Raw genomic sequence first — 461,373 nt, 5'->3', positions numbered from 1 at the left:
CGGGTCCAGCCCGGGGTGTCGCGCCAGCGTGCCTTCACGGAGTTGTCCCACGTCACCAGCGTCTCGCAGTAGCACTCGACGTCGGTGTCCACCCGCCAGCCGTTGGAGGTCTTCTTCCAGTCGTCGGCGTAGCCGATGTCCAGCGACCAGGAGATCTCCAGGTGGACGGAGCGGCCCGTCCGCTTGATCGCCCGGTTCCAGGCGGCGACGTCGGCCCGGTTGTCGTAGTTGTCCCCGCTCTTGAAGGAGCCGGGACCCACCCCGTCGAGCTTCAGGAAGTCGTAGCCCCAGTCCGCGATCAGCTGCGCCTGGGAGTCGACGTACTTCTGGGCGCAGGGCCGGGAGAAGTCGATCTTGTACGAGCTGTCCCAGCCGTTCGTCGTGCGCAGATCGGGATAGACGATGTCACCGGTCGTGCAGCCGGGCGCGTGCCAGATGGGCAGCGTGCCGCCGCCGTACCCTTCCTTCTCCAGGCCGACCGGGAGATAGATGCCCGCCTTGAGGCCCTTGGCGTGCAGGTCGTCGGCGACCGGCTTCATCCCGCGCGGGAAGCGCTCCGGGTCGGCCTGCTGCCGTCCGTACCCGTCGAACTCGGGCGTCCAGTCCTGGCCGCGCCACCAGCCCGCGTCGATGTTGATGTACTCGTAGCCGAAGCGCTTGAGCTTGGCGGCCATGGCGTCCGCCTGCTTGAGCACGTTGGCCTCGGTCAGATAGCTGTACTGGCCCGTGGGGTTGAGGCCGGGGTACGAGCTGGTCTGCATGGACCAGCTGCTCCACCCCATGAACGGCTTCTCGGCCGGCCGCTGCGCGGGGGCGGCCTTCGCCGGGGCGGCCGCGACGGTGCCGGGTGCGGCCTGCGCCGCGGGCAGCGCGGTGGCCAGGGCGGCCGTGACGGCGAGGACCGTCACGGCCCGCACCGCTCGTCTCGTGGATCGGGCGGGGGAGTGCATGCGGGTGGTCTCCTGCTCTGTGTGCGGGTGGACAGGACGGTTCGGTACGGCCCGGCTACTTGCCCGCGCCGATGGTGAGGCCGCTGATGAACTGGCGCTGCAGCGCGAAGTACACGAGGAGCGTCGGCACGGCCGTCATCAGCGCCCCCGCCGCGATCAGGTTCGGGTTGGTGAAGTACTGCCCCTGGAGGCTGGCGAGTGCCGAGGTCACCGGCCGTTTGTCGCCGGTCTCGATCAGCACGAGCGGCCAGAAGAAGTCGTTGTAGATCCAGATCGACTCCAGCGTGGCCAGCGCGGCGAACGCCGGACGGCACAGCGGCAGCACGATCTGCAGGAACTGGCGCCACACCTGCGCGCCGTCGACCAGCGCCGCCTCGGTGATCTCCTTGGGGATCGTCTTCATGTAGTTGCTGAGGACGAAGGTGCAGAAGCCGCACTGGTACGCGATGTGGATGGCGATGATGCCCCAGTACGAGTTGTACAGAAGCAGCGAATCGCTCATCCAGGCGGGCAGCGGCACCTGGAGGTACAGCCGGTAGAGCGGGGTGATCAGGACCTGCGCGGGCAGCAGATTGCCCGCGGTGAACAGCATCAGCAGCGCGATGTTCCACCGGAAGTCGAACCGCGACACGAAGAACGCCACGGCGGCCGAGAAGAACAGCGTGCCGAGCACCGCGGGAACGGTGACCAGGACCGAGTTCCAGAAGTAGTGCGGCATGCCCGACTGGCCCCAGGCGGCGGTGAAGTTGTCCAGTCCGATGCTGCGCGGCCAGGACAGGTAGCCGTGCGCCGCGGTGTCCTCGTACGGCCGCAGCGAGGTGAAGACGGCCCACAGCAGCGGGACCAGCCACAGCAGGGAGATGCCGGCCAGCATCACATGGCGTCCGGTCTGACGCCGGGGCCGGGCCGCTGCGGGCGCGGACGGCGGGCGGCGGGCCGATGAGCCGCGGACGCGCGGCGGCGATGCGGTGACCGTCACTGGTCCTCCTTGCGGAAGTTCTGTACGAGGAAGGTGCCGATGGCCGCCAGCGAGATCACCAGCATGATCATCGCGAGCGCCGATCCGTAACCGATGTGGCTGGACTCGCCGATGATGTTGTCGGTGATCAGCAGGGACAGCAGCTCCATCCCGGGCTTGCTGCCGACGCCGCCGCCGAGCACGTACACGATGTCGAAGGCGCGCAGCGACTCCATGGCCGTCACGACCAGGATGATCACGTTGACGGGCTTCAGGGCGGGGAAGACCACGCGCAGGAACGTCTGCCGGCCGTTGGCCCCGTCGAGGGCGGCCGCCTCCTTGAGGGCCGGGTCGAAGCCCTTCAGACCGGCCAGGTAGAGGATCATGATGTAGCCGGTGTGCCGCCACGCCGAGGCGATGAGCACCATCCACAGATTGAGGTCCGGGTCGCCCAGCCAGTCGATGTGGTGGCCCGGGGCGGCTGTGGCGAGGATGCCGTTCAGCAGACCGTTGTCGGGGTTGTAGATGATCTCCCAGATGAGACCCACCACGGCCAGGGACAGCACCATGGGCAGGAAGATCGCGGTCTGGTAGATCCGGGTGAAACGGATCTTCCGGTCGAGCTGGTAGGCCAGGAAGATGCCGAACGGGGTGGGCAGCAGGGCGGTGAAGAGCAGCCAGATGACGTTGTGCTGGACGGCCGGCCAGAACGGCGGGTAATTCGTGAGAATTTCCCGGTAGTTGTCCAGGCCGGTCCACTGGATGCCGGACAGTTCGAGCCCGTCCCACTGGGTGAAGGACAGGGCGAGCGACGCGAGCGCCGGCAGCCAGACGAAGAGCAGCAGGGCGAGCAGCGGGATGCCGACGATCACGGTGAGGAAGAGCCGGTCGGAGAGGCCGAGCCGTCGTGGCCGTCGCGTCCGCCGGGTGCCGGGCGGCGCGGAAGGTACGGAGGACATGGGTGGGGCTTCCCTGGGTCGGTCAGGCGGCGAAGAATCGCGAACGCTGCGACTCGATCTTCTTGAGCGCGGCCGCGCCGTCGTCGGGGCTGCTCAGCCACTGCGACAGTCCGGGCAGCACGACGGTGGAGATGAAGCCCGGGTCACTGTCCCGGTCACCGAACTGGGTGATGTGGCGGGCCTTGGAGATGAGTTCGGCGGACTTCTTCTGGAGGGCGTTGTAGCCGCTGGTGTCGGCGTCGCCGTGCACGGCGACATTGCTCGGGTCGACCCCCATGTACAGGCCCTCCGCCCGGGCTCCGCCGAGGAATTCGAGGAACTGCTTCGCCTTCTTCTCGTTCCGGGGCCGGCGGCTGAGCATGAATCCGTCGGTCGGCGCCTCGACGGTGTCCTGGCCGTGCGACGGGGCGATCTCCGGGAAGGCGAAGAAGTCGATGTCGTCCCGCAGCTTCGGGTCGCTGATCTGCTGTCCGAGGAACAGGCCGATCACGGCCATGCCCGACTTCTTGTCCAGCAGCGACTGGGCGGCGTCCTGCCAGGAGCGGCCGCCGGCCCGCTCCTGGTAGTACGGGCTCAGCTCCCGCCAGTGGTCCAGCACGGCCCGCACCCGGGGGTCGGTCCAGCTGACGTCGCCGCCCAGCAGCGACATGTGGAACTCGTAGCCGTTGACCCGCAGGTTGAGGTAGTCGAACGCGCCGAGGATGCTCCAGGTGTCCCCGCCGCCGTAGCCGGCGGCGATGGGCGACAGCCCGTCCTTCTTCATCTGCTTGGCCAGCGCGACGAACTGGTCCCAGGTGGCGGGTGCCCGGTAACCGCGTTCCCTGAACAGGCTCTTGCGGTAGAAGACGGCCCAGGGGTAGTTGTACAGCGGAACGAAGTAGTACTTTCCGTCCTCGCCGCGGGAGAGCTGCTTGGCCGCCTCGCTGAAGCCGCCGCCGATCTTCTCCCACACGTCGTCCAGCGGTGCGCAGAGCTTCTTCTTGGCGAAGTACTGCATGCGGTAGCCCGCGAACCAGGTGAAGACGTCGTCCGGAGTGCCCTGCAGATAGCTGGAGATGCTCTTCTGGAACGTGTCGTGGTCGACGGTGTTGGTCTTGACGTCGAGTCCGCTGTCCTTCTTGAATGCCGTGGTCAGCGCCTCGTACGCCTTCTTGGGGGTGGCGTCGGCACCGTTCGACCCGAAGGTCACCGTCTTCGGGTCGGCGGCGGCCCCGCCCCCGCAGGCCGTCAGCGCGGGGGCGGCCAGTGCCGCGGCGCCCACGCCCATCAGCCCGCCCATGACACGCCGGCGGCCCGGACCGCCCTGCCCCGGTATGCGGCTCTGCTCAGACATCGCTACTCCTAGAAGGTGTCGGACCCGATGAAGGTCTGGATGGCAGTGGCCGCGGCCCCGCGCGCCCACTGCTCGAACGGCAGCGGGCGTGTGATCACGTCGCACTGCGCGGCTGTGCTGAATACGGTGGTGGCGAACGCGTCACGGATCTGCGCGGCGAACAGGTCGTACGCCGCGAGGCCTTCGCCGGAGATGATCACGCACTCGGGACCGAGCAGGTTGGCGACCGCTCCGATGCCCCGGCCGATGGCGGCACCGGCACGGGCGAACGCCGCACAGGCCACCGGGTTCCCGGACCGTGCCAGCTCCAGGGCGTGCGCGGGCCCGCCGACCGGCCGTCCCGTCTCCTCCTCGATGCGCCGGACGATGGCCGAGTCCGAGGCGATGGCCTCGACGCACCCCCGGTTGCCGCAGTGGCACAGCGGTCCCAGCGGATCGATGGACAGATGACCGATCTCGCCGGCCACCCCGTGCGCCCCGGCCACCACCCGGCCGTGCACGACCAGTCCGCAGCCGATCCCGGCTCCGACCGTGACCAGGGCGAAGTCGGAGCGCCCGACCCCTGAGCCGAACCACTGCTCGGCCACGGTCAGCGCCCGCACGTCGTTGTCCACTGTGACGGGCAGCCCGGTCGCCGTTTCCATGAGCGCGGCGAGGTCGACGTCGCGCCAGTCGAGGAACGGCGAGTACCGGACCACACCGGCGGCCCGGTCCACATCGCCGGAGACCGCGACGGCCAGGCCGCGCACCCCGACGCCGTACGCCTGCGCCTCGGTGAGGAGTCCGGCGGTGAGCGCGGCGACCGTGGAGATCACCTCGGCCGGAGCCCTTCCGGGCAGCGGTGCGTGACGGGCCGTCCGGACCCGGCAGCAGAGGTCGGCGAGCACCGCGATGACCTCGTCCGCGGTCACCTTGACCCCGATGAAGAGAGCCCGACCGCCGTTGACGCGTACCGGGTTGGCCGGCCGGCCCACCGCGGGCGGCGTGCTGCCGTCCAGGTCCTCGACGACGTATCCGGTGTCCATCAGCGGACGCACGGCCCTGGTGACGGCGGCCGAGGAGAGCCCGGTCCGGCGGGCGATCTCCACACGGGAGAGCGGCCCTTGGGACAGAGCCGTGGTGAACACCAGCGAGCCGGCCGGCGTTGCCGCCGGGAACGTCTCGACGAGGTTGGTCGGTGACATGGCCGGAAACGTAGGGGAGTTAATTTCCTCTGTCAATAAAAAAACTCAAACGAACGGGTTGGGTTCCCTGTCGTTCGACATGGGCATGCCATCGCGTGGCGAGTCCGGCAGGCGGACGTCAACCAGGAGGCAGCAGTGAAGAACTCAGGACGGCTCCGCAGGGCGTCGCTCACCCTGGCCGCGGCCGCGGTGCTCGTCGTCGCCTCGTCCGGCAGCGCGTTCGCGGCCGTGCCGGGCGCCCTGCCCGCGAACGCGGACGGGCTGGAACAGACCTTCCAGCCCGCCTTCGACTACGACGGGGACGGCTGCTACCCGACCCCCGCCATCGGCGCGGACGGCACGGTGGCACCCGGGCTGAACACCACGGGTGCGGTCAACGGCAGTTGCCACGACGCCTCCGACCTGGACAACACCAACGGCTACGCCCGCTCGCTGTGCAACAACGGCTGGTGCGCGATCATGTACGGCCTCTACTTCGAGAAGGACCAGGCGGTGGCCGGCAGCGGACTCGGCGGGCACCGCCACGACTGGGAGCACGTCGTGGTCTGGGTGCAGGACAACGAGGCCAAGTACGTCTCCACCTCCGCCCACGGCAACTTCGACGTGTATGCCCGGGACGCGATGAAGTGGGACGGTACGCACCCCAAGGTCGTCTACCACAAGGACGGGATCGGCACGCACTGCTTCCGCCCCGCGACCACCGGCGACGAGCCGCCCGAGAACCACTACCACCAGTGGCAGTTCCCCGACCTCGTGGGCTGGAACGGCTACCCCGCGGGCGTCCGGGACGCGCTGGTGCAGGCCGACTTCGGCAGCGCCGTCTTCGGCCTCAAGGACGGCAACTTCGCCGCTCACCTGGCCAGGGCGAAGCCTGCGGGAATCCCCTTCGACCCCTACGCGTGACCGGCCGCGAACGGCCCGCCGGGCACGGCCCGGAGCCCGGCGGTCGCCTCGTTCCTGCCGGGGAGCGGGGCGAACAGGCGGTGCGCCGCGACGGCGGCGCCGCCGCGCGCCCAGGTCTCGAACGGCAGCGGCCGCACCAGGATTTCGCACCGGGCGGCCGCGCCGAACGCCTGGTCGGCGAAGGACCGGCGGATCTCCTCGGCGAACAGGTCGTACGCGGCAACGCCCTCGCCGGAGATGATGATCCGCTCCGGCCCGATGAGGTTGGCCACCGACGCGATGGCCAGGCCGAGGGCCCGCCCCGCCCGGGTGAACACCCCGCGTGCGGCCGCGTCCCCCGCGCGCGCCAGGCGGACGGCGCCCGCCAGCGACAGATCCGTGTCCCCCGTCCGCTCCTGCACCTGTTCGACGATGGCCTGCGTCGAGGCGACGGCCTCCACGCAGCCGGTGTTGCCGCAGGTGCAGACCCGGTCGGTACCGCCGACGGGCAGATGCCCCAGCTCGCCCGACACCCCGTACGCCCCCGCGATCACGCGCCCGTCGACCGACATCCCGCAGCCCACCCCCGCGCCCACCGTGACCAGGGCGAAGGAGGAGAGCCCGACCCCCGCGCCGAACCACTGCTCGGCGACGGTGAGGGCCCGGACGTCGTTCTCGACGGCCGTCGCGATGCCGGTCGCCTCCTCGACCAGTGCGGCGAGCCGCACCCCGTGCCAGTCGAGGAAGGGGGAGTAGCGCACGATGCCGGCCGGTCCGTCCACGTCGCCCGAGACCGTCACGCCGATACTGTGCACCGCCGGACCGGCCTCACCCCTCTCGCCCTCCGCGGCACCGGAGAGCGTGCCGGCCAGGCGGGCGACCGCCTTCACCACCGTGCCGACGTCCCGGGAGCGCAGCGGGACCCGCCGGGTGGTCAGCGGGGTGGCGGTGAGGTCGACGAGCATGCCGATCAGTTCGTCCGCCGTCACCTTGATCCCGATGAACCGGGCACGTCCGGGCCGGACCGCCACCAGCGTGGCGGGCCGTCCGGGCTGCCGTTCCCCGGACGGGCCGAGCTCGGTGATCCAGCCGTCGTCGAGCAGGGGGGCCGAGACCTTGGTGACCGCCCCCGAGGACAGCCCGGTACGGCGTCCGAGCTCCGCCCGGGTCAACGGTCCCTGGGTCAGCAGGGTCTGGAGCACGAGGGCTGCGGACGGCGGCCGGTGGGAGAGGTTCACCCCGTCGAGATTACCTTCTGCCCGAAAGCAAGGGGATGGATCGGTTACGGCGCAGGTGGCGCGAGTGGTCGATCCCCGCTCGGGATGGCACGGAATATATTGACGATGGAAGGAAATTATCGTTAGCTTCGTCGCGGCGAAGAGTGCGCCGTGGAGCAGTTCGTGAAGAGCAGTTCGTGAACCGTCCATCGGGGTAGGGCCGTTGCGCCGGGTTCCGGCAGGAGGCCGTCTCCGCCGGGCGGTGGAGCCACGACCCCGCCCCACTGGTTTCGAGAGGACAAGGCATGACCCGCATCACCGACCGGACCGCACACCTGCGCGCAGCCGGGGTGAGTTTCGTCGTCGAGCTCCGTGCTCCGCTGCCCCGCATCCTGCACTGGGGCGAGGACCTCGGCGAGCTGACCGACGAGGGCCTCGCCGCCCTGGGGCTGACGGCGGACGGCGTCGCCCTCAACAACTCCCTTGACGAGGCGCGGCAGTTCACCGTCTGGCCCACCGAGGCCGACGGCTGGTCGGGCACCCCGGCCCACCAGGGCCACCGGGCCGGCACCGCCACCACGCCCCGGGTCACGATGACCGGCGCCGAACAGAGCCAGGACGCCTTGGTCATCGGCCTCCACGACGCCGACGCCGGCCTCGATCTCACCCTCACCTACCGGCTCGACCCGTCCGGCGTGCTGGGTGTGCACACCCGGGTGGCCTGCCCGCCCGACGCGTCCGGCACCGCCGCCCCGTACGACCTCTCCGCCACCACCGCACTCCTCCCGCTGCCGAACCGGGCCCAGGAGATCCTGGACTTCACCGGCAAGTGGTGCCGCGAACGCTCCCCGCAGCGCGGCCCGCTCGCTTTCGGCGGGCACGTCCGCGAGATCCGCCGGGGAAAGCCGGGCCTCGACGCGCCCCATCTGCTGACGGTCGGGGTGCCCGGATTCGGCTTCCGCAGCGGCGAGGTGTGGGCCCTGCACGTCGGCTGGAGCGGCAACCAGCGCTGGCTGGCCGAGCGGCTGCCCGAGGGCGCGGGGGTCCACGGCGGCGTCCTCGGCGGGGGTGAGCTCCTCGCACCCGGCGAGATCCGGCTCGGCCCGGGGGACAGCTACACCTCGCCCGAGTGCTTCTTCGCCTGGTCCGACGAGGGCCTGGACGGACTGGCCGGCCGCTTCCACACGATGCTCCGTGCCCGGCCCGGGCATCCTTCGTCACCGCGTCCGCTGACCCTGAACACCTGGGAGGCGGTCTACTTCGACCACCGCCCCGAAAGGCTCCTCGCACTGGCCGACACCGCGGCGTCGGTGGGGGTGGAGCGACTCGTCCTGGACGACGGCTGGTTCCTCGGCCGCCGGGACGACACGGCCGGGCTCGGCGACTGGGCCGTGGACCCGCAGGTGTGGCCCGAGGGGCTGAGCCCGCTCGCGGACCGGGTGCACGCCCACGGCATGCAGTTCGGGCTCTGGGTGGAGCCGGAGATGGTGAGCCTCGCGTCGCGGCTGGCCCGGGAGCACCCCGAGTGGCTGCTCGGCCCGTCCGTTGGCCTGGGGCCGAGCGCCCGCCACCAGTACGTGCTGAACGTGGCGCACGAGGACGCGTTCGCGTATCTCCTGGAGGCGCTGGACGCCCTCGTCGCCGAGTACCGCATCGACTACCTGAAGTGGGACCACAACCGGGAGCTGCACGAGGCGGTCCACCGGGGTGCGCACGGTGGTGACCGGCCGGGGGTGCACGCCCAGACCCGGGCCCTGTACCGGCTGATGGACGCACTCAGGGCCCGCAGGCCCGGCCTGGAGATCGAGTCGTGCTCCAGCGGGGGCGGGCGCGTCGACCTCGGGGTGCTCGCCCGCACGGACCGGGTGTGGGCCTCGGACTGCAACGACCCGCTGGAACGCCAGACCATCCAGCGGTGGACCGGCCAGCTGCTCCCGCCCGAGCTCGTCGGCGCCCACGTCGGGGGCCCGCGGAGCCATACGACGGGCCGGGTCGCCGACGACTCGTTCCGGCTGATCACCGCGCTGTTCGGGCACGCGGGCATCGAGGACGACCTGACCGCGCGGACACCGGAGCAACTGGAGACGCTGACGCGCTGGGCCGCGCTCTACAAGGAGGTGCGCGGGCTGCTGCACGGCGGCCGGGTGGTGCGGGCGGACCTCGATGACGACGCGACACAGCTGCACGGGGTCGTCGCCCCCGACGCCGGGGCCGCGCTGTTCTGCTGGGTGCGGACCCGGACGTCCGTGCCGGCTCAGTCGGGCCGCGTCCGCCTCCCTGGCCTCGCCCCGGGACGCGGCTACCGGGTCCGGATCCGTACGGAGGCCGGGCTGCCCTCCGTGCACCAGATCACCGGACCCGCCTGGTACCGGGCGGCGGTCGAGGACTGGGTGGCACTGCCCGGCACCGTACTGACGGGTGCGGGACTGCCCCTGCCGACGCTCAACCCGGGGCAGGCCCTGCTGGTCGAGGTCGCCCCGCAGACCACGGCGCACTGACCGGTCGTCACCGGCCCGCCCCGTCCAGAACGCCTGGACGGGGCACCGGGGGAGCTGATGGCATGACCGCCCCGGAGTTCGCCGCACTGCGGCCCTTGCGGTGAACTCTGAGGCGGGTGCGTGAGGAGCGGCACGGGGCGTCCTGCGTGATCACATCGCGGGGACCCGGACGTACCGCTCGGTGATGTGCAGGTCGGCCTCGATGCGCCCGGCCGCCTCGCGCAGCCGGGGCAGTACGTCCGTGACGCACTCCTCCAGAGTGCGGCTGCTGCTGTGCATGGCGACGTTGACCGCCGCCACGACCGTGCCCCGGCGGTCGTGCAGGGGGACGGCCACCGAACGCAGCCCCACCTCCAGCTCCTCGTCGACCAGCGCGTAGCCGTCGGCCCGGGCACGGTCGAGGGCGGCGCCCAGTTCGTCGGGGCGGGTGACGGTGTAGGGGGTCAGGGCGTGCGGCTCCGCCGCGGCGAGGCGGGCCGCGCGTTCCGTGGCGGGCAGCGCGGCGAGCAGGACGCGGCCCATGGAGGTCGCGTGCGCCGGAAAGCGCGTCCCGACGGTGATGTTGACGTTCATGATGCGCCGGGTCGCGACGCGGCCGGTGTACTGGACGTCGTCGCCCGCGAGCACCGCGAGCGAGGCCGAGTCCCGGACCTGTCCGGTCAGCGCGGCGAGGTGGGGCTGGGCGATCTGCGGCAGCGTCGCGCGCGACAACGGCGGGTAGCCGAGGGCCAGTACGAGCGGGGTGAGGCGGTGCTCCCGGCCCCGCGCGGTGACGTACCCGAGGTGCTCCAGGGTGATCAGGGCCCGCCGGGCGGTCGCCCTGGCCAGCCCGGTCGCCCGGGCGACGTCGGACAGGGTCAGGGCGTCCCGGCCCTCGCCGAACGTGGCGAGCACGGTCAGACCGCGCGCGAGCGACTCGATGAACTCGCGGCCCAGCTCCTGCTTCGACGCCCCGGTCCAGGAGGCGAGCGCGGTGGGCGACTGCGGGGTGAGGGTGGGCGCGGCCTGCCGCAGGTCCTCCTCCATGGCCGCGGCGGCCGCCCGCACCCGGGGCAGCAGGGTGTCGCGCAGCGAGGCCGCGGTGTGCCGGCTGGTGTGGCTCACGACGCTGACGAGACAGGCCACTTCGCCCGCGGGGGAGCGGACCGGCACGGCGAGCGCGACCAGACCGGGCTCGATCAGCTGGTCGTCCAGCGCCCAGCCGTCGCGCCGAGCCTGTTCGGCCCGTGCGGCGAACTCCTTCTCGGGCACGGGCGGCCGCGGGGGAACGGCGGGGAAGGCCAGGCCCTCCGGGTCCGCGGCCCGGTGCTCCCGCCACTCCCGCCACTCCCGCGCATCCCAGTCCGCGGCCAGCAGCGGTCCCGGCGCGGTGCGTTCGGCGGGCAGCAGGTCACCGATGCGGAAGCTCAGCGACATCGCGCGACGCCGGGTGGCCTGATGGATGAAGCGGATCCCGTCGCCGTCACCGACCGCCAGGGAGACCGACTCGTCGAGCGTGTCGGCCAGGGCGTCGGCCCGCTCCCCGAGCAGGGACGGCAGCCGCAGCGCGGACAGAAACGCGTTTCCCAGCTCCATGAGACGGGGGGCGAGCGTGACATCCCGCCCGTCCACGCGGACGTACTCCATCCGGGCCAGGGTCGCGGTGATCCGGTCGACCGTGGACCGGGCCAGGCCGGTGGCGCGTTCGATGGCGCTCGGGCTCAGCGTGCCGCCCGCGTCGGTGAGCCGGCGCAGGACCGTGATGCCGCGCATGAGCGGGGCGACCGCCTCGGCCGGTGCCGGCGTCTCGGTCTGCTGGGGCGGGTGGGTCGGTGGCATCGGGCTCTCCGTCGTGCGTCGTGGGGACACAGTAGTGAACACCGGCAGGTGAGGAGCGGTCCGCCCGGCGCCGGTGAGGTGCCGACCGTTGACAGGGGTGCGGGCGGGCGGCAGACTCCGGGTCAAGAATAGTGAAAGAAACTTCACTGTGCGAACAAGCGAAGATGTGAGGGACGGTCCATGGACAAGGTGGTCGCCTCCGCCGCGCAGGCCGTGGCCGATCTGCCGGACGGCGCCTCGATCGCCGTCGGCGGCTTCGGACTCAGCGGCGTCCCCGACGCCCTGATCGCGGCCCTGCACGCACGCGGGACCAGGGGCCTGCGCGTCGTCTCGAACAACTGCGGCGCGCAGGACTCGGGGCTCGCGGTCCTGCTCGCCGACGGCCGGATCAGCCGGGTCACCGGCTCGTACATCGGCGGCAACAAGGAGTTCGGCCGCCAGTACCTGGCGGGCGAGCTTGAGCTCGAACTCATCCCCCAGGGCACCCTCGCCGAACGCCTGCGCGCCGGCGGGGCGGGCATCCCCGCGTTCTACACCCCGGCCGGCGTCGGCACCCTGGTCGCCGACGGCGGAATGCCCTGGCGCTACGACGGCAACGGCGGTGTCGCCCTCGCCTCCCCGGCCAAGGAGGTACGCGACTTCGACGGCACGCCCTACGTCATGGAGCGCGGGATCCGCACCGACTTCGCCCTCGTCAGGGCGGCCAGGGGCGACCGGCACGGGAACCTCGTCTTCAACAAGGCGGCCCGCAACTTCAACCCGCTCGCCGCCATGGCCGGCCGCATCACGATCGCCGAGGTCGAGGAACTGGTGGAACCCGGCGAGATCGACCCCGACCACGTACACCTGCCCGGCGTCTTCGTCCGGCGCGTGGTCGCGCTGACCCCGGAGCGGGCCGCGGACAAGAGGATCGAGCAGCGCACCGTGACACCACGGACCGGCGCGGACCAGGACGGTGGCCGATGAGCTGGAACCGGCAGGAGATGGCCGCCCGCGCGGCCGCCGAACTCCGCGACGGCGAGTACGTCAACCTGGGCATCGGGCTGCCGACCCTGATCCCCAACCACCTCCCCGAAGGCGTGCACGTCGTCCTCGAATCCGAGAACGGCATCCTGGGCACCGGCCCCTTCCCCTACGACGAGGACGTCGATCCCGACCTGATCAACGCCGGCAAGGAGACGGTCACCGTCCTGCCGGGGGCCTCGTTCTTCGATTCGGCACTCTCCTTCGGCATGATCCGCGGCGGCCACATCGACACGGCCGTGCTCGGCGCCATGCAGGTCTCCGCCCGCGGCGACCTCGCCAACTGGGCCGTCCCGGGCAAGCTCGTGACCGGCATCGGCGGCGCTATGGACCTCGTCCACGGCGCCCGCCGCGTCATCGTGACGATGACGCACACCGCCAAGGACGGCAGTCCGAAGATCGTCGAGGAGTGCACCCTCCCGCTCACCGGCCGCTCCTGCGTCCACCGGATCATCACGGACCTGGCCGTCCTCGACGTGACCGCCACCGGCCTGGTGCTGACCGAGACCGCACCGGGCGTCGGCGTCGCCGACGTGCTCGCCCGGACCGCCGCCCCGGTCCGTGTCGCAGAAGGAGCCGGAGGAATCAGGCCGTGACGCCCCGACCCCGTACAGGCAAGGAAGGACCGCCACCCATGACCAGCCCGTCCGCCCCGGCCGTGCCCCGCGCACTCACCCAGGCCGACATCAGCGCCGAGATCACCGCGGCGCGCGAGGACTACGCCGCGTCCCTCGCCGCGGGCGCACCCGTCCGCCCGCACCCCGCCCGGGACTACGCCCCCTACCGCAGCAGCACCCTGCGCCACCCGCGGCGGCCGCTGATCCCCGTCGGCGCGGACCCCGAGGCCGTCGAGCTCTCCGGCCCGGTCTTCGGCGCCACCGACATCACGGAGCTGGACCACGACCTCACCCGGCAGCACCAGGGCGAACCGCTGGGGGAGCGGATCACCGTGACCGGCCGCGTCCTCGACCGGTCCGGCCGCCCCGTGCGCGGCCAGCTCGTCGAGATCTGGCAGGCCAACGCCTCGGGCCGCTACGCCCATCTCCGCGATCAGCACCCCGCCCCCCTCGACCCCAACTTCACCGGCGTGGGACGCTGCCTGACGGATGATCAGGGCGCGTACTCGTTCGTCACCGTCAAGCCGGGCGCCTACCCCTGGCGCAACCACGCCAACGCCTGGCGCCCCGCGCACATCCACTTCTCGCTGTTCGGAGCCGCGTTCACCCAGCGGCTGATCACCCAGATGTACTTCCCGGGCGATCCGCTCTTCGCCTACGACCCGATCCTCCAGTCCGTCACGGACGACGACGCGCGCGGCCGGCTCGTCGCGGCGTACGACCACGACCTGTCCACCCCCGAACGGTCGCTCGGCTACCGCTGGGACATCGTCCTCGACGGCCCGTCCGCGACCTGGACCGAGGAGGGCCGCTGATGTCCGCCACACCGCCCGCCGCCGCGCCGGGGAAGCTCCTGCCCACCCCGTCCCAGACCGTCGGCCCCTTCTACGGGTACGCCCTGCCGTTCGCGGGCGGCGGCGACCTCGCCCCCGCCGGTCATCCGGGCACCGTGATCCTGCACGGCCACGTCCACGACGGCGCCGGTGCGCCGGTGCCCGACGCCCTCATCGAGGTGTGGCAGCCCGCGCCCGACGGCTCCCGGCACGGCGCACCCGGCTCCCTGCGGCGCGACCCCGTCACCGGAGCGGTCATCGGCCGCCACGGCCTCGCGTTCACAGGCTTCGGCCGGGTACCGACGGACGCCGACGGGCACTACACCGTCACGACGCTGCCGCCGGGCGGATCCCCGTACCTCGCGCTCGTCGTCTTCGCCCGCGGGCTGACCCACCACCTGCACACCCGCGCCTATCTGCACGACGCCCCCGGCCTCGACGGGGACCCGCTGCTCGCCCGACTCCCCGAGGAGCGGCGGGCCACGCTCCTCACCACGCCCGAGGAGACCGGCATCCACCGATTCGACATCCGTCTGCAGTACGACGGCGCACATGAGGAGACGGTCTTCCTTGACTTCGCCTGATGCGGACACGTCGGACCGGGCAGCGGCGGACGTCGGCCTGCTCGCACCCGTCCGCGCCGGAACGGCCGTGGAGGCGGCGACGGGTGACGCGGCGTACGTACGGGCCCTGCTCGACGCCGAGACGGCGCTCGTCCGCGCCCAGGAATCGCTGGGCCACGCCCCGCCCGGCACGGCGGACGCCGTCGCGTCGGCCGCGGCGGACCCGGACCGGTTCGACGCGCGCGCCCTGGCGCTGCGGGCCCGGTCGGGCGGCAACCCCGTCATCCCCCTGGCCGCCGACCTGACGGCCGCCGTCGCGGAACGGTCCCCGGCCACCGCCGCCCATGTCCACCGGGGCGCGACCAGCCAGGACATCCTCGACACCGCCGCCATGCTGGTGGCCTCCCGGACCCTGCGGCTGATCCTTGCCGACCTGGACCGGACGGCCGGTGCCCTGGCCCGCACCGCCGCCGAACACCGCGACACACCGATGGCGGGACGCACCCTCACCCAGCACGCCGTGCCGACCACCTTCGGCCTCAAGGCGGCGGGCTGGCGCAGTCTGGTCCTCGACGCCCGCGAGCGGCTCGCCGCGGTCCGGGGCGCGCTGCCGGTCCAACTGGGCGGCGCGGCGGGGACGCTGGCCGCCTTCGCCGCCTTCGCCGGGCCCGGGAGTCCGGACACGGGAGGGGCGGGCGCGGCGGGTGACGACGCTGCGGCGGACGCCGGGGCGATGCTCGTCGGGGCGTACGCCACCGCGACCGGACTGGCCGCGCCCGCGCTGCCCTGGCACACCCTGCGCACGCCGGTCGCCGACCTCGGCGGAGCACTGGCCTTCACCGCCGGAGCCCTCGGCAAACTCGCCGCGGACGTTCTCGTCCTCTCCCGGACCGAGATCGGCGAGGTCTCCGAGAGCACGGGCGGGACATCGTCCGCGATGCCGCACAAGGCCAACCCGGCCCGCGCCGTCCTCATCGCCGCGGCCGCCCGCCAGGTCCCCGCACTCGCCGGGATCCTGTACGGCGCCCTCGTCGCCGAGGACGAGCGCCCGCCCGGCGCCTGGCACGCCGAATGGCAGCCGCTGCGCGAGGCGTTGCGCACGGTCGGTGGAGCCGCCGACGCGGCGGCCGCACTGGCCGAGGGGCTGCGCGTCCACCCCGGGCGCATGCGCGAGAACCTCGGCATCACGGGCGGACTGATCGTCAGTGAACGGCTCGGTGCCGTCCTCTCGGCCAGGATCGGACGAGCCGCGGCACGGGCGGCGGTCACCGGGGCGGCCGCCCGCGCGGCCCGCGAAGGACTCCGCCTCCACGACGCCCTGGCCCAGGACCCGGCACTGGCGGGCGCGGTGACACGGGACGAACTGAAGACCCTCACCGATCCGTCGAGCTACCCGGGCTCGGCCGGCCCGCTCGTCGACCGCGCGCTGCGCCGCCGCACCGACGGGACGGGGGCGGACTGACGGAGCATCCCGCACGGAACGAGGTGACGCGTGCCTGTTGCCGGGCGCGCCTCGGGCAGTGGCGCGAGCGGTCGGCACGGAACCCGACCTGACCCGCACCCGCTGCCGGACGCCTTCGACAGCGGTCGGAACCGAACCGATCCGTACCCGTCGCAGGGCGCGCCTTCGACAGCGGTGGGGACCGAACTGAACCGACCTGACCCGCACCTCTTGTCGGGCGTGCCTCCGGCAGCCGCCTCGTACGCCCGGCACGGACGACCCGTCCCGATACCCCTGCAATCCCCCAGGCACCCCTCACCACCGGCACCCGCCGGCCCAGGAGCCCCATGAGCACCCCGAACGCACCCACCACCCCGGCCCCGCGCCTTCTCCACCACCAGGTCGACGGCCCCATCACCGGACCGCCCCTCCTCCTCGGGCCGTCCCTCGGCACCGCACTCTCCGTCTGGGACGCGCAGACCGCCGGCCTGGCCCGCGACCACCGCGTCGTCCGCTGGGATCTGCCCGGACACGGAGGCAGCCCGGCCGGACTGTTCCCCGAGAGCGGCGGCGTCGCCGACCTCGGCCGGCAGGTGCTGCGCCTCGCCGACGCCCTCGGCATCGACCGGTTCGCGTACGCGGGCATCTCCCTCGGTGGCGCGGTCGGGACCTGGCTCGCCGTGCACCACCCCGACCGGATCACCTCGCTCGCGCTGGTGTGCTCCTCGGCCCGTTTCGGTGATCCGCAGGCCTGGCACGCGCGGGCCGCGCTGGTACGGGCCGAGGGCATCGGACCGGTCGCCGACACGGCTGCGGGCCGCTGGTTCACCGCGGACTTCGCCGACAGCCCCGCGGCCCGTGCCGTCGCAGCGGGCCTGCGGGACGTCGACCCGCACGCCTACGCCTCGTTGTGCGAGGCCCTCGCCGCGTACGACCTGCGCGGCGACCTGCACGCCGTCACCGCCGCCACGCTCGTCGTGGCGGGCCGCGACGACCCCGCGACCCCGGTCGCGCACGCCCGCGAACTCGCCGACGCCATCCCCGGCTCGACCCTGCTCGAACTCCCGGGCGCCTCGCACCTCGCCAACGTCGAACGTCCCCTCCCCGTACAGGCGGCGCTGCTGAGCCACTTCACGGCCGGGGGCGCGGCCGGCACCGACGACGCGTCCCGGCACACCGCGGGCGATGCCGTACGCCGCACCGTCCTCGGCGACGCACACGTCGACCGGGCCATCGCCCGGACCACGCCGTTCAGCGCCGTCTTCCAGGACTTCATCACCCGCTACGCCTGGGGCGAGGTGTGGACGCGGCCCGGCCTCGACCACCGGACCCGGCGGTGTCTCACCCTCACCGCCCTGGTGGCACGCGGCCACCACGAGGAACTGGCCATGCATCTGCGCGCCGCGCTCGTCAGCGGCGACCTCACCCCCGAGGACGTCCAGGAAGTCCTGCTCCAGGCGGCCGTCTACTGCGGAGTCCCGGCGGCCAACGCCGCGTTCGCCGCAGCGGACCGGATCCTCGCCGACATCGGCAACACCCCAGAGGAGACGAGGTAGCCCATGCCCATGCACACGACCGTGGGAATCATCGGCGGCGGACCGGCAGGGCTCCTGCTCGCCCGGCTGCTCCACCGCGCCGGTGTCGACTGCGTGGTCCTGGAGAGCCGCGACCGCGCGTACGTCGAACAGCGCCAGCGCGCCGGCATCCTCGAACAGCCCACCGTGGACGCCCTCCGCGAGGCCGGGGCCGCCCGGCGGCTCGACGCCGTGGGCCTGGTGCACGACGGCATCGAGCTGCGCTGGAACGGCCGGTCGCACCGCATCGACTTCCCCTCCCTCACCGAGGGGCGCCGGGTGTGGGTCTACGCCCAGACCGAGGTCGTCAAGGACCTCATAGCGCTCCAACTGGCCGACGGCGCACCGCTGTTCTTCGGGGCCACGGTCACATCGGTCGAGGGGGCCGACACCGGACGGCCGACCGTCCGCTACACGCACGAGGGCCGCGACGAGGTCCTGACCTGCGACTACGTGGTGGGCTGCGACGGATTCCACGGTGTCACCCGCGCCGCGATCCCCGCCGGGGCGCAACGCACCCACGAGCGCGTGTACCCGTACTCCTGGCTGGGCATCCTGGCCGACGTACCGCCGTCCTGCGATGAACTGATCTACGCCCACTCGCCGCGCGGTTTCGCCCTGCACAGCATGCGGTCGCCGGAGGTCAGCCGCCTGTACCTCCAGGTGCCCAACGGGACCGACCCCGCCGACTGGCCGGACGCGCGGATCTGGGACGAGCTCGACGCCCGCTTCGCCGTCGACGGGGACTGGACGCTGCGGCGCGGTCCGATCACGGCGAAGTCCGTTCTGCCGATGCGCAGTTCCGTCACCGAGCCCATGCGCCACGGCCGCGTCCTGCTGGCCGGCGACGCAGCCCACATCGTGCCGCCCACCGGGGCGAAGGGGCTCAACCTCGCGGCAGCCGACGTCGTCGTCCTCGCCCGCGCGCTGACGCGGCTGCACGCGACCGGCTCGTCCGATCTGCTGGACGCCTACTCGGACACCTGTCTGAGCAGGGTGTGGCGGGCCGAGCACTTCTCGTACTTCATGACCACCACACTCCACACCGACCCGGAGCAGAGCGGATTCGACACCCGGCTGCAGATCTCGCAGCTGGACAGGATCGCGGACTCGGCCCACGCCGCCGCAGAACTCGCGCAGAACTACGCCGGTCTGCCGCTCCCGTAGGGCCGACGCCGGCGGAGCTGCGGTGAGGCACGCAGCGATCGAATAGCAGCGCAACTGATCGCATTTCGGTACGAAACGACACGGCTCCGCCTCCGTCCGGTCGGGTGCGGCGGCGGCCGTGCACCACCCGGGCCGCGGTGTTCTACTGGCCCGCGCGGACAGGAAATCCGCCGCCACCGGTACGGGCGCCGGCGGAGCGCGGTCCGTGCGCGGCCGGGCGGTGGGAGCAGCCGACAGGACGGTGGGGTGACGGGGCCGTGAGGCTGGCCGGGAGAGACGTCGGCGGTCGGTACCGGAAGGAGACACGCCTCGCACGCGGTCGCGACGAGGTGTGGGTCGCGCACGACACGGTCCTCGACCGGAAGGTGACCCTGGCGCGGATACGGTTCCGTGACGGCGGTCTCCGGGAGGCCGGCGCCGTCCGTTCCCTGGCCCGGATCCGGCATCCGCACCTGGCCGCGCTGTACGACACCGCGGCCGTGCACCGGGACGAGGCCTGGGTGGCGATGGAGTACGTGCCGGGTGTCAGCCTCGCCGACCGGCCGCGGATGTCCCTGGGGGAGGCGGCCAGGATCGGTGCGGAGGTCGCCGGGGCACTGGCGGCCCTGCACCGCGAGGGCTGGGTCCACACCGGTGTCCGGCCGGGCAACATCGTGATCACGGCGGACGGTACCGCCCGGCTCACCGGACTCCACGCGGCGCACCGGGTCCGCGATCCCCTGGACGACTCGACCCTCACCGGCGACGTCCACCTGTCCAACCCGGGCTTCGGCGCCCCCGAGTCGCTCAGCGGCTACTGGCCCGAGGCCGCGTCCGATGTGTTCTCCGTCGGCGCGACGGTGTACACGCTGGTCACCGGGGTGCCGCTCTACCGCGACGAGGACGTCGAGGAGTTCCGCAGCGGCTGGATGGCGGAGCCGGGGGCCGTGTCGCTGCCGGAGGACGTCGGGCCCCTGCGACAGGTGCTGTCGGCCCTGCTCCAGCGCCACCCGGGACGCCGGCTGAGCGCGCTCGGGGCGCAGCGTCAACTCGCCGCCGCCGCCGAGCAGATCTGCGCGGACCCGACGGCGGACGCCGCGTCGCCCCCGGTCGTGCTGTACGACCCCCCGCCGCCTTCGCCGCCGAAGGAGTTGCACGAGGCAGCCCCCGCACCGCTGCCCGCGGCACCGCCGGCCGTTTCGTCCCCGCAGCCCCCGGGACCGCTCCCGCCACCCCGCCGGCCCCACCGGCTCGGCGCGGCACTCCTGACCCCGGCGGTGGCAGCCGCCGCCTTCGTGACCCTCGCGGTCACGCCGTGGACCCCGCTGAGCCACGGGTGGTGGCTCGTCCTGTGGGCTGTGCTCTGCGTCATCCTCACCCGGCCTCGTAACACGTCGCCGGCGCACGCGCAGTCCGTAACTCCGCGCCGCCGGCCGCGCGTTCCGGACGGCGCGCCGTCACGGCGGCGGGCGGTCCTGCTGGGGCTCCTGGATCTCTCGCCCGCTGACGTCACTCACCGGGCGGCCGGGCAGGCCGGCCCCTCGGTGGAGGAACTGCTCCGTCGCGCCTACGACGAACTCGGCCCGCCCCCGGGCTTCGCACACCCCGAGCCCGACCACACCGACGCGGGGTCCGACGGCCCGACACCTCTGGGAGACGTCTCGTGACCGCCCCCGCACCGGCCTCCGCCCCCGATCCGGGAGAGGTGAACGAGGCCGGCCACGGCTGGCAGGACCTGCCGCTGGCCGAACAGATCGCCCAGTGGGAACGCGTCGTGCCCGGCAGCGCCGAACGCATGCTCCGTCAGGTCGAGGCCGACTACGAACACCGCCGGTGGAGGGAGCGGACGGAACTGCGCTGCCGGGTGGCCGGCATGGTCCTCGGCGCCGGGGCCGTCACCGGAGTGCTGTGGGTCGCCAAGCACCTGATCGACGCGGGCGCGGCCACCGCGGGCGCCGGACTCCTCGGCAGCTCGGTCGCCGCGCTCGTCGGCCTGGTCCTGACACGACAGCGCCAAGCGGGCTGACGGGCTGGGAAGAGGGGCCAAGTGGCCCACCCGCACAGCCTCGAAGTGCCCCACGCAATGGAGCCGATTCCTGCGTAACGTCAGGGCCATGCCGAACCTACTGCCCCCGCCCGGACCTCAACGCACACTCTCACTGGCCCAGTTGAGCAACTCCGTCGGCGACGGCGCGTACTACGTCACCTCGGCCCTGTACTTCACCCATGTCGTCGGCCTCGCACCCGCCAGGATCGGTCTCGGACTCACGGTGGCCTGGGCCGTGGGCTCGGTCGTCGGGGTACCGCTCGGCCGCATCGCCGACCGCCGTGGCCCGCGGGGGACGGCGGTGCTGCTCGCCCTCACGACCGCTGTCGCCGTCGCCTCCTTCCTCGTCGTACGGGACTTCGCCCTGTTCCTCGCCGCCGCCTGCCTCTACGCCACCGCGCAGTCCGGCCTGGCCGCCGCCCGGCAGGCGCTGCTCTCCGGCCTGGTCGCCCGGGAGGAGCGCACCGGAGCCCTCGCCCATCTCCAGTCGACGCTCAACGCGGGCCTCGCGGTGGGCGCCGCGCTCGGCGGCCTCGCCCTGTCCGCCGGGACCACGGCGGCGTACCTCGCGGTGTTCGCCGTCGACGCCGTGAGCTTCCTGCTCTGCGCACTCGTCCTGCTGCGGCTGCCGGCCGTCGCCGCGGTGCCCGGGGAGCCGGGCGCGAAACTCGAAGTGCTGCGCGACCGGCCGTACGCCGTCGTCACGCTCCTCAACACGGTCCTGCTGCTGCGGATGCCGCTGCTCAGTCTCGGTCTGCCGCTGTGGATCACCGAACGGACCCAGGCTCCCGAGTGGCTGGTCTCCGCGCTCTTCGTGCTCAACACCGGGGCAGTGATGCTCTTCCAGGTCCGCACCGCCCGCTCCGTGACCGGCATCCCCACGGCCGCCCGCGCCCTGCGCCGCTCCGGCGCACTCATGCTCCTCACCTGTGCCGTCTTCGCCCTCTCGGCCGTCGACTCCCCCTGGGGCGCGGTCACCGCCCTGGCCGGCGGTTCCGTGCTCCTCGTCGCGGCGGAGATGCTCCACTCGGCGGGCTCCTGGCAGCTCGCCTTCGATCTGGCACCGGCGGGACGCATCGGCGAGTACCAGGGCTTCTTCGGTACGGGTGTCACCGTCGCGCGCACGCTGGGGCCCCTGCTGCTCACCGCGCTGCTGGTCGGGTGGGGCCCGGCGGGCTGGCTGCTGCTCGGCGGCGCGGTCCTCGCCGCTTCGTACGCGCTGGGTCCGGTGGCCCGGTGGGCGGCCGGAACACGCCGGGAGCCCGCGCCCGCGGCGGTTCCCGCTCAGGGCGTCTGAGCGGGAACCGCCGGGGTGCGACGCCGTCAGGGACGCGGCCGGTGCCCGAACCGCACCCCCTCCCACGGCGTCCCGGCCGGAAACGACTCCACGCGGCGCTGGCCGGCCGGACGGGCCGCCGCCCGCTCGATCTCCGGTTTGGTCCCCTCGACCCGCACCAGCCACTCCAGCAGTTCGGCGCGCAGGGTGTCGGCGACCTCCCGGTGCGAGTCCAGGCCGACGAGGTTGTCCAGCTCGTACGGGTCCGCCGCCAGGTCGTACAGCTCCGTCTCCGCGTAGCGGTCCGCGCCCCGGTCGTTCCAGGCATCCGCACCTGGCGCGTCCACCGCGTACTTCCAGCGGGAGGTACGGACCGCCCGCCCCACCCGGTCCTCGCTGATCTGGACGAATACGGAGCCGGGCCGGCCGGGATCGCGGCCCCCGCCGGTCAACGGCAGCAGGGAACGCCCCTGGACACCGTCCGGCACCGGGAGGCCGGCGGCGGCCAGCAGGGTGGGCATCAGGTCCACCGTGCCGACGGGCTGCCGGACGAGCCCGCCGCCGGTGAAGCCCGGCCCGGTGAGCGCGAGCGGCACCCGGACGGACGCCTCGTGGGCCGAGCGCTTGTACTCGCTGTTGCGGGTACGGAAGTGGGAGCCGTGATCCGCCGTCCAGGCCAGCACCGTGTTGTCCTCGGTCCCGATGCTCCGCAGGGCGTCGCGCAGCCGGCCCACCCCCTCGTCGACCCGCTTCAGCTGACCGAGGTAGCCGGCCAGGTGACGGTGCGCACCGCCCTGCGGGGCGCCGGGAGAGAGCGCGGCCAGGTCCGGCGGCAGCCAGGCTCCCTCGTAGCGCTCGCGGTAGCCCGCCGGGGCCGGGTAGTCGTCGGTCGGGTTCTGGTGGTGCGGCTCCAGCAGCGAGAGGAACAGCAGGTACGGGCGGTCGTGGTGGTCGGCCACGAACCGGATCGCCGCGTCGATCAGCGCGTCCGAACGGTATCCGGGCAGCCGGACGGCGGCCCCGTCCTCGTCGTACACCACCGTGCGGTAGGCGTCCGAGGTGAACTCGAGCCGGTCCGAGGCGAGCCACCGGTCGTAGCCGCCCCGGCGGCCGTGCTCCACCGGGCCGTCCGGCTGGTCCTCGCCCGCCAGGTGCCACTTGCCGATGTACCCGGTCGCATACCCGGCCGCCGCGAACTGCCCGGCCAGCGTGGGAATGTCGCGGGGGAGCGGCAGACCGTTGCGGAAGACGCCCGCAGCGGTCGGGTAGCGGCCGGTCTGCAGCGCCGAACGAGCCGGTGCGCAGACCGGGTTGGGAGTGATCGCCTGTTCGAACAGGGTGCCCTCGCGGGCGATCCGGTCGAACTCGGGAGTCACCCCCGCCGGATTCCCGTGCACACCGGCCGTGTCCCAGCGCTGCTGGTCGGTGAGGACCACGATCACCTGCGGGGGCGCCCCGGCGGGGGGCGCCACTGCGCCACCCGCCGGGAGCGGTGCCTCACCGTGCGGAACGGACTTCGTCATGCGCCGGCCGTCGCCGCTGCCTCGGCCGTCGAGGCGCCGGACGCGATCCCGAAGGACGGGTCGGGCACGGCCTCGGGGCTGATGAGCGTGGAGGTGCGGCCGTCCGTGCCGACGGGGACGTCGCCGTCGATGGTGACGCGCCGCAGCTTGCGCTCGTGGGTGTCGGAGTCGTCCACGCCGTAGTGCTGGGTGGCGCGGTTGTCCCAGATGGCGACGTCGCCCACCTGCCAGTCCCAGCGCACCGTGTTCTCCGGGCGCTCGATGTGGGACTGGAACAGATCGACGAGGGCGCGCGAGTCGCTCCCGGTCAGCCCGGCGATCCGCTGGACGAAGTTGCCGAGGAGCAGCACGCGTTCGCCGGTCTCGGGGTGGACGCGGACCACCGGGTGCTCGGTGAGGAACTTCGTCGACGTGAACACCTCGCGGTACTTCGCGAGCGCCTCCGGCAGGGCGTTGGGACGCAGGGCGACGTAGTCGTAGTCGTTGGAGTGGACGGCCCGCAGACTGTCGGCCAGGGTGCGCAGCTGCTCCGGCAGTTCGGCGTACGCGGCCGCGGTGTTGGACCACAGGGTGTTGCCGCCGTACGGCGGGATGACGACGGCGCGCAGGATGGAGAAGGCCGGGTAGGCGGGCACGAACGTGACATCGGTGTGCCACTGGTTGGCCCGGCCGCCGTGGTCCGAGTCGATGCCGAGCGAGTAGCGGCCGTCCGCGGACGGAACGGTGGGGTGCGCGACCGGGGTGCCGAGCAGCCGGCCGAACGCCTCGTGGCTGTCCTCGTCCAGGTGGTCCTGGCCGCGGAAGAAGACGACCTTGTTGGCCAGCAGCGCGGACCGGACGGCCGCGACGGTCTCGGGGGCGAGATCCGCGCCGAGGCGCACCCCGGAGATGACGGCGCCGATCCGGCCGCCGAGCTTCTGGACGGTCACGGTGGGAGCGGGGGCGGTGGTGGTGGAGGTCATGACGGGTTCCCTTCGAAGGACACGCTCCTCCGCCGGCCGTTCATGGCGTCCGGCCGACGGCGGAGTTGATTAATTCGGGAGCGGAAGTAATGAAGGCGTCGGACCGCCCACCACCGGACCTGGGCGGTCCGGGAGAGCGGTGGGGCGGCCGGAGCCGGATCAAGTGCGGCGCAGCCCGGGTGAGTCGGTGCGAGGAGCAGCCCGGTGCGTGCGGTGCGGGGGCCGCCGGGTCAGGCGGCGGTACAGGAGCCCGGACACGCGGGCTGCGGTGCGGTGCGGCCGGCGCGGGCGGGCCGCGCATCGGTAACGGCCGTCGCGAACATGTTCCGGAGACTTCCAGCGCCCCACGGTCGGCGTCAAGCGCCCCGGCCCGCCCCGCGGCGGGCCGGGCAGTGGTTCAATCGGCCCTTGCGCCGGGCCCGCACCCCCACCGGACAGGCGTCGCGAAACAGCTTCTGACCTGCGGGTTCACCTGCCGTGCCGGAGAGCCCGTATCCCCCGCCCCGCCACCGGGTCCCAGCCCGGAGGCGAATTCATGCCGCCGTAACGTTGCGACCGCGCCCGTGTCGCAGGACCGAAGGACGACCTCATGACAGCTGCCTCCCACGTCTTCCGGGCGACCGGTGACGGCCGGCGCGAGGCCAACGCCGCCACGGTGCTGCGCACCGTGCTCGACCACGGGCCCGTCGCCCGCCGTACGATCGCCGACCTCTCAGGGCTCAGCCCGGCCGCCGTCTCCCGCCAGTGCACGGACCTCGTCGGCCTCGGCCTGGTGCGCGAACTGCCCGATCCGGTGGCGGGCGGCGGAGTCGGCCGGCCGCAGATCCCCGTCGACCTGCACACCGGGGAGAGCGGCGGACCGGTGGCGGCCGGGGTCCACATCGGGGTGCCCGGATCGACGTTCGGTCTGCTGGACCTGCGCGGCCGGCTGCTCGCCCGGCGCTCGCTTCCGCACGAGGGCATCGCGCCGGGGGAACTGTCGCTCCGGATCGTCCAGGGGCTGCGCGCCTTCCTCGCCGACACGGGCCGGGGGCGGCGCCTGCTCGGAGTGGGCGCCGCCCTCGGAGGCTGGGTGGACCCGGGCACGGGGACGGCGGTGCGGCATGACGCGCTCGACTGGCAGCAGCGGCCGATCGCCGCCGAACTCGCCCGTGGCCTGGGCGGACTCGACGTACGGATCGACAACCACGCCCGGGCGGTGGCCCAGTCGGAGATCCTCTTCGGCCGCCCCGCCGCGCGCCGCAGCCTGGTCCACCTCTTCGTCGGCAACGTCGTCGACGCGGCCCTCGGCATCGCCGGAGTGGTCCACCAGGGGCCGGGGTCCGGAGCCGGTGACGTGGCCCATCTGCCGGTCCCGGACTCCACGGTCATCTGCCCGTGCGGACGGTCCGGCTGCCTGGAGGCGACCGCGTCCAACACCGCCGTCGCGCGGACCGCGGTGCGCCGCGGCATCGTGCCCGAGCCCGACGCGTTCCTCGTGGTGGACGCCGCGGCGGCCGGCGACCGGCGGGCCGACCGGCTGCTGCGCGAGCGCGCCCGCGCGGTCGGCCGGGCGATCGCCCTGCTCCTCGATGTCCTGAACCCGGACCTGGTCGTCGTCACCGAGCACTCCAGTCTGCTCAATCCCGACTACCTGGAGGAGATCCGGGGCGCGGCGGTGGACCTGTCCCACGTCTGCCACGACCCTGAACGCATCGTCAGTCCGCATGCCGGGACGGCCGTCCTCCCCGTCGCCGCGGGCACCATTCTGCTGAACCCGCTGTTCAGGAGCCCGCTCGCGGCATCCAGGAGCTGAGCATGCGACCCGGGCGGAAACGGGACACGTACCAGGATCCGGACAGACCGGGTTGACCGTCCGGCGAAGCCACTGTCATATTGCTCCCGTGAACCCGGACATGCGCCTCGTCTCCCGCAGGCACGTCGACCTCTGTCGGCAGGCCAGCGCGGTCTGTGCTGTCCGCGTCTGACCCGGACCGCCCCTTTCACCGGCCCGTCCCGGGTGTGCGCGGCACCTCACTGACACCGCACCGGCACCGCGGCGTTCCCGCCCGGAGCCGGTTCCCCGAGGTCCCGCACCGCGTCACGGCCTGAGCGCCGTCGCACTCCGCACACCGCCTCCGCCCGCACCGAACGGCCCACGCTCCCGCCGTCGGCGCTGATTCCGTACGTCCGCCAAGTGCCCCCGCGCGGTGCGTCCTTGATGCTGTGCGGCCCCTCGCCTCAATTTCTCCCGCTGCGGAACGAATCACGCGGCGGAACGCATGCACCGGCGCGTCCACTCCCTTCACCGTCCTCCACCGTCACAGGCAGGCTTCGATGACCGAGCTGTACCCCCTCACGCCCCCCGGGCCCTCCCGGCGCTCGACGCTGCGCGCCGCAGGAGGCGGCACCCTGCTTCTCGGACTGGGTCTGGCGGGCTGCCGCTCGGCGGTGTCGGACTCCTCGTCCGCACCGCAGGGCGCGAGCGCCGTACCCAGGCGGGGCGGTGTCCTCAACGTCGCCGTCAACAGCGACTTCACGCCCGCCCTGCTCTTCTCGCAGAGCGGGCAGTCCCTCCAGCACCGGCTGATCTACAACACCCTGACCCGTTACGACGACCGGCTCAGCCCGCAGCCCGAGCTGGCCCGCTCCTGGACGTACGCCAAGGACGGGCGAAGCATCACGCTCCGGCTGCGCGACGACGTGACCTTCCACAACGGCCGCGCGTTCACCGCCGACGACGTGATCTTCGCGGTGAAGAACCTTCAGAACCCGGTACGCGCAGCCCAGTTGCGCAGCACGGCCGCCACGGTCAGCGGATTCGAGAAGCGCGGCGACCACGAGCTGGTGCTGAAGCTGGCGCATCCGGTGAACAACCTCTTCGACCTCTTCGAGTTCATGATCATCGCGGACTCGGAGTCCGTCGAGGACGCCGTCACCGGGAAGAAGCTCATCGGCACCGGGCCGTTCCGGCTGAAGAAGTGGAGCCCCGGCTCCGGTCTGAGCCTGACCAGGAACGACAGCTACTGGCAGGCGGGACGCCCGTACCTCGACGGAGTCGAACTGCGGGTGATACCGCAGGCCGACGCGCTGATCTCGTCACTGCGCTCCGGCCAGTCCCAGCTCTCCTTCAACGTGCCGGGCAAGAGCCTCGGCGTCGTGAAGAGCGATCCGCACCTCACCATCAGCGACTACGACACGGGCGCGGGCGCCGTCTACCTCGGCGTCAACACCGCCATCGCCCCGCTGGACGACCGGACCGTCCGCCAGGCCCTCGCCTGGGCCGTCGACCGCGACCGGCTGCTCGCCCAGACCCTCGGCGGCTACGGCCTCGCCTCGGCCGCCCCCTGGCCCAAGTCCTCGCCCGCCTTCACCGAGGCGCACCGCACCCACTACTCCCACGACCCCGGCAAGGCCCGTGAGCTCCTGAAGTCCGCCGGGCACAGCAAGCTCGAACTGCCGCTGCTGCACCTGGCGCTGCCCAGCGAGACGGCCATCGCCGAATCCATCCAGTACGACCTCAAGCAGGTAGGCGTCCACGTCACGCTCCAGCCCACCGACCCGGCCACCGGCCAGAAGAAGCTCATCTCGCAGGGCATGCCGGCCCTGTGGACGATGGGGCACGGCTTCGCCCAGGTGCAGCCCTCGACCCTCGCCGTGAGCGCCTATCCGTTCAACGAGGCGAAGAACACCTCCAAGTACCGCTCCGCCGAGTACACCAAGGTCGTGCGCGCGGCCTGGACCGAACCCGAGACGAACGCGGCCGCGGCCAACGCGCAGCACGAGAAGATCTCCGCCATCCTGCTCGACGAGGCGTTCCTCATCGACCTCGTCGTCCGCGGACAGGTCCAGGTCGCCACCGACGGGCTGCACGGCGTCACGCTCAACAAGTTCTCGTACCTCAACCTCGACAACGCCTACCTGGTGTGACATGCGCAGCTACGTGATCCGCCGGCTGCCGTCGGCCCTCCTCGTCCTGCTCGCCGCCTCCTTCCTGATCTTCACCATCCTGCGGCTCGTCCCGGGGGACCCGGCCACCACCCTCGCCGGTCCCGACGCGGACGCGGCGACCGTCGCCGCCATCCGCGACCGGCTCGGCCTCGACGCACCCCTGCTCTCCCAGTACGCCCACTGGATCGGCTCGCTGCTCACGGGCGACCTCGGACCCTCGTACGCGATCGGCGGCCAGACCGCCGACCTGATCGGGGACGGCCTCGGCGCCACCACCGAACTCACCCTGGCCGCCCTCCTGTTCGTGATCGTCCTCGGTACGGCCTTCGGCGTGCTCGGGGCCACCTCCCGCAGCCGCTGGATCCGGACCGCGGTCCGGGTGACCACGACCGCCGCACTCGCCGTGCCGCCCTTCGTCAGCGGGGTCCTGCTCGTGCTGCTGTTCGCGGTGATCCTCGGAGTGCTGCCGCCGGGCGGCCGGGTCGCCTTCCTGACCGCGCCCGACCTCGCCGCGCAGTACCTGGTGCTCCCCGCGCTCTGCCTGGCCCTGCCCAGCGCCGCCGTCCTCGGCCGCTACCTCAAGGACGGCATCGAACGGGGCCTGGCCGAGGACTACATCCGCACCGCGACCGCCGCCGGAGTCGCCCCTCGCCGGCTGCTGTGGCGCCACGCCCTGCCGAACGCCCTCCCGCCCGTCGTCACCCTGCTCGGCATGCAGGTGGGCCATCTGCTCGGCGGAGCCGTACTCGTCGAGGCCATCTTCGCCTGGCCGGGACTCGGCCAGCTCGCCGAACAGGGCCTCCAGCGCCGGGACTACCCGGTCGTCCAGGACCTGCTGCTGCTCCTGGTCGCCGTCTTCGTCCTCGTCCAGCTGCTCACCGACCTCGTGTACGCCTGGCTCGACCCCCGGATCAGGTGGGAGTAACCCATGACCTCGACGACCGACCTCCTCGCCGCCGGCCCGCCCCCGCCGGCCTCCGGGCCACGCGGCCGGACCCGCGGCCGCCACCCCTACCGCAGCGCCCTGTCCACCGCCCGCGCCCGCACCGGCCTCGTCCTCGTCGGCGCCGTGATCCTCGCCGGGCTGCTCGCACCGCTCATCGCCGGACACGGCCCCACCGACCAGAGCGGCCAGAGCCTCGCCGCCCTCGGCACCCCGGGCCATCCGCTGGGCACGGACGACCTCGGCCGGGACCTGCTCAGCCGCGTCCTCCACGGAATCCGAGCCGACCTCGGCATCATCGCGGTCGCCGTGCCCCTCGGCGCCGTACTGGGCTGCCTGTTCGCCCTCGTCGCCGCCGCCCACCCGGTGGCCGACACCGTCGTCCAGCGCGTCTTCGACCTCCTGCTCGCCTTCCCCGGCCTGATCCTGGCGCTCGCCGTCACCGCGATCCTCGGCCCCGGACGCCTCCCCGTCGTGCTCGTCATCGCCCTCGCCGAGATCCCCGCGTTCGGACGGCTGCTGCGCGGCGGAATCCTCGTCCAGCGGGAGCGGGAGTACGTCACCGCCGCCCGGGTCGGCGGCAGTTCGGGCCGCCGGGTGCTCGTCCGGCACATCCTGCCCAACGCGGCCGACCCGCTCATCGTGCAGATCGCCGTCTCCCTGACCGTGGCCGTCTTCATCGAGGGCGCGATGAGCTTCCTCGGCGTCGGCGTACGCCCGCCGGAACCCACCCTCGGGGCCGTGCTCAGCCAGTCCATGCCCTACCTCGCCCAGGCCCCCAACTTCGCCGCGGGCCCCCTGATCACCGTGACCGCGCTCGTCCTCGGACTCTGGCTCATCGCCGAGGCGCTCAACCGGGAGATACGCCGATGACCGCCCAGGAGCTGCTGCAGGTCCGTGACCTCGGCGTCGAGTTCACCGCACCCGACGGTTCGGCGCTGCGCGCCGTCCGCGGTGTGTCGTTCACCCTGAACCGGGGCGAGACCCTGGCCGTCGTCGGCGAGTCCGGCTCCGGCAAGTCCACCACCGCGCTCGCCCTGAACCGGATGCTGCCCGGCACCGGCCGCATCACCACCGGCACGGTCCACCTGGACGGCCGGGACCTGGCCGCCGCCACCGGACAGGAACTGCGCGCGGTGCGCGGCGCCCGCATCGGCATGATCTTCCAGGACCCGATGACGGCCCTGAACCCGGTCCTGACGGCCGGCCGCCACATCGAGGAGGTGCTCCGCGCACACGGCGACCGCGACAGGGCCGCCCGCAGGGCCCGCGCCGTCGAACTCCTGGCCCGCGTCGGCATCCCCGAGCCGCACCGGCGCGCCGACGACCACCCGCACCAGTTCTCCGGCGGCCAGCGCCAGCGCATCCTCATCGCCATGGCCCTGGCCGGCGAACCCGACATCCTGCTCGCCGACGAACCGACCACCGCGCTGGACGCCACCGTCCAGGACCAGATCCTCACCCTGCTCGCCGACCTCAACCGGGAGACCGGCACCGCCCTGGTCCTCATCACCCACAACATGGGTGTCGTCGCCCGCGCCTGCGAACGCGTCCTGGTCATGTACGGCGGCACGGTCGTCGAGGACGGGCCCACCGCCGAGGTGCTGAGCCGCCCCCGCCACCCCTACACCGCGGGGCTCCTCGCCGCAGTGCCCCGCCTCTCCACCCCGTCCGGCACCCGGCTCACCGGCATCCCCGGCAGCCCGCCCGACCTCACCCTGCTCGGGGACGGCTGCGCCTTCGCCGACCGCTGCACGCTGGTCGAGGACCGCTGCCGCACCGCCGCACCACCGCTCACCCGCACGGCGGACGGGGTGCACGTCGCCTGCCTGCCCGCCGCCGCGCGGACCGAACCGCTGCCCGCCCCGGCCCCGCCGGCCCGCATCGACCGCCCGGCCCCCGGGCCCGTCGTCCTGGAGGCGGAGGGGCTGCGCAAGACCTACCGGCGGCGCGGTGTCCGGCGGCACGCGGTCCCCGCGCTCGACGGGGTGTCGCTGAGCCTGTCGGCGGGGGAGACCCTCGGCATCGTCGGTGAGTCCGGCTCCGGGAAGTCGACCCTGGCCCGGGTGCTGGCGCACGCCCACACCGCGGACGAGGGCAGCATCCGGCTGAACGGCGAGGACGTCACCCGGCCCTCGCGGCGCGCCCTGCACGCGGTGCGCCGCCAGGTCCAGATGGTGTTCCAGGACCCGTACGCCTCGCTCAACCCCCGGATGACGGTCGGCGAGATCGTCGCCGAACCGCTGATCGCCTTCGGCCTGGGCGACCGGGACGAACGCGAGGCACGGGTGGCCGAACTGCTGCGCCGGGCCGGCCTCGACCCGGCGGTCGCCGACCGGCATCCGCGCTCCTTCTCCGGCGGCCAGCGCCAGCGCATCGGCATCGCACGGGCACTGGCCCCCGAACCCTCCGTCCTCATCTGCGACGAACCCGTCTCCGCGCTCGACGTGTCGGTCCAGGCACAGATCGTCGGCCTGCTCACCGACCTCCAGCGCGACCTCGGGCTCGCGCTGGTCTTCATCGCCCACGACCTCGCCGTCGTCCGGCAGGTGAGCCACCGCATCGCGGTCATGCACCGGGGCCGGATCGTGGAGACCGGCAGCGCCGACGAGGTCTGCGAGAACCCCCGCGACCCGTACACCCGAGCCCTGCTGGCGGCGGCCCCGGAACCCGTACCCCCGGCCGCCCGTGCCGCGGTGGCACAGAAGACGGAAGCGCTCGCGTGAGCGCGTGCCGCACCCGGCGGCCACGACACCGCGGGCAACGACCCGGAGCGGTGCACCGACCCGCGGCGGACGGGCGCACGCGTCATCCCCGGCCGTTCCCACCCGTGCCGCGCCCCGGACCGCGACCGCTGCCGGCCCGTCTCCTCCCGCTCGTCCCGACGCCTCACGCTCGTCCCGACGCCTCACGACGGAGCCCCCAGCCGATGACCACGAGCACCCGCCGCGACCCGTACGAAGGCTTCCCGGGCCGGATCGGCCGTACCTTCGCCGAGTCCGAACCGGCCTGGCCCGCATCCCGCACCCCGGGCGGCCGGGCCCCCAACATCGTCGTCGTCCTCGTCGACGACATGGGCTACAGCGACATCGCCCCGTTCGGCTCCGAGATCGCCACCCCCACGCTCACCGCCCTGGCCGAGGACGGCGTACTCCTCAGCAACTACCACACCATGCCGCTGTGTTCACCGGCCCGGGCCGCCCTCCTCACCGGCCTCAACCCGCACCGCGTCGGCTACGCCATGGTCGCCAACTCCGACCCCGGCTTCCCCGGCTACGGCATGGAGATCGCCGACGACATCCCCACCCTCGCCGAACTCCTCCACGACTCCGGCTACGCCACCTACGCCGTCGGCAAATGGCACCTGGTCCGCGACTCGGCGTCCAACGCGGCCGACGACCGGGAGAACTGGCCCCTGCGCAAGGGCTTCGACCAGTACTACGGCGTCCTGGAGGGCCTCACCAGCCTCTTCCACCCGCACCAGCTCGTCCGCGACAACAGCCCGCTGGACATCGACGAGTTCGCGGACGACTACTACTACACCGACGACATCACCGACCAGGCGATCTCCATGGTGAAGTCGCTGCGCGCCCACGACCCCGACAAGCCGTTCTTCCTCTACCTGGCGCACAACGCCGTCCACGGCCCCCTCCAGGCCAAGGCCGAGGACATCGACCGCCACCGGGGGCGCTACGACGAGGGCTGGGACGTACTGCGCGAACGCCGCTTCGCCGCCCAGCTCGCCACCGGTCTCCTCCCGCCGGGCACCGGACTGCCCGACCGCAACAGCGAGGCCGGACTCGACGTGCCCGCGTGGGCGAGCCTCACGAAGGAGCAGCAGAAGCTCTACGCCCGCTACATGGAGGTGTACGCGGCGCTCGTCGACAACATCGACCAGAACCTGGGCCGCCTCACGGAGACCCTCGACGCCCTCGGTGAACTCGACAACACCATCATCGTCTTCACCTCCGACAACGGCGGTACCGGGGAGGGCGGCGCGGAGGGCACCCGCTCCTACTTCAGCCGCTTCGTCCACCATCCCGCGCTCCCCGGCGACTGGACCCCGGACGTCGACCGCGACCCGGAACTGATCGGCGGCCCGCGCAGTCTGGTGCACTACCCGCGCGGCTGGGGCATGGCCTCCAACACGCCCTTCCGGCTGTACAAGGGACACACCTACGCCGGCGGCGTCCGCGTGCCCTTCGTGCTGTCGTGGCCGAAGGGAGCCCGCGAAGGACAGCTCGCCCCCGGCCTGCGCACCCAGTACCAGTACGTCACCGACATCGCCCCCACCCTGCTGCGGCTCGCCGGACTGGAGCGGCCGGCCGCCCGGCGGGGCGTCACGCTCCAGGAGCCGGACGGCGTCGGTTTCGCCCCCGTGCTCGCCGACGCGGATCACGCCTCCACCCACCCCGAGCAGTACTGCGAGATGACCGGCAATCGCAGCTACTACCGCGACGGCCACAAGCTCGTCACCCTCCACCGGCCCGGCACGCCCTACGACGACTCCGAGTGGGCGCTGTACGACATCAGGACCGATCCGACCGAGATCCACGACCTGGCCGCCGAGCGGCCCGCCCTCGTCAAGGAACTGGCGGCCGCCTGGGAGGACGCCGCCCTGCGCAACGGGGTCTTCCCGCTGCCCGACCTCAGCGGAGCGCTCGCGCGCCGCAACCCGGCCGAACAGCGGCTCGCCCGGCCGCTGACCCTGCTGCCCGGCACACCGGAACTGGAGCGCTACCGCTCCTCCCGGCTGGTCGCGCTGCGCTCCTTCGAGATCGCCGTCGCGATCGACGAGACGGGGGAGGGCGTGCTCGTCTCGCACGGCGACCAGGGCGGCGGCTACGTCCTCTACGTCGAGGAGGGCCGGCTGCGCCTCGCGTACAACGAGTACGGCGTGCTCCACGAGACCGACGCCGGCCCCCTGGCGCCAGGCGGGCACGCGGTCGTGCTCGCGGCCACGGCCGAGCAGGGGCTGCGCTGGAGCTTCACCCTGAGCGTCGACGACGAGGTACGGGCCACTCCCCGTAGCGTGCACCAGCTCATCGGCATGGCCCCGTTCCAGGGCATCAGCATCGGGATCGACCGCAAGTCTCCGGTCTCCTGGCCGCTGTTCGAGCGCCACCGCTCCTTCCGCTACGGGGGCCGACTGCGGTCGGTGACCTACCGCCCAGGTCCGCCGGGGCCCGATTCGCCGGAGGCGGTGGCGGCCGCCCTCCGGGAGGCGGCCGCGGCGTTCGAGTGAGCGTGCGCCCGATTGGCGGCGGCCGACGGGCGGAGCTAACGTCGGGGGAGTGAACGATCGCGTTCACTGACGGTTCGAGTGCGAACGACGAGTCGCGTGCGAACGACGGCTCGACCGACGAGCAAACCCATGACGGGCTCCCAGGCGACACCCCGGCAGGCTGCCGAATCCCCGAAGAAGGGACGCGGCAGCGGGATCGCGCTTCTCGTCATCTGCTCGTGCCAGCTGATGGTGGTCCTCGACATCACCATCGTGAACATCGCGCTCCCGCACATCCAGACCTCGCTGGGCTTCTCGACCGAGAACCTGTCCTGGGTGATCAACGCCTACACGCTGACGTTCGGCGGGCTGCTCCTGCTCGGCGGCCGGCTGGGGGACATCCTCGGCCGCCGCCGCGTCTTCATGTTCGGTGTCGCCCTCTTCGTGCTCGCCTCGTTGCTCGGCGGGCTCTCCCAGGAATCGTGGCAACTGCTCGCCGCGCGGTCCCTCCAGGGAGTCGGCGGCGCGATCGCCTCGCCCACCGCCCTGTCGCTCATCACCACGACCTTCCGTGAAGGCCCCGAACGCAACAGGGCGTTCGGGGTGTTCGCGGCCGTGTCGGCAGGCGGCAGCGCCATCGGTCTGCTGGCGGGCGGCGTGCTGGTGGAGTGGCTCGACTGGCGGTGGATCTTCTTCGTCAACGTGCCCATCGGCCTGCTGATCGTGCTCGCCACCCGGCGCTACATCCGGGAGTCGGAACGGCATCCCGGACACTTCGACGTCGTCGGTGCCCTGACGGCGACCCTGGGCATGGTGTCCCTCGTCTACGGCTTCATCCGGGCCTCCGAGGAGGGCTGGAGCGACTCGCTGACCCTCGTCGCCTTCGCCGCGGCCGTGGTGCTGCTCGGCTCGTTCATCATGATCGAGAGCCGGTCCCGGCAGCCCATCACACCCCTGTGGATGTTCCGCGACCGCAACCGCTCCGGCACGTACGCGATGATGCTCTGCCTCGCCGCCGCGATGTTCGGGATGTTCTTCTTCCTGACGCTGTTCGTGCAGAACATCCTCGGCTTCAGCCCGCTCAGGACGGGTCTCGCCTTCCTGCCGGTCAGCGTCATCATCGCGATCGGCGCCGGTATCACCTCACAGCTGCTGCCCAAGCTGGGACCCAAGCCCTTCATGGTGACGGGTTCGCTCCTGGCGGCCGCGGGTCTGGCGTGGCTGACGCAGACCGATGTGCACAGCTCGTACCTGGGCAGCATCCTGGGACCGGTGCTGGTCTTCGGCCTCGGCATGGGGCTGCAGTTCGTGTCGCTGACGCTGATGGCCGTCTCGGGCGTGCAGCCGAAGGAGGCCGGCGCGGCGTCCGGCATCCTCAACACGACGCAACAGGTGGGCGGCTCGCTCGGTCTGTCCATCCTGGTCACCGTCTTCGGCACGGCCAGCCGCAACGAGGCCACCAGCCAGGCGCCGAAGTTCCTCGCCGACGCGACCCCGGCCCAGCTGGCGGAGTTCCGCAGGACCGGACAGCTTCCCGGGCAGTGGGGCGATCAGGTCCTGACGTCCGGCGTCTCCAGTGCGTTCGTCGTCGCCGCGGCCTTCGCCGTCGTCGCCGCCCTGGTCGCCCTGATCGTCATCCAGGTGCGCCCCTCTGACCTGGAACGCCTGCGCGGGGGCGCTGCGATGCCCGGGGCGGGTGCGGCGGACACGCCGGCGGAAGGGGCGGCCGCCGCCGATGTGCCGGACCCGGCGCCGCGGCGGCCCGGTCCGGACGGGATGGACCGTCCCGGCCCCGACCGGTAGCGCGCCCGCTCCGCGTACTCCTACGCCTTCGTCGTCGGCCCCGGCGTCCCGTCCTCACGGGACAGCCGGTGCGGCCACCACACCCGCGCGCCGATGTCGAGGAAGAGCGATGTCACGAGCACCGAGCGGACGACGAAGGTGTCCAGCAGGACGCCCAGGGCCACCGCGAACCCGATCTCGGCGAACACCACGACCGGGAGCGTGCCGAGCGCCGCGAAGGTGCCGGCGAGGACCAGTCCCGCCGAGGTGATGACCGCGCCGGTGGCCGCCAGGCCGGCGACGACACCCGTCCGGGTGCCGTGGAGGACCGCCTCCTCGCGGATCCTCGTCGACAGGAAGATGTTGTAGTCGATGCCGAGAGCCACCAGGAACACGAAGACGAACAGCGGGAAGTCCGTGGACTCGCCCGCGTAGTCGAAGACGTAGCGGAAGGCCAGGGCGCTGATACCGAGGGCGGCGGCGAACGAGAGCACCACGGTCGCGACCAGCAGGACGGGCGCCACCACCGCGCGCAGCAGCAGCCCCAGGATGATCAGCACCACCAGGAGGACCAGGGGGATGATCAGCAGGTTGTCGTGCCTGGTCGCGGTGTCCATGTCCAGCAGCGCCGCGGTGCTGCCGCCGACCTGGGCATCGGCGTCCGGCACCGCGTGCACCGCGTCGCGGACCCGTTCCACCGTGTCCTTGGCCGCGTCGCTGTCCGCCGGATCCGTCATCGTCGCTTCGAGGATGACCTGACCGTCCGCCTCGGGGCGGGCACCGGGCGGGGTGCCGACCGAACCGCGCACCACCCCCGGGGTCGTCGCCACCGCCGCCCGCACCGCGGTGGCGCGGCCGGCGTCGGCGATGATCACCAGCGGGTCGCCGCTGCCGCCGGGGAAGTACCGGTCCTGGACCTCCTGGCCGGTGATCGAGTCCGGTTTCCCGGTGAACGAGTCCGCGTTGCTGAGGCCGGAGGCGCGCAGCTGCGTCAGCCCCAGCGACAGGGCGGCGAGCACCAGCGCGGTGACGATCCAGATCGTGCGGGGGCGGCGCGAGAGCCGCTCGCCCATCCGGGCCCAGACCCCGTGCTCGGTCGGCTCGGTGGAACCGAAGTGCGGGACGACCGGCCAGAACACCCACCGGCCGAAGATCACCAGCAGGGCGGGCAGCAGGGTGAGCATGGCGACCAGGGCGACCGCCACACCGATCGCGGCCACCGGCCCGAGCCCCCGGGTCGAGTTCATCTCCGCGACCAGCAGCACCAGCATGCCGAGCACCACCGTGCCACTGCTCGCCAGCACGGCGGGACCGGCCCGGTGCAGCGCCCGGGCCATCGCCTCGTGCCGGTCCTCGTGGCGGCGCAGTTCCTCCCGGTAGCGGGCCACGAGCAGCAGGGCGTAGTCCGTGCCGGCACCGAACACCAGCACCGTGAGGATGCCCGCGCTCTGCCCGTTCACGGTCAGGCCCGCGTGCGCCGCCAGCAGATAGATGACCGCCTGGGCGCTGAACAGCGCGGCCACGACCGCGATCACGGGCAGCAGGAGCAGGGTGGGGCTCCGGTAGGTGATCAGGAGCATGATGATCACCACGGCCAGGGCGGCGAACAGGAGCGTCGAGTCGATTCCGGAGAACGCCTCCGCGGAGTCCGCCGTGACCCCGCCCGGACCGGTCACGTGGACGGCGAGACCGTCGCCGCCCTTCCCCACGATCTCCCTGATGTCGTCGACCGCGGGGCCGATCTGTTCCCAGCCCTCCTCGCCCATCGTGATGGGTACGAAGACCTGCGCCGCCGAGGGCGCGACCTTCTTGTCGTAGACGGGGCCGCGGGTCTGCGCGCCCCGCACGCCGTGCCCGCCGAGGGCGCGCAACTGCCGGGTGTCCTCGACGATCTCGGCGCGGTCCGCCACGGTCAGCCCGTCCTCGCGGGCGTACACGACGATGGCGGTGATGACCTCGGGCCGGAAGTTCTTCGAACTCTCCAGGACCTGGGTGGACTCCGCGCTGCTCGGCAGCCAGGAGGTGGCGTCGTTGTCCTGGGCGTCGGTGAGTTTCTGGGCGAGCGGCGCCGCGACGACGAAGACGATCAGCCACAACGCCACGACCAGCCATTTGGTGCGCCGGCCGCAGACCAGGGCGGCCACCCCCGGCCGTCGTCGCTGCTGCTGTACGTGCGGCATGCCACTCCCCGTACTTCGTCGTGAGTGACGTCGTCATCGAGGGGGACGGCGGGCGCCGGAGCGGCCCGCACAGCGCCGATACCGCAACGTCACCCGCTCCCAGGTTCCGTGCGGGTGACAGTAGGCGGCATGCCGCGGGGCGCCCCCACGACATGCCGCCGGGCCGCCGCCGGGGCCCGGTTGGGCTATCCCGGCGGGTGACCGGCGCCCGGCACTCGCTGCCGGGCGCCGTCGGTGCTCAGCCCTTGACCGTGAAACCGGCGCGCAGCAGTGCCGCGTCGCGCGACGACGGGCCGACGAGCAGTTCGAACGCGCCCGGCTCGACGATGCGCCGGCCCTCGGCGTCCACCAGCGTGCAGTCGGCGACCGGCAGTTCGATGGCGACCTCACGGGTCTCACCGGGGGCGAGCGCCACCTGGCGGTAGGCCTTGAGCTCCTTCTCCGCCCAGGTCACCGAGGTGACCGTGTCGCTGATGTACGTCTGCACGGTCTCCAGGACCGGACGGTCACCCGTGTTGCTGACGGTGACGCGCGCCCGCAGGGTGTCGCCCGCGCCCAGGACGTCGGTGAGCACCTCCAGGTCCGTGTACGCGACGGTCGTGTAGCTGAGGCCCTCGCCGAAGACGAACGCCGGACTCTGCGTCAGATCCGCGTACCGGGAGCCGTGCTGGCCGCGTACCTGGTTGTAGTACGTGGGCTGCTGCCCCGAGTGGCGTGCGAAGGAGATGGGCAGCCGCCCGGACGGCTCGATGAGACCGAGGGCGAGTTCGGCGACGGCCCGGCCGCCGAGCATGCCGGGGTTGAAGGCGTGCACGATCGCCGCCGCGCCGTGCGCGGACGGCGGCAGGACGAGCGGCTTGGAGCTGATGACGACGACCACGAGCGGCTTGCCCGTCGCGGCCAGCGCGTCGAGCAGCGCGACCTGACCGCCGATCAGCTCCAGGGTCGCCGTCGAGCGGCCCTCACCGATCAGCTCGATCCGGTCACCGACGACCGCGACCACGTAGTCGGCGGCCTCCGCCGCGGCGACGGCCTCGGCGATCAGGGTCTCGGACGGCTCCGCCGGGACGACGATCTCCGGCCGCGGCTGTCCGTCCGGGAAGAACGCGCCCTCGGGGTCGGGGCCCACGGTGAGGATGTCGGCCCCGCGCGCGTGGGAGACGGTCCAGCCGGCGGGCACGTGCTCCCGGAAGCCGTCCAGCACCGTACGGATCATGGCGCGCGGCTGGCCGTCCGGCAGCCAGTCCGCCTGGCCGGACGAGCCCGCCCAGTCGCCGAGCTGGGTCTGCGGGTCGTCGGCGTTGGGGCCGATGACGGCGACCGTACGCGGAGCGGAGTCCGCACCCGCGACCGCGCGGCCCTGCGGACCGGTCTCGAAACCGCCGGCCAGCGGCAGCGTGCCGTCGTTGGTGAGCAGCACCAGCGAGCGGCGCGCCGCTTCCAGGTTCAGCCCGGCATGGTCCGCGCTGCCGATGACGGCGGCCTGGCGCTCGCGGTCGGGGTGGCGCGGGTTCTCGAACAGGCCCAGTTCGAACTTGAGGGTGAGGATGCGCCGGACCGCGGCGTCGACCTCCGCCTCGCTCAGCGTGCCCGCGGCGACGGCCTCCTGCGCGCCGCCGAAGAAGGCCGGCGTCGTCATGACCATGTCGTTTCCGGCGCGGACCGCGGCGGCGGCCGCCTGCGTGTGGTCGGCGTACACATGCTGCTCCCACACCATGCGGCCGACGTTGTCCCAGTCGGTCACCAGGGTCCCGGTGTAGCCCCACTCGCCGCGGAGCACCTCGTTCAGCAGCCAGTTGTTGACCGTGACCGGCACCCCGTCCATGGACTGGTAGCCGAGCATGAACGTCCGGCAGCCCTCGCGGGCGACCCGCTCGAACGGGGGCAGGAACCACGAACGCAGCTTGCGCCGCGAGATGTCGGCCTCGCTGGCGTCGCGGCCGCCCTGGGTCTCCGAGTAGCCCGCGAAGTGCTTGGCGCACGCGAGGATCGCCGTCGGGTCGTCGAGCCCGTCGCCCTGGTAGCCGCGCACCATGGCCGAGGCGAGCTCACCGATGAGGAAGGGGTCCTCGCCGAACGTCTCGCTCACCCGGCCCCAGCGCAGGTCGCGGGTGATGCACAGGACCGGCGAGAACGTCCAGTGGACGCCGGTCGCGGCCACCTCGACGGCCGTGGCCCGGGCGATGCGCCGCACGAGCTCGGGGTCCCAGGACGCCGCCATGCCGAGCTGGGTGGGGTAGATCGTGGCCCCCTCCCAGAAGGAGTGGCCGTGGATGCAGTCCTCGGCGACGAGCAGCGGGATCCGAAGCCGGGTCTGCTCGGTGAGGGCGGCGGCCTCCAGGACCCGCTCGGGGGAGGCGTGCAGGATCGAGCCCGCGTACATCTCCTCGATGTGGGAGCGCACCCCGTCCTTGGCGTTCAACTGGAGCATCTGGCCGACCTTCTCGGGCAGCGTCATCCGGCCGACCAGGTCGGCGACGCGCTCCGGGACGGACAGGGCGGGGTCGAGATAGGGCAGGGAGGAGCCCACAGGAGTTCCTTTCACAGCGTCGGCGGGACGGCACGGCGCAACACGGCCGCTGGGATCCACCGTACGCTGAATCCCGACCGGGTGGTAAGTATGTGAGTATGCGACTGTACGCAGAAGAGCCGTTCGAGACGACCGGGGAGAGTGACGAGTGACGGGTGAGGCGCGGCGGGGCTATGCGAAGGGCCGCGCCAAGCGGGTGGAGATCCTCGACCAGGCCATGGCCCTGTTCGGTGAGGTCGGCTACCGGGGTGCGTCGTTGCGCGTGATCGCGACGCGCTGCGGCATCTCGCACCCGGGGCTGCTGCACCACTTCCCCACGAAGGGGTCACTGCTGCTCGCGGTCCTGGAACGCCGCGACGACGTGGACGGCGAGCTGTTCGCCGTCGGCGAGCCCACGGGCGTGGACTGCCTGCGCCGGCTGGTCGACCTCGCCGTGCTGAACGCCGAACGGCGGGGCATCGTCGAGCTGTTCTCCGTGGTCGCCGCCGAGGCCACCTCTGCCGAGCACCCGGCTCACGCCTATTTCGTGGAGCGGTACCGCGACCTGGTGCTGACGACCGCGGTCTCGTACACGGAAGCCCGCGGCGCGGGTGCCCTGCGGGACGGGATCGACCCCGACGAGGCGGCTCAGCAGCTGATCGCGATGATGGACGGACTCCAGACGCAGTGGCTCCTCAGCGACTGCACGACGGACATGGCCGGTGTGCTCCGCGCCCACCTGCAGGCGCAGTTGACCGTGCCGCTCTGAGCGGTGGCGGTGCGGCGGGAGTCACGCCGGGAGCCGGAACTCTGACCTCCGCTTGAGGAGGGCCCGATGCGGGCCGTCAGACCTCTTTACGGCCTTGTCATGTGCCGGTAACTTCCGAGCTGCAAGAGATTGCAGCAACATTCCGGCTGGATTTTCAGTCGGAACGCACCCCCATCGCTCGGACCTTGAGGCGCGTCAGGGTTTCCGGCGGGACGGCGCAGGTCCCCGATTCCTGCGCCCTGGACGCCTCGGCTCGCCGTCGCCGTGGCCCTTCCCTGGAGACACCGATGAAACGCACCCCTCACAGGCTGCTCAGACGCCCCCTGGCGGCAGCCACGGCCGCGGCCGCAGTGCTCGGACTGTTCACCGCACTGCCCGCCACCCCCGGTCTGAACGCGAAGCCCGTCGCCGCATCCGAGACGTCCACCACCGTCTTCTACTACACGAAGACGAAGAACTGGGCGGCGTACAAACTCCATTACGCACCGGACGGCGGGTCCTGGACCACGGTGCCCGGCGTCGCGATGGAGGCCGCCTGCACCGACTGGGTCAAGAAGACCGTTCCGCTCGGCACCGCGCAGGGACTGAAGGCGACCTTCAACAACGGATCCGGTGTCTGGGACAACAACGCCGGCAAGAACTACGACCTGGGCAGCGGCGACATCACCGTCAAGGACGGGGTCGTGGCCCACAGCGACCCGTGCGCGGACGGCACCGGCCCGGACCCGAGCCCGAGTCCCACCGACAGCGCCGCGAACACCGCATCGGTGTACTACTCGACCGCCACCGTCGGCTGGACCACCACCAACCTGCACTACCAGCCCGTAGGCGGTTCCTGGACCGCGGTGCCCGGCGTCGGGATGGAGCCCGCCTGCACCGGCTGGGTGAAGAAGACGGTCGACCTCGGCACCGCCGCCTCGATGCAGGCCGCGTTCAACAACGGCAACGGCGTCTGGGACAACAACAACGGCGGCAACTACACCCTCTCCACCGGCGTCAGCACCGTGAAGGACCGGGCCGTCGTCAAGGACGCCAAGGACCCGTGCGTCGCCGAGACACCCGACACCGAGGCGCCGACCGTGCCCACGGGCGTCACGGCCAAGGCCGACGGCATCGGCGTGGTCCTGACCTGGGAACCCTCCACCGACAACAAGAAGGTGACCAAGTACCAGGTCACCCGGACCGGAGGCACCAAGGGCAGCGTCGTCACCGACGTGAGCTCGACCGTGCTCTCCGAGTCGAACCTGGAGGAGAACACCGCCTACACCTACACCGTCAAGGCGGCCGACGCGGCGGGCAACACCTCCGGGGCCTCCGCGGCCGCGAAGGCCACCACGGGCGACAGGCCGCCGGCCGCCGCCCAGGGCAAGCCGCTGGGCACCGACCCGCGCAAGGACCCCATCTACTTCGTCCTGACCGCCCGCTTCAACGACGGCGACGCGAGCAACAACCGCGGCGGCAACCAGGACGTGAAGTCCGGCAACGCCGCCAACAACGACCCCATGTTCCGCGGCGACTTCAAGGGCCTGGTCAAGAAGCTCGACTACATCAAGGGGCTCGGCTTCTCCGCCATCTGGATCACCCCGGTCGTCCTGAACCGGTCCGACTACGACTACCACGGCTACCACGGCTACGACTTCTACAAGGTGGACCCCCGACTGGAGTCCGCCGGAGCCTCGTACCAGGACCTCATCAACGCCGCCCACGCCAAGGGCATCAAGATCTACCAGGACGTCGTCTACAACCACTCCTCGCGCTGGGGCGCCAAGGGCCTCTACACCCCGACCGTCTACGGGGTCCGTGACAGCCAGTGGAGCTGGTACTACGACGAGAAGAACGAAGGCTTCGAGTACGACGGCCTGACCGTCGATCCCAAGACCGGCAAGTCGTATTACAACGGCGACCTGTGGTCCACGGCCGAGCCCGCGGGCAACACCTGCGTCGACTGGGGCAAACCAACCCAGTACACCTCCCCGGAGGGCTACCGGATCTACAACTGCCAGTGGCCGAACCCGACCTCGGGCATGTTCCCGAAGGAGTACTACCACAACTGCTGGCTGGGCAACTGGGAGGGCGAGGACTCCCGCTCCTGCTGGCTGCACGACGACCTGGCCGACTTCAACACCGAGTCCGCTCCCGTGCAGAACTACCTGATCGGCGCGTACAACAAGTACATCGACATGGGCGTCGACGGCTTCCGCATCGACACGGCCGTCCACATCCCGCGCACCACCTGGAACCGCCGCTTCCTGCCCGCCATCCAGGAGCGCGTCACCCGGCAGTTCGGCGCCGGGGCCGCGAAGAACTTCCTGGTCTTCGGCGAGGTCGGCGCGTTCGTCAACGACAAGTGGAACCGCGCCTCGGTCAACCACTCCGCGCAGTTCTTCACCTGGAAGGAGCGCAAGGAGTACGACGCCGACGACACCAAGGCCGCCCTGGAGATGTACACCTACGAGGAGCAGCTCGGCACCGGATCACAGCCCACGTCCACCAACGCGTTCCTGGACGGGAACAGCTACCACACTCCGGACCACAGCCAGTTCTCCGGCATGAACATCATCGACATGCGCATGCACATGAACTTCGGTGACGCCCCGAACGCGTACAACAACGGCAAGGACTCCGACGACTCGACCAACGACGCCACGTACAACGTCGTCTACGTCGACAGCCACGACTACGGCCCCAACAAGAGCAGCGAGCGCTACGCGGGCGGCACCGACGCCTGGGCCGAGAACATGGCCCTGATGTGGACCTTCCGCGGCATCCCGACGCTCTACTACGGATCGGAGATCGAGTTCCAGGCCGGCAAGAAGATCGACTGCGGGCCGACCTGCCCGCTGGCCACCACCGGACGCGCCTACTACGGCGACCACCTCGCCGGCGACGTCACGGCCTCGGAGTTCTCCAAGGTCGACTCCGCCACCGGCGAGGTCGCCAACACGCTGTCCAAGCCCCTGGTCAAGCACGTCCAGCGGCTCAACGAGATCCGCCGTGCCGTGCCCGCCCTGCAGATGGGCCAGTACTCCACCGAGGGCATCACCGGCCAGATGGCGTACAAGCGCCGCTACACCAGCGGCACGACGGACAGCTTCGCCCTCGTCACTGTCACCGGCGGCGCCTCGTACACCGGCATCCCCAACGGCACGTACAAGGACGCCGTCACCGGTGACACGCAGGTCGTCACCGACGGAAAGCTCACCGTCGCCGCACCCGGCAAGGGCAACATGCGCGTCTACGTGCTGAACGGCCCGGGGAAGATCGGCACGGCCGGTCCGTATCTGAAGTAGCCCGGAAACAGCGGCACTTCAGCCGTGCGGCGCGTGCCCCGGCGGACCGGTCACTCCGGCCCGCCGGGGCACGCGCACACTCGGGTGCGGCTACGAGCCGCCGCCGTCCGCCGCCAGCAGGGCCTCGCGGCCGATCATGGCGGTGGAGCCGGGAGCCGTGCACGCGAAGGCACCCGCCACCGCGCCCAGCCGGGCGGAGCCGAGGGCGTCCCGGCCGTCGAGCCGCCCGTACAGGAAGCCGGTGACGAACGCGTCACCAGCGCCGTTGCTGTCCACGACCGGCGCCGGCGGCACGGTCGCCGGGACGTGGTGCGGGTCCCCGCCGCCGTCCCGGGTGAGGACGTAGGAGCCCTCCGCGCCGGCCGTGGCGACCACCGTCGAGGCACGGCCCTCGCGCAGGATCTCCCGCATCAGGGCGGGGGCGCGGTCGCCGGTCGTCGCCGCGCTGAAGAAGACCAGATCGGACCGGAGCGCGAACTCCCGCTGGTGGTCGGCCAGTCCGTCCCAGTCGTGCAGATCCGTCGAGACGGGGAGGCCGAGGGCCTCGATGTCGTCGTAGAGGAAGCGCGTGAAGTTCGTAATGGACAGATGCACATGGCGGGCGCGCCGCAGCCGGGGGAGGTAGAAGTCCTGCGGCATCCGCAGATCCGCCGGATCGCGGGCGTCGTAGAAGGACATCCGCCGCCCCGTCGCGTCCACCAGGTTCACCGCACGGCGGGTGCCCGCAGCCGAGATCAGGGGGTGGAACTCCACATCGCCCTCGGCCAGCCGCTCGCGCACCCGCGTGCCGGTCCAGTCGTCGCCGATGCAGTCGAGCAGCGCGACGTCCAGCCCCAGCGCGCGGGCACCGAGCGCCACGTTGCCGCCGGTCTGACCGGGCCACTCCTCGATCGGACCGACCATGACGGCGTCGGCGAGCGGAACCGGGAGGGAGTCGACGCGGACGATCGTGTCCACCCCGCTGCCGCCGACCACCAGGACGTCGTATTCGGATTGTTGTCGGGCCACTGTGCCGCCTCTCTGTACCCGCCGTGATCAAGTATGGCCGAACGCCCGTACACCCGTCCGTCCCGGCCGAGGGTCCGCCATGTGAACAGTGCCGTGGAGTGCGCGGACGTCCTCTAGGGTGGGCGGTGCAGCTGGTTCGCCCTGTCCGCCAGGCAGGCGCGTCGCAAGAGGGAACCCGGTGGGAATCCGGGACTGCCCCGCAGCGGTGAGCGGGAACGACCGCCGTCATACGCACTGGATCCGAAGGGTCCGGGAAGCGACGGCCAATAGGTGTCTGCCTCGGCAGACGTGCCCGCGAGTCCGAAGACCTGCCCGCTGCCCGCGTCCGAACCCCCGGAAGCGGAGATCTCGGTGACCTCGTGGGCGGGTCGGCGGCAGACAGCGGGCGGACGGCACCGAAACGGTGCGGTGAACCGCCCGGTCCGTCACACCTTCGCGCCCTCGTCCCGGTCCGGGATCCGCAGGAGACACGCTCGCGAAGGAGAGCTACGTGACATCCGAACCCACCACGGCGACGGCAGCGGCCACCGTGTACGGCTACCCCCGCCAGGGCCCCGACCGTGAACTGAAGAAGGCGGTCGAGGGCTACTGGAAGGGCCGCGTCACCGCCGACGCCCTGCGGGAGCAGGCCGCCGCACTGCGCCGGGCGAACTGGCGGGAACTCGCGGCCGCCGGCCTCGGTGAACTCCCCACCGGCGACTTCTCGCTCTACGACCACGTCCTGGACACCAGCGTGATGGTCGGCGCCGTCCCGGAGCGCCACCGGGCCGCCGTCGCCGCCGATCCGCTGGACGGGTACTTCGCGATGGCCCGCGGCAGCCGGGACGCAGCCCCGCTGGAGATGACCAAGTGGTTCGACACCAACTACCACTACCTGGTGCCCGAACTGGGCCCCGACACCGTGTTCACCGCCGACTCCGCCCGGCAGGTCGCCGAGTTCCGTGAGGCCGCGGACCTCGGTCTGACGGCACGTCCGGTCCTCGTCGGCCCGGTCACCTACCTGCTGCTGGCCAAGGCGGCCCCCGGCACCCCCGCGGACTTCGACCCGCTGTCCCTGCTGGACCGGCTGCTGCCCGTGTACGCCGAGGTGCTCGCCGACCTCCGGGCGGCAGGCGCCGGCTGGGTGCAGCTCGACGAGCCCGCCCTCGTACAGGACCGCACCCCCGCGGAACTGGACGCCGTCGCCCGCGCCTACCGGCTGCTCGGCGGGGCGGACGACCGCCCGAAGCTCCTGGTCGCCTCCTACTTCGGGCGGCTCGGCGAGGCCCTGCCCGTCCTGGCCCGCACCCCGGTCGAGGGACTCGCCCTCGACTTCACCGAGTCCGGCGCCGCCAACCTGGCCGACCTCGCCGCCGCGGGCGGGCTGCCCGGCAAGCGGCTGGTCGCCGGCATCGTCAGCGGCCGCAACATCTGGATCAACGACCTGGAGAAGTCCCTCGCCACGCTGGGAACCCTGCTCGGCCTCGCCGGCCGGGTCGATGTCTCCGCCTCCTGCTCCCTGCTGCACGTCCCCCTGGACGCCGCCGCCGAGCGCGGCACCGACCCGCAGATCCTCCGATGGCTCGCCTTCGCCCGCCAGAAGACCACCGAACTCGTCGTCCTCGCCCGCGGCCTCACCCACGGCACCGGCGCCATCGCCGCCGAACTCGCCGCGAACCGGGCGGCCCTGGCATCCCGCGCAGGGTCCGCGCTGACCCGCGACCCGGCCGTGCGGGCCCGCGCCGCGGCCGTCACCGACGCGCACGGCCGCCGCTCCCACCCCTATGCCGAACGGAGCCCGCTGCAACGCGCGCACCTGGGACTGCCCCCGCTGCCCACCACCACGATCGGCTCCTTCCCGCAGACGGACGAACTGCGCACCGCCCGGGCCGATCTGCGGGCCGGACGGCTCGACGGCCCCGGCTACGACAAGCGCATCGAGGCCGAGATCCGCGAGGTGATCGCCTTCCAGGAGGAGACCGGACTCGACGTCCTGGTGCACGGCGAGCCCGAACGCAACGACATGGTCCAGTACTTCGCCGAACAGCTCACCGGCTACCTCGCCACCCGGCACGGCTGGGTCCAGTCCTACGGCACCCGCTACGTCCGGCCGCCGGTGCTGGCCGGTGACATCTCACGGCCGGATCCGATGACCGTGCGCTGGACCTCGTACGCGCAGTCCCTGACCGCACGCCCCGTCAAGGGCATGCTCACCGGGCCGGTCACCATGCTCGCCTGGTCGTTCGTGCGCGACGACCAGCCGCTCGCCGAGACCGCCCGCCAGGTCGCCCTGGCCCTGCGCGACGAGGTGGCCGACCTGGAGGCGGGCGGCACCTCGGTCATCCAGGTCGACGAACCCGCCCTGCGCGAGACCCTGCCGCTGCGGTCCGCCGAGCACGCCGCCTACCTGGCGTGGGCCACCGAGGCGTTCCGCCTGACCACGGGCGGCGTGCGGCCCGAGACCCAGATCCACACCCACATGTGCTACGCCGAGTTCGGCGACATCATCCGCGCCATCGACGAACTCGACGCCGACGTCATCAGCCTGGAAGCCGCCCGCTCCCACATGGAGGTGGCCAGGGAACTCGCCGACCACGGCTACCCGCGCGAGGCGGGGCCCGGGGTCTACGACATCCACTCGCCCCGGGTGCCGAGCGCCGAGGAGGCGGCCGCCCTGCTGCGGACCGGCCTCGACGCACTGGGCACCGAGCGGCTGTGGGCCAACCCCGACTGCGGCCTCAAGACCCGGGGCTGGCCGGAGACCCGCGCCTCCCTGGTCAACCTCGTCGCGGCGGCCCGCACGGTCCGGGCCGAGTCGGCAGGCGACACCGCCTGACCGGCGCCGGGGCCGGAGCCGCCGCCATCCGGCGGTCTCCGGCCCCGGCCGGCCTTCTCTGCGCGCGGCCCCGACTTCCGCTGGCTATCGTCGGTCGGGGGCCATCGACCCGAACCGTGGAGGAGCCTCATGCTGCCGTTGCCCGAACCGCGCGACCTTCCGCCGCGCATCGCCACCGGCGCGTTCATCCTCAATTCCGGCCTGGGCAAGCTCAAGGCCGACGAAGCGACCGCCCAGGGCCTGCACGGGATGGCCTGTACGGCCTACCCGTTCCTGAAGAAGCTCGAGCCCGACCGGTTCACCCGGCTGCTCGCCTGGTCGGAGATCGCGGTCGGCAGCAGCCTGCTGGTCCCGTTCGTGCCGACCAGGCTCGCCGGACTCGCCCTCACCGGGTTCTCCGGCGGCCTGCTCGGCCTGTACCTGCGGGTGCCCGGCATGCGGGAACCCGGCAGCCTGCGCCCGAGCCAGGACGGCGTCCCGCTGGCCAAGGACTCCTCGATGTTCGGCATCGGTCTGGGCTTCCTCGGCGCGGGAACCCGCCGGGCGGCCACGGCGTCCCGGCACTGCCGCCGGCACCGCCGCTGCGGGCGCTGAACCACCCGGCGCCGGGCGGTGCCACGGAGTCCGTGGCACCGCCCGGAGTCAGTCGCGCACCCGGGCCACCAGCAGCGCCACGTCGTCATGGCCCTGGGGGTGCCGGAGCTCGCGCAGCAGCCGGTCGCAGCACTCCTCCAGCGAGGGGTCGGGATCGCGCAGCAGCCCGAGCAGGGTGTCCAGCCGGGCGTCGATGTCCTGGTCCCTGGTCTCCACCAGCCCGTCCGTGTACAGCACCAGCCGGTCCCCGGGGCCGAGCGCGACCGTGACGTCGCTGAACGGGACACCGCCCACCCCGAGCGGCGCCCCCGGCGGCAGTTCGAGCAGCCTCGGCGTGCCGCCGCGCGGGATCAGCACCGGCGGGAGATGACCGGCGGTCCCCACCCGGCACCGGCCCGCGGCCGGGTCGTACACGGCGTACACGCAGGTGGCGAACCACGGGTCCAGATCGACGGTGATCTCGTCGAGGTGCCCCAGCACCTCGGCGGGCCGCAGGCCGAGCCGGGACAGCGTCTGGGTGGCGGTGCGCAGCCGCCCCATCGTGGTGGCCGCGTTGATCCCGCTGCCCATCACATCGCCCACCACCAGCGCGGTCCGCCCGTGCCGCAGCCCGATCACGTCGAACCAGTCGCCGCCGACCTCGTAGCGCGAAGCGGCCGGCTGGTAGCGGGACGCCACCTCGAGACCCACCGGATCGTGGTGGTTGTGCGGCAGCATGCTGCGCTGGAGGGTGAGCGCCGTCTCCCGCTGCTGCCGGTACAGGCGCGCGTTGTCGATACTGACCGCCGCACGGGCGGCCAGCTCGGACGCCAGCAGCTCGTCGTCCTCGGTGAACGGCAGCGGATTGTCCGTACGGATCAGGTCGATCGCGCCCAGGACCTCGCCCCGCGCGATCAGCGGCACCGCCAGGTAGGAGTGCGCGCCCGCCTCCGCGAGCAGCGCCGCCGAGCGGCTGTCACGGGCGATGCGCGACAGTATCTCCGCGTCGAGAACCGGCTCACGGACCGGCCGGGCCGTGCGCACACAGCGGGTGATCAGCCGGTCGGTGCCGTACTGGGCGGCGTGCCCCGGTGGGTCCGCTGCCTCCACGACGGGGTTCGGCCGCGCGGCCACGAGGGCCAGGGCCTGGATGAGGATCGGCCCCTCGGTCACACCGGGGCGCCCCTTCAGGACACTGTCCAGCACATCGACCGCGGCCACGTCGGCGAGCTCCGGCACCGTGACCTCGGCGAGCTCCCGGGCCGTGAGCTCCAGGTCCAGGGTGGTGCCGATGCGCACCGAGGCGTCCGCGACCAGCGCCAGGTGGTGCCGGGCCCGCTCCGCCTCGGCCGCCGCCCGGTAGCGGTCGGTCACATCGATCAGCGACACCGCGATCCCCAGCACCCGGCCGCCGGAGTCGTCCAGCCGGTACAGCGACACCGACCAGGCACGGTCGGTCCCCGGATCGGCCGCGGTACGGCCCGCCACGTCGTGGGACACGTACGGCACACCGCTCCTGAGGACTTCGCGCATGGCCGCCACGAGGGCGCCGGACTCCAGGAACGGCAGTGCCTCGCCCACCCGGCGGCCCAGATGATCGGCGGCACTCAGCCCGTCCATACGCTCCAGCGCGGGATTGGCCGCCAGGTACCGCAGATCGTGTCCCAGGACCGCCAGGCCGATCGGGGACTGGTCGACCAGGCGCACGGACAGCGCGAGGTCGCGCTCGACCTGGCTCAGGGTCGCCCCGTCCGCCGCCAGCCCCAGCGCGAAGAAGTCACCGCGGTCGTCCTGGAGCCGCATGTTGCGGAACTCCAGCAGCCGGGCCGTGCCGTCCTTGTGGCGTACGGGAAAGACCCCCGCCCACGCCTCGCCGCTGCTCATCACCTCGGTGAACAGCGTCAGCACCAGCTGGAGGTGGTCCTCGTCCACCAGCAGCCGGGCGGCGAACCGGCCCAGCGCCTCCTGCGGCGAGTAACCGAGCAGCTGCTCCGCCTGCGGGCTCCACAGCACGATGCGGCCCCCGGTGTCCAGCACCATCGCCGCCACCCCGAGGACATCCAGCAGGCCGCCTTCGGGCGAGCGGCGCACACCCTCCGGCTGCGCCTCTCTCCAGCCGGTCCGCATGTCATCAGTGCCGCCCACGGACATCCTTCCCATGCCGTCACCGCGCCCGGACGCAGGCCCGCTGTCTCCCATGGTCGCCCCGGAGCCGCCGCCCCCGCAGCTTCGACGGCCGCGACGCGTGTGCCGCGGGGGGTTTCGGAAACGTCAGGGCGGTCACCCGCAGCGTACTGAGCCGAATGGACGCACACGACCGTCAGGAGAGTGAGATGCCCGTCGAGAACTGGCGTATGCACGCGGCATGCCGCGAAGAGGACCCCGACCTGTTCTTCCCCATCGGGAGCACCGGCCCCGCACTCGTGCAGACCGAGGACGCCAAGGCGGTGTGCCGAGGCTGCCCCGTAAGGGAACAGTGCCTGCGGTGGGCCCTGGAGAACGGCCAGGACGCCGGGGTGTGGGGCGGCCTGGGCGAGGACGAGCGGCGCGCACTGAAGCGCCGCTCGCGCAGGCGGGCCAAGGAGCAGAGTTGAGGGCCAGGCCGCCGTCACAGGGGGCCGTCCGCGCACCCGCTCGGTGATTTCCCGTTCCGCGGGTACACGTGAGGCATGGACACCACGACATGGATCGTCATCGCCGCGGTTCTCGTGCTGCTCACCATGGGCGTCGCAGCCGTCCTCCTGGTGCGGGTCCTGCGCGCCAGGAAGCTGCTGACCGACGCCGGAATCCCGCTGCACAACAAGGCGCTGCTCTGGGCGGCGGTGCTCTACACCGTGTCGCCCGTCGACCTGCTGCCCGACCCGGTCTACCTCGACGACATCGGCTTCCTGCTGCTCGCCCTGCGTTCCCTGCACTCCGCCGCGCGGGCGGCCGGAGTGGGGACGGGCAAGCGCGGCGAGCTGCCGGTGGAGTCCCGCGGCCTCGCGCCGTAAGGCAGCCGCGCACCGCCGGCACGTACCGCAGGCGGGGGAGTGACGTCCGGATTCCGGGCGTCCGTACGACCCCGCGGAATCGACCTCGTCACGCTCGTTGACACCGGAACGGGTACACGTCACTCTCCTGGGAGAGCGCTCTCCCATTCGTTACGGGACACCTGTCCCGCACTCTTCTGCCAGGAGAGAACGTGCACAGAGCTTGCGCAGCCCTGCCCCGAAGACCGCGTTCGGGCACGCTGTTGATCACCCTTCTCGCCCTTCTCGCGTCGTCGCTCGTGATGCTGACGGCGGCGCCTCCCGCCCGGGCCGCCGAGTCCCTGCTGTCGCAGGGGAAGACCGCCACGGACTCCTCCCACGAGGGGGCCGGGCTCGCCGCGTCGGCGGCCGTGGACGGAAATCTGACCGGCACCCGCTGGGCCAGCGAATGGCGCGACCCGCAGTGGATCCAGGTGGACCTTGGCGCCACCGCCGACCTCAGCAGGGTCGTCCTGACCTGGGAATCCGCCTACGGCAAGGCGTACGAGATCCAGGCCTCGGACAACGGATCCGACTGGCGCACCCTCAAGGCCGTGACCAACGGCGACGGCGGCACGGACGAACTGGCCGTCTCCGGCTCCGGGCGCTACGTCCGGATGTACGGCACCGCCCGCGCCGGCGGATACGGCTACTCCCTCTGGGAGTTCCAGGTCTACGGCTCCACCACCGGCACCCCGCCCGACCCCGGCGGCGCCGTCCGGGTCACCGGCTCGCAGGGCAACTGGCAGCTGACCGTCGGCGGGAAGCCGTACCAGGTCAAGGGACTGACCTGGGGGCCGTCCGTCGCCGACGCGGGGCGCTACCTGCCCGACCTGAAGTCGATGGGCGTGAACACCATCCGCACCTGGGGGACCGACGGTTCCTCGAAGCCGCTGCTGGACGAGGCCGCGGCCAACGGGATCCGGGTCGTCAGCGGCTTCTGGCTCCAGCCGGGCGGCGGTCCGGGCAGCGGAGGGTGTGTCAACTACCTGACCGACGACGCCTACAAGTCGTCCTCGCTCACCGAGTTCGCCAAGTGGGTCGACACCTACAAGAACCACCCGGGCGTCCTCATGTGGAACGTCGGCAACGAGTCGGTCCTCGGCCTCCAGAACTGCTACAGCGGTGACGAACTGGAGAAGCAGCGCAACGCCTACACCACCTTCGTCAACGACGTCGCGAAGAAGATCCACACCATCGACCCGAACCACCCGGTGACCTCGACCGACGCCTGGACGGGCGCCTGGCCGTACTACAAGCGCAACGCCCCCGACCTCGACCTTTACTCGGTCAACTCCTACGGCGACATCTGCGGGGTCCGCGGCGCCTGGGAGTCCGGCGGCTACAACAAGCCCTACATCATCACCGAGGGCGGCCCGGCCGGTGAGTGGGAGGTCCCCGACGACGCCAACGGCGTCCCGGACGAGCCCACCGACGTCCAGAAGGCCGAGGGGTACACCAAGGCCTGGAACTGCATCACCGCCCACCAGGGCGTCGCCCTCGGGGCCACGCTCTTCCACTACGGGACGGAGCACGACTTCGGCGGCGTCTGGTTCAACGTGGTGCCGGACGGCAAGAAGCGGCTCTCCTACTACGCGCTGAAGAAGGCGTACAAGGGCTCGACCGCCGGCGACAACACCCCGCCGGTCATCAGCAACATGACCGTGCAGAACGCCAACGGCGCACCCGCCGGACAGGAGTTCACCGTCCGTGCCGACGTCCGCGACCCGGACAACGACCCGCTGACGTACAAGATCTACCTGAGCGGGAACTACGCCACCGGCGACAAGGCCCTGGTCGAGGCCGCCTGGCGGTCCACCGGCAACGGCACCTTCGCGGTGAAGGCGCCGGAGCGGCTCGGGGTGTGGAAGGTCTACATCCAGGCCGAGGACGGACACGGCAACGCGGGCATCGAGACCAAGTCCGTGAAGGTCGTGGTGCCCCCGGTCTCCGGCACCAACCTGGCCGCCGGACGGCCGGCCACCGCCAGCTCCGCCCAGGCCGGCAGCACCGGCTGCCCCTGCACGGCCGCGATGGCGTTCGACGGCCGGATGGACACCCGCTGGGCCAGCGACTGGAGCGACCCCCAGTCGATCCAGGTCGACCTCGGTGAGCGGAAGTCCTTCCGCCACCTCCAGCTGGTGTGGGACCCGGCGTACGCCAAGGCGTACGAGGTACTGGTCTCGGACGACGGCAGCAACTGGCGCTCCGCGTACTCCACCACGAGCGGGAACGGTGACGCCGACGACATCGACGTCGCGCAGACCGCCCGCTATGTGAAGCTCAACCTGACCCAGCGCGGCACGGGTTGGGGCTACTCGCTCTGGGAGTTCGGCATCTACTCCTGATCTCCCCGCGGCGCCGGTGAGGGACCTTCCCCTCACCGGCGCCGCCCGTCGTGGGGCGTGTCGGTGACGGGGGCGGAGCGGGGGAGCGGGGATGGTGAGGACATGAATGTCGCAGACCTTTTGGTGGACGGATTCACCCGCGTCCGGGAGACGGTGCACTCGGCCCTGGAGGGCCTGGACCCCGACGACCTCCATGCCCGCATCGACGACGGCGCCAACTCGATCGCCTGGCTGGTGTGGCATCTCACCCGTGTCCAGGACGACCACATCGCCGACGCGGCCGGGATCCAGCAGATCTGGTTCACCCAGGACTGGACGGCCCGCTTCGACCTGCCCTTCGCCAAGGAGGCCACCGGCTACGGGCAGAGCAGCGCCGACGTGGCGGCCGTGCGGGTGGGCTCGCCGGAGCTGCTGATCGGCTACTACGACGCCGTGCACCTGCAGACGATCGGCTTCGTGCAGGGCCTCGACGGAAGGGCGCTTGACCGGGTCGTGGACGAGGCCTGGTCGCCGCCCGTCACCCTGGGCGTACGGCTGGTCAGCGTGCTGTCGGACGATCTTCAGCACGCCGGACAGGCGGCCTTCGTCCGCGGCTCGCTGGAACGCCGGTAGCCGCCGTCAGGAGGCGGGCGCGGCGAGCGCGCCGCGGGTACGGGCGTAGTGCCCGGGACCGGTCCCCACGACGCGCTTGAAGTGGCGCGTCAGATGGGACTGGTCGTAGAAGCCGACCGCGCTCGCCACGTCCGACGCCGGCATCCCCTGGAGCAGCAGCCGGCGGGCCAGGTCGACGCGGCGTCCCGTCACGTACTGGTGCGGTGCCATCCCGAACTCCCGGCTGAAGGCCCGCACCAGATGGGTGTGGTGGGCCTGCAGACGCAGCCCCGCCTCCTGGAGGGTGATCCCCGCCACGAACCGTTCGTCGAGGAGATCGCGCAGCCGGTGCGCGACCCTGCGGTCGTGCACGTGGCGCACGGGTTCCGCCCGGTTGCGCAGATGCTGTTCGAGCCGGTCGGAGACCAGGGCGAGCCGGCTCGCCGCCTCCAGTTCGTCGCCCGGTCCGGCGAGCGCGGCGTGGAGACGGTGGATCCGGCGCCGCAGGGCCGGATCGTCGACGACGGGCCGGTCGACGGCGGTGCCGACGAGCCCCTCGTCGACCTGGCCGACATCGAGGTACAGGACGCGCTTGCGGAAGCCCTCGGGGGTGGCTGCGCCGCCGTTGTGCGGAACGTGCGGGGGCAGCAGGGTCACCACATGGGTGAGCACACCGTGCTCGTGGCGGTCCAGGTCGTAGCGGACCATCCCCTCGTCGACGATGAGCAGGGTCCACGCGTCATGCGTGTGCATGGGGTAGGTGTGGTCGGTGAAGTGGGCGTGGAAGACCTCTTCGATTCCCGCCACGGCAGGCCGCCACGCGGTGATGTCCGGACGAGCAGCAGCCATGCCCCGATCGTACGCCCGGCCCCTCCGCGCCCCCGATGCCGAGGCCGGACGTGCAAAGTTCGTACAAGACGGAGCGGCGGGCGGTCCGGCAGGCTCGGTCGCATGACAGACGAACCAGTCCCCGTCCGCTTCGACACCAAGATCGCCGTACTGCTCCGGGACGACCTGGAGACCTGGCAGCGGCTCAATGTCACGGCCTTCCTGGTCAGTGGCGTCGGTACGGCCGTGCCCGAGGTGATCGGCGAGCCGTACGCCGACGCGGACGACACCCCGTACCTCCCGATGTTCCGCCAGCCCGTTCTCGTCTTCGAGGGGTCGAAGGAGCTGCTGACGACCGCCCACACGCGGGCGGTCGGCCGGGGTGTGACCCTGTCGGTGTTCACCTCCGACCTCTTCGCGACGGGCAACGACCGGGACAACCGGGCCGCGGTCCGCGCCGTCCACCGTGACGCGCTGGACCTGGTCGGACTCGCCGTGCACGGGCCGCGCAACGCGGTGGACAAGATCCTCAAGGGCGCGTCGATGCATCCCTGACCACGCCCGCCGCGTGCGGGGGCGGGTGCGCGGCCGGCCGGGGCCGGCCGCGCGGGGCGTCACAGGGTGCGTGCGGTGAAGTACGGCAGCAGGGCGAGGAGGTCCGCCAGCGGGTCCGGGGCCAGCGTCACGCTCTCCAGACAGGCCCGGGCACGCTCCAGATTCCGGTCCGCCTCGGCCACGGCGGCCGCGCGTCCGCCGGCCTCCTCCGTCAGGCCGACCGCCTGCCGTGCGGCGCGGTCGTCCAGGGGTTCGCCGGACCGCAGCAGCGCACCGAGCCGCTGGGCGGCGGGACCGCCGGCGGTGAGGGCGGCGAGCACCGGATACGTCTTCTTGCCCCGCCGCAGATCGCTGTGGACCGGCTTGCCGGTGACCGCCGGATCGCCCCATATGCCGAGCACGTCGTCCACCGCCTGGAACGCCACCCCCAGATGGCGCCCGGCCGCGGTGAGGGCATCGGTCTCCGTGCGCCCGGCGCCGCCGAGCACGGCGCCCAGACCGGCGGCACAGCCCAGCAGCGCGCCCGTCTTGTGCTCGGCCATCAGCCGGTACTCCTGCGGCCGCACGGCGTCGGGCCCGGTCCACGGGCGCGACTCGAAGAGCAGGTCGTCGGCCTGGCCGCGGACCAGGTCGCCGAGGGCCCCCGACAGCAGCCGGACCGCAGGCGCGCAGCTGCCCCCGGGAGCCGCGGCCAGGGTCTGCACGGCCAGGGCGAAGAGCGCGTCACCCGCGAGGACCGCGGGCCCGGTCCCGTACGCCTTCCAGGCGGTGGCCCGCTGCCGGCGGGTCTCGTCGCCGTCCATGATGTCGTCGTGGAGGAGCGAGAACGTGTGGATCAGCTCGACGGCCACCGCGCCGGGGACCGCGCTTCCCGCCTGCGCGCCGACGGCCTCCGCCCCGAGCACCGCCAGTGCCTGCCGCACCCCCTTGCCCTGCGCACCGGGGACGGCACGGCCGTCGGGCCCGTCCCAGCCGAGGGAGTACGCGGTGATCTCCGCATGCCACGGATGCAGCGTCGCCACGGCCCGGCCGAGGGCCGGCCGGACCAGATCGCGGCAGCGGGCGAGGACGGCGGGCGCCTCGGTCCGCTCGGCCAGGGGAGGCGTCATCGGCTGCCGCCCGCCGTGGCTTCGGCGGTGGAAGCGGCCGGTGTGACGCCGAGCTCCGCGTACGCCTTGTCGACCATGTCGAGGGCGTTGAGCAGCCCGATCCGGTCCAGCGTGCCGCGCAGCACGTCCAGCTCCGCGGCGGTCTCCGCACGGTCGCGGCCGAGCCTGGCCAGGGACTTCACCAGCCCGAGCCGGGCCAGCGCCTCGCCCCGGGGCTCCGTCATCTCACGGAACTCCGCCAGCGCCTGCTCGTAGACCTCGCGGGCCTCCTCGTACCGCCCGGCGCGGTAGAACACGTTGGCGCGCATCTTGTGGTTGTAGGCGAGGGCGCTCGACAGCTTCATCGCCCGACAGGTGAGTTCGGCCTCGGACAGCAGGGCGAGCGCGCGCTCCGGGTCGTTGTCGCGTACGGAGATGATGTCGGCCATGCCGCGCAGCGCCCAGGCCCGTCCGCGCCGGTCGTCCGCGTCACCGGCGAGCTGAGCCGCCTCCTCGAACATCTCCAGGGCGGTGTCGAAGGAGCCGGTGTTGCGGTGGATCTGGGCGATGCCCTCCAGGGCCCAGACGGTGTGGCGGGCCTCGCCGCGGGCGCGCGCCTCGGCGAGCAGCTGCTCGTGGAGCGCGGCGACGGTCCGGTAGTCGCCCTGGATGCGGCCGGTCTCCGCGAGGCCGGCGAGGGAGTAGCCGCGCGCCACCACGTCGCCGCCCGCCTTCCCCAGGTCCGCCGCCAGCCGCAACAGGCGGAAGGCGAGCCGCAGTTCGCCCCGCTGCCGGGCGAGTGTCCCGCCGCTCCACAGTGCCCAGGCCCTGGCTCCCGTGTCGTCGGCGGACCGGGCCGCCCGGTAGCTGGCCTTCCACGCCCGGTCGGCGTCCTGGACGTTGCCCAGCCGGCGGTGCGCCTCGGCCACCGCGAGGCCGGTGCGGGCGACTTCCTGCGGGGAGCCGGAGAGCTCGGCTTCCCGCAGGTGGCGTTGTCCCTCGGCCAGTACGTCCGTGAGGGAGGCGTTCACGGACATCTTGGTGAGGGCGCCCTGGTACTCGGGCGCCAGTGCTTTGCTGTGCATGGGAGCCTTTCGCGCGCGAACAGGGCGTCCCGACTGCATCTATACGCTCCATGTATACATCTGGCGTATAGATGCACGGTAGTCGGACCCGTGCGCTCGTGGGGGGTCGGTCGAGGTCGGTCGTGTGCGGCGTGCCGCCTTGTTGTGGATCAAGACGACAGAAGCGTGCGCAGGGTTGCTTCGCGTGACGGGAAACCCCACGGGCATCCCTTCGGACCGCCGGGGCGCCGATGGCCGGCGGTCCGCCCGCGGGTCAGCCGGGCCGCTCCGTGAGATGGCCGGTGAACCACTCCAGGGCCAGGCCGGCGACCTGGTCGAGCGCGCCCGGCTCCTCGAAGAGGTGGGTCGCCCCGGCGACGACGTCGAGCCGGTTCTCGCAGCGCAGCCCGGCCTGGGCCTCCCGGTTCAGCTCCAGCACGCGGGTGTCGTGGCCGCCCACGATCAGCAGCGTCGGGGCCCGTACGTCGCCGAGACGGTCCCCGGCGAGGTCGGGGCGGCCGCCGCGTGAGACGACCGCGCCGATCCCCGTCCCTCGTTCCGTCCCGGTGGACGCCGCGGCCCGCAGCGCGGCGGCGGCTCCGGTGCTCGCCCCGAACACGCCGACGGCGACCGGTGCGCGGCGCTGCACCCACCCGGTGGCTCCGGCCAGCCGCCCGGCCAGGGTGGGGATGTCGAAGACGTTGGCGCGGTCGGCCTCCTCGGCGGGGGTGAGCAGGTCGAACAGCAGCGTGCCGAGGCCGGCCCGGTTCAGGGTGGCGGCCACCGCGCGGTTGCGCGGGCTGTGCCGGCTGCTCCCGGAGCCGTGGGCGAACACGACGAGCGCTCCGGTGTCCCCGCTCTCGGTGAGCTCGCCCGGCAGGACCACACCGCCCGCGTCCACCTCCACCTCGACGGTGGCAGAGGGGTGCACCGGCGGCGCGGCCCGGCCCAGCAGCGCGACGACCTCCTCGTCCGGTGTCTGGCCGAAGTCGCGGTACCACTCGCCCACCGCCGAGAAGCCGAACGGCGTCGACAGGCAGACCAGTTCGTCCACCGAGTCCCGCAGCCGTTCGGCGGCATCCGGCGGCGCCACCGGTACGGCCAGCACGACGCGCGCCGCGCCCTGCGCGCGAGCCACCTCGCACGCGGCCCGGGCGGTCGCACCGGTCGCGATCCCGTCGTCGACGACGATCACCGTGCGGCCCGTCAGGGGGATGCGGGGCCGGTCGCCGCGGAACGCCCTTGCCCGGCGCGTCAGTTCCGCCTCCTCCGCGCGCTCGACCGCTGCCGCTGCCGCCTCCGACACCCGGCCGCGGCGCATGATGTCCTCGCTGATGACCCGTACGCCGCCCTCGCCGATGGCGCCGAAGCCCAGCTCCGGGTGGTGCGGGACGCCGAGCTTGCGGACGACGATCACATCGAGCGCGGCGCCGAGTCCGCGGGCCACCCGGAAGGCCACCGGCACACCGCCGCGCGGCAGACCCAGTACGACGGGGTCGCTCGCGGCCAGCGGGCGAAGGGCCTCGGCAAGCCGTTCCCCCGCATCGGCGCGGTCGGCGAACAGCACAGGGATTCACCCCGGATCAGGCGAGCACGGGCGGCCGCCCGGCCGCCTACTCCGAATCAACACCGTGCCGGGGCGACCCGCAACCGGCGAGCACCCTCCGGCCGGAGCGAACCGAACCGGCCGCGGCGGGACGGGGGCGAATCCGCAGACCGGAGTCGCCTCGCGGCGCAGGCCGGCGCCCCGCATGCCGGGATGAATTCCGCACCGCTAGATGACAATGAAAACGATTGTCGATAACGTGTGCCGTGCCGGGTGGGCGGCCCCCGGGTGGGTGCCGCCGCCTGCCCGGGTCCTGAACTGCACAGCGAAGAGGGGTAGTCGTGGCACATCTGCTGATGGTCGAGAGCTGGGTCGGATCGATGAGCAGACTGCTGCCACGGGCGATCCGCGAAGGCGGACACACGTTCACCTTCCTCACCCGCGATCTGCACCACTACCTGCGCGCCGCCCCCGAGGGCGCCGCACACCCGCTGCTCTCGGCCCGGCACGTGCTGACGGCCGACACCAACGACTCCGGGACGCTGCTGCCGTTCGCCGAACGGGCCCACGCATCCCTGGAGTTCGACGGCGTCATCACGTCCTGCGACTACTACCTGCCGGCGGCCGCCGGGATCGCCGCCCGGCTGGGTCTTCCCGGCCCCGCCCCGGCCGCCGTGCGGAACGCCTGCCGGAAGGACGCCACCCGGCGGGTGCTCGCCGAAGCGGGGGTGCCGGGACCGCGGTTCGCGGTGTGCCGCGACCCGGCGGAGGCGCTGCGGGCCGCGCGGGACATCGGACTGCCGCTCGTCCTCAAACCCGTCGACCTGTGCGCCGGGATGTTCGTGCGGCGCATCGACGACGAGACCGGCCTCACCGAGGCGTACCGCGCACTCGCCGACTTCCCGGTCAACGCCCGCGGGCAGCGACGCGACCCCGCCGTACTCCTGGAGGAGTTCCTCCACGGCCCCGAAGTCAGCGTCGAGACCGTGACGTCCGGCGGACGCACCCAGGTGGTCGGGGTGACGGACAAGAGCATCGGCGGAGCACCCGCCTTCGTGGAGACCGGCCACATGTTCCCCGCCCCGCTCACCGGGCCGGACGACCGCGCGGCCCGGGAGACCGCCGTGGCTGCGGTCGAGGCGCTCGGCCTGGATGCCGTCGTGGCGCACACCGAGATCAAGCTGACCCCCGAGGGCCCGCGCGTGGTGGAGGTCAACCCCCGCCCGGCCGGCAACCGCATCACCGAACTGGTCCGCCATGTGACCGGCATCGACATCACCGCCGCCTGCGTGAACGTGGCGCTCGGCCGCGAACCGGACCTGCGCCCCCGCGCCACCGGACTGCACAGCGCGGCCATCGGCTTCCTGGTGCCGGGAACCGGGGGAGTGCTGGACCGGATCGAAGGCGACGACGAGGTGGGCGCGGCGCCCGGAGTGCTGGAGCTCAGCCTCGCGGCACCCGGCACCCGGGTCGGCGCCACGGGCAGCAACAACGACTACCTGGGCCATGTCATGGCCGGCGACGCCGACGGCCCGGGCGCCCGGGACCGCGTCGAGTCGCTCATCGCCCGGCTGCGCCCCAGGGTGGCGGCCCGATGACCGCGGCCGCCGCCACCGTGCCCGCCGCGGCCTCCTACGAGGACCTCGTCGCCGGAGTCCTGGCCGGCCGCTACGGGCCCGACCCGCGGAGCAGGCGCATCGCCATGGCCTTCACCACCCGCCAGTCCGTACGCCACGCCGGGCGTGGCAGCGGCTACCGCAACGAGGTGCTGAGCCTGCGCCTCGACGCGGCCGTCGGCTCCTGTGCCGTCGAGCCGGGCGAACTGCCCGCCGGCGTCGTCGACGACTGTGTCGGCGCCGATGTCGCCACGCTGCTCGGCCACGAGCTGGGCCCGGTGCGGGCCGCCGCCCTCGACACGTATCTCCTGCACACCCGGCCGCACGGCCCCGGGAGCGGTGCCCGGCCGTGGCCGCTGCCGGCCGGCAGCTCGCTGGAGAAGTCCCGGGCCCGGGCACGCGCCGTCGTCGGGCTGCTCGGCACCCCGCCGGGCGGCACCGTCCTCGTCGTCGGCGTCGTCAACTCCCTTCTGGAGGCGCTGCGTGAGCGCGGGCTCGGCTACGTGCCGTGCGATCTCAAGGGCGGCACGACCGAATGGGGCGAGCCGGTGCGGACCCGGGTGCCGGCCGGACCGGAGGACTGCGACGCGATCCTCGCCTCCGGAATGACCCTCGGCAACGGCACCTTCGAGCCGCTGCGGGAACACGCCCTGCGGCACGGCAAACCCCTGGTCGTCTTCGCCCAGACCGGCAGCGCGGTGCTGCCCCGGCTCATCGGCGCCGGAGTCACCGCGGTGTCCGCCGAGCCCTACCCGTTCTTCTGGCTCGACGGCGGCCCCGGAACCATCCACCTGTACGGAGGCACCCCGTGACCACCGCACTGCTGCGCCCCGCCGGCAACCGCGAGCTCCTCGGGCTCGTCGGCCGCACCCCGCTCGCCCGCATCACCGCCGACCTGCCCTGCCCGCACCCCGGCTTCTGGGCCAAGCTCGAAGGCTTCGCCGTGGGCGGCATGAAGGCGCGCGCCGCCGTGTCGATGCTGCAGGGAGCCGAGCGGCGCGGCGAACTGCGCCCCGGCGCACCGGTGGTGGAGTCCACCTCCGGCACCCTCGGCATCGGACTCGCCTTCGCGGGCCAGGCACTCGGCCACCCGGTCGTGCTGGTCGGCGACAGCGAACTCGAACCGTCGATGCGCCGGCTCCTGCACGCACACGGAGCCCGGCTGGAACTCGTCGACCGGCCCGCCCCCGAGGGCGGCTGGCAGGCGGCCCGGCTGGCCAGGCTCCGGGAACTGCTCGCCGGACTGCCCGGTGCCTACTGGCCCGACCAGTACAACAACCCCGACAACACCGCCGGTTACGCCTCGCTCGCCGCCGAGATCACCGGCCGCCTCGACCACGTGGACATCCTCGTGTGCAGCGTAGGAACGGGCGGGCACAGCGCCGGAGTCGCCGGTCCGCTCCGCGGGCGCTGGCCCGGACTGCGGCTGATCGGTGTCGACGCCACCGGCTCGACGATCTTCGGACAGCCCGCAAGGCCCCGCCTGATGCGCGGACTCGGCAGCAGCATCCGTCCGCGCAACGTGGCGCACGACCAGTTCGACGAGGTCCACTGGGTCGGGCCCGCCGAGGCCGCCGACAGCTGCCGGCGGCTGGCCAGGGACAACTTCGTCAGCGGCGGCTGGAGCACCGGAGCCGTCGCGCTCGTCGCGGCCTGGGCCGCCCGAGTCCACCCGGGTGCGGTCGTCGCGACGGTCTTCCCGGACGGACCGCACCGCTACCTCGGCAGCATCTTCAATGACGGGTTCAACGCCCGGCACGGACTGGTCCCGGAGACGGCGGCGGTCAGACCGGTGGAGATCCGCCATCCGCAGGCCGTGGAGGCGACCGGCTGGACCCGCTGTCGCACGGTCACCGGCCGGCGCGAGGACCTACGGCCGCCGCGACTGCCGGTCAGCCGTGCGCCCGCGGGCGCCGCGACGACCCGTGCGCCCGCGGGAAACACGCTGCCGCACACCCGCCCGTACACCGTCCGCCTGCCCTACGCACCGGAGGAGTCCCGATGAAGGCGACCCGGCGCACCGTCGGACTGCGGCTCGCCGAGCCGCTGCGGATCTCCCGGTCCACCACGACGGCCCGGGACGCCGTCCGCCTGTCCATCGAGCACGAGGGTGCGCACGGCCACGGCGAGACCGTCACCAGCGTGTACTACGGCCTCGACACCGCCACCGTGACCCACTGGCTGGACCGGTGCGCCCGCGCACTCACCAGGTTCCCCGACCCGGAGACGGCTCTGGCCGCCCTGTCCGCGCATGCGTCCGGCGACCCCGGCGGTGACGGCGGGCCGCTGGGATCCGGTACGCCGCCGGCCGTCACCGCCGCCGTGGAGTCGGCGCTGCTCGATCTCGTCGGCAAGCGTGCCGGACTGCCCGCGTACCGCCTCATCGGCACGGCCTCGGCACCCGCCGCCGCCACGGCCCGCACCATCGGGATCACTTCGCCCCGCCGCGCCGGCGCCCTCGCAGCCCGGCTGGCGGACGACGGGTTCACCGTCATCAAGCTCAAGGTCGGCTCGGCCGACCCGGAGGACGACGTCGCCCGCGTACGTGCCGTGCGCGCCGCCGCCCCGCACGCGCGGCTGCTCCTCGACCCCAACGGCGGCTGGAGCGCCGCGTCGGCGCCCGTCCTGCTGGGGCGCTTCGCCGAACTGGGCGTCGAGGCCGTCGAACAGCCCGTCGCCCCGGGCGACCCCGAGGCCTTGGCCCGGCTCGCCGCACGCTCACCGCTGCCCGTCATCGCAGACGAGGACGCCGTGGACATCGAGGACGCCCGGCGGCTCGCCGGCCGGGTGCAGGGCATCAACGTGAAACTCGCCAAGTGCGGAGGCGTGAGCGCCGCCCTGCGCATCGCGGGGCTGATCGCCGGCAGCGGCACCGGTCTCATGCTCGGCTGCCTCACCGCCAGTTCGCTCGGCATCGCCCCCGCGGTGCACCTCGCCGACCGCGCCCGGTGGACCGACCTCGACGGACACCTGCTGCTCGACCACGACCCGTGGACGGGGATCGGCGGCACCGACGGCAGCGTGCGGGCGAGCGGTCACCCCGGACTCGGCGTACGCCCGCGCACGCCCTTCGACGTGCGCCGCTCGCACCCCGTGGCGGACGGCCCCGCACGGGTGCGTATCCGGGCCGCCGAGGTGACCCCGTGAAGACCTGGCGCGAGATATGCGCCTTTCCCCCGGCCGTACGCCTTCTGCTGGTCAACCAGCTCGGCGTCAACACCGGCTTCTACCTGCTGATCCCCTATCTCGCCGTGCACCTGAGCGACGGCCTCGGGATGTCCGCCGCCGTCGTCGGCACCGTGCTCGGAGTGCGCAGCCTCAGCCAGCAGGGGCTGTTCGTCATCGGGGGCTCGGCCGCGGACCGGCTGGGCGCCCGCGGGGTGATCATCGCCGGATGCGGACTGCGGACGGCCGGCTTCGCTCTATTCGCGCTCGGTGACGGGATCGCGGTCCTGCTCGCCGCGTCCGTACTCAGCGGACTGGCCGGCGCGTTGTTCAACCCCGCCGTCCGCAGCTACCTCGCCCAGGAGGCGGGGGAGCGCAGGGCCGAGGCGTTCGCGCTGTTCAACGTCTTCGCGACGACGGGCGCGCTCATCGGCCCCCTTCTCGGCAGCGTCCTGCTCCTCGTCGACTTCCGGGCAGCCGCGCTCACCGCCGCCGGGATCTTCGCCGTGCTCACCGTCGCCCAGGCCCTGGTGCTGCCGCCCCGCCGGGCCGCACCGGCCACGAGCGGCGTACTCGCCGACTGGCGCGAAGTGGTCCGCAACCGCCCCTTCATGGCCTTCGCGTGCGCGCTGGCCGGCATGGTCGCTCTGGAGAGCCAGCTCTATCTGCTGTTCCCCGACGGCGCCCGCAGGGCCACCGGCTGGGACGGTGCGGCGGGCCTGGTGTTCCTCGTGGGGACGCTCGCCGGACTGGCGTTCCAGCTGCGCATCACCCGCGCCCTGAAACGGCGGGGCAGCCGGGCCACCTGGATCGCCACGGGTCTGCTGCTGACGGCCGCGGCCTTCGTGCCGCCCGTGCTGGTGACGTCCGGCGCCCCGCCGGACACGGACACGAGCCAGGCGGTGCTGCGCGCGATACCCGTCCTTGCGGGTTCCCTGCTGCTGCAGACCGGGCTCATGGTCGCCCAGCCGTTCGTGATGGAACTGATCCCCGCCTTCGGCAGGCCCGGCCTCACCGGCACCTACTTCGGTGTCTTCTACGTCGTGTCCGGCATCGCCGCCGCCCTGGGGAACGCCGCCGTCGGCTGGGCGATGGACACCGGTCAGCGCATCGGCGCCGGCTGGCTGCCCTGGGCCTGCTGTCTGGTGCTCGGTCTCGTGTCCGCCGCCGGGACCCTACGCCTCCACCGCCGCGGCACGCTGCCCGGCCGACCGGTTCCCGTACCCGTCCATGCCTGAGGAGAGCCCCGTGGACGACGCCAACCTGCTCACCGACAACCCGGCGCTGTACGAGGCCCGCTTCCCGGACCCCGAACGGCTCGCCGGACGCTGGACCGAGGAGACGCTCAGGAGGTACGGAGCCGGACCGCGCGTCCTGGACATAGGCTGCGGCACCGGCCGCGACGCCGCCCACCTCCATGCGGCGGGGCGCGCCGTTACCGGTGCCGACCTCTCCGGCGCGATGCTCCGGCATGCCTCCCGTGAGCACCCTGGGCCGGAGTATCTCCGGGCCGACCTGAGGGGGTTCGACCTGGGAGCACGGCGCTTCGACGCCGTCGTCTGTCTGGACAGTGCGCTGCTCTACTGCCGGACCGACGCCGAGACCGACAGCTTCCTCACCTCCTGCCGACGCAGTCTGACGCCCGGCGGTCTGCTCGTCGCGGAGATACGCAACGGCGCGTACTTCCTCCGCGGCGCCGCACTCCCCACGGCCCCGGCCGTCCACACCTTCACCCATCGGGGCGTCGTCCACCGCTCCGTCACCCGGCTGCGCGTGGACCCGGCCGCCCGCCTGCTGCACCGCAGCCGCACCTGGACCACGGACGACGGCTCATCCCCGGTCGAACAATGCTCCGCCTGGCGGCTGTTGCTCCCCGCCGAGCTCCGACAGGCCCTCACCGCCCACGGATTCGAGGTCCTCGACCTCCACGACGGCCCCGGCCCACGCACCGAACCCCCCTGGCGCGAGGGCCTCCTGCCCACCGGAACGGCCGACGCCGACCGCCTCCACGTCATCGCCCGGCTCACGGGCAGCTGACCGGGCCCCTCCTCCTTCCTCGTACGCTCCCACCGGATCAAGGACATCCCCATGCCCAGCGACGAACGCACCACGACAGCGACACCCTTCCCCGGCCTGCACCGCCGCGGCTTCCTCGCCGCCTCCGGCGCGGCCGGCCTCGGCACCCTCGGGCTGACCGGCTGCGCCGGCCCCTCGGACACCCGGGCCGACGTCGACGGCGAGGCCGGTCGGCCGAAGCGCGGCGGACGGCTCAGGGCCGCCTTCGCCGGGGGCGGTGCGAGCGAGACCCTCGACCCGCACCTGAGCAACCTGTTCGCCGACGCGGCCCGCGCCAAGGCCCTCTACGACAAGCTGGCCGACTACGGCGCCGACCTCTCCGCTCAGCCCCGCCTCGCCTCCTCCTGGGAGCCCAACAGGACCCTGGACCGGTGGAAGGTCTCCCTGCGGGCCGCCGTCTTCCACGACGGGCGGCCGGTCACCGCGAAGGACGTACTGCACAGCTACCGCCGCATCGCCGACCCCGCGCGCACCTTTCGCGCGAAGGCGTCACTCGAACCGGTCGACCTCGCGGCCAGCAGGGCCCTGGACGCGCGGACCGTCGAGTTCGTCCTCAAGCGTCCGACGGCCGAATTCCCCAACGTCATGGCCGCGTTCGGCGCGTACGTCGTCCCCGCGACCGCCCGGGACGGCGACTTCGACCACCGGCCCGTCGGCAGCGGACCGTTCCGGCTGGTGTCCTTCGCCCCCGGCCGGTCCACCGTCCTGCGGCGCAACGACGCCTACTGGGACGGCGCCCCGCACCTCGACGAGCTGGAGTTCGTCGTCGCCAACGAGGAGTCCGCACGCGTCAACGCCCTGCTCGGCGGCCAGGTCGAGTACGCCCACGAGCTGAACCCGGCGACCGCCCGCGCCCACGAGGACGGCGGGCGGATCCGGATCGTGCGCCTGCGCAACAGCGCGATGCAGTCCTTCGCCATGAAGACCGACCGGCCACCGTTCGACGACCGGCGCGTCCGGCAGGCCCTGCTGCTCGTCGCCGACCGCGCGGAACTCGTCAAGGGAGCCCTCTCCGGCGCCGGCGAGATCGGCAACGACCTCTTCGGCAAGGGGTACGAGTACTACGCCGACGCTCTGCCCCAGCGCGAACAGGACCTCGGCCGGGCCCGCAGCCTGCTGAGGCAGGCCGGCGCCGATGACCTGCGGATCACCCTCGACACTTCACCCGTCGCCGCCGGATTCACTGAGGCCGCGGCCGTCTTCCGCGACCAGGCGGCCCGGGCAGGCATCACCGTCGAGGTGAGGACCGGCAGCAAGGACACCTACTGGAAGGACATCCTCGACGCCGGCACCCTCTGCTGCTACCGCTCCGGCGCCATGCCCATCGAGTCACACCTCTCCCAGCGCCTGCTGACCGGTTCGACCACCAACGCGACCAAGTGGCGCCACCCCGACTTCGACACCCTCTACCAGCAGGCCCAGTCGACGAGGGACCCGCGGGAGCGCGCCGCCGTCTACTCCCGCATGCAGCGCCGCCTCCACACCGAAGGCCCCTTCCTGATCTGGGGCTTCGCCGACTGGATACTCGGCACCGCCCGCACGGTCCGGGGCGTCGAGCGGCAGGCGCCCGCCAACACCCTGGACTGGGCCCGCTTCGACAAGGTGTGGCTGGCGTGAGCGGACCCCTGCCCTGGGCGGCGCGGCGGCTGCTGCTCGGCGGGGTGCAGACCGCGGCCGTCGTGCTGCTCGTCCTCGCCCTCACCGAGGCGCTGCCCGGCGACGCCGCCGTGGCCCTCGCCGGTGACCAGCCGGACCCGGAACGGATCGAGACGGTCCGGGCCGCCCTGCACCTGGACCGGCCGCCGCACGAACGGCTGCTGGACTGGTCGGCCGGGCTGCTCCACGGCGACCTCGGAGTCTCGCTGACCTCGGGGCGGCCCGTAGCCTCCTACCTCGGCGACGGCTTCGGCCCGACCCTCCTGCTCGCCGTCCCGACGGTCGTGCTCCTCGTCCCGGCGGCAGTCGGCCTCGGCGTGCTGGCCGCCCGGCACCAGGGACGCGCCGTCGACCGGTTCGTCAGCGCGGTCCTGCTCGGCCTCTACGCCGTACCGGAGTTCGCACTCGGTGTCCTCCTGGTCACCGTCTTCGCGCTGCGGCTCGGCTGGCTGCCGCCGACCGCCGTCGGGTACGGCACCGACCTGCCCGCCCACCCGGCCGCCCTGGTGCTCCCCGTCCTGGTCCTGCTGGCGCGCCCGGTGTGCTCGCTCGCCCGGCTGATCCGCGCCGGGATGGCCGACGCGCTGGCCTCGCCGTACGTCGCACACGCCAGCCGCCACGGACTGTCAGGCGCCCGCGTCCGCTACGCCCACGCGCTACCGAACGCGCTCGCTCCGGCCGCTCAGCAACTGGCCCGCACGATCGACTGGCTGCTGTGCGGCGTGGTCGTGGTGGAGGCGCTGTTCGTCATTCCGGGACTCGGCACGGTCCTGATGAACGCCGTCGCGGAACGGGACGTCCCCGTGGTGCAGGGCCTCGCGGTCGTGTTCGGCGTCGCCACGGTCCTGCTTAACCTCGGAGCGGACCTGGTCACCCACCGCTTCGCCCCGCGAGCGGGGGTGGCGGCGTGATGGCCCTCGCGCTCGCCCGTTCCCGGCGCGGACTGAAGACGCTCGTCGTCGGGCGGCGAAGGAGCGACGACGGGCGTGCCCGGGCCCGCTTCGGCCGTCTCCTGCCCGGCCTGGCCGTCATCCTGGTGCCGCTCGTACTGGCACTGGCCGGACCGCTGTTCGCCGGGGAGGCCGGAGCGCGCGGAACCTCGTTCACCCCGGGAGGCGGACACTGGCTCGGGACCGACTTCGTCGGCCGCGACGTCGGCCGGCAGGTGCTGCTCGGCGGCCGGCCGGTGGTGCTGATCGCGCTCGCATCGACGGCCCTGGCCTACGCCGTGGCGCTGCCCGTCGGCTTCGTCTGCGCCCTCACCCGCCGGGCCTGGGCGGAGGAGCTGCTGATGCGTCCGCTGGACGTCCTGCTCTCCGTGCCGTCGCTGCTGCTGATTCTGCTGGTCGCCGCCGTCGTCGAACCGGGGCCTGCCGGTCTCGCGCTGCTGGTGGCCCTCGTCAACGTCCCGGACGCGGCCAGAATCGTCCGCGCCGCCGGGGCCGAGGCCGCCTCGCGCCCTGCGGTCGAGGCGCTGCGCATGCAGGGCGAGAGCTGGGCACGCATCGCCTTCGGCTACGTCGGAAGGTCGGCCGCCCGGCCGCTGGTCGCCGACGCGGGCGTACGCCTGACCGGGGCGCTGTACCTGGTGGCCACCGCGGCGTTCCTCGGTGTGGGCGTCGGGCCGGACGCCGCCGACTGGGCGGTGATGGTGGACCGCAACCGTACCGGCCTGTTCGTCCAGCCGTGGGCGGTCGTCGTCCCGGCCCTGCTGATCGTCGCGCTCACCATGGGCGGGAACCTGCTGGCCGACGCCGCACTCGTACGTTCCGACAGCAAGGAGAGGCGCCCGTGAACACGGCCGCGCAGAACCGTACGGCGGCTGAGGCAGAGCCCGTCGCCGTGGTCGAAGGGCTCCGGGTGGAGATCGGCGGGCGGGCGATCGTCGACGGTGTCGGCCTGCGGGTGCTGCCCGGGCGGATCCTCGCCCTGGTGGGCGCCTCGGGCAGCGGGAAGACGACCACCGGGCTCGCCCTGCTGGGCGAGTACCCGCCAGGGGCGCGTGTGACGGGCACCGTGCGGGTGGCGGGCGGTCTGATCGGCTACGTGCCGCAGCACCCGGCCACGGTGCTCAATCCCGCCCGCCGGATCGGCGCGCTGCTGAGGGACATCGCCCGGCGTCAGGTGCGGCACCTCCCGGGGCGCCGGCGCCGGGCAGCGGTTCGCGACCGGGTCCTGGATGCCCTCGCGCGCGTCCAACTACCCGACGCGGAAGCGATGCTGCGCCGTTTTCCGCATCAGCTGTCCGGCGGCCAGCAGCAGCGAGTGGTCCTCGCCCAGGCCCTCCTGCTGGGCGCCCGGGCGGTCGTCGCGGACGAACCCACCACCGGACAGGACCCCCTGACGAAACGTCGCATCGTCGAGCGCCTGGCCGCCGTCGCCGGCCAGGGCGTCGCCGTCGTCCTGCTCAGCCACGACCTGGACGTCGTCCGTGCGCTCGCCGACGACGTGGTCGTCCTCCGCGACGGAAAGGCCGTCGCTGCAGGCCCCGCGGCGCAGGTTCTGCACGATCCTGATGACACCTGGACCCGCCGGCTCCTGGCCGAACCACGGGACATGCGGCCCATCGCGGCGACAGCGGGCGGCACGGTGCTGGACGTACGCGCCCTCACCGCGCGCCACGGCCGGACCCCCGTGCTCCACGACGCGGAACTCACCGTGGGCGCCGGTGAATGCCTCGCCGTCGTCGGCCGGTCGGGCAGCGGCAAGACCACCCTGGCCCGCTGCATCGGCGGACTCCACCGCGACCACGACGGCGAGGTGCTGCTGAACGGCAGGCCGCTGCCGCGCAGCCTGCGCGACCGTCGCCGTGAGCAACTGGCCGCTGTCCAGTACGTCTTCCAGGACGCGGAGGCGGCCTTCGACGCCCACCGCCCCGTGCTCGGCCAGATCGCACGGACGGCCGTCCGGCTGCGCGGCCTGGACCCGGCCGAGGCCAGAGCCGAGGCGCTCACCGCGCTGAGCACCCTGGACCTCCCCGCACAGCGCTCCCTGCGCCTGCCGGGGCAGTTGTCCGGCGGCGAACTCCGCCGGGCCGCCCTCGCCCGCGCCCTGCTCGCCCGCCCCGAGGTCCTGGTCTGCGACGAGATCACCTCGGGCCTCGACACCTTCACCCGGACCTCCCTCCTCGGGCTCCTCACGGAGCTGCTCGGGTCGGGCGCGATCCCGGCGCTCGTCCTTATCACCCACGACCTGGACACGGCGGCCCGCGCCGGCCGGATCGCCGTGATGGAGCGCGGCCGCATCGTGGAGACCGGGGCGGCGCACGACGTACTGCACGCGCCGCGCCACCCCTTCACCGCCGAACTGGTCCACGCGGCCCGGCAGTTCCGGGGCGCGGCCGGCTGACGGAGGCTCTACCGTGTTCCGGAGCGGGCGACGCGGAACCCCGTGTCGTCGATCCGGAACGTGGGGTGGCTGCGCCGCCGCACCGAGGCCCGGCAGCTCCAGTGCTCGTCGAACCAGCCACCGCCCCGCAGCACCCGGTAGCTGCCGTACACCTCGGCGTCGTAGACGTCCCAGCACCACTCCCACACATTGCCCAACGTGTCGTACAGGCCCCAGTCGTTGGGCAGCCGGCCGCCCACCTCGTGCGGCCGCTCAAGGGAGTTGCCGCGATACCAGGCGATGTCGTCGAGGGGGCCGTACCGCGCCTGCGTCGTGCCCGCCCGGCACGCGTGCTCCCACTCGGCCTCGGCCGGCAGCCGGTAACCGTCGGCGGCCGCCTCCCACCGGATCTGCCCGGCCTCGGGGTGGAGGAGGTAGGCGGGCGTCAGCCCCTCGCGCAGGGACAGTGCGTTGCAGAAACCGACGGCGTCCAGCCAGGAGACGCCCTCGACCGGCAGTGGGTCGCCCTGCGCGGTACTCGGCCGCTCGCCCGTGACCTGCGCGTACTGGGCCTGGGTCACGGGGTGCGTACCGAGCCGGAACGGTGCGACATCGACCGTCCAGCTGCGCTGCGTACGACGGTCGGACAGGGTCACCCGCCCCGGCGGAACGTCGGTCATCGTGATCTCGGTGCTGGGGTCCATGGGGCGGTGATCCTATCAACGGCGCCTTCGGCAAGACCGTGCGCCCTGCGCGAGGTCCCCGGTCAACCCGGCTGTTCCGCCAGCGCCTTGATGAGGAGCAGCGCGATGTCGTCGCTGCCCGGTGTGGACCGTTCGGCATAGCGGACGAGCGTGTCGGCGAGGGCTTCCATGGGCCGGCCGGCGGCCCGGGTGAACTGCTCGGCCAGGGCCGCGGTCGCCTCGTCGAGATCGGTGCCGGGCGCCTCGACGAGTCCGTCGGTGTACAGGGCGAGCGCGGCGCCCGCCGGCAGCGGGATCTCGGTCGTCGGGTACGTGGCCTCCGGGTCGATGCCCAGCAGCAGACCAGGCGGCAGCCGCAGTACCTCGGTGTGCCCGCCGGGGTGGTGCAGGAGCGGCGGCGGGTGCCCGGCCGTGGCCAGCAGGGCGCGGTGCCCGGCCAGGTCGAGATGGACGTAGAGGCAGCTGGTGAACAGGCCGGGGTCGAGGTCGGTGAGCAGCCGGTTGGTGCGGGCCAGCACCTCGGCCGGCGGCGCCCCCGCCGAGGCGTGCACCGCGGTGCGGACCTGGCCCATCAGGGCGGCCGCCTTCACGTTGTGGCCCTGGACGTCGCCGATGGTGGCGGCCGCGGTGGTGGCGTCGAGGCGGATGACGTCGTAGAAGTCGCCGCCGATGCCCGTGCCGTGGGCCGCCGGCAGATAGCGGGCGGCGATGTCCAGACCGGGGATCCGCGGCAGGGTGTGGGGGAGCAGATGGGCCTGCAGGCTGTGGGCCAGCTGGTCCTTCGCGTCGTACAGGCGGGCCCGGTCCAGGGCCTGTGCGATCAGTCCGGCGATCGACGCGAGGAGCGCGCGTTCCTCCGGTTCGAACGGGCGGGTCATCTCGTAGGCGAGCACCAGTGAGCCGACCGGGCGGCCCGAGGCGATCAACGGCAGGAACGCCCACGCCGCCAGGCCCTCCTGGAGCACGGCGGGCGGGTAGGCACGCTTCAGCTCCGCGAACGAGCGGTAGAAGCTGGGCACCCCGGTGGTCAGGACGTGAGCGGCCGGGGTGCGTGAGGCCAGCGGGGCGCCGTCGAAGCGGTCCATGAGCTCGGGGGCGAAGCCGTGGTGGCCCTCGACCCGCAGCCGGCCCTCCGCCGCGGTCATCACGGCGAGCGCCTGGATCCGGAAGGCGGGGACGAGCTGGTCGGAGAGCAGCCCGACCACGTCCTGGATGCCGACGGCCTCGGTGAGCGTCGCGGCCAGATGCATCAGGTGGTAGAGCGCGACGGCACGGCTCGGGGCGCTCGACGGCGCGGGGGACTCCGCGGCGGGCCCCGCCGCGTGCGCGGCGGTGCCGGGCGTGATGTACACGCTGATGCCCGAGGCGTCCGGGTAGAGGCGGAACGAGAGCCACCGATCGGGCGGGCGCAGCGCGGTGAACGAGGTCGGCTGACGGCTGACCACGGCCCCGCGGTACTGGTCCTCGAAGAGCGGGTCGTCCAGCCAGGGCAGCGACTCCCAGGGCAGCGTCCCCATCAGGTCGGCCGCGCTCCCGCCGACCAGTTCGGCCCCGGTGTCGGTGAGGAACGTGATCCGGCCGTGCATGTCGAGGGCGCAGCAGCCGCCCGGCAGCCGCTGGAGGTACTCCGCCGCGCGGGACGCCGTGGCGGTGTCGGGCGGCGGTGCGCTGAGGGGCGGCAGGACCCGCAGGCCGAGGTCGGGCGGCACGGGACGGCCGTGTTCCTCGGCCTCGTGCAGCACCAGGGCGATCTCACCGCACCCGGCATGGACCGCGGCCCGCTCCTCGGGGCTGAGCTGCGGCGGGTGCGAGCCCGGCCACAGCAGCACCAGGCCACCCCACACGGCGGCGCCCGTGAGCACCGGCGCGGCGGCCAGTGCGAAGCGGTACGGCAGCACGAGCGCGGGCCGCGGATAGCGTCTGGCCAGCTCCTCCTGGCTGCCGAGCCAGACCAGATGCTGGTCCTTCAGGGCGTCGGCCACCGGCATCGGAGCGGAGAGCGGGACCCGGGTCCACGGGGCGGCGAACTCGGCCGGCACCCCGGCGAGAACGGTCAGCCGCAGCGTGGACTCGCCCGGCGCCAGGAGGTACAGCATGGCCACGGAGGCGCCGGTCCGCCGGACGGCCCGTGCCACGGCCCGGTCCAGGAGCTCCGCCCCGGACTCCGTGCGGGGCCGTACGTTGTCCATATTCGGACCATACGCCCACGTTCTGCGGTCGACCTGGTGGTACCGGCCGTGCGGCCGGGGGTCCCGGAGCCGTGCTCACCCCGCCGAGGCCTCGCGGGTGATCCGGTCGAACCGCGCACCCATGGCGGCGGCGAGCGCCTGCGCAGCGGAGAGGGGCCGGACCATGACCATCAGGTCGTCGATCTCGCCCGCCTCGTTCATGTGGAGGAAGTCGCAGCCGGTGATCTCCCGGTCGTCCACCTTCGCCTCGAACACCAGGGCGTGGTCGCGGCCGTCCTCGCTCGCCATCTCGCGGACGTAGCGGAAGTCCGTGAACACCTCGGAGACCGCGCGCAGGATCGCGGCGGTGACCGGCCGGCCGGGGTAGGGCTTGAACGCCACCGGGCTGGTGAACACGACGTCCTCGGCCAGCGTCGCCTCGATGGCGGCGTGGTCGTGCGCCTCGACAGCGGTGCGGAAGGGGTGCATCCGGGACTCCATAGTCAACTTGTTGAATAGGTGTGAAAGAGATTAATCACATGGCTGTTAGTCTGTCCAGATGTCTCTCAAGTACGCGGTCCTGGCGGCGCTGCTCGAAGGGGAGGCCTCGGGCTACGACCTGGCCAAGGTCTTCGACGTCTCGGTGGCGAACTTCTGGTCGGCCACCCCGCAGCAGCTCTACCGCGAGCTGGAGCGCCTGGCGGAGAGCGGCCTGATCGGGGCCCGGGTCGTCGAACAGCAGCGCAGGCCGAACAAGCGGCTGTTCACGCTCACGGACGAGGGCCGCGCCTCGCTCGCCTCGTTCACCGCACAGCAGCCCCGCCCCACGGCCATCCGGGACGAGCTCCTGGTCATGACCCAGGCCGTGGACGGCGGCGACGGCGACGCGGTGCGCGCCTCGGTCGAGGAACGCATGGAGTGGTCCCGCGCCCGGCTCGCCCGCTACGAACGGCTGCGGGACCGGATGCTCGACGGCCGCGACGAGGACACCTTCGTACGGGAGACCGAGCGCATCGGCCCGTACCTGACACTCATGCGGGGACGGTCCTTCGAGCAGGAGAACCTGCGCTGGGGGAAACGGGCGCTGGAGATCCTGGAGCGCCGCGCGGCGTCGGCCACCGGAGAACCGCGGGGCTGAACCGCCGTACCCCTCGAACAGTCGAACAGGACGCGCGCCCCCGCACCGTCCCGGGCTGCAATGGACAGGTGACCGCGCCCCCGGACGACTGCCTCGCGCGCAACGAATGGATCTGCGGCGCCTATCTGACCAGCCGTCGGCACATCCTCTGGGACGCCGTGCTGCAACACCTCCAGCTGACCGCCGTCTCCGTGCTCATCGGACTGGTCATCGCGCTGCCGCTCGCCCTCGCCGCCCGCCGGTGGCGCTGGGCCGCCGGACCGGTGCTCGGACTGACGACGATCCTCTACACCGTCCCCTCTCTCGCCATGTTCTCGCTGCTCCTGCCCGTGTACGGGCTCTCCGCCTCCCTCGTCGTCGCGGGCCTCGTCCTGTACTCGCTCACCCTGCTCGTACGGAACATCCTGGCCGGGCTGCGCGCGGTCCCCGAGGAGACCCGGCAGGCGGCGCGCGGCATGGGGTACGGGCCCGTCCGGCTGCTCGTGGCCGTGGAACTCCCGCTCGCCCTGCCGGCAGCCATGGCCGGCCTGCGCATCGCCACCGTCTCCGCCGTCTCCCTGGTCACCATCGGCGCGATCGTCGGATACGGCGGCCTCGGCAACCTCATCTACGCGGGAATGAACACCTACTTCAAGGCGCAGGTGCTCACCGCGTCCGTCCTGTGCGTCGTCATCGCCGTCGCCGCCGACCTGCTGCTCCTGCTCGCGCAGCGCCTGCTCACCCCCTGGACACGGAGGCAGTCGTGAACACCCTCTCCGACGCCTGGTCCTGGCTCACGACCTCCGCGCACTGGTACGGCGAGGACGGCATCTGGACCCGGCTCGCCCAGCACCTCGTCCTCACCGTCGTCTGCCTGCTGATCAGCTGCCTGATCGCCCTGCCCGTGGCCCTGGTCCTCGGCCATCTGGGCAAGGGCGGCGCGCTCGCCGTCAACATCTCCAACGTCGGCCGGGCCGTGCCCACCTTCGCCGTCCTCGTCCTCCTGCTGCTCACCCCGGTCGGGCGGTTCGGGGAAGGGCCGACCGTCGTCGCGCTCGTCCTGTTCGCCGTACCGCCCCTGCTCACCAACGCCTACGTCGGCATGCGCGAGGTCGACCAGGACGTCGTACGGGCGGCCCGGGGCATGGGGATGACCGGCCGCCAGATGCTGACCCAGGTCGAGGTCCCGCTCGCCCTGCCGCTCATCCTGACCGGCGTACGGATCGCCGCCGTCCAGCTCGTCGCCACCGCGACCATCGCCGCACTGGCCGGCGGCGGCGGCCTCGGCCGCATCATCACCGCCGGGTTCAACCTCGCCTCCACCGCCCAGGTGGTCGCCGGGGCCGTGCTGGTCGCCGTGTTCGCCCTGATCGTCGAAGGGCTCTTCGAGGTGGCCCAGCGGCTCGCGCCCGAATGGGTCCGCGACGGGAACGCCGGATGAGGGCCCGGCACGCCCTCCCGGTGCTCCTGCTGCTCCTGGCGCCCCTCACCGCGTGCACGACCGGACCCACGCTGGAGAACCAGGGCGAGGTCACCGCTCCGCCCGGAGACAGCAAGCACCTGACGATCGGATCGGCGGGATTCACCGAGAGCGATCTGCTCGCCCAGATGTACGCCCTGCTGCTCGACGACGCCGGATACTCCACGGAGATCATCTCCGTCACCAACCGGGAGATCTACGAACCGGCCCTGGAGAGCGGCCAGATCGACGTCGTCCCCGAATACGCCGCCACCTTCGCCGACTGGCTGAACGCCAAGAAGAACGGAGCCGACGCCACCCCCGTCGGCTCGCCCGACCTGGCCGAGACGATGAAAGCCCTGCGCGCGCTGGCCGCACCCCGCGGCCTCACCGTCCTCGACGCCGGCCGCGCCGTCGACCAGAACGCCTTCGCCGTCACCGCCGCCTACGCGAAGGAACACCATCTGAAGTCGCTCAGCGACCTCGGCAGATCGGGGCTCCCCGTCCGGCTGGCCGCCGGCGACGAATGCGTGCAGCGCCCCTACTGCGCGCCCGGGCTGAAGAAGACGTACGGCATCGACATCACCGCCGTCGACCCCAAGGGCGTCGGCACCACCCAGGCCAAACAGGCCGTCCAGAGCGGCCGCGACCAGATGGTCCTGACGACCACGACCGACGCCACCCTGGACGACTTCGGCCTCGTCCTGCTCGCCGACGACAAGCACCTGCAGAACGCCGACTACCTGGTCCCCGTCGTCAACCGGTCCCGCGCGGGCAGCGAAGGCGTCCGTACGGCGCTGGGCAAGCTGAACACCGTACTGACGACCAAGGACCTGGCCGAGCTGAACGAACAGGTCGACAGCTGGCGCCGGCTCCCCGAGGACGTCGCCCGCACCTACCTGCGGTCCCACGGCCTCATCCCCGGGGACTGACCCGCCGGGCGCGCGGCGCCGGGTACGGCCGGTCAGGCGGTCGCCTCCGCCGGTTCGGGCGCCCAGCCGGTGGCGTTGCCGTGCAGGGCGCTGTAGTACGGGTCGCCGGGGCCGATCTCGCCGGCCCGGACGGTGTTCCCGGTGAAGGCCGCCTTGTAGAGCGCGGCCACCAGCTCCAGGCTGGTGCGGCCGTCGGCGCCGCTGCTGCGCGGCCGGCGTCCCGCCCGCAGATCGGCGAGCAGACCACGCAGTTGCGCCTCGTGGGAGCTGGGCACATCGGCGCCGAAGTCCTGCCAGGCGGCGGCCAGTCCGGGCGCGACGCCGGGGGCGGGGGTGACGCGCCAGTCCGCGTTGCGATGGCCGTACAGATGGGTGAGCTCGACCGTGGCCCGCTCGCAGTCGATCCGGATCCGGCTCACCTCGTCCGGGCTGAGGACGCTGTTGACGACCGTGGCCATGGCGCCGCTCTCGAAGCGGACCAGTGCCGTGGAGACGTCCTCCGTCTCGACGTCGTGCACCAGCCGCCCCGCCATCGCGCGGATCTCCGACCACGGGCCGAGCAGATCGAGCAGCAGATCCATCTGGTGGATGCCGTGGCCCATCGCGGGGCCGCCGCCCTCCGTGCTCCAACGCCCGCGCCACGGCACGGAGTAGTAGGCCTCGTCCCGGTACCAGGTGGTCTGGCAGTGCGCGACCAGGGGCCGCCCCATCGCCCGCTCGGCCAGCAGCGCCCGGACATGGTCCGAACCGGACCCGAACCGGTGCTGGAACACGATCGCTGCATACGGGCCGCCGGCCGGCCCCTCCGCCGCCTCGATGGCGTCGAAGTCCTCCAGCGAGGGGCACGGGGGCTTCTCGCACCACACCCAGGCCCCGGCCCGCAGGGCGGCGATGGTCTGGTCGCGGTGGAAGCGGGGCGGAGTGCCGATCGTGACCAGGTCGGGGCGCTCCTCGGCGAGCATCCGGCCGAGATCCGAGTACGGCCGGCCGGCGCCGGCCTCGGCGCAGAACGACGCCGCGGAGGCGGCGTCCACATCCACCGCCGCGACGATCTCCAGGGGCTGTTCGGCGGCCAGCGCGCGCAGGGCGGGCAGATGGCTGCCGCGCGCGATCGCGCCGGTCCCGACGATCGCGACCCGGACCGGCCTGCTGGGGGAAGCCTGGCTGGACGTGACAAACACCTCCACGGTGAACGGGGCGCCCACCGCGTGGCAAGCGCTTTCTACCAGCGGAAACCTAGGCTTTGCGCGGGCTTGCGGTCAAGGGACCCGGAGCCTCGCCCACCCGCCCCGGGAGCCGCCGAAAACGAGTTGCCCGGCCGTCCGCCCCGGACGCAGTATCTGGCCATGACCACGGACATCGCCCTCGTGCCGCCGGCTCCCACCGACCGATCGGTGACGAGCGGCCGACAGCAGCCGGGGCGGCCGCGGAAGCCGGTGCGACACCGGCACGGATGACCGCCGTCCTGGTCGCGGGACTGCTCGCCGGATACGGCATCGCCATGCCCGTCGGAGCCGTCGCGACCTACCTCGCCGCCCTCACCACCCGCACCTCGCTCAGGACCGGTGCGTTCGCCGCGCTCGGAGTGGCGACCGCGGACGGGCTCTACGCGCTGATCGCCGTCGCGGGCGGAGCGACGCTCACCCCCGTCATCGCACCGGTGATGCGCCCCTTCCGCTGGGCCTCCGCCGCCGTCCTCGTCGCCCTCGCGGTCCGCGGCGCGCTCACCGCGTACCGCGCGCACCGGAGCGGCACCGCGGCATCGCGCGTCGACAGCGCGCAGCTCACCCCCGTGCGGGCCTACTTCACGCTGCTCGCGCTCACCCTGATGAACCCGATGACCGTCGTCTACTTCGCGGCCCTGGTCCTCGGCAGCGAGGCGGTCGCCGCCTCGGCCCCCGCGCACCGGGTGGTGTTCGTGCTCGCGGCCTTCGCCGCCTCGGCCAGTTGGCAGCTGCTCGTCGCGGGCGGCGGAGCGCTGCTGGGCCGCGCGCTGACCGGCAGCCGGGGGCGGCTCGTCACCGCGTTGGCCTCCAGCACCCTGATCACCGTGCTGGCCGTCCGCCTCCTGCTCCCGTCACCCTGACCCCCGTGCGTACGCAGCCCCCGAGGCCTCCCTCAGGCATCCGCCACCGAGTCGAACTGCACCTCGTCGCGTCCCACACCCTGCGCGTCCGCGTCCACCGAGCGCCGCAGCGCCTCATGGAGCTTCGCCGGGGTCAGCACTCCGAGGAAGCGCGCCCCGTCCAGCACCGCCACCCACCCGGCGTCGTGCTGGAGCATCTCGCTGAACGCCTGCTTGAGCGGGGCGCCCACCGGCACCCACGCGTCCATCCGGCGGGCCAGTTCAGCCACCGTCCCGTGCTCCCCGGCGATCCGCAGCGCGTCCGCCGACACCCAGCCGTGGAGCTCGCCGTCCCCGTTGAGCACCACCGCCCACCGCGAGCCGGCGGTGCCGAGCCGGGCGGCCGCCGCATCGGCCCGCTCGTCGAGCCGGGCCACCGGCGGCTCCTCCAGGTCGTGGGGTTCGATCGTCGTGACGGAGAGCCTCTTCAGCCCGCGGTCGGCGCCGACGAACTGGGCCACGTACGGGGTCGCGGGGGAGCCGAGCACCGTTCCCGGCCGGTCGAACTGCTCGATGCGCCCCTCCCCGTACACCGCGATCCGGTCGCCCATCCGCACCGCCTCCTCGATGTCGTGGGTGACCATCAGGACCGTTTTCCTGACCGTGGCCTGCAGGCTCAGGAACTCGTTCTGCAGCCGCTCCCGGACGACCGGGTCCACCGCGCCGAACGGTTCGTCCATCAGCAGCACCGGCGGGTCCGCGGCCAACGCGCGGGCCACCCCGACGCGCTGACGCTGGCCGCCGGAGAGCTGGGCGGGATAGCGGGAGCCGTACGTCCCGGGGTCCAGGCCCACCAGATCCAGCAGCTCGGCCGCGCGCGCCCGGGCCCGGGACCGCTTCCAGCCGACGAGGGCCGGGACCGTCGCGGTGTTGTCGAGGACCGTCCGGTGCGGGAAGAGACCCACCTGCTGGATGACGTAGCCGATGCGGCGCCGCAGCTTCACCGGGTCGGTCTTCGAGATGTCCTCGCCGTCCACCAGGATCCGGCCCGAGGTCGGCTCGATCAGCCGGTTCACCATCATCATCGTGGTGGTCTTGCCGCAGCCCGAAGGGCCGACCAGGGTGACCAGTTCCCCCTCGGCGACCTCGAAGGACAGCTCGTGGACCGCGGTCGTGCCGTCCGGATAGACCTTGCCGACCTGCTCGAACCGGATCATGACTGCACGGTAGGAGCCGGGCGGGTCCGCCGCACACGGGCCGGGACTGTCCGGGTCACGGCGGTGTGCTGAACTGTCCGGGAACCAGCGATCCAGGAGTCCCCTTGAACAGCTACCGCCAGCCCGGCCTCGTCCTCACCGACCGTCACTTCACCGTGCCGCTCGACCACACCGACCCCGGCGGTGAGCAGATCGAGGTCTTCGGCCGCGAGGTGGTGGCCGCCTCCCGGGCCGCCGAGCAGCTGCCGTGGCTGGTGTACCTGGAGGGCGGCCCCGGATTCGGCGCCCGGCGCTTCACCGGCGCGGAGGCGTGGCTGGGGCGGGCGGTGCGGGAGTTCCGGGTGCTGCTCCTGGACCAGCGCGGCACCGGACTGTCCACCCCGGCCAACCGGCAGACCCTGCCGCTGCGCGGCGGACCGCGCGAGCAGGCCGACTACCTCGCGCACTTCCGGTCCGACAGCATCGTGCGCGACTGCGAACTGATCCGTCCGCAGCTGACCGGCGGCGCGCCCTGGACCGTCCTCGGCCAGTCATTCGGCGGCTTCTGCGCGGTCCGCTATCTGTCGGCCGCGCCCGAAGGCCTCGACGCCGTGCTGATCACCGGTGGCCTGCCCTCCCTCGACGCCCACGCGGACGACGTCTACCGGGCCGCGTACCCGAGGATCGAGCGGAAGGTCGCCGCGCACTACGCCCGCTACCCGCAGGACGTCGGGCGCGCCCGGGAGATCACCGCTCACCTCACGGAGCACCGCCCCGAGAGCGGCGGCCACCGGCTGACGCCCGAGGGGTTCCAGTCCCTCGGCATCCTGCTCGGCGGGGGCAGCGGCAGCCACCAGCTGCACTACCTGCTGGAGAACGCCTTCGTCGCCACCCCGCACGGCACCGAGCTCTCCGACACCTTCCAGGAGGCCATGCGCTCGGCCGGCTCGTTCGCGGGTCACCCGCTGTACGCGCTCCTGCACGAGGCCATCTACGGCCAGGACGAGCGCCCCACCGGCTGGGCCGCCGAACGGGTCCGTGCCGAGTTCCCGCAGTTCGACGCGGCGGCCGCCCTGAAGGGCGACGGCCCGGTGCTGTTCACCGGCGAGAGCATCCACCCCTGGCACTTCGAGGTCGACCCGGCGCTGCGCCCGCTGCGCGAGACGGCCGAACTGCTCGCCACCCGCGGCGACTGGGAGCCGTTGTACGACACCGAGCGGCTGGCCGCCAACGAGGTTCCGGTGGCCGCCGCCGTCTACCACGACGACATGTACGTCGACACCGCGCACGCGCTGCGGACCGCCGGTGCGATCCGCGGGCTGCGCACCTGGGTGACCGACGAGTTCGAGCACGACGGACTGCGCGCGGGCGGGCCGCGCGTGCTGGACCGGCTGCTCGCGCTGGTCCGCGAGGAGGTCTGAGCCCGCCGGAGCGGGCGGGAGCCGGGCCGCACCCGGATCCCGCCCGTGCGGCTCAGCCCTGGAGGGCGTCGAGCGTCGCGTCGAGGTTCGACGCCGAGTGCGGCGCACGGTTGTGCGGGAGCTTCGACAGGACAGCCGCCATGCCGCAGGTGTTGGTCACCGCGGAGAAGACGAGACCGGAGCCGATGCCGGCGGACAGCCAGCGCGCGGCCGGGTAGCGCACACCCGCCAGCAGACCGGCCACCACGAGGGAGCCGGCCGCGAGCCGCACCTGGCGCTCCATCGGCCAGGTGCCCCGCGCACCGTCCGGGCGGTCGAGGCCATGGCCCTCGCCCTCCCACGCGGAGGTGCCGCCGGAGAGCGTGGCGGCGTCGATGTCCGCCGCGGACAGGATGTCGCAGGCCCGGGTGGAGCGGACGCCGGAGGCGCACACCACCAGCAGGGCGCCGCGGGCCGAGGCGGACTTGAGGGCGGGCACCGCCTCGGAGAGCCGGTCGAGCGGGATGTTCAGAGCGCCGGGGACGTGCCCGGCGGCGTACTCGCCGGGGGCGCGCACATCGATCACGGTGAACTCCGCGAGACGGGCGGCGGCCTGGGCGGGGGAGAGGGATACGGGGCTGGTCACTGGCAGTGATTCCTTTCGTTCACCGGGTGTGAGGCGGAGACTCGGTCTCTCCTGCCCCGGAGGGGATAGAATACCCCTTGGGGTATTAAAAGGAGGATGTGTGGAACTCGACATGGCCGCCGATGAGCTCAAATCGGTGCTCAATCGTCTGCGCCGCGCACAGGGTCAGCTGACCGGAATCATCAGGATGATCGAGGAGGGGCGGGACTGCGAGGACGTCATCACGCAGATGGCGGCCGTTTCGCGCGCCCTGGACCGGGCCGGCTTCGCGATCATCGCGACCGGACTGCAGCACTGCCTGGCCGACGGCGGCACCGATCCCGCGGACCGGGACCAGATGCGCGCCCGGCTGGAGAAACTCTTCCTCTCGCTCGCCTGAACGGGCGGCACCGGGCATCCGTCGTTGCGAGCGCCGCGCGGGGGCCGGCCGGTTAGCCTGCCGACATGACCGAGCAGCTGAAGCCCATGCCCGCCGACTGGCAGCGCGCCCTCGCCGTCGTCGCCCACCCCGACGACCTGGAGTACGGCTGCGCGGCGGCCGTCGCCGGCTGGACCGACGGCGGGCGTGACGTCACCTATCTCCTGGCCACCCGGGGCGAGGCCGGGATCGACACGCTCGAACCGGAGCGGTGCGCACCGCTGCGCGAACAGGAGCAGCGCGCGAGCGCGGCCGTCGTCGGGGTCCCGCGGGTGGAGTTCCTGGACCACCGGGACGGGGTGATCGAGTACGGCACCGGCCTGCGCCGCGACATCGCGGCGGCCATCCGCCGGCACCGGCCCGAGCTGGTGATCACACTCAACCACCGGGACACCTGGGGCGGCGTCGCCTGGAACACCCCCGACCACCGCGCGGTCGGCCGGGCCACCCTGGACGCCGCCGGTGACGCCGGGAACCGCTGGATCTTCCCGGAGCTGACCGGGCAGGGGCTCGAACCGTGGGACGGCGTGCGGTGGGTGGCCGTCGCCGGATCGTCCACGCCCACCCACGCGGTCGACGCGACCGAAGGCCTCGAACGCTCCGTGCAGTCGCTCCTGGCGCACCGCACGTACATCGAGGTCCTCACCGACGAGGATCCCGAGGCGTACTGCCGCACCTTCCTGACGGGCAACGCGCAGGCGTCCGCGGAGCGGTTCGGCGGCCGGCCGGCCGTCACCTTCGAGCTCTTCGCGCGCTGAGCCCGGACGGACCCTGGTCCGTTGCCGGGGTGCGGCCGTACGCTGTTCCGCACACCGGTATCTGACGAGTCGTCAGTCCATGGAAGGGGCGGCGGTGCTCGACACGCTCGACCACGACATCCCACCGGGCCAGGAGCGGATCACGCTCCGGACCGAGAACGGCGTCGGTGTGCTGACGCTCTGCCGGCCGGACCAGCTCAACGGCTGGAGCTGGGAGTCCAGCCGGCAGCTCGGCATCATGGCCGACCGGCTGCGGTTCGACGACTCGGTCCGGGCGGTCCTGCTGAGGGGCGAGGGCCGGGCCTTCTGCGCCGGGATCGATGTCACCGCGCCCGGGGGCGGCATCACGGGCCGTTCGCCCGCCGAGCGGACCCAGCGCTACTACGAGGGCATCCGCTGGGCGCACGAGCGCTTCGCCGCGTTCGCCGGGCTGCCGCAGCCGGTGATCGCCGCCGTACAGGGCTACTGCCTCGGCTTCGGCTTCGAACTCGCCCTCATGGCGGACATCCGGATCGCCGCGGACGACGCCGTGTTCGCGCTGCCGGAGGCCGGGATCGGGGTGGCGGTCGACGCGGGCGGTGACATGCGGATCGCCCGGGAGGCGGGCGCGGGCTGGGCGAAGTACCTGGCCCTGACCGGCCGCCGGATCGACGCGGCGACGGCCGAGCGGATCGGACTGCTCCAGGCCGTCACACCGCCCGGTGAGCTGGAGCGCACCGCACGGTCCGTGGCCGAGGCCGTGGCGGGCAACGCGCCGCTTGCCGTGCGCCACATCAAGCGTTCCGTCGACGCCTTCGCGGATGCGGGGCTCGGCGAGGCGCTCGACCGTACGGCCCTGGCCGCGGCGCTCACCCTCACCTCGCAGGACGCGGCCGAGGGCTATGCCGCCAAGGCGGCCCGCCGCCCGGCGCACTTCGAGGGAACCTGAACCGGTGCCGCGGTTCACGGACCCTCCGCGACGCCATCCCCTCGGCTGCCCGGCGGGGGCCCGTCACCGTCGGGCAGGGTGAACGGGCCGCGGCCCAGCTGCTCGCGCACCGGTACCACGGGCGGGGTCACCAGCGAGCGCCGCTGCCAGTTCGCCCCGTCGACCACCAGCGAATGACCGGAGACGAACGCGGCGTACGGCGAGGCCAGGAACGTCGCCGCCCAGCCCAGCTCGCGGGGCAGTCCCACCCGGAGCGCGGGCTGCCGCCCGTCCAGCTCCCGGGCCCCGCCGTCCTCCGCCCCGGCCCGGTCCAGGTTGGCGCGGATGTTCTCGTGCATGTCCTCGTGCGGCATCAGCCCGGGCACCAGCCCGTTGACGCGGATCCCGTACGGACCCCACTCCACGGCAAGGGTCTCGACCAGGTTCTTCACGCCGGCCTTCGCGGCCGCCGAGTGGGCGTACCCGGGACCGCCCGTCCACGCGTACGAGGCGCCGACGCAGATGATCGACCCCGCGGTCCCGGCCGCCAGATGGCGCCGCCCGAACTCCCGGGTCATGAACCAGGTGCCGGTCAGCGTGATGTCGAGCACCGCCCGCCAGGCGTTCGGTGACAGATCCTCCGCGGGTGAGGGGAAGTTGGCCGCCGCGTTGTTGACGAGCACGTCGGGCGGACCCGTCTCCGCCTCGGCGGCGTCGAAGATCTCCGTGATCCTCTCCGGGTCCCGGATGTCGCCCGGGACGGTCAGGACGCGACCGCCGGTCAGCGCTGCCAGCTCCTCCCGGGCGGCGGCCAGCCGTCCGGGGTTCCGGCCGACGATCACCAGGTCCGCCCCCAGCCGGGCGAACTCGGCCGCGATCGCCTTGCCGAGCCCCGAGCCGCCGCCGGTCACCAGGACGACGCTCCCGTCGTACGTGCCGGCCGGTAACGCGCTCGCGCCCAAGGGGGGCGGAGCGGGGAGTCCGCGGGTGTGCACGCTCTCCGTCATGGCTGCATGAATACAGTCTCCGACGACAAAAGACCAGGTCCACGCACTGATGTTGTCCAGACCATTGACATGCCAGCGCCAGACTGTTGAATTCAGTGTCGTTGTGTTGCGCGACTCTGGTGACTTGAGTGACCAATGGAGGATCTGTGACGCCTCGCCCACCCCGCCTCACCGCACTCGCCGCGGCGGCCGCTCTGCTCGCCGGCGGTCTGCTGACCACCGTGCCGTCCGCCCAGGCGGCCGGTGGCAGCCCGGCCGGCCCCTCGGCCAAGGCCCGGGAAACCCCGGCCATCACCCCGACCCCGCAGTCCGTGAAGAACCGGACGGACCGGATCGTGATCACTCCCACCGTCACCCTGGTCACCGGGGCGACGCCCGACGGGCCGACGCTCGACGTGGTGGAGACGGCCCTGCGCAAGGCCGGCGCACGGCACGTCGTCCGCGCCACACGGCCGGCCCGCAACGGCCTGAACGTCTACATCGGCGACCCCGGCGCCCTCGCCGCCCAGAAGCTCGAAGGGCCGTCGGAGCTGCCCGCCGACGGATACGTCCTCGGTATCGGGGCGGACCGCATCGTCCTCGCGGGCAAGGACGCCACCGGCACCTTCTACGCCGCCCAGACCCTGCGCCAGGTGCTGCCGCAGCGGAAGCAGCCGGGCGGCAAGGTCGCCGGACTCGCGGTGCGCGACTGGCCGGGAACCGCGCTGCGCGGTGTCATCGAGGGCTTCTACGGCACTCCGTGGTCCCACGAGGCCCGCCTCGACCAGCTGGACTACTACGGCGAGCACAAGATGAACATCTACGTGTACTCGCCCAAGGACGACGCCTACCTCCGCGAGAAGTGGCGTGATCCCTACCCCGCCGAGCAGCTGGCCCAGATCAAGGAGCTCGCGGACGAGTCGGTCGAGCAGCACGTCGACTTCACCTACGCGCTCTCGCCCGGTCTTTCGGTCTGCTACAGCTCCGACGAGGACGCCGAGGCGCTCGTGGCCAAGTTCCAGACGATCTGGGACATCGGCGTCCGCACCTTCGCCGTGCCGCTGGACGACATCAGCTACACCGACTGGAACTGCGACGCCGACAAGGCGAAGTGGGGGACCGGCGGCGGTGCGGCCGGCGCCGCGCAGGCGTACCTGCTGAACCGGGTCAACAAGGAGTTCATCGCCACCCATCCCGGTGCCGAACCGCTCCAGATGGTGCCCACCGAGTACTACGACGTGACCCCGTCCCCGTACAAGACGGCTCTCTCCCAGCAGCTGGACCCGGACGTGGTCGTCGAGTGGACCGGTGTCGGAGTGGTCGCCCCGACCATGACGGTCGCTCAGGCCGACGCCGCCCGCGAGGTGTTCGGGCACCCGATCCTGACCTGGGACAACTACCCGGTCAACGACTACGCGACCGACCGCCTGCTGCTCGGTCCGTTCAACGGCCGCGAGAAGGGGCTCCCCGGCCGGCTGGCCGGGATCACCGCCAACCCGATGATCCAGCCGTACGCCTCGAAGCTGTCGCTGTACACCGTCGCGGACTACGCCTGGAACGACGCGGCGTACGACCCGCGCACCTCGTGGGGGAGGGGGCTCAAGGAGTACGCGGGCGGCGACCCGCGTACGGAGCGGGCGCTGCGCGCCTTCGCCGACGCCAACTACAGCTCGGCGCTCAACAAGGAAAAGGCGCCGGAACTCGCCGCGGAGTTCGCCCGGTACTGGAAGTCCGGTGACGCCAGGCGCCTCACCTCGGTGCTCACCGACCTGGGCGCCGCCCCGGCCCGGCTGCGGTCCGGCCTTCCGGACCGGGGCTTCGCCGAGGACGCCGGCCCCTGGCTGGACGCCACCGAGGCCTGGGCCTCCGCGTCGGGCACCGCCCTGCGCATGGTCGAGGCGGCCAGGGCCGGGGACGGCGCCCGGGCCTGGGAGCTCCGTCAGCAACTGCCCGCACAGGTCGAGCACGCCACGTCGTTCACGTACACCGGTCTGGACGGCCGCAAGGTGCCGGTCCACGTCGGTGACGGGACGCTGGACGGGTTCGTCGACGCGGCCACCGCCGAGTACGACCGGATCCTCGGCGTGAGCGGCCGGCCCACCGCGTCGACGAACCTCGGCACCTACCAGAGCAACACCGTCGCCCGCGTCCTCGACGGCGACGACTCCACCTACTTCTGGAGCGACGGGGCACCCGCCGCGGGCGACCAGCTCACCGTCGACCTCGGCGAGGCCAGGGACATCGGCCAGGTCACCCTCGCCATGGCCAAGCCGGGCAGCACGGACGACTACCTCCACGCGGGGGTGCTGGAGTACTCGGCGGACGGGCAGAACTGGACCACGCTCACCGAGTTCTCCGAGAAGCCGGACGTCACCGCGACCGTGCCCGCCGGCACCGAGGCCCGCTATGTCCGGGCCCGCGCGACCGCCGGACAGGGCAGCTGGGTCGTCGTCCGCGAGTTCACCGTCGCGACCACGGACGGTGAGATCACGGGCAACCCGCCCGCCGCCGCCGGATCCGCGCTGCGCTCGGCCGCCGACGGCGACCCGGGCAGCGTGTACAGCGCCGCGCGGGCACCCGAGGCCGGCGAATCGCTCCAGGTGGATCTCGTCGCCGCGCGCCCGGTCGGCTCCGTCACGGTTCTCCGGCCGGACGGTCCCGGGGCGGCGGCCGACATCCAGCTGCGGGGCGCGGACGGGAGCTGGCAGACCGTCGGCGCGCTCGACGGCCCGTACACGCGGGTCGGCACGGCCGGCCGGACCGCCGACGCGGTGCGTCTCCTCTGGAGCACCGGCTCGGCGGCGCCCCGGATCGCGGAGGTCGTGATCGGGAAGTAGGAGCCTCGTTCCACCGTGCGCCCGGCGCCGCCGCACCTTCCGGGGCGGGGCCGGGCGCACAGCCGTGCCGGGTCCGGCCGAATCGGTGGGCACGGATTGTTCCCACAGCGGCAAGCGACCGCTTAGTATGCCCGGGAGCAGTGGTAATGCCGACAGTGTTGTGGAGGCCCCTCATGCAGGCATGGCGAGTGCACCGGAACGGCGAGCCGAGCGAGGTGATGCGGCTCGAAGAGACGGACCGGCCGACGCCCGGCGACGGGCAGGTGCTCATCGAGGTGCTCGCGGCGAACATAAACTTCCCCGACGCGCTGCTCTGCCGCGGCCAGTACCAGGTGCGGCCTCCGCTGCCCTTCACCCCGGGTGTGGAGATTTGCGGCCGGACCGAGGACGGGCGCCGGGTGCTCGCCACCCCCGCCCTGCCGCACGGGGGGTTCGCCCAGTACGTCGTCGCCGACGAGGCGGCGCTGCTGCCGGCACCCGAGGCCCTGGACGACGCCGAGGCGGCGGCCCTGCACATCGGCTACCAGACCGGCTGGTTCGGCCTGCACCGCAGGGCGCACCTCCAGGCCGGTGAGACGCTGCTCGTCCACGCGGCAGCCGGAGGCGTCGGAAGCGCGGCCGTCCAGCTGGGGAAGGCCGCGGGCGCCACCGTCATCGGTGTCGTCGGCGGAGCCGAGAAGGCCAAGACCGCCACCGAACTCGGCTGCGACCTGGTCATCGACCGGCGCACCGAGGACATCGTCGCCGCGGTCAAGGAGTTCACCGGCGGCCGCGGCGCCGACGTCGTGTACGACCCCGTCGGCGGCGACGCGTACGCCAAGTCGGTGAAGTGCATCGCCTTCGAGGGCCGGGTGATCGTCGTCGGCTTCGCCAGCGGTGTCATCCCCACCCCGGGGCTCAACCACGCCCTGGTGAAGAACTACTCGGTCCTCGGACTGCACTGGGGGCTGTACAACACCAAGGACCCGCAAGCGGTCCGGGACTGCCACGACGAGCTCACCCGGCTCGCCGCCGAGGGCGTCATCAAGCCGCTCGTCAGCGAGCGGGTCGCGATGGACGGGGCGGCGGCCGCCGTGCAGCGCGTCGCCGACGGCACCAGCACCGGCCGCATCGTCGTCCTCCCGTCAGGAGCCGCCCGATGACCGCCCCCGACGCGGCCGAACTGCGCCGCCTCACCCGCGAACTGCTGGCCGCGCACCCCCCGGCCAGCACGGACCGCACCGACTTCCTCAAGGCGCGCTTCGACGCCGGACTCGCCTGGGTGCACTACCCGGCCGGGCTGGGCGGGCTCGACGCGCCGCGCTCCCTGCAGCCCGTCGTCGACGCCGAACTCGCCGCGGCGGACGCGCCGGACAACGACCCGCGCCGCATCGGCATCGGCCTGGGCATGGCCGCCCCGACCGTCCTCGGCTTCGGCACCGACGAGCAGAAGCAGCGCTTCCTGCGCCCCCTGTGGGTCGGCGAGGAGGTGTGGTGCCAGCTCTTCAGCGAGCCGGGCGCCGGCTCCGACCTGGCCGCCCTCGGCACACGTGCCGTGCGCGACGGCGAGCACTGGGTGGTCGACGGCCAGAAGGTATGGACGTCCAGCGCCCATGTGGCGCGCTGGGCGATCCTCATCGCCCGCACCGACCCGGACGTGCCCAAGCACCGCGGCATCAGCTACTTCATCTGCGACATGACCGACCCCGGCGTCGAGGTGCGGCCGCTGCGCCAGATCACCGGCGAGGCGGAGTTCAACGAGGTCTTCCTCACCGGAGTACGCATCCCCGACAGCCGCAGGCTCGGCCCGGTCGGTGAGGGCTGGAAGGTCGCGCAGACGACGCTCATGAACGAGCGCGTCTCCATCGGCGGATCCCGCATCCCGCGCGAGGGCGGCATGATCGGCCCGGTCTCCCGGACCTGGCGCGAACGCCCCGAACTGCGCACCCACGACCTGCACCAGCGCCTGCTGACCCTCTGGGTCGAGGCCGAGGTCGCCCGGCTCGCGGGCGAACGGCTGCGCCAGCAGCTCGTCGCCGGACAGCCCGGCCCCGAGGGCTCCGGCATGAAACTGGCCTTCGCCCGCCTCAACCAGGAGATCAGCGGCCTCGAAGTCGAACTCCTCGGCGACGAGGGGCTGCTGTACAGCGACTGGACCATGCGCCGCCCCGACCTCGTCGACTTCACCGGCCGCGACGCCGGCTACCGCTACCTCCGCTCCAAGGGCAACTCCATCGAGGGCGGCACCAGCGAGGTACTGCTCAACATCGTCGCCGAACGGGTGCTCGGTCTGCCCTCCGAGCCGCGCAACGACAAGGACGTCGCCTGGAAGGACCTCTCCCGATGACCGCACAGCCCGCCACGAGCCGGACACCCGATCTGCTGTACTCGGAGGCCGAGGAGGATCTGCGGGCAGCGGTCCGCGCGCTGCTCGCCGACCGGGCCGACGCGCCGACGGTCATCGCCGGCACCGAGTCCGACACGCCGTACGACGCGCAGCTCTGGAAGGCCCTCGCCGCCGACATCGGCGCCGCAGGGCTGCTGGTGCCCGAGAAGTTCGGCGGACAGGGGGCCGGTCACCGCGAGGCCGCCGTCGTCATCGAGGAACTCGGCCGCAGCGTCGCCCCCGCGCCCTACCTGACCAGCTCCGTCGTCGCCACCGAGACGCTCCTGGCGCTCGGCGCCGAGGAAGGACCGGTGGCGGAACTCCTCGCCGGCCTCGCGGCGGGCCGCAAGGTCGCGGTGCTCGCCGTCCCCTTCTCCGCCTCGGCGTCCGGCACGCCGGTGGTGACCGCTGCCCTGGACGGAACACTCGGTCCGGTCGCCGACGCGGCCGCCGCCGACGTGTTCCTGGTGCCCACCACCGACGGCCTGTACGCGGTCGCCGCGGACGCGCCCGGTGTCGCCGTCCAGCCGCTCGTCCCGCTCGACCTCACCCGCCCGCTCGCCACGGTCACCCTGAGCGGGGCCACCGGAACGCTGCTCGCGGACGCCGGCGCGGCGCGGGCCGCGGTGGACCGGGGGCTGCTGGCCGGTGCCGGACTGCTCGCCTCCGAACAGCTCGGACTCGCCGAGTGGTGCCTGACCGAGACGGTCCGCCACACCCGGGAGCGGCACCAGTTCAACCGGCCGATCGGCTCCTTCCAGTCGCTCAAGCACCGGATGGCGCAGCTCTGGCTGGAGGTCGTATCGGCCCGGGCCGCGGCACGCAACGCCGCCGACGCGCTGGCGACGGGCAGCCCCGACACGCCGTTGGCCGTGGCCGTCGCGCAGGCGTACTGCTCCAGGGTCGCCGTCCACGCGGCGGAGGAGTGCGTCCAGTTGCACGGCGGCATCGGGATGACCTGGGAGCACCCCGCGCATCTGTACCTGAAGCGCGCCAAGGCCGACGCGACCGCCTTCGGTACGGCGGGCCGTCACCGCGAGACCGTCGCCGGCCTGATGGAGCTCCCGGCGCCGTAACACCCGCCAGGACCCGGAGCGGGGGTACGTGCGGCAGGCGCACGTACCCCCGCTCCGGCATGTCCGGGAACCGTGCGGACGTATCCCCGCTCCGGCACGTGCGGGACAGGTGCACATGCATCCCCGCTCCGTCGTGCCCGCGTCACGCGCGGGCGGCAGGACCGATCCCTGCGGATACGGCCAAGGCGGGTGGAACGCGGGCCGAAGAACGGGCGGCGAACGAGACAACTCTCCTCGTCCGCACACCCGTTGAGGCGTGAGGCTTCCATACTCGGTCGCGTCCGCCCGTCCGGCACGCCTCGCAACCGGGAGATTCCATGGCGTTCCCCACCCGCCGCCGCGTCGTCACCACCGCACTGGCCACCGCGGCCGCAGGCACCCTCCTGCCACTCCAGAGGGCCACCGCGAACGAAGCGCCCGCCACCGCCCCGCGTGCCCGGGGCCCGCGCCCCCTGCCCCGCGCGCACGCGCACAACGACTATCTGCACCCCCGCCCGCTCCACGACGCACTGGCCCGGGGATTCACCAGCGTCGAGGCGGACATCTTCCTCGTGGACGGCGAACTGCTGGTCGCCCACGAGGCCACCGGCCTCGACCCCGCCCGCACCCTCTCCGCGCTCTACCTCGACCCGCTCCTCGCCCGGGTCCGGGCCCACCACGGGACCGTGTTCCCCGGCGACCGCACACCGGTGCAGCTGCTGATCGACATCAAGACGGACGGCGCGGCCGCCTACGCGGAACTGGACCGCCAACTGCGCCGCCACCGGCAGATGCTGACCTCCTTCTCCGGCGACCGGGTACGGCCCGGAGCTGTGACCGCCGTCGTCTCCGGCGACCGGGCTGCCCGTCCCCCGATGGAGGCCCAGCGCACCCGGTACGCCTTCTACGACGGCCGCTTGGAGGACCTCGGCACGGCGGCCACCGCCTCGTTCGTCCCGCTCATCAGCAGCAGCTGGACCGGGACCTTCGGCTGGCTGGGCGCCGGGCCGATTCCGCCCGCCGAACGGGACGCGCTGCGCGCGATCACCGCCGCCGCGCACCGGGCGGGGCAGCGGGTGCGGTTCTGGGCCACGCCCGATGTCCCGGGACCCGAACGCGAGGCGCTCTGGGCCGAGCTCCTGGCGGCCGGGGTGGACCATCTCAACAGCGACGACCTCACAGGTCTCGCCCGCTTCCTGCGTACCCACGACCGGAACGCACGGTAGACGCAGGTCGTACCCGTTTGGCGTACACGCCAGTGCGCCGGATGGCTCCTCCACTACGCCAAACTGACGGCGAATGCCGCAATTCCGGCGCGGCGGAGGAGGTTGGCCATGGCCATTTCGATCTCACTGGTGCTGCTTCTGCTGATCCTGGCGGTGATCTTCCTCCGCAGCGGCGGACTGAAGGTCTCGCACGCGCTGGTGTGCGCCCTGCTCGGGTTCTTCCTGGCGGGCACGAGCATGGCCCCCACCATCCAGGAGGGCCTCACCGCCACGGCCGACGTCGTCAGCAGCATCAGGCCCTGACCGGACGCCGGGACCGAACCGGGTGCGCAAACGCGCAGGACCGGTCCCGGACCGCACCGAGACATGATCATTACGGTCGGCCCGGTGCACCATGCGGTCTCCCGGGGTCCGCGGGCCCGCCGGTGTGCGACGGTCGGGTGGGGCGCGGAGCCGGGCCGGACCGCTGCCCCGCCCGGCGCGGGAACCGCCACCGGGTGCCGCACCGAGCCGGGCCCGGAGAGCGCAGCCATGTCATTTCCTCCTCCGGGACGCGATCCGGGCGCCGTTCACCACGAGCACTGCCACAGCGGCCGCTGCTGCCGGTGCCAGCAACGGCCCTGGACGAAGGCCGTCGGCGGTGAACGCCTCTGCGGGCTGTGCGCGTCCTGCTGCCGGGAGTGCGGCCGGGCGCCCGCCCCGCATCTGGACGGACTCGATCACGGACTCTGCGGTGACTGCCGAGGACTGTGCGGGCGCTGCGGAACGCCGCTCCCGGCCGACGGCGACTGCCGGTGCAGACAGTGGCAGCGGCCAGGGGCCGACCCGGTCGGCTATCTCCTGCACGCGCTTCCGCCGCCGCTCGCGCGGGAGTTCACCGGCGGGTATCCGAACGAACTCGTCGCCCTGATCCGGCGGGAACTGGGCCGCCGCAGCCCCGACCAGCTCCTGGACCGGATGGAGCGCCGGTGGAACGCCCGCTGGTCCCACGCGCTCCACGAGAAGGACGAGGACGGGCGCAGGCGGCAGCCGATGGAGATCGCCGAGCGGCTGCTCCGGCCCGGGCGCTGCGACGGGCCGCAGTGCGAGGACGGCCGGCTGCTCGCGGCCGACACCCCGTGTCCGTACTGCGCCCGGCCGCTGCACCGCTTCGTACCCGCCCAGGCGGACCGCGGCACCGCGTCGGACCGGGCCAGGACCACGGCCGCCGCGATCCGGCGCGAGATGCTGGACCGCCGCACCGGCGGGCGGCGTTGAGACGCACCAGAGGCGCCGGGCGTCACGCGGGCAACATTGCACCACCGTGAAGCGTCCATGAAACGCCCTGCATTTCCATGGACACCTCAAGGACCTCGCCCTAGCGTCGGGCGGCGGCGCGACCCCCGCCCCCGACCGAGGAGTCCGATGTCCCCGCTGTCCCCGCTGTCCAGAAGTGGACCCCTGCGCGCACTGGTACTGGCGCTGGCCCTCTGCGCCACGACGCTCATGGTGTCCGGCACACCGGCCGCCGCGGCCGACATACCCCGGGCCCCCGGGCACCGGCTGGTCAGTGACTACGAGGGCGGCCCGGCCACGGCCGTGCCCGTCCCCGGACAGGCCCCGCCCCAGCATCCCTTCCTCGCGCCCAACGGCCGCAGCGGCATGCACGCCGACGCGGCCGGCAGCGGCACCCACCCGTACTCGGGGCCGCTCGGCCGCAGCCCCGAGGTCAGCAGCGAACAGATCGCGCCCCTGGGCGGCGAGTGCGCCACCGCCACCTTCGACGCGGCGGGCCGGCTGATCACGGTGTGCGGCACGTTCACCGGGTTCCTCCTCAAGCTCCTGGACCCGCGCACCCTCGACACCCTCGCCGAGTACGCACTGCCGCAGCGCTCCTCGACCGTCGAGGCCCTCACCCGGCTCGACTTCTCGAAGATCTTCAAGGACACCTCGGGCGGCGCCTACTTCTACCTCGACGACCAGGACCGCGTCGTCCTCGCCGACTCCCGCCAGCACATCCAGCGCATCGCCCACGGACAGGCCGCCGACGGCAGCTGGCACTTCACCGTCGTCGACGACTGGGACCTCACCGCGCAGGTGCCGCACGACTGCGTCAGCTGGACGAACCTCTACCCGAGCGGCACCTGCGACCCCGTCACCTCCGTCATGCCCGACTGGCAGGGCCGCATCTGGTGGGTGACCAGGCTGGGCCGGGTCGGCACGGTCGACCCGCGGACCTCCGCCGTGCGCTTCGTCCAGCTCACCGGCGAGGAGATCCAGAACTCCTTCTCCGTCGCCGAGGACGGCGTCTCCATCGTCACCGACCACGCCCTCTACAGCTTCGCGGCGACGGCCGACGGCACCCCGCACATCCAGTGGCGGCAGACGTACGACCGGGGGACCGGCACCAAACCCGGCTCGGTCAACCAGGGTTCGGGCACCACGCCCGACCTCTTCGGTGACGGGGACGACTACGTCGCCATCACCGACAACGCCGACGACCGGATGAACGTCCTCGTCTACCGCCGGGCCCCGGGCGTCCCCGACGACCAGCGGCTCGTCTGCAAGGTCCCGGTCTTCGGCTCCGGAGCCTCCACCACCGACAACTCCATGATCAGCTGGGGCAACAGCCTCGTCGTCGAGAACAACTACGGCTACGAGAACGTCACCACGCTGCTCCTCGGCCGCAGCGTCGTCGGCGGCGTCGCCCGCATCGACGTTCGGCCCGACGGCAGCGGCTGCGACACGGTCTGGAACAGCGCCGTCCGCTCACCCTCCACGGTGCCCAAGCTCTCCACCGCCAACGGCCTGCTCTACTTCTACGAGAAGCAGCCCAACATCCTCGGCATCGACGCCTGGTACCTCACCGCCGTCGACTACCGCACCGGGCAACGCCGCTGGACGAAACTCACCGGCACCGGACCCTCGTACGACAACAACTGGGCGCCGGTCACCATCGGCCCCGACGGGACGGCGTACGTGGGCGTCTTCAACGGCATCGTGGCGGTCCGCGACACCGGCTGACCCCGTGTCCCGAGCGCGGCCGTCTCCGGACCGACGAAGGGCCCGTACACACGCGTGTACGGGCCCTTCGTCGTCGCGCCGTTACTCCGTGGCCGCTTCGCCCGCCGCGACGTCGGGGCCGGAGTGACCGGTCGGGACCGTGGCCGCCGAGCCCTGCCTGACCGCTTCCACCGCGGCCTCGTGCAGCGTACGGCTGGCTTCCTCCGACGGGCACGGAACGGGGCTGCCCGCCATCGTGAACCAGTCGGCCGCGTCGGTGTACTGCACGGTGATCTGCGCCGTGCCCTCGGCCCATGTGGTGTGCACGGTCAGGTCGCCGGACAGCGGCCCGACCTCTTCGGTGAGCACGCCGCCGTGCCCCGAATATATTCCGCGAGTCGTCCAGGACGCCCAGGTCATGCATCCAGGCTCGCACCAAAGCCCGCGGATCGCGACCCGCGGGCGGCAATTCCCGCGGACGCGGCGCCCCCAGGCCGGGCGCACGCGGCGCGACAGGGAACGGGCGGTGGATTTGAACGAAACTTTTCGCGCGCCCACCCTGCGGTTCCCGCAGGGGCCGATCCCGTTGTCCTGATGCGATCTTGATGACAAATCGTTGATCCCTGGCGCCGTGGCAACGAATTCCGAAGGAAATCTGCTATTGACCTGCGGAACGCGTCGGTATTGCATGACGCGCTGGGAGCACCGGAACCATCCAGCACACCCCGTCCGGAGGCGATACCGCTCCCGCGCTCAGAGACCGCACCTGTTGATCGGAACCCGACTCGATGACCGACACGCTCAGCGCTCCACAGGCGCTCGCCCCCGCGACCGGCCCCACCCCGCAGAAGCTCAAGCGTTCCATCGGCGTCGTCGGAGGGACCCTGCTCACGCTCTCCTGCGTGACTCCCGCCTCCACCCTCTTCGTGGTGGTGCCCGACCTGTTCTCCAGCCTCGGCACCTACACCGCGCTCACCATCGGCATCGGCTCGCTCCTCTGTATCGCGGTGGCGTTCTGCTACTCGGAACTGGGCACCCTCATCCCCAGCGCCGGCGGCGAGTACGCCATGGTGTCGACGATGGCGGGCAGGCTTGCGGGCTGGCTCGTGTTCGTGCTCTCCCTGCTCGTCGTGATGATCGTGCCGCCGGTCATCGCCATGGGGACCGCCGACTACCTGGCGCCGCTCGTGCACATCCCGGCCTCCGTCGCCGGGGCGGGCGTCATGCTGCTCGCCACCCTCGCGGGCCTCCTCGACCTGCGCGCCAACGCGTGGATCACCGGCATCTTCCTCGTGCTGGAGGTGATCGCCGCCGGTGTGGTCGCCGTCCTCGGGTTCGCCCACTCCGAACGCGGCGCCTCCGCGCTGGTGCACGGCTCGGTCGCCGCCCCCGGCGGCACCAGCTCGACCGTCACCGCGATGATGGTCGTCTCCGGTCTCGCCATCGCCCTCTTCATCACGCAGGGCTTCTCCACGGCCGTCTACCTCTCGGAGGAGCTGGAGAACCCCCGGCGCAACGTCGCCCGCACCGTCCTCGCCACGCTCGCCATCTCGACGGCGGTCATCCTGGTCCCCGTCATCGCCATCACCGTCGGCGCCCCCGACCTCGCGGCCCTGACCTCCGGCGACCTCAGCGGCATGGTCGAGGCCTGGTCCAACTCGGCCGTGGGCACGTTCGTCAGCCTCTGCGTCGCCCTCGCCATCATCAACGCGGGCATCGTCATGGTCATCCAGAACTCCCGGGTGCTGTTCGCCTCCGCCCGCGACAAGGCCTGGCCGGCACCCGTCAACCAGGCACTGTCCCGGCTCGGCCGGTTCGGCTCGCCGTGGGTCGCGACGCTCCTCGTCGGCATTCCGGGCGCCGCCCTCTGCTTCGTCAACCTCGACACCCTGTACGGCGTCACCGGCGTCTCGGTCACCGCGATGTACCTGCTGGTGGCCGTCGCCGCGCTGCTCTGCCGGCGCGGCTCCCACCGCCACGCCCCCGCCTGGCGGATGCCGCTCTGGCCGGCGGTCCCGGTCCTGCTCATCGTCGTCCTCGCCTACATCCTGACCCAGCAGGAGACCGAGTACCTGCTCTGGACCGGCGGGATCACGGCGGTCGCCACGCTCTACTGGGCCCTCTACCTCAGGCCCCGGCGCGCGACCCGGTGGCTGGTCAGCATCCCCGAGGACGAGCAGTCCTGAAGCCGGTTCGTGGTTGATCGGGTGACTCCGGGCGGTGGGACGTCATGCCGGGACGGTGCGGCGGTTAGGCATGCCGGCATGACATGTGAACCCTCACCGAAGAACACCGGCTTCCTCCGTACCCACCGCCTCCGCGCGGCCGGCGCCGCCGGCGTGCTGCTGGCCGCGGCGCTGCTGACCGGCTGCGGCCAGGACAGCGGCGGCACGTCGACGGGCACGGCTACCTCGGAAGCGGCGCGCGCCGTCCCGGAGCGGACGACCACCCCGTCGTCCGGTGCGAGCAAGAGCGCGTCGCCGACTGCCACGCTGACCGAGGACCAGAAGGACCGCAAGACCCTGCTCGGCGCCGCGAAGATCACGTTCGACAAGGCCGTCACCACGGCCGAGGGCGCCGTCGCGGGCAGCAAGGTGATGGAACTCGACCTGCGCGGACCGGGGGAGTCGGACGACGACACCGACCGCGACGAGAGCGCCTCGCCCAGCGCGAGCGCCAGCACGAGCCCGTCCCCGAGCGGCACCAGCGCCTCGCCCAGCGCCTCGCCCAGTGCCTCGCCGGCCGCCACCGGCCCGGAGTGGGTCGCGGTCGTCGTCGCCAAGGACGGCACCGAGCACAACGTCCGCGTCGACGCCGTCTCCGGCAAGGTGATCCAGTCCACCGAGGACCCCGGTCAGGACGCCGAGGAGAAGAGCAAGCTGGCCGACCGGATGGCAGGGGCCAAGCAGACCGCGCAGCAGGCGGCGAAGGCCGCCACGGACAAGAAGAAGGGCACCGTCACCTCCCTCGACCTGGACGACAACGACAAGAACGTCCTGGTCTGGTCCGTGGATGTGGTCGACAAGGCGTGGAACGAGACCACGGTCGGCATCGACGCCGCCACCGGTGCCGTCACCGCCGAGGAGACCGACACCGACTGACCGTCCCCGCAGACCGCACGCACGAATGCCCCCGGTTCGCACGGACCGGGGGCATTCCTCTGCGTGCCGCACCACCCAGGACTCAGAGGGACTTCGCGTGTGCCCCGTCCTCTGCCCCGTCCGCCACCGCCGGCGCGTCGAACTGCGTCCGGTACAGCTCCTCGTACCGGCCGCCCGCAGCCAGCAGCTCCGTGTGGGTCCCGCGCTCGACCACCCGGCCCTCCTCGATGACGAGGATCAGATCGGCCGCCCGAACCGTCGACAGACGGTGGGCGATCACCACCGCGGTGCGTCCCTCCAGCGCCTCGGCCAGAGCCTCCTGCACCGCGGCCTCCGACGTGGAGTCGAGGTGCGCGGTCGCCTCGTCGAGGATCACCACACGCTGGCGGGCCAGCAGCAGCCGGGCGATCGTCAGCCGTTGCCGCTCACCGCCGGAGAGCCGGTAACCGCGCTCGCCCACGACCGTGTCGAGCCCGTCGGGCAGCGAGGCCACCAGACCGTCCAGCCGGGAGCGCCGCAGCGCGTCCCAGATCTCGTCCTCGCCGGCCCCGGGCCTGGCCAGGGTCAGATTGGCGCGCACCGACTCATGGAAGAGGTGCCCGTCCTGGGTGACCATGCCGAGCGTCTCGCGGATCGACTCGGCCGTCAGATCGCGTACGTCCACGCCGCCCAGCCGCACCGCACCCGCATCGGCGTCGTACAGCCGCGGCAGCAGCTGCGCGATCGTCGACTTCCCCGCGCCGGACGAGCCGACCAGCGCGATCATCCGGCCGGGTTCGGCGCGGAAGGAGACCTCGTGCAGGACCTCCGTCCCGCCACGCGAATCGAGCGTAGCGACCTCCTCCAGGGAGGCGAGCGAGACCTTGTCGGCGGAGGGGTAGCCGAACGAGACACCGTCGAACTCGACGGACACCGGACCCTCCGGGACCTTCCGGGCGTCCGGCTTCTCGGCGATCAGCGGCTTCAGGTCCAGGATCTCGAAGACCCGCTCGAAGCTCACCAGCGCGCTCATCACCTCCACCCGGGCACCGGCCAGCGCCGTCAGCGGCGCGTACAGCCGGGTCAGCAGCAGGGCGAGGGAGACGACCGCGCCCGGTTCCAGACTGCCGCGGAGGGCGTAGTAGCCGCCGAGTCCGTAGACCAGCGCCAGCGCCAGCGCGGACACCAGGGTGAGCGCCGTGATGAACGTGGACTGCGCCATGGCCGTACGGATACCGATGTCACGGACCCGGCTCGCTCGGGCGGCGAACTCCGCGGACTCGTCGGCGGGCCGGCCGAAGAGCTTGACGAGCGTGGCACCGGGGGCGGAGAAGCGCTCGGTCATCTGCGTGCCCATCGCGGCGTTGTGAGCGGCCGCCTCGCGCTGCATCCGCGCCATCCGGGAGCCCATCCGGCGGGCGGGTACCACGAAGACCGGCAGCAGGACCAGCGCGAGCAGGGTGATCTGCCACGAGATGGTCAGCATCACCGCCAGGGTCAGCAGCAGCGTCACCAGATTGGAGACCACCCCGGACAGGGTGTTGCTGAACGCCCGCTGCGCCCCGATCACGTCGTTGTTGAGCCGGCTCACCAGGGCGCCGGTCCGGGTCCGGGTGAAGAACGCGACCGGCATCCGCTGGACATGGTCGAAGACCGCGGTCCGCAGGTCCAGGATCAGACCCTCACCGAGCGTCGCCGACAGCAGCCGGGTCAGCAGGCCGAGACCCGCCTCCGCCACCGCGATCACGGCGATCAGCAGCGCGAGCCGGGTCACGGTGCCGCTGTCCTTGCCCTGCACGATCGCGTCGACGACATGGCCGGCCAGCACCGGCGTGGCCACCGCCAGCAGAGCCATCACGATGCTCAGCAGCAGGAAGCGCAGGAGCTGGCGGCGGCGGGGCCGGGCGAAGTCGGCGATCCGGCGCAGGGTGGCCCGGGAGAAGGGTCTGCGGTCCTGTTGGGCGTTCATCGCGCTGTGCAGCGATGACCAAGCGGTGACTTCCATACTCATGCGGTGCCTCCGGGGTGCGAAAAAGCCGACGCGGCTCCCGGTGGCCGGACGCGGACCGGGGGCGCAGACAGAACGCTAGGAGCTCAAGCGGACTTGAGGTCAACTGCTTTCCGGCCGCACCATGCCCGGCGCAGGATCTCACGCCTCCTCGGGCGGCCCGATCGGCAGGCAGACCGTGAAACGCGTGTCTCCCGGCTCGGAGGTGACCCGGATGTCCCCGCGGTGCTTGTTGACGACGATGCGGTACGAGATGTCCAGGCCGAGACCCGTGCCCTCACCGACCGGCTTCGTGGTGAAGAACGGCTCGAAGATCCGGGGCCTGATCGCGTCCGGAATACCCGTGCCGGTGTCCGCGACCTCGACGAACAGCCGGTCCTCGGCCCGCCAGGTCCGCAGGGTCAGCGTGCCCCCGTCGGGCATCGCGTCGAACGCGTTGACGATCAGGTTCGTCCACACCTGGTTGAGTTCGGCCCCGTACGCGGACACGGGCGGCAGCTCGCGGTCGTACTCCCTGACCACCCGCACCCCGGCCGGGATCTTCGCCTGGAGCATCGTCAGGGTCGCGTCCAGCAGGGTGTGCACGTCGACGGTCTGCTGGGGTGCCCGGTCCAGCTGGGCGTACTGCTGGGCGGCGCCCACCAGGCCGGAGATACGCGTCACCGCGTCGTCGATCTCGCCCATCAGCAGCTCCGTGTCCACGGTGTACGCCAGCCAGCGCACCGTAGGGACGAGATTGTCCGCGCCGACGGTGGTGGCGGCCGCGTCCAGCCACGGGACGCCGATGCCGGCGGAGACCAGGGTGGGGGCCAGCTCCCAGCCGCCCGCCACCCCGTGCTCCTGCAGCCAGTCGCCGACCGCGTCCTCGGCGTCGGCGGCGGCGAGAGCGGGCAGCGCGTCGGCCTCGCCCGCGCGTCGCACCGCGTCGTCCTGCAGCTCGACGAGACGGTGCAGTTCGGAACCGTCCAGCCGGCCGTCGGCGATCATGGCGAGCTTGTGCCGCATCCCGGTCACCCGCTCCCGCAGCGCGGCGGTGGCCCGCACCGCGGCCGCCGCCGGGTTGTTCAGCTCATGCGTGAGCCCCGCCGACAGCGAGGCCAGCGCCAGCAGGCGTTCCCGCTCGTTGACGATCGCGTTGGCGGCCCGCGAACCGAAGAACAGCCCCTCCAGCAGATGCAGCGCCATCGGGAACCAGGTCCGCACCGCGTACGCGAACTCCTCGGCCGGCAGCACGAAGAACTCGGCGTCCGTGACCGCCCGCAGCGTGTGCGCGTACCGCTGCTCGACCCGGTCGCCCAGATAGGACCGGGTCGCACCGGCGTACACCCCGCGCTGATCCGTCCGGCTGACCTCCACGTCGTCGCCGTGCAGCACCCGGCTCAGCGCGATCGCCCCGCCGAGCAGTACGAAGAAGCACGTGGCGGCCTCGCCCTCCTCGTACACAGCCTCACCCGCCGGACGCTGTTCGGTGCGGCCGCGCTCCGCCAGCCAGCCCAGCTGCTCCTCACTGAGCTCCTCGAACAGGAACAGGGTCCGCAACCGCTCCGGCGACAGCCGGTCCGACTCGCTCACTGCGCCTCCAGATAGCGGTGCACCAGGGAGACCGCCATGGCTCCCTCGCCGACGGCCGACGCCACGCGCTTCACCGACGAGGAACGCACGTCCCCCGCCGCGAAGACACCCGGCACGCTCGACTCCAGGTGGTACGGATCGCGCGGCAGCCGCCAGCCGGCCGGACGCCCGCCCCCGGCCACCAGATCGGGACCGGTCACGACGAACCCCCGTGCGTCGCGCGTGACGACGCCCTCCAGCCACTGCGTACGCGGTTCGGCCCCGATGAAGACGAACAGCCACGAGGCCGGTACGGCGCGCTCCGTGCCCGACCGGCTGTCGCGCAAGGTGAGCTCCTGCAGATGCCCGTCGCCCGCACCGGCGCTCACCTCCGTCCACGGATGGACCTCGATGGTGTCGATGCCGTTGATCTGGTCGATCAGGTAGCTGGACATGGAGCGGGCCAGATCGCCCTGGCGGATCAGGATGTGGACCCGCCGCGCGTAGCGCGAGAAGTGCACCGCCGCCTGGCCCGCGGAGTTGGCCCCGCCGACGATGTACACGTCCTCGCCCGAACAGCTCGGCGCCTCCGTGACGGCGGAGCCGTAGAACACCCCCGCACCGGCGAACTCCGCCAGCCCGGGCGCGGTCAGCAGCCGGTAGGAGACCCCGGTCGCCAGCACCACCGTGTGCGCGGCGATCGAGCTCTCGGGGCCGAGCCGCAGGACCCGGCCCGCCCCGGCCGCCTCCAGGGCGACCGCCCGCTGCGCGCTCAGGATCTCCGCCCCGAACTTCAGCGCCTGCCGGCGGGCCCGGTCGGTGAGCTGGGAGCCGGAGACACCGTCCGGGAAGCCGAGGTAGTTCTCGATCCGGCTGCTCTGCCCGGCCTGACCGCCGGTCGCCCGCTCCTCCACCAGGACCGTCCGCAGCCCCTCCGACGCGCCGTACACGGCCGCCCCCAGGCCCGCGGGCCCGCCGCCGACCACCACCAGGTCGTAGAAGTCCGAGGACGGCACCGTGCTGAGGCCGACCTGCGCGGCCAGCTCCTGCTCGGTGGGGGAGACCAGCGGCTTCCCGTCCGGGGTGACGACCACCGGGACGTCCGCCGCAGAGAGCCCGGCCGCGGCGAGCAGCCCCTGCCCCTCCGGCTCGTCGGACAGCAGCCAGCGGTAGGGGACCAGATTGCGGGTCAGGAAGTCACGGACCGCGAACGACGGCGCCGACCAGCGGTGCCCCACCACCCGGGTCTGCGTCTCGCCCGGATCGGGAATGGCGTGCCAGGTCTCCAGCAGGCCGTCGATCACCGGGTACAGATGCTCCTCCGGCGGGCTCCACGGCTTGAGGAGGTAGTGGTCCAGGTCCACCACGTTGATCGCGTCGATCGCCGCCTCGGTGTCCGAGTACGCGGTCAGCAGCACCCGGCGGGCGAGCGGGAACAGATCCATCGCCGCTTCCAGGAACTCGATGCCGTTCATGTGCGGCATGCGGTAGTCGGCGAGCAGGACGGCCAGCCGGTCGCCGCGCAGTTTGATCTCGCGCAACGCGTCGAGGGCGTCACTGCCGGAGAGCGACCGCACGATGCGGTAGCGCTCGCCGTACTGGCGCCGCAGGTCGCGGGCGACGGCGCGGGAGACCGCCGGGTCGTCGTCGACGGTCAGGATGGTCGGATTCGCCATGGTGCCCATCATTCCCGCAAGGACGGCGAAACGTCGGCCGAAGATCGGAGTCCGGACAGAACCGCAGGCCGGCCGGGGTGCGTGCCCACTACCCGGTGCCCTCCGCGGCGGAGATCGCGGACCACGTAGAATCGGCCCCTGTTTCCGGCCGAACCATGGCATACACAATCGATTGAGGCAGTGCGACGTGAGTTTCACCGACAGTACCGAGGCACCGATCTACGCCGGACTCGTGGAAGAACACGGGGATGTGCCGGCGGAGGTGCGCCGGGTGGCTGAGGAGACGCTGCGCGAGGCCGACCGGGCCATCGACTTCAGCGATGTGCGCAGGTCGGCGGCGTACCGGTAGCCCGGACCGCTCGCGCGGGGGAACCCCCGTCCCCGGCCTGACAGCGCCCCCGCACCGCGTCGGCGGCACCCTTCCCCGACGCCCGCCGGGCCTGTCGGCACCCGCCGGCGCACCCCCGCCGGCCCCCTGACCTCCCGTGCGGCGGCGGGGCACACGACCCCGTGCCCCGCCGCCGTCACGACGTCTCGTACTGCGGTCCCGGCTCTCCCGTCGGAGCATGGAACGAACAGTCGGCGACGACATCGGGACGAAGGGATGCCGGATGGGTGGTGAACGGGACGATCCGCCGCCGGACGCACTCGATGCCGAGCTGGGCCAGATCGACGCCCTGAACCGGATGGAGACACCCCGCCCCGGCTCCCCGGACGGGCAGGAACCATCGGGTCCTGGCCGGTCCGGACCCACGGGTGAGGACGGCAGGCGCCGCGACTCCCTGCTGCTCTCCGCCGGACACGCCGTCGCCGCGGCCGACTCGCTCGACGAGGCACTGAAGCTGGTGGCAGCGCTGTACGCCCCCGACTTCCCGCTGGACGGCCAGTGCGTGTTCGGCATCGGCGAGGGAAACCTGAACGTGCTGGGGCAGTACGGCTTCCGCCCCGGCGGCGCCGACCGCGGCTTCCGGATGACGCTGACGGCCGGCTACCCGGCCGCCGAGGTGGCCAGAACCGGACGCGCCGTCTATCTGTCCTCCACGGACGAGTACCGCCGCCGCTTCCCGGCCACCTGGCACCTCTCCGCCCGCAAGAAACGCGAGGCATGGGCCTTCCTGCCGCTGGTGACCGCCGGGCGGGTGACCGGCGTCTGGCTGACCGCCTTCCGTTCCCCCGTCGCCTTCACCGCCGCCGAACGCGCCCTGCTGACCATGACCGGACGGATGCTCGCCCAGGTACTCGAACGCGCCCGCGCCAGCAGGGCGGAGCTGGAACTCTCCCGCGGACTGCGCCGCAGCATGCGCACCGCGGGCCCCGCCCTGACCGGACTGAGCGTGGCGACGCGCTATGTGCCGACCGGGGGAGGGCTCATGGTCGGCGGGGACTGGTACGACAGCATCGACCTGCCCAACGGACGCCTCGCCCTGGTCATCGGCGACGTGCAGGGACACGACGTGCACGCCGCGGGGCTGATGGCCCAGCTGCGTACCGCCGTGCACGCCTACGCCGCCGAGGGACACGGCCCGGACGCCGTCCTCGCCAGGGCCTCGCGCTTCCTCACCACCCTCGACGAGGACCGGTTCGCCACCTGCCTCTACATCGAGGCCGACCCGTCCACCGGCGACCTGCACATCGCCCGGGCCGGACACCCGCACCCCGTCCTGCGCACCCCGGACGGCACCTGCCTGATCAAACACATCAGCGGCGGCCTGCCGCTCGGCCTGATGCCCGGCGAGGAGGACTACCCCGTCGACATCGTGCGGCTGCACGACGACGAGATCCTGATGCTGTGCACGGACGGGCTGATCGAGAACGGCGGCCACGACATGTACACCGGCTGGGTGCGGGTACGCGACGCGTTCTCGCCCGGCCCCGTCGACGACCTCGAGGGCATGGCCGACCGGCTGATGTCCGCCGTGCTCAGCCCCGGACCGGGGGCCGAGGGCGGCGCCACCACACGCGACGGCGACGACATCGCCCTGTTGCTCCTGCGCCGTGACTCCGGACAGCCGCGGGCAGAGGTCAGCCCCCGCAGGCTGATGCTGACCGTGGGCCAGCACCAGGCCGAGGGACTGGCCGAGGCCCGGGCCGAGCTGAAGGCCCTGCTGCACGACTGGGCACGGCCGGACCAGGTGGACACCGCGGTGCTCCTGGCGACCGAGCTCCTCGGCAACGTCCTCGTCCACACCGACCAGGACGGCGCCCTCAACGCGTACGTCACCGGCGAGGCCGGCCGGCGCCGGCTCCTCGTCGAGGTGATGGACCGCGGCGACGAACTGCCCCACCAGCGCGCCCCCGGTGAACTCGCCTCGTCCGGGCGGGGGCTGATGCTGCTCGACATCCTGGCCGACCAGTGGGGCGTGCGCCCCGAACCCGAAGGCAAGACGGCCTGGTTCGCGCTCGCCGAAGTGCCCCCGGCGGACGCCGGCGACACCGCGGCGGCGGACTGACTCCGTACGGCCGGGCCGGTCAGCCGGCCCGGCCGGGCCGCTGGGCCGCCACCGCACCCACCAGGAGCCCCGCGGCGATCGCCGTCACGAGGGTCACGAGTTCGGTGAGATCGCGGAACCCCTCGACGGTGTCGCCGCCCGCCAGTGCCGTCAGACCGCGCATCCCCAGCGAACCGACCGTCAGCGTGAAGAAGCCCGGGAGCACGAGAATGATGCGCGGTGGCTGGTCCGGGCGGCGCGCGAGCCAGGTGGTGGCCGCGCCCAGCACGACAGCTGCGGCGAACGTGCCGCCCAGGTTCCCGAGCAGCACGGTGAAGCCCGACTGGACCCCCACCGTCACGTACACCAGGACCAGCAGCCTGCCGAACATCCCCGCCGGCACGGCGAAGGCCAGCAGCGTGCCGACCGTGAAGACGATCCAGCCCAGGAACAGCGCCCAGCGCGGCAGATCACCCTGCGCGGCGACGTCGAACAGAGCCTCCCGGGGACGTCCCGTGATCACCAGACCCAGCACCACCCCCACGAACAGCTGGACGAGCAGGGCCACGGCGTAGACGAGGCGGATGGCACCCGTGGTGAGGTATCCGGCCGCGAGTTCGGCCGCCGCCGCGCTCAGGTAGTCACCGGGCACGAAGAAGAACAGCGCCGGCAGCATGAGCAGGACCGGACCGCCGTGCGCGCCGGTCCGCGCGAACACCTCCAGCGTGAGCACGGAGACGGTCACCGCGACGACCAGCGGCAGCACCTTGGCCAGCCGCGGCAGCCGGTCCGCCGCGACGACCAGGCACGCGGCGACCGTCGCCAGGACCGCGGTGCTGCCCACCTCGTACCAGGTCGGCTGCATCAACGGCGCGAAGCCGACCGAGAACAGGACGATGCCGATCAGCTTCGCCCACCAGGGATACGGGAGAGGGGACGAGGTGATGGCGGTGAGGCGGCGGTCGGCCTGCGCCACGTCCAGCCGGCCGGCCGCCACCTCGTGCAGGAACGGTTTGAGCGCTGCCATCCGGTCCATCCGGAAGACCTCGGGAAAGGCCCGCACCACCACCGTGGAGCTCCGGCCGTGCGAGGTCACGGCGACGGTGGCGGCATCCGGGAGCACGGCCAGGGTCGCCGTGCCGCCGAGTCCCCGGGCCACCGCGGTGACGGCCCCCTCGATCTGCTCGGCCCCCTCGCCGCTGGAGCCGAGCATCAGCCGGGTGAGCCGGCCGAGGAAGCCGGCCAGGTCGTCGTGCCCGGTCTCCCGCACGACGTCCGGCGGCCCCTCGGTCATCCCTCTCGCCCCGCCACCGGACTCAGCGGTGGGCCCGGGCGTACGCGTGGAGGAACAGGGCCTCCACATGCGCCATGTGCTCGATCTCGGTGGGGTCCACGCTCTCGTTCGGGGCGTGGATGAGGCACTGCGGTTCCTCGACGCCCATCAGGATGATCTCGGCCGACGGATAGGCGTCCGCGAGGACATTGCAGAGGGGGATGGACCCGCCCTGGCCCAGGAACGTCATCGGCTTGCCGTACACCGTGCGCATCGCATCGCCGAGCGCCCCGTACGCGGCACCGTCCGTGGCCGCGCGGAACGGCGAGCCGGTGGACTCCGGCTCCACCTTCACCCGCACCCCCCACGGCGCCCGTTCCGTGAGGTGGCCGGTGAGCGCGGTCCGGGCGGCGTCCGCGTCGGTGCCGGGCGGGATGCGCAGACTGACCCGGGCCGCGGCCTTCGGTGGCACCGCGGCAGCCGAACCCACCACGGGCGGGCAGTCGATGCCGAGGACGGTGACGGCCGGCCGGGCCCACAGCCGGTCGGCGACGCTGCCGGTTCCGGTGAGGGGCACACCGTCCAGTACACCGGCGTCGGCACGGAACTGCTGCTCGTCGTAGCCGGCGCCCTCCCAGCTCCCCGAGGCGTCCAGGCCGTCGATCCGCGTCGCGCCCGACTCCGGGTCGCGCAGCGTGGACAACAGCTGGACGAGAGCGGCGAGCGCGTCGGGGGCGGGACCGCCGAACATGCCGGAGTGGATCTCACCGGCCAGGGTGTCGACCGTCACCACGACATTCACCAGCCCGCGAAGGGAGGTGGTGGCGGTCCCGACACCCACCGCCGCGTTCCCGGTGTCGCACACCAGCAGGGCGTCGGCCGTGAACAGGTCGCGGTGGGCGTCGACGTACTGCTCCAGGCCGCCGGTGCCCTGTTCCTCCGAACCCTCCGCCACGAACTTCAGCCCCACCGGAATGTCGTCGCCCAGCGCCCGCAGGGCGGTGAGGTGCATGACGATGTTGCCCTTGCAGTCGGCCGTGCCGCGCCCGTACCAGCGGCCGTCCCGTTCGGTCAGGGCGAAGGGCGGTGTGGTCCACGCGTCGTCGTCCAGCGGCGGCTGTACGTCGTAATGGCAGTACAGGAGCACGGTCGGGGCGCCCGGCGGGGGCGGGCGGTGACCGATCACCGCGTTGCTGCCGTCCGGTGTCTCGACGAGGTGTACGTCCTGCAGCCCGGCCTCGGTGAAGGCGTCGGCCACCCACTGGGCGGCCCGGCGGCACTCCTCGGGCGGGTACTGGCGGGCGTCGGCGACCGACGGGATGGACACCAGCTCGGTCAGATCGGCCTGGGCACGGGGCATCAGCGCGGCGATGCGGCCCGCGAGTCCGTCGGTGCTCATCAGCGCCTCACAGTGTCGTCGGTCTTGAGGTCGTCGATCTTGTCCTGGATCTTGTGCAGCTTGTCCGGGCAGTAGATCTCCAGGATTTTGGCCTCCGCCCGGACCGCCTCGGTGTCCGCGATCACGGGGCGCATGCCGGGGCCGGTCGCCCCGTTGCCCAGGTTGATCTTCCACAGCGCGGTGTTGAGCGCGGAGCCGGGCTTGTCGCAGACCTGGCCGCCGTCGTTGCCCAGGGCCTGCTTGAGGTTGTTCACGTCAGGGCGGGGGAGCCCGGCGTCCTCGGCCGCGTCCGCGAGCTGTTCGGCCTTCTTCGTCGCCTGGTTGTCGGTCTCGACGTTCTCGTACCGGATGACGCCGACGACGGCGAGAGCCACCAGCAGCACGATCGCGCCGATGTACAGCCAGCGGTGCTCCGAGGCGAATCGGGTGGGGCTCATGACGTGGCCTCCTCACCGGCCGGGTCGGCCGCCGTGGTGCGCCAGCTGGGCTTGCGCAGCCGCAGGAACAGATACGGGACCAACAGACCGAGGATGACCAGACCGCCGCCGATGATCGCGACGTACACGCCGACGCTTCCGCCGCCGAACTGCGAGGGCGGCACGAAGCCGATCGCCAGGGCCGCGACCGAGGCCAGCAGACCGACGACGCACAGTACGTTGAGCGCCGGGACGCGGTAGCCGCGCGGGTGGTCCGGCTGCGTCTTCCGCAGCCGCATGGCGGCCACGAACATCAGCAGGTACACGATCAGGTAGACCTGCGTGGTGATGGTGGAGAAGATCCAGTAGACGTTCGAGACGTTCGGGATCAGCGCGTACATGAGCGCGATGACGGTCGTCACCACGCCCTGGGTGACCAGGATGTTCTGTTGGATCCCGTTCTTGTTGAGGCGCTGGAGGTACGGCGGCAGATAGCCCTCGCTGCGGGAGATCTCCAGCAGGCCCTTGGACGGTCCGGCCAGCCAGGTCAGCATCCCGCCGAGGGCCGCCGACACGAGCATCACCGCGGCGATCGGTGTCATCCAGCCGACGTGGAAGTGGGCGAAGAACGCGTCGAACGCCTGCATCACACCGGCCGTCAGACTCAGCTGGTTCGCCGGCACCACCCAGCTGATCGCCAGGGCGGGCAGGATGAAGATCAGCAGGACCAGGCCCATGGCCAGGAACATCGACTTCGGGTACTCCTTCGCCGGGTTCTTCAGCGAGGAGACGTGGACCGCGTTCATCTCCATGCCGGAGTACGACAGGAAGTTGTTGACGATCAGTACGAGGCTGGCGAGCCCCGCCCACTGGGGGAGCAGGTGCGAGGAGGTCATCGGGGCGGCGGAGCCGTTGCCCTGCCCGAGGAAGACCATGCCCAGCACGACCAGCACGGTGCCGGGGATCAGCGTCCCGATGACGAGCCCCCAGGAGGAGAGCCCCGCCAGCGCCTTGGTGCCCCGTGAGGAGATCCAGACGCCCGTCCAGTACAGCACCATGATCACGATCGCGGTGTAGAGGCCGTTGGAGGCCAGGGCCGGATCGATGACGTAGGCGATGGTGGAGGCCACGAAGGCCAGCAGGCTCGGATAGTAGAAGATCGTCATCGCGAACTGGCACCACACGGCGAGGAATCCGAGCGGCTTCGACAGCCCCTCGCTCACCCAGCGGTACACACCGCCCGGCCAGCCCGATGCCAGTTCGGCCGAGACCAGCGCGGTCGGGAGCAGGAACACGATCGCGGGGATGAGGTAGAGGAAGACACAGGCGAGCCCGTAGACGGCCATGGTGGGCGCCGCCCGCAGGCTCGCCACCGATGCCGTGGTCATCAGAGCCAGCGTCAGCCAGCTGAGTCGTGGTGCCGCCGGCCGGGCCCTGGCCACAGGTCGTGCCGCTTCCTTGGGCAGGTCGGCCGGCATGTCCATCGCGCTCATGCGTACCTCCGGTTGCAACGCCACAGATGCGGGGCGTTCGAAACGTCAGCTTCCGGCGAACTGCACCGGATCGCTCGCGGGGTCACCCGAACGGGTGGTCGGACGACCACTGATGGCGGTGGGCCGGTGTGCTCCTGGTGGACGTCGCCCCGTGAGGTGTTCCTGTCAGAACTGTTGACACCCCCTCGGGTGGCTGGCTTTATGGGCAGCACGTGTATGGGAGCGCTCCCATGCCTGCGTGGTCACGCACCCCCACCGACGTACGGAAGGGAATGTTCCGTTGCGCGCGCTCACTCTCCCCACCTGGCGAAGACGCCCGTCCGTCCGCCGGCCCCGCCGCCCCGGCGCGCTCGCCACCGTCCTCGCCCTCGGCGCCGGCCTGCTGCTTCCCCTCTCGGCGCCCGGCGACGCCGCCGCCGCACCGGCCTTCGACTACGGCGAGGCACTCCAGAAATCGGTGCTGTTCTACGAGGCGCAGCAGTCGGGCACGCTCCCGGACACCAACCGGGTCGGCTGGCGTGGCGACTCCGCCCTCGACGACGGCAAGGACGTGGGACTGGATCTGACGGGCGGCTGGTACGACGCGGGCGACCACGTCAAGTTCGGCCTGCCGATGGCGTTCTCCACCACGATGCTCGCCTGGGGCGGCGTCGAGCAGGAGGACGCGTACGCCGCGTCCGGCCAGCTCCCGTACCTGCGGAACAACCTCCGGTTCGTCGACGACTACCTCCTGAAGGCGCACCCCTCGCCCAACGTGCTCTACGGCCAGGTCGGCAACGGCGGGGACGACCACAAGTGGTGGGGACCGGCCGAGGTGATGCCGATGGCGCGGCCCGCGTACCGGATCGACGCGTCCTGCCCCGGCACCGACCTGGCGGGCCAGACCTCCGCGGCCCTCGCCTCGTCGTCGATGGTGTTCGCCGGCAGCGACCCGGCGTACGCCGCGAAACTGCTCACCCACGCGAAGCAGCTGTACGCCTTCGCGGACACCTACCGGGGGAAGTACAGCGACTGCATCACCGACGCGCAGGCCTACTACAACTCCTGGAGCGGGTACGCCGACGAGCTGGTCTGGGGTGCGGTCTGGCTGTACAAGGCCACCGGCGACAGCGCGTACCTGGCGAAGGCCGAGTCGTACTACGACAGCCTCTCGACCGAGCCGCAGAGCACCACCCGCTCCTACCGCTGGACGCTCTCCTGGGACGACAGCTCCTACGGGGCGTATGTGCTGCTGGCCCAGCTGACGGGGAAGCAGAAGTACGTCGACGACGCCAACCGCTGGCTCGACTGGTGGACCGTCGGCGTCAACGGACAGCGGGTGGCCTACTCACCCGGTGGCCAGGCCGTGCTGGACAGCTGGGGATCACTGCGTTACGCGGCGAACACCGCTTTCGTGGCGCTGAGTTACTCGGACTGGCTGACGGGCGACAGCACCCGCAAGACCCGCTACCACGACTTCGCGGTCCGGCAGATCGACTACGCGCTGGGCGACAACCCGCGCAAGTCGAGCTACATGGTCGGCTTCGGCAGCAACCCGCCGACCAAGCCGCACCACCGCACGGCCCACGGCTCGTGGACCGACCAGATGAACAGCCCCGTGGAGAGCCGGCACACGCTGTACGGAGCGCTCGTCGGCGGACCGGGCGCCGCGGACGACACGTACACCGACGACCGCTCGAACTACGTCAACAACGAGGTCGCCACCGACTACAACGCGGCCTTCACCGGAGCGCTGGCCCGGCTCTACGGCGAGTACGGCGGCGCCCCGCTCGCCGGCTTCCCGCAGCAGGAGACACCGGACGGACCCGAGATGTCCGTCCAGGCCTCGGTCAACGCCGCGGGCAGCACCTTCACCGAGGTCAAGGCGTACGTGGTCAACCGGTCCGCGTGGCCGGCGCGCGCCCTCACCGACGCGTCGGTGCGCTACTACTTCACGCTGGAATCCGGCACCACACCCGGGCAGATCAGCCTCACCACCAACTACAACCAGTGCGGTGACGTGACCGGCCCCACGCACGAGGCGGGCGACGTCTACTACGTGACCGTGGACTGCTCCGGTACGGACATCGCCCCGGCCGGCCAGTCCGCGTACCGCAAGGAGGTGCAGTTCCGCATCACCTCGGCCGGCGCCTGGGACCCGGCGAACGACTGGTCCTACCCGTCGTCGGCGACGACCCCTGGCACCACGCCGGTGGACGCGCCGCACATGGTGCTGCTGGAGGGCTCGGCGCCGCAGTGGGGGAGCGCGCCGGGCGGCACCGGTCCGGACCCGACACCGGATCCGACCGTGACGCCCGATCCGACGCCCACGCCCGACCCGACGGGGACCCCGGGACCGGCCGGCTCCTGCGCGGTCACCTACCGGGTCAGCCAGTCATGGGGCAGCGGGTTCACCGCCGACGTCTCGGTGCGCAACACCGGGAGCGCGCCGGTCGACGGCTGGCAGCTGGGCTTCGCCTTCGGCGGGGGAGAGGCGGTCACCAACGCCTGGAACGCGACCGCCACCCAGAGCGGTTCCCGGGTCACGGTGAGGAGCGCCGCCCACAACGCCGGCATCCCGCCGGGCGGCACCGTCTCCTTCGGCTTCCAGGCCACCGGCGCACCCGCCGCGCCCCCGGCCGCCTTCACGCTCAACGGGAAGGAGTGCGGCTGACGCACGCGAGGGTGCTGTCCCGTCCGCTGCCGGGACAGCACCCTCTCAGGCGGCCGGAGTCATCGCGGCATCCAGGCCCGCCACGTCTTCTCGTTCTCGTCGACCCACTTCTTCGCCGCGTCCTTCGGCGACATCTTCTTGTCGGCGATCATCAGGGCGACCTTGTTCTGGTCCTCCGTCCCCCAGGAGAAGTTCTTGAGGAACGCGGCCGCCTTGCCGCCGGCACCGGCGAACTTCGCGTTGAGGTACTTCTTCAGCGGTGTGTGCGGATAGGCGCAGGCCACCTTCTCCGGTACGGCGTCGCAGCCCTCCTTGTACGCGGGAAGTTTCACCTCCGTCATCGGCACCTGCTCGAACAGCCACTGCGGCTTGTACCAGTAGGTGAGGAACGGTTTGCCGCTCTTGGCGAACTGCTTGATCTGGGTGATCTGCGCCGCCTCGGAACCCGAGAAGACGACCTGGTAGTCCAGGCCCAGATTCCGTACGAGCGCCTTGTCGTTGGTGACGTACGAGGGCGAGCCGTCCAGCAGCTGGCCCTTGCCGCCGCTCTCCGCGGTGCGGAAGCTGTCGGCGTACTTGTCGAGGTTCCGCCAGTCGGTGACATCGGGATGCGCCTTGGCGAAGTAGGTGGGGACGAACCAGCCGATGTGGCCGGTGACCCCGAGCTCCCCGCCGGGGCGGATCGTCTTCTTGTCCTTGACGTACCGGTCCTCCTGCTCCGGATGCCCCCAGTCCTCCAGGATGGCGTCCACCCGGCCCTGGCTGAGGGCGTCCCAGGCCGGCACCTCGTCGATCTGGACGGTGTCGACCCGGTAGCCCAGCTCGTGTTCGAGGAGGTACTCGGCCACCGCGACATTGGCCTGGGCCCCCACCCACGACTGCACGGACAGGGTCACGGTCTTCGCGCCCCGGGCATTGGCGAACGGCGAGGCCTGCTGGGTCATGTCCGCCGCGCCGCAGCCGGCCACGGCGACCAGGGCCGTGGCGGACGCGAGAGCGACCAGGGGTGTACGTGGACGAGCCATGTCAGGCCCCCTTTCCGGAGCGGCGGGTCGGCTGGGTGACGCGGTCGAGCATCAGGCCGAGGAGGACGATCGCGGCGCCGGCCACCAGACCGGTCGCCAGGTCACCCTGGGCGAGGCCGAACACGGCGGCGTAGCCGAGCGAACCGCCTCCCACCAGACCGCCGATCACCACGACGGCCAGGACCAGGACGACGCCCTGGTTGACGGCGAGGAGCAGAGCCGGGCGTGCCAGCGGCAGCTGGACCTTGAGCAACTGCTGCCTGCGCGTCGCGCCGAGCGAGCGCGAGGACTCCATGGCGACGGGGTCCACGCCGTTCATCGCCTGGGTGGTGATCCGCACGACGGCGGGCAGCGCGTAGATGACGGCGGCGGCCACCGCCGGAGCGCGGCCGACGCCGAACAGGGCGACGACCGGGATGAGATAGACGAACTGCGGCATTGTCTGGAACACGTCGAGCACCGGGCGCAGCAGCCGCTCCACCCGGGCGCTGCGGGACGCGGCGATGCCGGTGGCGAAGCCGGCCACCAGGGTCACCGCGACACCGGCCAGCACCTGCGAGAGCGTGTCGAGTGCGGGGTCCCAGACATCGAGGACCCCGATCGCGGCCATCGCGAGGACGGCGGTCAGCGCGGTGCGCCAGGTGCCGATCAGCAGGGCGAGCACGGCGATCAGCAGCAGTACCGCCCACCAGGGCAGCCACTGGAGTCCGTCGCGCACCGGGTCCAGGACCCAGGTGGTGAACCGTCCGGCCCAGTCCGCGGTGCCCCCGATCACCGGCACACCCGAGTAGAGGTGGTCGGTCATCCAGCCCACGGCCTTGTTGACGGGGCGGGCGATGTCGGCGGTCCAGCCGTCCGGCCAGGATGTCGCGGAGACCAGGCGCGCGACCACGGCCGCGACGACCGTCCCGGCCGCCGCGAGGGCCCAGCCGAACAGGGCGGACCGCCCGGTCGGCGCGGCCCCGATGCGGTCGCCCGCCGCGGCGGTGACGCGGTCGAGCACCACCGCGAGGAGCACGATGGGGATGCCCGCCGTGAGCGCGGCTCCGACGTCGACGGAGGCGAGCGCCTGGTAGACGCGGTCGCCGAGCCCGCCGGCGCCGATCACCGAGGCGATGACGGCCATCGACAGAGCCATCATGATCGTCTGGTTGAGGCCGAGGAGCAGTTCCCTGCGGGCGAGCGGCAGCCGGGCCGTCAGCAGCCGCTGCCGTCCGGTCGCGCCGAGCGAGGCCGCGGCCTCCATCACACCCGCGTCCGCGTTCCGCAGTCCGAGGGCCGTCAGCCGGGCCATCGGCGGCGCCGCGTACACGACGGTCGCGAGGACGGCGGCGGGCACACCGATGCCGAACACGAGGACCACCGGCAGCAGGTAGGAGAACGCCGGCATGACCTGCATGGTGTCGAGCACCGGCCGCAGCAGGCGGAACACGCGGTCCGACAGCCCGGCGGCGAGTCCGAGGAGCGCCCCGAGCGCCACCGACGCGAGGACCGCGACGACCATGAGCGCCAGGGTCTGCATGGTCGGCACCCACATGCCGAGCAGGGCGCAGACGAGGAACGACGCGACGGCCGTCAGCGCGAGCCGGACGCCCGCGACCCGCCAGGCGATCAGCCCGGCGGCCGCCGTGACACCGGCCCACCCGGCGGCGAGCAGGACCAGGTAGACGCCGCGGACCGAGAGGACGACGGCGTTGCTGATGTGCCCGAAGAAGTAGAGGAACAGCGGGTGGGTGTCCCGGTGGTCGATGATCCAGTCGCTGACGTCACCGAGCGGTCCGGTGAGGTCGACGGTGAGGCTCGCCGGCCAGGGGCCCGTGCCGACGAGGACGGAGCCGAGCACCAGCAGCAGGGCGGCGGCGGCCAGCAGGAGCGGGGTGCGGTGCCGGGCGAGGGAAGCCGCGTACCCGGCCCCGGCGAGCGGGGCGCGGCGTGCGGGGGCCGTGGTGGTGGCGGTCATATCGACCACCGCACCCGGCGGGCGTTCCCGGTGGCCGCGGCGCGAGCGCGCGTGCGGCCCGGCGGTCCCGAAGCATGGTCCGTACCCATCACGCGGCCTCCTTCACGGCCGGGATGCCGGCCACGACGCCGAGCAGGCACGCGTGATCGACCACGCCGAGGCAGCGGCCCTCGTCGACGACCCGGGCCGTCTCCCCGCTGCGGACGACCGCCTCGATCGCCGCGGAGACGGTGGTACCGGGGGACAGGGCGGGACCGGTGACGCTCTCGGCGCCGTCGGCGGGACGCATCGCCGCCCGAACGGTCACCACCTGCTCCCGCGGCACATCCCGCACGAAGTCGCGGACGTAGTCGTCGGCGGGCGAGCCCACGATCTCCTCCGGCGTCCCGAGCTGCACGATCCGGCCGTCCCGCATCAGCGCGATACGGTCGCCGAGCTTCAGGGCCTCGTTCAGGTCGTGGGTGATGAAGACCATCGTGCGGCCCTCCTCGCGGTGCAGCCGCACGACCTCCTCCTGCATGTCACGGCGGATCAGCGGGTCGAGCGCGCTGAACGGCTCGTCGAACAGCAGCACTTCGGGATCGACGGCGAGCGCACGCGCCAGCCCGACCCGCTGCTGCTGGCCGCCGGAGAGCTGCCCGGGACGGCGGTCCTCCAGACCTTCGAGACCGACCTTGCCGACGAACTCGGCGGCCCGCGCACGGCGTTCGGCCCGGCCCATGCCCTGGATCTCCAGGCCGTAGGCGACGTTGTCGAGGACCGAGCGGTGCGGCAGCAGACCGAAGTGCTGGAAGACCATGGCGGCGCGGTGGCGGCGCAGTTCACGCAGGCGTCCTGCGTTCATGGCGCGTACGTCCTCGCCGTCCATGGTGACCTCGCCTGACGTCGGCTCGATGAGCCGGGTGAGGCAGCGCACGAGGGTGGACTTGCCCGAACCGGACAGGCCCATCACAACGAACACCTCGCCCTTGCGGACGTCGAAGGAGACGTCGCGCACGGCGGCGGTGCACCCGGTGCGGGCACGCAGCTCGGCGGGGTCGAGCGCGGCGAGCTCCTCGTCACCGGGCACGCGGTCGGCCTTCGGGCCGAACACCTTCCAGAGGCCGCGTACGGAGAAGACGTGCGGTGGCGTGTTCATCAGGCATGACCCCCATGGGTGGCATCGAGCAGATCCGCGCACTTCTCGCCGACCATCAGGACCCCGATCATCGGGTTGACGGCCGGCATGGTCGGGAAGACCGAGGCGTCGGCTATCCGGAGGGCGTCGAGGCCCCTGACCCGCAGATCGGGTGCGACCACCGCGAGCGCGTCGTCGGGGGCGCCCATGCGGCAGGTTCCGGCCGGGTGGTAGACGGTGTGCGCGACCCTGCGCGCGTACTCGCTCAGGTCCTCGTCGGAGGTGACCTCGGGCCCTGGGCAGACCTCGCGCTTCAGCCAGCCGGCCAGCGGCTCCTGGGCGGCGATGTCACGGGCGATCCTGATCCCGTCGACGAGGGTGCGCCCGTCGTAGTCGTCCGGATCGGTGAAGTAGCGGAAGTCCAGGGCCGGTTTGACGTCCGGGTCGGGACTCGTCAGATACAGTCGGCCGCGGCTGCGCGGCTTGGGGATGTTCGGTGTCATCGACACCCCGTGCGGCGGCCGCTCGTAGCCGAGCCGCTCCGGGTTGTCCGTGAACGGGATCTGGTAGAAGTGGAACATCAGGTCGGGGCCCGGACTCGCCGGATCCCGCCGTACGAAGAGCCCCGCGTCGCTGTCCATCGCGGAGTTCTCCGGGATCGGGCCGTGCGTCTCCCAGACGATGACGGACTCGGGGTGGTCGAGCAGGTTCTCACCGACGCCCGGCAGGTCGTGCACCACCGGAATGCCGAGCTTCTCCAGCTCGGCGCGGTGCCCTACGCCGGAGTGCAGCAGCAGCCGCGGGGTGTCCACCGCGCCCGCGCACACCACCACTTCGCGCCGCGCCCGCACCACACGCTCCTCGCCGTCCGCGGTCCGCACCCGCACACCGGTGGCCCGGGTGCCCTCGAACTCCAGGCGGAACGCCCAGGTCTCCAGGGCGATATGGAGGTTCGGCCGGTCCAGGAAGGGATGCAGATACGCGACCGAGGCCGAGGAGCGCTTGTTGTTCTCCGGGTGGTAGGCGAGGTCGAAGAACCCCACCCCGTCCTGGAAAGCCTCCTTGTTGAAGCCCTCGACGCGCGGCACCCCGAGCCTGGCCTGCGCCGAGTCGACGAAGTCGCGCGCGATGGCGTTCCGGTCGGCCTCGTCGACGGGGACGATGTTGTTGCGCAGCCGGTGGAAGTAGGGGGCCATCGACGAGGCGTCCCAGCCGTCCGCGCCGGCGGCCGCCCACTCGTCCCAGTCGGACGGCAGCGGCTTGAACGCGATCAGTGTGTTGTGCGACGAACACCCGCCCAGGACCCGGGCCCTGCTGTGACGGATGTACGAGTTGCCGCGTGGCTGCTCGGTGGTGGGGTAGTCGTAGTCCAGCTCACCGCCGAGAAGCCCCATCCAGCGGCGCAGGGTCAGCACGTCGTCGCGGCCCACGTCGCTCGGTCCGCCCTCGATGAGTGCGACGGTGACGTCGGGGTTCTCCGTGAGCCGGGACGCGATCACCGAACCGGCGGTGCCGCCGCCGACGATGACGTAGTCGTAGGGGGTCATGTCGTTCTCCATCGCCTCTGCTCCCGTGTTCCGTTCAGCCCGCGAACCAGCGCACCGGGCGCGGGGCGAGGTTCTGGTAGATGTGCTTGGCCTCGCGGTACTCGGCCAGACCGGCCGGACCCAGCTCGCGGCCGATGCCGGACTTGCCGAAGCCGCCCCACTCGGCCTGCGGCAGGTAGGGGTGGAAGTCGTTGATCCAGACGGTGCCGTGCCGCAGCCGGGCCGCGACCCGGCGCCCGCGGCCCGTGTCCGAGGTCCACACACCCCCGGCCAGCCCGTACTCGGTGTCGTTGGCCAACGCCACGGCCTCGTCCTCGGTACGGAAGGTCTCGACGGTCAGCACCGGGCCGAACACCTCCTCGCGCACGACGCGCATGGAGCGGTCGCAGTGGTCGAGCACGGTCGGGCGGTAGAAGTAGCCCGGCCCCTCGGGGCGTTCGCCGCCCGCCCGCAGCACCGCGCCCTCCTTGAGGGCGGAGGCGACGAACTCCTCGGTCCTGGCGAGCTGCCCGGCGGAGACGAGCGGACCGCACTCGACACCGTCGTCCGTGCCCCGGCCGATGCGGATCAGCTCGGCACGCCGGGCGAGTTCGGTGACGAACCGCTCGCGCACCGACTCCTCGACGATCAGCCGCGATCCGGCGGAGCAGACCTGACCGCTGTGGATGAAGGCGGCGTTGAGCGCCTGGTCGACGGCGGTGTCGAAGCCCTCCTCGGTGGAGCACGCGTCGGCGAACACCACGTTGGGGTTCTTGCCGCCGAGTTCGAGGGCGACCTTCTTGACCGTGTCCGCCGCGGCCCGCATCACCTTCGTCCCGCTGGCGAGTCCACCGGTGAACGACACCAGGTCGACATCGGGGTGGTCGGCCAGCCGGGCGCCGACGGTGGCTCCCGGGCCGGTGACGATGTTGGCCACGCCCTCGGGCAGTCCGGCCTCGGCGAGCAGGGCGAGAAGGGCGACGGTGGTGAGCGGGGTGATCTCGCTGGGCTTGATCACGAAGGTGTTGCCCGCGGCCAGCGCCGGAGCGATCTTCCAGCTCGCCTGGAGCAGTGGGTAGTTCCACGGCGTGATGAGGCCGCAGACACCCACGGGTTCGTGCACCACGACGCTGTGCACGGTGTCGGACCCGGCGTCGACGACCCGTCCGCCGCTCTCGTTCATCACGAGATCGGCGAAGTAGCGGAAGGCGTCGCGCACGCAGTCCACGTCGACGCGGCCCTCTTCGAGCGTCTTGCCGGCGTCACGGCACTCCAGCGCGCCGATCCGCTCCCGGTCCCGCTCCAGCAGGCCTGCCACCCGCCTGAGCAGCGCGGCGCGCTCGGCGACGGGGGTGTGCGGCCAGGGACCCGTGTCGAAGGCGGCCCTGGCGGCGGCTACCGCGGCGTCCGTGTCCGCGACGTCCCCCTCCGCCACGACGGCGAAAGCGGTCCCGTCGACGGGGTCGAGGATCTCGCGCGTGGCGCCGGATGCGGCCGCTCGCCACTCTCCCGCTACCTGGATGGTGAGTTGTGCCGACACGTCGTGTGCTGCCCTTTCGGTGGCCGATGGTCACTCGCCGGGCGATTCCCAGCGGTCTGGCCGTCTGCCCAGGAAGGGTGCGGCCATGCGCGGCGGCCGCGGGTAAGTGACCCGGCTCACGCGCCGGCCAGGACAGCGGAGAGGAGGGGCTCCGGGACCGACGGTCCCGGAGCCCCTCCTCCGTACGGATGCGCGCTGTCGCCGGCCGGCTCACCGGTGGTGGCAGTTCCAGTGGCCCTTCACCCAGTGGGTGTCCCAGTGGCCGGGGACGTACACCGTGGTCCAGTGCCCCTTGTGCCACTGGGTGTGGGTCGTCCAGTGACCGTGGTGCCACGTCCCGTGACGGTCGTGGTGGCCGGGGTGCCAGGTCCGGTACTCGGAGTAGTGGCCCTTGTGCCACTGCTTGTCCCAGTGGCCCTTCACCCAGTGCTTCTGCCAGTGCCCCTGTTCCCAGGTGCATCTGTCGTGGTGGCCGGTGGCGGACGCGGCGGCGGCGACGGAAACCGGCGCCGGGGCGGCCTCGGCCGTACCGGCCGCACCCAGCGCGGCCGTGCCTGCGAGCAGGCCCGTCGCCGCGGCTCCTGCCAGCACATTGCGGACTCGGACGGAGAGGGTCATCGGGCACTCCTCTCTCTTGTGGAGTGGATCCCCGAGCCGGACGGTGCCGAATGTGAAGAAGATATAAATATATCTCCTATCTCCGATCCTGGCGCGTACGGGAGCGGAGCCCCCGGTTCGGCCCGTGCACCCACGACGGGCTGCGCATCCTTGCCTCCTCTGTCCGCGTCGGCCGGAATCAGCCGGCCTCGGGCCCGCCCGGCCGAGGGAATCAGGCGCCCGCCACGTGTGCTGACGTTCCGTGGACAGGCAGGAACGTCCGGACGGCCGGCCCGACCGGCGTACGGATCTCCGACCACACGCACGCGTGCCGCAGCGCGCGCCCGCTCAGGCAATCCAGAGAGGCTCCCCATGAAGACGCTCGTCATCGCCGGTGGCACCGACGGCATCGGCAAGGCCCTCGCCGAGGTGTATCTCCGCCGGGGCGACACCGTCGTCGTCATCGGACGCGACAAGGCCAAGGGCGGGCACTATCTCGACGCCGCCCGCGCATCGGGAGCCGCGGACCGCGCCTTCTTCGTGACGGCCGACCTGAGCCTGCTCTCCGGGACCACCCGGGCCGCGGAGGAGATCCGCGCCTCCTTCCCCGCCGTCGACGCCCTGGTGTTCTGCGCCCGCCACTACCGCTCCCTCCGTACGGAGACGGCGGAGAGGTACGAGGAGAACTTCGCGCTCTTCTATCTGAGCCGGCGTCTGCTGGCCCGTGCGCTCGCCGCGCCCCTGGCGGCGGCCCGGCGTCCGGTCGTCGTCAATGTGGCGGGACCGGGGTCCGGTCTCGACCTCGTACGGTGGGACGACCTCCAGCTCACCCGCGGATACGAGGGCACCACCGCACTCGCCCAGGGCGGAAAGCTCAACGACCTGCTGGGCGTCACCTCGGCCGAACAGTACGGCCCCGCCGGTATCCGCTACGTCCTGATCCACCCGGGCGTCACCGCCACCGGCTTCTCCGGCGAGTACGACGCCGCGACGCTGCCCCACATCCGTTCCATGAGGCAGCACGCCAAGCCGGTGGAGGCGGCCCTGCCCCCGATCACCGGCGTCATCGACACACCTCCGGCCGAGCCGCTCAGCGCGTACGTCGAGGGCCGGCGCATCCCCGTCGACACCCCGGACTTCGACCCCGCCGCCGCACGCCGGCTGGAGTCACTCACCGAACGGCTCCTGGGCGAAGGGCCGCGGTGAACCGCGATGCGCCGGCCCGCAACGGCGGGGGAGGTGTCCCTCGCCCGGCCGCTCGCACCGGAATGGGGGCTTGGTAGCTTGATCGCCATGACGGTGGCATTGATCGACTCGGGGCTCGGCCTTCTCGCCACGGCGGGCCGGCTGCGGCACCTCGCCCCGGAACTCGATCTGCTGCTGCTCCTCGACCCCGAGGGCGCCCCGTGGGGACCGAAGAGCACGTCCTTCATCACGGATCGTCTGGTCAGTGCCGCCCATGACGCGGTCGAGCGGGGTGCGGAGGCCCTCGTGGTGCCCTGCAACACCGCCACCGTCACCGCGATCGAGGCCCTGCGCCAGGAGTTCGAGCCGCGCGTGCCGGTGATCGGCACCGTGCCGGCGGTGAAACCGGCCGCGGCGGCCGCCCCGGGCATCGCGGTGTGGGCCACGGTCCGGACCACGGCGAGCGACTACCAGACCCGGCTGATCGCCGACTTCGCGCAGCACAAGCCCGTCGTGCGGGTCGCCTGCCCCGGACTCGCCGAGGGGATCGACCGCGGAGACCCGGCGGCCGTGACCGCATCGATCGCCGACGCCGCCGGGCGGACCCCGGGCCACTGCGCCGCCGTCGTGCTGGGGTGCACGCACTACGCGCTGGTGGCGGCGGAGATCCTGCGGCACCTGCCTGCCGGGACCACGCTGTACGACAGCGCGGAAGCGGTCGCCCGGCAGACCTTGCGACGTCTGGGCCGGACCACGGAACCGCACGGCGCGGTGGGGCGCGTCGACGTCGTCCTCAGCGGCAGGCCGGGTTCCCGTTCCTACGCCGTCGGCCGGGCCCTCGCCGCCGCGACGCACGTGCCCCGCGAGGCACTCCTGCCCGACCCGTTCCTTCCCGAAAGAGAGCACGCATGAAGATCGTCGACGCGACGGTCGTCGTCACCAGCCCCGGCCGTAACTTCGTCACCCTGAAGCTGACGACCGACGAGGGCCTCACCGGCCTCGGGGACGCCACACTCAACGGGCGGGAGCTGGCCGTCGTCAGCTACCTCACCGACCATGTGGCACCCCTGCTCATCGGCCTCGACCCGCACAGGATCGAGGACACCTGGCAGTACCTCTACCGCGGCGCCTACTGGCGGCGCGGGCCGGTGACCATGGCCGCGATCGCCGCCGTGGACGTGGCGCTGTGGGACCTCAAGGCGAAGGCCGCCGGCCTGCCGCTTTACCAGCTGCTCGGCGGCGCGAGCCGGGACCGGATCGGCACCTACGGCCACGCCAACGGCCGCGACATCCCCGAACTCCTCGACTCCGTACGGGCCAGGCTGGCCGAGGGCTACCCCGCCGTCCGCATCCAGACGGGCATCCCCGGACTGAAGGCCGTCTACGGGGTCTACAACCAGGACGACGCCGGGGACACGGTCGCCCACCAGCAGGCCCGGCCCCTGGTCGAGGACTGGGACACGGACGCGTACCTGCGCCACACCCCGGCCGTCTTCGACGCGGTGCGTGCCGAGTTCGGCGCCGGGCTGCCGCTGCTCCACGACGCCCACCACCGGCTCACCCCGGTCCAGGCGGCCCGGCTCGGCAAGGACCTGGAGCCGTACCGCCCGTTCTGGCTGGAGGACTGCACACCCGCCGAGAACCAGGAGGCGCTGCGCCTGGTCCGCCGGCACACCACGACGCCCCTGGCCGTCGGCGAGGTGTTCAACACGGTGTACGACTACCAGACGCTGATCACCGAGCAGCTGATCGACTACGCGCGTTCCGCAGTCACCCACTTCGGCGGGGTCACACCCCTGCGCAAGCTCTTCGACTTCGCCGCCCAGTACCAGGTGAAGAGCGCCGTCCACGGCCCGGAGGACATCTCGCCGGTCGGCATGGCCGCCGCAGTCCACCTCGACCTCGCCGTCCACAACTTCGGTATCCAGGAGTACTCCGGCCACAACTCCCGTACCGAGGAGATGTTCCGGCACGCCTACACCTTCACCGACGGATACCTGCACCCGGGCGAGGCGCCGGGCATCGGGGTGGAACTGGACGAGGAGATGGCGGCCGCGCACCCGTACGAGCAGGCCTACCTCCCGGTCAACCGGCTCCGGGACGGCAGCGTCCACGACTGGTGAGCCGCGGCGCGCCGCCGCCCCGTAGGGGGTCACGTCCTACCGGCGCCCGGGGGCCGCACATCCGCGGGCCCCGGCGCCGGGCCCCGTCAGGGGTGGGCCGGCTGGAGGCCCGCGTACACCCCTTCCCGGCCCAGCAGTTCCTCGTGCGTCCCCACCTCGGCTATCCGGCCGCCCTCCATCGCCACGATGCGGTCGGCCCCCTGGATCGTGGACAGGCGGTGCGCGACGACGAAGACCGTCCGGCCGTGCACGAGCCGGGAGAGAGCCTCCTGGACCAGGGCCTCGGAGCGGTTGTCCAGCGCGGAGGTGGCCTCGTCGAGCACCAGCACCCTGGGGTCTCGGATCAGCGCGCGGGCGATGGCGAGCCGCTGCTTCTGCCCGCCCGAGAGGCGGGCCCCGCGTTCGCCGACGACCGTGTCCAGACCGAGCGGCAGATCGCGCACGAACTCCAGCGCGTTGGCGTCCGTCAGGGCGCGCATCAGCGTGGCGTCGTCGGTGTCCCCCATTCCGTACGTCACGTTGTCGCGGATGCTGCCCTCGAACAGGATCGACTCCTGCGGCACCACGGACAGGAACCGCCGGTAGCTGCGCAGGTCGAGCCCGGCCATGTCCGTGCCGTCGAGCATGATGCGGCCCGACGTCGGACGGATGAAGCCGATGAGGAGGTTGAGGACGGTCGACTTGCCGGCGCCCGACGCACCGACCAGCGCGATGGTCTCGCCCGGCCGTGCGGAGAGGGTGAATCCGTCGACGGCGGGAGCGGAGTCGTCGTAGGCGAAGCCGACGTCCTCGAAGTCGATGCGGCCGGTGACCCGCTCCACCTGGGCCTTGCCCGCGTTGCGCTCCAGGTCGGGGGCCTGGAGCACCTCGCCCGCCGAACGCACCGACTCCAGCCCCTTGGTGAGGACCGGGGCCAGACCCAGCAGCGTGGTCACGGACCCGGTCAGGACGGTGAAGAAGGCGCTGAGCATCACCACGTCGCCCGGCGTGATGGGCATCCAGCCGTGGTACGCGACCAGCGCGGACCCCGTCAGGCACAGCACTCCGAGCGTGTTGAGGATGACCCAGGCCAGCGATCCGAAGCGGCCGTTGATCACGTCCAGGCGCAGGCCGGCCGCGAAGACCTGGCGCAGCGAGCCGTCGACGCGGCCGAGGGCGGTGCGCTCCAGCCCGTGAGCGCGGGTGATCGGGATGAGCGTGGTCATCTCGCCGACGCGGGAGGAGAGTTGCTCGACCTCGCGGCGGAAGGACTCGTTGTGGCTGCGCAGCCGGGCGCGCAGCTTCATCACGAGGAATCCGGCGGCGGGCACGACGATCAGGAAGACCGGCAGGAACGCGGGCACGCGCACCCCGATGACGACGAGCCCGCCGACCAGGGTGACGACGGCGCCGAGCCCCATGTCGGCGCTCTGCTGCATCATCTGCTCCACCGACTCCACGTCGCGGACCACCTTGGCCTGCAGGACGCTCGAACTGACGCGTGCGTGATAGCCGATGGACAACTGCTGCATCCGGCGGCAGAGCGCCGAGCGCAGGGTCGTGCCCATGCGGCGGATGCTGCCGCCGAGGCAGCGTACGTACCACTGGTGGAGCGGGTAGTTGATCACGAGGATGAACAGCAGGACGCCGGTGGACTTCCACAGCCCGGACTCCGGGCCGTGCTGGACGACCACGTCCAGGACCGTGGCGGTGATGAGGGGAAGCAGCCAGATCGGGCTGTGCTTCACGACGAAGATGACGACCGCGAGGGCCAGCCGTCCGCGGTCGGGCCTGAAGAGGTGGCCGAGGGTGCGGACCGGGTTCTCGCCGCGGTAGCGATGGTCGAGGTGGTCGAAGGGCGCCAGGGATTCGGCGGAGGGTTGGGCAACCGCTTTCTGCATGAGTCCATCCCACCCCGCTCCCGCCGTCCGGGGCAAGCCGGTTCCACGGACGGGACAGGGGGCGGGGGAGGCGAGACTTCGGGGCCCGAAGTGCCTCAGTGGACGCGGAGTTCGTCCGGCTGCGGCGCCGGTGCCGGAACCTCGGGGCGGGGGCGGCCCGCCGAGGCGATGACCGCCGTGACCAGGCCGGCCAGCAGGCCCCAGAACGCGGAACCGATCCCCAGCAGGGTCACCCCGGAGGCGGTGGCGAGGAAGGTCACCACGGCCGCCTCCCGTGACGCCTTGTCGGCCAGCGCCGCCGTCAGCGAGGCCTCGATGGTGGCGAGCAGCCCGATCCCGGCGATCGCCAGGACGAGTTCCTGCGGCATCGCGGTGAGCAGGGAGGCGACCGTCGCGCCGAGCAGCCCGACGCAGAGGTAGAAGACACCCGCCCACACCGCGGCCAGGAAGCGCCGGTCGCGTTCGGGGTGGGCCTCCTCGCCGGTGCAGATGGCGGCGGTGATCGCGGCGAGGTTGAGACCGAAGGCACCGAAGGGGGCGAGCAGGGCGTTGGCCGCCCCGGTCCACGTCATCAGCGGCGACACCGGTACGTCGTAGCCGGCGCCGCGGAGCACGGCGACACCCGGCAGGTTCTGGGAGGCCATCGTCACGACGAACAGGGGCGCGCCGACGCTGACGAGGACCTTCCAGTCGAACTCCGGGGCGGTGAACACCGGGGTGGCCAGGGCGAGCCGGACCTTGCCCAGCTGCCACCCGCCGGTGAACACGGTGGCGACGACGCCCACGGCGAGCGCCAGCAGCACCGCGTACCGGGGGAGCAGACGCCGGCTCAGCAGGTAGAGCACGAACATGGGGAACGCCACGGCGAAACTGTCGTGCATGGTGCTGAACAGGCCCGTGCCGAAACGCAACAGCACTCCGGCGAGCAGGGCGGCCGCCAGCGGCACCGGAATCCGGCCCATGAGCCGGCTGAACCACCCGGTCACCCCGCTGACGAGGATGAGCAGACCCGAGAAGACGAAGGCGCCCACCGCCTGCGCCATCGACACCCCGCTCAGACCCGTCGTCAGCAGCGCCGCTCCGGGCGTCGACCACGCGGTCACGACGGGGGCCCGGTAGCGCAGCGACAGACCGATACAGGTGCAGGCCAGGCCGACACCGAGCGCGAGCATCCAGGAGGAGATCTCGCGCGAGTCCGCCCCGGCGGCCCTCGCCGCCGTGAAGACCAGGGCCGCGGAACTCGTCACCCCGACCATGACGGCGATCAGTCCGGCGGCCACGGCCGAGGGCGGTGCCGCCGCGCGTATGCGGGTGATCGCGAGCATGAGTGAGCCACTTCCCTGTGCCGAGCGGTTCGGGGCGGCGCCGACGGCCGGAGCGGGCCCGGGACGCGCCATCGTTCCGTATACGGAACGTTCTGTTTGTGGAACACTAGAGAGAAGGGCCGATGCCCGTCAACCAGGACAGCGGAGCGGGTGCACGCGGATGGGACTGAACGAGGACGTGGGGCGCAGGCTGCGCGCGCTGCGGCGCGAGCGGCAGCTGTCACTCTCCGAGCTGTCCCGGCGTTCCCGCGTGGGCAAGGGCACGCTCTCGGAGCTGGAGAGCGGGACGCGCAATCCGACCCTGGAGACGCTGTACGCGCTCGCCACCGCGCTCGGCCTGCCGCTGAGCGCCGTGCTGAGCGACCCGCTGCCCGCCGGCGGCCCCGGCCCGGCGCTCCCCGGCGTCTCGGGAAGCGCCGTCACCGCCGTCCTGCTCGAACGGTACGAGGCCGGGTCCGCGGTCACCGACGTGTTCCGGATCAGCATCCGGGCGGGCGCCGTCCAGGAGTCGCAGGGCCACGTCCCGGGCACGCGGGAGAGCCTGATGGTGCTGTCCGGCACTGCCGTCGTCGGCCCGCCCGACGACACCCGCACGGCCGGCCCCGGCGCCAGTGCCGAGTGGCGGGCCGATGTGCCCCACGTCTACGGCGCGCCCGACGGCGAGGTGCAGGGCGTCCTCTTCGTTCGCTACCCCCCGGCGGGCGAGCCCGGCCCCGGCTCCGGTGGAGGAGCCGAGACCGGCTGAGCGCCGGGCCTCACGCCGCCTCGGCCACCACGCCGTTCGCGTACGGGAAGGCCGGGTGGTCGCCGAGCCGTCCGACGAATTCCTGGAGGCGGGGGTACCCGCAGAGGAAACCGGCCGTGCCGGGCTGGACGAGCGTCACCCACAGGTCCACATCGGCCGCCGTCAGCTGAGGGCCGCACACGTAGGGGTGCAGGGAGAGACGGTGCTCCATCACATCGAGCGCGGCCGAACGCTCCGAGGGCTCCGCCGCATCCGTGACCCCGAGCTCCAGCAGCTCACGGATGCCGTCGATGTCGGCGGCGAGCTCCGGCGGGTGCAGCGGGGAGGGGCAGGCCTCGTCGTGGCCGGACAGCAGCCCCGCGAGGTCGCGCAGGATGTCGGGCGTGTGGTTGCTGACGATGCGTCCGCTCCAGCGGTCGCACAGCGCGGGAGCGGTCAGCGGCCCGTTGTAGTGGTGCACCGTGGCCTCGTACGCACCGCGCAGCGCCGCGAAGCCCTCGGGTGTGCCGGCCGGGTGGGTCAGGAGCGTGGTGGCGACGGAGTCCTTGAGCCCGAGCAGGCCGAGGGTGATCGAGATGCGCAGCGAGCGGGGACAACTCACCGACAGGAACAGCTCGTAGCGGTGCGGTGCCGGATAGAAGCCGCCGGCCAGACCGACGCCGATCCGGCTGTGGATGGGCGCGGACCGTACGGCCGACGCGAGGAGCAGACCTGACGGACGTGACGCCGGTGCGGATGAAGCGGGGCCGAACGTACACGCGTTGCCTGTGCCACAACCGCGCGATGCTGTCTCGGGCATGACTCTCCCTGTGGGATCCCTGGGGGAACGACGAAGCCACCGCTGCCTCGTGGGCACCGGCGGCCGGATGCGGAACGACTGAGCCTGCATACCGATCCGTCCGGAGGAACGCGCAAGGGGCCGGTTCGACAGCCCGGTACGCGTCCGTCCGCCGACGGACCCTAGTAAGCGCTGGAGACGCGCAACAGATCGATGTGCAAGCGCCTCGTCAAGCCGATCCTGGGCATTCCCACCGGTCCTGCCGTCGGGGCTCGCGAGACGCGAGACCGCGCTTGCCCCGTCGCACCGACGGGACCCGGTCGTCACCCGGGGCACCCCATCGCGGTGGAAGGGTTGCCTGTCAGCGGGCCGGGGCCGATGACCGCACGAGCGGGAGATCCCGTCCGGGCGGCGCTGACAATCGTGACCGTCCCCGCCAGTCTCGGTGCGCCCGGTGACGTCGTCAAGGAGGTGGTCCGAGCCGTCTCGCCTGGTGGTCACCGGCGTTGACATCCATTTCGGAACGGCCCTAACCTCCGGCCCAGAGCAGCACGGTCACGAGTGCCGGTGAAAAGCCCTGGCTCGCCGGCCGGCAACCCTCGCACGCGGTGGGGTGCCCCAGGTGAGGACCGGACCGGATGACGTTCGGTAAGCGTGAGGCCCCGCGGGGCGGAATGGTGACGGTGAGCGAGATGTACGCAGCTGACGGGACGGCCGCACGACGGCCCCGCGGCTGCGTCCTGCTGTGCGCGGACCGCACCGTCGACCTCCTGCGTGTCAACAGCGCGCTGTGTACGGCCGCTTCCCGCCCTCTCTGTCAGGGCTGACGGCTCTCCGATTCCCTGACATCCACCGCTGCCGCGGTGTGCCCTCTCCCCGCCCGGCCCCCTCCCGCGCTGTGTGCCGCGTTCCGCCGATCCGTTCCGACGGACACGGCGGCGTGCCGCCCGCCGCGGTCCGGGGTGTCCGCATCCGCTGGAGCCCTCCATGAGTGAATCCTCCGGCGTCGCTGTGTCCAAGGGATCAGCGCCGCCCACCGGGACGATGCCGCGCCCCGATCCGGCCGCCGGGACGGACAGCCGCCCGGCCCCGCCGAAACCCCTGGCGGCGCAACGGGTCGTCCCCCTCCGCCGTCCCTTCCGCTGGATCATCACGGCGGTCGTCCTCGTGCTGGTCGCCCAGATCACCCACGGCCTGGTGACCAACCCCTTCTACCAGTGGGACCGGTTCCAGTACTGGTTCCTGCGCCCCACCATCCTCGACGGTCTGGTCGTCACCCTCGAAGTCGCCGTGTACAGCGCGGTGCTGGGGCTGCTCGGCGGCGTGCTGCTGGCACTGGCGCGGCTCTCCCCGAACCCCGTGCTGCGCACCGTGAGCTGGCTCTACACCTGGCTGTTCCGCTCGGTGCCGCTGATCGTGGTCCTGCTGTTCCTCTACAACTTCAGCGCGCTCTACCGGACGTTGAGCATCGGAGTGCCGTTCGGTCCGGCCTTCTTCACCTTCGACGAGTCGCGCCTCGCCACCGACATGGCCGTCGCCGTCGTCGGCCTGAGCCTCAACGAGGCGGCCTACGCCTCCGAGGTGGTGCGCGGCGGCATCCTCTCCGTCGACCAGGGCCAGCACGAGGCGGCCTCCGCGCTGGGCCTCCCGAAGCGGTACCAGTTCGCCAGGATCGTCTTCCCGCAGGCGCTGCGCTCCATCACACCGAACTACGTCAACCAGCTGATCGGCCTGATCAAGGGCACCTCGCTGGTCTTCTACGTCTCGCTGCTCGACCTGTTCGGTTCGGTGCAGAGCATGGGCAGCACCTACCCCGGCGACATCGTGCCGCTGCTGCTGGTGGCCACCTTCTGGTACCTGATCCTCACCAGCGCCGTGTCCGTCGTCCAGTTCTACGTCGAGCGGCACTACTCGCGGGGCGCCCTGCGCACCCTGCCGCCGACCCCGTTGCAGAAGGTACGGAACGGTCTGGACGGTCTGCGGGCCCGGGCCCGGAGGGAGACGGCGATATGACCACCGACACGCAGGAGATCAGCCCGGCCGCGGTCGAGGTGCACGACGTCTACAAGTGGTACGGCAGCCAACGCGTCCTGGACGGAGTGGCGCTGACCGTGCGGCCCGGAGAGGTCACGGCCGTCCTCGGCCCCTCCGGCTCGGGGAAGTCCACCCTCCTCCGGGTGATCAACCACCTGGAGAAGCCCGAGATCGGCCATGTCAGCCTGAACGGCGAACCGATCGGCGTACGCCGGCAGGGCGGGCGGCTCAAGGAGCTCAGCGAACGGGTCATCCTGGCCCAGCGCAGCCGGATCGGCTTCGTCTTCCAGAACTTCAACCTCTTCCCGCACCTGACCGTGCTGGACAACGTGGCGGCCGCCCCGGTGGCCACCGGCAAGCTCGCCAAGCGCGCGGCGCAGGAGCAGGCCCGCGAACTGCTCGCCCGGGTGGGCCTCGCCGACCGGGCCGGGTCCTACCCGCGACAGCTGTCCGGCGGCCAGCAGCAGCGGGTGGCCATCGCCCGCGCCCTCGCCCTGCGGCCCGGGGTCATCCTCTTCGACGAACCGACGTCCGCCCTCGACCCCGAACTGGTCGGCGAGGTGCTCGCGGTCATCAAGGACCTCGCGCGCAGCGGAACCACTCTCGTCATCGTCACCCACGAGATCGGCTTCGCCCGTGAGGTCGCCGACCGGGTGGTCTTCATGGACGAGGGACGGATCGTCGAACAGGGCCCGCCCGCACAGGTGCTGGACCACCCGGAACACGACCGGACCAGGGACTTCCTCAGCAAGGTCCTCTGACCCTCCCGCCCCGCAGCACTCCACGCCCCGCACCCTCATCCCACCCGCACCGGACAAGGACAGCCATGCACACCCTCAGTCTCCGCAGCAGACTCCTCCGAGGCACCGCCGCCACCGCGGCCGCCCTCTCCCTCGCCGCAGCCCTCGCCGCGTGCGGCGGCGACAGCGACGCCGCATCCGCGGACACCGCGGCGGTGGCCGGGACGGTCACCGTGGGCGCGCTGTCCAACGGCGCCGCGAAGGAGACCGGACTCAAGGTGTCCGAGGTGAAGTCGATCAGCGCCGGGCTGCCCGGAAAGATCAAGGAGCGAGGCACGCTGGTGATCGGCGTGGGCGCGCTGCCGGCCGGATTCCCGCCCCTGGCGTACGTGGGCGACGACCAGAAGACGCTCACCGGTGCCGAACCCGACCTCGGCCGGCTGGTCGCCGCCGTCCTCGGACTCAAGCCGGAGATCAAGAACTCGACCTGGGAGAACATGTTCGTCGGCATCGACAGCGGCAAGGTCGACGTGGCCCTGTCCAACGTCACCGACACCGAGGAGCGCAAGCAGAAGTACGAGTTCGCCTCCTACCGGCAGGACAACCTCGCCTTCGAGGTGCCGAAGAAGAGCACCTGGAACTTCGACGGCGACTACCGGAACCTGGCAGGCAGGACCGTCGCCGTCAGCGCCGGCACCAACCAGGAGAAGATCCTGCTGGAGTGGAAGACGAAGCTGGCGAAGGACGGCAAGAAGCTCGGCATCAAGTACTACCGGGACAGCAACGCCACCGCACTGGCCCTGGCCGGCGGAAAGATCGACACCTCGTTCGGCCCCAACCCCGGCATCGCCTACCACATCACCCAGACCGCGAAGACGCCGAACGCGACGCGCAACGCGGGCACGTACTCCGGAGCCGGCTCCACGCTCCAGGGCCTGATCGCGGCCACCGCGAAGAAGGACAGCGGGCTCGCGAAGCCGATCGCCGCAGTGATCAACCACCTGATCAGGAGCGGCCGGTACGCTGACTGGCTGGCCGCCTGGAACCTCTCCAACGAGGCGGTCGACACCTCCAGGGTCAACCCGCCCGGCCTGCCCCTCGACAACTCCTGATCCGCTGACCGTCCGGGGGCCCGGGGCCGTGCCGCGGCCGGGCCCCCGCCCCACCCGGCGCCTTCCCGAGACGGAGACTCCGCACCGCCATGTCCCTCAGCCATCCCGCCGCACCCGCGCAGCCCCCGCACATACTCGACAACGCGGCCTGGGCCGCCCTGACCGGCCCGCACGCCCGCTTCGCCGAACGGGTCGGCCGGGCCGCCCGCTACCCGACGGACGTCTCCCCGTTCACCGCACTCGACGACCCGGCCGACCCCCGCGCCTGGGACGACCTGGCCGCACTCGTCGGTCCCGGCACCGTCACCCCGGTCACCGGCGTCCGGTCGGTGCCCGACGGATGGGAGACCGAGCAGACCGGCGAGGGCGTCCAGCTGATCGACACCGCCCTGCGCGCCGAACCCGCCCCCGAAGCGGTACGCCTCGGCCTCGCCGACGTATCCGAGATCCTCGAACTGATCGGCCTCACCCGGCCGGGGCCCTTCCTGCCCCGGACCGTCGAACTGGGCACTTACCTCGGCATCCGCGACCACGGACGGCTGGTCGCCCTGGCCGGCGAGCGGCTGCGCCCGCCGGGCTGGACGGAGATCAGCGCGGTCTGCACCCACCCCGGCCATCGCGGCCGCGGGCTGGCGACCCGGCTGGTGCGCGCGGTCGCCGCCGGGATCAGGGAGCGCGGGGACGTCCCCTTCCTGCACACGGCCGCGAGCAACACCGACGCGATCCGGCTCTACGAGTCGATCGGCTTCACCCTGCGCCACCGCAGCCGGTTCGTGCTCGTGCGCAGCCCCCACGCCCGCGACGGCGACGCCGGACGCCCCGAGCGGCCGCAGGCCGGCTCGCTGCTCAGCCCGCGCCCAGCAGGTTGACCATGCGGATGTAGCGGACCCAGTCCCAGTTCGGTCCGGGGTCGGTGTGGTCGGTGCCCGGGACCTGTACGTGCCCGAGGATGTGCGTACGGTCCTTGGGGATCGAGTAGCGGTCACAGATCGAGGCGGTCAGCAGCGCCGACTTCTCGTACATGGCATCGGTGAAGTAGGCGGGCTGGTCCACATAGCCCTCGTGCTCGATGCCGATGCTGCGGGTGTTGTAGTCCCAGTTCCCCGCGTGCCAGGCGATGTTCTTCTCCCGCACGCACTGGTCGATGTAGCCGTCGGCCGAGCGCACCACATAGTGCGCGGACACCTGCTTGGCCGGGTTCTGGAAGATCGCCACCGCGTCCGGGAACGTCTCCTGGGTGACGTGGATGATCACGTACTGGACGGGATAGGCCGAAGGCCGGGTCGAAACGGTGTAGTTGGACGTCGAGGCCGGTACCCAGTGGGCCGACGGATAGTCCGTGTCGCCGGCCGTCGCCGCGGCGGCGGCGCGGGCGGACGCGGGCAGCACCGCGGCCGCCACCGTCGCCGCGGTGCCCTGAAGGATCCTTCTGCGATCCATGCGTACTCCTGGGTGTGGGGGAGGGGGAACGGGCGGAAGCCACGGTCCACCGCCCCGCGGCCCGGCGGCGTGCGGCAGGTCGGTACCCGATTCCCCCGACATCCCGTGACTCCCTCATGTCCGATGACCGGAACGCACTGTCCGATGTGCGGCCGGGCCATGTGCGCGCCCTACCGTACGGGCGTCACGCGAGTGGCGGAAGACGGCAGGGTCCCGAAAGGGGCTCGGCACAGACGGAGTTGGCGGCCCATCAGGAGGGGCTGGACCGCCGGACGGCCGGGTCCGGCGGCCCGCAGCCGGATACGTCAGTGCGTCAGCGGGCGCGGCAGCTTCAGCAGCGTCACGGACGTCTCGATCCCGGAGTCGACCAGCCGGCCGTCCGCGTCGAAGGCGCCCGACCCGTCGGTCATCCCGAAGTCGTTGTCGTTGACGAGGGCGAGGGTGTCCCGCCCGGTCACCGCGACGCCCTCGATCTTCCCCGGCACACCCGCGACCCTGCCCAGATCGACGACGAGGCTCTTGCGCAGGACCGGGACGCCCGCGGCCGCCGGATCGGTCAGCTCCTCGTACGAGGGCGAAGCCGCCGGCGTGTCCCAGCGGGAACCGAGGATGCCACGGCCGTGGGGGAGCGTCACCCGGTGCAGCCGGGCCGCCCGGTCGGTGCGCTCCTCCACCAGGAGCTCGTCGCGTCCGATGGCGACGACCGAGGAGATCTTCAGCTCGGACGTGTCGTCCTCACCCGGGTCCACGACGTCCACCGCGTCGAAGCGGTAGGCGTACTCCGCCGTCACCGCGCGCTTCCCCGGCGAGAAGCGCAGCAGCCGCACGTTGCGGGAGGCCTCGCCCGCGTCCTGGTCGGGCAGCGAGAGAGGGCTCTGGACGGCGAGCACCAGATCGCCGCCCGGCAGCAGCGCCAGGCCCTCGAAACCGCGGTTGGTCTTCCGGTGGAGCAGGACTCCGGGGAGCGCCTCCACGACCGGGTAGTCCGCACCCTTGAGATTCAGGCCCCTGGGGACGTAGCGGGCCAGCACCCGGCCCCGGCCGGAGACGTGCACCAGCGACGGACCGTACTCGTCGACCAGCCAGAACGAGCCGTCCGCGACGCGGACGATGCCCTCCGTGTCCAGACCGTTCGGGTTGTACGCGAGCGGAGTCCCCGCGTCGTAGGAGTACGGGGCCTCGTCCCGGCCCTCCTGGTTGGAGAGGCCGGTGACGGGAGCACCGGAGCGCGTGGTCAGCGGGACGGCTTCCAGCACCCGGACGCGCCCGCCGCTCACCCGCACCTTGACGATCGCCGGGTCGAAGCCGGGGACGGGGAAGGTGCGCCGCTTGGTGCCGTCGACCTTGATCTGGCCGTTCGGGCCGCGGTCGGTGACGGTCCAGAACTCGCCCGTGCGGCCGGCCGGGTAGATGTCGCTGCCGATCCCGCCGAGCATCACACCGCGATCGTCCCCGACCGTCCCGGGCAGCAGCCCGTTGCTGAAGCCGGCCAGCGGGATGTCGGCGAGCACGGCGGTCGACGTGACCTTCGGTGCGCCGTCGGGGCGGTGGTGGCGGTCCTGCGCGCCGGTCGCGGTGCCTGCCACGCACACGGTGCCGAGCAGGGCGAGCGGCAGCCCGACGGCAAGGGATCGACGGACAACACGCGCGGACATGGAACCTCCTGAGGAGCGAACGGCCTGACGGCCGTCAGGTTCCGCCCCGCACCTCAACGAACGGTGACATCGAGTTGAACTCCCGGGCGGAACGCGGCGGCGGACAGGGGCTCTTCGCCCCGCCCGCCGCCGGTGATCCGCCGTCAGTCGTCGGCCGGGGCCGCGTCGGCCCACGCCGCCGCCGGATCCTCGTCGGACGGACCCGCCGGAACCCAGCGGCCGCTCTCCTTGCGGTACGGATACCAGCGCCCGTCCCGCCCGTAGCGCAGCTGGACCGTGCCGTCCGCCGACGTCCAGCGGTTGCGCTCGGCCCGCAGCCGGGGCGCCTCGTCCTCGTCCCAGGCCCCCGCGAGCCGCGTCCTGGCCCGGGCGAGGGCCGCCGCGTCCGGCGCCCACTCCTCGTCCAGCACGGTGAGCGCGGCGGCGCCGCCGTACTGCCAGGCGCGCACCGCCGCCGGCAGCCCGGCGCGCTGCCGCCCCGACCCGGCCGCCAGCCGGTTCACGATCCACGGTTCGGGCCGCGCCTCGGCCGCCAGCCGCACCGCGTCCTGCTCCGGCGTCAGCCCGGCCGGGACCGGCTGCTGACCGTGCCCCGGCGACAGCGCCGCCGCCAGCATCCGGTGGGCCCGCACGGCGCTGTCCGTGGCCAGCATCTCCAGGGCCGTCGGATCGAGCCCCGGTTCGGGGTCGGTCTCCGTGTCCAGCGAGGGTGACGTGCCCGGTTCGGCGGGCAGCGCCGGGGGAGGGGGCAGCGCCGGGAGAGCGCCGGCCGCCGCGTAGGCCGCTGCCGCCGGGACACCGCGCACGGCCGGGTCCTCGGCCTCCTCCGCGGGCGCATCGGCGGTGCCGGGCGGGCCCTGGGCCGTCGCCCTGGCCGCGATCCGCACCTGCAGTTCGTCCAGCAGCCGGCGTTCCCCCCGGCCGCGCATCAGGAGCAGGACGAACGGGTCCTGGTCCAGCAGCCGCGCCACCTGGTAGCAGAGGGCGGCGGTGTGCTGGCAGTGGTCCCACGCCTCGCAGGTGCACTCCGGGTCGAGATCGCCGATCCCCGGCAGCAGGTCGACCCCGGCCGCCGCCGCGTCCTCCACCAGATGCGGCGGCATCTCGCGGTCGAGCAGCGCGGCGATGTGCCCCGACCGTTCGACGGCCATGTCAAGGAAGCGGTCCCACTCCTCCTCGGTCAGCTCCTGGAGCAGCACATCGCTGCGGTGGCCGGACTCGTCCCGGATGACCGCGGTGATCCGGCCCGGCCGCACCGATACCGCACCGACGCGGCCCTCACGGGCGAACCGGCGGCCCTTCTTGAGCTGCTGGTTGTCGAGCGCGGTGTCCTCCAGGGCCTTCAGCCAGGCCTGGCCCCACCAGGACTCGGCGAAGCCGCGGCCGCGCGCGGGAGGCAGCGCGGCGAACGTGCGCTCCTGCTCGGGCGCCGGATCGTCCTGCCCGTCGCCTTCGTACCGGTCGTCGTATCCGTCCGACTCGTATCCGTCGCTCATCGCGCGCCCCCTCGCAGCTCCACCAGATCGGCCAGTTCCGCATCGCTGAGCTCGGTCAGGGCACTCTCGCCCGAACCGAGGACCGAGTCCGCGAGCCCCTGCTTGCGGGCGAGCATCTCCGCGATCCGGTCCTCGATCGTGCCCTCGGCGATCAGCCGGTGCACCTGCACGGGCTGGGTCTGGCCGATGCGGTACGCGCGGTCGGTGGCCTGCGCCTCGACCGCCGGGTTCCACCAGCGGTCGAAGTGCACCACATGGCCGGCCCGGGTGAGGTTGAGCCCGGTCCCGGCGGCCTTCAACGACAGGAGGAAGACCGGCGCACCGCCCGACTGGAACCGGTTGACCATGGCCTCGCGCGCGGCCACCGGCGTACCCCCGTGCAGGAACTGCGTCCCGATCCCCCGCGCCGCCAGATGCCGTTCCAGCAGCCGGGCCATCTGCACGTACTGGGTGAAGACCAGCACCCCGGCGCCCTCGGCGAGCATGGTGTCGAGCAGTTCGTCGAGCAGCTCGACCTTGCCCGAACGGTCCGCGATCCGCGGCTCCTCCTCCTTGAGGTACTGCGCGGGATGGTTGCAGATCTGCTTGAGGGCGGTCAGCAGTTTGACGACCAGGCCGCGCCGCGCCATCCCGTCCGCTTCGGAGATGGCCGCCAGGGTCTCGCGCACCACCGCCTCGTACAGGCCCGCCTGTTCCGGGGTCAGCGACACCGCGCGGTCCGTCTCGGTCTTGGGCGGCAGCTCCGGGGCGATGCCCGGATCCGACTTGCGCCGGCGCAGCAGGAACGGCCGTACCAGAGCGCCGAGGCGCTCGGCTGCCCCCGGATCGCTGCCGTCCTCCACGGCGCGCGCGTACCGGGTACGGAAGGTGCCGAGCCTGCCCAGCAGACCGGGGGTGGTCCAGTCGAGGATCGCCCACAGCTCGGAGAGGTTGTTCTCCACCGGGGTGCCGGTGAGGGCGACCCGTGCCCGCGCCCCGATGGTGCGGAGCTGCTTGGCCGTCGCCGAGTGCGGGTTCTTGACGTGCTGTGCCTCGTCGGCGACGACCATGCCCCACCGGACGGCCGCGAGCCGCGGCGCGTCGAGCCGCATCGTGCCGTAGGTGGTGAGGACGAACTCGCCGTCGGCCAGCTCCTCCAGGCTGCGCGATCCGCCGTGGAAGCGGCGGACCGGGGTGCCGGGGGCGAACTTCTCGATCTCCCGCTGCCAGTTGCCCATGAGTGACGTCGGGCAGACCACCAGGGTCGGTCCGGCGGCGTCCTCGAGGGTCTGGCGGTGCAGGTGCAGGGCGATCAGGGTGATGGTCTTGCCGAGCCCCATGTCGTCCGCGAGGCAGCCGCCGAGCCCCAGCGAGGTCATGGTGTGCAGCCAGTTCAGGCCACGGAGCTGGTAGTCCCGCAACGTCGCGGTGAGCGCGGCCGGCTGACCGACCGTCCGTTCCTCGTCCTGCCGGGACTCCGGATCGGCGACCCGCTGCCGCAGCCGCTCCAGCCAGCCGGTCGCCCGGACGTCGACCCGGTGGCCGTCGACCTCCGTGGAGCCGGTCAGTACGGCGCCGAGCGCGTCGATGGGTGTGACCTTGCGGTCCTGGGTCTCCCGGGCGCGACGCGCCTCCTCGGGATCGATCAGAACCCACTGGTCGCGCAGCCGGACCAGCGGCCTGCCCGCCTCGGCGAGCCGGTCGAGTTCGGCCCGGCTGAGCTGTTGGTCGCCCAGTGCGAACATCCAGTTGAACGCCAGCAGGGCGTCCGCGGACAGCAGGGGCGTGGTGTCCGAAACCTTTCCCCCGGCTGCTCGGTTTCCGTCCGGTCCGCCGTCGCCGTCCTCGTCGTCCGGGGGCCCGATCACGGCGCGGGCGGTCAGCTTGCCGGCCGTCAGTTCCCGGGGCCAGTGGACCTGGACTCCGGTCGCGGCGAGGGCCCGTGAGGCGGGGCCGAGGAGCTCGGCGATCTCCTCGTCGGCGGGTTCCACGGCGTCCGGTACGGCCGCCGACAGCAGCGGGGCCAGCGGCGGCCAGGCCCGGGCGGCCCGGCGCAGCATGAGCAGGGTGTCCATCCGGGCCCTCGGCCCGAAGGCCGCGGCGGCCGGTCCGGAGCCCGCCCAGATCTCGGCGGCGTCCGCGACCAGGCCCGGATCACTGACGCCGTGGATCTGCGGAACCACCCGGAACGAGGGACCGGACGCCCCGGCCGCCACCCCGGTGCGGTCCAGGCCGGACACCTCCACGCGCAACGAGAGCCGGACCCCCGCGTCGTGCCCCGCGGCGACATCGGCGACCCAGGCGCGCTGGCCGGGCAGATGCTGGGGGGCGTCCGCGGCGAACGCCGGGCCGCCCGCGGCGGACGACGCGGCCGGGGTGCGCGGCAGCCCGTCCGCGACCGCGTCGAGGAACGCCCTTACCAGGCCCTCCGGTTCGGGCAGCAGCAGCGGCTGGGACAGGGCGTCGACCGGCACCGCGTGGGCGGTCGGCGGCATGGCAGCGGCGAGGGTCCGGATCCGGGTCAGGTCGTCGGCGGTGAGCGGGCCGGCCCGCCAGGTGTCGTGATCCGTGGCGCTCAGTCCGGGCAGCAACAGCCCCCGGGCGGCGAACTGCAGGGCCAGCAGCCCCGCCGCCCCCCAGAACAGGGCCGCCGGTGAGGCGTGCGCGGCGGCCCGGGCGCGCGTGAGTACGGGAAGGGCGTCCCGCACCGGCAGGAGCCGGGCCGGCACCCCGTGGGGCAGACCGTCGGCGTCGGCGACAGTCAGTTCCCCGACCGTTCCCGGGGCCTCGGGCGGGCTGCTGCCGTCCGGGTACCAGAAGGCGACCCGCCCGGTCCGGGCGGGATCCGCGGGCAGGAAGACCACGGAACAGGCGGCGAGTGCGGAGATCTCGGAGAGCGTTGCTGCGGGGAGGCGGTGCACAGCGATGTCAGAGTCCTCAAATTTGACTAGTGGGCCGAGGTCGCCGAGGGTACTCCATCAATCGTTCCGGCGGCGGTGGTCGGTGTGTGATTCACCTCACCCGCGTATGTCCGGAATGTCTCCCAGGTGTGGCTGACCCCCCGTCGGAATGAGGGGGTTGGCACCAGGAAACCCGGGGTGTTGGCTCCATGGCTGCTATACATCTGCGACCCGTACGTTTCATCAGGTCAGCGCACCTATAAGACCGGAGACATCATGCCTCAGGCCGCAACCACTGTCGTGGAACGAACCCACGACAGTGCCGGAAGTACCGGAACTGCCGGAAATACCGGAAGCACCGGAAGTGCCGGAAGTGACTTCGCGCCACTGCTGCGGGCCGTGAAGGGGCAGGGACTCCTCGAACGGCGCACCGGCTGGTACGCGGCGGGCATCGGCGCCAACCTGCTCGCCCTGGGCGCGGTGATCACCGCGGTGGTCCTCCTCGGGAACACCTGGTGGACCCTGCTGCTCACGCTGCCCCTGGCCGTCATCTGGTCCCGCACCGCCTTCGTCGGGCACGACGCCGGCCACGCCCAGATAACCGGCGACCGCCGGGCGAGCCGGGCCATCGGCCTGCTCCACGCCAACCTGCTGCTCGGGATGAACGAAGCGTGGTGGAACGACAAGCACGTACGCCACCACGCCAACCCCAACCACATCGACAAGGACCCGGACGTCGGCGTCGGCGCCCTCGTCTGGACCCAGAAGCAGGCGGCCCAGCGAGAGGGCTTCGCCCGCTGGCTCACGCGCAACCAGGCCCGGCTGTTCTTCCCGATGCTGCTCCTCGAAGGCATCGCCCTGAAGATCTCCGGCTTCCAGTACCTGCGACAGCAGCCCGTCAGGGAGCGGGCCCTGTCCGGTCTGCTCCTGGTCGCGCACCTGGGCCTGTACGCCGCGCTCCTGCTCGGCGTCATGTCGCCCGGCAAGGCCGTCGTCTTCGCGCTCGTCCACCACGCGCTGTTCGGCCTCCACCTGGGCATGGCCTTCGCGCCCAACCACAAGGGCATGGAGATGCCCGACCCCGACGGAGACCGCTGGGGGCACCTCCAGCGCCAGGTCCTCACCTCGCGCAACGTGCGGGGTGCCGTCCTCACCGACTGGTTCCTGGGCGGACTCAACTACCAGATCGAGCACCACCTCTTCCCGAGCATGCCGCGCCCGCACCTGCGGCTGGCGCAGCCCCTGGTCAAGGCTCACTGCGAGGCGCTCGGCATGCCGTACGCCGAGACCGGACTCATCGAGTCCTACCGGCAGGCACTGGAGCACATGCACGAGGTCGGTGCCCCGCTGAGGTGAGGGGCGCGGATCCGGAACGGCCGCCGCCGCGGACTCGTCCGCGGCGGCTGGAACCGATGGGCACGCACAGGCGTTCTCACAACAGGAGCGGCCACTGGCCGCGAAGGAGGCGTGGACGATGTCGAACAGCGCGAAGATCGCCATCGGGGGAGTTGTCGTCGCAGTCGTCCTGATGCCGTTCATCGGGTTCTGGCTGTCACTGCTGGTGCTCATCGGGGTCCCCGCGATCGCTTATCTGGCCTTGGATCCGAGCCAGCGACGCAGGCTCCGTAGGATCACGCGTAAGGAGATAGGCCGCTGAGAGAGGACCTGCGCAGTGAGCGGGACAGTCACCGTCGTGAGCAGTAATGACACGTACAGCTTCACCAAGCCGAACCGGGACAGCATCACCCTGCTGACCGGGCTCGGTGTGGAGGGGGACGTGCACGCAGGAGTGACGGTCAAGCACCGCTCCAGGGTCGCGCAGGACCCCACACAGCCGAATCTGCGCCAGGTCCACCTCATCCACGAAGAGCTGTTCGGCGAACTGCGCGAGGCCGGCTTCGAGGTCGCCCCCGGCGATCTCGGGGAGAACGTCACCACCAGTGGTGTCGATCTGCTGGCCCTGCCCGTCGGCACCCTGCTGCACCTCGGCGACGAGGCCGTGGTCGAGGTCACCGGGCTGCGCAACCCGTGTCTCCAGATCGACAACTTCCAGGACGGACTGCTCAAGCAGGTCGTCGGCCGGAATGCGGAGGGCACCATCGTCCGCAAGGCCGGGATCATGAGCGTGGTCGCCGTGGGCGGCGTCGTGCACCCCGGGGACCGGGTGAAGGTGGAGCTCCCCGCGGAGCCCCACCGGCCGCTCGAACGGGTCTGACCCGGACCGAGGACGCCCTACGTGAGGGGGCCCGGGATCTTCTGATCCCGGGCCCCCTCACGTATGCATCGCGCCGCGCAGGTCAGGAGGGCCGGACCGCCAGCGCGTCCAGCGCCTCGAGGAGCTTCGGGAGCTCCGTCCCGCGCCCCACGGGCAGGATCTCGCCGGGCACCTCGTCGAGCAGCATGAAGGCGATGTCGTCGGTCCTGGCGACCATCGACCAGCCGGGGCCGTCGGCCCGGATCATCCGTGCGTCGCCGGGGGCGAAGGAGGAGCGGACGCGGCCGGGCGGCGGCGGCGCGTCGACGTAGGCGTGCGCCTCGGCCAGCGCCCTTCGTATGCCGGGGTGGGTGCCCGAGGCGTCGTCGTCGGGATCCGGCGAACCGGACTCCCCGTCCACGTCCTCCGAACGCGACTCCGGTTCCAGGTCCTCCGAGCGGGATTCCGCGTCCTCGCCCGCCCCCGAGTCGCCCGTCGCCCCGGCCCCGTCAGCCACCGCAGTCACCCCCGCCGAGGACTCCGCGCCCGGTCCGTCGTTCTCTGCCGCGTTCTCGTCACCCGCCCCGCCGCCACCCGCCGGTGCGAACGCCGTCGCGTCGTCGATCTGCTCCCGCCAGACCGCCCACTGCAGGGCGATCGCATCCGCCCCGAGCCGGCGCTGGGCGGGACCCCAGACATCGGTGGCGGGCGGGGCCAGGGGCGGCAGGTCCTCGCCGTCCGCCTCCGGGTCCGGCGCCGGATCGTGCGGGGCGGGCACGCCGGGAGCGGCGACCGCCAGGGCGAGCGGCCATCCGGGCAGGGCGGAGACCACCGAGCGGTCGTCCGGTGACAGGTCGTACTCCATTCCGCAGTCCCAGGAGGCTATGGCCACGGCCACCAGGGACACGTCGTCCACGACCACGGTCCACCGGGCCCCGTCGCTGTCCTGGCCCATCACCAGGCCGTAGCCCTCGGCGTACGGTTCGAGGCCCAGGGCCGCGCACGCCGCCGGGTAGTCGTCGCCGAGGACACTCGGGAACTGGGCAGGGGTCAGCAGGACCGCGGTCAGCACGTACAGTGCGTCGTCGTCGGCGACTGTGTTGTCCGTCCCGGCCACTGCACCCTCCTCTTCCGTCACCTTTGTCGTCGGCGCACCTTAACCAGTGGGTAACCCGCTCGTCGAGGCCCTGACAAGGCAGGATGCGGCCCGGCCGCGGCCGGCCGCTCCGGCTCAGTCGTCCGCAAGGCCGAGCAGGGTGCGCGCCACCGCCTCCGGGGATTCGTCGCGCTCGCGGGCGAGCGCGATGACGGCCCGGCAGGCCAGTTCGCCGACGCCGAAGGAGAGCGCCTCCGGCGACACCCAGCCACTGGCCTCGTCCATGCGCTCCTGGTCGTCCTCCACCGATGCCGCGACGAACGTGGCGGCCGCCTCGAAGAGGTTGTGCTGCCGGCGGGCCGCGGTCCGGGTGGGGGCGGCGGGTCTGCCGTCCTTGCGCCCGGGGGCCACGGCTCTGCGCAATATGCCGAACATGCCGCTCATGGGGATCGCCCTTCGTCGAAGTGTGCGCGGGGGCGGACGCCACAGGCACCTGAGGTGTACCTGCCGCTCTGTCCGCCGTGCGTACTCACCGTCCTGCCCGCACGCGTAGGCTTGGACACTCGACCGGGACGAAGGAGCTGTGCCGTGAAGCGTTTCGACCGGCTGAAGCACATCCAACGCCTCGATCCGGAGCGGGACTTCCTGGAGATCTACCGGATCACGGCGACGTACGAGTTCCCGTGGGACATCACCCGCGCCCTCGAACTGGCCCTGTACCGCACGTATGCCGTCCCCTCCATCGGCCGACTCCTTTCGGAGACCGCCGAACTGACGGACCGGTCGCAGAAGCGCTACGACGACACCGCGCTGCTCCTGGACACCGTCGTCGAGCACGGCTTCGAGAGCGAACCGGGGCGCACGGCGATCCGCCGGATCAACCGGATGCACCGCAGCTACGACATCAGCAACGACGACATGCGCTATGTGCTGTGCACCTTCGTCGTCACCCCGAAGCGCTGGCTCGACGCCTACGGCTGGCGCCGGCTGTCCGACCACGAACTGCGGGCGTGCGCCGCCTACTACCGGACCCTGGGCGCGCACATGGGGATCAGCGGCCTGCCGCAGACGTACGAGGACTTCGAGCGCACCCTCGACACCTATGAGGAGGCGCACTTCGGCTGGGACGAAGGTGCGCGCGCGGTGTCGGACGCCACCCTGGACCTCATGGCGTCCTGGTATCCGCGCCCCCTCGCGCCGGTCGTGCGGGGCGCGAGCCTCGCGCTTCTCGACGACTCGCTGCTGCGGGCCTTCCGTTACGAACGTCCGGGTGCGGCGGCCCGCTCGCTCACCCGTGGCGCCCTGCACCTGAGGGCTCGCGCGGTACGGCTGCTGCCGCCACGCGGGAAGCCGCACTACGCCCGGCAGAACCCGGAGATCAAGGGATACCCGGGCGGATACGAGGTGGCCGCGCTCGGCACCTTCCCCACGCCCGGCGCCGGGGGCTGCCCGGTCCGGCACCTGAGCCGTCCGGACGCCCCGGCCGAGTGACCGGACCGCCGGCGAGGCGGGTCAGCCGGCCCGTTCGGCCAGAGCGAGGAAGCGGGTGTCCTCGTCGGCGTACAGGGTGAGGTGCCAGCCCGAACCGGCCAGCAGCGGACGGAGGCGGGGCTCGGCCCGCAGGTCGTCATCGGTGAGCCTGCGGCCGTGCCGTGCGGCGAGCGACGCCCGGCCGATGGGATGGAACAGCGCCAGGACCCCGCCCGGCCGCACCACCCGCGCCAGTTCGGCCAGATCCGGTCCCGGGCGCGACAGGTGCGAGATCAGCCCGGCCGCGAACACCGCGTCGAGCGACCGTGACCTCAGCGGCAGCCGGGCGGCGTCGGCCTGGAGCAGCAGTCCGCTGCCGCCGCGCCCGGCACGCGCCGCCGACTCCAGCATGGCCGCGGTGAGATCGGCGCCCAGCACCGTGCCCCGGGGGCCGACGGCGGCCCGCAGGGCGGGCATCGCACGTCCCGTACCGCATCCCGCGTCGAGCACCGCATCGCCGGGACGAAGCGCCAGAGCGGCCACCGCGGCGTCGAACGCCGGTCCGTCAGCGGGAAAGCGTGTGTCCCAGTCCGCCGCGCGCGCGGTGAAGAACTCCTGGACGTGTGTGTGGTCATCGGCCATACGGACATGATCGCGCAGCCGCCGCCCGAACGAAACGTCGCGAATCGGTGTGCACGTTCGACCACGGTGCGATCGTTGGGGAACATCTCTCTGTCATATCTCGGCAGCTTTCGAATGCGCCCGGGGCGCGCGCACCGGCGCGACTAGCGTCCCCGAGTCATGGGACACCTGGACCACGCCACCTTCGGCTGGCTGACACCGCTGCTGTCGTACGCGATGGCCTGCATCGGCGCCGCGCTCGGCCTGAGCTGCACCGTGCGCGCGCTCGACACGACCGGGCGCTCGCGCCGCAACTGGCTGATCACGGCAGCGTCCGCGATCGGCTCCGGCATCTGGACCATGCACTTCGTCGCGATGCTCGGTTTCGGCGTGTACGGAACCGACATCCGCTACAACGTCCCGCTGACCCTCCTCAGCCTGCTCGGCGCCATGGTGGTGGTCGGCGGCGGCGTCTTCGCCGTCGGATACAGCCGTGACCGGACCAGGGCGCTGCTGCTCGGCGGGTTCGCCACCGGGCTCGGCGTCGCCAGCATGCACTACCTCGGCATGGCGGCACTCCGGCTGCACGGCACCGTCCACTACGACCCGCTGCGGGTCGTCCTCTCCGTCGTCATCGCGGTCATCGCCGCGACGGCCGCGCTGTGGGCCGCGCTCAACATCAGGTCGACGCGCGCCGTGGCCCTCGCCTCCCTCGTCATGGGCGCGGCGGTCAGCAGCATGCACTACACCGGAATGCTGGCCGTGACCGTGCAGGTCACGCCCTCGGGAAGCGCACTCCACGGGGCCACCGCCATGCAGTTCATCTTCCCGCTCGCCGTCGGCCTCGGCTCGTACCTCTTCCTCACCTCGGCGTTCGTGGCACTCTCCCCGACCGCCCCGGAACGCGCCGCGTACGTCCACGCCGAGCGTGCGGAGGCACCCGCCGACCCGGTGTCCGCTCCCGGGGCGGGCCCGTCCGCACGAGTCCCGGACCTCCGGCCCCGGCGCGCCCCGAAGCGCCCGGACGCCGCACCCGCCGGCACCCGTTGACGACCGGACCGCCCCGCCCCAACTCCACCCACTCCACCCACCCAGCTCCGAACCGGAACGAGGAGGCCATGCGCCCACCCCGCACGACCCCGGACACCGGTGCCTCCGATGCCCGGACCGGCACCCCGTCGGCGCCGTCGGCCCGAGGCCGCCGCGCGCACGCCGGACCGCCCGCCGACGAGAGCGCCGAGCACGACGGACCGCAGCACACCGCGGGCATATCGGCCCCGCGCGGACGCCGGACGCTGCGCCCCAGGACCGTACGGGCGAAGATCATCTCGCTGCTCATGGTGCCGGTCGTCTCCCTGCTGGCCCTGTGGGGCTTCGCCACCGTGTCCGCGGCCCAGGACGTGGCGCGGCTGCGCCAGTTGCAGCGGGTGGACGACGAGGTCAGGGCGCCGGTGGCGGCGGCGGTCGCCGCACTGCAGAGCGAACGCAAGGCGGCCATGGTCCAGGCGGCCGATCCCAGCAGCGCACACGCCTCCGCCCTGGACCAGAGCGCCGGGGACACCGACACCGCCCTCAAGGCGCTGCGGCTCGGCGACGGCCACACCATCGCCGACACCGGCAGCCTTCCCGGCGGCGTGGCCGGGCGGCTCGACCACTTCCTCGGCCTCGCCCAGGACCTGCGGACGGACCGGGGAGCCGCGAAGGGCGCCGAAGGGGACGAGGACGCGGTGTACGACCGGTACACCGCGACGGTCACCGCCGCCTTCGCCGTCTCCGGAGCCCTCACCGGCATCCAGGACGACGCCCTCGGCTCCGACGCCCGTGTCCTGCTCGAACTCGCCCGCGCCGACGAGATGCTGGCCCGTGAGGACGCCCTGCTGAACACCGCCGCCCGGGCCGGAACCCTCCAGGACGGCCCGCTTCGGCTCTTCACCGGAGCGGTGGCGACCCGGCGCAGCCTCACCGAGACCGCGGGCGTCGATCTGCCCGCCACCGAACGCGCCGCGTGGCGCGCGTTCACCGCCCGGCCCGCCTACCGCAGCATCCAGGCGGCGGAGGACCAGGTGCTCGCCGCGGCTCCCGGCCGGGCGGCCGCAGGCGCGGTCCGCGCCGCCGACTGGCAGCGTGCCGCCGACGACGTCAGGGGCGAACTGCGCAGCATCGGCACCGGTGCCGGGGAACGCGCCGCCGACCGTGCCGACCCCCTCGCCCACGGGCTGTTCAGCCCGTCCGGCGCGGCCGTCGTCTTCGGCTTCGTCGCCGTCGCCGCCTCCCTGGTGATCTCCGTCCGCATCGGGCGCGCGCTCGTCGTGGAGCTGGTCAGCCTCCGCAACAGCGCCCTGGAGATCGCCCGGCGCAAACTGCCCCTGGCCATGCAGCGGCTGCGCGCGGGCGAGGAGCTCGACATCCGGGCCGAGGCGCCACCGGGGCTGGCCTCCCACGACGAGATCGGCCAGGTCGGCGAGGCCCTCGGCACGGTCCACCGGGCCGCCCTCAGCGCAGCCGTCGAGCGCGCCGAGCTCGCGGACGGCATCTCCGGCGTCTTCGTCAACCTCGCCCGGCGCAGCCAGGTGCTGGTCCACCGTCAGCTGAACCTCCTGGACAGCATGGAGCGGCGCGCCGACGACCCCGACGAGCTGAGCGACCTCTTCCGGCTCGACCACCTCACCACCCGGATGCGCCGGCATGCCGAGAGCCTGATCATCCTGTCCGGCGCCGCACCCGGCCGGGCCTGGCGCATGCCCGTGCCCCTGACCAACGTGGTGCGCGCCGCCGTCTCCGAGATCGAGGACTACGCCCGGGTGGAGGTCAGCCGGCTGCCCGACGCCGCGGTGAAGGGCACGGCCGTCGCCGACCTCACCCACCTGCTCGCCGAACTCGTCGAGAACGCCGCGCAGTTCTCGCCCCCGCACACCAAGGTCCGCATCACCGGCGAGCCCGTGGGCAACGGCTACGCGCTGGAGATCGAGGACCGCGGCCTCGGCATGGGGCCGGAGCTGCTGGGCGAGGCCAACCGCCGCATCGAGCAGGCGGAGGCGCTCGACCTCTTCGACAGCGACCGGCTCGGCCTCTTCGTCGTCAGCCGCCTCGCCGTACGGCACCACGTCAAGGTCCAGCTGCGCACCTCTCCGTACGGCGGCACGACGGCCGTGGTCCTGCTCCCCACGGCACTGCTGCAGACCGCGCTGCCCCCCGCCGAGGAGCAGACGGCGCCGCAGAAGGCATCGGCCGAGCGCCGGGACGAGCACGAGCGCACCTCGTTCGGCCCCGGCCCTCGTGCCGTACGGGCGCAGAACACGGCCTTCCCGGCGCCCGTACCGGTCCCCGCCCTGGAGTCCCGCACGGGTCCGGCGGGGGCCCAGGTGACCTCACTGCGACCCCGCCGGGCGGAGAACAGGAGCGAGCCGCGGCCGTCCGCCGCCGAGCACGCCGGCGACGACACCCTGCCCCGCCGGGTGCGGCAGGCCAGCCTCGTGCCGCAACTGCGCGAGGAGCCACGGCCCGAGCCGCCGCCGGGCGGCGGACCGGCCGAGGGCGCGGCCGCACCGCGCACCCCCGAACAGGCCAGGGACCGCATGACCGCCTACCGGGCCGGCTGGGTGCGCGGCGGCGGAACCGCCCCCGGCGCACCGGCGCCCGTACCGACCACCACCGAACCCCGCCCGAGCGGCGAAGGAGACCCTGCATGATCGCGAACGACAGGACCGGGGTGCCCCGCAGATCCGGCGAACTCGACTGGCTGCTGGACGATCTGGTGACCCGGGTCGGCGAGGTCCGGCACGCGGTCGTGCTCTCCGGCGACGGGCTGGCGGTCGGCGCGTCCAGCGCGCTGAGCCGTGAGGACGCCGAGCACCTGGCGGCGGTCGCCTCCGGGTTCCACAGCCTGGCCAAGGGCGCGGGACGCCACTTCAGGGCGGGCGACGTGCGCCAGACGATGGTCGAGATGGACGACGGCTTCCTGTTCGTCGCCGCCGCGGGGGAGGGGTCCTGCCTCGCCGTCCTCAGCACGGCCTTCGCCGACATCGGCCTGGTCGCCTACGAGATGGCCCGGCTCGTCAAGCGGGTCGGCGAGCACCTGCGTACCCCGGCGCGCTTCGCCGAGCACCCGTCAGCCGGCTGAAGGAGACCGATACCGCAGTGTCCAGGACCGACGAGGGCCCGGGAGCCCCCGACCCGTACGAACTGCCGGGCAGTCAGTGGTACGACGCCGACGCGGGCCCGCTGGTCCGTCCGTACGCCATGACCGGTGGCCGCACCGAATCCGGCCCGGGCGGCGAGCACTTCGACCTGATCGCGCTCGTCACCTTCGACGAATCCGTGTCCGGGAGTTCCGACGACGCGCTGCTGGGACCGGAGCACCGCACCCTGCTGACGCTGTGCCGGACCGAGACGCAGTCGGTCGCCGAACTGTCCGCCGACGCCGACCTGCCGGTCGGTGTCGTGCGCGTGCTCCTCGGCGACCTGCTCGAATCGGGCTACGTCACGGTCAGCCGCCCCGTACCACCGGCGCAGCTGCCCGACGAGCGCATCCTCCGCGAGGTGATCAACGGCCTGCGGGCGCTGTGACGGGACGCGGGAGCGTGCCTAGGAGCGCCGCTCCTCGGGACGCAGATGCGTCAGCTCGTCGTTCATCGCCTCCAGGAAGCGGACGACGACGAGCAGTTCGTCCTCGTCGAACTGCCGGCGGGCCGCGTCCGTGCTCGCGGCCAGCGGCATGAAGAAGTCGCGCGCGACCAGCTTCGCCGCCGGGGCGTAGTGCAGATGCACCACCCGGCGGTCGCCGCTGTCCCGGGACCGGCGGACATGACCCGCGCGCTCCAGCCGGTCCAGGCAGGCCGTCACCGCACCCGAGGTGAGATCGAGCTGCTCGCGAAGCCGTCCCGGGGTCATGGCCGATCCCGCCTCGCCGTGGTCGGCGTCCAGGATGGCGATGAGCGCCTGCACGTCCGTCGGGTGGAGCCCCTGCTTCTGGGCGAACTCATGGGTGAGCCGGTTGAACTCGCTGTTCATACGGCGCAGCAGCACGGCGAACGACTGAAGCCCCGTGGGACTGTCGCTCCTGCCTCTGTCCGGGCCCTCGTCTGCGGTGCGCATACCCCTACACTAATATCTCTCGATCATTGAGATAATGAATGATCGAGAGATATCCGTCGTGCGTCGACCCATGGGGAACCAATGAAGCCCGCATCACGGCACCGCATCGTCCGATGGCTGGTGCCCCTGGCCCTGCTCGTCGTCTGGCTGGGCATCGGCGGGACGCTGGGCCCGTACGCCGGAAAACTCGGCGAGGTGGCCACCAACGACCAGGCCGCCTTCCTGCCGCGCAGCGCCGAGTCCACCCGCGTCGCCGAGGCCCAGAAGGCCTTCCAGCAGTCGGCGACCGTACCCGCGATCGTCGTGTGGACCGGCGGCGCGGACGGGATTCCCGCCGGTGGGCAGAAGGCCGCCACCAAGGCCCTCGCCTCCCTGGCGGGGGAGCCCGGAGTCGTCGGAACGCCCTCGCCCGCACTGCCGTCCGACGACGGCCGGGCGCTCTCCGGCGTCGTCCAGCTCCGCTCCGATCTGGGCGACGCACTGCCGGACACCCTCGACCGGGTACGCGCGGCGGCCGGTGCGGTGGCGGGCACGACCGTGGGGATCGCCGGGCCCGCGGCCAGTCAGGCCGATCTGAAGGACGCGTTCGCGGGGATCGACGGTCTGCTCCTGGGCGTGGCGCTGGCCGCGGTGCTGGTGATCCTGCTGCTCGTCTACCGCAGTCTGCTGCTGCCGTTCCTGATCATCATCAGCGCCGTCCTCGCCCTCGGGCTGGCCTGCGCCGTCGTCTACGCCCTCGCGGACCACGACCTGGTCCGCGTGGACGGGCAGGTCCAGGGCATCCTCTCGATCCTGGTGATCGGCGCGGCCACCGACTACGCCCTGCTGCTCACCGCCCGCTTCCGGGAGGAACTCGCCGGACACGGCGACCGGACGGCCGCAGCCCTGGCCGCGCTCCGCCGCTCCTTCGGAGCGATCTCCGCGAGCGCCGCCACCGTGGCGCTGGGCCTGCTCGCGCTCCTGCTCAGCGATCTGACCAACAACCGGGCGCTGGGGCCGGTCGGCGCCATCGGCATCGTCTGCGCGGTGCTGAGCACCTGCACGTTCCTTCCCGCGGTGCTGGTCCTGTGCGGCCGGGCCGCGTACTGGCCGGCCAAGCCGCGCCAGGCGGACGAGGAGACCGGCGGGCGCGGCATCTGGCGCCGGGTCGCCGCGCGGGTGGACCGCACCCCGCGCAAGGTGTGGGTGTCCACGACGCTCGTCCTCGTCGCCTGCGCGGCGTTCGCCCCCACCCTCAAGTCGCAGGGCGTGCCCCTGGACGAGATCTTCGTGAACGACGCCCCGTCCGTCTCGGCCCAGGCCGCGCTCGGCAAGCACTTCCCCGGCGGTTCGGGCAATCCCGCCGTCGTCGTCGCGGCGGCCGGCCGTGCCGACGAGGTGACCGCCGCGGCCGGGGGGACGCCCGGTGTGGCCTCGGCCGCGCCCGTCACCGCGTCCGGCCGTCCGGGCGGGGGTGCCCCCCTCGTGGTCGACGGCCGGGTACGGATCGACGCGACCCTGGAGGACGCCGCGGACAGCGACGCGGCCAAGGCGACGGTCCAGCGCCTGCGCACCGCGGTGCACGGCGTGACCGGAGCCGACGCCCTGGTCGGCGGATACACCGCGCAGCAGTACGACACGCAGGAGACCGCCGAACGCGACCGCGGCATCATCGTGCCGGTGGTGCTCGTCATCATCCTGCTGATCCTGATGGGGCTGCTGCGCTCGGTGCTGGTGCCGGTGCTGCTGGTCGCCACCGTGGGGCTCAACTTCCTCGCGACGCTCGGGGTTTCCGCCCTCGTCTTCAAGCACGTCTTCGGCTTCAGCGGCACCGACGCCTCCGTGCCGCTCTACGGATTCGTCTTCCTGGTGGCCCTGGGCGTCGACTACAACATCTTCCTGATGTCACGCGTCCGGGAGGAGGCGCTGGAGCACGGGGCCCGGCAGGGTGTGCTCCGCGGGCTGGTCAGCACGGGCGGTGTCATCACGTCGGCGGGCGTGGTGCTGGCCGCCACCTTCGCGGCGCTGATCGTCATCCCGCTGGCGTTCCTGGCCCAGATCGCCTTCATCGTGGCCTTCGGTGTGCTGCTGGACACCCTGGTGGTGCGGTCGCTGCTGGCCCCGGCCCTGGTCGTGGACATCGGCCCCAGGGCCTGGTGGCCGAGCCGGATCAGCCGGATCCCGGCCGGAAAGGGGTCCCGGGAGTGAACTGCGCGGGCCCCGGTCCCGTCCCCGGAGTTCACGGGGCGGGGCCGGGGCCCGCGCACGTCGAGCGCCGTGTGTCGGCGTCAGACGTTGACGCCGTAGTCGGACGCGATGCCGGCCAGGCCGGAGGCGTACCCCTGGCCGACCGCGCGGAACTTCCACTCCGCACCGTGCCGGTACAGCTCGCCGAAGACCATCGCGGTCTCCGTCGACGCGTCCTCGCTCAGGTCGTAGCGGGCGAGTTCCACCCCGTTGGCCCGGTTCACCACGCGGATGAACGCGTTGCGCACCTGACCGAAACTCTGCCCCCGGCTCTGCGCGTCATGGATGGAGACCGGGAACACGATCTTCGCGACATCCGCCGGGACGCCGGCCAGGTCCACGTTGATGGACTCGTCGTCTCCCTCGCCCTCGCCCGTGAGGTTGTCACCGGTGTGCTGGACGGAACCGTCCGGGCTGTTGAGGTTGTTGTAGAAGACGAAGTGCAGATCGGAGAGGACCTTGCCGGAGTCCGAGCACAGCAGTGCGCTGGCGTCGAGGTCGTGATCGGCGCCCGTCGTCGTCCGTACGTCCCAGCCCAGGCCGATCGTCACCGCGGTCAGGCCGGGTGCCTCCTTCGACAAGGAGACGTTACCGCCCTTGGCCAGGGTCACACCCATGAACTTCCTCCAATGATCCGGTGATCCGTTGATCAGCGATTCTTCGGCCGTCGTCGAAGAGGACGGCGGCCCTTCCCCTATGGTTCCCTGGTTGCGCAGGTCATGAAGTGGTGGCGTGGTCGCGCGATTCGCCGCCGGCGGGCTGCTGCGGCGCGTCGTCCTTCATGGCCTTGGTCTCACTCTTCAGGATCCGCATGGATTTGCCCAGGGCGCGGGCGGTGTCCGGCAGTTTCTTCGAGCCGAACAGCACCAGCACGACGATCGCCACGATCAACAGGTGCCAGGGTTCGAGGCCGTTGCGCAGCATGTGCGGTACGCCCTTTCTCAGGTGTGTTCCGGTCAATGTTTCCAGCAGGCGTTCGTGGACAGGGGATCGGACCGACGATGGACGGGGCCGTTGATCCACACGGACACCAACACTTGCTACATTGCGCAACTGTACAACCATGGGGGACGGGCGTCGGCTCTCTCCCGTGGCAGCCGGACGAACGGGGTGGTCGATGACAGGCAGTCACAAGGGGGCAGTGGTCCCGGGGCGGGGAGGCCGGCTGCGGCGCACCGCGATGTTCGGGCTGTCGTTCCTCGTCCTGCTGGTCGCCGGGGCGGGCTGGGGCTACCTCAAACTGACCGGCAGCATCGACACGTTCAGCGCGGACGGGATCTCCGGCGACCGGCCGCCCGACACATCCGCCGGACAGAACGTCCTGGTCATCGGCTCGGACTCGCGCTCGGGCGAGAACAGCGGACTCGGCGGCGGCACGGGCGAGGTGGGCCGTTCCGACACAGCGTTCCTGCTGCACGTCTACGCCGACCACAAGCACGCCGTCGCCGTCTCCGTCCCCCGTGACTCGCTGGTCGACATCCCGGCCTGCAAGAAGCCCGGCGGCGACTGGACGGCCCCCCAGCAGCACGTCATGTTCAACGGCGCCTTCTCGGTGGGGGAGACGGCGGAGGGCAATCCCGCCTGCACCCAGAACACCGTCGAACACCTCACCGGCCTGCGCGTCGACCACACGGTCGTCGTCGACTTCGCCGGCTTCTCCGCGCTGACCTCGGCCGTCGGCGCCGTCCCCGTCTGCCTTCCGCAGGACGTCTACCAGCGGGACCTGAACCCCAAGCGCTCCACCCGCGGCGAACTCGTCTTCGGCAAGGGGCCCCAGAGGGTGTCGGGACAGCGCGCGCTCGACTACGTACGGATCCGCCACGGCATCGGTGACGGCTCCGACATAGGACGCATCAAGCGGCAGCAGGCCTTCGTGGGTTCCCTGGTCAAGAGGGTGAAGTCGCGTGGCCTGAACCCCACCACACTGCTCCCGCTGGCCAACGCGGCCACCGACGCGATGACCGTCGACCCGGGACTCGGATCGGCCGACAAACTGCTGAAGTTCGCCCTGTCGATGAAGAACATCGACCTGCACAACACCAAGTTCGTCACCGTCCCCTGGCGTTACGAGGGAGCCCGCGTCGCCATCGTGGAACCGGAGGCGGACGCGCTGTGGGCGGCGCTGAAGGCCGACCGTACGATCGACGGCCAGGACGCGGCGGGCACGTCCCGCAGCAAGGGCGCGGCACCCGCACCGGGCAAGCCCTCTCCCACCGGACCCGTCTCGGGCCGGGGCATCGACGTGGCGGTCTACAACGGCACCACCGTGACCGGACTGGCGGCCCGGGCCGCCGAACTCCTGCGCGCGCACGGCTTCACCGTCACCGGCACGGCCACCGCGAACTCCCAGGACCAGACCGGCACCGTCGTCACCTACGGACCCGGGCTGAAGGACGAGGCCGAGACCACGGCCCGGCTCTTCGCGGGTGCGCGGACCACCCAGTCGGACAATGCGGGAATCCAGGTGATCGTGGGCAGCGACTACGCGGCCAGTCCCTCGGCCGCCCCCACCTCACCGAAGCCCGAGACCGTGCCGTCCGGCGTCGCGGACGGGGCCCGCTCCGCCGACGACGACCTGTGCAGCGACCTCTCGTACGGCTGACGACGCGGCGGACGGCTCAGGCCGGCGGCCGGGCCGTCCGCAGCTGGAGTGAAGGGTTCGCGGGCGGTGCGAACCCGAACGACTCGTACAGCCCGGCCCCGTCACCCGTCGCGTTGAGACCGACGACCGGCACCCGGGTCTCCTGACGGAACCACGTCAGCAGCGCGTCCACGCAGGCGCGGGCGTATCCGAGCCTGCGCCGCCGCGGATCGGTGCTCACATTGGACACGTGTCCGTGCAGCCCGGCCGGATTCGACGGACTCGGCGCGTGCACGTCGCACGCCCCCACCGCGCACGCCACCACGCCCAGTTCCCTGTCTTCGACGAGGAACGCGGCGAACTCGTCCGCCCGGGGCATGCGGTCGGCGAACCACCGTGCGGCGTCCGCCCGCCAGGCGGCGGTGTCGTCCCCGACGTCCATGCCCATGTCGGCCAGCATCAGCGCCCGCATCCGCACCAGCGCCCCGACATCGGCGATCGTGGCCCGGCGTACGGACACCGGCCGGCCGGGACCCGATCCGCCGTCCGTGTGTCCGGCAGCCACCGTGGTCATGAGATCCCTCGATTCCTCTCGTAGCGGTTGCGCGCCCAGCGGAGACCGCATGCGTACACCGCGAGTACGCCGGCGAGCAACAGGTAATAGAGCGGCGGCAGGGCGCTCATCCCGAGCAGCGGGCCGAGGGGGGTGAGCGGCAGGAGCACACCGACGACCGCGAGACCGGCCGCCGCCGCCCGCAGCGGGCCGCCGCGTCCCTCCGCGGTCCGCCGGCCGGTGCGCAGGAGGAGCATCACCAGGGCCTGGGTGAGGAGGTTCTCGGTGAACCAGCCGGAGTGGAAGGCCGCCTGCCCGTCCGCGGGTGAACCGTGCAGGGCCAGGGCGAGCACGCCGAACGTGGTCAGGTCGGCCGCCGCGTTCAGCAGCCCGAACCCGGTGATGAAGCGCAGGAAGTCCGCCGGGCGCAGAACCGTCGGCCGACGCAGGACGGAGGGCGCCGGCCGGCCGAAGGCGAACGCGAACTGCGCCGCGTCGAAGCACAGGTTCTGCACCAGCACCTGCGCCGGCAGCATGGGAAGGAAGGGCAGCAGGAGACCGGCGGCGAGCATCGCGATGACGTTGCCGAGATTCGACGACAGTGTGATGCGCAGGTACGTGGCGATGTTGCCGCTGCTGCGACGGCCCGCCGTGATGGCGTGATCGATGGCGCAGAGGTCCTTCTCGGCGAGGACGACGTCGGCGGCCTCGCGCGTCACGTCCACCGCGTTGCGCGGACAGAGACCGACATCGGCCGCGTGCAGCGCCGGCAGGTCGTTGACCCCGTCGCCGAGGAAACCCGTAGTGCGTCCCGAGGTCCGCAGCGCGTCGACGATCCGGGCCTTGTGCGCGGGGGTGCAGCGCGCGAAGACCGTCGTCCGTGCCGCGGTCTCGGCGAGCTGTTCGGCGGACAGCGCGTCGATGCCCTCTGCCGGGACGACCAGCCCCGGGTCCAGCCCGAGGTCCCGGCAGGCGCGGGCCGCCGTGCCCGGGTGGTCGCCGGTCAGGACCTTCACCGTCACACCGCGCCGGGCCAGGACGTCCAGTGCGTCGGCCGCGCTCGGTGCGAGCGCGTCCCGCAGGGTCACGAAACCGAGAAACGTCAGTCCGCGCTCGTCGGCCGGGGTGTACGCGCCGAGCCGGGCGGGCCGCTCGGTCCGGGCGACGGCGAGCAGGCGCAGACCGCCGGCCGCCTCGCGGGCCGCCAGCGCGTCCAGCCGTTCCCGTTCCGCCGGCTCCAGCGCGCACCGCTCCAGGACGGCCTCCACCGCCCCTTTCGTCACCAGCACATGGGTGCCGGTGCGGCCGGGAACACGGACGACCGCCGTGGCGAGCCGGCGCACCGGGTCGAACGGCAGCACGGCGACCGCGTCGTACTCCTCGGCAGGCAGCAGCGGCGCCTCCGGGCCGTCCTCTTGGTCCCAGGCGTCCAGGACGGCCTCGTCGAGCGCGTCGGGCGCCGGCAGATCCGCCAGCTGCAACGTCCACAGTGCATTGACGGCCGCCCAGTGCAGTACCGGAGCATAGGGCTGACCCGCCGGTCCGAGCGCCCGGTCCACGACCGGACGGTCCTGGGTGAGGGTGCCGGTCTTGTCCAGGCAGAGCACATCGATCGCGCCCAGGTCGTGCAGCGCGGGCAGCCGCTTCACGATCACCGCATGGTCACGGGCGAGCAGCGAAGCTCCCCGGGCCAGCGCCGTGGTGACGATGACCGGGAGCATCTCCGGCGTCAGCCCGACCGCCACCGCGACCGCGAACGGCAGCGTCTCCAGACCCCGTCCGCGCAGCGCGGCATTGGCCATCAGCACCAGGGGCGGAGTGATCAGCATGAACCGGATCAGGGTCCAGGAGATCCCCTGCACCGAGCGGTCGAACGCGCTCGCGCCGCGCCGGCGCGCCGAACGCTCGTAGGCGGCGGCGAACCGGGTGTTCCCACCGGTCGCCACCACCACCGCCGTGCCGCTGCCCGAGGCCACACTGCTGCCCTGGAAGCACAGCCGGCGCTCCGCGAAGTCGCCCTCCGCACCGTCGGGCACGCGCTGGGGCCCGGTCGCCCGCAGCGCACCGTCGTCCACGGGATGCTTGGGCACCGGGGCGGACTCCCCGGTGAGGGCCGACTGGTGCACGGTGAGGCCGCTCGCCCGCAGCAGTTGCACATCGGCGGGTACGAGATCGCCGGGGGCGAGCCGGACCACATCACCCGGCACGAGCTCCCCGACGGGCACTTCGCGGGCCTGCGCCGCCGCATCCGGGCCGCTGCGACGCAGCACGGTCGCGGTCGTCGCCACCAGCTCGCGCAGCGCGGCCGTCGCCCGGTCGGCCCGGTGCTCCTCCGTGGACCGCAGCAGACAGCTGACGACGACGAGCACCGAGATCACGGCGGCCGTGCCCCAGGCGGAAACCGCGGCGGAGACCAGTCCCAGGCAGAGCAGGACCGAAGTGAAAGGGTCCCGCAGCGTGCGCAGGAAGCGGCGCGGCCACGCGACCGGGCGCCGGGCTGGGAAGGTGTTCTCGCCGAACCGGGTCAGACGCTCCTGCGCCTCCGGCTCCAGCAGCCCGCGCGGCCCGCTGCCGAGGGAGCGCAGGACCTGCAGCGAGGTCGGCACCGCGGGCGGCCGTGCAACGGGGGGCGCGGATCGGGCCCCGGGCATCGGCACGACGACGCCCGACCGCTCGCCGGTCCCTCCGGGTCCCGCAGCGGCAGCGTTCTCAGGCACCGAGTTCACGGAGACGCGCGGGCTGCGCGGGCGGATACCCGGCCCGTTCCGCAAGCTGTCCGACCATCAGCCGCACGACGGTCACCACATCGGGATCATCGACCAGATACACCTGGCGGCGGCCCTCGCGGCGGGAACGGACGAGACCGGCGAGCTTCAGCTTCGTCAGATGCTGGCTGACCGAGGGCAGCGTGCCGCCCACCCGGTCGGCCAGGCCCGTCACATCGCTCTCGCCCTGGGACAGTGCCCAGACGATGTGCAGCCGGGCAGGGGTCGCCAGAAGACCGAAGGCGGCGGCGGCCTGCGCCAGCACATCCGCGGGCGGGTCCTGGAAACCGCCGCCGGTATCTGTCGACACTTCTGTACTCCCGTCCGCGTGGGCCGACTCCTCGCACCCGAGACGGCCAGTGTAGGCGCCGGTGACGGAGCCCTCCGAGTCGCTCGGAGCCGTACCGGCGGAGCCACCGCCGGGTCAGAGCCCGGTGGGCAGCGGCACGGGGCGGCTCCAGATGTCCGGCGGGACGGTGCGGATCCGGCGGCCGTCGGGACCGAGCACCTGCGCGGCGAACTTGTGGCAGTGCAGCACGACGAACGAGTCGGCGATCCTGAGCCCCGGAATCCGCCGCATCAGGGTGCGCGAACAGCCCGGCAGATCGTCGAGCGAGCGCAGGGTGAGAGCGATGGCGAGGTTGTGCGGTCCGGTGATCGACATCATCTCGACCGTCTCGCGCAGGTGGACGATGGGCGGGGCAGCGGAGAGATCCGCGGCCGGCGAGTCCGCCCACAGGACCACTGACACGGGCCAGCCCGAGTAGAGCGGGGCCGGCCGGCAGATGTGGGTGAGGGTGCCGGTGCTCTCCAGTCTGATCAGCTGGCGCCGTGTGGCCGACTCGCTCCGGCCCTGCCGGCGGGCCAGTTCCGCGATGCCGAGCCGTGAGTCGGCCGCCATCGCCAGAACCAGCGGCCGGTCCTCGGGCCTGAGGGACGGGACCGCCGTCGGGCCCGGCTCACGCGGGCGGCCGGGCAGATCGATCAGGCTCCGGGTCTGCGTGGGGTCGAGCCGGTCGAGCCGCCACCGGGAACCGGACCGGTGCACCGCGGTGACGAGATGAGTACGCGTCCCGGTCACCCCCGGCAGCCGCGACAGCCGAGTGGTGACGTGCTCGTCGAGCATCGAGAGACGGGGGAAGGCGACGAACAGCAGCATGGCGCGATCGCCGGTCACCTCGAACACGGAGAGGACGTGCGGGTCCTCGGTGAGCACGGCCGACCGCAGCGGGTTCCGCCCGCCGTCGCAGAAGACCTCGATCCAGGCCATGCAGGGAGGTGCCTCGCCGGTGTGCAGCCCGAGCGCCCCGCACCACCCGGTTCCGGCGGCGGAGATCCTGGCCCAGCGTCGGGCCAGCGTGTCCGGACGGGCCCCGAGGACCGTGCCGAGCCGGTTCCAGCCGGCCCGCGGAGCGATCTGGAGGGCATGGATCACCGCCCGGTCGGCTTCGCTGAGGAGGTATTCGCTGCGTGGCACGTGGGTTCCAGGTGGTTTCACCGGTTGACGGCGGAAATCGGAAGGCGTCAGCGGACTATGCCATGAGCATGTGTACGCATGATCATCGGGATGTGAAGGGCTGTGCGCGCGGTGGGCAGGGACCAGGACATACGAAGCCTCAGCGGGCTTCTGACGGGGGAACGGCTCGTCACGGTGCACGGCCCGTCAGGCATCGGCAAGTCGTGGCTGGCGCGCCGGGCCGCCGACGCGGAACTCCGGTCGGGCCGGCAGGTGGTGTGGATATCCGCTACCGGTCCGGCGGCCGACAGGCGTCCCAGAGCCGCCGCCCACCGGCTGCGAGGCCTGGATCTCCACGACGCGCTCGTCGTGATCGACGACTGCGAACACCTCGGGCCGCACGCCCGGTCGGAGACGGCGGGCCTGCTCAACGAGTTCCCCGGCATCTCCCTCCTCGTCACGGCCCGGCGCAGGCTGTACCTGGCCGGCGAGGCGGCTCTGCTGCTGGGCCCGCTGGACGGCCCCGAAGCACTGCGGTTGTTCACGGAGACGGCCGCGGCCGCGGGTGCCCCGCTGCCCGGGCCCGTCGCGGACGGCAGCGCACCGGGCGCCGTCCTGCGGACCCGGGCGACGGAACTGTGCGAACGCCTCGGCGGGATGCCGGGCCCGGTGCGGTACGCGGCGGCCCGGCTGGGCGCCGAGAGCCTGGACGCCGTCCTGGACGATCCGCTCGCGGCACCGGCGGGGTCCGGCCCCCAGGCGGACGCCGAGCAGGCCTATCTGACGTGTGATCCCGAGGAACGCCTGCTGTGGGAGCGGCTCTCCCTGTTCGAGGGCCCCTTCGACCTGGCCGGCGTGCGGGCCGTCTGTGCGTCCGGGGCGCTGCCCGAGGCCCAGGTCCTCGCCGCCCTCGACCGGCTCGCCCCGCAGCTGCTGCTGACGGACGACCGGGGCCGCTACCGGATGCCGCTCGCGGCGCGCAGGACCGGGACGGCCCGGCTCGACGCGCGAGGGGACCGATGGGCCGTGGTCCTGCACCACCGGCGCCACTACGCCGCCGTGGCCGAGGAGGCATCCGTCCTCTGGCGGGCGGGCCGGCATCGTGAGGCGCAGGAGCTGGTGGCCTCCGCGGGTCAGGACCTGGACGCCGCGATGGACCCCGGGACCGGACCACTGTCCCCCGCAGCGGAGGCGGAGACCGCCTCGGGCATCGCCGTCTCGCTGTGGTTCCACTGGGCGACCGGCGACCGGGCCGCCGACGGCCGCCGCCACGTCGGCCGTGCCCTCGGTGACACCCTCGCCCCGCGCCCCGCCAGGGCGTTGTGGCTGCTCGCGTACCTCATGGTGTGCGGCGGAGAGGTGACGGCGGCGGAACCGGTGCTCGCCGAGGCCTGGCCGCTCGCCGTCCGCGACGGTGACAGCACCTGCGTCGGGCAGCTCGCCCAGGTCAGGGGTCTCGCGCGGCTCTGGACCGGGCAGCCGGCCGAAGCCGCCGCCGAGTTCGAGGAGGCACTCGAAATCCTGCCGCGGACACCGGCGTTCGGACCTGGCAAGGGACTGACGGTGGCGCTGCTCGCGCTGGCCCTCGTCCAGACCGACCCGGAAGCCGCCATGGACGTGCTCACCACCTCGGGCGAGTGGACCCCGTCCGCGCCCGACGCCCAGGCCGACGCCTGGACCCGGTTCGTGCTGGCGGAGATCAGCCGGTGGGAGGGCGATCCGCTCCGCGCCCGCCGCTACGCCACGCAGGCCACCCGCCTGATGCTCGACCTCGGGGACCGCCAGAGTGCCGCCGTGGCCGCGGAACTCCTCGCCGACATCGAGACCGGTCTGGGCCATCACCGTGCGGCGGCCCGGCTGATCGGTGCCTCGGTCCTGTCGGGCCCGGACGGTCCGGTGAGCGGGCCGGCCGCCGTCCGGACGTCGCAGCGGCACGCCCGGCGATGGGAGAGGCTGCTCTCCGCGCTGGGCGAGGAGGAACTGCACCGGGAGCAGGAACGCGGCGCCGAGGAGGGGCTGGACACGGTTGTCGGCCCTGTCGGCGTTATCGGCCAGGAACAATCGAATGACTGACAATCGCACCGGAATTCGAGCCGTTCCGGGCATCGAGTGGCCCGAATCAGTCACATCCTCAAAATAGCGATCGCCCCCCACGGGTCGGATGCCTCTTTGCCATGCTGTCGCCGTACGCCTGCCGATGAAGCACTGAGTCCGAGGCTCCTCAAGATGGCTCTGACCTGCGTATTCGACGTCTTGAGGCTCCATGGTGAGAGAAGTGATCGATGCCGACCGAGCACGCTGACAGCACCCGGGGAGAGACCGCCGGGACCGCCCCGTCCGACGCCCTGGCCCTGAAGATCCTGGTCGCGGGCGGATTCGGAGTGGGCAAGACGACCCTCGTCGGCGCGGTGAGCGAGATCCGGCCACTGCGCACGGAAGAACTCCTCAGCGAGGCCGGGCAGTCGGTCGACGACACCGATGGCGTCGCCCAGAAGACCACCACCACCGTCGCCATGGACTTCGGCCGCATCACCATCCGGTCCGGGCTCTCGCTCTACCTGTTCGGCACCCCGGGGCAGGACAGGTTCTGGTTCCTCTGGGACGAACTCTCCCAAGGCGCCCTGGGTGCGGTCGTTCTGGCGGACACCCGCCGCCTGGAGGACTGCTTCCCGGCGGTCGACTACTTCGAACACCGCCGGATCCCCTTCGTCGTCGCCGTCAACTGCTTCGCGGGAGCGCGTGCGTACGGCGAACAGGACGTGTCGCGGGCCCTCGACCTCGACCCCGGCACGCCCGTGGTGCTCTGCGACGCCAGGGACCGGGATTCCGGCAAGGAGGTGCTGATCCGGATGGTGGAGTACGCGGGCCGGATGCACACGGCCCGGCTCCTCGACTCGGTGGGCTGAGCCGTCATGGCCTGATCCCGCCCCGCTCTTGTATCAGGAGACGCTTGCCCGTACGTGACCGGTGCGCAAGGCTTGCACGCAAGTGGGGCACGGGGAACGTATGAACGGGGAGGAACAGAATGGCGCTGGACAGGGGACTCGACTGGCTGCTCGACGATCTCACCAGCCGGGTGGAGCACATACGGCACGCCCTGGTGCTGTCGAACGACGGCCTGGTGACGGGGGCGAGCACGGGCCTGGCACGTGAGGACGCGGAACACCTGGCCGCGGTCTCCTCCGGACTGCACAGCCTCGCCCGGGGATCGGGACGGCACTTCCGTGCCGGAAGGGCCCGGCAGACGATGGTGGAGTTCGACGAGGCACTGCTCTTCGTGACGGCGGCCGGGGACGGCAGCTGTCTGTGCGTGCTGAGCGAGGCCGAGGCCGATGTCGGTCAGGTGGCGTACGAGATGACGCTTCTGGTCAACCGGGTCGGGGAGCATCTCGGGGTGGCGACGCGGCAGGACGGAAGCGCGGGAGTGAACCGGATCTGACGGAACTCATCGATCTGCGCGGAGTCGTGGGGCTGATGGGGGCTTATGGGACCTGACGGCTCTTGACCGGACCGAGGGGCCCTGAGGTGTCCGGCGGCCCGGCGCTCCGGCGGACTCGACCGAGCCCGATCAGTACTGCCGCCCGGCCCCTGGGAGTTATCCACAGGCCGGGCGGCAGTTGCCTTTCCCGGGCTACCGTGATCACGGAGAGTATTCGGATCTCACGGGGGAGAAGCGTCATGCCGATGACGGATGCGGTGCGCGACGACGGTGTTCGCAGGGTCGCCGTGAGCAGGGCGGCGGCGGATCTGGAGCTCAGGCGCGCAGAGTTCGACCTGGCGGTACACCTGGGCATCCTCCGGGTGGACACACGGCGGAACGGCGGGCGGGTCACGGTGCGCCAGGAGGAGATCGACCGGCTCCGCGCCGAGGACGGGTTCCCGGACACACTGCGGGAACGGGTGCGCACGGTGGGAACCGCGGAGGGCGCCCAGCTGCTCGGGATCAGCCCGGTCCGCTTCACCCGGCTGGCCCGCGCGGGCTGTGTCACACCGGTCGCCTTCTACCTCAACCGGTACCGGGCGGTGGTGTGGCTCTACCTCGCCCAGGAGTTGGCGGGGCTGGCGGCCCGGTCACCCGAACTGCTGGTGGGCATCAGCCCGCCCTGGATGCGCAGCCGGCTGGACGGAGGCACGGACTGCCGGCCGCGCAACTGGCGCTCGCGCCGGATCGAGCGGCTGCTGAGCCTGACCGGGGACCCCTGGGCCCGTGCGGCTGTCATCGCGGAGGCGCTGGACCCGGTCCAGCTGGCGGAGGTGGTCGACGATCCGTACGAGCGCGCGTACTTCGGCAGGGTCCGGCCCGAACCGGTCTTCGGCCAACGGGGGTCGGTGGCCGGCCGGGAGGCGATGGCGCGCCTGATGCTCGCCGACGAGCCGGACGAGATCCTCTGGCGCCGGGTCACGCTCGGCATGGAGCTGGACAGCGCACGGGAGCTGCGCCAGGCCCCACGGCCGGGGGAGGAGCACCTGATGACGGGAGAGGAGGACCTGACGGGGCCGTCGGCGGTCGAACCGGCGGACGCACGCGCGGACGGACCGGCACTCGGGCACGTGCCGGCGCTCCCGGTCGAACAGGGTGGCCCTGGGGAGGCGTCGGCCGAACGGCCGGATCCAGTAGGCGAGGGAGCCGTGTCCGGGCTGCTGGCCCGGCTCCGTCTGCGCAGGCCGCGGGGGACCGGGCGCGCTCGGCGGACTGCCCCGCCCCGGGGTAAACGGTTCGCGGCCGACCCCCGGACCAGGCATTCTGTGCCCCATGCTGATCAGGGAAGCAACCGCTGAGGACTGGCCCGCCATCTGGCCCTTCTTCCACGAGATCGTCGCCGCGGGCGAGACGTTCACCTACCCGCTCCATCTCGAAGAGGACGAGGCGCTCGGCTGGTGGCTCCTGGAGCCGCCGAACCGGACGGTCGTCGCGGTCGCCGACGACGGGACGGTGCTGGGCACGGCGAAGATGAACAACAACCATATGGGCAACGGTTCGCACATCGCCAGCGCCAGCTACATGGTCGACCCCCGGCACTCCGGGAAGGGCGTGGGACGGGCCCTGTGCACATACACGATCGACTGGGCGCGCAGCGCCGGGTTCCGGGCCATGCAGTTCAACGCGGTGGTGGAGTCCAACACCGCCGCGGTCGGGCTCTACCGTTCCCTCGGCTTCGAGGTGCTGGGGACCCTGCCGGAGGGCTTCGACCACCCGAAGCTGGGCTTCGTAGGAGTGCACATCATGCACCGGCCGCTCTGACGGGCGCCGGCCGGCCACTGATTCGCCACGGTCCGCCGTCGAGCGCTCACTTCCCGCCATGACCGTCCGGCCCGAACCCCGGCTGCTGTGTCCGGGTTGCCCCAACCGGCGACGATGTGCGGGCAGTTGTGACTCCACATGGTTTGTGGGGCGGGTGCACACATGGGGCACGGGGGCAGTACTGTGCGCCCCACCGCCATTCGGGCGATGAAACATTTGCGGAGGAAGAATCCATGACCATACCCAGGAGATCGCTGCGTGCTGCGGGAACCCTCGCCGCCGCTGCGGTTGTCGGCCTGACCGGCGCGGTTCTCACCGCCGGCCCGGCCGCAGCTCACACCCCCACCTGGGACGTGACCTGTACCGAAGTGAACCTGCACCTGACCGCGTACAACGGTGACGTCACCAACTCGGTGACCGTGACCGTCGACGGTAAGGACCTCCTGCCGACGGAGACCTTCGGCAAGGGACTGGACAAGAAGCTCGACCTGCCCGAGCACGACAAGGCGCTGACGGTCCGTCTCGTCGTCAAGGCCGGGGACGGCGACCAGTACTCGCGCGACGAGTCCAAGCAGGCTCCGGTGTGCGAGGACAGCACGCCGACGCCCACGCCCACCCCGTCGGTGACGAAGCCCTCGGAGACGCCCACCACGGCGTCGCCCACCCCGACCGCGACTCCCAGCGAGACCGCTTCGTCGTCTGCGCCCGCCGCAGCCACGCCGAGCCCCAGCTCGCCGGATCTGGCCGAGACCGGTTCGTCGTCGGCCACGCCCATCATCGGTGGTGCGGCTGTCGCCGTGCTGCTGGCCGGTGGCGGCATCATGTGGTCCGTGCGCAAGCGCCGTACCGCGCAGCACTGACGTAGTCCGGTCGTCCGGGTGCACTGAGAGCGCCCGGATCCCGGTCGAGGGGCGTGCCGTATCCCGGCTCAGGGACGGGCATGCCCCTCAATGCTGTCCGCCCACTGGTCAGGCGGGGTCCGTGGGGGTGACCGGCTCCGCGGCGTCCCTGTGCACCGGCGCCGACGTGGGCGGCGCCGCCGGCCCGATCTCGCACCAGACCGCCTTGCCCTCGCCGCGCGGCTCGATGCCCCACCGGGTGGCGACGGCGTCCAGGAGCAGCAGGCCCCGGCCCGAGGTCGCGGTCTCGCCCGGTGTCCGCCGCCGGGGCCACGCACTGGAGCGGTCCTGCACCGACAGCCGGACCCGGCGCACCGGTTCCGGCAGCACCTCCAGGGTGAGCACGGCCCCGCCCTCCGTGTGCAGCAGCACATTCACCAGCAGCTCACCGGTCACCAGCTCGGCGTCGTCCGCGAGTGCGGCCATGTCCCAGTCGGTCAGGGCCTGGCGCACGATCGTGCGCGCGTCGGAGAGCCCTTCCGGATCCGCCTGGTGGATGTACTGGTGGAGCCGGGGCGCCCGCGGCGACCCGGGGTCCGGGCTGCGCCGCAGCACGAGGAGCGCGACGTCGTCGCCCGAGCCCCAGCGCTCCCAAAGCCGGTCCGACAGGTGGTCGGCCAGTGCCTCGGCGCCGGCCGGCCCCGCGCTGACCTCGTTGATGAGGGTGCGCACTCCCGCGTCGATGTCGGCGCCCGGTTCCTCCACCAGCCCGTCGGTGTACAGGACCAGCGTCTCGCCGGGCACCAGGTCCAGCCGCGTCTCCGGGAACTCCTCGTCCTCGAAGTCCGTCGAGATGCCGAGCGGCAGCCCACCGCGCACCTGCGGGGTGCCGACCCGGCCGTCCGTGTGCCGGATCAGCGGGCCGAAATGGCCGGCCCGCACCACCCGTACCGTTCCCGTTCCCAGATCGACCTGGGCGTAGGTGCAGGTGGCGAACCGGTCGGTGTCCAGCTCGGCGAGGAACCGCGACGCCCGGGCCAGCACGGTCGACGGCGGATGCCCCTCGGCGGCGTACGCACGCAGCGCGATCCGCAACTGGCCCATGATGGCCGCCGCGTGCGTGTCGTGGCCCTGGACGTCGCCGACCACGATGCCGAAGCGGTCCTTGGGGAGTGCGATCACGTCGTACCAGTCGCCGCCGACCTGACGGCCGCTCCATGCCGCGTGGTACCGGACGGCGATCTCGCCGCCCTCGATGTCATGGATGCGGCGGGGGAGCATCGCGGACTGGAGGCCGGTGGCGAACTCGCGTTCCTCGTCGAAGAGTGTCGCCCGCTGGAGGGACTGGGCGACGATCGCGGCCAGCCCCAGGCACAGGTTGCGCTCATCGGCGTTGAACGGCGTGCGCTCGCGGTAGAACAGCGCCAGACCGCCCAGCGTCCGCGCCTGGGCGACGAGCGGGAGATAGGCCGCGGCCTGGAACCTGAGCTGTCCCACGAACGGTTCCAGCACCGGATAGCGCCGGGTGAGCGCGCTGAGCGAGCTCACGAACCGCGGACGTCCGCTGAGGACGGTGTCGGCCAGCGGGAACTTCGGGTCGAGCCGGCCCGAGCCCAGCTCGTCGACGACTTCCAGGGAGTCGCCGCTCAGCGCGATGACATTGAGCGTGGTGTTGTCCAGCAGGCCGAGCGCGAGCCCGTCGGCGCCCAGCCGGGCCAGCCCGCCCGGTCCCGTCAGCGCGGCCGTCACATCGTCCACGGTCACCGCACGCGACAGCGCACTCGTTGTCCGTTCAACGATATCGGTCTGACGCTGGCGGCGTTTTTCCAGTTCCAGTACGAAGGCCGAATGGGTGACTTCCGCCGTCGCGTCCCGCACCAGACCGATCACCCGGTGCGCCCGCCCGTCCGCGCCGCGCAGGATCCGCGCCTGGACGTGGGTCCACTGATCGCTGTCGTCCTCGAGCGGAACCCGGAAGTGAACGCTGTAGGAGGCGCTGCCGCCCTTGATGGCCTCGTCGATCGCCACATCGAGGCGGATGCGTTCGGCCGGGTCGAGCCGTTCCATCAGGGACTCGGGCCGGGAGTCGAACACGGCCGGATCCAGGCCGAAGACCAGCAGCCCCGCCTCGTCGATGTCCAGCGTCCGGGCGTCGAGGTCCCACTCGAAACTCCCGGTGCGGTTCATGGCAAGCCGCTCCGCCGTCCCGGTCTCGCCGTTGTGGGTCTTCTCGACCAACAGGCGGGGCGGGACGGGGATGAACGGTGGCCGGTCGTGATCGGTCATTCCAGCTCCGAAGATCGTCCGGCGGGCTGCCGTACGGCGTGACTCAATTGTCTGGCCGCTCCGGCCCGGCTGCCACAGCGGGAGCCAGGCCGCACGGCGCTCCCGACCGATGTCCCCGTGGCGGACCACCCCTCATGCCGCTGCCCCCGGACGGCCGCGCACAATGGCAGCGGAAGATCGTCCGTGACCGGCGGACGGTACGGCACTGGGGCTGACCGGAGCGCACGCATGAACCACGAGGATTCCGTCCTGCTGCACACCGAGGGACGCATCCGCCACCTCACGCTGAACCGTCCGCGCGCCCTGAACGCCCTGAACCACGCCATGGTGCTGCGCACGGCCCAGGCGCTGGACGCGGCGGAGCAGGACACGGCCGTCGTCGCCGTCCTGCTCACGGGCGCGGGGGAGCGGGGCCTGTGCGCGGGCGGTGACATCCGCTCCATCCGCGACGACGCCCTGGCCGGCGGCCGGTCCTCGCTGGACTTCTGGCGGGACGAGTACCGGCTCAACGCCCGGATCGCGCGCTTCCCCAAGCCGTACGTGGCCCTCATGGACGGCATCGTGATGGGCGGCGGCGTCGGCGTGTCCGCGCACGGCTCGATCCGTATCGTCACCGAGCGCTCCCGCATCGCCATGCCCGAGACCGGCATCGGATTCGTCCCGGACGTCGGCGGCACCCGCCTGCTCGGCGCCGCCCCCGGCGAGCTCGGTACGCACCTTGCGCTCACCGGCGACGCGGTCGGCGCGGCCGACGCGCTCGCGTGCGGCCTCGCCGACCACTTCGTGCCGTCCCAGGACCTCCCCGCCCTCGTCGCGGCCCTCGACACCTGCACCACGCCCGAGGCCGTCGTAGCGGTGGCGGAGCGCTTCGCGGGCACCGCCCCGGCCGGTGAGCTGGCCGGACACCGCGACTGGATCGACGCCTGCTACGCGGCGGACACCGTCGAGGAGATCGTCGAACGCCTCGCCGACCGCGGTGTGCCGGCCGCGAAGCAGGCCGCGACGACGATCCTGGCCAAGTCGCCCACGGCGCTCAAGGTGACGCTGGAGGCGATCCGTCGCGCCCGTCGGCTGGACAGTCTGGAGGCGGTCCTCGACCAGGAGTTCCGGGTCTCGTCCGCCGCCTTCACCGGACCCGATCTGGTCGAGGGCGTGCGCGCCCAGATCGTCGACAAGGACCGCAACCCCCACTGGCACCCGGCAGAACTCGCGGAGGTCACCGACGAGGACGTGACACGCCACTTCGCACCGCTGGGCGACGGCGAACTCGGTCTCGGGCCCGCGCCCGGCACCGGCCCGGCGGCAGCCGGCTGAGGACGGGCGCGGTACGGCCGTGACCGGCCGACGCCGGAGGCCCGGTCAGGCCTCCCCGTTCCGTCCCCCTCCCGGACCGGGCCCGAGCCGGGCCTCCGCGCGGTCCCAGGCACGCCGGTCCCCCCGCGGTGCGTAGTGCCGCACCTCCTGGGTACGGGCGACCAGCCGTCGCAGTCCCGCGAGGTCACCCACGAGGCCGTGGGCGCGGGCCTGCAGCAGGACGTTCCCGAGAGCGGTCGCCTCCGCGGGTCCCGCCGTCACCGGAAGCCCGCTCGCGTCGGCCGTCCACTGGCACAGCAGCTCATTGCGTGAGCCGCCGCCCACCAGGTGGATCCGCCGCGGCTCGCGCCCGGCGAGCTCGGCCGCCCTGCGCAGCGTTCTGCGATGGGCGAGAGCCAGACTCTCCAGCACGCAGCGCACGTACCCGCCCGGCGTCCGGAGCGGCGCCTGACCCGTCCGCAGCAGATACGCGTCGATCCTGGCCGGCATGTCACCCGGTGCCAGGAACGACGCGTCGTCCGGGTCGATCACCGCGGCGAACGGCCGCGCCACCGCCGCGTCGGCCAGCAGACCGGCCAGGCCGAGAGGCACGCCCGCACGGTCCCACACCCTGCGGCACTCCTCCAGCAGCCACATGCCCATGATGTTGCGGAGGTAGCGGACCGTGCCGTCCACCCCGCGCTCGTTGGTGAAGTTCGCCGCCCGGGACTCCTCGGACAGCACCGGAGCGTCCAGTTCCAGCCCGGCCAGCGACCAGGTGCCGCAGGACACGTAGGCGAAGTCCGCCTCCGTCGCCGGGACCGCCGCGACCGCCGACGCCGTGTCGTGCGAGGCGACCGTCGTCACCGGAGTGCCGGCAGGCAGCCCGGTGAACTCCGCTACGTGCGGCAGCAGCGTGCCCGCCGGGTCGCCCGGCCCACGCAGCGGCGGAAAGAGCGAACGCGACAGCCCCAGCCGCCCGATCAACGCGTCGGACCAGCCACCGGCGCGGGCGTCGAACAGCCCCGTCGTCGACGCGTTGGTGATCTCCGCGCCCACCGATCCGGTCAGCCAGTGCACCAGCAGATCCGGCATCAGCAGCAGCGTCCGCGCCGCCCCCCACTGGGCCGTCGTGCGGTGGGCGAGCAGCTGGAACACCGTGTTGAACGGCAGATGCTGCAACCCGCTCACCGCGTACAGCTCCCGCTCGCCACAGCCCTCCGGCAACCGCTCCGGCATCCCGGCGCTGCGCCCGTCCCGGTAGTGGAACGGCAGCCCCAGCAAGGCACCGTCGGCGTCCAGGAGCCCGTAGTCCACCGCCCAGGTGTCCACCCCGGCCGAGACCACCGGGCCGGCGCGTCCGGCTGCCCGCAGCCCCTCCAGCATGCCCTGGTACAGGGCCAGTACGTCCCAGCGCAGACCGTCCGGCAGGCGCACCGGAGTATTGGCGAACCGGTGCGCCTCGGCCAGATCCAGCGTCCCGGGCCCGACCCGGCCGGTCATCACCCGGCCGCTGGTCGCGCCGAGGTCGACGGCGGCGAAGACGGCGCCGCCGGCCGCGTTGCCGAGGGAGTTCACAGCCATGGCGCCCGTGTCCGCGTCATCGGAGGAAGGCCGCGGCCACGCCGGCGTCGACCGGAATGTGCAGACCGGTGGTGTGGGTGAGATCGCCGCCGGTCAGGGCGAACACGGCGTTGGCGACGTGCTCGGGCAGCACCTCGCGCTTGAGCAGCGTCCGCTGGGCGTAGAACTCGCCGAGCTTCTCCTCCTCGATACCGTACGTCGCGGCCCGCTGCGCGCCCCAGCCCGCGGCGAAGATGCCCGAACCGCGCACCACCCCGTCCGGGTTGATGCCGTTGACCCGGATGCCGTGCACGCCCAGCTCCGCCGCCAGCAGCCGCACCTGATGCGCCTGGTCGGCCTTGGTCGCCGAGTACGCGATGTTGTTCGGACCGGCGAACACGGCGTTCTTGGAAGCGATGTAGATGATGTCGCCGCCGAGGTGCTGCGCCTGCATCACCCGGGCAGCCTCCCGCGAGACGAGGAACGAGCCGCGCGCCATGATGGCGTGCTGCAGGTCCCAGTCGTGGGCGGTGGTCTCCAGCAGCGGCTTCGAGAGGGAGATCCCCGCGTTGTTCACGACGAGGTCCACGCCGCCGAACGCGAGCACGGCCGCCCTGAACGCCTCCGCGATCTGCTCCTCGCTCGTCACGTCGACCGTGACGGCGACCGCCCGGTCCGGTCCGCCGAGGTCCTCTGCGACCGCGGCCGCACTGTCGGCGTTCAGGTCCGCGACGACGACGCACGCGCCCTCGGCCACCAGCCGGTGCGCGATGGCCCGCCCGATGCCCGAACCGGCCCCGGTCACCAGAGCGACCCGGGTGGCCAGCGGCTTCGCCTTCGGCATCCGCCGCAGCTTGGCCTCCTCCAGCTCCCAGTACTCGATCCGGAACTTCTCGGACTCCTCGATCGGCGCGTACGTGGAGACGGCCTCGGCGCCGCGCATCACCTTGATCGCGTTGAGGTAGAACTCCCCGGCGACACGGGCGGTCTGCTTGTCCTTCCCGAAGGAGAACATCCCGACCCCGGGCACCAGCACGATCGCCGGGTCCGCCCCGCGCATGGCGGGGGAGTCCGGGACCGCGTGGCGTTCGTAGTACGCGCGGTAGGCCTCGCGGTACTCGCCGTGCAGCACCTTCAGCCGCTCCACGGCCTCGGCGACGGGCGCGTCCGCCGGAAGGTCGAGGACCAGCGGGCTGACCTTCGTACGCAGGAAGTGGTCGGGGCACGAGGTGCCCAGCGCGGCGAGCCGCGGATGTCCGGTGCGGGAGAGGAAGTCCAGCACGGGTTCGGCGTCGGTGAAGTGGCCGACCTGGGGGCGGTCGGTGGACGCCAGGCCGCGGATGACCGGCGCGAGTGCCGCCGCCCGCTCCCGGCGTTCGGCCGTGGGAAGGGCCTCGCGGCCGGGCAGCACGGCCCCGAACGGCTCGGGCCTGCCGCGCTCCCGCAGGAAGGTCTCCGCCGTGCGGATCATCCACAGGGCGTTGCGTTCGCAGGCGTCCGACGTCTCGCCCCACGCGGTGATCCCGTGACCGCCCAGCACGACGCCGACCGCCTCCGGGTTCGCCTCCTTGACGGCGGCGATGTCCAGCCCCAGCTGGAAGCCGGGCCGGCGCCAGCCCACCCATGCCACCTTGTCGCCGAAGCACTCGGCGGTCAGCTTCTCCCCGTCGGCCGCGCAGGCCAGGGCGATCCCCGAGTCCGGGTGCAGGTGATCGACGTGCGCCGCCTCGACCAGGGCGTGCATGGCGGTGTCGATCGACGGTGCGGCGCCGCCCTTGCCGTGGAGGCAGTAGTCGAAGGCCGCCACCATCTCGTCCTCATGCTCCACCCCCGGGTACACCTCCTTGAGCGCGCGGACCCGGTCCAGGCGCAGCACCGCGAGACCTTCCTCCTTCAGGGTGCCGAGGTCGCCCCCGGAGCCCTTCACCCACAGGAGTTCGGTCTCGCCGCCGGTGACCGGGTCGGCGCCGGCCGCCTTCACCGAGGTGTTGCCGCCTGCGTAGTTGGTGTTGCGGGGGTCGGAACCGATGCGGTGTGCGCGCTCCAGGAGCGCGGCGACTTCGGCGTGCGTCGCGGACGTCATGAGATTTCCTTCGGGACGGGAGGTGCGTGGTCGACGGTCGGGGCGTACGGGCGGAGCCGGGTCAGGCGCCCCAGCCGGCCTGGGTGCCGCCCACCCTCGCGGCCGCGATGCGCTGCTGGTTGCCGGAGGCCAGGTAGGCGGCGAACGGGTCGCCGGCCAGACCCTGTTCGCCGCGGACCTCGGCCAGCAGCGGCCGTACGTCGGTGTTGTAGGCATCCATCAGTACGGCGTTCGACGCGAGCACATCACCCGATGTCTGCGCGGCGACGAGCGCCTCCGTGTCGACCAGCAGGGCCTTGGCCGTGGCCTCCTGCACGTTGGCGACGGACCGGATCACCGCGGGGATCTTCGCCTCGATGTTGTGGCACTGGTCGAGCATGAAGTTGACGTTGGTCTCGGCGCGGAGACCGCCGTTCTTGACGACCTCGTGCATGATCCGGAACAGCTGGAAGGGGTCGGCGGCCCCGACCATCAGATCGTCGTCCGCGTAGAAGCGGGAGTTGAAGTCGAACGCGCCGAGCCTTCCCTCGCGCAGCAGCAGGGCCACGATGAACTCGATGTTCGTGCCCGGCGCGTGGTGGCCGGTGTCCACCACGACCTGTGCCTTCGGGCCGAGTTTGAGGCAGTGCGCGTACGCCGTGCCCCAGTCGGGCACGTCCGTCGTGTAGAACGCCGGCTCGAAGAGCTTGTACTCCAGCAGCATCCGCTGGTCGTCGCCGAGCCGCTCGTACACCTGGGCCAGCGCCTCGGCCAGGCGGTCCTGACGGGCGACGATGTCGTCCTGCCCGGGGTAGTTCGTGCCGTCGGAGAACCACAGCTTGAGATCGGGTGACCCGGTCTCGTCCATCACGTCGACGCACTCCAGCAGATGGCCGGTCGCCTTCCGGCGCACCGCCGCGTCCGGGTGGGTGACCGAGCCCAGCTTGTAGTCGTCGTCCTGGAAGACATTGGAGTTGATCGCACCGATCCGCAACCCGAGGCTCTCGGCGTGGCGGGTCAGCGCGGCGTAGTCCGCCACCTTGTCCCACGGAATGTGGAGCGACACCTTCGGGGCGACGCCGGTGAACGTGTGGACCTGCGCCGCGTCCTCCATCTTCTCGAACGGGTCGCGCGGCACCCCGGGCTGCGCGAACACCTTGAACCGGGTCCCGGAATTGCCGTATCCCCACGAGGGGGTCTCGATCACCTGGGACTTCAGGGCTGCCTTGACGGCCGACACATCAGACATGAACACCTCGTAAGCAGATTCATCCGACGACCGCGACCGTCAAGATGATGTGAATCGTTTCATCCGAACGTACGCTAGGTTTGGCGCCGCTCACTAGTCAAGCGGTCGGACGGTGTTCATCTGGGGCGGAACATGGTTTGAATCAATTCACCATGGATCGGGGCGTCCTGACCGAAGACGGGCCCGGCCCGCCCCGGCGATCCGGGGCGGGCCGGTCACGGTGCCCGGCGCGGTGTGCGACGGCGCCCGGGGCGCGCAGGTCAGCGCCCGCTGCCCGACATGCTGGGCTGGAGCGCGCGTACGAGGTCGAAGAACCGGGACTCGTTGCCCGAGAGCCCGGCCCGGCGCAGTGCGCCGTCGGCCTCCTCGATGGGTGAGGTCAGCAACGGCAGGTACAGCGGGGCGTCGTCGGGATCGGAGAGCGCCGCCCGGGTCGCCTCCAGTAAACGGACATAGGCCTGCGCCGCCGCGAGTTCGTCCTTGCGCATCTCAGCATCTCCCGGTCAGAGGTGTCGGACCCACCAGCATCTCCCATGGGTCTGACAACACCCCGCGCCGACGGCCTCGGCGCGCCTTCCGGGCGGTCCGGCTATCGGCTGTCCGGCCGGGGCGCACCGGCCGGCGGCTCCACCTCCAGGAACCTCCGGCGGCGCGGCCCCCGGTAGAGCAGCGCCGTCCATCCCCACTCCCTCAGGACCGCCGCGCACCGGGTCAGTTCGGCCTCCTCCTCGTGCGCCGCACCGCTGCCGGGCGGGCCGAGCCATTCGACCCGGGTGGTGCCAGGCGCCGTGCCCGCCGCTACCCGGTACCCCGTCACCGTGCGCTGCCCCGACGCGTCGACGGCGGACGCGATGAGCCCCGACGCCTCCAGGGTGAGCGCGACGGCCCGTACCGCCCGGTGCGTTTCCCACGGGGCCGGCACGGACTCCGGGGCGGGGTGCCCGGTGTTCGTCAGCCGCCGGATCTGGAGCATCCCGGCGAACGCGGTCCGCACCGAGGCCGCCCGCCGGTCGGCGGGCCCGGGGAGCGGCGGACCCTCCCCGGTGGCCGGTTCGAAACCGGTCTCTTCCTCGGCGCCCATCCGTCTCCCCTTCGCCGTACGGCACTGGTGCCAGTGTGCGCGGCCGCACTGACAACGGGGTCAGGCGGCCCCGATCACCTTGCCCGGGTTGAGGATGCCGTGCGGGTCGAGCGCCGCCTTCACCGCGTGGTGCATGGCGAGCACCGCCGGGCCCAGTTCCTTGTTCATGCCGCGCATCTTCAGCAGCCCCACCCCGTGTTCACCGGTGACCGTGCCGCCGAGCGCGATCGCGTCGTCGAGGATGTCCTCGAACGCCGCCTGGGCGCGGGCGCGCGCGGCCTCGTCCCCCGGCGGTGTGATGATCAGCGGATGGAGGTTGCCGTCGCCCGCGTGCGCGATGTTCGCCACCAGGATGTCGTGCCGGGCCGCCGTCCGTTCGATCCGGGCCAGCATCTCGGGCACCGCGGTCCGCGGCACGCAGACGTCCTCGGTCAGCACCGGGCCGAGCCGCTCCAGCGCCGGATAGGCCAGCCGCCGGGCCTGGAACAGCGCGTCTGCCTCCTGCTGGTCCGTGGAGACGGCTGCCCAGGTGGCACCGGCGCGTTCGAAGCAGTCGCGGACCAGTTCGGCCTCCGCGTCGCCCTCGGCGCCAGGCGTGTCGACCCGGCCGAGGAGGACCACGTCTGCGTCCGCGGACAGGCCCATCTTCTTCCAGGCGTCGACCGCGGCCAGGCAGTGCCGGTCGACGAGTTCGAGGGCCGACGGGATGACGCCGGACGCGGTCACCGCGCTGACCGCCTCGCCCGCGGCGACGACCGACGAGAAGTAGCCCGCCACCGTGCGTTCCTGGAGCCTCGCCGGGCGCAGCCGCACCGTGATCTCCGTGATCACCCCGAGCGTGCCCTCGGAACCCACCATCAGCCCCGCCAGGTCGTAGCCCGCCACGCCCTTCGCGGTACGGCGTCCGAGCGAGACGACCTCGCCGAGCCCGTTGACGACCTGGAGCCCCAGCACGTAGTCGCGCGTGACGCCGTACTTGACGCAGCACATGCCCCCGGCGTTCGTCGCGACGTTCCCGCCGATGGTGGACCAGGGCGAACTGGCCGGATCCGGCGGGTACCACAGCCCGTGCTCCGCGCTCGCCGCGCGCAGATCGTCGTTGACCACGCCGGGCTGGACCACGGCCAGCCGCTCCGCGCGGTCGATGGTGACGATCCGGTTCATGTCCTCGAAGGACAGGACGATCGCGCCGTCGACGGCGTTCGCGCCCCCGGACAGGCCCGTGCCGGCGCCGCGCGGCACCACCGGGATGCGGTGGGCCAGGCAGTGGCGCACCACGTCCCGCACTTCCTCGGTGCTCTGCGGGCGCACCACGGCCAGCGGAGTGCCGTACGGAGCCCATTCGGCCTCGTCGTGCTGGTAGCGGGCCAGGCCCGCCGGATCGGTCAGCACCCGCTGGGCCGGAATGCTGTCGACCGGTGCGTTCGCCACGATGGTGGCCACCTCCCAAAAGATGTATTACCCATCATTATGGAGCGGGGTCCCTCCGGGCGGCGGGACCGGGGGGCGGGCCGGGCCGAACGGGGCGCCGGACCTCGGTAGGCTCGGCCCCCGATGAACCCCGCACACCGGAGGACCGACGTACCGTGCCCGACAACGACCGAGCTCCCGCCCCCGACCGCGCGGACGGCACCGGCCTCTCCGCTCTGCGCGCCGACTGCGGGAACTGCTTCGGGCTGTGCTGCGTCGCGCTGACCCTCACCCGGTCCGCGGACTTCGCCGTCAACAAGGCGGCAGGCACGCCCTGCGGCAATCTCCAGGACGACTTCCGCTGCGGCATCCACACCCGGCTCCGGACCGAGGGCTTCGCCGGCTGCACCGTGTACGACTGCTTCGGCGCGGGCCAGAAGGTGTCGCAGGAGATCTTCGGCGGACGGGACTGGCGAACGGAGCCGGAGAGCGCCCGGCAGATGTTCGAGGTGTTCCCGGTCGTGCGGCAGCTCCACGAGCTCCTCCGCTACCTCACGGAGGCCGCGTCCATGGCGCCGGCCCGCCCCCTCCACGCCGAGATCCGGCGCACCCTCGAAGCCACCGACCGCCTCACCCGCCTCGACGCCGACGCCTTCGCGGACCTGGACGTGGCCGCGCACCGTGACGAGGTCGCCGCCCTGCTGGCACGTACCAGCGAACTGGTGCGCGCCACCGCTCCGCGCAAGAAGAAGCGCGACCACCGCGGCGCCGATCTCATCGGGGCCCGCCTCAAGGGCGCGGACCTGCGGGGCGCGGACCTGCGCGGCGCCTACCTCATCGCGGCGGACCTCGCCGGCGCCGACCTGCGGCTGGCCGATCTCATCGGCGCCGACTTCCGGGACGCGGACCTGTCGGGCGCCGACGTGACCGGTGCGCTCTTCCTCACGCAGGCGCAGGTCAACGCGGCCCGGGGGAACGGTGCCACCCGCCTGTCGCCCACACTCGACCGCCCGGCCCACTGGGAGAAGTGACCGGCCGCCGCGTCATCACACCTGCGGAACCTCGCTCTCCAGCGCCGCCTTGAGACGCTGGAGCGTGGTGCGGATGTTGTCGCGCTGGAACACCGCGAAGGTCTTGCCCCGGGTCGCCGCCCGGTCGAAGGCGTTGGCCAGGAAGTCCGGCCAGGCGCGGCGGTCGTCGGTCCAGGTCTCGGTGACCCGGGTGCCGCCGTCCACGGCCTCGAAGCGGTACTCCCAGGTGGCGATCGAACCCGGCAGCCGCGGCCGCTTGGCACCGATGGCGTGGACCCGGAAGGCGAACCGCTCACCCGGGTCCGCAGCCGTCACCGTGCACCGCGTCGTCCAGCGCATGGACCCGCGCTTGTTCCGGCCCTCGAAGACCATGCCGACGTACGTGCTCCGCGGCTCGCCGAGCACCCTCGCGCCCCGGTTCTCCGGACTCCAGCGCCCCATCGCCGTGGGGTCGCTGACCCGTTCGTACACGGCCGACGGCTCGGCCAGGACCACGATGCTGTCCGACACGGACATGGTGCGGGGCATGGAGCACTTCCGTTCCGCGGCCGACTGCGGCAACCACCGGGGCGTCGGGCCGACCGCACGGCCGACGGGCTCCCGGAGCCCACACCCTACTCACCGGTCACATAGGCTCCGGAAGCGGGCACCGGCTCAACCGGCGGACCGGCGAGAACGCTTCGCGTCCGTGGTTCGTTGGACGAGAACGGCGTACCCCGAAACCGCGAACACCCGCGCCGACCGGACCGAGGAGCCCGCACATGCCCAGCCGAACCGAGCCCGGCAGTACCGACACCAGCCGCACCCGCCTGATCGAGCGGCTCATGGAGCAGTTCCCGCACGTGCCGCGGGAGGCCGTCATCAAGGAGGACCTGCTGCGCGGCGGCCTGGCCTTCGACGAGTCTGCGCTCAGCGACAACGAGGACGGTGACGTCAAGCCGAAGTCGTACTTCATCTTCTCCTTCGACCACGGCACCCTCCCCGAGCTGGGCGCGGCCGCACTGCGCCGCCCGCCCGAGGAGATCGTGCTCACCGGCGGCCCGTACGAACTGCGGCGCACCGTCGTCTCCGTGCGGGTCAACCCGTCGTCTCCCTACCGCGTCGCGGCGGATGCCGACGGCGTGCTCGGGCTGTACCTCGACGGCCGGCGGATCTCCGACGTCGGTCTGCCGCCCATGCCGGACTACTACCGGCACACCCTGGACAACGGCAAGTCCGTGATGGAGGTCGCGCCCACCATCCAGTGGGGCTACCTCGTCTATCTGACGGTCTTCCGGGTCTGCCAGTACTTCGGCGCCAAGGAGGAGTGCCAGTACTGCGACATCAACCACAACTGGCGCCAGCACAAGGCCGCGGGGCGTCCCTACACCGGAGTGAAGCCCGTCGAGGAGGTCCTGGAGGCGCTGGCCATCATCGACCGCTACGACACGGCGAAGACGTCCACCGCCTACACCCTCACCGGCGGCGCCATCACCTCGCACATCGGCGGACGCGACGAGGCGGACTTCTACGGTCAGTACGCCAAGGCCATCGAGGAGCGCTTCCCCGGCCGCTGGATCGGCAAGGTCGTCGCCCAGGCACTGCCCAAGGCCGACGTACAGCGCTTCCACGACTACGGCGTGCAGATCTACCACCCCAACTACGAGGTGTGGGACCGCAGGCTCTTCGAGCTGTACTGCCCGGGCAAGGAGCGTTACGTCGGCCGGGACGAGTGGCACCGCCGCATCCTGGACTCCGCCGACGTCTTCGGCGCCCGCAATGTCATCCCCAACTTCGTCGCAGGCGTGGAGATGGCCGAGCCGTTCGGCTTCACCACGGTGAAGGAGGCGATCGACTCCACCACCGAGGGCCTGCGGTTCTTCATGTCCCACGGCATCACCCCGCGGTTCACGACCTGGTGCCCCGAACCGACGACACCGCTCGGCCGGACCAACCCGGACGGTGCGCCGCTGGAGTACCACATCCGGCTGCTGGACGCCTACCGCTCGACGATGGAGGAGTACGGTCTCAGCTCGCCCCCCGGCTACGGGCCGCCCGGCCCCGGGCGCGCGGTGTTCTCCGTCAGCTCCTTCATGGACAGCCTCCCGGCCCGCGAGGAGGATCCGGCCTAGGTCGGTGGACTACCCGACGCGCTCGTCGCTGATGAACGCGGTCAGCGCGGCCACGGTCGCGTCGGGCTGTTCGTCGGGGATGAAGTGCCCGGCCCGCGGGATGACGACGCCGGTGACGTTCTCCGCCCAGGGGGCGAGGGAGCCGGCCATGTCGGGGACCGAGCCGTGGGAGCTGGAGATGCCCAGGACCGGGACGGTCACGTTCCCACGTCTGAGCGCCTCGTGATTCCCGCGCGCCGATTCCGCGGCGTCGCGGTAGTAGGCGAGAGACGCCCGGAGTCCGCCCTCGGCCGCGAGGGCGGCGGCGTAGTTGCGGACCTCGGCGTCGTCGAAAGCGTTAGGGGAGAGGGACTTGGCCCTCAGGAACCAGTCGACGTAGTCGCGTTCGCGGCCGGCCAGCAGGGTCTCGGGCAGTTCGGGCACCAGGTGGAACGCGAAGTGCCAGGTCTTCCAGGCCCGGTCGGGGTCCGTGGGGACGGAGTCCGGGAGGGTGATGCCGGGGATGCCGGCGTCGAGCAGGACGACGCCGTGCAGGCGCTCCTCGTGCCCGAGGGCCAGGGAGAAGGCGACCCAGGCCCCGATGTCGTGGGCGACGAGCCAGTACTTCGGCACGTCGAGCGCGGTCAGCGCGGCCTGGACACGCGAAGCGACGGTGTGTGTGTCGTAGCCCCCTTGCGGGCGGTCGGAGTGGCCCTGCCCCGGCAGGTCGACCGCGATCACACGGAAACGCCCGGCAAGGCCCGGCATCACCTTCCGCCAGGCCCACCAGGTCTGCGGGAATCCGGCGAGCAGGACGACGACGGGACCGGCCGGCGCGCCGCCCTCCACGGCGTGCAGCCGGATTCCTTCCGCGTCGACCCAGCGGTGAGTGAAGCCCGCGAGGTCGTGCAGCGGCAACCCGGGGAACGGGTTCTGGGCGCAGGAGCGGTCCGGGGCTGTGGCGTCGTCGGTCATGGCGTGAGCCTAGCTCATCTTGGACTGATCAGTTCAAGATATGATGAGCAGGACCGGGGCGGCCGGTCCAGGAGCGAGGTGCACGGGTGATGGCCGGGAAGAAGCAGTTCGACGTGGAGGTCGCGCTCGACGCGGCGATGGTCCAGTTCTGGCGCGCCGGATACGCCGACACGTCCGTCGACGACCTCTCCAGGGCGACCGGGCTGAACCGCAGCTCCATCTACTCCTCGTTCGGGGACAAGGACGCCCTCTTCCTGCGCTGCCTGGAGCGCTACGCCGCGCGGTACGGAAGCAGGTACGACCAGGCGCTGTCACGGACGTCCGAGGAACCGCTCCAGGCGGTACGGGCGTTCTTCGAGGTCACCCTGCGGCGCATCGCCGACCCCGACGTACCCGACGGATGCCTGATGGCCCAGACGGCGATGGCGGCACCGGTGCTCAGCCCCGCCATCGCCGCACGCGCGGTCGAGGCCCTGGGCCTTCAGCGTGCACGGCTGCGGACCGCCCTGAACACGACGCGGCTGGCCGGGCGCCGGGCCGACGACTTCTCGGTTCACCTCGCGGCGGTCAACCAGTCACTGGCCGTGCTGAGCAGGACCGGGGCGAGCCGGGAGGAGCTGCGCACGGTCATCGACATCAGCGTGAGCGCGCTCTCGCACGCCTTGGACGACCGGAGTCGCTGAGCCAGTCCGGCACACCGTCCCCACGCCACACCACGTCACCCGTCGACCGGAGCAGGGGTGCCGGCCAGTTCCCGCACCACGCGGGCGAAGCCCCGTACCAGTGAGCTGTCCATGCCGTCCGCCCAGGCGAGCACCACCCGAAGGGGTTCCACGTCCGTCAGCGGCACCCAGGACAGATCGGGCCGTGCGTAGTACCGGGCCATGCTCAGGGGGGCGAAGCAGACGGCGGATCCCTCCGCGACCTGCTCCAGCATCTCCTCCACGTTGTCATTGGTCGGCCCCCACTTCGGACTGGAGCCGTCGGGCCGGGGGTTGACGGCCCACCAGTCGACCCACTCCCGTGGTGCCCGCTCGGTCCACATCAGCGGATCGTCCCCGACCTCCAGCACCGAGACACCGGTACGGGACGCCAGGGCATGCCCGGACGGCAGCCCCACCACGCGCGGTTCGGTGTGCACCAGCTCGCTGTGCAGGCCGGTCAGGTCGTTGGGCAGCCAGACGAAGGCGACATCGGCCAGGCCGTCGCGCAGCGCGTCGGCCTCCTGCCCCCAGTCGTACCGCTTGGGCGCCACCCGCACCCCCGGGTGGCGCCGGGAGAACTCCGCCCGTGCCCGTGTGGTCAGTTCACCGGCGCCGCTCGCCTCGAAGCCCACCCGCAGAACGCCCGTCTCGCCACGCGTGTGCCGCTCGGCCGCCGCCGTCACCCGCTCGGACTGGCGCACCGTGAGCAGCGCCTCGGCGATCACGTCGCGTCCCGCGGCCGTCGCCGAGACGCCGCCGGCGTGACGGTCGAAGAGCCGCACCCCCAGTTCGGACTCCAGGCTCTTGAGTGCGTACGAGAGGGCCGGCTGGCTGACGAACAGCCGACGGGCGGCCCGCCCCAGGTTCTCCTCTTCGGCGATCACGGTGAGGTAGTGCAGCTGACGCAGCTCCATCCAGCGATCATAAGGGCCGTTTATCGATCCAGAAGGCTTTTGTCTTGGACCGCACGGGCCCGCGGATGACACAAATGAATCACCGCAACACCGCTACGGACAGAGGGAGTCGGACATGAACGCCGCACAGGGAGCAGCCGCCCGCGACGCCGCACAGGACGCACAGGACGCACAGGGCCGCGTCTGGCTGATCACCGGCGCCTCGTCCGGATTCGGACGCGCCATCGCCACCGCCGCGCTCACCGCCGGCGACACCGTCGTCGCCACGGCCCGCAGACCGGAGGCCCTCGACGACCTGGTGGCCGCGCACCCCGACCGCGCCTTCGCCGTCCAGCTGGACGTCACCGACACGTCGCGCATCGCTGACGTCGTGGCGGACACCGTGCTCTGGCACGGCCGCATCGATGTGGTGGTCAACAACGCGGGGATGGGGCTCGTGGGCGCCGTCGAGGAGACCAGCGACCGCGAACTGCGCGACCTCATGGACCTCCACTTCTTCGGCCCCGCCGCCCTGGTGCGCGCCGTTCTGCCGCACATGCGCCGCAACGGCTCCGGAGCCTTCGTCCAGATGAGCAGCATGGGCGGCCGCTTCACCTTCCCCGGCGTCGGCGCCTACTCGGCGACGAAGTTCGCGCTGGAGGGCCTGTCGGAGGCGCTGGCCGCGGAGGTCGCGCCCCACGGGATCAAGGTCCTCATCGTCGAGCCCGGTTCGTTCCGTACGGGCTTCGCCGGGGGCGGCGCGCTGCGGCAGTCCGCCGCCCTGCCCGCCTACGAGGAGACCGTGGGCCCCGTCCGCAGCAACCTCCCCGGCTCCGACGGCAAGCAGGAGGGCGACCCGGACAAGGCGGCCGCGGCCATCCTCACCGCGCTGGACGCCCAGGACACCCCGCTGCGGCTGCCCCTCGGCAACGACGCCACGGACGCGGTCCTGGCGAGTCTCGACTCCGCCCGCTCCGAACTGCTGACCTGGGAGAAGCTCAGCCGCAGCACCGGCTTCGACGCCTGAGGCCCTCGCGCGGACGAGGCCGTGCGGCAGGGGGCGCGCCCCCTGCCGCACACAGCCGTACCGGGTCTCAGGCGCGCCACTCGGGGGTCCGCTCGGCGGACGCCGAGGTGAGGGCCTTCTCGATCGCCGCGACGTCGCCGCGATGGCCGTAGACCGGGGTGCCCGGCTGCTGGCGCCACGACTCGTCGAGCCCGCCGGCGTCCACCGTGTCGAAGCCGAGCTCGTCGATCAGGTCGCGCACCGTCTGCTTGGCGGCCGCGTCGTCCCCGGCCACCGGCAGTGCCTGGCGCTCCGCGGTGCCCTTGGGTGTGCCGTTGGAGAGGATGTCCTGCGCGTACGTCCCGTTGAAGGCCTTGATGACGGGGTGGCCGATCTGCTCCTGCGTCCACAGGCTCTCCGGCTGACCGTCCTCGATCGCGGCGATACGGCCGTCGCGCTCGCGCGGGTAGTAGTTCCCGGTGTCGATGACGGCGAAGCCCTCCGCAGCGCCGTCGAGGAATCCGGCGGGCAGCGCCGGTACGGCCTTGAGCGGCACGGTGACGACCACAACCTGGGCGCCCTTCGCCGCCTCGGCGGCGGTGACCGCGGTGGCACCGGTCTCCTCCACCAGGGCGGTGAGGGTCTGGGGGCCACGCGAGTTGGCGACGGACACCTCGTGGCCGAGCGCGGTGAGGCGCCGGGTGAGGTTGCCGCCGATGTTCCCTGCCCCGATGATGCCGATCTTCATGGGTCCGACCTTCCGATGGTGCGAGCGGTACGTGAAGTGGTCTCGCCGGTTCACCAACTCCTGGCTTCCGGCACCTATTCCGTGCGCGGGCAAAAGGTTTCCCGACCCGCGGAAGGATGGGACCCGCCGGCTGCGGGCACGTAACAGGGACAGGAAACGGAATCCCCCGAACCCCCGTAAGGCGGTGCCCATGCTGCACGGTGTCGACGTCAGCGCGTATCAGTCCTCCTTCGACACGGACGGTCTTGATTTCGTCCTCATCAAGGCCACGGAAGGCCGCTCCTATGTCAATCCGCGGCTGACCACACAGACGAAGCTCGCCCGGGACGCGGAATGCGTGGTCGGCTTCTACCACTTCCTGTGGCCCGGGAATATCACGGCGCAGGCGGAATACTTCCTCAGCAAGGCGCCGGAAAAGGCGGGTGACCTGCTGGCCGTCGACTGGGAGCAGAACGGCGAGGGCACGCACGCGAGCAATGCGGAGAAGGACCGCTTCATCCGCGAGGTCAAACGGCTGCGACCGGACCACAAGGTCCTGCTCTACTGCAACCGCTACTTCTGGCTGAACCACGACACGACGTCGTACGCCGGGGACGGCCTCTGGATCGCCGACTACGTCACCGCGGGAAAACCGCGCATCAAGGCGTCGTGGCGCATTCACCAGTACACCGACCAGCCGCTCGACAAGGATGTCGCGGCCTTTTCCTCGCGGGCGGCCATGCGCACCTGGGCGAAGGGGTAGCGACCGCGACCGGCCGGGCAGCCGAGAAAGGGCGAGAATCGGCCATCCGAAATACCCTGTTCCGAGGCTTGCGCGCCCCGGTCCGTGTGAACCGGACCGGCCGGAGGCGCGCATCGAAGCGGAGGAGCACCCATGAGAGCCGCCGTTGTCCGCAGCTTCACCGAGCCGCTGGTCGTCGAGGACAGGCCGGTGCCCACCCCGGCCGGACACCAGGTGCTGGTCCGCATGGAGGCGTCGGGGCTCTGCCACACCGACATCCACGCCGCCCACGGGGACTGGCCGGTCACGCCGAGTCCGCCCTTCGTCCCGGGGCACGAGGGCATCGGGATCGTCGAGGCGGCCGGTGACCAGGTCGGCCATCTCGCAGTGGGGGACCGGGTGGCCATCCCGTGGCTCGGCGAGGCGTGCGGACACTGCGACCACTGCGTCTCCGGCTGGGAAACGCTGTGCCTGGCCCAGCAGAACAGCGGCTACTCGGTCGACGGAAGCCACGCCGAGTACGCCCTCGCCCATGGGACGTACGTGGTGCCCGTGCCCGAGGGCATCGACCCGCTGGACGCGGCGCCCCTGACCTGCGCGGGCGTCACCACGTACAAGGCCGTGAAGCTCTCCGGTGCCCGGCCGGGCACCCGTGCGCTCGTCTCCGGCATCGGCGGGCTGGGGCACCTCGCCCTGCAGTACGCCCGGATCTTCGGCGCGGAGACCATCGCCGTCGACGTGACCGACGAGAAGCTGGCGCTCGCCCGGGAGTTGGGTGCCGATCACGTCATCGACGCCCGGGTCCAGGACGTGGCCGAGGAGACGCGCCGGCTCGGCGGCGCCGACGCGGCCATCTCCCTCGCCGTGAGCAACGAGTCCTTCGCCGCGGCCTACGGGTCCCTGCGGCGCGGCGGGACGCTCGTCCTGGTGGCTCTTCCGGCCGGGGGGAAGCTGGAGATCCCGGTCTTCGACACGGTCCTGAACGGCACGAAGATCGTCGGTTCCATCGTCGGCACCCGGCAGGACCTTGCCGAGGTGTTCCGCCTCCACATCCTCGGCCGTACCCGTGTGGTGCGTGAGACCAGGGACCTGGCCGACATCAACGCCTCGATCGCCGAAGTGCTCAAGGGCGAGGTGTCGGGGCGGCTCGTCTTCGACCTGGGCCGTCCGAAGGCGTGAGCGCCACCCGCACACCTTCGTAGGTGCATACCCGCCGCGGGTATGCACCTACGATATGCGTGATGAACGAGACCCCGCCCAGCCTCCTGGGACTCACGACGTACCTGATGTCCAGGACCGGCAAGGCCGCGCGGAGCCGGCTCGCGGAGCGGCTGGCCGAACGCGGCCTGCGGCTGCGGCACATGGCGGTGCTGTCGGCGCTCGTGGACTTCGGCCCGCATGCGCAGCGGCAGCTGGCGGACCGGCTCTCGATCGACCGCGGCGACATCGTGAACCTCGTGGACGATCTCCGAGCGGCCGGACTCGTGGACCGGGCCCGCGACACCGCTGACCGGCGACGCGTCACGGTCACCGTCAGCGAGGCGGGCCGCACGCTGTTCGAGAGCCTCCGGGCCGACGCGCTGGACGTGCAGGACGAGATCCTGGCACCCCTCACCGCGCGTGAACGCAGCCGTCTGACCAGTCTGTTGAAGCGTGTGCACGACCATGTCCGGGAAAACGCCGGGGACTGACGTCCCCCGGCTCCGGTCATGGCCGCAGTCGCGGCCGATCTGCCGGACGGGCCGTGGCGGCCAGGTCGCTGACCGATTCCGCGTACCGGGTGCGGCAGACTTCTTCGGTGACCACAGCCGCGGCTCAGCCGCCTCGTGACCGTGCACTCGGGCGCGGTATCTCCACTCTCATTCCGCAGGCCGCGACCGCGACACCTGCCGAACAGGCGGCCGCCGTGCTGACGGCCATGCAGAGCGTTCCGGTACGGGTCGGTGTGCTCCAGGCCGCCGTCGTCCTGCTGGAGGAACGGGTGCGCGCCACGGGCGACGAGGCCGAACGCGCCGCGGCGGCGACCACCGTGGCCATGCTCCGCACCGCGATCGGCCAGGCCGGCTGACCACCGGCACGGTGGACGCGCCGGCGCGGGAGGCCCGCAGGATCAGCGCAACATTTCCAGTGCTTCGGCGCACGACCCCGGATGCTCCCGCCAGTACCGCCAGTCGCCCTCCTGGGCCAGCACCGCGGCGAGCGCCCCCTCCAGGTCCAGGCGCCCCCGCCCCGCCATCTCCCGTACCACCACGACGGCGGCGGCGAGCCCCTCGTAGCCGTGCCCGGAGAAGTGCCCCAGGGCGGATGCGGGATCGGTGGCCGCCTTCGTACGCGTGGCCGCGACCAGGGGCTCCAGCCAGCGCGCCCAGCGGTCGTAAGGCCGCTCACCGGGCGGTTCCGCCGCCGCGAGCAGGGGCTCCAGCGCCCGGCCGAGCCGCTCCGTGAGCCCGGCCGGGCTGTCGTCGGCCCAGGGGTACTCGGCCGTGAAGTGCTCCCATCCGCCTTCCACGCCCAGCGTGTCGATCCACCAACGACCGGCGGGGCGCAGCCCGTCGGCTCCCGCGAGGGTGAACGCGGCGCGCACGACGTCGTAGCGCGGTGCCGTGTGCTCGGCGAGCAGGACCGCGTCGTACAGGTCCTTGCCCTGCGGATACGCGTCGCTGACCAGCCAGAGCAGCTTCCAGGCCAGGGACAGGCCGGGGGAGGCGGCCATGATCCGGCAGCCGGGACCCTCGCCGATGGGGTGCAGCTCGGTGGACAGCGGAGGTTCGGGGAGCTGCTCGTTGAAGACCACGTCCAGCTGCACCGTCCCGCCGGGTGTGCCCGGCGCCGTCCACGGCAGCAGCATGCGCCGGCCCGGCACCCGGTCGTACGTCCAGATCTCCTCGGTCACGCGGCCCGACGCGTCGATCCGGACGGGCCCGCGGGCGGAGGCCTCCGCGTCCCGCGCGACGGTCTCGAACAGGGCCGCCGTACGCGGGGAGTCCACCTCCCATTCCCGGGGGACGGCCACGAAGTCCAGATCCCCCGGATCGCGCGCCGCGTCCCCGAACCAGGTGGCCATCAACACGCTCCCGCGCAGGACCAGATGATCCGCCCACGGTCCGGTGGCGACCGCCGCGAGGACGGTGTCCAGGGCCGTTCGTCGGGCGCGGCGCCAGGCGTGGGCGGCCGCCGGATCGTCGAACCGGGGCTCGCCCGCCCGATAGGCGTTCGGGAACTGCTTGAGGGCGGGGTCGAAGACGACCGGCTGCCGCAGCCCGGGCGGCGCCGGGACCAGGGTGCGCGGGAGGTCCTCGGCCCGCCGGGTGCGCTCGCTCAGGGGGCTGTGCGGGACATGCGACGACCGTGGCCACAGACGGTTCCACGTGGGGTCGTCGGCGGAGGAGGTCATGGTGGGCTCCTGGGCGGGGAGCGGGCGCGAGCCCGCGAGCGGCGGTGACTTCACGCGTCCGCGTGCGTCGGGGGCGAGCATAGTTGCCGTGGTGCCGGGGCCGCCGCGCACGCCGGTCCGGCCGAAAACCCCTGGTTGCGGGCGGAGTTGTCCGGAGAGCAGCTGCGCGAACCATTGACAGCCTCCCCGCCCCCTCACTACCGTCACGCCAACATTTCGAACGCCTGACGAAATATCGAACAAGCTCGGCTCGACTGCCCTGCCGTGCACGAGGGATGTCCGGGGTGCCGGATCCTCGGCTGCGTCCGTCCGTCGTGCACGCCGAACCGTGTCCGGAATACCGAACCATTGATGAGAGGGCGCGCGGCCGGCCCGGCCGCCTCCCTCGCACCCGGAGGATCGACCATGCGCACCTCACGTACCGTGTCCGCCCCGCGCGTCGCCCGGACCGCAACGGCCCTCACCGCACTCGCCCTCTCCCTGACCCTCGCCGCCTGCGGGCAGAGCGGTGAAGGGGGCAGCAAGGACAAGAAGTCCGGCGGCAAGGGCTCGACCATCGGAATCGCCATGCCGACCAAGTCGTCGGAACGCTGGATCGCCGACGGCAGGAACATGGCCGCCGAGTTCAAGAAGCTCGGCTACAAGACCGATCTGCAGTACGGCGAGGACGACGTCGACCAGCAGGTCTCCCAGATCGAGAACATGATCACCAAGGGCGTGGACGTCCTGGTGATCGCCGCCATCGACGGCCGCGCCCTCAGCGACGTACTGCACCAGGCGGGGGAGCAGGGCATCAGGGTCATCTCGTACGACCGGCTCATCCTCGGCAGCCCGGACGTCGACTACTACGCCTCGTTCGACAACGAGAAGGTCGGCGAGCTCCAGGCCGGCTACCTCCTCGACAAGCTCGGCCTGAAGTCCGGCGCCGGGAAGGGGCCGTTCAACATCGAGCTGTTCGCCGGATCGCCGGACGACAACAACACCCGCTACTTCTTCCAGGGCGCCTGGAAGGCCCTCAAGCCGTACATCGACAAGAAGCAGCTCGTCGTCCGCAGCAAGCAGACGAAACTGGACCAGATCACCACGCTGCGCTGGGACGGCGGGACCGCCCAGAAGCGCATGGACGACCTCCTCACCAGCGCCTACTCCTCGGGCCGGGTCGACGCGGTGCTCTCACCGTACGACGGGATCTCGATCGGCATCATCTCGGCCCTGAAGTCGGACGGCTACGGCACCGGCTCCAAGCCGTACCCGCTCGTCACCGGCCAGGACGCCGAGGTCGCCTCGGTGAAGTCGATCATCGCGGGACAGCAGACGCAGACCGTCTACAAGGACACCCGCGCCCTGGCCAAGCAGGCCGTCCAGATGGCCGACGCCGTACTGAACGACAAGAAGCCCGAGGTCAACGACTCCACGACGTACGACAACGAGAAGAAGGTCGTGCCGTCGTTCCTGCTCCAGCCGGTCAGCGTCGACAAGTCCAACTACCGTGCCGAGCTGGTCGATTCCGGCTACATCAAGGAGAGCGACCTCCGATGACCACACCGACGGCGGACCCGGCGGCCGACGCCGGGCCGGTCCTGGAGATGCGGTCCATCGTGAAGACGTTCCCCGGTGTGAAGGCCCTCTCCGACGTCTCCCTGACCGTCGCCCAGGGCGAGGTGCACGCCATCTGCGGGGAGAACGGGGCCGGCAAGTCGACGCTGATGAAGGTCCTCAGCGGCGTACATCCGCACGGCAGCTACGAGGGCGAGATCCGGTTCAGGGGAGAGGACTGCGCGTTCAAGGACATCCGGGCCAGCGAGGCCCGCGGCATCGTGATCATCCATCAGGAACTCGCCCTGGTGCCGTACCTCTCCATCGCCGAGAACATCTTCCTCGGCAACGAGCACGCCACCCGCGGCTTCATCAGCTGGAACGAGACCCTGCGCCACGCGGCCGCCCTCCTGGCCAGGGTCGGTCTGCGCGAGCACCCGCAGACCAGGGTCGCGGACATCGGCGTCGGCAAGCAGCAGCTCGTCGAGATCGCCAAGGCGCTGTCCAAGAAGGTCGAACTGCTGATCCTGGACGAGCCCACCGCCGCCCTCAACGACGAGGACAGTGCCCAGCTCCTCGCCCTCATCAAGGAGCTGAAGGGCCAGGGCATCTCGTCGATCATCATCTCGCACAAGCTCGGCGAGATCACCGCCGTCGCCGACTCCGTCACCGTCCTGCGCGACGGCCGGACCGTCGAGACGCTCGACGTCCGTGCCGGATCGACCACCGAGGACCGCATCATCCGCGGCATGGTCGGCCGCGACCTCGACCACCGCTTTCCCGAACGCACCGCGTACGCGGGAGACCCGGGAGCCCACCCGGCCCTGGAGATCCGCGACTGGACCGTGCACCACCCGATCGACCAGCACCGCAAGGTCGTCGACCGGGTCTCGGTCCGGGCGCACCGCGGCGAGATCGTCGGCATCGCCGGACTGATGGGCGCGGGCCGCACCGAACTCGCCATGAGCGTCTTCGGCCGGAGCTACGGGCGCAACATCAGCGGCACGGTCCTCAAGGACGGCAAGGAGATCAGGACCCGCACGGTCTCCGAAGCCGTCCGCCACAAGATCGCCTACGTCACCGAGGACCGCAAGCAGTACGGCCTCAACCTCATCGACACCATCGGCCGCAACATCACTCTCGGTGCCCTGGGCAAGGTCGCGCGGCACGGGATCGTCGACGAGCACGAGGAGACCCGCGTCGCCGAGTCGTACCGCACCACCATGAACATCAAGGCCCCCACGGTCTTCGAGCAGGTCGGCCGGCTCTCCGGCGGCAACCAGCAGAAGGTCGTCCTCGGCAAGTGGATCTTCGCCGGTCCCGACGTCCTCATCCTCGACGAGCCGACCCGCGGGATCGATGTCGGAGCGAAGTACGAGATCTACTCCGTCATCGACCGGCTGGCCGCCGAGGGCAGGGCCGTCGTCCTCATCTCCTCCGAACTGCCGGAGCTCCTCGGCATGTGCGACCGCATCTACACCATGGCGGCCGGCCGGCTCACCGGCGAAGTCCCGCGCGCACAGGCCACCCAGGAGGTCCTCATGCGCCATATGACCAGCGACAAGAGGTAGCAGGAATGACCCAGGCCCCCACCGACACGCCGCCGCGCACCGGCAAGGAAGCCCACGCCGCGCCCCCGGCGACCGGCGCCCTCCTCCTGGACGCGGCCCGTCGCAACATGCGCCAGTACGGGATGCTCATCGCCCTCGGGCTGATCGTCGTCCTCTTCGAGATATGGACCGACGGGGTCCTGCTCAAGCCGAACAACGTCACCAACCTCGTCCTCCAGAACAGCTACATCCTGGTCCTGGCCATCGGGATGATGATCGTCATCATCGCCGGGCACATCGACCTGTCGGTGGGCTCGCTCGCCGCGTTCGTCTCCGCCGCCTGCGCCGTGATGATGGTCGAGCACGATGTGCCCTGGGTGCTCGCCCTCACGCTGGGCCTCCTCCTCGGCGCGGTCGCGGGCGCCTGGCAGGGGTTCTGGATCGCGTACGTCGGCATCCCCTCGTTCATCGTGACGCTGGCCGGAATGCTGCTGTTCCGCGGGGGTACGCAGATCCTCCTCGGCAGCCGCTCACTAGGCCCGATCCCCGAGGGCTTCCAGAAGATCTCCACCGGCTATCTCCCGGAGGCCGGTCCGCAGACCAACTACCACAACCTGACCCTGCTCCTGGGGCTCGTCCTGCTGGCCTTCGCCCTGCTCCAGGAGGTCCGCGACCGGCGCCGCCAGAAGCGCTACGAACTCGACGTCCTGCCGCGCAACCTCTTCCTCCTCAAGTGCGCGGCCATGGCGGCCGCCGTACTCGCGTTCACCATGACCCTGGCCAGTTATCGCGGCGTCCCCGTCGTGCTCCTCCTGCTCGCCGTGCTGCTGATCGGCTTCGGCTACGTCATGCGCAACGCGATCATCGGCCGCCATGTCTACGCACTCGGCGGGAACCGCGCCGCGGCGAAACTGTCCGGCGTGAAGGACCAGCGCGTCACCTTCTTCGTGTTCGTGAACATGGGAGTGCTCGCCGCGCTCGCCGGTGCCGTCTACGCCGCCCGCCTCGGGGCCGGTGTGCCCCAGGCCGGCACCAACTTCGAACTGGAGGCCATCGCCGCCGCGTTCATCGGCGGCGCCTCGATGAGCGGCGGCGTGGGCACGGTCTTCGGCGCCGTCATCGGCGGCCTCGTCCTCGGCGTACTCAACAACGGCATGTCGCTCGTGGGCATCGGCACCGACTACCAGCAGGTCATCAAGGGCTTCGTGCTGCTGGCCGCGGTGGGCTTCGACGTCTACAACAAGCGCAAGGTCGGCTCGTAGCCCGCCGTCCGCCTGCTCCGAATCCGGCAGGCGTGGTGGGGGCATGGTGGTGTTCGAAGTTCATGGGTCTGAATGATTTTCACATACATACACATTGACGTGAACATGGCCGAGTCCTAGGGTCATGGGAAAGCGCTTGCACGGGCCAGTTGGAACACCCCGCCAGCTGACTCGTTCATGGACTCGAACGGACACGTTGCCACGACCGGCGTCCCGGCAGAAGGGGTCGGAACCCTTCTGCCGGCTCACGGCCCTCGTGCGTGTCCGCGTTCAACTCGCCTTCCTCGCAGCGCAGTCGGCTGTGCGGCACCCGCTCCGGAGGCGCGCGGACCGCTGCGAGCACGTCGAACGACCTTGCCGAACGAACTCGTCGAACGAACCAACCCCACCTGGAGTCGAACGATGCAGATCAAACCCGTCATCGCATGCGCAGGCCTGCTGGCCGGCTCGCTCGCCGTCCTCTCGGGCACCGCCACCGCCCAGGCCGCCCCCGTCCTCCAGCGCTCGGCGGCAGCGCCCGCAGCGGCCTCCGCGGTCGCAGCGGTGGACGCCGCCGCCCTTTACGTGGCACCCGACGGAACCGACGACGCGGCCGGCACGGAGTCGGACCCGACGACGCTCTCCTCCGCGATCAGCCGCGTCGAGTCCGGCGGCACGATCTATCTGCGCGGCGGGACGTACCACTACGCGGAGACCGTCACCATCCCGCCGGGCAACGACGGCACGTCGAGCGCCAGGACGACCCTGGCCGCCTACCCGGGCGAGAGCCCCGTGCTTAACTTCGCGGAGATGAGCGAGGACCCGGCCCATCGCGGGCTCGCCGTGAACGGGGCCTACTGGCACATCAACGGCATCACCGTCGAGCACGCCGGCGACAACGGCATCTTCGTCGGCGGCAGCAACAACATCATCGAGCGGGTCGTGACGCGCTTCAACCACGACTCGGGGCTCCAGATCTCACGGATCGCCTCCACCACCCCCGACGACGAGTGGCCCGCCGACAACCTCATCCTGAGCTCGGAGTCGCACGACAACGCCGACTCCGACGGCGAGGACGCCGACGGCTTCGCCTCCAAGCTCACCTCCGGTCCGGGCAACGTCTTCCGCTACACCGTGTCCCACAACAACATCGACGACGGCTGGGACCTCTACACCAAGACCGACACGGGGCCCATCGGCCCGGTGACCATCGAGGACTCCCTGTCGTACGGCAACGGAACCCTCTCGGACGGGACCGTCAACGCCGACGGCGACCGCAACGGCTTCAAGCTCGGCGGCGACGACATCGAGGTCGACCACATCGTGCGCCGCAACATCGCCTACGACAACGGCCACCACGGATTCACCTACAACAGCAACCCCGGCTCCATGACGGTGTCGGACAACGTCTCCATCGACAACGAGGAGCGCAACTTCTCCTTCGACAAGGGGACGTCCGTCTTCAGGAACAACACCTCGTGCCGCAGCGGCAGCGGCTCGAACGACAAGACGATCGGCGACGCCGACGGCTCGAACCAGTTCTGGACCGGCTCGAACGGGTCCCGGTGCTCCGCGTACGACGGCGCCATGGACTGGTCGTTCGCCTCGGACGGCCACCTCGTCGTGACGTTCGGCGGCACCGAGGTGACGCCGTAGCCGTTCCGCCACCCGCCGGTGCCCGTCACGGGGCCGGACGCCCCGGGCCGGTGGACGTGGGGGACCCGCATCCCGCACGTCCGCCGGCCGCGGGGCGTCGTGCGGGGCCTGCGGGCGGGAGCCGGCGGACGCTCAGCGCAGGATGCCGAGCTGCCGGGCGGCCCTCAGCCAGGACGGGAACTCGGACAGCAGCCGGTCGTACAGTTCCGGGTCGGGGACCTTCTCGATGTCGTCGGCTGCGAAGAAGCCGACGTTGTCGACGCGGCGACCCGGCAGCGTGTCGAAGTACTCGAGTACGCCGTACTGCGACCGTCCGAGCCCGATGAACTGCCAGAACACCGGCTCCTCCACCGCCGCCCGCAGCTCCCGTTCGATCTCGGCGTTGCGGATCACACCGCCGTCCGAGAAGAACAGGACCAGCGTCGGATCGGGCACCGGGTGGTCGCGCACGAAGGCACGCACCTCGGCGATGACCTTCTGCTCCTCGTTCTGGATGCCGACGGCCCGCATGTCCACCTGACCGGGCCGGAGTCCCTTCGGGGGCTTCTTCCGGCCGAAGAGGCTGATCTGTCCCACGCGCACGTGCAGCGACAGCCACTCGGGGAGTTCGCCGATGACGAGGTCGGGCAGCCGGGCGGGGTTGCTGGCGAAGGTCCAGGCCTGCATCTCGCCGTCGTCGTCGAGCTGTGCCGCCACGGCCGCCATGCGCTCGGTGACACCCGCCATCGTGCCGCGCGAGTAGAGCGCGCTCATCGAGCCGGACGCGTCGAGCACGAGAATGACGCGGGCCGTGAGCTTCGGCAGGCCGTGCTTGGTGAGGCTGACCGCGATCTGCTGCTTGCGGAGCGACAGCCGCTTGCGCATGTCGACCGGCAGATTCTCCTCACCCTTGGTGAGCCGTACGGACGGCTCGTCCCGGCCGGAAGCCGCGGGAGCGGAGTGCGGCGGCGCGGACACGGGGGAAGAGACCGGGGCGGGAGCCGTCGCAGGTGGTGCCTCGTCGACGCTGATGCCGAAGTCCGTCGCCAGTCCCGCGAGTCCGCTGGCGTACCCCTGGCCGACTGCACGGAACTTCCATCCGCCGGCGCGGCGGTAGAGCTCACCGCTCACATAGGCGGTCTCCGCGCCGGCCGCCATGTCGAAGCGGGCCAGCTCGGCACCGGAGGCGGCATCGAGCAGACGCAGATGCAGCCCGGGCACCTGCCCGAAGGCGCCACCGTCGGACGAAGCACAGAGGGCGACCCGTTCGACGTCTTCCCCCAGTGCGGCGAGATCGATGTCCAGCGAGTCCGAGCCCGGCTGTTTGCCGAGGTGGCGCACGGCGCCGGAGGCGTGCCGAGGCTGGTTGTAGAAGACGAAGTCGCCGTCGGAACGGACCCGCCCGCTGCCGTTCAGCAGCAGCGCCGAGGCGTCCACATCGGGCACGCCGGGCCCGGCCGACCAGCCCAGGACTGCTCTGACGGCCGGGACCGTCACCGGCATGTTGGCACCCTTGCTCAGTGTCGTCACAGGGACAGTCTGCCTGGCGGTGGCCGGGAAAGCCCAGGTCCCGGATCACGGGGCGACGGCTGACCCGCGAACGCGCCGGTCACCCGGCCGGCGAGCCGACCGGCGCCGGGTGCGGGCTCCGGAAGGTGAAGGCTCCGGGGCCTTCACCTTCCCTCCGGATGAGGGCGACGCGGTCCATCGCCTCCTCGATGCCCGGGCGGTGCCCGGCGGGCACCCACCACAGCGCGAGATGGAATTCGGCGAGCCGCTCGAACCACTCCCGGCGGCGTGCCAGCACCTTGAGGTGCTCGCTGCGGTAGGTGTAGTCCCGCAGCGCCTCGACCGACTCCCAGACCGAGCAGTTGATCAGGAGCATGTCGTCGTCGTTGTCGGGACGCAGATCCGTCGAGTCGGCCCCGTCGTCGTCGACCATGCGCCAGACGAAGCCGGGAGCGTGATCGGCCGCGGCGTTGATCTCCGGGAGCTGTGCGACGAAGTCGGCCAGTTGGGGGCTGTCGAGCGGGGCGAGGATGCGCCCGATGTTGACCTGAGCGAGATGAAAGTCGTTCACGGGGCTCAGCATGCCCGGATGAACCTTCTAAAGTCAATGAATTCTGTTTTTAGACTCCGGTGTGCCCCTGCGTGCTCCTGAGGGACACGCAACACCCGTGCGGGAGGGGGTCCATGGCGGCGATCCAGTCCTGTCCGTCCGGCCGTCCGGCGAGGATGCCCTCGATCCTGGCCAGGTTCATCCCGCAGGCCAGGGCGGGGTACTGGTCGGCCAGCGCGTGGAACGGGCAGTTGTTCAGCCGCCAGGTGTCGCCGTCCCGGAACGGCTCGTAGCCGCGCGACCGCAACGCCTCGACCGGGTCGGCCCCACCGTCCGGGCCGGCCCCCTCCGCCTCTCCGGCCGCCCGCGCCGCCGCCTGCAACTCCCCGTCGAGACCGGCCTGTTCCACCACCTCGGCCAGCAGGTGGCTCGCCGTGTCGTAGGCGCGGGGCGGCAGCGACACCGTCCGCTCGCCCTCGGCCCGCCGGTACAGCTTCGACGGCCGCCCCGAGCCGGGACCGCTGCGCCCCGACAGCCGTCGGAAGCTCACCTCCAGCAGCCCGGCCTCGACCAGCTTGTCCAGATGGAACGCGGCCAGCGAGCGGGAGACCCCGGCGGCCTCGGCCGCGGCATCCCGTCCCACCTCGCCCGGCGCTCCGGTGACGTGCCGGTACAGCCCGCGCCGCACCGGATCACCCAGTACGGCCAACGCCTCAAGGGCGGAATCTTCGCTGCTCACGCTCCGATTCTATAACCAGCGTCCATTGGTCCAGTGTCCTGGAATCAGCGGAGCGAGGGCCGGGGCGCCGGGGTGCGCTCCGCGAGCGGGACGATCGCCGGGCCGGGGTCCTGGCCCAGGAAGAGGCGCCGCACGACGCGCTCGGCGGCGCGCCCGTCGTCGTACTGGCAGAAGCGCTCACGGAAGGCGGCACGCAGCGCTTCGGCCTCGGGGCTGCGCCAACGGCCGCTGCGGAACGCATCGACGAGCTCGTCCTCCGTGGTCGCGACGGTCCCGGGAGTGTCACCGGGGCGGCCCGAGAGGAGGTCGAACGTCACGCCGCGGACGTGGGCGTACGTGTCCCAGTCATGCGCCTCGATGACGATGGGGCGGTCCAGGTTGGCGTAGTCGAAGGTGACGGAGGAGTAGTCGGCTATCAGGGCGTCCGCCGCCAGGCAGAGGTCCTCGACGGCCGGGTGGCGGGACACGTCGATGATGCCGCTCTGTGCGGCCGGCTCGCTCAGGTGCGGGTCGTCCAGGTCGAGGTGGTGGGTGCGGACCAGCAGGACGAAGTCGTCGCCCAGGGACTTCGCCAGCCGTGCCAGGCCGAACGGCGGCGTCCACTCCTTCCGGTATTCGCGGTGGGTCGGCGCGTACAGGAGAGCGGTCCTGCCCTCGGGTATACCGAGCCGGGCACGGATCGCTGCGACCTCCGCCGCTCCGGAGGCGTAGTAGCGGTCATTGCGCGGGTAGCCGGCATCGAGGGAATCGAAGGTGCCGGGGTAGACGCGCTCCCACTGCTCGGTGGAATGCTGGTTGGGCGACAGGCTGAGGTCCCGGCCGTTCACCCCCTCCAGCAGCCGGTCGAAGTCCACGCCCTGCGCGGCGGCCGGATACTCCTGCTGGTCCATGCCCATGCGCTTGAGCGGGGTGCCGTGGTGTGTCTGCAGGTGCACCTGTCCCGGGCGCTTGACGAGATGGTCCGGGAAGCCGGCGTTGCTCACGAAGTACGTGGCCCGGGCCATCACCTCCCAGTAGCGGCGCGAGCCGGGGACGACGTGGTCGATCCCGTCGGGGACCTGGCCGGTGAGTTCCTGGCGTACTAACCAGACGCCGTGCACCTGCGGTGCCAGCTCCTTGGCCTTGTCGAAGACCGCGAGCGGATTGCAGGAGGCAGCCTGTCCCCGTACGAGGTGTAGACGGCGAGGTGAGGATCCAGCGGACGCCGGCGCTGCACGCCGTACAGGCTCACGGACGCGCGTCTGCCGACCTTGCCCGTCGCGTCGAGGACCCTCGTCGGTCCCGCCCGCTTGATGCGCGCGGCCAGCCCCATCGCCTGATAGGCGTGGAACGAGCGCCGGGCCAGGGCCCGCATCTGGATCCCGGTCGCTCCGCCGGGCAGCGTGAAGCCGGCCGGGAGGTGTTCCGCGTAGAAGTCCGCCGTGAGGCCGAAGAACTCCTTGCGGTCGGAGGGTCTGACCCGCTCGGGGCGCTTGAGCGCGAACAGCATGTGGTAAACGGCACGCTCGAACAACAGCGAGTGGGACCAGGCAAGTTCGGAACGCGCGGCGAGGAAGGCGAACAGTCCCTCGTACTGCTCGAAGATGTCGAGTTGCTTGCGCCCGGGCGTCTTCGTGATCGCCCCGTGGCGGCGCTGGCGGTACTCGGCGCCGACCTTGTTCAGACAGCCGATGCGCTCGGCCGTGACCATCGCCATCTGTGTGACCGGCGCGTCCTCGTACAGGCCGGGTGCGTACTGGAAGCCCTGCTCCAGGAAGAACGCGCGGCGGAACGCCTTGTTCCAGGCCACCAGGAACAGATGGATGTACTCCGGCCGGTCCTGGAGGCGGAAGACGTCCGTGCCCGCCCGCTCGAACAGGCCCGTGGACTGGCTGGGGCCGCCCCTGCCGTGCCAGTAGGTGCGCACATGGTCGAAGGCGAGGATGTCCAGCTCCCCGGCCTCGTCGAGCCGGTCGGCCAGCGCCTGCAGCAGTCCGGGGGTGTAGAAGTCGTCGCTGTCGAGGAAGAGGACGTAGTCGCCCTGGGCTCGCTGCAGCCCGGCGTTGCGCGCCCGGCCCAGACCGACGTTCTGGGGGAGGTGCACGGCCTTGACGCGTTCGTCGCGGGCGGCGTACTCGTCGATCACGGCCCCGCAGGAGTCCGGTGAGCAGTCGTCGACAGCGATCACCTCGATGTCCTGGAAGGACTGCTCCAGAACCGAGTCCAGACATTCGTGGAGGTATGCCTGCACCTTGTACACGGGGACGACGACGCTGAAACGAGGCATTCGGGCAACTCCAGGTGAAGTACCGGGGGACCGAGGCCGAGCAGGAGGACTCCTGAGCCCTGTGGAGCGTGGCTCGTGCCCCCTGTGGCACGAGCGAAACAAAGGGCAGGTCTTGCGGTCATCCAGCGTCCGGTACGGCCGCCTCCGTCCTCAGCGCGCCTATCAGGGTGGCCAGTTGGAGGTGGGCGCGGCGGTGGCCGATCGTGGCGACGCCGATGTGCCGGGCCGGTGCGGGGGGCCTGACCGGGACGGCGCGCAGGCCCGGTATCCGCGGTGCCAGCGCGATGGACGGGATCAGCGAGATGCCCATGCCCGCGGCGACGAGGGAGCGGGCGAAGAAGTAGTCGCTCGTCGTGCCGCGCACCTCGGGGTCGAACCCGGCCCGCACCGCGTAACGGCGCAGATACGCCTCGGTCTTGAGACAGCCGAGCACCCACGGCTCGCCCGCCAGTTCGGCGAGACCGAGTTCGTCACGGCCGGCCAGTCGATGCCCCTCGGGCAGCACGACATGCAGCGGGTCGTCCATCAGCGGCGTCCACTCCAGGGCGGGGCTCTGCCCCGGCTGTCCGGGCAGCGGCCCGTCGAAGTGGTAGGCGAGGGCGACGTCCACCGCGCCCTGACGGACCAGGGGAAGACTCTCCTCGGGCTCGAACTCCCGTACATGCAGCACGGTTTCGGGATGGGCCGCGGTCAGCTCGGCGAGGGCGCCGGGGAGCAGCAGCCTGCCGCCACTGGTGAACGTGGCGACGGTGAGCTGGACCCGGCCCGTGCGGAGCTCGGTCACCTGCTGCTGCGCGTGTTCCAGCTCGGCGGCGACCGACTCCGCCGCGCCGACCATGATCCGGCCTGCCGGTGTGAGGGTGACACCGCGCGTGCTCCGCGCGACGACCTGGGAGCCGAGACTCCGTTCCAGAGCGGCCACGTGCTGGGAGACCGCCGAGGGTGTGAGGCGCAGCGATGCCGCCGCCCGGTTGAAGCTGCCGTGTTCCGCCACCGCCCGCAGAACGCGCAGCCGCTGCACATCGATCAACAGTTTTCCTTCATACGGGGCCAGTAAGCCGGTACTTCTGCTGCGTACGGTACGTCTCCAGGATGGAGGGCATGCAAAGAATCTGCGTCATCGGCGGCAGTCGGTACTTCGGAAAGCTCCTGGTTCAGCGGCTGTTCGCGGCCGGGCACCAGGTCACGGTCATCAACCGCGGCTCGACCCCGCCGCCCGCCGGCGTCGAGCACCTCGTCGTCGACCGCGACGACGAGGCGGCCCTCACCGCCGCGCTCGGCACCCGTACGTACGACGTGGTGGTGGACCAGGTCTGCTACACCCCGGTCCAGGCCGCGATCGCCGTCCGCGCCTTCGGCGGCCGCACCCGGCGCTACGTCATGACCTCCACCATCGAGGTCTACGACCCGGCGACCGCCGCCCTGCCTGCCGTCGGCCCGGACACGCCGGTGGCGGAGGACCTCGTGGACCCGGCCGCCTGGCAGGTGAGTCCGGACCTGCCCTGGCACGACGCGACGTATCTGGAGAGCCACTACGCCGAGGGCAAACGACAGGCGGAGGCGGTCTTCACCCGGGACGCCCCCTTCGGGTTCGCCACCGTGCGCAGCGCCCACGTGCTCGGCGGCGGCGCCCAGGAGTTCACCGGACGTCTGGCGTACTACGTCGAACGCGTCGCCCGCGGAACGGAGATCGCCGTGCGCGCCGATGACCTGCCCACGGTCTTCATCCACTACGAGGAACTCGCCGCCCTCCTGTTGTGGGCCGCGACGGCCACCACCTTCACCGGCCCGCTCAACGCCTGCTCCGACGGCCTGCTCGACGCGCGCGCACTCGGCGCGGCCATCGCCGCACGGACCGGCCGGCCACCCGTGTTCCGCACGGTTCCCCCGGACACCCCGGCCGGCCCGTTCTCCGTCGACCGGCACTACGCCATGAGCAACGGCCGTGCCAAGGAACGGGGATTCGTCTTCTCCCGCACGGCCGACTGGCTGCCCGGAGCCGTCACCGAAGCACTCGCCGCATCCACCGACCCCGCCACCCGAGGATGAGTCCCGCCATGGACCACCGCACCATCGGAACGGTCGAGGTCAGCGCCGTCGGCCTGGGCGCCATGCCGCTCTCCATCGAGGGACGCCCGGACGAGTCGCAGGCCGTCGCCACCCTCCACGCCGCTCTCGACGCGGGCATCACGTTCATCGACACCGCCGACAGCTACCACTGGCACGCCGGCGAGAGCGGCCACAACGAACTCCTCATCGCCCGCGCCCTGCGGAGCCACGGCGGCGACACCTCCGGCGTCCTGGTCGCCACCAAGGGCGGCCGCGGCCGTCCCGGCGACGGAACCTGGACGGTCAACGGCACGCCCGACCACCTCAGGCGCGCCGCCGAGGCATCCGCACGGCGCCTGGGCGTCGAGTCGATCGGCCTGTACCAGCTCCACAAGCCGGACCCGGCCGTGCCGTGGGCCGACTCGGTCGGGGCGCTGAGCGACCTGATCGACGCCGGTACGATCCGCGCGGCCGGCATCTCCAACGTGACCACCGGCCAGATCCGCCAGGCGCACGCGATCCTCGGTGACCGGCTGGTCTCCGTACAGAACCGGTACTCTCCCGCGGTGCGCGACAGCGAGCCCGAGTTCCGTCTGTGCGAGCGGCTGGGCCTGGCGTTCCTGCCCTGGAGTCCGCTGGGAGGCATCTCCCGAAGTTCGCTCGACGGCCCGTCGGGACCGGTCTCCGCCGGCACCGCCTTCCACCACGTCGCGGCCGCGCACGGCGTCAGTCCGCAGCAGGTCGCCCTGGCCTGGCTGCTGGCCCGGTCCCCGGTCTCGGTCCCGGTGCCCGGATCCGGCCGCCCGGGATCGATCCGGGACTCGGCCCGCGCCGTGCACCTCACCTTGAGCGAGGCCGAGATGGCGCGGCTCGAGGATGCCCGTCCGTGAGCGCCCGCCCCCGCGGCAGAGGATTCCCGCAGGGCCGGGCGCTGGACGCGGCCGGAGGCCGGTCAGGTGGTGAAGCGGTGTCCCCCCGAACCGGCGGCGAAGACGGCGCACCCGTCCTCCATCCGCAGGAACTCCGCGCTGCCGTGCGAGACGTCCGCCGCGGCCGCGGCCGGAATCCAGACCTCGGCGGTCGTGTTGGCCGGCAGGGTCAGATCGAGCCGGAAACCGTCCGAGGTCTGCTTCCAGTGGGTGCCGACCGGTCCGTGGACGGAGACGAATCGCGCCTCGGCCTCGGTCACCCCGCCGCCGGGGCGCGGCCGCACAAGGATCTTCCGGAAGCCCGGCGCACCCGGGGCGATGCCCGCGATGTTCGCGTACATCCACTCACCCACCGAGCCGTACGCGTAGTGGTTGAAGGAGTTCATGCCCGCGTCCTGGAAGCTTCCGTCCGGCCGTATCGAGTCCCACCGCTCCCACATCGTGGTGGCACCACGGTCGATCTGGTAGCCCCAGCTGGGGAAGGTGCGCTGCATCAGCAGCCGGTACGCGACGTCCGTGTGCCCGGTCGCGGTCAGCACCGGCAGCAGCCGAGGGGTGCCGAGGAAGCCCGTCGACAGATGCCAGTCCTTGGCCCTGATGAGCTCGACGAGCCGGTCGGCGGCCGGCCCGCGCTCGCCGTCCGTCAGGAGATCCATGGACAGCGCCAGGACGTAGGCGGTCTGTGTGTCGCCCTTCACCCGGCCGTCCGCGGAGACATAGGCGGCACGGAAGGCGTCGCGGACACTGCCGGACAGGGAGGTGTACGGGGCCGGGTCCTTGCCGAGCACCTCCGCGGCCCGTGCGACCAGGCCCGCGCTGTACGCGAAGTACGCGGTGGCGATGACGTCCTTCGGCGTCTCGTCCTGGATGTTCAGCCAGTCGCCGTAGCCGGAAGCCGGCCGCAGGAAGCCGGTGCTGTTGCGCTCCAGATAGCCGAGCCACTTCACCATGGAGGGCCAGGACTGCTCCAGGACGCGCACATCCCCGTACGCCTGGTAGAGCGCCCACGGCACCGTGACCCCCGCGTCTCCCCAGCCGGCCGCGCCGCCGCCCATCGAGTCGAGCTGCGGCGCGACATCCGGGAAGGCGCCGTCGTCCGCCTGGCCGTCGCGCAGGTCGACCAGCCATTTGGAGAGGAAGCGCGCCGACTCCATGGTGTAGGCGGCGGTGGGGGCGAAGACGTTGATGTCACCGGTCCAGCCGAGCCGTTCATCGCGTGCGGGAGTGTCGGTGGGCACGGACAGGAAGTTGCCGCGCTGGCCCCAGGTGATGTTGTGGTGCAACTGGTTGAGCAGGGGCGAGTCGGTCGTGAAGTCCATGGTGAAGGGCGCCGATGTGTGGATGACGCGCCCGGTCACGGCCGAGGGCGGGGGAGTGCCGGGATAGCCGGTCACCTCCACGTAGCGGAAGCCGTGGAAGGTGAACCGCGGCTCGTACGTCTCCGTTCCGCCGCCCTTGAGTGTGTACGTGTCCGTGGCGCGGGCCCGTGCGCAGGTTGGCGGTGTAGATCGTGCCGTCGGGGTTGAGCACTTCGGCATGGCGCAGGCGCACGGTGGTTCCGGCGGCCCCCGACACGGTGAGGCGGACGGCGCCGACCATGTTCTGGCCGAGGTCGAAGACGAAGACGCCGGGCTCGGGCTCGGTCACCTTCCGGGTGCTGAGCTCGCGTTCCACGCGGGTGGGCCCGCCGGCCTCGGCGACGAGTCCGGCCGTGACCTCCGCGCCCTCGGCGGCCGGCAGCCACGCCGAGTCGTCGAACCCCGCACCGGTCCAGCCCTTGGTCTCCAGCCGGGCGTCGTACTCCTCGCCCATCAGCAGATCGGCGCCGGTGACGGGCCCGTTCACCACCCGCCAGTCGGTGCCGGACAGCACCCGGCCCGTCGTGCCGTCGGTGTAGGTGATCTCCAGCTGGGCCAGAAAGGCGGGCTCTCCGCCGTACTGGTGCGAGCCGAACCAGGCGATGTTGCCCGCGTACCAGCCGGGCGCGAGCGTCGCCCCGAACGCGTTGGCGCCGGACTTCAGCAGGGCCGTCACGTCGTACGTCTGATACTGGACACGCTTGCGGTAGTCGGTCCAGCCGGGTGCGAGCCGGTCCTCGCCGACCCGTTCGCCGTTGAGATACGCCTCGTACACGCCGAGCGCCGTCGAGTACAGGCGGGCCCGCGCGATCTTCTTGCGCGGGATGCGGAACTCGTGGCGGAGCTGCGTGGCGGGGGAGTGCGCGGGCATCACCTTGCCCCAGGGGCCCGCGCCCCACGGTGCGAGGACCGCGGCGGCGGACCACGAGCCGTCCGCGTACCCGGGAGTGCGCCAGTCGTCCGGCGGCTCCTCGGCGGTGGTCTTCCAGGTGGCATCGGTGGAGTACGTGCGCACACCGTCGGCGGTCGTCAGCTCCAGCAGGCCCAGCAGACCGGCCGGGCTCTCGGTGGCGTTGACGGCGGCGACGGCGATGACGACGGAACCGGCACCCGGGCCGAGTGATCCGGTGAGGTCGACGACGGCGGGGCGGCGCCAGCCCTCGGCCGGGCCGTCCGGTTCGGCACGGGAGACCTCGACGCCGTCGGCGTACGCGGTGTAGCCGTCGTCGGCCGTCATGACCAGACGTGCCCGCGTGACACCGGCCGGCACCTCGACCCGGCCGCGGAACCAGCGGGTGGCGGCGGGGGCGTTGCTCGCCGGGTCGCCCTCGGGGAACCAGATCCACGAGGCGCCGTCCAGCTTCGGGGCGCCGAGCGCCTCCGGCGCCCCGATCCAGCGCGCCGACCAGTCCGAGGCGCCGGTGAGACCGGTCTCCCACCACGACGGCACGCTCCACGCGGAGGCGGCGCCCGTGTCGTCCCAGACGCGCACCGACCAGTAGTAACGGGTGCGCGCCCTGAGGGCCGGGCCCGCGTACGGCACCAGGACCGACCGTTCGGACGCGATCTTGCCGCTGTCCCAGACGTCCGGCTCCGGGAGCCGCTGCGGCGCGGTGGCGACGCGCACCTGATAGGCGGTCTGTTCCCGGCCGGGCAGGTCCGCGGCGAGCGGCCAGCTCATTCTGGGCGCCGGGGTGTCGAGGCCGAGCGGATTGCGGACGTACTCGACGGTCGGTTCGGTCACGCGCAGCGAGCCGCCAGGACTTCTCCTCCCCTCGGCGGCTCCGGCGGCCGGAACTGCTCCGGCGGCGATGGCGGTCCCCAGCGGGGCGGCGATGGTGCCGAGCAGTCGTCTTCTGCTGATCACAGTGAGGGCTCCGTCACGACTCGACGATGAATCGTTTCAGGGTGTGAATCTAGGTAATTGCGACAGTCGCGTCAAGAGTTCGCGTCGACCTTCAGGGGGTTTGAAGATTTCCAAGTCCAACCATTGACTGCGTAGTTGACGCGGGTCTAGCTTCCCTGGGAATTGAATGAAACCTTTCAGATGTAATGGAACGAAACCTCGATGACCGATCGGTGTCAGCCATGAGAGAGCCCCCCGTCCTGGCCGCACAGGGCCTGAGCAAGTCCTTCGGCGCCGTACGCGCCCTCCAGGACGTCTCCCTGGAACTCCGTGCCGGTGAGGCCCACGCCCTCGCGGGTGAGAACGGCGCCGGAAAGTCCACCCTGATCAAGACGCTCGCCGGCGTCCACCGGCCCGACACCGGCACGCTGTTGCTCGACGGAGCCCCGGTCGTGTTCCACGGCCCGGCCGACGCGCGCGACGCGGGCATCGCGGTGATCTACCAGGAGCCGACGCTCTTCCCCGACCTGTCCGTCGCGGAGAACATCTTCATGGGCCGTCAGCCCCGCCGCTCCCTGCGCCGCGTCGACCACCGGGCCGTGCGCACCGAGGCGGCCGCACTCTTCGCCCGCCTCGGCGTGGACCTCGCCCCCGATCAGCCCGCCCGCGGCCTGTCCATCGCCGACCAGCAGATCGTGGAGATCGCCAAGGCGCTCTCGCTCGACGCCCGCGTCCTCATCATGGACGAGCCGACCGCCGCCCTCACCGGGAGCGAAGTGGCCCGCCTCTTCGGCGTCGTGCGCAACTTGCGCGAACAGGGCGCGGCGGTCCTCTTCATCTCCCACCGGATCGAGGAGATCTTCGCCCTCTGCGGACACGTCACCACCCTGCGGGACGGCGCCCTGGTCGCGAGCGAGCCCGTCGAAGACCTCACCGAGGACACTCTCGTACGCCGGATGGTCGGCCGGGACCTCGACGAGCTCTACCCCAAGCAGCCCGCGGAACCGGGCCCCGTGGCACTCAGCGTGCGCAGGCTGACCCGCGAAGGCGTCTTCACCGATGTCTCCTTCGAGGTGCGGCGCGGGGAGATCGTCGGCCTCGCGGGACTGGTCGGCGCGGGCCGCAGCGAGGTGGCCCGGGCGGTGTTCGGCGTGGACCGCTGGGACGGCGGCGAGGTCGAGATCGACGGCCGGCCGCTGGCCAAGGGCGCGCCCAGTCTGGCCATGGCCGCCGGACTCGCCCTCGTGCCCGAGGACCGGCGCGCCCAGGGCCTGGTGATGAACATGTCGATCGCGCGCAACATAGGGCTGACCGGACTGCGCACGACGGCGCGGGCCGGCCTGATGGACCGGGCGGCCGAGCGCGACCGCTCCCTGGACTGGGCGGTCAGACTCCAGGTCAAGTACGCCCGGATCGCCGACGCGGTCGGCACGCTCTCCGGTGGCAACCAGCAGAAGGTCGTCCTCGCCAAATGGCTGGCGACCGGCCCCAAGGTCCTCATCGTCGACGAACCGACCCGCGGGATCGACGTCGGCACCAAGGCGGAGGTGCACCGGCTGCTGTCCCGGCTCGCCGCCGACGGGGTGGCCGTCCTGATGATCTCCTCCGACCTGCCGGAGATCCTCGGTATGGCGGACCGGGTCCTCGTCATGCACGAGGGCCGCATCACCGCGGAGATCCCGCGCAGCCTGGCCACCGAGGAGTCCGTGATGACGGCAGCCACCGGGAGGGCGGCATGACGGTCACGGCACAGCCGCCGGCACCTGCCCTCGATCCCGGGAAGACGGGTGGCAGGCGCCTCGTCGACCTGGTCCTCAAGGTCCGCGAACTCGCCATCCTCCTCGTCTTCCTGGTGATGATCGGCATCACCCAGGCCCGCAACGGCGAGTTCCTCTCCGAACAGGGCATCAAGGACCTCCTGCTCAACGCCACCATCCTGGTCCTGGTCGCGGTGGGCCAGGCCGTCGTCGTCATCACACGGAACGTCGATCTGTCGGTCGGCTCGACGCTCGGCATCAGCGCCTTCGCCGCCGGCACCTATCTGCACGGCGGCGGCAGCCCGGTCATGGCGGTCGTCCTCGCCGTCGCACTGGGCATCGGCTGCGGACTGCTGAACGGGCTGCTCGTCAGCCTCGGCCAGGTCCCGGCGCTCGTCGTCACCCTCGGCACGCTGTACATCATCCGGGGCATCGACTCGATCTGGGTCGGCTCCCGCCAGATCACCGCGTCCGACCTGCCCGGCGGATTCGTCGACTTCGGTTCGGGCGGGCTGTCCGCCGTCCCGTACCTGGCACTGATCGCGCTCGCCGTCGTCGTCGCCACCGCCTTCTACCTGCGGCACTACCCGAGCGGGCGCGAGCTGTACGCGATGGGCTCCAGCCCGGAGGCCGCACGGCTCGCCGGAATCCCCGTACGCAGGCGGATCCTGGCCGCCTACACCGCGTGCGGAGCCCTCGCGGGCCTGTCCGGAGCCCTCTACCTCGCCCGCTTCGGCAACGTGGACAGCTCCACGGGCAGCGGCTACGAACTGACCGTCGTCAGCGCGGTGGTCGTCGGCGGCGTCGTCTTCACGGGCGGCTCCGGCAGCGTCTACGGCGCGGCCCTGGGCGCTCTGCTGCTCACCTCCATCAACAGCGTGCTGCCCGCCCTCGGGGTGAGTTCGGTCTGGGTCCTCGCCATCAACGGCGTGCTGCTCATCCTCGCCATCGCCGTCGACCGGATGGTCGCACTGCGCGTCGCCCGCGCCCTGAAGAAGAGGAACGCCCGCAATGGCTGACTCCCTCGGCACCTCACTCACCCGCGCCGTGCGCTGGGACACGGTCGTCGGCGCGATGCTCCTCGTACTCCTGCTGCTGTCCTTCGGCTTCGTCGACGGATTCGGGAACGCGCTCAACCTGTCGTTCCTGATCGGCAACACGCTGCCGATCGCACTCATCGCCCTGCCGATGACGCTGCTGGTGGTGGCCGGCGAGATCGACCTGTCCGTCGCCTCCACCGCAGGGCTCTCGGGCGCGGTGATGGGCGCGCTGTGGAACGCCGGACTGGCCATCGAGATGATCATCCCGCTGTGTCTGCTGATCGGCGTGGTCTGCGGTCTCGTCAACGGGCTGCTGGTGACCCGGCTCGGGCTGCCCTCCCTCGCCGTCACCATCGGAACCCTGGCCGCCTACCGGGGCATCGCCCAGATCGTGCTCGGCTCCGACGCCGTCACCGATTTCCCCACGCAGTACCTGGACTTCGCCACGGGCCGCATCGGCGACACCTTCGTGCCGTACGCGCTCCTGCCCTTCCTGGTCCTGCTCGCACTAGCCGTCGTCGCCCTGCACGCGACGCCCTTCGGCCGCTCCCTGTTCGCCGTCGGCGCCAACGAGGAGGCCGCCCGGTTCGCCGGGGTCCGCGTCAAGCGCCACAAGCTGTGGCTGTTCGCCGCCACCGGCCTGCTCGCCTCGCTCACCGGCGTCTTCTGGGCGCTGCACTACGCCAGCGCCCGCTACGACAACGCCACCGGACTCGAACTCTCGGTCGTCGCGGCCGTACTGCTCGGCGGCATCGACTTCGACGGCGGCAGGGGCACGCTCGGCGGCGCCGTCGCCGGAGTCGTCCTGCTCGGTGCCCTGCAGAACGTGATGAGTCTGCTCAACGTCTCCGCACAGTCCCAGATCGTCGTCACCGGCGTGCTGCTCGTGGTCTCCGTGCTCGGCCCGCGCGTGGCCCGGCAACTGGCCACCGCCCACGCCGGCCGCAGAGCGCCGACGCCTCCCGCCCCGTGACGCACCGTCATGCACTGCAACGCACCCGTACCTTCCGAAAGGGACCGATGATGTTCTCTCCCGCCCTCCGCCGTGCCTGCGCGGTGCTGGCCGTCACCACTTCGCTCGCCCTCGGCGCCACCGCCTGCGGCGGCACCACCAAGAGCGACGCCAAGAAGGACTCCGGTGCCAAGGCCTCGGACGCCAAGGCCGATCCGAACGCGGCCACCAAGAAGGGCCTCACCGTCGGCTTCCTGCCCAAGCAGGTCAACAACCCGTACTTCACCATCGCCGACAAGGGCGGCGAGGCGGCGCTGAAGACCCTCGGCTCGAAGTACAAGGAGACCGGCCCCAACAGCGGCACCGACACAGCGGGCCAGGTGAGCTACGTCAACACGCTCACACAGCAGCAGGTCGACGCGATCGCCGTGTCCGCACAGGACCCTGGGGCCCTGTGCACCGCGCTCAAGCAGGCCATGAAGAACGGCATCAAGGTCGTCACCTACGACTCCGACACCAACCCCGAGTGCCGGGACGCGTTCGTCTCCCAGGCGAGCGCCGAGGCCCTCGGCCGCACCCAGGTACAACTGCTGGGCAAGCAGCTCGGATACAAGGGCGAGATCGCGATCCTGTCCGCCGGGCAGACGGCCACGAACCAGAACACCTGGATCGACTTCATGAAGGACGAGCTGAAGAAGCCCGCGTACAAGAACATGAAGCTGGTCAAGACGGCCTACGGCAACGACGACGCGCAGCAGTCCTTCCAGCAGACGCAGGGCCTGCTCCAGCAGTACCCGAAGCTCGCCGGTGTCATCTCCCCGACCACCGTCGGCATCAAGGCGGCCGCCCAGTACCTGTCCGGATCCAAGTACAAGGGCAAGGTGAAGCTCACCGGCCTCGGTACTCCGAACGACATGCGGCAGTACGTGAAGAACGGCACCGTCGACGCCTTCGAGCTGTGGGACCCGGCGAAGCTCGGATCCCTTGCCGCCCACACCGCCGTCGCACTGTCCTCGGGCCGGATCACTGGCGCGAAGGGTGAGACGTTCGACGCGGGCGACCTGGGGAAGTTCACCATCGGGGACAAGGGCGTCATCGACCTCGGCGAGCCCACGGTCTTCGACAAGGCGAACATCGACCAGTTCTCGTTCTGAGCGGGACGGCTTTCCGAGGAAGGGGGTGGGCGGGTCCGCGAGGTGACATGGCTCGCGGACCCACCCTCCCCGCAGGTGGTGAGGGCACCGTGGAGTGGATGACGCAGATGATCGTCTCTCCAGGACGGAGCCTAGGATGGGCCCATGCCCCAGATGACGTCGCGGGTGGAGCTGCACCCGCTCACCCTGGCCGACCAGGCCGAGTTCTGCTCGCTCGTACGAGCCAGCGCCGAGCTCCATACCCCGTGGATGCAACTGCCCGGGACCGAGGAGCAGTTCCGGAGCTGGATGGAGCGATTCGGCGACGGCACCAACGAGGGGCTCCTGATCCGCGTCCGGGAGACCGGTGAAGCCGCCGGCATGGTCAACATCAACTCGATCATTCGCGGCCGCTACCAGGGCGCGTCCCTCGGCTATGCGGCCTTCGCCCCGTCCGCGGGACGCGGGTACATGGCCGAGGGGCTCACCGCCACCCTGGAGTACGCCTTCGACGACCTTCGCCTCCACCGGCTGGAGGCCAACATCCAGCCCGCGAACAAGGCGTCGTTGGCCGTGGTGCGGCGGCTGGGCTTCCGGTACGAAGGCCTGTCGCCCTCGTACCTCTACATCGACGGGGCCTGGCGCGACCACGAACGATGGTCCATCACCGCGCCGTCCCCCTGGAAGCCCGACCCTTCCCTTCCCGAGGTCTAAGGGCTGTCCCGCCTGTACGGGGGGACAGGCCGACGCCCGCGTTCTCGTGGTTTCCGCCATGCCTGAGGGGCTGCCAGGCCGGGAGAGACTGCTGGCCAAGGGGCCGCGACCGCCCGAACCCGGCCTGTCGCGCCCACGGCTCGGTGGAAGTACGGGGAGGACGACACGATGAGCGCCCGGCAGCAGTACGACGAGATAGGCGAGGCGTACGAGGGATTCAAGGCCCTGCCTCTGGAGCAGTACGCAGTGGTGCCCAGCTTCCTGGCGATGGTGGGCGACGTGAGCGGGAAGTCCGTCCTCGACCTGGCCTCCGGCACCGGCTTCTACAGCCGTGAGTTCGGGCGGCGCGGCGCCACGGACGTGCTCGGCATCGACATCTCGGGTGAAATGGTGGCGGTGGCACAGCAGTTGGAGGCCGCCGATCCGCTGGGTGTGCGTTACGAGGTGGGCGACGTATCCGAACTGCGCGCCTTCGAGCAGCGCTTCGATGTCGGCCTGGCGGTTCAACTGCTCAGCTACGCGCCCGACATCGCCACCACGGAGCGGATGTGCCGCAACGTGCACCGGAGCCTGCGGCCCGGTGGCGAGCTCTTCGTGCTCAACCAGTCACCCGACTTCCGCTTCGACGGGCCGTCCCCGGACAAGTACGGCTTCCGCAGCGAGCTCACCGGCGAGGAGGTCGAGACCGGACCGCAGGTCCGCATCACGGCGCTGCTCGACCCGCCCGTGTCGTTCGTCGCCAACCGCCCCCGGCGCGAGGTCTACGAGACGTGCCTGAAAGCGGCAGGATTCAGCGAGGTGACCTGGGTCCCCGTCGAGGTGTCCGAGGCCGGCGTGCGCGCGTTCGGCGCGGACCACTGGGCGGACCTCCACGCCAACCCTCCGCTGGAGATGCTGCGCTGCCGAGCCTGACGACCCGGCAGCCTCTATGGCGTAGTGCCCCTGTGCGGGGGTGGCGCGGACTCGCGGCCGCTCCCGCCGGGGTCGGAGGCCGTCGCGGCACCACTCGTGGCGTCGCACTGTGCGGAGGTGGCCGCATATGTTCTGTCGCCGTGCGCATCGGTGATGTCGATGATCACGCCCCTCCACTCCTCGGCGGGTTCCTCCGGTACCTCACCCGTCTGATACACGGCCTCCGCCAGCAGGTCCTCGGTCACCCGGACGCCAGTGAGGCGCTCGGTCAGTGCGAACACCGCCGCCTTCCCGTCCACGCCGGGGTCCTGATCCCCCGTGGGGTTGAGCCCGACTTCGCGCATCACAGCGGTCAGCTCGTCCGGAGTGCTGCCGGACCGGTACGCCGCCGATTCGAAGGTGGTCCGCAGCTCCCCGTCCTCGTACCAGTGGAAGAAGTGCATGGGCTTCCCCCCGTTGCTCGAATGCGACACCGCTCGCGTCCCGGCGGAGAGGGCCTCCATGATGGCGGGCCGTGTCCCCAGGTCGCCGCCGAACTCCAGGGCGAGGGTCCAGTCCCCGCATTCACCGGGCACCGTGAACGCCCCCGCGACGAAGGACTCGGGCCAGGTCTCGTGCCCGAACAACACCTCCGTGTGTTCCTCGATCAGTGCGGCAAGCCCCGAGACCGCATCGCGTGGCACCGCCCCCGCCCTGCGCAGCACTTCCGTCGGCGGCACGCCCCGCACCAGCGTCAGCGTGTATCCGAACTCAAGGGCATACGTGAACAGCGACGACGAGGAACGTATCCAGCCGTAGTCGGCTGCGGTGGACGGGCTCATGCGGCGCATCCTGTCAGGGCGCACTGACAGCCCGGTGCGCTGGCCGGAGCCGCTCCGGGGACGGGCGGAGCCCGTTGCCCCCCGATCGGCCCAAGGCGTCGAGGTAGGCGGAGAGCTGACCGGCGGCGGACAGCATGGCCAGTCCTCGGGACGTCAGGTCGCGCCGCCACGGCTCCAGAGTCCTGGCGAGCGCGTCGAGGCTGCCGACATCGCGGAGTTCCCGGAGGACGGTGGCGATGGTGCCCAGGGAGCGGCCTCCCCGGCGCAGCAGGTGCGCGAGCTCGGCGTCGCGTACGTCCTGCGCGACGTACCGGCGGTGACCGGTGCGCGGGTCACGTCGGGGGGCGAGGACTCCGGTGCGTTCCCAGGTGCGCAGGGTGGCCGGGGCGAGCGCGAGATGCCGGGCGACTTCGCCGATGCTGAACGGTTCCCGGGCGTCGTCGGCCGTCGCGCGGGTGCCGACGGCTCCGAGATGGGAGAGCGCCGATTCGACCGTGCGCAGCGTGGCGCGGTCGCGAGCCAGGAGCGCGTGTCCGTCGTCGACGTACTCCAGAGCTTCGTCGAGTCGTCCGGCGGTGGCGGCGTGCATGATGCGTCGGCTCGTCGAGGAACCGAAGGCGGGGACGAGTGCCACGTACGCAGCGAGGCCGGCGGCATGGGCGGCGGTGTAGTTCCGGTAGCCCGTCGGGCCGCGGCCGGCCGGCGGGATGATGCCGGCGTTCTCGTAGTTGCGGACCGTCTGCGTGGAGAGGTCGTGCCGACGGGCCAGGTCCACGGGTCGCACATGACCTCCGTTTGAGGGTTGCGGCGTGGAGTGGCGGAGAATTCCGGACAGAGTCTCCACCGGGCGTTCAAGGATACGATTCAGACTCATGGCACAGAGCAGGTACACCGTGTCCGGGGACTTCGACCTGACGACGGACGAGCTGCGCGTCGTGGCGCGCTACGTGGTTCAGCACGCGGAGGACGTCCTGCCGGTCTTCGAGCACGCCGTTCCGGATGATCAGCGCCCCCGCGCGGCGATCGACGCGGCCCGGGAATTCATCCACGGGGCCGGCAGGACGAAACTGCAGCGCGTCGCTTCCGCCGATGCCCATCGAGCCGCCAGGTCTGCGCCCTCCGAAGCCGCGCGACTGGCCGCACGCTCTGCGGGTGACGCCGCGTCGGCTGCGTACCTGCATCCCATAGCCCAGGCCGGCCAGGTCGGCCACATCCTCCGGGCGTGCGCGAGTGCTGCGCGCATCGGGGAGATGGAAGCGGGTGGGGATCCCGCGATCGCGGATGCCCTGTTGGAACGGTCACTTCGGCGTGCGACACCCGTGCTCGTCGATGTGCTCCGCCGATATCCGCCGGTGACAGGCGGCAGCAGCCGTGTCGCCCAGCTGATGAGCACCCTGGACCAATCCCTGCGCCGGACGGCCGGCAGGCCGACCGGCCGCCAAGGCGCGTCGTGATCCTCCCGAAGATCCGCGATCCCCGCTTCGTGACGATCCGCCGTGGCGGAACGCTCACGGATGCGGATCACCGACTCCTCGCCCTGTGGGCCGCCACCTGTGCTGAGCACGTCCTCGGCCTCTTCGAGTCCGTCCGCCCCATGGACCCGCGACCGCGCCGGGCGATCGAGCATGCCCGGGCCTGGACGCGCGGCGAGGTCGGGATGATGCGGGCTCGCGCGGCGGGCGGTCATGCGATGGGGGCGGCGCGCGACCTGAGCGGGGCGGCACGGCACGCCGCGTACGCCGCCGGCCAGGCCGGGGCCGTCGCCCACGTCGCCGCGCACGAACTCGGCGCGGCCGCCTACGCGATCAAGGCCGCGCGGGCGGCGGTACCGGAGGGCGAGAGCGAGACCGCGCGACGGGCCGAGTGCGAGTGGCAGCGCCGGCAGCTCCCGGATGCGATCCGCGAGCTGGTCCTCGACGATCAGCGGCTGCGCAACGACATCTGCTGGTCGGTGTTCGACCGTCACTAGTGAACGCGTTCAGTAACGAGCGTAGGGTGGCGGCGAATTGCCTGCGAGTGCATCAGGCGCGGTGTGCGCGGGGCGGAGTCGGGGGCGTGATGGCGCAGGTGGTGGACGGGCGCGCAACCGACCGGGTGGGGGCGGCGCCGTCGTCCGTGTCGATGGCTGTGCTGTGCGTGGTCATGCCCGCACTGACACCGGCGCTGTCGTGGACCGGACTGATCGGCGGTGCCTCCCCGGGAGGGCTACTGCTTCCCTTCGCGCTGGTGATCGGACTGCCTCTGCTCGTCGGCGCGAGCGCCCTGCTGACCGCCGTGTACATCCTGCCGACGGTGGCCCTGGGGCATTGGCTCGGGCGGCTCGCCGGCCACGGGAGGAAGTGGTGGTACGCGCTCGCGGGCACAGCGGTGGGGCTGCTGCCCGTGGTCGGGCTGCCCGCGGTGGCCCGGATGTCGCAGAGCGGGATTCATGAGTGGGGACGACTGGCCGCGGACGGGTTGCTGGTCGCCGCTGCCCTGTGGCTCGCTTCGGCGCCGGCATCCATCGCCGTCCACGTGACCGTGCTGCGCGAGGAAGCAGGGCGTCCGGTCCGGCCGGTGGGCGGCATCCTCCTCTGGGGGACCCTTGGGCTGACCGTCGAGGGCACCGCGTGGGTGATGTGCCTCTGACCGTCCGCCGGAGCCGAGCCCGAGTTGCTCTCCACCCTCCGGGCGCGGCCGACGGCTGGCTGCCCCTACGCCGTCTCTGCCGTTTCGTCGTCGATGCGGATGCCCAAGTGGCCGGCCACCGCCGTGAGAGCCGGTCCCAGGGGGAGTGCGATGCGGGTGGCGGCGAGTCGGTCGCCCCGTGTCGGGTCCCGGTTGATGATCAGTACCGGCGTCCCGGCCTGGGCCGCCTGACGGACGAACCGTAGCCCGGACATCACCGTCAGCGACGACCCCAGGACCAGGACCGTGGCGGCGCCCCGCACGAGTGCGCGGCAGTGCTCGACCCGTGGGAGTGGCACGGATTCGCCGAAGAACACGACGTCCGGTTTGAGGATGCCGCCGCAGACCGTGCAGGGCACGACGTGGAAGTCTCCGACCTGCTCGTCGGTGAGGTCGGCGTCGCCGTCCGGGTTGATGCCGGAGGCCACCGGTGCGAAGTCGGGATTGGCCTCCTCCAGGCGCCGGGCCAGTTCGCGGCGCCGGCTGGAGTCGCCGCACGTGAGACAGACGACCCGGTCCAGACTCCCGTGGAGTTCCACGACGTCCTCTCCGCCGCCCGCCTGGTGCAGTCCGTCGACGTTCTGCGTGATCACGCCCGACAGCAGGCCGTGCCGCTCGAACGCGGCCACGGCCCGGTGCCCGGCGTTGGGGCGGGCGCGGCCGAAGGTGCGCCAGCCGAGGTGGCTGCGCGCCCAGTACCGGCGACGGGCCTGGGCACTGGCGGTGAAGTCCTGGTACGTCATCGGAGTGTGCCGGCTCAGGCTCCCGCCCTCGCCCCGGTAGTCGGGGATGCCCGATTCCGTGGAGATGCCCGCCCCGCTGAGCACCAGCACACCGCCGGCACTCAGCGCTTCGGCGACCGGTTCCGGATCCGTGGTGGCGGGGGGCAGGTCTTCGGTGGGGGACCAGCTCAGGGTGGGGCGCATGCGCATGAGCCCCAGGGTACGGAACGGGCGGGCGCACCGGCGATCGCCTCAGGCGGCGAAGGTGTCGACCGCCACGGCGATGTCGTCCCCGGTCAGGGGCTGCTGCATGTCGCTGAGCAGCCGCGCCAAGGCGGGCAGGGCGGTCTCCTGGCCGGCGAGGGCCACACTCACGTAGTCCCGGTCCGGGACCAGGACCATGGCGGCCCGATAGCCGGGCAGGCGTCCGTTGAGATACATCTGGCCGGACGGCCCCAGGGCCCAGCCGAGCCCGTAGGCCATGGGGTCGTCGGACCGGGTGCGCGGACGGCGGATCTCCTCCAGGAGGGCCCGGTCGGCGAGCAGGCCCTCGCCGAGGGCCAGCAGCTCCGCCACCGATGACCACAGGCCCCCGCTGGGGCGACGGGTGCGCGGATAGCCGAGCAGCGGGAGTTCGGCCGTGCCGTCCCACCCGGTGACGTACGCGGCCGGGGCCTCGAAGCCCGTGCGTTCCAGGCCCCAGGGCCCGAGGAGGTTCTTCTCCAGCGCGTCCTCGAACGTCGTGCCGCTCAGGGCCGCGAGAACCGCGCCGACCAGGAAGTAGTTGCCGTTGTAGTAGGACCACCGCTCGCCGGGCTTCCGCTCGTTGCCGGCGCGGACCACGAGCCGGCCGGCCTCCATGAGCGCGCTGTCCCCCTCGCCCAGTGCCTGGACGGCTGCGGCGTCCACCGATTCGTGGAGTCCGGACACCTGCCCGAGTATCTGCTCGATGGTGAGGGCTTCGTCGGCCCGCCAGTCCGGTTCGAGGCCGGGAAGCAGTTCCATGACAGGTGTGTCCAACGGGATGCCCCGGTCCCGCAGCATGCGGACCAGGGCCGTGGAGGTGAAGGCCTTCGTCAGGGACGCGATGCGGAAGTGCGAATCCGGCGTCACCGCGAGCGCCCCATGCACGGCTGTCGCGCGTGTGCCCGCCATTGACGAACCCGCTGCCACCGCCGGGACATCGCGAAGGTTCGGCTGTTCTTCCATCAGCTTCTCAAGATTCACAGGGGGCATGCTAGTGACGGCGTTCCTGGCTCTCGGACACCGCCGTACCGGCGCCGGGCGCAGACCGCGCGCGGGGGAGTGCGCAGGAGCCACCGCCCCCCGCGTGGGCCCCGCCCGCGGTCTGCGCTCCTACCTCTGCCCGCTGCTCACGCCCGGCGCAGTGCGGAGCGGCCCGCGAAGCGTGCCGAGTCGCCCAGCTCCTCCTCGATCCGGATCAGCTGGTTGTACTTGGCCGTGCGGTCGGAGCGGGAGAGCGAACCGGTCTTGATCTGACCGCAGCCGGTCGCCACCGCCAGGTCCGCGATGGTGGTGTCCTCCGTCTCGCCCGAACGGTGGGACATGACAGCCGTCCAGCCCGCCTCGTGGGCCGTGGTCACAGCGGTCAGCGCCTCGGTCAGGGTTCCGATCTGATTGACCTTGACCAGGACCGAGTTGCCCACGCCGGTGCGGATGCCTTCCCGCAGCAGTGTCTCGTTGGTGCAGAACACGTCGTCGCCGACGAGCTGGCAGCGGTCGCCGACGCGGGCGGTCAGCTCGCGCCAGCCGTCGTGGTCGTTCTCCGCCATCGGGTCCTCGATGGAGACGACCGGGTAGGCGTCGACGAGCTTGGCCAGGTAGTCGGCGTTCTCGGACGGGTTGCGGCGCACTCCCTCGCCCGCGTAGTCGTACACCCCGTCGCGGAAGAACTCCGACGACGCCGGGTCCATCATCAGGGCGATGTCCGTTCCCGGGCGGTAGCCGGTGCGCTCGATGGCCGTCATCACGAAGTCGAGCGCCTCCTCGGCCGTCCGCAGCGCGGGTGCGAAGCCGCCCTCGTCGCCGACGCCCGTCGAGTGCCCGGCGGCCAGCAGATCGCGGCGCAGGGTGTGGAAGACCTCACTGCCCATGCGGACGGCCTCGGCGAACGTCTCCGCACCCACGGGCGCGATCATGAACTCCTGGAAGTCGAGCGGATTGTCGGCGTGGGCGCCGCCGTTGACGATGTTCATCATCGGGAGCGGCAGGAGGTGGGCGTCGGCCCCGCCGAGGTAGCGGTAGAGGGGCAGGCGGTGAGCCGCCGCGGCGGCCTTGGCGGTGGCGAGGGAGACGCCGAGGATCGCGTTCGCACCGAGCCGGGACTTCGTGGCCGTGCCGTCGAGGGCCACCAGCGCGGCGTCGAGCCCCGCCTGGTCCGCCGCGTGCCGGCCGCGCACGGACGCGGCGATCTCTCCGTTGACGTGGGCCACCGCGCGGTCGACACCCTTGCCGTGCCAGCGCGCGGAGTCGCCGTCGCGCAGTTCCACCGCCTCCCGGGCGCCGGTGGAGGCGCCGGAGGGAACGGCCGCGCGCCCCAGGGACCCGTCCGTCAGGACGACATCGACCTCCACCGTGGGGTTGCCCCGGCTGTCGATGATCCGGCGGGCGGTGACGGTCTCGATGGTGGCGTCGACGGTTCCGGTCGGCTGAGCGGACATGGGAGTCCCTTCCCGTTGTCGTGTGTCGGGGCCCTGGCTGCGACAGCGCTGGCGCTGAGCCCGACAACCCGAAACCATACAGCAATGCTGCTCAGTTTTGCTGTTCAGTTATGCTGTACAGCATGGCTGTACAGGTCAGGTGCGCAGCGTTGCTGACCAGCGGGGTAAAGTGCCCTATGCCCACCTCGGAAGCCGCTGCCATCGCCGCCGAACTGCGCACCGCGATGAGCAAGCTCACCCGACGCGTCAAGCACGAGGACCGCATCCCGCTGGGCCAGGTCGCCGTCCTCGGCGCACTTGACCGCGACGGTGCCATGACCACCAGCGACCTCGCAGCCGACCAGCGGGTGCGCCCCCAGTCGATGGCCCGGGCGGTGGGGCTGCTCATCGAACAGAGCCTGATCACGCGCCGTGCGCACCCCACGGACGGCCGAAAGTCGCTGGTCGAGCTCTCGGACGCGGGTAGGGCCGCGCTCGAGGCGGAGCGCGGCCGCAGGGCCGGTTGGCTCGCGCAGGCCATCGAGGCCGAACTCACCGATGAGGAGCGGACGTTGCTGGCACGGAGCGCCGCTCTGCTGGACCGGCTCGCCACCCGCTAGCCGGCCGGTCCGCGACGGGGGTCAGTCCTGCCAGGTGGCGCGGATGGCCGCCGTGGCGAAACCGGGCCCGTACGCGACGGTGACGCCGGCCGCGCCCGCGGGAGGCGGGGTGGTGTGGGTGCGCTCCAGTATCCGGAGGACGGAGACGCCGCCGAGATTGCCCTCTTCGGCGAGGGTGCTGGTGGAGTGCCGGGTGTCGTGCGCGTCGAGGCCCAGCGCGGTGGCGGTGTCGGTGATGATGCGCGCGCTGCCCGGGTGGATGACGCCGAAGTCGACGACACGCCGGCCGAGCCAGTCCAGGAGGTGGGGGAGGACGTCGTCCGCCGCGGTCAGCGCTTCCTTCGTGGAGTCGAAGTGGAAGCCGGTCGCGTCGGCCCGCCCGTTGTAGCGGGTGAGGCTGTGGGGGAGGACGTGCTCGTACGTGTCGGCGGGGGAGTCGACGGCCAGGCCGGGGCCCAGAGGGGTGCTGGTGACGAGGGTCGCTGCCGCGCTGTCCCCGAAGAGGGCCTTGTAGATCATGTGCTCCACGGCGTCGTCCTGGTGGTTGTACACGGCGGAGATGACCTCGGCGGCGACGACGAGGACGCGGATGCCGGGCCGCGCGGTGACCATGTCGACGGCCCGGATCAGGGCCTGGGTGCCACCGGCGCAGGCGAGCGTCGTCAGCGCAATGCGGCGGACGCCGGGTCTCAGGCCGAGGCGGTCGATGAGGTGGATGTCGAGGTTGGGGACGGCCCAGCCGGTGGAGTGCGTGGTGATGACCGCGTCCACGTCGTCCGGGGTGAGGTGATGGCGGGTCAGGGTGGTGCGGGCCGCCTGTACCGCCATGTCGACGGCGTCACCGAACGCGGCGGCGGCCCGGGCGTCGATGCCCGCGGTCCCGGACACGGTCGGGGCGTCGAGGGGGCGGGTGAAGTACCTGGTGTTCACACCGGTGTTGTTGACGATGCGGAGGATCGCGCCCAGGCGGGGATGGCCGGGGTGGTGGGCGCGGATGTCGTCGGCGATCTCCCCTGTGGTGACCTTGTGGGCGGGGAAAACAGTGCTGGGGCGGGCTATGTAGGCGGGCACGACATCCTCCGGCGGACAGGGTGCGGCGGCATGTGGGGGGTGACCACAACCTAAGGCACTCGAGCCGGGTATTGCCCCTGATCAGAGCAGCTTCGGGAACAGAACGTGCAGTCCGTGCCCCGGCGGGTTCCGTGGAGGGTCCGCCGCGGTTCCGTTGCGCCCCTTCTGGGTTCCGCCGGGTTACGGGGCGTGGAGTACGGGTACGCGGGAGTGCGCCCGACGGGCCCCGGGGTGGAACACGAGGACGATCAGGCGGGCGCCGGGCGCGGTCATGGGCTGCGCGGCGCACATCGTCACCCAGCCGGGGCCGTCGGAGGCGTGCAGGAGCGGGCGTTCGTCACCGTCGGGGTGGATATGGGCACCGCCGCTCTCCCAGATCGGTGCGCACGCGGGATCGACGGCGACCTCCTTCTCGATCCGGCGGAGCACTTCGTCGTCGGGCCGGGTGGCGAGCGCGGCCCGCAACTGGGGGAGTACGAGGGGCGCCCAGGCGGTCGCCCAGTCGGTGAGGGTGCTCCTTCCATCGGGGTCGAGGAGCATCCACCGCATGGTGTTCGCCGGGACCCGCCCGTTGGGGAAGAGGCGGGTGAACGGGGCGTTGTACGCGATCAGTTCCCACGAGGCGTCCGTCACGTAGGCCATGTGCGTCATGCCGTCGACGGCCTCCTGCCACACCCCGGGGACCTCCTTGCCGGAGCGGGGGGTGAGAGGGGAGGGCGGGTCGCCGATTCCCGCGTACCGGCACAGGGATACCCACTCCTGCTCGTTCAGCGCGAAGAGGACAGCGATGTCGCGCAGCAGGTCGACGGGCGGGTTCGGGTACGAGCCGGACTCGAGCCGCCGGTATGTGCCGAGGGTGCGGTGGCACAGCTGATCGACCTGGTGCTGGGACAGACCGGGGGCGCGCCGGCCTTGTCTCGCGGGACGCTGGAAGCCGTGGCCGGTCGGATCGATCAGGGCGCGGCGTTCCGTGAGGAGATCGCGCAGAGCCTTCTTGTTCATTCGTTGAAACCCCCCGGGTGTGAGACGTCGCGTGCGGCACGCAGCCTATTTATGTTCATGGGGCTTAGCGATAAAAACCGGCCGAAGATATCCATCTGTTGACCCGTCATGCTGGGCAGGTGCGAGACGCTGGCCTGCAGTCCTGCCGGACCGTGATCACAGTGCTGCATGTGCGGGATTCCATGACAAATCGCTACATGGCGTGTGCGGTGCGGTCGTTTGGCTGGAATTCCGTGGCCCGTTCAGAACGGTGACGGGAAGGGTTTGACCAGCAGACGGTATTCCACCCCGACGGGGTGGGCTTCACCGCACGTCTGCTGCTCCAACCCTTTCCGCCGCCCACTCCGATCCACGTATCGGGCGGGACGGGCTATGGGTGCGACCGGGGTCCCCTCGTCGGTCGCACCCATTCGCATGCCTGCCCTTGCCCCGTCGCAACGCCGCATCCGCTGGGCCTGGTTCGCCGGCCGGCCGGCACACGGAGCCCCGTACATGCAGATGCTGTGCAAGTGGGTCTGGTGGCAGCCCGTACCCCTGGCCGGGCGGCTGCCAGGTGTCCATCGAAGGCCCGGAGCCCACCGGCCCGCCGGGAGCGGGACGTACGTGATGACCGCCGCGGCGGGAGGGGAGCCGGTCCCGGCGCTCGCACGCCACCGATGGTGGAACAGGTGTCCGTGAAGCGTCGTCCCGGTGGCGTTGCCGGCCCGGGCCGGCGACCCGCCGGTCAGGACCCGATGTTCTCCAGGTCCTCCAGCAGGCTCGGGTGCTTCGGCTGCCAGCCGAGGGTCTGGCGGGTGTGGGCGCTGGACGAGGGCTGGTCGTTCGCGAAGACCGGGCCCAGCGGGCCGTACGTCTCCTCCGGCACCGACTCCACCGGCACACCCAGACGGCGGCCGATGACCGCGGCGATGTCCCGTACGGCGTCGCCCTCGTCGGCCACGGCATGCCAGGACGTACCGGCCGGCGCGGCCTCCAGGGCGAGGCGGAAGAGGACGGCCGCGTCGAGCGCGTGCACGGCCGGCCAGCGCTGGGTGCCGTCGCCCGGGTAGCCGGACACTCCGCTCTGGCGCGCGATGCCGGTCAGCATTCCGGCGAAACCGCCCGCGCCTTCGTTGTGCACCGTGCGCGGCAGCCGCACGGCCGCGGTCCGGACCCCGCGCGAGGCCAGGTCCAGGGCCGCCGTGACCGCGACGCCGCGGCCACCGACCGGGCCGTCGGTCGGCACCGGGTCGGTCTCGGTGGAGGCGCGGCCCGGCGCGGCGGGGGTTCCGGAGACGGTGACGAACGGGCGGTCGCTGCCGACCAGCGTCTCGCCGAGCGCGGCGATGGCGGCGCTCTCCTCGGAGACGGCCCGCGCGAGTGCTTCTGGGCTGCTGAAGTCGTTGCTGAACGCCAGGTGGATCACCCCGTCGGCCTGGGCGGCGCCTGCGCGCAGGACGTCCAGGTCGGTGAGGGAGCCCCGTAGCGGTTCGGCGCCGGCCGCCTCGACGGCCTGCGCGGAGGCGTCGGAGCGGGCGAGGGCGAGGACGGTGTGGCCGTTGCCGAGCAGTTCGGCGACGACGGTGGAGCCGATCAGACCGGTGCCACCGGTGACGAAGACGCGCATGGAACTCTCCCGCGGGTGATGAGGCTGGGGGGCCGACCGTGATGGGACCCTTGTCCCATCACTCTAACAGGGTGATGGGACAGGAGTCCCATCACATAGAATGAGACTCATGAGCCGATGGGAACCAGGAGCGCGCGAACGCCTCGTCGTGGCGGCGGTCGACCTGTTCAGCGAGCAGGGGTACGACGCCACGACGGTCGCGCAGATAGCCGAGCGCGCCGGGGTCACCAGGAGCACCTTCTTCCGGTACTTCCCCGACAAGCGGGAACTGCTGGTGGCGGGGCAGGAGACGCTGAGCCGGCTGCTGACCGAGGGCATCCACGAGGCCCCCGCCGACGACGCCCCGCTCGCCGCGGTCGCCGCCGGTCTCGAACGTGCATCGAGCACGATGGGCCCCATCAACCGGGAGCTCGCGCCGCGCCTCAAGGCGGCCGTCGCCGCCAGCACCGAGCTTCAGGAACGTGACGCACTCAAGAGCGTGAGCCTCGCGGCCGCGATGACGACCGCCCTGGTCGCCCGCGGAGTGCCCGACCCGACCGCCGCTCTCGCGGGCGAGCTCGGCGTGCTCGCCTTCAAGCGCGGGTACGCCCAGTGGTCCGAGGCCGACCCCGAGGCCAAGGAGGACCTCGCCGGCTACGTGCTGGCGGCCCTCGCCGAGCTGCGGAAGGCGAGCGCCTCGCTGGGCTGACGGCCGGCGACCGGGTTCGCCCGCGACGGGAGCCCGGCCGGGCCGGTCAGGACGGGGCGCGCCCCGGGTGGCTGCGGTGAGCGTCGGGAACGGTGAAGGCCGCCCGGAGCCCGCCGGCGGGGCTCGCGCCGAGGTGAAGTGAGCCGTCGTGGAGGTGCGCCTGCTGTTCCACGAGGGCCAGACCGAGTCCGGAACCGGGTGCACGGGTGCGTGGACCGCGGGTGAATCGGTCCTTCATGGCGGCGCGCTGACCTGGTGGGATGCCGGGACCGTCGTCGCTGACGGTGATCCGGACGGTGTGCGCCTCATGGGTGAGGCGGACGTCGGCGGTGCCGTCCGGGCGACCGTGGAGAGCGGCGTTGTCGAGGAGATTGTCGATGGCCAGGCGCAGCCCGACGGGCCAGCCGTCCACCGTCGCGGGCGCATCGACGGTGAGCCGGTAGGTAGTGGTGCGGTGGCGGCGGGCCGCGTGGGCGACGGCTTCGTCGAGGAGCTCGCCGAGGTCGACGGGGACACGGTCGGGCAGGGCGTGCGCGTCACCGCGGGCGAGGGTCTGGAGCCCGGTGAGGAGCGCGGTGATGCGGTGGTGCTCCGCGCCCATGGTTTCCAGTGCGCGGGCGCGCTGCGCTTCGGACAGCTCGGGGTTGCGCCGGAGGGTCTCGATCGTCATGCCGAGCGTGGTGAGGGGAGTCCGCAGTTCGTGGCCCGCGTCGGCGGTGAAGCGGCGGGTGGCCTCCATGCTGGTACGCAGCTGGTCGAGCATCCCGTTCAGGGCGCGGGAGAGGTCGGCGACTTCCTGGGGGCGGGTGATCTCGGGAAGGCGCGGGCCGGTGGTGTCGGCGCTGACGGCCAGAGCGCCGGTGCGCAGGCGCTGGAGCGGCTGGAGGATGATCCGGGTGATCAGCCAGACTCCCGCGGCGGCGACCACAGCGGCGGCGAGGGTGACGGCGGCGACGACGGCGGTGTTGTCGGCGAGACGGCGTTCGATCGGGTCGATGCCCTGGAGGACTTCGAGACGGTCACCGGCGCTGTTGAGGGGCTGGGTCAGAGTGCGCCAGGTCTGTCCGCCGGCCTCGACCGTGCTGTAGCCGTCGCGGGCCGGCAGCGGGAGCGGGGCGGGCGGGGTCTCGCCTCGCTGGGCGATGACCTGACCGTCGGAGATGAGACGGACCAGCGTCTGACTGCCGGCCAACAGCCCGCCGTAGTCGTCCTGTCCGCCGTCTCCGTCACCGTCGGCGTGGTCGCCCTTCCCCAGCAGCTTGTCGGCGTCCTGGTGGACCTTTCCGGCACGGGTGGCGAGCTGGCGGTCGACGTCGGCGCGGTCGCGGTGGTCGATCCGGGCGACGATGACCAGCCCGGCGAGCGCGACGACGACCGTGACCAGCACGGCGACCGCGACACTGATCCGGGTGCGCAGGCTGCGCGGGCGCCACTTCACGGGCCGGTGCGCAGGACGAAGCCGACCCCGCGAACGGTCCGCAGCACACGGGGACGGCCGTCCGCTTCGAGCTTCTTGCGGAGGTAGCCGATGAAGACATCCACGACGTTGGTGTCGACGTCCCAGGTGTAGCCCCAGACCTGCTCCAGGAGCTGGGCGCGGGAGAGGACCTGTCCGGGCCGGTGCGCGAGCGCCACGAGGAGATCGAACTCGCGCGTGGTCAGGGGCAGGTCGCGCCCCGCGCGGGCGGCCGTGCGCCGGGCCGGCTCGATCGTGATGTCGCCGATGACCAGGGGTCTGACGGCCGTCGACTCGTGCAGGCGGACCAGTGCGTGCAGACGTGCCGCCAGTTCGGCGACGGAGAACGGCTTGACGACGTAGTCGTCGGCTCCGGCCGCGAGTCCCGCGACCCGGTCGTCGACCTCGTCGCGGGCGGACAGCATGCACACCGGCAGCGTCCGCCCCTGCGTGCGCAGGGACCGGACCACCTCGATGCCGGACAGGCCCGGCATCGTCACGTCCAGCACGATCACCGCCGGCAGCCGCTCGGCAACCTGCGCAAGCGCGGCCCTGCCGTCCTCGGCGAGGCGCACCGTGAAGCCTTCCAGCCCGAGTCCCAGGCCCAGGGCCTCGCGCACGCCCGGATCGTCGTCCACCACGAGCACTTCCGGCCTGCCGGTCGCCGCCATCGTCACGCCTTTCTGCCTCTCCGGCGGCGCCCGCGGGATCGGGGGCTGCCCAAAGCCAAGGATGGGCGGCAAACGACAAGGAAGTCTAAGGACCACGCGGTCGACGGACCGGCAGCGCGGACGGCACTCCGGCCCGCACCCCTCACACCACGCGCCAAGGCGCGTACCTGGCCTCTTCCTGCCCAAGGCACCTGCCGCTGGTCAGCCGCACTGGCTGAGGGTGCGGGTCAGGCCGGGGTCGACGGCTCGCGCGGCGTTGCGTCCGGGTTGCCCGTCCGACCTGCGCGGCGTGGCGGGAGGGGGATCGGCATCCGCACAGCCGCACTCGCGAGTCGAACGGGAGATAGAGGCTGGAAATGGTGAAAATGGTGCACTGATCAGCCCCTGCCCGCGGTGTGCCTCGGGCAGGGGGAGCCCCGGGAGTGAGGTGGCCGCCGTGGCGGAGTCATCGTCCGCTGCGCAGGGCGATGCGGGACCCGTCGAAGCCGGCGGCTACCGGCAGGAGCTGAAGCGGACGCTCGGCTCCTTCCAGGTGTTCGCGATCTCGTTCGCGTTCATCTCGGTGGCGGTCGGCATCTTTGCGACTTTCGACGAAGTCCTGGTGACCGCAGGGCCGGTCGGGATCTGGCTATGGATCGTCGCCGCGGTCGGACAGACCCTGGTGGCGTTGGTGGTCGCCCAGTTCGCGGCCCGTATCCCGCTCAGCGGTTCCTCGTACCAGTGGGCCTCGCGGCTGGCCAGCCCGAAGATCGGCTGGTGGTTCGGGTGGCTGACCTTCTCGTACCTGGCGATCGGCGTGGTGGCGGTCGACAACGCACTCGCCAGCCAGGCGTTCATGCCGCTCGTCGGCATCGCGCCGGACGAGGACGCCGCGCGCCTGATCACACTGGTGGTGCTGCTCGTCCAGACCGTGCTGGCCGTGGCCTCCACACGTATCGTCAGTCTGATCAACACGGTCGCGGTCGGGCTCGAACTGGCGCTTGTCGTGGTGGTGGCGATCGCGCTCGTCATCGCCGTGGCCGTCACGGGCGACGGCGCGGTGGGCAACCTCACCTCGCGTGGTGTCGTCGAGAACGCCCCCGGCTATTTCGGGGTCGGCGGCGGGCTGATGCTTGCGATGATCATGGGGCTTGCGACGCTCGTCGGCTTCGACTCGGCGGCGAACCTGGCCGAGGAGGCCAAGGACCCGTTCCGCACCGTTCCGCGCGCGATCGTGGGGTCGGTCGTGGCGGCCGGGGTGCTGGGCATGCTGTTCCTCATCACGCTCACCATCGCGATCGACGACATCCCCCGCGTCAGCGCCGAGGGCTCACCGGTCGCGGCGATCATGCGCGACCAGCTCGGTCCGATGGTGGAGAGGGCGCTGCTGGCCGCCATCACCATCGCGTTCTTCGGCGCCGGGATCGTGGTGATGGTCGCGTGCTCGCGGCTGGTGTTCGCGATGTCGCGCGACGCGCGCTTCCCCGCCCACCGGCTGATGCGGCGGGTGAACCCCCGGACGAGGACGCCGATCCCGGCGACCGTTCTGGTCTTCGCTCTCGGCGTCGTCCTGATGGTCGCACTGCCGGGGGCCGCGCTGCTGGAGCTGATCACGGCCTCGACGATCCTCCCCGCCCTCACCTACGGCTCGACCATCGTGCTCTACCTGACGGTGCGCGGACGCCTGAGCCGGAAGAAGGGAGCCTTCGACCTCGGACGCTTCGAACTACCGGTCGCCATCTGCGCACTGCTGTGGACGCTCATCGCGTTGTTCGTTCTGGTGACCCCGGAAGAGGCCTTTGTCTCCGTGGTGATCGTGGTGGGCCTGCTCGTGCTCGGCGGCCTGTTCTTCCTTGCCATGCTGAGGTTCGACCGCCAGGCCATGGAGACCGAGCCGGGAGAGGCGGACTCTTTCACCGGCTGACCGGAGAACATAGCCTCTGTCCGAAGGGATCTCCCTCACAAGCCGCAGGGCGTGCAGTTAGTCAGCACGTGTGCGTGTCCGCTCAGTCCGGCTGCGTCTGGACGTCACCGCACACGGCGTGCCCCCGTTCGGAGAAGGCGTGGCACCCGCTGCAGGCGGAAGGCAGCGGGTGCGAGCGGGCACAGCAGGCCCACCTGCTCGGTGGTGCGGATACCGTCCTGCCCACCGGGCAGATGCTGACTGGATGTATTCAGGCATTCCGACAACGCGGCGAGGTCCCGTAGCTGTCGTCGTGCGCCCGCCAGGAATTTTGCGGGACAGCCCTTAGATGTCGCCGACGGCGAACTGGTCAATCGTCGCGGAGTAGCTGGTGACGCCGCCGAGCACGCACCCTGCGCCGAGTTCGATCAGGTTGCTGGTGGTGCGGCCGTTGGCGCGTGCGGTGCCTCCGGCGAAGGTGCCGGCGTCGATGGATCCGCCCTCCAGGGAGAAGGATGCTGAGTCGCCCCGGAACGTCGTCTGGTCGATGACCGTGCGCGTTCCGTCGTTCCAGTTGATCGTTGCCTTGGCGTAGCCGGGCCCGAAGGGCCCGGGGCACTTGGCGGTGAGGCCGGCCTCGAACCGGACCGTGCCGCCGGTGATCTCCGGGTGGGTGGCGGAGGAGCAGATGCCCATCTCACCGTTGGCGGAGAGCCGCACGGTGTTGTTGCTGAACGTGACGCCGGGGTTGAACTGCACGTTGAGGGAGCCGCCGTTGCAGATGACGTCGCCGATACCGGCCGGTTCGGCGGCCGCGGCCGGGCCGAGGGGGGAGAGCGCGATCAGCGTGGCGGCGGCAACGGCCGCCGAGACGAGGGGACTGCGCATGTGAGAGCCTCGATTTCACTTCTGGGACGGGAGTGATCATGAGAAGCGAACAGCCTTCAGTGCTCCCGGACCCTCCGCCCGCGCTCGAAGCTGCCACAGAGCCACCCGAACAGCACACACGCGGATAATCCAGGCCGTGTATCGAAGACGGTGGTCTCAGTGCTCGTTCGTGGCTGCAGGCGGCGCTGGACAGACGAGCCCGGGGTGGTGTGCGCCACCCCTCCAGCCGGAGAGTTGAACGCGTTTAACAGGCCTGGCAGGGTGTCTCTCCACGGCCGCTCCTATCATTTGGCCGATGCGGGCTGAGGATGGGAGGCCCTGATGACGGGCGGAAACAGGCTGCGGGCGTGGGGGGCGACCCTCAGTGGCTTGATGGTGGTTCTGGCTACTCTGACGGGGTGCAACCCCTATCAGTACTACGAGGGAACAGGCATCCACGACACCACGGCGGCCGCAGTCGCTGGAGGATGGGAAAACGTCGAGGGGACCCGCGTGCTGCTTCGCAAAGACGGGACTGCTCTTTTCGACAAGCTCGACGGACAGGACTTCGACTTCGATGACGGCTGGCGCCTCTCCGGCAGGGGAACCTGGCAACTGACCGACAACGGCGGCGGACAGGTCGTCCGCCTCGCACTGACAGCCCGGACCCGAGTGGAGAGCCGTTCCCCCTCGCCGGCCACTGACACCTCAACCCCTGAACCCCCGTCGACATACGCATGGTCCTTCTACGTGGACCGCGATCAGAACGACGAGTTGAAACTGTTCTTCTTCTACGGCGATCCCGACATCGGGAACACCTACGTGATGACGCGCAAGACAGAGTCATAGCCATTCGTTGATCGGGGCGACCAGCACAGTCGCCTCGAAGCGGACCGTCAGCTTGTCGTAGCGCGTGGCGACAGCGCGGCTCCTCTTGAGGCGGTCAATCCCGCACTCCACCGCATGACGCTCGCGGTATTCGGCCGGGTCGAAGCGCGGCGGCCGGCCGCCGCGAGAGCTGAGCCTCTGGTGGTTGCGTGCCTGGTCGACCTCGTCCGGAATGGTGCAGCGATCCCGCGGCTGCGCAGGTAGGTGCGGCTTTTGTGGGAGGCGTACGCCTTGTCAGCCCGCACTCGATCGGGACGGACGCGTGGCCGACCCGGCCCATGCGGGGCACGCGGACCCTGTCCAGGACAGGTTCGAACTGCGGCGAGTCCCCGCGCTGTCCCGCCGTGACAAGGATCGACGTGGGCTTTGGGCCCTGCTCGACGACCAGGTGCAGTTTGGTGGCGAACCCGCCGCGCGAACGTCCGAGCCCGTGATCACCCGGCTCGGTGAATACACCGCCCGGCGGTTCCTTCTGCAGGGGCCGAAGGCCGGCAGGGAGCCAGGAGCAGTGGGCTCTTAGAGCGGCCACAAGAACCGGGGCCAGGGTGAAGTCATGCCCCGAGCACCTGCGCGGGGCCGTCGCAGTCGTCCTGACGAAGGAAGCGGGCCTGATGACCCTGTCCACCATGCTGCCCCAGGCGCACCGCAAGCCACCCGGTCGTCGGCAGGGCCGGCGAGGGTTCAGCCCGGCCGACCCGCTCGGCGCGCTCGCGATCCTCTCCGCGGTTGCCGTCGTCGCCCTGTGGGTGATGAACCAGGGCGGTCCGCTGAGCCTCACCAGCCCGGACCGGGCGATGGGCTCCCTCGGGCTGCTCGCGGGGCTGTTGGCCAGCGACCTGATGATTCTTCAGGTCGTGCTGCTCGCCCGTATCCCCTGGGTCGAACGCTCCTGGGGCCACGACCTGCTGACCCGCCGCCACCGCCTGATCGGCTTCGCCTCGTTCTGGCTGATGATCGCCCACGTCGTCCTGTTCGCCGCCGAACGCGCCGTGCGGGGGCCGGCGGCGACGCTGACCGCCCTGGTGAGGGTGTTCATCACCGACTCGTGGATGCTGTTCGCCACCGTCGGCACCATCCTGCTGATCATGGTGGTCGTCACCTCGGTGCGCGCGGCACGTCGCCGTCTGCGGTACGAGTCCTGGCACCTGATCCACCTGTACTCCTACGCCGGGATCGCCGCGACGTTCCCCCACACCTTCGCCGACGGCGCCGACTTCCACGAGACCTGGACCCGCGTCTACTGGTGGTGCCTGTACGGCTTCGCGTTCGCCGTCACCCTTCTGTACCGCGTGGCCCTGCCCGCCTGGCGGTCCTTCTACCACCGCCTGCGGGTCGAATCCGTGGTCACAGAGGCGCCCGGTGTCGTCTCCGTCACCGCCGGCGGGCACCGGCTGGACAGGATGCGTGCCGCGTCGGGCCAGTTCTTCATCTGGCGCTTCCTCGACGGCCCCGGCTGGTCGCGCGGGAATCCGTACACCCTCTCCGCCGCGCCCACCCCCGACCGGATGCGCATCACCATCAAGGCGGCCGGCGACGGCAGCGAACGTGCGGCGCGCCTCGTTCCCGGCACCCGCGTCCTGATCGAAGGCCCCTACGGCACCCTCACCGCACGCAGGCGCACCCGCCCCCGCATGCTCCTGATCGCCGCCGGGATCGGCATCACGCCCATGCGCGCCCTCATCGAGGACACGCCCTACGCCCCCGGCGAGGCCACCCTCATCTACCGCTACAGCGAGGACCAGCACGCCGTGTTCGCCGACGAACTGCGCCGGATCGCTGCTCGCCGCGGCGTCGAACTGATCTTCCTCCCGGGCCCCCGCCGCGCCGGTACCTCCTGGCAGGCCGCAGTCCCCGCACACCTCGGCGACGACTCCGAGGTCCTCAACGGCCTCGTCCCCGACATCGCCCACTGCGACATCTACGTCTGCGGACCACCCACCTGGCTCACCGCCGTCCGCAAGGCCGCCCTCGGTGCCGGTGCCCACCGCGACCAACTCCACACGGAGGAGTTCGCCTGGTAGAAGGCGCGGCCCCACCGCCCCACCAACACCCCGCATTCATCTACCCACTTGGAGCACACTCGTGCGACGCATCACGATCTGGATCACCGCCACCCTGGCCGTGGCCGGCCTCCTGTTCGCCTTCCAGCTCAACGCCACCGGCACCACCGGCAAGTCCGGAGACGACGGCAACCACACCCAGCCCGGCGTCACCGCCCCTGCCGGCTCCGGCGAGGACCAGGGCAAACCCGGCGACGACACCGCCGGTGACGGCGATCACGCAGGCAAGCCCGGCGAGAACAAGTAGGTGACTGACCAGGACCCGCAAGGGCCCCTCTGGCCCCTCACCGGCCGGCAGGCCAGGCCTTCAGCTCCTTCGGATGTCCTGGGCGCGGGCAACGAGTCCCGGAGGCAGCTTCGGCCCTGCACACGCGTGGTCGAGCAGCAGGTTCCGGTACGCGGTGTCCGAGAGCTCCGGCGCCAGGTCGATCAGGGCCGTCAGATCGTCGGACGAACCGGACAGGCGCGTGCGATAGGCGGCGCCCGCCGCACGCAGGGAGACCTCGTGAGGCGCGTGTTCCAGACCCTGTTCGACGAGGGCCGCTGCTGCGGCGAAGTCGCCCTGCTCGGCACGGAGGTCTGCCAGGTCCAGGTGGAGGGACCAGTTGGCGGAGTCCAGGGCCAGGGCGTCCTCGAAGGCCTCCGCGGCCCGGTCCAGGTCGCCCGTCGCACGCCAGGTCGCCGCCCGCGCGACCGCGGTCCACATGACCCGGTCGACGGCATCGGCGCGGTCGCACAGGGCGAAGGACAGCGCGTACCGGCCGCAGGCCCGCGGCAACCGGGCCATGGCAGCCAGCGACTCCGGTACGGGGCTGCGCGCGGACACCACGTCGAGCGCACGGAACCAGGGCGCGAACCGCTCCCGCATCTCGTCGCTGTCCAGGTCATGGCCGTGGTCCAACGTCCGCAGACACGCCTCGGCCAGGGCCTCGGCACTCACCGTGCCGAGGAACCGCGCCTCGCCGAACCAGGGCGCCGCGCCCCACGGCACGTCGGGCCGCACGCCCGTGACCGAACCGAGGGCCATCACCGCGTCGTCCATGTTCCCTTCGAGGAACAGGAAGTACGCCTGTGCCAGCACGGAGCTCAAGGAGCCTTCCTCTTCGAGGCTCCCCCTGAGCTCCGGCCCCCGGTCCTGCCACAACTCGGCAAGGGCCGCATAGGACTCCGGGGCCGCCGGCGCCGAGGCGATCGCCCCCACCAGAAGCTTCACGGCGGCGACCGGGTTTCCGCCACAGTGGGCCAGCACCCGGGCGAGACCGACTCCCGCCGTCACAGACTGATTCGACATGGCCAGAGAATATCCATGGCCAGAGGTACCGTGAGCCCGCGCTGGGACAGCGGTGCCGCTGTCCAACGAACCGAAGGGTGAGCATGACTACTTGAAGAGCACCGGCAGAGCGACGCGGCTGGGTCAAGGCCGCGGCCTGGGAGACGGCCAGGGACGGTGATCGCTGGATCTGTGTGACGTGCGAGACCGCGGTCTGTTCCTACCGGTTCCGGTACTATCCGCCCGATTCCCCCATGTACGAGCGGTGCATCGGATTGGCATGGTGTTCCAAGTGCCGCGTCTACTCCGGTGCGATGGTCCACGTTCCCCGGACGCATATCCTCGTCGACGCGCTGGCGTCCCTCCCGACGGACGAGCGCGATCGACTGCGTCGTAGCGAGGCGAAACTCGTTGCCCACCTCGACGCCCGGGGCGCCGGTCGCATGTGATCGATGTCGCCCGGGCGGCAGGACGGCTCGGAGATCATCCCCATCACGCCGAGGGGGCACGGCTCGGGCTCTCCTTGCCTTCGGGTGCGACGCCGGACTCGCCTCAACGGAAACCCGGTGGTCCGTACGGACGGAGCTGCCTACGCTGCTCTGCGTGATCCCTGCCCTGCGTGTCCGTCGGCTTTTCCACGCTCTTGAGGAGTACCAGGGCGTGGACGTCCTTCGCGCAGTCGTCGATCCGTGGCTGGACGAGCACGCCGACGTCGTCCGGGAGGCGCTCGCACCGCTGGCCACCTTCGGCGGGTGGGCCAGGACCACGTACGAGTTCGGCGACCCCCTGGAGACGGCGTACGCGCTGAGCCGCGTCAACGATGCGCTGATCTACACGTTCCAGCCGCCGCTGCCGGCGGACGCCGAGACTCCTTGGGCACACGACATCCACCACCCGGAACGTTGGCCACCCGTCACCCCTGACCAGTACCTGGCCGCCTTCGCCCGGCTCGGCATGGCCCCGATCGGCGACGTCGCGTACGAACCGTTCTTCCACGAGGTCGTCCACGTTGCCGAGAGCGAGGCCCCGGGGGCGCCGGTCGAGATCACCGGGACCGTGTGGCCGGGCCTGATGTTGGGGGAGATGCTGTTCAGCCGCACCGGTGTCACCGTGCGTGCCGGTGCCCAGCACCTGGTCGCGGGCGTGGCGGACCGCTCACCGCTCTTCGACGTATTCATGCGCAGGTACCGGGAGACCTCGGACGAGTCGATGGGCTGGGGCAGCAACTCGCAGTGGAGAACCGACTTCCGCCGCGACTACGTCACCGACGACGCCTTCCACTTCGATGTCGACGAGGAGTTCGATTCGTCCCGGGACCAGTTCGGCGAGCCGAGAAAGCTGACTCCGGCCGAGCGGTCCGACCTGGTGCGGCACCGCTGTCTGACCCGTCCCCTCCAGGATCCGGATGCCTGGGAAACTGCCTGCCCGGGTGGGAGGCTCACTGTCCGGCGGGCCTGATCCTCGCGGAGGCCACGTTCAGCCGGGCCGGCATCGCGATTCCACGGTTCAGGGGCGGACCGCCATGGGTCACGGCCTGTTCAGGCCGAGCGCAGACAGAAGGGATGTCCGGCCGGGCTGGCGTAGACGCGGGAGCCCGGCCGGTCGGCTTCGACGACACCGGTGGTCGGCCGGAGCCGTCGGCCGCCTCCGCCGAGCACTCGCTGGTCGGCGGCTGCCGCGTCGTCCGTGGACAGGTCGACGTGCATCTGCTGGGCGGCTCCGTCGGGCCACTGCGGCGGCACATGCCCCGGTGCGTGCTGGATCACGAGCACGGGGAGGCCGTCGGCCTGTACGAAGTGGTGCGTTGCCGTCCTCGTGACCGAGCCGCCGAGCAGGTGGTGCCAGAACGAGCTCTCGCTCTCCAGGTCCGCGGCGTCCACGCTCAGTGATACCAGGTTGATGGTCATGATTGATGCCTCTCTTCGAGTGCGGCGCCGGTGGTGGGGCGGATGCGAGGCCGCCGCCCTCCGCCCGGCGGCGGCCCCGTTCCCGATCGGAGCGGCGTACGCTTCCATAAAGTGAACCTGACTCCGGAAACTGTACACACAACCTGAACCCGACTCATCTTATGGAGCACTGTTGCCGTCATCACGTCCGCTGCGCGCCGATGCACGCCGCAACCGCGAAGCACTCCTGGCCGCGGCGCGTGAGGCGTTCCTCGCCGACGACGAGGCCCATGTGGAGGAGATCGCCCGCCGGGCAGGTGTGGCAGTCGGCACCCTCTATCGCCACTTCGAAACGCGAGAGGCGCTCGTCGCGGAGGTCTACCGCCAGGAGGTCGCCGAGCTCTGCACCGCCCCCGCCCGGCTGCTCGCGGACCAGTCCCCGGACGAGGCCCTGCACACCTTCCTGCTGTTGCTCGTGGAGCACGCGGCCGTGGGGAGAGGGATGGGGCAAGCGCTGGAGAGCATCATGGCGACCGACTCGCCGGTCTTCGGCGACGCGCGAGAACAGATGGCCCGCGCGCTCGACGAGCTGCTCGCTGCCGGCGTTGCGGCCGGCCTGGTGCGCGGAGACGTGAGCGGGCTGGTGGTGCTGCGTGCCCTGGGTGGTGTGTGCGGGATGCGCGCCAAGGGCTGGGAGGACGATGCGGCACGCATCGTCGCGGTGCTCTACGACGGCTTGCGTTACGGTGCCGGGCGCCTGGGGCAAGGCCCGTCCGGCGGTCCACGGGAGCCCTAGGGGCTGTCCCGCCAGGAATTGCGCGACAGCCCTTTCGTGGCGCAGCGCGGCACCAGGCCGGGCAACCGGCGTACGTGCGCGCATGGTTGGTGCTCAGTCCCGCGCGACGCCCCGGACCATGCGGCCGATGACGGTCGAGGCCTGCTCAGGGTGCGTTTCCAGCCAGCCGCTGACGTGTTCCCGGACGGCCTCCTCGACGCAGAGGCGGGCGGCTCTGTTACCCAGGACGGCCCGGGTGGCGCCGAGGAACTCGGGGCGGTCCACCTTCACCGATACGACCGCGGTCAGGCCCGTGCCGATCTGGCCGGCGCTGAGATCCGGGTCCGCAGATGTGAGCAGCCCGCGCTCCCGTGCGTACGTGTTGACGGCGGCGGAGAGTCCGGCGCTGAAGCCCACCATGTGCGTGCCCCCCTGGTAGGTGGGCCGGCTGTTGGCGTAGCTCAGGACCTGCTCTTCGTGCGAGCCGGACCATCGAAGGGCCACCTCCGACGTGCCTGCCATCCGTGGATCCTCCCGTTGGAATGAGATGGCCTCCGGATGAACCGGTTTCCGGTTCTGTGCGTCGAGGAAGGCGACGAAGTCGCGTGCGCCGCCCGGAAACCGAAACCGTTCCGAGCGGGGTCGGTCCGGGACGCGTTCGTCGGTAAGAGTGATGTCCAGGCCCCGGTTCAGGAAGGCGAGTTCCCTGAAGCGCTCTGCCAGGGTGGTGAAGGAGAACTCGTTCGTTCCGAAGATCTCGGGGTCGGCCACGAACGCGATGCTGGTCCCGTGTCCGGTCGCAGGTCCCGCGGCTGTGGGCCGGGTGACCGCGATGCCGCGCGCGTACTCCTGGATCCACCGCGTCCCCTCGCGCCGCACTTCGACCGTGAGACGGCTTGAGAGCGCGTTGGTCACGCAGAGCCACGTGCCGTTGGAGTCCAGGGCCACGCTGTGACGCCCAACGGACCCCGCTCCGGCTTCCATGCCGGTGAGTTGGGCTTCGAGCCCCGGCGCCCCACCGGCCTCGGTCCGGAGGGGGCTGCCCGGTCCGTCGTCGGCGATACGCACGCCGCCATCGGGAGTCAGGGTGATGCCGATGGAGCCGACTCGGCCCTCCAGGGTCTCTTTCACGGCACGGTCGGCGACGTTGAACACCAGGTGGTGCAGGCCTCGCTCGCTGGTCGAGCCGATGTACATTCCCGGCCGTTTCCGAATGGCTGCCGGCGCCTCCAGGAACTCTGCGCGGGCGGCGTCGTACCTGACGGTTCTCTCACTCACGTGATACCCCTCCGAAGGTGTCCGGCAAAGCCCTCCCACCCTATGTGGATCCTCGTAAAGTGCCAGGTCAGGGACGGTTTCGCGAAGGTGTAAACGGGCGGTGGAGCGGCTTGTGGCAGGCGGTCGGCGAGGAGGTCCCGCACCAGGGCCAACCTGCGTTCAGCGCCCGCCCGAAGCCGCGCACGGCCCCGTTCCCAGCGGCTCGGAGGCCGCCGATTTCCGCTACGTGGCCGGGGTGGCGCAGCTATGTGCACCGGCGGCGTGCTGTGCCTCGACGAGGACCGCCCATGGGACAGCAGCACGGCTTCACTTGGGGCCGGGCACGGAAGGGAGATCGAGGAGGGCAAGAAAGGCGGTGGCCGCGGGAGTGCGGCCGACGCGGCCGCAGATGACGTATTCGACGCGGGCCGGTGCGTCGGTGACCTCGATCGTGGTGACGCCGGTGAGCTGAGACGCGTACGCGGACGGGAGCATGGCGATGCCCAGCCCCTGCCCGACCAGCCGGGCCAGGAAGTCCGCATTGGTCACTTCGAACGCGACGTCACGGCCGAGACCGGCGGCCGCGAAGGCCTGGTCGGACTGGATGCGTCCCGCGGTGTTGGCCGGCAGGTCGACGAACACCTCCGAAGAGAGCCGCCGGAGGTCGACGGTCGATTGCTCGGCAAGTGGATGATCGGGCGCGACCACGGCGACGAGCAGGTCGCGGGCGAGTTCACGGGCCTCGACTCCTTCGGGGCGCGCGGTGGTCGGCAGGCCGAGGAAGGCCACTTCGAGGGCGCCTTCCCTGACCTGCTCGACGAGTTCCTCGCTCGCGCCCACGCGCAGACTGATGCGCACGGCCGGGTACTGCCGGTGGAAGTCGCGAAGGGCGCGCGGGATGTCGACCGCGGCGACGCTGGGGATCAGACCCACGGCGAGCCGCCCGCGTACCTCACCCACGGCCGCGGCCACCTCGGCGGCCGCACGCTCGGCGGCGTCCAGACACTGACGGGCGGCGGGAAGGAACGCGGTACCTGCCGGTGTCAGCCGCACCCGGCGGCTGGTGCGCTCGAAGAGTCGCGCACCGAGTTCCTTCTCCAGGCGTGCGATCTGGTGGCTGAGCGCGGACTGGACGACCAGGCATTGCTCGGCGGCCCGGGTGAAGCTGTTCGTTTCGGCGACGGCGACGACGTAGCGCATCTGCTGGAGCTCCATCGACCCATCGTCAATCACGATCAATCAGATGACAAACATGTGTTGGACTCATTGATCGCCGCCGGTCGAGACTGCGGGCATGACCAGTCCAACAGCACAGAGAGTTCTCGCAGGGCCTGTCAGCGGTGTACCCCGCGGACATCTGCCGCGTGCCGTCCTGACGGCGCTCACCCCCATGGCGTGGGGCACGACCTACATCGTCACCACCGAACTTCTTCCGCCGGGTCACCCGCTGTTCGCGGGCCTGCTGCGGGCGTTGCCCGGTGGCCTGATCGCCCTGGCGGTCACCCGGACGCTGCCGCGCGGAGCATGGTGGGGGAGAGCCGCAGCGCTGGGTGTGCTGAACATCGGCCTCCCCTTCCCGCTGCTGTTCCTGGCGGCCGAACGCCTGCCCGGAGGCGTGGCGGCCACCCTGGCGGCGGCCCAGCCGCTGGTCATCGCCCTCCTGGCCGTGGCCGTCCTGCGCGAGGCGCTGTCCGCCTGGCGCCTCGCCTGGGGACTGACCGGCATGGCCGGTGTCGGCCTGGTGGTGATCGGGCCGAGCGCGGCGCTCGACGGCGTCGGCATCCTGGCTGCCCTCGGCAGCGCCGCGTCCATGGCGCTCGGCATCACCCTCACCAAGCGATGGGGACGTCCTCCCGAGGCGGGCCCCACCGCCTTCGCCGGGTGGCAGCTCACCGCGGGCGGACTGTTCCTGCTGCCCCTCACGTTCCTGGCGGAGGGGACGCCGCCCGCCATCGGCCCGGCCGCGGCCCTCGGCTACCTCTGGATGGGCCTGGTCGGCGGACTCCTCTCGTACGTCGTGTGGTTCCGCGGCATCACCACGCTGCCCGTCACCTCGGTCGCCGTTCTCGTCCTGCTCTCGCCACTGGTCGCCGCGATTCTCGGCGCCGTCGTGCTCGGCCAGACCTTCGGCCCGGTCCAACTCCTGGGGTTCGGGCTCGCGCTCGCCGCGATCGTTGCGGGGCAGCTCCCCGCTCCCACCCGGAGGAGATGAGGAACTCCCCGGCATCGCCCCGGCCGTCGGCGGCGCCCTGCCCGTGGGAATGCCCGCATACTCACGCGCCTTCGGCGACGACGGGAGACGGTTCGGTGACTGCCTCCACGGGGCGTGCCGAAAGCCGGCCCAGATGGTGGAAGAACAGGTTGAGCAGGACGGCCGACAGTGTGCCGAGCATGATGCCGCTCTCGAAGAGCACCTGGAGCTGCCGCGTGGGCATGTGCTCCGCGAACTGGGGATAGGCGGTGGGCAGGAACCCGATGCCGAGGCTCGCCGCGACCAGCACGGTGTTGCGGGCATCGGAGAGGTCGGCCTTGACCAGGATCTGCACGCCGACGACGGCGATCGTGGAGAACAGCACGATGGTCGCCCCGCCCAGCACCGCCGCCGGCATGGCGGCGACCAGCGCACCCACCTTCGGCATCAGACCGAGGACCAGCATCAGCACACCGGCCGCCGCGACGATCCACCGGGAGATGACCCGGGTCAGCCGCAGCAGTCCGACATTCTGCGAATAGACCGTGGTCGGGAAGGAGTTGATCAGCCCGGCCAGGACGGTCGCCAGTCCGTCGGCCCGCAGGGCGCGGGTGATGTCCCGTTCGTCGACGTCCCGTCCGGCTATCTCCCCGACCGCGAAGAACTGGCCGATGGACTCCACCGCGATGATCACCAGAACGAGGACGATCGCGAGGACGGCCATCACGTCGAAGCGCGGTGCGCCGTAGTGCAGGGGGGCCTGCATGCCGAACCAGTCGGCCCGGCCGATGCCGGAGAAGTCCGTACGTCCCACCGTCGCGGCCAGTGCCGTGCCGGCGGCGAGGCCCACGAGCACGGCGACCGAGGCGAGGAAGCCCTTGGCGAACCGGGACAGCACCACGATCACCGCCAGCGTGGCACCGGCGAGCCCGAGATGCGCGGGCGTGCCGAAGTCGGCCGCGGAGGAGTCGCCGCCCCCGACCTGCCGGGCCGCGACGCCCATCAGGGTCACACCGACGATGATCACGATGGTGCCGGTGACCAGTGGCGGGAAGAAGCGTATGAGCCGGCCGAAAACGGGTGCGACCAGGAAGAGCACCAGGCCCGCCGCGATCACCGCTCCGAAGACCGTGGGCAGTCCGGCCCTCCCGCCGCCCGCGGCGACGCCGACCGATACCAGGGAGGGCACGGCCGCGGTCGACATGCCCTGGACGACCGGCAGCCGGATACCGATGCCCGGCAGGCCGACCGACTGCAGCAGCGTCGCGGCCCCGCAGGCCACCAGCGCGGTGTTGATCAGAGCCGCCGTGTCAGCGGGGGACAGCCCCATGCCCTGGGCCACCAGAAGCGGCATGACCACGGCACCCGCGTAGAACGCGAGGACGTGCTGCAGTCCCAGTGCGCCGAGCCGCCACCACCCCGGCACCGCCTCGACCGGGTCGGCGACAGCGCCTCCGGAACCCAGTCCGCCCGGCCCCGGCACCAACCGAGCCGGCTCCGGTTGCGTACGCATGTCCGTCATGATGTCGCCACCCTTCTCCGCAGGTTCCGGTTCCCGTCACGCCACGGCCCCGTCAGAGCACCGAAGTCCGCCCGCCGCACCAAGCGCTCCGCCCGTTCCCGGGCGTGCGCGGCGAGTGCGTCCTCGTCGATGCCGGGGCAGCGGCCGTTCTCGTACACGACACGCCCGGCGACGAGCGTCATCACCACGTCCGCCGCACGCGCGGAGTAGACGAGTGCGGACACCGCGCGGTGCACGGGCTGTACGGCTGTGCCCGTCAGGTCCACGACCACCAGATCGGCCGGGGCACCCGGACGGATCACCCCACCGCCTTCGACACCCGCGTACCGGGCACCGTCGCGTGTCGCGGCCTCGACGGCCTCCTCGCACCGCACGGCGGACGGATCGAGGCTGCTCAGACGCTGACCGAACAGGGTCTGCTTCATCACCTCGAACATGTCCTGGCGGCCGCCGGCGCTCGGGCCGTCCGTGCCGAGCGCCACCACCGCGCCCGCATCGCGCAGGCCCCGCCACGGCATCGCGCCGGAGGCCAGATAGGCGTTTGAGCAGGGGCAGTGCGCCACACCCGCCCCGTACGCGCCGACCGCCTCGGTCTCCTCCTCGTCGAGCCATACGGCGTGCGCCAGTGTGGCGTGCCCGTCGAGCAGGTTCTCGGCCGCCAGCCAGGTCACCGGCCGTTTCCCGTAGCGGTCCAGGAAGCTCTGCGGGTCCTTGGCCCCCTCGCTGCAATGGGTGTGCCAGCGAACCCCGTGCTCACGGGCGAGGGCAGCGGCTCCGCGCACCAGGTCCCGGTCGCCGTACGAAAGGTTCAGCGGGGCGGGCCAGACGCGTACCAGGGACTCGGCACCGCGGGCCGCCATGCACTGCCGGGTGAGGTCGAGTTCCTGGTCGGTGCCGTAGCGGTAGAGGGCGGTCGGCAGACCGCGTGCCTCGGCGACGGCGGTACGGTCCCCGAGCATGCCGCGGGCGACCGCTCCGCGCAGTCCGATCTCCTCGATCGCGTCGGCGACGGCCAGAACGGTCTCGGGATCGCTGGGCGCGTAGTGGTGGTCGACGACCGTCGTGATACCCGCCCGGGCGGCCTCCACCGCGCCCAGTCGGGCGGCGACCCGGGCGTCCTCGGCGTCGAGGTGAATGGCGTACGGCCACATGAACTCGTTCAGCCACCGCCCGATGGCCATGCCGTCACCGATGCCTCGGGCCAGGCTCTGGAACAGGTGGGTGTGCGCGTCGGTGAAGCCGGGCAGGACGGCGCTGCCCCGGCAGTCGACGGTGCGGTGCGGCCGCCAGCGGGCGACCAGGTCGGCGGTCGGGCCGACGTCGACGACGCGGTTGCCGTCGACGGCCACCGCCCCGTCGGTGTGAACGGTGCGCGCGTCATCGACGGTGACCACCTGGGCACCGGACAGCAGCAGCGCACACGGGCGTGTTTCGGACATGCGGGACCCCGCTTTCGTGCGTGGGTGTCGGAGAGGGCCGCCGCGGCCGCTCGTGCGAACGGCCACGGCGGCGGACGCCGCCTCTGTGGGCGGCCGCCCGTCAGCCGGCGAAGTTGGCGGCGATGCGCTGCCGCAGGTACTCCTCGGCGGTGATCGGTGCATGACGCCCGTCCGGCGCTGCGATCACGGCGTCCCGGTCGGCCTGCGCGAAGTAGGCGATGGAGTAGCGCGGCCCCTGGTCGTCGTCCGGCCCGGGCGGCGCGACGCGGTGGAAGTTGGACGGCAGGAGATCGCCGCTCCACCGCATGAGCATGTCGCCGATGTTGCAGGTGATGAGGTCGGCGCGGGCCGGTACGGGCGTCCAGGCACGGGTGTCCGCCTCCTTGCCCGGGCACACCTGGAGACCGTCCTGGCCGTCGCGCTGGAAGAGGAGCGTCAGGCAGTCGAAGTCGGTGTGCGCTCCGGCGCGCCACCCCCCGTCCGCCCGACCGCGTGCCCGCTCGGGTACGGCGTAGTAGTGCAGCAGACGCAGGGTGCTCTGGTGCAGCGGGCTGGCCGGATCGTGCCGGCGCGCGAAGAAGTCACGTTCGAAGCCGAGGCCTTCGGCGAAGCAGGACAGGACCTGGTGGGCGAGGCGGTGGCAACGGCGCTCGAAATCCAGCAAGGTCGCGCGGAAGCCCGGCAGTTCGCCCTCGTCCGGCCACAGCCCGTCCATGTGCGGCCGGGTGAGCTGGTACGACTCCTTCTCGTCCGGGGTACCGGTGGAGGGACGTACCTGACTCCGGTACTCCCAGCCCGTGTTCAGCCCCTTCTTGAGGGCGTGGCGGCTCTTGATGCCGACGGGCAGGGCGAAGTACGCCTCCGCTGCGGCGAACGCCGAGTCGATCCCGGCCGGGTCGATTCCGTGCCCCGACAACTGGAAGAAGCCGATCTCGGTGGCGGCCTGCCACAACTCCTCGGTGATGTCGGCGCGCCGGGCATCGAAGTCGGTCAGATCGACGACCCGGATGTCACGGGCCGCGGTCGCGGTCCCGGTCGCGGCGCCCATCCGCCGTTCCCGGGCGAGCTCCTGCTCGGCTCCGGAGCGTCGCTCGGCGGGTGTGTCGTACGGCTGTGTGGTCAACGTGGTTCTCCCTGTGCGCGGCGTACGCGGCCGTTGAGCCGGTACGCGGGGGAACGAAGCGCGGTCACCGCCCCCGGCGCTTCCACCGACCCGCACACGGCGGACCGGGCACGCACGCACCGGCCCTGCTGCCGGACGCGTCGTGAGCTTGCAGCCCCGGCGGGTGGATGTGCCCGTCGATCCCGGGAACTGCGCGATGCGGAGAGTCTTGCGTTCGGGTGTTACGGGGGAGCTACGGAAGGTGTCCCCTGCGTAAAAGCGAAGCACGGGCGCGTACCCGGGGACGACGCTCAGCCCTGTTCCCGACGCAGGCCGGAGATCCGCACACCGCCACCCGGCGTGGGCCTGAGGAAGTGGCGACCGCGCAGAGCGACGATCCAACCGGCGTCGCCGCAGCCATTGAGACCGCCCGCGCCACCAGGGCCCTCAGGAGGCACCGGGACGTCCAGCCGCCACCCATTCGCGAAACGCACCCGCAGAACGCCCGAGTCCGCGGCGTGAACCTCGGCCACCACTTGGTCGAGCAACTGCGGCATCCGGCCCGGGTTGATCCGACCGTAAGCGTGTACGGAACACGTCACCCCGTCCGCGGTCAGCTCGGCAGGACTCCACACCTCGATGCCGTGGGGACCGATGTGCAGCCGCATCGTGTTGCCGACGGTCACCTCGCCCACACCCACTCCCCGTATGGGGCGGACGTCCCAGCCGTCCTCCACGCGCTCGATCCCGTTCTCCATACGGCAAGACTACGGAACGGCGAACGCGAGGCACCTGGCTGGTGGCCGCGGGCCGGCGAGCCCGAGTTGACCCTCCCCCTGCGTCAGGCTTGAGGCTGGGCGCCGACGAAAGGACGGACGGATGAGCTACTCCGTGGGGCAGGTCTCGGCCTTCGCCGGGGTGACGGTGCGTACGCTGCACCACTACGACAAGGCGGAACTGCTCTCGCCCAGCGACCGCAGCCGGGCCGGCTACCGGCTCTACAGCGAGGCCGACCTGATCCGGCTCCAGCAGATCCTCTTCTACCGTGAACTCGGATTCCCGCTCGATGAGATCGCCGCGATCCTCACGGATCCGCAGGCGAACGCCCTGGAGCGGCTCCAGGCCCGCCGGCGGCAGCTGAGTGAGGAAGTCGCGAGACTGCAGCGGCTTGCCGAGGTGGCGGAACGGGCGATCGAGGTCCAGCAGACCGGGGTCCCGCTGACCCCTCAGGAACGCTTCGAGGTCTTCGGCGAGGTCACCTTCGATCTGAGTTACGCCACCGAGGCCGAGCTGAAGTGGGCTGATACGCCCGGGCAGCGCGAGGCGATGACGCGCGCAGCAGGCCACACCAAGGAGGACTGGCGTCAGCTCATGGGCGAGGCCGCCGCATGGCGGGCGGAGCTGCTCGCCGCCTTCGACGAGGGTGAGCCGAGCGACGGCGAGCGGGCCATGGACCTCGCCGAGGAACACCGCCTGCACATCTCACGCTGGTTCACCTCCTGCCCGCCCGGCATGCACCGGCGCATCGCGGACGACTTCGCCGCCGACCCCCGCGCCTTCGCTCTGGTCGTCCCGGCGCCGCAGCAACGCCCCGGCCTGGCCGCCTACGCATGCAAAGCCGTCCACGCGAACGCGGCCCGCCACTCGGAGGGACGTACGGACCCGGAGGAGGACCGATGAGGATACTGATCGCCGCGGCCGGATCGCGCGGCGACGTCGCGCCCTACACGGGCCTGGGCGCCGAACTGAGACGGGCCGGGTACGACGTAGCCCTCGCCACCACAGAACTCTTCGCGACTCTCGTACGCGACGCAGGACTGGAATTCCGCAGCCTCGCCGCCGGCACACGTGTGCCCGGTGGTGTCACAGGACGACGTGACATGTTGCGTACCGCTGCCACCTTCGTCACCGAGCTGGGCGACGGCTTCGCCGACGCGGTGGCCGTCGGCTCCGACGTGCTCCTGCTGTCGGCCACCACGGCCCCGCTCGGCTGGCACCTCACCGAGGCGACGGGCACACCGAGCCTCGGCGTGTACCTCCAACCCACCGCCCCCACCGGCGACTTCCCGCCCGTCGTCACCGCCTCCCGCTCCCTGGGCCGTCCGGCCAACCGGGCCACCGGACGCATTGCCCTGAGGATGGCAGACCGTGTGTACACACAGGCGGTCGCCAAGCTTCGACAGCGCTTCGGTCTGCCCCCGGCCTCTCCGTCGGAGATGCGCCGACGCCAGGAACAGGCGAACTGGCCCATCCTGCACGGATTCAGCCCGGCACTGGTGCCCCGTCCACCGGACTGGCGCACCGGCCTGGACGTCGTGGGTAACTGGTGGCCACACCTGGCCGCGGGCGCACGACTGCCTGCCGGGCTTGAGGACTTCCTGGGTGCCGGCCCCCGCCCCGTGCTCATCGGCTTCGGGAGCATGGCGTCGGGCGAGGGGGAGCGGCCGAGCGGGATCGCTGTGCGGGCGCTGCGCCGCGCCGGGCTGCGGGGCATCCTCCAGTCCGGCAGCGCCGGACTCGCCGCCGAGGGGGACGATGTGCTCACCATCGGGGACGTCCCGCACGCGCTGCTGTTCCCGCGGCTGGCCGCGGTGGTCCACCATGCCGGGGCCGGCACCTCGGCGGCCGCGTTGCGGGCCGGCGTCCCGGCGGTGACCGTGCCGGTGACCGCGGACCAGCCGTTCTGGGCAGGGCGACTCGCATCCCTCGGCGCCGCCACCGGACCGATTCCGTTCAGGTCCCTCACCACCGAGCGGCTTGCCGACGCGCTCGCCCAGGTGGTGAAGGGACAGGCACACGGCCGGGCCGCGGCGGCAGCGGCGAAGTCCATGGCGACCGAGAACGGAGCGGGCCAGGTGGTCGAGGCCATCCAGCAGCTCACCGGTGGGCCGGTGTGACTGCGGAGCTCCACGGTCCTGTTCCGGCACGGGTCAGCACTCCAACAGCGCCCAATCGTGGGGAAGTTCGGCCGACAGCAGCATCTCGACCTCGGCAGGCGGGAAGTCTGGCCAGCTGCGATCCACTTCGTGCCGGCGGTTGAGCCGACGGTCCAGGAAGCGCTGGGTGCGGATCAGCCCGTCCGTGGCGTCTGCGGCGCTCAGCCGGCCGTCGGCCATGGCCGTGGCGTAGTCGTCGAGGTCGAGGACTCTGTAGGGGTGGCCGGGCGGCCCGACGATGACGTCGATCCACAGGTCGTCGACCCGCAGCAGCTCGCCCTCCTGGGCGACAGCCACCAGGTCGCAGTACCACCAGCCCTGTTGTTCAGGAGGGAAGAGCACCGGCTGATTGATCTGTATCCCGTCGTCGAGCAGCACGAAGCTGCGTTGGACGTGGTGCTCTCCTCGCTGTTCAAAGCCCCAGTCGTACGCGACGACGTCGCCCCACCGGAGGCCCGCGGCCCGAAGTCTGCCGTCCCGCAGGACGGTCACGGGTTGTCCCGGGCATGCCATCGACTCAGTCACGGCGCCCAGCCTGCCATGTGTGTCGGTGACCAAGGCGCAGAGGTCCCTCGGCGTCACCCGGCTCGACGGGACGGAGCAGGAGCACGGAACAGTGCGACCCGCCCTCCGTCCGCGAGCGCCGACCCGCCCTCCTCCGCCAAGTCGCCGAGCTGGAGGACGGCTTGGCTACTGCGCCAACGCATCGACACGTCCTGTCACATGCCTACTGCGGCTCGGTGGACGGTGGCCAGGCGCGGGGGTGGGGGACGCGCAGCGACTCGGCCGTTACGGGTGTGTGCGGGGCGGCGGCGTGCAGGCGGCCGTCACGCAGGACGATCGCGCCGCTGGCCAGCATGGTGGTGACCAGTTCCGTGGCAAGGGACTCGGGTGCGACATCCAGCAGCCGGGCGGCATCGGTGAGCCAGGCACGGGCATGCAGGTACGGCTCGACCTCGGAGGTGGGCATTCCGTCGCGGATCATCAGAGCGAAGGCGAAGATCCGCCGGGCGCCGTACCAGAGCGCTCCGTCCGGGTCGTCGACGAGGCGCTGGGCCCGGCGCAGGGCGGTCGCGAACGCAGCGGAGGGGTCGGCGGGGACCGGGCCGTGCGAGGGAAGGATCACGCGCGGGGCCAGTGCGGCCAGCCGGTGCAGGGAGGCCAGTGCTGTGGCGCCGGCGTCGGGGCCGTCGAGGGCGAGGTTCACCCAGCCGACGTCGTAGTCCGACAAGGCGTCGCCGACGACGAGGAGTTGCTGCTCCTGCTGCCACAGGCCGAGGTGTCCTGGCGTGTGCCCGGGTGTCCGGACCACTTCCCAGTCGGCGTCGCCGAGGCGGAGGACCTGTCCGTCGTCGAGCGGCATGTCGACCGTGTACGGGGCGACGGGCTGGTCGAGATACTCGGCTGCGCAACAGCCCGGGTCCCGGCGGGAGATGGCCTCGGCCTCGGGCGCTCCGGCGGCGATGACGGCTCCCCGGGCCTGCAGGAGGGCGTTGCCGCCGACGTGGTCGGAGTGCCAGTGGGTGTTCACGACCAGAGCGACGTCCCCGGCCTGCGCCCGGGCCCAGGAGGCGGTGTCCTCGGCGTGTCCGACGAATCCGCTGTCGATCAGCGCCGGCTGCCGCCCCGGCAGCAGAAGCGTGTTCGCGTCGGGGAACGGCCGTTGCCACCAGGTGGCCCAGGACGGCAGGGAGGGCGCGGACGGCTGCGGGGTCACTCGGCGGGCCTGTTCGCCCGGATCAGGGTCTGCTGGCCGTTGGCGACCAGTTTCCGGCTGCCGTCGGACTGGACGCCGTAGACCTCCAGCCGGCAGACGGTCAGGGTGCGCCCGGGTTTCAGTACGGTGCCGATGGCTTCGAGGTGATCACCGGCGGCCGGTGCGAGGAGGTTGATCTTGTATTCGACGGTGAGTACGTCGGAGTCCTCGTCGAGCAGGGTGAGCGCCGCGTAGCCGCCGGCGCTGTCGGCGATGGCACTCGTCGCGCCGGCGTGTACGTACCCGTGCTGCTGGGTCACCTCGGGACGAGCCGGAAGCACGATGTGGACGCGCCCCGGGCCGATGTGTGCGAGGTGCGCGCCGAGGTGGGCCATCAGGCCTTGGCTGTCGAAGCTGCCCTGAACGCGTGCGCGGACCGCGGGGCTTGCCTGTTCCTGTTGCGTCCGGTCTTCCATGTGCGTGCTCTCCTTCGAGTCCGCGGACAGGTGCGGGGTGGGCACCTCAGCCGGTCAGGCGTTCCACCAGCAGGAGAGCGCCGATGGTGATCATCATGGCACCGCTGACTCGCGTGACGGCCAGGGCGGCCGAGGGCCGGGTCCTGAGAACCGTCCTGGCCAGGACGCCGACGGCGAGGTAGACGACGGCGCACGCGGCCAGGTGCACGGTGCTGAGGAGTCCCGTCTGGGCGGCTACCGGCCAGCCGTCCTCGGCATGGACGAACTGCGGGAACAGCGAGAAGTACAACAGCAGCGCCTTCGGGTTCAGGCCGCTGATCCCGAGCCCAGCATGATCCGCATGCCGGAGGCGCCCAGGTCCTCCTCGTTGGCTGCCGGCAGGGCGGGTTGCCGCAACACGTTCGAGCCGAGCCACAGCAGGTATCCCGCGCCTCCGACGGTCAGGGCGGTGAGCGCGGCCGGGTGACTCGCCACGATCACCGCCACGCCCGCGACGGCCACCAGCGCGTAGACCGCGTGTCCGGCGACCAACCCGACGACGGCGGGGCCGACCGAACGCGTCCGCAGTCCGGCGGAGATCGCGTACGCCCAGTCCGCGCCCGGGGTGAAGACCAGCAGCAGGTCCACGACCAGGAAGGCCGCCAACGTCGTCGTATCCATCGAATGTTTCCTCTCATCCATGCTCCGAGAGGAAGGTTAGGGCGATTCATCCCAAAAATGTTTGCCTATTTACCCCGGCAATGCGGATTCTGAGGCAAGATCTACTGCATGGATGAGCTGGACCGCAAAATTCTTGCCGAGCTTCAGCTCGACGGGCGCTTGACCGTCACGGAACTGGCCGCCCGCGTGCAGCTCAGCGTCTCGCCCTGCCACCGTCGCCTGCGCGATCTGGAACGTGAGGGTGCGATCCGGGGCTACCGTGCCGTCGTCGACCCGGCTGCCGTCGGCCTGACTTTCGAAGCCCTGGTCTTCGCCACCCTGCGGTGGGAGTCGCCCGACACCGTTACCACCTTCGAGGACGCTCTCGCCGACATTCCGAACGTCCTCCAGGCCCAGCGTCTGTTCGGCGAACCCGACTACCTCCTGCGGGTGGCCACCACCGATCTCGCGGCCTTCCAGCAGCTGTACGACCAGCAGCTCGCCCGACTGCCGGGCGTCCAGCGCCTGACCTCCACCCTCGTCATGAAAAACGTCATCGATGACCGGCCTCTGCCGGGGTAGTCGCGGTCGTCAGTCGAGGCCTTCGATGATGCGGAAGTCGCGCTCGACGCCGTCAGCAAGAGCGGCCAGCGCCTCCTGGTGGGCCGCACTCGCATGTGCGGCGACGGCCTGTTCGAAACTGTCGAACTCGATCAGGACGGTGCGCCTCAGCTTTCGGTTCGACTCGACCCGTCCAGGCCCGGCACACCGGCCGGGGCTGTGACCGGATCGGTCTGGGGTGAGCGCCGGCGGGCGAGGGCGAAGGCGGCGAGCGTCGTGATCGCCATCGCGGCGACGCCGATCAGCGCCGCGGTCGTGTAGGCGTCGTCGTCCGGGAAGAGGCGGTCCGTGTCGGTGCCGGCGGCCAGGACCAGGCCGCCGATGGCGCTGCCCAGGGAGTATCCGACGCTGCGGACGACGTAGTTGAAGCTCATGGCGCTCGACGTCTCGCTCCTGGGGGTGACGGCCAGGATGACGCCGGGCATGGCGGCCGTGAAGCTGCCGACGCCGAAGCCCAGTACACCCATGGCCGCCAGTAGTTCGGCCAGGTTCGACCGGGCGGCGGCGAACAGGACGAATCCGCCGCCGACGACGGCGGCGCTGCCGGCCAGGAGCAGGGGGCCGTCGACCCACTTCCGGACCCGGGGCGTGAGCTTGCCTGCGACGAACCCCAGCACGGAGAACGGGATGAGGACCAGCCCCGCCACGAAGGTGGTCAGTCCGAAGCCGTAGCCGGCGCTGTGCGGCGTCTGCGCGTATCGGGTGATGAGCGTGAGCAGGAGGTACATGCCGATCCCGCCGATGAACATGGCGATGTTCGCTCCGGCGACCGCCGGGTGCCGTACCGCCCGGACGTCGACCAGGGGCGTCCCGGTTCGCAGTTCGGAAACGGCCCAGACGCAGAGCAGGAGCACGGCGGCGACGGCAAGGGCCACCGCCACGGCGAGGTGTCGGCTCCACAGGGTCCTCTCGCCGGCCAGGAACAGGACGAGGAGCAGCCCGCCCGCCAGGACGAGCGCACCGGGCACGTTCACGTGAGCGGAGCGGCCTTCGGGGGCTGCGGGCATGGAGCGCCACGCGGTCACGAAGGCGATGGCGGTGACGAGCAGGCCGAGGCCGTAGGCGGCCCGCAGTCCGCCGAACTCGGCGAGCAGCGCGGCCAGCGGGTAGCCGACGCCGGCTCCGATGATGGAGACCACCGAGATCAGGGCGATCGTGGCCGCGCTGCGCTCCTCGGGAAGATGGTCGCGGGCCACGCCCATCATCAGCGCCGTGAGACCGAGTCCGACACCCTGGGCGGCCCTGCCCGCGAGCAGCCAGGCGAACGGCAGCGGCAGCACGGTGAGTGCGCCGCCGACGACGACGATCGCCAGGGTGGCGAGAATCGTGGTCCGCCGGTGCGGTCCGGCTCCGAGCCGGCCGAGGACGGGCGTGGCGACGGCGCCGCTGAGAAGTGCGATGGTCAGGGTCCACTGCGCGCTGTCGAGGGAGACGTGGAACGTGGTCGCCACGCTGGTGATGAGCGGCGTCCCGAGGCTGGCGACCGCCGCCACGACCAGGGCGACGAATATCAGGGCGGGGACCAGCAGACGTGCCTCGGAACGTATGGGGGCAGTGCCCGTGGGCTGGTCATGAGCCTCGGCCGCGGTCACCGGTCCGACTCCTCTCGGGCGTGGCTTTCGAGCTCCGCCAGATGCAGCAGCGCCGGAAGGGCTGCTGCCAAGGCCTCGACCTCGTCACCGGCGAGTTCGTCGATCAACCGCGCGTACGCGTCGACGCCCGCCTGGCGTCGCGTCCGGACGTACGACGCGCCGGCCTCGGTCAGGCACACCAGCGTGACCCGCCTGTCGGACGGATCGCCCTTCCGCTCGACCAGTCCGGATTCCTCCATCACCCGGACCAGGACGGTCATCGCAGGCTGGGTGACGCCCTCGGCCACCGCCAGATCGGTGATCCGTCGCGGGCCGGTCCTGTCCAGCGTGGCCAAGGTGGTGGCGGACGTCAGGCTCATGTCGCGGGGAAGACGTCTCACGGCCCTGGTGGCCAGACCGTAGAGGGCTGACCCGATGGCATCGGAAGCGCCGTGCGCGGCGTCGCGGTGACTCATCCCTAAAGCATAAGGGCTTTATATGAATCCTTTATGTAAATCCTGATTCCGATGGCTTGCGACGCGTCCGCGTAAGGATGAACGCCGTCGGTCCTGACCCGTGCAGCCCTGATGTCCAAGGCGGGCACGGTGATTCTTTGGACCCGGTCAGCGACCTCGCTGTCCGGCACGCAGCAGTGCGTACATGAACATGTCCCGCCGGTCCGCCCCCACCTGCTGCCGGCCCCGCAGCAGCCCCTCACGCCGGAAGCCCGCGCGCTCGGCAGTGCGCACAGAACCCGTGTTCCACGGCGGCGGGGCGCGCAGCCGACCAGTGCGTGTGCAGTCCGGCGGGTAGAGCGAGATCACACGGATTCCCTCGGGGCGCAGCCGCTCGGAGAGGATGTCGGCAAAGCCGGCCTGGGCGGCTTTGGCCGCGTAGAACGCGGGGTGTGCCTGAGAACGGTGGTTCCGGGGTTCCGCGGCCGAGGAGACCAGGTTGACCACATCGGCACCGGGCGAGGCGCGCAGCAGCGGGAGGAAGTGCTTGACCGTGAGCAGGGTGCCCGTGGCTCCGGATGCGATCGTGTCGGTGATCGCGTCGTCGTCGGCATCCCACAGATCGGGACCTTCCAGATAGCGGGCGCCGTTGTTGATCAGCACGTCCACCCGGTCGGTGCGGGTGGAGACCGCGCCTGCGAATGTCCGTACGGAGACCGGGTCGGCCAGATCGCAGTCGAAGGCGTCGGCTCGTGCGCCGCTGTCGGCCGCCACCTCATCGGCCACTCGCTGTGCCGCGGCCAGGGAGCGCGCCGACACGAACACGCGCGCACCCAACCGGCCCGCGTTCAAGGCCAATGCTCGCCCGAACCCACGCCCGGCCCCGGTCACCACCACTGACTTCCCCGTGAGATCTGTGGGGTCCGTGAGACTCATGGCACACCTCCTCTGTGTTGATCACTGCGAGCGTAGCCGTGGGGTCTTACGTGCCGGACTCCTCCCTCGGCGAAGCGCGATCGGGGAGATCCGCTGAGCGCGCCTCGGCCGGATGATGCGCGCGTCCGGCCCGGCCCGGCCACCACCCAGTAGCCGGCGGTCCAGACCTCGGAGCTCAAGGTTCACGGAGTCTGAGCGGCAGGGGTACGTGATGCAAAGCGACAACCCCCGCCGTCGAAGCGCGTGCCGGGGCTCGATCCGCCGTCAACCCGTACGCCGACGTCAGTAAGAAGCACCACCCCTTCGCGTGACACTCGTTCGGCCCGAGAGCCGTAACGTTCCTGCTCCATACCGCCTCTGATCTGCGCGATCTTCGCAATCTGCAGTTCTGTGGATATTCGTTCGAGGGACAGTCGCGCTGGTCAAGATCCTTTTCGTGCCTATGGTCATGCCGATTCCATTCGAGACGTGATCCCGGCGAGGTGTGGGTGTCTGGCGAACTATTTCTCCCAGAAGAAGAGTTGAGACAGCGGGACGGCTCTCCGGCCGCCGTCGTCGAGGGCCTGGCCGGCTGGGTTCCGCCTCGCGTGGTCGTCAACGAGGAGCTTCCGGAGGCCTGGGAGGTCGATGACGCGTGGGTACGTCGCCGCACAGGCATCGGCACACGTCACTGGACCGATCCCGGCACATCCACCGGCGATCTCGCCCTGGAGGCCGCCGGGCGCGCCATGGCCGTGGCCGGACATCCCCGGATCGACGCTGTCGTCGTGGCGACCTCCACCCCCGACCGGCCGATGCCGGCCATGGCCCCCCAGCTCGCCGCCAGGATGGGCCTCGGGCCGGTCGCCGCCTGGGACGTCTCCGCAGCGTGCAGCGGATTCGTCTACGCCCTGGCCACCGCTGCGGGCGTGCTCGCCGCCGGGATCGCCGACCGCGTCCTGCTGGTCGCGACCGACGTGTACTCCACCTTGCTGGCCCCGGACGACCGCAGCGCCGGGGTGGTGTTCGCGGACGGCGCCGGTGCCGTGGTGCTGCGCCGGGGCGAACGGGGAGTCCCCGGCAGCGTCCTGGGCTTCGACCTCGGCAGCGACGGAACCTTCCACGACCTCATCGAAGTGCCGGGAGGCGGCGCGCTGGAACGGGCCGCCCCCGAGCGGTACGCACCCGGCGACCGGTACTTCCGGATGAACGGGCGCGAGGTCTTCCAGCACGCGGTCACCCGGATGACCGAGTCCTCGCGGTCGGTCCTGCGCTCCGTCGGCTGGCGGGTCGAGGACGTCGACCGGTTCGTCGGCCACCAGGCCAACGCACGGATCCTGCGCGCCGTCGGCGAACGGCTCGCCGTGCCCGCGCAGCGGCAGATCGCCAACATCGACCGGGTCGGCAACACCGGTGCGGCGTCCATTCCGCTCGCGCTCGCCGACGCGGCGAGCCGCGGGGAACTCCGCCCTGGACAGCGGGTGTTGCTCACCTCCTTCGGCGCCGGGCTCACCTGGGGATCGGCCGCCCTGGTGTGGCCCGACCTCGCCCGCGTCCCGCCGGTGTCGGACACCGTCAGCGTGCCGGCGGCTTCCCCCGCCGCCGACGACTCGCCGCACCCCGCCCTGAGCGGCAACGCCCGGACCTAAGGGCTGTCCCGCAGGGCCTTCCTCCCGGATCAGGCCGGCCTCCGGGCCCAGGGACTCGCGTCCGGACCAGGTCGGGACCTCGTCTGGATCATGCCGGGCTCGCGCCCTGGCCGGACGAACCCCCAGCACTCCTCCCCCTCATTTCTCCCCCCATTCCCAGCACCTCTCACCAAGCGAAGGCCACACTCATGTCTCCTGTCGACACCGCCGTCAACTCGGTCCTGACCGGCAAGTTCGAGGTCGTTCCGGACTCGATCCACCCCGAATCCACTCTGGAGAGCCTCGACCTGGACTCGCTCTCCCTGGCCGAACTCGCCCTCGCACTCCAGGAGGAACTGGGCGTCAAGGTCGAGGAGCACGAGGCGACCAAGACCACCACGGTCGCCGAACTCATCTCGACCCTGGTCGCCAAGCGCGTCGCGGCAGGGGCACTGTGACGGCTGGCAGCCGTGCGGTCGCCGTCACCGGTCTGGGGATGATCACCCCGGCCGGTGTCGGCCGCGAGGCGACCTGGCAGGGTGTGCTGCGCGGTGAGTCCACGGCGGCCCGGGACTCCCAGCTCAAGGAATTCCCCACCGACTTCTCCTGCCGGATCCCTCCCATGCGCGCCGGCGAGGGGCGCATCGGCGGCGGCAAGGCATGGAGGATGGCCCGCTTCAGTCAGCTGGCCGTGCTCGCCGCACGCGAGGCCGTCGCCGACGCCGGCCTGGACCCGAAGAGCTGGGACGGCACCCGGGTGGCCGTGGTGATCGGCTCCGGGCTCGCGGGCGCCGCCCACCTGGAGGAACAGACGGCTCGCCTGCTGCAGGCCGGGCCGGATCTTGTGTCGCCGGTGCTGATCCCCATGCTCATCTCCAACATGGCAGCGGGCGAAGTGCTCCTGGACCTGGGCGCTCGCGGGCCCTCGCTCGCCACCGAGACCGCGTGCGCGTCAGGGGCGAGCGCCCTGGCCGTGGCCCGCGACCTGCTGCTGTCCGGCGCCTGCGACATCGCGGTCGCCGGCGGCACCGAAGCAGCCGTCAGCCCCGTGGTCACCACCGGCTTCCAGCGGATGGGCGCCCTCTCGTCTCGTACCGGCGACCCGGCGGCGGCCTCGCGTCCGTTCGCGGCCGACCGGGACGGATTCGTCATCTCGGAAGGTGCCGCGATCCTGGTCCTGGAGCGGGTCGCCGACGCTCGGGCCCGCGGCAGGAGCGGATACGCGCAGTTGGCGGGAGCCGGGCTGAGCTCGGACGCCCACCACCCCACGGCACCCGCGCCCGGTGGAACAGTGGCCGAGACCGCGCTGCGCAACGCCGTCGCCGAAGCCGGCCTCAGCCCGTCGGACATCGACCACGTCAACGCCCACGGCACCTCCACGCCACTGAACGACAGCATGGAGGCGGAGCTCATCGACCGCGTGCTGCCGCACCGCCCCAGCATCACCGCCGCCAAGGGCGTGCTGGGACACAGCCTCGGGGCGGCCGGAGCCATCGAGGCGGCGCTCACGGCGCTGACCATCCACCGTTCCACGGTCCCGCCGATCGCCAACCTCACCCCGAAGACCCTGGCCTTCCCCCTGCGGTGCGTGATGGGGGAGCCGCGCCAGGAGACCGTACGCGCCGCCGCAAGCCACTCCTTCGGCTTCGGCGGGCACAACGTGGTCCTGGTCCTGCGCTCGGCCTGATCTCCGCACCGCGTACCCGCAACGACCCGCGCGGCAGGGCGCCCCGCCCTGCCGCCCGCTCCCGCCTGCCCACGGCGCCGTTCCGCAGAGAGTCCGCATCCCTTGACCGTGTACAGCTCCCTCGCCCACGCGAGCGTCCACGTCCCGCCCGGCCGCCAGACGGTCGCCGAGACCGAGGACCGCTTCCGCGCACACAACCCCGGCATCGCGATGTCCCCCGGCGTCCTACGGCACATGTACGGCCTCGTCGAGCGCACCGTGGCCCCCGCCGAAGAGCAGCCGTCCGACCTCGCGGCACATGCCGTACGTACCCTCCTCGACCAGCACGGCACCGACCCCCTCGACATCGACCTGCTGCTGTTCGCGGGCATCCTCGCCGATATGGAGGAGCCGGCGACGGCACACGTCGTCGCGGACAAACTCGGCCTGCGATGCCCGGTGTTCGACCTCAAGAACGCCTGCAACGGAGTGCTCAACGCCCTGGAGGTCGCCGACGCGTTCATCCGGTCCGGCCAGTACCGCCGGATCCTGGTCACCACCGCGGAGGTCAGTACCCGGGAGAGCCGGTGGAGCGTCCGGAGTGCCGACGACGTGCTGCGCGCCCTGCCGAGCCTGAGTACGGGGGACATGGGGTCGGCCGTACTGGTCGAGGCCCGGGACCGGCCCGGCATCCTCGGTTCCCGCTTCTTCGCCAACTCCTGGGGCTGGCGGGCGGCCACCCTCCCGAACCCCTACGCCAACCACCGCACCCTCGGACAGCTGCGCATCGACTCCGCCGAACTCGTCGCCTCCTTCGAGGGGATGCCCGAGAAGGTACGCCGTGCGATGCACGACATCGGAGTCAAGAGCGGCGACCTGGATCTCGTCTGCATCCACCAGCCCTCCGTCGCCTTCACCAAGATCGCCTGCGACTGGGTCGGGGTGGACCCGTCCCGGATCCTGGCGACGTTCCCCACTCACGGCAACGTCGCCACGAACACCATTCCGCTCCAACTGGCCCTGGCCCTGGACGAGGACCGGCTGCACCGGGGCGATCTGGTGGGCCTGTTCGGCTTCGCGAGCGGCGCGAGCGCAGGCGTCGTCATCTGCGAGTGGTGACCCCCCCCACACTTCGCCCCGTTTCCACGTTCCCTCCCTTCCTCCTGCCTGTACGGAGCCAGCGATGCCCCCCTCTGCCACCGCCCCGCCGCACGGCGCCCCCGTCCCTCCGGCCCGGCCCGGTCCCGGCGGGCCGCGGCTCGTCCCCCTCACACCGGACGAGTGGCCGCCATCGCTGCGTACGGTGCTCGACTCCTCCCGCAAGGACGGACCGGGCAGGAACAACCTGTTCGGCACGCTCGCCCACCATCTGCCGCTCGCCGAGGCCTGGTTGGCGCTCGCGCGGGTGCTCACCCATGACGGCACGCTCGGCGCGCGGGACCGGGAACTCGTCGTCCTGCGCACCGCACACCTGCTGGGCTGCGACTTCGTCCACGCCCGGCACATCGGACAGGCCCGGCTGGCCGGACTGGACACGGCCGAGACGACGGCAACCGCCCTCCCACTCGACGCGCATCCCTGGGCGCCCGACGACCTCGCCCTGCTGCGGACCACCGACGCGCTCGCCGCCCACGCCGACGTACCGGACGCCGTCTGGCAGCAGCTCACCGAACGGATGCGACCCGACCAGCTGGTCGAACTCCTCGTGCTGGCAGGTCAGTCGGCGATGATGTGCATGACCCTGCGCACCCTGCGTACACCGGCTGACGCGCCTTCCGGGCAGCCGGAGGCGACGGGCCGGGAAGTGTTCGAGGTCCGTATCGAACGGGACCTGTGCTGCAGTTCCGGCCAGTGCGTCAGCACGGCCCCCGAGTCGTTCGAGCAGAGCGACGTGGACGGGCTGGTCACACTCCGCCCCGACCACCTCACCCGGTCCCGGCCCGCAGACCTCCAACTGGCCGCGGAACTCTGCCCCAGCGGCGCGATCACCCTCACCACCGTCCAGCAGCAGTAGCGCTACTCACACTCCAGTCACACTCGCAGCAGAAGAACCGGAAGGCAGTCCGCGCATGTCCCTGACCAGTCCCGCACCCAGCTCCGTCCTCGCCCTCCCGGCGCAGTACGGCGACTGCCCGTACGGTCCGCCTCCGGCGTACGTGCAGGCCTCCCGGGCATCCTCGGTGACGCGCTCCGTGCTGCCTGACGGTTCCAAGTGCTGGCTCGTCACCGGTTATCAGGAGGTGCGTGCCGCCTTGGCCGACGCGCGCTTCAGCGCCGACGCCCGTACCCCCGGTTTCCCCTTCCTCTCCCCGGGGCAGCGCCATCTGGCCACCGCCAAGCCGAGCTTCATCCGGATGGACGACCCCGAACACGCCCGCCTTCGGCGCATGGTCACCAAGGACTTCCTCGTCAAACGTATCGACGCCCTGCGCCCCGCCATCCAGGAGATCGTGGACGCTGCCGTCGACCGGATGCAGGCCAAGGGCGCACCCGCCGACCTGGTCGGTGACTTCGCACTGCCCGTGCCGTCGCTCGTCATCTGCCACATGTTGGGGGTGCCGTACGAGGACCATGAGCTCTTCCAGTCGCTGAGCAGGACACTCCTGGACAACACGACGGGCCAGGACCGGGTCACCGAAGCCCATCAGGACCTGATGGCGTATCTGACGCAGCTGGCCACCAGCAAGCAGGCGCAGCCGGGCGACGACATCCTCAGCCGGCTGGTCGCACGCGACGACCTGACCCCGCAGGAGACCGCGTCGCTGGGCTTCCTGCTGTTGGTCACCGGCCACGAGAGCACCGCCAACATGACAGCCGTCAGCACCCTGGCGCTGCTGCGTCGCCCCGATCAGACGGCTCTGTTGCGGGAGCGGCCGGAGCTCGTCCCCGGCGCGGTCGAGGAGTTGCTGAGGCAGCAGACCATCATTCACCTCGGCCTCGCCCGAGTCGCCAAGGAGAGCGTGGAGGTCTCGGGGACGACCATCGCCGCCGGCGACGGGGTGATCTTCATGCTGTCCACGGCCAACCTGGACGAGGACCTGTTCACGTCGGAGACCGGCGCCTGCCCCACGGAGCTGGACGTGACCCGGGACGCACGGCGCCATCTCTCCTTCGGCTTCGGCATCCACCAGTGCCTTGGCCAGGCGCTGGCCCGGGCCGAACTGCAGATCATCCTGGAGACCCTGCTGCGCCGCATGCCCGCTCTGCGGCTCGCGGTGCCGGAGGAGGACCTGGACTTCTCCACCGAGAGCATCGTGTACGGACTGAGGTCGTTGCCCGTGGCGTGGTGAGCGTGGCACCCATGATCCCGGTTCGCGGGGGAGCGGACATCGGTGCTGCGTGTCGGAAGCTCCGATGTGCCGACGCGGTGGGCTACTCACCCCGTCGGCGGTAGCACGACGGGGTGATGGTCGCAGGACGCACTGGTGATCGTTTCGGTGACAGCACTAGAGTGACGCGTCGTGACGGTCCTGGTCGTTGGTGGTTCCGGATTCTTGGGTGCTGAGCTGCTCCGGCAAGCGGTCGCGGCCGGGCACCCCACGGCCGCGACCTACGCGACCAGACCCGGAAGCGCCCAAGGTGTCGCCTGGTACGACCTCGACCTGCGGGATCCCGGACGTGTCGAAGCGGTCGTGGCCGATGTCGGCCCTCGCGTCATAGTCAACGCGTCGAGCGGCGAGGCGGACTGGGCGGTCACGGCCGAGGGCCCTGTCCGGCTGGCGATGGCGGCGGCAAGGTCGGGCAGCCGTCTGATCCACGTCTCGAGCGATGCCGTGTTCTCCGGCGCCCGCGTCCACTACGGGGAGTCCTGTCTGCCCGATCCCGTGTCCCCGTACGGGGCGGCGAAGGCAGCGGCGGAGACAGGCGTTCTCCTCGTACATCCTGATGCTGTGATCGCGCGTACCTCGCTGATCATTGGCGACGGTCAGTCGAAGCACGAACGGGTGGTGCACGAACTCGTCGCCGGGACGCGCGACGGTGTGTTGTTCACCGACGACATCCGGTGCCCGGTGCACGTGGCCGACCTCGCCGCAGCTCTTATGGAACTCGCGTCGGGTGACGCCAGCGGTGTCCGTCATCTCGGCGGGAGCGAGGCTCTGAGCCGTCATGATCTCGGCGTCCTCATAGCCGGACGCGACGGACTCGACGCCTCCCGACTGCGCAGGGGGCGCCGTGCCGACGCAGCGCTTCCCGGGGCTCTCGACGTACGCCTCGACAGCCGTGCGACCCAGCGCAAGCTGCGCACCAGACTGCGCGGCGCCCACCAGTTCCTGACCCCAGAGGTGTGATCGCGCCCGCACGAACCGGCTCGAAGCGTACGGGCTGCGTCCACATGCACGGCCTGAGCGCCGCAGCCGCCGGCGGGCTTTGCCTCGCCGCAGTCCGCGAGGGCGGCGTCAGACGGTGCATCGGCCGTTCACGGTGCACGGTCCGCCGACCGCTGCCCCGAGCCGTAGTGGTGCCGCGCTGCGGGGTAGCGGCCGGCCGGACCGTGGCGGGGTCAGCCGCCGATTCCTGAGTCCTGCGCGGCGGCAATGATCGACGTCGCGTCCTCCGGCAGCAGGAAGCCCGCATCGACGGACGACTGCGCGGCCGTACGTACCTTGCCCACGTAGTCGGCATGGGTCGGGTAGAGGCGGCTGAGTACCGGCTCCGCCGTGGCAGGGAAGAGCGGGTCGGACGGGTCGCCGTCGTCGTGGCGGTCCCACGCGTCGGCGTCGCCGTTCCACGGATCGCGGGCGCCGTACAGGCCGCAGAAGACACCGCTGCCACTGGTGTCGCGCGCACCGGTGAGCGTACGCGTGGGCACTGTGACGTCGGGCAGGCGGACACCGCCGGTGGCCAGGCCGGTTGCCGGGTCACGCAGGACGGTGCTCAGTGACCGTCCGCTCGGGGGACGCGCACCGCCCCGCGCCCAGACGCCCAGGTGCCGCAGCGCGGAGTTCATCGCCCAGTGACCGGGCCCGTCGTTGAAGGGAGCGGAACCGGCGGCGCAGTCCGGCGACGGCGCGGCCGTACCCGCCGACTTCGTCACGGTTGCGTCGCCGAGGTCGTACGCCCACTGGTCGCCGTGCGCGGTGCCGGCCAGCTCCCAGTGCACGACGCTGCCGGTGTCCGGCTGCCGTGCGGTCGCGGCGCCCGGCACGTCGGTCTCGGTGAGCACGACGAACGTCGGCGCAGTCAGGTCGGTCCTGATCCGGGACGGGTTCGGCATCAGCAGGGTGTCGGCGAGCACGCCGCTGATGGGCGAGGCGATCGCACTGTTGCTGTGCACCATGAAACCGTCGTAGACCTTGGACACCGGCTGGACGGCGTTGACGTACGTGGTCATGAAGCCCGCCGACTGCGACTCGCCGTCGGCGAGCAGGGTCCGGACCGGTAGGCCGCCGAGGGGGTCCGGCCCGTCCGGGGTGCGCAGCGCCTGGCCTGCCTGGGAGAAGATGTCGTAGGCGAACGCGTCACCGGGGTGGACCAGACTGCCGTACCTGGCCGGGTCCCAGCCCTTGAGACCCTTGATCTCGCCCAGCCCGCCGTTGACCCCGACGGCCTGTGCCGAGACGCCGACCCAGGCATACCCCTCGCGCAGCAGTTCGTCCCGTTCGAACCAGTAGTCCGGGGAGAGTTCGAGCTGGCCGCTGACGTTGAGCCACTCCACGACCACCGTGCCGTTGAACTTCGCCGGATCGGTGGGCCGGCGCACGAGCAGGCGGCTCTTGTAGGCGGCGGTGCCGGACGTCCGGACGTTCCACCGGCCGTCGGATGTCCACAGGCCGGACTTCGCGTATGACGTCGCGGTGCCCGAGAAGAAGTACTCGCTCTCGGTGTAGCCGAACGAGCCGAGGTCCTCCGCGGCGGCGAGGAACGGGAAACCGTGGCTGCCGGCGGGCGGGACGGTCACCGTGGGGGCCACGGCTGCGGCGGGGGAAGCCGCGGCCGGGGCGGTCAGCGGGGTGGCGAGGAGGGCACCGCAGAGCAGTACCCCCAGTGCGGTGGCGGCGACGGGCCGCCTGGATAAGCGGGAAAGCATGCGCATGGATTGCCTCCGTGAATGCGTGTCCCAACGCGTTGACTTGTTGAGACCGCAGTTTCTACGGATGGCGGCGAGCTGCCATCGGTGAATCCACCGGTGTCCCAGGAGCGGTGACCCGTGACCGTCCTTCGGCGTTGACCGCCTCGAAGCCGCGGTCGGTGCCGCCGCAGCCGCCGCGGCTCCGAGGCCGGCCGGGCGTGCCCTCTTGCCGTGTCCGCAGGCAGCCGCCTCCGCCTCTGGACCCGTTCAGGGATCCGGCGCGCTCCGCACTGTGGTGGTGCCTACGCGGCGCGGTCACTTCTCAGGGCCTGGATCAGCCAGGGGTGCACCGGGATCAGGTTCGATACCACCTGCCAGCCGTTGACGATCCGGACCAACCGCCAGTACTGGTCCGCCCCGGGATCGTGCGCTTCTTCGAACTGCCGGGCCATCCAGTCCCGGAACTCCGTGCCGGGGGTGCACGCGAACACCTCGGCGAAGCGTTGCACGAGGTCGTCGACGACGGGGGCGGACTCATCGCCGACCGGGGCGATGCCCGACTCCATCGCCTCGGCCACCTTCTGTCGGGTGAGCTCCATGAGGGCCTCGCCGGCCTTGCTCTCGATGTCGGGCGTGCGCCCGGCGGCCTGGCACATGGCCCTCCGGCGCAACCGGGTCCGGAAGTCCTCGTCGCCGATCGGACTGACCAGTCCTCCGGCTCCGGTGGGTGCGCTCACTCCCGTGATCCGGGCGCCAGGCTCTCGGCCGGATCCTCCCTCATGAAATCCGCCACCAACTCGGCGGGATTGGCGGCCGACGTCAGCTCGAACATCGCGTCCGGTTCGAACATGTCGTAGAGGATGACCGGCGTCGGGCGTCCCAACGCCTCCACGATGCGGCCGCTCAGGTGGAGGCGGCGGGCCGCCCCGACGCAGACCTCGTGGAACCATTCGATCAGCAGGTCGTCGCGGCCGTCCGGCTCCTCGTCGTCCTCGTACCGGAGCCCCCGGGACTCGGCCTCCTGCCGGTGCGCCTCCGCGCCCTCCGGATCACGCCCGACGGCCCGGACGCCTTCGAGCCCCGTTCCGGGGAAGTACGCGTAGCTCCAGCGCGTCTCCCAGCCGTCCGACGCCTGCTGCGCCTGCTGTGCCGACCTCGCGGCGTCGGCCTCCGTCGTGTAACCGATGGCCACGTACGGGAGCCGGGGATCCTGGTCGACGCTGTCGATCCGGAACGTCACGGCGTAGATGCCGGCGTCGGCCGGAAACTCTCCGACCACCTCGTCGGCAACCCGTTCCACGTACTCAGCAAATGACATGTGCACCTCCTGGATCGGCTCAAGGATGCCAGGCGGTCCGGCGCGGGCGGCTGTCGGTGTCCGCTCAGGGTTGGACGGGGACGGGGGAGCACCGCGCCGCCCGTGATCAGATCCTGCCCCAAGGTGGCCGGTCAGTTGCCGAGATGTCCGTATTTTCGTCATGTGCAACCGGGGGTTGACCGTTCCGGCAAGTGGCTCTAGGTTTCTCGCAGCCCACTGGTACATCGATTAACCACAAGGTTAACGTCCTGGTTGGAGACATCCCGCTGTGCGCTCATCCCTGAGCCGGCGCGGTTTCCTCGCTGCAGGCTCCGGCCTCGCCGCCGCTACCGCTCTGTCCGGCTGCTCCACACTCGCCTCGGCCGATTCCGACCCCGGCACCCTGACCGTGCACACCCAACTCGGTACCACCGCGCCCGGTTCTCCCACCTACAAGGCAGTCGTCAAGGCGTTCCACGAGGAGAATCCGGACATCCGGATCAAGAACCTCGTCAACGGCGACGACCTGCCCCAGGTGTACGAGACCTCCCGGCTGGCCCGCAAGGAGCCGGACGTGGTCATGGTCAACCTCTACGACAAGACCCTGGCCTGGACCGATGTCGGGGCCACCGTCGACGTGAAGGGCTACCTCGACGACTGGGGGCTCCGCGAGCGCGTGCTGCCCGCCGCCATCGAGGAGTGGACCGACGCCGACGGCAGGCTCCGCGCCTTCCCGTACTTCGCCACCAACTGGCCCGTCGCCTTCAACACCGCCCTGCTCGGGCGGGCCGGCGTCGACTCCGTACCCACCACCGGTGACCAGCTGATCGGGGCCGCGCGCCGGCTGCGGGCCAAGGGCATCGCCCCGGTCACCGTCGGCGGAAACGACTGGACCGGACAGAAGCTGCTGGCCCAGATCATCCAGACGTTCCTCACGCCCGACGAGGCGCGGAAGGTCTACACGAGCGGAGACTTCAGCGGCAGCAGGGGAGCCCGCGAGGGCATCGACTACTTCGTCCAGCTGCGCGACGCCGGTGTCTTCGCCGACAAGGCGCAGGGGCTGACCTCGGACATCATGACCACGCAGTACAACACCGAGGCGGCGGCCATCCAGTCCGCGATGTCGTCGGCGCTGGCGAAGGTCTCACCGAAGGCGGCCGGGCACACGGAGGTCGGTGGCTGGCCGCTGGCCCCCGGCGCGGCGCACAGCAAGCCGACCATCCTGCGCTCGTACACCCTCATCGGGTTCTGGATCAGCCCCAACGGCGTCAAGAAGCTGCCATCGGTCGAGAAGTTCCTGCGCTTCATGTACCGCCCCGAGACGGTCTCGCGCTTCATCACCGAGAGCGGCCGGGACATGGCGCTCGTCACCGACACCGTCAGCAAGGACTTCCCGCTGGTGGCCAAGGCCCAGCAGCTCGGCGACCGGGTCGGCCAGGTACTCCTGCCCGACCTGTACGTCCCCCCGACGGCCACCCAGCCCCTGATCACGGCGACCAGCACCGCCTTCACCCGGGGGACGAGCGCGGCCGCCGTGCGCTCCGCCCTCGAATCCGCCTACCGCACGGCCTGATCCGCGCGCCCGAGCCCTCTGCGAGTCCCTTCATGACGTTGCTCTCGTCCGCCCCGGGCGGCGCCTCGGTCCGCCGGCCGGCCCCGCCCTCACCTCCTCCCGCACGGACCGCACGCCGCAAGCAGTCCGGGGTCGTCCTCGCCGTGCCGGCACTGGTCTGGTACCTCGTCTTCATGGTCGGCCCGCTGGTCGCCATCTTCGTCATCGCGGCCCTGCACTGGCCGGGCATGCTCCAGCCCGTGTCCTTCGCCGGGCTCGACAACGTCCGCACGGTGCTGGACGACCCGGTCTTCTGGGACTCGGTGGGCAACACCGCCACCCAGCTGGTCATCGCCCTTCCCGTGATGATCGTCTGCGCGTACATGCTCGGGTACTACGTCGCGCAGAAGCCGCCGGGCCACCGCGTCCTGCGCTACCTGCTCTTCATCCCCGGCCTGATCTCCACGCCCGCCAAGGCGATGGTCTTCTACGCGGTCCTCTCGCCCGACGGGATGCTCAACGGCGCACTGGACAAGGCCGGTCTGGGTTCGCTCACCGACGCCTGGCTCGCCTCCCCGTCCACCGCCCTCTACTGCCTCATCGTCCTCGACGTGTGGAGCGGCATCGGATTCACCGCCGTGCTCTTCGCCGCCCGGCTCGGCAGCGTGCCGGACGAGATAGGCGAGGCCGCCCAGCTCGACGGCGCCGGCCACTGGCGCGCCATGTGGCGCATCCACTTCCCCGTCATCCGCGACTTCGTCGGCGTCGTGACCATGCTCCAGTTCCTGTGGACGCTGTTCGGCTCCGCGCAGAACGTACTGCTGCTCACGCAGGGCGGCCCCGGAAGCTCGTCGACAACGTTGTCCTTCCTCGTCTACCAGAAGGCGTTCATCGCGGCCGACCTCGGCTACAGCCAGACGGTCGGCGTGGTCCTGTTCCTGGTCGGTCTGGCCGGGCTGCTGACGATCCGTCGCGTCTTCCGCCAGAACTACTGATCGGAGCGGTTCCATGAAGTTCGGAAGGTCCTGGCTGCCGGCCCACATCCTCGCGTGGCTGTACGCGGCGCTGCTGGTGGTGCCCCTCTACTACCTGCTGGTCTCGGCGTTCAAGACGAACGACCAGATCTTCGGAAGTCCCTTCTCCCTGCCCACCTCGTTCTCCCCGCACAACTTCGGGGAGGCGTTCTCCTCCGCGGACCTCGGGCCGGCCGTCGTCAACTCGGTGCTCGTCACCGCGCTGGCACTGGCGCTCACCCTGGCCCTGGCCATTCCGGCGGCCTTCGCGATCGCCCGTACCGAGGGACGCCTCGGCGCCTTCGTGGAGCGGGTGTTCTCCCTGGGGTTCCTGGTCCCCACGTTCGCCGCGCTCTTCCCCACGTTCCTGCTGGCCGCGGCGACCGGACTCTTCCACACCCGCACCTTCATGGTCCTCTTCCTGCCGGCCACGGCGATGCCGCTGTCCGTCGTGATCCTCGTCCAGTTCATGCGGACGATCCCGCGCGAGATGGAAGAGGCGGCGCGGATGGACGGGGCGTCCACCTTCGCCGTCCTGCGGCACATCTACACCCCGATGTGCATGCCCGGGATCGCCACGATCCTCCTCCTGAACTTCCTGACGTTCTGGAACGAGTACCTGTACTCCCTCGTCATCATCGGCCCCGACCCCGAACAGCGCACCGTGCAGGTGGCGCTGCCCACCCTCAAGTCCCTGACCGGCACCGACTACGGCATCCTGACCGCGGGCACGGTCCTGACACTGGTTCCCGTCTGGGTGGTGTACACCGTGCTCCAGAAGCGCATGCAACAGGCACTCGTCAGCGGGGCGGTGAAGATGTGAAGGAACGTCTCAAGGGGCGCACCCAGGAATCGGACGGCACGGCGGGCACACCGCCGGGGCAGCCGGCCCAGACCACCGGCCGGCCCACGATCAAGGCGGTGGCCGCAGCGGCCGGGGTCTCCACCGCCGCGGTCTCCCAGGCCGTCAACGGCACCGGCCGGATCTCCGAGGCCACCCGCCGCCGGGTCCTCGCGGCGGCCGCCGAACTGGGCTGGTCGCCCAGCGCGTCCGCGTCGGCCCTGCGCCGGGCCCGGACCCGCACGATCGCGCTCGTCGTCAGACGCCCCACGGACGTGCTCGGCGCCGACCCGCACTTCAGCGAACTGATCACCGGCCTGGAGGGCGAACTCGCCCCCCGGGGCTACGGTCTCCTGCTCCACCTGGTCGCCGACATCGCCCAGGAGAACGCCCTGTACGAACGGCTGGTCGCGGAGGGCCGCATAGACGGAGCCGTACTGACCGACGCGCGCGCCGACGACCCGCGCCCGCACCTGCTGCGGGACCTCGGACTGCCCGCCGTCCTGCTGGGCGCACCCGACCCCGAATCACCCGTGCCCGGTGTGGGGCTCGGTCAGCAGGACGCCGGTGTCCGAGAGGCCGTCGCCCACCTGCTGGAACTCGGCCACCGGCGGTTCGCGTACGTCGCGGGCCCGGCCGAACTGGTGCACACCCGGCTGCGCCGCGCCGCCTTCGAGGATGCGCTTGCCGTGGCCGGGCTGAGTCCCGTGGCCGTCCGGCACACCGATTTCACCGAACAGGCGGCCGTCGCCGTGACCGAGGAACTGCTCGCCCTGCCCGGCCGGCCGACCGCGCTGGTCTTCCCCAACGACTCCATGGCCGTCATCGGCATCGGCACGGCCCAGCGCCGCGGACTCCGGGTGCCGCAGGACGTGTCGGTGGTCGGTTACGACAACCTGCCGCTCGGCCGCTGGCTCCACCCCCGTCTGACCACCGTGGACCAGCAGGTGCAACGGGTCGGTGCGGCCGCCGCCCGTGAACTGCTCCTCCGCTGCGGCGAGGACGTGCCGGCACCTGTCCTCGACGGACGCCCCAGCCTGGTCGTCCGGGAGTCGACGGGCCCGTCTCCCGCCGGGTCGTGAAACGTGAGCTCCCCAGACCGCCCCGCCCGCGGCCCGCCCCTCAGGCCCCGCTCCGCCCCGCGGCTCCCGGCCCGCCCCACCGGCCGTTCTCCCGCCGCACCGATCCACCCCCGCACATCGAAGAGGTCAGGACCCGACCATGCGACGCCACAGCGCCCAGCTCACCCACGACTCCGCCGTTCTTCCCTGGCTCGGCGCCAACTTCTGGTCCCGCACCGGCGGTCCGCTCATGTGGCGGAACTACGACCCGAAGACCGTCCGCGAGGAACTGGCCGTCCTGCGCGACCACGGACTGAACATGACCCGCTCCTTCTTCTACTGGCCCGACTTCCACCCGGAGCCCGGCCGGATCGACGAGGAGCTGTGCGAGCGGTTCCGCGACTTCCTGGACGCCCACACCGAGGCGGGGATGGGGACGGTCCCCACCTTCATCGTCGGCCACATGTCGGGCGAGAACTGGGACCCGGCCTGGCGGGGCGACCGCGACCTGTACGAGGACGTGTGGCTCGTCGGGCGTCAGGCCTGGTTCGTCTCCCAGATGACCCGCCGCTTCAAGGACCACCCCGCGGTCACCGGCTGGCTCATCACCAACGAGATGCCGGGCTACGGCCGGATCTACCAGGTCGACCCGCCCTCCAGCGACGTCGTCACCGCCTGGGCGCAGTTCATGTGCGACGCGGTCCGGGCGGCGGGCGGCACCCAGCCCGTCTCGCTCGGCGACGGCGCCTGGGGCATCGAGGTCACCGGCCGCGACAACGGATTCTCGCTGCGGGACACCGCCGAGTACGTGGACTTCGTCGGGCCGCACGTCTACCGCTCCGACACGGACCGGCCGCGCCAGCACTACCGTGCCGCGTTCGAGTGCGAACTCGCCGCGGTGACCGGCCAGCCCGTGGTGCTGGAGGAGTTCGGCCTGTCCACCGACACGGTCTCCGCCGCGAACGCCGGAGTGTTCTACCGCCAGACCCTGCACAACTCGCTGCTCGGCGGCGCCACCGGCTGGATCGCCTGGAACAACACGGACTACGACGACCTGTGGGAGCAGTCGCCGTACGATCACCACCCCTTCGAGATGCACTTCGGCATCACCGACCACACCGGCCTGCCGAAGGAACCGCTGCGGGAACTCGCCGCCTTCGCCGAGGTCCTGAAGCAGGTCGACTTCGCCCGCTGCCGCCGCACCGACGCCGACGCCGCCCTCGTCGTCCCCGCTTTCCTGGAACGCGGCTACCCCTACAGCCGGCCCGCCGACCGCCCGCTGATCTTCACTTCCCTCCACCAGGCTTACGTGGCCGCGCGCGGCGCGGACCTGCCCGTGGCGTTCGCCAGGGAGGCCGACGGACTGCCCGACGACGCCGCGCTGTACCTGCTGCCCTCGACCCGGCAGCTGACCACCCGCACCCGACGCGCGCTGGAGCGCCGGGCCCGCGAGGGCGCCACGGTCTACCTGTCGTTCTGCTCGGGCGAGCACCCGGCGACACGTGGCCCGTGGTTCCACGATCTGGACGGACTGTTCGGCGTGGAGCTCCAGCTCTCCTACGGTGTCGCGGAACCGATCGAGGACGACGTGCTGGAGATGACGTTCACGGAGGACTTCGGCTCCATAGCCGCAGGTGAGACCCTGACGTTCCCCGTCGCCGGGAACGAGGACAGCCGCGCCTACCTGCCCGTCGTCCCCACCGGCGCGCGCGTCGTCGCGACCGACGCGCACGGCCGCCCGGCGCTGCTCCGCCACGAGACGGGCGAGGGCCGCACGATCCTGGCCACCTACCCGCTGGAGCACATGGCGGCCCGGACCGCGCGGGCCAACCCGGAGCAGACGCACCGGCTGTACGCGGCGCTCGCCGAACTCGCCGGGGCCGCACGGCCGGTGACGGCCGGATCGCCGTACGTCGCCGCCGACACGCTGGTCCGGGAGGACGGCACCCGCTTCGTCTGGCTGGTGAGCCAGTCCGCCGATGAACTGACCGTTCGCCCGTCGGCGGACGGTGAACTGCACGAGCTGACGGGCGGCGACCCGGTGGTGGACGTGGTGATCGCCCCGTACGGGGTGCGCGTCCTCGAACTGCGCTGACAGGCCGCGCGTCCGGCCCGACCGCTTCGCCCGTCCCGCTCAGCCCGCCCCTGAAAGTGAGCCACCGATGTCCCAGCCGCTCTTCCGTGATCCCGCGGCGCCCGTAGCCGACCGGGTGCGTGACCTCCTGTCACGGATGACGCTCACCGAGAAGGTGGGGCAGGTCAACCAGCGGATGTACGGCTGGGACGCGTACGAGCGCGAGGCCTCGGGCCACCGCCTGACCGATGCCTTCCGCGCCGAGGTGGCCGCCTTCGACGGGATGGGCGCGCTCTACGGGCTTCAGCGGGCCGACCCCTGGTCGGGCGTGACCGCGGCCACGGGTATCGGTGCGGTGGACGGCGCGCGTGTCTCCGACGCCGTGCAGCGGCACGTCGTGGAGACCACCCGGCTCGGGATCCCCGTTCTCCTGGTCGAGGAGATGCCGCACGGTCTCCAGGCACTGGACGGCACGCTGCTGCCCGTCAACCTGGCGGTCGGCGCCACCTGGAACCCGGACCTGTACGAGGAAGCCGCGGCGCTCGCCGCCGCGCAGCTGCGGTCACGCGGCGGCCACGTAGCCCTGGTGTCCGCGCTCGACCTGGTGCGCGACCCGCGCTGGGGGCGTGCGGAGGAGTGCTTCGGTGAGGACCCCTACCTCGCGGCGCGGTTCACGGAAGCGCTGGTGCGCGGTGTACAGGGACCGTCCGGAGCGTCCATCGGCCCGGACCGGGCGGCCGTGGTCCTCAAGCACTTCGCCGGGCAGGGCGCCACGATCGGCGGCCGCAACAGCGCGGCCACCGAGCTGGGCGCGCGCGAACTGCACGAGATCCATCTGGAGGCGGCCCTGGCCGGCGTCAGGGCCGGAGCGGCCGGCCTCATGGCCGCGTACAACGAGTTCGACGGCATCCCGTGCGCGGCCAACAGGGAACTGCTCACCGGCATCCTGCGCGAGCGGTGGGGGTTCACCGGACTGGTGATGGCGGACGGGCTGGCGCTCGACCGCCTGGTGCGGCTGGCAGGCGACCCGGTGGCGGCGGGTGCCATGGCCCTGCGCGCGGGCACGGATCTGAGTCTGTGGGACGCCAGTTTCCCCCGCCTGGAGGAGGCCGTGCGGCGCGGCCTCGTGGACGAGGGCACGCTGGACACCGCGGTCGGCAGGGTGCTCGCGCTGAAGTTCCGGCTCGGCCTGTTCGAGAACCCGTACACCGGGGACCGCAGCCCCGCGCCGGGCCCCGAGCAACTGAGCGAGCGCATCGCCCGGGAATCGGTCACCCTGCTCACGCACGACGGCGGGACACTCCCGCTCGGCGAGCGCGCCCGCCGGATCGCGGTCATCGGCCCGAACGCCGACTCCGTGCCGCAGCAGATCGGCGACTACACCGCGCCCCAGCGGCCGGGCACGGGCATCAGCGTCCTCGACGGACTGAAGGCGGCGGCACCCCGGGGCACGGAGATCGTGCACGCCCGGGGGGCCGGTCTCGTGGGCGGCGACCTGTCCGGCCTTCCCGGCGCAGTCGCGCTCGCAGCCGGGGCCGATGTGGCGGTCGTGGTGCTCGGCGGATCGAGCGCCCGAGAGTCGGGAACCCGCTTCGACGCCAACGGGGCAGCGGTCGTCTCCTCGGGCAACCCTGTCGAGATGACATGCGGCGAGGGCGTCGACCTGGCCGAACTCGGCCTCCCACAGGGCCAGTCGGCCCTGCTCGACGCCACCATCGCGACAGGGACACCCGTCGTCGTGGTGCTGGTCCAGGGCCGCCCGCACGCGCTGCCGGACCTCGCCGGCCGGGCAGCCGCGGTGCTGAGCGCCTGGTACCCCGGCCCCTGGGGCGGGCGCGCGGTGGCCGACGTCCTGTTCGGCGCGGCGGACCCCGTGGGGCGGCTGCCCGTCTCGGTGCCGCGCTCGGCGGCGCAGCTTCCCGTCCACTACAACGGGAAGGACCACGGATACCGCGGCTATGTCGACCAGCCCGCGACCGCCCGCCACGTGTTCGGCCACGGGCTGAGCTACACGACGGTCGAGTACGGCACCCCGCGCCTGTCCCGGAGCTCTGTCCCGGTGGCGGAACTCACCCCCGCCGCACCGAACACCACGCATGCCCCACCTCAGCCGCTGGTGTGCACGGTCGGCATCCGCAACACCGGTGCCCGGCCGGTACGGGAGACGGTGCAGCTCTACGTACGCCGGGTCGTCGGGGGCACTTCGTGGCCACGGGTCCGGGAACTGCGCGGCTTCGCCCGGGTCGCTCTCGAACCCGGGGAACGGGCCGAGGTCTCCTTCCCCGTGGAGGCACGGACCCTGGCCTCCGTCACGCGCGACCTGGAGCGGGCCGTGGAGCCGGGCGAATTCGAGGTGGAGACGGGCCCGTCCTCCGACCGGACCCGCGGTGCCCGGCTCACCGTCCTGGCCGACGGGCTCGACTGACCACCGGCGCCGACGCCGCGGCACCGTTCCCGTGCCGTGGAGGAGCGGGGCCGCGGCGTCGGACGGGCGAGCGGTGCCCCTTACCGGTAGGAGGCCGGGTCCACCGGCTCGTCGGTGTTCTCGGACGCGATCAGGAAGGGCCAGCAGTCCGGGCGCGAACCGTCGAGGTCGGTGAAGCCGTACTCCTGCGCGAGTTGACCGCTGGAGAGCGACTCGCCGTTGCGGCGCGCGACGTCGGCGTCGCCGGCCAGCGCTGCCACCGCCCGTCCGACGTAGGCAGGGCTCTCCGAAATGGCGAACAGCGGCACCTTGGCAAGCGCGTCGCGCCAGTTGTCCTCCGCGACGCCGAACGCGTCGAGCATCATCTCGGAGCGAAGCCAGCCCGGAGTCAGCGCCACAGCCGTCCCGCCGTGCTCCTTCAGTTCGTGCGCGAGCACGAACGCCATGCGCAGCACACTGTTCTTGACCAGGTCGTAGAAGTACGAGTTGCGGTAACGCCCGGCGTTGTACGCCGCCGTTCCGTCGGTCATCTCGACCACCAGCCCGCCCGGCCGGCGGATCAGCAGCGGCAGCACGAAGTGACTGGTGATCGCGTGGGTCTCCACGCCCAGCCGGAGCAGGCGCAGCCCCTTGTCCAGATCGTGCTCCCACACCGGTTCGTCGAACGCGAACAGCTTCTCGCCGCCCCAGATGTCGTTGACGAGAACATCGAGCCGGCCCTGCTCGGCGTCGATGCGCGCGGCCAGTGCGCGGACCTCCTCGGGCACCAGGTGATCGGTCGGCACGGCGATGCCGGTTCCGCCCGCGGCGGTGACGCGCTCCGCGGTCTCCTCGATCGTCTCGGGCCGGTCGTACTCCGCGCGCCGCTCCCGCGTCGTGCGCCCGGTGACGTAGACCGTCGCGCCCGCGGCCCCCAACCGGACCGCGATGCCGCGCCCGGCTCCCCGGGTGGCCCCCGCGACGAGCGCGATCTTCCCGTGGAGGTCCGGTGCCGATGTTCGAGGCGTGTTACCCATGGAGTTCCTTGTCTGTCAGAGCTTGGCCCGGCCGGCGTCCGTCGTCGACGCCGACCGGTGTCACCATGCTCGACATACTCGACCGGAAACCCGACATCCTGTGTCGTGTTTCTGCGGGAAGACTCCGCAGTATCCGGTCCGGCCGCGGGTCAGACCCGGTCGGCGGCGATCAGGAGGTACTGGAAGGAACCGTCCCTGTAGGAGTTGATGAACGCGTCCTCGATGCCCGTCACCAGCGACGACGTGGCCCGCAGCTCCCAGTAGGGCAGGGTGTCGGGAGTGAGATCGATGACGGCCTGCGGCACGAGCCGGTTGTCGGCCATGGCCCGCAGGTACTCCCGGCGCGAGTGGATGTTGCACTCGAAGTGCGCGTTGATCTGCGAGACCCACTTCGAGGGCTGGCCGTACCGCGGATTCCAGCAGCCGGTGATGGTCACGTAGCGGCCGCCGACCGAGAGGACACGGGAGTGTTCGGCGAAGAGGTCGTCCAGGTCGACGTACATGCTCGACTCGTTGTTCCACGACGCGGCCGCCGACCCGGTTTCGAAGGGCGTGGCGAGCATGTTGCAGACACGGGCCCGGACGCGGTCCTGGATGCGCAGTTCCCGGGCGCGGGTGTTGGCGAAATCGGCCTGCTTGGCCGACAGCGTGACACCTTCGACCTTGCACCCGAAGCGCTGGTGGGCCATCACCATCGAACCGCCGCGGCCGCAGCCGGCGTCCACCAGTGTGTCGTCGCTCCCGATGTCACCGAGGTGCCCCAGCAGGACATCGGCCTGGGCCGACTCCAGCCGGTGGAGCTCGGCGATCAGCCGCTTCTCGCTCGCGCTGTCCTCGGTGTCGCCGAGCGCCGAGTGGTCGACCTCACCGATGCCGTAGTGGTGGTGGTAAAGGCCGTCGACATCGCCGAGGCGCAGGTTCACGGGCCTGGCCTCCCCGTCCCAGTAGCGGGCGATGTCTCCCTGGTACGGGGTCGTCGGGCCGGGAATGCGCAGGGCGGTGGAGGTGAGTTCGGTGTGCGTCACAGATGATTCCATTCTCTTACCAGAAGTCGGGCAGGCTGTAGCGATAGGTGTTGGACCGGTGCCAGTGGTGGTTGCCGTCCACCCAGGCGGCCACTCCCCGCAGGAAGCGCTGCACACCGGGTACCGGGCAGGCGACGGCAAGCGCCGCTGCCTCGGTCTCGAAGTCGTGCATGAGCTCGTTGTGGACCTCGACCGATTTCAGATACGCGTCCCGGTCGGAAAGGCCCTCCCGTTTCGCGATCACGACGGGAAGGTTCAGGTGCTGGCCGGGGGAGTCGAGTTCCTTGGTGTACGAGTACAGGTCGTTCACGATCGTCGTCGCGTTTCCCGCGAGAGCGATGACCTTCTGCATGTCCGCCCGGGCATGCAGGTCCGCGGGCAGTTCGTACCCGCCGACGGTGTCCGTGATGGTGGGGCAGGGGCGGAAGTTGTTGAACTGGCGCATCGCCAGGTACTCCCACACCTCCGGTACGTGGTCCTGCTGGGCCCAGGCCGCTTCGGCGAGGTACCCCATGTGCAGCCGCGCCATGTCGTGCCGCAGCCGGTCGGCCTGGGATGGGCCCGCCGCCCGGACGAAGTACTCCATGGCCGAGCGGTACGCGCGCCGGGGCGCGTCCGCGCGGAGCGACTCCGTCCACTGCGGCTGGTACTCCTTCGCCGTGTACAGGGGGTCCAGGGCGGTGTGCGCCAGCAGCAGGCGCTCGCCAAGACCGACGGGCGACCCGCCGTGGTCCTCGCAGTAGCAGTCGTCCACGGCGTTCTCCGCGACCATCAGCCGGGTGGCGAGCATCAGATGGTCGATGCTGGGCGCGTCCGGATGACAGCCGACCATGTACCGCCCCACGGAGAAGCCGTCGAACTGGTCCTCCCACTCCTCCGGATACAGGGCGACCTCGTCCAGCGCCCAGGCCTTGATCCGTCGGCTGACCTCCTCGACCCGCACCGGGTCGGGCTCGGGGATCGGGTGGTAGTACAGGCCCGGGACCGGCCGGCCATCCGCCGTGTCCACGGCCGGCTCCGAAGGCGTCGGCGGCTCCTCCCGCCGGAAGAGACGGAGCCCCGCCGTTCCCAGACCGCTGGGGCCGCGCAGGATCCGTTCCAGACCGGTGCCCCTCCCCGCCACCCCGGCGGGCGGGGTGGCGGAAGCAGCGGGCGCGGGTGGCGGGACCGCCGGCGGTGCGGGCGGAAGAGGCAGGCCGACCGGGCCGCCGGTCGCGGCCTTGATGTCGCGGGCCCGGCTCGCGGCGTCGGACAGCACGTGCGCCCCGAAGCGGGAAGCGGCCTCCGGCAGGTTCGATTGCGGCGGTGTCAGCTCAGGCGCGGGCATCCATGACTCCTCGGTGGGTGGGCGGCTGTTCCGAAGCCCACCGGGCACATGCGGACGTTGCCGGGCGGCTTCGAGGGCGTCACACATGTCTCGGCGGGCCGGATCCGCTACTTGGGCCAGCGCGCGATCTGGACGTTCTCCAGCACCCCGACCGCGTCCGGCACGAGGATGGCGGCGGAGTAGTAGGTGCTGACGAGGTAGGACGTGATCGCCTTCTCGTCGACGCCCATGAAGCGCACCGACAGGCCCGGTTCGTACTCGTCCGGGAGCCCGGTCTGATGCAGCCCGATGACGCCCTGGTTCGCCTCACCGGTACGCATCACGAGGATCGAGCTCGTCTTCTCCTTCGTGATCGGGATCTTGTTGCAGGGGAGGATGGGAACCCCGCGCCACGCGGGCACCTGCTGGCCGCCGAGATCGACGTGGTCCGGATACAGCCCGCGTGCGTTGAACTCACGCCCCAGCGCCGCGATCGTCCGGGGGTGCGCGAGGAAGAACTTGGAGCCCCGGCGGCGGCAGAGCAGTTCGTCCATGTCGTCCGGGGTCGGCGGGCCGGAGTGGGGCTGGATGCGCTGCTTGAAGTCGGCGTTGTGGAGAAGGCCGAACTCCCTGTTGTTGATCAGCTCGTGCTCCTGGCGCTCGCGCAGCGCCTCGACGGTGAGCCTGAGCTGTTCCTCGGTCTGGTTCATCGGCCCGTTGTAGAGGTCGGCGACCCTGGTGTGGATACGCAGAATGGTCTGGGCGACCGAGAGTTCGTACTCGCGCGGATTCAGCTCGTAGTCGGCGAACGCGCCCGGGAGTTCCTGCTCCCCGACGTGGCCGGCCGACATCGCGATCTCCGCCTCACCGCGATGGTTCTGCCGCTGGCGGGAATGCGATGCGAACGATTCGACGTGCTCCCTGAGAGCCGGCGCCGTGGAGAGCACGGCGGCGAAGTCGGCGCGCGACAGCGTGAGCAGAGTGCCCGAGGTCTCGGCGGTGGCGGTCTGCTCCCACCGCGCTTCCTCGTCCAGCAGCGCGTTCTCCCCGAACCGGTCGCCGTCGGCGAGCACGTCCAGAACGACCTCGTCGCCGTAATTGCCGACCGTGGTCTGGCCGATGCGCCCGTGAGCGATCAGATGGAGCTCGTCCGCGGGCGCCCCGCGCTCGACCAGCGTCTCTCCCGTACGGAAGTCCCGCTGGACGCACCGATCGGCTAGGGCGGTCAGCACCTCCACGTCGTCGAAGCCGCGCAGCAGGGCCAGTTCGCCGAGTTCCCGCGGGATCACCCGGACTCCGGCACCGTCCTGGACGAACTCGACGACTCCGTCGCCGACGGTGTACGTCAGGCGGCGGTTCACCCGGTAGGCGCCGCCCTTGGTCTCCACCCAGGGCAGCATCCGCAGCAGCCAGCGGGAGGTGATCTCCTGCATCTGCGGGGCGGACTTGGTCGTGGTGGCGAGGTTGCGGGCAGCCGCCGTGCCCAGACTGGACTGCTGGGGCAGTTCCAGTCGTACGTCCGAACTCGGTTCAACAGTCATCGGGACAAGCTCTCCTTGGTCAGGACGGCGACGTGCGTATGCGGACGCCGCCGGGCAAGAGGAGGAAAAAGGGTTGTAGGGACGGGAATCCGCCCAGATCCACGAGAACCCTAAGGGCCGCCCCCGGCCCCGGACCAAGGGAAATCGGTGACATTAACTCGATACGATGATCGCGTGCGCCCGATGTTTGTCCGGGTACCCGCAGGATTGAGCCGCGATCGAGGGTGCGTCCCGGAGAGCGGCCGGATCGGTCTCCCGCTCGGGGCGGGTGAGCCGAGGGTCGGCAGAAGCGGGGCACAGCCGTACTGTTGCGGGGCAGTCGGGCAGGACGGGCGGCTTCCCCGCGGCAGTCACACTCCGCAGCTAGCACGAACGGTCTCGCGGCACTACGTCGGAAACGCGACAGCGAGCAGCCCGGCGACGAGCCGGCAGGGTGTGAGATGCGCGATCGTGCGCCCGACGCCGACCGGGGTGAGCGCCGCCTCCGTGGCCGTCTCGCACGGGCCCGAGCTGCTACGACTGGCCGAGGGGAAGCTCGAATTCGTGGTGGGCCGAGGAGACGTGCAGGCCGGCGAGGGTCAGCGCCTGGCGTAGTGCGGTGGCTTCCTGGAACTCGAAGATGTTCAGTTCGGTGACGTGGGGGTGGTCGCGTTGCAGACGGGTGACGAGTGCCGAGATGACAGCGGCGAGGGTGTGCAGGCCGGCGTTCCGGTGGTGGATCGATTCCGCGGCGTTGATGTAGGCCATGGTTCCCTCGACGCGGGCGGAGACATCTGCCTCCGACGTCGCCAGCGTGAGATCGGGCCCAGGGATCAGCCGCACGAGAACATCGGGCAACCCGACAGGGGCCCGCCAGGTGGCCGGGTCGGTGCTCCAGGTGCGGGCGTATTCGCCCTGCGTGCGGGCGAGCAGAGCGGTCGCGGCACGTCCCTCGGGGCCGGTGTCCGCGCCGCTCCAGCGCAGGAACTCGTATCCGGCCCGCTGGGCTGCCCGGGCGGCCTGTCGGCAGAGGCCCTCGACCATGATGAACTCCTCGCCCGGCGGCGCGAGCAGATCGTAGCCGCCGTTGGTGATGCGGCGGACCTCGCGCGGAACGTACAGGGCCTGCACGCGCGCGGCCCCGTCCCCGCCCTGTTCGTCCTCGAACACCCAGCCCCATCCGAGCAACACACCGTCGCGACGGGCCACCGCCGAGCCGATCGTCCGGGGCCGGGGCGCCTCGTCGGTCAGATCGGGCACCGGTGCCCCGACGGACTCGAACATCTCTGCCGACAGTCGGGATTCCACCTCGGGCCTGCCGTCCCAAGAGATGGACATTTCGGAAATCATGCCCGAAGCGTACGGAGCGGGACCCGGATCGGGCGGGAACCGGCGCCCCAGCTGGGCGAGGTCATCTCGCGGGCCGGTGTCGACGGCCGCCTCTGCTGTGCCGTCGTCGGCCGCCGCTCAATCAGCCGTGAAACCGAAGGAGTCCCTGATCCATGACGCCTACGCCTCGCCGGAGGCAACTGGTCGAGGACCGGATCGGCGAGGCGGCCGAGGTGTCGGCGCCGTCCCCGGCGTCCATGGCCTGATCGGCGGGGGCAGTCTCGGACGCGATGAGCCCTGGCCGATGTCCGACAACGATCTCCTGCCTGTCAACGTCCCCGTCCCCTCGATCGACGCCGTTCTCGATCGGCAGCTGTCAGACCCCTTCTCCGGTGATCAGTCGTCGGCGCGGGACGCCGCACAGGCCGTGACTCCGATGACCAGGACCCGGCGCCCCCGGGTGTGGCCTGCGCGGCTGTCGGCGTGAGCCGCCGCTGCCTCGCTGAGCGCGTACGACTTCTCGACCGGGATGTGGAGCTCCCCCCGCGAGATGAGGTCGACGGCCTCGGCGAGCGCGTCCGGAACGCTCCCCGCCACGCCGGAGAACCGGACGCCCAGCCGCGGCGCACCGAGGTCGGCGATGGAGACGACCTTGCGCGGGTCCCCGGTCAGTTCGACGAGTTCGCGGATCACGCCCGAGCCGGCCAGGTCGAGGGCCGCGTCGACCCGGCCCAGGTGCCGCACCCGTTCGACCCACCCCTCGTCGTAGGTCGTGGCGAGGGCGCCCAGGCCGCGCAGGTAGTCCTGGTTCGCCGCCCCGGCCGTGCCGATCACCGTGATGCCGCGCGCACGGGCGATCTGCAGCACCGCCGACCCGACGCCGCCGGACGCGCCGCTGACCAGCAGCGTCTGCCGGGGCCGCACGCCCACCTCGCGGATGATGCGCACCGCGGTCTCCACCACCGACGGATACCCTGCCGCCTCCTCGAAGGGCAGTCCCTCGGGCATCCGGGCCCAGGCCGACAGCACGGCGAACTCGGCGTACGTGTCGGCGCCTTCGCCGAACACCCGGTCGCCGACCTCGACTCCGTCGACGCCCTCGCCGACCTCGTCCACCACCCCGGCGGCGTCCAGCCCGACCCCGGCGGGCAGTTCGACCGGATGGGCTCCCAGGACCTGGCCCTCCCGGATCCTCCAGTCGACCGGGTTGACCCCCGCCGCCCGTACGGAGATGCGTATCCGACCGGGGGGTGCTTGGGGCTCCTCGGCCTCCACCAGTCGCAGGACCTCGGGACCGCCGAACTCGGCAAAGCTGATTTTCCTCATGCGGTCGACGATAGTCCTAACCGTTAGTGTTTCGCAACGGTTAGCTATTCATAGCTGGTAGTGTCATCGTCATGATCGAGCCCTCCGGACGCCGCGAACGCAAGAAGGCTGCGACCCGTCAGAAGATCGCTCACACCGCGCTGAGCCTTTTCCTGGAGCACGGCTACGAAGCCGTGGGCATCCGTGACGTCGCGACCGAGGCCGACGTGGCCGTCACCACCGTCTTCGCCCACTTCGCCTCGAAGGAGGCGCTGGTGTTCGAGCGTGACCCGGACTTCGAGCAGCGCCTCACACGGGCGGTGACCGACCGCCCTGCGCACGAGTCGCCCGTCCCGGCGCTGCACCGCGAGGTCCAGGCTCTCGTGCGGCACTGCACGGCGGAGGGCAGCGCCCCCGTCCGGCGCATGATCGAGGGATCACCCGCCTTGCAGGAGTACGAGGATTCGATGGGCCTGCGTCACGCGCAGGCGCTGGCGGCGGCGTTGGCCGCCGATCCCGGCCTGTCCCGGAGCGTGACCGCCTGCCGGGCGACCGCGCGATTCACCATCGACGCCTACGCGCTGGCCTGCCGGGCGGACGACCCCGAGGCCACGGTGGACGAGGTCTTCCGGATGATCGAGGCGGCGTGGGAAGCCACCGCGCCCTGAGCCGACGCGCGTCGGGGGGCGGGCGTCGAGTGCGTGACGACAGCCGGGACGAGGAAATCCCGTTTGTGCGCGAGGAGTTGGCGCTCGCATCATTCCGGGATGGACGACACACCGAGCCAGTTGCCGGCCACCTTGCGCAGGCTGCGTGCCGCAGCGCGTGAGACGGGCTTCCTCATGTCCTGCGAGGAACGCACCGGCGGCCTGTTGGCCGCGCTTGCGGCTGCCCGGCCCGGCGGCCGGATTCTCGAACTCGGCACCGGCGTGGGCGAGGGCACCGCCTGGCTGCTGAGCGGGATGGACGGAGCCTCCGGTCTCGTCACCGTGGAACTCGACCCCGACGTCCAGGCGGTCGCACGCGCGCAGTTGGGCTCCGATCCACGGGTGACATTCGCGACCATGGACGGTGGTGACTGGCTGGAGGCGTACGACGGAGAGCCGTTCGACCTGGTCTTCGCGGACACCTGGCCGGGCAAGTTCACGCACCTCGACCGGGTCCTGGAACTGGTGGCCCCCGGCGGCACCTATCTGATCGACGACCTCTTCCCCCAGCCCGGTTGGCCGGAGAGCCATGAAGTCGCCGTAAGGCGCCTGCTGACCGAACTGGAGGGACGCGAGGACTTCCGGTCCGTCCGCATGGCCTGGGCGAGCGGGCTGCTGATGGCGGTACGCACCGGCTGAGCCGGGTCGCCCCACGGCTCGGCCACCTCGTCGGATGCCCGCCGCGTGCCGCGCGGTGCACCGAGGGCTTTCCGACCGTCATGACGCAGGTCACGGATCTTGTTCGGTGAGGCAATCCCTTCGCAAAGAATCCCTTCGGCGCGCAGCGCACGGCGCATGATCACGACGCCGAAATCGAATGGTTGAGCGTATGGGGGAAGTGCTGTGAGTCGTAGATGGGTGAAGGTCCTGGCCATCACGGTGGTCGTGCTCGCTGTGCTCTTCACCTTGGCCGACCGGGTGGCGGTGCACTACGCGGACAAGGAGGTCGCTCAGCTCGCGAAGGAGAAGTACGGATACGGGAACACCACCGACGGCCATCTGGACCTGGCCATCAAGGGCTTTCCGTTCCTCACCCAGGTAGCCGGCGGCACCCTTCATCACGTCACCCTGGACGCGGGCATGTTCTACGTCGACAGCACGACCAACGCACGGGGCGGCTATCTGCACATCGAACGCCTCCACCTCGATCTGAACGATGTGACGGTGACCTCGCTGTCCGCGCGCAGAGCCGAAGCGAACCTGGCCACCGGCACCCTGACCCTTTCCTACAAGGAACTGTCCGGGGTGGTGACACGGCTGGCAGGTGCCGGCCCGCTGACGGTCTCGCAAGCATCTGGATCGAGCGGCCAGGCGGCACACGTCAAGATCGCGGGCACCGGCGAGAGGGCGGTGAACGGCGTCGGGACGCTTCTCGCGCAAGGCCGAGAGCTCACCCTGAACCTTCCCGGCGTCGAGGGGGCCAACATGGTGTGGACGGTCGGCCTTCCGAACGGCGCCGGCTTCACCGCGGCCCGCGCCACCGAGAACGGCGTGGAGATGAGCATCGTCGGGCATCAGGTGAACCTCGGCTCGTCTCGCTATTGAGCCCCTTCCGATCCTGCGGCGCGGACGTACGCCCTTCGGGGCACTGCTGCCCCTGAGAGGGGCCGCCCGATCCCTGACGGACGTCCCCGACGCCTCAGCCGAGCGTGATCCGGCGGAAGCGCGACAGGGCGACCGCCATGAAGACGCCGATGACGGCCCCCGCACACAGCAGCGCGTGGGCCACGGGCCGCGCCTCGCTCATCGGCATGCCGGTGGGCGGCGGGTTGCCGAAGAGCCTGCGTACGGCGGTGGAACCACGTCACGGTGGGCGGCACACCCGAGGGAGTGCCGCCCACCGTGACGGTGGCGCCCGGCCCCCGGCGCTCTCAAGGGGGCGCTGCGCCGGTTCGCCGTCAGTCGTCGAGTGCCTGGTAGAGCGTGGTCCAGAAGTCGTGCATCAGATGGATCGGATCCGGCACGGACGCCCCGACCTGGGTGAGCAGGATGCCGGTCAGCCCGTTGGCCGGGTCGGCGTACGTCGAGGTGCCGCTTCCGCCGTCCCAGCCGAACTGGCCGATGGGCGCGTAGTCACCGCGGTAGGTGCGTACCGCCATCCCGAAGCCCCAGCCGCCGTGCTGGCCCTGGCCGAAGGAGATGTGGACGTTGTCGGTGGCCAGCTGATGCCGGGCGGCCTGCTGTCCGGGGGTGAGGCGGTTGGTGGTCATCAGCTCGACGGCGGCCCGGGACAGGATCCTCTCGTTCCCGTGCATCCCGCCGCTGAGCAGCATCCGGAAGTACGCGTGGTAGTCGTCGGCGGTCGAGTTCAGGCCACCGCCGCCACCCTCGAAGGCCGGAGGCGCGCTGTGGCGTCCCCCTTCCGCCTCGTCCCATACGTGGAACTCGCCGGTCTGCGGGTCGGGGGCGTACAGCGGCGGCAGCCGGTGCATCTGGTCGGCCGGCACATGGAACCCGGTGTCCTTCATCCCCAGCGGGCCGAAGACGCGCTCCTGCAGGAACGCGCCGTACGACTGGCCCGTCACCCGGGCCACGAGCACACCCAGCAGATCGCTGGCGATCTGGTACTGCCAGCGCTCGCCGGGCTGGTGCATCAGCGGCAGTTCGCCCAGGCGGCGCAGCCACTCGTCAGGACCGGGCATAGGCTCCGGCAGATTGGGCGTCAGCCCCTTCTCGAAGATCGCGCCCATGACGGGCGTGCCCAGTGACGTCATATCCATGCCGATCCCGAACGTGGAGGTCAGCACGTCCCGCACGGTGATCGGCCGCCGCGCCGGAACGGTCTCGTCCAGCGGGCCGTCGATCCGCTTGAGCACCTGTCTGTCGGCGAGTTCGGGCAGCCACTCCTGCACGGTGTCGTCCAGCCGCAGCCTGCACTCGTCGAGCAGGACCATCGCCGCCGCGACCGCGACCGGCTTGGAGGTCGAGGCCATGCGGAAGACCGTGTCGCGGCGCATCGGCTCGCCACCGTCGTGGCGCATCGTCCCGAGCGTCTCGACATGTGTCTCGGCGCCCCGGCTGAACAGCGCGACGAGGCCCGGCACCTTCCCGGACTCGACATGCCGTGCCAGCACGTCGCGCACGCGTTGCAGTCCTGTCTTGGAAAACCCGTTGTGCCGGTCGTCGATGGCGTTGGGCATCGCTGTGTACTCCTTGGATCGAACGCGGATGGCGGATGCGGTGTGTTCGCAGCCGGGCCCGGAACACCGGGGCCGGGGCGATCGGTTCGGGTCACCCGAGGGCGAATCAGCCTGGGGTGAAGGGACTTGGCGGGCGCCGGGGCGGTCAGCAGCCGAGCCGGTCGGCGATCACGGCGAGTACCTGCCGCAGATCGCGTGACATGCGGGTACGCAGGCCCAGCTCGGCGATGCCGGCCGCGAACCCCGGATGGTGGGGGAGGACCCGGTGGACACCGTGGGTCACCCGGGTGCCCGCCGGACAGGCGGTGACGGTGTGCACTCCGGCGTACCAGCTCTGCACCGCGATCCTGGACCGGTCCCGGTCCACCTGGATCGCCACGGGTTCCACGGGTCCTGCGAGTTCGGCGCGGTAGGTGCCGGCGGCCGACCCGGCCACGACGGTCATCGCCCCCTTCCGGGCAGCCGAAGCCCGGGCCAGCACCAGCAGGTTGTCGTCGCCCACGCGCCCCTCGCGGACCACGAGCAGCAGTTCGGCGACTGCCGCGACGGGCGCGGCGAGTGTCCCCTGCACTTCCCATCGAGCGGGAAGCGCGTCCAGTCCGTCGAGCAGGGAAGGCGTCGAGTGCATGGCACAGACCCTCGGCGCTGCGGCCCGTCCCGGGCAATCCGTGCCGCAACACCCGGGACGGGGGACGCCTTCACGGCAGCCGTCTGACCTGCGCCGCGAAGTCGGCGGACGGCTGCCTCGCGGGTGTCCCGGGACGGGACGGGACAGCTGCTCCACCGCTGGGACAGGATCAGGAGACCCGGGCCAGCCCCGCACGTGCCGCCGGTTCCAGATAGGTGACCCCCTGCGTGGTGGCGATCTCCAGCGCCACCCGGAACCGGCGTGCCGCCGCCTCCCGGTCGCCGGTGACCAGGCACGCCTCCGCGTACAGGAGAAGACTGCGCACCATGCGGTGCGGCTCGCCCGCCTCTTCGAGGATCAGCAGCGCCTCGGCGTGCGCGGTCGTCGCCTCGTCGACGGCGCCGAGGTGGCGCAGGGCCACGGCGGCATCCGTCCGGCTGATGGCCTCGAAGACCGGATAGCGCGTCTCCCGGTTGATCGCCACGGCCCGCTCGGCCAGGTCGAGGGCCGTCCGGGCGTCACCCAGGCCGAGTGCCGCCCGGCCGAGCACGTCCAGGCACATGCGCTCCTTCTGCCGGTCCAGCCCGCGCGCGGTCCCCAGCAGCCCGGAGACGGCCTCGTGGGCCTCGGCGGGCTCTCCCAGCAGCAGGAGAGCCCGCCCGAGCCGCACACCTATGTACACACGGACCACTGCCTGCCGGGGTGGCACCAGCCCCGTCGCCCGGCGCAGGAGTTCCAGGGCGCCCTCGGCGTCATCGGCGTAGAGACGGACCTCCGCCAGCTGTTCGAGAGCCAGCGCCTGGCCGACGACGTCGCCCTCCGACGCCATCAGCACACGAGCCGTCTCCAGCTCGGGAACCGCGTCCGCCGGCCGGCCCACCCGGAGCAGGGCGGCACCCAGCAGGTACCGGTGGGAGGCGAGCATCCGGCGCTCGCCGAGCGCCTCGGCGGCGGGGAGACTGGCCGCGAGCCCGTCGCACACCTGCGCCATGCCCCCGCGGCGCCCGAGCGAGATCACGAAGGCGAACTGGCCGAGCCCGACCGCCGTCGCGTCGATCCGCAGCTCCACGGTGAGTCTGAACGTGGCGACGATGTTGCCCCACTCGGCGTCCAGCCAGTCGAGGGCGCCGTCATGGGAGAAGCCGGGAAGCGCGGGAGCGTGGTGCGAGACGATGACCCGCACGGGGACGACGACCAGCTCGATCACCTCCGCCGCGGCCAGCATGCCGCCCAGGTAGTAGTCGCCCAGCCGGGCCATCGCCGGTCCCGGGTCCGCCGCCGATTCCTCGGCGCGGGCGGACTGCCGCAGGAGGTCGTGCATCCGGTACCGGCCCGCGGCCGGTTCCTGCAGCAGATGGACGTCGACCAGGTCCTCCAGCAGCGAACGGGCGTTGGCCAGCGGGATCCCGGCCAGGGCCGCGGCGCCGTACGCGTCGATGTCCTCGCCCGGCACGAGCCCCAGCAGTCCGAACATGCGCCGCTGCGCGGAGTCGAGTTGCCGCAAGGACATCTCGAACACGTCGGACACCGCCAGCTCGCCCTCGCGCAGCCGTTCCACCAGGGTGTCGAGCGTCCACGCGGGCCGGTGGCGCAGGCGGGCGGCGGCCACCCGGATCGCCAGGGGAAGGTTTCCGCACCGGCGCAGTACCTCTCCGACATCACCGGGCCGGTCCCCGCCCGCGGATGTGAGGAACAGGTCCGCCGCCTCCCGGGCGGGCAGGACGTCCAGCGAGATGGGCTGAACACCGTCGAGCTCCACCATCCGCCGACGGCTGGTGATCACGAAGAAGCTCCGGCCCGCACCCGGCAGCAGATCGCGCACCTGATCGGCGTCGGCGGCGTTGTCCAGCAGGACGATCGCGCGCCGCGTCGCCAGCTCCGACCGCCACAGCGCGGCCCGCTCGGCCACTCCGTCAGGGATCCTGCCGGGTGGCAGCCCGAGCGCGGCGAGCAGCACACGCAGCGCCTCGGAGGGTTCGACCGGCTCGCGGCCCGGAGTGAATCCGTGCAGATCCAGGTGGAGCTGGGCGCTGGGGAAGGCCGCGGTCAGCAGATGCGCGCCGTGTACCGCCAGGGCGGTCTTGCCCACGCCGCCCATTCCGTCGATCGCCACCATCGTCGTGTTCCGCGGGGCGTCGAGGAGCGCGGCCAGCTCCTGCCCGCGCCCGGTGAAGGCAGTGACGTCGTGGGGCAGGTCGTTGCGTACGGACGGAGTGACAGCGGCGCTCGCATGGGGGGTGTCCTTGGCGCGCCCCCAGACCTCGTGCAGTTGCCTGGGGTCGCGACCGGCCGCCTTGCACAGAGCGACCACCGTCGACCAGGGCGGGACGGCCTGGCCGGAGAAGTAGCGCGACAGCGAGGAGCTGCTGACGTGGATCTCGCGTGCGAGGTCACGCAGGCTCCGTCCGGTCAGATCACGCAACTGCCTTAGCTGCCCTGCCAGATCGTCACGCAGTCTGTCCGCCTTCACGCGACGATCGTAGAGCGAGTGGAGCGGTCACGCCCTTTCGTTCGGATCAAGGAGTCGTCAAGGTGGGAGGCGTCTTCACTGCGGAAACCGGCACCGCACGCGCGGAGCGCCTGCGGTGCCGGTTTCCGGGGATCACACCGGGCTCAGCCGCGGGCGGTCCCGGGCCGTTCGGCGAGCCGGGTCAGCAGACTGGTGCGGTGGTCCTGGTCCGTGGCCAGGGCGAGCGCCGTCCAGGCCATGGCCAGTCCGCCGTCGAGGACGGCCCGGTCCGCCCCGGGGCTCGTGCCGTAGCGGGTGAACTCGGGGTTGTGCATGATCGTGTCGCCGCAGTCGTAGCCGATCGAGGGGTGGATGGTCGGGACGAGGTGGGACACGTTGCCCATGTCGGTCGACCCGGCACGCATGGAGTCCGGGGTGTCGGAGATGGGGCGGCCGAGGCCCGCCATCGCATCCCGGTAGGCGGCCGAGACGGCCAGGTCCTGCCGCAGGTCGGCGTAGTCGTTCCCGACCGCTTCCAGGGCGAGTTCGGCGCCGGTGGCGTGGGCACCGGCCTCGAAGCAGGCCCGGATCCGTGCCTGCAGTTCGGCGAGATCCTCGGCGGTGGCGGCCCGGCAGTCGTAGTCGGCGGTCACCTGGGCCGGGATGACGTTGGGCGCCTCACCGCCGCCGGTGACGATGCCGTGCACGATTCCGTCCGGGATCATCTGCTGCCGGTACGCGCTGATCGCCACCTGGGCGACGAGCATGGCGTCCGCCGCGTTGATGCCCCGGTGCGGCATGGCGGCTGCGTGGGCGGCGCGGCCGGTGTAGCGCACCTTCCAGCTCCCGATGGCGAGGGACGTCATGCCCACGCCGTCCACCGGTGCGGCGTGCACCATCATGGCGGCGGCGACATCGTCGAAGGCCCCCGCGTTCAGCAGGTCGACCTTGCCGCCGCCGTACTCCTCCGCCGGGGTGCCCAGCAGTTTGACGGTCAGGCCGAGTTCGTCGGCCAACGGCGCCAGGGCGAGGGCGGCGGTGACGGCGGCGGCGCCGTTCACGTTGTGCCCGCAGGCGTGTCCGATGCCCGGCAGCGCGTCGTACTCGGCCGTGAGCGCGATGACGAGGTCGCCGCTTCCGGCGACGGCCTCGAAGGCCGTGTCCAGACCGTAGGCACCGCGCCGCACGTCGAAGCCGGCGGCTTCGGTGAGATCGGCGATCTTCCGGGCCGACCTGTGCTCCTCGTAGGCGAGTTCGGGTTCGGCGTGGAGGCTGTGGCTGAGGGCGATGACGTCGTCGCGGCGGCGGGCGACGGTGGCACGGGTGTGCTCGCGCAAGGCGTGTTGATTCACGGGGGGTCCTTCCTCGGGGATGGTCAGGCGGTGCGGGTGCCGGGCCGGTAGAGCAGGGCGGTCGCGGCCCCGGCCAGGGACGCCGCGACGCACACCGCCCAGCAGGTCGCGTACGCCGAGTAGTGGGGCAGTGCGGCGCCGGCCGGGGTGGCTGCGGCCGTGACGGCGAGCACGCAGGCCGCACCGAGCGAACCGCCGACGTTGATGAGCAGTTCGTTGATGCCGGAGCCGACGGCCGTCTGTTCCTTGGGGACCGACTCGACGGCCAGCGTCCGGGTGGCCTGCTGGAGCAGTCCTGCGCCGAGACCGGCCACCGTCTGGCAGATCAGGTAAGGGGTGACCGAACCGTGCAGGGCGAGGGTGAGCACGTAACCCGCGGCCATCAGCAGCGAACCGGCGACGAGCGTGGCACGGTCGCCGATCCGTGCGGCCAGCGCCGGTGCGGCCGTCGCGGCGAGGCCGGTCGCGGCGAGCGCGGGAATCATCGCGAAGGCGATCTGCAACGGGGTCAGGCCGAGCCCGTAGCCCATGTCCCGCGGTGTGCCCATGAAGATCGCCCCGGCGACCTGCAGGCCGATCATGCAGAACGAGAACGTCGTCGTCACGATCGCGACGACCGTCACGTTCCGGCGCCGGAACAGACGGACATCGATCATCGGGTCCACGGTGCGCGTCTCCGCCAGGGCCCACAGGGCCATCATCAGCGCACCACCGACCAGACAGCCCAGGGTCCGGCCGGAGCTCCACTCCCAGCCCGGCATGCCTCCCTGGCCGAGGCCGCACATGATCGCCACGAGGCCGGCGCACAGGAGGAAGCCACCGCGCAGGTCGAGGCGGCCGCCGGGACGTTCCGTCGTCTCGGGCAGCAGGGGCCAGGTGACAAGGAAGGCGATGCCCACCGCCGCCGTGGGCACCCACAGCGCCGCGGTCGGGGTGTCGACGTAGTGGGCCACCAGGCCGCTGGCCACGCCACCGACACAGATGCCGCCCACCAGCGCCGCCACCATCGTGCCGATGGCTCGCCGGCTCTCGGCGGCGCTCCCGCGATTGCGCAGGATGCCGACCAACAGCGGGAAGAAGCCCGCGAAGGCTCCCTGGAGCACCTGGCCGGCCATGAGGACGCGGAACGATCCGGCCATGCCGACGACCACCGAGCCGGCCAGGACGACGGCGATGTTCCAGCGCAGGACGCGGCGGTGGCCGTGGAGGTCACCGAGGCGGGCGAGCAGCGGTGTGAACGCGACGCTGGCCATCAGGTTCGCGATGCTGATCCAGTTCAGGTCGGCGGCGGTGACGTGCAGCACGTCGGTCAGGCTGCGCAGGACCGGCGACAGGAAGCCCTGGGTGATGCCGCTGGAGAGCTCGACGAGCACGATCGAGACCAGGACGGCCACGGCGGAGACGGATGTCGGTGGAGTCTTCGGGGCGATCTTGCGCGCAGGTCTGACTACTGCGTCGGGCATGGGCTCCACCTCTGCGGACGGCCGGATGTCGGCTGAATGATGCTGTCCGGTAATGTGCGGGTCACCACCGAAACCAGGCAAGAGGTGCCTCCGAGAATGCGCGAAGCAGGCGTATCCCGGAATCAGATGGCGGAATCGGGCAATCGAGGGGAACGCGTGGCGGAATCCGACCCGGCCGGGCAGTCGCCCTTCGACGCCCAGGATCTGGCGGTGCTGCGGTTCCTCGCGCAGAGCCCGCGCGCCTCCTTCGCCGACGTCGGCGCCCACGTCGGCCTGCACGAGCGCACCGTCGCCCGCCGCCTGGAGCGCATGCTCAGGACCGGACAGGTGAGGTTCATCGGCGGGCTGGTGAGCGAATACCTGGGGGACGACCTGGTCGTCGAACTGGCCGTGCGCTGCGCCCCCGGCCGTCTGGAGGAGGTCGCCCGAACCATCGCCGCGCGGCCCGACAGCCGCTCCGTCGAGGTCGCCACGGGCGACCTGGTGGTCCTCGCGGAGATGACGGCCGCCGACGAGAACGAGCTCATCGCACTCGTGGACCGGACGATCGGCACCATGCCGGGAGTCCTCGACATCCACTCCGCCCTGGTGCTCCGGCTGCTCCTCACCGCGGTCGACTGGGCGCCGTACCGGTCCGGACCGACGCGCATGCGCCGGCTGGCGATGGAGGGGCGGCAGCCCGTCACCGGGACCCGCGTGGACGACGTCGACCGGGAGCTCGCGGCCCTGCTCGCCGAGGACGCGCGCATGCCGACGACCAGCCTGGCGACCCGGCTGAACCTGGGCGAGTCCACGGTACGCCGACGGCTCAACCGGCTCATGGCCTCGCACGTCTTCCACCTGCGTCTGTTCGCGGAACCGGGGGTACTCGGCTATCCGGTCGAATCGCGCTTCCAGCTCCGCGTCGAGCACGTCCACCTCGACGCGGCGCTGCGCCACCTGGCCGCCGAGCCCTCCGTCCGGCACCTCGTCGTCACCACGGGAAGGGACAACGTCCTCGGCTACAGCAGCCACGCCACGACCGCCGACATGCACGACTTCCATGCCCGGGCGTTCTCGGGGCTGCAGGGCGTACGAGAAGTCCAGACGGCCCTCCTGATACGCACGTACAAGCGCGCCGGAAATCTCGTACCGAGGTGAGAGCAGCGCTCATGGCCGACCGCGCGCGTGCGTCAGGGATGCCAGGGGTGTGCTGAGGGCGTCCTGAGGGTGCCGGAGCCCGCACCGCGAGGAGTCTCCTCCGCGCCTCGTTTCCCACGGGCCGCTCGTTTTCCGATATCCGGCCGGCCGCCATGCGTCTCCCTCTGTGCGGACAGGTCTCCCGTTCGTCGAACCACGACGACGGGGAGGCCGGCCTGCCCCCGAACACGCCCGAACCCAGCAAGCCCCGCCACAGGAGGCGGCAGTCCGACCGGTACTGCGGCCTTGCGGCGGACCAACGCCCCGGACGAGGTCTTCGCATGACTGGAATGCACGCGCGGCACACCCGCACGGATCCCACGACGCCCGCTGCCGGGTGCCCGGACCGGGAGCTGGGGCTACGGGTCAGACAGTCGGGGAACACGGCAGCCGCCGCTGAGCTGTACGAGCGCCACCACTCGGCCGTCCTCGGCTATGCCCGCACCTTCGCGCGCGATCCCCACACCGCCGAGGACCTCGCCTCCGAGGTGTTCGCCCGTGTCCTGCACGCGGTGCGGTCGGGCAGCGGGCCGGAGGACGCCTGGCGGCCCTACCTGCTCGCCGTGGTGCGGCACACCGCGGGGGAGTGGGCGGCCACCGCGCGACGGACCGAGCTGAAGGAGGACTTCGAGCAGTGGCTTGCCGAGCAGGAGGCGCCCGGTCCGGACATTGGGGTCGTGGAGTACGCCGACGGAGAGGAGCGGGTGATCGCGCGGGAGGACCGGGACATGATCGTTCGCGGCTTCCGCGTCCTGCCCGAGCGCTGGCAGGCGGCCCTGTGGCACAGCGTCGTGGAGGGCGAGTCCGCCGAACGGATCGGTGTACTGCTGGGCCTGAGCCCCAGCGGGGTCACCTCGCTCACCGCGAGGGCCCGAGAGGGGCTGCGAGAGGCGTATCTCCGTGCGCACGCCGAGACCGGCAGCCGGAGCGAGGAGTGCCGGCGCCACGGTCCGCTGCTCGCCGCGGCGGTCCGTCGCGGCGGGTCCCGGCGTGACCGGCGGCTGGGCCGGCACCTGGACGGGTGCGAGGGCTGCAGGCGGGCGCTCGCCGAACTCACCCACCTGGACGGCCGGCTCGGAGCCGTGCTGCCGGCAGGTCTGCTGCTGTGGGGCGGCCACGCCTACTTCCAGGCCCAGTTCGGGGCGGCTGCCGGTGGCGCGGCAGCGGGTTCGGCGGGTGGTGCGACGGCGGCCGCCGCCTCCACCGCGGGAGGCAAGGGCGCCCTGCTGGGCGCCGCCGTGGTCACCGCGTCCGCCCTGCTGGGCGGTGGCCTGCTCCTCCTGGACGGCGCAGAGGACACCCCGAAAGCCCCTGTGCGCTCCGCAGAGGCCGCCCCGGTGCCACCCGCCCCCCGTGTCCCCAGCAGCCCGGCCACGAAGTCCCCACGTGCCACCGTGAGTGCCTCCCCTTCCGCGCCGGCCCCACCGTCCCCGACCGCGTGGCTGCCGAAAGCGGAGGACCGCACCAGGCTCAGGCTCGCCTCCACCGGCAGGTGCATGGAGATCCCCGGCGGCAGCACGGCCGCAGGCGTCCAGGCGCGGGAGGCGCCCTGCCGGGGGAGCCGCCGTCAGATGTGGGATCTGCTGCGCCCGGGTGACGACGGGCGGGTGCAGATACGCAACACCGGGACCGGGATGTGCCTGTCCAACCAGGGCACCGAGACCGACGACGCCCCGGTCGTCCAGACGAACTGCTCCTCCGCCGACGCCGGACAGCTGTGGGGTCTCTACGCGCCGGACGGCTCCGGCGAGGCGCGGTTCATCCAGCGGGGCGACCGGATGTACCTGGGGCTGAACGACTGGGCGCACGCGGCCGACGGTCTGGAGCACACGACGGACATCGGCACCAACCACCACTACTACGCCTCGCCCTCGTTCGGCTTCCGCTACGACGGCGCCCTGTTCGACGGCCGTCTCGCCGGGCTGCCGCCGGCTGACGGCGCCGCCGCGTACTGACTTCGAAGCCTCCGCCACGGCGGCTTCGGTAAAGGATCGGCAAAGCAGCGGGACGGGGGAGTGCGCGCACACTCCCCCTCCCCGCAATGTTCCACCGATCCCAAGGACCCCCCATGTACAAGCGCGCCCGTACGGGACTCGCCACCGCCGCGGCAACGGCCGCCGTGCTCGCCGCGGTCGGCCCCGCCGCCCCGGCCCATGCCGCCGACGAGGCCCCGGCCAGGAACCGGGTACTCGTGGTCGTGGTCGACTTCAAGGACGCCAAGCACGCCGACGCCGAGGCGGTCAAACAGGACGCCAGGAAGGAGTACTTCGGCGGTTCCCAGTCGATCGCGGGGTACTACACCAAGGTCTCCCAGGGAGCCTTCACGTATGTCCCGGCCGCCGAGGACGAAGTCGTCGGACCGTACGAACTCGACCTGCCGCAGAACCCGTGCGACGCCGGAGCCGTGAACAAGGCCGCCAGGGAGGCCGCGCTCGCGGACGGCTACACGGAGAAGGAGGACTACGACAGCATCTCCGTGCTGCAGCCCGGCGCCGGAAGCGACTGCGGCTGGGCCGGACTCGGCTCCGTACCGGGTCCGAACACCTGGCTGCAGGTCGGCGAGGACGGCACGACCAGCAAGGCCGCCATGGTCCACGAGTTCGGCCACAACCAGGGCTACAGCCACCACGAGCGCGACGAGTGCCCGGGCGGCGACCTCGGCCGCTGCGCCAGTGCGGAGGGGTACAGCGGCAAGACCCCCATGGGCGGCGGTGGCGTCGGCGTCGGCTTCGCCGCCCCCGAGCTGATCAGCCGGTCCTGGCTCCCCGGCGGTCAGGCCGTCACCGTGAAGAAGTCCGCCACCTTCACCCTCAGCCCGCTCTACGGCGGTGCGGCCGGTGGAGTCAGGGCGCTCGACATCCCGCTGGGCAAGGACCGGTTGGTCGTGGAGTACCGCCACGAGGACCCCTCCTACACCGATGCCGAGGACGGCAACCTCGACGCCGCGATCGAGGGTGTGCACGCGTATCTGGTCCCCGAGGGCAACTACAACTCCTCCCGTCTCATCGACCCCACGCCGGGCGAAGGGAAGGGCAAGGAGGACGCGGTCACCGCGTTGACCGACAAGGCGAACAAGGTCCGGGTGGAGGTCGGCCGGTCCGGCAACGGGTCGGCCGCCGTCTCGGTCAGCCTCGGTGGCGTACCCGCACCTGCCGCGGCCGGATCGTCGAAGCAGGGCAACACCACCGCGCCCGACCCGAAGCCCCAAGGCGGTGAGGGAGCGCCCGTCTCGGAGAAGGGCACCGACGCCGACGCGCCCACCGCGCCGGACGGCCACGCGGGGAAGGGCGGCGCCGACGCCCGGAACCTGGCGGAGACGGGCGGCAGTTCCACGACCCCGCTCATCGCCGGCACCGGAGCCGCGCTGGCCGCCGCGGGAGCCCTCTCCCTGTACGCACTGCGCCGCCGCGGACGCCGTAGCGCCTGATCAGGGGGCCGCGTCCCGGCCGAGGCCGGCCGGGACGCGGCCATGACGCCTGGTGGCGCCGCCGATCGAAGGCGTGGCTCCGGGGGACCGCAGCCGGTCCGAGGCCCCGGGCGCAGGACCGGCTTCACCGCATCGCGCCGACTGCTGATTTCGCAGCAACTTGGCCCACACGCAACGGATTTCGTTCTTCAGAAAACACCTGACAGCTGTATAGCATTCCGATCAGACGGTTCTGCTCCGAAATCCGAAGATCCATGTGGGGGTCTCGCATGCCCAGATTCAGTGATCACGAGCTCGGTATGAACAATCGGAAGGTCACCCGCCGTGACTTCCTCGACGGGGTGGCCGTCACCGCGGTCGGCGCGGCCGCGGCCATGGCGCTTCCCGGTACGGCGCAGGCGGTGCCCGGCACTTCGCACGGACACGGGCACGGCAGGCCGAGCGCGCCGTACCCGCCGACCGCGACCGGCCTGCGGGGCCAGCAGCCGGGTGCGTACGACGTGGCGCACGCCGTACGCGACGGCGCCTTCGCCCCCGGCCGTATATCGGATACCCGCGAGAGCTACGACCTGGTCGTGGTCGGCGGCGGCCTCAGCGGTCTGGCCGCCGCCCACCTCTACCGCAAGCACGCCGGTCCGCGAGCGCGGGTGCTCATCCTCGACGCCCTCGACGACTTCGGCGGACACGCCCGGCGCAACGAATTCCACGTCGGCCGTACGCAGTTGCTGTCCAACGGCGGCACCGTGAACATCGACACCCCGAGCACCTGGTCGCGTGGCGCCCGCGATCTGCTGACCAAGGATCTCGGCGTCGACCTGAAGGCACTGGAAGCCACGGTCAAGGGCGACGCCTACGCGCCGTACTCCCTGCGCAGCGGCACCCTGTTCAACTCCGAACGCTGGGGCAAGGACCAACTGGTCATCCGCGAATCGGGCGAGTCCTGGGCGTCGTACGCCACCAGACTGCCGATGAGCGAGGCAAGCCGAGCCGCACTGGTCCGCCTTTACACGACGACCGAGGACTTCTACCCCGGACTGACGGACGCGCAGAAGAAGGAGACCCTCGCCCGCACCCCGTACGAGGCCTACCTCCGCGAGAAGCTCGGCCTGGACGACGACGCGCTGGAGATCGTCAAGCGGGGCACCAACGGCCTGTGGGGTGTGAACGTCGACCACGTCGCCGCGGCCGACGCGTGGGCGACCGGACAGCCGGGCTTCGGCGGTCTGGGACTCGCACACACCCCGTGGCCGGGCGCCGGACTGACACCGCTGATGCACCTCGCGGAGACCGAGGACGACGGCAACTTCTACTTCCCCGAGGGCAACGCCTCGCTCGCCCGCCTGCTGGTCAGCAAGCTCGTCCCGCAGGCCTTCGACGAACGGCGCCCGGACTGGCGGGAGATCGTCACCGCGAAGGCGGACTACTCCCGCCTCGACGACCGGGACAACCACGTCCGCATCCGGCTGGGCAGCACGGCCTTCCACGTCCGCAACGACGGCAGGCACGCCGCCGTGGTCGACTACTCCAAGGGAGGCCGCAGCTACCGGGTCCGGACCAAGGGCGTGGTCATGGCCTGCTGGAACTCCGTCTCCTCGTACGTCGTGCCCGAGCTGCCGGCCGAACAGGTCACGGCGATGCGCTACGGCACGAAGGTGCCGCTGGTGTACGCGCGGGTCGCGCTCCGCGACTGGCGGGCCTTCGCCCGAGCCCGCGTGTCCCGGGTCAGCACACCCTCGATGTTCTTCTCGAGCTTCGGCCTGCCCACGGTTACCGACATCGGCGACTTCACCATGCCGCACCGCCCCGAACTGCCCACCGTCGTTTCCTTGTCGGCGACCCCGGGCTCGCCCGGCCTCATCTGCCGCGAGCAGCACAAGGCGGGCCGCCGCACCCTGATCAGGATGCCGTTCGAGGACTTCGAGCGCGAGATCCGTGACTCGATGACCCGCTCCCTGGGCGACCACGGCTTCGACCCGGCCCGCGACATCACCGCCATCACCGTCAACCGCTGGGCCCACGGGTACGCCTACGAGTACAACTCCCTCGACGATCCCGCCCTGTACCAGCCCGAGTCGCAGCGCCCGTACGCCAAGGCCCGTCGCCCGGTCGGGCGGATCGCCATCGCGAACTCCGACGCCGAGGCGTTCGGATACACCCACGCCGCGTTCGACGCGGCCATCCGTGCCGTGACGCACCTTCTCTGAGTCGGCTGCGAGGTGGGGTCCCGTGCCGCGCGGCCGTGCGGGACCCCACCTCTTTCCGTCGGTCCGAAGTCCGTCATGACCCTCATGACCACCGCTGACGGCAGTAGAGTTGACGGGATGTCATCGCCCTTGCGCGACCTGGTCCGCGTGGGTTGTGAAGCTGAGGAGCGGTGCGCTGATGGTTTCGGCAGGGGCAGCACGCGGGTGGGCCGTGGTGACGGCAGTGGTGACCGGAGCGGGGACGGTCGGTCTGGTCGTGCTCACTGTCGCAGGGGATCTGGACACGGCGGGCCAGGTGGCGAGTGTGACGGGCGCTGTCGTCGGTCTGGCCGCGCTGCTGGTCTCGGTCCTGGCGCTCTTCCGCGGTGCCGGCGGGGGTTCCGTCGGTGGCCGGAGGGTGCGAGCGGGGCGCGGCGGGATCGCCGTGGGCGGCGACATCACCGGCTCGGCGCTGGGAAAGAACTCCAAGGTGACCGGGCCTCCCACGCAGGCGCGCACCGCCTCGGCACCGGCGCGCGAGGGGGACGACGTCAGGGCGGCCCGGGACGGGATCGCAACCGGCGGTGACGTCACCGACAGCGCGTTGGGCGAGGGAAGCGAGCGGTGACTCCGCCGCTCCGGCCGCGACGCAGAAAGTCCGGGGTACCCCGGGACGAGCGGGAGCGGCCGGCACCGGGCGTGTCGGCCGGGGCGGGTGGTGTGGCCGCGGGCCGCGACATCAAGGGCTCGGCGCTCGGCGACAACAGCCGGGTCACATATGTCGAGAAGCAGTACGTGGTGCCCCCCGGCGCCTCGGTCCGGTGGGCGGGCGCGAGAGGCAGGGGAGCCCTTCTCGTCGGTATGTTCGCCAGCTTGTGCGTCGTCGCCCTGGTGGGAGTGCAGCAAGGCTGGCTGCCCCGGGCCGGCGGGGCCTCGGGGGCAGCCGCATCGGCCTCCACTGCCCCGCCCCACGCGGCCGTCTCCACGTCCCCGGAAGCGAAAATAGACAACTCGGGTGGCTGGGGTCCCGGCCGCAAGACGTTCACGATGCAGAAGCCCGCTTCGTATCCCGTGTTCAATTCCATTACCGACAACCGGGTGCACGGTGACGAACGGAACTTCGTCCAGTGCCGCGACAAGCAGGACGGGAACGAGCGCTACGCGGACCAGGTCATCGCCAACGACGGTCACCACTACCGCTGCTATTTCTTCTTCAACAACGACATCACTCCGGCATTCGACACCAGAGTGGTGGACGGGAAGGAGTACCCCAACCCCGCTGCCGCTCTGCAGGGCTCCAGGGCGCGCGTCCTGCTGCCGCCCGAGGCCCTGTACAACCCCGCCGTCAGAGGCCTGCTCTCCGCCGAGAACTCGATCACCGTGTGGGACAGCTGCAATTTCGTGGCGCCGCGACGCATCAGGTTCACCTACGTGCCGGGGTCGGCGCGGATGCATGTGAAGGGCGTCGCCAACGGCGGGGTCCCGCTCAAGGAGACGCAGGAGGCAGGCGTCATGAAGTCCGGCCTCACGGTGGCGCCCGGCGCGCTGCTCGGGGACAGACAGGACGGTTTCCTGTACCAGAACGGCGGATTCCTGATCTTCGAGATCAAGGTGGCGTACGCCTCCTGACGCACGGCGCGCCCGGCCGGCCGTGCCACGCGGGCGCACAGCCGGCCGGGCGCGCGGCCGTTCAGACCATGCGTCGGGTCTCCGCGGTCTGGAGGCCGAGGACGAACTCGGCGTGGCTCGGGGAGCGCGGAGGGCTGGACGAGGCGACGCACACGCTGGTGGGCGGGGAGCCGGAAGATGCGGAAGGTGTCCGCGGCCACCGGGTCCACGTGCCGCACCCTGTCGATGGCCGCTGTCAGCAGCGGCCAGAGGGCTCAGGAGACGACCAGGACGAGTCTCATCGTCGAGCCGAGCGTCAGCAGCAGGACCGGGCACAGGGCAACGACGGGGATGGTGCGCAGGAAGTCGGTGAGCAGCCGGGTGCTGCGGGTCAAGGACCGTGAGGTTCCGAGTGGGTACGGAGCTCTGCGGCAGCAGTCCCTCGCGTACGGCCAGTTCCCGCCGTTGCGCTGCGCGAGGCCGAGCCCTTCGCTGAGCAGCGCGATGGCCTGCACGGCGTGTCCCTCCTCGTGCAGCATCCTGCCCAGCTGCTGGTACGGGACGTGGGTCCAGGTGCTCTCACCGAGCTCCCGGAAACCGCGTACGGCCTCGGCCAGTGCGGTTCTGGCGAGCTGGACGCCCCGGTGAGCACGGGCATGGACCTCGCGAGCCCGTAGCCGGGCGGTGCCGTCCCCCGCGGCCGGCAGCGCGAGCACCTCGTCGAGCAGACAGATGCCCTCCCGCAGCCGGCCCCGCCCGAGCCATTGGCCGCGCAGGGCTGCAGCCAGGTCGAGGGCGCGCCCGTCGGCGGAGTCGATGAGGAACCGGAGTGCCGCCCGCACGTCCGGCAGTTCCTCCTCGACCCGGGCGGGGCCCAGATCTCCGCTGCCGTGCTTCTCGTGCCCGTCCAGAACCCGGGTTCGATCACGTCCTTCTGCACGGCCGGTGCCGCTGGTGGTACGACCAGGTCACCGCCGCCAGGAGCGGGCCCCACAGCAGGAGGGGCGCGTAGCAGGCGACGAACACGGCTTCACCGGCTGAGACGCCGGGGCCGGGATCGGGGCCGGGGGAGGTCAGCAGTCCGCCGAAGAAGAGGATCCACCACAGGACGGTGACCGTGAGGGCTCCCAGCGAAGCGGTGAGAACCGCGAGCCCGTGGTTGACCGGGCGCCCGCCGAGGAGCGGGATCCAGTGCGGCACCACTTCTCCCCAGGGGCGTACCAGGCCGAGCGTGAGGTACGAGGCCGTCTCGGCGACCGCACCGATCAGCAGTACGTAACCCAGGGCCAGCAGGGCGGAGTTGCCGGGGAAGGCCGCGAGGAACTCCTCGCGCTCCATCACCCCGACCGGCACCCCGACCACGAGCGCGACGCGCCACACCCCGGAGGGGACGGTCGACCAGGCCGCGACACGGGCGGCGCGGACCGCCCAGCGCGGGGGTGGCGGGACCGGCGGCCGGGCCGTCGGCGGTACGCGGGGTTCGGGCGGGGCGGAGTCCTTCGTCGTCATGACCCGAATCTCGCGCACCGCCCGGCCCGGCACGTCATGCCGCATGAGGATCCGCCTCCGCCGCACGGGGGAAGGCGGCGCACGCACCGGCTATCGATGCCGCAGCCAGTACACGGCCCACGTCACGGATGCGGAGCCCGCGGCTCCGGCAGCACCGATTGCCACCTGGAGAAGGAGGCGGCGCCAGAGCGGCGTCCGGAGCTTTTCGCTCGTGGTGTCGACGGTGTGGGTCATGGGTGGAAGTCCTCCTGCGTCCGCCAGGCCCGCCGTGGGCAGGTGCTCCTGGTCCTCTTGCCTGTCTCCACCCATGGTTACCGGCGTACGCGCCGCATCGGAGCCCTCTGGTGCTGCCGTGCGCAGACGGCACCGGTGGGGCTCGTTGCTGCCGTTGACCGGCAACAACCGGCGGCGTTGCCAACTGAGTTGGCAATGCCGGACGAGCCATTCCGGTGCGGCTCCCGGCGGATACTGGTGGGCATGTCTGACATCGCCTTTGGGATCATCGACGCCAGCCCCGGCGGCCCTTTACGGCCGGAACGTCCGGTGGCGTTCAAGGAGGACCTGCCCGCGGAGAAGAGGGCTTTGGCCGAGGACCTCCAGGCGCTGTTCGGGGCCCTGGGCATCAGCCGGCGGCGGTACGCCGTGCGCCGTCATCTCGACCCCAGCTCGGTGACGCGCTATCTCAACGGTGACCGGGTCCCTCCGTGGGACTTCGTGGCGGGCCTGATCAGCGATGTCCGGCAGGAATCGGCGCCTCTGACCCTTCAGGCCGAGGCCGCGCTGCGCGAGACGCACCGGGTGGCGCAGTCGGCGAACCGCCGGCACAGCGCCATGCAGGAGCTGCAGGACGAACTGGCGAGCGCGGACGAGGAGACCCGCCGGATCAAGACACGCGAACGGGCCCTGGAGCAGGCCCTCCACGATCGCGAGCGGAGCCTGTCCGAGTCGACGAGCCGGTCCCAGCACCTCGAACGGGACCTCGACAACCAGCAGTTGGCTCATCGGGCGGACGTGGCCCTGTGGGAGGGGGAGTACGAGCAGCTGCGGAGGGACTGCGACGACCTCCGCGAGGAGATGGTGCACTTGCAGGAAGCCCTCGCCGTCACGAGGGCCGAGCTGATCGCCGCAGAGGAACAGTGTCATCAGCTGGAGACCGAACTCGACGCGATGGCGCAGCTGGAGGGCGGCGCCGAGGGGGCGTCGTCGCTGATGGCCGCGCTGGAGGCGGCGAACCAGACCTCTTCCGTGGCCGAACTGGTCGAAGTGGTGGGCGACCTGGAGGCGCGCACGCAGCAGGCGATAGCGCGCGAGCTGGTCTCGGCGGCCAGCCGTTCGCGCCGGGTGGAGGAGGTGGCGGCGCTGTTGTCGGGGTTGCAGCGGGCCGGTCTGCACGCCCATGCGGAGAGTGTCGTGCCGGCCTTGGTGATGACGCGGCCCGTGGCCGAGACCGCGGCGCTCGTCGGTGAACTGCACCGGGCGGGCTTCGAGGAAGGGGTGGCGGCGGTACTCCGCTCCTCGGTCGAGCTGAAGTCCCCGTGCGACATCGTCGGCCTGTCGCTGGGACTGCACAGGAGTGGGTTGGGTGAACTCGCCGAAAGCCTTCTGACCGCCGCCTTCGTCGTGCGGACGGTGTCCGAGGTCGTGGCGGTCACCGTGTGGGCGGCCGGGACCGAGGTCGAGCCCCTGAGCCTGGCGGCGCTGGGACCGGCCGCGGGCCGGCGCTATGTGCAGGAGGTGGTGGAACTGGTCATCGCGCTGCGCGCTGCGGGCCGGCACAAGCACGCAGAGTCGCTGCCGGTCGCGGTCGCGGAACGGCGCGAGGCCAGTAGCGTCGTCACCGCCATGGAGTGCTTCACGTCCAGAGGCATGACCGGGGAGGCCGATCTCATACTCTCCGCGACACAGAGCCGCGGGGTTTCCCACGTCCTTGCCCTGGTACGTGCCCTGGTGCAGGGGAGGCACAGCCATGACGCGGCTTCGGTCGTGGATCGTGCGGTGGGGCTCTGGCCGGCGGACTCTGTCGCCACCATGATCGCCGATCTGTACAGCACGAATCACTTCCCGCAGGCCGCACAGGCGTTGATGGGGTCGATGCGCCACTCCGCCGCCTCCACGCGATCCCTCCTGTGCTGTCTGGACGAGGCCTACCCCGGCGCGGAGGCCGTGGTGGAGATGGTGGCCGCAACAGGCAGCCCGGAAAGGGCCGCTCATCTGTTCACAAGCCTTGAGACGCGTGAACTGCCCCAGCTGGCCGAGGTGGTGTTCCAGCACACGCTTCGGGAGAAGCCCACCGGCCATGCCGGAATGTTTCTGCAGGCTCTCGACCACTCCGACGCTGCGGTCGTGCAGGAAGACCAACTGCGCGCCCGGGCTCGTGCGGCTCAGGGGCCGAGCATGGCACCGCTCCTCCTCGCCCTGACCGCGGCCTGGCGGGACTCCGCCGTCACCGCCGTAGTGCGAGGCTGTACGGGCAAACGCGACATCGGCGAACTCGTGCTCCTGCTGCGTCAGTTGCACAACCTTGACAACCGCACACGGCCACGCGCTCCGGACGTGGTCGATCAGATCATCGCGTCCGTGGTGCAGAGCTGGCCCACGGACCAGCAGGCGGTACTGGTGATCGCGCTCGCGGGTGCGGGCCTGCCGCAGGATGCTGACCGGCTCTCCTGCCGGGCCGCAAGGCAGCCCAAGTTCAAGGGCGTTCTGAAGTACGAGCAGACCAAGCACGAGCAGAAGGTGCTCTCCCTCGCGTTCTGGAGGAAAGGCTCGCGTGGCAGGAACGACGAGCAGAGTGCTCCGTAAGCGCGGTCTGCATGCGTACGACCGGCCCTGCGCACAGGTTGTCTGCCGCACTCGTTCTCCGGACGGGGCGGATCCGGGAGCGCATCATGACACTCGCCCTGTCGCGCCCCGCCGGATCACGCTCGGCCGACCCCACCGGACCTTTACCAGGGACCGGCGACCGCCCGCAGGGTCAGCAGCACACCGACGAGGAGTACGAGACCGGCGGACGCGGCCGGTACGACTGCCGAGAGGCGGGCGGCCGGGGCACGCAGGCGGGCGAACTTGTCCGCCCGCGCCTCGATCCTGTCGCGCAGTCGGACCAGCAGCAGGCCGGCGAGGGTGAGCGTGGCGGCCATGCCGAGGCCGTACCCGACCACGAGCAGCACGCCGAAGGCCGTACGCCCGAGGGCGACCGCACCGAGCAGGACGACCAGGGCCGAGGGGCTGGGGACGAGGCCCCCCGCGATCCCCATGCCGATGAGGCCGGTGCGGGACGTCCTGGCTCCGTGCACGGGGCCGGTCCGGGCGGACGGCGGAGTGTGGGAGTGGGTATGCGTGTTTCTCTTGGCCGGGGCGAGCACCGTGCCGCCCTCCTCGGCCGAGGTCGCTCCGGGCTGACGCCGTTCCGGCAGGAGCCGCGTCGCGGAGGGCGGGTCGGACCGAGGCGTCGCCTGCGTCCCGTGATCGTGGTGGTGGTCCGCCTGATGGGAAGCGGACGGGGAGGAGACACCGTGCTCGTGAGCATCCCCGTGGTGGTGGCCGTGATGGTGATGGCCGTGACTGTGGCCGTGGCCGTGCGCGTGGTGGTGGTGGCCCGCGCCTTTGGTCAGGGCGGTGCGCAGCAGCCACAAGCCGATGCAGGTGACCATCAGCCCGCTGATCAGACCGAGCCAGGTCAGGACGGTCTCCCCGGCCAGCGAGGTGGCGACCGGCAGGGCCAGCCCGAGCGCCAGCACCCCTGCGGTGTGGGTGAAGGTGACCGTGACGCCGACGGTGACGGCATCCCGTGGAGTGCCCCGGCGGCCCGCCAGGTAGGCGGCCATGATCGTTTTTCCGTGGCCGGGAAGCGCCGCGTGCGAGGCGCCCAGCACCAATGAGAGAAGGAGCGCCAGGAGCCCTGCGGGGACGGTCAGTTCGCGTTGGCCCACCAGCGAGTCGAAGGCCGCGGACACCTTGCCGAGCGCCGCAGTGAGCGGGCCCGCACCGGGCAGCACCGTGCGGGTGGCAGCGGCGGAGCGGCCGTCCCCCGGTTCGGTGTGGAGCCGGGCCGACCGCTGGTTCAGGGGTGTGGCCAGCGGGTCCTTCGGGTAGTGGCGGAGTTCGTCGGTGGGCGAGGTGGCCGGCAGCGGTGACCGGGTGAGCGTGACGCCCTGTCCGCGCGCCGTCATCTCCTGCCAGCCGATGCGCCGTTCGTCGTAGCCCGTACGCACGCCGATGTCCGCTGGGGCGGCCAGACCGGCCGGAGCGGTCAGGGTGCAGTTCATCCGGCTGGTCTGCAGACCGCCCTCGCCCTGGTGATAGGTGAGGCTGCTGCTCCCGGTCCTCCAGCGCACCGGTGTTCCGGCGATGTCCAGGTGCAGCTGACGGGCGAGCACGGCGCAGCCCTGCGCGGCGAAGGAGCCCTTCTCCGCCGGATCGAGGACGCCGTTGTGGTCGCGGTCTACGCCCGGCCGTTCCTGTGCGGTGGCGATCTCCGCGCGGTCCACGACGATCACCGCGTCCACGGCGTCCTGCCGGAAGGTCAGCCCGGTGTGGTGATTCACCGTGAAGTTGCCCAGGGGGTGCGCGTGGGCGGTGGTGGCCAGGCCCGTCAGGACAGCCGTCAGCGATCCGGTGAGGGTCAGCGCGGCGAGGACGTGAAGGCATGTTCGGTTCATCGGGCGGCTTCGATTCTGCTGAGCGCGGCGCGCGCCCTGGGGGCGTCCACCGGATGGAAGTGAGGGTCGGTGTCCAGGGCGCGCCCGAGGTCCGTGCGGGCGGCACCGGTCCGGCCCAGGGCCTCGTTGATCAGCGCCCGGTGATAGTGGAACGGTGCGCTGACCGTGCCCTGGGCGAGAGCGAGGTCGGCCTGCGCGATGGCCTCGGTGTCACGGCCGGCCCTGTGCAGGGCCCAGGCCATCGCGTCGTGGACAGCGATGAACGGCCGCAGGCGCAGCGCCGCACGCCCCATCGTGACCGCCGTGCCGGGGTCCCCGTGGTCGGCCTCGAAGAGGATCCCGTCGACGTCGGCAACGCCGCCGGTGGCTTCGCGCAGCTTCTCCTGAGCCCTGAGTACGTCGTACTGCTGCTCGGCCCTCTCCGGGTGCCCGAGGGATGTCTGGAGATCTCCCAGGCCCAGGAGGTACTGGGGCAGGGGAGCGGCGGCGATGGCGGCGGTGAAGTCGGTGACGGCCTGCTCGTGGTGGCCGAGCGCGGTGTGGGCGCGGGCGCGCGCCTCCAGCAGGGCGGCGTCCCCGGGCAGCGCGGTGAGACCGGAACCGGCGAGGCCCAGCGCGGTGCGGGGGTGGCCCGACTCCAGGGCGAGCGTGGCGAGATGGGTCAGTGCGAAGGCCTTCTCCGCCGGAGTACCGGCGGCCTGGAGCGACCTGTTCATCAGGTCGCGCGCCCTTTTCGTGTCGCCCCTGAGTTCCCAGCTGTAGGAGGCGCGTGCCAGGGCGCTGCTGTCGGGTCTGAGATCGGTCATGCGCTGGACCGCCGCGTAGGAGTCCTCGTAGCGGCCGAGCTGGGTGAGCGCGTCGGCCAGGACACCCTGGGCGGGTGCGCTGTACGGGTTGGACGCGGTGGCCCGGCGTGCCCAGGTCAGGGCCTGGGCGAAGCGGTGGCGGGCGGCTTCGAGGGCGCCCATCCCGGTCTCCGCGGCGAAGTTGTCGGCCGGTTGGAGCGCCAGGGACTTGCGCAGCGCGGTCTCGGCCCGGGCGTAGGTGGCCGCGTCGGCGGTGCTCCGTGCTTGTTGTACGTAGGCCATGCCGAGGGAGGACCAGCCCGCGGGGTCGGCGGGCAGCTGGCGTACCCGGGCCCGGAGGGCCTCCGTTGGGTCGGCGCTACGAGGGCCGGCCGCCGCGGACGACGCCGCCGGCGTCTGCTGCTGCGGAGCCAGGCCCAGCGCTCCGACCGAGAACAGGACGGCCCCCAGGGCGAGGGTGATGGCCGTGTTGCGCAGTCGTCTGCCGCCGCGGGCCGGAGCAGTGGGGGCATGGTCGGTCGGGCCTGGCACTGGTACTCCCTGTGATGTGTGACGGGCAGGGGGCGGAAGCGGTGTCCGGACCGGTGGGTCCGGTCCGGACACCGCCGTCACCCGGGATCACCCCTGGACGGGGCGGCCGGTCAGCTGGTGGCGCGGCGCCGTCGCAGGCGCAGTCCGCCGAGGCCGAGCAGGGCGACACCCGCGGTGCCGAGGGCCGCGGCGTGCGACGGGTTCATCGCCGACTGCCGGGTACCGGACGGTCCGCTGTTGACGCTCTTGGAGTGGGGGAGCGCCAGGTACGGGAAGCGTGCGCCGAAGGGCACCTCATTGGCGTCGACCTTGTCGCCGGCGGCGAGTGCGGGGACGAGCTTGCCGGTCTGGGCAGCGCCCTCCACCGCCTGGAGGGAGATGTCGATGACGTCGTCCGCCAGCCGGCGCCCGTTCGGGAAGCCGGCCAGGTCTCCGGCGAGCACCCCGAGGCGCTTGGGCTGCGCGGTGGGCGGAACGGCCATGTTCAGGCGCAGCTCCTCGGCCGGGACGATCTTCTTGAGCGAGGCGTCCTTGTTCAGCCGGTGTGCGTTCAGATCGGCCTTGACCGGTCCGCAGGCCTTGCAGATGCCGGTGAGGTAGATCTCCGCCAGGTCCTTGCGGGGTGCCTTGGGCGCCGGTACCCCGTACACCTTCTGGATGAGCTTGGGCAGGATCGGGTCCAGCACCTTGTCCACGACGGGCTGGACGGTACGGTCCTGGCTGGGGTTGAGGGTGTTGAAGGCGTCCTTGTACTTCAGCGGTACGACGACCTCGTTGACCAGCGGGTTCCCGAGACGGGAGATCTGCTTCCACCCGGTCCGGGCGCTTCCGCTGCGGGAGTCCGTGACCTGGGCGCCGCGGCGTTCGGTGGTGGACCAGATGCCGACGACGGGGTTGCGGGTGGCGTTGCCCCGCAGTGCCAGGTCCTTCTTGGGGATCTGGAGCGCCACCGAGTTGACGTTGTACCCGGCGAGGGTGTCCTGCCCGCGTTCGCTGAGGTCCCCGCCGTAGAGCAGGTCGAAGACGCGCAGGTCGGCGAAGAACGGGTCCTCCGCCTGTCCGGCGAACGCCTTGCCGCCGCGCGGCACGTTGCGTACCGCCTGAGAGCGCAGGGTGGCGTAGTTCGGCATGGACGCCTTGCCGACGTTCGACGGCGCGACCGGGGCTCCGCGCAGGATCGTGGAGGTGCCTCGGGAGGTGGTCACCGTCAGGTCGTAGACCTGGCGGATGTTGAGGTCCGGGTCGTTGAGCGAGGTGACCGGGCCCGTGTTGTAGAGGAACTGGCCGCCCGCGTCCCGGGTCAGGGTGCGAAAGCGCCAGCTGTACGTGACGTCGGCGTTGCCGTCACCGGTGTTGTCGATCTTGATGTTGTACCGGGCGTCGTCCGCGAACTGGTAGAAGTTCGGACCGCCGTTGGGCTCCTCGAAGGGAATCCAGTTGGCGGCGAGCGTCACCGTGTCCGAGCGGTCGGGGCTGGTGAAGGCGTACACGTCGGTGTTGTCCGCCCGGGGGTCACCGGCGATCAGCGGGGCCTCGCGGTGGCTCGACGCCGCGCTGATTCCGGGTGCGAGCGAGAGAACGCCGAGACCTGTGGCCAGCGCACCGGCACCGAGGACGAGGAGGGAGTGGTCGAGGACGCGCCGGCTGCGCGGCCTCGGAGTGGGGGAGGTCAAGACTGAGCCTCTCGACAGAGGGATCACCGCGCACCGCCTGTGTGGGTCACACGTGCCGGTCCGGGGTATCCGTGGGGTGGATCGAACGGATCCGACGATCACGCGCAAAGGACATGAAGATCCGGGCGTATGCCCAGGGGGCGGGGCCCCGCTGATCGTCGGGGCGACAGCGAACCACATTTCTCCGGAAATGAACTCACGCCAGTGTCAAGAAATTCATCGACAGAACGTTCCATTCCTCAATAGCCGCAGATGAACGCAGGAATGGGCGCCGTCGAGCGGACGGAAAGTCGCTGAATCACGCCACTCCGTCAGTAGGCCAAAAGTGGGACCCGATCCTTATTGCAAGCTATTCGCAGTAGTGGTGTAGTGCCTCTCGGAGGGCTTCTCCTGTCGGATCGAAGTGCACGACAGCCGTCAACTCGGCGGGCAGGCAAGGGGATCGGCCCGGCGTGGTCGATCGACCGCCAGTCCTTTGATCACTTGAATGGCACACGAGCAGGCCTGAATCTGCGACGGGTTCGATCCGGGAGCAATCCGCGACCGGCGCTGCTACGAATCACTCATGGATGTGCCCCTGCGAGGGGCTTTGTGGCGACTGCGGAGAGGAAATAAACCGAAAGGGCGCGAGATCAATAGCGCCGCCAGGCAATCGGCTATTCGGCATTCCCGGAAGTCGGTGGCGGAATTTCGCGATCCCTCCCATGGGGAAACTGAACCCCATTGGTATCTCCGTCGGTGTCTCGCCTGCGGTGAACGTCACCGGGCGGTCGGGGCTGTGAGCTCCCGGGCCGGGGGCGGTGATCGAGTGGTGATGGTGAGCGCCGTCTCACGGGTGTCTGGGGGCCTGTCGGGTGGACGGGATACGCCGGGACAGGCCGGGCATTTTGCCCGCACATGGTTCCGGGTCCTCTCTTGACATATATATAATTGCCATATGCATCAATCGTCATCCCCGTCAGGGCTCACCGACGAGCAGCGCATCGAGGCCGCTGCCCGGGGCCTCCTCAGAGGCATCGGACGACTGGCGCAGACACTCTTCCGCACGGGCGAATTCGGACTCACCCGCAGCCAGGCGGCCGTACTCGACGCGCTGGAGGACCGCCCCCGGCGGGTGACCGCACTCGCGGCGTACACGGGTATGGCGCAGCCGCGCGTGACCGTGGTCCTGCAGAGCCTCGAAGAACGCGGGCTGGCCTCGCGCGAACGCTGCGCACCCGACCGGCGTGTCGTGGGGGCGACCCTGACGCCGGCCGGCCGGACCCTGCTCGAAGAAGGGCGCCGACGGATGGCCGCGGCGCTCCTGAGGGGCCTCGACGCCGGCGTCGAGGACTCCGAGCGCGCGGTGGGCGACGCCCGCGACGCCCTCACCACCCTGCTGAACGCGATGGAATCGGAGACCAGTTGACCAGCCCAGGAGCCGCGCCGTCGGGCACGGCGTCGGCCCGAGCAGCGTCCGCACCACCCACCGGCACCACCCCCGCACCCGGGCCTGCCGCGCCATGCACCCCCGTATCCGGGGCCGGTGTTCCCCGCGCCCGCGCACCACGCCGGGTGGGCGGACCCCGAAGGCGCTGGGACTGGGTGCTCGCGGCGGATCCCGGCCTCGGCCAGCTGCAGGCGGGATGGCGCACGTTCGTCGCGATGGTGACCGCCCTCGCGGTCGGCTACGGCATGGCGCGCGCCCTCGACATCCCGGCCATGATCGGCATGATGGTCGGCGGGATGATGGGGCTGATGAGCGCCTTCGCCGTCGCCGAGAACACCTGGCAGCGGCTCACCCACGCCATCCTGTGGATGCCGTTCCCCTACGCCGCCGTCCTGTGGCTGGCCGCGGAGCTGCACGACGACCGCCGCCTGGAGATCGGCCTGATGGTCGGCGCGCTCGCCCTGACGTTCTTCCTGGCCCGATTCGGCCAGCTGTCCCTGCTGACGGGGATGATGCTGTTCAACGGCCTGATGGTCGGCATGATGGCGAACATCCCCGCGGGGATGTCGGGCAAGGCGTTCCTCGTCGCCCTTACGTCCGCCGCCGCGGTGCTCGCGACCCGGCTGCTCCTCTGCTACCCGATGCCGCGCGAGGACCTGCTGCGCACCCAGCGCGCGTTCGTCGTGGAAGCCCGCCGGGTGGCGGACGCGGCCGTCGAGGCACTGGACCCCGATGCCGACCAGGAACGGGCGGTACGCCGTATGGCGCGCGCACTGCGCCGGCTCAACGTCACCACCGTCACCATCGACGGACGCCTCGCCCAGCCGGAGGTCGCGGCCGATCCCGACATGGCCGAACTGCTCCACCGCCACCTCTTCGACGCGGAGCTCGCCCTGCGGGGGATAGGCCGGGCCGTCCAGGACCTGACGCGGCTCGATGTGCCTCCGGACCTGCGCGAGGCACTGGTCGTCGGACTCGTCGTCGCGCGGGACACCCCTCTCGGCAGCGCCCAGGGACTGCGCCCCGCAGCCGAGATCATCCGGCAGCAGGCCGACGCTGTGCCCCACCTTCCCCATGCCGCGCCCAGCCCTCCCGATGCCGTGCAGCAGCAGACCGATACGGGCACCGGGCAGGCGGAGAGCGTCGAACCGGCCTGTCGCGTGGCCCACCTCCTCGACTCGCTGGCCGGCTCGCTGTCCCACTGGCTCGCACTGGGCCGGAACTCTCCCGAGTCACCGGACGAGGTCCCCTTCCAGTCCACCGTCGCCCTGGAGCGCAACCGTCCCGCCGGATCGGCCGCGGCGACGAAGCGCGTGCTCGCGGCAGGGACGGAGACGAGCTGGCGACGCGCCGTCCCCTTCGTACGCGCACCGCTCCACGCGGGGGTGGCCGCCGCCATCGTCTGCCCGATCACCGACGCCATCGACCCGCACCGTTTCTACTGGGGGCTGGTCGGCGTCATGATCACCCTCTTCGGTACGAACACGACCCATGAGCGGCTGCGCAAGTTCGGCCACCGCATGGCCGGCACCGTGGTCGGCGCGGTGATCGGCATCGCCCTGCTCCACCTGGTGGGTCACGGTCACGTCTACGTGATGCTCACGGTCATCGTGGCGGGGATCACGCTCGGCGCCTGGGGAATGCAGCGCGCCTACGCCTTCTGGGTCGTCGGCCTCGTCGTCGCACTCGTGCAGTTGTACGGGCTGACGACGCCTGACGCGGGCATGGACCACCTGCTCGGCGAGCGGCTGCTGGACAACGGTCTCGGCATACTGGTCGCGACCGTGTGCGCCGCACTGATCTTCCCGCTGTCCGGCCGGAGGATCACGCGGGAGGCGGAGCGCGGCTACGTGTCCGCCGTCGACGACCTCGTCTCGCAGTTGGCCGTGCGCTGGGAGGACCCCGATGCCCCCGTCCGGCTGCGCGGAGCCGCTCGCGCGGTCGACTCCGCCCTCTTCCAGGTCGTGAGCCTGGTCCGGCCACTGGTCAGGATGCCCCTCGGTGTGCGGGAACGGGACGCGGACAACCGCACCGCCCTGCTCACCACGGCCACCGGTCACGCCCGCGCCCTCGCGGCTGCCGCCGACATCGACATCGACCTGGCGCCCCGGCAGGCCGAACGGTTCACACGCATCACGACCACACTGACCGGTTCGCTGCGGGCCCTGGACCGCGCCCTGGCCACCGGCGAACCGGATGAGCCCTGGCAGGCAGTGACCCCGCTGATACGGGAACTGAAGGCGGACCTGGACCCGGCACCACCGGGGCCCCGCGCCGGCCGCATCCGTACGGCCCTGCGGGAACTGGCCGCGCTCGACGAATCCCTCGCCGGGTACGCGGAGCGCTGCGGACTCACCGTGCGCAGCACTCCGCGGCAGGACGTCGTGAGTTCGCCGATGGAACGGCGCACGCAGGCACTCGTGGCGGAGTGGGGAATCCGACGGACGCCCCACGACGCCGCGACCTCCGGGCGCTCCGCCGGCGTCTCGACAACTGCCGCTCCCGGAACGGCGACGGCCGCACCCCAGTCCGTTCCGCCCACTCCTCCAGCCGTCTCGGCCACGCCTTCCGGTGGAGTCACCGTCGCGGGAACCGTCCGGTGCGACCGGCACCCGGCCGGCTGCGCGGGATGGATCACGGTGATCGACGCGCGCGGGAAACGGGTCGCGGCAGGGTCCGTGCAGTCGGGCCGGTACCGCGTCGCCGGGCTGCGGCCGGGTCCGCACACACTCGTCGTGTCGGCTTCCGCCCACGCCCCGCATGCGGAGCTGCTGTCCGTGCCAAATGCGGGCGGGACGGGACGCATCGGCCACGACATGCGGCTGTAGCGGGGGCGCTCGGACGAAGTGCGGGGCAGCTCCGCAGGTGCCAGGTGTGCACTTCGTCCGCGGTGCTTCGCCCCGTCCATCGCCCCGGCCTCCGCCTCCGGTCAGCGCGCGCCGGCGTCAGGCTCGGCGAGCAGGTCCGCGTACCGGTCCCGCCAGGGATTCGCCTCCTCTATCTGGGCGCTCAGCGCGATCAGCGTCGCCTCGTCGGCAGGGCGTCCCACGAGCTGGACCCCGACCGGAATCCGGCCCCCCTCCGTCCAGTACAGCGGAAGGCTGACGGCAGGCTGGCCCGTCATGTTGTACGGGCTGGTGAACGCGCTGAACGCGCTCTGCCGGTACAGGTTGACCAGCGGGTCGCCCGACTCGTCGAAGTACTCGACGCTCCGCGGGAGCGTCGCAAGGGTAGGGGTGAGCACGACGTCGTACGCCTGTGTCGAACGGATCGCGCGTCGCGCGGCACCGTGCATCGCCGTGACGGCCGCGGCGAACTGCTCGCCCGACACTCCGCGCCCGTACTCCCTCCAGGCCCGGGTCACCGGCCGGAGCAGGCTCTCCCGCCCGGCCTCCAGCGAGCGCCCGAGCGACTGCACACCCCATGCGGTCACGAAGTGCCCGGAGATCTCGGGGCCGAACGGGGTGGGTATGTCCTCCACGACGTGGCCCAGGCTCTCCAGCAGGTGAGAGGCGTGTTCCCAGGCGGCCAGGCAGGCAGGGTCGACGGTGATGCCGTCGGCGGCCGGTGCCGCGTACCGGCCGATGCGCAGCCGTCCGGGAGTCCGGTCGGTATGGCCGAGGAACGACTCGCCGGCCGGCAGCGGCGGCGCCCAGTGCGGGTCGCCCGGCTCGGGCCCGGCCAGGACGTCGAGCAGGGCCGCCGCGTCACGCACGGACCGGGCCAGCGGACCCTGCACCGCGAGGCCCGTGACCTCGGCGCCTGACGGTCCCGAACTGACGCGGCCCCGCGAGGGCTTGATGCCGACGAGCCCGCAGACGCTCGCCGGGATCCGGATGGAGCCACCGCCGTCACTTGCATGGGCGACGGGGACCAGGCCGAGCGCCACGGCCACCGCGGCTCCGCCGCTCGACCCTCCTGCGGAGAGAGACGGGTCCCAGGGATTGCGGGCCGGGCCCACGAGATCGTTGTCCGTGTAGCAACAGCAGCCGAATTCGGGTGTGTTGGTCTTGCCCAGGCTGATGGTGCCGGCCGCACGCATCCGGGTCACCGTGTGGGCGTCGGTAGCAGGGACGTGACCGGCGAAGGCCTTCGACCCGTACGTGGTCGCAACCCCGGCCGTGTCGACGAGGTCCTTGACGGCGGTCGGCACACCGAACAGTGGCGAGCGGTGTGCGGGCTGCCGCTCCGGGAGAGCCGCTGCTTCGGCGAGTGCGGCCTCGGGAGTCCGCGTCAGAAAGGCGCCGAAACGTCCGTCGTACCGCTCCACGCGGGCGAGGTGATGGCGTACGAGATCCAGTGGGCCGGCCTCGCCCTTCCGCACGGCGGCGGCCTGTTCGAGCGCGGTGAGTTCGTGCAGCCGGGTCTGTTCGGTCATGCGGTGCGTCCTTCCTCGGAGTCGGGCCTCATCTCGGCGAACTGCCGGGCCACGGCCTCCTCGTGCAACTGGAGGTCACGCCGGGCGTCACGCGGCCGCCATCGGCCGGACATGACGAAGACGAACGGCAGGAACAGCACCTGCCCGCCCAGACACACCCACCACCAGGTCTGCCACTTGCCCGGGTTGTCGGCACTGGCCCGCTGTACCTCGGGCCCGTGCTCGCGCAGGAGCTTCAGCTGCGGCGCAGCTTTCCGCACCGTGCGCAGCTGCTCGGCACCGACCTCCTTCTCCGCGCGGGAGAGCAGGGAGGCGGGCACCTTGTCCGGTGCGTACGCGTCGAGTTCGGCGAAGATCTCGGGGTGGGCCCTGGTCACCGCCAGTGCGGGCGCGGCCTGGACCGAAGCCTGTTCAACGGCCGGCCCGTACTCGATGAGAGGGGTCACGGTGTTCACCACGAGCGGTACGAAGGCCGCGGACAGGGCCACGGTGATGCGGACCGTCCAGCCCCAGACGGCGAGGCCCATCGCGGTGGCGGCCGGGTTGTGCCGCTCCACCGTCTCGGTGAACCCCGCCATCCACGGGGAGTAGGCGATGCCGCTGGTCACACCGATGCCGGCCACGATCAGGGCGAACGTGTAGTACCCGGTGTGGGGTTCGGTGGCGCGCAGGGTGAACCACAGAGTGAAGCCGATGGAGCCGAGACCGCCCAGCAGCATGAACGGCTTGCGCACCCGCAGCCGGTCGGAGACGACTCCCGCCACGACGAGGGTGATCGCGTTCGCCCCCCAGTACCAGTTCAGTAGGGCGTTCGCGCGCTGCGCCGAGTAGCCGAAGGTGGTCGCGAAGTACAGCACGAAGTTGCCGACGGCGGCGTAGTACAGGAGCAGGTACAGGCTGATCGCGACAGCCGACCCGACGACGTCCGGACGCAGCATCTGACGCCACTGGGGGCGCAGCGCGGAGTCCGTGTCCATGCCCTTGGCGCGGGCCTCGACCAGCGCACGGTCCCGCAGACTCACCATGATCTGATCACGCAGCGCCGGGGCGAGCTCGCGCAGCCCGAACAGGGCGACGACGAACAGCACCAGACCGCTGATGCCCGCGAAGCGGATCTCGTCCTGCCAAGTGGTGCCGCCGCCGTAGGTGCGTGAGGTGACGGCGGTGACGACGAGGCTGCCGATGATCGGGCCCATCGTCCAGTAGCCCATGGCGGAGGCACGGCCCAGCTGGGGTGAGAAGTCCCGGATCAGCGCGGGTGTGGCCACCAGGATCATGCCCTCGACGAACGCGATCGCGGCGTAGACGAGCAGGTAGCTCACCTTTCCGGGCGCGTTGGGCAGAGCGAACGTGGTGAGCAGGCCGACCGCGAGAAGCCCGTAGACCACGATGTTGGCCCGGCCCCAGCGGTCGGCGAGACCGGCCACCAGCGAGGAGAACGCTCCCACCGCGTTGGCGGCCACCGAGATGTACACGAAGTACAGGAACGTCATGTGGTACTGGCTGATGACGGCGGTCGACACCGCGTACTGGATGTACAGCTGGTAGTAGAGGACGATCGTGACGAGGACGACGACCACCAAGTACCAGTGCCGTGCGCCTGGTTCGGGGTACCGGTCGAGTCGTCGCGCCCCGAGTCCGCGCAGTGCCGATGGCGCCCTCTTGGCCGTGCGCGGCTCCGTCGCCGCCGGTGGCGAAATCGACACCTTGCCTCCCAGTGCTGGTCAACGGCACGCCGCAGTGCGTGCTCGCCGCCGCGAGGCTAGTACCGACCAGTCGGTACGGAGAAGGGGGTGTGCGGAACTTTCTGCCTGGAAGGGATCAGGAGGCGGGGGAGCCCCGGGGCTCGCAGGGTCCGGCATTCAGGCAGGGGCAGGATGGCCCGAGGGCGGCCCCATGCCGGCTCGGCAGACGCCCGGAACGGTGCCGCGTCGCCGCGTCCGGACGCCCTGCACTGCTTCACGGCACCGCGCCGGGAGCTGTGCGAGGGCGTCCGCCGACCGGCTGCCGCGGGCGCGACTGCGATGGCCGACCGTCAGCCCGGCCACGTGGTCGATCGGTACGACAGGTGGTGGCTAGCGCTTGGCGGCCACGAATCCCCACTGGTCGACCGGTTCGCCGGCGACAGGCTCTTCGGGGCGCCACAGGCTGATCGAGCCGAAGCCCGGCTCCACGAGTTCGAGTCCGTCCGCGAAGGTCGCCATGATCTCCTTGGGACGCGAGATGTACGGCATGGCACCGCCACTGGCGTACTCCTCGGAACCGGCCTCGGTCTCCGGGGTCCCGATGGTGTCGCACAGCATCAGATAGCTGCCCACGGGCAGTACGTCCAAGTAGCTGCGCAGCAGCGCCGCGGCGTCGCCCGAGTCCGCGACGTGTCCCAGCGTCGACAGCACCATCACGGCCACCGGCTTGTCGAGGTCCAGCGTCCGGGCTGCCTCGCGCAACACCGACTTCGCGTCCGTCAGGTCCGCGTGCACGTAGTCCGTCGCCCCTTCGGGCCGGCTGGTCAGCAGGGCACGCGCGTGGGCGAGGACGATCGGGTCGTTGTCCACGTACACGATCCGTGCCGCCGGCTCGACCTCCTGGGCGACCTCGTGCGTCGCGTTCGCGGTCGGCAGACCGGTGCCGAGATCCAGGAACTGGCGCACCCCGGCCTCACCGGCAAGAAAGCGCACCGCCCGCGCCTGGAACGCCCGCGAGGCGCGCGCTATCTCGATGATCTGCGGGTACAGCTCCTCCATCGTCGCCCCGAGCCGGCGGTCCACCTCGTAGTTGTCCTTGCCGCCCAGCCAGTAGTTCCACACCCGTGCCGAATGCGGCGTGCCCGTGTCGATTCCGTCCCCCGGCGTCCGGATGCCCTGCTCGTCAGTCATCGGCCCTCTTCATGTCGCACATCGATCGCGCGGACGACCCCCGTACCGCGCCCGCCCATGCTTCCTCACCAACATCATCCGCACCAGTCCACCAGGGGAGCAACTCCCTTGTGGAGGACAAAGGGAGAGAGAGGGGGGAGGGGCGGGCGACGGGGTTGGTGCGGAACGTCGAGCGGCTGGAGAGGTCTTCGCCCCGGCCGATGCCGTACGTCAGCGAAGCCGCTTCCCGGTCGAACGTCTTCGGGAACGTCATCCCCCGCCCGAAGCAGCCTCCGCGAATGCTCCTGCCACCAGGAGCTGTTCGTCTCCGCCCGGTGCGGACAGCAGGCAGATTCCGACCGGCAGGCCGCCCGCGCGAGGACCGGGAACGGTGAGGGCCGGAAGGCCGCCCAGACCTGCCAGGCAGGTCAGGCCGAGCAGCGCCTCGCGCACTCCGGTGCCCGGCTCGCCGTACGCCGGGGCGGGCGTCGGTGTGGCGGGGATCGCCAGTACGGCGCCCGCCAGGTGCTCGCCGAGCCAGCGGGCGACGGCCGCCGCGCAGGCCCGGGCGCTCTCCTCGCGGTCGCGTCCCACCCGGCCCGCCATCCGCAGCCGTGCGGCGACGTTCGGGCCGAACTCCGGGCGGGCCCGTGTGATCCACCGGCCGTGAGCGCGCCACACCTCCGCGGCCTGGACCGTGGTGAAGGCGTCCCTGGCCGCGGCGTGCGGGACCGGCGCCCGGTCGTCGAACAGGGAGGTCCGGTCGGGCTCGACACCCAGTCCGGCGGCCAGCCGGGCGAGAGCCGGTGACAGTGCGGCGCGTACGTCCGGAGCCGCCAGGGACCACAGGTCGGCCGGGGCGAGCAGCCGGCGGGTCGTGAGGTCGCCGGACTCGGTGCCTGCCAGGAGGGCCGCCGCGGCGTCGCGCATCAGGGGGAGGGTGCGGGTGAGGAGGCCCGGGGTGTCGAAGGAGGGGGCGAGCGGGCTGATCCCGGTGAGGTCGGCGCGTGGGTGCGTGGGGCGCAGCCCGTACAGGCCGCAGTAGGAGGCCGGCACCCGGATGGAGCCGGCGGTGTCGGTACCCAGCCCGACGTCGGCGAGCCGCCCGGCGACCGCGGCCGCCGTACCGCTGGACGAGCCGCCCGTCAGACGGCCGGGCGCAGCGGGGTTGGCGGGTGCGCCGTAGTGGGCGTTGGTGCCGCCCAGACTGTAGGCGAGCTCGTCGGTGTGGGCCTTGCCCGCGGTCACTCCTCCCGCGTCCAGCACGCGGGACACACACGAGGCATGACGCGAAGCCGTCGCGGCTTCGGCGAGCAGCAGGGGGTGCCCGTTGCCGGTGGGAGCGCCGGCGAGGTCGATCACGTCCTTGACTGCTACCCGCGCACCGGCCAGGCCCGCGGCGGCGACGGGTTCCGGCAGTGCGGGCGACGGCAGCCAGGGGACGTACGGCCCGATGACGGGCAGCGGGCTCGGAGCGGACGTTCCCCCGGTCACCGGAGCAGGCCCGGCGCGGTGGGTCCGTCGATCAGAAGTGGACCGAGATCCGCCTTGGGAAGGCACACATGGACCCCCTTCACACCGTCCACTACCTGCGATATACGCAGATCGACCGCTGCGCTCAGATAGGCCAGCGCCACCGAGCCGGGCAGGCCGCAGCGTTCGGCGAGATAGGTGAGCGCCGAACGGGTGGCCTTGCGGACGGCCTCGTCGAGGTCCTCGTCGAGACCGGTCACGAGATAGTGCCCGGCCGTCTCCGCGTACGGGCCGGCGAGCCCTGCCGCGAGCCGCCGGGCCCGGCTGTCGGAGTGCAGGGTCAGCCGCAGGGTGGCCCGCAGGGGAGCCTCGAACGCGGTGAGGGCGACCTCACCGTCGCCCTGGGCGAAGTGCGGGTCACCCGCGTAGAACATGGCCTCCGGCACCTGCACCGGGAGGAACAGCCGCGCGCCTTCGCCCAGGAGCCGGATGTCGAGGTTTCCGCCGTGGGCTCCCGGCGGGACCGAGTGCACCGGCGCCTCTGTGGCGGGCGCGACACCCATGATGCCGAGGAAGGGAGCGAGCGGGAACCCGATGTCCCGCCCGTCGCCGACCGGCAGTCGGCCGCGACCGTCGTCGTCGACATGGGCGACCAGGGACACCGGGGGGACGGGCTGCCCGTCCGGGTGGCCCGGAGCCGGCGCCGGGTACTCCCCGGGCAGGGCGCCGCGCCCGTGCCGGTTGCTGATCACGCCGTACGCCGTCCTGCGCCGCAGGCGCACGACCTCGACCTCCAGCACGTCGCCCGGCAGCGCACCGCGCACCGCGATCGGCCCGGTGACGACATGGGGACCCTGCGCACCGGGGTCGAACAGTACGTCGGACGAGGCCAGTTCGATCGCGTCGTGCAACACGTCCCGCTCCGCGATCCCGGCCTCCGCGAAGAACTTCACCGGGTCGCGCCCCTGGTCCGGCAGGATGCCCTCGTGGCTCGTCGTGTCGAGGCACACCGTGGTGCCGGAGTCCACGGTGAGGGCGGGGCGGCCTGCCGCGTTGGGGAGCAGACCCCAGGTCGTCGTCCCGTGGTCCGCGGCCAGGTAGACCGAACCGTCGATGGTGCCGGTGTGAGGCTGAAGTACGCTCATGGCGTTGACCTTTGCATACACCCGTTACAAGCCGGTTAACCCATGCGGCCCGGCGAAACCCGGAGGGCGGAGCCATGGCCGAACTCGGCGCGGTGCGGAGGCGGGACGCGGGGCAGGCGGTGTGCGACGCCATCAGGAACGACGTGGTCACACGCGTGTTCACGCCCGGGGACCGCCTCACCGAGGAGAGGCTCGCGGCCCGTTACCGGGTCTCGCGCATTCCTGTCCGTGAAGCCCTGCGCACCCTGGAGGCCGAGGGGTTCGTCCACTCGCGTCCGTACGGGGGCACGTTCGTGGCCGAGTTGAGCGACAAGGAGGCCGAGGACCTGCTGGGCATCCGCCTGCTCATCGAGCCGTTCGGTGCCGAGCGTGCCGCCACCCGCCGGACCGCGGTGCACCTGGCCACGCTCGAACTCCTCGTGGCCGAGGCCAGGGAGATCCTGGATGCCGGCTCGTCGACAGGGCTCGCCGATCTCAACACCCGCTTCCACCGGGTACTCGCCGAGGCGTCGGGCAGTCCGACGCTGGCGGCACTGGTGGCACAGCTCGGATACAAGATCTCCTGGGTGTATTCAGTCGAACTCCCGCGGCGCGCACCGGACTCGTGGGCCGAGCACGAGGGGATCGTCCAGGCGTTGCGCGACCAGGACCCGAAGGAGGCACGCGACCGGGTCGCCGACCACATCATGCGTGCGCAAGCCGCCTACCGGCTACGCGGAAAGCGCTGATCGGAGGGTGCTGCGCACCGCCGACATGCGCCTTGCCCCCGCTGTCTTCCTGCCCGTCTTCCCGGCTTCCCATCCACCTGTCCGGCGGTCCCGCCCGCAGCCGCGGCCGTGAAGAGCTGTCGGAAACACGAGCGTCACGCGGTTAGCGGTATGCCGTAACGCGGTCTCTGTATACACCTTCTGGACGTCATCGCACGTCACTCTTTCCCGGAACGCCAGAAGGGGATCGCTGTGTACGACCTCGTGCTGCGCCGCGCGTTGATCACGGAGGACGGTGCGCCGGCCGACATCGCCGTCATCGACGGAATGATCGATGCGGTGGGCGACGTGCCGCCGCAGGCTCCCGCCCGCGAAACCATCGACTGCGACGGACTGGTCGTCGTCCCCGGTTTCATCGAGCCCCATCTCCACCTGGACAAGGCCCTGTTGAGCGGAGTCGGCCGACCTGCGGAGACGCTGGCCGATGCCATCGAGGTGACGGGGGAGCTCAAACGCGACTTCACCCCTGACTCCGTCAGGGCACGCGCCCTCCAGGTGCTGCGGTGGGCCGTCGGCAACGGCACCACACTGATCCGCGCCCATCCGGACGTCGACCCGGTCGCCGGGCTCGTCGGGCTGGACGTCATGCTCGAACTCCGCGAGAGCCAGAAGAATTTGGTGGACCTCCAGGTCGTCGCCTTTCCCCAGGAAGGGATCGAACGTGCACCGGGCACGTACGCCCTGCTGCGGGAGGCGCTCCTGCGGGGTGCGGACGTCGTCGGCGGCTGTACGTACAACGAGGCGGACGTCGACGCCTGCCGTCGCCACATCGACACGGTGCTCGGCCTCGCCGTCGAGTTCGGGGTACCGGCCGACCTGCACGCCGACTTCGCCGACGACACCGCCGACGGGCGCTTCGCCCTCGCCGGAGTCCTCGCCGAGGCCACCCGGCAGCACGGTCTCGGCGGCCGGGTGACGCTCGGCCACGTGACCTCGCTGGCCGGACGGCCGCCCGCCGAGCGGGCCGAAGTCGTCGCGCTCCTCGCGGAGGCCGGAGTCGCGGTCGTCGCGCTGCCCGCCACCGACCTGTACCTCGGAGGGCGAGGCGACGACCGGGCCGTCCGCCGGGGAGTGGCCCCGGTCCGGGAGCTGATCGACGGGGGAGTGGTGACCGCCTACTCCTCCAACAACGTCCGCAACGCCTTCACGCCCTTCGGCAACGCCGACATGCTCGACATCGGCCACCTGCTCGCCCAGGCCTGCCACATGGGCGGCCCGGCCGACACCGGGCGGATCCTGCGCATGGCCACGACGGAGGCCGCCCGCGTCACCGGCGTCCACGACGGCTACGGCATCCACCCCGGAGCCCGCGCCGACCTGGTGGTTCTCGGGACGCGCCGCCACGCGGACGTGCTGGTCGACCGGCCGGAGCGCCGCTGGGTCGTCAAGCGTGGTCGCGTCGTGGCGCGTTCCGTCCGCACCACCGAAATCATCGACACCCCGGCCGAGGCCGCCGGAGGCATCCGGGCCGCGTAGAGCGCTGACCGGCCGCCTCGCGCCCACGACTCGCAATCGGTCGCGGACGAACCGTCCTCTGCCGTCCCCCGTTCCCGCCGCCCCGTCCCGTTCCCGCTGCCAAGTCCCGGGACGCGGCTCTGCCCCCTTCCCACCTGCCGTATGTCAGGAGCACGCCATGCGTGAGCGCATTCCGCACGAACTCACCGCGTCCGTCCTCGCCGCGACCACCGCCTTCGTCGGCGGGACAGCGCTGAACCTGCCGCCGTGGGCGATCTTCATCTCCTGGGCCGGACTGCACCTGATGGGCGGACCGACCCTGGCCAACGCCACCCGGCTCTGGCGGGCGATGCCGGTGGGCTCGGCCTTCGCCCTGGCCATCGTCGTCTGCGAACAGCACCTCGCCCCTCACGTCAGCGAGGCGCGATGGGCACAGAACGCCCTGCTCGGCGCGGTCATCCTGGTCCTCAACACCGCCCTCATGTACACCGGCCGCCTCCGCGCCACCTCACTCGTCCCGGGCATGTTCCTGGGATTCGCCTCCTACTTCGCCACCTACTTCGGAGGCTTCGGCTACGAGCCGGGAAACGTCTGGGCGGCATGGCTGAGCGTCGTCGCGATGAACGCGCTCGGCCCCGTCTACGCGTATCTGGCACACCGGCTCACCCTGTCCCGGCCCGTCCCCGCCGTGGAGTTCCAGACCGTCGCGGCGGAGGCCCGCTGACCATGCCGCAGAAGCCGACTGAGGCACCCGCCGCCCTGGACCGGATCGATCGGCCCGAGATCGTCGCCGAGGTCCGCGCCCTTGCCGATGCCTACGAGGCCGCACTGACCGGCAACGACATCCCCGCCCTGGACGGCTTCTTCCGGGACGCCCCGGAGACGGTCCGCATCGGCGCGGGGGAGGAGCTCTTCGGTGCGGCGGAGATAGCCGAGTTCCGCCGTCGGCGGCTCGCCACCGGACTGCGGCGCACCCGGATCAGGACCGAAGTGACCACCTACGGGCACGACACCGCCGTCACCACCACCCTGTTCGTCCGCGACGGCGACCCCGGCGTCGGCAGACAGACCCAGACCTGGCTCCGGCTGCCCGAGGGCTGGCGCGTCGTCGCCGCCCACGTCTCCCGGCGCCCGCCGGCGCCCTGAGGCTCCCGCACACCCCGTCCGAGCAGCGCCACCCGCGTACCACCGAAGGGATCACCATGGCCGAACCACGCACGACCGCCGACCACCACACCGCAGCGGGTGAGGAGTACGAGCACACCGCAGTCCCGGCCCACGCCAGGAAGAGCCTGCTCTCCGTGGCCGGAGTGTGGGCAGGCTTCCCCATGTGCCTCGGCAACGCCGTGTTCGGCGGCCTGATCGTCTACAACCTCGGCCTCGAACAGGGTTTCTGGGCCATCCTCACCGGAAACCTTCTGCTCTTCTGCTACGTGGGTGCGCTGAGCCACCACGCCGGCCGGACCGGGCGCAGTTTCGCGCAGCAGTCCGCCGCGGTGTTCGGCCCGCGCGGACGTGCGGTCGTCTCCGGATTCCTCGCCACCGTCGTCATCGGCTGGTTCTCCTACCAGGTCGGTCTCACCGGCACGGCCCTGCACCAGGTCCTCGGCTGGGCCCCGTTGTGGGGAGCACTGCTCGGGGCCGCTGTATACATCGGCCTGACCGCGGCCGGTATACGCGCCCTGTCCGCCGTCGGGCTGCTCGGCGTCCCGCTGTTCCTCGTCACCGCGGCCCTCGCCTTCTGGTACGCGGCGCAGGACGGCGCCGGCCTCTCCCAGGCCCTCGACTTCCAGGGGCACGACCACGGCATCACCTTCTGGTCCGCCGTCGGCATCGTCATCGCCGGTTTCGTCGACTCGGGCACCATGACGGCGGACTTCACCCGCTGGAGCCGGGACGGCCGGTCCGCAGTCCTGGCCACATTCAGCGCGTTCCCGCTCAGCAACACCGTCGCCTACCTGGTCGGTGGCGCCGTCGTCGCCACCGGCGGGGCCGCGAACCCGGAGACCGACGGCGGCACCTACCTCGGCCTGCTCACCGGACACGGCGCCTGGATCACCGCGTTGGCCGTCCTCTTCACCCTCACGAACCTGGGCTCCGTCGCCGCACACTGCCTGTACAACGCGGCCCTGGGATGGTCGGGTACGACACCGCTGCGCATGCGCCCCCTGGTCGTCGTCCTCGGGGTGCTCGGATCGGTCATCGCCCTGACCGGGGTGTGGAGTTCCATCGTGAGCTGGCTCCAGCTCCTCGGTATTCTCGTGCCGCCCATCGGGGCCGTGCTGATCGTCCAGCACGCGACCGACCGGTTCCGGCGGCGTCCGCCGCGACCCGCCGACGACGTCGAGGCACCCACCGGGGGACCGGGTTCCCGCCACGCCGGATACGTCCTTCCCGCGCTCGTCGCCTGGGCGGCCGGATCGGCGGCGGCGTGGGTGCTGCACCACACGCACCCCGGCTCCGTGGACGCCGCGCTCGGGTTCGTGGTGGCCGCCCTGGTCCACGGCGGCCACCTCTGGTGGACAGGGCGCCGCCCGACCGACGCCGAAGCCCCCTCGGGTATGCCCCCGCTGTCCGGCGCCCAGGCCGGCCCCACCCCTGCCGAATCCGCCGAGCCCGATCCGCTCCACGTGTGAGACGAGCAGCCTGCCCGCCCCCGTCCCCACTTCTCCGACCCACCCCACCCCAGGTCCCCGCCGAGAACAAAGGGCTCCCGTGACCCCCGAAGAACGCGACGAACTCTGCTTCCTGCCGGCCACCGACATCGTCACCGGCGTGGCCGACCGCCGCCTCAGTCCGGTCGAGATCGTGGACGCTGTGCTGGACCGGATGGACGAGGTCAACCCACTGATCGGCGCCTTCTGCACACCGGCTCCCGAACAGGCCCGCGCGAGGGCGGCCGCGCTGGCGGACCACCTGGCCCGTGGCGGCACCCCCGGACCGCTGACCGGTGTGCCGCTCGGCGTGAAGGACCTGATCGCGACCGCGGGTCTGCGGACCACCTCCGGTTCCCCCGCGTACCGCGACCACGTACCCGACGAGGACGACATCGTCGTGGAACGGAGTGTCGAGGCCGGAGCCGTCGTGCTGGGCAAGACCAACACCACGGAGTTCGGATACAGCGCCGTCGGCCACAACCCCCTCTTCCCGCCCAGCCGCAATCCGTGGAGCACCGGGCTGACCCCCGGGGGCTCCAGCGCCGGATCGGCCGCCGCGGTCGCCGCGGGACTCGGCCCGGTGGCGCTCGGCAGCGACGGCGGTTGCTCCTTGCGCGTGCCCGCCGCCTTCTGTGAACTGGTCGGCTTCAAACCGTCGATGGGCCGCGTCCCGGTCTGGCCGGGATGCCGCGACGAGCGGTTCCCCGGCGTCTCGGGCTGGGAGAGCCTCGAACATCTGGGAGTGCTGACCCGGACGGTCGCCGACACCGCCCTCATGCTGTCCGTGCTGGCCGGCCCCGACCCGCGGGACCGGCACTCCATCCCGTGCCACGACGTCGACTGGAACACGGCGGTCCGGCGCGGCACCGTGGAAGGATGCGGCGGACTCCGCATCGCCTACAGCCCCGATCTCGGCTACCTCCCGGTGGACCCCGAGGTGCGTGCGGTCGTCGACGACGCCGTCTCCGTCTTCCGCGACCTGGGCTGCACGGTCGAGGAGACCGATCCGGGCTGGAGCGACCCCGCGGAGGCGTTCCAGGCGCTGATCACCGCCGAGACGGACCTGACCGGCATGCGCCGCCTCATCGACGCGCACGGCCCGTCCATGTCCCCGCACCTGGTGTCCTGGATGACCCGCGAATGGACGGCGCAGGAGCTGACCGACGCCAACATCGCGCGCAAGGCCCTCACCAACCGCATGGCCGCCTTCATGTCCCGCTACGACATCCTGATCACGCCCACCTCCGCCGTGCCCCCGTTCCCCGTCGGCATTCAGGGCCCTGGCCGTATCGATGGACAACGCGTCACCGACACCGCCTGGATCGGCTTCAACTACCCGGCGTCCCTCACCGGCGCGCCCGCGGTCAGCCTCCCGGCGGGCCGCACACCGGACGGTCTTCCCGTCGGCCTCCAGCTGATCGGCGGCCACCTCGCCGACGGGACCGTCCTGCGCACGGCCGCGGCCTACGAGGCGATACGTCCCTGGGCCCACCGCCGTCCGAGCCTGACCGGCGGCCGGGCGGTGCGGGAGCGGACGGCGGACACCGTCGCTCCCTGAAGGCCGCCGTCGGGACGCTTCTTGAGGGCCTCCGATGCTGCTGGCTAGGTTGGACGGCATGACCGACCCGAGAGGCCTCGCCTGGCCACCTGCCCCGATCAGGACCGAGCGGCTCGTACTCCGCGAGTCCGAAGCCCGGGACCGTGCGGCAGTCATCGAGCTGAACACCTCTCCAGAGGTGGGCACTTACCTGGGTGGACCGCAACCGCGTGCCGAGCTCGAACGCAAGCTGCCCGAGGTACCCGGGCAGCGCCCCGGCGTTTTCGTGATCGAACTCGACGGGGCGATGATCGGCACGATCGCGCTCGATCCGCACGCGGAGCGTCCTGGCCACGTCCGTCAGGACATCGGATCGACCGAGCTCGGCTATCTGCTCCTGCCGCAGGCATGGGGATGCGGGTACGCCACCGAGGCGTGCGGAGCGGCACTCGACTGGTTCGCCGGAACCCTGCCCGGCGAGGCGGTGGTGCTCCGTACCCGGACCGCCAACAAGCGCTCGATGCGCCTCGCCGCAACGCTGGGGTTCACCGAGGTTGAGCGGTACGAGGACTACGGCGCCGAGCAGTGGTTCGGGGTGTGGACCCCGACCGCACCGCCGCCTGCGCTGGCCGACCGACTCTGAGTCGCGACGTCCGCGGTTCCGCTACCGACGGGCGGTCTCCTGAACGCTGAGCAGCAACCCGTCCCGCGTCACGGCGGTCACCACCCGTACGTCCACGACGGAGCCGTCGACGACGTGGCGCTCAACGAACCGGTACACCTCGGGGGTGATGCCGGTGACGTCCTCGATCCGGATCGACAGGCCGGGCCGGCTGCCGCCCGCACCACGGAGGGAATCCCGGAGCGTCTCAAGGCCGAGGACCGTTCCATCTGTCGTCACGAGCATGAAGGACTCGTGGTGCGCGCCCAGGAAGGCGTCGAGGCTTTCGGCCGCTCCGTCCCTCAGCCACGCAGCCAACTGGTCGTGCAGTCGGTCGAAGAAGTCTTCGTTGATCCCCCAACTGTGACAGGGAAAGCCCAGGCGTAAGCAGTTCCGGATCGCATTCCGGGTCAAGGCGGGCAGATCGGCGATGGTGCGTCGGCGGACGGGCTCGGTTCGGGCGCGGTGTCCTCGGCCTCCCAGCGAAGCAGTTCGCCGGGCTGACAGTCGAGCGCCTCGCAGAGCGCGGCGAGCGTCGCGAAGCGCACCGCCTTGGCGCGGCCGTTCTTGAGTACCGCAAGGTTCGCCGGCGTGATCCCCACACGGTCCGCGAGTTCGCCCACGGACATCTTCCGCCTGGCCAGCATCACGTCGATGTCGACGGCGATCGGCATCAGATCACCTCGTTCAACTCGGACTGCAGATGCGCCGCTTCGACGTCACGGGCGACGGCCTGGGCCAGGAGCATCCGCAGCACGAGCACGATGAGCGCGACTCCCAGGATGGCCATGGCGATCCCGCCCATGATGACGGTGACCCCCGGGTCGTCGCGCTGGCCGGGTGCGTTGAGCGCGGTCACCGCGAACCAGACGACAGCGGCCGCGACGATCGAGCCGATGATGGCGTCCACGTACCTGAAGGCGGCGTGGGAGAAGACGGTCCCGCGGCGCACCATGGTGACCAGCCGCCATACGGAGACGAGGGCGACCTGGGCGGTCCCGATGCCCAGGACCGTGATCACGCGCAGCGCGGTCAGCGGGAGCGACCCGTCCTCCGGGTCGTTCCCGCTGACCAGCGCCCACACCATCAGTGCCTGCACGCATACCGTTCCGGTGAGCACCACCACGAGCACGGCGCGCAGCGCGCGCACGGTCAGTTTTCCCATGACCCATCCTTCCATCGAGATACGATGGGAATCTATCGAATGTCGATAGGTGAGGCAAGGGCTGATTCCTGGTGGGGTGTTCACACCTGTGCCGGCCGGCTCACATCCGACTCCGACACCTCGGCGGTGAACATCCGGGCGAGGACGTTGTACGCGGCACCCCTGGCGAGTGCCGGTTCGTCGGCGACGGCCAGTTCCAGCTCGGGGGCGGGTGTGTTCTCGTGCGCGTACTGGAGGCGGAACATCCGCTCCGTCCGGGCCGCGAACGCGGGCAGGTCCATCTCGTGGGTGAAGGCCATCACGACGCGTTCGGGGCCGAACATCTTGGCGGCGTTCGCCATGGCGGTACCGAGCTTGTCCGCCGCGTCGGTCATGACCGCTCCGCCGTCGTCGCAGAGGTCCTCGGCGTCCGCGCCGCGCCGTTCCAGTTCCTGCCGGATGCCCCAGTGGCTGCTCCAGGTCTCCAGGCAGTTCGCCGCCCCGCAGTGACACGGCCGCGGCGCTGCGATGTCCGCGCAGACGCGGGAATGGGCGAACCCTCCCGCCGAGCCGTTGAAGCCGCGGTGGATACGCCCCTTGACCACCACCGACGCGCCGAGGCTCGGACCCACACTGAAGAGCAGCAGGTCGCGGCCGGCCAGCCGGCCGTCGAACAGGAGCAGTCCGGACGCGAAGGAGTTGACGTAGCTGTCGAGGACGACCGGGGTGCCCGTGAGCTCGGTGAGCCGGTCCCGGAGCGGTACGTTCTCCCAGCCGAGGGAGCCGCTGTGGCGGACCATCCCCGTCGCCTGGTCGACGACCCCGGAGACGGCGACGCCCACCCCGGTCAGGGCGGCCTCCGGGCGCAGGGCCGAAGCGGTTGCCACGGCGCGGGCGATGGCGGATTCGGCGGCTTCGGGGCGGGTCGAGGGGAGGGCCTCCCGGTGTGAGGCGACCGAGTCCCCACGCAGGTTGACCAGAGTCACGAACGCCTCGGTGCCGGAAAGGCGTACGCCCGCCGCGAGCACGGTGTCGGTGCCCAGCTCCAGCAGCCGGGCGGGCCGTCCTCCGGTGCTGGGCACCGCGTCCGTCTCGGAGAGCAGCCCGGACTGCAGGAGCTTGCCGGCGATCCCCGTGACGGTTGCCGCGCTGAGACCCGTACGGGTGGCGATCACCGCCCGCGCCACCGGGCCCTGGGCCCGTACGACATCGAGCACCAGGGCTTCGTTGATCTCGCGGATCAGGGCTTTGCTCCCTGCGCGTGGCTTCATCTCGGGCGGATCCTTCGGGCTGCTCGGCATCGGGCGCCTGCATTCTGGCAGGCGGTACTTAATTCGGTCATTGACAAAAGTAGCGCAGGCTGGCAAGTTTCCGCCACATGAGTCATACGGTCGGTGCTGACCCCGAGCCGCCCAGCGGCCCCCGTTCCTCCGAGAAGCCCCGGATTCTGCTGAGTGTTCCCGCAGCCGAGGCCGACGCGTTCTTCCCGCCGGGCACCCGGAGCGCCCTTGCCGCTCTGGGGGAGGTGACCGAGGCCGAGCCGGGAGCGCTGCACGATCCGGAGGCGTTCCGGAGCGCGCTGACGGGTGTGCACGTGCTCGTCACGGCCTGGGGCTTCCCGCGTCTGGACGCCGAACGCCTCGCTCTCGCACCCGATCTGCGGTTCGTCATGCACGCCGCGTCCTCGCTCCACTGGCTGATCAGCGACGACTTCTGGCAGGCCGGAGTCCCGGTGTCGCAGGCCGGCGCGGCGATGGCGCCCGCGGTCGCGGAACTCTCGCTCTCCTTCACCCTGTCCCTGCTGCGGCGCACCCACCGCTACGACCACGCACTGCGCGGGGGAGCGGACTGGCAGGCGGCCCGCGGGGCCCGCAAGGCACGCGAGATCCGGGGCGCGCGCATCGGCGTCGTCGGCGCGTCCCGCACCGGCCGCCGCTACATCGAGGCCTGCCGGGCCCTCGGCGCCGACGTGCGCGTCCACGATCCGTATCTGGCCGAAAGTGATCCCCTCGCCGCATGCGCGGCCACACTCCCGTCGCTGCTCTCCTGGTGCGACGTACTCGCCGTCCACGCCCCCGCGACCGACGAGACCGCCGGGCTGATCGGCGCCGACGAGATCGCGTCCCTCCAGGACGGCTGCCTGGTCGTGAACACGGCCCGGTCCTCGGTCCTCGACATGGACGCGCTGTTCGTGGCGGTGGCCTCGGACCGGATCGACGCGGCGCTGGACGTGTTCGACGAAGAACCCCTGCCGACGGGCGACCGCTGGCGGAACCTGCCCAACGTCCTGCTCACCCCGCACATCGCCGGCGCCACCGCCGACTCCCGGCAGAGGGCCGGACGGATCGTGGTGGACGAGATCCGACGGCACCTGGCCGGAGAGCCCCTCGAACACGCGGTCACGCGGCAGGCGATGGAGTCCATGGCATGAACAGCGACACGGCACCCAACATCCTCGTACTCCACTGTCACGACCTCGGCCGGTTCCTCGGCGCCTACGCCGTGCCCACGGTCGTCACCCCGCACCTGGACGCACTCGCCGCGGAATCGGCGCTCTTCGAGGCGGCCTTCGCCACGTCACCTCACTGCAGTCCCGCCAGGGCCTCCCTGTTCACGGGCACCTATCCCCAGACGAACGGCGTGCTCGGCCTCACCCACGACCCGTTCGGCTGGGACCTGGCCGAGCCGGCGGACCACCTCGCCCACCGGCTGAGTACGGCCGGGTACCGGACCGAACTCATCGGCGTGCACCACGAGTCCAGGGTCCTGCCCGACGACGTCGTGGCGGCACGGCTCGGATTCGACCGGGTGCGCACGGGCGGGGACCGGGACGTCGTCGTCGAGCGCACCACCGAAGCTCTCGACCGGGCAGCGGAGCGGGCGGAACCCTTCTACCTCCAGGTCGGCTTCCACGAACCGCACCGCACCCCGTCCAGGAACGACAGACCCGGCGTGATGGGGTTCCTCGGCGATGCCGTCACCCCCGACGACTCGCTCGGGCACACCGTCCCCGCGTACCTGCGCGACGACGAGGGAGCGCGCGAGGAGATCGCCGAACTCCAGGGCGCCGTACGCCACATGGACGAGGGCGTCGGCCGCGTCCTGGAGCATCTCGACACCCTCGGACTGCGGGACGAGACCGTCGTGGTGTTCACCACCGACCACGGACTTCCCCTGCCCCGGGCGAAGTGCACCCTCTACGACCCCGGCCTCGAAGTCGCGCTCATGATGCGCGTACCCGGCCGTGACGCCTGGGAAGGGCGCCGGATCACCCCCATGGTGAGCCACGTCGATGTCCTGCCGACCCTCCTCGAACTCGTCGGCCTGCCCGAACCCGAGCGCGTCGCCGGAACCAGCCTCGTGCCGCTCGTGGAGACGGGAGCCGCAGTCGCCGCGCACACCTTCGGGCAGCTCACCCATCACACGTACTACGACCCGAAACGTTCGGCACGCTCGGACACCCACAAGCTCGTCGTGAACTTCGCCAACGCACCACGTGCCATGGACCCCACCCAGTCATGGGTGCACCGCAGCCTGCCGGCCGATCTGAACGGCCCCACCATCGGGTCGAGCCCCCTGCTGGAGCTGTACGACCTCGGCGACGATCCGCACGAGACCCGCAACGTGGCCGACGAGCCCGCGTACGCCGACGTGTTCGCCGCACTGGCCACCGCGCTCCTCGGCTGGATGCGGGAAGCCGGTGACCCCCTGCTCACGGACCGGCCCCTGCTGGCGCGCCACCGCGACGCCCTCACCGCACTGACCACGGCCGCAGGGGTGGCCCTGCCCGCGGCACCGTCCGCGCACGGCCCCGCCCCCGACGCACACCGCTCCGACAGCGGAGCCGTACCCGCCCGAGCACGAGAGCGAGAATCAGCATGAACATCCGACCACTGCGTACCGCAGTACTGGCCGCCTCCCTCGCCGTGGTGTCCACGGCCTGCTCCGCTCCGGGCAACGGCGGCAAGCCCGAAGTCACGGTGTGGATGTATCCGGTCATCAAGGACGAGGCGGCCGGGAAGAAGTACTGGCAGCAGACCGAGGCGGACTTCGAGCGGACCCACCCGGACACCGACCTCACCATCCAGATGCAGACGTTCGACAAGCGCGACGCACAGATATCCGCGGCCCTCGCCGCAGGCTCCGGTCCGGACATCGTGCTCATCACCCCCGACCAGGCGGCGACGTACCAGACGGTGGGAGGTCTGCTGCCCGTCGACGACGCCGTGAAGGACGACCGGAAGGCCTTCTATCCCGAGACGCTCAAGGCCGCCACCATCGACGGCAAGCTCTTCGGCGTACCGCTCTTCCAGAACATCAACACGACCGCCTACAACACGAAGATCTTCGAGGACGCCGGTCTCGGCCTCCCGAAGACCTGGGACGACGTCCTCGCGGCCGCCCCCGTGCTCGCCAAGCAGGGCATCGCGGTCATGGACTACGCGGGCAGTCCGGAGCAGACCCTGAACCTCTCGTTCTACCCCCTGCTCTGGCAGGCCGGCGGCAGCGTCTTCACGGATGACGGCAAGGACGTCGCGTTCGACTCGGACGCGGGCGTGTCCGCGCTGCAGTTCCTGGTCGACCTGAAGAAGAAGGGCGGCCTGCCCGCCGACGCCGCCACCGACGGACCCGCGGTCGAGGGCGCGCCCATCGCCGACGGCAAGGTCGCGATGCGTGCCGTCACCTCGCTGCCCGAACTCACCCAGATGCGGGCCGCGCTGGGCAAGGACAACGTGGCTCTCGGCCTTCCCCTCCAGGGCAAGGAGCGCGCCACCTACGGCAACCCCGGTCTCCTCGCGCTGACGTCCATCACCGAGGACGGGAACCGCGACGCGGCGAACGACGTGCTCGCCTACCTGAGTTCACCCGAGCGCCAGGCGTCCCTCAACGCCGCGGCAGGGAACTTCCCGACCCGTAAGGACGTGAAGACACCCGGCACCGGGCCGGACTTCAAGGCCCTGAACGACTCGTTGCAGTACGCCAGCCCCGGCGAGCCCTCACCGGCCGCCCGCCAGGTGATGGCCGCCCTCGCCCCCTACATCCAGGGCGCCCTCGGCGGGGACCTGTCGGCGCGGGAGGCGCTCGAGAAGGCCGCGAAGGAGGCCCGCGAACTGCTGGCCCGCTCCTGACCCGCGGCGTCGAGCGGCCCCGCCGAGGGCCGCCACCTGTCCCTTCTCCACTCTCCACCCCCTGAGCGCTGATTGGCCGCCATGTCCGTACACACACCACCGAGAACGGTCTCGGACGGCAGGAAACCCCGACGCCCCGACGCGACGCGCACCCACGCGAACAGCCACACCGCGATCGGCCGGATCCGCCGGCGCGAGGCGGTCGCCGGCATCCTGTTCGTGCTTCCCACCCTCGTCATCTTCGGCCTGTTCAAGTTCTTCCCGATCGCGGGCGCCGGAGCCATGAGCCTGACGCGCTACCGCCTCAACGGCGACGTGACCTGGCTCGGCGGCGACAACTACACCCGGCTGTTCGCCGACCCACACTTCTGGCAGAGCCTCGGCGCGACGGCGACGTACGTCCTCGTCTTCGTCCCGCTGATCATGGCCGTCGCCCTGGCCGGTGCCGTGCTGCTGAACAAGATCGTGCGGTTCTCCGGCACGTTCCGCGCCCTGCTGTTCGTGCCCTATCTCAGCTCCTTCGTGATGGCGGGCATCGTCTGGTCGTGGATCTTCGCCAGTGACGGACCGCTGAACACGGCCCTGGACAAGATCGGCGCCGGCCCGGTGCCGTTCCTCTCCGGCGACCAGCTGCTGGTCCTGGCATCGCTGGCCCTCGTCGCCGTGTGGAAGGGCTTCGGCTACTCGATGCTCGTCCTGCTCGCCGGACTCAAGGCACAGCCCGCGGAGGTGCACGAGGCGGCACGCATCGACGGGGCGAACACCCGTCAGGCGTTCTGGTACATCACCCTGCCGCTACTGAGGCCCGTCCTCTTCTTCGTGCTCGTCATCGAGACCATCGTCGGATTCCAGGTCTTCGACACGATCTACGTGATGACCGGCGGCGGGCCCAACCGGGCCAGCCACAGCCTCATCTACTTCCTCTACGACGAGGGCTTCAAGTTCCTCGACTTCGGCTACGCGTCCGCGGTCGGCATGGTGCTCTTCGTCATCGTGCTCATCCTCTCCCTGATCCAGCGGCGGTTCGTCGAAGGAAAGGACGCCAAGTGACCACTTCGCACCCGCCCGTCGCCCAGCACCGACGAGCCGCCGAGCGGCTGCGCCGGACCGGCCCGGGACTGGCCCTCGCCGTCATCTCGCTGTTCACCGTCGCACCGCTGATCGCCGTGGTCGTCCTCGCGCTCTCGCCGAAGGACGCCCCCACCCTGCCGCACGCGATCCCGCACTCCCTCACCCTCGACAACATCACGCGCATCTTCGACATCGGCGAGTTCCCCGTCTGGCTGCTCAACTCGCTCGTGTACTCGGCCGTCTCGGTGGTGGTCATCCTCCTCACCGCGTCCATGGCCGCCTACGCCCTCGTACGCAAACGCTTCCCCGGCCGCAACATCCTGCTCTGGGCCATCGTCGCCACGCTCATGGTGCCGATGCAGGCGACCCTCATCCCCACGTTCATCCTGGTCGCCCGCATGGACGGGGTGAACACCCTGTGGGGACTGATCATGCCCACACTCGCCAACGCCCAGGCCGTCTTCCTCATCCGGCAGTTCGTCCGCGACCTCCCGGACGAGATCTTCGACGCCGCCCGCATCGACGGCGCGGGGGAGTGGCGCACCTTCGTCGCGATCGTGCTGCCCCTCATCCGCCCGGTGCTGGCAACGCTCGCGATCTTCGTGTTCCTGTGGCACTGGAACGACCTGCTCTGGCCCCTCGTCGTGGGCCAGACGGACGCGGCCCGCACCCTGACCGTGGGGCTCGCCACGCTCCACACCGAGACGGTCTCCACGGCGGACATCATGTCCGCCTCCCTGGTCAGCTTCATCCCCTGCCTCATCGTCTTCCTGGTCCTCCAGCGCCACATCGTCGCCAGCATCACATCGAGCGGAGTCAAGGGATGACGGACGTCAAGGGACCGGCGGCGCCGGTGCGGTTCGGCCTCATCGGACTGGACTCACCCCACGCCCCTTCCTTCACCCGGCTGTTCGGAGACGGCATCAGCGGCGAGGTGGCGGGCGGTACGGTCGTCAGCGCGTGGAAGGGCCGGGCGGCTGCGGACTTCCCGCTCAGCCGTGACCGGATCGAAGGCTTCGCCGACGAGGTGGCCGGTCTCGGCGTCGAACTCCGGGTGACCCCGGAGGAGGTCGCCGAAGCCTGCGACGCCCTGCTCGTCGTGGCCGCCGACGCGCGCACCCACCCCGACCACTTCACCCGGGTCGCGCGCTTCGGCAAGCCCGTCTACGTCGACACCCGCTTCGCGCTGTCGACCGCAGACGCACGGTCCATGCTGGCCGCGGCGCACCGGCACGGATGTCTGCCGCTGGCCGGATCACCGAAGCGGTTCACTCCCGCGTTCCGCAGCGCGCTCGCCTCGTTCGAGCCCCGTCGCATCGACCTCACGGGCCCGCTGCCGACCCAGCCCGGCCATCCCGTCCTGGACTGGTACGGGGTGCATCTGGTGGACCTCGCGGTGGCCGCACTCGGGCCCGGCTGTGCGAGCGTGGACGCCCGCCGCGGTCGTCGGACCACACTGACGTGGCCGGACGGCCGTGTCGCCACACTCGGTGGCGACGCGGAATGGTCGCCCTTCACCCACGCCCGCATCGGCGACGGCCGGGAGGAGCGGGACCTCACCATCGAGGCCGGACCTCCCATGCTCACCGGTCTGCTCACCTCACTGGTCAGCGCGTGCCGGACCGGCACACCCAACGTTCCCGAAGCCGAAGTGTTCGATATCGTCGCGATCATCGAGGCCGCCCGCCGAAGCCGCGAGGCCGACGCACCGGTGGCCGTCCGACGCCCCTGACCCATGGGCCCGCCGCACGAAACAAGGTGCCACCGCACATGAACGCCCCGAACCCGAGCCCTGGCCCGACGCCGGACCCGATGCCGTGCTGTGCCGCGACCCGCGGCCCCGGGCAGCTCCCGGAGCCCGGCACAGGAGAGGAAACACCCGCACCGCAGGACACGGGGTCCCCGGACCGCACCGCGATGGTGCGCCTGGCCGGCGGCACCTTCCTGATGGGAACCGAAGCGGGCGACGGGTACCCCGCCGACGGCGAGGGCCCCGTCCGGGAGATCCGGCTCGACCCCTTCCGGATCGACGTCACCACGGTGACGAACGCGGCCTTCGCCGCGTTCACCGGCGACACGGGATGGGTGACCGTGGCCGAGCGGCTGGGCTCCTCGTTCGTCTTCGACGGCCTGCTCGACGCGAGGCTCCGGTCCGCCCCGGCGGTGGCGGCGACACCCTGGTGGCGAGATGTCCGGGGCGCCCACTGGCGCAGCCCGGAAGGTCCCGGATCGGACATCGCCGACCGGATGAACCATCCGGTGGTGCACGTCACCTGGCGCGATGCCCGCGCCTACGCGAAGTGGGCGGGCAAGCGACTGCCGACCGAGGCCGAGTGGGAGTACGCGGCCCGTGGCGGTCTCGTACAGGCCCGCTACCCCTGGGGCGACGAGCGGGAGCCGGCGGGCGTGCACCGGATGAACGTGTGGCAGGGCGAGTTCCCCACCCACAACACAGGGGCCGACGGATACGTGGGCACCGCCCCCGCCGACGCGTTCACCCCCAACGGCTACGGCATCCACAACACCTGCGGAAACGTGTGGGAGTGGTGCGCCGACTGGTTCCACCCCACCTGGCATGTGACCGGCCCCCGTTCGAACCCGACGGGCCCACCGAGCACCACCGGCAGGAAGGCCATGCGCGGCGGCTCCTACCTCTGCCACGAGAGCTACTGCTTCCGGTACCGGGTCGGTGCCCGGAGCTCCAACACCCCGGACAGCAGCGCCGGCAACATCGGCTTCCGCTGCGTGGCCGCGGACGACTGACGAGCCGCGCGGACGGGACCATCGGCCCAGGACGGCCGGCCTGTGCAGCCGTCGACGGGCAAGTGGGCGAAGCGGGGTGGCATCAGCCCGGAATGCTGAGCAGGTACTGGGCAAGGGTTCGGCCAGGAATCGGCCCGGAGGGAACCCGGCTGGTGAGGACGCCGCCCACGGCCTCGTGGAACGGCTCGGCGTTCGGGTCCGCATCGATGGTGAACTGGGTCAATCCGACTCTCCGAGCGGTCTCCACGGCATGGGTAGCGCCTACCTGGACCGGGTCTGGTGCGACACGGTGGTCCACAGCGAACCGGCCCTGCGCTTCCTCAGGGAGACCTTCACCGAGGCCCGCCTGCTCCTGGGTACGGACCCCCGTACGGCACGGGAGTCGCGGACCGGTCCCGGCTCTCGAGCAGGCGGACCTGACCCTCACGCACTGGGCGAGTCGGCCCAGCACCTGTTCCGGCGCGGATGCGGCCCTGCCGGCAGGGCCGCAGGACACCCCCACGCGTCCCCGGGGACTGCGTCATCTCCCGCATGACCGACCCCCGCCCGGTGCCTCGCCCCACGACGGGATCCGCCGCGAAAGAGCGGGCCGAGAGGTGGATTTCGCCTGGGCGGGCAAATCCCCCGGGACCGCCTCGGCCGCACACCCCTGGGCAGTCGCACCAGACCCGGACGCGGGTCCCGAACGGGGAGAGGCCCACGCCCCGACGGAACTGCGTGAGCAGATCGTCCGCCTGGAGTCGTCGCTCCTCGGCGCGGAGGCCCGAAGCGATGTCGAGCGGCTCGAGCAGCTGATCCACCACGACTTCGACGAGATCGGGCGCACCGGTCGGTACTGGGAGCGGGAGGAGGTGATCCGGGTCCTCCACACCCTCCCGGACCAGGTGCAGGCCGTGACTTTCGACCGGGTGGTGGAGCTCGCTCCGGGCGTCGCACACATCCGGTTCCGCACCGAGGACGCCCGCGGAGTGGTGCACCGCAGTTCCGTCTGGGTGCGGGAGGGCGGCAACTGGCAGCAGCGGTACCACCAGGGAACGCCGGACACGCAGACGGACTGACCCCGGCGAGTCGTTCAGGTCTCCGATTGTCCTGGCCCGGGTTCCGGCAGGGCTGTCCTCGTCAGCACACTCCCTGACTGCGGATCCAGCCGCTCGGACGGCAGCAGTGCGCTCACGTAGCCGCGGCGGTTGAGCATGAGGTCCATGCCCGTGAACTCCGTGAGCACCGTGGCGGTCCGCTCCGGCGCCCATGGCAGCGAATCCGGGTGCTGCGACTCCGTACCGTTGCGGCGTGCCCACCCGCTTGCGGGGCGGGCCAGGCCGAGATCATCGACGGTCACGACGTGACCGAGGCGCTCGGTGAACAGGGTTGCGAGCAGCTGGGGCATGGGATCGCGCGGGGTCTCTCCCAGGTCGATCCAACGGCGCACCCGCGAGGTGTCGGTGGCGATCTGCGGGTGGCCCATGGCGGCCGCCTGCCGGTTCACCATTCTGGCGAGTTCGCCTCTGGACCATCCCGTCAGTTCGAACGCGTCCAGCAGCCGGAGGTTGGGGGAGCCCCGCCGCTGCGGCGTGAGCCCGCCGAATGGCTCCAGATGAACCACGCGCCCCAGCTTTCGCTCCATCAGGGCGGTGACCGCCTCCATCCCTCGCACCAAGGCGTCGGCGGAGAGGTCGCCAGGGGCGACGAACACGATGGCGTCACGGGTCAACTTCCTTGCGGTGAAGGGCAGCCCGAGCCGTCTCGTCGCACTCCGCCAGGCCCGCCCGGTCCGCCGGAGGCCCAGCCAGGTGCCGAATGGTGTCCCGTAGGGCGGCTCGGACCTGTTGAGGGACCTGAAGCGCCGCCGTAGCCAGAAGAGAACGCCGCACGTGGCGACCAGCGACAGCGGGCCGAACACCTGCCAGTGCGCGTACAGGACCGGCAGCAGGGCTCCTCCCTCGGACCACCACTGCGGGGAGAGCGGGCCGGATCCCCCGCCCGGCTCCCTCGCGGGTGGGGTGTGCTGCAGCGGATCGCCGATGAACCGGCCGGTCACGCAGACGATGCCGGCGACCAGGGCGGCAACGAGGCTCGCGCGCAGAAGCACCATGCCACGCGAGACGTGGGTGGCGACCGTGCCGGGCGCCTTCCCCATCAGGGCCGCGGTCTCGGCCTGGGTGCAGTCCAGCCCCTTCGTCGCCCACACGGCGGTGCGCTGCGGGAGCGTCAGGACGCTCATGGCCTGCTCGACGGCACAGCGGTTGGCCACCAGGGCGGCCATGTCCGCCGACTGCAAGGGGTCGAACCGCAGCGGATCCGCCGCACGCCGTGCCTCCAGCCCACTGCGCCGGGCCTGCTGCCGGGCCCGGTTGGCCGCCTCCGTACGGATCACCACGCGCAGATAGCTGACCGGGTACTCGACGGACGCCGGACGCCGCAGCACCTTCGCGAAGGCGTTCTGCACGAGATCCTCGGCCGAGACGACCGACTCCGGCACTCCGTGGGCGAGGAGTGCCTGCTGAGCGGTGTTCGTGAGGCTGCTCCGGTACTTCGCGTACAGGGCGCCCAGCGCCTCGGCGGACACCGCCTCGTGCTCAGCCATTGCCTTCCCGCCCTTCTCGTTCCGTGCCCCTGCCCCGGGAGCCGCCCTGGCCGGCCGACCGGGCACGAATGATCTCGGCCCGGGCCGAGGACCGGTTGCGAAGCGCCACGCTGTCCAGCCAACGCCTGACCGCAGGGACCAGAGGAACAACCGCGGACAGGACTGCGGCAGTGAGCTCCACCGTCCAACCTCCCGTGCATCGTGGGCCGGTGGCGCTCAGGAGGCGCGGTGGCCGTTCATGGAAGAGAGGCGGCACCCCGCCATTCTCATGACGTCGCGCTGAGATTTCTTGCCGGATTCGACAGCGCGAGCCGGCGGGCGAGCGATCGCCCGGGCCAGAAGGCGGCCCGGGCTGACCGTCGTTGGGCTCGCCCCCTACGCTCGTGATCATGACTAACGGATTCAGCGACCAGTTCCTGCTCGAGGCCGAGCGCCACTCCGTCTGGGGCGCCGCCCAGCTCGAGGCGCTCATGGAGTTCCTGCCCGAGGCACCGTGGACCGCGGACCTGCCGACGTGTGCGTACCAGCAGGGTGAGGTGCAGCTACGGGTCGGTGTCCTCGGGACGTACGACATGGAGCAGGGTTCCTGGCTGTGGGGCTGGGCGAACCCGGGGCTCGGCGGGAGCGAGGTCGTGGCGTTGTCCGCTGCCGTGGCACGGTACGGACAGGCGCACGGCATTCCTGAGTTCACCGCTCAGGAACTCGATCTGTCCGGGTTCGACGATCCCCGGCGGGCCGCCGAGATGCTGGCCTTCGCGGGGATGGGGGTCACCAACGCTCCCGGCTACATAGGGCAGCCCGCCGGGCCCGGCACCCAGGTGTACTTCCTGCCCGACGACCCGAAGGTGCCGAGCGCCCGGCTCGATCCGGTCGCCCTGCCCCGCGTGCTCATGGCCGGTGTCTCACTCATCGGGCGTTCGCCGCGGCAGGCCGTCACCGGGTACTTCGAGCACCACGGGGTGCCACAGCGCATGGAAGGCGACCGGCTGATCGCCGATCTGCCGACCGGGAACGCCGCCGTCGTCTCGTTCGACGGGATGGGGCGCATCGGCAACATCCAGCTCACGGTCGGAGGCTGACCCGGATCGTCCGGTGGCGCCGGGGCGCGAGGTCATGACCCCCGGGGGTCATCCCGGTTGGTCACCGGCGCGGATGTCGTGAGCGGCCGGGACGGCCGTGCCACGTCGTCGTGCGTGGTGGGCCGTCTGGGTCGGCAGCATCGATGCCGGAACCAGCGCGAGTGCCGCGAGTCCGGCGAGGACCCCCAGGGTGGGAGCCGTCGCCGAAGCCGACATGGCTGGGGTGATGCCCGCGGCGACGGCGATCCCGAGGGCCGGACCGACGTTCATGGCAGTCTGCTTGAGTCCACCGATGACCCCGGCGTATCCCGCCGGGGCCTCACCCACGACGGTGGCCGTGGCAGTGACCATGACAGTGGCGAATCCCGCACCGAGGACGGCAAAGGCCACGCCGGTCACCGCCCAGCTACTTGTGGAGGCGAGCCGGGACAGACCTCCGATCCCAAGGACGACGAGGACCGTACCGAGGATCGCCGTGCGGCGTGGACCGTACCGGCGCAGCGCGGCGCCGGCGACGGGCGCACCGACGACCATGAGCGCGGTCAGCGGGAGCGCCCTCAGACCGCTGGCAAGGGGGGAGAGCCCGAGTACGTCCTGGAAGAAGAACGTGGTCACGAACAGCGCGCCGAACATCCCGCCGGTGGTGACCAACAGGATGGCTACCGACGCCGTCACCGGTACGGACCGCGCCACGACCGGCGCGACGATCGGGTGCGCGGCGCGGCGTTCGTGCCCGGCCAGTGCCACCGCGCCGCCCGCCACGGCGGCGAGGCCGAGCCAGGTGGGCGCGGAGGCCCAGCCGTGCGCCGGTATGCCCGACAGGGTGTGCACCAGGAGTGCGAGAACAGTCGCGATCAGCGCCGCTCCGGTGAGGTTGAGCCTCTGATGCCCGGTGCGTGAGGGCACCGGCACTCTCACGCGGAGAGTGAAGGCGGCGATCGCGAGCGCTACGGGCACGTTGATCCAGAACACGGCACGCCAGCCCAGGTGTGCGACGAGAAGGCCTCCGAGTGCCGGACCGGCTGCCGCGGCCACCCCGATCGCGCTGGTGCGGATGGCGACGGGCCTCCCGAGGCGATCCGCCGGGTACGCCAGCCTCAGCAGGGCGAGCGTTGCCGGCTGGAGGAGCGCACCGAACACACCTTGTACGGCACGCAGAGCGATCACCCAGCCGACGCCGGGAGCGAGCCCGATGCCGGCGGATGCCGCGGCGAAGCCGAGGACGCCGACGAACAGCATCCGGGAGTGACCGTACCGGTCACCCAAGCGCCCGGCGATGACGAGGAGCGCGGCCACCGCGAGCAGGTAGGCGGTACTGGTCCACTGGACCTGTGCCACGCTCGCGTCGAAGTCACGTTGCAGGCTGGGCTGCGCCACCATGAGGGCGGTGCCGTCCAGCGCGACGATCATCGCGCCGGCCACACTGGCCACGAGTGCGAGGCGCTGCCCCACTACGGCGGTCACGGGTTCACCGGACCGGGGCGAGCGGCGCAGGCCGCTGAGACAGGCACCGACGCGGAACCCCGAGTGACGCCCCCGCCCGGCCGACGATCCCGCGCAGCACGCGGCGAGGCGGTTCCTTCGGCCATCACGAGGTCCACTCGGACGTCGGCCAACCGTTCCCTGAGAGAGCTCCCACGTTCCATAGACAGTGTCTACCAGGATGGGTTAGACACTGTCTACGAGTGCGTCAGAGTGCCTTCGCGGGCGTTGGGGACAGGGGATGCCGAGCGCCGGTGACGACGAGTGAGACGTTCTGTCCACCGAAGCCGAACGAGTTGCTGAGTACGGCCTCCTGGGGGACCTCTCGTGGCTCTGTGACGACATCGAGATCGATGTCGGGACCGACGCCTGCCGAGGCGAGGTTGCGGGTGGGTGGAATGACGCCGTGCTCCACGCTGAGGACGGCGACGAGCGCTTCGATCGCACCGGCGGCACCGAAGAGATGGCCGAGGGACGCCTTGGGGGCCGTCACGGTGGCGCGGCCGAATACTTCCCCGATCGCACGGGCTTCGGCGGCGTCGCCGACCGGAGTGCCGGTGGCGTGGGCGTTGACGTGGCTGATCTGCTCGGGAGCCAGGCCGGCTTGCGCGAGGGCCTTCCGCATGGCCGGGATCTGACCGGAGCCGTCGGCGGCGGGAGCCGTGATGTGGTGAGCGTCCGCGGTGATGCCGGCGCCCGCGAGTGTGGCGTGGACGCGCGCCCCTCGGGCGCGGGCGTGGTCGGCGCTTTCGAGCACCATGACAGCCGCGCCTTCGCTGAGGACGAATCCGCTGCGGTCCGCGGCGAACGGCCGTGACGCCGAAGCGGGTTCGGAGGTGTGCCGCGACAGTGCCTGCGCCTGGGCGAAGCCGGCGACGGTGATCGGGGTGAGGGCGGCCTCGGTGCCGCCCGCGATGACTACGTCGGCCTCGCCGGAACGAATGAGCCTGGCCGCCAGTGCGATCGCCTCGGCGCCGGAGGAGCAGGCCGAGACCGGCGTGTAGGCCCCGGCCCGTGCGCCGTATTCGATGCTGATCAGCGCCGCTGCCGCATTGGGCATGATCATCGGGATCGTGCGGGGCGAGACGCGCCGGGTTCCGGTCGCCTCCAGTGTGTCGTCTTCCTTCAGCAGCGTCCGTACGCCGCCGATGCCCGTCCCGATCGCAGAGGCGAGCCGGTCCGGGTCCACCTCCGGGGTGCCCGCATCGGCCCAGGCCTCGGCCGCGGCGGCGAGGGCCGCCTGCTGGGAGCGGTCGAGCCGCCTGGCCCGTACCGGCAGCAGCAGTTCGGCGGGGTCGACCGCCATCGTCCCCGCGACGGTTTCGGGCAGACCGACACCCTCGTGGCCGCGCAGGACGCCGCCACGGATGCCGGAGCGGCCGGCAAGCAGGGCCTCCCACGTGGACGCCACGTCTCCGCCGAGTGGCGTGATCGCGCCGAGTCCCGTCACGACGACCTCAGTCCGATGCATGCTCCTCAACCTTTCTTGTATGCGATACAAGTGAACAGGGATTGTTGTATCACATACAATTCGGCTGTGGAGAAGAAGCGAACCGAAGCTCGTTCAACATCCGCGCGACCGCGTGACCGCGGTCGCGCGACGAGGCGCAGGCTGATCGAGGCGACAGCACGGCTCTGCAGGGAACGGCCCGGTGCCGAGGTGAGCGTCGCGGAGATCGCGAACGCGGCAGGCGCCTTCCCGAACCAGGTCACCTACTACTTCGGCTCCAAGGACTCGCTGCTCGTGCACGCGGCCTTCCTCGGCCTGCTGCACGACGCCCGACGGGTGGAGCGCATCGGAAGCCAGGCCCCCGACGCGGCCGCGTTCCGGCGCAACATCGCCCGCGCCGTCATGGCCATGCCCTCGCTCCCGTCGGTCGCGCGAGCGCTCGCCGCCGGAATCTCCAAACCCGAACTCGCACCCGTGGTCGACCGGCACCTCCAGTTGCTGTTCCGGCAGTCGGAGCGCTTCGTGAGTCAGCTCGTCGACGGTCGAGGCTGGAGGGCGCGCCGACCGCTCGACGTGGAGGCCAGGACGTTCTGGAGCACCGCGCTCGGTGCGGTGCTGCTCGTCCGCGCCGGTGCCCACGGCACTGTCGCGGACCTCGACCTCGCCGGGGCGCTGACCATTCACGACGAACCCGAGACCGGTTGCGGACCTTGAGTGTGTGGCGTCGCCCGGGGTGACGGCAGAGTCACGACCGGCGCCGCCCCGTCCGGCAAGGTCCCGCCCTTCTGTCTTCCATAAAGGATGAAACGGTTTTCATGCGACAAATGCGGGCATGTCCAAGGTAGGAGCTGTGGGTTCTTCACGCTGGCATGCAGCCCCGGGGTGAGGCGCCTGCGTCTGACGGGCGCCGATGTGCAGCGGGAGGAGGGCCCATGGATCCATGGCTGATCTGGCTGATCGCCGCAGGGGTCCTGGGCGTCGTCGAGATCTTCACCCTGACCGCCGCGCTGGGAATCCTGGGGGTGGCCGCACTTGCCACCGCAGGTACGGCGGCGCTCGGTCTGCCGCTCCCTCTGCAGTTCGTCGTTTTCACCGCGGTCGCGACCGTCAGCCTGCTGTTCGTGCGCCCCCTGGTCGTGCGTCATGTACTTGCGCCTCCGACGGAACGGTTCGGCATCGACGCCTTGGTGGGTCAGGCCGCTCGGACCGTCTCGGAGGTGACAGCGCTCGACGGCAGGGTGCGCATCGGCGGTGAGGAGTGGACGGCCCGCTCCTACGACGAAACGCAGACCATCCCACCCGGCACGGCAGTCGACGTCATGAAGATCAGTGGCGCCACCGCGTTCGTCTACCCACGGGAGTGAGCCATGGAAGTCTCGGCGCTGCTCATAGCCGGTGTGATCGTCGCTCTGATCGCGGTCTTCACAGTGGTGCGGGCGGTCCGGATCGTGCCGCAGGCGCGCGCTCGGAATGTCGAACGCCTGGGCCGCTACCGCCGCACGCTGAAGCCCGGCCTGAACCTCGTCATTCCGTACGTCGACCGGGTCTATCCGCTGATCGACCTGCGAGAACAGGTCGTCTCTTTCAAACCGCAGCCGGTCATCACCGAGGACAACCTGGTCGTCGAGATCGACACCGTCCTCTACTTCCAGGTCACCGATCCACGAGCGGCCGCCTACGAGATCGATGACTTCCTGCACGGCGTCGAGCAGCTCACCGTGACCACCCTGCGTAACGTCGTGGGTTCCATGGACCTGGAGATGACGCTCACCTCGCGCGACACCATCAACAACCAGCTGCGCGGTGTTCTGGACGACGCCACCGGCAAATGGGGGCTGCGCGTCAACCGCGTGGAGATCAAGGCCATCGACCCCCCGCAGTCCATCAAGGACGCGATGGAGAAGCAGATGCGCGCCGAGCGGGACAAGCGGGCCGCGATCCTCGGGGCCGAAGGGCAACGGCAGTCGCAGATCCTCACCGCCGAAGGCGACAAGCAGTCCGCCGTCCTGCGCGCGGAGGGCAACCGCACCGCCGAGATCCTCAAGGCCGAGGGCCAGGCCCGCGCCGTCGACGAGGTCTTCCAGGCCGTGCACCGCAACGACCCCGACCCCAAGCTGCTCGCCTACCAGTACATGCAGATGCTGCCCCAGCTCGCACAGGGCCCGGGCAGCACGTTCTGGGTCATCCCCAGCGAGGTCACCGCGGCACTCGAAGGCGTGTCCCGGGCCTTCGGCGAGAAACTGCCCCCCTCACCGGCAACCCGTGAGAAGTCCCCGGACAACAGAGCCGCGGAGGCCGCCGACGACGCGGCTCAGGCCGCCGAGGCCGCCGCGGAGGCTCTCGCCGACGCAGCCGAGGCCGACACCGCGTCGACGGCCCTTCCGTTCGGTTCACCCGCCAACAGCAGCCAGGAACCCGGCGACCGGCGACCGATGTAGAGCCACTGGTGATCGCGGGGACCACACCCGAAGGCGAGATCGAGTGATGAGTCCGGCCACCAGGATGCCCGCCCCGATGGCCACCTCTTCCGGCGTCAGGAACGGGCCATGAGCGCCGCGAGCCCCGCCCGGGTCGCGACATCCGTCTTACGGAACACCCGGGAGAGGTGGGTCTCGACGGTGCGCGGACTGAGGTAGAGCCTGGTGGCGATCGCCTGGTTGGTGAGGCCCTCGGCCACCAGTTCGGCTACCTCCCGTTCGCGTACCGTCAAGGAGGCCAGCCACGGCGGAACCGTGGAGGGCGGCGCCACGGGCACGGGCGGCCGGGTCATCTCCGCCAGGCCGAGCAGCAGGCCCGCGCCTCCGCCGGCGGCGAGTCTGCGGCCCTGTTCCCACATGGCCGCACCGCGCGCTTCGAGTCCGGCGGCGGTCATCGCCGGGGCCGCGAGCAGCAATGACCGCGCCTCCCAGAACACCGCCCCGGCCCGTGCGCATTCCGCCGCCGCCTCCGCGAGCAGTGTCGCCGCCCTGGCCGGGGCACCGCCGTGCAGTGCCAGCTGGGCCGCACTCCGCATCGCGGCCGCGCGCTGTACGGGCAGACCGAGCCGCTCCGCCTCGTCGTGGGCCCGCTCGGCCCATGCGGTCGCGGCGTCGACATCCCCTGTGGCGAGGGCCGCCGTGACGAGGAGTTCCGACAGGAGCGGACGCATCGAGGGCTGCAGACCACGCAGATCATCTCCTCCGGCCCGGAGGAGAGCGTCCCGTGCGCGGTGCGGATCGCCGCCGGTGAGCGCGGCGTAGCCGAGCATGCACCAGGCCATGGAGGCCCGCCAGTTGTCGCTCGGCCCCATGGACGCAACGGCCTCCTCGGCGGCCCCCAGAGCCTCCTGGTCACCGGGTGCGGACGCCGCGATGCGTACCTGAGCCTTGTTCGCCAGGACGAAGGCCAGCAGTTCGCCGCTGCCGATGCCGCGGGCGATGTCCTCGGCCTCGTCCGCCAGTTCGCAGGCGGACGGCAGACGGCAGGTCTGTATCCGTACGTGTGCCTTGCACAGCAGCAGGAGGGGCAGGAGGTAGACCTGCCCGGTGCGCCGGGCGATCCCGAGGCCCCGGTCGGCGTGGCGTTCGGCATCGGTGAAGCGGCCGAGGAACGCCTCCGCCCAGCCCAGTCTGCCCAGCGGTTCGCACAACGCGGTGAGGTCGTCGTCGGGCAGACCGTCCAGCAGTCCGGCCGCCTGCGCCGCGTATGTGCTCGCGCTGGCCATGCCGCCCTCGTAGGCCTCGCCGAACGCTGCGACCGCCAGGGCCCCCGCCTCGCCCGGTTCGTTGCCGACGGCGCGGGCATCCGCGAGGGTCTGTGCGACGTGGTCCCGCATCTGCGGGTAGGGGGTGTTGTGCGGTGCGGACGAACTCAGTTCGAGTCCGATCGACACCCTCTGGGCCGGCGACGGCACAGGCTGCCTGCTCAGCTCGCGGCGCAGCAGCGCGATCGCCTCGGGGTATCTTCCGAGGTGTCGCTCCGTCAAGGCGCACAGCACGACCGCCGACGTTCGGACATCGGCCTCGTCCGGACCGGCGGTGCTGATCACCGCGTGCAACAGGTCGCGGCTCTCCTGGAGGCCTCCGGCGACGCCGAGTGCGCGTGCCTGCCGGAGCATCAAAACCCTTCGTTCGGCGCCGCGTTCCACCGTATCGGGCAGGATCCGTAAAGCAGCCCGGAGCCAGTGTGCGCAACTTGTCGGAGCCGACGACGCGGTCTCCTCGGCAGCCTGCCTCAGCACGGCGTACGCATGCGGGTCCCACGTGGTCACCGACCGTTCGACGTGCCGCGCCTGTTCCACGGCAGGTGCTCCGGTTCGGGCGAGCTCGGCGGCGGCAGCGCGATGGATCTCGACGCGCCGCCGGGCCGCGGTGGACTCGTGGACCAGGGCCCGGATCACCGGATGGCGCAACACCATGCGGCCGCCCGCGGCCCGCCGCACGAGGTCACGCCGCTCCAGGTTCGTCAGATCATCGTCGAGCTCGGCATCGGTACGTCCGGTCGCCCTGCCGATCACCGGGAGCACGGCGTGATCGCCGAGTACGGCGATCGCCTCCAGAGTCCCGCGCTGCGACGGGCTCAGCGGGTCCAGCTCATTCAGCAGCAGCGCGCCGAGCCCCGAGGGCAGTTCGCCGATTCCGTTCTCAACGGAGGCGGAGGCGGAGGCGGGGCCGGAGGTGAAGGGGAAGACGGAGGCACGGGATGAGGATGAGGCACGCCGTCGCGCGGCGTCCTCGCGGTGTGCGTGCAGGAGGGACAGGAAGTAGAGCGGGTTGCCCTCGCCCGCGGCGTACAGCTGCGCGGCCCGGGCTCGCGGCAGATCGGGGGCGAGCCCTTCGACGCAATCCTGCTCCGCGAGCGGCGCCAGACCGATCCGCAGCACCGCGCCGGCATCGGCTTCGCGGGCGAGCACGGCGGAGAGCGCCGTCGGCGTCTGCCGGTCGCGGCGGGCGACGACGAGGACCACAGGGCCGGACACCGGATGCCGGACGAGGTGGTCCAGGAACTCCAGTGACGCCGGGTCGGCCCAGTGCACGTCGTCCAGCGCCACCACCAGACCGCCGGCCCGGCCGAGCTGCGCCAACAGCCCTGCCACCGAACGGTGGAGACCGAAGCGGTCGGTAGCGGCCGGCACCGACCCGTCGCCATGGCCGCCGAGGATGCGAGGGACCGCGTCCAGGTGCGATTCGTCGTGCGGTGGCCGCTCGATCAGATCGGCGAACGCGTCGGCGAACGGATGGAAAGGGAGGTGCCGTTCGTACTCCGCCGCCCGGCCGCGGAGCACCGTCACCCCACGACGCCGCGCGCGTCGGCAGAACTCTGCCATCAGCCTGCTCTTGCCGATCCCTGCCGCGCCCGTGATGTCGACGACGGGCGGCGCCCCATGGCCCAGCCGCTCGATCACCGAGTCGAGCACCGCCAGTTCGGCCATGCGTCCGACGAGCGGGCTCCCGCCGTCGTGACGCCTGGCAGCACCTTCGGGCGCTCCGACGTGTGCGCTCTCTCCACCGAACTCCACGACATTGTCTACCACGTTGGGGGGAGGGTCGTTCGGGAGTCGTACACATGTCGCGTCCGGGCCCTGCCGCGTACGCGGTGCGTGCCGTACGTCGTCCGCTCAGCCGAACAGGGCGGTGCCGATGGAGACGAGAACGCCCACCAGGACGCCGAAGACGAGAGCGGCGATCTCCGCGGCGATGAAGAGCAGGACGTAGTCACCGTTGTGGCTCCACGTGCCATCCCGAGCACTGGCGCGGAACGACAGCGACAGGGCGAGGAACGGACCGAGGAGGAGCCCGGTGACAGTGACCCACGTGCCCAGCGCGTAGCCCGAGAGTTCGTGGGCTCTGCCTCTCGCCAACCGCACCTCCACGGTGCTGCCGGGCGCGTGCGACTCGGCAGCCTTGTCCAGCGTGATCCGACGCCGGGGCTCGCCCGCCGCGCGCGGCGTGTACGTCCCTGTGCAGTCGGTACCGTCCTGATAGCCCTCCGCGTCGGTCGACTCGTAGCACGAGGAGATCGTCATGACGCCGTCCACGGGACCGAACCCCAGGACAGCCGCCAGGTGGGGTCCCGGAAGCAGCCATATCAGCCACCCGGCGACAGCGAGAGAGACGACCATTCCGGTCCGGCCGACCCTCCGCTCCCATGTCCCTGCCGTTCGTGCCACAGCGCCCGCCCCCCTGAAGCCGGCCGTCACCCAGACCGACGGTCATGTGCACGGATCACCGGACCGCCCACGACTCTCGCACCCATCGCGGCGCCGCGAGTCAGTGATTTCCCTGAGAGCGATACGTAGTTCAGCGGGTGAGGCGGCCGCCCGGTCATTGCGTAGCGAGGTACGTGGTTCCACCGACGGCCTCGACAGCGAACCCTGCGAGCATCTGCTTCCCGTACCGCGCCACCGGCACCTACGCGTCGCTGCCCGTATCCGGACCATCCGCCCGCCGAACAAGAGGTGCTCTTCGTGTCCCATCGCGTCCTCGTCTCTCCCCTCCTCGCAGTCGTCCTGGCGCTGTCCCTCGCCGGCTGCGGATCCTCGGCCGACACGGGTGCCGACACCGCGGCCCCAACAGCCGCGGGCGGTGCGGCAGACGGGGGAGGGGTCGACGAGGACGCGTCACGGGACTGCCCCGAAAAGCACGCGGTGACCGTGCAGGACGAAAAGTTCGGAGGGACGGCGGACATCGACCTGTGCGCGCGTCCCGAGGTCCGTAGGACGGCCGTCAGCGCGGCCTGGACCAGCGTCTACGAGAGACCCAGTGTGAGCCCGCCCCTCAACATCATGCCTGTCTCCTGCACGGGTGATTCCGAGGCCGACTGCACGGTGCTCAAGGTCAGTGACACCGAGCTGTGCAACCAGGCAAAGCCCAATTGCCACCCGCGGCGTGGCGAAGAGGCACCCGTGCTCTGCTCGGCCGTGGACAAGCTGAACTCCGACAGGCTGTACTACGGCGTCCTCCTCGACAGCAAGCGACTGCTGGCCATGGGGACGGATCACGACCGCAGCTACACGAAGGACTTCACCGACAAGGGAGACATCTCCGTGGGCTACGTGGATGCGGCGCACCTGGAGAAGGTGCAGGGCGAACTGCCTACCTGCGACGGCAGTCTGCTCCATGGCTCAGGAGCCCGCACTCTAGGGCAGATGCAGGGTCTGCCCCTCGACTGAGGCCCCGGAGCGAGAGCACCCGCTCCATGGCCGGGACCGGGACCGGGGAAGCAGGGTGCACGGCTGGACATCGAGGGCCAATCAGAAACTGGTCCGTCTGCCGGACGGACGGCGTCACCGCTGCCAGGCCGGAGGACGTTTCTCGGTGAACGCGGAGGCGCCCTCCGTCGCGGCGGCTGTGGCGAAGACAGGTGTGCTGAGGGGATCCTGGACGCTGTAGCCGGTGTGGTCGTCGAGGCCGCGGGTGTCCTGCACGCCCTGTTTCGTGACACGGACGGCGTCGCGGGAGTGGGCCTGGACGCGCTCGGCCAGGACAAGGGCCGCGCCGAGGGCGCCACCCTCGGGGGTGAGCTGATTGACGAGCCCGTACCGGGCCGCGTCCGGAGCGGGCAGCGGGGCGGCGGTGAGGAGCATCTCCATGGCCACGTGGTAGGGGAGACGGATGGCTCCGCCTTCGGCGGCGATGAGTCCGCGCGCGACCTCGGGCAGGGCGAAGAACGCGGTGTCGGCGGCCGTGATGAGGTCGCAGGCGAGGGCGAGCTCGAATCCGCCGGCGACGGCCGCGCCCTCGACGGCGGCGATGAGCGGCTTACGGATTCGGGCGCGGGTCAGCCCTGCGAGCCCATGGTCACCGACGACGGGGATGGCGTCGGTGGGGAACGCCTTGAGGTCCATGCCCGAGCAGAAGTGACCGCCCGCTCCGGCAAGGACGCCGATGGCCAGGCGGGAGTCGTTCTCCAGCCGTGTCAGGGCCGCGTCCATGGCGTCGGCAAGGGACTGGTCCACGGCGTTGCGGACATGTGGCCTGTTCAGCGTGATGAGCAGAACGCCGGCGCGGGGCTCGGTCACCACCACGGGGTCTTGGCTGTCCATCCGGTGTGCTCCTTGTTGGGAGATGTGGCGGCAATCGTGGCGGTGCGGTCAGGTCCGAACGACGGGCAGCGCAGCCAGTCCGCGCATCACCCGGGCCGGCCGCCAGGCCAGCTCATCGGCGGGCTTGGCCAGCACGACGGGGCCCAGGCGTTCGAGGAGCAGGGGGAAGGCAACGGCGCCTTCCAGGCGGGCCAGGGCGGCGCCGATGCAGAAGTGAGGTCCGTACCCGAAGGCGAGATGGTCATTGGGCGCCCGCCCCACATCGAGCCGGTTCGCGTCACGGAATCGGGACTCGTCCCGGTTGGCGGAACCGATCAGGAGGCTGACGATGTCGCCTTCGCCGATCAGCTGCCCGTGGAGATCGATCGGTTCTGCTGCGCACCGGAACGTGGCGTCCCGTACCGGAGAGTCGTAGCGCAGCAGTTCTTCGACTGCGGTGGTGACCAGGCCGGGTCCCGACTCCGGTCCGGTGAGGCGGGCGGCCTCGCCGGGATTACGGAGCAGGGCGAGCATGCCGTTCCCGATGAGGTTCATGGTGGTGTCGTGCCCTACCAGCAGCAACAGGTAGGCGGTGGAACGGAGTTGGGTGTAGCTCCCTTGGAGGGGCTCATCAGTGCAGTTCAGAAGGCCTCTGCGGACTGCGTGGGTTGACCGGGACGTGGGGCATGAGGTGCTCCCGTACAGCCGTGACCATTACCTGGAACGTAATCGACACCCTGCCGCCAGGTCTGGCGCCTTGATCGGAACAGGCCAACGGGAGGAAACGCAATGTTCTTCGAGACCCATGACGGCACCCGCCTCGCCTACGAGGACTACGGCCAGGGCGAGCCCATCGTCTTCGTCTCCGGCGCCATGCTGAACGCGGACATGTGGGAGTACCAGATTCCGTACTTCACCGAGCGCGGCTACCGCTGCATAGCCTTCGACCGCCGGGGCCACGGCCGTTCCGACCGTCCCTCATCCGGCTACGACATGGATTCCACCGCCGACGACCTCGCCGCCCTGCTCACGCACCTGGACCTGAGCGACGCAACTTTGGTCGGCCACTCCATGGGCGGCGCGGAAGTCGTCCGCTATCTGTTCCGGCACGGTGCCGGGCGGGTGGCCCGCGTGGTGCTGCTCGCGGCTGTTCTGCCCTTCCTCAAGCAGACCGACGACAATCCCGTGGGCCTCCCGGAGCCCGCCTTCGACGCGCTGATCGCCGCGGTCCGGGCCGACCGGCCGAAGTGGCTGTCCCAGCAGCAGCAGGCGTACTTCGCCACCCACCTCGGCAACCCGGTCTCTCCCGGCCAGGTCGCGCTCACCCTCGAACAGTGCCTGTCTGCCTCGGCATGGGCGACGCTGCAGTGCCAGAAGACTGTCTTCCACACCGACAACCGCGAGGCCGTGCGAGCCATCACGGTGCCGGCGCTGGTGCTGCACGGTGGCGCAGACTTCTCGGCCCCGGTGGAAATGACGGGCAGGAAGACGACGGAGCTGCTGCCCACAAGCACGTACAAGGAGTACCCGACGGCAGGACACGGCATCTACGTCAGCCACCACGGCGAAATCAACGCCGACATCCTGGAGTTCATCAAGAACTGACCGGGCCGACCACCGCGGCCCGCGCCGATCCGAGTCTCCTCGGGGGAAGAATTGAGCTGGGGGAACGCCGCTTGGGGTGATGGTGGGCGGGCTGGTTCTCTACCTTGAGGGTGGAGGAGGCGGCGCTGATGGGGTCGTTGATCGGTGAGTTGGAGGCGCGGGAGGCGGCGGCCCGGGCTCGGGTAGAGGAACGCGAGGCCCAGGTCGCGGAGTTGACGACGCGACTCGCGGGTGAACGCGAGGTGCTTGCGCGGCTGCAAGTGACGCGGGAGACGGTGGCCGAGGTCCTCACGGAGTTGTCCGGACGGGACGTGGACGCCGGCCGGCGGTGGCAGCGGAGCCCGTGGCCCGGGTGGAGTCAGGGGTGCGGGTGGTGGGAGCGGTCATGGTGCCGCACTGGCGCGAGGGCCTGTCGGTGGATGTGCTGCCGGATGTCTACCGCGACATCGTGGAGGTCGTGGCGGACGCGTCGTCGCCGATGCAGGCGAAGCAGATCGTGCCCCGGATCGGGCTGCCGGCAAAGACCGGGAAGATCGAGGGGACCCGCGGCAAGCTGAAGCGTCTGGTGGAGCGGGGGTGGCTGGTCGAGGACCAGCCCGGACGGTTCGCGCCGGCGCGGCGGGATCGGTGAACTCGCGGAACGATAAAGGCTCTTCTCTCCAACTTCGGAGGTAACCAGCCAGACCGAAGTACAGAAAGAAGAGCCGTTGTGGAACCCTACGACGCCTTGGATGCCATCGATGTGTTCGCCGCCGCGACAAGCGCCTTCGAGTGCCTGAAAGGCACGTTGGCCACCGCCGACACGGCCGTGCTTGCGCACCACGAACTGGAGGAACTGATCGAGGCGGAGGGCCGAGAGCTGCTGCGCCTGCTGTTCCAGGCCCACCTCGATCGACGCGAACAACGCGAACGCGCGGATCACCACGACGTTGGGCCGGTGCGGGGCCGGGACGGACGGGTCCGACCGCACTGCGAACCGGGGCATTCGCGGCTGCTGGCCTGCGTGTTCGGCACGGTCACCGTGACGCGGACGGCATGGCGGGGCAAAGGCCTGACCAGCGTCCACCCGGCGGACGCCGCACTGTCGCTGCCCGCCCACCTGCACTCGAACGGACTGCGGCGCCTGGCCGTCCTCGAGGCCGTCCGCGGCTCCTTCGACCTGGCCAAGGCGGCAATCGACGACCGGTGCGGGAGCGTGCTGGGCAAACGCCAGGCCGAACAGCTCGTCGCCCGGGCGGCCATCGACATCGACTCCTTCTACCGGCAGCAGGTGCCGCTGCCGGCGAGCGCCAGCACCACACTGGTCCTGCAGTTCGACGGCAAAGGCATCGTGATGCGCCCCGAGGGCCTGCAACCGGCGACCCTGAAAGCACACCTGACACAGCAGCGGGCGATGCCGACCCGGATCGCGCCGGGCGAGAAACCGAACCGCAAGCGGATCGCCACCCTCGGCTGCGTCTTCGACGCCGATCCGGCCCTCAGAAGGCCGCACGACATCATTGCCCCGCCCGACGGCCGCACCAGCCTCTGCCCGCCGCGGCCGGGACCAGTGGCCCGGGCGAAGTGGCTGACCGGATCGGTGATCCATCCGCCGGAGCACACGATCGCCGCCGCCTTCGACCAGGCCGAGGCCCGCGACCGCGACCACGCTCGCACCTGGCTGGTCCTCGTCGACGGCGCCCGCCACCAACTCGACCTGATCGAGAGCGAATCCGCCCGGCGCGGCATCGAGGTGACCGTGCTGCTGGACATCGTGCACGTCAGTGAGTACGTCTGGGCCGCCGCGCACGCCTTCCACGCGGTCGGCACCCCCGAGGCGGAAGCCTGGGCCGCCGGCCATCTGACCACGATCCTGCACGGCCAGGCCGCCCGCGCCGCCGCCGAGATCACGACCGAAACCGCCTCACGCGGACTGCGCGGAGCCAAACGCGACGCCGCCGACGCCTGCGTCCGCTACCTCACCGGCCACCTCACCCAACTCCACTACGACACCGCCCTCGCCCGGGGCTGGCCGATCGCGACCGGCGCCATCGAGGGCGCCTGCCGCCACCTCATCGGCGACCGCCTGGAGATCACCGGGGCCCGGTGGGGGCTGACCGGCGCCGAAGCCATCCTCAAACTCCGAGCCCTCAACGACAACGGCGACTTCGACGCCTACTGGCGCCACCACCTCGCCCGCGAACACCAACGCCTCTATCTCAGCCCCGACCAGAACAATTACGACCTCACCGCCTGAACGAAAACCTTCCCTCAGCGCGAGCTACACCCAACGGAGTTCCTCCTCGCTCATCGCCCCACTGTCGTCACTGGCCTGCACGAGGGCACCCAACAGATCCACTCCGCTGCGCTCGCCACCCGCGCGCTTGGCGGCGATCAGAGTGTCCAGCAGGGCGTGCAGATCGCCTTCGACCCGGGCGGGGTCCAGGCCGGGGGCAGGGGCGATGGTGGCCATGAGGGTGTCCCGGGTCGCCGCGTTGTCCAGTTCTCCGGGCACTCCGAGGATCGCGCAGATCATCCGGAAGGTCAGCGGCGCCGCGAAAGCGTCGATCACATCCACGTGTGTGTGCTGCTCGACCCGGTCCAGCAACTGGTTCGCGTTGTCCGTGATGAAAGGTTCCAGCTGCGCGATGCGGCGGGGGACGAACGCCGCGATGACCAGAGTCCGCAGGCGTGTGTGATCCGGAGGGTCGGCTTGGACCAGATGCCGGTTCAACCCGGTCGGCCCCGGAACGTAGCCGGGCACTCGGCCGGGGTCCTTACTGAGCCGCCCGTCGGTCATCAGCGCCCGGACATCTTCGTAGCGGGAGATCTGCCACACGGTGGGACGTCCCGGCTTGCGGTCCGCACGGGCGGGCGCATGCTGACGCAGCCATGCGAAGTAGGGGTACGGGTCCTGTACCCGCGCGGTCAGCAGGCCAGGGGGCCGGGACGGCAGAGTGAGGGCGGACAAGGTGGCTCCGGGCTCGAAATCCAACCAACATGGACATCGCACCAACGTTCAAGGACGCCCGAAGATACGCAACCCGCGACCTCGGTTATCAGCGTCGGCCGGGGCGCTAGGCGTCCGCAGATCAAAGCCAGTGCCGGAACCGGAACGGGCGGAGAGAACCAGGTCCGCCGGGCCCACTGGGCATCAGCCAACACACCCGTACAACGACGGTTCGCCTACACCGCAACGAATCAGAACCCGGCCATGGACTTGTCGAGCACACCGCCCGCAGCACCATAGACGCTGCATCGAACGGAGTGTCCACCTCTGCGACGGAGCCCGAACCCCACGACGAACGACACCGCGAAGAGTCCGCCGAGTACCACCGCCACGACTGGGGCGTAGACGAAGTACCCCAAGCATGCGACGCCGGCCCAGACCAAGAGGGGGAGGAGCGAACCACGCAGCACGGCCCAGAACGTGACCTGTTGTGGGTCTCCGGGCAGGGCACGTTGCCGCCACACGCCTATGTGGTTCCTGGTCGCACATTTCTCACGCCGCATGGACCCATCACATCACTGGGTGCTCACTGATCCGTGAGAAACGGCCCAGCCGCTCGATGGCGCGTCATCCGCAGACCCGAGCCGGACCGCGTCCAGGTTCGCGGTACAGGATGTGGCGCCCGACTCCAGGACGGAAGCGGGACAGCCCGGCCAGTAACGTCCGCAGCCGATCGACGTCGATCCGGCCGCAGTTCAAGCCGCCGTACCTCCCCAGCACCTCGGCCGGAGCAACTGATCAGACGAAGGCGGACGTGACCACGCCCGCCGAATCCCCTTGCGAGTGAAACAGTTCGAGACGCATGCGAGCCCGTGGCACCATGTACCGCATGACGACGAACCGAAAGGTCCATGCCGCGTAGCCGGCCAGGACGGATCCGCGCCGACGCCCCCGGCAGCCACCGAACAACGGGTGCACGGCCAGTCATCGATGGCCTGTCTTCGCGTGCACTGTCCGAGATCATCGATCTCGAGCGCACCCGAAACTATCTGCAGCCAGGCGACGTCAGTGCGGCGGTGAGCCTGTGGAAGGACTACGTCCACCAGCCCGAGCGTGCTCTGTGGCACGACTACGAGTGGGGCAACGTGCACTGGTACTGCTGCGGCAACCCGCTCGAGGCCCGAGCCCTCCTCGACACCGTGATGCAGGCCATGTCGGCACGGAGCGCTCGCGAACTCCGAAAGATTGTCGGCCGCTCCGACGCCGTCTGGAACCTTCCGTCCCCGCCCTACGACACGGACGGATGATAGGGAACAAGCGCACTGCGCCGATTGACCTCTGGCGGCTGCACCAGCAGCCGAGCCGTCCGGAGACATCCGTGCAGCCGTCTCTGTCAATCGGCTGTGAGCACCAGGTCATGGACCATGAAGTGGAGTTCCACGTCGTCCATCGACTCCGCCCACAGCCCCTCTGCGTCCAGCACGGAGGCCGCGACCATTCGTGCCTCAGCGACGAGTTCGGGGCGCGAGTGGAAACCTGGCCAGGGAAGGACGGGGTAGTCGTTCTCCTCGCCGCACCGCCGCACCTGCTCGATGTCGCCCAGGACGGCGTGCGGGAGTGACTCGTTCGCCCAGGACCACAGCCAGGTCTGGTGGGTGACGCTGACGCCGCCGATCACTGTGAGTCGGCCGGTGAGGAACACCCTTCCGTCGCGCGACCACGTGATCTGCGCGTCGTCCATCGACCAGTCGTACTGCACGTCTCCCGACAGTCCGAATCGCTCGACCATGAGTGCCTGCCGCGAGCGGGCGCGCTCGTGAGCCGCGAGCACGACCGCATCCCAGTCGGGGTGGTCATGCTTCGAGTGGACGTCCACGTGGCCTCCTGGTAGGGAACTGTCGGCAAGATCCTTTCACCCCGGCCCGCAGCTCGCGAAGAGGCCTGACCAGGCAGAATGTGAACGCTCCCGCCCCCGTGGCGGACGCCATCCGTTCCTCCCAGCTCTCCGGGGGCTTTCGGGAGGCTGTCCGGGCGAGTGGGGGAGGGGCCTGGCCAGGGACGGTGACCGCCAGACCACCGTCGTACTCCGGCCCTCACGCCACACCCCGCTGCCCGCAGCTGGACCAGATGCGGGCAGCGGGTCTCCGCGCCACGCTGGAGGTATGGCTACTCCACCGATCGTGATCCACCGGCCGGCACCATCCGGTGCCCGACTCGTCACCGTGCAGATCGGCGGCCGCGAGGAGCGGCTCGGCCTCGCCCACAGCGACCACGACGTCATCGTCTTCCTGGCCGACGCCGGAATGGCGGACCCCGAGCGGGCCCTCGACACCCCGGCCCTCGTCGAATGGCAGGGCGCCGGCGCCCACGAATACCCGGAGCCCTAGCCGCGCCGGAGCGAGACCGGCCAGCGCGTCGGCCTCAGGTCTGCCCCCTGTCGGCGTCTGGCGCCCCGGCCTGCGGATTCTGGGGCAGACGGCCGCCTTCCGGCCGGTCTGTCCGGCTGGTCGCGCGGGCGTCGACGGAGCCCTCCCCGTCGTCCGGACTTCCGGTGGCCGCTGGATGCCCGGACGACGAGACTCTGCAGTCTTGGGACGGCGTTCCGCGATGGGCCGTGCGGCAGGGGCGGGCCGAGGCCGCCGCGAAGGCTCCGTGTGCCTTGAGATACGTGTCTGGGGGTGTCTTTCAGATCGAGATCTGAAAGACACCCCCCCTTGAACGCGTCGGGGATTCTTGACGCGTCGGAAAACTCCGACGCATACTGAGGCCATGCCTACCGACGTGTTCGGTGTGCTGGCCAGTCCAGTGCGCCGCAGACTGCTCGAAAGCCTGCGTGAGGGGCCTCGCTCCACGGGTGAGCTGGCCGGTCTGTTCGAGCTCGGGAGGCCTGCGGTCTCCGAACACCTGGCCGTGCTCCGGAACGCTGGACTGGTGCGCGAGGAGCCCCGTGGCCGTCACCGGTTCTACCACCTCGAACCGGCCCGGCTCGCAGAGGTGAGCCAGTGGTTGTACCCGTTCGAGCACTACTGGAAGCAGCGCATGGACGCACTGTCCGATCTCCTGGACGAGGAAGAAGGAAACGAGAAATGACCCGGATCGACACCTTCACCTGCGAGAGGTTCCTTCCGTACTCCCCGGCAGCGGTGTGGAGGGCCCTTACGGACCCCGAACTGCACGCCCGCTGGTGGGCCGCCGGCGACATCAAGCCGGTCGTCGGGCACCGCTTCACCCTCGACATGGGCAACTTCGGCGAGCAGCCCTGCGAGGTGACCGCGGTCGAGGACGAGCGCATCCTTGCGTACCGGTTCGCCGAGGGCACCCTCGACACCACCATCACGTGGACGCTTCACCCGCAGGGCGACGGCACCCGGCTCGTGCTCACCCATGCCGGCTTCGACCTCGACTCCCCGATGGGCCGACAGGCATTCGAGGGCATGGGGAAGGGCTGGCCCCGCGTCCTGGGGCGCTTGGAGAAGGTCCTGGGCGAGCCCGCCTGACGCGCACACGACCTTGAGATCGCCGCGTGAGGCCGGGTGGCGTCCTTCGCCTGGGCGCGACGGCCATCCCGGCTCCGAGGACACATGACGGCGCGCTTACTCGCTCTGCGGGGCGGTCTGCGCAAACCAGTGGGCTTGGCCTGGTCAGGAGCCAGTGGTGCGCACAAGGCTGCATCGGGTAGCGGGACGCGGTCAGCGGTGCATTCGCAGGCGATAAGTCCGGCGACGTCGGGGGTCGTCTCCGGGATACTGGTCGCCCATGGATGAAGTCGAGGTCGTTGTCGCCCATTCCGAGCGCGCGACCCTGCGCGTCGGCGACGTGTTCCTGAAGGTGGATGCCGATCAGGCGCGTATCGATGCCGAGGTCGATGCGATGTCGCGCGCGCCGGTCCCGACTCCGAAGATCCTTTGGCGCAAGCCGCCCGTGCTCGCGATCGCTGCGGTCCCAGGAACGACGCTCGGGCGCCTCGGTGGGCCGTCGACCGGGTCGGCGGCGGCGTGGGCCGCGGCGGGCGCCGCGATCCGGAAACTGCACGACGCGCCGCTGCCGCCCCGGCCCGGCCGAGCCGGCCGGACCGTCGTGGAGTTGGCGGCGGAACTCGACGACGAGTGCGAGTTGCTCGTGACGAATGGCCTCCTGCCCGCGGACCTGGTCACCCGTAACCGCCAGGTCGCCGAGGCCGCACTGCGGCCGTGGACTCCGGCATTCACGCACGGCGACCTCCAGATCGCGCACGTCTTCGTCGACGGCGACGAGGTCACCGGCATCATTGACTGGTCCGAGGCAGGCCAGGGCGATGCGCTGTATGACCTCGCCACCTTCACGCTGGGACACGAGGAGCGCCTCGACGACGTTCTCTCCGGCTATGGCAGCGACATCGACCTCGACGTGATCCACGCCTGGTGGTCGTTGCGAAGCCTGCTGGCAGTTCGCTGGCTGATCGAGCACGGCTTCGACCCGTTCGCCCCAGGCTGTGAGGTCGACGTACTGAGATCCCGAATGTGAGGCGACGGGGGTACGACTGCTCCGCATGCGTTCTGACGCATGGAGAAGCCCGTCCTCGGGTGTTCGCTCGCCCTCCCTCTCGGCGATGAGTCGCACGCAGCCGTGAGCGCCTCACCTACTGCTCATGCTCTTCGCCGGTCATGACCACAGATGGCCCTATGGCTTGTCCCGTAGAGCGATCTACTGCCACAGAGTCTGTGCAACCTCGCTCGCCTCGCGTGCGGCCTCCGTTCAACTCCCAAAGGCATATACCGATTCGTGCGGCGCATCTTGTCAACGGCCGAACACACTCCTACAGTCCGGCGACAGGTGAGGCGTGGAATCGCTCCCACGTCTCGATGCTCATCCAAGCAATGGAGCTGCGATGACCCCCACGTCCCGCAAGTTCAGCCGCAGAGGCATACTCGGTGCCGCCCTCGCAGTCCCGCCGGCACTGATGCTGGGCGCGCCGGCCGCACGAGCCGATTCCTGGGGCAGTCCCGTGACCGTCACCTCCTGGAACAAGATCAGCGGAAGGTGGACTGCCAACAACGAGCTGGAGACCTACACGCCGGACTGTGTCTGGTACGAAGGCGACACCCTGGTGATCAAGGCGTACAACGCCGGCGGCGGGACCTACTACTCGGGCCGCGTGGAGTCGACAGCGCTGTACGGGTACGGCACGTACAGCTTCACCGCGAACATGCCCAACGGGCAGGGGCTGCTTCCTGCTGTATGGGCGGCGTACCTGAATCCGTGGCTCCCGGAATTCGACGCCGCTGAGATCGTGGGCCAGAACCCGAACGTCGTCTACCAGACGTCCCACGACGCCAACAACGCCCAGCAGCAGTTCTCGAAGACGAACTCGGCAGGGTGGACCAACGCGTTCCACACGTACTCGTTCAGCTGGTTCCCGGACCACATCGACTTCGCAGTGGACGGCGCCATTACGGGCACCAACTGGTACAGCACTCCGGCCGGGACAGGTATGCGCTTCATCGCCAACATCGCCGTCGGAGGCGACTGGCCCGGCAATCCGGACTCTTCGACCTGGGCCACGGGCGACGGTGCCCGCTATCTCAAGGTCTCGTCCATCACGCACACGCCGTACTACCCGTGAGATGAACTGTCGGTGCCGTCGCTGACAGTCCGGATCGCCCTCGGCCACAGCGTTCGTCGGCGCACTGCACGCTGCGACCGTGTCCGCCCGGCTGCTCGACCGACTGCTGGGGAAGCGGGTCACGACCGGGACGGGACGATCTCCGTACGTCAATTGCCTGGAGACCGGAACGCACAGGGACGTGGCATCTGTGACGCGGCCCGAGCGTCCGTCCCTGCGCGCTTTCCCACGATGCTTGTCCGGAGCCGGAGCGGCGGCAAACCCTGACGCGACCACGCAAAAGCAGGGCCCGCGCACCATGGCGGGCCCTGCTCGTGCGTGAGTACGGTCGAGGGTCAGCGACCCTGGAGGTACTCGGCGTAGAAGTAGCCGGCCTCGCCCTCGAAGTGTGCCTTCTTCGCCTTGGCGTAGGTGACCCCGTACGGGCCGCCCAGGTTCAGGTATTCCGCGCTGGCGCGGTCCGCCTCGACCTCGGAGTATCCGGCGCCGACCTTGCCGCCCTCCCAGCCGCCGTCGGAGTCGTTGGCGACGGCGGGTGCGGCTGCCACGAATCCGGCTGCGGCGACGGTGGCCAGGGTGATCGCGATACTACGAAGCATGGGTGCCCCTTCTCGACAATGCGTAGCGGGTGGTGTGCAGGACAAACCCTTACTGTCGATGGCACCGCAGGAGGGCAAGCGCGCTGAGGAGCTGACCGAACGCACCTGATCAGTCGAAGCGGCCCCACGTGTCGGGCAGGGCGGACGAAGCCGCACGGACAGGGGAATCCGTCGGCTTTGCATGCCGCAGACCTCTTCGGCTCGGGTGCGCGACACGGCGTCATCGGATGCGCCTGGGGCTGCCCCGTGTCGCGCGAGCCCGCCGACCCACCGGAGCCTGGGCGGTTACGCCACCCCGGAGGCGTCGGCGTGCGTCGTCTGATCGATGACCCAGTCCAGACTGCTGTGGCCCGGCTCGTAGGAGGGGGCTCTGCGCCAGATCCGGGCGAAGGCGTCGACCAGCGCGTTGTGGGCCCGTTCCAAGGACCGTCCATGCGAGCGAAGCAGCGCGAGGAGCAGCGGCGCGAGCAGGTCGTACAGCTCGGCCAACGCGCTTCTGCTGCCGTGCGCGATCTGCACCAGCAGGTCGTCGACGTGCACCGTCACCTTGCCCGGAACCTCACAAGCGGGGCCGGAGGGCTTCAACAGATCTCCGGCCCGAGCCTTGTTCACAGCAGCTTTCACACCACAGAGGCTATCGTCCTGCGTACCCCCACGACTGCGCTCTCCCTGATCGGATCTGCGTTTCCCTCGCCGAGCAGCCTGCTGGATGGATTGGTTCGGGCGGCCCAGCGGCTCAGCAGCGTCCCGCCGCCCGGAACATCGTGTACGTGGCATGTTGCTGCGACGCCTTGACCGCCCCATCAGTTGTCGAACGGGGGTGCGCTCGTCTTGGCTGTACGCCTGGATTCCCCGTCTTCCCCGTGCGACAGCACGGGCCCATCGAACCAGGCGGTGCAGAGACAGAGATGCAGCCACCGAATCAACCGGGATCGTCCTGACGAGTGACGAGTCGTTCGGGCACGTCGCAGGACTGTCACCGGCGGCTCTCCGCCCGCGGCAGCGGGAGTCAGGCGAAGGTCCGCCGCAGATGGGCTGCCAGCGATGCCGGAACGGCAGGGTGGAAGCGCCCCGAGACGTATCCGTCCGGGCGGATCAGGATGGCTTCGCCGTCACGCGGTGCGTAGGCGTCGCGGAACTCGCCCGCAGCGTCGCGCACCCGTGGCGGGCGCAGGCCGACGGGGCGGGCGTCCTGCGGTACCTCTGCGGCGGTGATCAGATAGGCGTCGAGAAGGCCGTGGGCGGCGCGATGGGCCTCGGCGGCGCAGGCTTCGAGTCGGGCGGCGCCTTCGCCGGAGGCGTGCTCCGAGTCCGCGAACAGCAGCAACACGTGTCGTGGGGTGCGCAGCAGGTCGAACAGCCGCCGCGGGTAGGCCGCGAGGTCGCTCAGCAGGCCGCGGCAGTCCGGGGCGCGGTCGCCGGGGGCGGGACCGGCTTCGGGCGTGCGTTCTGTCGTCTGCGGCTGGACCAATGGACTGTCCGGATAGGCGACCAGCAACTGGGCCTGACGTCGTAGCTGCGTTTCGGCGTCGTCCCCGTTGCTGCCGAGGCCGGAGGGGGCGGGGCGGGCGGCGCGGGCATGGCGGACGGTGCGGTCGATCACCTCCTGCGCGATCGGGTGTCGTTCGGCGTGATAGCTGTCCAGCACGTCGTCCGTGGCCAGACCGTGGACGGCCAGGGCCAGCTTCCAGGCGAGGTTGTAGGCGTCCTGCACGCCGGTGTTCAGACCCTGTCCGCCGATCGGCGGGTGGATGTGTGCGGCGTCCCCGGCGACGAAGAGGCGGCCGTTGCGATAGCGGTCCACCATGCGGTGGCTGGTCCGGAAGATGGACGACCAGCGCAGCGTGGAGGCGGTCGTGACCTCAGGGGACAGCCGGTCGAGCACGGCCTGGAACTGGCTGAGTTCCGGTCCGCGGCCCTCCTGCGATCCGAGGGGGGGCCCGTTCGGCACGCTGGGGTCGTCCTCGCCTGTCGGCTGCGCGCGGGGGAGCAGCGTCGACAGCCAGTACCGCCGGACGCCCGGCATCGGAATGCAGACGACCATGTCGTTCATCTCGCCGTTGTCGTCCAGGCTCACGGCCCGCATGCTGTGGCCGGCGGGGAGTTCCCAGTCGACCTCGACGTCGCCGATCATGTACTGCTCGGGGAAGGCGTCGCCCTCGAAGGTCAGGCCGGCCGCCTTGCGGACCAGGCTGTGCGCGCCGTCACAGCCCACGACGTAGCGGGCATGCAGTTTCTCGATCCTGCCGTCGGCGTGCGCGAGGACGGCTTCGACCTCGTCCGGGCGCGCCTCCAGCGAGCGGAGTTCGGTCGACCGCTCCACCTCCGTGCCGAAGCCTGCCAGGTGCTCGGTGAGCAGCTGCTCGGTCGTGCACTGAGGCAGCGTGGCGAAGGGGTAGGGGACCTCGGGCGGCAGAGTCAGTTCGAAGCGAGGGCGTGGCTTGCCGTCGATGAAGACCAGCTGGCCCAGGTGCGGCACCGCCTCGTCCAGCGCCCTGTCGACCAGGCCCATGGAGTCCCACACCTCCAGGGTGCGGGGCACGAGGCCGATGGCCTTGGCATGGGGCTGCGGGGCGGCCAGCCGATCGACGATGCGGCAGTCCACGCCGTGCCGCCGCAGTTCGGCCGCCGCTGTCAGGCCCACAGGGCCCGCGCCCACCACGAGTACGTCGACATCGGCCACAGTCAGGCTCCCTCGTTGTCCGGTATTCCCGCGCCATCGGGTTTCACCAGATTGCGCTGACCCGAATGGATTGAGGTTCCGGCGCGGTGCGGAACCGGAAGAATCGAAACCCGTTCTTTACCAATTGTTTACCGATCATATTGCCTGGATTATTCGCCAGGTCAAGAGCGGCGAACTTCGTCGGAGTCCGCAGAGCGATGCCGGAGCACCCGACGCAACCAATGCCGCATACCATCGGATTCGTTGTGCTTGCCTGCGCATTCGCTTCCTTCCCGACCCGGATGACACACCGGATTCAGGCGCCGCACTCACCCACGCGGTGAATGACTTCGGGCTCGCCGTCTTCGGGAGCGCCCTCGACGTCGGCGATCGCATGAGGAGAGAGCCTTCTTCGCCGCATACCCCGGACCACGGAAGGGGGTTTCGAGGATGTGCGGCTCATCCATACGGTTTCGCTACTCGCGGAAGGTGTGGATCAGCCGGGAAAGAGCCGGCCCCGGGAGACCACCCCGGGGGATCGTGGCGGGCCTGTACGCCCTCGGCGAAGCAGCGCCCCGCAGGTTCACCGTCCGTGTTTGAGTGCGGGGATGGAGATTTTGGTTCTGGGCGGGACGGCGTGGGTGGGCCGCGAGATTTCGCGGCAGGCATTGGACCGCGGGCACAGGGTGACCTGCCTCGCTCGCGGGGAGAGCGGCGAAGTGGCCGTGGGCGCGGAACTTGTCGTCGCGGACAGGGGCGACCCGTCGGCGTACGAAAGTCTGGCGGGGCGGGACTGGGATGCCGTGTTCGAGGTGTCGTGGCAGCCGGCATTCGTCCGCGGGGCGCTGGCAGCTCTCGGCGAGCGTACGACCCATTGGTCGTACGTGTCCTCGATCAGCGCGTACGCCTCACATGCACAGCTGGACGCGGACGAGACGGCGGAGCTGCTCCCGGCGGCCGATCGGGACGAGGTCGACCGTGAGGCGTACGGGGAGGCCAAGGTGGCCTGCGAGGCAGCCTCGACGGCCGCCGTGGGCGACCGGCTCCTCATCGCGCGGGCCGGACTGATCGGCGGCCCCGGCGACCACAGCGGCCGCACCGGATACTGGGCCGCCCGCGCGGCGCGCGAGCCGCTGGCACCGCTGCTGGTGCCCGCCTCGCCCGGCGTGGTGACGCAGGCGGTCGACGCGCGGGACCTCGCTGCGTGGCTGCTCGACAGCGCGGAGAAGGGGACGACCGGAACGTACGACGCGGTCGGCCCGGTCGTGCCGTTCAGCGAGTGGGTCGCGATGTCGCGGGAGATCGGCGGGCACACCGGACCGGTGGTGGAGGCCGGCGCCGACTGGCTGCTCGAGCAGAAGGCGGGCCAGTTCATGGGTCCGGAATCGCTCGCGATGTGGATGGCCGACCCGGAGTGGGCCGGCTTCAGCGCCCGCAACGGTGCCGCCGCCCGGGCTGCCGGTCTGCGTCATCGGCCCCGGGCGGAGCTGCTGGCGGACGTCCTTCGCTGGGAGCGGGAGCAGGGTCTGGACCGGCCCCGCCGGGCGGGCCTCAGCGGCGAGCGCGAGCGCGAACTGCTGAAGGCCTTCGGCTACGGAGACGTGCGCGAGGCCTGACGGAGTGACGGAGACCTGGGAGCCAGGCAAGGCTCTGTTCCCTGACTTCGGAGTTCCTTGACTTCGGACGCCGAAGCGGTGAACCGGGCCGGCGCGCGGCGGGTGTCCCCCTGAGCCGGGACTGCGCTCTGGAGCACCTGCCGGGCCGGCCCGTTGTCTCCCGGGTTCTCCGCCGGGCCATGGCCCGGCGGCGGACTCACCTGTCCCGCCGCCGGTTCCGGATCAAGGTCAAGGCATGCGGGACAACGGAACGGAGAACAGCAGACGTTCGGGAATCACCTGCGACTTCCAGGTGCTGCTCGCGTCCTCGTTCACCCAGTCGGCGTTCTTGTCAGCGGCCCATTCGGTCTGGCTCCACACCGTCTTCGTGCTCCACCAGAGCGACAGCCCCTGGGACTTCGCGGCCCAGCACGCGGTCGGTGCATCCGTACCGGTGCACGTCGTGGACGTCACACCGGTGGCGTCGCGACGTTGGTAGACGCCGCGCTGGCCGACTCCGCCACGGTGCCTGGGCAGGTACCAGGACCGTTTTCCGGTCGCCGGATCCCGGTAGGAGAGGGTGCCCTGTGCTCCGGCCATGTCGGCCGTGAACATCTCCGACACGTTCACGTACCCCGAGGAGTCCTTCAGCAGTGGCATGCCCGACTCCGACGGCGCAGCCAGTTGGTAGCCCCACATCTTGCCGATCTTGGGGGTGCCGGAGGTCTGGTACTCGTTCAGGACGATGCTGTCCGGAGTGGCACTGCGGTCGAGGGAGACGTGGGCAGGGCAGACGATGCCCGTGGTGGAACCGCACTTCTTGCTCAGGCCGTACGAGCCGATGGCCGGCATGACGTACTGGTAGCCGTGGGCCGAGTAGCCGCCGGACACCCTGCCGATCGCGTTGCTGTTCACGGTGGCCTGCAGGATGTGGTTCATGGAGAAGACGTACAGGGCGTTGGTGCTGGGGTCCCCGCCCTTGGCCGTGACGATCAACTTGTCCCCGAACCACACCATGCCGCCCAGCTGGACCCCGGCGTTGTCGAAGTTGGCGCCGCCCTCGGTGGGAATCACGAGCAGCACCCAGCGATAGGAGAGAGCGCTGGGGTTGTTGGCGTTGATGAAGGCCACGCGCGCCAGATGCTGCCCGTTGGGGTCGTTGTTCAGCATGGTGGGAAAGTCGGTGAACAGACCGTCGTTGGACTTCCAGCCGGACAGCAGGATCTTGTCGTTACCCCACAGGCCGTCGTCGTCCGCATCGCCTGAGGAGGTCACGCCCTGCGGGAGCCAACGCTGGGTGTATGCGTCGCCCGTGTCCCAGCAGTAGGCGGAAGCGGGTGTGGGGTTCACGGGGAACGCCTTCACCTCTTGCGGATAGCAGTCGGCGGAGTTCCTCATCGTGTGGTTGGCGCTGGCCAGGACGTCGGTCACCTTGACGTTGTCCAGCCGGGAGTGGAGCTCTGCGAGCGTCGTGCCGGAGACTCTGCGCTCCTCGAGCCGGAGCTTGGCAGCCTCGGTGGTGCTGGAGAGCGGTCTGACCTCGTCGTAGACCTCCTCCTGGACCTGGGCGGCACCTGGGGTGATCCCCGCCGCCGCCAGGCTGAGCACGGCCGTGGCCAGTACTAACCAGTTCCGACTCTTGTTGCGCATGTTGCCCCCCACTACTGAATGCTCACGTCATTGAGACGCGAGTGAATAGTGTGGTGCACCAACTGTCAACCAGGCATGGGGATATGGAGGACAGGGCCGGCCTGGCAGCCTTCGCGGTGCTCGGCACACTGTTGCGGTCGGTTGTATGTGGTCGGTGGGCATCCCAGGGCAGCGCCGTTCCCGCGCAGGGAGGGCCGCTGGGCGGGACGGCGAGCAGGGCCGGCTCCCCGATGGAGAAGTCGATTCGCGGGAACCCGCGCTGACGGCCAGTAACCTGGCTGCCTGACAACCACGCACGTTCCTTTGAAATGAAGTACAGGATGCACATCCTGGAGGATCCGTCCGAGCTCTCGACACTCGCGCAGAGCTTCCTGCATCGCGCGGCCCGGCGTGAGCGCCCTCGCCGGTCCGGGCCGCCGATAGAGTTCTGGCGAGTGCGCGGCCACTCGGGGAATCTCGTCCCCGCCCCCATGGATCTCATCATCCGGTGCGAGGGATTCGAGCAAAAGTACGGAGGCCTGCGCTATGAGGTGCGCCGTAGCCGGTTGGTGAACGGGGACCGGTACGAGACTGCCCGGGAGTGGGAGTACGACCACCTCGGTCTGCAGACGGCAGCGTGGCAGGAACCGGGAGAAGGAGGTTGGTACTTCGAATGGATCGGCGAGCGTGTGTCGAAGCCGTGCCGGGACTTGATACACACCGACGGCAGCGTAGGCACCGACGTCGACGGCGCCAGCCCCTACCTCTCCATCGCCCCGTCGATCCCGCATCTGATCGAATCACATGCCCTCGCCGACACCGTCGCGTCGTGGAAGCCATGGCCCATGGACAGCCTTGCCGCGTCGGCCATCGATCTCCTCGACGGCCTGGTGGAGGTGCCTGAAGCGTCATGGGGTTCCTCGCGGTGGCGACTGTCGGACACCGTCGCCGTCCTGGACTACGACAGTTGGGTCCACAAGAACCCTCACCGCCGGACGCTCGTCTGGTCTGGCGGCGAGGGCGGTCACCGTCAGGTGCAGGCAGTCCTGGACCGATGGCAGCACCGAGATCAGAGCGACGCCGTGACCCTCGGTGGCACGACCTCGTAGAGGCGCCAGTCCCGGATCAAGGCCACAGGGCGTTCATCCTGTCACTCGGCGGTGGACAGTGCCTTAGGTTGGTCGACGTGAGGGCGAGGGGGCCGAGTTACAGATATGTCGGACCGGTCGAGCTGAAGGCTGCGGTCCGGCCGGGCAGCGGCGGGTGCCGCATGGGCTCGGCGGCTGATTTCGGCGGCTGGATCGCGGAGCGATCGGCAGCAGAGCTGACCGAACCGTTCACTTCGTGGTCGGCACGGACGGTGTGCTTCGGCTGGCGCCGCGGCGAAGCGAGCACGTGGCCTGTGCCGGCGGGGACATGGTTCTGAGTGCAGGCGAGATCAGCTTCGTGTGCGATGAGGGCCGGTGGGCTGTGGGCGAGGTCAGCAACCAGTCCACCGGATACTGCCCGGACGTCACCTCTTGGGCGACAGTCGCTCACGCTCTGGACGACATAGAACTTGGGCGGCCCTCCGGCTTCACCCACGAGGTCGTTTTCCGGCGATGCCCCGACTGCCAGGAGCTCAACATCGTGCGCGAGGACGACTTCGTCTGCGTCTTCTGCGGCAGCGGTCTTCCTGCCGCATGGAACGTGGATCCCGGCGTATGACGTACGGGGGCAGAGCCACTCGTTGATGGCAGCGACCAGGACAGTCGCTTCGTCGTGGACCGCGAGCTTGTCGTAGCGCGTAGCCCGTAGCGCATGGAGACGGCGCGGTGCCGGGCGCGGCATACCGCGGAGTCGATGCTCGGGCCCCTTACCCGGAACCGTATGCCGTCGATCCACTGCTCGCCGAGGCCAGACGGGCGGTCGCCCCGCCCAGGCCCCCGACGGCCTCGGCACCGATACGTCCCACTACGCCACTCCGCCGGCGGAACGCTGAGTCTGCGACTGAGCACCGAGCACGAGGACTACACGCGCGCCCAGATGGCGTACCGATGAGTTTCCCGCGTCGCGCCGGTCTGTACCCGTGAGACCGGTTTACGGAAGGATGGCGCCATGCGGAAGCTGATCTACGGCATGAACCTGACCCTGGACGGCTACATCGCCGCACCCGGTGACGACATCGGCTGGAGTGTGCCGAGCGACGAACTGTTCCAGTTCTGGTCCGACCAACTGCAAGCCACTGACCTGTCGCTGTACGGGGGCAAGCTGTGGCGGACGATGAGCTCCTACTGGCCGACCGGCGACCAGCAGCCCGACGCCACCCCGGCGGAGATCGAGTTCGCGCGCCGTTGGCGGGACATGTCGAAAGTGGTGTTCTCCTCGACGGTCGACAAGGTTGACTGGAACACCCGCCTTGTCACCGGCGACGCGGTTGCCGAGATCACCCGCCTCAGGGCCGAGGACGGCGGACCGATGGACATCGGCGGTGCGACGCTTGCCGGGGCGGCCATGCGGGCCGGGCTGATTGACGAGTACGTGCTGGCCACCGCGCCGGTCCTGGTCGGCGGCGGCACGCCGTTCTTCACCGCGTTGGACAACTGGGTGAACCTGAACCTGGTGGAGACGCGGACGCTTCCCTGCGGCGTGATCCTGACCAGGTACGAGACGAGGCGCTGAGCGCCGGTCCCGCGGCTCGGCCGTCTTCCGGGCCTACGCGGACGTGACGCCACCACTGGGGTGGGCTGCCGGCAGCGCGGCCATACCTTCACCGTTCCCGGACCGCGCTCGGTGGTCAAGACGTAGTCCGGATGCGCTTGCCGGCCTGCCCCTCCACAACGCCCTTCTGGAGGTTCCTGCGGTGCGTGTCCTGCTCAGCGGCTGTGAGCCGGGGCCGGCCCAGGTGCCTCACGCTGTGCCCACCCGGCCAGATTTACCGTTGCGTCCGAATCCCCGGACCGGCTCTGCGAGTCGCCTCGTGGTGGGTGGTGACGTTATGGGCAGCCCCGTGCGGTCGCAGTCGCGCGGGGCTGCCCAGGCGCTTCAGCTGAGCTGTGCCTCAGCGAAAAGCGGCGATGTTACGGACCGCCCAGTCGTTGAAGCGGTGCGGAGCGCGACCGAGGACCTGCTCCACGTCCGAGCTGATCCGCAGTTCCGCGGGGTTGGGGGCGGAGATGATGTCCAGGGTGTCGTCGGCGAGCTCCAGCGGCACGAACCGGGTCATCGCGGCCTTGGCCTCCTCACGGGTGAGTTCATGGAACCGCACCGGCGAGCCGAGCGCGGAGGCTATGGCCTCCGCCTGCTGACGGGGCGTGATCACCTCGGGCCCCGTCAGCTCGAAGATTCCGCCGGTGTGCCGGTCGTCGAGCAGGCAGGCTGCCGCGACCTCGGCGATGTCCGTCGGATCGACGACAGGAACACCGACATCGCCGAAGGGTGCGGCGACCGTTCCCTGCGTGCGGACGGACTCCGCCCACGCGAAGGCGTTGGAGGCGAAACCGCCCGGTCGCAGGACGGACCAGTCCAGGCCGGACTCTCTCAACGCGTCCTCCACCGCGCGCATCGCGATCCGCGACGGGCCGGTCGGCCTGGTTGCCACGCCCTGCGAAGAGAGGAGGACGACTCGTCGGACCCCGCAGGCAGCGGCCAGGTCGATGATGTCGGCCGGCCTGGCTCCGGGGGCGTGCAGGTCGCCGGACAGCAGGAGGAACAAAGCCTTCGCCCCGTCCAGAGCGGGGGCGAGACCCTGCGGGTCGGCCAAGTCGGCCGGTATGTGCCGAACCCCGTCCGGGACCGGCGCCGCGTGGCGTGACACCGCCGTCACCTGCTCGCCCGCGTTGGCCAGGGCCTGCGTCAAAGGCCGGCCCACATTCCCGGTCGCTCCGGTTACCACGATCATGTTCAGCTCCTAGTCCGTTGTGCGCTGAGGCAATTGACGCTAGGAGGCGGGCTTACTTTTCGTAAGAACATACCCAGAGGTAAGCTCATGACATGAGTGAAGGTGCGCAGCTGACGCAGGCCGAGGCAGGCGTTCGGTATGACGTGTTTCACACCGACTGCCCTGCGCGCGACGTGGTCGACCACGTGACCAGCAGGTGGGGTATCTGGGTACTGATCTCCTTGCGGACCGCCGACCTTCGGTTCTACGAGCTGCGCGACAGCATCCGGGGCATCAGCGAGAAGATGCTCGCTCAGACACTGCGCGCACTGGTCCAGGACGACCTGGTCTGGCGGAAGGTCGAGCCGACGACGCCGCCCCAGGTCACTTACGGACTGACTGAGTTCGGGCAGGAAGTCGGAGCACCACTGACGGACTTGTTCGACCGGATCACACAGCGGCTCGCAGCCGACGAGCGTCCGCCACGGAGCGCCTGAGCGCAAGAGGTCAAGCGCGGCAGCCGACCTGCCCCCCCCGGGCCGGCAAGGTGCGTCATCTCGACGACGAACACCGACCGTGACACCAAGAAGGTTCGTGCCTACCCCTTCGTTGGTCAGTGGCAGACGGGCCTAGCCACCCCGACACGACGCGTCCATGGAGGACGCCGCGAACCTTGCGGGTACGCGCCGCTGACGTGGTGCGCGGACTGGGGCTGGCGGCGTACGCGCCATGGCGACCAGTGGCGCGCCGTACGCCTCCACACCTGCACCATGCCGACTGGCCCCGCAGCGCGGTCCGTCGGAGAGGAACTCGCGGATCCATCCGGCCTCTTCTGACTCAAAGGGAACGGCGCATGGGTATCCAGGGGGGTGGGGGCCGTGGCGCCAGGTGGACGGCGTAGGAGGACAGGCGAACCGATGAGCCTCCCAGGTCGCAGCACAATCGTGTTGACCGCCCCGGAAGGCAGTGCTTGAGTCGGCGGGTGAACAGCATCTCTGCCAACCGGCGGTTCTGGAACCAGATCAGCGGCACCTACCAGCAGAAGCACGACCCGCAGATCGGTGCGACGCCCCGGCTGTGGGGTACGTACGCCATCCCCGACGCGCAGCTGAACGCCCTGGGCGACGTCACCGGCAAGCGTGTCCTCGAACTCGGCTGCGGCGCCGGCCAGTGGTCCAGGGCGCTCGCCGCCGAGGGCGCCAACGTGGTCGGGCTCGACCTGTCCGAAGCCCAGCTTGCCGCGGCAGCCGGCGCGATGGGACCGGCCCGCTACCCGCTGGTGCAAGCGGCCGCCGAGCACCTGCCGTTCGCCGCCGACAGCTTCGACCTGGTGTTCTGCGACTACGGCGGACTCAGCTGGGCGCCCGCGCACCTGGCCGTCCCGCAGGTCGCACGCATCCTGCGCCGCGGTGGGCGCCTGGTGTTCAACGTCGCCAGCCCATGGTTCGAAGCCTGCTACGACGAAGCCGGCGGCCGCGCAACCACGACTCTGCACCAGGACTACTTCGGGCTGGACAGCATCGCCGAGGATCAGGACGCGGTGAGCTATCAGCGCACCTACGGCGACTGGATCAAGGTCCTGCGCAGCGCAGGTCTCGTCATCGACGACCTCATCGAGCCGCGGCCCGATCCCGGAACAGCCAACGGTTACAACCCGACCGACCCGCCTGACTGGGCACACCGCTGGCCGGCAGAAATGCTCTGGGTAACCCACAAACCGTAAGCGGCGCCGCACCGAGACGTGAAGGTATCCACTCTCCCTCCAACGGGTGCGGCTTCATCCGGATCAACGCCTCATTCGGGATGCTGCTGTCCTCCGCAAGGTGGGACAGCGCCCCGGTGATCACCCGGCCTGCGCAGGCCGATGCGGAGACCGGCCTTTCGGAATGTCATCCGCCGGTTCGACGAGATCGGGCTGACTTGCCTCGTGTCCGCAGCGAGAAGGGCATCTGCTGGGGCGGAAGGTCACTACGAGCAGCAGCCTGACTCGGCCGGTCATTGCCCCGCATGCTGTCCAGAATCGATGTGCAGCGAACTCATGCCGTAACGGACAACGCCTTTGGCCGGAGCGAGGGTACGAGGACGACCTTGCCGAGGTTGCGGCGCTGTTCGATGAGGGCGTGGGCCCGGGTGGCTTCGGCGAGGGGGATCTCCTCGTGCACGGCGGTGCGCAGGGTGCCTGTCTCGTGCAGCTGCCAGAGCTCGCGCAGCCAACGGTCGTACAGTTCGGGCTTGCCGACGGCGATGGCACGCATCTGGAAGCCGATCACCGAAGCGCCGCGGGCGAGGAGTTCGTATGCGTCCACCATGCCCCCGCCGGAGCTGAAAGCGACCAGCCGGCCGCCCGTGGCCAGGGCTCGCACGGCAGGGCCGAGCAGGTCGCCGCCGACTCCATCGAGGATCGCGTCGTACGGGGCACCCCAGTCGGCGTCCTCGTACAGAAAGACCTCGTCGGCGCCCAAGTTCCGTAGGAAGGTGGCCTTGGCAGCACTGCTGACAGCAGCCACCACGCGTCCAGCCCCGTTGGCCTTGGCGTACTGGAGAGCGAGCGTGCCCACCGCACTCGCCGCCGCCGTTACCAGGACCGACTCGCCAGGCTCCACGCGCGCAGCTTCGTAGGCGCCGCGCGCCACCATCCCGCTGCGGACCAGTGCCACCGCCTCCACGTCACTCGCGCCGTCCGGAATCCGGGAGGTCATCGCGACGTTCAGGACCGCGTAGTCGGCGTAGGCGTCGGTGAAGCACAACCCAGTGACACGGTCTCCGACGCCGAAGGCCGCGACACCCTCGCCGAGGGCGGTGATCTCCCCGGCGACTTCGCCGCCGAGCGAGATCGGCTCCCTGGCGTCCCGGACCTTGCGCACGGAGGGCAGTGTCACCCCAATGGCCTTGGTCCGGATCAGTACCTCCCCGGCTCCCGGCTCGGGTCGGTCGGCCTCTTCGGAGACCAGCGCAGTGGGCCCTCCGCTCACCTCATGGCGAATGCGCAGCAAAAGGACCTCCCTGTCCATTTTCATTGGGATACCCAACGATAGCTTGAAGTCGTAGGGAGTCCCAATGAATTTCGGGATAGGCTCACTCCATGCCCGCAGCCCTCCAGCGCATCCAGTCCCTGCCGAGCTGGCTCGTCGGCCGCGTCGCAGCGCGCGCTCGCGGCCTGGTCGCCGACGCGCTTGCCGCGGAAGGGCTGAAGCTCATGCACCACGCGGTGCTGGCCGCGACCGCCGAGTACGGGCCGGTTGCCCAGGCCGAGCTGGGCCGCCGGCTCGCCGTCGACCCCAAGGACATGGTCGGCATCCTCAACGACCTCCAACAGGCCGGACTTGTCCTGCGCACCCCGGACCCCGTCGACCGCCGCAAGAATGCCATCACGGTCACCCCCGAAGGCATGGCCGCCCTCACCCGCTGCGCGGCCCTGGCCGAAGCAGCCAACGCCGAGTTGCTGGCACCGCTCACTCCGGAGGAGCAGAACCAGCTGATGGCACTGCTGGCCCGGGTACACGAGGCGCCATAGGCATGGCCTTTGGGGGTTTGCGAGGCGATCGGCGACGAGGAACCGGCCGCACCGCGGTGCCGACCGGTCCCATGGATCTCAGACGACCACAGCGATGGTCCTCACCGTTCCGCTCCGCACACGATCGGCCGGACGACGATTCCAGCCGACCCCACGGCGCTCTCGAAAGGGGCCTGGGTACCCGGGTCCGCCGTGTGTGCCTGGGCTTCAGGATGTGTATTGCAACAGGCTCGTTGCGGTGCTCAGTTCGAGCGTTGCAGGCCGGGCAGATCGGCGCACAGCGCGGCCGGGAAAGCGGGCTCGACGCGGTGCACGTCGGCGCAGCCGGCCTTCGTGCCGCGTGCGAGAGGCACCCAGCCCGACTTCTCGGCACGGAAGAACCACCGGTCGCCGAGTCTCGCCCCACATCCCGGCGCCTCGCCCTCGGCGCAGGCCGCGCCCATGCGCGAGGACACGTCGAACACCAGCCACTTCCCATCGCAGTGCTCCTCGCCGCGGGAGGTGTGGTTCGGTACGTCGAGCGCCGCCACCGCCTGGTCGTAGGAGGCGGCGGTGCAGCCGGTGGGTGCCGGGTGGCAGCCGCGGTCACCGCACAGGCGCAGCTCGGGCAGGTCGGCGTCGTCCGCGGTGAACGTCGTGTCGTTGTCCACGACCAGTTCACGGTGGCCGAGCGCGGACGGCAGTCGCACCTTCGCGGTGCCGGGTGCGGTCGTCGAGCAGTCGGCGTGCGGGTCGCCGATAAGGGTGGAGAAGGTGACCTGCACCCACACGGTGCGCTCCGACGTGGAGGTCACGACCGCCTTCAGCTTGCGCGCACAGGTCTTGCCCTTGCCGGGTACCTCTACGTCGACGCTGAGTGCGCGCCCGCCGCCGGAGAGCCGGGCGGCGGTCGCGCGGATCGGCCCGAACGTCTGCCAGTGCGGCGTTCCCGCCGTCGAGGGCGCCCCGGCTCGCTGGGTCCCACAGGCACTGAGCAACAGCGCGGCGACGATGCTCAGCAGGACGCCGGCCAGTGATCTCGTGGCTTGCATGTGTTCCGGACCCCCCCCCATGAAAACGGTCGACCCGGGCGACTATAGAACGCCGCGTACACGTCAGGCCCGGCGCACTACACAGTCGCGAGGGGCGGCAGGCTCGGCGGGCGGCCGTGGGGCCGCTTCGGCGCGGCGAGGGCGGTTTCAGCAGACCCGGCTCGTCGAGCGCGACACGGAGGCGGGCATCGCCTGACGGCTTTCGCACGGACGCATGCGAAGAGCCAGGAACTGTTCCGGGCAAGCTACGCGGCGGCGTGATTGCCTGCCGGCCTCTTGGACGCACGCAAACCGTGGCTGATCTGGAGTCGCCGGGAGGCGCCTTTCGGCGTACGTGCAGGTCGTGGCGGTGGGCGCATCGGATATGCCGGGGCCTGTGCGGCGGATGATGGTGATGGCAAAGTGTGCCCGTGAGTTACAGCATCTTTATCCTTCGGTTCGTGGACGGTGAGGTTGTTGCTCTGGATGTCGAACGGCTCCGACAGGTGACGGAACCGTACGTGGTGGCGGGCGGTCTCGATGAGGGCTTCTCCCAGCTCCGCGCGGAGGACGGGGGTGAGGCGGACCTCTACCACGAGTCCCTGAACGAGGCGGGGATGCTGTGTGTGACGGCGACGCACTTCGCCCGCGGTGCGATGCTCGGCGTGCTTGCTCGGCTGGCAGCAGCCCTGGAGGCCTCGATCGTGCCCCAGAGCGGTGCCACCCTGGTCTTCCATGAGGGCGACCGTCTTCGTCTTCCTGCGGACGCCCAGGGGGAGGCGGTTGTCATAGCCGCCACGGCGGACGCGCTTCAGGCGGCATTCGATAGGCCGAGCGGAGGATGGGGGCGCGGGCGCGTGGGAGGAGCATGTGAATGCTCTAACTTCCCCTGCCGCCAGTGCAATTTCCTCACGCCGATCGAGGTTGGCCCTTTGGCCTCACAACACGATCTTGAAACAGTGGATAGTGCGGCTGGCGCTCGACCCGCAACAATGGCGCCGCGAGCTCAGACAGTCCGGTCGGCACAATCCAGTCCCACCGCCGACTCTCGATGAAGGCGGGCCATCCCAACGCGCCGTATGGGGCGCTGTCTTAAGCGTTGGGCCCAGATCCAGATCCATATCGTCGGCCTTCCGCGCACAGCCCGCGACGTTGACGACTGCCCCGGCCCCGGTGTCGGCGACGGGCACCGCGATCCGCTTCGGTCCTGCTGTCACAGATCGAAGCCCGCGGCGCTCCCCGGACGATGCCGAGACCGGGCCCGGAGAGGCCTCGGCTCACCGCCATACGCACTGGTGGGCCGCAAAGGGGGCAGGACCGTCGTGCATCACCCCCGTAACGAAATGATCAGCTTCCTTGTGCGGGCCGCGTCCACGCCCGTGAAGTGGAGTGATGCACTTTCCGACAGCAGACGGTCCGTTCCTCCGTCACTTGCGCATGTGGCACGCCGTGGCTGCCTCCCTCGTAGCGGTGGCGGTGGTGGCGTTCCTCGTCCTTCGGCCATCCGGCGGCGCGCGTGCCGTGCCCAACAGCCCCTGCCGGGCTGTCGATTCCGCGCGCCAGGCCACGCCCGCGACCCCCGATGTCGACGGGGACGGCTTCGTCGATCTGGTGCACGAGGTCTCCGAGACGGAGAACTTCGACCTGTTCGTCGTGCCCGGCTCCGAGCACGGCCCTGACCCCGACCGCACGACCGTCTTCGCCCACGACGACCTCGGTGTGCCGCACGACGTTCAGACGGGCGACGACCCGTTGCAGCCCACGGTCGCCGACCTGGATGAGGACGGCCACGCCGACCTCGTCGTGAGCGGCGCCGCCCAGGTCCTGTGGGGAGGTCCCAAGGGCCCGCGGGTCGGCGGAGCGCACGGGCGTGTGCCGCTGCCGGGCACCGGCTACCACACCGCGCCTGTCGCAGGCGACTTCGACGGGGACGGCCACATCGACCTCGCGGTGTTCAGAGACTCGAACGAGGCTCATGAACTGGTTGTCCTCAAGGGACCGTTCAAGCGCTCCGGCGCCCCGGTCAGGACCGTGGACATCCCCAGCCCGGTCGACGAGGGTGCGTCACCTGTACTGGTCGCCGGGGACGCGAACGACGACCGTGCCACCGATCTCGCGCTCTACGGCTCTCCGTGGGATCCGCCCCTGCTGTTCACCGGGGGCGCCCGTACCGCCGGCGGCCTGAGCACGGAACCCGAGCGGCTGCCGGAGGGCGAGAACATCGTCTTCGGCGACTTCGACGGCGACGGGCGCCAGGACATCGCCATCGGCCGGAGCTTCGTCGACAGCTACGACGAGGTCGAGACACCCCATCGGCGCGGCCAGGTCAGCGTCCGCTACGGGAAGGAGCCGGGGAAATGGGTCACCATGGACGGCGGCGACTTCAAGGAGGGCTTCGGCGCCGGGCTCGCTGTCGGGGACTTCAACGGCGATGGTTGCGACGACCTGGCCGTACAGCTCACGAAGAAGAAGGAGGCGGGGGACGCGCGGATCGAGGTGCTGCGGGGCGGCTCCGAGCACGGGCTCGGATCGAAGCCCTGGCACTCCACAAAGCGGTCCGTGCCGGGTGACGACGGCCCCGATGGTGGCATGCTCTTCGCCGTCCATGACTGGGACGGCGACGGCCGCGCAGAACTGACTCTGCTCGGCGGGAACAGATGGTGGATCACCGACGGCACGGGCCGCGAGGAGGCATCCTTCCCGGTCGCCCCCAGCGAAGATGAAGGCTCTTAGGCAGGATCATGCTTGCTGCCCCGGGCTCGTCCTCCTGGGCCTCGAAGACACCGGTGTACCGCCACTGCCGAGACCGGTAGTGCACGGTGGACCAGGCGCCACACCGGCTCGGCCTGCGAAGTCCCGCCGGGAGCCGGTTCGGCCGCGCCGGAACCGGCTCCCGATCCGAGCACGTCGCGGTTCAGGATCCGCTCACCTCGGCCGAGAACCAGTCCACGCTCATCCCCGCACCGGAGGTGATATCGGCCGAGGGGGATGTGCAGCCGCAGACCTTGTCCGGATACGAACCGCCGATCGCCACGTCGAAGATGGCGAAGAACCCGTGGTCGACGGCGGCCTTCCAGGTTGCGTCGGAGACCTCGTTCTGGTTCACCGCGAACGTCTGCACACCGTCCAGGTAGAACCGCAACTGCTCGGCCGCCGTGTTCCGGCGGTCGACGATCACCGAGTACGTGTGGTAGCCGGACTGGCAGCCGTCGCAGGCCTGCAGTCCGCTGCTGATCCCGTCGGGATCGTGGCACTCGCCGGCCCACTGGCCGCAGTGGAAGGTGGTGGAGTGCTGGCTGAGTGCGTTGACGTCCTCCATGATGTCCAGCTCGCCGATGCTGGGCCAGTTGGTGGCGCCGGTCGGCCGGGCGTCGGCGCCCATGGCCCAGAAGGCCGGCCAGTAGCCGAGCCCGCTCGCCGGGTCGGGCTGCTTCAGGGAGGCGCTGAGCTGCATCTGTCCGCCCGCCGGCGCGGCGAAGTCGGTGCGCTGGGTTTCCACCCGGCCGGATGTCCAGTGCCCGGAGGCGTCCCGTATGGGCTTGATCACCATGTGGCCCGAGCCGTCCTGGTAGACGTTCTCGGTCGAGTCCGTGGAGGTTTCGATCTCGCCGGTGCCCCAGTTGGCGGCGCCGCCGGGGTAGCTGGTGCCGATGTCGTAGAGCCAGTCGGTCCTGTTGAGTCCTGTTCCGCTCGCGCCGTCGAAGTCGTCCCTGAACATGGTGGTCCAGTCGGCGTCGGCCGCACCGGCGCTCGCGGCCGGTTCTGCGGCCGCGGCGGTACCGGAGAGCCCGGCGGGGCCCGCCGGGCCCATGAGACCGGCCAGTGGCAGGCAGAGTGCGAGCGCGGCGAGCGTGACCGGCAGACGTCGACGGGTGCGATGTCCGGGGCCGGGGGTGGGGCCTGGCGATTCACTGAAGACAGCGATCCTGTACATGGGGGCTGCTTTCGTGGGGGGTGGGGGGAGGGGCGAGAGCGTCTGCAGCCGCGTTCCGAACCCGGTTGAGAGCGCTCTCAAGAACCTTGTGCACGACTGTCCGGCACGGTGACTGACCCCGTCAAGGTGGTTGCCGTGTTTACTTCCTGTAGGCAACTGCCTTTAGGGTGAAGGCAGTTGGTGCGCGAGATTCAACTGTCCATGCTGCAAAGGCTGTATGCGGCGAAGTGTGTTCAAGCGATGGTGGATTCGCGGGCTGGTTCGATGAGCATCTGAAGCCGTCCCGTCAGGAGTTGCCGGCGGTGGTGCGGCGACGGCCGTCCACCGTGGACGAGGCGGCGCGTGGACCAGGCGCCAGACCGCCTGGATCACCCCGGCCGGTCGCTGACAGGGAAGGGGTGGCCCGACCGCCATATGGCCGGGCCACCGCTTGGGGCATGCGCTGTCAGACGGGCTGTGCGGCGGGTGCCGGGGCAGGGGCCTGGCGAGCGCTACTCGTCTCGCGGAGGGTCAACAGGCCCGTAGTCGCGATCAGTGCAGAGGTCAGGCCGTGGATGCCGAACGCCGCCGAGTACGAGCCGTGGTGGGCCAAGACGTTGATCATGTCACCGAACGGGGCGACGGCCTCCATCAGCAGGACCCAGCCCAGGGCGCGGCGGTGGCCCGTCGCCAGCAGGATGCCGAGGACCAGACCCATGGCCAGTTCGCGGGTGCCCTTCATGATGAGGAAGCCGCCGCCATCGCCGGCGGGCCAGCTCGGCAGGCCGACGCCGGGGGTGGACGCCTCCGGGGCCAGGATGAAGGACAGTCCGAGGTAGACGACGAACAGGGTGCAGGCCGCGGCCAGGACGGTGGTGACGTTCTTCAGCGACATGATGCTTCTCCTTCGATGTTCAGACTGGAGTGGAAGGGTTCATAGGCAGGCGTAGCTGGGCCGCCGATGGCGAGCCATGACGTGGGCCGGTGCCGGAGGTGCGGACGGTGTCGCCCTGGCCGGGGCATCTTCGACCGTGCTGGTCTGCCGGTTCGTCGATGCCGCTGCGGGCTTGCCGGGCGTCTGGCCGACCGGGCGGCCGGCTCCTGGCCGTGACCGTCAGCGGTGTCCGTACCCCGCAGATCGGAAGTGCTGCGAAGTGCTGCGCTGCGACAGAGGGTCAGGCAGTGACATGGCTGTCCGCGCATCGCGGCCTCGCCGGCGACTGTGAACACGATTCCGCAATCACCGGCGAAGGCGTGATCCGCGGGACGCCGTCCGGCTTATGCCCCGGCGCCGCCCGTGGTGAGAATCTCCATGAGATGTCCGTCAAGGTCGTGGAGGTACGTGCCCCTGCGGCCTTCGACGCGCTTGCTGCGATAGATCTCCCCAGCCTCTTGGCATGCAGGATCGCCGTAGTGGGCGATCCCGGCTTGCTGGATGCGGACCAGGGCGGCATCGAACTCCTGCTGGTTGAGCCCGAATGCGTAGTGGTGGGGTTCGAAGTCGTCCGACCGGTCGTAGTCCAGGCTGACCTGGTTGGCCAATCTGACTGGAGTGAAATGCGCCGCCGGCGGTTCGACACTCAGGCCGAGGACTTCGGCCAGGAACTGCGCCGAGGCCTGTGGGTCACGGGAGGGGACGATGGTGTGATTCAGCTCCACAGCCACAGAGGCTCCTTGTCGGGACCCCGTTACGCGTAACGGGTTTCGCGTAACGGGGTTACGCGTCATGGGTTGCTCGGCCGACTTGGTGACCCGGCATTGTGCGGATGCGTGAACGGCTGAGGGAGGGCGCGGTTTCTCCGGTTGCGTTCGTCCGGTTGCGGCTGCCGTGTCACGCGTCGATCTGCTCGAAGATGTGCGGGTACGACACGATGTCGTCGGGGAACTCGGCCGCCATGCGCTGGAACTCCGGGCTGCCGAGCGCCGTGGCGAGCGCCGCGGTCGACTCCCAGACCGCGACGTTCATCAGAAGCCGGCTGCCCGCCGTTCCCTTGTGCATCTGCAGGGAGACGAATCCGGGCTGAGCCCTCATGAATGCGGCCTGCCTCCGGAAGAGGTCCAGGAATGCCTCGGTCCTCTCCTCCGGGACGAGGAAGGTGTTGGCCAGGACGATGGGCCCGGTCTCCTTCTGGAACTGCGCGAACATCGGTGTGATCGGGTCCAGACTCTGCAGCTTGGTCATTTTTGCTACTTCCTCTCGCTGTCGGTTGTCCCACGGCACTGCGGGCGGCCATCGCCGTACTGGACCCGGCGCCGCCTATTACTGCTCGGCGCCGGTGGTACGAGGCGGATCTGACGGGCACTCAACGGGCGTCGCCGATGTCGGCCGCCAACGACCGCAAATTTGCCAACGTCCGTTTGCCAACTGGTGTTGGTCAACCTGTGTTGGCAAACGTAGAGCCCTGAATCTGGACTGTCAACACGTGTTGGCCTATGCTTGTTGGCATGACCGGCACCACGGAGAACCAGCAGGCCGCGCGGCGTTCCGACGTAACCCGCGCAACGATCCTCGACGCGGCCCGCGAGCGATTCGCGGCGGACGGCTACGAGAAGGCGACCATCCGGGCCATCGCGCACGACGCCAAGATCGACCCGTCGATGGTGATGCGCTACTACGGCAACAAGGCGGGCCTGTTCGCGGCGGCCGTCGCGATCGATCCCGGATTGCCGGGTCTGCCCCTCGAACCGCGGGAGGAGATCGGCAGTACGCTGGTGCGCCACTTCCTCACCCTGTGGGAGGGGAACGGGGAGCTCACCGCACTGATGCGGGTCGGTGCCACCGACCCGGCCGCCGCCGATCGCATGCAGAGCGTGCTGCGCGAGCAGCTGATCCCACTGGCTCGCAGGCTGGGCCATGAACCGGAGCAGGCGCAGGCTCGGGCGGCGCTGTGCGTCTCGACCGTGCTGGGGCTCGCGCTGACGCGCTACGTGTTGCAGTTCCCGGCGAGTATGGCGCTGGGCCGTGAGGAGATCGTGGACTGGCTCGGCCCCACGATCCAGCGGTACCTCACTGCTCCCACCCCCTGAAGAGTGCGTTGAGGTGCCCATTGCGACCTCGGGCGCGGCGGATGCCCGCATGGGGAGTGCTTGATGCCGTCCGCAACGACGCCCTGCCTGGCCCCCACCCCTTGTCGCTGGTTCGAGGCTCATCGCGGCAGGTGGGGGTCAGGTGGGGGTTGCCGGGTTTCGAGGTGGCCTGCATGGATGCCCGCGCTCGGCTGCGCTTCCGTCCGGGCGCGGCGGGCTGTACGCCAAAGGGCAAGCTATGCGTCGTCGTTGCCGTCACGCAGGGAACGGGTCATGCTCTGCAGGATTCGGAACGCGCCTGACTGCTCGGTCTCGGTGAGGCCGGCCAGCATTCTCAGCTCGACGGACCGGACCGCCGCGGTCGCCTTCTCCAGGCTCCGTCGGCCGCTGGGTGTGAGCCGGGCGGGAAGAACCTTGCCGACGGCCGCTTCGGCGGGCCTGATCACGTAGCCGTCGCGCTCCAGGGTCTGGAGCAGTACGTTCATCGACTGCCGGGTCACGAACGCGCCACGCGCGAGCTCGGAGTTCGACAGGCCCGGTCGCTGAGCGAGCAGCTCCAGGCAGGAGTAGTGCGTCACGCTCATGCCCAGCGGCCGTAGCACCTCTTCCATGGCTGCGCGCAGGGCACTCGAAGCCTCTTTCAGCAGGTAGCCCAGCGATTTGTCCAGATCGACACCGACACCCTTTTGACTCATGTCAGAAGTCTGACATACATTGATGTATGTCAGGAATCTGACATGGACTCGAGGGAGCATCATCATGCCCGCCACCGGACCCGACTTCATCTCGCTCCAGGTACGCGACCTCGACGCGTCGCAGGCGTTCTACGAGCAGTACCTCGGCCTCGTCCGCTCACAGGCCGGACCGCCGCACGCCGTCGTCTTCGAGACGAAGCCGATCGCGTTCGCGCTCCGCGACGTCCTTCCCGGCACCGATCTCACATCCGTTGCCCAGCCCGGAATCGGCGCCGCGATCTGGCTCCGTGCCACAGACGTCCAGGCCATCCACGATGTTCTCGTCTCCGACGGCCGCACCATCGTCTCCGCACCGATCGACGGCCCCTTCGGCCGGACATTCACCTTCGCCGACCCGGACGGCTACCACATCACCCTCCACGACCGCGCCTGATACGCCCGTTCGCCACCGGACGATCACGGGTCTCGGCGACCAGGGCTGGGCCCGAGACGGGAGAATCCGGGCGCAGCGTGCTGCACTGTCTGGCGCACGTCCCGCTGGGCCGACGGCCACGAGCCTGCTCGTTCCGCATCCGCCCGTACCGCCGGTTCCGCCGGTCCGCTGTTGAGGCTGCGGGTGGGTCTGGCGTCAAGGCGCGACCGACCGTGGCTGCCGTGCCGAGGGCGGAACTGACGCCCCAGCGGTGGTCTGAGCGCTGAAGAGCGTGGCCATCGACCGAGTGCCGATCGCCCGGACCTGCGCCGGGCGTGGGGTTTCCAGGCCGACCGCCCGCAAAGCCGTCCTGGCGACCGGTCAGCAACTGCTTGTCGCCGTCGCCGTCGCCGTCGCGACTCGCTTCGAGTGCTCCGGGAGCCAGCACTGCACATCGAGGGCGCCTGTCCTGCGGCGTCTCCCGCTGATGTGGCGTTCGCCGGGCAGACGTGGACCACCGGGTCTGCCGTCGAGCCGATGCGCACCGCCTGACACAGGCAGGGCTGAAGGTCACGGCAGGAGCTCGGCGTGTCCGGTGTGGCCAGCAGGCCCGTCCCATGCGGACGCGGCCCAGGCGTACAGTCGGCGGGCTGCCTCAGCCCGCGCCGGACCGGGTTGTGTACGGTACCCCATTCCGATCTTTGTGCCGGCCAGGTGAGGCTATGACCACTACACAGAACTCCCCGGAACTACCCCAGGCTCTTCCTGAGGCTCGCACGAGAGCCTCGGCCGAGGAGCGCATCACACGGATAAGACGAAGGCTGGAGCGGCTGATAGGCATCGCGGCCACCGAAGGCAATGCCCTGGTGCCCTTGCGGAACGGGGACGAGATCTTCGCGGCGATGCTGGACGGCATCCGATCAGCCCAGCACACGGTTGACATGATGACGTTCGTCTACTGGAAGGGCGACATCGCCCGCCAGTTCGCCCAGACGCTTGCCGAACGCGCCCGTGCGGGCGTACGGGTGCGCCTGCTGCTGGACGGCTTCGGCAGCCGGCTCATCGAGGCCGAGCAGCTTGAGGCGATGGAACAGGCCGGCGTGCAGGTGGCATGGTTCCGCAAGCCGCTGTACCTGTCGCCGTTGAAGCAGAACCACCGTTGTCACCGCAAGGTCCTGGTCGTGGATGAAGGGACGGCCTTTACCGGCGGTGTCGGGATCGCGGAGGAGTGGTGCGGCAACGCGCGCAACGAGCACGAGTGGCGCGACACCCACGTCCAGGTCCGGGGCCCGGCCGTGGACGGGATCGCCGCCGCGTTCGCCCAGAACTGGGCCGAGTGCCACGACGACCTCTTCGACGACCACGATCGCTTCATCGAGCACAGCCCGCAGGGCAACTCGATCGTTCAGGTGGTGCGCGGCTCAGCCAGCTTCGGCTGGCAGGACATGCAGACTCTGATGCGCGTCATGCTGGAATCGGCCGAGGAACGCTTCCGGCTGTGCACCGCCTATTTCGCACCCGACACCTACTTCATAGAGCTCCTCTGCGCGGCCGCCCGGCGCGGCGTCGAGGTGGAGATCCTGCTGCCCGGCCCGCACACCGACAAGCGGGTCTGCCAGCTGGCGGGTCAGCACTTCTACGAGGACCTCACCGCCTGCGGGGTCAAGATCTTCCAGTACCAGCCGACGATGATGCACGCCAAGGTGATCACCGTCGATCACGTTGCCGCACTGATCGGATCGACGAACTTCAACCGGCGCTCTCTCGACCACGACGAAGAGGTCATGCTCGCCGTCCTGGACCAGGAGTTCACCGCGACGCTGGACGGGCACTTCGATGAGGACGTGGCCCTGAGCGAACAGATCAGCCGCGGCCGATGGAAGAAACGCTCGTTGGCACAACGTGCCCGCGAGGTGGCCGTTCTGCCCATCCGCCGGTACTTGTGACCACCTCGGGCGGCCGCCACAGGGCAGTCCCCGGTACCGGATGACCGTCGGCCTGAGGCTCAGTCAGCGACGCTTGACGAGTTGCCGGGGCGGGGTCCGCGAGCCGATCTCCGGCGGTATCCGAGTGCCGCGACAGCCGCGGTGAGCGGAGCGTCGCTGTCGGGGGAGACCGCACCGGTGCCCGTCGACGAAGGGGCGGTCCCGGCCCGAGACGCGTGCGGTTCATCGTCTCGGAGGCCGGTGACCGTCGGCAGAGAGGGGTCCGGGCGGCGACCTGCGTTCCGGCCGACGCCTGTCCGACCTCTAATCGGCGGTCACCGTGGCGCTCGTTCGGCAGCCCGGCCGCCTCTGCGAACGGGACCCTTGGCGTGCTCCGACGAGACCGGCCCCGTCGCGGCTGTGTGGTGGATCGCGGTCCCGGCCCGCGAGGCAGGGCAGCAATGATGTGGTCGCGACGAGGGAGGATCGCGTCGGCCAGGTCGACCCGCCAACTCGCCTTGCCTTCAGGCCGCTGTGGGGCGTCGGACTGCCGCTCAGTGGAAGCCACAAGCAGCACAAGGTTGAGGGGCCGGTTCGTGAGTTGTTGTGCATCTCCGGCCGGACCCGCGCAGCTCGTCGGACGGATGGCAGACTGAACAGATGATCGACGATCTTCCTGCCGGCCTGACGGCTCGACATCTCGCCAACGAAGACCATCTCCGGGTGCTCACCGTACTGGACACTTGGTGGGGTGGCCTGAAGGGGAAGGCAGGTTCGGCCGAACGGGCGCTGCTTCTGCCCCGGCTGTACTTCCAGCATTTCACCACCACCAGTTTTCTCGTCGAGCACGACACTGGCGAGATAGCCGCCTTCCTGGTCGGCTTCCTGTCGCCGGCACAGCCCGACACCGCTTACGTGCACTTCGTCGGTGTCGACCCCGTACTGCATGGTCAGGGCATCGGGAGCACCCTCTACCGGGCATTCTTCACACTCGCTCAGTCCCACGGGCGCCGCTACGTGCACTGCATCACCAGCCCGGAGAACGTCGCGTCGCGGGCATTTCACGCGCGGCTCGGTTTCGCGGCCTCAGCCGTGCAGCCGGACTACGACGGTCCGGGACTTGATCGGGTGGCGTTCACCATCGACCTTTCCGCGCATCCGGTGCCCATCGCCTAGTGGGACCACGCTTTGGTTCTGCGCCCCCTGTGCGCTTCCTCCTGCGCCTGCCGCCCCTTCTTGCCAAGTGAATGCCGATGAGCTACCGGCGATCATGATCACGTGGCATCCCAAGCCGCTCGCAGCAGGCTGAGCTGCGCCTCGCTGAGAAGCGGGTCGAATCCCGCGCTCCGTCCCCTCCGTCCGGCGGCCGGCCGGCGTTGCGGCGGGGGGCAGGGATGTCGTCGCAGGTCAGACGTTCATGCAGGTCAGGTTGGGTGGCGTAACTTCGGCGAAACCTTGGGTTGGGTACGGTCGCTCCGTCTTGGAAGGAGGCGGAGCATGACCGATGCCCGGTCGAGCAGTACAGACGAGGCCAACGGCAGGGCGGTGCGTGCGCGCCGTGTCGCCGATGTCCTGCGCCAGCGGATCGTCGAAGGCGACTACGAGAGCGGCACACTGCCGGACGAGCGCGTGCTGGGCCGCAGCCTCGGCGCCACGCGCAACGTCGTGCGCGCGGCACTGGACCTGTTGCGCGACGAGGGTCTGGTGACGCGGCGACGCGGCATCGGCACGCTTGTCACCGCACGCAAGGCAGGGCACGGACTCGGCCGCCTCACCGGTCTCGCCGAGGAACTCACCCCGTACGGGACTGTGACCAACGAGGTGCGCGAGGCCCGCCTGGTCCAGCACGCACCTCCGGCCGTTGCCGAACGGCTGATGCTTCCCGACGGCTCCGCTGCTGTGTACATCGAGCGGCTGCGCCACCTCGACGGTTCCCCTCTCTCGCTCGACTCGACCTGGCTCGCGCCGGACATCGGCGGCCCGCTGCTGGGACTCGACCTGGCGTGGCGCGACCTGTTCGCGCTCATCGAGGAGAACAGCGGCGTGCGCCTCGGCAGTGCCGAGATCACCGTTCACGCCGTCACCGCCGAACCGGACACCGCCCAACTGCTCGGTATCCCGAACGGATCCGCTCTCTTCGCCATCGACCGTCTCACCCGCCTCGCGGACGGCCGTCCCGTCGACCTCGAGTCGCTGCGAGTGCGCGGCGACCGGTTCGCCCTGCATACCGTGCTCGAGCGGGCATGACCATGGACGTTCTGCACCTCGTGGTCCTTGCCGCGGCCGGACTGCTCGGCGGCATCGGGATCACCGCACTCGGACCCGGGGGAGTGCTGCCCACCATCGGCCTCTTCCTCTTCTCCGGCCTTACGCCCGCCGGGGTGGCCGGCACCGCCATCGTCACGCATGTCGCCACGGGCCTGCTGGGCACGGCCGCGTACGACCGCTCCGGCCAGCTGCGCGAGGCGGATACCCGACGCTGCGCGGCGATCCTGGCATGGATCGCGCTGGTCGGCGCACCACTGGGCGTCCTGCTCAACACGCGTGTCCCGAGCCGCGGGTTCGGGATCCTGCTGGCCTCCGCGGTGGCAGTGAGCGGGATTCTCGTGTGGGTGCGCGATGCGCGGGAACGGCGCGGCGACGCATCGGCGCCAGGCCGGGTGCCGGCCGTACGCGTGGCGGTGGTTGGCCTGGTGGTGTCCGTCGCGGCAGGCCTGTTCGGGCTGGGCGGCCCGATGCTGTCCGTTCCCCTCCTCGTCGTGTCCGGCATGCCGGTCCTTGCGGCGCTTGCCGCGGCCCAGGCACAGTCGATCGTGATCGCGAGCGTCGGCACAGTGGCCTACGTGGCTCACGGGTCTGTGGACTGGGCCTTGGCGGCCGTGGTCGGCGTACCGGAACTGGCAGGGGTACTCATCGGCTGGCGGATCGCCCATGCCGTGCCGGCCGAGCGGCTCAAGTACGCCTTGGTAGCCAGCCTGCTGGTGCTCGGTTCCTACCTCGCCTGGCACGCCTGACCCCACGAGCACAGCCGGGGCCGGCGGCAGCATGTGGCAAGAGCGGGCACCGAGTGGGAGAGCCGATCCGAAGCGCATCGACGGGCCCTACCCTGACCCGGTACCGATGAGTGGCCGTCCTAGAGTGGCTCGATGACTGACGATGCCCTGCAACTGCGTCCAGTGGCCGAGGACGATCTGCCGGTGCTTGAGCGGTTCCTGACAGAACCGCAGGCGACCGGGCCCTTTCAGTGGCTGGGCTGGTCAGATCCGGGGCGCTGGCGGCGGCGCTGGGCGTAAGACGGCCTGCTGAGCGATGAAGGCGGTCAGCTGATGGTGGTGACCAGCGCCGACCGGCTCGGCTTCGTGGCATGGCGGAAGGTCACGGCATCGAGGAGCTCGTACTGCTGGAACATCGGAGCCCAGTTGCTGCCGGAAGCCCGTGGCCGAGGTCTCGGCACCCAGGCTCAACGGCTGCTGACGCGGTACCTGTTCGCGTACACGCCGGTGTTCAGGCTCGAGGCGGACACGGAGACGGGAAACATTGCTGAGCAGCGCGCGCTCGAAAAGACGGGCTTCATTCGCGAGGGCGTGCTGCGCAGCTTCGTGTTCCGGGACGGGCAGTGGCGGGACGTGGTGCGCTACAGCCTGCTCCGCGACGAGGTGGCGTGAGACAAGAGACCTGCTTGGTGACAACTCCGGTGCCCGGCCGCTCCACGAGCGTGCCACTGGCTGACCGCTTCTGAGGACACGGCCATCCGCATTGACCAACCCGTCGATCTCTTTCGTCCGAGGACGGTCGCACCCTCCCCATCACCTCATCGCACGGCTGGTCCACGCAGGCCTGGAGCCGTCCGCGAAATCAAGGGGAGCAATGCTCAGGACTTGTGGATCGGCTCCTCTGGAGGACGCACGAAGGGCGTACCTTCCCGAGTGAGTGATCGTCAAGTCATCGAGTAGGCCCGCGCTGCGAACGCGGGTCGGGAAGGCACGCCCGTGCTCAGCGTAGTCAACGAAGACGGCACCACCGAGGCCGGTTCCCTGATTGACGAGATCGTCCGGGAGGGCGCGAGGCGGATGCTAGCCGCCGCACTGGAGGCGGAAGTTGACCAGTACATAGCCGAGCTCGCCGGGCAGCGGGATGAGGCCGGTCGCCGACTGGTGGTCCGTAACGGCCGGCACCGTCCCCGAACGGTGACCACGGCCGCCGGGCCCGTCGAGGTCGCGGCCCCGCGTGTGAACGACAAGCGCGTCGACGAGGCCACCGGTGAGCGCAAGCGGTTCTCCTCGAAGATCCTCCCGCCGTGGTGTCGAAAGTCCCCGAAGATCAGCGAGGTCCTGCCGCTGCTCTACCTCCACGGCCTGTCCTCCGGCGACTTCGTGCCCGCAATGGAACAGTTCCTGGGTTCTTCGGCCGGCCTGTCGCCAGCCACCGTGACGCGGCTGACGAAGCAGTGGACCGCTGACCACGCCGAGTTCCAGCGCCGTGACCTGGCCGAATCCGACTACGTCTATGTCTGGGCCGACGGCGTCCACCCAAAGGTCCGCCTGTCCGAGACGCACTCCTGCCTCCTGGTCCTGATGGGCGTCCGCGTCGACGGCACCAAGGAACTGATCGCGATCGCCGAGGGGTTGCGCGAGTCCACCGAGTCCTGGGCCGACCTGCTGCGGGACTGCCGCCGACGCGGCATGCGCGACCCGATGCTCATGGTCGGTGACGGCGCGATGGGCCTGTGGCGGGCACTGGCGGAGGTGTTTCCGCAGGCCAGGCACCAGAGGTGTTGGGTTCACAAGACCCGCAATGTCATGAACGCGTTGCCGAGGTCCGCGCAGCCCGGCGCGAAGAAGGCTCTCCAGGAGATCTACAACGCTGAGGACCGCACGCACGCGGACAAGGCGGTCAAGGCGTTCGACAAGACGTACGGGGCAAAGTGGCCCAAGGCCGTCAAGAAGATCACCGGCGAGGTCGACGAGCTGCTGGCGTTCTACGACTTCCCCGCGGAGCATTGGGTCCATCTGCGCACGACAAATCCGATTGAATCGACTTTCAGCACGGTCAAGCTTCGAACCAAGGTCACCCGCGGGGCCGGCAGCCCGGCCGCTGCCCTCGCGATGGTCTTCAAGCTCGTCGAGTCCGCCCAGGCCCGATGGCGCGCGGTCAACGCGCCTCACCTGGTCTCCCTGGTCCGTGTCGGAGCCCGCTTCGAGAAGGGAGTCCTCGTCGAGCGCGAGGAAGTCTCAGCAGCCTGAGCTACTTCATGATCAGAGGACTTGACACCTGCACGTTCATGGCTGGCCTCATACGGATGGTCGACCGCGCCCGAGCAGTCCGCTCACCTCGCGGGCGAGGGCGACCGAGGCATCGATCTCGACTTTGCGGATCGATACGCTCTCTACGAGGAAGCCGAACGGCATGCCGAGCCTGCGGCAGAAGGCGACCAGGTCACGGGCGTTGGCCAAGCAGTGCTCGTACGACTCGGCCAGGGTGTCATCGGCGTGGAGCAGCGAGTTCTCAATCCAGCGTGGCACGTCGACTCCGAGCCATTTGAGGAACGTCAGCGTCTTCACCGAGCCGCATACCGAGAGCGTGAACACGACGGGCTTGGGTGTGAGCCGCCGCTCGCGGCAGGCGTAGTAGTAGTCGGAGACCATGCTCTTCACCGCGTTGGCGTTGTAGACGACCTGCGAGATGAAGTACGCGCATCCCGCCTCCTGCTTGGCGAGCAGCCGCAGATGCTCGTCGGGCCGCTCGGTAATGGCGACGCCGCCGAGCAGTAGCTCCGGGCGGACGTCACGGCGCAGGGCCTGCGCCTCGGACAGGCGGGTCCGCACCGTCTTGTCTTTCGAGGCCGCACCGACGAAGACGCTGAGCACTCGGTCCGTGTCGGCCATCTGCAGCCAAGTCCGCAGCTCCGCCTCGGGGTACTTGCCGACGCATCGGTAGATAACCGCAGGGCGGTTCCAGTCGCCGAGGTATTCCGCGTGGTAGGCGGCGGGGTCCATGGTGGGCAGGTACGGAAACGGCCGCTCCGCAGGATTGCGGTCGCTCTCGTCGTCGATGTCGTAGAGCGCCAGACCGTCCAGGTCGAGGAAGTCCAACCGTGCCAACGTGGCCGCGGTGATCTCCCGTATCCGCTCGGGAGCGGTGCTCAGACGCGGCGGCGTGATCCCGAACAGCAGGATGCCGCTCTCGGCGTCGGCGTTGGTCACCAGCGTCCGGAGAGCCGTGCTGTCTCTGTGGTCGATCATGTCGCGGAAGCTACCAGCTCATTTACCAGGCAGCAGGCGAACGCCGCTCTGTGAGACCGGATTCGACCGCTCTTGCCCGAGGGAACCAAAACAAGGCTCCGATGGAACGACCGCGTTGATCAGATCCACAGGATTTGACAATAACTCAATCAAGGGACAAGCGCCCGCCACCGTCATAGCGTGGGCCGAGTGCAGTCGCCGGTAAGGGATATGGCCGTCCCGCCAACCACCCAACCCGCTGAACACGCTGACAAACGTCAACCGGGGTCAGCACACTGAGCGCATGCGATATGGGAATCGGTCCGAGCGAGCCAAGCTCAGGGCCGTGAAGGCGCTCATCTCGCTGGCCATCCTCATAGTCTCACCGGTGCTGCTGATATCAGGAGCGCCGATCAACCGCTGCTACCGCCGCTACATGTACCGCGATGGCGCCCCGCACATCCTCGACAAGCAGCGGGGGTTCGTCAGCGCCCAATACTTCGTCCTCACCCACCCCCTGTTCAACTGGCTCTGCTGGCCCTCGGAGGCACTGACACGCCTCATCGGCCGCCCAGGCTGAACGACGGATGAGCATCTGTTCGAGATCACTCGCAGAGGCGCCCCCGACCATCAAAGGCATGGGAAGGCTGCTCTATGTCGCGGAGCGGGCCTTCGCGCAGCTCCACCACTCCCCAAGACGCGCCGCCTGGACGGCACTGCCGCATCCGATGAGGCGCTGTCCGCTCCGGTGGGTCCCGACTCGATGGTCATCTTCGGTCAATCCGGCATGTCGGTGACGCTCACGAAGGGGACGTGCCGCCCTCACCAGCCGCGGTGGCGCTCTGGACGCAGCCGCGGAGCAGCGCGCGGCGCTGGTCATGTACGGCATCGGGTTCCTGGCTGCTGGCCGCATATACGTTGCTGACCGGTGACCAGGCCATGGACATGGCGATGACCATAGCCATGATGTCGAAAGGGTCACCCGCGCGGATCCGCCCGGCGGCCTGGGCCGCGGCGATGGCCGCGAGCTTGCGGTCGTCGTAGTGCTGGTGGGTCTCGACGAGGTGCCCGGCAGGCCGGCGCTCCAGCCGTGTCCAGGTCGCAAGCCGAATGAGGTCGGGGCGGCGCAGGTACTCGTCGTAGAGACGAACGGCCCATTCCGCGAGATCGTCGGCGTCGATCGGCACGACGTTGGTGATGCGCTCCAGCGAACTGAGGAAGATCGCGTCGAAGAGCCGCTCCTTGTCGCCGAAGTAGGCATAGAGCTGTGCCTTGTTGGTGCGCGCTGCCTTCACGACGCGTTCGATGCGTGCCCCGGCGATGCCGTGCTGCGCGAACTCTTCGGTGGCGGCGTCCAGGATGCGCTGATACGTCGCGGCGCCTCGCGAGGTCTGGGGCTGTTCCGGCATGCCGACAGCCTACCAAACAGAACAGTTGGTTTGCTTTGGTGGGCGGCCGGGTCTAGTCTTTGGCAGACCGAACAGTCTGTTTAAGGAGTCACCATGCGAACGACCACCGGATGGCAGGCGGCCGGACCGACTGCGCTGCGGCGCACGTCACTGGAGCGCCGTGACCTGCGCCCGGATGACATCGCGGTGCAGGTCGACTACTGCGGCGTGTGCCACAGCGACCTGCATGCCCTGCAGGCGTACGACCAGCAAGCGGGATCGCCCCTGGTGCCTGGTCACGAATTCAGCGGTGTGGTGACCGCGACCGGCCCCGACGTGACCACCTTCTCGATCGGCGACCGCGTCGCGGTGGGCAACATCGTCGACTCCTGCGGCGAGTGCGCCATGTGCGAAGCCGGACAGGAGAATTTCTGCCACTCCTTCCCGACGCTGACCTACGGCGGCGCTGACCGGCAGGACGGGGCGACCACCCTGGGTGGCTACTCCCGCGAGTACGTCGTGCGCGATGCCTTCGCCTACCCGCTCCCTGCCGGACTTGACCCGGCTGGGGCGGCCCCGCTGATGTGCGCCGGCGTCACTGTGTGGGAACCCCTGCACTCCCTCGGCGTCGGCCCCGGCAGTCGCGTCGCTGTGGCCGGGCTGGGCGGGCTTGGCCACCTCGCAGTCAAGATGGCCGTGGCACTCGGCGCCACCACGACTGTCATCAGCCGATCCCAGGACAAGCGTGACGACGCCCGCAAGCTCGGCGCTCACGACCTCATCGACTCCACCGACGCCCGGCTCATGGCCTCGGCACGCGACACCTTCGACGTCGTCATCGATACCATCTCCGCCCCTCACGACCTCGCGCCGTACCTCAAGCTGGTGGCGATGGACGGCGCCCTCAGCCTCCTCGGGTACCTGGGCCCCGTCACCGTCGAGGCCATGGACCTGCTCATCGGCCGCAAGAAGCTCAGTTCCGCGGGCAGCGGAGGCCGCCCGGCGACAGCAGAGATGCTCCAGTTCTGCGCCGACAACGGCATTGCCGCCGACATCGAAGTACTCCCGTCGTCACAGGTGGACACGGCACTCGACCGCCTCCGGCGAAACGATGTCCGCTACCGCTTCGTGCTCGACATGTCCGACCTTGACTGAAGGGACAGTTGGCCGGGCCATGGCACGCAGACCGGGCAACGGCGTGCACACGGCCCGGCACTGATTCTGCTGCCGGTGCTCCCGGTCCCGATCCTGGGCTCGCGGACTTCGCGGTCCGCGCCACGCAGTTGGCGCCGCGCAAGGTGCTCCCGCGTCGCTGACGCCGTTGGGGGCACACCTTGCCCGGCCGCGCTGACGACTGCGCCTCGACTCGTGATGACACTCACTCACTGCCGCGGCGAACGGTCGGTGGCTTGCCCGAGGCCGCTCCCACCCCTGCGGCTACGCGTTCCGTATGACCGCGAGGTCCTGACGGGAAAAGCGGGGCAACTGCACGCAGCCGAGCCCAGGAGCCACGGCCGAGCCGACGCATGCGGACCGGATCGCAGGGCAGCTCCGGCTATTCCTCGCGCAGGGCCTCGGCCAGCCGCCGCAGCGCCGGGTTCGGGTTGTCGGGGCTCCAGCAGGCGTGCAGCGTCACCGAATGCGCGTCGGCCGCGTCCAGTTCGCGGTACCGGATGCCCTCGACCCGCATCGCCGTGATCGACCGTGGGATCAGCGCACATCCCAGTCCGGCACGCACCAGCGCGAGCATCGTCGGTACCTGTGAAGCCAGTTGACTCACGGCGTACCGGTCCATGCCGATCATCGCCGCGCAGATGTCGTGCAGATACTGCGAGCCCTCCGGGCTGTACCCGATGTAGTCGGCGGTGGCATCGGTCAGCGACACCGGCCCCTCTCCGGACGCCAGCGGATGCGAGTCCGGTACGGCGAGGACCAGGTCCTCCGAGTGCACCAGCAGCGACTCGAACTTCTCCGGGATCGGCGGCCGCACCAGCCCGAGATCGATATCGAGATTCGCCAGTGCCTCGAACTGCGCGGGACTCACCAGCTCCGTCAGTTCCGCCGTCACACCCGGCGTCCGTTCGGCGACCAAGGTCAGGAAGTCGGCGAGTACGGCGTACGCGCCGATCGCGGTGAACGCGAGCCGCAGTGTCCCGGTCGTCCCGTCGGCCGCGCGCCGGGTCGCCTCCGGAGCGACCTCCAGCAGCGCGAGCACGCGGCGGGCGTGCTCCAGGAACACTCCGCCGGCCGCGGTCAGCCGGACCCCGCGGCCGGGGCGGTCGAACAGTCGGACATCAAGTATCCGCTCAAGGGCCTGGATCTGGCGGGTCAGCGGCGGCTGGGTCAGGTTCAGGCGCTGCGCCGCCCGCCCGTAGTGCAGTTCTTCGGCGACGGCGATGAAGCCACGGAGTTGCTGAAGCGTGAAATCCATGCGCGCACGGTATCGGTTCATGCGAAAACGGGCTTGGACCTGCATGACGGAAGGCGCCTACCTTCAGATTCACGCCAACCCGAAGGAGCTCCCGTGCCGAACCCCCGACTCGCGGCCCTCATCTCACCCGAACGTGCCGCCGATGTCATCGACACAGCCACGCGCCGACTTCTCGACGAACGCTTCGAGGTCGTCTGGGCGGATGACAGGCACACGGCGGGCCCGGCCGGGGCGGGTAACCCTCCTGCTCTCGACCCGGCCGCCCTGCCCGAGTTGGCCGCCGGCGCCGACGTCCTGCTCACCAGCTGGGGTACGCCGAAGCTCGGCGAGGAGTTGTGGGCCGGAGGCCAGGGCCCCAAGGTCGTCGCGCACGCGGCCGGCACGGTGAAGCACCTGATCGACCCGGTCGTCCTCGACCACGGCGTCGGTGTCTTCTCTGCCGGTCAGCGGATCGCCTGGTCGGTCGGCGAGTACTGCCTCGGCGCCCTGCTGACCCTCGCCCGCCGGCTTCCGCGGTTCGACGGCGCGATCCGGTCCGGCGGCTGGAAGCAGACGGCGTACCGCGGCCACGAGCTGGCAGGCGCCAAGGTCGGGATCATCGGCGCGAGCAGCACCGCCCGCGCACTGATCGCCATGCTCCAACCGTTCGGCTGCGACATCGCGGTCTACGACCCGTACCTGCCGCCCGCACGCGCGCAGGAACTCGGCGTACGGACGACGACGCTCGAGGACGCCGCACACAGTCCGTTCCTGAGCATCCACGTCCCGAACGTGCCCGAGACCAAGGGCATGATCACCCGCGAGCTGATCGAGAACCTGCCCGAAGGGGCGGTCGTGGTCAACTCGTCACGCGGCCCCGCGATCGACCAGCAAGCACTCCTGGACCACGCACTCGGCGGCCGGATCTATGCGGCCCTGGACGTCTACGACCCCGAGCCCACGACGTTCGACGCGACCGTCCTCCGGGCCCCGAACCTCCTGTTCACCCCGCACATAGCCGGCGACACCGCCGAAGGACACCTCGCGCTCGCTGGCTATGTGCTCCGCGACGCCCTGCAGTGGCTGGCCGACGGCACCCGCGGACCGAGCTTCGTCGACCCGGCCGCCTGGTCGATCAGCGCCTGAAAGGACCGCAGATGTCCCGCATCACCCAGGTCGAGGTCTTCCCCGTCGCCGTCCCGTTCGCCCGCCGCTTCGTGCTCGGCAGCGGAGCCGTCGGCACACCCGGCACCGCGCCGGACCAGTCCGCGGCGGTGATCTTCGTCAAGCTGACCACCGAGGACGGCGTGGTCGGCTGGGGAGAGCAGCGCGCACTCCCGAGCTGGAGCTACGAGACCGCCGAGACGATGGCCGTCGTGATCCGCCGTCATCTCACGCCGATCCTGCTCGGCCTCACACCGTTCGATGTCGAGCTCTTCCAACGGCGCGCCGCCCAGCGTCTCAGTCCCGCGGTCTCGAACGGCTTCCCGTTCGCCCGCGCCGCGGTCGACGTCGCGATGCACGACGCGGCCGGCAAGCTCGCGGGCGTTCCGGTCCACGCGCTGCTCGGCGGCAAGGTGTACGACGAGATCCCGCTCTGTTCGGCGATAGGTGTCGGCGACCGGGCCGCGGTCCGCGAGCACGTACTTCAGTCGTCTGACTATTCGGCGTACAAGATCAAGATCGGTGGTGATCTGGACGCCGACACGGCGGCGATCGAGACCGCCGCCGAAGTCGCCGACGGCAGACCGCTGTGGCTCGACGCGAACCAGTCGTACCGTCCGGCCGCGCTCAGACAACTCCTGGACCGGACGGCGCACGTCCGGACGATCCACTGTGTCGAGCAACCCGTGCCGAGCACCGACACGCTCGCCATGGGCCGGCTGCGTGAGCTGATCGACCTGCCGATCGCGATCGACGAGGGCAGCTTCTCCGCCCAGGACCTGGCGCGTGCGATGCGGCTGGACGCGGCGGACCTGGTCGTGATCAAGGTCTGCAAGTCCGGCGGACTGCGCAACGCCCTGAAGACCGCCCAGACCGCGCTCGCCGGCGGTCTGGAGATCCTGGCCAGCGGTCTCACCGACTGCGGAATCGCGTTCGCCGCCGCACTGCACGTCTTCAGTCAGCTCGAGCTCGCTCTGCCCGCCGAACTCAACGGGCCGGAACTCCTGACCGATCTGTACGTCGACGGGCTGACCATCACCAAGGCCGTCGCGACGGTCCCCACAGCCCCTGGACTGGGCGTCGAGGTCGACGAGGAGCGTATTCGCGCCGAGTCGATCAACCTGCTCTATCGCTGAGGAGAACCATGATCAGCAAGCTGTCCCGCCGCAGCTTCCTTGAGCTCGGCGGCCTCGCCGGCCTCGGACTCGCCGCAGCCGGCTGTTCGTCCGCCCCGACCTCCGGCAGGGCGACGTGGTCCATGTGGTCCAGCAGCGCCGAGGAGATGAAGGTCTGGGAGGACTTCGGCACGTATGTCGAGCAGCAACTCGGCGTGCGCTCCGTCGCCACTCTGACCCCGTCGAGCGGTTACTCGACCAAGCTCGATCTGCAACTCGTCGGCGGTACCGCGAGCCTGGTCACCGCGCTCAACGGCACCCTCATCCCGACGTACGCCGCCCGCGGCGCCCACCGCCCGCTCGACGACCTGATCGCCGCCGACCCCGACTTCGAGCTCGACGACTTCTATGAGACCAGTCAGCGGATCTCGACCTTCAACGGGAAGACGTACGCGATCGGTTTCGATGTCGCGCCGACCGTCATGTACTACAACAAGGACCTCCTGAAGAAGCAGGGCGTTCCCCTGCCGTCACGCACCGAACCGATGTCATGGGCAGCGTTCCGCGAACTCACCAAGCAGCTCACCGAACCCGGTGAGCAGTACGGCTTCACCTGTGCGCCGGCGATCGGCGACCTGGTGTCGTGGATCTACTGCGCCGGCGGAAACGTGATGAGTGCGGACGGCGGCCGGAGCATCCTCGGTGAGCCGCGGGCGATGGAGGCCCTGGAGTTCGTCATCGACCTGTTCGTGAAGGACAAGGTCACACCGCCGATCAAGAACCTCGTCACCGAGAACTCGCTGTCGAACTTCCTGCAGGGCAACGTCGCGTTCCTGCAGAACGGGCCGTGGCAGGTGGTCAACGCCCGTAAGGCGAAGTTCGACTGGGACGTCATCCCGTTCCCCGCCGGTGCCGCCGGGAGTACGCCGCGCGTCTCGGGGACCGGCTTCGCGATTCCGTCGGGGGTACGAGAGGGCGCCGAGCTCGACCTCGCGTGGAAGCTGCTCAAGACACTGACCAGTACCGGTGCGCTCGACATCTACGCAAAGGCCGGCCGCAACAATCCGGCCCGGCGCAGCGCGGGCAGCGCCTTCCAGCCGCCGCCCGCCAACCTCGGGATCGTCCGGAACATCCTGGCCGGCAAGCTCGCCGGCGGGCACGCCTACGACGTCACCACGAACTGGAACCAGGTCGAGCAGCTGCTCGGTCAGGATCTGCCGCGCGCCTTCCTCGGCCAGGTCGGCATCCGCGAGGTCATCGACGGGCTCACGCCGCGCCTCGACGTACTGATGCGTCAGCATCGCGACACCGTCAGCCAAGCCACGGCCAGGAAGAGGTGACCGCGATGGCTGTCGACACTCCACCCGCCACCAGCACTTACCTACAGCTCACACCCGCTCCCACCCGGCGCCGGCGTAGCCGTGAGGCGCTCACCGCCTGGCTGTTCCTCCTTCCCAGCCTGATCGGCTTCCTCGTCTTCACCGCCGGTCCGGTCGTCGCGGCCGGCGTGATCTCGCTGCTGGACTGGAACCTGTTCAGCTCTCCCACCTGGGTCGGCCTGCGCAACTTCGCACGCCTCGGTCCCGATCCGACGTTCTGGTCGGCGCTCGGCAACACGGCCTACTTCACCCTGGTCAGCGTGCCGTTGACGATCCTGGTCAGCCTGGCACTGGCATTGCTGCTCAACCAGGGACTCCGGCGGATCGCCGTCTTCCGATCGCTCCTGCTGTTGCCGTACGCGACCATCACGGTCGCGGTGGCGTTCGTCTGGATCTGGCTCTACATCCCGCACGACGGCCTGGTGAACGCGGTCCTGGGCTGGTTCGGCATCAGTGGACCGGCATGGCTGGTCTCGGACAGTTGGGCGATGCCGGCGCTGATCATCATGAGCGTGTGGAAGAGCTTCGGCTTCGGCATGGTCGTCATCCTGGCGGGGCTCCAGGCGATTCCGCAGCAGCTCTACGAGGCCGGACGCGTGGATGGTGCGTCGCCGTGGCACAGCTTCCGGCACATCACACTGCCGATGCTTTCCCCTGCGCTGTTCTTCGTCGTCGTCACATCGGTGATCGGCTCGTTCCAGGTCTTCGACCAGGCGCTGATCATGACGAACGGCGGACCTGGCACCCGGACCACCACGCTGGTCATGTACATCTACCAGACCGGCTTCAAGAACTACGACCAGGGGTACGCCGCCGCGCAGTCACTGGCGCTGTTCGCGTTCATCGTGCTGATCACTGCGGGCCAGTTCCTCTTCCAACGGAAGCTGGTGCACTATGACAAGTGACACGAAACCTGTCGTCAGGCGCAAACTGGTTGTCTTCGCCTGTTTCCTGGTCACCGCGGTCACGCTGATCCCGGTCGTGATGATGGTGCTGGTGGCTTTCCAGTCCGACGACGAGTCGATGGCCGCGAAGCCGGCTTTCTGGCCGAGCAGTTGGCACCCCGAGAACCTGGGCCGCGTGTTCGATCTCGTCCCGCTCAGCAGGTACCTGCTGAACACCGTCTACTTCGCCGCCGGGACGACGATCCTCGAAACGGTCACCGCGGCGCTGGCCGCGTACGCGTTCGCCCGGCTGAACTTCCGAGGCCGAAGCTGGCTGTTCGGGGTCTACCTCGCCACGTTGATGATCCCCTCTCAGGTGACGCTGATTCCACAGTTCGTGCTGGTCGCGAAACTGCACGGCATCGACACCTGGCCGGGGATGATCGTGCCGCACGCGTTCACCGCGATCGGGGTGTTCCTGCTCCGGCAGTTCTTCCTCGGCATCCCGCGCGACTACGAGGAGGCGGCCCGCCTCGACGGCGCGAACCGCTGGCAGGCGTTCGTCCGCGTGATCGTGCCGCTCGCCCTGCCGGCGATCGCGACCCTGGCCGTGTTCAAGTTCATCGGGCAGTGGAACAACCTGCTCTGGCCGCTGGTCATCTCGAACAGCGACGCCACCCGCACCGTCCCGGTCGGCCTGCAGGTGTTCCAGGACATCAACGGTACCCAGTGGAACCTGCTGCTGATGGCGGCCACCTTCACCACGATCCCCCTGATCATTCTGTTCTTCCTCACCCAGCGGTGGTTCGTCCGCGGAATCACCATGAGTGGTCTGGGCGGCCGTTGATGCCGGATCTGCGGCCCGACTTCACCAAGCCCCGGGCGGCCCATGGGCGGAGCCGTGCGCGGCACCGCCGAGGCGCCGGTGCACGACACGGCGTGACGCACGCCGGCTGATTGAACCCGCGCTCGTTCCGGCCGAGCGGTACGACGCACCGTCCGACCCGACGTCCGTGCCGCCCCGCCGGGCCGCGCCGAAACGGTGCCGGGACCGTCGTCGACGGCAGCCCGACCGATCGTGCGCGAGCCCACCGCACCATCCCCCTCCGGAGAAAGGCAACACTGGATGCAAACGGTCCTGTTCACCAAGCTGTTCGGCGACCGCGAAGTCGCCGAGACCGTCGACACGATCGCCGATCTCGGCTTCGACGGCGTCGATCTCCTCATCCGGGACGGGTTCACCGCCTCCCCGGCAAGTCCTGCCGGCATCTCCGCGGCGGTTTCCCGCTGCCGCGAAGGCGGACTGTCGGTGCCGCTGGCGACGACCGACCTCAGCGATCCGGCGGCCCACCCGGCCGAGTCCGTGCTCGGAGCCTGCGCCGCGGCCGGGATCGGCACGGTTCGGCTCGGCTACTGGAAGTACGACCCGCACACTCGGGTCACCGAGCAGATCGACCGGGCCAGGCACGATCTCGACAGGTTGGGCGAGATCGCGGAACGGGCCGGTGTCCGCCTCGCGCTCCAACTGCACGGCGGCACCGTGCACAGCTCCGGTGCGCTCGCGCACCGGCTGCTCGACGGGCGCGATCCGGCCACGTTCGTCGCCTACCCGGACCCCGGGAACCAGGCTGTGCAGGAAGGGCGGGAGGACTGGCGGCTGACCTTCGACCTGCTGGATACCTGGCTCGACTGCGTGGGCGTGAAGAACGGGGGGTGGTACCCGGCAGCCCTCGATCCGAACGGCCGGCGGGCGTGGGCCTCCGACTGGTTCGGACTCGCCGACGGCATGGTCCCGTGGCCCGCCATCGTCGCCCATCTCCGGGCAGCGGACTTCGACGGCGTGCTCACCCTGCACAGCCACTACGCGCTGCCCTACGCACAGGTGCTCGACCAGACCCGGACCGACGCGGCGTACATCCGGCGGCTGGTGGCCGGATGAGCATCCCACCATCACCACAGGGCCCGCTGAGCGGGCACGCGGTTCTCGTCGCGGGTGCCAGCAGCGGCATGGGGCGAGCGACCGCACAGACGCTGGCCGGACTCGGTGCCGACCTCGTCATCGCCGCCCGGCGGGCACCGGAACTGGCCGAAGTGGCGGACCGCCTGCGGGGCGGCGGCACACGAGTGCTCTGCGTCCCCGGCGATCTGGCCGACCTCGAAGCAGCTCTGACGGCAGTCGACCGTGCCACCGCCGAGTTCGGCGGACTGGACGCGGTGGTCAACTGCGTCGGTACGAACGTGACCCGACGCTCCCTGGACACCCTCTCCGAGAGCGACTGGCGTGAGCTGTTCCGGGTGAACGTCGACGCTGCGTTCTCCCTGACCAGGGCGGCGCTCCCCGCGCTGAAGCGACAGGGCGGGGGAGTGCTCATCCACGTGTCGTCATCGGCAGCGAAGAGGCCGGACCTGTCCGGCGTCGGCTACCAGGCGGCCAAGGCAGCCGTGGCCGCACTGGCCCACGCCGCCATGGAGGAGGCTCGCGCCGACGGTGTCCGGATCAGCGTCATCTACCCCGGATTCACCCGGACCCCGATGATCGCCAAGCGTCCGACCCCTCCCACGGCCGATCAGCTGGCACACGCACTCCAGCCGGAGGACGTGGCGGCGATGGTCGCCGCGATCCTGCAGCTCCCGCCGCGGGCGCACGTACCTGAGCTGATGCTCTGCCCCAGCCGGTCATGACCGCCGTACCGAAGGAGGAGATGTGAGCGCCGAACCCGAATCCGCCACTCCCTCGACCGATCGCACGCGCACCGGGAAGTCCGGTCCCCGGGCCGCCGCTCGCCCGGCCGGCTTCGCCCGCGTGCCCGACGGGCAGGGCGACGGCGACACCTGGGAGGCAGCGCCGGATGTGTTCTCCGGCAACTGGGTGGCCGCCCACAGCCCGCGGCGCGCAGTGCCGAACGCAGAGCCTCCGCGGTGCACCGCCGGACACTCGACTGGTGCATACCCGCGTCAAGGCGGGCCCACGGCGTACGCAATCGGACGACCGCTCGAACGCGAGCCGTCGCACCACGAAATGAAGGCCGATCAGACCGGGAGGTTGGCATGAGCCAGACACCGACACACGTGCGGACGACCGGGATCCCCTCGTTGAGCCTCCAGGGGCGCAGGGCCCTGGTGACCGGCGGCGGTACGGGCATCGGAGCGGCGGTGGCGGTCGCACTGGCGGACGCCGGTGCCGACGTGGCGCTGACGTACAAGGCCCACGACGGCCGTGAGACCGCGGAGCGGATCGCCGCCACCGGCAGGCGCGCGCACGCCGAGCAGCTCGACGCCACCGATCCGGCAGCTGTCGAGGAGGCGGTCAGCAACGCCGCCGAGCAGCTCCAGGGCCCGATCGACATCCTGATCAACAACGCCGGCGGTCTCGTGGGCCGTCACCGTCTGGTCGACATGCCCGACGAACACTGGCACACCGTCCTGAATCTGAACCTCACCAGCGCGTTCCTGGTGACCCGCGCAGTGGTGCGCCGGATAGGCCCCGGAGGCGGCAGGATCGTCAACATCAGCTCCCAGGCCGCACGCAACGGCGGCGGACCGGGCGCCTCGGCGTACGCCGCGGCGAAGGCGGGCATGCACGGCCTCATGCTTGCCTGGGCGAAGGAGTTCGGCCCGCGCAACATCACCGTCAACACGATCGCGCCGGGCTTCATCGGGGACACCCCGTTCCACGCCACCTTCACGCCGCCCGAGACCCGGCGTGCGGTGATCGAGTCGACGCCACTGCGCCGAGCCGGTGTGCCCGAAGACGTCGCCGGCGCGGTGCTGTACCTGGCGTCCGACCTCGGCGGGTTCTGCACCGGAGAGATCATCGACGTCAACGGGGGTGCCTACCTGTGACGCGCTCATCCGCCCCGGTGCGCGCAGTCCTCGTCGGCGCCGGGCATCGCGGCGTGCTCTACTCGCGCTACGCGCAGGTCGCGCCCGATCAGCTGGCGATCACGGCGATCGTCGAGCCCGATCCGACGCGTCGAGAGCGGTGGGGCGCAGAGTTCGGGATCCCGCATGCCGCCCGGTACGCATCGCTGACCGACCTTCCGGATGCCGGCGAGGTCGCGGAGGCGGCGATCGACGCCACGATGGACCAGGATCATGTACGGACCGCCACCCGACTGCTCGCCGCCGGCTACGACGTGCTGCTGGAGAAGCCCAGCGCACAGAACGCGCAGGAACTCATGACCCTGGCGGAGGCGCAGCGGACGTCCGGACGGATCCTGATGATCTGTCACGTGCTGCGCTACGCACCCTTCTACACCGAGGCCAAGCGCCGCATCCTCGCCGGTGAGATAGGCGAGCCCCTGAGTATCGAGATGGCCGAGCACGTCAGCTACGACCACATGTCGATGGCGTACGTCCGAGGACGCTGGGGCAGTTCCGAGCAGTCGGGCTCGTCGATGCTGCTGGCCAAGTGCTGCCATGACCTGGACCTGATGACCTGGCTGTGCAACTCCGCAGCCCCGGCCCGCGTCGCCAGCTCGGGGTCCCGTGGCATGTTCATCCCCGAACGGGCGCCGCAGGGTGCGGGGACGCGGTGCCTGTCCGACTGCTCGATCGAGGCGACGTGCTCGTACTCGGCACGCCGGCTCTACGTCGAACTGAACGGGTGGCAGGAGTACGTCTGGGAGCAGGAGGAGCACGTGAGCCCGGAGCTCGACCTGGACCAGAAGCTCGAGTCGTTGCGCACCGACAACCGCTACGGCCGCTGTGTGTGGCGCGCCGGCAACGACGTGCTCGATCGCCAGAGCGTGAGCGTGGAGTTCGCCGACGGTGTCCTCGGATCCTTCGCGTTGGCGACCAACACGCCGGCTCCGAGCCGCACGCTCCACGTGGTCGGAACCGCCGGTGAGATCTCCGGCGCCCTGGAGGAGGGGACGCTCCGGGTCCGTCGTATCCGGACCGACGCGGCTGCTTCGTTCGACGAGGAGATGATCAAGACGTCGGTGACCGGCGACATGCACGGTGGCGGTGATCGTCCGCTCGTCGCGGACTTCGTCCGAGTCGTGCGCGGAGAGCCGGCCAGCGTGTCGAGTACGCAGTTCGCAGACTCGGTCAACGGCCATCTGCTGGTCTTCGCCGCCGAACTCGCGCGACAGGAGCATCGCTGGGTCGAGCTCGCCGAGCTGCAGACTGTGACCGGCGCATGAGGCGACGGGTCGTCTCGTGATCAGGTGCCGATGTGGCCCGCGAGTATCGAGGAGTGCTGATGATAGGCGCCGACATGGGCCACTCAGGCCGTGGCGTGTACGGAAACGCGTCCTCACCGGGCTGAATGATGAGCGGATAGAGCAGTACCCGACGGAGGTAGTCCGATGAATCTGTTCAACCTGACCGGGCGGACCGCGCTCGTCACCGGCTCCAGCCGCGGTATCGGGTACGCCCTTGCCCAGGGCCTGCTCGAGGCGGGCGCCCGGGTCGTCGTCCACGGGCGCGGCGTCGAGGCGGCCGAGGCCGCCGCGGCCCGACTGCGGGAGATCACCGGCGGCGAGGTACGGGTGGCCACCTTCGACGTGACCTCACCGGACGAGGTGGACTCAGGCGTCGGGCGGATCGAGGCTGTCTGCGGCACCCCGGACATCCTGGTCAACAACGCCGGCATCCAGCGTCGTGCGGCCTTCACCGAGTTCCCGATCGCCGACTGGAACGATCTGGTCGCCACCAATCTGACCAGTGCCTTCCTGGTGGGGCAGCGGGTCGCCCGCGGCATGGTCGCCCGTGGCAGTGGCAAGATCGTCAATATCGGGTCGGTCCAGAGCCGACTGGCACGGCCCAACATCACCCCGTACAGCGCCACCAAGGGAGGCGTGGTGATGCTGACGCAGGGCATGTGCGCCGACCTTGGTCCGCACGGCATCCAGGCCAACGCGCTGGCTCCCGGTTACTTCGCGACCGAGCTGACCCAGGCTCTGGTCGAGGACGCCGACTTCAGCGCCTGGGTCGCGCAGCGGACACCGGCCGGCCGTTGGGGCCGGGTACACGAACTGGTCGGCGCACTGGTGTTCCTGTCGTCGCCGGCCTCGGACTTCGTGAACGGGCAGACGATCTACGTCGACGGTGGCATGACGGCGGTGGTGTGATGATCATGGAGATTCTGCCGCGCACCCGCGTCGGGGATCGTGCACGGCAACACCCCGAGCGGCCATCTGCCACGCGTGTGGCTCGACACAGGCGGGCGTGCTCCACCGTCCGCCACGACGAACCGATGACGGTGCCACTCGGCCCCGGCGGCGTGATCGTGACCGGCACGCCCGGCACGCCCGGCACGCCCGGCACTCCCGTACCCGTCCAGCCCGGTGACGTCGTCGAGCTCCTGGTCGACGACATCGGCACGCTCTCGAATCCGGTGGTCCGATCATGACTGTGCCTGTCTCGTCCCCGGCTGTCGTCGTCCACGCGGCGGACGACCTGCGAATCGACGACGTTCCGCTCCGATCACCCGAGCCCGACGAGGCCGTGGTCGAGATCGTCTACGGCGGCATCTGCGGCTCCGATCTGCACTACTGGACGCACGGCGCGGCCGGCGAGTCGATTCTGCGGGCACCGATGGTGCTCGGTCACGAGGTGGCCGGCATCGTCGCGTCAGCGGCCGCCGATGGGTCCGGGCCCGGTGTGGGGACGAGGGTCGCGGTTCATCCGGCCTCGCCCGCCGGTGATGAGGTCACCCGCTGGCCGGCCGACCGGCCGAACCTGTCACCGGGTTGCACCTACCTGGGATCCGCGGCCGGGTTTCCGCACACCGACGGGGCGTTCATCCGCTACGCAACCTTGCCGAGCAGGATGCTGCGGGCGCTGCCCGATGCTCTGGGCCTGCGGACGGCAGCCGTGGTCGAACCCGCGTCAGTGGCCTGGCACAGCGTCACCCGGGCTGGAGACGTGACCGGCGGAACGGTCCTGGTGATCGGTGCCGGACCGATTGGTGCGCTGGTCGTCGCCGTGCTCAAGCGCGCGGGCGCGGCGGAGATCGTCGCGGTCGACCTCCATGATCAACCGTTGACGGTGGCCAGGGCCCTGGGTGCCACCCGGACCTTGAGCGCCACCGACACCGAGGGGATCGCCGCGGTGCAGGCTGACGTGGCGATCGACTCCAGCGGCAGTCACCAGGGTCTTGCCGCCGCCATGCGCGGCACTGCCCGCGGCGGACGAGTGGTGATGGTGGGACTGCTGCCGGCCGGCGATCAGCCGGTGCCGATGTCGTTGGCCGTCACCCGCGAACTGGAGCTGGTGGGCTCGTTCCGGTTCAACGACGAGATCGACGAGGTGATCGCGGCCCTGGCAGAGGGCAGTCTGGTGGTCGACGCGGTGATCACCCACGAGTACCCGGTCAGTGAGGCGCTGGAGGCCTTCGCGATGGCCAAGGACGCCTCGCGCTCGTCGAAGGTGCTGTTGCGGTTCTGACCCCCCTGCCCTCGGTCCGCCGCCAGGCCTCGGAGGCCGCCATACGGCTACGCGCCGAGCTCGGCGCGTAGCCGTATGGCTCTCCTCGCTCATCACTTTCACACCACTCGACATCGAAATCCGCATCGGAGCCCATCGAAGGCGCAGCCTCCCAAGCTCAGCGGACCATCGGATCGATGGTCATGATCTTCCCGCCTCCTACGAACACATGGCTTGAATGGCACTTCTCCTTGACTTGAATTAAGTTTCGCCATCGGTCTTTCGGTTTCGTTCGGAATCGTGCCAGCATGCAGACGCGATGAAGCGCCCCCAACATCTTTCGAACGATGTCGCTTTCTCGTTGGGTGTCGACCGCACGTGCCGGTGTTGAACGAGCACCATCTGGCGGCCTTCGGCCCGTTCTCGCAGCCCCACGATGTCGAGGAGTCAAAATGATCAAGGTTCTCAAGGTGTCGACCGCCCTGTGCGCAGGAGCACTGCTGGTTCCCGTTCTGGTGTCGTATTCGGCGGGAGCCGAACCGGAGGGCGCCTCGCTGCCCGGCTCCGCGCACGCGCAGTCCACCGCGGAGAAGCTGAAGGTGGACTACGAGAACGGAGCCCTGGACTCCGGAGTGGACGGACTCAGCACCACGCATGCGACGGCGGCGGACGCCTCCGGCGTCGTGCAGCCCGGGCACGAGGGCTCGTACGCGGTTCAGCACAAGGTGACGCTCGGCGACGGGGGATACGAGTCCAACGGCGCGCCCCGGAGCGAGAGCGCGACGGATCTGCTTCCGTCCGGGCAGTTCGACGTCGGTGACGTGCAGCGCTACGAGTTCAGTGTGCTGCTCAAGGACTGGAAGACCTACACGCCCGGTGACAGCGACTCGGGCGACATCGTCTTCCAGGGCAAGTACGGCGGTGGCAACGTCCCGGCGTTCTACCTCATGGCGAAGCGCAACGAGGTCGCGTTCCGGTCGCCGCACCTGAACCAGCAGACGACGGTGGTGCCGGACCTCCGTCCGTACGTGAACCAGTGGATGAGCTTCCGCGTGGACGCGCGCTGGACCACCGACGAGACGGGCTACTTCAAGGTCTCCGTGCGCCTTCCGGGCGAGTCCGACTACAAGCCCGCCGCGTCGTACGAGAACGTGCGCACGTACCAGCCGGAGAACCCGGCCGATCACGGATACATCAAGTGGGGGCTCTACCGCCCCTCGGAGTCGATCGAGAACGGTGACGTAGCCACGCGGATCGTCCAGCACGACGACATCCGCATTCTCGACCTGTCCTGACGCGGACCACTGAATCGCTGAATCCCACGTTCCTCCGAGCCCCTCGATTCAGGGGATTCAGGGGATCCAGAGGATTCGGGGACTCGTCGCTCGGCACAGACTCAACACCCCTTGGAGCACAGATGACCGTTTCTCATTCCCTGAGCAGGCGCCGGCTGATCCAGACCGGCGGTGCGTTCGGGCTGGCCACTGCCGCCGGAGCTCTTCTCACCCCGCAGGCAGGCGCAGCACTCGCGGCGGCGGCCACGACCACGGTGACGGACCTGGGGCCGGGCCTGGTCCAGTTCTCGCTGATGAGCGGCTTGCAGGTCGGCGACACCGTCTACATCGGCTCGCGCAACCTGACCCCCTCCAGCGTCGTCGGCTTCCATCTGCCGAGCCGGAAAGTGGTGTCGTCCACCAGCCTCGGTGCGGGGCCTGAGCCTTCCGTCCAGGCGCTGGCAGCGGATCCCACCGGCCGCTACCTCTACATCGGAGTCCTGGTCAAGTCCGACCAGGGCAAGCCGAATCTCTACCGGTGGGACCTGAAGACGCCCGGCACACCCGCCGTGCCCGTCGGCAGGACCGAGGACCGCGACATCCGGGATCTCGCCGTCGCGCCCGACGGCACGGTGTTCGCCGTGGGCGGCGTCCCGGACGAGCCACCCGTCCTGTGGCAGTACGACCCCGCCACAGGTGCCGTGACCAACCTGGGTGCCCCGGACCCGAAGGCGACGCTGGCCAGGGCGGTCGCGGCCACGGACACCACCGTCTTCTTCGGCGCTGGCAGCGTCCTTTCCGGTGGAAGCGGTGCGAGCAAGGCGTCCCTGTTCGCCTTCGACCGGAAGAGCCGTGAGTTCACCTCGATCGTGCCCAAGGAGATGGAGAAGGACCCCAGCCTGCGCGAACTCGCCGTTCATGACGGGAAGCTGCTGGTCGGCACGTCGGGTGCGGTCGATCCCGCGAAGCTCGCCGTGATCGACCTGGCGGACCACTCCTCGTACACCGTGGTCAAGACCGAGGGCACCGTCGTCAAGGCGTTCGCCTCCGACGCCGAGCGGATCTACTTCGCCTCCGAGTCGGGAGTCGAGGCCTACTCGAAGGCCGACAGGACCATCTCCCACGTGGAGTTCACCGGGCCGGATCTCGGCGAGATCTGGGGGCTGGACCACGCCGACGGAAGGCTCGCTGTCGTCTCGGGCTACGGTTTCGTCGCCGAGATCGACATTGCGGCCAAGACCTCCGCGGTCACCGACCTGAAAGAGGCAGGAGCCGAGGCCGGACCACAGGCGGGCATGGGGATCGCCGCCGGCCACGGGTACGTCTACGTCGGCGGCAACGGCGCCATCTCGCGGCGCAACCTCAGGACCGGCGAGGTCGTCAACCTGTCGGCACCGGGGGAGGCCAAGGACGCCGAAGTGATCGAAGGCGTCCTGCACACCGGCCAGTACAACGCGCAGGGCATCTGGCGGTACGACTCCTCCCGGCGGCGGCAGCCGCAGCAGGCGGCGGGATTCCCCAGCGAGCAGAACCGACCGCTGGACCTCTCGTGGGACCCGGACAACAAGCTGCTCCTCGTCGGCGTGCAGTCCGACACCGAGGGCGGCGGCGCACTCTGGACGTACTCTCCCCGGACCGGGAAGTCGGTGTCCTACGTCAATCCGATCGACGACGTCCAACTCGTACGGGCGGTGGCCAACCGGGAGGGCATCGCATACCTGGGCGGTGACAACGCCGCCAAGGAGGGCGCACGCGCCACCGTAGTCGCCGTCGATCCGGTCACCGGCAAGGAGCTGTGGCGCGTCGACACGAAGCAGGCGGCCGGCGTGGCGGCTCTGGCGGTGCAGGGCCGGAACCTCTACGGCCTCACCACCGGGGGAGGGCTCTTCGTCATCGACGTGCGGGCCAGGAAGGTGGTCCACACCGCGGACGTCAGCGGTGTCAGCAAGGGTTTCGCCGCCATGGTCACCAACCGGGGCGCGGTCTACGGGGTCTCGGACACCACGCTCTTCCGCTTCCATCCGAAGACGTTCGCCGTCACCACCGTCGTCGCGGACATCAACGGGGCCTGGTACAGCGGCCCGCATGTCAACGTCGACGCGGGTCTGCTGTACACGCTCCGCGGCGGCAACCTCGTCGCCGTCGACGACCGGCCGTCGCACTGACCCCGCTACGGGATCCGCCGCTCCAGGCCATCGTTGTCCTTTGATTGATATCTTTTCGATTGTCGAGTGAAGATCGATGACTCACTCGTTGTCGAGAGGGGACTGCAGGGTGTTGGCTAACGAGCGGCGGGAAGCGATCCTGCGCGCGGTGGAGCGCCAGGGTTCGATCACCGTGAAGGCGCTGGCGGAGGAGATGGGTGTCTCCGCCGTGACCCTGCGCCAGGACGTACGGGAGCTGGCCGGCCAGGGACTGCTGAACCGTGTGCACGGCGGTGCCAGGGCCCTGTCACCGGATGCTCCCGCTCCCGTGGAGGTCCATGCCGCGGCACCGGCCCCCGCCGGGGAGAAGCACGCCGTCGGACTGGTCGTGCCGCCGGGCGGCTACTACTACGCCGAGGTGATCCGGGGCGTCCAGAACGCGGCCCGCGCGCGTGGCGTCCGCGTCGTACTGGCCGTCTCCGGGGAATCGCTGGCGGAGAACCAGGAGCAGGTCCGCCGGCTCGTGGCCGGCGGGATCGACAGCCTGCTGCTGATGCTGCACCCGGGCCTGCGCCCGCTGGACGAGGCCGAGCAGTGGCTGAGCACTCTTGACGTGCCGGCCGTGCTGGTGGAGCGCAGGGCCGGGATACAGGCCGGCCGGCTGGAGCAGGTGGCCTCGGACCACGCCTACGGGGCGGCCCTCGCGGTGCGCCATCTGGCCGGGCTCGGGCACGACAAGGTGGCCCTCGTCGCCAGGGTCGAGAGCCCCAACACGGCGCTTCTCAGCGTCGGTCACGCCGACGCGGTGAAGGCGATGGGGCTGACGCCGGGGCCGGAGTTCCTCATCAGCACCGCCGGTGACGCGGCTCCGGCCGACGCGCGCTTCGAAGAAGTGGTGCGCGCCGTGGAGTCCGGCGAGGTCAGAGCCGCTCTGGTGCACAACGACATCGATGCCATCGCCCTCGTCGGCATCCTCCGCGCACGCGGTGTGCGCGTACCGGAGGATCTGGCCCTGGTCACCTACGACGACGAGGTCGCCGAGCTGAGCGACGTCCCCCTCACCGCCGTCGCACCCCCCAAACAGGCGGTGGGGGCGTGGGCGCTCGACCTGGCGGTGCGCCGGCTGTCCGACCCGGCCACGCCTCTCGCCGAGATCCTGCTCCGCCCGGAGCTGCGGGTACGAGCGTCCTGCGGCGCCGAGCGGCACACCGACGCATGAGCAGGTGATGTCATGTGGTTTCGTAATCAAAAAAACGAAACCACATGCATTGACTCGCTGTCGTACGTAACGAATGATTGCGGTGACACCCAAGCAAACGATCGGTGGCACATCATGTTTCGTAGACGACTGACAGCACTGGTCGGCTCCGTCGCGGCAATCGGCCTTCTCGCCACGGGATGCGGGAGCTCGGACGGCGGGAGTTCCGCGGCGGAGAAGGGCACCGGGAAGGTCACCTTCTGGTCCTTCGTCAAGGGCTCCGACGAAGTGGCGAAGGCATTCAACCGGACCCACCCGGACATCAAGGTGACCTTCGAGGCGGTGCCCTCGGGCCAGGAGTACTACTCCAAACTCACGAACGCCGTGAAGGCCGGCACCGCCCCCGATGCCGCGGTCGTCGAGTACCCGCAGCTGCCCGAGTTCGCCACCCAGGGCAAGCTGGAGACGCTGAGTGATTCGCTCGGACCTCTGGTCAAGGACCACTTCCCCAAGTCCGTAAGGCAGTTGGTCGAGCTGGGTGGTCAGACCTGGGGCGTTCCCCGCGACGCGGCTCCGCTGATGCTGTACTACCGCAACGACTTCTTCAAGAGCCACGGGATCGGCGTCCCCAAGACGTGGGACGCGTACCGGAACATGACCGCTCAGGTGAAGAAGGCGGATCCGAAGGCCCGCGGCGGCGTTCTCTACACCGACAACCCGGGTCTGCTGACCGCCCTCGCCTGGCAGGCCGGCTCGCAGTGGTTCGGCACGGAGAAGGATGCCTGGAAGGTGTCGCTGGACGACGCTCCGTCCCGGAAGGTCGCCGACTACTGGGGTGACCTCGCCCGGAAGGACCTCGTCACCTCGGTGAGCTCGCTCGACCCGTTCTGGACGGGCGTTCAGCAGAACCGCACCGTCGCCTACGTCTGCGCGAGCTGGTGTGCGGGAGCGCAGCAGGCGACGGTCGCCGACCAGAAGGGCAAGTGGTCGGTGGCCCCGGTGCCCACCTGGGACGGCAAGCCGGCCTCGGCCATGTACGGCGGCTCCTCCTTCGTCATACCGAAGGGCGCCAAGAACAGCGGAGCCGCCGCCGAGTTCATCAAGTGGATCACCACCGACCCCGAAGGCATGAAGGCGTGGGTCTCCTCCGGGACCAGCAGCATGTTCCCCGCGGATCCCAAGCTCGTGCCGGTCACCAAGGCCGCTTTCCCCACCGACTACTTCGGCGGGCAGGACGTGTACGCCCTGGGCAACAAGTCCTACGCGGCGGTCCGGCCCGGCTGGACGTGGGGCCCGGTCATGGGGACCACGAACACGGCCATCGTCGATCAGCTTCCGAAGGTCGCCCAGGGCAAGGTCAAGCTCTTCGACGTCCTCACCGGCGCCCAGCAGGCGACGGTCCAGGACATGGAGCGGCGCGGGATGAAAGTCGCCCCGTAGTACGCGAAGCAGTTCGCGAACCCCGGTGAGCCGATGCCCGCCCCGCAAGGCCGGGGCCGGCATCGGCTCCCGCCCCGACGCCTCCCGCTCCCCTTTCGAGAAAGGCCCGGTATGACAACTCCGTCAGCCCGCGCCCAGCGCCGCACCGCCGCCCTGCTCCTGGCCCCCTTCTTCGTCCTCTTCGCCGCCGTCACCCTCGCCCCGCTGGTCTACGCGGGCTGGATGAGCCTGTTCACCACCCACACCTCGGGCCTCGGCTTCGGCGGGACGGAAGAGGTCTTCGCCGGACTGGACAACTACGTACACGCACTGTCGGACCCCGCGTTCCGCGGCGGATTCCTCACCATCGCCGCGTACGTCGCGATCTACATCCCGGTCATGATCGGCGGGGCCCTCGTCCTCGCCCTCCTGCTGGACTCGGCACTGACCAGGGCGCGGACCTTCTTCCAGCTGGCCCTGTTCCTCCCGCACGCGGTGCCCGGTCTGATCGCGGCACTCATCTGGGTCTACCTGTACACACCCGGACTCAGCCCGGTGATCGACTTCCTCGCCGCGGGCGGTCTCGACATCGACTTCCTGTCGGCGGACAACGCGGTCTTCTCCGCGGCGAACATCGCCGTCTGGGAGTGGATCGGGTACAACATGGTCATCTTCTACGCCGCCCTCCAGGCGGTGCCGACCGAGGCCCTGGACGCGGCGAAGATCGACGGCGCCGGCCAGATCCGTACCGCCCTGTCGATCAAGGTGCCGATGATCCGCCCGGCCATCGCCCTGGCCGTGCTGTTCACCGTCATCGGTTCGGTCCAGCTCTTCACCGAACCGAAGGTCATCTACAGCGCGTCCAGCTCCATCGGCAGCAGCTGGACGCCCAACATGTTCGTCCAGACCGCAGCCTTCACCCACAACGACTTCGGACTGGCGGCAGCGGCCTCGCTGCTCATCGCGCTGTTCGCCGCGCTGCTGTCGTTCCTCGTCACCCGCTTTTCGCGCAGCAGGAGCAAGCCGTGACCAAGACCATGACACGCGTTGCCCCCGCCGGCTCCTCTCCGGCTCCGGAGCAGACGGACGGCAGGCCGACGGACAGGAACCGGCCGGGCCGGCGCGGCCCCGGGAACCGCCCATCGGTCCTGCTGTCCAGGGCGGGAGTGACGGCGATGCTGGGCCTCGCTGCCCTGTACACGCTGCTGCCGATGCTGTGGCTGCTCCTCTCGTCGACCAAGAGCCGTCAGGACCTCTTCGCCACCAACGGCTTCGCCCCGGGCAAGGACTTCGCGCTCGGCGACAACCTCACGTACCTGTTCGAGGTCGACAACGGGATCTTCCTGCGCTGGCTGCTCAACACGGTCCTGTACGCCGGTGTCGGCTCGCTGCTGGCGACCGTGTTCAGCGTGGCCGCCGGGTACACCTTCGACAAACTGAACTTCCCCGGCAAGGAGAAGCTCTTCTCCTTCGTCCTGCTGGGTGTGATGGTGCCCGGCACGGCGATGGCGATCCCGCTCTACCTGATCGCCGCCAAGGCCGGTCTGGTGAACACCTTCTGGGGTGTGTTCATCCCCGGCCTCGTCTTCCCGTTCGGCGTGTACCTGGCCCGTGTCTTCAGTGCCTCGTACATACCCAACGAGGTCCTGGAGGCCGCACGTGTGGACGGGGCGGGCGAGTTCAGGACCTTCTGCAGGATCGGTCTGCCCATGATCGCACCGGGCTTCGTGACCATCTTCCTCTTCCAGTTCACCCAGATCTGGAACAGCTTCTTCCTGCCCTTGGTGATGCTGTCCGACAAGGATCTCTTCCCGGTCAACCTCGGGTTGTACGTCTGGTACTCCTCCGCGCTCTCCCAGGGACACCCGCAGGACTACCTCCTGGCCATCGTCGGATCGCTGGTGTCCGTGGTTCCGCTGGTCATCCTGTTCCTGATGCTCCAGCGGTTCTGGAAGTCCGGCATGACTGCCGGCGCCGTCAAGTAGGCCATCGTCCTGAGGATCATCCCCATGCCACCCACTCCGCCCCGCCCGCGTGCCCTGTTCGCGATGGGCCGTCCGCACCGGGACGCCCTCTTCCCGCCCGCCGCGATCGACCGGCTGATCCGTCTCGTCGACATCGAACCCCAGGTCGTCGCCGAGGACTTCGACCACGTGCCCCACCTAGCAGATGTCGAGATCCTGATCACGTCCTGGGGATGCCGCCCGCTCGACGACGCCGTGCTGGCCCGCATGCCGGCCCTGAAGGCGGTCGTGCACGCAGCAGGAAGTGTCAAACACCATGTGACGGAAGCCTGCTGGGACCGCGGGCTCCTCGTCTCCACGGCGGCCGCCGCCAACGCCGTACCCGTCGCCGAGTACACGCTCGCCGCCATCCTCTTCGCCAACAAGCGCGTCCTGGAGATCGGCGGACTCTACCGCGAGCACCGGAACGCCCTGGACTGGGCGGCTCACTTCCCCGGCTTCGGCAACTACCGCAGGACGATCGGTCTGGTGGGCGCGTCCCTCGTGGGACGCAGGGTGCTGGAACTGCTCCGCCCCCACGACTTCGACATCCTGGTGGCCGATCCGCACCTCGATCCCGACACGGCCCGTTCGATGGGCGCCCGGCTCGTCGGGCTCGACGAACTGCTGGCCGCCTCCGACATCGTCTCGCTGCACGCGCCCGCCCTGCCCGAGACGTACCACCTGCTGGATGCCCGCGGGCTGTCACTCATGCGGGACGGCGCCACCCTCGTCAACACGGGGCGCGGCTGCCTCATCGACACCGAGGCACTCACCGCGGAAGCGTTGTCGGGACGCATTCACGCCGTCCTCGACGTCACCGAGCCCGAGGTGCTGCCGGCAACCTCACCGCTGTACTCGCTGCCGAACGTGCTGCTCACCCCGCACATCGCCGGCTCACTCGGCGGTGAGCTGCTGCGTATTACCCGAAGCGCTCTGGACGAGGTCGAACGCTACTGCGCGGGGCGGGAGTTCGCGTACCCCGTGACCCGAGCGGCCCTGACCACCTCGGCCTGAGCACTTCGGCCCGAGCGCCTGGGCCTGAGCTTTTCGGCCTGAGTGCCCGGGCGGCCACCGTGCCGCCCCACCACCCTGTCCATCAGAACCCGGAGTGTCGACATGTCCCACATGTCCCAGACCGACCGCCTGTCGGACGTTCTCGTCTTCACCCGCACCACGGCCTACCGGCACGACTCGATCCCCGCCGGGCAGGCGGCTCTGCGCGAGCTGGGGGAGGAGCACGGGTTCTCCGTGGAGACCTCCGAGGACCCCTCGGTCTTCACCGATGCCTCGCTGGCGGGGCGCAGCGCGGTGGTCTTCCTCTCCACCAGCGGCGAGGTGCTCGATCCGGACGGCCGGCTGGCGCTGCGCCGCTGGACCTCGGACGGCGGCGGCTTCATGGGCATCCACTCGGCCGCGTGCACCGAGTACGCCTGGCCGTACTACGGGGAGCTGCTCGGCGCACGCTTCGCCGGCCACCCGGAGTTCCAGGCCGGCACCGTGCTGGTCGAGGACCGGAGCCACCCCTCGACGCGCCATCTGCCGTCGCGATGGGACTGGAACGACGAGTGGTACGACTTCCGGAGCAACCCGCGACGCCCCGGCGTGCAGGTCCTCGCCACCATCGACGAGGCCGGCTACGAGGGAGGCGGCATGGGCGCCGATCACCCACTGGTGTGGTGCAGGGAATCCGGCGCCGGCCGCTCGTTCTACACATCGCTGGGCCACGCGGAGAACGCCTATACCGACCCGGCCTTCCGCGGCCACCTCCTGGGCGGCCTGCGCTGGACCGCGGGCTGACCCCTCCGGCCACGGGGAGGGCCATGAACTCCCCGTGCGCATCCTCAGAAACCGACGAAGGAGCACACAACCATGCAGGACGGATCGATCACACGACGCCAGATAATGCAGTGGGGGGCCGTCGGTGCGGGTGCACTGGCCCTCTCCGCCCTGCCCGCGACCGAGGCCCTGGCGACGGCGAGGTCGGGGGCGCGGGTGACGGACCTCGGACCGGGGGTGAACAACTTCTCCCTCGCCGCTGCCATTCCGGTGGGCAACAAGGCCTACATCGCCTCACGCAACATCGATCCGATGCGGATCATCGGCTTCGACTTCGACACGCAGAAGGTCACCAGCGTTACCGAAGGGCCCGGGATCAGCACCCAGCTGCTCGCCGTCGACCCGGACGGGCGGTATCTGTACTCAGCGATCCGGGAGTACGACTCCGCCCCCGGCCCCGGCTTCATCCGGCTCGACCTCTCCGTGGCCGGCGCGCCCAAGGAGGACCTCCACTCGATCCCCGGCCTCGATCCGTACGCGATCAGCGCCTCACCGGACAACAAGATCTTCTTCGGTGGACGAGAGCTCCAGCCCAAGCTGCGCCAGTACGATCCGGCCACCGGTGAGCTCACCGAGATCGCGATCCCCGATCCGGACGTACCGATGATCCGCTGCCTGCTGGCCACACAGGACAAGATCTACATCGGCACCGGCGCGTCACTCGGCGCCACTCCGACCAGTACCAAGGCCGGACTCTTCGTCATGGACCGGGCCACGAAGAAGATCACGCCGATCCTGCCGAAGGAATTCGCGGGGCAGGTGGAGGTCCGCGACATCGGTCTCCACGACGGCACGCTGTACGTGTGCTCCACCACCGACGCCGGCGCAGCGGTCGCCGTCATGGACGCCGACGACCCGGCCCGGTACACGCTCGCGCAGAGCGAGCAGCACTTCCTGCGACTGCCGCGCAAGCTCGGCGACAAGATGTACTTCAACGGCGCCGCCCTCATCGAGCTGACGTTGAGCACCGGTACGTTCCGCGAGATCAAGCCCAACGAGGGGGACTTCGGCGAGATCTGGGGCCTGTGGATCCGCGACGACAAGGTCATCGTCGTCTCGGCCTTCGGCCTGATCTTCGAGGTCGATCCCGGCACGGGCTCGGACACCTCATGGGATCTGATCGAGGCGGGCGCCCCGATCGGGCCCCAGCTGGCGATGTCGGTAGCCGCCGACACGCACAACGTGTACGTCGGCGGGACGAACTCGGTCGCACGGCATGATCTGCGTACCGGGAAGCAGAACAGGGTGCTCGCGACGAGCGAGGCCAAGGACATCCTGCTGCACCGGGGCACTGCCCACTTCGCCCAGTACAACGCGATCGGCCTCCTGGCGTTCAACCCGCGCGTCGACGACGAGTGGGCCCGCAAGCTGGCCGATCTGCCGCCGCAGCAGAACCGCCCGCACCAGATCGTCTGGGACGACCGCCACCGGCTGATGGTGATCGGGCTGCAGTCCGACTACGAGTCGGGTGGATCGCTGATGACGTTCGACCCGAAGAGCGGTGCCACGACGACCGCCGTCAACCCGATCGATGACGAACAGATGGTCCGTGCGGTCGTCGCGCACGACGGCGTGACCTATCTCGGCGGCCAGAACGTCGCCGCGACCGCCGGCACCCTGGTCGCGTGGGATCCGGTCCGGAGGCGAGAGCTGTGGCGGATGACGCCGCAGTCCAGGCCCACCGGGATCACGGGCCTCACCGTGCTCGGCCGCCACCTGTACGTCATGTGCTTCAGGGGCGACTTCTTCGTGATCGACCTGCGTACCCGGAAGGTGATCCACTCCGCCAACCACGGCTCGGTGGTGCCGAACTACGGGACGCTGCTCGCCGATCGCGGGTACGTGTACGGGGCGTCCAGCTCGGATTTCGTCCGCTACGACAAGAAGACGTTCGCACGCACCGACCTGGTGGAGCTCGACGCCGACTGGTACGGCATCCCGCGAGCCGCGGTGGACGAGCGCGGCAGGTTCTATGCCATCCGCGGCCGCAATCTGATCCGGATCGACGTCAGCCGCTGCTGAGGTGACTCACGACGCTCTCCTCGGCGTTCCGACGTGTGCCGGAACGCCGAGGAGAGCGTCACGACGGCATGGACGACCGACGACCCTCACCATCGGTCCGGGCCGTACGGGAACGCCGCACTCTCGCGGAGGCCGGCAGACGCGTCGGCCGAGGACCACCTGCACACGGTGGACGCGCTGCTTGCCCGGGACGAGAGACGCGCGTGCACGGTCCTCACCTGCCGCCTCGGTCGCGTCGGGGACGCCCACCACCCGGCTGAAGGGTCAGCTCGGGGAGCGGAGCCAGCCATGGGTGCGGGCGGTGTCGGCGGTGACCTGGAGCAGCCGGGCCGTGACGGGCTGCCCGGTGCCGCCGCGGGTGAGGAGGTGGATCTCGATGGCCGAGACCGGGGACAGCGGCCGCCACACCAGTCCGGCCGGCAGACCGGGAAGAACGGATGCACCGACCACGGAGACCGCGTTGCCTTGAGCTACGGGCATGTGCGCGACGTCGAAGGACAGTTGCCGTTCGCGCAGCCTCGGTGCGATGCCGGCGCGTTCGAAGATGCCGGTGATCGCGTCGTGGTGCCCGGGGTTGTCGCTGCGGGCGTGCAGGAGGACCGTCTGGCCGGCGAGTGCGGCGACATCGACCTCCGAGTGCTCGGCCAGTGGATGTCCTTCCGCCATGAGTACGCCCTGGGGCTCCAGGCGCACGAAGGTGCGGACGAGTTGGGGCGTCGGCGGCGGGCAGCGGACCAGGCCGGCGTCGAGGGTGCCCTCGGCGACGCCGGCTACGACCTCGGCGGTGGGCAGCAGCCGCGTGGTGACGCTGATGTCCGGGTGCGCCTCGGCGAGTGCTGCGAGCAGGGTGGGTGCGGTGTCGTAGCTGGTGCTCGCGCTGTAGCCGATGGAGATCTTCCCCTGGGCCCCGGTGGCGAAGGCGCGTACGTCGCGCCACAGCCGGTCGGCTTCCGCGCAGAGTTCCTGGCCGCGCTCTTGAAGCAGTCGGCCGGCCTCGGTGACCGAGGTGGACTGGGTGGTGCGCTCCAGCAGTTGCACACCCAGTTCCTTCTCCAGCTCGCGTATCTGGCGGCTCAGCGCGGGCTGGGCCAGGTGCAGGCGCGCGGCGGCCCGGGTGAAATTGAGCTCCTCGGCGACGGCAAGGAAGTAGCGAAGGCGGCGGAGCTCTGACATGCCGAACATCGTACAGGTGGGTTGAACTGCCGTTATGCCGCTGTGTTCTGGGCCGAGCCGGAACAGGTCTTTCCCTTCCGAGGCGGAGGATCCGTAGGTTCGAGGCATCGGAAAGAACACCGCCACGAAGGGGCAGAACATGAACGAGCGGGAGCACACCGAGGCCGGCAAGGCAGTCGTCCAGGCGTACATGGACACCCTGATGACCGGTGATGTCGACGCGCTGCGCGACTTCTTCACCCCCGACACGACCTGGACGCTGGCCGGTGACCTGCCCCTGTCGGGGACCTGGACCGGGCCGGACGAGATCCTCGGAGAGTTCGTTCCGCGGATGGTGGCCCGGCTGCGCCCGGAGACGATCGAGTTCACCTTCGACGGGCTGATCGCCGAGGGCGACCAGGTCCTCGCCGAGTGGAACACCCGCGCCCTGGCCAAGACCGGGGGCCGCTACGACCAGCACTGCCTCGCAGTCTTCACGGTCCGCGACGGCAAGATCGCGACGGTGCGCGAATACTTCGACACCCTGCACGCCAAGACGGTCGTCTTCGCCTGATCACGCCTGCCCCCCCGACCCCGCCTGCGACGAACCAAGGAGAACCGGCATGACCGCGCAAACCGAACCGACCGCTGTGGTGCTGCGCTACTTCGAGGCACTGGAGGCCGGCGACCAGGAGGCCATCCTCGACTCCTGGGCCGAGGGAGGCAGCTGCTGGTACGGCGGCGACCTGCCGATCTCCGGTACGTGGCAGGGCCGCGACCAGGTGATCAACGGTTTCCTGGCCACCGCCTTCGCCCACCTGGACCCGGTGAAGGAGATCGGAATCAGGATCACCAACCACTTCGGCGCCGGCGAGCAGGTCCTCGTCGAATGGGACTCCTGGGCCACTGGCCGGACCGGCCGTCCGTACCAGGAGAACAACGTCGGCGTCTTCACGGTCCGCGACGGCAAGATCACGAACATGCGCGAGTACGCCGACACCCAGCACTGGGAGCGCGCCCTCGTCGCGCCTGTCGCCTGAACCCCGAGCACCCGCACACAAGCGAGAGGCCTTTGAAGCGATGTCAGGAATGATGAAGGCGATACTGCCCGGAGCAACTGCCGACACCGGCCAATCGGTCGTCCTCGGTGAGGCCGCCGAGCCGGAGCCCGCCACGGACGAGGTGGTTGTCGCGGTGGAGGCGTACTCCGTCAACCGCGGGGAGACCTTCCAGCTCGACGGCGGTCTCGATCGCCGCTGGGCGGGCTGGCGGCCCGGCAAGGACGTCGCCGGTACCGTCGTACGGGCCGCGGCCGACGGCAGCGGGCCGGCCACGGGAACCCGGGTCGTGGCCCATCCGCCCGCATACGGCTGGGCCGAGCGCGTCGCCGTGCCCACCACCAGTCTCGCCGAGCTGCCCGACAGCGTCGATGCCGTGACCGCCGCGGCCCTGCCACTGGCGGGGATCACCGCGCTGCGACTGCTGCGCGCCGCCGGTCCGCTGGCCGGCCGTCGGGTCCTGCTCACCGGTGCCAGCGGTGGCGTCGGCCACTACGTGACGGAACTCGCCGCCGCAGGCGGTGCTGCCGTCACCGCGGTCAGCGCCACCGCGGACCGCGGCGCGCAGCTGCTGCAGCTGGGGGCAACCGAACTGATCACGTCGGTGGACGACGCCGCAGGCCCGTACGACGTGGTGCTGGAGTCGGTCGGCGGGGCCGGCCTGCCCGCCGCTCTGGCCCAGCTGGCTCCCGGTGGCCTGCTGGTGTGGTTCGGCCAGGCGAGCCGCGAGCCCGTCACCCTCGACTTCTTCGACTTCTTCAGGGGCCCGAACCAGGCCCGTATCGCGCACTTCGACTACACCACCTCGGACGCGACCTTCGGCGGGGACCTGTCCGCCCTGGTGCGACTGGTCGCCGCCGGCCGCCTGCACCCCGAGATCGGCACGGTACGGGACTGGGCCCGCACCGCCGACGTCATCGCCGACCTGCGCGCCCGCACCGTCCGCGGCAAAGCCGTACTGACCGTCGCCTGACCCGTCGCGCGCACCGGACTCGGACAGCGCGGATCCGGGATGAGGGAGCACGAGCCGCTCCGTCCGGATCGGATCGGGCGGCAAGGGCTGTGGGGTCCAGTTCTGTCGTACCGGCAAGACAGTCAGCAGGCTCCTGGCGGAACCCGGGTCGAAGCTTGAGGAACAGGCACTGGGCTCGTCCTCGAACCGCTGCACGTCACTGCGGAGTGCTGACCCGTGGGGAAAATGAGGTGCGTGCCGGCACCACGCTGGTCAGACTCGCTGACATGACCGAGAAGATCACCCGCATCACCCGCATCAACCCCGAGCAACTGCATGCGACACCCGGCTACCACCACATCACCGTGGTGGAGGCAGGCCGTACCGCCTATCTGGCGGGGCAGTGCCCGCTTGATGGGAACGGCGACCTCGTCGGTTCCGACTCCCTCGAGACGCAGATCGACCAGGTGGTCGCGAACGCGCTCACTGCCCTGGCAGCAGTGAGCGCCAAGCCCGAACATGTGGTGCGGTCGGTGATCTACGTGCGAAGCGATGAGAGGGACACTCTCGGTGCCGCATGGAGTCGGCTCACCGAGTCCGGCCTCGGTCCGGCATTCACCACTGCCAGCACGCTCCTGGGCGTCGCCCAGCTGGGCTTTCTGGGACAGCTCGTCGAGGTGGATCTCACCGTGGCGCTGCCTGAGTGACTTCGAACGCCGTTTCGGGCCAGAGGGTCCAGCTTGGCATGCGCGTGGCTGTCGGACGCCAGTGCCGCTGAGGCCGAAATCGCCCGACTTCCGACGCCCCCGGGGGGAAGCCGGCTCACCATGAGGTGGGAACCCGTCCCCGGCGAATGAGCTGACGGTTGGCCCCATGGGCGTATCCGCCATGCGCTGCCGGGTCACTCCGGATGGGCCAGTGCGTCCTTCTGCAGTTGTGCCGCCGCCAGCAGGCTCAGTTTCGGTTCCGCCTGACGCAGCGCCTTCACCGCAGCGACTGAGGCGATGTCTCCGGTGAACCCGGCGGCTGCCAGCCGGGAGCGGACCCAGCGGGCGCGCAGTAGGCCCTCGGTGTCTGCGGCGGTCGACTCCACGAGCGCGGCGGCGCGTTCCAGGCCTGGACGCTCCTCGGGCGATGCCTCGGCCAATGCCTGACGCAGGGTTGCCGCGATCTCGTCCGCGTCCCGGATGACCAGCACGAAGTTGTGCTTTTTACTGAGTCCCGTGATGGCTGCCATGTGGATCAGCGTGACGGTCATGATCTCCGTATGGCAAGCAACTTGAGGATTTCCAGAGGCTCGGCCCTCCCACTGCCTGCGCCCGGCAGGGGCCTCATGCATGGACACGCGACCCGGGCCCGCGCACGGGACCGCGGTGAGGCGCGGGCCGGCCGGGGCCCACCGTGGTCAGGGCAGTGTCTCCCCGTACTGGGCCAGCAGCGCCCGCAGGCGGAGAGCCTTGTCGTCTCCGCGGCCCCGGAGACGGTTCTTGTGGTTGCGCTTCCACCTGGCGAGCGCCTTCTCGTGTTCGTCGCCGAGGGTCAGGCTCGGCTGTATGTGGCCCCGTGCCGCCCCGAAGTCCTGAAGGTGCTGAAGCATTGCGGTCCACTGGTCTCCCTGCTGATCCCAGGTCCATCCCGGGAGCGCCTCGAGCTCGGCCTCCTGTGAGGCAGACAGGACATCGCGGCGGGTGCGCCAGGAGTTGAGCCACACTCCCACGGGGTGGCTGTTCCACTGCTCGCGCTGTTTGACCGACGAGACGGCACGGCCGGTGGCGGCACAGAACTGCTGCATCACCTCGACCTTCGTGTCGTGGGCGTCCTGATAGGGGTCCCAGGACCAGCCGGGTACCTTCTCCATGGCCTCGAGCTGATCGCCCGGCAGATCGCCGCCGCAGGCGATGAGCTCGGCCCGCCGCTTTCGGAGGTTGTTCGCCCACACGGTCGCATCGCGGCTGGACGGCAGTTCCTCCCGCTCGCGCGGATCTCCAGGTTCGGCCCGCCGCAGGTACCGGTCGTGGCCGGCCCAGAAACCTGCCTCGTGCGCAGTCCGGGAGGACCAGGTGGCGATCGTCGCCAGGCGCCCGGCCCGGTCGGCTCGCAGGCGACCGGTGCGCTGAAGTCGCCGCTGCTTGCGGCACCAGAGTCCCAGATTGCGTCCGTCGACGCAGAGCTGGTCCGTGGGGTAGCAGTCGCTGGTGTCGGCCTCGTACGCCACCAGCTCCTCGAACATGAAGCCCCACGCGTCGTTCTGCGCCGAGTACTCCAGCCGCCGTGCCGCTTGCTCGCCGATGCGCTCGCGGATCCACCTGCTCGCTGTTTCCTGTGCCTGGGGAGCGTCCAGGGCCCGGTACTGCTCGGCCGCTGCCGGGTTCAGCAGACCAAGCACCACCAGGTGGTCGAGGACGTCGGCCGCAGCGGTCTCCGGCTCTGCGAGGAAACCGACCCTTACGTCGTAGGCCGGGTCGAGGAGGTCGAGCGGGGCCTCCCTGATACGCACCACGATCCAACCGGACTCGCGCAGCCGTCGGGACTTCTCACTGTCCCTCCTGGCCGACTGCTCGTTCCCGTGGAAGTAGGAGCCGTCGAACTCGAGGACCATGCGCAGACCGTCGGCGTCGATCACCATGTCGACCCGCTCGACCCGTCCGGAGTGAACGGCATCACGGTAGGCGTCGATGGCGAGGACTGTGCTGAGTTCGGCCTTGAGCCGCAGCTCCTGCGCTGATGTCTGGCGCAGGCGGCAGGTGGGGCATCCGGTGCCGTAGCGCTTGCGGAACCCTCCGCTGCGGTTGTTCACCACGGCTTCCCACGGATCGTGCGCGGGAAAGTCCGGGCAGTTCCAGTAGACCTTTCGGTTGGAGGCGACCGTCAGTGAGTCGGGGGTGACCCCTGACCTCTCGACGTTCAGTGTCGCGGCCAGGTCCGGTTTCACTGTCGATAACCGGTTCGCGTCCGTGATCCGTACGGTCCCCACGTAACTGCTTCCTTCCGGCTCGGACTGCGCCCGGCCACGGTGCCTTGCCGGGGGTTGGAGTGGAACGGGGCGAGGGCGGTGACGGTGCGGGCCGAGGTTCGTTTGAACGGGTCGGCTGCTCGCTGTCAGGTGCAGTGCCGTGCCGCTCACCTATGGGCGGAACCCTTCGATCGCGAGATCCAGGAGGCGGTCGACCTGGGCGGCACCCTCCGGGCCGTCCGGCGTACGCCACAAACAGCTCAACAGCATGATCACGTCGACGGGGTCGATGCCGGGGCGCACCTCGCCCGCCTCGACGCAGGCGTCGAGGAGGCGCTGGACCGCGGCCGTGACGGGGGGCCAGGAGGCGCTGATCACGTCCTTGGCGGCGGCGGAGTGCAGCGCTTCGCCGAGGCCGTGCTTGATGCGCACGTAGCCGGTGAGGGTGATGAACCAAGTGCGCAGCGCCTCCAGTGGGGGCTGGGCGGCGAGGGCGTCGCTCACGGCGTCGGTGAGTCGGTCGATGCCGTGCTGGTGGACTTCGAGGAGCAGTGCTTCGCGGGTCGGGAAGTGCCGGTAGAGGGTGCCGGGGCCGATGCCCGCCCGCTTGGCGATCGAGTTGAGCGAGGCATCGGGGGACTCGGTGAGTGCGTCGTGGGCCACCTGGAGGATCAGCTCCCGGTTCTTGAGTGCGTCGGCGCGCTGCCGTGAGGCCTCGGGCATGGGTCCTCCTGGTGGTGATGCGGCGGTGAGGGGCTGCGGAGGGCGGCCTTCGCTTGCTAAGCGGAGAGCTCTCCGTTACCGTCGAAGAGTCAGGCGGAGACATCTCCGTTTCTGCTCTCTCATTGTAGGAGCTCTCCCATGCGTTACATCAAACTGGGCCGTACCGGCCTCGATGTCTCCCCGATCGCAGTCGGCGCCATGACCTACGGCGAGCCCGGCCGCGGTCACCCCGTGTGGTCCCTCGACGAGGAGTCCAGCCGCCCCCTGATCAGGCACGCCCTGGACGCGGGCATCAACTTCTTCGACACCGCGAACATGTACTCCTACGGCTCGTCCGAGGAGATCCTGGGCCGGGCCCTGAAGGACTACACCGACCGCGACGACGTCGTCATCACCACCAAGGTCCGCCACACCATGCGACCCGGCCGACCGAACAGCGGCGGGCTGTCCCGCAAGGCGATCATGTCCGAGATCGACGCCAGTCTGCGCCGCCTGGGCACCGACTACATCGACATCTACATGATCCACCGCTTCGACAACCAGACGCCACTGGAGGAGACCCTCGAGGCGCTGAACGACGTGGTGAAGGCCGGCAAGGCCCGCTACCTCGGCGCGTCCTCCATGCACGCCTGGCAGTTCGCCAAGGCCCTGCACATCCAGGAACGCAACGGCTGGGCCGGCTTCGTGACCATGCAGAACCACTACAACCTCCTCGCCCGCGAAGAGGAACGCGAAATGCTGCCGCTCTGCGCCGACGAGGGCGTCGCCACCATGGTCTGGAGCCCGCTCGCCCGGGGCCGCCTCGCCCGCCCCTTCGACGAAGCGAACACCGGCGCCCGCGCGGCGACCGACGGCGGCTTCGCCGACATGCTCTACAAGGCCAACGCGGACAGCGACCGCCAGATCATCGACGAGACCGGCGCCATCGCCGAAGCCCACCACGTCAGCCGCGCCCAGGTCGCTCTCGCCTGGCTGCGCCGCAACCCCGTCGTCGCAGCCCCCCTGGTCGGTGCCCGTACCCTCCAGCAGATCGACGACGCGGTCGCCTCCCTCGACCTCGACCTCACCGACGACGAGGCCCGCCGCCTGGAACTCCCCTACACCCCCCGCCACGACTTCCAGGGCGTCTCCGACGAACGCGAGATCGAACGCATCAAGGCCTCCATCCCCGGCTACGCCAACACCTGAGACACCGGGACCGGTGACGCACCACGCGGCGCCACATCCGGCCCCTCCACAGGGTGAGGCCCGGCCGCCGCACTCCGACCTCGACGGCATTCTCTGCTGCGTGGTGGTGCCTGCCCTTCCCTCCTCGGGAACGAGTGTGTGAACGCCGGACCCGGTTCACGACATGTGCGCAACGCCGAAGAGGGTCGTGAGCGTGCCTACACCGGTCTCGCCCCCGTCCCTCGCGACGACAGAGACGTCGCCGTGGTGTCGTGGGAGGGGCCGGAACGGTCCATCCGTTTCCAGACAGGGAAGATCACGGGGCTGAGCGTGGCAAGCAGGTACACGCCGCCGAACGTCACCAGCGCGGACTGCAGGCCGGCAGAATCCGCGAGGAAGCCCGCGGCCAGTCCGCCCAGGGGAGTGACCAGCTGGGTCGCGGCCGTTGTCGTACTCAGCACGCGGCTGCGCAGCTCTTCGGGCACCGCTTCGTAGGTCACTGTGGCCATGATGGGGTTGAGGACGCCGAAGGCGAGACCCTCGACTGCCATGATCACGGCCAGCGGGGCGAAACGGTCGGTGAGGGCGGCCACTGCGAAACGAGGCAGGCCCGCGACGAGAAACGCGATCGTGAACACCGGCCACCGCCGCAAGCGGCTGCCGATCGCCCCGTAGACCAGCGCCCCTGTGAGTGCACAGATGCCGAACGCTGCGTTCAGCAGACCGAGGTGGATGGCACCACCATGCTCCTCACGGGCATGTACGGGCAGGAGCACCGCGCTCCATCCCTGGTCGAGGCCCCTGGTGACCAGCGTCATCAGGCACAGGCCCAGCAGCAGCGGGGTGGCCGCCAGGAACCGGTAGCCTTCCGCGAGTTCATGGCGGTAGGCACGCAGCGATGTCGCCTCGACCTGCCGCTGGGGCTGTGCCTCGGGCAGGCCGCGCACCCCGAACGCGAACAGCGGCGCGGCCACGACGAACGTCGCCGCATCCACCAACAGGACGCTTTCGGCACCGAGCGCAGCGATCAGCACGCCCCCGAGAGCCGATCCGGTCAGCGCCGCACAGCGTGCCGCACCGTCGTACAGACCTGCGGCTCTGGACAGCGGCATTCCGGCGCGCGCGGCGAGCGTGGGCAACAGCACGCTGCGGGCCGTCTCACCCGGAGAACGAAACAGCCCTGTCAACGCCATCAGCGCACACAGCATCCAGAACCGCAGGACGCCGGCGAACTGCAGCAGCGGAATCGCCGCAACCGCGACTCCGCAGGCGAGATCCGAGGCGACACTCACCCGACGTCGCCCGATTCGGTCGATGACCGGACCACCGACGAGCGCAGCGAGCACGACGGGCACCAGGGTGCAGAACGCGACGATCCCGGCCGCGGTGGCGCTGCCCGTGCTCTGCAGCACGAACCACGGCACACCCATATACGTCAGACAACTGCCAGTGATCGAAACGAGATTGGCGGCAAGAACCGTTGTGAGAGGACGACGGTCACCCGTCAGGAAGTCTTCGGACACTACGGGGGTCTCCCATGAGGGGAAGCGCCCACCGCGTACGGGACAAGTCAGCCGGCGGGCGAAGCGAAGGAGTCAGCGTCTGGCGCGCATGACGAGGCGCACCGCGATGCGGTGTTCACAAGCAGCGCCTCCAACACTTCGCCGGGAAGACCACCCAGCACCTTCACGCATTGTCGCCTCAGGCCCCGAGCCTCCGCAATGCATTCCTGAGGCCACAGGAACGAACACGGCGCCGGCCCGTGGACACATCCCAGGGCAGGCATCGCCGCCGGGCCGGTCAGGCGCCTGCCCGCGGAGACTCGGGCGGGCATCGCTGCCGTGCCGGTCAGGCGCCTGCCGCCCACGTGACGCCCAGCTCGCGCAGAGCCTCCACCTGCTCCTGGTTGAGCCTGTCGCGGCGCCGCTTCCGGTTGGATTACCAGACCCCCAGCGCCAGCTCGTGCCCCTGGCGGTCGAAGACGACCCGCTCTCGGTGAGCCCGCTTCAGCGACGACGTCGCCTCAAGGTCGACGTCCTGTGCGCGAGGGCGGTCAGGTCTCGACGAACCTGCCGTGCCTTTGAGATCTGGCCCTTCGTCGCATGCACGGCGGCGAGGGCGGGAGAGGAGGCCTCAGCTGGGCCGTAGGTGCGACGGAAGACCTGCTCAGCCGGTGTGGGAGACCACGGCGTCGATCAACTGCGGCCAGAGTTCGCGGGGGCGGTCGTGGCCCATGTCGGGGATCAGCAGCAGTTCCGCACCCGGGACGAGTTCCGCGGTGCGCCTTCCACCGCTGGGGTCGATCAGCGTGTCGTCCAGGCCGTGGATCACGAGCGTCGGCACGCGCAGGTCGCGGAGGGCGTTCTCGCGTGAACCGCTGAGGATCATCGCGCCGAGTTGCCGCCCGATCCCCGCGGGGTAGTAGGAGCGGTCGTAGCTTGCGGCGGCCAGCTCACGCAGAGCCGTGGCATCGCCGTAGCGCCTGGAGGCCCACACCAGTTCCTTCTCCGCCGCCGCGACATATCCTGCGCGGTCCGCCGGCTTCGGAGTGAACAGCACCGCTTGAGCCTCCGGGCTGGACTGGCCGTACTCACTCTCGCCGGTCGAGGACATCATCGACGTCAAGGTCAGCACCCGCTCCGGGGAGGAGAGGGCCATGGTCTGGGCGACCATCCCGCCCATTGAGGTGCCGACCATGTGGGCGCGTTCGATACCGAGCGCGGTGAGCAGGCCGAGGCCGTCGTCGGCCATGTCTTGTAGGCGGTAGGGAACCATCGCGAGGGCGGCGGGAATGTCACCCGAGCTGACAGTCGCGATGAACTTGCCCATGTCGACAGGGTGATCGTCGAACTTGGTGGACAGCCCGCAGTCGCGGTTGTCGTACCGGATCACGTACCGGCCACGATCTGCCAGTGCCCGGCAGAAGTCCTCGGGCCAGGCGAGCAGCTGCGCTCCGAAACCCATCACGAGCAGGATGGGTGGGTCCACGGGGTCACCGAAGCTCTCGTACGCGATGGAAACCTCGGAAGACACCACAACGACAGACATATGTGCAGCCTGCCACAGTCGGCCAAGACACCGGCTCAGCAAGCGCGCGTGACCTGCGACTCTTCTGTTGATCTCCCCGCGATCCGCCGGGCAGGACCTGTCCATAAGTCACGGTGTACTGGCACACGCCCGGGAAGACCGGTGGTGCGGCGCGCCGGCCCGTCCTCGTACGTTCCTCCCTCACGGACTTTCGGGCTCGGGATTCCCAATCGATGCGTGCCGCAGGGCGACGGGCATTTCCTCACGACTTCGGAGACCTGGACACGGCATGCGCCCGTGCAGTGCCGTGTCCGGCGGCCACCTGTGTGGGGGTTACCGCGCCGGGAGGAAGTGCATCGGCGGCGTCGGAATGAAGCGGTCGGTGACGTCTCCGACGAGTCCGCCTTCGAGTCCGCTGTCGTTGGCCAGATCGAGTTTCAGCGCAGGTGCACCCTCGGAGAGATCGAGGCCGGACATACGGACCCAGACAATGTTGGGCCGCGATGTCGACTCGTAGATGTAGATGCCGTTGCTCAGGTCCGCGAGCGTGCGCCAGATGGTCTGTGAGGCGTAGGGCTTGTCAGGGTCGGCCACGCGGAAGGGCTGGGCGGCGTTACGCATCACGCTCAGCAGTGAGGCGACCGCCTCGGTCGTGCCATGGGGCTGCGGAAGCCTCGTCAGGTAATACGCCGCGCGTGCGAAACGGTCCGAGGGATCGGTCCCGCCAGGCAGCGGCTCGTTGCCACCAAGACCTTGGATGGTCCGGAGGTGTGCGAGCTGCTCCTCGAACGGAGGCGAGTTGGTGACCACCGTGTAGGCCCGGTCATGGTGGACCCGCGGCGTTCCGTCCAGGTATTCCACGATCGCCGAGTCACCCGACCGGTCGTCCAGTGCCATGTGTAGGGTCACCGACTTCCCGCTCGACGGGTCGCTCTGCGCCACCACTTGGAGCTGTGAGCCCTCGATCCACTCCACCGCTTCGGCGACGGTCGCGAAGTTGTCAAGGACGTACTGCATCCAGACCGCCGCGCTCAGCGCCGGGCGGCTCTCGTCCCGCTCGCCGTAGTCGGACTCCGGGAGAAAGAGCTGATGCGCCGCAAGGCCGGCCTGGTTGATTCCGTCGACAGTCATCAGGTCGTGTGCGCCGGCGACCAGGCTTCCGTATGCGGATGTCCAGGTCAGGGCTGCGTCGAGCCCGTCATCGCGGACCATGCCGCTGGGGAACGCCCAGAGGTTCGTCCGCATGTCCTCCATCCAGTCCATGTTGCGCCCGGCAAGAACTGCCCCGCCCGCATCCGCCCAGAGTGCTCGCGTGCACATAGATTCTCGCCTTCCGGATGCCTGAGATCCGAACTAGACCCGTGGCGGACAGTTTCTGCCCGCGATTCGTGACTCATTATGACGTTTTAGGTAGAGAGAATCCCATCTATCGGGCGTGACACTTCAGATGCGAAGTCAGCGCAGGTGGAGCCTGACGTGGATGGTGACCTGGATATATGCGTGCCACGTGGCGCCGGCCCGCCAGCCGGAGCGATGCGTGTCGGATCTGGGGGATGGCGGCGGCCGGCGGCCTGGAACGAGGCGGTACGGGACCGGGTCATCTCGTGCTGCTGGCCCGCGAACTCTGAGCGCTCGGTGTCAGCTGCCTCATAGGCTTCGCGGATGAATGATCATCCGCTGTCAAATTCCCGCGCCGCACCCCCCGCACGCGACGCTGATTTGCGGGTCAGTGCTCGCGCTGTGGTGCTGGATCAGGCGAGTCGGGTCCTTCTGATCCGGCACTGCGACAAGGGCCAGGAGTTCCACGTGCTGCCCGGCGGACGGGTCGACCCTGGTGAGACGGCTGCCGAGGCCGCCGGCCGTGAGGTGCTGGAGGAGACCGGATTGCAGGTCACCATCGGTGAACTGCTCTGGGTCCGTGAGTACCTACCGGAGCGGCACCCCGGCAATCCGTACCACCGCACGCAATTGCAGCAGCTCCAGCTGTACTTCAAGGCCCAACTGGAGCCCGGAGCCGCCTTGCCGGCGACTGCCCCGGATAGCACGCAAACGGCCATTGTCTGGCAGCCCCTGGCTACGCTGAGCCAGCTGGTCCTGCTTCCACTGGGGCTACAGGCCCCGCTTGCCGGCCTTGGCACGGGTCAGGCCGCAAACACTCCGGTGTACTTCGGTGACCTGATCTGATCCTGATATGTCGCAGACACCGCGAGGTCTGGTGCCTCACTGATGGTTGGCGGAGAGGCAGCAGGCGCCTCGCCGGTAGGGAGGAACTCCGCTGACATTGTGGCAGGCGCTGCTGGGCCGAGCGCTTTCCACCCGCGGCCCTCGGTCTTCGGTACACCGATCCGGCCGAGCGCGTACGGAAGGTTGGCCTCGCCCGTACGGCAGTGGCATCGGATGGCGAGGGCGGCTTCGGAACCGCGTCAACTCTGAACGGTATACCTGGCCGCTGAGCGCGATAGTTGGCCGGTCAGATCGCTGTAGTTGGCCTGCGCATGCCGGAATCCGCCAGGAGCCCAGACGGTGAGCGCGACCGGTGTGGGTGGGGCCGTGGCGGCGTCGTCCTGAAGCGTGGTGAAACCTGCCGGGGGACGCCGCGCGGGGCGTGGCGTGGTCGTACGCATACGCGATGATGCCGTAGCCGTACCGAAGCGCACTGAGAAAGGGCTTGAGGGATGTGGACTTGGTGAGGGATCTGGGCCACCCGGACCGGCACGTCGCTGCGGCGGCCGTATTGGCCGCGGGGTCGTTTTCGCTGCGCTCCATCGCGTTGCCCGTGGGTCACGACCGCCTGATCGGCTTTATTCACGAGTCTCGGCAGCGCTGAGGTACTTGCCAGGGCAGCATCGGGGTGCTCCTGGTGAAAGGCCCCGGTCATGCCGCAGATGTCCAAGGTCGAACTGTAAGAGGCGATCCGGCGTGATCACCGTGCCGAGATGAATAACGTTATCTACAGGAGGGCAACTGATGCGCACTCTTTACGTCGTCACCCATCCGGAGGCGACGCACCACGTCGAGGGAGTCGTTGGCGGATGGCATGACTCGAAGTTGACGCCCGCTGGCGTCCGTGCGGCCGTCTCCATCGCGCAGGCGTTGCGGGCCCAGGTCCCGGACGGCGCCGAAGTGGAGCTGTTCTCCTCGGATCTGCAGCGCACTCTGCGGACGGCCGAGGAGGTGGCCGAACTGTTCGGAGTGAAGCCGATTGTGGACCGCAGGCTGCGGGAGAAGTCCTATGGTGAGGCGGGGGGAAAACCGCAGGAGTGGCTGGACCGGCGCTTCGTCCCCCCGCCGGCTGTCGGGGAGCGAATGGACCACGACGAGGGCGTGCAGGGTTCCGAGACCAAGGCTGCGTGGGCGCAACGCGTCTACGCAGCAACCGACGAGATCCTGCAGAACCCTTGCGAACATCAGATCATCGTGACGCACGGAGGCTCCCTGACGTTCGTCGTGGCGTCCTGGATCAAGATGCCGATCGAGTCGGCCGGCTATGCCAGTTTCCGGGCCCCCTCCGGGAGCATCACCACGCTCCGCGAAGACGACTTCTTCCACAACCGCCAAGTCGTCAGCCTCGGTGACACTCTTCATCTCGGCTCCGCACAAGCTGGCTGACCTCAGACTGGCCCGCATCGACGGCCCGCCGCCCGCGAGGGCGGCGGGCCGTCCCACACTGATGTCATCTCTCTCTCGTGAACATTCCCGAGCCCGTCGACGTCCCTCTGCTGCCCAACGTGCTGGACAAACTCTGCTGTTAAGAGTGACCGAAGCCACCTGATGCTTCGTCGGCCACAAGGCCGCCTCGTGTCTGGGCCAGCTCCGGCCTCGGGTCGAGGGCGCTGGTGTCGGAACTGGTTATGCCCTACCGTCCATGGCGTGGCGAGGACTCTGCGGCTGGCGGTTGCACAGAGCACGGTGCCGGAGGACCCCACTGATCGAGAAGCGCTGCGGGCGGCAGGGCAGGAGATCCGGGCTCTGATGGTTGAGGCCGCCGGAGCGGGTGCGCGGCTGGTGCAGTTCCCCGAGGGCGCGGTCACCTATCCGAGCAAGCACGTGATGGCGGCGGGCCCGGCCGGCGAGTGGGCACCGGCTGACTGGACCCGTGCCGCGTGGGACGTCCTGCGCGAGGAAGCGGAGTCGATCACCGCGCTGTCGCGGGAGCTCGCCCTGTGGACGGTGTTCGGTTCGATCCACCCGCTCACACCGCCGAACCGGCCGCACAACAGCCTCTACATCGTCTCCGACCGTGGCCGGCTGGTCGCACGGTACGACAAGCGTTTCCTGTCGCACACCGAGATCTCCTACCTGTACTCCCCGGGACAACAGCCGCTCGTCGTCGAGGTGGACAGCATCCGGGTCGGCTTCGCGCTGTGCATCGAGGCCAACTTCCCGGAGGTGTTCGCCGAGTACGAGCGCTTGGACGTCGACTGTGTCCTGCTGTCGGTGATGGTCGACGACGCGCCCCGGGCCCGCGTCGCCCAGGCGTACGGGACGCTCTGCAACTACTGGCTCGGCTACTCGGTCCCGGCCCAGTTCAGCACCACCGTGCCGTCCGGGATCGTGGCGCCCGGCGGTCGGTGGCTGGCACGCTGTCCCGCGGACGGACGGCCCGCCCTGGCAATCGCGGACATCGACCTCGACTCGCAGGACGATGACATCACCATGGCCCTTCGCTACGCCCGTCCGTGGCGCCGCTCGGCCCGGGACGGACTCTACGGAGAGCGGCTCCCAGTCGACGACCCCCGCAGCGACACCCGCACAGCGTTCTGAGACCGCGCAGCTGCCAGCCCCCCGACCGGACTCATCTACTGGCGCCGCCGCCGTGGAATAGCTCGCTGGCAGCGCGGTCGAGTGCGGGATCAACCGCCTCAAGAGACAGTGCGCGGTCGCCACCCGATACCACAAGCTCGCGGTTCGCTACGAGGCGACCGTCCTCGTCGCCGGTATCAACGAGTGGCGGTGACCCGCGGCCGCCACACAGTGGGCAGTTTGCTGCCGTGCTTGTCAGTGGCCCCTGGCACCATGCGCGCATGAACACAGAGAGCAAGGAGAAGAAGACGCTGTCGGCGTTCCTCGCGGCGCAGCGATCCAGTGTCCTGGCCATCGTCGACGGGCTCGACACGCAGGCACTGACCACACCCATCCTGCCCTCCGGCTGGACGCCCCTCGGACTCATAGAACATCTGGGGCACGTGGAGAGGCACTGGTTCCAGGAGGTCGTCACCGGAGCGGCCGAGCCGTTGCCATGGCCCGATGACCATGCACCGTGGACGACACCGCGTGCGCCGGAGGTGGTCTTCGCCTTCTACGACGACCAGTGCCGCCGTTCCGACGTCGTCATCGCCCGCACCCCGTTGTCGGCACCCCCGCGGGGGCGGCACCCCGAGCCCATGGGGGACGAACTCGCCGACCTGCGCGGGATCATCCTGCATGTTGTTGAAGAGACCGCGCGACACGCCGGCCATATGGACGTCGTCCGCGAACTCCTTGATGGCCGAACGGGACTTGGACCTCGCTGAGCACCGGCCCGTAGCGCTGACCGGCACCCGGCTCGCACTCTCGCTGCACGCCCTGGGCGCAATGCCGTTCGGGTAGGGGTGCGATCGGCGGTGCACCTTGGGTGTTTCGGCTGGTGATACGGAAATGCAGTCCGCGACTTCGTCCACCGCGTCGGCAAGGTGGGCCTTTCCGTCGGCCCTGAGCTGTTCGGCCAGCGCGGGGGAGGGAGGAAATGCTCCTGGATAAGGTTCTTTCCCTGGGAGACGACGATGGTGATGTCGGTGATTCCGGAGGCGACGAGTTCACAGACGGTGTGCTCGATGACGGGCTTCTCGCCGATCGGCAGCATCTCTTTCGGGATGGCCTTGGTCAGGGGCAGCAGCCGGGAGCCGATACCTGCGGCAGGAATGACGGCCCGGCGGATATTGGTGGGCATGGTTGCCTTCTCTGTGGATCGAGTGCCACGCCGGCAGGCAAGGCACGGGGACGCTACCAACCTGCGTCGCGCGCGGGTGCGCGCTCGATGCTCGCGGCACTCGGTCGTAGACGCCGTCGGCCAGTTGGATACGACCGGCGTGGCGGGCTTGTCACTTACCCGCACCGCCCTGCTGGCCGACATCATCGACGAACAGGAACGACGCTGCCCGCGCTCGGAACCGGTCGCTCAGAATGCGTGCCGTCACAGCGAGCAACGTCCCGGCGCCCCGCCGATCTGTGCCCGCCGCGGCCGACGGCGGTGCTGGCCCGGCAACTTCATGCCGACCAGGGCTACGACTACGCCTGCCTGCGGCCATGGTTGCGCGAGCGAGGCATCACGCGCCGCATTGCCCGCAAGGGAGTCGAGTCGTCGCAACGACTGGGCCGCCACCGCTGGACCGTGAAGCGCACCACGGCCCGGCTCGTCGGTTGTCGCCGCCTTCCCCGTCGCCACGAACACAAGGCAGACCACTTCCTTGCGTTCACCGGCATCGCATGCACCCTCAGCTGCTGCCGCCGGTTGACGGCGTGACATGGCTTGTGAGCCATTGGCTTACCTTGGCGAGGTATCCGGGAACGAGGGCCGCTGAGCCCTCTGTCTGCAGACGATGATCACCGCCCGGGAGCACCTCCACAGTCAGGGTGGCGCGGTGAAGGCGGGCGGAGTGGCAGGCGGCTGCGGCGAAGACACGGATGCTGTCGGCGACCGGCACCGTTGAGTCCGCACCACCGAATAGCGCCAGATGCGGGCAGCGCAGCTGGAGCAGGTCCGGAGTCGGGTCGTGGTCCTGCTTCCGCTTCAGGAACGACCAGAGGCGTTCGTCCACGTCGCCCCAGTAGTAGGCGAGTCCCGGCGGCGCTCCCGCGTTGTCGACGAGCTGTTGCGCCGTGGAGAAGTCGGCGTTGCGTCGGCCTGCTTCCGCCAGTTGGTCGTACAGGGTCAGGGTGCGGCGGACCTCAGGGTGCCCATCACCGTGTAGAACCTTGAGGTGGTTGCCGAGGGCGTAGCGTTCCTGCTCAGCAGGGCTCACGCCCGGGCAACTGTTGGTGACCACCCACGGCAGGTCACCCCGTGCCGAAGAGGCGCGCAGAGCAACCCAGCCTCCCTCGCTGTGCCCAAAAAGCCCCGCGGCTTGACGTCGAACCTCAGGCTGAGCACGGAGAAAGCTGAGCGCGGCGACCGCATCGGCCGCCAGATCATCCATGGTCGCTGCGCGCCAGTCACCAGATGACCGGCCAACACCGCGCTTGTCATACGAGAGCACGGCAAATCCAGCCTCTGCGAGGTGCTGCTGGATCGGCTGGAAGTATGTGCCGTTGTCCCTGTCGGTCGGCCCGGACCCCCCGACCAGCACCACGCCACCAACGGGCGGGTCGGCCTCAACCGGCACGCGCAGTGAACCGGCCAGCTCTACCTCCCCGTTGGCGAACGTGACGTCTTGCACTCTCACGCTTCTCATGAGCTCAGTCTCATGGTTCTGGACGGACCTCGTTCGGTTGATCCGGAACCTCGCCCGTGCAGAACGGAACCTCCCGTGAGCTTCCACCAGTGCCCTACAAGACAAGGCGATCAGGGCGGGGACGGAGAGGATCAGGTCATTGGTGCAGCCAGAACCGCCGTACGGCGTGAGCGCCGCTCTCAGGCGTGGACCGGGTGGGCGGCTTCCGCGGCGAGGCGCTGATAGGCGCGACGGACCTCGGGCACCAGACGGGCCGCGGCCTCGGCGTCGGCGTGTTCCGTCCGGAGCTTCAGGATGTCCCCGCCCCGTCGCGCCTCGGGCACGTCCGCGCCCCGCGCCGTGATCAGCGCGTGGAAGTGCGGATGGTTCTCACCGAAGACCAGCAGGTACGTCGCGGGCGCACCGGTCACCTCCGTCACTGCCGCGACCAGATCCCGGGCACGGCGGCCGAACGCGGCCAGTTCCGCTTCGTCGAGCCCGGTGATGCGCTCGGCGTGGCGGCGGACCCGCAGAACGAACCACCCGGGTACGTCGTAGCCGGAAACCGAATCCCCCGACCACAAGGGGTCTCGGAAGACAACGGAAGCGTCGTCGTTCTGTTCCAGGCCACACATGAAGCAGTCGGCCCGGTGGGCGGGTGTGCTCAACGATTGTCCTCGGGGTAGTGGGGTTTGGGGTTGGGTGCTCGAGCGAAAGCGAGTGACCGGCCGCGACCGCTGAGCGAGGGCTGCCGCCGGAGTGCCGGGACTGCTTCCGGCACCCCGGCTCCGGTCCCCGTTCCGCGCTCAGACGGCTCCGGTGAGGACCAGCATCGGGTCGGGCAGACTGCTCCTGAGCGCCCAGGACCGGGGGATCAGGTCCTCGACGGCGGCGCCGGAGCGGCGGGCGGTGAGCATGGCCTCGGGGTCGAAGGCGGGGCCGACGGCGTCGGACCCGTACTCCGGTCCGTTCATGTAGCCGGTGGCCTCGTCGGGATCGGCGAAGTTGTCGATCTGCATCTCGACGAAGCCGCCGTCCGGGTCCTGGTAGTACATGGACGTGGTGACTCCGTGGGCGATGCACACCGCGGGGGTGACGCCCTTGTCGCGCAGGAGTTCGTAGCGCACGAGAAGGTCGTCGAGGTGCTCGAAGGTGTAGGCGACGTGATGGGCGCCCGCAGTCGTGGGCGTCTTGCGCTCCAGCGGGACGGGCGGGGTGAGCAGGGCGACGCGGTGGTGCTCCTCGTCGTAGGTGAGGAAGCACAGGGTGTCGTTCTGGAACACCACATGTCCGTCCAGGACGGCGCAGTACCAGTCCCGCATGGCGGTCGGGTTGCTGGTCTGGAAGACGACATGCGCGAACTTCGGTGCGGCGGTCATTCGATCCTCCTTGATCGAATCTGCGGGTGCGTCCATGGGAGGTGCGTCCGCGGCCGCCCCGGCGGGACGGTGGACGACCGGCGCGCCCGCACTCTCGGTGCCTTCGTCACGGTCGTGACGTGCGTGCTGCCCCGTGGAACACGGGCCGACGTCGGGTGGTGGGTTCAGGGCTGTGCGGTGAAGCGCTGACGCAGCTCGCCGATGCCCTCGATCGTGCTGACCAGCTCGTCGTCGGGCGCGAGCCAGCGCTGGGGGTTCCGGGCGAGGCCGACACCGGCGGGGGTGCCGGTGAAGATCACGTCTCCGGGCAGCAGGGGCATGACCGAGGAGAGGCGGGCGATCAGATCCGGAACGGGGAAGATCATGTCGCTGGTGCGGCTCTTCTGGACCTCTTCGCCGTTCACCGTGCAGCGAAGCTCCAGGTCGTCTGGGTCGGCGAACTCATCCGGTGTGACGAGCCACGGACCGGTCGGAGCGAAGCCAGGAAAGGACTTGCCGAGGCTGAACTGGGGTGATGGTCCGTCGAGTTGGGTGATGCGCTCGGAGATGTCCTGGCCGGCGGTGAGGCCGGCGACATGGTTCCAGGCGGCGTCCGCGGTGACGTGGTGGGCGCGGGTCCCGATGACGACGACGAGTTCGATCTCCCAGTCGGTGTGACCGTCGGGCGGGAGAACGACCTCGGTGAGGGGTCCGCTGAGGCTGGAGGCGAACTTGGTGAAGACCGGCGGCATGCTGTCGGGCAACGCGAATCCGGCTTCGGCCGCGTGGTCCCGGTAGTTGAGCCCGGCCGCGATGAGCTGGCGCGGGGCGGGCGCGGGCGCGTCCAGTTGTGTGGGGTCGAAGACGTCCCCTTCGGGCAGTCGGGCCTGCGCCGCCCAGTCGCGGAACTCCTCCCATCGCTCGTAGACGGCTTGCGGGTCCGCGGTGAAGAGGCCGCCGCTGGCCTGTTCGACGTCGACGGCCAGGCCGTCGACGACGAGTGCCAGGCGGCCGGCGAGGTTGGCGATGCGCACGAAGTTGCTCCTGGGTGTCTGATGCGTGGCACGTGTCCGGCGGGGACGAATGCCTCAGGCGAGGAAGCCCTTCCCTCGGGCGCCGAGCAGGTGAGACCCCGTCACGGACCGTGTACAGGAGGGCAGGCGGGGGCGGTCGTGTGGCGAAGTGTGTGGCGGCGCCGATGTCTTCCGTAGCCGCCCCGGGGTGATGCGGGCGCCTGTACGTGGGCTTACGGGGGTGGGTAGTTGGCAGTCTGGCCGGCCACCCGGTGACCATGCCGGCCGAAGGCTTGCGGGTGCTGAGGGATCACCATGGTCGGCTCCAGTCGGCGAGGTGTTCCGGAGGGCGCGGTCCGTCGCCCACGGAGGGCCCGGTCCTTTGGGCGGCTTGAGGGAGGGCCGTCCCGCGGTGCCTGCGGGGCTGATCACATAGTAGGGCGCTATATGTGATAACAGCAAGGCTTCAGGCGGATGAACTTGCCGAACGGGAGGGTGCAGCCGGCCACGCGAGTCCGCGCGGTACGAAGGGTGGGATGTGCGGGACGGGGACACTTGCTCCGCGGTCGCGCCCGTCACCTGCGCCGGATTTCGGGCGGGGTGTGCACCGCGATGCCAGGCGACTGCCACCCTCGGGCACCGGTTCCCGCCTGGATCAACGTGCGGCGGACCGGCGCAGGAGCGGCGCTATCCGGTAGTCGACCATCCGGCGCATGACGAGAGCCGTGCTCGTCCGCTCCACTCCGGGGATGTCGAGGATGAGGCCGGCCACGCGGTACAGATCCTCGGCGTCGGTCGAGACCACCTGCACCAGGAGGTCCGTATCACCGCTCAGCCCGTGGACCTGGAGAACTTCGGGAATCGCCGCGAGCGCGTTCGCGACCTCGGCCAGCCGCCGCTGGGCGACCTGGGTGGTCACGAAGGCGGTCAGCGGATAGCCGAGGGCCGACGGGTCGATGCGCCGCTCGAACGACTCCACGGCACCGCTGCGGTCGAGCCCCGCCAGACGAGCCTGGACGGTGTTGCGACTCAGCCCGCTCTCCTCGGCGAGCGCGACAGTGGTGGCACGGGGCTGCGCGGTGAGAGCGAGAAGCAGCCGCGCGTCGGTGGAGTCGATCCGCTCACGATTGGGCACTGTGCGCACCTTCCGGGGTCGCGGGGGCGGGTGGATGGGCGTTCTGCGCAATCTCACCACAGGTGCTTGTGCACCTTCCTCGCCCGGTGGTCTCCTCATCAGCAACGTCCCCGCGGCCGGCGCCTCCGCAGCCGCCCGCGCACCCGTCGTCAACCCGCCTGACTGGCCTGGGTGCCGCCGGTGCGCCCGTATCTCACACCGCCGCATTCCGCTCCCTGCCCATCCGGCCGCATATCGGCACACAGGGGTGTGTCACAGCGCAAGGAGACCGATTCACGATGCCCAACGTATCCATCACCCCACGGCCGGCCACTGCCGCCGATCTGGAAGTGCTCAAAGCCGTCGAGGACCGTGCGCTGTGGCTGTCCAGCGCGATCGTGCACCACGCCAACCGCGTACGGCCCAATCCCTCGGGGCTCAAGGTCGGCGGGCACCAGGCCTCGTGCGCCTCGATGGTGTCCATCATGACCGCACTGTGGTTCCGTCACCTGGGTCCCCAGGACCGGGTGTCGGTGAAACCTCACGCCTCCCCGGTCCTCCACGCGATCAACTACCTGCTGGGCGAGCTCGACGCCTCCTACCTCCCCACCCTGCGCGCCTTCGGCGGTCTGCAGAGCTACCCCAGTCGCTCCAAGGATCCCGACCCGGTCGACTACTCCACGGGATCGGTCGGCATCGGGGCCACGGCGACGATCTGGGGCGCGCTTGCCCGCCGCTACGCCGGAAAGAACACCGGTGGCGGGTTCGCCGGCCGGCAGTACGCCTTGGTGGGGGACGCGGAACTGGACGAGGGGGCGGTGTGGGAGGCGATCGGGGATCCGCAGGTCGCCGACCTCGGCGAACTCGTGTGGATTGTCGACCTCAACCGCCAGTCGCTGGACCGCGTCGTGCCGACCATCGCCGCCACCCGCCTGCGGGACACGTTCGCCGCAGCCGGATGGCAGGTGCTCGTACTCAAGTACGGCACGCTCCTGGAGGAACTGTTCGCGCGGCCCGGCGGCGAGGCCCTGCGGGAGCGGATCGACGGCATGTCCAACGCCGAGTACCAGCGTCTGCTGCGCTGCTCGGCGGGCGAGTTGCGGGACCGGCTGCCCGGCATCGGCCCCCGCGCCCAAGAGGTCGCCGCACTGCTCGCGGACATCGACGACGCGATGCTGTCCGAGGCGGTCCGCAATCTCGCCGGCCACGATCTCGCGGCTCTCGACACCGCACTCTCCGAGGTGGACGACCGTCGGCCGACGGTGATTCTGGCCTACACCGTCAAGGGTTACGGCCTGCCCACCCATGGGCACCCGCAGAACCACTCGACGCTTCTGACGGAGCAGCAGATGCGTGAGCTGGCGGATGCGGTGGGTACCGATCTCGACGATCCCTGGGAGAAGTTCGCCGCGGATTCGGAGGAGGGGCGGCTGTGCGCCGAGGCCGCGGCCCGGCTGCACCGCGAGGGTGTGCGGGCCGCCGAGGCGCCGGCGGTTCCGACGGACATCGGCCGGACGCCGGCCGGCGTGGCAACCACGCAGGCCGCCCTGGGCCGGGTGCTTCTCGACCTGACCCGTGCCGCCCCCGAGGCCGCGCGCAGGGTGGTGACGGTCAGCCCGGACGTCAGCTCGTCGACCAATCTGGGCGGCTGGGTCAACAAAGTCGGTGTCTGGTCGCCCACCGAGCGCGTGAACTGGTTCGCCGACGACGCCGAGACCATCCTGCACTGGAGGGAGCGTCCGACGGGTCAGCACATCGAACTGGGCATCGCCGAGACGAATCTGGTCGGCCTGCTCGGGGAGCTCGGCACGACCTGGAGCCGATGGGGCGAGCCTCTGCTGCCCATCGGCGTCATGTACGACCCGTTCGTCCAACGCGCCCTGGAGCCCTGGTCCTTCGGCATCTACGCAGGCGGACAGTCGATCCTCGTGGGCACCCCCTCAGGTGTGACCCTCGCACCTGAGGGCGGTGCACACCAGTCCATCACCACGCCCTCCCTCGGCATCGAACAGCCCGGCTGCACCACCTGGGAGCCGGCATTCGCCCTCGACACCGAGTGGGTGCTGCTGGCCGCTCTCTCCCGCCTCGGCCGCCCCGACGGCGGCTCGGCGTACCTGAGGCTGTCGACCCGCCCCGTCGACCAGACGCTCACCCGCGTCCCCACCGACCCGGCAGCCCGCGAGCGCCGTCGCCGGCAGGTCGTTGCCGGCGCCTATCCTTTGCGCCGCCGGGAGGGAGCCCGCGTCACGATCGCAGCCATGGGGGCCGTCGTCACCGAGGCGCTGACCGCGGCGGACCGCCTCCAGCAGATCGGCATCCTCGCCGATGTCGTGTGTGTGACCAGCCCGGGTCTGCTGTACAGGGCGCTGGACGCCCGGGCCGGGCAGGGCGATGCGCCCGACTGGATCCTGGACCAGGTCTTCCCCGCCGAGCGGGCCACTCCGCTGGTCACGGTGCTGGACGGGCACCCCCACACGCTCGCGTTCCTGGCCACCGTCAACGGTGTCGCGAACCGCAGGCTCGGAGTCACCGAATTCGGTCAGTCCGGTTCCCTGGAGGAGGTCTACCGGTACCACCGGATCGACGCCGACAGCATTGTGGGTGCCGCGCTCGATCTCGCCGACTGAGGAGAGGAGCGCGGCCCCGGTCGAGGGCCGGGGCCCGCCCCGGCCGGCAGTCCAGCCCCCGGACGGCGGTTCACCGCTGTCCGGGGGCTGGGGCTCGTGATGTGAGGACGGCCGGCTCGACAGGTGACGAGTTCCCGCCCCGGCTGCCGCTTCCCGTCCGCCCGCCGTGCCGGTGGCCGGACGGAGGCCGGACGGCCGGTCAGGTGCCGGGGGAGTACTCGATGCCGCCCACCCAGACGCGCTTGATGTTGCGCGTCGCCCGTATGTCGGCCAGCGGGTCACCGTCGATGAGCAGGAGGTCGGCGCGGTATCCGACGCGGATCGCGCCGCGGTCCCGTAGCCCGAAGGCCTGGGCCGGCAGGCTGGTCGCCGAGTTCAGAACCTCCCGAGTGGTGAGCCCGGCGCGGACCAGCAACTCGAGTTCATGGTGCATGCTGACGCCGTAGGCCGGCTGGACCGGAATGCCCGGGGTGCTGTTGGAGTCGGTACCCGCCAGGATCCGCGCACCGGCGTGGCGCAGAGCGGTGACGCTGCCCTCCGCAGCCGCGTAGTCGAATCCGGGTATGCCGAGAGCGGCGAAGCCTTCCATCATCGTGAGGGTGGGGACCGCGACAGGGCCGCCGGCGGCATACCGCGCGGCGACCGCGGGGGGCAACGGACTGTCCAGGGGCACATGGTGGATCATGTCGACGCCCGCGGCCAACGCACGTTCCACCGTGACGCCGGAGGTCGCGTGGGCCATGACGAGCTTCCCGGCGGAGTGAGCCGCCTTCACCAGGGCCTTGACGGTCTCCGGGGCCAGCCCCGGCTCCTCGACGATGATCTTGATGTAGTCGGATTTCTCGGCGACCCGGGCGCGTACGAAACGGGGGGCCTGCTCCGGTCCGGTCACGACCCCGTCCGCGGGGAAGGTCGGCAACTGGCTCTGCGGGCTTCCGGGCGCGACGGCCGGTGTGCCCGCGCTGCGAATGTCGGTGAGGCCTGGCCGGTGGCGCAGAGCGTCGACGGCCGACGGCGGGAACGAGGCCATGTCCAGACCTGTCGTCACACCGTAGGCGGTCAACTGCTGCAGTGTGCTCAGGTCCTTGAGGTGGAGGTGGGCGTCGATCAGTCCGGGCAGCAGGACGGCGCCGCCGCAGTCGACCTTGCGGGCGCCGAAGGTGCTGACACCGATCCGGCCGTTGTCGATGACCACGGTGCGCGGTGCGGTCAGTCCGTTGCCGTCGAAGACCCGGGCATTGGTCAGTGCCACGTTTCCGTCGAACCCGATGGCACGTTCCCGGGCCTGTGCGGTGGTGGGCGCCGCCAGAGCCTGTACTCCGGCGACACCGATTCCGGCCGCCGCGGCCGTCTTGAGGAACGCACGTCGGTTTCCGTCATTGATGCACATCGTTGTGCCTTTCTGCCAGGCGAGCGCGGAAGGTGGGCTGTTCATGCCTTCGGGCCGGTACGTGGCCACGGTGTCGGTGGGCAGTACGGCACCTGAGGTTTCGCGGGAGCAAGCCATACGGGGCAGAGCGTTCCGGACTCGGATCGCGTCCGGTGGGGCGGCCGGCCGGTGCGGCATCGGCGATTCCGGCCGAGGCGAACGCAGGCCGGAAGGACGGGTCGATGCCGTGAAGAGAGCCGACAGCACCATGTCCTTCACCGGAACCTAGCTGCTATATGTGATAACAGCAAGCCTCTGGTGCCCCTCCTTCGTTGGCTTGGGGTCGCGGGGTGCCTGGCGCAGGCGGGCGGGACGGAGGGCGACCCGCTGCCGCGCCGAAGAAGAGCGGGCCACGGGTCACGGGTGGGGCGAGGCGACCGGAACGCCCTGTACGACGCGCGATGTCGTCCGCCGAGCACCGCACGGCTGTCTGCGCGCGGCGGTGGTCGGCCCCGGCACCATCGCGATGAAACCCTCAGTACGCCGCAGCCTGATTAGGTGACAGCCGCTCCGGCCCCCATGATTTCGTGGCAGCAAGTCATGAGGGACTCGGCGCCGCTTCTCAGGAAAGCGCCGACACGGCGATCTTCTCGTTGCGGGCGAGGTGTTCCTCGACGGCGGCTGCGACCGCGTCGGGGTCGCGGGTGCGGAACGTGGCGACGAGGCCGGTGTGCGCCTTCCCGCGTCGCTCGTGTTCTGCGGGATCCGGGTCGAGCTGGCCGAAACCGATCCGGATGTAGCGCTCGCCCGCTCGCCAGAGGGTCGTCAGGAGCCGGATGTCCCAGGCGGTCGCGGCAGGGGCGAGGAGGGCGAGGTGAAAGGCGTGGTGGCCGTCGTAGATGTCGGCCATGCCGTGGTCCCTGGCTCCGAAGTCGAGGGCCTGCGCGTCGAGGCCGTCCAGCTCATCGTCTGTCAGGAGGCGGCACGAACGCCGCGCGATCTCCGGTTCCAGGGTGCGTCGCAGACGGTAGATGCCGTGCAGGTCGTCGAGGTCGAGGGGGGCCACGACAGCGCTGCGGCCCGGCCGCATGATGACCAGGCCCTCGCTCTCCAGACTCCGCAGGGCCTCGCGGATGGGGATGAAGCTGATGTCGAGCATTCCCGCCAACTCGCGCAGTGAGTACTCCCCACCGGGTGCAAGCGTGCCGGCCAGGATGGCCCGGCGCAGCTCTTCGGTGGCCTGCTCCACCACCGACCGTGACGTGATGGGCTGTACGGCCCCTCTGGGTGTCGCCACGCTCGGTCCCTCGCTTCAGCTGTCCGTCAGTTGATATCAACTATAGCGAGGCGTGCGAACGGAGTTCCGTCCGCCGGTCAGGGCCGTCGTCGAACGGGGCGCGGGCGGCCGCTGCGGCAGGCGGGCCACCCGCGCCCCACATGAGAACCCGGGCCCGCCCACCCTCTCCCGGGGAATGGCGGGTTCGAGGTGCCAGCACGCGGTTACAGCCGCAGGATGCGCTCGGCGTTGCGGTGGGCGATCTTCTGGATCTGGGCGCTCGGCAGGCTCGCGTGACGCAGGAATCCGACGGCCTGTGCGCTCTTCTCGAAGGGGTAGTCGATGGCGAAGAGCACGTTGTCGATACCCACGGCCCCCACCGCGGCCCGGAGCATGTTGTCGTCCATCACCCCGGACGTGGTGATGGCGATGTTCTTCCGCAGGTATTCGGAGGGCTTCCTCTTCAGCGCCACCCGCGTGACGATGTTGTCGATCTGCACGTCGAGGCGCGACATGTGGAAGGGCAGGAACTCGCCCATGTGGCCCAGGATGAGCCTGGCCCCGGGGAAGTCGTCGAAGACTCCGCCGAGGACGACGCGCAGAGCGTGCCCCGCGGTCTCGGCCGCCCAGCTGTACAAGGGGCCGACGAGCTCGGGCCGGTCCTTCAACAGGCCCCAGTCGCCTGCCGGGGCCGGCGTGGGATGCAGGTAGAGGGCGGCGCCGAGTTCCTCCAGTGCGGCCCACACCTTCCGGAACTGCGGTTCATCCAGGTAGTGCCCGCAGGTGTGGCCGTTGACCAGGAACCCGGCCATCCCGAGGTCGCCCATCGCGCGCCTGGCCTCGCGTACGGCTGCCTCGGGATCCTGTAGCGGAAGGGCGGCGAGGCCGCCGAACCGGGTGGGGTGCGTGGCGATGATGCCCGCCAGCGCGTCATTGGCACGTTGGGCGTCCGCCACGGCGATGGCCGCGTCGGGCTGCATCTGCACCCCCGGGGGAGCGAGCGACAGCACCTGCATGGTCACACCGTTCTCGTCCATGTCGGCGAGCCGGTACGCCGTGATGTCCGGCAGCCGCTTCATCCACTGCGCAACGACTTCGGGCTTGAACGGGATCGCGCCGTTCAGCGCCGTGCCCTGGGTGACGAGGCCGGGCAGCAGAACCGCTTCCTCGATAGCGATGATCTTCATGCGGTTCTTCGTGCCGTGTCCGCCCCCGTGGGCCTGGGCAACGCCGGTGTTCAGCAGCGCGGAGGAACCACCGAGGGCGACGCCTGTTCCCGCTGCCCTGTTCAGGACCTGGCGTCTCGTCCATGTGTGAGCACTCATGTCTCCTGCTTCCGTCGGGATGAAGGTGTTCCTGGCCACGCCGGGTGCGGCGCTGGGCTGCGGTGCGCCCAAGCCGCCCGGTCGGGTTCGTCTTCAGGGATGGGTCCGCCCCGGCCGTATGGCAGTTGGGACAGGGCACGGCCGGGGCGGGGTCTGGTGGGGGTGCGCGGGCGCCGGCGGCCGGCAGGGGCACTGCCGGCCGTGAGCGGATCGACGGGGCGACGCGGTCCTGACGGGCCGGAACACCCAGGGATCCGGGGGCTTCTCAGCCCGGTCGGGGGCAGCCCCTCAGCGTGTCGATGAGGGCCAGGACCTGCTCGGGAGGCTCGTCCCCCCGCCATCCGACCACCTGGTCAGGCCGGATCAGGAGAAGACGCGAGCCGAACACCTCGGCGTAGGGGTGGCGGCTCGTCGCCTCCGACAGGTCCACCACCCTGAGCGGGACGTTCCGGGCTCGGGCAGCCTCCTCGATGACCTTCTCCGACGTGCCGCGTTCCAGGACCAGGAGCGTCAGGTCGGCGCCGAGCAGGTCATAGAGGGAACGGCCGTCTCCGAGGAACACGTGGGGCAGCCGGGCTCCGGTCCGCGCCACGTGGTCCCGTCCGTCCGGGTTCGCCGGGACGATCGGGGAGGCAGCGATACGCAGCCCGAGAACCAGGTCCAGCGAGTGGAACTCCACCCGTTTGGTCTCCTGGATACGTGCACCCGCAGCCCGACGGGCCTGCCCTCCGGCCCGGTCGCCCTCGTCGAGGTTGTCGGCGAGCAGTTCGGTCGAGAGCACCCGCATGTTGGCGGTCGCCTCCTGGATGACCCGCTCCTGGACGGGGCGGCGCTCGATCTCGTAGCTGTCGAGCGCCTCGGCGCCGCCCCAGCCCTCGAGCACGGCCGCGAGCTTCCAGCCGAGGTCGACCGCGTCCCCGATGCCGGTGTTGAGACCGTGGCCGCCGAACGGCGGATTGAGGTGCGCGGCGTCCCCGGCGAGGAACACCCTCCCGTCGCGCATCCGGTCGACCATGCGCATCTGGGCGGTCCACGGATCGGTGGAGAGCACGTCGGCCCGTACCGGCCGGCCTGCCACACCGTCAATGATGCGATGAGCCTCCCGTTCCCCGGTCTCCCGGTCGACACCGAAGGCGATGGCCCACCAGGAGCCGGCGCGGTCCAGCGGGCCCACCAGGGCCGGAGCGGACGGGTTGACGATCCAGTACTGGACGGCAGGTCCGTGCCGCACGTGGTCCATGAGTTCGGTGCTCTCGAAGACCATGCCGAAGTTCGGGCGCAGGGCCGCGCCGCCCACGTAGCAGGAGCCGATCTGGTCCCGCACGACGCTGCGCGGGCCGTCGCAGCCGATCACGTAGTCCGCGGTGACGCCGCTCCGGCCCCCGAAGGAGTCCTCGACGGTCACGGACACCGTGGCATCGTCCTGCTCCACGGCGACGACCCGCGACCCGAGGACGAGCCGGCACGTGTCGAGCCCGTCGACCGCCTCGCGCAGGATCTCCTCCAGGAGGTACTGGGGCGCCTGCTGTCCGACTTCCGGGAAGCGGTCACCCTCGGGCGTGAGCCCGAGGACGCCGGAGAAGCGTGACAGTTCCCAGCCGGTCAGCGAGGTGCAGAACACGATGTCCTGCGACCACGACGTGGGAAGCGGAGCCAGTGTGCGAAGCCGGTCGGCCAGTCCCCAGCGGCGCAGGTGTTCCATCGTGCGGACGTTGAGCGTCTTGCACCGGGGGCGGGCCCTGGAGACGGTGGGGCGGGGTTCGACGACCAGGCAGTCGACACCGCGCCGCCCGAGCTCCATGGCCGCGGCCAGGCCGACCGGGCCGCCACCGGCGATGAGGACCTGGACCTTCCGCGGCAGCCGGTTGTTCTCGACGGAGGGCATCAGTTGTTGTTCTCGCCTCTCCGCTGTGCCGCGGCCCAGGCCGTGCACTCCTCGGCGAACGCCAGTTGCCGCAGATGAGTGGCGAAGCCGAGTGTGTGGTGGTCGATGCAGTGGCCCGTGCCGCGGGCGACACTCGCGTCCACGAAGGGGGCCGCGGTGAACAGTGCGGCGAAGCGGGCGACGTTCGCCGCGCTGCTGTCCCACAACGCGTCGAACTCGGCGAGCGCGTTGTGCACCGGGACGCGGACCCGGGGTGCGAGGGTGGTGAGGTGTTCCCTCGGCCACGCGGGAGCCTGGACCAACTCCCGTACGGGCACGGGGGCGTAGGACCCGTGTGCTTCCTGCACGCTTGCGGCTCGGTACGTGTGCGCCGGCCCGAACATCACCCGGTCGCGTTCCTCGTACGGCAGATCCACCGTCTCGTCCGGCGGGAGCGAGCCGAGCGCTTCGGCTGCCCCGCCGGGAGGGATGACGGCGCCCATTCCGGTCGCCGAGACGCCGATCAGAGGGATACCCGGTGCGGTGGCGGCGATCATCAGGGCGATCATTCCGCCTATGGAGTGCCCGACGAGGAGAACGCTGTCGGCCGCGAGGCGCGCGGTGGCCTGCTCCAGGGCGCCCCCCAGCAGTTCCGCGTGCCGATCGAAGGTGTTGTCGTCCGGGGCGAGAGGCGTGCTGCCGCCGTAACCCGGGCGGTCGAAGGCCACGACCGGGTAGCCGTGGGCGGTGGCGACGTCGATGAACGACCCCTCGGGCGCGCCCGCGACGTCGAAATACTGTGCCGTGTACGTGCCCCCGTGCAGGGCGGCGATCAGCGGTTTGCCACTCGATTCGATGGGGCCGGCGGTAACCGCCGTGAGCTTGTGTCCGTCGACCTCGAAGGTCAGAAGGTCGCGCTGCTTGGCCATCTTTGGCCTCCTGCCAGGGGTGGGTGCCGGCGAGCCGCAGGGATGAGGCTTCGCGCGGAGAACGGCGAGGCGCATCTCGCGGGGGCCGGCCTGCGAACGAGGGGCCGATGGCCTGGCTCGGTCGGTGCCGGCCCTGCGAGACTAAGCGCTATATGTGATAACAGCAAGGGTTGTGACGGGCCGTGAGGGAGCAGACGGGGGACCGGACGAAGGGGCGTGCCGCGCGCCGTTTCCCGGACCGGCGCGCCGGGAACGTCCCTCCTTCCACCTGCGTCGGGTGTCGCCGGTGCTCACCCCTCGCCCGTCACCCGACGGGCGGTGCGTAGTCCTGGGTGATCTGCTTGTACTCGAGGAAGTCCTCCATCGACGCGAGGCCCCCGAGCCGGCCCACGCCGCTGGACTTGAAGCCGCCCTCCTCGAACTCCACGGTCAGATTGGCCCAGCTGTTGACGGAGATGAGACCTGCGTCGAGCCGGCGCGCCACACGCACCGGCCGGTCGGCGTCACGGCTCCAGATGCAGGCGCTGAGACCGTACTCGGTGTCGTTGGCGAGGGCGACGGCCTCCGCCTCGGTGTCGAAGACCTGGAGGGTCTGCACCGGGCCGAAGGTCTCCTCCTGGACGATCGGGAGCGAGGAATCCGGGACCGCGAGGAGGGTGGGGTGGTAGAACGCGCCGCCGGCCAGGTCGGGGCGGGTGCTCGGACCGCCGCGGACGAGGGGCTTCGCGCCGGCTGCGATCGCTGCCTCCACGGCAGCGTCGACCCGGGCCACCGACGCCTTGTCGATCAGGGGGCCGATCTGGCTCTCCGGGTCGGAGGCCGGTCCGGGACGGACGCTCTCCAGCCGCTCGGCCAGGGCCGAGGTGAACTCGTCGGCGATCTCCCGCTGCACCAGGACCCGGCTGCCGGTCATGCAGAACTGCCCGGCGAAGACGGTGCACGACGCGACCACGGTGGCGAGGGCGGCGTTCAGGTCCGCGTCGGCGAACACCAGGTGAGGCGTCTTGCCGCCCAGTTCGAGCCCCACCCGCTTGAAGCGGGCCGCCGCGCCCTGCGCCACGAGGCGCCCGGTCTCGGTGCTGCCGGTGAAGCTGATCACGGGCACCCGGGGGGAGTCGACCAGCAGGCGTGCGACGTCGGAGCCGGACTCGACGAGCACGTTCACCGCTCCCTTCGGCAGTTCGGGAACGGAGGCGAGGATGTCGCTCATGAGCGCCGCCGTCCGCGCCGCCTGGCCCGGCATCTTCACCACCGCCGTGCACCCTGCCGCGAGGGCCGGGGCGAGTGCGCGTATGCAGAGGTACGCGGGGGAGTTCCACGGGACCACGATGCCGGCGACTCCGACGGGCTGACGGATCGACATGGCCTGACGGCCCGGCTGGGTGTCGGTGATCCGGCCGTGCGGTTGCAGGGCGAGCCCGGCCGCGAAGCGCAGCGCGCGGAGGATGAAGTGCGCCTCGAAGCCCGCTTCGTGGCGGAGTTTGCCGTTCTCCTGGCACAGGGTGCTGATGACCTCGTCCATGCGCGCCTCGTACGCGTCGGCGAGATGGCTCAGGGCGGTGGCCCGGATCATCGGGTCCAGGTGCCAGGTGCCTGACGTGAAGGCGCGGGCCGCCGCGTCGATGGCGGCTTTCCCGGCCTCGGTGTCGGCTTCGGCATAGGTGCCGATCACTTCGCCCGTCGCCGGATCGATGCTGTCGGAAGTCCGTGACGAACCGATCAGCTCGCCGTCGATCCAGTGCCGTACGGGGTTCTCAAGGGCCATGGCGGCCGCTCCTTGCTCAAGAGGAGGGGAGGAAGGGGTGCATGAGTGTGCCGGGACGCCGGCATTCCCTCGTGCGGAGTGCGGGTCTTCGTTACAGGTGGAGCAGCTGCTCGGCGTTGAGGTGGGAGATCCTCGCCCGGTCGGACTCGCTGATCGGAGCCGAGTCGAGGAAGGCGGTGGCGGTCGCCATGTCCTCGAAGGGGTAGTCGGTGCCGAAGAGGATGCGCTCGGGGCCCAGGGCGAGCAGCGCGCACAGCAGGGGCGGAGCCGAGCAGACGCCGCTGGTGGTGACGTACAGGTTGTGCCGGAGATACTCGGAAGGGTTGCCCCGGGCGAGCTCGACGCCGTGGTGATTGTGGTATTCCCAGCGGGAGTCCAGCCGCCACATCACGTAGGGCAGGCCCTCGCCCATGTGGCCCAGCAGCAGTTTGGCCCGTGGGAAGTCGTCGAAGACGCCGCCGAAGACACACCGCAGGAAGTGTGAGGCGGTCTCCGTCCCCCAGCTCCACATGGGGCCGATGAGCTCGGGGTGCCCCTCGATGACGTGCGGCGTGCCGACGCCGTTGGCGGGGTGAAGGTACAGGGGCACGTCCAGCGCCTCGGCGCGCTCCCACACCACGCGGAGCTGCGGGTCGTCGAGGTAGCGGCCCTGGGTGTGCGCGTTCACGAGGGCGCCCCGCATGCCCAGTTCGGTCACCGAGCGATCCAGCTCCTTGGCCGCCGCCTGCGGATCCTGCAGGGGCAGAGCGGCGAAACCCGCGAACCGGTCGGGATGGTCCCTCACGACGTCGGCGAGCAGATCGTTCACCGCTGTCGCCCGGGCGACGGCGACGACGGCGTCCGTTTCCGCCTGGATCCCGGGCGAGTTGAGGGACAGCACCTGCACGTCCAGGCCTGCCGAGTCCATCTCCGTGAGCCGCTCTCCGGTGATGTCGAGGAGCCGCCGGGACGCTTCGCGCCACTTCGACGGCTCGATGATCGAAGCCGAGCCGGCGCCGTAACCGACGAGTTCCGGCGTGACGAAGTGTTCTTCAAGGCCGATGGTGCGCATCGCTCAGTGCCTCATTTCACTTATATGCATTGACTTCATGGATAGTGAAACGTACGTTCCGTCGGTGTCAACCCATCGGAAGGGGTCCAGAAAATGGAGGTGCCCGATGACAATCACGAGTGACGCGGCCGGAGATCCCACCCAGAGCGGGGCTGTGGTGGACGTGGTCGTAGTGGGTTACGGACCGGTGGGCATGGTGGCGGCCGGCCTCCTGGGGCAGGCCGGGCACCGGGTCCTGGTACTCGAACGGTACGAAGGCCTGTACAACTTGCCGCGAGCGGCGAGCTTCGACGACGAGACCATGCGCACGCTCGCCCGCCTCGGCGTGGCCGCAGAGCTGCTGCCCAAGGTGCGGGTGCAGCGCACCTACGAGTGGCGCAACGGGAGCGGAGATCTGCTGATGGAGCAGCACTTCGCGGAAACCGGGCGCAGCGGCTGGGCGGAATGGAACATGATGTACCAGCCGGACCTGGAGGAGGCGCTGGACGGCGTCTGTCGGTCGATACCCCAGGTCGAGGTGCGGCACTCCAGCCCCGTCGTCGCGCTGGAGCAGGGCCGGGACAACGTCACGCTCACCGTGGACGGGCCCGGCGGTCCTCGGCAGATCACCGCCCGCTACGTCCTCGGATGCGACGGAGGCAACAGTTTCGTGCGGTCGGCACTCGGCGTCGGGACACAGGATTACGGCTTCTCCGAACCGTGGATGGTGTGCGACTTCCGCTTCCGCCGCCCCACTGCGGTCCCCTGCGCGCTGCAGTTGGGTGATCCGCTGAGTCCGACGTCGGTCATCTCGCTGGGCCCGGCGCACCACCGGTTCAGCTTCATGCTCGACTCCGTCGACGACTTCGGAACCGAACGCGATCCGGAGCGGGTCTGGAGACGCGTCGCGTCCTACCTCACCCCCGACGACGCCGACCTGATCAGGGTCGCCACCTACACGTTCCGGTCCCTCGTCGCGGACGACTGGCGGCGCGGCCGGGTCCTTCTCGCGGGCGACGCGGCGCACCAGATGCCGCCGTTCCTCGGTCAGGGCATGTGCTCGGGATTCCGTGACGCGCAGAACCTCGCCTTCAAACTGGACCTCGTCCTGTCCGGAGCCGCGGGGGAGGACATCCTCGACACATATCAGCCGGAGCGCGAGCCACATGTGCGCGCGGTCACCGAGAAGGGCATCGAGCTCGGCCATCTGCAGACCCTCAGGGACCCCGGACGCGCCGCGGAGCGCGACCGCGTGCTGTTGGCCCGGCGCGCGGAGGCCGGCTCTCCGGAAAGGATGAGGCTGCCGGGTCTCGACGACGGTCTGTTCGCCCGGGTCTCGGGCGCCGGCCGGGGCCGGCTGTCGGTCCAGGGTGTGGTGCACGACGGCACGCGCAGCGACCGTCTGGACCAGATCGTGGGCGGCGGCTTCCACCTGATCGTCGACGAGGAACTGCTCGGCGCCCTGGAGCAGGATCACCTGCTCGACGACCTGATCCTGGCGGGCGTGCGGGTCGTCGCGCCCGCCGGCCGGATCAGCGCACATCCGAGGGCGCTGTCCGTCCGCGACGTCCACGGCACCTACCGGGACTGGTTCGACGAGTTGCGCTGCACGGCCGTCGCGGTCCGCCCCGACTTCTACGTGTACGGGACCGCCGGCACCCCTGACACGGCCGTCGCCCTCGCCGGCGAGCTGCTGAGCACGGTGCGAAGGCCCACAGCGGTCCCGCGCAGTTGAACGTCCTCCGGTAGCGACACCGCGGCCACACCTCCTGGGGACCCCGTGAACTCGGCCGGCGAGCCGAGGAGCGACCCCGCACGAGGAGAGGCCCGGAGCCCGCGGCCCGGCACTCACTATGATCGCCTCTGTGACAGCTCAGCTTCCCTCCGAACCCGCGAACAACGAGGCATCACCGGCGCGACAGGGCATCCAGTCCGTCGAGCTGGCGATGACGGTGCTGCAGGCCCTCGAAGAGGGCCGCGGCCCGATGAGCCTGACGCAGATCGCCACGGCCAGCGGGATGCAGCCGAGCAAGGCACACCGCTACCTGGTCAGCCTGGCCCGCGTCGGACTCGTCGCCCAGTCCCGCAGCTCCGGGCGCTACGACATGGGTCCGTCCATGCGGCGGCTCGGCGTCGAGTCGCTCCGCAGGATGGACGAGGTGGCGCTGGTGAGTGAACATCTTCCCGGTCTGCGGGACCGGACGTCGCATGCCGTCAACCTCGCGGTGTGGGGCGACCACGGACCTGTTGTCGTTCGCTGGGAGTACGGCGCCCACGCCCTGCCGATCACTGTGCGCATCGGTGCCACGATGCCGTTGCTGAACAGTGCCATGGGCGGGGTCTTCCTGGCTCATCTGCCCGCACAGCTCACCGACCCTGTGCTCCGCGTCCAGCTGGAAGAGGGCCGGCTGGACTCGGCCACGACGGAACGTGTCCGCAAGATCCGTTCCGATGTTCTGGACAGCGGTGTGGCCACCACCTGGGGAGGGGTGATTCCCGGCGTCACATCGGTGGCGGCCCCGGTGTTCACCGCCGGCGAGTCACTTCCGCTGGTCGTCACCCTCGTCATGCCGACACGCGGCACCACGGAGGACTCGCTCGCAGGGCTTTCGGCGGAACTGCTGTGCTCCACGCGCTCCATGTCCGAAGAGCTGGGCTACGCGCCGCACCGCGACGACGCGTAGCACATGTGCCGCACGATGGCTGAGGGGGCCGGCGCCGTGAAGTGCGCGGTCGCCACGGCGTTGGCGATGCGCCGCGGGCAGCGGACGACATGCTCCAGCGCCGGGATGCAGGCGGCGGCTTCCCGCGCGCGACCTGATCGACGCCCACCTCGCTCTTGCGCACGCGGACCGGCAAGAGACGCGGAGTCCCCGCGAAACGCCTCCTGCGTGGCGTGCCGGCGTACCGGTGCGCATTGAGTTGTCGGCTGAGGGATCTCCGCCCGGCCGGTGTCGCCGACCCGGGCCTGTCAGTTGGGCATGATGTCTGGCGATTCGAGTGCGGGGTCGATGAGGATTTTGGCGTGGATGTCGGGGTCGGCGAGCGCGGTGAAGGCGTGGGCGACCCCGGCGAGGCCCACCTTTCCGGTGACGAGGTGTGAGGCGTCGAGAGTGCCGTCGGCGAGTGCGTGGAGGGTGTCGCGGAACTCCAGCGGGGTGTATCCGACGACGAACCGCAGATCGAGTTCCTTGTTGACCGCGAGTGAGGGCCGGATCGTGTCTGATCCCATGCAGACGCCCACGACGACGACGCGCGAGTGCAGTGGTGCCGCTGCCATGACGCCGTCGAGCATGCCGGGAACGCCGACGCACTCGAACACCACCGGGCGCTTCGGGCTGGTGGCCCCCACCTTGTCCAGGGCGCGCCACGTGGTCCACCAGGGCACGGGGAGCCGGTCCATGCCTTCGATGGCGTCGATGCCGGCGTTGTACTCGTCGGGCATCGTGGCCATGAAGCCCCGGCCTGCGGATGCCCTCTGCCAGGGGGACTCGACGGCGGGGTCGACCACGGTGTCGGCCCCGCAGCTCCTCGCGAGCGCCCGCCGGCCCGCGGAGTAGTCGCTTGCGATGACAGCGGCGACGCCGCGGGCCTTGAGTACGGCGATGACCGCGAGGCCCACCGGGCCGCAGCCGAGAACGACAGCGATGTCCTTGCGCGTCACCTGGCCACGGTTGACGGCGTGCCAGGCCACCGCCATGGGCTCGGTGAGCGCGGCGACGTCGGGGTGGAGCCCGTTGGGGACGCGAAGCGTGAGCGACTCCTGGACGACGACTTGGTCCGCGTAGCCGCCGGGGGCGTCGGCGGACAGGCCGATACCGTCGACCTGGCGGCCGGTCCGGACGAGGGGGACGGTGACGACCGGTGTGCCGGGCTTGAACCTGTCCGACGTCCAGGGGCCGTGGCCGACGACCTCGCCGTAGATCTCGTGCCCCATGACGACGCGTTGTCCGGAGCGCATGTAGCGCGGGTAGCCGCACAGTTGGAGTGTGTCGGCGAGGTCGTCGCCGTGCAGGCGGGCGTGGAGGTCCGACCCGCAGATCCCGCACCGCTTCACGTCGAGGAGTAGCTGGCCGGCCTTGGGGCGCGGTGCCGGCAGGGTCACCAGTTCGAGGCTGCCCCTGATGAGGCTCGCCGCCTTCATGACGCGTCCGCGGTCGTGGCCTGCGGCCGCCGCCCCGCTGAAGGTGAGGGTGGTGCGAGACGGTACGCGTCCGGCTTCCACCGGGTGGCCTGGCGGCGGAAGGCGAAGGTCCAGTCGGGGTAGAGGGTGGCGTTGCGGCCGTTCGCGTCGCGGTAGAAGCTCCGGCAGCCGCCCGTCTCCCACACCGTCGTGGCCAGCTTGCGGTCGAGTTCCGCGTTGTACAGGTCGTGGATACGCCGGTCCACCTCGATGGTGGCCGAGCCGGAGATGTCGAGGGCCCGGATCGCCTTCCTCACGTGCTCGGCCTGCGCCTCGATCATGTAGACCATGGAGCTGTGTCCCAGGCCGGAGTTGGGGCCGAGGAACATGAAGAAGTTCGGGAAGAGCGGTACGGACACGCCGAGGTAGGCACGTGGCGAGCCCGCCCACACGGTGCTCAGCAACTCGCCCGTCCGGCCCCGCACCTTGTCGGCGAACGGGATGTCGGTGACGTGGAAGCCGGTACCGAAGACGATGGTGTCCACCTCTCGGTCCACGCCGGCGGAGTCGATCACGCTGTGCTCGCGTATCTCGCGCAGGGCCCGGGGGACGAGTTCCACGTTCGGCTTCTGCAGGGCGGGATACCAGGTGTTGGAGGGAACGATCCGCTTGCACCCGAGGGTGAAGTCCGGTGTGAGGGAGCGGCGCAGCGCCCGGTCCTTCACCTGGCGTTCCAGGTGTTTGCGGGCGACGTTCTGGAGCAGTCCCATCAGGCGTGGGTGCTTGGCGAAGCCGAGTACGAGCAGTTCCTTGGAGACGTACACCTTGCCGCGCTCGATCTTCTGACGGAGCGGGCGGGCGCGGAACCTGGCGCGTTCGGTGTCGGTGAGGGGCCTCTCGTCGTGCGGGGTGATCCAGGGGGCGCTGCGCTGGAAGACGAAGAGGGTGCCAGTCCGGTCGGCTATCTCGGGTACGTACTGGATCGCGGAGGCGCCCGTGCCGATCGAGGCGACGCGCTCGCCGGTCAGGTCGTGGTCGT

Annotated in this window: 394 protein-coding genes, 12 pseudogenes and 3 riboswitches (2 of these 409 only partly in view); of the genes and pseudogenes, 229 read left to right on the top strand and 177 right to left on the bottom strand. The window is 70.9% G+C overall.

The window, feature by feature from the left end; translation table 11 throughout:
- The 5 genes from OG521_02535 to OG521_02515 all read right to left on the bottom strand — a co-directional run.
- Positions 1-950, bottom strand: the 5' portion of a protein-coding gene (locus OG521_02535; GenBank protein ID WUW19715.1) for a carbohydrate-binding protein. The gene continues 877 nt to the left of window position 1, outside the view; only the first 950 of its 1,827 coding nucleotides appear in the window; it begins with the start codon at positions 948-950; the stop codon falls past the left edge of the window.
- 55 nt (positions 951-1,005) lie between these two features.
- Positions 1,006-1,827: a carbohydrate ABC transporter permease gene (locus OG521_02530; protein WUW26554.1), complete on the bottom strand. Its 822-nt coding sequence runs from the start codon at positions 1,825-1,827 to the stop codon at positions 1,006-1,008.
- 98 nt (positions 1,828-1,925) lie between these two features.
- Positions 1,926-2,867 (bottom strand): sugar ABC transporter permease, encoded by a 942-nt coding sequence (locus OG521_02525; protein ID WUW19714.1) that lies wholly within the window; start codon positions 2,865-2,867, stop codon positions 1,926-1,928.
- Between the two features lie 22 nt (positions 2,868-2,889).
- Positions 2,890-4,200 (bottom strand): ABC transporter substrate-binding protein, encoded by a 1,311-nt coding sequence (locus tag OG521_02520; protein WUW19713.1) that lies wholly within the window; start codon positions 4,198-4,200, stop codon positions 2,890-2,892.
- 8 nt (positions 4,201-4,208) lie between these two features.
- A complete protein-coding gene (locus OG521_02515; protein ID WUW19712.1) occupies positions 4,209-5,384 on the bottom strand; it encodes an ROK family transcriptional regulator in 1,176 nt (391 codons plus the stop codon).
- Positions 5,385-5,519: 135 nt separating this feature from the next.
- Here OG521_02515 and OG521_02510 point away from each other — a divergent pair, with 135 nt between their 5' ends.
- Entirely contained in the window at positions 5,520-6,287 is a 768-nt protein-coding gene (locus OG521_02510) for an NPP1 family protein (protein WUW19711.1), read from the top strand.
- On the opposite strand, the gene OG521_02505 is transcribed toward OG521_02510, so the two are convergent.
- Positions 6,278-7,504, bottom strand: a complete 1,227-nt coding sequence (locus tag OG521_02505) for an ROK family transcriptional regulator (protein WUW19710.1) — start codon at positions 7,502-7,504, stop codon at positions 6,278-6,280. The two genes, OG521_02510 and OG521_02505, sit on opposite strands and share 10 nt — an antisense overlap.
- Positions 7,505-7,788: 284 nt before the next feature.
- Here OG521_02505 and OG521_02500 point away from each other — a divergent pair, with 284 nt between their 5' ends.
- Entirely contained in the window at positions 7,789-9,981 is a 2,193-nt protein-coding gene (locus OG521_02500) for an alpha-galactosidase (GenBank protein ID WUW19709.1), read from the top strand.
- A gap of 150 nt (positions 9,982-10,131) precedes the next feature.
- Here the strand turns inward: OG521_02500 and OG521_02495 are convergent, their stop codons facing one another.
- Positions 10,132-11,799 (bottom strand): helix-turn-helix domain-containing protein, encoded by a 1,668-nt coding sequence (locus tag OG521_02495; protein WUW19708.1) that lies wholly within the window; start codon positions 11,797-11,799, stop codon positions 10,132-10,134.
- Between the two features lie 180 nt (positions 11,800-11,979).
- Here OG521_02495 and OG521_02490 point away from each other — a divergent pair, with 180 nt between their 5' ends.
- The 10 genes from OG521_02490 (at position 11,980) to OG521_02445 (ending at position 22,340) form a co-directional block, all read left to right on the top strand.
- Positions 11,980-12,765 carry a CoA transferase subunit A gene (locus tag OG521_02490; GenBank protein ID WUW19707.1) on the top strand — a complete coding sequence of 262 codons (786 nt, stop codon included), beginning with the start codon at positions 11,980-11,982 and terminating at the stop codon, positions 12,763-12,765.
- Entirely contained in the window at positions 12,762-13,418 is a 657-nt protein-coding gene (locus OG521_02485) for a CoA transferase subunit B (protein WUW19706.1), read from the top strand. The genes OG521_02490 and OG521_02485 overlap by 4 nt, the downstream gene beginning before the upstream one ends.
- Positions 13,419-13,456: 38 nt before the next feature.
- Entirely contained in the window at positions 13,457-14,254 is a 798-nt protein-coding gene (gene pcaH, locus OG521_02480; protein ID WUW19705.1) for a protocatechuate 3,4-dioxygenase subunit beta, read from the top strand.
- Entirely contained in the window at positions 14,254-14,856 is a 603-nt protein-coding gene (gene pcaG / locus OG521_02475; protein ID WUW19704.1) for a protocatechuate 3,4-dioxygenase subunit alpha, read from the top strand. Before pcaH ends, pcaG begins: the two co-directional genes overlap by 1 nt.
- On the top strand, positions 14,843-16,297 hold the full coding sequence (locus OG521_02470) for a lyase family protein (protein ID WUW19703.1): 1,455 nt from the start codon (positions 14,843-14,845) through the stop codon (positions 16,295-16,297). The genes pcaG and OG521_02470 overlap by 14 nt, the downstream gene beginning before the upstream one ends.
- Positions 16,298-16,623: 326 nt before the next feature.
- A complete protein-coding gene (locus OG521_02465; GenBank protein ID WUW19702.1) occupies positions 16,624-17,832 on the top strand; it encodes an alpha/beta fold hydrolase in 1,209 nt (402 codons plus the stop codon).
- 9 nt (positions 17,833-17,841) lie between these two features.
- On the top strand, positions 17,842-19,017 hold the full coding sequence (locus OG521_02460; GenBank protein WUW26553.1) for a 4-hydroxybenzoate 3-monooxygenase: 1,176 nt from the start codon (positions 17,842-17,844) through the stop codon (positions 19,015-19,017).
- Between the two features lie 257 nt (positions 19,018-19,274).
- Positions 19,275-20,663: a serine/threonine protein kinase gene (locus OG521_02455; GenBank protein WUW19701.1), complete on the top strand. Its 1,389-nt coding sequence runs from the start codon at positions 19,275-19,277 to the stop codon at positions 20,661-20,663.
- A complete protein-coding gene (locus tag OG521_02450) occupies positions 20,660-21,022 on the top strand; it encodes a DUF2335 domain-containing protein (GenBank protein ID WUW19700.1) in 363 nt (120 codons plus the stop codon). Before OG521_02455 ends, OG521_02450 begins: the two co-directional genes overlap by 4 nt.
- A gap of 88 nt (positions 21,023-21,110) precedes the next feature.
- The gene (locus OG521_02445; protein WUW19699.1) at positions 21,111-22,340 is read left to right on the top strand and encodes an MFS transporter; all 1,230 of its coding nucleotides are present in this window, start codon (positions 21,111-21,113) and stop codon (positions 22,338-22,340) included.
- A gap of 26 nt (positions 22,341-22,366) precedes the next feature.
- Here the strand turns inward: OG521_02445 and OG521_02440 are convergent, their stop codons facing one another.
- Positions 22,367-23,842 carry a sulfatase-like hydrolase/transferase gene (locus OG521_02440; protein WUW19698.1) on the bottom strand — a complete coding sequence of 492 codons (1,476 nt, stop codon included), beginning with the start codon at positions 23,840-23,842 and terminating at the stop codon, positions 22,367-22,369.
- Entirely contained in the window at positions 23,839-24,804 is a 966-nt protein-coding gene (locus tag OG521_02435) for a TauD/TfdA family dioxygenase (protein WUW19697.1), read from the bottom strand. Before OG521_02435 ends, OG521_02440 begins: the two co-directional genes overlap by 4 nt.
- A 589-nt stretch (positions 24,805-25,393) precedes the next feature.
- Between OG521_02435 and OG521_02430 the strand changes: the two genes are divergently transcribed.
- From OG521_02430 to OG521_02400, 7 genes are all read left to right on the top strand, one after another.
- A complete protein-coding gene (locus tag OG521_02430; GenBank protein ID WUW19696.1) occupies positions 25,394-26,599 on the top strand; it encodes an ROK family protein in 1,206 nt (401 codons plus the stop codon).
- A 521-nt stretch (positions 26,600-27,120) separates the two neighbouring features.
- Positions 27,121-28,713, top strand: coding sequence for an ABC transporter substrate-binding protein (locus tag OG521_02425; GenBank protein WUW19695.1), 1,593 nt, complete (start codon positions 27,121-27,123; stop codon positions 28,711-28,713).
- A 1-nt stretch (position 28,714) separates the two neighbouring features.
- On the top strand, positions 28,715-29,659 hold the full coding sequence (locus OG521_02420) for an ABC transporter permease (protein WUW19694.1): 945 nt from the start codon (positions 28,715-28,717) through the stop codon (positions 29,657-29,659).
- A gap of 3 nt (positions 29,660-29,662) precedes the next feature.
- Positions 29,663-30,550, top strand: coding sequence for an ABC transporter permease (locus OG521_02415; protein ID WUW19693.1), 888 nt, complete (start codon positions 29,663-29,665; stop codon positions 30,548-30,550).
- Positions 30,547-32,403: an ABC transporter ATP-binding protein gene (locus tag OG521_02410; protein WUW19692.1), complete on the top strand. Its 1,857-nt coding sequence runs from the start codon at positions 30,547-30,549 to the stop codon at positions 32,401-32,403. Before OG521_02415 ends, OG521_02410 begins: the two co-directional genes overlap by 4 nt.
- Before the next feature lie 203 nt (positions 32,404-32,606).
- Complete coding sequence (locus OG521_02405) at positions 32,607-34,922, top strand: arylsulfatase (protein ID WUW19691.1); 2,316 nt, start codon at positions 32,607-32,609, stop codon at positions 34,920-34,922.
- 129 nt (positions 34,923-35,051) lie between these two features.
- A complete protein-coding gene (locus OG521_02400) occupies positions 35,052-36,704 on the top strand; it encodes an MFS transporter (GenBank protein WUW19690.1) in 1,653 nt (550 codons plus the stop codon).
- Positions 36,705-36,724: 20 nt separating this feature from the next.
- Here the strand turns inward: OG521_02400 and OG521_02395 are convergent, their stop codons facing one another.
- On the bottom strand, positions 36,725-38,863 hold the full coding sequence (locus OG521_02395; protein ID WUW19689.1) for an MMPL family transporter: 2,139 nt from the start codon (positions 38,861-38,863) through the stop codon (positions 36,725-36,727).
- A 238-nt stretch (positions 38,864-39,101) separates the two neighbouring features.
- Complete coding sequence (locus tag OG521_02390) at positions 39,102-41,393, bottom strand: glycoside hydrolase family 3 C-terminal domain-containing protein (protein ID WUW19688.1); 2,292 nt, start codon at positions 41,391-41,393, stop codon at positions 39,102-39,104.
- A gap of 148 nt (positions 41,394-41,541) precedes the next feature.
- On the opposite strand from OG521_02390, the gene OG521_02385 reads away from it, so the two are divergent.
- A complete protein-coding gene (locus tag OG521_02385) occupies positions 41,542-42,141 on the top strand; it encodes a TetR/AcrR family transcriptional regulator (GenBank protein WUW19687.1) in 600 nt (199 codons plus the stop codon).
- Positions 42,142-42,428: 287 nt separating this feature from the next.
- Entirely contained in the window at positions 42,429-45,431 is a 3,003-nt protein-coding gene (locus OG521_02380; GenBank protein WUW19686.1) for an alpha-amylase family glycosyl hydrolase, read from the top strand.
- Between the two features lie 90 nt (positions 45,432-45,521).
- Here OG521_02380 and OG521_02375 read toward each other — a convergent pair whose 3' ends face one another.
- Positions 45,522-46,439, bottom strand: a complete 918-nt coding sequence (locus OG521_02375; GenBank protein ID WUW19685.1) for a carbohydrate kinase family protein — start codon at positions 46,437-46,439, stop codon at positions 45,522-45,524.
- Positions 46,440-46,554: 115 nt separating this feature from the next.
- A riboswitch (cobalamin riboswitch) is annotated at positions 46,555-46,770 on the top strand.
- 159 nt (positions 46,771-46,929) lie between these two features.
- Between OG521_02375 and metE the strand changes: the two genes are divergently transcribed.
- Both metE and OG521_02365 read left to right on the top strand, forming a co-directional pair.
- Positions 46,930-49,254, top strand: a complete 2,325-nt coding sequence (gene metE / locus OG521_02370; protein WUW19684.1) for a 5-methyltetrahydropteroyltriglutamate--homocysteine S-methyltransferase — start codon at positions 46,930-46,932, stop codon at positions 49,252-49,254.
- Between the two features lie 129 nt (positions 49,255-49,383).
- Positions 49,384-49,848 (top strand): DoxX family membrane protein, encoded by a 465-nt coding sequence (locus OG521_02365; GenBank protein ID WUW19683.1) that lies wholly within the window; start codon positions 49,384-49,386, stop codon positions 49,846-49,848.
- Positions 49,849-49,896: 48 nt separating this feature from the next.
- Here the strand turns inward: OG521_02365 and OG521_02360 are convergent, their stop codons facing one another.
- A complete protein-coding gene (locus OG521_02360) occupies positions 49,897-51,954 on the bottom strand; it encodes a SpoIIE family protein phosphatase (protein ID WUW26552.1) in 2,058 nt (685 codons plus the stop codon).
- Between the two features lie 206 nt (positions 51,955-52,160).
- Between OG521_02360 and OG521_02355 the strand changes: the two genes are divergently transcribed.
- The 4 genes from OG521_02355 (at position 52,161) to OG521_02340 (ending at position 55,798) form a co-directional block, all read left to right on the top strand.
- Positions 52,161-52,421, top strand: coding sequence for a WhiB family transcriptional regulator (locus OG521_02355; protein ID WUW19682.1), 261 nt, complete (start codon positions 52,161-52,163; stop codon positions 52,419-52,421).
- A gap of 75 nt (positions 52,422-52,496) precedes the next feature.
- Positions 52,497-52,820, top strand: a complete 324-nt coding sequence (locus tag OG521_02350; GenBank protein WUW19681.1) for a YkvA family protein — start codon at positions 52,497-52,499, stop codon at positions 52,818-52,820.
- Between the two features lie 191 nt (positions 52,821-53,011).
- The gene (locus OG521_02345; protein WUW19680.1) at positions 53,012-55,186 is read left to right on the top strand and encodes a discoidin domain-containing protein; all 2,175 of its coding nucleotides are present in this window, start codon (positions 53,012-53,014) and stop codon (positions 55,184-55,186) included.
- A gap of 102 nt (positions 55,187-55,288) precedes the next feature.
- Positions 55,289-55,798 carry a DinB family protein gene (locus OG521_02340; protein ID WUW19679.1) on the top strand — a complete coding sequence of 170 codons (510 nt, stop codon included), beginning with the start codon at positions 55,289-55,291 and terminating at the stop codon, positions 55,796-55,798.
- Positions 55,799-55,804: 6 nt separating this feature from the next.
- Here the strand turns inward: OG521_02340 and OG521_02335 are convergent, their stop codons facing one another.
- Entirely contained in the window at positions 55,805-56,626 is an 822-nt protein-coding gene (locus tag OG521_02335) for an AraC family transcriptional regulator (GenBank protein ID WUW19678.1), read from the bottom strand.
- A 102-nt stretch (positions 56,627-56,728) separates the two neighbouring features.
- On the opposite strand from OG521_02335, the gene OG521_02330 reads away from it, so the two are divergent.
- The gene (locus tag OG521_02330) at positions 56,729-57,160 is read left to right on the top strand and encodes a DUF2000 domain-containing protein (protein ID WUW19677.1); all 432 of its coding nucleotides are present in this window, start codon (positions 56,729-56,731) and stop codon (positions 57,158-57,160) included.
- 59 nt (positions 57,161-57,219) lie between these two features.
- Here the strand turns inward: OG521_02330 and OG521_02325 are convergent, their stop codons facing one another.
- The 3 genes from OG521_02325 to OG521_02315 all read right to left on the bottom strand — a co-directional run bounded on the left by OG521_02325 (position 57,220) and on the right by OG521_02315 (position 60,879).
- Positions 57,220-58,269 (bottom strand): polyprenyl synthetase family protein, encoded by a 1,050-nt coding sequence (locus tag OG521_02325; protein ID WUW19676.1) that lies wholly within the window; start codon positions 58,267-58,269, stop codon positions 57,220-57,222.
- The gene (locus OG521_02320; protein ID WUW19675.1) at positions 58,266-59,333 is read right to left on the bottom strand and encodes a tetratricopeptide repeat protein; all 1,068 of its coding nucleotides are present in this window, start codon (positions 59,331-59,333) and stop codon (positions 58,266-58,268) included. The genes OG521_02325 and OG521_02320 overlap by 4 nt, the downstream gene beginning before the upstream one ends.
- Before the next feature lie 253 nt (positions 59,334-59,586).
- Positions 59,587-60,879, bottom strand: coding sequence for a phosphoribosyltransferase (locus OG521_02315; protein WUW19674.1), 1,293 nt, complete (start codon positions 60,877-60,879; stop codon positions 59,587-59,589).
- A gap of 320 nt (positions 60,880-61,199) precedes the next feature.
- On the opposite strand from OG521_02315, the gene OG521_02310 reads away from it, so the two are divergent.
- Genes OG521_02310 through OG521_02265 form a run of 10 tightly spaced genes read left to right on the top strand, consistent with a single transcriptional unit; the run spans position 61,200 to position 72,719 of the window.
- On the top strand, positions 61,200-62,456 hold the full coding sequence (locus OG521_02310; protein WUW19673.1) for an ATP-grasp domain-containing protein: 1,257 nt from the start codon (positions 61,200-61,202) through the stop codon (positions 62,454-62,456).
- Entirely contained in the window at positions 62,453-63,286 is an 834-nt protein-coding gene (locus OG521_02305; protein ID WUW19672.1) for a hypothetical protein, read from the top strand. The genes OG521_02310 and OG521_02305 overlap by 4 nt, the downstream gene beginning before the upstream one ends.
- Positions 63,283-64,479, top strand: a complete 1,197-nt coding sequence (locus OG521_02300; GenBank protein WUW19671.1) for a PLP-dependent cysteine synthase family protein — start codon at positions 63,283-63,285, stop codon at positions 64,477-64,479. The genes OG521_02305 and OG521_02300 overlap by 4 nt, the downstream gene beginning before the upstream one ends.
- Positions 64,476-65,621, top strand: coding sequence for a dipeptide epimerase (locus tag OG521_02295; GenBank protein ID WUW19670.1), 1,146 nt, complete (start codon positions 64,476-64,478; stop codon positions 65,619-65,621). Before OG521_02300 ends, OG521_02295 begins: the two co-directional genes overlap by 4 nt.
- A complete protein-coding gene (locus tag OG521_02290; GenBank protein WUW19669.1) occupies positions 65,618-66,877 on the top strand; it encodes an MFS transporter in 1,260 nt (419 codons plus the stop codon). Before OG521_02295 ends, OG521_02290 begins: the two co-directional genes overlap by 4 nt.
- A 10-nt stretch (positions 66,878-66,887) precedes the next feature.
- Positions 66,888-67,676 (top strand): class I SAM-dependent methyltransferase, encoded by a 789-nt coding sequence (locus OG521_02285; protein WUW19668.1) that lies wholly within the window; start codon positions 66,888-66,890, stop codon positions 67,674-67,676.
- A gap of 51 nt (positions 67,677-67,727) precedes the next feature.
- Entirely contained in the window at positions 67,728-69,332 is a 1,605-nt protein-coding gene (locus OG521_02280) for an ABC transporter substrate-binding protein (protein WUW19667.1), read from the top strand.
- The gene (locus tag OG521_02275; protein ID WUW19666.1) at positions 69,329-70,282 is read left to right on the top strand and encodes an ABC transporter permease; all 954 of its coding nucleotides are present in this window, start codon (positions 69,329-69,331) and stop codon (positions 70,280-70,282) included. The genes OG521_02280 and OG521_02275 overlap by 4 nt, the downstream gene beginning before the upstream one ends.
- Positions 70,282-71,166 carry an ABC transporter permease subunit gene (locus OG521_02270; GenBank protein ID WUW26551.1) on the top strand — a complete coding sequence of 295 codons (885 nt, stop codon included), beginning with the start codon at positions 70,282-70,284 and terminating at the stop codon, positions 71,164-71,166. Before OG521_02275 ends, OG521_02270 begins: the two co-directional genes overlap by 1 nt.
- Complete coding sequence (locus tag OG521_02265) at positions 71,163-72,719, top strand: ATP-binding cassette domain-containing protein (protein WUW19665.1); 1,557 nt, start codon at positions 71,163-71,165, stop codon at positions 72,717-72,719. The genes OG521_02270 and OG521_02265 overlap by 4 nt, the downstream gene beginning before the upstream one ends.
- Positions 72,720-72,727: 8 nt before the next feature.
- On the opposite strand, the gene OG521_02260 is transcribed toward OG521_02265, so the two are convergent.
- The 3 genes from OG521_02260 to OG521_02250 all read right to left on the bottom strand — a co-directional run bounded on the left by OG521_02260 (position 72,728) and on the right by OG521_02250 (position 76,059).
- Positions 72,728-73,402, bottom strand: a complete 675-nt coding sequence (locus OG521_02260; GenBank protein ID WUW19664.1) for a formylglycine-generating enzyme family protein — start codon at positions 73,400-73,402, stop codon at positions 72,728-72,730.
- 62 nt (positions 73,403-73,464) lie between these two features.
- Positions 73,465-75,591: a SpoIIE family protein phosphatase gene (locus OG521_02255; protein ID WUW19663.1), complete on the bottom strand. Its 2,127-nt coding sequence runs from the start codon at positions 75,589-75,591 to the stop codon at positions 73,465-73,467.
- A gap of 75 nt (positions 75,592-75,666) precedes the next feature.
- The gene (locus tag OG521_02250; GenBank protein ID WUW19662.1) at positions 75,667-76,059 is read right to left on the bottom strand and encodes a nuclear transport factor 2 family protein; all 393 of its coding nucleotides are present in this window, start codon (positions 76,057-76,059) and stop codon (positions 75,667-75,669) included.
- 70 nt (positions 76,060-76,129) lie between these two features.
- Here OG521_02250 and OG521_02245 point away from each other — a divergent pair, with 70 nt between their 5' ends.
- The 4 genes from OG521_02245 to OG521_02230 all read left to right on the top strand — a co-directional run bounded on the left by OG521_02245 (position 76,130) and on the right by OG521_02230 (position 79,078).
- Positions 76,130-76,708, top strand: coding sequence for a PadR family transcriptional regulator (locus OG521_02245; protein ID WUW19661.1), 579 nt, complete (start codon positions 76,130-76,132; stop codon positions 76,706-76,708).
- A 68-nt stretch (positions 76,709-76,776) separates the two neighbouring features.
- Positions 76,777-77,454: an ABC transporter permease gene (locus OG521_02240; GenBank protein WUW19660.1), complete on the top strand. Its 678-nt coding sequence runs from the start codon at positions 76,777-76,779 to the stop codon at positions 77,452-77,454.
- Positions 77,451-78,128, top strand: a complete 678-nt coding sequence (locus OG521_02235) for an ABC transporter permease (protein ID WUW19659.1) — start codon at positions 77,451-77,453, stop codon at positions 78,126-78,128. The genes OG521_02240 and OG521_02235 overlap by 4 nt, the downstream gene beginning before the upstream one ends.
- Positions 78,125-79,078: an ABC transporter substrate-binding protein gene (locus OG521_02230; GenBank protein ID WUW19658.1), complete on the top strand. Its 954-nt coding sequence runs from the start codon at positions 78,125-78,127 to the stop codon at positions 79,076-79,078. Before OG521_02235 ends, OG521_02230 begins: the two co-directional genes overlap by 4 nt.
- A 32-nt stretch (positions 79,079-79,110) precedes the next feature.
- Here the strand turns inward: OG521_02230 and OG521_02225 are convergent, their stop codons facing one another.
- Complete coding sequence (locus OG521_02225; GenBank protein ID WUW26550.1) at positions 79,111-80,259, bottom strand: Gfo/Idh/MocA family oxidoreductase; 1,149 nt, start codon at positions 80,257-80,259, stop codon at positions 79,111-79,113.
- A gap of 272 nt (positions 80,260-80,531) precedes the next feature.
- Here OG521_02225 and OG521_02220 point away from each other — a divergent pair, with 272 nt between their 5' ends.
- On the top strand, positions 80,532-81,164 hold the full coding sequence (locus tag OG521_02220) for a LysE family translocator (protein WUW19657.1): 633 nt from the start codon (positions 80,532-80,534) through the stop codon (positions 81,162-81,164).
- Between the two features lie 32 nt (positions 81,165-81,196).
- Here the strand turns inward: OG521_02220 and OG521_02215 are convergent, their stop codons facing one another.
- A complete protein-coding gene (locus tag OG521_02215) occupies positions 81,197-82,360 on the bottom strand; it encodes a betaine/proline/choline family ABC transporter ATP-binding protein (protein ID WUW19656.1) in 1,164 nt (387 codons plus the stop codon).
- 104 nt (positions 82,361-82,464) lie between these two features.
- Between OG521_02215 and OG521_02210 the strand changes: the two genes are divergently transcribed.
- The gene (locus OG521_02210) at positions 82,465-83,760 is read left to right on the top strand and encodes an alpha/beta hydrolase (GenBank protein ID WUW19655.1); all 1,296 of its coding nucleotides are present in this window, start codon (positions 82,465-82,467) and stop codon (positions 83,758-83,760) included.
- A 52-nt stretch (positions 83,761-83,812) separates the two neighbouring features.
- Here the strand turns inward: OG521_02210 and OG521_02205 are convergent, their stop codons facing one another.
- Positions 83,813-84,385 (bottom strand): rhodanese-like domain-containing protein, encoded by a 573-nt coding sequence (locus tag OG521_02205; protein WUW19654.1) that lies wholly within the window; start codon positions 84,383-84,385, stop codon positions 83,813-83,815.
- A 112-nt stretch (positions 84,386-84,497) separates the two neighbouring features.
- Between OG521_02205 and OG521_02200 the strand changes: the two genes are divergently transcribed.
- The 3 genes from OG521_02200 to OG521_02190 all read left to right on the top strand — a co-directional run bounded on the left by OG521_02200 (position 84,498) and on the right by OG521_02190 (position 86,489).
- Complete coding sequence (locus OG521_02200; protein WUW26549.1) at positions 84,498-84,764, top strand: metal-sensitive transcriptional regulator; 267 nt, start codon at positions 84,498-84,500, stop codon at positions 84,762-84,764.
- Between the two features lie 65 nt (positions 84,765-84,829).
- A complete protein-coding gene (locus OG521_02195) occupies positions 84,830-85,561 on the top strand; it encodes a PIG-L family deacetylase (protein WUW19653.1) in 732 nt (243 codons plus the stop codon).
- 79 nt (positions 85,562-85,640) lie between these two features.
- Positions 85,641-86,489, top strand: a complete 849-nt coding sequence (locus tag OG521_02190) for an enoyl-CoA hydratase/isomerase family protein (protein ID WUW19652.1) — start codon at positions 85,641-85,643, stop codon at positions 86,487-86,489.
- A gap of 14 nt (positions 86,490-86,503) precedes the next feature.
- Here OG521_02190 and OG521_02185 read toward each other — a convergent pair whose 3' ends face one another.
- Positions 86,504-87,475, bottom strand: coding sequence for an SDR family oxidoreductase (locus OG521_02185; protein ID WUW19651.1), 972 nt, complete (start codon positions 87,473-87,475; stop codon positions 86,504-86,506).
- A 146-nt stretch (positions 87,476-87,621) separates the two neighbouring features.
- On the opposite strand from OG521_02185, the gene OG521_02180 reads away from it, so the two are divergent.
- The 8 genes from OG521_02180 to OG521_02145 all read left to right on the top strand — a co-directional run bounded on the left by OG521_02180 (position 87,622) and on the right by OG521_02145 (position 97,940).
- Positions 87,622-90,291, top strand: coding sequence for a beta-N-acetylglucosaminidase domain-containing protein (locus tag OG521_02180; protein ID WUW19650.1), 2,670 nt, complete (start codon positions 87,622-87,624; stop codon positions 90,289-90,291).
- Between the two features lie 173 nt (positions 90,292-90,464).
- Positions 90,465-91,433: an NADPH:quinone oxidoreductase family protein gene (locus OG521_02175; GenBank protein ID WUW19649.1), complete on the top strand. Its 969-nt coding sequence runs from the start codon at positions 90,465-90,467 to the stop codon at positions 91,431-91,433.
- On the top strand, positions 91,430-92,617 hold the full coding sequence (locus OG521_02170) for an acyl-CoA dehydrogenase family protein (GenBank protein ID WUW19648.1): 1,188 nt from the start codon (positions 91,430-91,432) through the stop codon (positions 92,615-92,617). The genes OG521_02175 and OG521_02170 overlap by 4 nt, the downstream gene beginning before the upstream one ends.
- Entirely contained in the window at positions 92,614-93,732 is a 1,119-nt protein-coding gene (locus OG521_02165; GenBank protein WUW19647.1) for an acyl-CoA/acyl-ACP dehydrogenase, read from the top strand. The genes OG521_02170 and OG521_02165 overlap by 4 nt, the downstream gene beginning before the upstream one ends.
- Positions 93,733-94,049: 317 nt before the next feature.
- A complete protein-coding gene (locus OG521_02160) occupies positions 94,050-94,937 on the top strand; it encodes a phosphatidylinositol-specific phospholipase C/glycerophosphodiester phosphodiesterase family protein (GenBank protein WUW19646.1) in 888 nt (295 codons plus the stop codon).
- Between the two features lie 108 nt (positions 94,938-95,045).
- Positions 95,046-95,240 carry a hypothetical protein gene (locus tag OG521_02155; protein WUW19645.1) on the top strand — a complete coding sequence of 65 codons (195 nt, stop codon included), beginning with the start codon at positions 95,046-95,048 and terminating at the stop codon, positions 95,238-95,240.
- A 228-nt stretch (positions 95,241-95,468) separates the two neighbouring features.
- Entirely contained in the window at positions 95,469-96,194 is a 726-nt protein-coding gene (locus OG521_02150) for a hypothetical protein (GenBank protein WUW19644.1), read from the top strand.
- A 228-nt stretch (positions 96,195-96,422) separates the two neighbouring features.
- On the top strand, positions 96,423-97,940 hold the full coding sequence (locus tag OG521_02145) for a hypothetical protein (protein WUW26548.1): 1,518 nt from the start codon (positions 96,423-96,425) through the stop codon (positions 97,938-97,940).
- Positions 97,941-98,021: 81 nt separating this feature from the next.
- On the opposite strand, the gene OG521_02140 is transcribed toward OG521_02145, so the two are convergent.
- On the bottom strand, positions 98,022-98,339 hold the full coding sequence (locus OG521_02140; protein WUW19643.1) for a hypothetical protein: 318 nt from the start codon (positions 98,337-98,339) through the stop codon (positions 98,022-98,024).
- A gap of 368 nt (positions 98,340-98,707) precedes the next feature.
- On the opposite strand from OG521_02140, the gene OG521_02135 reads away from it, so the two are divergent.
- The gene (locus OG521_02135; GenBank protein WUW19642.1) at positions 98,708-100,105 is read left to right on the top strand and encodes an APC family permease; all 1,398 of its coding nucleotides are present in this window, start codon (positions 98,708-98,710) and stop codon (positions 100,103-100,105) included.
- Positions 100,106-100,183: 78 nt separating this feature from the next.
- Positions 100,184-101,020, top strand: a complete 837-nt coding sequence (locus OG521_02130; protein WUW19641.1) for a PepSY domain-containing protein — start codon at positions 100,184-100,186, stop codon at positions 101,018-101,020.
- Between the two features lie 82 nt (positions 101,021-101,102).
- Here OG521_02130 and OG521_02125 read toward each other — a convergent pair whose 3' ends face one another.
- From OG521_02125 to OG521_02115, 3 genes are all read right to left on the bottom strand, one after another.
- Positions 101,103-103,010 (bottom strand): ABC transporter ATP-binding protein/permease, encoded by a 1,908-nt coding sequence (locus tag OG521_02125; GenBank protein WUW19640.1) that lies wholly within the window; start codon positions 103,008-103,010, stop codon positions 101,103-101,105.
- Positions 103,011-103,148: 138 nt separating this feature from the next.
- Complete coding sequence (locus tag OG521_02120) at positions 103,149-104,579, bottom strand: ATP-binding protein (protein WUW19639.1); 1,431 nt, start codon at positions 104,577-104,579, stop codon at positions 103,149-103,151.
- Positions 104,576-106,234: an FAD-dependent oxidoreductase gene (locus tag OG521_02115; GenBank protein ID WUW19638.1), complete on the bottom strand. Its 1,659-nt coding sequence runs from the start codon at positions 106,232-106,234 to the stop codon at positions 104,576-104,578. Before OG521_02115 ends, OG521_02120 begins: the two co-directional genes overlap by 4 nt.
- A 187-nt stretch (positions 106,235-106,421) precedes the next feature.
- Here OG521_02115 and OG521_02110 point away from each other — a divergent pair, with 187 nt between their 5' ends.
- Both OG521_02110 and OG521_02105 read left to right on the top strand, forming a co-directional pair.
- Complete coding sequence (locus OG521_02110; protein WUW19637.1) at positions 106,422-106,583, top strand: hypothetical protein; 162 nt, start codon at positions 106,422-106,424, stop codon at positions 106,581-106,583.
- Between the two features lie 217 nt (positions 106,584-106,800).
- Positions 106,801-108,684, top strand: a complete 1,884-nt coding sequence (locus OG521_02105) for a SpoIIE family protein phosphatase (GenBank protein WUW19636.1) — start codon at positions 106,801-106,803, stop codon at positions 108,682-108,684.
- A 19-nt stretch (positions 108,685-108,703) separates the two neighbouring features.
- Here the strand turns inward: OG521_02105 and OG521_02100 are convergent, their stop codons facing one another.
- From OG521_02100 to OG521_02085, 4 genes are read right to left on the bottom strand one after another with little or no spacing between them, the layout of a single operon-like run.
- Positions 108,704-109,957, bottom strand: a complete 1,254-nt coding sequence (locus OG521_02100; GenBank protein WUW19635.1) for a threonine/serine exporter family protein — start codon at positions 109,955-109,957, stop codon at positions 108,704-108,706.
- A gap of 22 nt (positions 109,958-109,979) precedes the next feature.
- Positions 109,980-111,335: a dipeptidase gene (locus tag OG521_02095; protein ID WUW19634.1), complete on the bottom strand. Its 1,356-nt coding sequence runs from the start codon at positions 111,333-111,335 to the stop codon at positions 109,980-109,982.
- Complete coding sequence (locus tag OG521_02090) at positions 111,335-111,772, bottom strand: hypothetical protein (protein WUW19633.1); 438 nt, start codon at positions 111,770-111,772, stop codon at positions 111,335-111,337. The genes OG521_02095 and OG521_02090 overlap by 1 nt, the downstream gene beginning before the upstream one ends.
- On the bottom strand, positions 111,769-113,244 hold the full coding sequence (locus OG521_02085) for an APC family permease (protein WUW19632.1): 1,476 nt from the start codon (positions 113,242-113,244) through the stop codon (positions 111,769-111,771). Before OG521_02085 ends, OG521_02090 begins: the two co-directional genes overlap by 4 nt.
- Positions 113,245-113,524: 280 nt before the next feature.
- Between OG521_02085 and OG521_02080 the strand changes: the two genes are divergently transcribed.
- Complete coding sequence (locus tag OG521_02080; GenBank protein ID WUW19631.1) at positions 113,525-115,897, top strand: glycoside hydrolase family 9 protein; 2,373 nt, start codon at positions 113,525-113,527, stop codon at positions 115,895-115,897.
- 59 nt (positions 115,898-115,956) lie between these two features.
- On the opposite strand, the gene OG521_02075 is transcribed toward OG521_02080, so the two are convergent.
- The 6 genes from OG521_02075 to OG521_02050 all read right to left on the bottom strand — a co-directional run bounded on the left by OG521_02075 (position 115,957) and on the right by OG521_02050 (position 123,683).
- On the bottom strand, positions 115,957-116,922 hold the full coding sequence (locus OG521_02075) for an ABC transporter substrate-binding protein (GenBank protein ID WUW19630.1): 966 nt from the start codon (positions 116,920-116,922) through the stop codon (positions 115,957-115,959).
- A gap of 1 nt (position 116,923) precedes the next feature.
- Complete coding sequence (locus tag OG521_02070; GenBank protein ID WUW19629.1) at positions 116,924-118,882, bottom strand: ABC transporter permease subunit; 1,959 nt, start codon at positions 118,880-118,882, stop codon at positions 116,924-116,926.
- Positions 118,883-118,970: 88 nt separating this feature from the next.
- Positions 118,971-120,020: a glycine betaine/L-proline ABC transporter ATP-binding protein gene (locus OG521_02065; GenBank protein ID WUW19628.1), complete on the bottom strand. Its 1,050-nt coding sequence runs from the start codon at positions 120,018-120,020 to the stop codon at positions 118,971-118,973.
- On the bottom strand, positions 120,020-121,546 hold the full coding sequence (locus OG521_02060; GenBank protein ID WUW19627.1) for a GMC family oxidoreductase N-terminal domain-containing protein: 1,527 nt from the start codon (positions 121,544-121,546) through the stop codon (positions 120,020-120,022). Before OG521_02060 ends, OG521_02065 begins: the two co-directional genes overlap by 1 nt.
- Positions 121,547-121,580: 34 nt before the next feature.
- Positions 121,581-123,065, bottom strand: coding sequence for an aldehyde dehydrogenase family protein (locus OG521_02055; protein WUW19626.1), 1,485 nt, complete (start codon positions 123,063-123,065; stop codon positions 121,581-121,583).
- 210 nt (positions 123,066-123,275) lie between these two features.
- A complete protein-coding gene (locus OG521_02050) occupies positions 123,276-123,683 on the bottom strand; it encodes a hypothetical protein (protein WUW19625.1) in 408 nt (135 codons plus the stop codon).
- A 351-nt stretch (positions 123,684-124,034) separates the two neighbouring features.
- Between OG521_02050 and OG521_02045 the strand changes: the two genes are divergently transcribed.
- From OG521_02045 to OG521_02035, 3 genes are all read left to right on the top strand, one after another.
- Complete coding sequence (locus tag OG521_02045) at positions 124,035-124,868, top strand: SDR family NAD(P)-dependent oxidoreductase (protein ID WUW19624.1); 834 nt, start codon at positions 124,035-124,037, stop codon at positions 124,866-124,868.
- Positions 124,869-124,955: 87 nt separating this feature from the next.
- Positions 124,956-125,759: an aspartate/glutamate racemase family protein gene (locus tag OG521_02040; protein ID WUW19623.1), complete on the top strand. Its 804-nt coding sequence runs from the start codon at positions 124,956-124,958 to the stop codon at positions 125,757-125,759.
- Positions 125,756-126,970 carry a D-galactonate dehydratase family protein gene (locus OG521_02035; protein ID WUW19622.1) on the top strand — a complete coding sequence of 405 codons (1,215 nt, stop codon included), beginning with the start codon at positions 125,756-125,758 and terminating at the stop codon, positions 126,968-126,970. The genes OG521_02040 and OG521_02035 overlap by 4 nt, the downstream gene beginning before the upstream one ends.
- 86 nt (positions 126,971-127,056) lie before the next feature.
- Here the strand turns inward: OG521_02035 and OG521_02030 are convergent, their stop codons facing one another.
- Together OG521_02030 and OG521_02025 are read right to left on the bottom strand one after the other, a co-directional pair.
- Positions 127,057-128,850: an ABC transporter ATP-binding protein/permease gene (locus tag OG521_02030; GenBank protein WUW19621.1), complete on the bottom strand. Its 1,794-nt coding sequence runs from the start codon at positions 128,848-128,850 to the stop codon at positions 127,057-127,059.
- 95 nt (positions 128,851-128,945) lie between these two features.
- Positions 128,946-130,175, bottom strand: coding sequence for a benzoate/H(+) symporter BenE family transporter (locus OG521_02025; protein ID WUW19620.1), 1,230 nt, complete (start codon positions 130,173-130,175; stop codon positions 128,946-128,948).
- Between the two features lie 160 nt (positions 130,176-130,335).
- On the opposite strand from OG521_02025, the gene OG521_02020 reads away from it, so the two are divergent.
- Complete coding sequence (locus OG521_02020) at positions 130,336-130,920, top strand: helix-turn-helix domain-containing protein (protein WUW19619.1); 585 nt, start codon at positions 130,336-130,338, stop codon at positions 130,918-130,920.
- 10 nt (positions 130,921-130,930) lie between these two features.
- Here OG521_02020 and OG521_02015 read toward each other — a convergent pair whose 3' ends face one another.
- A complete protein-coding gene (locus tag OG521_02015) occupies positions 130,931-131,719 on the bottom strand; it encodes a glutathione S-transferase C-terminal domain-containing protein (GenBank protein ID WUW19618.1) in 789 nt (262 codons plus the stop codon).
- 263 nt (positions 131,720-131,982) lie between these two features.
- A riboswitch (SAM riboswitch) is annotated at positions 131,983-132,127 on the bottom strand.
- Between the two features lie 124 nt (positions 132,128-132,251).
- Positions 132,252-132,359: riboswitch (SAM riboswitch) on the top strand.
- Between the two features lie 383 nt (positions 132,360-132,742).
- On the opposite strand from OG521_02015, the gene OG521_02010 reads away from it, so the two are divergent.
- The 4 genes from OG521_02010 (at position 132,743) to OG521_01995 (ending at position 136,453) form a co-directional block, all read left to right on the top strand.
- Positions 132,743-133,711, top strand: a complete 969-nt coding sequence (locus tag OG521_02010; GenBank protein ID WUW26547.1) for an amino acid ABC transporter permease — start codon at positions 132,743-132,745, stop codon at positions 133,709-133,711.
- Entirely contained in the window at positions 133,708-134,493 is a 786-nt protein-coding gene (locus OG521_02005) for an amino acid ABC transporter ATP-binding protein (protein ID WUW19617.1), read from the top strand. The genes OG521_02010 and OG521_02005 overlap by 4 nt, the downstream gene beginning before the upstream one ends.
- Before the next feature lie 65 nt (positions 134,494-134,558).
- The gene (locus OG521_02000) at positions 134,559-135,584 is read left to right on the top strand and encodes a transporter substrate-binding domain-containing protein (protein WUW19616.1); all 1,026 of its coding nucleotides are present in this window, start codon (positions 134,559-134,561) and stop codon (positions 135,582-135,584) included.
- 89 nt (positions 135,585-135,673) lie between these two features.
- Entirely contained in the window at positions 135,674-136,453 is a 780-nt protein-coding gene (locus OG521_01995; GenBank protein ID WUW19615.1) for a GNAT family N-acetyltransferase, read from the top strand.
- On the opposite strand, the gene OG521_01990 is transcribed toward OG521_01995, so the two are convergent.
- From OG521_01990 to OG521_01975, 4 genes are all read right to left on the bottom strand, one after another.
- Positions 136,431-137,024, bottom strand: coding sequence for an N-acetylmuramoyl-L-alanine amidase (locus tag OG521_01990; protein WUW19614.1), 594 nt, complete (start codon positions 137,022-137,024; stop codon positions 136,431-136,433). The genes OG521_01995 and OG521_01990 overlap by 23 nt on opposite strands.
- A 305-nt stretch (positions 137,025-137,329) precedes the next feature.
- Complete coding sequence (locus OG521_01985) at positions 137,330-138,679, bottom strand: esterase-like activity of phytase family protein (protein ID WUW19613.1); 1,350 nt, start codon at positions 138,677-138,679, stop codon at positions 137,330-137,332.
- 143 nt (positions 138,680-138,822) lie between these two features.
- The gene (locus OG521_01980) at positions 138,823-140,175 is read right to left on the bottom strand and encodes an SWF or SNF family helicase (protein ID WUW19612.1); all 1,353 of its coding nucleotides are present in this window, start codon (positions 140,173-140,175) and stop codon (positions 138,823-138,825) included.
- Positions 140,172-143,075: a DEAD/DEAH box helicase gene (locus tag OG521_01975; GenBank protein ID WUW19611.1), complete on the bottom strand. Its 2,904-nt coding sequence runs from the start codon at positions 143,073-143,075 to the stop codon at positions 140,172-140,174. Before OG521_01975 ends, OG521_01980 begins: the two co-directional genes overlap by 4 nt.
- Positions 143,076-143,330: 255 nt before the next feature.
- Here OG521_01975 and OG521_01970 point away from each other — a divergent pair, with 255 nt between their 5' ends.
- From OG521_01970 to OG521_01960, 3 genes are all read left to right on the top strand, one after another.
- A complete protein-coding gene (locus OG521_01970; GenBank protein ID WUW19610.1) occupies positions 143,331-144,410 on the top strand; it encodes an acyl-CoA desaturase in 1,080 nt (359 codons plus the stop codon).
- Between the two features lie 118 nt (positions 144,411-144,528).
- Positions 144,529-144,711 carry a hypothetical protein gene (locus OG521_01965; GenBank protein ID WUW19609.1) on the top strand — a complete coding sequence of 61 codons (183 nt, stop codon included), beginning with the start codon at positions 144,529-144,531 and terminating at the stop codon, positions 144,709-144,711.
- Between the two features lie 15 nt (positions 144,712-144,726).
- Entirely contained in the window at positions 144,727-145,269 is a 543-nt protein-coding gene (locus OG521_01960; protein ID WUW19608.1) for an MOSC domain-containing protein, read from the top strand.
- A gap of 82 nt (positions 145,270-145,351) precedes the next feature.
- On the opposite strand, the gene OG521_01955 is transcribed toward OG521_01960, so the two are convergent.
- Together OG521_01955 and OG521_01950 are read right to left on the bottom strand one after the other, a co-directional pair.
- Positions 145,352-146,365: a hypothetical protein gene (locus OG521_01955; protein ID WUW19607.1), complete on the bottom strand. Its 1,014-nt coding sequence runs from the start codon at positions 146,363-146,365 to the stop codon at positions 145,352-145,354.
- 114 nt (positions 146,366-146,479) lie between these two features.
- Positions 146,480-146,788 (bottom strand): hypothetical protein, encoded by a 309-nt coding sequence (locus tag OG521_01950; GenBank protein ID WUW19606.1) that lies wholly within the window; start codon positions 146,786-146,788, stop codon positions 146,480-146,482.
- A gap of 144 nt (positions 146,789-146,932) precedes the next feature.
- On the opposite strand from OG521_01950, the gene OG521_01945 reads away from it, so the two are divergent.
- Positions 146,933-147,835, top strand: coding sequence for a DUF2236 domain-containing protein (locus OG521_01945; protein WUW19605.1), 903 nt, complete (start codon positions 146,933-146,935; stop codon positions 147,833-147,835).
- 21 nt (positions 147,836-147,856) lie between these two features.
- On the opposite strand, the gene OG521_01940 is transcribed toward OG521_01945, so the two are convergent.
- Positions 147,857-148,456, bottom strand: coding sequence for a class I SAM-dependent methyltransferase (locus OG521_01940; protein ID WUW19604.1), 600 nt, complete (start codon positions 148,454-148,456; stop codon positions 147,857-147,859).
- A gap of 159 nt (positions 148,457-148,615) precedes the next feature.
- On the opposite strand from OG521_01940, the gene OG521_01935 reads away from it, so the two are divergent.
- The 4 genes from OG521_01935 (at position 148,616) to OG521_01920 (ending at position 153,001) form a co-directional block, all read left to right on the top strand.
- Positions 148,616-149,485, top strand: coding sequence for a hypothetical protein (locus OG521_01935; GenBank protein WUW19603.1), 870 nt, complete (start codon positions 148,616-148,618; stop codon positions 149,483-149,485).
- Positions 149,486-149,553: 68 nt separating this feature from the next.
- Complete coding sequence (locus tag OG521_01930; protein WUW19602.1) at positions 149,554-152,124, top strand: nitrate- and nitrite sensing domain-containing protein; 2,571 nt, start codon at positions 149,554-149,556, stop codon at positions 152,122-152,124.
- Positions 152,121-152,555: a roadblock/LC7 domain-containing protein gene (locus tag OG521_01925; protein ID WUW19601.1), complete on the top strand. Its 435-nt coding sequence runs from the start codon at positions 152,121-152,123 to the stop codon at positions 152,553-152,555. The genes OG521_01930 and OG521_01925 overlap by 4 nt, the downstream gene beginning before the upstream one ends.
- A 17-nt stretch (positions 152,556-152,572) precedes the next feature.
- Positions 152,573-153,001, top strand: coding sequence for a DUF742 domain-containing protein (locus tag OG521_01920; GenBank protein WUW19600.1), 429 nt, complete (start codon positions 152,573-152,575; stop codon positions 152,999-153,001).
- 18 nt (positions 153,002-153,019) lie between these two features.
- Here the strand turns inward: OG521_01920 and OG521_01915 are convergent, their stop codons facing one another.
- Positions 153,020-153,529 carry a MarR family winged helix-turn-helix transcriptional regulator gene (locus tag OG521_01915; protein WUW19599.1) on the bottom strand — a complete coding sequence of 170 codons (510 nt, stop codon included), beginning with the start codon at positions 153,527-153,529 and terminating at the stop codon, positions 153,020-153,022.
- Positions 153,530-153,610: 81 nt separating this feature from the next.
- Here OG521_01915 and OG521_01910 point away from each other — a divergent pair, with 81 nt between their 5' ends.
- Positions 153,611-155,716: an MMPL family transporter gene (locus tag OG521_01910; protein WUW19598.1), complete on the top strand. Its 2,106-nt coding sequence runs from the start codon at positions 153,611-153,613 to the stop codon at positions 155,714-155,716.
- Between the two features lie 80 nt (positions 155,717-155,796).
- On the opposite strand, the gene OG521_01905 is transcribed toward OG521_01910, so the two are convergent.
- Together OG521_01905 and tatA are read right to left on the bottom strand one after the other, a co-directional pair.
- On the bottom strand, positions 155,797-156,372 hold the full coding sequence (locus tag OG521_01905; GenBank protein ID WUW19597.1) for a TerD family protein: 576 nt from the start codon (positions 156,370-156,372) through the stop codon (positions 155,797-155,799).
- A 100-nt stretch (positions 156,373-156,472) separates the two neighbouring features.
- Positions 156,473-156,679: a Sec-independent protein translocase subunit TatA gene (gene tatA / locus OG521_01900; GenBank protein WUW19596.1), complete on the bottom strand. Its 207-nt coding sequence runs from the start codon at positions 156,677-156,679 to the stop codon at positions 156,473-156,475.
- Between the two features lie 256 nt (positions 156,680-156,935).
- Here tatA and OG521_01895 point away from each other — a divergent pair, with 256 nt between their 5' ends.
- Positions 156,936-158,357, top strand: a complete 1,422-nt coding sequence (locus tag OG521_01895; protein ID WUW26546.1) for an LCP family protein — start codon at positions 156,936-156,938, stop codon at positions 158,355-158,357.
- A 16-nt stretch (positions 158,358-158,373) separates the two neighbouring features.
- Here OG521_01895 and OG521_01890 read toward each other — a convergent pair whose 3' ends face one another.
- The 4 genes from OG521_01890 to OG521_01875 all read right to left on the bottom strand — a co-directional run bounded on the left by OG521_01890 (position 158,374) and on the right by OG521_01875 (position 163,131).
- A complete protein-coding gene (locus OG521_01890; GenBank protein WUW19595.1) occupies positions 158,374-158,910 on the bottom strand; it encodes a GNAT family N-acetyltransferase in 537 nt (178 codons plus the stop codon).
- Positions 158,907-161,615, bottom strand: a complete 2,709-nt coding sequence (gene mgtA / locus OG521_01885; GenBank protein ID WUW19594.1) for a magnesium-translocating P-type ATPase — start codon at positions 161,613-161,615, stop codon at positions 158,907-158,909. Before mgtA ends, OG521_01890 begins: the two co-directional genes overlap by 4 nt.
- Positions 161,599-161,964, bottom strand: coding sequence for a metalloregulator ArsR/SmtB family transcription factor (locus tag OG521_01880; GenBank protein WUW19593.1), 366 nt, complete (start codon positions 161,962-161,964; stop codon positions 161,599-161,601). The genes mgtA and OG521_01880 overlap by 17 nt, the downstream gene beginning before the upstream one ends.
- A gap of 114 nt (positions 161,965-162,078) precedes the next feature.
- A complete protein-coding gene (locus OG521_01875) occupies positions 162,079-163,131 on the bottom strand; it encodes an Lrp/AsnC family transcriptional regulator (protein WUW19592.1) in 1,053 nt (350 codons plus the stop codon).
- Between the two features lie 174 nt (positions 163,132-163,305).
- On the opposite strand from OG521_01875, the gene OG521_01870 reads away from it, so the two are divergent.
- The 6 genes from OG521_01870 (at position 163,306) to OG521_01845 (ending at position 169,212) form a co-directional block, all read left to right on the top strand.
- A complete protein-coding gene (locus OG521_01870) occupies positions 163,306-165,183 on the top strand; it encodes a hypothetical protein (protein WUW19591.1) in 1,878 nt (625 codons plus the stop codon).
- 209 nt (positions 165,184-165,392) lie between these two features.
- On the top strand, positions 165,393-166,016 hold the full coding sequence (locus tag OG521_01865) for an ATP/GTP-binding protein (protein ID WUW19590.1): 624 nt from the start codon (positions 165,393-165,395) through the stop codon (positions 166,014-166,016).
- A gap of 119 nt (positions 166,017-166,135) precedes the next feature.
- The gene (locus OG521_01860) at positions 166,136-166,549 is read left to right on the top strand and encodes a roadblock/LC7 domain-containing protein (protein WUW19589.1); all 414 of its coding nucleotides are present in this window, start codon (positions 166,136-166,138) and stop codon (positions 166,547-166,549) included.
- A gap of 239 nt (positions 166,550-166,788) precedes the next feature.
- A complete protein-coding gene (locus OG521_01855) occupies positions 166,789-167,889 on the top strand; it encodes a DUF6397 family protein (GenBank protein WUW19588.1) in 1,101 nt (366 codons plus the stop codon).
- Positions 167,864-168,352 carry a GNAT family N-acetyltransferase gene (locus tag OG521_01850; GenBank protein WUW19587.1) on the top strand — a complete coding sequence of 163 codons (489 nt, stop codon included), beginning with the start codon at positions 167,864-167,866 and terminating at the stop codon, positions 168,350-168,352. The genes OG521_01855 and OG521_01850 overlap by 26 nt, the downstream gene beginning before the upstream one ends.
- A 233-nt stretch (positions 168,353-168,585) precedes the next feature.
- Positions 168,586-169,212 carry an LPXTG cell wall anchor domain-containing protein gene (locus tag OG521_01845; protein WUW19586.1) on the top strand — a complete coding sequence of 209 codons (627 nt, stop codon included), beginning with the start codon at positions 168,586-168,588 and terminating at the stop codon, positions 169,210-169,212.
- Positions 169,213-169,320: 108 nt separating this feature from the next.
- Here the strand turns inward: OG521_01845 and OG521_01840 are convergent, their stop codons facing one another.
- A complete protein-coding gene (locus OG521_01840; protein ID WUW19585.1) occupies positions 169,321-171,477 on the bottom strand; it encodes a SpoIIE family protein phosphatase in 2,157 nt (718 codons plus the stop codon).
- Positions 171,478-171,705: 228 nt separating this feature from the next.
- Here OG521_01840 and OG521_01835 point away from each other — a divergent pair, with 228 nt between their 5' ends.
- The gene (locus OG521_01835; GenBank protein WUW19584.1) at positions 171,706-172,791 is read left to right on the top strand and encodes an enoyl-CoA hydratase/isomerase family protein; all 1,086 of its coding nucleotides are present in this window, start codon (positions 171,706-171,708) and stop codon (positions 172,789-172,791) included.
- A 45-nt stretch (positions 172,792-172,836) separates the two neighbouring features.
- Here OG521_01835 and OG521_01830 read toward each other — a convergent pair whose 3' ends face one another.
- The 6 genes from OG521_01830 to OG521_01805 all read right to left on the bottom strand — a co-directional run bounded on the left by OG521_01830 (position 172,837) and on the right by OG521_01805 (position 180,156).
- Complete coding sequence (locus OG521_01830) at positions 172,837-174,354, bottom strand: rhamnulokinase (protein WUW19583.1); 1,518 nt, start codon at positions 174,352-174,354, stop codon at positions 172,837-172,839.
- Positions 174,355-174,370: 16 nt separating this feature from the next.
- Positions 174,371-176,416 (bottom strand): bifunctional aldolase/short-chain dehydrogenase, encoded by a 2,046-nt coding sequence (locus tag OG521_01825; protein ID WUW19582.1) that lies wholly within the window; start codon positions 176,414-176,416, stop codon positions 174,371-174,373.
- 61 nt (positions 176,417-176,477) lie between these two features.
- A complete protein-coding gene (gene rhaI, locus OG521_01820; protein WUW19581.1) occupies positions 176,478-177,644 on the bottom strand; it encodes an L-rhamnose isomerase in 1,167 nt (388 codons plus the stop codon).
- Between the two features lie 260 nt (positions 177,645-177,904).
- Entirely contained in the window at positions 177,905-178,132 is a 228-nt protein-coding gene (locus tag OG521_01815) for a hypothetical protein (protein ID WUW19580.1), read from the bottom strand.
- A gap of 101 nt (positions 178,133-178,233) precedes the next feature.
- Entirely contained in the window at positions 178,234-178,725 is a 492-nt protein-coding gene (locus OG521_01810) for a hypothetical protein (GenBank protein ID WUW19579.1), read from the bottom strand.
- Between the two features lie 60 nt (positions 178,726-178,785).
- Positions 178,786-180,156 (bottom strand): FAD-binding protein, encoded by a 1,371-nt coding sequence (locus OG521_01805; GenBank protein WUW26545.1) that lies wholly within the window; start codon positions 180,154-180,156, stop codon positions 178,786-178,788.
- A 155-nt stretch (positions 180,157-180,311) separates the two neighbouring features.
- Between OG521_01805 and OG521_01800 the strand changes: the two genes are divergently transcribed.
- Positions 180,312-181,166 carry a pentapeptide repeat-containing protein gene (locus OG521_01800; protein WUW19578.1) on the top strand — a complete coding sequence of 285 codons (855 nt, stop codon included), beginning with the start codon at positions 180,312-180,314 and terminating at the stop codon, positions 181,164-181,166.
- 15 nt (positions 181,167-181,181) lie between these two features.
- On the opposite strand, the gene OG521_01795 is transcribed toward OG521_01800, so the two are convergent.
- Positions 181,182-181,694 (bottom strand): SRPBCC family protein, encoded by a 513-nt coding sequence (locus OG521_01795; protein WUW19577.1) that lies wholly within the window; start codon positions 181,692-181,694, stop codon positions 181,182-181,184.
- 233 nt (positions 181,695-181,927) lie between these two features.
- Between OG521_01795 and OG521_01790 the strand changes: the two genes are divergently transcribed.
- The gene (locus OG521_01790; GenBank protein ID WUW19576.1) at positions 181,928-183,277 is read left to right on the top strand and encodes a radical SAM protein; all 1,350 of its coding nucleotides are present in this window, start codon (positions 181,928-181,930) and stop codon (positions 183,275-183,277) included.
- Positions 183,278-183,286: 9 nt separating this feature from the next.
- Here OG521_01790 and OG521_01785 read toward each other — a convergent pair whose 3' ends face one another.
- The gene (locus tag OG521_01785) at positions 183,287-184,231 is read right to left on the bottom strand and encodes an alpha/beta hydrolase (protein WUW19575.1); all 945 of its coding nucleotides are present in this window, start codon (positions 184,229-184,231) and stop codon (positions 183,287-183,289) included.
- An 89-nt stretch (positions 184,232-184,320) separates the two neighbouring features.
- Between OG521_01785 and OG521_01780 the strand changes: the two genes are divergently transcribed.
- The gene (locus OG521_01780; protein WUW19574.1) at positions 184,321-184,914 is read left to right on the top strand and encodes a TetR/AcrR family transcriptional regulator; all 594 of its coding nucleotides are present in this window, start codon (positions 184,321-184,323) and stop codon (positions 184,912-184,914) included.
- Positions 184,915-184,949: 35 nt separating this feature from the next.
- Here the strand turns inward: OG521_01780 and OG521_01775 are convergent, their stop codons facing one another.
- The gene (locus OG521_01775; GenBank protein ID WUW19573.1) at positions 184,950-185,849 is read right to left on the bottom strand and encodes a LysR family transcriptional regulator; all 900 of its coding nucleotides are present in this window, start codon (positions 185,847-185,849) and stop codon (positions 184,950-184,952) included.
- A gap of 115 nt (positions 185,850-185,964) precedes the next feature.
- Between OG521_01775 and OG521_01770 the strand changes: the two genes are divergently transcribed.
- Entirely contained in the window at positions 185,965-186,855 is an 891-nt protein-coding gene (locus tag OG521_01770; GenBank protein WUW19572.1) for an oxidoreductase, read from the top strand.
- Positions 186,856-186,922: 67 nt separating this feature from the next.
- On the opposite strand, the gene OG521_01765 is transcribed toward OG521_01770, so the two are convergent.
- Positions 186,923-187,774, bottom strand: coding sequence for an NAD(P)-binding domain-containing protein (locus OG521_01765; GenBank protein ID WUW19571.1), 852 nt, complete (start codon positions 187,772-187,774; stop codon positions 186,923-186,925).
- Between OG521_01765 and OG521_01760 the strand changes: the two genes are divergently transcribed.
- From OG521_01760 to OG521_01745, 4 genes are all read left to right on the top strand, one after another.
- Positions 187,773-188,324: a glycoside hydrolase family 25 protein gene (locus OG521_01760; GenBank protein WUW19570.1), complete on the top strand. Its 552-nt coding sequence runs from the start codon at positions 187,773-187,775 to the stop codon at positions 188,322-188,324. The two genes, OG521_01765 and OG521_01760, sit on opposite strands and share 2 nt — an antisense overlap.
- Before the next feature lie 132 nt (positions 188,325-188,456).
- Positions 188,457-189,482, top strand: a complete 1,026-nt coding sequence (adhP, locus tag OG521_01755; GenBank protein ID WUW19569.1) for an alcohol dehydrogenase AdhP — start codon at positions 188,457-188,459, stop codon at positions 189,480-189,482.
- Positions 189,483-189,544: 62 nt separating this feature from the next.
- Positions 189,545-189,994, top strand: a complete 450-nt coding sequence (locus tag OG521_01750; GenBank protein ID WUW19568.1) for a MarR family winged helix-turn-helix transcriptional regulator — start codon at positions 189,545-189,547, stop codon at positions 189,992-189,994.
- A 107-nt stretch (positions 189,995-190,101) separates the two neighbouring features.
- Positions 190,102-190,371 carry a hypothetical protein gene (locus tag OG521_01745; GenBank protein WUW19567.1) on the top strand — a complete coding sequence of 90 codons (270 nt, stop codon included), beginning with the start codon at positions 190,102-190,104 and terminating at the stop codon, positions 190,369-190,371.
- 42 nt (positions 190,372-190,413) lie between these two features.
- Here OG521_01745 and OG521_01740 read toward each other — a convergent pair whose 3' ends face one another.
- Positions 190,414-191,697: a nucleotidyl transferase AbiEii/AbiGii toxin family protein gene (locus OG521_01740; protein WUW19566.1), complete on the bottom strand. Its 1,284-nt coding sequence runs from the start codon at positions 191,695-191,697 to the stop codon at positions 190,414-190,416.
- Positions 191,698-192,102: 405 nt separating this feature from the next.
- On the opposite strand from OG521_01740, the gene chvE reads away from it, so the two are divergent.
- The 4 genes from chvE (at position 192,103) to OG521_01720 (ending at position 197,680) form a co-directional block, all read left to right on the top strand.
- The gene (gene chvE, locus OG521_01735) at positions 192,103-193,236 is read left to right on the top strand and encodes a sugar ABC transporter substrate-binding protein (protein WUW19565.1); all 1,134 of its coding nucleotides are present in this window, start codon (positions 192,103-192,105) and stop codon (positions 193,234-193,236) included.
- Entirely contained in the window at positions 193,233-194,804 is a 1,572-nt protein-coding gene (gene gguA / locus OG521_01730; GenBank protein WUW19564.1) for a sugar ABC transporter ATP-binding protein, read from the top strand. Before chvE ends, gguA begins: the two co-directional genes overlap by 4 nt.
- A 5-nt stretch (positions 194,805-194,809) precedes the next feature.
- The gene (gene gguB, locus OG521_01725) at positions 194,810-196,045 is read left to right on the top strand and encodes a sugar ABC transporter permease (protein ID WUW19563.1); all 1,236 of its coding nucleotides are present in this window, start codon (positions 194,810-194,812) and stop codon (positions 196,043-196,045) included.
- 402 nt (positions 196,046-196,447) lie between these two features.
- Complete coding sequence (locus OG521_01720) at positions 196,448-197,680, top strand: right-handed parallel beta-helix repeat-containing protein (GenBank protein WUW19562.1); 1,233 nt, start codon at positions 196,448-196,450, stop codon at positions 197,678-197,680.
- Positions 197,681-197,812: 132 nt separating this feature from the next.
- On the opposite strand, the gene OG521_01715 is transcribed toward OG521_01720, so the two are convergent.
- The 5 genes and pseudogenes from OG521_01715 to OG521_01695 all read right to left on the bottom strand — a co-directional run bounded on the left by OG521_01715 (position 197,813) and on the right by OG521_01695 (position 203,753).
- Positions 197,813-199,189, bottom strand: a complete 1,377-nt coding sequence (locus OG521_01715) for a VWA domain-containing protein (GenBank protein WUW19561.1) — start codon at positions 199,187-199,189, stop codon at positions 197,813-197,815.
- Between the two features lie 79 nt (positions 199,190-199,268).
- Positions 199,269-199,739, bottom strand: coding sequence for a DUF3291 domain-containing protein (locus tag OG521_01710; protein ID WUW19560.1), 471 nt, complete (start codon positions 199,737-199,739; stop codon positions 199,269-199,271).
- Positions 199,740-199,788: 49 nt separating this feature from the next.
- Entirely contained in the window at positions 199,789-200,457 is a 669-nt protein-coding gene (locus OG521_01705) for a helix-turn-helix domain-containing protein (protein ID WUW19559.1), read from the bottom strand.
- 44 nt (positions 200,458-200,501) lie between these two features.
- Positions 200,502-202,723 (bottom strand): annotated as a pseudogene (locus OG521_01700) (bifunctional glycosyltransferase family 2 protein/CDP-glycerol:glycerophosphate glycerophosphotransferase).
- Between the two features lie 118 nt (positions 202,724-202,841).
- Positions 202,842-203,753, bottom strand: a complete 912-nt coding sequence (locus tag OG521_01695) for a LysR family transcriptional regulator (protein WUW19558.1) — start codon at positions 203,751-203,753, stop codon at positions 202,842-202,844.
- Between the two features lie 71 nt (positions 203,754-203,824).
- Between OG521_01695 and OG521_01690 the strand changes: the two genes are divergently transcribed.
- Both OG521_01690 and OG521_01685 read left to right on the top strand, forming a co-directional pair.
- Positions 203,825-204,772, top strand: coding sequence for an NAD-dependent epimerase/dehydratase family protein (locus OG521_01690; GenBank protein WUW19557.1), 948 nt, complete (start codon positions 203,825-203,827; stop codon positions 204,770-204,772).
- Positions 204,773-204,780: 8 nt separating this feature from the next.
- Positions 204,781-205,662, top strand: coding sequence for an aldo/keto reductase (locus OG521_01685; GenBank protein ID WUW19556.1), 882 nt, complete (start codon positions 204,781-204,783; stop codon positions 205,660-205,662).
- A 62-nt stretch (positions 205,663-205,724) separates the two neighbouring features.
- Here OG521_01685 and OG521_01680 read toward each other — a convergent pair.
- Positions 205,725-208,926, bottom strand: a pseudogene (locus OG521_01680) (glycoside hydrolase family 78 protein).
- A gap of 221 nt (positions 208,927-209,147) precedes the next feature.
- On the opposite strand from OG521_01680, the gene OG521_01675 reads away from it, so the two are divergent.
- The 6 genes from OG521_01675 to OG521_01650 all read left to right on the top strand — a co-directional run bounded on the left by OG521_01675 (position 209,148) and on the right by OG521_01650 (position 215,413).
- A complete protein-coding gene (locus OG521_01675; GenBank protein ID WUW19555.1) occupies positions 209,148-210,644 on the top strand; it encodes a sugar ABC transporter ATP-binding protein in 1,497 nt (498 codons plus the stop codon).
- A complete protein-coding gene (locus OG521_01670) occupies positions 210,641-211,681 on the top strand; it encodes an ABC transporter permease (protein WUW19554.1) in 1,041 nt (346 codons plus the stop codon). Before OG521_01675 ends, OG521_01670 begins: the two co-directional genes overlap by 4 nt.
- Positions 211,674-212,675: an ABC transporter permease gene (locus OG521_01665; GenBank protein WUW19553.1), complete on the top strand. Its 1,002-nt coding sequence runs from the start codon at positions 211,674-211,676 to the stop codon at positions 212,673-212,675. Before OG521_01670 ends, OG521_01665 begins: the two co-directional genes overlap by 8 nt.
- 50 nt (positions 212,676-212,725) lie before the next feature.
- The gene (gene rhaS, locus OG521_01660; protein ID WUW26544.1) at positions 212,726-213,808 is read left to right on the top strand and encodes a rhamnose ABC transporter substrate-binding protein; all 1,083 of its coding nucleotides are present in this window, start codon (positions 212,726-212,728) and stop codon (positions 213,806-213,808) included.
- A 144-nt stretch (positions 213,809-213,952) separates the two neighbouring features.
- Positions 213,953-214,501, top strand: a complete 549-nt coding sequence (locus OG521_01655; protein WUW19552.1) for a GNAT family N-acetyltransferase — start codon at positions 213,953-213,955, stop codon at positions 214,499-214,501.
- A 168-nt stretch (positions 214,502-214,669) separates the two neighbouring features.
- The gene (locus OG521_01650; GenBank protein ID WUW19551.1) at positions 214,670-215,413 is read left to right on the top strand and encodes a methyltransferase domain-containing protein; all 744 of its coding nucleotides are present in this window, start codon (positions 214,670-214,672) and stop codon (positions 215,411-215,413) included.
- Between the two features lie 14 nt (positions 215,414-215,427).
- Here OG521_01650 and OG521_01645 read toward each other — a convergent pair whose 3' ends face one another.
- Both OG521_01645 and OG521_01640 read right to left on the bottom strand, forming a co-directional pair.
- Positions 215,428-216,234: a DUF6461 domain-containing protein gene (locus OG521_01645; protein ID WUW19550.1), complete on the bottom strand. Its 807-nt coding sequence runs from the start codon at positions 216,232-216,234 to the stop codon at positions 215,428-215,430.
- Positions 216,235-216,247: 13 nt separating this feature from the next.
- On the bottom strand, positions 216,248-217,018 hold the full coding sequence (locus OG521_01640; GenBank protein ID WUW19549.1) for a MerR family transcriptional regulator: 771 nt from the start codon (positions 217,016-217,018) through the stop codon (positions 216,248-216,250).
- Between the two features lie 88 nt (positions 217,019-217,106).
- On the opposite strand from OG521_01640, the gene OG521_01635 reads away from it, so the two are divergent.
- From OG521_01635 to OG521_01625, 3 genes are all read left to right on the top strand, one after another.
- The gene (locus OG521_01635) at positions 217,107-217,688 is read left to right on the top strand and encodes an exonuclease SbcC (GenBank protein WUW19548.1); all 582 of its coding nucleotides are present in this window, start codon (positions 217,107-217,109) and stop codon (positions 217,686-217,688) included.
- Complete coding sequence (locus OG521_01630; protein ID WUW19547.1) at positions 217,685-218,203, top strand: hypothetical protein; 519 nt, start codon at positions 217,685-217,687, stop codon at positions 218,201-218,203. The genes OG521_01635 and OG521_01630 overlap by 4 nt, the downstream gene beginning before the upstream one ends.
- Before the next feature lie 86 nt (positions 218,204-218,289).
- A complete protein-coding gene (locus tag OG521_01625; protein WUW19546.1) occupies positions 218,290-218,862 on the top strand; it encodes a hypothetical protein in 573 nt (190 codons plus the stop codon).
- Positions 218,863-218,927: 65 nt separating this feature from the next.
- Here OG521_01625 and OG521_01620 read toward each other — a convergent pair whose 3' ends face one another.
- The 3 genes from OG521_01620 to eno form a co-directional block, all read right to left on the bottom strand.
- Positions 218,928-219,833, bottom strand: a complete 906-nt coding sequence (locus OG521_01620) for an NAD-dependent protein deacetylase (GenBank protein WUW19545.1) — start codon at positions 219,831-219,833, stop codon at positions 218,928-218,930.
- A gap of 42 nt (positions 219,834-219,875) precedes the next feature.
- On the bottom strand, positions 219,876-220,850 hold the full coding sequence (locus OG521_01615) for a beta-lactamase family protein (GenBank protein WUW19544.1): 975 nt from the start codon (positions 220,848-220,850) through the stop codon (positions 219,876-219,878).
- Positions 220,851-220,996: 146 nt separating this feature from the next.
- The gene (eno, locus tag OG521_01610) at positions 220,997-222,304 is read right to left on the bottom strand and encodes a phosphopyruvate hydratase (protein ID WUW19543.1); all 1,308 of its coding nucleotides are present in this window, start codon (positions 222,302-222,304) and stop codon (positions 220,997-220,999) included.
- A gap of 176 nt (positions 222,305-222,480) precedes the next feature.
- On the opposite strand from eno, the gene OG521_01605 reads away from it, so the two are divergent.
- Positions 222,481-222,903: a MarR family transcriptional regulator gene (locus OG521_01605; GenBank protein WUW19542.1), complete on the top strand. Its 423-nt coding sequence runs from the start codon at positions 222,481-222,483 to the stop codon at positions 222,901-222,903.
- 21 nt (positions 222,904-222,924) lie between these two features.
- On the opposite strand, the gene OG521_01600 is transcribed toward OG521_01605, so the two are convergent.
- The 3 genes from OG521_01600 to OG521_01590 all read right to left on the bottom strand — a co-directional run bounded on the left by OG521_01600 (position 222,925) and on the right by OG521_01590 (position 226,582).
- Positions 222,925-223,974, bottom strand: a complete 1,050-nt coding sequence (locus OG521_01600) for a PhlD (protein WUW19541.1) — start codon at positions 223,972-223,974, stop codon at positions 222,925-222,927.
- 180 nt (positions 223,975-224,154) lie between these two features.
- Complete coding sequence (locus tag OG521_01595) at positions 224,155-224,976, bottom strand: helix-turn-helix transcriptional regulator (GenBank protein ID WUW19540.1); 822 nt, start codon at positions 224,974-224,976, stop codon at positions 224,155-224,157.
- Between the two features lie 724 nt (positions 224,977-225,700).
- Positions 225,701-226,582: an SDR family oxidoreductase gene (locus OG521_01590; GenBank protein ID WUW19539.1), complete on the bottom strand. Its 882-nt coding sequence runs from the start codon at positions 226,580-226,582 to the stop codon at positions 225,701-225,703.
- A 109-nt stretch (positions 226,583-226,691) separates the two neighbouring features.
- On the opposite strand from OG521_01590, the gene OG521_01585 reads away from it, so the two are divergent.
- On the top strand, positions 226,692-227,270 hold the full coding sequence (locus OG521_01585; GenBank protein ID WUW19538.1) for a TetR/AcrR family transcriptional regulator: 579 nt from the start codon (positions 226,692-226,694) through the stop codon (positions 227,268-227,270).
- 46 nt (positions 227,271-227,316) lie between these two features.
- On the opposite strand, the gene OG521_01580 is transcribed toward OG521_01585, so the two are convergent.
- Positions 227,317-228,708 (bottom strand): HAMP domain-containing histidine kinase, encoded by a 1,392-nt coding sequence (locus OG521_01580; protein WUW19537.1) that lies wholly within the window; start codon positions 228,706-228,708, stop codon positions 227,317-227,319.
- The gene (locus tag OG521_01575) at positions 228,705-229,397 is read right to left on the bottom strand and encodes a response regulator transcription factor (GenBank protein ID WUW26543.1); all 693 of its coding nucleotides are present in this window, start codon (positions 229,395-229,397) and stop codon (positions 228,705-228,707) included. The genes OG521_01580 and OG521_01575 overlap by 4 nt, the downstream gene beginning before the upstream one ends.
- Before the next feature lie 436 nt (positions 229,398-229,833).
- Here OG521_01575 and OG521_01570 point away from each other — a divergent pair, with 436 nt between their 5' ends.
- Complete coding sequence (locus OG521_01570) at positions 229,834-231,300, top strand: amino acid permease (GenBank protein ID WUW19536.1); 1,467 nt, start codon at positions 229,834-229,836, stop codon at positions 231,298-231,300.
- Positions 231,301-231,624: 324 nt separating this feature from the next.
- Here OG521_01570 and OG521_01565 read toward each other — a convergent pair whose 3' ends face one another.
- A complete protein-coding gene (locus OG521_01565; GenBank protein WUW19535.1) occupies positions 231,625-232,167 on the bottom strand; it encodes a hypothetical protein in 543 nt (180 codons plus the stop codon).
- A 321-nt stretch (positions 232,168-232,488) separates the two neighbouring features.
- Between OG521_01565 and OG521_01560 the strand changes: the two genes are divergently transcribed.
- Positions 232,489-232,995, top strand: coding sequence for a hypothetical protein (locus tag OG521_01560; GenBank protein ID WUW19534.1), 507 nt, complete (start codon positions 232,489-232,491; stop codon positions 232,993-232,995).
- Here the strand turns inward: OG521_01560 and OG521_01555 are convergent.
- A pseudogene (locus tag OG521_01555) lies at positions 232,990-233,136 on the bottom strand (IS5/IS1182 family transposase). The gene OG521_01560 and the pseudogene OG521_01555 overlap by 6 nt on opposite strands.
- 509 nt (positions 233,137-233,645) lie before the next feature.
- On the opposite strand from OG521_01555, the gene OG521_01550 reads away from it, so the two are divergent.
- The gene (locus tag OG521_01550; GenBank protein WUW19533.1) at positions 233,646-235,055 is read left to right on the top strand and encodes a ferredoxin reductase family protein; all 1,410 of its coding nucleotides are present in this window, start codon (positions 233,646-233,648) and stop codon (positions 235,053-235,055) included.
- Positions 235,056-235,116: 61 nt separating this feature from the next.
- Positions 235,117-235,341 carry a hypothetical protein gene (locus tag OG521_01545; GenBank protein WUW19532.1) on the top strand — a complete coding sequence of 75 codons (225 nt, stop codon included), beginning with the start codon at positions 235,117-235,119 and terminating at the stop codon, positions 235,339-235,341.
- Positions 235,342-235,401: 60 nt separating this feature from the next.
- Here OG521_01545 and OG521_01540 read toward each other — a convergent pair whose 3' ends face one another.
- Positions 235,402-236,385, bottom strand: a complete 984-nt coding sequence (locus OG521_01540) for a tetratricopeptide repeat protein (protein WUW19531.1) — start codon at positions 236,383-236,385, stop codon at positions 235,402-235,404.
- Positions 236,386-237,024: 639 nt separating this feature from the next.
- Here OG521_01540 and OG521_01535 point away from each other — a divergent pair.
- Complete coding sequence (locus OG521_01535) at positions 237,025-237,822, top strand: hypothetical protein (GenBank protein ID WUW19530.1); 798 nt, start codon at positions 237,025-237,027, stop codon at positions 237,820-237,822.
- An 80-nt stretch (positions 237,823-237,902) separates the two neighbouring features.
- Here the strand turns inward: OG521_01535 and OG521_01530 are convergent, their stop codons facing one another.
- Positions 237,903-238,271, bottom strand: coding sequence for a VOC family protein (locus OG521_01530; GenBank protein ID WUW19529.1), 369 nt, complete (start codon positions 238,269-238,271; stop codon positions 237,903-237,905).
- Positions 238,272-238,443: 172 nt separating this feature from the next.
- Between OG521_01530 and OG521_01525 the strand changes: the two genes are divergently transcribed.
- Entirely contained in the window at positions 238,444-239,046 is a 603-nt protein-coding gene (locus OG521_01525; protein WUW19528.1) for a TetR/AcrR family transcriptional regulator, read from the top strand.
- Between the two features lie 93 nt (positions 239,047-239,139).
- Here OG521_01525 and OG521_01520 read toward each other — a convergent pair whose 3' ends face one another.
- Both OG521_01520 and OG521_01515 read right to left on the bottom strand, forming a co-directional pair.
- A complete protein-coding gene (locus OG521_01520; GenBank protein ID WUW19527.1) occupies positions 239,140-240,303 on the bottom strand; it encodes a DNA gyrase subunit B in 1,164 nt (387 codons plus the stop codon).
- Positions 240,304-240,609: 306 nt separating this feature from the next.
- On the bottom strand, positions 240,610-241,497 hold the full coding sequence (locus tag OG521_01515) for a LysR family transcriptional regulator (GenBank protein ID WUW19526.1): 888 nt from the start codon (positions 241,495-241,497) through the stop codon (positions 240,610-240,612).
- Between the two features lie 79 nt (positions 241,498-241,576).
- Here OG521_01515 and OG521_01510 point away from each other — a divergent pair, with 79 nt between their 5' ends.
- Entirely contained in the window at positions 241,577-242,494 is a 918-nt protein-coding gene (locus tag OG521_01510) for an EamA family transporter (protein WUW19525.1), read from the top strand.
- A 61-nt stretch (positions 242,495-242,555) separates the two neighbouring features.
- Here the strand turns inward: OG521_01510 and OG521_01505 are convergent, their stop codons facing one another.
- The 4 genes from OG521_01505 to OG521_01490 all read right to left on the bottom strand — a co-directional run bounded on the left by OG521_01505 (position 242,556) and on the right by OG521_01490 (position 247,294).
- The gene (locus OG521_01505) at positions 242,556-243,986 is read right to left on the bottom strand and encodes a purine permease (protein WUW19524.1); all 1,431 of its coding nucleotides are present in this window, start codon (positions 243,984-243,986) and stop codon (positions 242,556-242,558) included.
- A 5-nt stretch (positions 243,987-243,991) separates the two neighbouring features.
- Positions 243,992-245,434 (bottom strand): amidohydrolase, encoded by a 1,443-nt coding sequence (locus OG521_01500; GenBank protein WUW19523.1) that lies wholly within the window; start codon positions 245,432-245,434, stop codon positions 243,992-243,994.
- 100 nt (positions 245,435-245,534) lie between these two features.
- Positions 245,535-246,557: an isopenicillin N synthase family oxygenase gene (locus tag OG521_01495; protein WUW19522.1), complete on the bottom strand. Its 1,023-nt coding sequence runs from the start codon at positions 246,555-246,557 to the stop codon at positions 245,535-245,537.
- A gap of 290 nt (positions 246,558-246,847) precedes the next feature.
- Positions 246,848-247,294: a DUF6188 family protein gene (locus OG521_01490; GenBank protein WUW19521.1), complete on the bottom strand. Its 447-nt coding sequence runs from the start codon at positions 247,292-247,294 to the stop codon at positions 246,848-246,850.
- A 121-nt stretch (positions 247,295-247,415) separates the two neighbouring features.
- Here OG521_01490 and OG521_01485 point away from each other — a divergent pair, with 121 nt between their 5' ends.
- The gene (locus OG521_01485; GenBank protein ID WUW19520.1) at positions 247,416-248,216 is read left to right on the top strand and encodes a MerR family transcriptional regulator; all 801 of its coding nucleotides are present in this window, start codon (positions 247,416-247,418) and stop codon (positions 248,214-248,216) included.
- On the top strand, positions 248,213-249,433 hold the full coding sequence (locus OG521_01480; protein ID WUW19519.1) for a glycosyltransferase: 1,221 nt from the start codon (positions 248,213-248,215) through the stop codon (positions 249,431-249,433). The genes OG521_01485 and OG521_01480 overlap by 4 nt, the downstream gene beginning before the upstream one ends.
- 33 nt (positions 249,434-249,466) lie before the next feature.
- Here OG521_01480 and OG521_01475 read toward each other — a convergent pair whose 3' ends face one another.
- From OG521_01475 to OG521_01460, 4 genes and pseudogenes are all read right to left on the bottom strand, one after another.
- Complete coding sequence (locus OG521_01475) at positions 249,467-249,964, bottom strand: hypothetical protein (GenBank protein WUW19518.1); 498 nt, start codon at positions 249,962-249,964, stop codon at positions 249,467-249,469.
- A gap of 235 nt (positions 249,965-250,199) precedes the next feature.
- A complete protein-coding gene (locus OG521_01470) occupies positions 250,200-251,189 on the bottom strand; it encodes an MBL fold metallo-hydrolase (GenBank protein ID WUW19517.1) in 990 nt (329 codons plus the stop codon).
- Positions 251,186-251,644 (bottom strand): PaaI family thioesterase, encoded by a 459-nt coding sequence (locus tag OG521_01465; protein WUW19516.1) that lies wholly within the window; start codon positions 251,642-251,644, stop codon positions 251,186-251,188. The genes OG521_01470 and OG521_01465 overlap by 4 nt, the downstream gene beginning before the upstream one ends.
- A 46-nt stretch (positions 251,645-251,690) precedes the next feature.
- A pseudogene (locus tag OG521_01460) lies at positions 251,691-252,304 on the bottom strand (LysE family translocator).
- Between the two features lie 108 nt (positions 252,305-252,412).
- On the opposite strand from OG521_01460, the gene OG521_01455 reads away from it, so the two are divergent.
- A complete protein-coding gene (locus tag OG521_01455) occupies positions 252,413-252,865 on the top strand; it encodes an Lrp/AsnC family transcriptional regulator (GenBank protein WUW19515.1) in 453 nt (150 codons plus the stop codon).
- Positions 252,866-252,874: 9 nt separating this feature from the next.
- Here the strand turns inward: OG521_01455 and OG521_01450 are convergent.
- The 4 genes and pseudogenes from OG521_01450 to OG521_01435 form a co-directional block, all read right to left on the bottom strand.
- A pseudogene (locus OG521_01450) lies at positions 252,875-253,009 on the bottom strand (DUF1330 domain-containing protein).
- Positions 253,010-253,011: 2 nt separating this feature from the next.
- Positions 253,012-254,496 (bottom strand): MFS transporter, encoded by a 1,485-nt coding sequence (locus OG521_01445; protein ID WUW19514.1) that lies wholly within the window; start codon positions 254,494-254,496, stop codon positions 253,012-253,014.
- Entirely contained in the window at positions 254,493-254,951 is a 459-nt protein-coding gene (locus tag OG521_01440) for a MarR family transcriptional regulator (protein ID WUW19513.1), read from the bottom strand. Before OG521_01440 ends, OG521_01445 begins: the two co-directional genes overlap by 4 nt.
- A gap of 147 nt (positions 254,952-255,098) precedes the next feature.
- Positions 255,099-255,866: an SDR family NAD(P)-dependent oxidoreductase gene (locus OG521_01435; GenBank protein WUW19512.1), complete on the bottom strand. Its 768-nt coding sequence runs from the start codon at positions 255,864-255,866 to the stop codon at positions 255,099-255,101.
- A gap of 521 nt (positions 255,867-256,387) precedes the next feature.
- Between OG521_01435 and OG521_01430 the strand changes: the two genes are divergently transcribed.
- The 7 genes from OG521_01430 (at position 256,388) to OG521_01400 (ending at position 263,428) form a co-directional block, all read left to right on the top strand.
- A complete protein-coding gene (locus tag OG521_01430) occupies positions 256,388-257,494 on the top strand; it encodes a ketoacyl-ACP synthase III (protein ID WUW19511.1) in 1,107 nt (368 codons plus the stop codon).
- A 188-nt stretch (positions 257,495-257,682) separates the two neighbouring features.
- On the top strand, positions 257,683-257,931 hold the full coding sequence (locus tag OG521_01425; GenBank protein WUW19510.1) for a phosphopantetheine-binding protein: 249 nt from the start codon (positions 257,683-257,685) through the stop codon (positions 257,929-257,931).
- A complete protein-coding gene (locus OG521_01420; GenBank protein ID WUW19509.1) occupies positions 257,928-259,160 on the top strand; it encodes a beta-ketoacyl-[acyl-carrier-protein] synthase family protein in 1,233 nt (410 codons plus the stop codon). Before OG521_01425 ends, OG521_01420 begins: the two co-directional genes overlap by 4 nt.
- A 108-nt stretch (positions 259,161-259,268) precedes the next feature.
- Positions 259,269-260,258 (top strand): hypothetical protein, encoded by a 990-nt coding sequence (locus OG521_01415; protein WUW26542.1) that lies wholly within the window; start codon positions 259,269-259,271, stop codon positions 260,256-260,258.
- Between the two features lie 64 nt (positions 260,259-260,322).
- Positions 260,323-261,153, top strand: a complete 831-nt coding sequence (locus OG521_01410) for a carboxymuconolactone decarboxylase family protein (protein WUW19508.1) — start codon at positions 260,323-260,325, stop codon at positions 261,151-261,153.
- 55 nt (positions 261,154-261,208) lie between these two features.
- Positions 261,209-262,429, top strand: coding sequence for a cytochrome P450 (locus OG521_01405; GenBank protein WUW19507.1), 1,221 nt, complete (start codon positions 261,209-261,211; stop codon positions 262,427-262,429).
- Positions 262,430-262,600: 171 nt separating this feature from the next.
- Complete coding sequence (locus OG521_01400; protein ID WUW19506.1) at positions 262,601-263,428, top strand: sugar nucleotide-binding protein; 828 nt, start codon at positions 262,601-262,603, stop codon at positions 263,426-263,428.
- A gap of 212 nt (positions 263,429-263,640) precedes the next feature.
- Here OG521_01400 and OG521_01395 read toward each other — a convergent pair whose 3' ends face one another.
- The 3 genes from OG521_01395 to OG521_01385 form a co-directional block, all read right to left on the bottom strand.
- Positions 263,641-265,173 (bottom strand): alpha/beta hydrolase domain-containing protein, encoded by a 1,533-nt coding sequence (locus tag OG521_01395; protein WUW19505.1) that lies wholly within the window; start codon positions 265,171-265,173, stop codon positions 263,641-263,643.
- A gap of 278 nt (positions 265,174-265,451) precedes the next feature.
- A complete protein-coding gene (locus tag OG521_01390; protein ID WUW19504.1) occupies positions 265,452-265,886 on the bottom strand; it encodes a hypothetical protein in 435 nt (144 codons plus the stop codon).
- Complete coding sequence (locus tag OG521_01385; GenBank protein WUW19503.1) at positions 265,883-266,467, bottom strand: hypothetical protein; 585 nt, start codon at positions 266,465-266,467, stop codon at positions 265,883-265,885. The genes OG521_01390 and OG521_01385 overlap by 4 nt, the downstream gene beginning before the upstream one ends.
- 268 nt (positions 266,468-266,735) lie before the next feature.
- On the opposite strand from OG521_01385, the gene OG521_01380 reads away from it, so the two are divergent.
- The 6 genes from OG521_01380 to OG521_01355 all read left to right on the top strand — a co-directional run bounded on the left by OG521_01380 (position 266,736) and on the right by OG521_01355 (position 275,412).
- Complete coding sequence (locus OG521_01380) at positions 266,736-268,019, top strand: ABC transporter substrate-binding protein (GenBank protein ID WUW19502.1); 1,284 nt, start codon at positions 266,736-266,738, stop codon at positions 268,017-268,019.
- Between the two features lie 32 nt (positions 268,020-268,051).
- Positions 268,052-268,993: a sugar ABC transporter permease gene (locus OG521_01375; GenBank protein WUW19501.1), complete on the top strand. Its 942-nt coding sequence runs from the start codon at positions 268,052-268,054 to the stop codon at positions 268,991-268,993.
- A gap of 13 nt (positions 268,994-269,006) precedes the next feature.
- Positions 269,007-269,834 (top strand): carbohydrate ABC transporter permease, encoded by an 828-nt coding sequence (locus tag OG521_01370; GenBank protein WUW19500.1) that lies wholly within the window; start codon positions 269,007-269,009, stop codon positions 269,832-269,834.
- A 98-nt stretch (positions 269,835-269,932) separates the two neighbouring features.
- Positions 269,933-270,934 carry a LacI family transcriptional regulator gene (locus OG521_01365; protein ID WUW26541.1) on the top strand — a complete coding sequence of 334 codons (1,002 nt, stop codon included), beginning with the start codon at positions 269,933-269,935 and terminating at the stop codon, positions 270,932-270,934.
- Positions 270,935-271,073: 139 nt separating this feature from the next.
- Positions 271,074-273,008, top strand: a complete 1,935-nt coding sequence (locus tag OG521_01360) for a cellulase family glycosylhydrolase (GenBank protein ID WUW19499.1) — start codon at positions 271,074-271,076, stop codon at positions 273,006-273,008.
- Positions 273,009-273,075: 67 nt separating this feature from the next.
- A complete protein-coding gene (locus OG521_01355; GenBank protein WUW19498.1) occupies positions 273,076-275,412 on the top strand; it encodes a glycoside hydrolase family 3 C-terminal domain-containing protein in 2,337 nt (778 codons plus the stop codon).
- An 80-nt stretch (positions 275,413-275,492) separates the two neighbouring features.
- On the opposite strand, the gene OG521_01350 is transcribed toward OG521_01355, so the two are convergent.
- The 6 genes from OG521_01350 to OG521_01325 form a co-directional block, all read right to left on the bottom strand.
- Complete coding sequence (locus OG521_01350) at positions 275,493-276,428, bottom strand: SDR family oxidoreductase (GenBank protein WUW19497.1); 936 nt, start codon at positions 276,426-276,428, stop codon at positions 275,493-275,495.
- 149 nt (positions 276,429-276,577) lie between these two features.
- Positions 276,578-277,453, bottom strand: a complete 876-nt coding sequence (locus tag OG521_01345) for a methyltransferase domain-containing protein (protein ID WUW19496.1) — start codon at positions 277,451-277,453, stop codon at positions 276,578-276,580.
- 16 nt (positions 277,454-277,469) lie between these two features.
- Positions 277,470-278,780, bottom strand: a complete 1,311-nt coding sequence (locus OG521_01340) for a family 2 encapsulin nanocompartment cargo protein terpene cyclase (protein WUW19495.1) — start codon at positions 278,778-278,780, stop codon at positions 277,470-277,472.
- A 107-nt stretch (positions 278,781-278,887) separates the two neighbouring features.
- Complete coding sequence (locus tag OG521_01335) at positions 278,888-280,300, bottom strand: family 2B encapsulin nanocompartment shell protein (GenBank protein WUW19494.1); 1,413 nt, start codon at positions 280,298-280,300, stop codon at positions 278,888-278,890.
- A 513-nt stretch (positions 280,301-280,813) separates the two neighbouring features.
- Positions 280,814-281,617 carry a hypothetical protein gene (locus OG521_01330; GenBank protein ID WUW19493.1) on the bottom strand — a complete coding sequence of 268 codons (804 nt, stop codon included), beginning with the start codon at positions 281,615-281,617 and terminating at the stop codon, positions 280,814-280,816.
- A gap of 387 nt (positions 281,618-282,004) precedes the next feature.
- A complete protein-coding gene (locus OG521_01325) occupies positions 282,005-282,934 on the bottom strand; it encodes an NADP-dependent oxidoreductase (protein WUW19492.1) in 930 nt (309 codons plus the stop codon).
- A 71-nt stretch (positions 282,935-283,005) separates the two neighbouring features.
- On the opposite strand from OG521_01325, the gene OG521_01320 reads away from it, so the two are divergent.
- The 3 genes from OG521_01320 (at position 283,006) to OG521_01310 (ending at position 285,165) form a co-directional block, all read left to right on the top strand.
- On the top strand, positions 283,006-283,581 hold the full coding sequence (locus OG521_01320; protein WUW19491.1) for a TetR/AcrR family transcriptional regulator: 576 nt from the start codon (positions 283,006-283,008) through the stop codon (positions 283,579-283,581).
- Positions 283,582-283,680: 99 nt separating this feature from the next.
- Complete coding sequence (locus OG521_01315) at positions 283,681-284,259, top strand: class I SAM-dependent methyltransferase (GenBank protein ID WUW19490.1); 579 nt, start codon at positions 283,681-283,683, stop codon at positions 284,257-284,259.
- Positions 284,260-284,463: 204 nt separating this feature from the next.
- Entirely contained in the window at positions 284,464-285,165 is a 702-nt protein-coding gene (locus OG521_01310) for a DUF2993 domain-containing protein (protein ID WUW19489.1), read from the top strand.
- Positions 285,166-285,518: 353 nt separating this feature from the next.
- Here the strand turns inward: OG521_01310 and OG521_01305 are convergent, their stop codons facing one another.
- The 5 genes from OG521_01305 to OG521_01285 form a co-directional block, all read right to left on the bottom strand.
- Positions 285,519-286,760 (bottom strand): beta-lactamase family protein, encoded by a 1,242-nt coding sequence (locus OG521_01305; protein WUW19488.1) that lies wholly within the window; start codon positions 286,758-286,760, stop codon positions 285,519-285,521.
- Between the two features lie 145 nt (positions 286,761-286,905).
- Complete coding sequence (locus OG521_01300; GenBank protein WUW19487.1) at positions 286,906-287,388, bottom strand: hypothetical protein; 483 nt, start codon at positions 287,386-287,388, stop codon at positions 286,906-286,908.
- 169 nt (positions 287,389-287,557) lie between these two features.
- On the bottom strand, positions 287,558-289,858 hold the full coding sequence (locus OG521_01295) for a helix-turn-helix domain-containing protein (GenBank protein ID WUW19486.1): 2,301 nt from the start codon (positions 289,856-289,858) through the stop codon (positions 287,558-287,560).
- Between the two features lie 143 nt (positions 289,859-290,001).
- A complete protein-coding gene (locus tag OG521_01290) occupies positions 290,002-291,189 on the bottom strand; it encodes an amidohydrolase (GenBank protein ID WUW19485.1) in 1,188 nt (395 codons plus the stop codon).
- 23 nt (positions 291,190-291,212) lie between these two features.
- Entirely contained in the window at positions 291,213-292,652 is a 1,440-nt protein-coding gene (locus OG521_01285) for an MFS transporter (GenBank protein WUW19484.1), read from the bottom strand.
- A gap of 156 nt (positions 292,653-292,808) precedes the next feature.
- Here OG521_01285 and OG521_01280 point away from each other — a divergent pair, with 156 nt between their 5' ends.
- The 7 genes and pseudogenes from OG521_01280 (at position 292,809) to OG521_01250 (ending at position 301,070) form a co-directional block, all read left to right on the top strand.
- On the top strand, positions 292,809-293,792 hold the full coding sequence (locus OG521_01280) for an Lrp/AsnC family transcriptional regulator (GenBank protein ID WUW19483.1): 984 nt from the start codon (positions 292,809-292,811) through the stop codon (positions 293,790-293,792).
- A 320-nt stretch (positions 293,793-294,112) separates the two neighbouring features.
- A complete protein-coding gene (locus tag OG521_01275) occupies positions 294,113-295,786 on the top strand; it encodes a sigma-70 family RNA polymerase sigma factor (GenBank protein ID WUW19482.1) in 1,674 nt (557 codons plus the stop codon).
- A gap of 113 nt (positions 295,787-295,899) precedes the next feature.
- Positions 295,900-296,601: pseudogene (locus OG521_01270) on the top strand (hypothetical protein).
- 534 nt (positions 296,602-297,135) lie between these two features.
- Positions 297,136-297,258: pseudogene (locus OG521_01265) on the top strand (LPXTG cell wall anchor domain-containing protein).
- A 299-nt stretch (positions 297,259-297,557) separates the two neighbouring features.
- Positions 297,558-299,462, top strand: a complete 1,905-nt coding sequence (locus OG521_01260) for an NAD(P)/FAD-dependent oxidoreductase (protein WUW19481.1) — start codon at positions 297,558-297,560, stop codon at positions 299,460-299,462.
- 178 nt (positions 299,463-299,640) lie between these two features.
- Complete coding sequence (locus OG521_01255) at positions 299,641-300,069, top strand: hypothetical protein (GenBank protein ID WUW19480.1); 429 nt, start codon at positions 299,641-299,643, stop codon at positions 300,067-300,069.
- Complete coding sequence (locus OG521_01250; GenBank protein ID WUW19479.1) at positions 300,066-301,070, top strand: hypothetical protein; 1,005 nt, start codon at positions 300,066-300,068, stop codon at positions 301,068-301,070. The genes OG521_01255 and OG521_01250 overlap by 4 nt, the downstream gene beginning before the upstream one ends.
- A 254-nt stretch (positions 301,071-301,324) precedes the next feature.
- Here OG521_01250 and OG521_01245 read toward each other — a convergent pair whose 3' ends face one another.
- Both OG521_01245 and OG521_01240 read right to left on the bottom strand, forming a co-directional pair.
- Positions 301,325-301,891: a hypothetical protein gene (locus tag OG521_01245; GenBank protein WUW19478.1), complete on the bottom strand. Its 567-nt coding sequence runs from the start codon at positions 301,889-301,891 to the stop codon at positions 301,325-301,327.
- A gap of 82 nt (positions 301,892-301,973) precedes the next feature.
- Positions 301,974-302,558, bottom strand: a complete 585-nt coding sequence (locus OG521_01240; protein WUW19477.1) for a hypothetical protein — start codon at positions 302,556-302,558, stop codon at positions 301,974-301,976.
- 477 nt (positions 302,559-303,035) lie between these two features.
- On the opposite strand from OG521_01240, the gene OG521_01235 reads away from it, so the two are divergent.
- Positions 303,036-305,360, top strand: a complete 2,325-nt coding sequence (locus OG521_01235; protein ID WUW19476.1) for a hypothetical protein — start codon at positions 303,036-303,038, stop codon at positions 305,358-305,360.
- 143 nt (positions 305,361-305,503) lie between these two features.
- On the opposite strand, the gene OG521_01230 is transcribed toward OG521_01235, so the two are convergent.
- From OG521_01230 to OG521_01220, 3 genes are all read right to left on the bottom strand, one after another.
- Positions 305,504-307,219 (bottom strand): nickel transporter, encoded by a 1,716-nt coding sequence (locus OG521_01230; protein ID WUW19475.1) that lies wholly within the window; start codon positions 307,217-307,219, stop codon positions 305,504-305,506.
- The gene (locus OG521_01225) at positions 307,216-308,307 is read right to left on the bottom strand and encodes a tetratricopeptide repeat protein (GenBank protein ID WUW26540.1); all 1,092 of its coding nucleotides are present in this window, start codon (positions 308,305-308,307) and stop codon (positions 307,216-307,218) included. Before OG521_01225 ends, OG521_01230 begins: the two co-directional genes overlap by 4 nt.
- Positions 308,308-308,666: 359 nt before the next feature.
- Positions 308,667-310,229 (bottom strand): DUF4331 domain-containing protein, encoded by a 1,563-nt coding sequence (locus OG521_01220; protein ID WUW19474.1) that lies wholly within the window; start codon positions 310,227-310,229, stop codon positions 308,667-308,669.
- Between the two features lie 937 nt (positions 310,230-311,166).
- Here OG521_01220 and OG521_01215 point away from each other — a divergent pair.
- Both OG521_01215 and OG521_01210 read left to right on the top strand, forming a co-directional pair.
- A complete protein-coding gene (locus tag OG521_01215) occupies positions 311,167-311,637 on the top strand; it encodes a MarR family transcriptional regulator (protein ID WUW19473.1) in 471 nt (156 codons plus the stop codon).
- A 176-nt stretch (positions 311,638-311,813) separates the two neighbouring features.
- Positions 311,814-314,486 carry an FUSC family protein gene (locus OG521_01210; GenBank protein WUW19472.1) on the top strand — a complete coding sequence of 891 codons (2,673 nt, stop codon included), beginning with the start codon at positions 311,814-311,816 and terminating at the stop codon, positions 314,484-314,486.
- A 101-nt stretch (positions 314,487-314,587) separates the two neighbouring features.
- Here the strand turns inward: OG521_01210 and OG521_01205 are convergent, their stop codons facing one another.
- The 5 genes from OG521_01205 to OG521_01185 form a co-directional block, all read right to left on the bottom strand.
- On the bottom strand, positions 314,588-316,036 hold the full coding sequence (locus OG521_01205) for an amidase (GenBank protein WUW19471.1): 1,449 nt from the start codon (positions 316,034-316,036) through the stop codon (positions 314,588-314,590).
- Positions 316,033-317,742, bottom strand: coding sequence for an MFS transporter (locus OG521_01200; protein WUW19470.1), 1,710 nt, complete (start codon positions 317,740-317,742; stop codon positions 316,033-316,035). The genes OG521_01205 and OG521_01200 overlap by 4 nt, the downstream gene beginning before the upstream one ends.
- 369 nt (positions 317,743-318,111) lie before the next feature.
- Positions 318,112-318,912 carry an SAM-dependent methyltransferase gene (locus OG521_01195; protein WUW19469.1) on the bottom strand — a complete coding sequence of 267 codons (801 nt, stop codon included), beginning with the start codon at positions 318,910-318,912 and terminating at the stop codon, positions 318,112-318,114.
- 249 nt (positions 318,913-319,161) lie between these two features.
- Entirely contained in the window at positions 319,162-320,385 is a 1,224-nt protein-coding gene (locus OG521_01190; protein WUW19468.1) for an amidase family protein, read from the bottom strand.
- Positions 320,382-321,509: an acetamidase/formamidase family protein gene (locus OG521_01185; protein WUW19467.1), complete on the bottom strand. Its 1,128-nt coding sequence runs from the start codon at positions 321,507-321,509 to the stop codon at positions 320,382-320,384. Before OG521_01185 ends, OG521_01190 begins: the two co-directional genes overlap by 4 nt.
- A gap of 74 nt (positions 321,510-321,583) precedes the next feature.
- Here OG521_01185 and OG521_01180 point away from each other — a divergent pair, with 74 nt between their 5' ends.
- From OG521_01180 to OG521_01150, 7 genes are all read left to right on the top strand, one after another.
- A complete protein-coding gene (locus OG521_01180) occupies positions 321,584-322,237 on the top strand; it encodes a GntR family transcriptional regulator (protein WUW19466.1) in 654 nt (217 codons plus the stop codon).
- Positions 322,238-322,468: 231 nt separating this feature from the next.
- Positions 322,469-323,752, top strand: coding sequence for an amidohydrolase family protein (locus OG521_01175; GenBank protein WUW19465.1), 1,284 nt, complete (start codon positions 322,469-322,471; stop codon positions 323,750-323,752).
- Between the two features lie 157 nt (positions 323,753-323,909).
- Positions 323,910-324,455 (top strand): DUF1097 domain-containing protein, encoded by a 546-nt coding sequence (locus OG521_01170; protein ID WUW19464.1) that lies wholly within the window; start codon positions 323,910-323,912, stop codon positions 324,453-324,455.
- A gap of 2 nt (positions 324,456-324,457) precedes the next feature.
- The gene (gene hpxZ, locus OG521_01165) at positions 324,458-324,877 is read left to right on the top strand and encodes an oxalurate catabolism protein HpxZ (protein ID WUW19463.1); all 420 of its coding nucleotides are present in this window, start codon (positions 324,458-324,460) and stop codon (positions 324,875-324,877) included.
- Positions 324,878-324,933: 56 nt separating this feature from the next.
- Complete coding sequence (locus OG521_01160) at positions 324,934-326,367, top strand: cytosine permease (GenBank protein ID WUW19462.1); 1,434 nt, start codon at positions 324,934-324,936, stop codon at positions 326,365-326,367.
- Positions 326,368-326,446: 79 nt separating this feature from the next.
- Positions 326,447-327,946 carry an amidase family protein gene (locus tag OG521_01155; GenBank protein ID WUW19461.1) on the top strand — a complete coding sequence of 500 codons (1,500 nt, stop codon included), beginning with the start codon at positions 326,447-326,449 and terminating at the stop codon, positions 327,944-327,946.
- A gap of 58 nt (positions 327,947-328,004) precedes the next feature.
- Positions 328,005-328,568, top strand: a complete 564-nt coding sequence (locus OG521_01150; GenBank protein ID WUW19460.1) for a GNAT family N-acetyltransferase — start codon at positions 328,005-328,007, stop codon at positions 328,566-328,568.
- A 21-nt stretch (positions 328,569-328,589) separates the two neighbouring features.
- Here the strand turns inward: OG521_01150 and OG521_01145 are convergent, their stop codons facing one another.
- The 4 genes from OG521_01145 to OG521_01130 form a co-directional block, all read right to left on the bottom strand.
- On the bottom strand, positions 328,590-328,904 hold the full coding sequence (locus OG521_01145) for a hypothetical protein (protein WUW19459.1): 315 nt from the start codon (positions 328,902-328,904) through the stop codon (positions 328,590-328,592).
- Between the two features lie 92 nt (positions 328,905-328,996).
- Entirely contained in the window at positions 328,997-329,260 is a 264-nt protein-coding gene (locus OG521_01140) for a helix-turn-helix transcriptional regulator (GenBank protein WUW19458.1), read from the bottom strand.
- Positions 329,260-329,751 (bottom strand): DUF2975 domain-containing protein, encoded by a 492-nt coding sequence (locus OG521_01135; GenBank protein WUW19457.1) that lies wholly within the window; start codon positions 329,749-329,751, stop codon positions 329,260-329,262. Before OG521_01135 ends, OG521_01140 begins: the two co-directional genes overlap by 1 nt.
- Before the next feature lie 80 nt (positions 329,752-329,831).
- Entirely contained in the window at positions 329,832-331,001 is a 1,170-nt protein-coding gene (locus OG521_01130) for an ROK family protein (protein ID WUW19456.1), read from the bottom strand.
- 107 nt (positions 331,002-331,108) lie between these two features.
- Between OG521_01130 and OG521_01125 the strand changes: the two genes are divergently transcribed.
- The 7 genes from OG521_01125 (at position 331,109) to OG521_01095 (ending at position 338,693) form a co-directional block, all read left to right on the top strand.
- A complete protein-coding gene (locus OG521_01125; protein ID WUW19455.1) occupies positions 331,109-332,161 on the top strand; it encodes a hydroxyacid dehydrogenase in 1,053 nt (350 codons plus the stop codon).
- Positions 332,158-333,612 carry a sulfatase gene (locus OG521_01120; GenBank protein WUW19454.1) on the top strand — a complete coding sequence of 485 codons (1,455 nt, stop codon included), beginning with the start codon at positions 332,158-332,160 and terminating at the stop codon, positions 333,610-333,612. Before OG521_01125 ends, OG521_01120 begins: the two co-directional genes overlap by 4 nt.
- Positions 333,609-334,859, top strand: coding sequence for an extracellular solute-binding protein (locus tag OG521_01115; protein ID WUW19453.1), 1,251 nt, complete (start codon positions 333,609-333,611; stop codon positions 334,857-334,859). Before OG521_01120 ends, OG521_01115 begins: the two co-directional genes overlap by 4 nt.
- Before the next feature lie 81 nt (positions 334,860-334,940).
- Positions 334,941-335,909 (top strand): sugar ABC transporter permease, encoded by a 969-nt coding sequence (locus OG521_01110; protein WUW19452.1) that lies wholly within the window; start codon positions 334,941-334,943, stop codon positions 335,907-335,909.
- Entirely contained in the window at positions 335,906-336,757 is an 852-nt protein-coding gene (locus tag OG521_01105) for a carbohydrate ABC transporter permease (GenBank protein ID WUW19451.1), read from the top strand. The genes OG521_01110 and OG521_01105 overlap by 4 nt, the downstream gene beginning before the upstream one ends.
- Positions 336,754-337,662 carry a hypothetical protein gene (locus OG521_01100; protein WUW19450.1) on the top strand — a complete coding sequence of 303 codons (909 nt, stop codon included), beginning with the start codon at positions 336,754-336,756 and terminating at the stop codon, positions 337,660-337,662. Before OG521_01105 ends, OG521_01100 begins: the two co-directional genes overlap by 4 nt.
- A gap of 185 nt (positions 337,663-337,847) precedes the next feature.
- Entirely contained in the window at positions 337,848-338,693 is an 846-nt protein-coding gene (locus OG521_01095) for a formylglycine-generating enzyme family protein (GenBank protein WUW26539.1), read from the top strand.
- A gap of 82 nt (positions 338,694-338,775) precedes the next feature.
- Here the strand turns inward: OG521_01095 and OG521_01090 are convergent, their stop codons facing one another.
- Complete coding sequence (locus OG521_01090) at positions 338,776-338,916, bottom strand: hypothetical protein (protein WUW19449.1); 141 nt, start codon at positions 338,914-338,916, stop codon at positions 338,776-338,778.
- Positions 338,917-339,289: 373 nt separating this feature from the next.
- Here OG521_01090 and OG521_01085 point away from each other — a divergent pair, with 373 nt between their 5' ends.
- Positions 339,290-339,751 (top strand): nuclear transport factor 2 family protein, encoded by a 462-nt coding sequence (locus tag OG521_01085; protein WUW19448.1) that lies wholly within the window; start codon positions 339,290-339,292, stop codon positions 339,749-339,751.
- A gap of 107 nt (positions 339,752-339,858) precedes the next feature.
- On the opposite strand, the pseudogene OG521_01080 reads toward OG521_01085, so the two are convergent.
- Together OG521_01080 and OG521_01075 are read right to left on the bottom strand one after the other, a co-directional pair.
- Positions 339,859-340,233, bottom strand: a pseudogene (locus OG521_01080) (hypothetical protein).
- Positions 340,234-340,791: 558 nt separating this feature from the next.
- Positions 340,792-341,277 (bottom strand): annotated as a pseudogene (locus OG521_01075) (sigma-70 family RNA polymerase sigma factor).
- A gap of 389 nt (positions 341,278-341,666) precedes the next feature.
- Here OG521_01075 and OG521_01070 point away from each other — a divergent pair.
- Positions 341,667-342,356 (top strand): hypothetical protein, encoded by a 690-nt coding sequence (locus OG521_01070; protein ID WUW19447.1) that lies wholly within the window; start codon positions 341,667-341,669, stop codon positions 342,354-342,356.
- A 48-nt stretch (positions 342,357-342,404) separates the two neighbouring features.
- Here the strand turns inward: OG521_01070 and OG521_01065 are convergent, their stop codons facing one another.
- Together OG521_01065 and OG521_01060 are read right to left on the bottom strand one after the other, a co-directional pair.
- Positions 342,405-343,766 (bottom strand): MFS transporter, encoded by a 1,362-nt coding sequence (locus OG521_01065; GenBank protein ID WUW26538.1) that lies wholly within the window; start codon positions 343,764-343,766, stop codon positions 342,405-342,407.
- Between the two features lie 280 nt (positions 343,767-344,046).
- Positions 344,047-345,309 (bottom strand): beta-ketoacyl-[acyl-carrier-protein] synthase family protein, encoded by a 1,263-nt coding sequence (locus OG521_01060; protein ID WUW19446.1) that lies wholly within the window; start codon positions 345,307-345,309, stop codon positions 344,047-344,049.
- A gap of 66 nt (positions 345,310-345,375) precedes the next feature.
- Here OG521_01060 and OG521_01055 point away from each other — a divergent pair, with 66 nt between their 5' ends.
- The 3 genes from OG521_01055 (at position 345,376) to OG521_01045 (ending at position 347,726) form a co-directional block, all read left to right on the top strand.
- Positions 345,376-346,002, top strand: coding sequence for a TetR family transcriptional regulator (locus OG521_01055; protein ID WUW19445.1), 627 nt, complete (start codon positions 345,376-345,378; stop codon positions 346,000-346,002).
- Between the two features lie 218 nt (positions 346,003-346,220).
- Positions 346,221-346,652, top strand: coding sequence for an NfeD family protein (locus OG521_01050; protein WUW19444.1), 432 nt, complete (start codon positions 346,221-346,223; stop codon positions 346,650-346,652).
- Positions 346,653-346,655: 3 nt separating this feature from the next.
- A complete protein-coding gene (locus OG521_01045; GenBank protein ID WUW19443.1) occupies positions 346,656-347,726 on the top strand; it encodes an SPFH/Band 7/PHB domain protein in 1,071 nt (356 codons plus the stop codon).
- Between the two features lie 95 nt (positions 347,727-347,821).
- Here the strand turns inward: OG521_01045 and OG521_01040 are convergent, their stop codons facing one another.
- Both OG521_01040 and OG521_01035 read right to left on the bottom strand, forming a co-directional pair.
- Entirely contained in the window at positions 347,822-350,800 is a 2,979-nt protein-coding gene (locus tag OG521_01040; GenBank protein ID WUW19442.1) for an AAA family ATPase, read from the bottom strand.
- Positions 350,801-350,884: 84 nt separating this feature from the next.
- Positions 350,885-351,292: a hypothetical protein gene (locus OG521_01035; GenBank protein ID WUW19441.1), complete on the bottom strand. Its 408-nt coding sequence runs from the start codon at positions 351,290-351,292 to the stop codon at positions 350,885-350,887.
- A 441-nt stretch (positions 351,293-351,733) separates the two neighbouring features.
- Here OG521_01035 and OG521_01030 point away from each other — a divergent pair, with 441 nt between their 5' ends.
- Positions 351,734-352,438, top strand: a complete 705-nt coding sequence (locus tag OG521_01030; protein WUW19440.1) for a hypothetical protein — start codon at positions 351,734-351,736, stop codon at positions 352,436-352,438.
- Between the two features lie 114 nt (positions 352,439-352,552).
- Here OG521_01030 and OG521_01025 read toward each other — a convergent pair whose 3' ends face one another.
- Together OG521_01025 and OG521_01020 are read right to left on the bottom strand one after the other, a co-directional pair.
- Positions 352,553-353,311 (bottom strand): crotonase/enoyl-CoA hydratase family protein, encoded by a 759-nt coding sequence (locus OG521_01025; GenBank protein ID WUW19439.1) that lies wholly within the window; start codon positions 353,309-353,311, stop codon positions 352,553-352,555.
- A 48-nt stretch (positions 353,312-353,359) separates the two neighbouring features.
- Positions 353,360-353,845, bottom strand: coding sequence for a cytochrome P450 (locus OG521_01020; GenBank protein ID WUW19438.1), 486 nt, complete (start codon positions 353,843-353,845; stop codon positions 353,360-353,362).
- A 234-nt stretch (positions 353,846-354,079) separates the two neighbouring features.
- Here OG521_01020 and OG521_01015 point away from each other — a divergent pair, with 234 nt between their 5' ends.
- From OG521_01015 to OG521_01005, 3 genes are all read left to right on the top strand, one after another.
- Entirely contained in the window at positions 354,080-354,895 is an 816-nt protein-coding gene (locus OG521_01015) for an alpha/beta hydrolase (GenBank protein ID WUW19437.1), read from the top strand.
- A gap of 328 nt (positions 354,896-355,223) precedes the next feature.
- The gene (locus OG521_01010; GenBank protein WUW19436.1) at positions 355,224-355,526 is read left to right on the top strand and encodes a hypothetical protein; all 303 of its coding nucleotides are present in this window, start codon (positions 355,224-355,226) and stop codon (positions 355,524-355,526) included.
- A 78-nt stretch (positions 355,527-355,604) separates the two neighbouring features.
- Positions 355,605-357,131, top strand: coding sequence for an ISKra4 family transposase (locus OG521_01005; GenBank protein WUW19435.1), 1,527 nt, complete (start codon positions 355,605-355,607; stop codon positions 357,129-357,131).
- Positions 357,132-357,155: 24 nt separating this feature from the next.
- Here OG521_01005 and OG521_01000 read toward each other — a convergent pair whose 3' ends face one another.
- Entirely contained in the window at positions 357,156-357,845 is a 690-nt protein-coding gene (locus OG521_01000) for a cytochrome P450 (protein WUW19434.1), read from the bottom strand.
- Positions 357,846-358,900: 1,055 nt separating this feature from the next.
- Here OG521_01000 and OG521_00995 point away from each other — a divergent pair.
- Entirely contained in the window at positions 358,901-359,131 is a 231-nt protein-coding gene (locus OG521_00995) for a hypothetical protein (protein WUW19433.1), read from the top strand.
- 86 nt (positions 359,132-359,217) lie between these two features.
- Here OG521_00995 and OG521_00990 read toward each other — a convergent pair whose 3' ends face one another.
- A complete protein-coding gene (locus OG521_00990) occupies positions 359,218-359,700 on the bottom strand; it encodes a hypothetical protein (GenBank protein ID WUW19432.1) in 483 nt (160 codons plus the stop codon).
- Positions 359,701-359,986: 286 nt separating this feature from the next.
- Between OG521_00990 and OG521_00985 the strand changes: the two genes are divergently transcribed.
- The 5 genes from OG521_00985 (at position 359,987) to OG521_00965 (ending at position 363,426) form a co-directional block, all read left to right on the top strand.
- Positions 359,987-360,211 (top strand): hypothetical protein, encoded by a 225-nt coding sequence (locus OG521_00985; protein ID WUW19431.1) that lies wholly within the window; start codon positions 359,987-359,989, stop codon positions 360,209-360,211.
- Between the two features lie 382 nt (positions 360,212-360,593).
- Positions 360,594-360,914 carry a metalloregulator ArsR/SmtB family transcription factor gene (locus OG521_00980; protein ID WUW19430.1) on the top strand — a complete coding sequence of 107 codons (321 nt, stop codon included), beginning with the start codon at positions 360,594-360,596 and terminating at the stop codon, positions 360,912-360,914.
- Complete coding sequence (locus OG521_00975) at positions 360,911-361,321, top strand: SRPBCC domain-containing protein (protein ID WUW19429.1); 411 nt, start codon at positions 360,911-360,913, stop codon at positions 361,319-361,321. Before OG521_00980 ends, OG521_00975 begins: the two co-directional genes overlap by 4 nt.
- A gap of 259 nt (positions 361,322-361,580) precedes the next feature.
- A complete protein-coding gene (locus OG521_00970) occupies positions 361,581-362,327 on the top strand; it encodes a phosphotransferase (GenBank protein ID WUW19428.1) in 747 nt (248 codons plus the stop codon).
- Between the two features lie 364 nt (positions 362,328-362,691).
- Positions 362,692-363,426, top strand: coding sequence for a glycoside hydrolase family 16 protein (locus tag OG521_00965; GenBank protein ID WUW19427.1), 735 nt, complete (start codon positions 362,692-362,694; stop codon positions 363,424-363,426).
- A gap of 335 nt (positions 363,427-363,761) precedes the next feature.
- On the opposite strand, the gene OG521_00960 is transcribed toward OG521_00965, so the two are convergent.
- The 3 genes from OG521_00960 to OG521_00950 form a co-directional block, all read right to left on the bottom strand.
- Positions 363,762-364,025: a hypothetical protein gene (locus OG521_00960; protein WUW19426.1), complete on the bottom strand. Its 264-nt coding sequence runs from the start codon at positions 364,023-364,025 to the stop codon at positions 363,762-363,764.
- A gap of 285 nt (positions 364,026-364,310) precedes the next feature.
- A complete protein-coding gene (locus OG521_00955) occupies positions 364,311-364,571 on the bottom strand; it encodes a hypothetical protein (protein WUW19425.1) in 261 nt (86 codons plus the stop codon).
- A gap of 463 nt (positions 364,572-365,034) precedes the next feature.
- A complete protein-coding gene (locus tag OG521_00950; GenBank protein ID WUW19424.1) occupies positions 365,035-366,708 on the bottom strand; it encodes an FAD-dependent monooxygenase in 1,674 nt (557 codons plus the stop codon).
- A 587-nt stretch (positions 366,709-367,295) separates the two neighbouring features.
- Here OG521_00950 and OG521_00945 point away from each other — a divergent pair.
- Positions 367,296-368,303 carry an oxidoreductase gene (locus OG521_00945; GenBank protein WUW19423.1) on the top strand — a complete coding sequence of 336 codons (1,008 nt, stop codon included), beginning with the start codon at positions 367,296-367,298 and terminating at the stop codon, positions 368,301-368,303.
- Between the two features lie 228 nt (positions 368,304-368,531).
- Here OG521_00945 and OG521_00940 read toward each other — a convergent pair whose 3' ends face one another.
- Positions 368,532-369,932 (bottom strand): hypothetical protein, encoded by a 1,401-nt coding sequence (locus OG521_00940; GenBank protein WUW19422.1) that lies wholly within the window; start codon positions 369,930-369,932, stop codon positions 368,532-368,534.
- A gap of 470 nt (positions 369,933-370,402) precedes the next feature.
- On the opposite strand from OG521_00940, the gene OG521_00935 reads away from it, so the two are divergent.
- The 3 genes and pseudogenes from OG521_00935 (at position 370,403) to OG521_00925 (ending at position 372,572) form a co-directional block, all read left to right on the top strand.
- Entirely contained in the window at positions 370,403-371,020 is a 618-nt protein-coding gene (locus OG521_00935; protein ID WUW19421.1) for a hypothetical protein, read from the top strand.
- 77 nt (positions 371,021-371,097) lie between these two features.
- Positions 371,098-371,618, top strand: a pseudogene (locus OG521_00930) (hypothetical protein).
- A 390-nt stretch (positions 371,619-372,008) separates the two neighbouring features.
- On the top strand, positions 372,009-372,572 hold the full coding sequence (locus tag OG521_00925; protein ID WUW19420.1) for a dihydrofolate reductase family protein: 564 nt from the start codon (positions 372,009-372,011) through the stop codon (positions 372,570-372,572).
- A 379-nt stretch (positions 372,573-372,951) separates the two neighbouring features.
- Here the strand turns inward: OG521_00925 and OG521_00920 are convergent, their stop codons facing one another.
- Entirely contained in the window at positions 372,952-373,791 is an 840-nt protein-coding gene (locus tag OG521_00920) for an NAD(P)H-binding protein (protein WUW19419.1), read from the bottom strand.
- 92 nt (positions 373,792-373,883) lie between these two features.
- Between OG521_00920 and OG521_00915 the strand changes: the two genes are divergently transcribed.
- Together OG521_00915 and OG521_00910 are read left to right on the top strand one after the other, a co-directional pair.
- Positions 373,884-374,267 (top strand): helix-turn-helix transcriptional regulator, encoded by a 384-nt coding sequence (locus tag OG521_00915; protein WUW19418.1) that lies wholly within the window; start codon positions 373,884-373,886, stop codon positions 374,265-374,267.
- 485 nt (positions 374,268-374,752) lie between these two features.
- The gene (locus tag OG521_00910) at positions 374,753-375,493 is read left to right on the top strand and encodes a class I SAM-dependent methyltransferase (protein ID WUW19417.1); all 741 of its coding nucleotides are present in this window, start codon (positions 374,753-374,755) and stop codon (positions 375,491-375,493) included.
- 313 nt (positions 375,494-375,806) lie between these two features.
- Here OG521_00910 and OG521_00905 read toward each other — a convergent pair whose 3' ends face one another.
- Entirely contained in the window at positions 375,807-376,763 is a 957-nt protein-coding gene (locus OG521_00905; protein ID WUW26537.1) for a zinc-binding dehydrogenase, read from the bottom strand.
- Between the two features lie 89 nt (positions 376,764-376,852).
- On the opposite strand from OG521_00905, the gene OG521_00900 reads away from it, so the two are divergent.
- Positions 376,853-377,284: a MarR family transcriptional regulator gene (locus tag OG521_00900; protein ID WUW19416.1), complete on the top strand. Its 432-nt coding sequence runs from the start codon at positions 376,853-376,855 to the stop codon at positions 377,282-377,284.
- A gap of 242 nt (positions 377,285-377,526) precedes the next feature.
- Here the strand turns inward: OG521_00900 and OG521_00895 are convergent, their stop codons facing one another.
- Positions 377,527-378,315, bottom strand: coding sequence for a hypothetical protein (locus tag OG521_00895; protein WUW19415.1), 789 nt, complete (start codon positions 378,313-378,315; stop codon positions 377,527-377,529).
- A 410-nt stretch (positions 378,316-378,725) separates the two neighbouring features.
- On the opposite strand from OG521_00895, the gene OG521_00890 reads away from it, so the two are divergent.
- On the top strand, positions 378,726-379,349 hold the full coding sequence (locus tag OG521_00890; GenBank protein ID WUW19414.1) for a hypothetical protein: 624 nt from the start codon (positions 378,726-378,728) through the stop codon (positions 379,347-379,349).
- A 337-nt stretch (positions 379,350-379,686) separates the two neighbouring features.
- A complete protein-coding gene (locus OG521_00885; GenBank protein ID WUW19413.1) occupies positions 379,687-381,027 on the top strand; it encodes a VCBS repeat-containing protein in 1,341 nt (446 codons plus the stop codon).
- A gap of 181 nt (positions 381,028-381,208) precedes the next feature.
- Here the strand turns inward: OG521_00885 and OG521_00880 are convergent, their stop codons facing one another.
- The 4 genes from OG521_00880 to OG521_00865 form a co-directional block, all read right to left on the bottom strand.
- A complete protein-coding gene (locus OG521_00880) occupies positions 381,209-382,228 on the bottom strand; it encodes a glycoside hydrolase family 16 protein (GenBank protein WUW19412.1) in 1,020 nt (339 codons plus the stop codon).
- A 445-nt stretch (positions 382,229-382,673) separates the two neighbouring features.
- Positions 382,674-383,102, bottom strand: coding sequence for a DUF4267 domain-containing protein (locus OG521_00875; protein WUW19411.1), 429 nt, complete (start codon positions 383,100-383,102; stop codon positions 382,674-382,676).
- A gap of 383 nt (positions 383,103-383,485) precedes the next feature.
- The gene (locus OG521_00870) at positions 383,486-383,872 is read right to left on the bottom strand and encodes a VOC family protein (protein WUW19410.1); all 387 of its coding nucleotides are present in this window, start codon (positions 383,870-383,872) and stop codon (positions 383,486-383,488) included.
- Positions 383,873-384,038: 166 nt separating this feature from the next.
- A complete protein-coding gene (locus tag OG521_00865; GenBank protein ID WUW19409.1) occupies positions 384,039-384,389 on the bottom strand; it encodes an antibiotic biosynthesis monooxygenase in 351 nt (116 codons plus the stop codon).
- Between the two features lie 263 nt (positions 384,390-384,652).
- On the opposite strand from OG521_00865, the gene OG521_00860 reads away from it, so the two are divergent.
- Positions 384,653-385,234 (top strand): TetR family transcriptional regulator, encoded by a 582-nt coding sequence (locus OG521_00860; GenBank protein WUW19408.1) that lies wholly within the window; start codon positions 384,653-384,655, stop codon positions 385,232-385,234.
- A 236-nt stretch (positions 385,235-385,470) separates the two neighbouring features.
- On the opposite strand, the gene OG521_00855 is transcribed toward OG521_00860, so the two are convergent.
- Positions 385,471-385,929, bottom strand: coding sequence for a MarR family transcriptional regulator (locus tag OG521_00855; protein WUW19407.1), 459 nt, complete (start codon positions 385,927-385,929; stop codon positions 385,471-385,473).
- 64 nt (positions 385,930-385,993) lie between these two features.
- Here OG521_00855 and OG521_00850 point away from each other — a divergent pair, with 64 nt between their 5' ends.
- The 8 genes from OG521_00850 to OG521_00815 all read left to right on the top strand — a co-directional run bounded on the left by OG521_00850 (position 385,994) and on the right by OG521_00815 (position 393,509).
- Positions 385,994-386,362 carry a VOC family protein gene (locus OG521_00850; protein ID WUW19406.1) on the top strand — a complete coding sequence of 123 codons (369 nt, stop codon included), beginning with the start codon at positions 385,994-385,996 and terminating at the stop codon, positions 386,360-386,362.
- A gap of 701 nt (positions 386,363-387,063) precedes the next feature.
- Positions 387,064-388,287, top strand: coding sequence for a phospholipase D-like domain-containing protein (locus OG521_00845; GenBank protein ID WUW19405.1), 1,224 nt, complete (start codon positions 387,064-387,066; stop codon positions 388,285-388,287).
- A 639-nt stretch (positions 388,288-388,926) separates the two neighbouring features.
- Positions 388,927-389,442: a GNAT family N-acetyltransferase gene (locus OG521_00840; GenBank protein WUW19404.1), complete on the top strand. Its 516-nt coding sequence runs from the start codon at positions 388,927-388,929 to the stop codon at positions 389,440-389,442.
- Positions 389,443-389,763: 321 nt separating this feature from the next.
- Positions 389,764-390,513: a GntR family transcriptional regulator gene (locus OG521_00835; protein WUW19403.1), complete on the top strand. Its 750-nt coding sequence runs from the start codon at positions 389,764-389,766 to the stop codon at positions 390,511-390,513.
- Complete coding sequence (locus tag OG521_00830; protein WUW19402.1) at positions 390,510-391,280, top strand: sulfite exporter TauE/SafE family protein; 771 nt, start codon at positions 390,510-390,512, stop codon at positions 391,278-391,280. The genes OG521_00835 and OG521_00830 overlap by 4 nt, the downstream gene beginning before the upstream one ends.
- Before the next feature lie 132 nt (positions 391,281-391,412).
- Entirely contained in the window at positions 391,413-391,559 is a 147-nt protein-coding gene (locus tag OG521_00825) for a hypothetical protein (protein ID WUW19401.1), read from the top strand.
- Positions 391,560-391,592: 33 nt separating this feature from the next.
- A complete protein-coding gene (locus OG521_00820) occupies positions 391,593-391,931 on the top strand; it encodes a GNAT family N-acetyltransferase (GenBank protein WUW19400.1) in 339 nt (112 codons plus the stop codon).
- Positions 391,932-392,255: 324 nt separating this feature from the next.
- A complete protein-coding gene (locus OG521_00815) occupies positions 392,256-393,509 on the top strand; it encodes an IS256 family transposase (GenBank protein ID WUW19399.1) in 1,254 nt (417 codons plus the stop codon).
- Between the two features lie 48 nt (positions 393,510-393,557).
- On the opposite strand, the gene OG521_00810 is transcribed toward OG521_00815, so the two are convergent.
- Positions 393,558-394,508, bottom strand: coding sequence for a hypothetical protein (locus OG521_00810; protein ID WUW19398.1), 951 nt, complete (start codon positions 394,506-394,508; stop codon positions 393,558-393,560).
- 283 nt (positions 394,509-394,791) lie between these two features.
- Between OG521_00810 and OG521_00805 the strand changes: the two genes are divergently transcribed.
- Entirely contained in the window at positions 394,792-395,067 is a 276-nt protein-coding gene (locus tag OG521_00805) for a hypothetical protein (GenBank protein WUW19397.1), read from the top strand.
- Between the two features lie 220 nt (positions 395,068-395,287).
- Here the strand turns inward: OG521_00805 and OG521_00800 are convergent, their stop codons facing one another.
- A complete protein-coding gene (locus tag OG521_00800; GenBank protein ID WUW19396.1) occupies positions 395,288-395,896 on the bottom strand; it encodes a TetR family transcriptional regulator in 609 nt (202 codons plus the stop codon).
- A 93-nt stretch (positions 395,897-395,989) separates the two neighbouring features.
- On the opposite strand from OG521_00800, the gene OG521_00795 reads away from it, so the two are divergent.
- Complete coding sequence (locus OG521_00795) at positions 395,990-397,030, top strand: NAD(P)-dependent alcohol dehydrogenase (GenBank protein ID WUW19395.1); 1,041 nt, start codon at positions 395,990-395,992, stop codon at positions 397,028-397,030.
- Between the two features lie 400 nt (positions 397,031-397,430).
- On the opposite strand, the gene OG521_00790 is transcribed toward OG521_00795, so the two are convergent.
- Positions 397,431-398,306, bottom strand: a complete 876-nt coding sequence (locus OG521_00790; GenBank protein ID WUW19394.1) for a LysR substrate-binding domain-containing protein — start codon at positions 398,304-398,306, stop codon at positions 397,431-397,433.
- A 93-nt stretch (positions 398,307-398,399) separates the two neighbouring features.
- On the opposite strand from OG521_00790, the gene OG521_00785 reads away from it, so the two are divergent.
- The 21 genes from OG521_00785 to OG521_00685 all read left to right on the top strand — a co-directional run bounded on the left by OG521_00785 (position 398,400) and on the right by OG521_00685 (position 422,100).
- Positions 398,400-399,431: a hydroxyacid dehydrogenase gene (locus OG521_00785; GenBank protein ID WUW19393.1), complete on the top strand. Its 1,032-nt coding sequence runs from the start codon at positions 398,400-398,402 to the stop codon at positions 399,429-399,431.
- 11 nt (positions 399,432-399,442) lie between these two features.
- Positions 399,443-400,585 (top strand): muconate cycloisomerase, encoded by a 1,143-nt coding sequence (locus OG521_00780; GenBank protein WUW19392.1) that lies wholly within the window; start codon positions 399,443-399,445, stop codon positions 400,583-400,585.
- 8 nt (positions 400,586-400,593) lie between these two features.
- Entirely contained in the window at positions 400,594-401,904 is a 1,311-nt protein-coding gene (locus OG521_00775; GenBank protein WUW19391.1) for a sugar ABC transporter substrate-binding protein, read from the top strand.
- A 5-nt stretch (positions 401,905-401,909) separates the two neighbouring features.
- On the top strand, positions 401,910-402,848 hold the full coding sequence (locus tag OG521_00770) for a sugar ABC transporter permease (protein ID WUW19390.1): 939 nt from the start codon (positions 401,910-401,912) through the stop codon (positions 402,846-402,848).
- A complete protein-coding gene (locus OG521_00765; GenBank protein ID WUW19389.1) occupies positions 402,838-403,674 on the top strand; it encodes a carbohydrate ABC transporter permease in 837 nt (278 codons plus the stop codon). The genes OG521_00770 and OG521_00765 overlap by 11 nt, the downstream gene beginning before the upstream one ends.
- Positions 403,675-403,953: 279 nt before the next feature.
- On the top strand, positions 403,954-404,766 hold the full coding sequence (locus OG521_00760; GenBank protein WUW19388.1) for a sugar phosphate isomerase/epimerase: 813 nt from the start codon (positions 403,954-403,956) through the stop codon (positions 404,764-404,766).
- Entirely contained in the window at positions 404,763-405,509 is a 747-nt protein-coding gene (locus tag OG521_00755; protein WUW19387.1) for an SDR family oxidoreductase, read from the top strand. Before OG521_00760 ends, OG521_00755 begins: the two co-directional genes overlap by 4 nt.
- Positions 405,510-405,875: 366 nt before the next feature.
- Complete coding sequence (locus OG521_00750; GenBank protein WUW19386.1) at positions 405,876-406,670, top strand: SDR family oxidoreductase; 795 nt, start codon at positions 405,876-405,878, stop codon at positions 406,668-406,670.
- Positions 406,667-407,974 carry a Gfo/Idh/MocA family oxidoreductase gene (locus tag OG521_00745; GenBank protein ID WUW19385.1) on the top strand — a complete coding sequence of 436 codons (1,308 nt, stop codon included), beginning with the start codon at positions 406,667-406,669 and terminating at the stop codon, positions 407,972-407,974. Before OG521_00750 ends, OG521_00745 begins: the two co-directional genes overlap by 4 nt.
- Positions 407,975-408,139: 165 nt before the next feature.
- Entirely contained in the window at positions 408,140-408,904 is a 765-nt protein-coding gene (locus OG521_00740; GenBank protein ID WUW19384.1) for an SDR family oxidoreductase, read from the top strand.
- A gap of 125 nt (positions 408,905-409,029) precedes the next feature.
- The gene (locus tag OG521_00735) at positions 409,030-409,185 is read left to right on the top strand and encodes a fumarylacetoacetate hydrolase family protein (GenBank protein WUW19383.1); all 156 of its coding nucleotides are present in this window, start codon (positions 409,030-409,032) and stop codon (positions 409,183-409,185) included.
- 95 nt (positions 409,186-409,280) lie between these two features.
- Positions 409,281-410,222, top strand: a complete 942-nt coding sequence (locus tag OG521_00730; GenBank protein ID WUW19382.1) for an L-idonate 5-dehydrogenase — start codon at positions 409,281-409,283, stop codon at positions 410,220-410,222.
- Between the two features lie 431 nt (positions 410,223-410,653).
- The gene (locus OG521_00725; protein ID WUW19381.1) at positions 410,654-411,496 is read left to right on the top strand and encodes a polysaccharide lyase; all 843 of its coding nucleotides are present in this window, start codon (positions 410,654-410,656) and stop codon (positions 411,494-411,496) included.
- 122 nt (positions 411,497-411,618) lie between these two features.
- The gene (locus OG521_00720) at positions 411,619-413,640 is read left to right on the top strand and encodes a PQQ-binding-like beta-propeller repeat protein (protein WUW19380.1); all 2,022 of its coding nucleotides are present in this window, start codon (positions 411,619-411,621) and stop codon (positions 413,638-413,640) included.
- A gap of 109 nt (positions 413,641-413,749) precedes the next feature.
- Positions 413,750-414,838, top strand: a complete 1,089-nt coding sequence (locus OG521_00715; GenBank protein WUW19379.1) for a substrate-binding domain-containing protein — start codon at positions 413,750-413,752, stop codon at positions 414,836-414,838.
- 114 nt (positions 414,839-414,952) lie between these two features.
- The gene (locus OG521_00710; protein WUW19378.1) at positions 414,953-416,257 is read left to right on the top strand and encodes an extracellular solute-binding protein; all 1,305 of its coding nucleotides are present in this window, start codon (positions 414,953-414,955) and stop codon (positions 416,255-416,257) included.
- 111 nt (positions 416,258-416,368) lie between these two features.
- Positions 416,369-417,265, top strand: a complete 897-nt coding sequence (locus OG521_00705; GenBank protein ID WUW19377.1) for a sugar ABC transporter permease — start codon at positions 416,369-416,371, stop codon at positions 417,263-417,265.
- Between the two features lie 146 nt (positions 417,266-417,411).
- Complete coding sequence (locus OG521_00700) at positions 417,412-418,221, top strand: carbohydrate ABC transporter permease (GenBank protein WUW26536.1); 810 nt, start codon at positions 417,412-417,414, stop codon at positions 418,219-418,221.
- 63 nt (positions 418,222-418,284) lie between these two features.
- Entirely contained in the window at positions 418,285-419,256 is a 972-nt protein-coding gene (locus OG521_00695) for a hydroxyacid dehydrogenase (GenBank protein WUW26535.1), read from the top strand.
- Positions 419,257-419,367: 111 nt separating this feature from the next.
- Positions 419,368-420,039: a ThuA domain-containing protein gene (locus tag OG521_00690; protein ID WUW26534.1), complete on the top strand. Its 672-nt coding sequence runs from the start codon at positions 419,368-419,370 to the stop codon at positions 420,037-420,039.
- 72 nt (positions 420,040-420,111) lie between these two features.
- The gene (locus OG521_00685) at positions 420,112-422,100 is read left to right on the top strand and encodes a hypothetical protein (GenBank protein WUW19376.1); all 1,989 of its coding nucleotides are present in this window, start codon (positions 420,112-420,114) and stop codon (positions 422,098-422,100) included.
- A 264-nt stretch (positions 422,101-422,364) separates the two neighbouring features.
- Here the strand turns inward: OG521_00685 and OG521_00680 are convergent, their stop codons facing one another.
- Positions 422,365-423,273, bottom strand: a complete 909-nt coding sequence (locus OG521_00680) for a LysR substrate-binding domain-containing protein (protein WUW19375.1) — start codon at positions 423,271-423,273, stop codon at positions 422,365-422,367.
- A gap of 139 nt (positions 423,274-423,412) precedes the next feature.
- Here OG521_00680 and OG521_00675 point away from each other — a divergent pair, with 139 nt between their 5' ends.
- From OG521_00675 to OG521_00660, 4 genes are all read left to right on the top strand, one after another.
- A complete protein-coding gene (locus OG521_00675; protein WUW19374.1) occupies positions 423,413-423,826 on the top strand; it encodes a nuclear transport factor 2 family protein in 414 nt (137 codons plus the stop codon).
- 49 nt (positions 423,827-423,875) lie between these two features.
- A complete protein-coding gene (locus tag OG521_00670; protein WUW19373.1) occupies positions 423,876-424,292 on the top strand; it encodes a nuclear transport factor 2 family protein in 417 nt (138 codons plus the stop codon).
- 52 nt (positions 424,293-424,344) lie between these two features.
- On the top strand, positions 424,345-425,283 hold the full coding sequence (locus tag OG521_00665) for a zinc-binding dehydrogenase (protein WUW26533.1): 939 nt from the start codon (positions 424,345-424,347) through the stop codon (positions 425,281-425,283).
- 266 nt (positions 425,284-425,549) lie between these two features.
- Positions 425,550-425,969, top strand: coding sequence for a RidA family protein (locus OG521_00660; GenBank protein WUW19372.1), 420 nt, complete (start codon positions 425,550-425,552; stop codon positions 425,967-425,969).
- Positions 425,970-426,163: 194 nt separating this feature from the next.
- Here the strand turns inward: OG521_00660 and OG521_00655 are convergent, their stop codons facing one another.
- The 3 genes from OG521_00655 to OG521_00645 all read right to left on the bottom strand — a co-directional run bounded on the left by OG521_00655 (position 426,164) and on the right by OG521_00645 (position 428,938).
- Positions 426,164-426,520 carry a hypothetical protein gene (locus tag OG521_00655; protein ID WUW19371.1) on the bottom strand — a complete coding sequence of 119 codons (357 nt, stop codon included), beginning with the start codon at positions 426,518-426,520 and terminating at the stop codon, positions 426,164-426,166.
- Positions 426,521-426,667: 147 nt separating this feature from the next.
- Positions 426,668-428,236, bottom strand: a complete 1,569-nt coding sequence (locus tag OG521_00650) for a Helicase associated domain protein (GenBank protein ID WUW19370.1) — start codon at positions 428,234-428,236, stop codon at positions 426,668-426,670.
- Between the two features lie 150 nt (positions 428,237-428,386).
- Complete coding sequence (locus OG521_00645; GenBank protein ID WUW19369.1) at positions 428,387-428,938, bottom strand: TetR/AcrR family transcriptional regulator; 552 nt, start codon at positions 428,936-428,938, stop codon at positions 428,387-428,389.
- Between the two features lie 138 nt (positions 428,939-429,076).
- On the opposite strand from OG521_00645, the gene OG521_00640 reads away from it, so the two are divergent.
- On the top strand, positions 429,077-430,126 hold the full coding sequence (locus OG521_00640; protein ID WUW19368.1) for an aldo/keto reductase: 1,050 nt from the start codon (positions 429,077-429,079) through the stop codon (positions 430,124-430,126).
- A gap of 197 nt (positions 430,127-430,323) precedes the next feature.
- Here OG521_00640 and OG521_00635 read toward each other — a convergent pair whose 3' ends face one another.
- From OG521_00635 to OG521_00625, 3 genes are all read right to left on the bottom strand, one after another.
- Positions 430,324-431,628: an MFS transporter gene (locus tag OG521_00635; protein WUW19367.1), complete on the bottom strand. Its 1,305-nt coding sequence runs from the start codon at positions 431,626-431,628 to the stop codon at positions 430,324-430,326.
- Between the two features lie 643 nt (positions 431,629-432,271).
- Positions 432,272-433,153 carry an alpha/beta fold hydrolase gene (locus OG521_00630; protein ID WUW19366.1) on the bottom strand — a complete coding sequence of 294 codons (882 nt, stop codon included), beginning with the start codon at positions 433,151-433,153 and terminating at the stop codon, positions 432,272-432,274.
- A gap of 312 nt (positions 433,154-433,465) precedes the next feature.
- Positions 433,466-434,452 (bottom strand): linear amide C-N hydrolase, encoded by a 987-nt coding sequence (locus OG521_00625; GenBank protein ID WUW19365.1) that lies wholly within the window; start codon positions 434,450-434,452, stop codon positions 433,466-433,468.
- 342 nt (positions 434,453-434,794) lie between these two features.
- Between OG521_00625 and OG521_00620 the strand changes: the two genes are divergently transcribed.
- From OG521_00620 to OG521_00605, 4 genes are all read left to right on the top strand, one after another.
- Positions 434,795-435,316 carry an NUDIX domain-containing protein gene (locus OG521_00620; GenBank protein ID WUW19364.1) on the top strand — a complete coding sequence of 174 codons (522 nt, stop codon included), beginning with the start codon at positions 434,795-434,797 and terminating at the stop codon, positions 435,314-435,316.
- A gap of 783 nt (positions 435,317-436,099) precedes the next feature.
- Positions 436,100-436,741 carry a histidine phosphatase family protein gene (locus OG521_00615; protein WUW19363.1) on the top strand — a complete coding sequence of 214 codons (642 nt, stop codon included), beginning with the start codon at positions 436,100-436,102 and terminating at the stop codon, positions 436,739-436,741.
- Positions 436,742-437,002: 261 nt separating this feature from the next.
- Positions 437,003-437,896 carry a carbon-nitrogen hydrolase family protein gene (locus OG521_00610; protein ID WUW19362.1) on the top strand — a complete coding sequence of 298 codons (894 nt, stop codon included), beginning with the start codon at positions 437,003-437,005 and terminating at the stop codon, positions 437,894-437,896.
- 260 nt (positions 437,897-438,156) lie between these two features.
- Positions 438,157-438,645, top strand: coding sequence for a DinB family protein (locus OG521_00605; GenBank protein WUW19361.1), 489 nt, complete (start codon positions 438,157-438,159; stop codon positions 438,643-438,645).
- Between the two features lie 129 nt (positions 438,646-438,774).
- Here OG521_00605 and OG521_00600 read toward each other — a convergent pair.
- Positions 438,775-439,061 (bottom strand): annotated as a pseudogene (locus OG521_00600) (sugar phosphate nucleotidyltransferase).
- A gap of 309 nt (positions 439,062-439,370) precedes the next feature.
- On the opposite strand from OG521_00600, the pseudogene OG521_00595 reads away from it, so the two are divergent.
- A pseudogene (locus tag OG521_00595) lies at positions 439,371-439,463 on the top strand (IS5/IS1182 family transposase).
- 142 nt (positions 439,464-439,605) lie between these two features.
- On the opposite strand, the gene OG521_00590 reads toward OG521_00595, so the two are convergent.
- From OG521_00590 to OG521_00570, 5 genes are all read right to left on the bottom strand, one after another.
- On the bottom strand, positions 439,606-440,547 hold the full coding sequence (locus OG521_00590; protein WUW19360.1) for an alpha/beta hydrolase: 942 nt from the start codon (positions 440,545-440,547) through the stop codon (positions 439,606-439,608).
- A gap of 194 nt (positions 440,548-440,741) precedes the next feature.
- Positions 440,742-441,209, bottom strand: coding sequence for a hypothetical protein (locus OG521_00585; GenBank protein ID WUW19359.1), 468 nt, complete (start codon positions 441,207-441,209; stop codon positions 440,742-440,744).
- Between the two features lie 138 nt (positions 441,210-441,347).
- Positions 441,348-441,920 (bottom strand): VOC family protein, encoded by a 573-nt coding sequence (locus OG521_00580; protein ID WUW19358.1) that lies wholly within the window; start codon positions 441,918-441,920, stop codon positions 441,348-441,350.
- Positions 441,921-442,084: 164 nt separating this feature from the next.
- The gene (locus OG521_00575; protein ID WUW19357.1) at positions 442,085-442,933 is read right to left on the bottom strand and encodes a fumarylacetoacetate hydrolase family protein; all 849 of its coding nucleotides are present in this window, start codon (positions 442,931-442,933) and stop codon (positions 442,085-442,087) included.
- A gap of 634 nt (positions 442,934-443,567) precedes the next feature.
- Positions 443,568-444,047, bottom strand: coding sequence for an Lrp/AsnC family transcriptional regulator (locus OG521_00570; protein ID WUW19356.1), 480 nt, complete (start codon positions 444,045-444,047; stop codon positions 443,568-443,570).
- 278 nt (positions 444,048-444,325) lie between these two features.
- Between OG521_00570 and OG521_00565 the strand changes: the two genes are divergently transcribed.
- The gene (locus OG521_00565) at positions 444,326-446,653 is read left to right on the top strand and encodes a pyruvate dehydrogenase (protein ID WUW19355.1); all 2,328 of its coding nucleotides are present in this window, start codon (positions 444,326-444,328) and stop codon (positions 446,651-446,653) included.
- Between the two features lie 199 nt (positions 446,654-446,852).
- Here the strand turns inward: OG521_00565 and OG521_00560 are convergent, their stop codons facing one another.
- From OG521_00560 to OG521_00530, 7 genes are all read right to left on the bottom strand, one after another.
- A complete protein-coding gene (locus OG521_00560; protein ID WUW19354.1) occupies positions 446,853-448,043 on the bottom strand; it encodes an amidohydrolase family protein in 1,191 nt (396 codons plus the stop codon).
- A 601-nt stretch (positions 448,044-448,644) separates the two neighbouring features.
- Entirely contained in the window at positions 448,645-449,319 is a 675-nt protein-coding gene (locus OG521_00555; protein WUW19353.1) for a GntR family transcriptional regulator, read from the bottom strand.
- A gap of 203 nt (positions 449,320-449,522) precedes the next feature.
- The gene (locus OG521_00550; protein WUW19352.1) at positions 449,523-450,623 is read right to left on the bottom strand and encodes an amidohydrolase family protein; all 1,101 of its coding nucleotides are present in this window, start codon (positions 450,621-450,623) and stop codon (positions 449,523-449,525) included.
- A gap of 265 nt (positions 450,624-450,888) precedes the next feature.
- Positions 450,889-452,508: an FAD-dependent monooxygenase gene (locus OG521_00545; protein ID WUW19351.1), complete on the bottom strand. Its 1,620-nt coding sequence runs from the start codon at positions 452,506-452,508 to the stop codon at positions 450,889-450,891.
- Positions 452,508-453,416 carry an alpha/beta fold hydrolase gene (locus OG521_00540; protein ID WUW19350.1) on the bottom strand — a complete coding sequence of 303 codons (909 nt, stop codon included), beginning with the start codon at positions 453,414-453,416 and terminating at the stop codon, positions 452,508-452,510. Before OG521_00540 ends, OG521_00545 begins: the two co-directional genes overlap by 1 nt.
- 304 nt (positions 453,417-453,720) lie before the next feature.
- The gene (locus OG521_00535) at positions 453,721-455,181 is read right to left on the bottom strand and encodes an aldehyde dehydrogenase family protein (GenBank protein ID WUW19349.1); all 1,461 of its coding nucleotides are present in this window, start codon (positions 455,179-455,181) and stop codon (positions 453,721-453,723) included.
- 91 nt (positions 455,182-455,272) lie between these two features.
- Positions 455,273-456,232: an amidohydrolase family protein gene (locus OG521_00530; protein ID WUW19348.1), complete on the bottom strand. Its 960-nt coding sequence runs from the start codon at positions 456,230-456,232 to the stop codon at positions 455,273-455,275.
- A 106-nt stretch (positions 456,233-456,338) separates the two neighbouring features.
- Between OG521_00530 and OG521_00525 the strand changes: the two genes are divergently transcribed.
- A complete protein-coding gene (locus OG521_00525) occupies positions 456,339-457,946 on the top strand; it encodes a bifunctional 3-(3-hydroxy-phenyl)propionate/3-hydroxycinnamic acid hydroxylase (GenBank protein ID WUW19347.1) in 1,608 nt (535 codons plus the stop codon).
- Positions 457,947-458,076: 130 nt separating this feature from the next.
- Positions 458,077-458,895, top strand: coding sequence for an IclR family transcriptional regulator (locus OG521_00520; GenBank protein WUW19346.1), 819 nt, complete (start codon positions 458,077-458,079; stop codon positions 458,893-458,895).
- A gap of 287 nt (positions 458,896-459,182) precedes the next feature.
- Here OG521_00520 and OG521_00515 read toward each other — a convergent pair whose 3' ends face one another.
- Together OG521_00515 and OG521_00510 are read right to left on the bottom strand one after the other, a co-directional pair.
- Positions 459,183-460,355 (bottom strand): zinc-binding dehydrogenase, encoded by a 1,173-nt coding sequence (locus tag OG521_00515; protein WUW19345.1) that lies wholly within the window; start codon positions 460,353-460,355, stop codon positions 459,183-459,185.
- Positions 460,352-461,373, bottom strand: the 3' portion of a protein-coding gene (locus OG521_00510) for an NAD(P)/FAD-dependent oxidoreductase (protein ID WUW19344.1). The gene runs 487 nt beyond the window's last position; only the last 1,022 of its 1,509 coding nucleotides appear in the window; the start codon falls outside the window, past its right edge; the stop codon is at positions 460,352-460,354. Before OG521_00510 ends, OG521_00515 begins: the two co-directional genes overlap by 4 nt.

This window comes from Streptomyces sp. NBC_01463 (genome assembly GCA_036227345.1).
In the GTDB taxonomy this organism is placed as follows: domain Bacteria; phylum Actinomycetota; class Actinomycetes; order Streptomycetales; family Streptomycetaceae; genus Streptomyces.
The sequence above is the reverse complement of the archived record's forward strand: the minus strand, read 5'-3'. Positions and strand labels throughout refer to the sequence as shown.

Bases quoted from the DNA above. Each gene is read 5' to 3' on its own strand.
- OG521_02525 (WUW19714.1), bottom strand. From the start codon at position 2,867: ATGTCCTCCGTACCTTCCGCGCCGCCCGGCACCCGGCGGACGCGACGG.
- OG521_02520 (WUW19713.1), bottom strand. From the start codon at position 4,200: ATGTCTGAGCAGAGCCGCATACCGGGGCAGGGCGGTCCGGGCCGCCGG.
- OG521_02515 (WUW19712.1), bottom strand. From the start codon at position 5,384: ATGTCACCGACCAACCTCGTCGAGACGTTCCCGGCGGCAACGCCGGCC.
- OG521_02500 (WUW19709.1), top strand. From the start codon at position 7,789: ATGACCCGCATCACCGACCGGACCGCACACCTGCGCGCAGCCGGGGTG.
- OG521_02495 (WUW19708.1), bottom strand. From the start codon at position 11,799: ATGCCACCGACCCACCCGCCCCAGCAGACCGAGACGCCGGCACCGGCC.
- OG521_02490 (WUW19707.1), top strand. From the start codon at position 11,980: ATGGACAAGGTGGTCGCCTCCGCCGCGCAGGCCGTGGCCGATCTGCCG.
- OG521_02485 (WUW19706.1), top strand. From the start codon at position 12,762: ATGAGCTGGAACCGGCAGGAGATGGCCGCCCGCGCGGCCGCCGAACTC.
- pcaH (WUW19705.1), top strand. From the start codon at position 13,457: ATGACCAGCCCGTCCGCCCCGGCCGTGCCCCGCGCACTCACCCAGGCC.
- pcaG (WUW19704.1), top strand. From the start codon at position 14,254: ATGTCCGCCACACCGCCCGCCGCCGCGCCGGGGAAGCTCCTGCCCACC.
- OG521_02465 (WUW19702.1), top strand. From the start codon at position 16,624: ATGAGCACCCCGAACGCACCCACCACCCCGGCCCCGCGCCTTCTCCAC.
- OG521_02460 (WUW26553.1), top strand. From the start codon at position 17,842: ATGCACACGACCGTGGGAATCATCGGCGGCGGACCGGCAGGGCTCCTG.
- OG521_02445 (WUW19699.1), top strand. From the start codon at position 21,111: ATGCCGAACCTACTGCCCCCGCCCGGACCTCAACGCACACTCTCACTG.
- OG521_02440 (WUW19698.1), bottom strand. From the start codon at position 23,842: ATGACGAAGTCCGTTCCGCACGGTGAGGCACCGCTCCCGGCGGGTGGC.
- OG521_02435 (WUW19697.1), bottom strand. From the start codon at position 24,804: ATGACCTCCACCACCACCGCCCCCGCTCCCACCGTGACCGTCCAGAAG.
- OG521_02430 (WUW19696.1), top strand. From the start codon at position 25,394: ATGACAGCTGCCTCCCACGTCTTCCGGGCGACCGGTGACGGCCGGCGC.
- OG521_02425 (WUW19695.1), top strand. From the start codon at position 27,121: ATGACCGAGCTGTACCCCCTCACGCCCCCCGGGCCCTCCCGGCGCTCG.
- OG521_02420 (WUW19694.1), top strand. From the start codon at position 28,715: ATGCGCAGCTACGTGATCCGCCGGCTGCCGTCGGCCCTCCTCGTCCTG.
- OG521_02415 (WUW19693.1), top strand. From the start codon at position 29,663: ATGACCTCGACGACCGACCTCCTCGCCGCCGGCCCGCCCCCGCCGGCC.
- OG521_02410 (WUW19692.1), top strand. From the start codon at position 30,547: ATGACCGCCCAGGAGCTGCTGCAGGTCCGTGACCTCGGCGTCGAGTTC.
- OG521_02405 (WUW19691.1), top strand. From the start codon at position 32,607: ATGACCACGAGCACCCGCCGCGACCCGTACGAAGGCTTCCCGGGCCGG.
- OG521_02400 (WUW19690.1), top strand. From the start codon at position 35,052: ATGACGGGCTCCCAGGCGACACCCCGGCAGGCTGCCGAATCCCCGAAG.
- OG521_02395 (WUW19689.1), bottom strand. From the start codon at position 38,863: ATGCCGCACGTACAGCAGCAGCGACGACGGCCGGGGGTGGCCGCCCTG.
- OG521_02380 (WUW19686.1), top strand. From the start codon at position 42,429: ATGAAACGCACCCCTCACAGGCTGCTCAGACGCCCCCTGGCGGCAGCC.
- OG521_02365 (WUW19683.1), top strand. From the start codon at position 49,384: ATGCTGCCGTTGCCCGAACCGCGCGACCTTCCGCCGCGCATCGCCACC.
- OG521_02360 (WUW26552.1), bottom strand. From the start codon at position 51,954: ATGCGGACCGGCTGGAGAGAGGCGCAGCCGGAGGGTGTGCGCCGCTCG.
- OG521_02355 (WUW19682.1), top strand. From the start codon at position 52,161: ATGCCCGTCGAGAACTGGCGTATGCACGCGGCATGCCGCGAAGAGGAC.
- OG521_02350 (WUW19681.1), top strand. From the start codon at position 52,497: ATGGACACCACGACATGGATCGTCATCGCCGCGGTTCTCGTGCTGCTC.
- OG521_02340 (WUW19679.1), top strand. From the start codon at position 55,289: ATGAATGTCGCAGACCTTTTGGTGGACGGATTCACCCGCGTCCGGGAG.
- OG521_02335 (WUW19678.1), bottom strand. From the start codon at position 56,626: ATGGCTGCTGCTCGTCCGGACATCACCGCGTGGCGGCCTGCCGTGGCG.
- OG521_02330 (WUW19677.1), top strand. From the start codon at position 56,729: ATGACAGACGAACCAGTCCCCGTCCGCTTCGACACCAAGATCGCCGTA.
- OG521_02325 (WUW19676.1), bottom strand. From the start codon at position 58,269: ATGACGCCTCCCCTGGCCGAGCGGACCGAGGCGCCCGCCGTCCTCGCC.
- OG521_02320 (WUW19675.1), bottom strand. From the start codon at position 59,333: ATGCACAGCAAAGCACTGGCGCCCGAGTACCAGGGCGCCCTCACCAAG.
- OG521_02305 (WUW19672.1), top strand. From the start codon at position 62,453: ATGACCGCGGCCGCCGCCACCGTGCCCGCCGCGGCCTCCTACGAGGAC.
- OG521_02295 (WUW19670.1), top strand. From the start codon at position 64,476: ATGAAGGCGACCCGGCGCACCGTCGGACTGCGGCTCGCCGAGCCGCTG.
- OG521_02280 (WUW19667.1), top strand. From the start codon at position 67,728: ATGCCCAGCGACGAACGCACCACGACAGCGACACCCTTCCCCGGCCTG.
- OG521_02270 (WUW26551.1), top strand. From the start codon at position 70,282: ATGGCCCTCGCGCTCGCCCGTTCCCGGCGCGGACTGAAGACGCTCGTC.
- OG521_02260 (WUW19664.1), bottom strand. From the start codon at position 73,402: ATGGACCCCAGCACCGAGATCACGATGACCGACGTTCCGCCGGGGCGG.
- OG521_02255 (WUW19663.1), bottom strand. From the start codon at position 75,591: ATGGACAACGTACGGCCCCGCACGGAGTCCGGGGCGGAGCTCCTGGAC.
- OG521_02250 (WUW19662.1), bottom strand. From the start codon at position 76,059: ATGCACCCCTTCCGCACCGCTGTCGAGGCGCACGACCACGCCGCCATC.
- OG521_02245 (WUW19661.1), top strand. From the start codon at position 76,130: ATGTCTCTCAAGTACGCGGTCCTGGCGGCGCTGCTCGAAGGGGAGGCC.
- OG521_02230 (WUW19658.1), top strand. From the start codon at position 78,125: ATGAGGGCCCGGCACGCCCTCCCGGTGCTCCTGCTGCTCCTGGCGCCC.
- OG521_02220 (WUW19657.1), top strand. From the start codon at position 80,532: ATGACCGCCGTCCTGGTCGCGGGACTGCTCGCCGGATACGGCATCGCC.
- OG521_02215 (WUW19656.1), bottom strand. From the start codon at position 82,360: ATGATCCGGTTCGAGCAGGTCGGCAAGGTCTATCCGGACGGCACGACC.
- OG521_02200 (WUW26549.1), top strand. From the start codon at position 84,498: ATGGCCGCCGATGAGCTCAAATCGGTGCTCAATCGTCTGCGCCGCGCA.
- OG521_02195 (WUW19653.1), top strand. From the start codon at position 84,830: ATGACCGAGCAGCTGAAGCCCATGCCCGCCGACTGGCAGCGCGCCCTC.
- OG521_02190 (WUW19652.1), top strand. From the start codon at position 85,641: ATGGAAGGGGCGGCGGTGCTCGACACGCTCGACCACGACATCCCACCG.
- OG521_02185 (WUW19651.1), bottom strand. From the start codon at position 87,475: ATGACGGAGAGCGTGCACACCCGCGGACTCCCCGCTCCGCCCCCCTTG.
- OG521_02175 (WUW19649.1), top strand. From the start codon at position 90,465: ATGCAGGCATGGCGAGTGCACCGGAACGGCGAGCCGAGCGAGGTGATG.
- OG521_02170 (WUW19648.1), top strand. From the start codon at position 91,430: ATGACCGCCCCCGACGCGGCCGAACTGCGCCGCCTCACCCGCGAACTG.
- OG521_02165 (WUW19647.1), top strand. From the start codon at position 92,614: ATGACCGCACAGCCCGCCACGAGCCGGACACCCGATCTGCTGTACTCG.
- OG521_02160 (WUW19646.1), top strand. From the start codon at position 94,050: ATGGCGTTCCCCACCCGCCGCCGCGTCGTCACCACCGCACTGGCCACC.
- OG521_02155 (WUW19645.1), top strand. From the start codon at position 95,046: ATGGCCATTTCGATCTCACTGGTGCTGCTTCTGCTGATCCTGGCGGTG.
- OG521_02150 (WUW19644.1), top strand. From the start codon at position 95,469: ATGTCATTTCCTCCTCCGGGACGCGATCCGGGCGCCGTTCACCACGAG.
- OG521_02145 (WUW26548.1), top strand. From the start codon at position 96,423: ATGGTGTCCGGCACACCGGCCGCCGCGGCCGACATACCCCGGGCCCCC.
- OG521_02140 (WUW19643.1), bottom strand. From the start codon at position 98,339: ATGACCTGGGCGTCCTGGACGACTCGCGGAATATATTCGGGGCACGGC.
- OG521_02135 (WUW19642.1), top strand. From the start codon at position 98,708: ATGACCGACACGCTCAGCGCTCCACAGGCGCTCGCCCCCGCGACCGGC.
- OG521_02130 (WUW19641.1), top strand. From the start codon at position 100,184: ATGACATGTGAACCCTCACCGAAGAACACCGGCTTCCTCCGTACCCAC.
- OG521_02125 (WUW19640.1), bottom strand. From the start codon at position 103,010: ATGAGTATGGAAGTCACCGCTTGGTCATCGCTGCACAGCGCGATGAAC.
- OG521_02115 (WUW19638.1), bottom strand. From the start codon at position 106,234: ATGGCGAATCCGACCATCCTGACCGTCGACGACGACCCGGCGGTCTCC.
- OG521_02105 (WUW19636.1), top strand. From the start codon at position 106,801: ATGGAACGAACAGTCGGCGACGACATCGGGACGAAGGGATGCCGGATG.
- OG521_02100 (WUW19635.1), bottom strand. From the start codon at position 109,957: ATGACCGAGGGGCCGCCGGACGTCGTGCGGGAGACCGGGCACGACGAC.
- OG521_02095 (WUW19634.1), bottom strand. From the start codon at position 111,335: ATGAGCACCGACGGACTCGCGGGCCGCATCGCCGCGCTGATGCCCCGT.
- OG521_02090 (WUW19633.1), bottom strand. From the start codon at position 111,772: ATGAGCCCCACCCGATTCGCCTCGGAGCACCGCTGGCTGTACATCGGC.
- OG521_02085 (WUW19632.1), bottom strand. From the start codon at position 113,244: ATGAGCGCGATGGACATGCCGGCCGACCTGCCCAAGGAAGCGGCACGA.
- OG521_02075 (WUW19630.1), bottom strand. From the start codon at position 116,922: ATGGCTCGTCCACGTACACCCCTGGTCGCTCTCGCGTCCGCCACGGCC.
- OG521_02070 (WUW19629.1), bottom strand. From the start codon at position 118,882: ATGACCGCCACCACCACGGCCCCCGCACGCCGCGCCCCGCTCGCCGGG.
- OG521_02065 (WUW19628.1), bottom strand. From the start codon at position 120,020: ATGAACACGCCACCGCACGTCTTCTCCGTACGCGGCCTCTGGAAGGTG.
- OG521_02060 (WUW19627.1), bottom strand. From the start codon at position 121,546: ATGACCCCCTACGACTACGTCATCGTCGGCGGCGGCACCGCCGGTTCG.
- OG521_02050 (WUW19625.1), bottom strand. From the start codon at position 123,683: ATGACCCTCTCCGTCCGAGTCCGCAATGTGCTGGCAGGAGCCGCGGCG.
- OG521_02045 (WUW19624.1), top strand. From the start codon at position 124,035: ATGAAGACGCTCGTCATCGCCGGTGGCACCGACGGCATCGGCAAGGCC.
- OG521_02040 (WUW19623.1), top strand. From the start codon at position 124,956: ATGACGGTGGCATTGATCGACTCGGGGCTCGGCCTTCTCGCCACGGCG.
- OG521_02035 (WUW19622.1), top strand. From the start codon at position 125,756: ATGAAGATCGTCGACGCGACGGTCGTCGTCACCAGCCCCGGCCGTAAC.
- OG521_02030 (WUW19621.1), bottom strand. From the start codon at position 128,850: ATGCAGAAAGCGGTTGCCCAACCCTCCGCCGAATCCCTGGCGCCCTTC.
- OG521_02025 (WUW19620.1), bottom strand. From the start codon at position 130,175: ATGCTCGCGATCACCCGCATACGCGCGGCGGCACCGCCCTCGGCCGTG.
- OG521_02020 (WUW19619.1), top strand. From the start codon at position 130,336: ATGGGACTGAACGAGGACGTGGGGCGCAGGCTGCGCGCGCTGCGGCGC.
- OG521_02015 (WUW19618.1), bottom strand. From the start codon at position 131,719: ATGCCCGAGACAGCATCGCGCGGTTGTGGCACAGGCAACGCGTGTACG.
- OG521_02010 (WUW26547.1), top strand. From the start codon at position 132,743: ATGCCGCGCCCCGATCCGGCCGCCGGGACGGACAGCCGCCCGGCCCCG.
- OG521_02005 (WUW19617.1), top strand. From the start codon at position 133,708: ATGACCACCGACACGCAGGAGATCAGCCCGGCCGCGGTCGAGGTGCAC.
- OG521_02000 (WUW19616.1), top strand. From the start codon at position 134,559: ATGCACACCCTCAGTCTCCGCAGCAGACTCCTCCGAGGCACCGCCGCC.
- OG521_01995 (WUW19615.1), top strand. From the start codon at position 135,674: ATGTCCCTCAGCCATCCCGCCGCACCCGCGCAGCCCCCGCACATACTC.
- OG521_01990 (WUW19614.1), bottom strand. From the start codon at position 137,024: ATGGATCGCAGAAGGATCCTTCAGGGCACCGCGGCGACGGTGGCGGCC.
- OG521_01985 (WUW19613.1), bottom strand. From the start codon at position 138,679: ATGTCCGCGCGTGTTGTCCGTCGATCCCTTGCCGTCGGGCTGCCGCTC.
- OG521_01980 (WUW19612.1), bottom strand. From the start codon at position 140,175: ATGAGCGACGGATACGAGTCGGACGGATACGACGACCGGTACGAAGGC.
- OG521_01970 (WUW19610.1), top strand. From the start codon at position 143,331: ATGCCTCAGGCCGCAACCACTGTCGTGGAACGAACCCACGACAGTGCC.
- OG521_01965 (WUW19609.1), top strand. From the start codon at position 144,529: ATGTCGAACAGCGCGAAGATCGCCATCGGGGGAGTTGTCGTCGCAGTC.
- OG521_01950 (WUW19606.1), bottom strand. From the start codon at position 146,788: ATGAGCGGCATGTTCGGCATATTGCGCAGAGCCGTGGCCCCCGGGCGC.
- OG521_01940 (WUW19604.1), bottom strand. From the start codon at position 148,456: ATGGCCGATGACCACACACACGTCCAGGAGTTCTTCACCGCGCGCGCG.
- OG521_01935 (WUW19603.1), top strand. From the start codon at position 148,616: ATGGGACACCTGGACCACGCCACCTTCGGCTGGCTGACACCGCTGCTG.
- OG521_01930 (WUW19602.1), top strand. From the start codon at position 149,554: ATGCGCCCACCCCGCACGACCCCGGACACCGGTGCCTCCGATGCCCGG.
- OG521_01925 (WUW19601.1), top strand. From the start codon at position 152,121: ATGATCGCGAACGACAGGACCGGGGTGCCCCGCAGATCCGGCGAACTC.
- OG521_01915 (WUW19599.1), bottom strand. From the start codon at position 153,529: ATGCGCACCGCAGACGAGGGCCCGGACAGAGGCAGGAGCGACAGTCCC.
- OG521_01910 (WUW19598.1), top strand. From the start codon at position 153,611: ATGAAGCCCGCATCACGGCACCGCATCGTCCGATGGCTGGTGCCCCTG.
- OG521_01905 (WUW19597.1), bottom strand. From the start codon at position 156,372: ATGGGTGTGACCCTGGCCAAGGGCGGTAACGTCTCCTTGTCGAAGGAG.
- tatA (WUW19596.1), bottom strand. From the start codon at position 156,679: ATGCTGCGCAACGGCCTCGAACCCTGGCACCTGTTGATCGTGGCGATC.
- OG521_01895 (WUW26546.1), top strand. From the start codon at position 156,936: ATGTTCGGGCTGTCGTTCCTCGTCCTGCTGGTCGCCGGGGCGGGCTGG.
- OG521_01890 (WUW19595.1), bottom strand. From the start codon at position 158,910: ATGACCACGGTGGCTGCCGGACACACGGACGGCGGATCGGGTCCCGGC.
- OG521_01865 (WUW19590.1), top strand. From the start codon at position 165,393: ATGCCGACCGAGCACGCTGACAGCACCCGGGGAGAGACCGCCGGGACC.
- OG521_01860 (WUW19589.1), top strand. From the start codon at position 166,136: ATGGCGCTGGACAGGGGACTCGACTGGCTGCTCGACGATCTCACCAGC.
- OG521_01855 (WUW19588.1), top strand. From the start codon at position 166,789: ATGCCGATGACGGATGCGGTGCGCGACGACGGTGTTCGCAGGGTCGCC.
- OG521_01850 (WUW19587.1), top strand. From the start codon at position 167,864: ATGCTGATCAGGGAAGCAACCGCTGAGGACTGGCCCGCCATCTGGCCC.
- OG521_01845 (WUW19586.1), top strand. From the start codon at position 168,586: ATGACCATACCCAGGAGATCGCTGCGTGCTGCGGGAACCCTCGCCGCC.
- OG521_01840 (WUW19585.1), bottom strand. From the start codon at position 171,477: ATGACCGATCACGACCGGCCACCGTTCATCCCCGTCCCGCCCCGCCTG.
- OG521_01835 (WUW19584.1), top strand. From the start codon at position 171,706: ATGAACCACGAGGATTCCGTCCTGCTGCACACCGAGGGACGCATCCGC.
- OG521_01830 (WUW19583.1), bottom strand. From the start codon at position 174,354: ATGGCTGTGAACTCCCTCGGCAACGCGGCCGGCGGCGCCGTCTTCGCC.
- OG521_01825 (WUW19582.1), bottom strand. From the start codon at position 176,416: ATGACGTCCGCGACGCACGCCGAAGTCGCCGCGCTCCTGGAGCGCGCA.
- rhaI (WUW19581.1), bottom strand. From the start codon at position 177,644: ATGTCTGATGTGTCGGCCGTCAAGGCAGCCCTGAAGTCCCAGGTGATC.
- OG521_01815 (WUW19580.1), bottom strand. From the start codon at position 178,132: ATGCGCAAGGACGAACTCGCGGCGGCGCAGGCCTATGTCCGTTTACTG.
- OG521_01810 (WUW19579.1), bottom strand. From the start codon at position 178,725: ATGGGCGCCGAGGAAGAGACCGGTTTCGAACCGGCCACCGGGGAGGGT.
- OG521_01795 (WUW19577.1), bottom strand. From the start codon at position 181,694: ATGCCCCGCACCATGTCCGTGTCGGACAGCATCGTGGTCCTGGCCGAG.
- OG521_01790 (WUW19576.1), top strand. From the start codon at position 181,928: ATGCCCAGCCGAACCGAGCCCGGCAGTACCGACACCAGCCGCACCCGC.
- OG521_01785 (WUW19575.1), bottom strand. From the start codon at position 184,231: ATGACCGACGACGCCACAGCCCCGGACCGCTCCTGCGCCCAGAACCCG.
- OG521_01780 (WUW19574.1), top strand. From the start codon at position 184,321: ATGGCCGGGAAGAAGCAGTTCGACGTGGAGGTCGCGCTCGACGCGGCG.
- OG521_01775 (WUW19573.1), bottom strand. From the start codon at position 185,849: ATGGAGCTGCGTCAGCTGCACTACCTCACCGTGATCGCCGAAGAGGAG.
- OG521_01770 (WUW19572.1), top strand. From the start codon at position 185,965: ATGAACGCCGCACAGGGAGCAGCCGCCCGCGACGCCGCACAGGACGCA.
- OG521_01760 (WUW19570.1), top strand. From the start codon at position 187,773: ATGCTGCACGGTGTCGACGTCAGCGCGTATCAGTCCTCCTTCGACACG.
- OG521_01765 (WUW19571.1), bottom strand. From the start codon at position 187,774: ATGGGCACCGCCTTACGGGGGTTCGGGGGATTCCGTTTCCTGTCCCTG.
- adhP (WUW19569.1), top strand. From the start codon at position 188,457: ATGAGAGCCGCCGTTGTCCGCAGCTTCACCGAGCCGCTGGTCGTCGAG.
- OG521_01750 (WUW19568.1), top strand. From the start codon at position 189,545: ATGAACGAGACCCCGCCCAGCCTCCTGGGACTCACGACGTACCTGATG.
- OG521_01740 (WUW19566.1), bottom strand. From the start codon at position 191,697: ATGACCTCCTCCGCCGACGACCCCACGTGGAACCGTCTGTGGCCACGG.
- chvE (WUW19565.1), top strand. From the start codon at position 192,103: ATGCGCACCTCACGTACCGTGTCCGCCCCGCGCGTCGCCCGGACCGCA.
- gguA (WUW19564.1), top strand. From the start codon at position 193,233: ATGACCACACCGACGGCGGACCCGGCGGCCGACGCCGGGCCGGTCCTG.
- gguB (WUW19563.1), top strand. From the start codon at position 194,810: ATGACCCAGGCCCCCACCGACACGCCGCCGCGCACCGGCAAGGAAGCC.
- OG521_01720 (WUW19562.1), top strand. From the start codon at position 196,448: ATGCAGATCAAACCCGTCATCGCATGCGCAGGCCTGCTGGCCGGCTCG.
- OG521_01690 (WUW19557.1), top strand. From the start codon at position 203,825: ATGCAAAGAATCTGCGTCATCGGCGGCAGTCGGTACTTCGGAAAGCTC.
- OG521_01685 (WUW19556.1), top strand. From the start codon at position 204,781: ATGGACCACCGCACCATCGGAACGGTCGAGGTCAGCGCCGTCGGCCTG.
- OG521_01675 (WUW19555.1), top strand. From the start codon at position 209,148: ATGAGAGAGCCCCCCGTCCTGGCCGCACAGGGCCTGAGCAAGTCCTTC.
- OG521_01670 (WUW19554.1), top strand. From the start codon at position 210,641: ATGACGGTCACGGCACAGCCGCCGGCACCTGCCCTCGATCCCGGGAAG.
- OG521_01665 (WUW19553.1), top strand. From the start codon at position 211,674: ATGGCTGACTCCCTCGGCACCTCACTCACCCGCGCCGTGCGCTGGGAC.
- rhaS (WUW26544.1), top strand. From the start codon at position 212,726: ATGTTCTCTCCCGCCCTCCGCCGTGCCTGCGCGGTGCTGGCCGTCACC.
- OG521_01655 (WUW19552.1), top strand. From the start codon at position 213,953: ATGCCCCAGATGACGTCGCGGGTGGAGCTGCACCCGCTCACCCTGGCC.
- OG521_01650 (WUW19551.1), top strand. From the start codon at position 214,670: ATGAGCGCCCGGCAGCAGTACGACGAGATAGGCGAGGCGTACGAGGGA.
- OG521_01645 (WUW19550.1), bottom strand. From the start codon at position 216,234: ATGAGCCCGTCCACCGCAGCCGACTACGGCTGGATACGTTCCTCGTCG.
- OG521_01635 (WUW19548.1), top strand. From the start codon at position 217,107: ATGGCACAGAGCAGGTACACCGTGTCCGGGGACTTCGACCTGACGACG.
- OG521_01620 (WUW19545.1), bottom strand. From the start codon at position 219,833: ATGCGCATGCGCCCCACCCTGAGCTGGTCCCCCACCGAAGACCTGCCC.
- eno (WUW19543.1), bottom strand. From the start codon at position 222,304: ATGTCCGCTCAGCCGACCGGAACCGTCGACGCCACCATCGAGACCGTC.
- OG521_01605 (WUW19542.1), top strand. From the start codon at position 222,481: ATGCCCACCTCGGAAGCCGCTGCCATCGCCGCCGAACTGCGCACCGCG.
- OG521_01595 (WUW19540.1), bottom strand. From the start codon at position 224,976: ATGAACAAGAAGGCTCTGCGCGATCTCCTCACGGAACGCCGCGCCCTG.
- OG521_01590 (WUW19539.1), bottom strand. From the start codon at position 226,582: ATGCGCGTCTTCGTCACCGGTGGCACCGGTCTGATCGGCTCCACCGTC.
- OG521_01585 (WUW19538.1), top strand. From the start codon at position 226,692: ATGAGCCGATGGGAACCAGGAGCGCGCGAACGCCTCGTCGTGGCGGCG.
- OG521_01575 (WUW26543.1), bottom strand. From the start codon at position 229,397: ATGGCGGCGACCGGCAGGCCGGAAGTGCTCGTGGTGGACGACGATCCG.
- OG521_01565 (WUW19535.1), bottom strand. From the start codon at position 232,167: ATGCGCAGTCCCCTCGTCTCGGCGGCCGTTGCCGCCGCCACGCTGATC.
- OG521_01560 (WUW19534.1), top strand. From the start codon at position 232,489: ATGACGGGCGGAAACAGGCTGCGGGCGTGGGGGGCGACCCTCAGTGGC.
- OG521_01550 (WUW19533.1), top strand. From the start codon at position 233,646: ATGACCCTGTCCACCATGCTGCCCCAGGCGCACCGCAAGCCACCCGGT.
- OG521_01540 (WUW19531.1), bottom strand. From the start codon at position 236,385: ATGTCGAATCAGTCTGTGACGGCGGGAGTCGGTCTCGCCCGGGTGCTG.
- OG521_01530 (WUW19529.1), bottom strand. From the start codon at position 238,271: ATGACCATCAACCTGGTATCACTGAGCGTGGACGCCGCGGACCTGGAG.
- OG521_01515 (WUW19526.1), bottom strand. From the start codon at position 241,497: ATGGAGCTCCAGCAGATGCGCTACGTCGTCGCCGTCGCCGAAACGAAC.
- OG521_01510 (WUW19525.1), top strand. From the start codon at position 241,577: ATGACCAGTCCAACAGCACAGAGAGTTCTCGCAGGGCCTGTCAGCGGT.
- OG521_01505 (WUW19524.1), bottom strand. From the start codon at position 243,986: ATGCGTACGCAACCGGAGCCGGCTCGGTTGGTGCCGGGGCCGGGCGGA.
- OG521_01500 (WUW19523.1), bottom strand. From the start codon at position 245,434: ATGTCCGAAACACGCCCGTGTGCGCTGCTGCTGTCCGGTGCCCAGGTG.
- OG521_01490 (WUW19521.1), bottom strand. From the start codon at position 247,294: ATGGAGAACGGGATCGAGCGCGTGGAGGACGGCTGGGACGTCCGCCCC.
- OG521_01485 (WUW19520.1), top strand. From the start codon at position 247,416: ATGAGCTACTCCGTGGGGCAGGTCTCGGCCTTCGCCGGGGTGACGGTG.
- OG521_01480 (WUW19519.1), top strand. From the start codon at position 248,213: ATGAGGATACTGATCGCCGCGGCCGGATCGCGCGGCGACGTCGCGCCC.
- OG521_01465 (WUW19516.1), bottom strand. From the start codon at position 251,644: ATGGAAGACCGGACGCAACAGGAACAGGCAAGCCCCGCGGTCCGCGCA.
- OG521_01455 (WUW19515.1), top strand. From the start codon at position 252,413: ATGGATGAGCTGGACCGCAAAATTCTTGCCGAGCTTCAGCTCGACGGG.
- OG521_01440 (WUW19513.1), bottom strand. From the start codon at position 254,951: ATGAGTCACCGCGACGCCGCGCACGGCGCTTCCGATGCCATCGGGTCA.
- OG521_01435 (WUW19512.1), bottom strand. From the start codon at position 255,866: ATGAGTCTCACGGACCCCACAGATCTCACGGGGAAGTCAGTGGTGGTG.
- OG521_01425 (WUW19510.1), top strand. From the start codon at position 257,683: ATGTCTCCTGTCGACACCGCCGTCAACTCGGTCCTGACCGGCAAGTTC.
- OG521_01410 (WUW19508.1), top strand. From the start codon at position 260,323: ATGCCCCCCTCTGCCACCGCCCCGCCGCACGGCGCCCCCGTCCCTCCG.
- OG521_01405 (WUW19507.1), top strand. From the start codon at position 261,209: ATGTCCCTGACCAGTCCCGCACCCAGCTCCGTCCTCGCCCTCCCGGCG.
- OG521_01395 (WUW19505.1), bottom strand. From the start codon at position 265,173: ATGCGCATGCTTTCCCGCTTATCCAGGCGGCCCGTCGCCGCCACCGCA.
- OG521_01385 (WUW19503.1), bottom strand. From the start codon at position 266,467: ATGTCATTTGCTGAGTACGTGGAACGGGTTGCCGACGAGGTGGTCGGA.
- OG521_01375 (WUW19501.1), top strand. From the start codon at position 268,052: ATGACGTTGCTCTCGTCCGCCCCGGGCGGCGCCTCGGTCCGCCGGCCG.
- OG521_01370 (WUW19500.1), top strand. From the start codon at position 269,007: ATGAAGTTCGGAAGGTCCTGGCTGCCGGCCCACATCCTCGCGTGGCTG.
- OG521_01360 (WUW19499.1), top strand. From the start codon at position 271,074: ATGCGACGCCACAGCGCCCAGCTCACCCACGACTCCGCCGTTCTTCCC.
- OG521_01355 (WUW19498.1), top strand. From the start codon at position 273,076: ATGTCCCAGCCGCTCTTCCGTGATCCCGCGGCGCCCGTAGCCGACCGG.
- OG521_01350 (WUW19497.1), bottom strand. From the start codon at position 276,428: ATGGGTAACACGCCTCGAACATCGGCACCGGACCTCCACGGGAAGATC.
- OG521_01340 (WUW19495.1), bottom strand. From the start codon at position 278,780: ATGCCCGCGCCTGAGCTGACACCGCCGCAATCGAACCTGCCGGAGGCC.
- OG521_01335 (WUW19494.1), bottom strand. From the start codon at position 280,300: ATGACTGTTGAACCGAGTTCGGACGTACGACTGGAACTGCCCCAGCAG.
- OG521_01330 (WUW19493.1), bottom strand. From the start codon at position 281,617: ATGTCCATCTCTTGGGACGGCAGGCCCGAGGTGGAATCCCGACTGTCG.
- OG521_01325 (WUW19492.1), bottom strand. From the start codon at position 282,934: ATGAGGAAAATCAGCTTTGCCGAGTTCGGCGGTCCCGAGGTCCTGCGA.
- OG521_01320 (WUW19491.1), top strand. From the start codon at position 283,006: ATGATCGAGCCCTCCGGACGCCGCGAACGCAAGAAGGCTGCGACCCGT.
- OG521_01315 (WUW19490.1), top strand. From the start codon at position 283,681: ATGGACGACACACCGAGCCAGTTGCCGGCCACCTTGCGCAGGCTGCGT.
- OG521_01305 (WUW19488.1), bottom strand. From the start codon at position 286,760: ATGCCCAACGCCATCGACGACCGGCACAACGGGTTTTCCAAGACAGGA.
- OG521_01300 (WUW19487.1), bottom strand. From the start codon at position 287,388: ATGCACTCGACGCCTTCCCTGCTCGACGGACTGGACGCGCTTCCCGCT.
- OG521_01285 (WUW19484.1), bottom strand. From the start codon at position 292,652: ATGCCCGACGCAGTAGTCAGACCTGCGCGCAAGATCGCCCCGAAGACT.
- OG521_01275 (WUW19482.1), top strand. From the start codon at position 294,113: ATGACTGGAATGCACGCGCGGCACACCCGCACGGATCCCACGACGCCC.
- OG521_01260 (WUW19481.1), top strand. From the start codon at position 297,558: ATGAACAATCGGAAGGTCACCCGCCGTGACTTCCTCGACGGGGTGGCC.
- OG521_01255 (WUW19480.1), top strand. From the start codon at position 299,641: ATGGTTTCGGCAGGGGCAGCACGCGGGTGGGCCGTGGTGACGGCAGTG.
- OG521_01240 (WUW19477.1), bottom strand. From the start codon at position 302,558: ATGACGACGAAGGACTCCGCCCCGCCCGAACCCCGCGTACCGCCGACG.
- OG521_01235 (WUW19476.1), top strand. From the start codon at position 303,036: ATGTCTGACATCGCCTTTGGGATCATCGACGCCAGCCCCGGCGGCCCT.
- OG521_01230 (WUW19475.1), bottom strand. From the start codon at position 307,219: ATGAACCGAACATGCCTTCACGTCCTCGCCGCGCTGACCCTCACCGGA.
- OG521_01225 (WUW26540.1), bottom strand. From the start codon at position 308,307: ATGGCCTACGTACAACAAGCACGGAGCACCGCCGACGCGGCCACCTAC.
- OG521_01215 (WUW19473.1), top strand. From the start codon at position 311,167: ATGCATCAATCGTCATCCCCGTCAGGGCTCACCGACGAGCAGCGCATC.
- OG521_01205 (WUW19471.1), bottom strand. From the start codon at position 316,036: ATGACCGAACAGACCCGGCTGCACGAACTCACCGCGCTCGAACAGGCC.
- OG521_01195 (WUW19469.1), bottom strand. From the start codon at position 318,912: ATGACTGACGAGCAGGGCATCCGGACGCCGGGGGACGGAATCGACACG.
- OG521_01185 (WUW19467.1), bottom strand. From the start codon at position 321,509: ATGAGCGTACTTCAGCCTCACACCGGCACCATCGACGGTTCGGTCTAC.
- OG521_01180 (WUW19466.1), top strand. From the start codon at position 321,584: ATGGCCGAACTCGGCGCGGTGCGGAGGCGGGACGCGGGGCAGGCGGTG.
- OG521_01170 (WUW19464.1), top strand. From the start codon at position 323,910: ATGCGTGAGCGCATTCCGCACGAACTCACCGCGTCCGTCCTCGCCGCG.
- hpxZ (WUW19463.1), top strand. From the start codon at position 324,458: ATGCCGCAGAAGCCGACTGAGGCACCCGCCGCCCTGGACCGGATCGAT.
- OG521_01160 (WUW19462.1), top strand. From the start codon at position 324,934: ATGGCCGAACCACGCACGACCGCCGACCACCACACCGCAGCGGGTGAG.
- OG521_01150 (WUW19460.1), top strand. From the start codon at position 328,005: ATGACCGACCCGAGAGGCCTCGCCTGGCCACCTGCCCCGATCAGGACC.
- OG521_01140 (WUW19458.1), bottom strand. From the start codon at position 329,260: ATGCCGATCGCCGTCGACATCGACGTGATGCTGGCCAGGCGGAAGATG.
- OG521_01135 (WUW19457.1), bottom strand. From the start codon at position 329,751: ATGGGAAAACTGACCGTGCGCGCGCTGCGCGCCGTGCTCGTGGTGGTG.
- OG521_01130 (WUW19456.1), bottom strand. From the start codon at position 331,001: ATGAAGCCACGCGCAGGGAGCAAAGCCCTGATCCGCGAGATCAACGAA.
- OG521_01125 (WUW19455.1), top strand. From the start codon at position 331,109: ATGAGTCATACGGTCGGTGCTGACCCCGAGCCGCCCAGCGGCCCCCGT.
- OG521_01120 (WUW19454.1), top strand. From the start codon at position 332,158: ATGAACAGCGACACGGCACCCAACATCCTCGTACTCCACTGTCACGAC.
- OG521_01115 (WUW19453.1), top strand. From the start codon at position 333,609: ATGAACATCCGACCACTGCGTACCGCAGTACTGGCCGCCTCCCTCGCC.
- OG521_01110 (WUW19452.1), top strand. From the start codon at position 334,941: ATGTCCGTACACACACCACCGAGAACGGTCTCGGACGGCAGGAAACCC.
- OG521_01100 (WUW19450.1), top strand. From the start codon at position 336,754: ATGACGGACGTCAAGGGACCGGCGGCGCCGGTGCGGTTCGGCCTCATC.
- OG521_01095 (WUW26539.1), top strand. From the start codon at position 337,848: ATGGTGCGCCTGGCCGGCGGCACCTTCCTGATGGGAACCGAAGCGGGC.
- OG521_01070 (WUW19447.1), top strand. From the start codon at position 341,667: ATGACTAACGGATTCAGCGACCAGTTCCTGCTCGAGGCCGAGCGCCAC.
- OG521_01065 (WUW26538.1), bottom strand. From the start codon at position 343,766: ATGATCGTCGCGCTGGACGGCACCGCCCTCATGGTGGCGCAGCCCAGC.
- OG521_01060 (WUW19446.1), bottom strand. From the start codon at position 345,309: ATGCATCGGACTGAGGTCGTCGTGACGGGACTCGGCGCGATCACGCCA.
- OG521_01050 (WUW19444.1), top strand. From the start codon at position 346,221: ATGGATCCATGGCTGATCTGGCTGATCGCCGCAGGGGTCCTGGGCGTC.
- OG521_01045 (WUW19443.1), top strand. From the start codon at position 346,656: ATGGAAGTCTCGGCGCTGCTCATAGCCGGTGTGATCGTCGCTCTGATC.
- OG521_01035 (WUW19441.1), bottom strand. From the start codon at position 351,292: ATGACGATCTCCTCGTGCTACGAGTCGACCGACGCGGAGGGCTATCAG.
- OG521_01025 (WUW19439.1), bottom strand. From the start codon at position 353,311: ATGGACAGCCAAGACCCCGTGGTGGTGACCGAGCCCCGCGCCGGCGTT.
- OG521_01020 (WUW19438.1), bottom strand. From the start codon at position 353,845: ATGAACCTCATCGGGAACGGCATGCTCGCCCTGCTCCGTAATCCCGGC.
- OG521_01015 (WUW19437.1), top strand. From the start codon at position 354,080: ATGTTCTTCGAGACCCATGACGGCACCCGCCTCGCCTACGAGGACTAC.
- OG521_00985 (WUW19431.1), top strand. From the start codon at position 359,987: ATGGCTACTCCACCGATCGTGATCCACCGGCCGGCACCATCCGGTGCC.
- OG521_00980 (WUW19430.1), top strand. From the start codon at position 360,594: ATGCCTACCGACGTGTTCGGTGTGCTGGCCAGTCCAGTGCGCCGCAGA.
- OG521_00975 (WUW19429.1), top strand. From the start codon at position 360,911: ATGACCCGGATCGACACCTTCACCTGCGAGAGGTTCCTTCCGTACTCC.
- OG521_00970 (WUW19428.1), top strand. From the start codon at position 361,581: ATGGATGAAGTCGAGGTCGTTGTCGCCCATTCCGAGCGCGCGACCCTG.
- OG521_00965 (WUW19427.1), top strand. From the start codon at position 362,692: ATGACCCCCACGTCCCGCAAGTTCAGCCGCAGAGGCATACTCGGTGCC.
- OG521_00960 (WUW19426.1), bottom strand. From the start codon at position 364,025: ATGCTTCGTAGTATCGCGATCACCCTGGCCACCGTCGCCGCAGCCGGA.
- OG521_00945 (WUW19423.1), top strand. From the start codon at position 367,296: ATGGAGATTTTGGTTCTGGGCGGGACGGCGTGGGTGGGCCGCGAGATT.
- OG521_00940 (WUW19422.1), bottom strand. From the start codon at position 369,932: ATGCGCAACAAGAGTCGGAACTGGTTAGTACTGGCCACGGCCGTGCTC.
- OG521_00935 (WUW19421.1), top strand. From the start codon at position 370,403: ATGGATCTCATCATCCGGTGCGAGGGATTCGAGCAAAAGTACGGAGGC.
- OG521_00925 (WUW19420.1), top strand. From the start codon at position 372,009: ATGCGGAAGCTGATCTACGGCATGAACCTGACCCTGGACGGCTACATC.
- OG521_00920 (WUW19419.1), bottom strand. From the start codon at position 373,791: ATGATCGTGGTAACCGGAGCGACCGGGAATGTGGGCCGGCCTTTGACG.
- OG521_00915 (WUW19418.1), top strand. From the start codon at position 373,884: ATGAGTGAAGGTGCGCAGCTGACGCAGGCCGAGGCAGGCGTTCGGTAT.
- OG521_00900 (WUW19416.1), top strand. From the start codon at position 376,853: ATGCCCGCAGCCCTCCAGCGCATCCAGTCCCTGCCGAGCTGGCTCGTC.
- OG521_00895 (WUW19415.1), bottom strand. From the start codon at position 378,315: ATGCAAGCCACGAGATCACTGGCCGGCGTCCTGCTGAGCATCGTCGCC.
- OG521_00885 (WUW19413.1), top strand. From the start codon at position 379,687: ATGCACTTTCCGACAGCAGACGGTCCGTTCCTCCGTCACTTGCGCATG.
- OG521_00880 (WUW19412.1), bottom strand. From the start codon at position 382,228: ATGTACAGGATCGCTGTCTTCAGTGAATCGCCAGGCCCCACCCCCGGC.
- OG521_00875 (WUW19411.1), bottom strand. From the start codon at position 383,102: ATGTCGCTGAAGAACGTCACCACCGTCCTGGCCGCGGCCTGCACCCTG.
- OG521_00865 (WUW19409.1), bottom strand. From the start codon at position 384,389: ATGACCAAGCTGCAGAGTCTGGACCCGATCACACCGATGTTCGCGCAG.
- OG521_00860 (WUW19408.1), top strand. From the start codon at position 384,653: ATGACCGGCACCACGGAGAACCAGCAGGCCGCGCGGCGTTCCGACGTA.
- OG521_00855 (WUW19407.1), bottom strand. From the start codon at position 385,929: ATGAGTCAAAAGGGTGTCGGTGTCGATCTGGACAAATCGCTGGGCTAC.
- OG521_00850 (WUW19406.1), top strand. From the start codon at position 385,994: ATGCCCGCCACCGGACCCGACTTCATCTCGCTCCAGGTACGCGACCTC.
- OG521_00845 (WUW19405.1), top strand. From the start codon at position 387,064: ATGACCACTACACAGAACTCCCCGGAACTACCCCAGGCTCTTCCTGAG.
- OG521_00840 (WUW19404.1), top strand. From the start codon at position 388,927: ATGATCGACGATCTTCCTGCCGGCCTGACGGCTCGACATCTCGCCAAC.
- OG521_00835 (WUW19403.1), top strand. From the start codon at position 389,764: ATGACCGATGCCCGGTCGAGCAGTACAGACGAGGCCAACGGCAGGGCG.
- OG521_00830 (WUW19402.1), top strand. From the start codon at position 390,510: ATGACCATGGACGTTCTGCACCTCGTGGTCCTTGCCGCGGCCGGACTG.
- OG521_00825 (WUW19401.1), top strand. From the start codon at position 391,413: ATGACTGACGATGCCCTGCAACTGCGTCCAGTGGCCGAGGACGATCTG.
- OG521_00820 (WUW19400.1), top strand. From the start codon at position 391,593: ATGGTGGTGACCAGCGCCGACCGGCTCGGCTTCGTGGCATGGCGGAAG.
- OG521_00810 (WUW19398.1), bottom strand. From the start codon at position 394,508: ATGATCGACCACAGAGACAGCACGGCTCTCCGGACGCTGGTGACCAAC.
- OG521_00805 (WUW19397.1), top strand. From the start codon at position 394,792: ATGCGATATGGGAATCGGTCCGAGCGAGCCAAGCTCAGGGCCGTGAAG.
- OG521_00800 (WUW19396.1), bottom strand. From the start codon at position 395,896: ATGCCGGAACAGCCCCAGACCTCGCGAGGCGCCGCGACGTATCAGCGC.
- OG521_00795 (WUW19395.1), top strand. From the start codon at position 395,990: ATGCGAACGACCACCGGATGGCAGGCGGCCGGACCGACTGCGCTGCGG.
- OG521_00790 (WUW19394.1), bottom strand. From the start codon at position 398,306: ATGGATTTCACGCTTCAGCAACTCCGTGGCTTCATCGCCGTCGCCGAA.
- OG521_00780 (WUW19392.1), top strand. From the start codon at position 399,443: ATGTCCCGCATCACCCAGGTCGAGGTCTTCCCCGTCGCCGTCCCGTTC.
- OG521_00775 (WUW19391.1), top strand. From the start codon at position 400,594: ATGATCAGCAAGCTGTCCCGCCGCAGCTTCCTTGAGCTCGGCGGCCTC.
- OG521_00770 (WUW19390.1), top strand. From the start codon at position 401,910: ATGGCTGTCGACACTCCACCCGCCACCAGCACTTACCTACAGCTCACA.
- OG521_00765 (WUW19389.1), top strand. From the start codon at position 402,838: ATGACAAGTGACACGAAACCTGTCGTCAGGCGCAAACTGGTTGTCTTC.
- OG521_00760 (WUW19388.1), top strand. From the start codon at position 403,954: ATGCAAACGGTCCTGTTCACCAAGCTGTTCGGCGACCGCGAAGTCGCC.
- OG521_00755 (WUW19387.1), top strand. From the start codon at position 404,763: ATGAGCATCCCACCATCACCACAGGGCCCGCTGAGCGGGCACGCGGTT.
- OG521_00750 (WUW19386.1), top strand. From the start codon at position 405,876: ATGAGCCAGACACCGACACACGTGCGGACGACCGGGATCCCCTCGTTG.
- OG521_00740 (WUW19384.1), top strand. From the start codon at position 408,140: ATGAATCTGTTCAACCTGACCGGGCGGACCGCGCTCGTCACCGGCTCC.
- OG521_00735 (WUW19383.1), top strand. From the start codon at position 409,030: ATGACGGTGCCACTCGGCCCCGGCGGCGTGATCGTGACCGGCACGCCC.
- OG521_00725 (WUW19381.1), top strand. From the start codon at position 410,654: ATGATCAAGGTTCTCAAGGTGTCGACCGCCCTGTGCGCAGGAGCACTG.
- OG521_00720 (WUW19380.1), top strand. From the start codon at position 411,619: ATGACCGTTTCTCATTCCCTGAGCAGGCGCCGGCTGATCCAGACCGGC.
- OG521_00710 (WUW19378.1), top strand. From the start codon at position 414,953: ATGTTTCGTAGACGACTGACAGCACTGGTCGGCTCCGTCGCGGCAATC.
- OG521_00705 (WUW19377.1), top strand. From the start codon at position 416,369: ATGACAACTCCGTCAGCCCGCGCCCAGCGCCGCACCGCCGCCCTGCTC.
- OG521_00700 (WUW26536.1), top strand. From the start codon at position 417,412: ATGCTGGGCCTCGCTGCCCTGTACACGCTGCTGCCGATGCTGTGGCTG.
- OG521_00695 (WUW26535.1), top strand. From the start codon at position 418,285: ATGGGCCGTCCGCACCGGGACGCCCTCTTCCCGCCCGCCGCGATCGAC.
- OG521_00690 (WUW26534.1), top strand. From the start codon at position 419,368: ATGTCCCAGACCGACCGCCTGTCGGACGTTCTCGTCTTCACCCGCACC.
- OG521_00685 (WUW19376.1), top strand. From the start codon at position 420,112: ATGCAGGACGGATCGATCACACGACGCCAGATAATGCAGTGGGGGGCC.
- OG521_00680 (WUW19375.1), bottom strand. From the start codon at position 423,273: ATGTCAGAGCTCCGCCGCCTTCGCTACTTCCTTGCCGTCGCCGAGGAG.
- OG521_00675 (WUW19374.1), top strand. From the start codon at position 423,413: ATGAACGAGCGGGAGCACACCGAGGCCGGCAAGGCAGTCGTCCAGGCG.
- OG521_00670 (WUW19373.1), top strand. From the start codon at position 423,876: ATGACCGCGCAAACCGAACCGACCGCTGTGGTGCTGCGCTACTTCGAG.
- OG521_00665 (WUW26533.1), top strand. From the start codon at position 424,345: ATGAAGGCGATACTGCCCGGAGCAACTGCCGACACCGGCCAATCGGTC.
- OG521_00660 (WUW19372.1), top strand. From the start codon at position 425,550: ATGACCGAGAAGATCACCCGCATCACCCGCATCAACCCCGAGCAACTG.
- OG521_00655 (WUW19371.1), bottom strand. From the start codon at position 426,520: ATGACCGTCACGCTGATCCACATGGCAGCCATCACGGGACTCAGTAAA.
- OG521_00645 (WUW19369.1), bottom strand. From the start codon at position 428,938: ATGCCCGAGGCCTCACGGCAGCGCGCCGACGCACTCAAGAACCGGGAG.
- OG521_00640 (WUW19368.1), top strand. From the start codon at position 429,077: ATGCGTTACATCAAACTGGGCCGTACCGGCCTCGATGTCTCCCCGATC.
- OG521_00630 (WUW19366.1), bottom strand. From the start codon at position 433,153: ATGTCTGTCGTTGTGGTGTCTTCCGAGGTTTCCATCGCGTACGAGAGC.
- OG521_00625 (WUW19365.1), bottom strand. From the start codon at position 434,452: ATGTGCACGCGAGCACTCTGGGCGGATGCGGGCGGGGCAGTTCTTGCC.
- OG521_00620 (WUW19364.1), top strand. From the start codon at position 434,795: ATGAATGATCATCCGCTGTCAAATTCCCGCGCCGCACCCCCCGCACGC.
- OG521_00615 (WUW19363.1), top strand. From the start codon at position 436,100: ATGCGCACTCTTTACGTCGTCACCCATCCGGAGGCGACGCACCACGTC.
- OG521_00605 (WUW19361.1), top strand. From the start codon at position 438,157: ATGAACACAGAGAGCAAGGAGAAGAAGACGCTGTCGGCGTTCCTCGCG.
- OG521_00580 (WUW19358.1), bottom strand. From the start codon at position 441,920: ATGACCGCCGCACCGAAGTTCGCGCATGTCGTCTTCCAGACCAGCAAC.
- OG521_00565 (WUW19355.1), top strand. From the start codon at position 444,326: ATGCCCAACGTATCCATCACCCCACGGCCGGCCACTGCCGCCGATCTG.
- OG521_00560 (WUW19354.1), bottom strand. From the start codon at position 448,043: ATGTGCATCAATGACGGAAACCGACGTGCGTTCCTCAAGACGGCCGCG.
- OG521_00550 (WUW19352.1), bottom strand. From the start codon at position 450,623: ATGAGTGCTCACACATGGACGAGACGCCAGGTCCTGAACAGGGCAGCG.
- OG521_00545 (WUW19351.1), bottom strand. From the start codon at position 452,508: ATGCCCTCCGTCGAGAACAACCGGCTGCCGCGGAAGGTCCAGGTCCTC.
- OG521_00540 (WUW19350.1), bottom strand. From the start codon at position 453,416: ATGGCCAAGCAGCGCGACCTTCTGACCTTCGAGGTCGACGGACACAAG.
- OG521_00535 (WUW19349.1), bottom strand. From the start codon at position 455,181: ATGGCCCTTGAGAACCCCGTACGGCACTGGATCGACGGCGAGCTGATC.
- OG521_00530 (WUW19348.1), bottom strand. From the start codon at position 456,232: ATGCGCACCATCGGCCTTGAAGAACACTTCGTCACGCCGGAACTCGTC.
- OG521_00525 (WUW19347.1), top strand. From the start codon at position 456,339: ATGACAATCACGAGTGACGCGGCCGGAGATCCCACCCAGAGCGGGGCT.
- OG521_00515 (WUW19345.1), bottom strand. From the start codon at position 460,355: ATGAAGGCGGCGAGCCTCATCAGGGGCAGCCTCGAACTGGTGACCCTG.